333 protein-coding genes and 131 pseudogenes (2 of these 464 cut by a window edge) are annotated in these 461,373 nt (G+C 58.5%); 237 read left to right on the top strand and 227 right to left on the bottom strand.

Annotated features, from left to right (window positions below):
• The 7 genes from sctJ to QFZ91_RS26520 all read left to right on the top strand — a co-directional run.
• On the top strand, positions 1–391 hold the end of the coding sequence (gene sctJ, locus QFZ91_RS26550) for a type III secretion system inner membrane ring lipoprotein SctJ (RefSeq protein WP_429568965.1). Its footprint begins 431 nt before the window's first position; only the last 391 of its 822 coding nucleotides appear in the window; its start codon lies off the left edge, out of view; its stop codon occupies positions 389–391.
• A 99-nt stretch (positions 392–490) separates the two neighbouring features.
• The gene (locus tag QFZ91_RS26545) at positions 491–1,234 is read left to right on the top strand and encodes a type III secretion protein HrpB4 (RefSeq protein WP_429568964.1); all 744 of its coding nucleotides are present in this window, start codon (positions 491–493) and stop codon (positions 1,232–1,234) included.
• Positions 1,219–2,028, top strand: a complete 810-nt coding sequence (gene sctL, locus QFZ91_RS26540; protein ID WP_429569152.1) for a type III secretion system stator protein SctL — start codon at positions 1,219–1,221, stop codon at positions 2,026–2,028. Before QFZ91_RS26545 ends, sctL begins: the two co-directional genes overlap by 16 nt.
• Positions 2,025–3,386, top strand: coding sequence for a type III secretion system ATPase SctN (gene sctN, locus QFZ91_RS26535; protein ID WP_429568963.1), 1,362 nt, complete (start codon positions 2,025–2,027; stop codon positions 3,384–3,386). The genes sctL and sctN overlap by 4 nt, the downstream gene beginning before the upstream one ends.
• A complete protein-coding gene (locus QFZ91_RS26530) occupies positions 3,383–3,889 on the top strand; it encodes a hypothetical protein (protein WP_429568962.1) in 507 nt (168 codons plus the stop codon). The genes sctN and QFZ91_RS26530 overlap by 4 nt, the downstream gene beginning before the upstream one ends.
• Complete coding sequence (gene sctT / locus QFZ91_RS26525) at positions 3,886–4,764, top strand: type III secretion system export apparatus subunit SctT (RefSeq protein ID WP_429568961.1); 879 nt, start codon at positions 3,886–3,888, stop codon at positions 4,762–4,764. The genes QFZ91_RS26530 and sctT overlap by 4 nt, the downstream gene beginning before the upstream one ends.
• A 204-nt stretch (positions 4,765–4,968) precedes the next feature.
• On the top strand, positions 4,969–5,310 hold the full coding sequence (locus QFZ91_RS26520) for a hypothetical protein (RefSeq protein ID WP_429568960.1): 342 nt from the start codon (positions 4,969–4,971) through the stop codon (positions 5,308–5,310).
• A gap of 10 nt (positions 5,311–5,320) precedes the next feature.
• Here QFZ91_RS26520 and QFZ91_RS26515 read toward each other — a convergent pair whose 3' ends face one another.
• The 6 genes and pseudogenes from QFZ91_RS26515 to QFZ91_RS26490 all read right to left on the bottom strand — a co-directional run.
• Positions 5,321–6,043, bottom strand: coding sequence for an IS6 family transposase (locus QFZ91_RS26515; RefSeq protein ID WP_429568959.1), 723 nt, complete (start codon positions 6,041–6,043; stop codon positions 5,321–5,323).
• Between the two features lie 28 nt (positions 6,044–6,071).
• Entirely contained in the window at positions 6,072–6,215 is a 144-nt protein-coding gene (locus QFZ91_RS26510) for a hypothetical protein (RefSeq protein WP_429568958.1), read from the bottom strand.
• Between the two features lie 82 nt (positions 6,216–6,297).
• Positions 6,298–7,119 (bottom strand): type III effector protein, encoded by an 822-nt coding sequence (locus QFZ91_RS26505; RefSeq protein ID WP_429568957.1) that lies wholly within the window; start codon positions 7,117–7,119, stop codon positions 6,298–6,300.
• Between the two features lie 154 nt (positions 7,120–7,273).
• On the bottom strand, positions 7,274–7,483 hold the full coding sequence (locus tag QFZ91_RS26500) for a hypothetical protein (RefSeq protein ID WP_429568956.1): 210 nt from the start codon (positions 7,481–7,483) through the stop codon (positions 7,274–7,276).
• 41 nt (positions 7,484–7,524) lie between these two features.
• Complete coding sequence (locus QFZ91_RS26495; RefSeq protein WP_429569151.1) at positions 7,525–10,395, bottom strand: insulinase family protein; 2,871 nt, start codon at positions 10,393–10,395, stop codon at positions 7,525–7,527.
• Positions 10,396–10,638: 243 nt separating this feature from the next.
• Positions 10,639–10,797: pseudogene (locus QFZ91_RS26490) on the bottom strand (IS6 family transposase); the annotation flags it as partial.
• 431 nt (positions 10,798–11,228) lie between these two features.
• Between QFZ91_RS26490 and QFZ91_RS26485 the strand changes: the two are divergent.
• From QFZ91_RS26485 to QFZ91_RS26475, 3 genes are all read left to right on the top strand, one after another.
• On the top strand, positions 11,229–12,335 hold the full coding sequence (locus QFZ91_RS26485) for an IS5 family transposase (RefSeq protein ID WP_429522659.1): 1,107 nt from the start codon (positions 11,229–11,231) through the stop codon (positions 12,333–12,335).
• Between the two features lie 203 nt (positions 12,336–12,538).
• A complete protein-coding gene (locus QFZ91_RS26480; protein WP_429568955.1) occupies positions 12,539–13,351 on the top strand; it encodes an IS5 family transposase in 813 nt (270 codons plus the stop codon).
• Between the two features lie 165 nt (positions 13,352–13,516).
• Positions 13,517–14,242: an IS6 family transposase gene (locus QFZ91_RS26475; protein WP_429568954.1), complete on the top strand. Its 726-nt coding sequence runs from the start codon at positions 13,517–13,519 to the stop codon at positions 14,240–14,242.
• 10 nt (positions 14,243–14,252) lie between these two features.
• On the opposite strand, the gene QFZ91_RS26470 is transcribed toward QFZ91_RS26475, so the two are convergent.
• The 5 genes and pseudogenes from QFZ91_RS26470 to QFZ91_RS26450 form a co-directional block, all read right to left on the bottom strand.
• A complete protein-coding gene (locus tag QFZ91_RS26470; RefSeq protein ID WP_429568953.1) occupies positions 14,253–14,975 on the bottom strand; it encodes a transposase in 723 nt (240 codons plus the stop codon).
• A 123-nt stretch (positions 14,976–15,098) separates the two neighbouring features.
• On the bottom strand, positions 15,099–15,407 hold the full coding sequence (locus QFZ91_RS26465; protein ID WP_429568952.1) for a hypothetical protein: 309 nt from the start codon (positions 15,405–15,407) through the stop codon (positions 15,099–15,101).
• A gap of 97 nt (positions 15,408–15,504) precedes the next feature.
• Positions 15,505–15,846 (bottom strand): hypothetical protein, encoded by a 342-nt coding sequence (locus tag QFZ91_RS26460; protein ID WP_429568951.1) that lies wholly within the window; start codon positions 15,844–15,846, stop codon positions 15,505–15,507.
• An 83-nt stretch (positions 15,847–15,929) separates the two neighbouring features.
• Positions 15,930–16,605 (bottom strand): annotated as a pseudogene (locus QFZ91_RS26455) (IS6 family transposase).
• Between the two features lie 162 nt (positions 16,606–16,767).
• Positions 16,768–17,190: a hypothetical protein gene (locus tag QFZ91_RS26450; protein ID WP_429568950.1), complete on the bottom strand. Its 423-nt coding sequence runs from the start codon at positions 17,188–17,190 to the stop codon at positions 16,768–16,770.
• Positions 17,191–17,653: 463 nt separating this feature from the next.
• Between QFZ91_RS26450 and QFZ91_RS26445 the strand changes: the two are divergent.
• From QFZ91_RS26445 to QFZ91_RS26435, 3 genes and pseudogenes are all read left to right on the top strand, one after another.
• A pseudogene (locus QFZ91_RS26445) lies at positions 17,654–18,217 on the top strand (IS6 family transposase); the annotation flags it as partial.
• A 621-nt stretch (positions 18,218–18,838) separates the two neighbouring features.
• A complete protein-coding gene (locus QFZ91_RS26440) occupies positions 18,839–19,792 on the top strand; it encodes a hypothetical protein (RefSeq protein ID WP_429568949.1) in 954 nt (317 codons plus the stop codon).
• 285 nt (positions 19,793–20,077) lie between these two features.
• Positions 20,078–20,959, top strand: coding sequence for a hypothetical protein (locus QFZ91_RS26435; protein WP_429568948.1), 882 nt, complete (start codon positions 20,078–20,080; stop codon positions 20,957–20,959).
• Here the strand turns inward: QFZ91_RS26435 and QFZ91_RS26430 are convergent.
• A pseudogene (locus QFZ91_RS26430) lies at positions 20,842–21,116 on the bottom strand (IS66 family transposase); the annotation flags it as partial. The gene QFZ91_RS26435 and the pseudogene QFZ91_RS26430 sit on opposite strands and share 118 nt — an antisense overlap.
• A 227-nt stretch (positions 21,117–21,343) precedes the next feature.
• Positions 21,344–22,066, bottom strand: coding sequence for an IS6 family transposase (locus QFZ91_RS26425; RefSeq protein ID WP_429569150.1), 723 nt, complete (start codon positions 22,064–22,066; stop codon positions 21,344–21,346).
• A 356-nt stretch (positions 22,067–22,422) separates the two neighbouring features.
• Between QFZ91_RS26425 and QFZ91_RS26420 the strand changes: the two genes are divergently transcribed.
• Positions 22,423–22,857, top strand: a complete 435-nt coding sequence (locus QFZ91_RS26420) for a hypothetical protein (RefSeq protein ID WP_429568947.1) — start codon at positions 22,423–22,425, stop codon at positions 22,855–22,857.
• 111 nt (positions 22,858–22,968) lie between these two features.
• Here QFZ91_RS26420 and QFZ91_RS26415 read toward each other — a convergent pair.
• Positions 22,969–23,049 (bottom strand): annotated as a pseudogene (locus QFZ91_RS26415) (IS6 family transposase); the annotation flags it as partial.
• Between the two features lie 345 nt (positions 23,050–23,394).
• On the opposite strand from QFZ91_RS26415, the gene QFZ91_RS26410 reads away from it, so the two are divergent.
• The 5 genes from QFZ91_RS26410 (at position 23,395) to QFZ91_RS26390 (ending at position 27,265) form a co-directional block, all read left to right on the top strand.
• The gene (locus tag QFZ91_RS26410; protein WP_429568946.1) at positions 23,395–23,895 is read left to right on the top strand and encodes a hypothetical protein; all 501 of its coding nucleotides are present in this window, start codon (positions 23,395–23,397) and stop codon (positions 23,893–23,895) included.
• Between the two features lie 324 nt (positions 23,896–24,219).
• Positions 24,220–24,944, top strand: a protein-coding gene (locus QFZ91_RS26405; protein ID WP_429569149.1) for an IS6 family transposase whose coding sequence is annotated in 2 segments (ribosomal slippage) — positions 24,220–24,339 and positions 24,342–24,944 — 723 coding nt in all. Because the reading frame shifts where the segments join, the coding sequence is not laid out codon by codon here.
• 116 nt (positions 24,945–25,060) lie between these two features.
• Positions 25,061–25,927: a transposase gene (locus QFZ91_RS26400; protein WP_429568945.1), complete on the top strand. Its 867-nt coding sequence runs from the start codon at positions 25,061–25,063 to the stop codon at positions 25,925–25,927.
• A gap of 634 nt (positions 25,928–26,561) precedes the next feature.
• Entirely contained in the window at positions 26,562–26,996 is a 435-nt protein-coding gene (locus tag QFZ91_RS26395; RefSeq protein WP_429568944.1) for a hypothetical protein, read from the top strand.
• Positions 26,993–27,265 carry a hypothetical protein gene (locus QFZ91_RS26390; RefSeq protein WP_429568943.1) on the top strand — a complete coding sequence of 91 codons (273 nt, stop codon included), beginning with the start codon at positions 26,993–26,995 and terminating at the stop codon, positions 27,263–27,265. The genes QFZ91_RS26395 and QFZ91_RS26390 overlap by 4 nt, the downstream gene beginning before the upstream one ends.
• Before the next feature lie 37 nt (positions 27,266–27,302).
• On the opposite strand, the gene QFZ91_RS26385 is transcribed toward QFZ91_RS26390, so the two are convergent.
• The 3 genes and pseudogenes from QFZ91_RS26385 to QFZ91_RS26375 form a co-directional block, all read right to left on the bottom strand.
• Entirely contained in the window at positions 27,303–28,022 is a 720-nt protein-coding gene (locus tag QFZ91_RS26385; protein ID WP_429568942.1) for an IS6 family transposase, read from the bottom strand.
• 245 nt (positions 28,023–28,267) lie between these two features.
• Positions 28,268–28,450: pseudogene (locus QFZ91_RS26380) on the bottom strand (transposase); the annotation flags it as partial.
• A gap of 461 nt (positions 28,451–28,911) precedes the next feature.
• On the bottom strand, positions 28,912–29,259 hold the full coding sequence (locus QFZ91_RS26375; RefSeq protein WP_429568941.1) for a DUF746 domain-containing protein: 348 nt from the start codon (positions 29,257–29,259) through the stop codon (positions 28,912–28,914).
• A gap of 72 nt (positions 29,260–29,331) precedes the next feature.
• Between QFZ91_RS26375 and QFZ91_RS26370 the strand changes: the two genes are divergently transcribed.
• Positions 29,332–29,607, top strand: coding sequence for a CPBP family glutamic-type intramembrane protease (locus QFZ91_RS26370; RefSeq protein ID WP_429569148.1), 276 nt, complete (start codon positions 29,332–29,334; stop codon positions 29,605–29,607).
• Positions 29,608–29,805: 198 nt separating this feature from the next.
• Here QFZ91_RS26370 and QFZ91_RS26365 read toward each other — a convergent pair whose 3' ends face one another.
• From QFZ91_RS26365 to QFZ91_RS26355, 3 genes are all read right to left on the bottom strand, one after another.
• Entirely contained in the window at positions 29,806–30,528 is a 723-nt protein-coding gene (locus QFZ91_RS26365) for an IS6 family transposase (RefSeq protein ID WP_429569147.1), read from the bottom strand.
• 115 nt (positions 30,529–30,643) lie between these two features.
• Positions 30,644–30,976 (bottom strand): transposase, encoded by a 333-nt coding sequence (locus QFZ91_RS26360; protein ID WP_429569146.1) that lies wholly within the window; start codon positions 30,974–30,976, stop codon positions 30,644–30,646.
• A 12-nt stretch (positions 30,977–30,988) separates the two neighbouring features.
• Positions 30,989–31,711: an IS6 family transposase gene (locus tag QFZ91_RS26355; RefSeq protein ID WP_429568940.1), complete on the bottom strand. Its 723-nt coding sequence runs from the start codon at positions 31,709–31,711 to the stop codon at positions 30,989–30,991.
• Positions 31,712–31,764: 53 nt separating this feature from the next.
• On the opposite strand from QFZ91_RS26355, the pseudogene QFZ91_RS26350 reads away from it, so the two are divergent.
• Positions 31,765–31,851 (top strand): annotated as a pseudogene (locus tag QFZ91_RS26350) (transposase); the annotation flags it as partial.
• A 57-nt stretch (positions 31,852–31,908) separates the two neighbouring features.
• Here QFZ91_RS26350 and QFZ91_RS26345 read toward each other — a convergent pair.
• The gene (locus tag QFZ91_RS26345; RefSeq protein ID WP_429568939.1) at positions 31,909–34,419 is read right to left on the bottom strand and encodes a hypothetical protein; all 2,511 of its coding nucleotides are present in this window, start codon (positions 34,417–34,419) and stop codon (positions 31,909–31,911) included.
• Here QFZ91_RS26345 and QFZ91_RS26340 point away from each other — a divergent pair.
• Positions 34,391–35,113, top strand: a complete 723-nt coding sequence (locus QFZ91_RS26340; protein WP_429568938.1) for an IS6 family transposase — start codon at positions 34,391–34,393, stop codon at positions 35,111–35,113. The genes QFZ91_RS26345 and QFZ91_RS26340 overlap by 29 nt on opposite strands.
• 10 nt (positions 35,114–35,123) lie before the next feature.
• On the opposite strand, the gene QFZ91_RS26335 is transcribed toward QFZ91_RS26340, so the two are convergent.
• Positions 35,124–35,354: a hypothetical protein gene (locus QFZ91_RS26335; RefSeq protein ID WP_429568937.1), complete on the bottom strand. Its 231-nt coding sequence runs from the start codon at positions 35,352–35,354 to the stop codon at positions 35,124–35,126.
• Positions 35,355–35,624: 270 nt separating this feature from the next.
• On the opposite strand from QFZ91_RS26335, the gene QFZ91_RS26330 reads away from it, so the two are divergent.
• The 3 genes and pseudogenes from QFZ91_RS26330 to QFZ91_RS26320 form a co-directional block, all read left to right on the top strand.
• A complete protein-coding gene (locus tag QFZ91_RS26330) occupies positions 35,625–36,311 on the top strand; it encodes a transposase (RefSeq protein ID WP_429568936.1) in 687 nt (228 codons plus the stop codon).
• A gap of 100 nt (positions 36,312–36,411) precedes the next feature.
• Positions 36,412–37,281 (top strand): hypothetical protein, encoded by an 870-nt coding sequence (locus tag QFZ91_RS26325; RefSeq protein ID WP_429568935.1) that lies wholly within the window; start codon positions 36,412–36,414, stop codon positions 37,279–37,281.
• Positions 37,282–37,435: 154 nt separating this feature from the next.
• Positions 37,436–37,786 (top strand): annotated as a pseudogene (locus QFZ91_RS26320) (IS6 family transposase); the annotation flags it as partial.
• A gap of 29 nt (positions 37,787–37,815) precedes the next feature.
• On the opposite strand, the gene tnpC (QFZ91_RS26315) reads toward QFZ91_RS26320, so the two are convergent.
• The 3 genes from tnpC (QFZ91_RS26315) to tnpA (QFZ91_RS26305) form a co-directional block, all read right to left on the bottom strand.
• Positions 37,816–39,441: an IS66 family transposase gene (gene tnpC, locus QFZ91_RS26315; RefSeq protein WP_429566655.1), complete on the bottom strand. Its 1,626-nt coding sequence runs from the start codon at positions 39,439–39,441 to the stop codon at positions 37,816–37,818.
• A gap of 94 nt (positions 39,442–39,535) precedes the next feature.
• A complete protein-coding gene (gene tnpB, locus QFZ91_RS26310) occupies positions 39,536–39,892 on the bottom strand; it encodes an IS66 family insertion sequence element accessory protein TnpB (protein ID WP_429566398.1) in 357 nt (118 codons plus the stop codon).
• Positions 39,892–40,224: an IS66 family insertion sequence element accessory protein TnpA gene (gene tnpA, locus QFZ91_RS26305; protein ID WP_429566397.1), complete on the bottom strand. Its 333-nt coding sequence runs from the start codon at positions 40,222–40,224 to the stop codon at positions 39,892–39,894. The genes tnpB (QFZ91_RS26310) and tnpA (QFZ91_RS26305) overlap by 1 nt, the downstream gene beginning before the upstream one ends.
• A gap of 86 nt (positions 40,225–40,310) precedes the next feature.
• Between tnpA (QFZ91_RS26305) and QFZ91_RS26300 the strand changes: the two are divergent.
• The 3 genes and pseudogenes from QFZ91_RS26300 to QFZ91_RS26290 all read left to right on the top strand — a co-directional run.
• Positions 40,311–40,682 (top strand): annotated as a pseudogene (locus QFZ91_RS26300) (DDE-type integrase/transposase/recombinase); the annotation flags it as partial.
• Between the two features lie 91 nt (positions 40,683–40,773).
• Complete coding sequence (locus QFZ91_RS26295) at positions 40,774–42,384, top strand: alpha,alpha-trehalose-phosphate synthase (UDP-forming) (RefSeq protein WP_429568934.1); 1,611 nt, start codon at positions 40,774–40,776, stop codon at positions 42,382–42,384.
• A gap of 272 nt (positions 42,385–42,656) precedes the next feature.
• Positions 42,657–43,391: an IS6 family transposase gene (locus tag QFZ91_RS26290; protein ID WP_429568933.1), complete on the top strand. Its 735-nt coding sequence runs from the start codon at positions 42,657–42,659 to the stop codon at positions 43,389–43,391.
• Between the two features lie 192 nt (positions 43,392–43,583).
• Here the strand turns inward: QFZ91_RS26290 and QFZ91_RS26285 are convergent, their stop codons facing one another.
• Entirely contained in the window at positions 43,584–44,282 is a 699-nt protein-coding gene (locus QFZ91_RS26285) for a Bax inhibitor-1/YccA family protein (protein WP_429568932.1), read from the bottom strand.
• A gap of 626 nt (positions 44,283–44,908) precedes the next feature.
• Between QFZ91_RS26285 and QFZ91_RS26280 the strand changes: the two genes are divergently transcribed.
• From QFZ91_RS26280 to QFZ91_RS26265, 4 genes and pseudogenes are all read left to right on the top strand, one after another.
• Complete coding sequence (locus QFZ91_RS26280; protein ID WP_429568931.1) at positions 44,909–45,901, top strand: hypothetical protein; 993 nt, start codon at positions 44,909–44,911, stop codon at positions 45,899–45,901.
• A gap of 131 nt (positions 45,902–46,032) precedes the next feature.
• Positions 46,033–46,872: a hypothetical protein gene (locus tag QFZ91_RS26275; protein ID WP_429568930.1), complete on the top strand. Its 840-nt coding sequence runs from the start codon at positions 46,033–46,035 to the stop codon at positions 46,870–46,872.
• A gap of 77 nt (positions 46,873–46,949) precedes the next feature.
• Positions 46,950–48,056: an IS5 family transposase gene (locus tag QFZ91_RS26270; protein WP_429522659.1), complete on the top strand. Its 1,107-nt coding sequence runs from the start codon at positions 46,950–46,952 to the stop codon at positions 48,054–48,056.
• Positions 48,057–48,522: 466 nt separating this feature from the next.
• Positions 48,523–48,621, top strand: a pseudogene (locus QFZ91_RS26265) (IS6 family transposase); the annotation flags it as partial.
• Positions 48,622–48,675: 54 nt separating this feature from the next.
• Here the strand turns inward: QFZ91_RS26265 and QFZ91_RS26260 are convergent.
• Together QFZ91_RS26260 and QFZ91_RS26255 are read right to left on the bottom strand one after the other, a co-directional pair.
• A pseudogene (locus tag QFZ91_RS26260) lies at positions 48,676–48,834 on the bottom strand (IS6 family transposase); the annotation flags it as partial.
• A gap of 56 nt (positions 48,835–48,890) precedes the next feature.
• Positions 48,891–48,995: pseudogene (locus QFZ91_RS26255) on the bottom strand (IS6 family transposase); the annotation flags it as partial.
• A 113-nt stretch (positions 48,996–49,108) separates the two neighbouring features.
• Between QFZ91_RS26255 and QFZ91_RS26250 the strand changes: the two are divergent.
• Positions 49,109–49,827 (top strand): IS6 family transposase gene (locus QFZ91_RS26250; protein ID WP_429568929.1). Its coding sequence is split into 2 segments (ribosomal slippage): positions 49,109–49,298 and positions 49,298–49,827, totalling 720 coding nucleotides; the frame shifts between segments, so codons are not numbered across the junction.
• Between the two features lie 80 nt (positions 49,828–49,907).
• Here the strand turns inward: QFZ91_RS26250 and QFZ91_RS26245 are convergent.
• Positions 49,908–50,399, bottom strand: a complete 492-nt coding sequence (locus QFZ91_RS26245; RefSeq protein WP_429569145.1) for a lytic transglycosylase domain-containing protein — start codon at positions 50,397–50,399, stop codon at positions 49,908–49,910.
• Between the two features lie 234 nt (positions 50,400–50,633).
• Between QFZ91_RS26245 and QFZ91_RS26240 the strand changes: the two are divergent.
• The 3 genes and pseudogenes from QFZ91_RS26240 to QFZ91_RS26230 all read left to right on the top strand — a co-directional run.
• A pseudogene (locus QFZ91_RS26240) lies at positions 50,634–51,240 on the top strand (IS6 family transposase); the annotation flags it as partial.
• Between the two features lie 25 nt (positions 51,241–51,265).
• Complete coding sequence (locus tag QFZ91_RS26235) at positions 51,266–52,129, top strand: IS630 family transposase (RefSeq protein ID WP_429568928.1); 864 nt, start codon at positions 51,266–51,268, stop codon at positions 52,127–52,129.
• Positions 52,017–52,307: a transposase gene (locus QFZ91_RS26230; protein ID WP_429569144.1), complete on the top strand. Its 291-nt coding sequence runs from the start codon at positions 52,017–52,019 to the stop codon at positions 52,305–52,307. The genes QFZ91_RS26235 and QFZ91_RS26230 overlap by 113 nt, the downstream gene beginning before the upstream one ends.
• Positions 52,308–52,773: 466 nt before the next feature.
• On the opposite strand, the gene QFZ91_RS26225 is transcribed toward QFZ91_RS26230, so the two are convergent.
• On the bottom strand, positions 52,774–53,496 hold the full coding sequence (locus QFZ91_RS26225) for an IS6 family transposase (protein WP_429569143.1): 723 nt from the start codon (positions 53,494–53,496) through the stop codon (positions 52,774–52,776).
• Positions 53,497–53,745: 249 nt separating this feature from the next.
• Here QFZ91_RS26225 and QFZ91_RS26220 point away from each other — a divergent pair, with 249 nt between their 5' ends.
• Entirely contained in the window at positions 53,746–56,490 is a 2,745-nt protein-coding gene (locus tag QFZ91_RS26220; protein WP_429568927.1) for a Ulp1 family isopeptidase, read from the top strand.
• Between the two features lie 46 nt (positions 56,491–56,536).
• Here QFZ91_RS26220 and QFZ91_RS26215 read toward each other — a convergent pair whose 3' ends face one another.
• Positions 56,537–57,106, bottom strand: a complete 570-nt coding sequence (locus tag QFZ91_RS26215) for a transposase (RefSeq protein ID WP_429568926.1) — start codon at positions 57,104–57,106, stop codon at positions 56,537–56,539.
• A 51-nt stretch (positions 57,107–57,157) separates the two neighbouring features.
• On the opposite strand from QFZ91_RS26215, the gene QFZ91_RS26210 reads away from it, so the two are divergent.
• The 4 genes and pseudogenes from QFZ91_RS26210 to QFZ91_RS26195 all read left to right on the top strand — a co-directional run bounded on the left by QFZ91_RS26210 (position 57,158) and on the right by QFZ91_RS26195 (position 60,486).
• Positions 57,158–57,496 (top strand): hypothetical protein, encoded by a 339-nt coding sequence (locus QFZ91_RS26210; protein ID WP_429568925.1) that lies wholly within the window; start codon positions 57,158–57,160, stop codon positions 57,494–57,496.
• A gap of 380 nt (positions 57,497–57,876) precedes the next feature.
• A pseudogene (locus QFZ91_RS26205) lies at positions 57,877–58,068 on the top strand (transposase); the annotation flags it as partial.
• A gap of 123 nt (positions 58,069–58,191) precedes the next feature.
• On the top strand, positions 58,192–59,028 hold the full coding sequence (locus QFZ91_RS26200; protein ID WP_429568924.1) for a transposase: 837 nt from the start codon (positions 58,192–58,194) through the stop codon (positions 59,026–59,028).
• Positions 59,029–59,445: 417 nt separating this feature from the next.
• Complete coding sequence (locus QFZ91_RS26195; RefSeq protein WP_429568923.1) at positions 59,446–60,486, top strand: C39 family peptidase; 1,041 nt, start codon at positions 59,446–59,448, stop codon at positions 60,484–60,486.
• A 446-nt stretch (positions 60,487–60,932) separates the two neighbouring features.
• On the opposite strand, the pseudogene QFZ91_RS26190 reads toward QFZ91_RS26195, so the two are convergent.
• A pseudogene (locus QFZ91_RS26190) lies at positions 60,933–61,127 on the bottom strand (DDE-type integrase/transposase/recombinase); the annotation flags it as partial.
• Between the two features lie 198 nt (positions 61,128–61,325).
• Positions 61,326–62,192, bottom strand: a complete 867-nt coding sequence (locus QFZ91_RS26185) for a transposase (protein WP_429568922.1) — start codon at positions 62,190–62,192, stop codon at positions 61,326–61,328.
• Between the two features lie 64 nt (positions 62,193–62,256).
• Between QFZ91_RS26185 and QFZ91_RS26180 the strand changes: the two genes are divergently transcribed.
• Positions 62,257–62,697 (top strand): hypothetical protein, encoded by a 441-nt coding sequence (locus tag QFZ91_RS26180; protein ID WP_429568921.1) that lies wholly within the window; start codon positions 62,257–62,259, stop codon positions 62,695–62,697.
• On the opposite strand, the gene QFZ91_RS26175 is transcribed toward QFZ91_RS26180, so the two are convergent.
• The 4 genes and pseudogenes from QFZ91_RS26175 to QFZ91_RS26160 all read right to left on the bottom strand — a co-directional run bounded on the left by QFZ91_RS26175 (position 62,684) and on the right by QFZ91_RS26160 (position 67,287).
• Positions 62,684–63,694 carry an IS5 family transposase gene (locus QFZ91_RS26175; protein ID WP_429568920.1) on the bottom strand — a complete coding sequence of 337 codons (1,011 nt, stop codon included), beginning with the start codon at positions 63,692–63,694 and terminating at the stop codon, positions 62,684–62,686. The two genes, QFZ91_RS26180 and QFZ91_RS26175, sit on opposite strands and share 14 nt — an antisense overlap.
• 155 nt (positions 63,695–63,849) lie before the next feature.
• The gene (locus QFZ91_RS26170; RefSeq protein WP_429568919.1) at positions 63,850–65,121 is read right to left on the bottom strand and encodes a cytochrome P450; all 1,272 of its coding nucleotides are present in this window, start codon (positions 65,119–65,121) and stop codon (positions 63,850–63,852) included.
• Positions 65,118–65,952 (bottom strand): annotated as a pseudogene (locus QFZ91_RS26165) (alpha/beta hydrolase). Before QFZ91_RS26165 ends, QFZ91_RS26170 begins: the two are co-directional and overlap by 4 nt.
• A gap of 198 nt (positions 65,953–66,150) precedes the next feature.
• The gene (locus QFZ91_RS26160; RefSeq protein WP_429568918.1) at positions 66,151–67,287 is read right to left on the bottom strand and encodes a cupin-like domain-containing protein; all 1,137 of its coding nucleotides are present in this window, start codon (positions 67,285–67,287) and stop codon (positions 66,151–66,153) included.
• 407 nt (positions 67,288–67,694) lie between these two features.
• Between QFZ91_RS26160 and QFZ91_RS26155 the strand changes: the two genes are divergently transcribed.
• A complete protein-coding gene (locus QFZ91_RS26155) occupies positions 67,695–68,189 on the top strand; it encodes a transposase (protein WP_429568917.1) in 495 nt (164 codons plus the stop codon).
• Positions 68,186–68,429 (top strand): annotated as a pseudogene (locus QFZ91_RS26150) (DUF6429 family protein). The gene QFZ91_RS26155 and the pseudogene QFZ91_RS26150 overlap by 4 nt, the downstream one beginning before the upstream one ends.
• 148 nt (positions 68,430–68,577) lie before the next feature.
• Here the strand turns inward: QFZ91_RS26150 and QFZ91_RS26145 are convergent.
• A pseudogene (locus QFZ91_RS26145) lies at positions 68,578–68,838 on the bottom strand (transposase); the annotation flags it as partial.
• A gap of 56 nt (positions 68,839–68,894) precedes the next feature.
• Positions 68,895–69,613, bottom strand: a protein-coding gene (locus tag QFZ91_RS26140; RefSeq protein WP_429568916.1) for an IS6 family transposase whose coding sequence is annotated in 2 segments (ribosomal slippage) — positions 68,895–68,987 and positions 68,990–69,613 — 717 coding nt in all. Because the reading frame shifts where the segments join, the coding sequence is not laid out codon by codon here.
• Between the two features lie 34 nt (positions 69,614–69,647).
• On the opposite strand from QFZ91_RS26140, the gene QFZ91_RS26135 reads away from it, so the two are divergent.
• Positions 69,648–69,815, top strand: a complete 168-nt coding sequence (locus QFZ91_RS26135; RefSeq protein ID WP_429568915.1) for a hypothetical protein — start codon at positions 69,648–69,650, stop codon at positions 69,813–69,815.
• Positions 69,816–70,004: 189 nt separating this feature from the next.
• Here QFZ91_RS26135 and QFZ91_RS26130 read toward each other — a convergent pair whose 3' ends face one another.
• Positions 70,005–70,490, bottom strand: coding sequence for a hypothetical protein (locus tag QFZ91_RS26130; RefSeq protein ID WP_429568914.1), 486 nt, complete (start codon positions 70,488–70,490; stop codon positions 70,005–70,007).
• Between the two features lie 72 nt (positions 70,491–70,562).
• On the opposite strand from QFZ91_RS26130, the gene QFZ91_RS26125 reads away from it, so the two are divergent.
• Entirely contained in the window at positions 70,563–70,760 is a 198-nt protein-coding gene (locus QFZ91_RS26125) for an IS4 family transposase (protein ID WP_429568913.1), read from the top strand.
• A 225-nt stretch (positions 70,761–70,985) separates the two neighbouring features.
• Here the strand turns inward: QFZ91_RS26125 and QFZ91_RS26120 are convergent.
• Positions 70,986–71,709 (bottom strand): IS6 family transposase gene (locus QFZ91_RS26120; protein ID WP_429569142.1). Its coding sequence is split into 2 segments (ribosomal slippage): positions 70,986–71,549 and positions 71,551–71,709, totalling 723 coding nucleotides; the frame shifts between segments, so codons are not numbered across the junction.
• A 242-nt stretch (positions 71,710–71,951) separates the two neighbouring features.
• Here QFZ91_RS26120 and istA (QFZ91_RS26115) point away from each other — a divergent pair.
• Positions 71,952–72,716 (top strand): annotated as a pseudogene (gene istA, locus QFZ91_RS26115) (IS21 family transposase); the annotation flags it as partial.
• Positions 72,717–72,860: 144 nt separating this feature from the next.
• Here the strand turns inward: istA (QFZ91_RS26115) and QFZ91_RS26110 are convergent.
• From QFZ91_RS26110 to QFZ91_RS26095, 4 genes are all read right to left on the bottom strand, one after another.
• Positions 72,861–73,145, bottom strand: coding sequence for a hypothetical protein (locus QFZ91_RS26110; RefSeq protein ID WP_429568912.1), 285 nt, complete (start codon positions 73,143–73,145; stop codon positions 72,861–72,863).
• Entirely contained in the window at positions 73,145–74,806 is a 1,662-nt protein-coding gene (locus QFZ91_RS26105; RefSeq protein WP_429568911.1) for a recombinase family protein, read from the bottom strand. Before QFZ91_RS26105 ends, QFZ91_RS26110 begins: the two co-directional genes overlap by 1 nt.
• A gap of 125 nt (positions 74,807–74,931) precedes the next feature.
• On the bottom strand, positions 74,932–75,534 hold the full coding sequence (locus QFZ91_RS26100) for a helix-turn-helix domain-containing protein (protein ID WP_429568910.1): 603 nt from the start codon (positions 75,532–75,534) through the stop codon (positions 74,932–74,934).
• Between the two features lie 176 nt (positions 75,535–75,710).
• Positions 75,711–76,061: a DUF5372 family protein gene (locus QFZ91_RS26095; protein WP_429568909.1), complete on the bottom strand. Its 351-nt coding sequence runs from the start codon at positions 76,059–76,061 to the stop codon at positions 75,711–75,713.
• On the opposite strand from QFZ91_RS26095, the pseudogene QFZ91_RS26090 reads away from it, so the two are divergent.
• A pseudogene (locus tag QFZ91_RS26090) lies at positions 76,025–76,321 on the top strand (Mu transposase domain-containing protein); the annotation flags it as partial. The gene QFZ91_RS26095 and the pseudogene QFZ91_RS26090 overlap by 37 nt on opposite strands.
• Positions 76,322–76,493: 172 nt before the next feature.
• Here the strand turns inward: QFZ91_RS26090 and QFZ91_RS26085 are convergent.
• On the bottom strand, positions 76,494–77,051 hold the full coding sequence (locus QFZ91_RS26085; RefSeq protein ID WP_429568908.1) for a hypothetical protein: 558 nt from the start codon (positions 77,049–77,051) through the stop codon (positions 76,494–76,496).
• A gap of 395 nt (positions 77,052–77,446) precedes the next feature.
• Here QFZ91_RS26085 and QFZ91_RS26080 point away from each other — a divergent pair, with 395 nt between their 5' ends.
• From QFZ91_RS26080 to QFZ91_RS26065, 4 genes and pseudogenes are all read left to right on the top strand, one after another.
• Complete coding sequence (locus QFZ91_RS26080) at positions 77,447–77,896, top strand: HrpB1 family type III secretion system apparatus protein (RefSeq protein ID WP_429568907.1); 450 nt, start codon at positions 77,447–77,449, stop codon at positions 77,894–77,896.
• A gap of 199 nt (positions 77,897–78,095) precedes the next feature.
• A pseudogene (locus tag QFZ91_RS26075) lies at positions 78,096–78,242 on the top strand (IS6 family transposase); the annotation flags it as partial.
• Between the two features lie 125 nt (positions 78,243–78,367).
• A pseudogene (locus QFZ91_RS26070) lies at positions 78,368–79,132 on the top strand (IS110 family transposase); the annotation flags it as partial.
• A gap of 58 nt (positions 79,133–79,190) precedes the next feature.
• Positions 79,191–79,913, top strand: coding sequence for an IS6 family transposase (locus tag QFZ91_RS26065; protein WP_429568906.1), 723 nt, complete (start codon positions 79,191–79,193; stop codon positions 79,911–79,913).
• A 374-nt stretch (positions 79,914–80,287) separates the two neighbouring features.
• Here QFZ91_RS26065 and QFZ91_RS26060 read toward each other — a convergent pair whose 3' ends face one another.
• The gene (locus QFZ91_RS26060) at positions 80,288–81,154 is read right to left on the bottom strand and encodes a transposase (protein ID WP_429568901.1); all 867 of its coding nucleotides are present in this window, start codon (positions 81,152–81,154) and stop codon (positions 80,288–80,290) included.
• A gap of 115 nt (positions 81,155–81,269) precedes the next feature.
• A pseudogene (locus QFZ91_RS26055) lies at positions 81,270–81,362 on the bottom strand (IS6 family transposase); the annotation flags it as partial.
• A 337-nt stretch (positions 81,363–81,699) separates the two neighbouring features.
• Here QFZ91_RS26055 and QFZ91_RS26050 point away from each other — a divergent pair.
• Positions 81,700–81,921 carry a hypothetical protein gene (locus tag QFZ91_RS26050; protein ID WP_429569166.1) on the top strand — a complete coding sequence of 74 codons (222 nt, stop codon included), beginning with the start codon at positions 81,700–81,702 and terminating at the stop codon, positions 81,919–81,921.
• Positions 81,922–82,343: 422 nt separating this feature from the next.
• Here QFZ91_RS26050 and QFZ91_RS26045 read toward each other — a convergent pair whose 3' ends face one another.
• Both QFZ91_RS26045 and QFZ91_RS26040 read right to left on the bottom strand, forming a co-directional pair.
• Positions 82,344–83,816, bottom strand: a complete 1,473-nt coding sequence (locus QFZ91_RS26045) for a helix-turn-helix domain-containing protein (RefSeq protein ID WP_429568905.1) — start codon at positions 83,814–83,816, stop codon at positions 82,344–82,346.
• A gap of 110 nt (positions 83,817–83,926) precedes the next feature.
• Positions 83,927–84,151, bottom strand: coding sequence for a hypothetical protein (locus QFZ91_RS26040; protein WP_429329543.1), 225 nt, complete (start codon positions 84,149–84,151; stop codon positions 83,927–83,929).
• 76 nt (positions 84,152–84,227) lie between these two features.
• On the opposite strand from QFZ91_RS26040, the pseudogene QFZ91_RS26035 reads away from it, so the two are divergent.
• Positions 84,228–85,034: pseudogene (locus tag QFZ91_RS26035) on the top strand (IS5 family transposase); the annotation flags it as partial.
• Positions 85,035–85,085: 51 nt separating this feature from the next.
• Here the strand turns inward: QFZ91_RS26035 and QFZ91_RS26030 are convergent.
• From QFZ91_RS26030 to QFZ91_RS26020, 3 genes and pseudogenes are all read right to left on the bottom strand, one after another.
• Positions 85,086–85,772 (bottom strand): annotated as a pseudogene (locus QFZ91_RS26030) (IS5 family transposase); the annotation flags it as partial.
• 97 nt (positions 85,773–85,869) lie between these two features.
• Positions 85,870–86,952: an IS630 family transposase gene (locus QFZ91_RS26025; protein WP_429568904.1), complete on the bottom strand. Its 1,083-nt coding sequence runs from the start codon at positions 86,950–86,952 to the stop codon at positions 85,870–85,872.
• A gap of 795 nt (positions 86,953–87,747) precedes the next feature.
• Complete coding sequence (locus QFZ91_RS26020) at positions 87,748–89,067, bottom strand: hypothetical protein (protein ID WP_429568903.1); 1,320 nt, start codon at positions 89,065–89,067, stop codon at positions 87,748–87,750.
• A gap of 181 nt (positions 89,068–89,248) precedes the next feature.
• Between QFZ91_RS26020 and QFZ91_RS26015 the strand changes: the two genes are divergently transcribed.
• Positions 89,249–89,958 (top strand): IS6 family transposase gene (locus QFZ91_RS26015; RefSeq protein ID WP_429568902.1). Its coding sequence is split into 2 segments (ribosomal slippage): positions 89,249–89,878 and positions 89,881–89,958, totalling 708 coding nucleotides; the frame shifts between segments, so codons are not numbered across the junction.
• A 28-nt stretch (positions 89,959–89,986) separates the two neighbouring features.
• Positions 89,987–90,286: pseudogene (locus QFZ91_RS26010) on the top strand (IS6 family transposase); the annotation flags it as partial.
• A gap of 200 nt (positions 90,287–90,486) precedes the next feature.
• On the opposite strand, the gene QFZ91_RS26005 reads toward QFZ91_RS26010, so the two are convergent.
• Positions 90,487–91,353: a transposase gene (locus QFZ91_RS26005; RefSeq protein ID WP_429568901.1), complete on the bottom strand. Its 867-nt coding sequence runs from the start codon at positions 91,351–91,353 to the stop codon at positions 90,487–90,489.
• A gap of 471 nt (positions 91,354–91,824) precedes the next feature.
• Here QFZ91_RS26005 and sctC point away from each other — a divergent pair, with 471 nt between their 5' ends.
• From sctC to QFZ91_RS25990, 3 genes and pseudogenes are all read left to right on the top strand, one after another.
• A complete protein-coding gene (gene sctC, locus QFZ91_RS26000) occupies positions 91,825–93,660 on the top strand; it encodes a type III secretion system outer membrane ring subunit SctC (RefSeq protein ID WP_429568900.1) in 1,836 nt (611 codons plus the stop codon).
• 223 nt (positions 93,661–93,883) lie between these two features.
• Positions 93,884–94,531 (top strand): annotated as a pseudogene (locus QFZ91_RS25995) (IS6 family transposase); the annotation flags it as partial.
• 398 nt (positions 94,532–94,929) lie between these two features.
• Entirely contained in the window at positions 94,930–95,796 is an 867-nt protein-coding gene (locus tag QFZ91_RS25990; protein ID WP_429568899.1) for a transposase, read from the top strand.
• 197 nt (positions 95,797–95,993) lie between these two features.
• On the opposite strand, the pseudogene QFZ91_RS25985 reads toward QFZ91_RS25990, so the two are convergent.
• Positions 95,994–96,293, bottom strand: a pseudogene (locus QFZ91_RS25985) (DDE-type integrase/transposase/recombinase); the annotation flags it as partial.
• Positions 96,294–96,658: 365 nt separating this feature from the next.
• On the opposite strand from QFZ91_RS25985, the gene QFZ91_RS25980 reads away from it, so the two are divergent.
• Entirely contained in the window at positions 96,659–97,339 is a 681-nt protein-coding gene (locus QFZ91_RS25980; protein ID WP_429568898.1) for a hypothetical protein, read from the top strand.
• Positions 97,340–97,476: 137 nt separating this feature from the next.
• On the opposite strand, the pseudogene QFZ91_RS25975 reads toward QFZ91_RS25980, so the two are convergent.
• Positions 97,477–97,599, bottom strand: a pseudogene (locus tag QFZ91_RS25975) (IS6 family transposase); the annotation flags it as partial.
• A gap of 249 nt (positions 97,600–97,848) precedes the next feature.
• Here QFZ91_RS25975 and QFZ91_RS25970 point away from each other — a divergent pair.
• From QFZ91_RS25970 to QFZ91_RS25950, 5 genes and pseudogenes are all read left to right on the top strand, one after another.
• A protein-coding gene (locus QFZ91_RS25970; RefSeq protein WP_429569141.1) for an IS6 family transposase occupies positions 97,849–98,570 on the top strand; the annotation gives its coding sequence in 2 pieces (ribosomal slippage) (positions 97,849–98,365 and positions 98,365–98,570; 723 coding nt in all).
• Positions 98,571–98,649: 79 nt separating this feature from the next.
• Positions 98,650–98,910 (top strand): annotated as a pseudogene (locus tag QFZ91_RS25965) (DDE-type integrase/transposase/recombinase); the annotation flags it as partial.
• A 457-nt stretch (positions 98,911–99,367) separates the two neighbouring features.
• The gene (locus QFZ91_RS25960; protein WP_429568897.1) at positions 99,368–99,751 is read left to right on the top strand and encodes a hypothetical protein; all 384 of its coding nucleotides are present in this window, start codon (positions 99,368–99,370) and stop codon (positions 99,749–99,751) included.
• A 208-nt stretch (positions 99,752–99,959) separates the two neighbouring features.
• On the top strand, positions 99,960–100,205 hold the full coding sequence (locus tag QFZ91_RS25955) for a hypothetical protein (RefSeq protein WP_429568896.1): 246 nt from the start codon (positions 99,960–99,962) through the stop codon (positions 100,203–100,205).
• 250 nt (positions 100,206–100,455) lie between these two features.
• Positions 100,456–100,869 carry a hypothetical protein gene (locus tag QFZ91_RS25950; RefSeq protein ID WP_429568895.1) on the top strand — a complete coding sequence of 138 codons (414 nt, stop codon included), beginning with the start codon at positions 100,456–100,458 and terminating at the stop codon, positions 100,867–100,869.
• 317 nt (positions 100,870–101,186) lie between these two features.
• Here QFZ91_RS25950 and QFZ91_RS25945 read toward each other — a convergent pair.
• Positions 101,187–101,908 (bottom strand): IS6 family transposase gene (locus QFZ91_RS25945; RefSeq protein WP_429568894.1). Its coding sequence is split into 2 segments (ribosomal slippage): positions 101,187–101,392 and positions 101,392–101,908, totalling 723 coding nucleotides; the frame shifts between segments, so codons are not numbered across the junction.
• Positions 101,909–102,884: 976 nt separating this feature from the next.
• Between QFZ91_RS25945 and QFZ91_RS25940 the strand changes: the two genes are divergently transcribed.
• Entirely contained in the window at positions 102,885–103,886 is a 1,002-nt protein-coding gene (locus tag QFZ91_RS25940) for an IS110 family transposase (RefSeq protein WP_429569140.1), read from the top strand.
• A 191-nt stretch (positions 103,887–104,077) separates the two neighbouring features.
• Here the strand turns inward: QFZ91_RS25940 and QFZ91_RS25935 are convergent, their stop codons facing one another.
• From QFZ91_RS25935 to QFZ91_RS25920, 4 genes and pseudogenes are all read right to left on the bottom strand, one after another.
• On the bottom strand, positions 104,078–105,418 hold the full coding sequence (locus tag QFZ91_RS25935) for an amidase family protein (protein ID WP_429568893.1): 1,341 nt from the start codon (positions 105,416–105,418) through the stop codon (positions 104,078–104,080).
• A 36-nt stretch (positions 105,419–105,454) separates the two neighbouring features.
• Positions 105,455–107,143, bottom strand: coding sequence for an NAD(P)/FAD-dependent oxidoreductase (locus QFZ91_RS25930; protein ID WP_429569139.1), 1,689 nt, complete (start codon positions 107,141–107,143; stop codon positions 105,455–105,457).
• Positions 107,144–107,293: 150 nt separating this feature from the next.
• Positions 107,294–107,440, bottom strand: a pseudogene (locus QFZ91_RS25925) (polysaccharide deacetylase family protein); the annotation flags it as partial.
• A 61-nt stretch (positions 107,441–107,501) separates the two neighbouring features.
• A pseudogene (locus QFZ91_RS25920) lies at positions 107,502–107,582 on the bottom strand (polysaccharide deacetylase family protein); the annotation flags it as partial.
• Between the two features lie 318 nt (positions 107,583–107,900).
• On the opposite strand from QFZ91_RS25920, the pseudogene QFZ91_RS25915 reads away from it, so the two are divergent.
• Positions 107,901–108,229 (top strand): annotated as a pseudogene (locus QFZ91_RS25915) (LysR family transcriptional regulator); the annotation flags it as partial.
• A gap of 438 nt (positions 108,230–108,667) precedes the next feature.
• Here QFZ91_RS25915 and QFZ91_RS25910 read toward each other — a convergent pair.
• Positions 108,668–109,628 (bottom strand): annotated as a pseudogene (locus tag QFZ91_RS25910) (IS110 family transposase).
• Between the two features lies 1 nt (position 109,629).
• On the opposite strand from QFZ91_RS25910, the pseudogene QFZ91_RS25905 reads away from it, so the two are divergent.
• Positions 109,630–109,782, top strand: a pseudogene (locus tag QFZ91_RS25905) (IS110 family transposase); the annotation flags it as partial.
• A 144-nt stretch (positions 109,783–109,926) separates the two neighbouring features.
• Here the strand turns inward: QFZ91_RS25905 and QFZ91_RS25900 are convergent.
• The 8 genes from QFZ91_RS25900 to QFZ91_RS25865 all read right to left on the bottom strand — a co-directional run bounded on the left by QFZ91_RS25900 (position 109,927) and on the right by QFZ91_RS25865 (position 118,960).
• The gene (locus QFZ91_RS25900; protein ID WP_429568892.1) at positions 109,927–110,187 is read right to left on the bottom strand and encodes a hypothetical protein; all 261 of its coding nucleotides are present in this window, start codon (positions 110,185–110,187) and stop codon (positions 109,927–109,929) included.
• A 95-nt stretch (positions 110,188–110,282) separates the two neighbouring features.
• The gene (locus QFZ91_RS25895; RefSeq protein WP_429568891.1) at positions 110,283–111,725 is read right to left on the bottom strand and encodes a glycosyltransferase; all 1,443 of its coding nucleotides are present in this window, start codon (positions 111,723–111,725) and stop codon (positions 110,283–110,285) included.
• A 37-nt stretch (positions 111,726–111,762) separates the two neighbouring features.
• Positions 111,763–112,383, bottom strand: coding sequence for an HAD-IA family hydrolase (locus QFZ91_RS25890; protein WP_429557141.1), 621 nt, complete (start codon positions 112,381–112,383; stop codon positions 111,763–111,765).
• Positions 112,384–112,468: 85 nt separating this feature from the next.
• Positions 112,469–113,716 (bottom strand): aminotransferase class III-fold pyridoxal phosphate-dependent enzyme, encoded by a 1,248-nt coding sequence (locus QFZ91_RS25885; RefSeq protein ID WP_368718951.1) that lies wholly within the window; start codon positions 113,714–113,716, stop codon positions 112,469–112,471.
• 13 nt (positions 113,717–113,729) lie between these two features.
• Positions 113,730–115,217, bottom strand: coding sequence for a GMC oxidoreductase (locus QFZ91_RS25880; protein ID WP_429568890.1), 1,488 nt, complete (start codon positions 115,215–115,217; stop codon positions 113,730–113,732).
• The gene (locus QFZ91_RS25875) at positions 115,214–116,524 is read right to left on the bottom strand and encodes a condensation domain-containing protein (RefSeq protein ID WP_429557138.1); all 1,311 of its coding nucleotides are present in this window, start codon (positions 116,522–116,524) and stop codon (positions 115,214–115,216) included. The genes QFZ91_RS25880 and QFZ91_RS25875 overlap by 4 nt, the downstream gene beginning before the upstream one ends.
• 145 nt (positions 116,525–116,669) lie before the next feature.
• Complete coding sequence (locus QFZ91_RS25870; protein WP_429568889.1) at positions 116,670–117,989, bottom strand: MFS transporter; 1,320 nt, start codon at positions 117,987–117,989, stop codon at positions 116,670–116,672.
• Positions 117,986–118,960 (bottom strand): sulfotransferase family protein, encoded by a 975-nt coding sequence (locus tag QFZ91_RS25865; RefSeq protein ID WP_429568888.1) that lies wholly within the window; start codon positions 118,958–118,960, stop codon positions 117,986–117,988. Before QFZ91_RS25865 ends, QFZ91_RS25870 begins: the two co-directional genes overlap by 4 nt.
• Positions 118,961–119,339: 379 nt before the next feature.
• Between QFZ91_RS25865 and QFZ91_RS25860 the strand changes: the two genes are divergently transcribed.
• Entirely contained in the window at positions 119,340–120,446 is a 1,107-nt protein-coding gene (locus QFZ91_RS25860) for an IS5 family transposase (RefSeq protein ID WP_429522659.1), read from the top strand.
• Between the two features lie 425 nt (positions 120,447–120,871).
• Here the strand turns inward: QFZ91_RS25860 and QFZ91_RS25855 are convergent.
• Positions 120,872–121,114 (bottom strand): annotated as a pseudogene (locus QFZ91_RS25855) (IS5/IS1182 family transposase); the annotation flags it as partial.
• A 255-nt stretch (positions 121,115–121,369) separates the two neighbouring features.
• Here QFZ91_RS25855 and QFZ91_RS25850 point away from each other — a divergent pair.
• From QFZ91_RS25850 to QFZ91_RS25820, 7 genes and pseudogenes are all read left to right on the top strand, one after another.
• On the top strand, positions 121,370–121,618 hold the full coding sequence (locus QFZ91_RS25850) for a hypothetical protein (protein WP_429524380.1): 249 nt from the start codon (positions 121,370–121,372) through the stop codon (positions 121,616–121,618).
• Positions 121,507–122,412: an IS110 family transposase gene (locus QFZ91_RS25845; RefSeq protein WP_429568887.1), complete on the top strand. Its 906-nt coding sequence runs from the start codon at positions 121,507–121,509 to the stop codon at positions 122,410–122,412. Before QFZ91_RS25850 ends, QFZ91_RS25845 begins: the two co-directional genes overlap by 112 nt.
• A 476-nt stretch (positions 122,413–122,888) precedes the next feature.
• A complete protein-coding gene (locus QFZ91_RS25840) occupies positions 122,889–123,605 on the top strand; it encodes an IS6 family transposase (protein ID WP_429569138.1) in 717 nt (238 codons plus the stop codon).
• A gap of 742 nt (positions 123,606–124,347) precedes the next feature.
• Positions 124,348–124,524, top strand: a pseudogene (locus tag QFZ91_RS25835) (IS6 family transposase); the annotation flags it as partial.
• 632 nt (positions 124,525–125,156) lie between these two features.
• Positions 125,157–125,360 (top strand): annotated as a pseudogene (locus QFZ91_RS25830) (hypothetical protein); the annotation flags it as partial.
• Positions 125,361–125,381: 21 nt separating this feature from the next.
• Positions 125,382–126,399, top strand: a pseudogene (locus QFZ91_RS25825) (IS110 family transposase).
• Between the two features lie 449 nt (positions 126,400–126,848).
• Positions 126,849–127,697, top strand: a pseudogene (locus tag QFZ91_RS25820) (reverse transcriptase domain-containing protein); the annotation flags it as partial.
• A gap of 143 nt (positions 127,698–127,840) precedes the next feature.
• On the opposite strand, the gene QFZ91_RS25815 reads toward QFZ91_RS25820, so the two are convergent.
• Positions 127,841–128,227, bottom strand: a complete 387-nt coding sequence (locus QFZ91_RS25815) for a transposase (RefSeq protein ID WP_429569165.1) — start codon at positions 128,225–128,227, stop codon at positions 127,841–127,843.
• Positions 128,228–128,365: 138 nt separating this feature from the next.
• Here QFZ91_RS25815 and QFZ91_RS25810 point away from each other — a divergent pair, with 138 nt between their 5' ends.
• Complete coding sequence (locus tag QFZ91_RS25810; RefSeq protein ID WP_429568886.1) at positions 128,366–128,944, top strand: hypothetical protein; 579 nt, start codon at positions 128,366–128,368, stop codon at positions 128,942–128,944.
• A gap of 192 nt (positions 128,945–129,136) precedes the next feature.
• Positions 129,137–130,060 (top strand): hypothetical protein, encoded by a 924-nt coding sequence (locus QFZ91_RS25805; protein ID WP_429568885.1) that lies wholly within the window; start codon positions 129,137–129,139, stop codon positions 130,058–130,060.
• 476 nt (positions 130,061–130,536) lie between these two features.
• On the opposite strand, the gene QFZ91_RS25800 is transcribed toward QFZ91_RS25805, so the two are convergent.
• Entirely contained in the window at positions 130,537–131,256 is a 720-nt protein-coding gene (locus QFZ91_RS25800; protein ID WP_429568884.1) for an IS6 family transposase, read from the bottom strand.
• A gap of 234 nt (positions 131,257–131,490) precedes the next feature.
• Here QFZ91_RS25800 and QFZ91_RS25795 point away from each other — a divergent pair, with 234 nt between their 5' ends.
• Positions 131,491–132,813 (top strand): IS5 family transposase, encoded by a 1,323-nt coding sequence (locus QFZ91_RS25795; RefSeq protein WP_429522490.1) that lies wholly within the window; start codon positions 131,491–131,493, stop codon positions 132,811–132,813.
• A 36-nt stretch (positions 132,814–132,849) separates the two neighbouring features.
• Here the strand turns inward: QFZ91_RS25795 and QFZ91_RS25790 are convergent.
• From QFZ91_RS25790 to QFZ91_RS25745, 10 genes and pseudogenes are all read right to left on the bottom strand, one after another.
• Positions 132,850–133,479: pseudogene (locus QFZ91_RS25790) on the bottom strand (IS5 family transposase); the annotation flags it as partial.
• Positions 133,480–133,942: 463 nt separating this feature from the next.
• Complete coding sequence (locus QFZ91_RS25785) at positions 133,943–135,115, bottom strand: IS110 family transposase (protein WP_429568883.1); 1,173 nt, start codon at positions 135,113–135,115, stop codon at positions 133,943–133,945.
• 167 nt (positions 135,116–135,282) lie between these two features.
• The gene (locus tag QFZ91_RS25780; protein ID WP_429568882.1) at positions 135,283–136,365 is read right to left on the bottom strand and encodes an amino acid--[acyl-carrier-protein] ligase; all 1,083 of its coding nucleotides are present in this window, start codon (positions 136,363–136,365) and stop codon (positions 135,283–135,285) included.
• A 1-nt stretch (position 136,366) separates the two neighbouring features.
• A complete protein-coding gene (locus QFZ91_RS25775) occupies positions 136,367–137,557 on the bottom strand; it encodes an acyl-CoA dehydrogenase family protein (RefSeq protein ID WP_429568881.1) in 1,191 nt (396 codons plus the stop codon).
• Positions 137,554–137,805 (bottom strand): acyl carrier protein, encoded by a 252-nt coding sequence (locus QFZ91_RS25770; protein ID WP_429568880.1) that lies wholly within the window; start codon positions 137,803–137,805, stop codon positions 137,554–137,556. Before QFZ91_RS25770 ends, QFZ91_RS25775 begins: the two co-directional genes overlap by 4 nt.
• Positions 137,806–137,857: 52 nt before the next feature.
• On the bottom strand, positions 137,858–139,687 hold the full coding sequence (locus QFZ91_RS25765) for an alpha/beta hydrolase family protein (RefSeq protein ID WP_429568879.1): 1,830 nt from the start codon (positions 139,685–139,687) through the stop codon (positions 137,858–137,860).
• A 635-nt stretch (positions 139,688–140,322) separates the two neighbouring features.
• Positions 140,323–140,532, bottom strand: coding sequence for a hypothetical protein (locus QFZ91_RS25760; RefSeq protein ID WP_429523925.1), 210 nt, complete (start codon positions 140,530–140,532; stop codon positions 140,323–140,325).
• 371 nt (positions 140,533–140,903) lie between these two features.
• Positions 140,904–141,716 carry an IS5 family transposase gene (locus QFZ91_RS25755; RefSeq protein WP_429568878.1) on the bottom strand — a complete coding sequence of 271 codons (813 nt, stop codon included), beginning with the start codon at positions 141,714–141,716 and terminating at the stop codon, positions 140,904–140,906.
• A gap of 483 nt (positions 141,717–142,199) precedes the next feature.
• A complete protein-coding gene (locus tag QFZ91_RS25750) occupies positions 142,200–143,333 on the bottom strand; it encodes an IS110 family transposase (protein WP_429568801.1) in 1,134 nt (377 codons plus the stop codon).
• Positions 143,334–143,523: 190 nt separating this feature from the next.
• Positions 143,524–144,041 (bottom strand): annotated as a pseudogene (locus QFZ91_RS25745) (IS6 family transposase); the annotation flags it as partial.
• A 479-nt stretch (positions 144,042–144,520) separates the two neighbouring features.
• Between QFZ91_RS25745 and QFZ91_RS25740 the strand changes: the two are divergent.
• From QFZ91_RS25740 to QFZ91_RS25730, 3 genes are all read left to right on the top strand, one after another.
• A complete protein-coding gene (locus QFZ91_RS25740) occupies positions 144,521–144,880 on the top strand; it encodes an FkbM family methyltransferase (protein WP_429523923.1) in 360 nt (119 codons plus the stop codon).
• 163 nt (positions 144,881–145,043) lie between these two features.
• A complete protein-coding gene (locus tag QFZ91_RS25735) occupies positions 145,044–145,217 on the top strand; it encodes a hypothetical protein (protein WP_176126218.1) in 174 nt (57 codons plus the stop codon).
• A 414-nt stretch (positions 145,218–145,631) separates the two neighbouring features.
• Positions 145,632–145,856: a hypothetical protein gene (locus QFZ91_RS25730; protein WP_429568877.1), complete on the top strand. Its 225-nt coding sequence runs from the start codon at positions 145,632–145,634 to the stop codon at positions 145,854–145,856.
• A 573-nt stretch (positions 145,857–146,429) separates the two neighbouring features.
• Here the strand turns inward: QFZ91_RS25730 and treS are convergent.
• The 6 genes and pseudogenes from treS to QFZ91_RS25700 all read right to left on the bottom strand — a co-directional run bounded on the left by treS (position 146,430) and on the right by QFZ91_RS25700 (position 154,555).
• Positions 146,430–148,493 carry a maltose alpha-D-glucosyltransferase gene (treS, locus tag QFZ91_RS25725; RefSeq protein WP_429568876.1) on the bottom strand — a complete coding sequence of 688 codons (2,064 nt, stop codon included), beginning with the start codon at positions 148,491–148,493 and terminating at the stop codon, positions 146,430–146,432.
• A 34-nt stretch (positions 148,494–148,527) separates the two neighbouring features.
• Positions 148,528–150,054 (bottom strand): aldehyde dehydrogenase family protein, encoded by a 1,527-nt coding sequence (locus tag QFZ91_RS25720; RefSeq protein WP_429568875.1) that lies wholly within the window; start codon positions 150,052–150,054, stop codon positions 148,528–148,530.
• Positions 150,055–150,613: 559 nt separating this feature from the next.
• Positions 150,614–150,894: pseudogene (locus tag QFZ91_RS25715) on the bottom strand (IS481 family transposase); the annotation flags it as partial.
• Between the two features lie 85 nt (positions 150,895–150,979).
• A pseudogene (locus tag QFZ91_RS25710) lies at positions 150,980–151,287 on the bottom strand (IS110 family transposase); the annotation flags it as partial.
• 30 nt (positions 151,288–151,317) lie between these two features.
• Positions 151,318–152,870, bottom strand: a protein-coding gene (locus tag QFZ91_RS25705; RefSeq protein WP_429568748.1) for an IS3 family transposase whose coding sequence is annotated in 2 segments (ribosomal slippage) — positions 151,318–152,408 and positions 152,408–152,870 — 1,554 coding nt in all. Because the reading frame shifts where the segments join, the coding sequence is not laid out codon by codon here.
• 239 nt (positions 152,871–153,109) lie between these two features.
• Positions 153,110–154,555 carry an IS1182-like element ISBusp4 family transposase gene (locus tag QFZ91_RS25700; RefSeq protein WP_429568874.1) on the bottom strand — a complete coding sequence of 482 codons (1,446 nt, stop codon included), beginning with the start codon at positions 154,553–154,555 and terminating at the stop codon, positions 153,110–153,112.
• A 790-nt stretch (positions 154,556–155,345) separates the two neighbouring features.
• Here QFZ91_RS25700 and QFZ91_RS25695 point away from each other — a divergent pair.
• From QFZ91_RS25695 to QFZ91_RS25685, 3 genes are read left to right on the top strand one after another with little or no spacing between them, the layout of a single operon-like run.
• Positions 155,346–157,457 carry a glycosyltransferase gene (locus QFZ91_RS25695; protein WP_429568873.1) on the top strand — a complete coding sequence of 704 codons (2,112 nt, stop codon included), beginning with the start codon at positions 155,346–155,348 and terminating at the stop codon, positions 157,455–157,457.
• Complete coding sequence (locus QFZ91_RS25690) at positions 157,447–158,016, top strand: hypothetical protein (protein ID WP_429568872.1); 570 nt, start codon at positions 157,447–157,449, stop codon at positions 158,014–158,016. Before QFZ91_RS25695 ends, QFZ91_RS25690 begins: the two co-directional genes overlap by 11 nt.
• On the top strand, positions 158,016–159,458 hold the full coding sequence (locus QFZ91_RS25685) for a radical SAM protein (protein ID WP_429568871.1): 1,443 nt from the start codon (positions 158,016–158,018) through the stop codon (positions 159,456–159,458). The genes QFZ91_RS25690 and QFZ91_RS25685 overlap by 1 nt, the downstream gene beginning before the upstream one ends.
• A gap of 14 nt (positions 159,459–159,472) precedes the next feature.
• Here the strand turns inward: QFZ91_RS25685 and QFZ91_RS25680 are convergent.
• Positions 159,473–159,574, bottom strand: a pseudogene (locus QFZ91_RS25680) (IS6 family transposase); the annotation flags it as partial.
• Positions 159,575–160,423: 849 nt separating this feature from the next.
• Between QFZ91_RS25680 and QFZ91_RS25675 the strand changes: the two are divergent.
• Positions 160,424–161,110: a hypothetical protein gene (locus QFZ91_RS25675; RefSeq protein ID WP_429568870.1), complete on the top strand. Its 687-nt coding sequence runs from the start codon at positions 160,424–160,426 to the stop codon at positions 161,108–161,110.
• A 225-nt stretch (positions 161,111–161,335) separates the two neighbouring features.
• Here the strand turns inward: QFZ91_RS25675 and QFZ91_RS25670 are convergent.
• Positions 161,336–161,507, bottom strand: a pseudogene (locus QFZ91_RS25670) (IS6 family transposase); the annotation flags it as partial.
• 156 nt (positions 161,508–161,663) lie between these two features.
• Here QFZ91_RS25670 and QFZ91_RS25665 point away from each other — a divergent pair.
• Together QFZ91_RS25665 and QFZ91_RS25660 are read left to right on the top strand one after the other, a co-directional pair.
• Positions 161,664–162,986, top strand: coding sequence for an IS5 family transposase (locus QFZ91_RS25665; RefSeq protein WP_429522490.1), 1,323 nt, complete (start codon positions 161,664–161,666; stop codon positions 162,984–162,986).
• 84 nt (positions 162,987–163,070) lie between these two features.
• Positions 163,071–164,057, top strand: a pseudogene (locus tag QFZ91_RS25660) (branched-chain amino acid ABC transporter substrate-binding protein); the annotation flags it as partial.
• 90 nt (positions 164,058–164,147) lie between these two features.
• Here the strand turns inward: QFZ91_RS25660 and QFZ91_RS25655 are convergent.
• Positions 164,148–164,442: pseudogene (locus QFZ91_RS25655) on the bottom strand (IS6 family transposase); the annotation flags it as partial.
• 181 nt (positions 164,443–164,623) lie between these two features.
• Between QFZ91_RS25655 and QFZ91_RS25650 the strand changes: the two are divergent.
• The gene (locus QFZ91_RS25650; protein WP_429568869.1) at positions 164,624–166,918 is read left to right on the top strand and encodes a prolyl oligopeptidase family serine peptidase; all 2,295 of its coding nucleotides are present in this window, start codon (positions 164,624–164,626) and stop codon (positions 166,916–166,918) included.
• Positions 166,919–166,996: 78 nt separating this feature from the next.
• Here QFZ91_RS25650 and QFZ91_RS25645 read toward each other — a convergent pair.
• The 3 genes and pseudogenes from QFZ91_RS25645 to QFZ91_RS25635 all read right to left on the bottom strand — a co-directional run.
• Positions 166,997–167,479 (bottom strand): annotated as a pseudogene (locus QFZ91_RS25645) (transposase); the annotation flags it as partial.
• A gap of 68 nt (positions 167,480–167,547) precedes the next feature.
• Positions 167,548–169,065, bottom strand: coding sequence for a group II intron reverse transcriptase/maturase (gene ltrA / locus QFZ91_RS25640; protein ID WP_429568868.1), 1,518 nt, complete (start codon positions 169,063–169,065; stop codon positions 167,548–167,550).
• A gap of 663 nt (positions 169,066–169,728) precedes the next feature.
• Positions 169,729–170,417 (bottom strand): annotated as a pseudogene (locus tag QFZ91_RS25635) (IS3 family transposase); the annotation flags it as partial.
• A 90-nt stretch (positions 170,418–170,507) separates the two neighbouring features.
• On the opposite strand from QFZ91_RS25635, the pseudogene QFZ91_RS25630 reads away from it, so the two are divergent.
• Positions 170,508–171,119, top strand: a pseudogene (locus QFZ91_RS25630) (transposase); the annotation flags it as partial.
• 905 nt (positions 171,120–172,024) lie between these two features.
• Positions 172,025–172,740: pseudogene (locus QFZ91_RS25625) on the top strand (transposase); the annotation flags it as partial.
• A gap of 72 nt (positions 172,741–172,812) precedes the next feature.
• On the opposite strand, the gene tnpC (QFZ91_RS25620) reads toward QFZ91_RS25625, so the two are convergent.
• Genes tnpC (QFZ91_RS25620) through tnpA (QFZ91_RS25610) form a run of 3 tightly spaced genes read right to left on the bottom strand, consistent with a single transcriptional unit; the run spans position 172,813 to position 175,211 of the window.
• Entirely contained in the window at positions 172,813–174,381 is a 1,569-nt protein-coding gene (gene tnpC / locus QFZ91_RS25620; protein ID WP_429568867.1) for an IS66 family transposase, read from the bottom strand.
• Between the two features lie 30 nt (positions 174,382–174,411).
• Positions 174,412–174,756, bottom strand: a complete 345-nt coding sequence (gene tnpB / locus QFZ91_RS25615) for an IS66 family insertion sequence element accessory protein TnpB (protein ID WP_429568866.1) — start codon at positions 174,754–174,756, stop codon at positions 174,412–174,414.
• Entirely contained in the window at positions 174,753–175,211 is a 459-nt protein-coding gene (tnpA, locus tag QFZ91_RS25610) for an IS66-like element accessory protein TnpA (RefSeq protein WP_429568718.1), read from the bottom strand. The genes tnpB (QFZ91_RS25615) and tnpA (QFZ91_RS25610) overlap by 4 nt, the downstream gene beginning before the upstream one ends.
• Before the next feature lie 32 nt (positions 175,212–175,243).
• Here tnpA (QFZ91_RS25610) and QFZ91_RS25605 point away from each other — a divergent pair.
• Both QFZ91_RS25605 and QFZ91_RS25600 read left to right on the top strand, forming a co-directional pair.
• Positions 175,244–175,743: pseudogene (locus QFZ91_RS25605) on the top strand (integrase core domain-containing protein); the annotation flags it as partial.
• 25 nt (positions 175,744–175,768) lie between these two features.
• A pseudogene (locus QFZ91_RS25600) lies at positions 175,769–176,059 on the top strand (IS5/IS1182 family transposase); the annotation flags it as partial.
• A 29-nt stretch (positions 176,060–176,088) separates the two neighbouring features.
• Here QFZ91_RS25600 and QFZ91_RS25595 read toward each other — a convergent pair.
• The 4 genes and pseudogenes from QFZ91_RS25595 to QFZ91_RS25580 all read right to left on the bottom strand — a co-directional run.
• Positions 176,089–176,612: pseudogene (locus tag QFZ91_RS25595) on the bottom strand (helix-turn-helix domain-containing protein); the annotation flags it as partial.
• A gap of 49 nt (positions 176,613–176,661) precedes the next feature.
• Positions 176,662–176,775, bottom strand: a pseudogene (locus QFZ91_RS25590) (IS5/IS1182 family transposase); the annotation flags it as partial.
• 58 nt (positions 176,776–176,833) lie between these two features.
• Positions 176,834–187,273, bottom strand: a complete 10,440-nt coding sequence (locus QFZ91_RS25585) for an amino acid adenylation domain-containing protein (RefSeq protein ID WP_429568865.1) — start codon at positions 187,271–187,273, stop codon at positions 176,834–176,836.
• 820 nt (positions 187,274–188,093) lie between these two features.
• Positions 188,094–188,275, bottom strand: a pseudogene (locus tag QFZ91_RS25580) (IS6 family transposase); the annotation flags it as partial.
• A gap of 310 nt (positions 188,276–188,585) precedes the next feature.
• Between QFZ91_RS25580 and QFZ91_RS25575 the strand changes: the two are divergent.
• A pseudogene (locus tag QFZ91_RS25575) lies at positions 188,586–188,739 on the top strand (IS6 family transposase); the annotation flags it as partial.
• 71 nt (positions 188,740–188,810) lie between these two features.
• On the opposite strand, the pseudogene QFZ91_RS25570 reads toward QFZ91_RS25575, so the two are convergent.
• Positions 188,811–189,257: pseudogene (locus QFZ91_RS25570) on the bottom strand (IS6 family transposase); the annotation flags it as partial.
• 284 nt (positions 189,258–189,541) lie between these two features.
• Here QFZ91_RS25570 and QFZ91_RS25565 point away from each other — a divergent pair.
• Positions 189,542–190,120, top strand: coding sequence for a TIGR00730 family Rossman fold protein (locus QFZ91_RS25565; RefSeq protein ID WP_429568864.1), 579 nt, complete (start codon positions 189,542–189,544; stop codon positions 190,118–190,120).
• Between the two features lie 77 nt (positions 190,121–190,197).
• On the opposite strand, the pseudogene QFZ91_RS25560 reads toward QFZ91_RS25565, so the two are convergent.
• The 5 genes and pseudogenes from QFZ91_RS25560 to QFZ91_RS25540 all read right to left on the bottom strand — a co-directional run.
• Positions 190,198–190,635: pseudogene (locus tag QFZ91_RS25560) on the bottom strand (IS6 family transposase); the annotation flags it as partial.
• Positions 190,521–191,234 (bottom strand): tyrosine-type recombinase/integrase, encoded by a 714-nt coding sequence (locus QFZ91_RS25555; RefSeq protein ID WP_429537976.1) that lies wholly within the window; start codon positions 191,232–191,234, stop codon positions 190,521–190,523. The gene QFZ91_RS25555 and the pseudogene QFZ91_RS25560, both read right to left, overlap by 115 nt.
• Before the next feature lie 51 nt (positions 191,235–191,285).
• Positions 191,286–191,465 carry a hypothetical protein gene (locus QFZ91_RS25550; protein ID WP_255215310.1) on the bottom strand — a complete coding sequence of 60 codons (180 nt, stop codon included), beginning with the start codon at positions 191,463–191,465 and terminating at the stop codon, positions 191,286–191,288.
• A 365-nt stretch (positions 191,466–191,830) separates the two neighbouring features.
• Positions 191,831–194,392, bottom strand: coding sequence for a prolyl oligopeptidase family serine peptidase (locus tag QFZ91_RS25545; RefSeq protein ID WP_429568863.1), 2,562 nt, complete (start codon positions 194,390–194,392; stop codon positions 191,831–191,833).
• A gap of 244 nt (positions 194,393–194,636) precedes the next feature.
• Complete coding sequence (locus QFZ91_RS25540; protein ID WP_429568862.1) at positions 194,637–197,663, bottom strand: Tn3 family transposase; 3,027 nt, start codon at positions 197,661–197,663, stop codon at positions 194,637–194,639.
• 145 nt (positions 197,664–197,808) lie between these two features.
• On the opposite strand from QFZ91_RS25540, the gene QFZ91_RS25535 reads away from it, so the two are divergent.
• The 4 genes and pseudogenes from QFZ91_RS25535 to QFZ91_RS25520 form a co-directional block, all read left to right on the top strand.
• Positions 197,809–199,500 (top strand): phage integrase family protein, encoded by a 1,692-nt coding sequence (locus QFZ91_RS25535; RefSeq protein WP_429568861.1) that lies wholly within the window; start codon positions 197,809–197,811, stop codon positions 199,498–199,500.
• Between the two features lie 56 nt (positions 199,501–199,556).
• A complete protein-coding gene (locus QFZ91_RS25530; protein WP_429568860.1) occupies positions 199,557–199,820 on the top strand; it encodes a hypothetical protein in 264 nt (87 codons plus the stop codon).
• A gap of 68 nt (positions 199,821–199,888) precedes the next feature.
• Entirely contained in the window at positions 199,889–200,461 is a 573-nt protein-coding gene (locus QFZ91_RS25525) for a hypothetical protein (RefSeq protein WP_429568859.1), read from the top strand.
• Between the two features lie 153 nt (positions 200,462–200,614).
• A pseudogene (locus QFZ91_RS25520) lies at positions 200,615–200,857 on the top strand (ATP-binding protein); the annotation flags it as partial.
• 31 nt (positions 200,858–200,888) lie between these two features.
• Here the strand turns inward: QFZ91_RS25520 and QFZ91_RS25515 are convergent.
• Entirely contained in the window at positions 200,889–202,961 is a 2,073-nt protein-coding gene (locus QFZ91_RS25515) for a recombinase family protein (RefSeq protein ID WP_429568858.1), read from the bottom strand.
• Complete coding sequence (locus QFZ91_RS25510) at positions 202,948–203,187, bottom strand: hypothetical protein (RefSeq protein WP_429568857.1); 240 nt, start codon at positions 203,185–203,187, stop codon at positions 202,948–202,950. The genes QFZ91_RS25515 and QFZ91_RS25510 overlap by 14 nt, the downstream gene beginning before the upstream one ends.
• Positions 203,188–203,451: 264 nt before the next feature.
• On the opposite strand from QFZ91_RS25510, the pseudogene QFZ91_RS25505 reads away from it, so the two are divergent.
• The 11 genes and pseudogenes from QFZ91_RS25505 to QFZ91_RS25455 form a co-directional block, all read left to right on the top strand.
• A pseudogene (locus QFZ91_RS25505) lies at positions 203,452–203,895 on the top strand (ATP-binding protein); the annotation flags it as partial.
• Between the two features lie 374 nt (positions 203,896–204,269).
• Positions 204,270–204,472: pseudogene (locus tag QFZ91_RS25500) on the top strand (IS5/IS1182 family transposase); the annotation flags it as partial.
• 213 nt (positions 204,473–204,685) lie between these two features.
• Positions 204,686–205,570, top strand: coding sequence for a GHMP kinase (locus tag QFZ91_RS25495; RefSeq protein ID WP_429568856.1), 885 nt, complete (start codon positions 204,686–204,688; stop codon positions 205,568–205,570).
• Positions 205,571–205,610: 40 nt separating this feature from the next.
• Entirely contained in the window at positions 205,611–207,236 is a 1,626-nt protein-coding gene (locus QFZ91_RS25490; RefSeq protein ID WP_429568855.1) for a pyridoxal-phosphate dependent enzyme, read from the top strand.
• 202 nt (positions 207,237–207,438) lie between these two features.
• A pseudogene (locus tag QFZ91_RS25485) lies at positions 207,439–207,877 on the top strand (transposase); the annotation flags it as partial.
• Entirely contained in the window at positions 207,869–208,039 is a 171-nt protein-coding gene (locus QFZ91_RS25480) for an IS1096 element passenger TnpR family protein (RefSeq protein WP_429569137.1), read from the top strand. The pseudogene QFZ91_RS25485 and the gene QFZ91_RS25480, both read left to right, overlap by 9 nt.
• 199 nt (positions 208,040–208,238) lie before the next feature.
• Positions 208,239–208,946 (top strand): annotated as a pseudogene (locus QFZ91_RS25475) (IS5 family transposase); the annotation flags it as partial.
• A 95-nt stretch (positions 208,947–209,041) separates the two neighbouring features.
• Positions 209,042–210,148, top strand: a complete 1,107-nt coding sequence (locus QFZ91_RS25470; protein ID WP_429522659.1) for an IS5 family transposase — start codon at positions 209,042–209,044, stop codon at positions 210,146–210,148.
• 172 nt (positions 210,149–210,320) lie between these two features.
• A pseudogene (locus tag QFZ91_RS25465) lies at positions 210,321–210,917 on the top strand (transposase); the annotation flags it as partial.
• Positions 210,918–211,082: 165 nt separating this feature from the next.
• Positions 211,083–212,405, top strand: coding sequence for an IS5 family transposase (locus tag QFZ91_RS25460; RefSeq protein WP_429522490.1), 1,323 nt, complete (start codon positions 211,083–211,085; stop codon positions 212,403–212,405).
• 319 nt (positions 212,406–212,724) lie between these two features.
• A pseudogene (locus tag QFZ91_RS25455) lies at positions 212,725–212,975 on the top strand (H-NS histone family protein).
• A 355-nt stretch (positions 212,976–213,330) separates the two neighbouring features.
• On the opposite strand, the gene QFZ91_RS25450 reads toward QFZ91_RS25455, so the two are convergent.
• Complete coding sequence (locus QFZ91_RS25450; protein ID WP_429568854.1) at positions 213,331–214,026, bottom strand: GntR family transcriptional regulator; 696 nt, start codon at positions 214,024–214,026, stop codon at positions 213,331–213,333.
• 460 nt (positions 214,027–214,486) lie between these two features.
• On the opposite strand from QFZ91_RS25450, the gene QFZ91_RS25445 reads away from it, so the two are divergent.
• From QFZ91_RS25445 to QFZ91_RS25425, 5 genes are all read left to right on the top strand, one after another.
• Positions 214,487–214,951: a hypothetical protein gene (locus QFZ91_RS25445; protein WP_429568853.1), complete on the top strand. Its 465-nt coding sequence runs from the start codon at positions 214,487–214,489 to the stop codon at positions 214,949–214,951.
• A gap of 226 nt (positions 214,952–215,177) precedes the next feature.
• Positions 215,178–216,668, top strand: a complete 1,491-nt coding sequence (locus QFZ91_RS25440; RefSeq protein ID WP_429568831.1) for an ISNCY family transposase — start codon at positions 215,178–215,180, stop codon at positions 216,666–216,668.
• Positions 216,669–216,807: 139 nt separating this feature from the next.
• Positions 216,808–217,860 carry an IS630 family transposase gene (locus QFZ91_RS25435; protein ID WP_429568852.1) on the top strand — a complete coding sequence of 351 codons (1,053 nt, stop codon included), beginning with the start codon at positions 216,808–216,810 and terminating at the stop codon, positions 217,858–217,860.
• 69 nt (positions 217,861–217,929) lie between these two features.
• Positions 217,930–218,700, top strand: a complete 771-nt coding sequence (locus QFZ91_RS25430; protein ID WP_429568851.1) for an ABC transporter substrate-binding protein — start codon at positions 217,930–217,932, stop codon at positions 218,698–218,700.
• Positions 218,701–218,865 (top strand): hypothetical protein, encoded by a 165-nt coding sequence (locus QFZ91_RS25425; RefSeq protein ID WP_429568850.1) that lies wholly within the window; start codon positions 218,701–218,703, stop codon positions 218,863–218,865.
• A gap of 283 nt (positions 218,866–219,148) precedes the next feature.
• On the opposite strand, the gene QFZ91_RS25420 is transcribed toward QFZ91_RS25425, so the two are convergent.
• The 5 genes from QFZ91_RS25420 to QFZ91_RS25400 are packed head-to-tail and all read right to left on the bottom strand — an operon-like array spanning position 219,149 to position 224,762.
• Entirely contained in the window at positions 219,149–220,588 is a 1,440-nt protein-coding gene (locus tag QFZ91_RS25420) for an MmgE/PrpD family protein (protein WP_429568849.1), read from the bottom strand.
• Between the two features lie 16 nt (positions 220,589–220,604).
• Positions 220,605–221,816, bottom strand: a complete 1,212-nt coding sequence (locus QFZ91_RS25415; RefSeq protein WP_429568848.1) for a threonine synthase — start codon at positions 221,814–221,816, stop codon at positions 220,605–220,607.
• The gene (locus tag QFZ91_RS25410) at positions 221,810–222,844 is read right to left on the bottom strand and encodes a succinylglutamate desuccinylase/aspartoacylase family protein (protein WP_429568847.1); all 1,035 of its coding nucleotides are present in this window, start codon (positions 222,842–222,844) and stop codon (positions 221,810–221,812) included. The genes QFZ91_RS25415 and QFZ91_RS25410 overlap by 7 nt, the downstream gene beginning before the upstream one ends.
• 26 nt (positions 222,845–222,870) lie before the next feature.
• Complete coding sequence (locus QFZ91_RS25405) at positions 222,871–224,067, bottom strand: M24 family metallopeptidase (protein ID WP_429568846.1); 1,197 nt, start codon at positions 224,065–224,067, stop codon at positions 222,871–222,873.
• Positions 224,064–224,762, bottom strand: coding sequence for a GntR family transcriptional regulator (locus tag QFZ91_RS25400; protein WP_429568845.1), 699 nt, complete (start codon positions 224,760–224,762; stop codon positions 224,064–224,066). Before QFZ91_RS25400 ends, QFZ91_RS25405 begins: the two co-directional genes overlap by 4 nt.
• Positions 224,763–224,888: 126 nt before the next feature.
• Between QFZ91_RS25400 and ehuB the strand changes: the two genes are divergently transcribed.
• The 5 genes from ehuB to QFZ91_RS25375 all read left to right on the top strand — a co-directional run bounded on the left by ehuB (position 224,889) and on the right by QFZ91_RS25375 (position 229,384).
• Positions 224,889–225,779, top strand: coding sequence for an ectoine/hydroxyectoine ABC transporter substrate-binding protein EhuB (ehuB, locus tag QFZ91_RS25395; RefSeq protein ID WP_429568844.1), 891 nt, complete (start codon positions 224,889–224,891; stop codon positions 225,777–225,779).
• A 32-nt stretch (positions 225,780–225,811) separates the two neighbouring features.
• Entirely contained in the window at positions 225,812–226,462 is a 651-nt protein-coding gene (locus QFZ91_RS25390; RefSeq protein ID WP_429568843.1) for an amino acid ABC transporter permease, read from the top strand.
• On the top strand, positions 226,459–227,121 hold the full coding sequence (locus QFZ91_RS25385) for an amino acid ABC transporter permease (RefSeq protein ID WP_429568842.1): 663 nt from the start codon (positions 226,459–226,461) through the stop codon (positions 227,119–227,121). Before QFZ91_RS25390 ends, QFZ91_RS25385 begins: the two co-directional genes overlap by 4 nt.
• A gap of 118 nt (positions 227,122–227,239) precedes the next feature.
• Positions 227,240–227,959: an amino acid ABC transporter ATP-binding protein gene (locus tag QFZ91_RS25380; RefSeq protein WP_429569136.1), complete on the top strand. Its 720-nt coding sequence runs from the start codon at positions 227,240–227,242 to the stop codon at positions 227,957–227,959.
• Positions 227,960–228,238: 279 nt separating this feature from the next.
• Complete coding sequence (locus QFZ91_RS25375) at positions 228,239–229,384, top strand: porin (RefSeq protein WP_429568841.1); 1,146 nt, start codon at positions 228,239–228,241, stop codon at positions 229,382–229,384.
• A 154-nt stretch (positions 229,385–229,538) separates the two neighbouring features.
• Here QFZ91_RS25375 and QFZ91_RS25370 read toward each other — a convergent pair whose 3' ends face one another.
• On the bottom strand, positions 229,539–230,078 hold the full coding sequence (locus QFZ91_RS25370; RefSeq protein ID WP_429568840.1) for an Lrp/AsnC family transcriptional regulator: 540 nt from the start codon (positions 230,076–230,078) through the stop codon (positions 229,539–229,541).
• A 177-nt stretch (positions 230,079–230,255) separates the two neighbouring features.
• Between QFZ91_RS25370 and mdeB the strand changes: the two genes are divergently transcribed.
• The 4 genes and pseudogenes from mdeB to QFZ91_RS25350 all read left to right on the top strand — a co-directional run bounded on the left by mdeB (position 230,256) and on the right by QFZ91_RS25350 (position 235,787).
• Complete coding sequence (gene mdeB, locus QFZ91_RS25365; protein WP_429568839.1) at positions 230,256–232,970, top strand: alpha-ketoglutarate dehydrogenase; 2,715 nt, start codon at positions 230,256–230,258, stop codon at positions 232,968–232,970.
• Positions 232,971–232,992: 22 nt separating this feature from the next.
• Positions 232,993–233,822: pseudogene (locus tag QFZ91_RS25360) on the top strand (thiamine pyrophosphate-binding protein); the annotation flags it as partial.
• 485 nt (positions 233,823–234,307) lie between these two features.
• Positions 234,308–234,499 (top strand): hypothetical protein, encoded by a 192-nt coding sequence (locus QFZ91_RS25355; protein ID WP_429568838.1) that lies wholly within the window; start codon positions 234,308–234,310, stop codon positions 234,497–234,499.
• Positions 234,492–235,787 (top strand): recombinase family protein, encoded by a 1,296-nt coding sequence (locus QFZ91_RS25350; RefSeq protein WP_429568837.1) that lies wholly within the window; start codon positions 234,492–234,494, stop codon positions 235,785–235,787. Before QFZ91_RS25355 ends, QFZ91_RS25350 begins: the two co-directional genes overlap by 8 nt.
• 80 nt (positions 235,788–235,867) lie before the next feature.
• On the opposite strand, the pseudogene QFZ91_RS25345 reads toward QFZ91_RS25350, so the two are convergent.
• Positions 235,868–237,547 (bottom strand): annotated as a pseudogene (locus QFZ91_RS25345) (phage integrase family protein).
• A 565-nt stretch (positions 237,548–238,112) separates the two neighbouring features.
• Here QFZ91_RS25345 and QFZ91_RS25340 point away from each other — a divergent pair.
• The 3 pseudogenes from QFZ91_RS25340 to QFZ91_RS25330 form a co-directional block, all read left to right on the top strand.
• Positions 238,113–238,520: pseudogene (locus tag QFZ91_RS25340) on the top strand (DUF4158 domain-containing protein); the annotation flags it as partial.
• A gap of 67 nt (positions 238,521–238,587) precedes the next feature.
• A pseudogene (locus QFZ91_RS25335) lies at positions 238,588–239,190 on the top strand (transposase); the annotation flags it as partial.
• A 435-nt stretch (positions 239,191–239,625) separates the two neighbouring features.
• Positions 239,626–240,018: pseudogene (locus QFZ91_RS25330) on the top strand (tyrosine-type recombinase/integrase); the annotation flags it as partial.
• 43 nt (positions 240,019–240,061) lie between these two features.
• Here QFZ91_RS25330 and QFZ91_RS25325 read toward each other — a convergent pair.
• The 5 genes and pseudogenes from QFZ91_RS25325 to tnpA (QFZ91_RS25305) form a co-directional block, all read right to left on the bottom strand.
• Positions 240,062–240,184, bottom strand: a complete 123-nt coding sequence (locus QFZ91_RS25325) for a hypothetical protein (RefSeq protein ID WP_429568836.1) — start codon at positions 240,182–240,184, stop codon at positions 240,062–240,064.
• Between the two features lie 659 nt (positions 240,185–240,843).
• Positions 240,844–241,071: pseudogene (locus tag QFZ91_RS25320) on the bottom strand (ATP-binding protein); the annotation flags it as partial.
• Positions 241,056–242,339: pseudogene (tnpC, locus tag QFZ91_RS25315) on the bottom strand (IS66 family transposase); the annotation flags it as partial. The pseudogenes QFZ91_RS25320 and tnpC (QFZ91_RS25315), both read right to left, overlap by 16 nt.
• A 30-nt stretch (positions 242,340–242,369) precedes the next feature.
• Positions 242,370–242,714, bottom strand: coding sequence for an IS66 family insertion sequence element accessory protein TnpB (gene tnpB, locus QFZ91_RS25310; RefSeq protein ID WP_429568717.1), 345 nt, complete (start codon positions 242,712–242,714; stop codon positions 242,370–242,372).
• A complete protein-coding gene (gene tnpA / locus QFZ91_RS25305) occupies positions 242,711–243,169 on the bottom strand; it encodes an IS66-like element accessory protein TnpA (RefSeq protein ID WP_429568718.1) in 459 nt (152 codons plus the stop codon). Before tnpA (QFZ91_RS25305) ends, tnpB (QFZ91_RS25310) begins: the two co-directional genes overlap by 4 nt.
• A gap of 93 nt (positions 243,170–243,262) precedes the next feature.
• Here tnpA (QFZ91_RS25305) and QFZ91_RS25300 point away from each other — a divergent pair, with 93 nt between their 5' ends.
• The 5 genes and pseudogenes from QFZ91_RS25300 to istB (QFZ91_RS25280) all read left to right on the top strand — a co-directional run bounded on the left by QFZ91_RS25300 (position 243,263) and on the right by istB (QFZ91_RS25280) (position 247,404).
• A complete protein-coding gene (locus QFZ91_RS25300) occupies positions 243,263–243,655 on the top strand; it encodes an HAD family hydrolase (protein ID WP_429568835.1) in 393 nt (130 codons plus the stop codon).
• A gap of 49 nt (positions 243,656–243,704) precedes the next feature.
• Positions 243,705–244,589 (top strand): NAD(P)-dependent oxidoreductase, encoded by an 885-nt coding sequence (locus tag QFZ91_RS25295; RefSeq protein WP_429568834.1) that lies wholly within the window; start codon positions 243,705–243,707, stop codon positions 244,587–244,589.
• A 192-nt stretch (positions 244,590–244,781) separates the two neighbouring features.
• Positions 244,782–245,492: pseudogene (locus tag QFZ91_RS25290) on the top strand (IS5 family transposase); the annotation flags it as partial.
• A 109-nt stretch (positions 245,493–245,601) separates the two neighbouring features.
• A pseudogene (istA, locus tag QFZ91_RS25285) lies at positions 245,602–246,624 on the top strand (IS21 family transposase); the annotation flags it as partial.
• A 12-nt stretch (positions 246,625–246,636) separates the two neighbouring features.
• Positions 246,637–247,404: an IS21-like element helper ATPase IstB gene (gene istB, locus QFZ91_RS25280; protein WP_429522646.1), complete on the top strand. Its 768-nt coding sequence runs from the start codon at positions 246,637–246,639 to the stop codon at positions 247,402–247,404.
• Here the strand turns inward: istB (QFZ91_RS25280) and QFZ91_RS25275 are convergent.
• Complete coding sequence (locus tag QFZ91_RS25275) at positions 247,349–248,116, bottom strand: LLM class flavin-dependent oxidoreductase (protein WP_429568833.1); 768 nt, start codon at positions 248,114–248,116, stop codon at positions 247,349–247,351. The two genes, istB (QFZ91_RS25280) and QFZ91_RS25275, sit on opposite strands and share 56 nt — an antisense overlap.
• 380 nt (positions 248,117–248,496) lie before the next feature.
• Positions 248,497–248,724: a hypothetical protein gene (locus tag QFZ91_RS25270; RefSeq protein ID WP_429568832.1), complete on the bottom strand. Its 228-nt coding sequence runs from the start codon at positions 248,722–248,724 to the stop codon at positions 248,497–248,499.
• Between the two features lie 1,213 nt (positions 248,725–249,937).
• Here QFZ91_RS25270 and QFZ91_RS25265 point away from each other — a divergent pair.
• Positions 249,938–250,255, top strand: a pseudogene (locus QFZ91_RS25265) (IS6 family transposase); the annotation flags it as partial.
• 340 nt (positions 250,256–250,595) lie between these two features.
• Here the strand turns inward: QFZ91_RS25265 and QFZ91_RS25260 are convergent.
• Positions 250,596–252,086 (bottom strand): ISNCY family transposase, encoded by a 1,491-nt coding sequence (locus tag QFZ91_RS25260; protein WP_429568831.1) that lies wholly within the window; start codon positions 252,084–252,086, stop codon positions 250,596–250,598.
• A gap of 206 nt (positions 252,087–252,292) precedes the next feature.
• Here QFZ91_RS25260 and QFZ91_RS25255 point away from each other — a divergent pair.
• A pseudogene (locus tag QFZ91_RS25255) lies at positions 252,293–253,000 on the top strand (ISNCY family transposase); the annotation flags it as partial.
• A 91-nt stretch (positions 253,001–253,091) separates the two neighbouring features.
• Here the strand turns inward: QFZ91_RS25255 and QFZ91_RS25250 are convergent.
• On the bottom strand, positions 253,092–254,771 hold the full coding sequence (locus QFZ91_RS25250) for a phage integrase family protein (RefSeq protein ID WP_429568830.1): 1,680 nt from the start codon (positions 254,769–254,771) through the stop codon (positions 253,092–253,094).
• A 98-nt stretch (positions 254,772–254,869) separates the two neighbouring features.
• Positions 254,870–255,523 (bottom strand): TetR/AcrR family transcriptional regulator, encoded by a 654-nt coding sequence (locus QFZ91_RS25245; protein ID WP_429568829.1) that lies wholly within the window; start codon positions 255,521–255,523, stop codon positions 254,870–254,872.
• Positions 255,524–255,588: 65 nt separating this feature from the next.
• On the opposite strand from QFZ91_RS25245, the gene QFZ91_RS25240 reads away from it, so the two are divergent.
• Positions 255,589–256,116: a DinB family protein gene (locus QFZ91_RS25240; RefSeq protein WP_429568828.1), complete on the top strand. Its 528-nt coding sequence runs from the start codon at positions 255,589–255,591 to the stop codon at positions 256,114–256,116.
• A gap of 31 nt (positions 256,117–256,147) precedes the next feature.
• Here QFZ91_RS25240 and tnpC (QFZ91_RS25235) read toward each other — a convergent pair whose 3' ends face one another.
• Both tnpC (QFZ91_RS25235) and QFZ91_RS25230 read right to left on the bottom strand, forming a co-directional pair.
• The gene (gene tnpC / locus QFZ91_RS25235) at positions 256,148–256,528 is read right to left on the bottom strand and encodes a Tn3 family transposase post-transcriptional regulator TnpC (protein ID WP_429524593.1); all 381 of its coding nucleotides are present in this window, start codon (positions 256,526–256,528) and stop codon (positions 256,148–256,150) included.
• Positions 256,525–259,278 (bottom strand): annotated as a pseudogene (locus QFZ91_RS25230) (Tn3 family transposase); the annotation flags it as partial. The pseudogene QFZ91_RS25230 and the gene tnpC (QFZ91_RS25235), both read right to left, overlap by 4 nt.
• A 299-nt stretch (positions 259,279–259,577) precedes the next feature.
• On the opposite strand from QFZ91_RS25230, the gene QFZ91_RS25225 reads away from it, so the two are divergent.
• Both QFZ91_RS25225 and QFZ91_RS25220 read left to right on the top strand, forming a co-directional pair.
• On the top strand, positions 259,578–260,429 hold the full coding sequence (locus tag QFZ91_RS25225; protein ID WP_429568827.1) for a class I SAM-dependent methyltransferase: 852 nt from the start codon (positions 259,578–259,580) through the stop codon (positions 260,427–260,429).
• A gap of 158 nt (positions 260,430–260,587) precedes the next feature.
• Complete coding sequence (locus tag QFZ91_RS25220) at positions 260,588–261,289, top strand: GntR family transcriptional regulator (RefSeq protein WP_429464148.1); 702 nt, start codon at positions 260,588–260,590, stop codon at positions 261,287–261,289.
• Between the two features lie 203 nt (positions 261,290–261,492).
• Here QFZ91_RS25220 and QFZ91_RS25215 read toward each other — a convergent pair whose 3' ends face one another.
• Positions 261,493–263,160: an electron transfer flavoprotein-ubiquinone oxidoreductase gene (locus tag QFZ91_RS25215; protein ID WP_429568826.1), complete on the bottom strand. Its 1,668-nt coding sequence runs from the start codon at positions 263,158–263,160 to the stop codon at positions 261,493–261,495.
• Positions 263,161–263,257: 97 nt separating this feature from the next.
• A complete protein-coding gene (locus QFZ91_RS25210) occupies positions 263,258–263,461 on the bottom strand; it encodes a hypothetical protein (protein ID WP_368718786.1) in 204 nt (67 codons plus the stop codon).
• Between the two features lie 157 nt (positions 263,462–263,618).
• Between QFZ91_RS25210 and QFZ91_RS25205 the strand changes: the two genes are divergently transcribed.
• Positions 263,619–264,806, top strand: coding sequence for an NAD(P)/FAD-dependent oxidoreductase (locus QFZ91_RS25205; RefSeq protein ID WP_429568825.1), 1,188 nt, complete (start codon positions 263,619–263,621; stop codon positions 264,804–264,806).
• Between the two features lie 46 nt (positions 264,807–264,852).
• On the opposite strand, the pseudogene QFZ91_RS25200 reads toward QFZ91_RS25205, so the two are convergent.
• Positions 264,853–265,086, bottom strand: a pseudogene (locus tag QFZ91_RS25200) (electron transfer flavoprotein subunit beta/FixA family protein); the annotation flags it as partial.
• A gap of 14 nt (positions 265,087–265,100) precedes the next feature.
• Here QFZ91_RS25200 and QFZ91_RS25195 point away from each other — a divergent pair.
• A pseudogene (locus QFZ91_RS25195) lies at positions 265,101–265,640 on the top strand (electron transfer flavoprotein subunit alpha/FixB family protein); the annotation flags it as partial.
• A 210-nt stretch (positions 265,641–265,850) separates the two neighbouring features.
• Positions 265,851–266,668: pseudogene (gene rarD / locus QFZ91_RS25190) on the top strand (EamA family transporter RarD).
• Positions 266,669–266,678: 10 nt separating this feature from the next.
• Here the strand turns inward: rarD and QFZ91_RS25185 are convergent.
• From QFZ91_RS25185 to QFZ91_RS25150, 8 genes are read right to left on the bottom strand one after another with little or no spacing between them, the layout of a single operon-like run.
• Positions 266,679–267,527, bottom strand: coding sequence for an N-formylglutamate amidohydrolase (locus QFZ91_RS25185; RefSeq protein ID WP_429524600.1), 849 nt, complete (start codon positions 267,525–267,527; stop codon positions 266,679–266,681).
• Positions 267,508–268,362, bottom strand: coding sequence for an ABC transporter permease (locus QFZ91_RS25180; RefSeq protein ID WP_429568824.1), 855 nt, complete (start codon positions 268,360–268,362; stop codon positions 267,508–267,510). Before QFZ91_RS25180 ends, QFZ91_RS25185 begins: the two co-directional genes overlap by 20 nt.
• 2 nt (positions 268,363–268,364) lie before the next feature.
• Positions 268,365–269,633: an ABC transporter permease gene (locus QFZ91_RS25175; protein WP_429524602.1), complete on the bottom strand. Its 1,269-nt coding sequence runs from the start codon at positions 269,631–269,633 to the stop codon at positions 268,365–268,367.
• A complete protein-coding gene (locus QFZ91_RS25170; protein WP_429524603.1) occupies positions 269,630–270,790 on the bottom strand; it encodes an ABC transporter ATP-binding protein in 1,161 nt (386 codons plus the stop codon). Before QFZ91_RS25170 ends, QFZ91_RS25175 begins: the two co-directional genes overlap by 4 nt.
• Before the next feature lie 11 nt (positions 270,791–270,801).
• Positions 270,802–271,884 carry an ABC transporter substrate-binding protein gene (locus QFZ91_RS25165; protein ID WP_429568823.1) on the bottom strand — a complete coding sequence of 361 codons (1,083 nt, stop codon included), beginning with the start codon at positions 271,882–271,884 and terminating at the stop codon, positions 270,802–270,804.
• Positions 271,885–271,941: 57 nt separating this feature from the next.
• Positions 271,942–273,279 (bottom strand): amidase, encoded by a 1,338-nt coding sequence (locus tag QFZ91_RS25160; RefSeq protein WP_429524606.1) that lies wholly within the window; start codon positions 273,277–273,279, stop codon positions 271,942–271,944.
• The gene (locus QFZ91_RS25155) at positions 273,276–273,485 is read right to left on the bottom strand and encodes a hypothetical protein (protein ID WP_368719005.1); all 210 of its coding nucleotides are present in this window, start codon (positions 273,483–273,485) and stop codon (positions 273,276–273,278) included. The genes QFZ91_RS25160 and QFZ91_RS25155 overlap by 4 nt, the downstream gene beginning before the upstream one ends.
• Before the next feature lie 6 nt (positions 273,486–273,491).
• Positions 273,492–274,634 carry a M24 family metallopeptidase gene (locus tag QFZ91_RS25150; protein WP_368719004.1) on the bottom strand — a complete coding sequence of 381 codons (1,143 nt, stop codon included), beginning with the start codon at positions 274,632–274,634 and terminating at the stop codon, positions 273,492–273,494.
• 323 nt (positions 274,635–274,957) lie between these two features.
• On the opposite strand from QFZ91_RS25150, the gene QFZ91_RS25145 reads away from it, so the two are divergent.
• From QFZ91_RS25145 to hutG (QFZ91_RS25125), 5 genes and pseudogenes are all read left to right on the top strand, one after another.
• Complete coding sequence (locus tag QFZ91_RS25145) at positions 274,958–275,710, top strand: GntR family transcriptional regulator (protein WP_429524607.1); 753 nt, start codon at positions 274,958–274,960, stop codon at positions 275,708–275,710.
• Between the two features lie 65 nt (positions 275,711–275,775).
• The gene (locus QFZ91_RS25140) at positions 275,776–276,528 is read left to right on the top strand and encodes a maleate cis-trans isomerase family protein (protein WP_429524608.1); all 753 of its coding nucleotides are present in this window, start codon (positions 275,776–275,778) and stop codon (positions 276,526–276,528) included.
• 41 nt (positions 276,529–276,569) lie between these two features.
• Positions 276,570–276,839 (top strand): annotated as a pseudogene (locus QFZ91_RS25135) (LysR family transcriptional regulator); the annotation flags it as partial.
• A gap of 24 nt (positions 276,840–276,863) precedes the next feature.
• Entirely contained in the window at positions 276,864–277,637 is a 774-nt protein-coding gene (locus QFZ91_RS25130; protein WP_429525216.1) for a LysR family transcriptional regulator substrate-binding protein, read from the top strand.
• Between the two features lies 1 nt (position 277,638).
• Positions 277,639–278,439, top strand: coding sequence for an N-formylglutamate deformylase (gene hutG, locus QFZ91_RS25125; protein ID WP_429568822.1), 801 nt, complete (start codon positions 277,639–277,641; stop codon positions 278,437–278,439).
• A 261-nt stretch (positions 278,440–278,700) separates the two neighbouring features.
• On the opposite strand, the gene tnpC (QFZ91_RS25120) is transcribed toward hutG (QFZ91_RS25125), so the two are convergent.
• The 4 genes from tnpC (QFZ91_RS25120) to QFZ91_RS25105 form a co-directional block, all read right to left on the bottom strand.
• Positions 278,701–279,066, bottom strand: a complete 366-nt coding sequence (gene tnpC, locus QFZ91_RS25120; protein ID WP_429524610.1) for a Tn3 family transposase post-transcriptional regulator TnpC — start codon at positions 279,064–279,066, stop codon at positions 278,701–278,703.
• On the bottom strand, positions 279,063–282,059 hold the full coding sequence (locus QFZ91_RS25115) for a Tn3 family transposase (protein ID WP_429568821.1): 2,997 nt from the start codon (positions 282,057–282,059) through the stop codon (positions 279,063–279,065). The genes tnpC (QFZ91_RS25120) and QFZ91_RS25115 overlap by 4 nt, the downstream gene beginning before the upstream one ends.
• Positions 282,060–282,182: 123 nt before the next feature.
• Positions 282,183–282,356: a hypothetical protein gene (locus QFZ91_RS25110; protein ID WP_429568820.1), complete on the bottom strand. Its 174-nt coding sequence runs from the start codon at positions 282,354–282,356 to the stop codon at positions 282,183–282,185.
• A 72-nt stretch (positions 282,357–282,428) separates the two neighbouring features.
• Positions 282,429–283,670 (bottom strand): cysteine desulfurase-like protein, encoded by a 1,242-nt coding sequence (locus QFZ91_RS25105; RefSeq protein ID WP_429568819.1) that lies wholly within the window; start codon positions 283,668–283,670, stop codon positions 282,429–282,431.
• 696 nt (positions 283,671–284,366) lie between these two features.
• Here QFZ91_RS25105 and QFZ91_RS25100 point away from each other — a divergent pair.
• Positions 284,367–284,945: a cupin domain-containing protein gene (locus QFZ91_RS25100; protein ID WP_309235206.1), complete on the top strand. Its 579-nt coding sequence runs from the start codon at positions 284,367–284,369 to the stop codon at positions 284,943–284,945.
• A 113-nt stretch (positions 284,946–285,058) separates the two neighbouring features.
• Here QFZ91_RS25100 and QFZ91_RS25095 read toward each other — a convergent pair.
• Positions 285,059–285,538 (bottom strand): annotated as a pseudogene (locus QFZ91_RS25095) (LysE/ArgO family amino acid transporter); the annotation flags it as partial.
• Positions 285,539–285,634: 96 nt separating this feature from the next.
• On the opposite strand from QFZ91_RS25095, the gene QFZ91_RS25090 reads away from it, so the two are divergent.
• Entirely contained in the window at positions 285,635–286,777 is a 1,143-nt protein-coding gene (locus tag QFZ91_RS25090; protein ID WP_429568818.1) for an IS110 family transposase, read from the top strand.
• Between the two features lie 944 nt (positions 286,778–287,721).
• Here QFZ91_RS25090 and QFZ91_RS25085 read toward each other — a convergent pair.
• The 3 genes from QFZ91_RS25085 to QFZ91_RS25075 form a co-directional block, all read right to left on the bottom strand.
• Complete coding sequence (locus QFZ91_RS25085) at positions 287,722–288,843, bottom strand: aminotransferase (protein ID WP_368719127.1); 1,122 nt, start codon at positions 288,841–288,843, stop codon at positions 287,722–287,724.
• A gap of 97 nt (positions 288,844–288,940) precedes the next feature.
• A complete protein-coding gene (locus tag QFZ91_RS25080; protein WP_429568817.1) occupies positions 288,941–290,182 on the bottom strand; it encodes an NAD(P)/FAD-dependent oxidoreductase in 1,242 nt (413 codons plus the stop codon).
• Positions 290,183–290,281: 99 nt separating this feature from the next.
• A complete protein-coding gene (locus QFZ91_RS25075) occupies positions 290,282–291,070 on the bottom strand; it encodes an ABC transporter substrate-binding protein (protein ID WP_429568816.1) in 789 nt (262 codons plus the stop codon).
• A 235-nt stretch (positions 291,071–291,305) separates the two neighbouring features.
• On the opposite strand from QFZ91_RS25075, the gene QFZ91_RS25070 reads away from it, so the two are divergent.
• Complete coding sequence (locus QFZ91_RS25070) at positions 291,306–292,277, top strand: ornithine cyclodeaminase family protein (RefSeq protein ID WP_429568815.1); 972 nt, start codon at positions 291,306–291,308, stop codon at positions 292,275–292,277.
• Positions 292,278–292,370: 93 nt separating this feature from the next.
• A complete protein-coding gene (locus QFZ91_RS25065) occupies positions 292,371–293,516 on the top strand; it encodes a succinylglutamate desuccinylase (RefSeq protein ID WP_429568814.1) in 1,146 nt (381 codons plus the stop codon).
• A gap of 367 nt (positions 293,517–293,883) precedes the next feature.
• On the opposite strand, the gene QFZ91_RS25060 is transcribed toward QFZ91_RS25065, so the two are convergent.
• Positions 293,884–295,436, bottom strand: a protein-coding gene (locus QFZ91_RS25060; protein WP_429568748.1) for an IS3 family transposase whose coding sequence is annotated in 2 segments (ribosomal slippage) — positions 293,884–294,974 and positions 294,974–295,436 — 1,554 coding nt in all. Because the reading frame shifts where the segments join, the coding sequence is not laid out codon by codon here.
• A gap of 519 nt (positions 295,437–295,955) precedes the next feature.
• On the opposite strand from QFZ91_RS25060, the gene QFZ91_RS25055 reads away from it, so the two are divergent.
• Positions 295,956–296,672: a helix-turn-helix transcriptional regulator gene (locus tag QFZ91_RS25055; RefSeq protein ID WP_429569135.1), complete on the top strand. Its 717-nt coding sequence runs from the start codon at positions 295,956–295,958 to the stop codon at positions 296,670–296,672.
• A gap of 497 nt (positions 296,673–297,169) precedes the next feature.
• Here QFZ91_RS25055 and QFZ91_RS25050 read toward each other — a convergent pair whose 3' ends face one another.
• The 16 genes and pseudogenes from QFZ91_RS25050 to QFZ91_RS24975 form a co-directional block, all read right to left on the bottom strand.
• Positions 297,170–297,454, bottom strand: coding sequence for an SDR family oxidoreductase (locus tag QFZ91_RS25050; RefSeq protein ID WP_429569134.1), 285 nt, complete (start codon positions 297,452–297,454; stop codon positions 297,170–297,172).
• A pseudogene (locus QFZ91_RS25045) lies at positions 297,387–297,941 on the bottom strand (SDR family NAD(P)-dependent oxidoreductase); the annotation flags it as partial. The pseudogene QFZ91_RS25045 and the gene QFZ91_RS25050, both read right to left, overlap by 68 nt.
• A 156-nt stretch (positions 297,942–298,097) precedes the next feature.
• On the bottom strand, positions 298,098–298,805 hold the full coding sequence (locus QFZ91_RS25040; protein ID WP_429524555.1) for a GntR family transcriptional regulator: 708 nt from the start codon (positions 298,803–298,805) through the stop codon (positions 298,098–298,100).
• 72 nt (positions 298,806–298,877) lie between these two features.
• Positions 298,878–299,909 (bottom strand): proline racemase family protein, encoded by a 1,032-nt coding sequence (locus QFZ91_RS25035; protein ID WP_429568813.1) that lies wholly within the window; start codon positions 299,907–299,909, stop codon positions 298,878–298,880.
• 12 nt (positions 299,910–299,921) lie between these two features.
• The gene (locus QFZ91_RS25030; protein WP_429568812.1) at positions 299,922–301,400 is read right to left on the bottom strand and encodes an aldehyde dehydrogenase family protein; all 1,479 of its coding nucleotides are present in this window, start codon (positions 301,398–301,400) and stop codon (positions 299,922–299,924) included.
• Between the two features lie 2 nt (positions 301,401–301,402).
• Complete coding sequence (locus QFZ91_RS25025; protein WP_429568811.1) at positions 301,403–302,476, bottom strand: proline racemase family protein; 1,074 nt, start codon at positions 302,474–302,476, stop codon at positions 301,403–301,405.
• Between the two features lie 23 nt (positions 302,477–302,499).
• Positions 302,500–303,789 carry an NAD(P)/FAD-dependent oxidoreductase gene (locus tag QFZ91_RS25020; protein ID WP_429568810.1) on the bottom strand — a complete coding sequence of 430 codons (1,290 nt, stop codon included), beginning with the start codon at positions 303,787–303,789 and terminating at the stop codon, positions 302,500–302,502.
• Positions 303,786–304,802, bottom strand: coding sequence for a 4-hydroxyproline epimerase (locus QFZ91_RS25015; protein WP_368718797.1), 1,017 nt, complete (start codon positions 304,800–304,802; stop codon positions 303,786–303,788). The genes QFZ91_RS25020 and QFZ91_RS25015 overlap by 4 nt, the downstream gene beginning before the upstream one ends.
• Positions 304,803–304,853: 51 nt before the next feature.
• The gene (locus QFZ91_RS25010; protein WP_429568809.1) at positions 304,854–305,732 is read right to left on the bottom strand and encodes a dihydrodipicolinate synthase family protein; all 879 of its coding nucleotides are present in this window, start codon (positions 305,730–305,732) and stop codon (positions 304,854–304,856) included.
• Between the two features lie 37 nt (positions 305,733–305,769).
• The gene (locus QFZ91_RS25005) at positions 305,770–306,432 is read right to left on the bottom strand and encodes an amino acid ABC transporter permease (RefSeq protein ID WP_429524560.1); all 663 of its coding nucleotides are present in this window, start codon (positions 306,430–306,432) and stop codon (positions 305,770–305,772) included.
• 10 nt (positions 306,433–306,442) lie between these two features.
• On the bottom strand, positions 306,443–307,114 hold the full coding sequence (locus QFZ91_RS25000) for an amino acid ABC transporter permease (protein ID WP_429568808.1): 672 nt from the start codon (positions 307,112–307,114) through the stop codon (positions 306,443–306,445).
• 8 nt (positions 307,115–307,122) lie between these two features.
• A complete protein-coding gene (locus tag QFZ91_RS24995) occupies positions 307,123–307,956 on the bottom strand; it encodes an amino acid ABC transporter ATP-binding protein (protein ID WP_429568807.1) in 834 nt (277 codons plus the stop codon).
• Positions 307,957–308,119: 163 nt separating this feature from the next.
• Entirely contained in the window at positions 308,120–308,953 is an 834-nt protein-coding gene (locus QFZ91_RS24990; RefSeq protein ID WP_429568806.1) for a substrate-binding periplasmic protein, read from the bottom strand.
• 633 nt (positions 308,954–309,586) lie between these two features.
• A pseudogene (locus QFZ91_RS24985) lies at positions 309,587–310,493 on the bottom strand (LysR family transcriptional regulator).
• 11 nt (positions 310,494–310,504) lie between these two features.
• Positions 310,505–311,762 (bottom strand): annotated as a pseudogene (locus tag QFZ91_RS24980) (MFS transporter).
• Positions 311,763–311,803: 41 nt separating this feature from the next.
• Complete coding sequence (locus tag QFZ91_RS24975) at positions 311,804–313,153, bottom strand: tetratricopeptide repeat protein (RefSeq protein ID WP_429568805.1); 1,350 nt, start codon at positions 313,151–313,153, stop codon at positions 311,804–311,806.
• Positions 313,154–313,316: 163 nt separating this feature from the next.
• On the opposite strand from QFZ91_RS24975, the gene QFZ91_RS24970 reads away from it, so the two are divergent.
• From QFZ91_RS24970 to QFZ91_RS24955, 4 genes and pseudogenes are all read left to right on the top strand, one after another.
• Positions 313,317–314,147, top strand: a complete 831-nt coding sequence (locus tag QFZ91_RS24970) for a helix-turn-helix domain-containing protein (RefSeq protein WP_429568804.1) — start codon at positions 313,317–313,319, stop codon at positions 314,145–314,147.
• A gap of 189 nt (positions 314,148–314,336) precedes the next feature.
• Positions 314,337–314,909, top strand: a pseudogene (locus tag QFZ91_RS24965) (helix-turn-helix domain-containing protein); the annotation flags it as partial.
• 71 nt (positions 314,910–314,980) lie between these two features.
• The gene (locus QFZ91_RS24960) at positions 314,981–315,964 is read left to right on the top strand and encodes an IS110 family transposase (protein ID WP_429568803.1); all 984 of its coding nucleotides are present in this window, start codon (positions 314,981–314,983) and stop codon (positions 315,962–315,964) included.
• A complete protein-coding gene (locus tag QFZ91_RS24955) occupies positions 315,865–316,938 on the top strand; it encodes an IS110 family transposase (RefSeq protein WP_429568802.1) in 1,074 nt (357 codons plus the stop codon). The genes QFZ91_RS24960 and QFZ91_RS24955 overlap by 100 nt, the downstream gene beginning before the upstream one ends.
• Positions 316,939–317,385: 447 nt before the next feature.
• Here the strand turns inward: QFZ91_RS24955 and QFZ91_RS24950 are convergent.
• The 4 genes and pseudogenes from QFZ91_RS24950 to QFZ91_RS24935 all read right to left on the bottom strand — a co-directional run.
• A pseudogene (locus QFZ91_RS24950) lies at positions 317,386–317,484 on the bottom strand (IS5/IS1182 family transposase); the annotation flags it as partial.
• A 34-nt stretch (positions 317,485–317,518) separates the two neighbouring features.
• Positions 317,519–318,841 carry an IS5 family transposase gene (locus QFZ91_RS24945; RefSeq protein WP_429522490.1) on the bottom strand — a complete coding sequence of 441 codons (1,323 nt, stop codon included), beginning with the start codon at positions 318,839–318,841 and terminating at the stop codon, positions 317,519–317,521.
• Positions 318,842–318,954: 113 nt separating this feature from the next.
• Positions 318,955–319,686 (bottom strand): annotated as a pseudogene (locus QFZ91_RS24940) (IS5 family transposase); the annotation flags it as partial.
• Between the two features lie 483 nt (positions 319,687–320,169).
• A complete protein-coding gene (locus QFZ91_RS24935; RefSeq protein WP_429568801.1) occupies positions 320,170–321,303 on the bottom strand; it encodes an IS110 family transposase in 1,134 nt (377 codons plus the stop codon).
• A gap of 336 nt (positions 321,304–321,639) precedes the next feature.
• Between QFZ91_RS24935 and QFZ91_RS24930 the strand changes: the two genes are divergently transcribed.
• Positions 321,640–322,308, top strand: coding sequence for a DUF1353 domain-containing protein (locus tag QFZ91_RS24930; protein ID WP_429568800.1), 669 nt, complete (start codon positions 321,640–321,642; stop codon positions 322,306–322,308).
• Positions 322,309–322,315: 7 nt separating this feature from the next.
• Positions 322,316–322,693, top strand: coding sequence for a caspase family protein (locus QFZ91_RS24925; RefSeq protein ID WP_429568799.1), 378 nt, complete (start codon positions 322,316–322,318; stop codon positions 322,691–322,693).
• Positions 322,694–322,791: 98 nt separating this feature from the next.
• Here QFZ91_RS24925 and QFZ91_RS24920 read toward each other — a convergent pair.
• A pseudogene (locus QFZ91_RS24920) lies at positions 322,792–324,104 on the bottom strand (IS5 family transposase).
• A gap of 139 nt (positions 324,105–324,243) precedes the next feature.
• Between QFZ91_RS24920 and QFZ91_RS24915 the strand changes: the two are divergent.
• From QFZ91_RS24915 to QFZ91_RS24885, 7 genes and pseudogenes are all read left to right on the top strand, one after another.
• Complete coding sequence (locus tag QFZ91_RS24915; protein WP_429568798.1) at positions 324,244–324,684, top strand: DUF4019 domain-containing protein; 441 nt, start codon at positions 324,244–324,246, stop codon at positions 324,682–324,684.
• Between the two features lie 438 nt (positions 324,685–325,122).
• Positions 325,123–325,650: pseudogene (locus tag QFZ91_RS24910) on the top strand (IS6 family transposase); the annotation flags it as partial.
• A 1-nt stretch (position 325,651) separates the two neighbouring features.
• Positions 325,652–326,021, top strand: a pseudogene (locus tag QFZ91_RS24905) (transposase); the annotation flags it as partial.
• Between the two features lie 776 nt (positions 326,022–326,797).
• Positions 326,798–327,424: a sensor histidine kinase gene (locus QFZ91_RS24900; RefSeq protein WP_429568797.1), complete on the top strand. Its 627-nt coding sequence runs from the start codon at positions 326,798–326,800 to the stop codon at positions 327,422–327,424.
• On the top strand, positions 327,421–328,311 hold the full coding sequence (locus tag QFZ91_RS24895; RefSeq protein ID WP_429524575.1) for a LytR/AlgR family response regulator transcription factor: 891 nt from the start codon (positions 327,421–327,423) through the stop codon (positions 328,309–328,311). The genes QFZ91_RS24900 and QFZ91_RS24895 overlap by 4 nt, the downstream gene beginning before the upstream one ends.
• Before the next feature lie 90 nt (positions 328,312–328,401).
• Positions 328,402–329,431 (top strand): annotated as a pseudogene (locus tag QFZ91_RS24890) (IS630 family transposase).
• Between the two features lie 425 nt (positions 329,432–329,856).
• A complete protein-coding gene (locus QFZ91_RS24885) occupies positions 329,857–330,261 on the top strand; it encodes a VOC family protein (protein WP_176112363.1) in 405 nt (134 codons plus the stop codon).
• 346 nt (positions 330,262–330,607) lie between these two features.
• Here QFZ91_RS24885 and QFZ91_RS24880 read toward each other — a convergent pair whose 3' ends face one another.
• Positions 330,608–331,342: an IS6 family transposase gene (locus QFZ91_RS24880; protein WP_429524576.1), complete on the bottom strand. Its 735-nt coding sequence runs from the start codon at positions 331,340–331,342 to the stop codon at positions 330,608–330,610.
• A 680-nt stretch (positions 331,343–332,022) separates the two neighbouring features.
• Here QFZ91_RS24880 and QFZ91_RS24875 point away from each other — a divergent pair.
• Positions 332,023–333,762: a S53 family peptidase gene (locus QFZ91_RS24875; RefSeq protein ID WP_429568796.1), complete on the top strand. Its 1,740-nt coding sequence runs from the start codon at positions 332,023–332,025 to the stop codon at positions 333,760–333,762.
• A 96-nt stretch (positions 333,763–333,858) separates the two neighbouring features.
• On the opposite strand, the gene QFZ91_RS24870 is transcribed toward QFZ91_RS24875, so the two are convergent.
• Positions 333,859–334,029, bottom strand: coding sequence for a hypothetical protein (locus tag QFZ91_RS24870; RefSeq protein ID WP_429568795.1), 171 nt, complete (start codon positions 334,027–334,029; stop codon positions 333,859–333,861).
• A 272-nt stretch (positions 334,030–334,301) separates the two neighbouring features.
• Positions 334,302–334,751, bottom strand: a pseudogene (locus tag QFZ91_RS24865) (IS6 family transposase); the annotation flags it as partial.
• A gap of 143 nt (positions 334,752–334,894) precedes the next feature.
• Here QFZ91_RS24865 and QFZ91_RS24860 point away from each other — a divergent pair.
• The 4 genes and pseudogenes from QFZ91_RS24860 to QFZ91_RS24845 all read left to right on the top strand — a co-directional run.
• Positions 334,895–336,283, top strand: a complete 1,389-nt coding sequence (locus QFZ91_RS24860; RefSeq protein WP_429568794.1) for a saccharopine dehydrogenase C-terminal domain-containing protein — start codon at positions 334,895–334,897, stop codon at positions 336,281–336,283.
• A 17-nt stretch (positions 336,284–336,300) separates the two neighbouring features.
• Positions 336,301–337,032 (top strand): hypothetical protein, encoded by a 732-nt coding sequence (locus QFZ91_RS24855; RefSeq protein ID WP_429568793.1) that lies wholly within the window; start codon positions 336,301–336,303, stop codon positions 337,030–337,032.
• On the top strand, positions 337,029–337,940 hold the full coding sequence (locus QFZ91_RS24850; RefSeq protein ID WP_429568792.1) for an EamA family transporter: 912 nt from the start codon (positions 337,029–337,031) through the stop codon (positions 337,938–337,940). Before QFZ91_RS24855 ends, QFZ91_RS24850 begins: the two co-directional genes overlap by 4 nt.
• A 149-nt stretch (positions 337,941–338,089) precedes the next feature.
• Positions 338,090–338,782, top strand: a pseudogene (locus tag QFZ91_RS24845) (IS6 family transposase); the annotation flags it as partial.
• 65 nt (positions 338,783–338,847) lie between these two features.
• Here QFZ91_RS24845 and QFZ91_RS24840 read toward each other — a convergent pair.
• A pseudogene (locus QFZ91_RS24840) lies at positions 338,848–339,108 on the bottom strand (transposase); the annotation flags it as partial.
• A gap of 139 nt (positions 339,109–339,247) precedes the next feature.
• Here QFZ91_RS24840 and QFZ91_RS24835 point away from each other — a divergent pair.
• Positions 339,248–339,969, top strand: a protein-coding gene (locus QFZ91_RS24835; RefSeq protein WP_429569133.1) for an IS6 family transposase whose coding sequence is annotated in 2 segments (ribosomal slippage) — positions 339,248–339,461 and positions 339,461–339,969 — 723 coding nt in all. Because the reading frame shifts where the segments join, the coding sequence is not laid out codon by codon here.
• A 101-nt stretch (positions 339,970–340,070) separates the two neighbouring features.
• On the opposite strand, the gene QFZ91_RS24830 is transcribed toward QFZ91_RS24835, so the two are convergent.
• Complete coding sequence (locus QFZ91_RS24830; protein ID WP_429522490.1) at positions 340,071–341,393, bottom strand: IS5 family transposase; 1,323 nt, start codon at positions 341,391–341,393, stop codon at positions 340,071–340,073.
• Between the two features lie 150 nt (positions 341,394–341,543).
• Between QFZ91_RS24830 and QFZ91_RS24825 the strand changes: the two are divergent.
• The 3 genes and pseudogenes from QFZ91_RS24825 to QFZ91_RS24815 form a co-directional block, all read left to right on the top strand.
• Positions 341,544–343,689, top strand: a pseudogene (locus QFZ91_RS24825) (autotransporter domain-containing protein); the annotation flags it as partial.
• A gap of 158 nt (positions 343,690–343,847) precedes the next feature.
• Entirely contained in the window at positions 343,848–344,702 is an 855-nt protein-coding gene (locus QFZ91_RS24820) for a Tn3 family transposase (RefSeq protein WP_429568791.1), read from the top strand.
• A 43-nt stretch (positions 344,703–344,745) separates the two neighbouring features.
• The gene (locus QFZ91_RS24815) at positions 344,746–345,447 is read left to right on the top strand and encodes an IS6 family transposase (protein ID WP_429568790.1); all 702 of its coding nucleotides are present in this window, start codon (positions 344,746–344,748) and stop codon (positions 345,445–345,447) included.
• A gap of 57 nt (positions 345,448–345,504) precedes the next feature.
• On the opposite strand, the pseudogene QFZ91_RS24810 reads toward QFZ91_RS24815, so the two are convergent.
• Positions 345,505–345,669, bottom strand: a pseudogene (locus tag QFZ91_RS24810) (IS6 family transposase); the annotation flags it as partial.
• A 653-nt stretch (positions 345,670–346,322) separates the two neighbouring features.
• On the opposite strand from QFZ91_RS24810, the gene gspD (QFZ91_RS24805) reads away from it, so the two are divergent.
• The 3 genes from gspD (QFZ91_RS24805) to QFZ91_RS24795 all read left to right on the top strand — a co-directional run bounded on the left by gspD (QFZ91_RS24805) (position 346,323) and on the right by QFZ91_RS24795 (position 350,418).
• On the top strand, positions 346,323–348,551 hold the full coding sequence (gspD, locus tag QFZ91_RS24805) for a type II secretion system secretin GspD (RefSeq protein WP_429568789.1): 2,229 nt from the start codon (positions 346,323–346,325) through the stop codon (positions 348,549–348,551).
• A 15-nt stretch (positions 348,552–348,566) separates the two neighbouring features.
• Positions 348,567–348,974 carry a hypothetical protein gene (locus QFZ91_RS24800; protein ID WP_176112392.1) on the top strand — a complete coding sequence of 136 codons (408 nt, stop codon included), beginning with the start codon at positions 348,567–348,569 and terminating at the stop codon, positions 348,972–348,974.
• A 121-nt stretch (positions 348,975–349,095) separates the two neighbouring features.
• Complete coding sequence (locus tag QFZ91_RS24795; RefSeq protein WP_429522490.1) at positions 349,096–350,418, top strand: IS5 family transposase; 1,323 nt, start codon at positions 349,096–349,098, stop codon at positions 350,416–350,418.
• A gap of 36 nt (positions 350,419–350,454) precedes the next feature.
• Here the strand turns inward: QFZ91_RS24795 and QFZ91_RS24790 are convergent, their stop codons facing one another.
• The 7 genes and pseudogenes from QFZ91_RS24790 to QFZ91_RS24760 all read right to left on the bottom strand — a co-directional run bounded on the left by QFZ91_RS24790 (position 350,455) and on the right by QFZ91_RS24760 (position 355,093).
• Positions 350,455–350,910, bottom strand: a complete 456-nt coding sequence (locus QFZ91_RS24790) for a S8 family serine peptidase (RefSeq protein WP_429569132.1) — start codon at positions 350,908–350,910, stop codon at positions 350,455–350,457.
• The gene (locus tag QFZ91_RS24785; RefSeq protein WP_429568788.1) at positions 350,907–351,623 is read right to left on the bottom strand and encodes a S8 family serine peptidase; all 717 of its coding nucleotides are present in this window, start codon (positions 351,621–351,623) and stop codon (positions 350,907–350,909) included. Before QFZ91_RS24785 ends, QFZ91_RS24790 begins: the two co-directional genes overlap by 4 nt.
• Positions 351,624–352,409: 786 nt before the next feature.
• Positions 352,410–352,660: pseudogene (locus QFZ91_RS24780) on the bottom strand (IS5/IS1182 family transposase); the annotation flags it as partial.
• Positions 352,661–352,854: 194 nt separating this feature from the next.
• A complete protein-coding gene (locus tag QFZ91_RS24775; RefSeq protein ID WP_255209103.1) occupies positions 352,855–353,157 on the bottom strand; it encodes a helix-turn-helix transcriptional regulator in 303 nt (100 codons plus the stop codon).
• Positions 353,132–353,521 carry a hypothetical protein gene (locus QFZ91_RS24770; RefSeq protein ID WP_176112654.1) on the bottom strand — a complete coding sequence of 130 codons (390 nt, stop codon included), beginning with the start codon at positions 353,519–353,521 and terminating at the stop codon, positions 353,132–353,134. The genes QFZ91_RS24775 and QFZ91_RS24770 overlap by 26 nt, the downstream gene beginning before the upstream one ends.
• Before the next feature lie 62 nt (positions 353,522–353,583).
• The gene (locus tag QFZ91_RS24765) at positions 353,584–354,906 is read right to left on the bottom strand and encodes an IS5 family transposase (RefSeq protein ID WP_429522490.1); all 1,323 of its coding nucleotides are present in this window, start codon (positions 354,904–354,906) and stop codon (positions 353,584–353,586) included.
• 58 nt (positions 354,907–354,964) lie between these two features.
• Positions 354,965–355,093, bottom strand: a complete 129-nt coding sequence (locus QFZ91_RS24760; protein ID WP_429568787.1) for a hypothetical protein — start codon at positions 355,091–355,093, stop codon at positions 354,965–354,967.
• Positions 355,094–355,200: 107 nt separating this feature from the next.
• Here QFZ91_RS24760 and QFZ91_RS24755 point away from each other — a divergent pair, with 107 nt between their 5' ends.
• Positions 355,201–355,383 (top strand): hypothetical protein, encoded by a 183-nt coding sequence (locus QFZ91_RS24755; RefSeq protein WP_176369601.1) that lies wholly within the window; start codon positions 355,201–355,203, stop codon positions 355,381–355,383.
• On the opposite strand, the gene QFZ91_RS24750 is transcribed toward QFZ91_RS24755, so the two are convergent.
• Both QFZ91_RS24750 and QFZ91_RS24745 read right to left on the bottom strand, forming a co-directional pair.
• Positions 355,380–356,066, bottom strand: coding sequence for a hypothetical protein (locus tag QFZ91_RS24750; RefSeq protein ID WP_429568786.1), 687 nt, complete (start codon positions 356,064–356,066; stop codon positions 355,380–355,382). The genes QFZ91_RS24755 and QFZ91_RS24750 overlap by 4 nt on opposite strands.
• A gap of 14 nt (positions 356,067–356,080) precedes the next feature.
• Positions 356,081–356,308 (bottom strand): hypothetical protein, encoded by a 228-nt coding sequence (locus QFZ91_RS24745; protein ID WP_429568785.1) that lies wholly within the window; start codon positions 356,306–356,308, stop codon positions 356,081–356,083.
• A gap of 1,407 nt (positions 356,309–357,715) precedes the next feature.
• Here QFZ91_RS24745 and QFZ91_RS24740 point away from each other — a divergent pair.
• Positions 357,716–358,345 carry a hypothetical protein gene (locus QFZ91_RS24740; RefSeq protein ID WP_429568784.1) on the top strand — a complete coding sequence of 210 codons (630 nt, stop codon included), beginning with the start codon at positions 357,716–357,718 and terminating at the stop codon, positions 358,343–358,345.
• Between the two features lie 208 nt (positions 358,346–358,553).
• Positions 358,554–359,219 carry a hypothetical protein gene (locus tag QFZ91_RS24735; protein WP_429568783.1) on the top strand — a complete coding sequence of 222 codons (666 nt, stop codon included), beginning with the start codon at positions 358,554–358,556 and terminating at the stop codon, positions 359,217–359,219.
• 252 nt (positions 359,220–359,471) lie between these two features.
• Here QFZ91_RS24735 and QFZ91_RS24730 read toward each other — a convergent pair.
• Positions 359,472–359,576: pseudogene (locus QFZ91_RS24730) on the bottom strand (IS6 family transposase); the annotation flags it as partial.
• Between the two features lie 262 nt (positions 359,577–359,838).
• Between QFZ91_RS24730 and tnpA (QFZ91_RS24725) the strand changes: the two are divergent.
• From tnpA (QFZ91_RS24725) to QFZ91_RS24695, 7 genes and pseudogenes are all read left to right on the top strand, one after another.
• On the top strand, positions 359,839–360,297 hold the full coding sequence (gene tnpA, locus QFZ91_RS24725; RefSeq protein WP_429568718.1) for an IS66-like element accessory protein TnpA: 459 nt from the start codon (positions 359,839–359,841) through the stop codon (positions 360,295–360,297).
• A complete protein-coding gene (tnpB, locus tag QFZ91_RS24720) occupies positions 360,294–360,638 on the top strand; it encodes an IS66 family insertion sequence element accessory protein TnpB (protein WP_429568717.1) in 345 nt (114 codons plus the stop codon). The genes tnpA (QFZ91_RS24725) and tnpB (QFZ91_RS24720) overlap by 4 nt, the downstream gene beginning before the upstream one ends.
• A 30-nt stretch (positions 360,639–360,668) precedes the next feature.
• Complete coding sequence (gene tnpC / locus QFZ91_RS24715) at positions 360,669–362,237, top strand: IS66 family transposase (protein WP_429568745.1); 1,569 nt, start codon at positions 360,669–360,671, stop codon at positions 362,235–362,237.
• Between the two features lie 84 nt (positions 362,238–362,321).
• Positions 362,322–362,921, top strand: a pseudogene (locus QFZ91_RS24710) (LysR family transcriptional regulator substrate-binding protein); the annotation flags it as partial.
• Entirely contained in the window at positions 362,905–363,699 is a 795-nt protein-coding gene (gene hutG, locus QFZ91_RS24705; protein WP_429568782.1) for an N-formylglutamate deformylase, read from the top strand. The pseudogene QFZ91_RS24710 and the gene hutG (QFZ91_RS24705), both read left to right, overlap by 17 nt.
• A gap of 63 nt (positions 363,700–363,762) precedes the next feature.
• Positions 363,763–363,867, top strand: a pseudogene (locus QFZ91_RS24700) (IS6 family transposase); the annotation flags it as partial.
• A 47-nt stretch (positions 363,868–363,914) separates the two neighbouring features.
• Positions 363,915–364,130: pseudogene (locus QFZ91_RS24695) on the top strand (IS110 family transposase); the annotation flags it as partial.
• A gap of 277 nt (positions 364,131–364,407) precedes the next feature.
• On the opposite strand, the pseudogene QFZ91_RS24690 reads toward QFZ91_RS24695, so the two are convergent.
• Positions 364,408–365,204, bottom strand: a pseudogene (locus QFZ91_RS24690) (IS5 family transposase).
• A 40-nt stretch (positions 365,205–365,244) separates the two neighbouring features.
• Between QFZ91_RS24690 and QFZ91_RS24685 the strand changes: the two are divergent.
• A pseudogene (locus QFZ91_RS24685) lies at positions 365,245–365,727 on the top strand (IS5 family transposase); the annotation flags it as partial.
• A 67-nt stretch (positions 365,728–365,794) separates the two neighbouring features.
• Here QFZ91_RS24685 and QFZ91_RS24680 read toward each other — a convergent pair.
• Positions 365,795–366,149, bottom strand: a pseudogene (locus QFZ91_RS24680) (IS110 family transposase); the annotation flags it as partial.
• An 87-nt stretch (positions 366,150–366,236) separates the two neighbouring features.
• Between QFZ91_RS24680 and QFZ91_RS24675 the strand changes: the two are divergent.
• Positions 366,237–367,379, top strand: coding sequence for an IS110 family transposase (locus QFZ91_RS24675; RefSeq protein WP_429568781.1), 1,143 nt, complete (start codon positions 366,237–366,239; stop codon positions 367,377–367,379).
• A 194-nt stretch (positions 367,380–367,573) separates the two neighbouring features.
• Here the strand turns inward: QFZ91_RS24675 and istB (QFZ91_RS24670) are convergent, their stop codons facing one another.
• Both istB (QFZ91_RS24670) and istA (QFZ91_RS24665) read right to left on the bottom strand, forming a co-directional pair.
• Positions 367,574–368,341, bottom strand: coding sequence for an IS21-like element helper ATPase IstB (gene istB / locus QFZ91_RS24670; RefSeq protein WP_429522646.1), 768 nt, complete (start codon positions 368,339–368,341; stop codon positions 367,574–367,576).
• Positions 368,342–368,353: 12 nt separating this feature from the next.
• Positions 368,354–369,877, bottom strand: coding sequence for an IS21 family transposase (gene istA, locus QFZ91_RS24665; protein ID WP_429568757.1), 1,524 nt, complete (start codon positions 369,875–369,877; stop codon positions 368,354–368,356).
• A 552-nt stretch (positions 369,878–370,429) separates the two neighbouring features.
• Between istA (QFZ91_RS24665) and QFZ91_RS24660 the strand changes: the two genes are divergently transcribed.
• Together QFZ91_RS24660 and QFZ91_RS24655 are read left to right on the top strand one after the other, a co-directional pair.
• Positions 370,430–371,242, top strand: coding sequence for an IS5 family transposase (locus tag QFZ91_RS24660; RefSeq protein WP_429568780.1), 813 nt, complete (start codon positions 370,430–370,432; stop codon positions 371,240–371,242).
• Positions 371,243–371,340: 98 nt separating this feature from the next.
• Positions 371,341–372,447, top strand: coding sequence for an IS5 family transposase (locus QFZ91_RS24655; RefSeq protein ID WP_429522659.1), 1,107 nt, complete (start codon positions 371,341–371,343; stop codon positions 372,445–372,447).
• Positions 372,448–372,621: 174 nt separating this feature from the next.
• Here QFZ91_RS24655 and QFZ91_RS24650 read toward each other — a convergent pair.
• Together QFZ91_RS24650 and QFZ91_RS24645 are read right to left on the bottom strand one after the other, a co-directional pair.
• A pseudogene (locus tag QFZ91_RS24650) lies at positions 372,622–372,806 on the bottom strand (IS110 family transposase); the annotation flags it as partial.
• Positions 372,807–373,348: 542 nt separating this feature from the next.
• The gene (locus QFZ91_RS24645) at positions 373,349–373,615 is read right to left on the bottom strand and encodes an ATP-binding domain-containing protein (protein WP_309235183.1); all 267 of its coding nucleotides are present in this window, start codon (positions 373,613–373,615) and stop codon (positions 373,349–373,351) included.
• A 67-nt stretch (positions 373,616–373,682) separates the two neighbouring features.
• Between QFZ91_RS24645 and QFZ91_RS24640 the strand changes: the two are divergent.
• Positions 373,683–373,850 (top strand): annotated as a pseudogene (locus tag QFZ91_RS24640) (LysR family transcriptional regulator); the annotation flags it as partial.
• A 158-nt stretch (positions 373,851–374,008) separates the two neighbouring features.
• Here the strand turns inward: QFZ91_RS24640 and QFZ91_RS24635 are convergent.
• The gene (locus QFZ91_RS24635) at positions 374,009–375,115 is read right to left on the bottom strand and encodes an IS5 family transposase (RefSeq protein ID WP_429568779.1); all 1,107 of its coding nucleotides are present in this window, start codon (positions 375,113–375,115) and stop codon (positions 374,009–374,011) included.
• Between the two features lie 647 nt (positions 375,116–375,762).
• Between QFZ91_RS24635 and QFZ91_RS24630 the strand changes: the two genes are divergently transcribed.
• From QFZ91_RS24630 to QFZ91_RS24580, 11 genes and pseudogenes are all read left to right on the top strand, one after another.
• Positions 375,763–375,948: a hypothetical protein gene (locus QFZ91_RS24630; protein WP_429568778.1), complete on the top strand. Its 186-nt coding sequence runs from the start codon at positions 375,763–375,765 to the stop codon at positions 375,946–375,948.
• On the top strand, positions 375,918–376,694 hold the full coding sequence (locus tag QFZ91_RS24625; protein ID WP_429568777.1) for an EamA family transporter: 777 nt from the start codon (positions 375,918–375,920) through the stop codon (positions 376,692–376,694). Before QFZ91_RS24630 ends, QFZ91_RS24625 begins: the two co-directional genes overlap by 31 nt.
• 158 nt (positions 376,695–376,852) lie before the next feature.
• The gene (locus tag QFZ91_RS24620) at positions 376,853–377,548 is read left to right on the top strand and encodes an iron-containing redox enzyme family protein (protein ID WP_176369594.1); all 696 of its coding nucleotides are present in this window, start codon (positions 376,853–376,855) and stop codon (positions 377,546–377,548) included.
• A 10-nt stretch (positions 377,549–377,558) separates the two neighbouring features.
• Positions 377,559–378,791, top strand: coding sequence for an ATP-grasp domain-containing protein (locus QFZ91_RS24615; RefSeq protein ID WP_309235182.1), 1,233 nt, complete (start codon positions 377,559–377,561; stop codon positions 378,789–378,791).
• 55 nt (positions 378,792–378,846) lie between these two features.
• The gene (locus QFZ91_RS24610; RefSeq protein WP_176369593.1) at positions 378,847–380,124 is read left to right on the top strand and encodes an ATP-grasp domain-containing protein; all 1,278 of its coding nucleotides are present in this window, start codon (positions 378,847–378,849) and stop codon (positions 380,122–380,124) included.
• A gap of 464 nt (positions 380,125–380,588) precedes the next feature.
• On the top strand, positions 380,589–381,695 hold the full coding sequence (locus tag QFZ91_RS24605) for an IS5 family transposase (RefSeq protein ID WP_429522659.1): 1,107 nt from the start codon (positions 380,589–380,591) through the stop codon (positions 381,693–381,695).
• A gap of 1,407 nt (positions 381,696–383,102) precedes the next feature.
• The gene (locus QFZ91_RS24600; protein ID WP_429568776.1) at positions 383,103–388,529 is read left to right on the top strand and encodes an AAA family ATPase; all 5,427 of its coding nucleotides are present in this window, start codon (positions 383,103–383,105) and stop codon (positions 388,527–388,529) included.
• Positions 388,530–388,753: 224 nt separating this feature from the next.
• Positions 388,754–389,280, top strand: a pseudogene (locus tag QFZ91_RS24595) (DDE-type integrase/transposase/recombinase); the annotation flags it as partial.
• Positions 389,281–389,310: 30 nt separating this feature from the next.
• A pseudogene (locus QFZ91_RS24590) lies at positions 389,311–389,469 on the top strand (IS3 family transposase); the annotation flags it as partial.
• Positions 389,470–390,635: 1,166 nt separating this feature from the next.
• Positions 390,636–391,010: a DUF3757 domain-containing protein gene (locus QFZ91_RS24585; protein ID WP_429568775.1), complete on the top strand. Its 375-nt coding sequence runs from the start codon at positions 390,636–390,638 to the stop codon at positions 391,008–391,010.
• A gap of 755 nt (positions 391,011–391,765) precedes the next feature.
• A complete protein-coding gene (locus QFZ91_RS24580) occupies positions 391,766–392,353 on the top strand; it encodes a chorismate mutase (RefSeq protein WP_429524619.1) in 588 nt (195 codons plus the stop codon).
• Positions 392,354–393,173: 820 nt separating this feature from the next.
• On the opposite strand, the gene QFZ91_RS24575 is transcribed toward QFZ91_RS24580, so the two are convergent.
• Entirely contained in the window at positions 393,174–394,496 is a 1,323-nt protein-coding gene (locus QFZ91_RS24575; RefSeq protein ID WP_429522490.1) for an IS5 family transposase, read from the bottom strand.
• Positions 394,497–394,665: 169 nt separating this feature from the next.
• Between QFZ91_RS24575 and QFZ91_RS24570 the strand changes: the two are divergent.
• Positions 394,666–394,794: pseudogene (locus tag QFZ91_RS24570) on the top strand (transposase); the annotation flags it as partial.
• A gap of 103 nt (positions 394,795–394,897) precedes the next feature.
• Here QFZ91_RS24570 and QFZ91_RS24565 read toward each other — a convergent pair.
• Positions 394,898–395,560 (bottom strand): HD-GYP domain-containing protein, encoded by a 663-nt coding sequence (locus QFZ91_RS24565; protein WP_429568774.1) that lies wholly within the window; start codon positions 395,558–395,560, stop codon positions 394,898–394,900.
• 609 nt (positions 395,561–396,169) lie between these two features.
• Between QFZ91_RS24565 and QFZ91_RS24560 the strand changes: the two genes are divergently transcribed.
• On the top strand, positions 396,170–396,349 hold the full coding sequence (locus tag QFZ91_RS24560; protein WP_368718993.1) for a hypothetical protein: 180 nt from the start codon (positions 396,170–396,172) through the stop codon (positions 396,347–396,349).
• 993 nt (positions 396,350–397,342) lie between these two features.
• Here QFZ91_RS24560 and QFZ91_RS24555 read toward each other — a convergent pair.
• The 3 genes from QFZ91_RS24555 to rpoD all read right to left on the bottom strand — a co-directional run bounded on the left by QFZ91_RS24555 (position 397,343) and on the right by rpoD (position 401,819).
• Positions 397,343–397,585: a DUF6429 family protein gene (locus QFZ91_RS24555; RefSeq protein ID WP_429568773.1), complete on the bottom strand. Its 243-nt coding sequence runs from the start codon at positions 397,583–397,585 to the stop codon at positions 397,343–397,345.
• Positions 397,582–398,676, bottom strand: coding sequence for an IS630 family transposase (locus QFZ91_RS24550; RefSeq protein WP_429568772.1), 1,095 nt, complete (start codon positions 398,674–398,676; stop codon positions 397,582–397,584). The genes QFZ91_RS24555 and QFZ91_RS24550 overlap by 4 nt, the downstream gene beginning before the upstream one ends.
• Before the next feature lie 1,142 nt (positions 398,677–399,818).
• Positions 399,819–401,819, bottom strand: a complete 2,001-nt coding sequence (gene rpoD / locus QFZ91_RS24545) for an RNA polymerase sigma factor RpoD (protein ID WP_429568771.1) — start codon at positions 401,817–401,819, stop codon at positions 399,819–399,821.
• 302 nt (positions 401,820–402,121) lie between these two features.
• Here rpoD and QFZ91_RS24540 point away from each other — a divergent pair, with 302 nt between their 5' ends.
• Both QFZ91_RS24540 and QFZ91_RS24535 read left to right on the top strand, forming a co-directional pair.
• Complete coding sequence (locus QFZ91_RS24540; protein WP_176370050.1) at positions 402,122–402,310, top strand: hypothetical protein; 189 nt, start codon at positions 402,122–402,124, stop codon at positions 402,308–402,310.
• Positions 402,311–402,764: 454 nt separating this feature from the next.
• A complete protein-coding gene (locus tag QFZ91_RS24535; RefSeq protein WP_429568770.1) occupies positions 402,765–403,967 on the top strand; it encodes a pectate lyase in 1,203 nt (400 codons plus the stop codon).
• 631 nt (positions 403,968–404,598) lie between these two features.
• Here the strand turns inward: QFZ91_RS24535 and QFZ91_RS24530 are convergent.
• A complete protein-coding gene (locus QFZ91_RS24530) occupies positions 404,599–405,921 on the bottom strand; it encodes an IS5 family transposase (protein ID WP_429522490.1) in 1,323 nt (440 codons plus the stop codon).
• Between the two features lie 466 nt (positions 405,922–406,387).
• Here QFZ91_RS24530 and QFZ91_RS24525 point away from each other — a divergent pair, with 466 nt between their 5' ends.
• Together QFZ91_RS24525 and tnpB (QFZ91_RS24520) are read left to right on the top strand one after the other, a co-directional pair.
• Positions 406,388–406,585, top strand: a complete 198-nt coding sequence (locus QFZ91_RS24525; RefSeq protein ID WP_429568769.1) for a hypothetical protein — start codon at positions 406,388–406,390, stop codon at positions 406,583–406,585.
• Positions 406,582–406,791: an IS66 family insertion sequence element accessory protein TnpB gene (gene tnpB, locus QFZ91_RS24520; protein ID WP_176370180.1), complete on the top strand. Its 210-nt coding sequence runs from the start codon at positions 406,582–406,584 to the stop codon at positions 406,789–406,791. Before QFZ91_RS24525 ends, tnpB (QFZ91_RS24520) begins: the two co-directional genes overlap by 4 nt.
• Positions 406,792–406,822: 31 nt before the next feature.
• On the opposite strand, the gene QFZ91_RS24515 is transcribed toward tnpB (QFZ91_RS24520), so the two are convergent.
• The 6 genes and pseudogenes from QFZ91_RS24515 to QFZ91_RS24490 form a co-directional block, all read right to left on the bottom strand.
• On the bottom strand, positions 406,823–407,035 hold the full coding sequence (locus QFZ91_RS24515; RefSeq protein ID WP_429569131.1) for a hypothetical protein: 213 nt from the start codon (positions 407,033–407,035) through the stop codon (positions 406,823–406,825).
• 107 nt (positions 407,036–407,142) lie between these two features.
• A pseudogene (locus tag QFZ91_RS24510) lies at positions 407,143–407,379 on the bottom strand (plasmid pRiA4b ORF-3 family protein); the annotation flags it as partial.
• Positions 407,380–407,390: 11 nt separating this feature from the next.
• Complete coding sequence (gene tnpC / locus QFZ91_RS24505) at positions 407,391–408,938, bottom strand: IS66 family transposase (RefSeq protein ID WP_429569130.1); 1,548 nt, start codon at positions 408,936–408,938, stop codon at positions 407,391–407,393.
• A 47-nt stretch (positions 408,939–408,985) separates the two neighbouring features.
• Positions 408,986–409,333, bottom strand: coding sequence for an IS66 family insertion sequence element accessory protein TnpB (gene tnpB, locus QFZ91_RS24500; RefSeq protein WP_074295443.1), 348 nt, complete (start codon positions 409,331–409,333; stop codon positions 408,986–408,988).
• Complete coding sequence (gene tnpA / locus QFZ91_RS24495) at positions 409,330–409,761, bottom strand: IS66-like element accessory protein TnpA (RefSeq protein WP_429568768.1); 432 nt, start codon at positions 409,759–409,761, stop codon at positions 409,330–409,332. The genes tnpB (QFZ91_RS24500) and tnpA (QFZ91_RS24495) overlap by 4 nt, the downstream gene beginning before the upstream one ends.
• Positions 409,761–410,682 (bottom strand): annotated as a pseudogene (locus tag QFZ91_RS24490) (IS5 family transposase). The gene tnpA (QFZ91_RS24495) and the pseudogene QFZ91_RS24490 overlap by 1 nt, the downstream one beginning before the upstream one ends.
• A gap of 149 nt (positions 410,683–410,831) precedes the next feature.
• On the opposite strand from QFZ91_RS24490, the pseudogene QFZ91_RS24485 reads away from it, so the two are divergent.
• Positions 410,832–410,965: pseudogene (locus QFZ91_RS24485) on the top strand (IS5/IS1182 family transposase); the annotation flags it as partial.
• A gap of 213 nt (positions 410,966–411,178) precedes the next feature.
• Positions 411,179–411,262: pseudogene (locus tag QFZ91_RS24480) on the top strand (IS6 family transposase); the annotation flags it as partial.
• Positions 411,263–411,765: 503 nt separating this feature from the next.
• On the opposite strand, the gene QFZ91_RS24475 reads toward QFZ91_RS24480, so the two are convergent.
• The 5 genes from QFZ91_RS24475 to QFZ91_RS24455 form a co-directional block, all read right to left on the bottom strand.
• The gene (locus QFZ91_RS24475) at positions 411,766–412,470 is read right to left on the bottom strand and encodes an ABC transporter ATP-binding protein (protein WP_429443082.1); all 705 of its coding nucleotides are present in this window, start codon (positions 412,468–412,470) and stop codon (positions 411,766–411,768) included.
• Positions 412,471–412,487: 17 nt separating this feature from the next.
• Entirely contained in the window at positions 412,488–413,279 is a 792-nt protein-coding gene (locus QFZ91_RS24470) for an ABC transporter ATP-binding protein (protein ID WP_027198609.1), read from the bottom strand.
• 20 nt (positions 413,280–413,299) lie between these two features.
• Positions 413,300–414,469, bottom strand: coding sequence for an ABC transporter permease subunit (locus tag QFZ91_RS24465; protein ID WP_429568767.1), 1,170 nt, complete (start codon positions 414,467–414,469; stop codon positions 413,300–413,302).
• A gap of 26 nt (positions 414,470–414,495) precedes the next feature.
• Positions 414,496–415,446 carry a branched-chain amino acid ABC transporter permease gene (locus tag QFZ91_RS24460; protein ID WP_429537675.1) on the bottom strand — a complete coding sequence of 317 codons (951 nt, stop codon included), beginning with the start codon at positions 415,444–415,446 and terminating at the stop codon, positions 414,496–414,498.
• A 125-nt stretch (positions 415,447–415,571) separates the two neighbouring features.
• Positions 415,572–416,117, bottom strand: a complete 546-nt coding sequence (locus tag QFZ91_RS24455) for a hypothetical protein (RefSeq protein WP_429568766.1) — start codon at positions 416,115–416,117, stop codon at positions 415,572–415,574.
• 1,219 nt (positions 416,118–417,336) lie between these two features.
• Here QFZ91_RS24455 and QFZ91_RS24450 point away from each other — a divergent pair.
• The 8 genes and pseudogenes from QFZ91_RS24450 to QFZ91_RS24415 form a co-directional block, all read left to right on the top strand.
• Positions 417,337–417,851: pseudogene (locus tag QFZ91_RS24450) on the top strand (IS6 family transposase); the annotation flags it as partial.
• Between the two features lie 99 nt (positions 417,852–417,950).
• Positions 417,951–418,256, top strand: a pseudogene (locus QFZ91_RS24445) (transposase); the annotation flags it as partial.
• Between the two features lie 307 nt (positions 418,257–418,563).
• Positions 418,564–418,959, top strand: a pseudogene (locus QFZ91_RS24440) (transposase); the annotation flags it as partial.
• A 117-nt stretch (positions 418,960–419,076) separates the two neighbouring features.
• Entirely contained in the window at positions 419,077–419,838 is a 762-nt protein-coding gene (locus tag QFZ91_RS24435; RefSeq protein ID WP_429569129.1) for a phosphoribosyltransferase domain-containing protein, read from the top strand.
• 74 nt (positions 419,839–419,912) lie between these two features.
• Positions 419,913–420,263, top strand: a complete 351-nt coding sequence (locus QFZ91_RS24430) for a TRSP domain-containing protein (protein ID WP_429568765.1) — start codon at positions 419,913–419,915, stop codon at positions 420,261–420,263.
• Positions 420,253–421,011 (top strand): trehalose phosphatase, encoded by a 759-nt coding sequence (locus QFZ91_RS24425; protein WP_176370011.1) that lies wholly within the window; start codon positions 420,253–420,255, stop codon positions 421,009–421,011. The genes QFZ91_RS24430 and QFZ91_RS24425 overlap by 11 nt, the downstream gene beginning before the upstream one ends.
• Positions 421,004–422,098, top strand: a complete 1,095-nt coding sequence (locus tag QFZ91_RS24420) for a cysteine protease StiP domain-containing protein (RefSeq protein ID WP_176370012.1) — start codon at positions 421,004–421,006, stop codon at positions 422,096–422,098. The genes QFZ91_RS24425 and QFZ91_RS24420 overlap by 8 nt, the downstream gene beginning before the upstream one ends.
• 62 nt (positions 422,099–422,160) lie before the next feature.
• Positions 422,161–422,334 carry an HpcH/HpaI aldolase/citrate lyase family protein gene (locus QFZ91_RS24415; protein ID WP_368719160.1) on the top strand — a complete coding sequence of 58 codons (174 nt, stop codon included), beginning with the start codon at positions 422,161–422,163 and terminating at the stop codon, positions 422,332–422,334.
• 596 nt (positions 422,335–422,930) lie between these two features.
• Here QFZ91_RS24415 and QFZ91_RS24410 read toward each other — a convergent pair.
• The 5 genes and pseudogenes from QFZ91_RS24410 to QFZ91_RS24390 form a co-directional block, all read right to left on the bottom strand.
• Positions 422,931–423,278: pseudogene (locus QFZ91_RS24410) on the bottom strand (IS5/IS1182 family transposase); the annotation flags it as partial.
• Positions 423,279–423,350: 72 nt separating this feature from the next.
• The gene (tnpC, locus tag QFZ91_RS24405; RefSeq protein WP_429568745.1) at positions 423,351–424,919 is read right to left on the bottom strand and encodes an IS66 family transposase; all 1,569 of its coding nucleotides are present in this window, start codon (positions 424,917–424,919) and stop codon (positions 423,351–423,353) included.
• Between the two features lie 30 nt (positions 424,920–424,949).
• Positions 424,950–425,294, bottom strand: coding sequence for an IS66 family insertion sequence element accessory protein TnpB (tnpB, locus tag QFZ91_RS24400; protein WP_429568717.1), 345 nt, complete (start codon positions 425,292–425,294; stop codon positions 424,950–424,952).
• On the bottom strand, positions 425,291–425,749 hold the full coding sequence (gene tnpA, locus QFZ91_RS24395) for an IS66-like element accessory protein TnpA (protein ID WP_429568718.1): 459 nt from the start codon (positions 425,747–425,749) through the stop codon (positions 425,291–425,293). Before tnpA (QFZ91_RS24395) ends, tnpB (QFZ91_RS24400) begins: the two co-directional genes overlap by 4 nt.
• A 29-nt stretch (positions 425,750–425,778) precedes the next feature.
• A pseudogene (locus QFZ91_RS24390) lies at positions 425,779–426,527 on the bottom strand (transposase); the annotation flags it as partial.
• Between the two features lie 1,377 nt (positions 426,528–427,904).
• On the opposite strand from QFZ91_RS24390, the gene QFZ91_RS24385 reads away from it, so the two are divergent.
• From QFZ91_RS24385 to QFZ91_RS24370, 4 genes are all read left to right on the top strand, one after another.
• Positions 427,905–428,123 carry a cold-shock protein gene (locus QFZ91_RS24385; RefSeq protein ID WP_176370115.1) on the top strand — a complete coding sequence of 73 codons (219 nt, stop codon included), beginning with the start codon at positions 427,905–427,907 and terminating at the stop codon, positions 428,121–428,123.
• 1,485 nt (positions 428,124–429,608) lie between these two features.
• Entirely contained in the window at positions 429,609–430,931 is a 1,323-nt protein-coding gene (locus tag QFZ91_RS24380) for an IS5 family transposase (protein ID WP_429522490.1), read from the top strand.
• A 45-nt stretch (positions 430,932–430,976) separates the two neighbouring features.
• Entirely contained in the window at positions 430,977–431,267 is a 291-nt protein-coding gene (locus QFZ91_RS24375) for a DUF3757 domain-containing protein (RefSeq protein WP_429568764.1), read from the top strand.
• A gap of 304 nt (positions 431,268–431,571) precedes the next feature.
• Positions 431,572–432,003, top strand: a complete 432-nt coding sequence (locus QFZ91_RS24370) for a DUF3757 domain-containing protein (RefSeq protein WP_429568763.1) — start codon at positions 431,572–431,574, stop codon at positions 432,001–432,003.
• A gap of 71 nt (positions 432,004–432,074) precedes the next feature.
• On the opposite strand, the pseudogene QFZ91_RS24365 reads toward QFZ91_RS24370, so the two are convergent.
• Positions 432,075–432,224, bottom strand: a pseudogene (locus QFZ91_RS24365) (IS6 family transposase); the annotation flags it as partial.
• Here QFZ91_RS24365 and QFZ91_RS24360 point away from each other — a divergent pair.
• The 5 genes and pseudogenes from QFZ91_RS24360 to QFZ91_RS24340 all read left to right on the top strand — a co-directional run.
• Positions 432,197–432,481, top strand: coding sequence for a hypothetical protein (locus QFZ91_RS24360; RefSeq protein WP_429568762.1), 285 nt, complete (start codon positions 432,197–432,199; stop codon positions 432,479–432,481). The pseudogene QFZ91_RS24365 and the gene QFZ91_RS24360 overlap by 28 nt on opposite strands.
• A 1,110-nt stretch (positions 432,482–433,591) precedes the next feature.
• A pseudogene (locus tag QFZ91_RS24355) lies at positions 433,592–433,945 on the top strand (helix-turn-helix domain-containing protein); the annotation flags it as partial.
• The gene (locus tag QFZ91_RS24350; RefSeq protein WP_429568761.1) at positions 433,858–434,577 is read left to right on the top strand and encodes an IS630 family transposase; all 720 of its coding nucleotides are present in this window, start codon (positions 433,858–433,860) and stop codon (positions 434,575–434,577) included. The pseudogene QFZ91_RS24355 and the gene QFZ91_RS24350, both read left to right, overlap by 88 nt.
• A gap of 71 nt (positions 434,578–434,648) precedes the next feature.
• A complete protein-coding gene (locus QFZ91_RS24345; RefSeq protein WP_429568760.1) occupies positions 434,649–434,879 on the top strand; it encodes a hypothetical protein in 231 nt (76 codons plus the stop codon).
• Positions 434,857–435,576 (top strand): annotated as a pseudogene (locus QFZ91_RS24340) (S53 family peptidase); the annotation flags it as partial. The gene QFZ91_RS24345 and the pseudogene QFZ91_RS24340, both read left to right, overlap by 23 nt.
• 37 nt (positions 435,577–435,613) lie before the next feature.
• Here QFZ91_RS24340 and QFZ91_RS24335 read toward each other — a convergent pair.
• Positions 435,614–436,926: pseudogene (locus QFZ91_RS24335) on the bottom strand (IS5 family transposase).
• 122 nt (positions 436,927–437,048) lie between these two features.
• Between QFZ91_RS24335 and QFZ91_RS24330 the strand changes: the two are divergent.
• The 9 genes and pseudogenes from QFZ91_RS24330 to tnpC (QFZ91_RS24290) all read left to right on the top strand — a co-directional run.
• A pseudogene (locus tag QFZ91_RS24330) lies at positions 437,049–437,354 on the top strand (S53 family peptidase); the annotation flags it as partial.
• A 58-nt stretch (positions 437,355–437,412) separates the two neighbouring features.
• A pseudogene (locus QFZ91_RS24325) lies at positions 437,413–438,115 on the top strand (IS6 family transposase); the annotation flags it as partial.
• Between the two features lie 57 nt (positions 438,116–438,172).
• Positions 438,173–438,337: a hypothetical protein gene (locus QFZ91_RS24320; RefSeq protein WP_429569164.1), complete on the top strand. Its 165-nt coding sequence runs from the start codon at positions 438,173–438,175 to the stop codon at positions 438,335–438,337.
• A 172-nt stretch (positions 438,338–438,509) separates the two neighbouring features.
• Positions 438,510–440,873: a type II secretion system secretin GspD gene (gene gspD / locus QFZ91_RS24315; protein ID WP_429568759.1), complete on the top strand. Its 2,364-nt coding sequence runs from the start codon at positions 438,510–438,512 to the stop codon at positions 440,871–440,873.
• A gap of 5 nt (positions 440,874–440,878) precedes the next feature.
• Positions 440,879–442,393, top strand: coding sequence for a type II secretion system ATPase GspE (gspE, locus tag QFZ91_RS24310; RefSeq protein WP_429569128.1), 1,515 nt, complete (start codon positions 440,879–440,881; stop codon positions 442,391–442,393).
• Positions 442,394–442,464: 71 nt separating this feature from the next.
• The gene (gene gspK, locus QFZ91_RS24305; protein WP_429569127.1) at positions 442,465–443,556 is read left to right on the top strand and encodes a type II secretion system minor pseudopilin GspK; all 1,092 of its coding nucleotides are present in this window, start codon (positions 442,465–442,467) and stop codon (positions 443,554–443,556) included.
• A 28-nt stretch (positions 443,557–443,584) separates the two neighbouring features.
• Positions 443,585–443,749, top strand: a pseudogene (locus QFZ91_RS24300) (type II secretion system protein GspL); the annotation flags it as partial.
• A gap of 288 nt (positions 443,750–444,037) precedes the next feature.
• Positions 444,038–444,430, top strand: coding sequence for an IS66-like element accessory protein TnpA (tnpA, locus tag QFZ91_RS24295; RefSeq protein WP_429568758.1), 393 nt, complete (start codon positions 444,038–444,040; stop codon positions 444,428–444,430).
• Positions 444,427–445,434: pseudogene (tnpC, locus tag QFZ91_RS24290) on the top strand (IS66 family transposase); the annotation flags it as partial. The gene tnpA (QFZ91_RS24295) and the pseudogene tnpC (QFZ91_RS24290), both read left to right, overlap by 4 nt.
• A gap of 94 nt (positions 445,435–445,528) precedes the next feature.
• On the opposite strand, the gene istB (QFZ91_RS24285) reads toward tnpC (QFZ91_RS24290), so the two are convergent.
• On the bottom strand, positions 445,529–446,296 hold the full coding sequence (gene istB / locus QFZ91_RS24285) for an IS21-like element helper ATPase IstB (RefSeq protein ID WP_429522646.1): 768 nt from the start codon (positions 446,294–446,296) through the stop codon (positions 445,529–445,531).
• Between the two features lie 12 nt (positions 446,297–446,308).
• Positions 446,309–447,832: an IS21 family transposase gene (istA, locus tag QFZ91_RS24280; protein WP_429568757.1), complete on the bottom strand. Its 1,524-nt coding sequence runs from the start codon at positions 447,830–447,832 to the stop codon at positions 446,309–446,311.
• Between the two features lie 163 nt (positions 447,833–447,995).
• On the opposite strand from istA (QFZ91_RS24280), the pseudogene tnpC (QFZ91_RS24275) reads away from it, so the two are divergent.
• A pseudogene (gene tnpC / locus QFZ91_RS24275) lies at positions 447,996–448,781 on the top strand (IS66 family transposase); the annotation flags it as partial.
• Here the strand turns inward: tnpC (QFZ91_RS24275) and QFZ91_RS24270 are convergent.
• The 5 genes and pseudogenes from QFZ91_RS24270 to QFZ91_RS24250 form a co-directional block, all read right to left on the bottom strand.
• Positions 448,778–449,017 (bottom strand): hypothetical protein, encoded by a 240-nt coding sequence (locus QFZ91_RS24270; protein ID WP_429568756.1) that lies wholly within the window; start codon positions 449,015–449,017, stop codon positions 448,778–448,780. The pseudogene tnpC (QFZ91_RS24275) and the gene QFZ91_RS24270 overlap by 4 nt on opposite strands.
• Before the next feature lie 100 nt (positions 449,018–449,117).
• Complete coding sequence (locus tag QFZ91_RS24265) at positions 449,118–449,657, bottom strand: hypothetical protein (RefSeq protein WP_429568755.1); 540 nt, start codon at positions 449,655–449,657, stop codon at positions 449,118–449,120.
• Between the two features lie 55 nt (positions 449,658–449,712).
• A pseudogene (locus QFZ91_RS24260) lies at positions 449,713–449,989 on the bottom strand (IS110 family transposase); the annotation flags it as partial.
• 494 nt (positions 449,990–450,483) lie between these two features.
• Positions 450,484–452,292: an ABC transporter ATP-binding protein gene (locus QFZ91_RS24255; RefSeq protein ID WP_429524639.1), complete on the bottom strand. Its 1,809-nt coding sequence runs from the start codon at positions 452,290–452,292 to the stop codon at positions 450,484–450,486.
• 55 nt (positions 452,293–452,347) lie between these two features.
• A complete protein-coding gene (locus QFZ91_RS24250) occupies positions 452,348–453,097 on the bottom strand; it encodes a hypothetical protein (RefSeq protein ID WP_429568754.1) in 750 nt (249 codons plus the stop codon).
• Positions 453,098–453,256: 159 nt separating this feature from the next.
• Between QFZ91_RS24250 and QFZ91_RS24245 the strand changes: the two genes are divergently transcribed.
• Positions 453,257–453,835: a transposase gene (locus QFZ91_RS24245; RefSeq protein ID WP_429569126.1), complete on the top strand. Its 579-nt coding sequence runs from the start codon at positions 453,257–453,259 to the stop codon at positions 453,833–453,835.
• 455 nt (positions 453,836–454,290) lie between these two features.
• On the opposite strand, the gene QFZ91_RS24240 is transcribed toward QFZ91_RS24245, so the two are convergent.
• Positions 454,291–455,742 carry a hypothetical protein gene (locus tag QFZ91_RS24240; protein ID WP_429568753.1) on the bottom strand — a complete coding sequence of 484 codons (1,452 nt, stop codon included), beginning with the start codon at positions 455,740–455,742 and terminating at the stop codon, positions 454,291–454,293.
• A gap of 111 nt (positions 455,743–455,853) precedes the next feature.
• Positions 455,854–461,373 carry the 3' portion of a non-ribosomal peptide synthase/polyketide synthase gene (locus QFZ91_RS24235; protein WP_429568752.1) on the bottom strand. The gene runs 14,775 nt beyond the window's last position, so only the last 5,520 of its 20,295 coding nucleotides appear in the window; its start codon lies beyond the right edge, outside the window — the gene reads right to left on this strand; its stop codon occupies positions 455,854–455,856.

Raw genomic sequence — 461,373 nt, 5'->3', positions numbered from 1 at the left:
TCCGCTCGCGCAAATCATCAAGCCGTCGTCGGCGGCGGTGTTCATCAAATACCGGTCGGACGCGGATGTCGGCGCGCTGGTACCGCAGATCAAGACACTGGTCATGCATAGCGTGGAAGGCCTGGATTACGACAAAGTCAGCGTGACCGCGGTCGCAGCCGACCCGGTCGACGTGGCCCGCATCAAAAGCGCTTCCGGCACGCCGGCATGGGTGATTGCGGCTATCGTGGGCGGCTGTCTCGTGGTTGCGCTCGCGTTGCTGGTGGTGGCGCGGCGCAGCGTGCAGTCAGGCAGCGAGCCTGGGATGGACGCAGAGAAGGGCGCGGGCAGCAGTCTGGCCGGGCGCGTGCGTCGGATTCTGGGGCGCGTGCCTGCGCGGCCGGCGGGGTGAGCGCGGCCGGATGCCGTCTGCAATGACACGGCACGATACCTCGCCAGCGCGTGTGCGCCGCATTTGCAAACCCGACTGCAAACTAGGAGTGACGCGACTATGATCGCGCGGCTCGACCAACCTTTCATACGCGCGGCGGCAGCGCTGCGCACTTATCGCGCCAACGCTGGCGAAGCCGCGCGCTGGATGCATCCGTCCTGGACACTGTTCCTGCTCGCGCTTGACGCGGCGCAGCTCGCCGACTGGAACCGCGCGCTTGCACTGTCGTCGCCTGCTGCCGTGGAGCGTGTGTCGCTTGCTTTGTGCGCAAGCGCGGGCGTGGCCGCGCCGTCTATCGAAACGCTCTCGCAGCCGGCCTTGCGTCCACGGCCGCAAGGCGCGAGCCCCAATCCCTCGCTGATCGACGTGGTTCCTGCCGTCACCGGACTGCAGGTGCTGCGCATGCGCGCGCTGTCGTTCCGGCGCACGGAAGTGCGCCGTCTGATCGACCGGCGCTCGCGTGAACAACTCTCCGCGTGGGCCGGGTGCTCAGTCGATTCGCTATGCCACGACGCGCATCTTGCCGAGGCGCCGGATATTGCACGTCTTGGCATGCGGGCGGGGATCATGCCGCTGGGAGATCTGGACGCAGATGCACTTTCGCTCGAAGGCCTGATCCTGATGCAGCGCGACCTCGAAATGCAGGCGCCCCCCTGTCCGCTGCTGGGCCTGGCGTTGCCGCGCATGCTGCATCCGCCCGCATGGATTGTGGGCATGCCGCGCGAGATCGATTCACCGGGTACCGCGCGGCTATTCGCGCGGCTGCCGGAACTGCTACCGGAGTGGGCATGGCTATTTGGTTGAGAAACACTCGTCAATTGCAGAACGGCGCCGCTGATGATCCGGGCAGCACGCGCGTGGGCGCTGCAGCGGAGATCATGGGCGCAGCGGAATTCGGCGCGCTAGTCGCGCTCGACGAAGGCTTCCGGGCGCTGCGCAGCGAACGCGAGGCAGTGCTGGCTGCGGCGCGAGAGGAAGCAGCAAGGCTTGTCGATGCGGGCCGTGCGGAGGCGGCCGGGTTGGTCGAACAGGCGCGCCGCGAGCGCGAGACGGCAGCGGCGGAAGGTTATCGCGAAGGCGAGCAGCGCGCGCTCGCAGACTGGTTTGAGCGCACCGCGCAAGCAGGCGACGCACATGCGAGGTTGCTCGGACACATGCGCGAGCGCCTGGCAGCCGTGGTGTCGGTTGCTGTCGAAAGGGTGGTGAGGGTCGAGCAGCGCGGCCTGTTGTTTGAACGCGCGCTGTCGGAAGTCGACCGTATTGCAGGCAGCGCGACTTATCTGAACATCGCCGTGCATCCTGACGACCACGATCACGCCCGCATTGCTTTCGACCGGCTGGCCGTGCGTTGGCGGGAAATAGGGCAGGCGTTTCCGCTGTCCGTCGTGGCGGACCGGCGGCTTGCGCCGGGCAGTTGCATCGCAGAATCGGATTTCGGCACGGTCGACGCCAGTCTCGAAACGCAGCTGCGTGCAATGCGCAATGCCGTGTCGCGGGCGCTCAAGCGCGCCGTCCTGGACGTGGAGCAACACAGCTCCGGCGCGCAGGAAGAGGGGGATGCGCCGAGCGACCAGACCAGCGAGGTGCACAGCACATGAACCAGCCTTGGCTTCCTCCCGAAGCGGACTTCAGCCTTTTCACCGACGAAATCGAGCGTGAGCTGCTCGAGGCGTCGGGCATCGTGCGAACAGGCAAGGTGGTCGAGGTGGTCGGCACGCTGATCAAGGTATCGGGGCTTGACGTATCGCTCGGCGAGTTATGCGAGCTGCGCAACCTGGCTGACGGGCAAGTGCAGCACGCGGAAGTTGTCGGCTTCACGCGCGACCTCGCGCTGCTCTCTCCATTCTCGCGGCTTTCCGGTATTTCGCGCTCGACCCAGGTGTTCGGCCTCGGCCAGCCGCTGGAAGTCGGCGTAGGCGACGCGCTGCTCGGCCGCGTGATCGACATCCTGGGCGTGCCGCTCGATGGCGGTCCGCCGATCGAAACCAGCGCCACGCGCCCCGTGTTCGGTACGCCGCCGCCTGCAATGAGCCGCCGCCCGATTACGCAGCCTCTTGCCACCGGCGTGCGCCTGGTGGATGGCCTGATGACGCTGGCGGAGGGCCAGCGCGTAGGCATCTTCGCACCCGCGGGCGTGGGCAAGAGCACCTTGCTTGGCATGTTCGCGCGCGGCGCCGAGTGCGATATCAACGTGATCGCGCTGATTGGCGAACGCGGACGTGAAGTCCGCGAATTCGTCGAGGAGATTCTGGGGACGGACGGCATGACCCGCTCCGTGGTCGTGTGCTCGACCTCGGACCGGTCTTCCATGGAGCGCATGAAGGCTGCGTATGTTGCAACTGCAGTTGCCGAATATTTTCGCGACCGGGGCCAGCGGGTCCTGCTGATGATGGACTCGCTTACCCGATTTGCTCGCGCGGGCCGCGAGATCGGCCTGGCCGCCGGCGAGCCGCCCGCACGGCGCGGTTTTCCCCCTTCGATCTTCGCTGAATTGCCGCGCCTGCTGGAACGCGCGGGGATGGGCGCGGGAGAGCATTCAGGCTCGATCACGGCGCTTTACACCGTACTTGCCGAGGACGAGAGCGGGACCGATCCGGTGGCCGAGGAAGTACGCGGCATTCTCGATGGCCACATGATCCTCTCGCGTGAGATCGCGATGAAGAACCGATATCCCGCCATCGACGTGCTGGGCAGTCTCTCGCGGGTGATGCCGCGCGTGGTGCCCGCACACACGCTGCAAGCGGCCGGTCGCGTGCGCGAAATGCTGGCGAAGTATCGCGAGGTCGAGATGCTGCTGCAGATCGGCGAATACCAGGCGGGCAACAATCCTGTCGCCGATGAGGCGATTGCCAAGCGCGCCGCGCTGGAAGCTTTTCTCACGCAAGGCACCGATGAATTCACACCGCTTGAGCGCACCCGCGCCAGCCTCGCCGAACTCGGCGGACCAGCGATATGAGCGATCGCCGCATCGTGGCGCTCGAACTTTCCGCGCGGCGCCGCCAGCGCCTGGACGACGTGTTGCGTGGCATGCTCCAGCAGCAGCGCGAGGGACAGGCGCAGCAAGTCGCGCTGTGTGCCGCATGCCAGCGTCAGGCCGACAGCAGCGCCGCGGCGCTGCTCGAACGCAACGAACGCCTGGATGCGCTCATGGGCGGAACCCGGGTGTTTTCTATCGAAGCGCTCAATGAAGCGCGGCGTTACCTGGAGCGCGTGGCCGAGCTCCATCATATGAACCTGTCCGCTCTCGAACGGCAGCAGGCAGAACTGGCGCAATGCGACGCCGCAATTGCCCGGACTCGCCAGCAGATCGCGGGCAACCGCATGCGTATCGATCTGGTCAAGGACCGTGCGAGTCGCATACAGCGCGAGATCGACAACACGGCAAGCGATGCCGACGACGACGAGGCGCAGGAGAATGCCGTTGGCCGCATGCTGCGCGCGCGAAGCGTGGCCGCGTGAATTCAATTGCAGCGCTGCCGCCATTCGTCGAACTGATCCACGGCTATCTGATCCTGACAGGGCTGTGTGCGCTGCGCCTGTTTGTCACCTTCTATATCTTTCCGCCAACTGGCGACATCGTGCTGCAAGGGCTCGTCCGGACCGCACTTGTCGTACTGTTCAGCACTTACGTTGCGTATGGCCAGCCGCGCGAATTCATTGGTACGCTGCATGGCGCGCTGCTGGTCGAAGTGGGAATGCGCGAAACGCTGATCGGCCTGGTGATCGGCTTCGCTGCGTCCGTAGTGTTCTGGGTCGCAGAAGGCGCAGGCACTTATATTGATGACCTGACCGGTTACAACAACGTGCAGATCAGCAACCCCACGCGGCCCGAAACATGCAGTCCAACCGCCACGCTGCTCGGCCAGGTTGCGATCACCGCGTTCTGGGCGTTCGGCGGCATGACCTTTCTCCTCGGAACGGTGTACGAGTCGTATAACTGGTGGCCGGTTTCGGCAGCGTCGCCCGACGTCTCGAACATCATTGAAGCGTTCACCATGCGCGAAACCGACACGCTCATGCAACTGGTCGCCAAGCTCGCCGCGCCAATGATGCTGATCCTGCTGCTGATCGATTTCGCCTTCGCCTTCGCAGCCAAATCGGCGGCTAAGCTTGACCTGATGACCTTGAGCCAGCCCGTCAAGGGAGCGATGACCGTGCTGATGCTGGCGCTCTTCGTTGGCCTCTTCGTGGATCAGGTCAAGGACCAGCTCACCCTGCGGGACTTCTCGGTCAGAATGCAGGCGCTTTCGCAGAAGGCAGGCGCCGGCAAACCTGACGCGGCGTCGGGCGCGCGGCCGCCGGCCGTGACAAATCCGGTAACGAAAACTCAATAGTCCTCAAATCGTCATAGGAAGTCGGATTTGAGAGTCTCGATTTTTATACCGACGAGTGCACCAAATAGTGCGTTGTGCGTTATATGGGCATGAAGACGAAAACTGATGCCCGCAAATTGGACGGCGCCACGCAGGCGTGATGGGGGTATTGCAAAGATGCTGGGGGTTGTGTAAAAGCGCAACATGATGAAGCCAGCTTGAATAATGCCATATAAAGCCAGACTAAAAACGGGTGAAGCGCGCAAGCGCAAGAAGCCGGGGTACCGGGTGACGAACGCGCGGACGTATAACCAGAGCCTGAGAAAGCGCGGCATGATCAGCCTGTATGTGCCGGGCGGCGATCTGAAGGCGCAGCTGATCAACGCAAAGATCCGTACGCCGGGCGTGTCGGGGCGTGAGCCGACCTACACCACGGCGTACATCGAGCTGATCTTTACCTTCTACCGGCTGTTCGGCTGGGGGATGCGGCAGATCACCTGCTATATGGAGGACTACTGGGGGTTGTGTCGCGTTAATGACGATGCGACGATCAGGCGCCTGAGATGAAGAGGATTGCTTACATCACGAGAGAATAGAATTGTTCGGCTGCAGTCGAGGCGATGCCATCGTCACACATCTGCCCCTTGCGGATCATGTGTGCGATCTCAATGCCAGACAGGATGATGCGCGCACAGCGGAAATCCTTGAACCCCATCATCGGTTTGATGATGCGTTTGATGGCACGGTGATCCTGCTCGACGACGTTGTTTAGGTATTTGTTTTGCCGGACCTTGATCGGCGTTAAACGCTCGGCATTGAGCGCTTCAAGCGCAGCCAGATTGGCGCCGCTCCTGTCCACGGTGATTGTCTCGGGCTCGCCGTTCTGTTCAATCGCCTTCTCGAAGTAGCGGCGCGCCGCGGCCTTGTCCCGATGGGCGCGCAGCAGGAAATCCACCGTGTTGCCCGCCTTGTCCACGGCACGGTACAAGTATTTCCAATGGCCTTTGACCTTGACATAGGTCTCATCGACGCGCCAGCTCTTGCCGACAGGCCGTTTGCGTTTGCGGAATGCTTTTTCAAACACCGGTAGCAGCTTGATAACCCACCGGTGCACGCTCGAATGGTGCACCTCGATACCCCGCTCGGCCATCATTTCTTCGAGGTTTCGTAGACTCAGTGAGTACGCCACGTACCACCGGACGCACAGCAGGATCACGTCCAGCGGGTAGTGCAGCCGCTTCAGTACCTTGCCAATGCCAGCGGGCAACGTCTTGCATGGCGTCTTCGTCTTTGTCATCATGCTTGTCATGCGTTGTCGTCGGCGGATTTTACTTGACCGCGTTATTGCGACAAAGCCCGAGATCGCGCAGGCTGAGTTTGTAGCGCAGATACCAGCGCACACAAAGAATGATCACCTCACGGTCAAAATGACGGCCGGCGAATAGCCCGTCCAGACTCTTCAGCTTGTTCATCGCCGCTTCTCAAATCGGTCAGGGCGACACTCTAACCGATCCTTGAGCGCTATTTGCACCACAACCTGCAAACTGACGTGGGTCAGCATCGTCTCGGATCCAGACTCGGCAGAATCAGAGTTGCTCGTTTCCTGGCCGTCATGTATTTCGCCACCTGCTCGGTCTCGACGTCGAGGCCTGCCTGGGCAAACATGCTGGCCACCTCGTTGAGACCCGCTTCGGTGCGGTCTTCGTAGCGAGAGTACCGGCCCGACTGATTCGATACCACGAACTTGCCGGTGGCCGGGTTGAAGCGCAATTCGCCGCAGATTCTCGCGGTGCCGCCACCGACAAGCAGGGGATGCCCTCGGTATCGCTCCCTCTGGGTCTCCGGGTCTTTGCCGGCCGGTTCCAATTCGCCGATGAACAGGCGGCCCAGCGCGCTGACGGCCCACATGTACTGCTTCTCGCCTCGCTTAAGGGCGTCGATGTCGATTTTCTCCTTGACACCTTGGCTCATCAGGCTCGGGACGTTGCCTTGGCCGTCCGGCACGATGAGGCGCCTGGAGTGCTGCAGCGGGGCCCCTGTCGGTACCCCCCCTTCGCGCTCCCATTGCTTGATGCCATCGGTGGCAAGGTTGAACGGCGGTTGAAGGCTGCCGAACAGGGCGTCCAGCGCGCCGGCCCGTTCTCGACCGATCAATTTGTGTAAAGCGGGTGCAGCGATTGTTTCGGAAAAACTCGCTCGGCGCCGATGCACGGCCTGCTCTTGGTGTTCCGGCGATCGAGCGGCATTGAGCTCATCCAGCTCCTGCAGCACACCGGCGGAGCTTGTCCTCCGTAATTTGTCGGCCGGAGGCGCGTCGCCGGACACCTCGGAGGCAGAAGCTTCGACATGCGTATTGATGCGGCGCTCGATCTTCATTTGCTTCCTCGATTTGCAAGTCCAACTGGTTGCGGGTTTTGGCCTTACCGTCAACCTGACAAAGCCCGTGGGCGACCAAAGTAATCCTAACCGATCCACATCTTTCATTCCAGCGTTCTTATCGCGACAGAGCCGTTCGTGAGCCGCGGCGTAATCAGCGGGCGGCGCGCTCTATTCCCGCGGCTTCCGAGGCGGCAAGCTGAGTTTCGCCGTCCATCGCCTTTTGTAGAAGCTGACGGCTGTTTTGCGACACATTCAGCGCCATCTGGAATAGCTGCCACATCTGATTATTGTGCATCTGGACATCCTGAGGGATCCCCAACGGGGAACCGCCGCCTTCAACCTCCAACTGCGCCTGAGACATTGCCAAATTCCGCCCCTTCGGAAAACCCGCAATCACTTGAATCAATTCACAAGGTCTGCTACCTCGATCACAGCCATTCCGCAGAGATCCTGGTTTGCATTTCCCACAGCGGCGGCACGGCTAGCCGCTTGCGGGGGTAGCCAGCGAGCGAGCGCCTCCTTGACTTGCATCACAGTGCAAGCGAGCACTTGTTGGCGGAAGGCTCGGCGCATCTCCTGCGTCACACCGCGACGCTCCGAACGATCGGCTGCACTGGCGAGGGCATATGGTGCCCGGGGTTTGTCGAGTTGCTTGATGACTGAGACGATGGCCTCGTCGAGGGTCTGTTGGCTCAAGCTTGCGTCTTGGATCTCACGCACCGAGCCCGTGAAATCCGCGTAGGTGCCCGCCAGCCGGGGATCGCGAAACGAACTCATCGTAAAAAGGCCATCCGCCGCGCTATATCTGGCCCAGCCGCCGTAGGCTCCACCCTCTTCGCGCAACTTGCGGTGCAGCGCAAGATGGGTCAGGAGCTTGGCGGCCACGGCGAGAGGCGCAGCATCGGGATGCTCGAAACTAGGCGCGGCCCATGCAATGTGGCAATGGTTCACCTGGCTTGCCACACGCAAGGCCACGTTGGCGACTTCATGAGCACGCGAGATCGCGTCAGATGCACCGAGCCTGCCCGCCCGAGAGGGGCGCAGGTCCAATGCCTTCGAGGCCTCGAGCGGCGATCCGTTCAGGCCAACCCAAATGACGCGATTAGGCACCTCCAGCAACAGTTGGTGAATGCGCTTCAGGTGATCGGCGATAGCTTGAACGCCCTCCGGCGACTCCAGCATCTTGCCTAGCGCGGCGACGAATGGCAGAGAGGCTAAGCCGTGCACGCGGTGGGCAAATTGCCGACGAATCGAGTAGGGCGCGGCCGCGGCCAGCGAAGCGTACCGGTCGGCCGCCGCTGCCAAGCCATTGACTTTACGGGCGACGCGCGCTTTGGTCAAAAACGAGATGCGGTCGAGTTCATCGAATCGCGGCACCAAGGTCCACGCCGCGATGGCGGAGGGGATTCCGGCTTCGTCCTCAGTCAGCGCGGAGGCATGAACGTTCAGTTGCGGCGTCAGGCTCGTGCGACCGGCCTCCACCACGGTGTCCAGCGTCATTGATAACGAGGACACCTGACGCTGGCGCCAACGGCCCGCTTCTTCAAATCCCAAACTACCAGTCCCGAGCTTCGGCACGATGTCGGCGTACAGGGATAGCCAAGGCCAATCGTCATTCTGGGCCGTGCTCAGATCGAAAAGCGTGGTCGCATAGGTGATGCCGTTGGTGGCGGCACCGACGACGCTAATCGAGCTGTGCTGATGTTGAATCTCTGGGAACGCGATGGGCTCACGCCTGAGTTCGCTCGCCTGGAAGCAAGGCAGTACATCGGTGTTGCTTCGAGCCTTGCGGCGTTCGGCCAGAGCGGCCTCCTCGGCGCCGATCTGGCGACGCTCGTCGTCGCTCAACTCGCGATCCCTCAGCGCTAGCGCCTTGGCTTCCTGCACCTCGCGCACAGTCGCGAAGTCGGCATCTGCAATCACGTGCGTGGCCAGAAGATTCGGGTGATTGATCAGCTCACGGACGGCACGCTTGAAGAAGGCTGGGTCCGCAATCTCTTTCTCGAGTTGCTGAAGCACGGGTTCGATATCGAATGCCGCTGCGACGTCGCCTCCGTTCATCAGCAAGGGTACTGCGTCAAGCAACCGGCGCAGTGCGTCCGGGATGGTGCCGCCCCGAATCTCGCGCTGTGCAAAGCGCATGTCGCGCAGTGCGGTCTTGAGGACATCCACCGGAACACCGACAGTTGCGGCGTCCTCGAGGGCTTGCTCGATACAGCTGTTAGCTCGCTCCACCTGTGTCTCGGTCAATCCTTCCATGCCAATATGCAGCACAAGCTGGCGGAGGCCGCTGTCGACGAAATTCATCTGGCTTGGTCGACCGAAGCCGGCCGACTGCATGGCCTTCATCACCGGCGCGGAGGCGTCGCCAAGCAAGCCGTGGGTCAGTAGCCGAAGTCGTGCAGTGGCTAGCGGGTCGCTGGATTCACCGAAGCGCCAACTAAGCTGCAGGCCATGTTCGTCAGGGCGCCCTTGAGCCGACGGTACTCTGACCTGAGCGCGGCGCGGTGCTATCCAGTCATCAGCCAGCTCTGGCCGGCGCGCTGGGCACCGTGCCGTGCGGCGCGAGAGCACGCGCTCAACGAGCTTGGCCTGAATCTCCTTTGCCTCGATTCGACCAGCGCTCATGAACATCGCCTGCGAAGGGTGGTAGTGGCTGGCGTGGAACTCCAGCAGCATTTCGTGCGAAAGCTCCGGGATGACTAGCGGGTCGCCGCCGGAGTTCTCGGCGTAGGTCGTTCCGGGGAACAGAGCCTTGTTGAGGGCGGAGTACAGGACGCGCAGTGGATTGCCAAACGCGCCCTTCATCTCGTTGAGCACTACGCCTTGACGGACTAGGCGATTGTCCTTGAAGGAATGGCGCCAGCCCTCCTGACGGAAGCTAAGGTAATCCAGCTTGGGGAAAAAGGTCGCGTCAAGATAGACGTCGAGCAGATTGAAGAAGTCGGTGCGATCGGTACTCGCGAACGGATAGACCGTGCGGTCGGGGTACGTCATCGCATTCATGAAAGTCGCCGTTGAGCGCCGCAGCATTGCGAAGAACGGGGCCGCCACCGGGAAACGCTCGGAGCCGCACAGTGCAAGATGCTCGAGGATATGGGCACGCCCGTCGCTAGCTCGCGGAACCGTCGGAAAGCCAACCAGGAAAGCGAATTCGTCCTGGTCGCTGGCCAAGTGCACATGACGTGCTCCGGACGCGGGGTCTACGTATTGCTCGAGCTGCGCGCGCAGATCCAGGATGGGGTGACTGGAGATGTGTTCGAAGGAGGTCATCGTGTTCAGTGTCGGGTTGGTTGGTCGACGAGGTACGGCAAGCGCAGCGGCGCGCGTGGCCTGTCCGATTCGAGGCCCTAAGGACTCTGAGGTCGGACGGAATTGGTGGAGGCCAACGGGCTTTGATTTGCAAAGCCCAGATGAACGATGGCGGTAGGGTACTCTCTCCCTTCCAGCAATTCCACACGTAGCCCTATATATTCCGGTGAACTCGCCGGTCAGCCTCCTTATTGCGACAGTACCCTCGGCCATCATTTCTTCGAGGTTTCGTAGACTCAGTGAGTACGCCACGTACCACCGGACGCACAGCAGGGTCACGTCCAGCGGGTAGTGCAGCCGCTTCAGTACCTTGCCAATGCCAGCGGGCAGCGTCTTGCATGGCGTCTTCGTCTTTGTCATCATGCTTGTCATGCGTTGTCGTCGGCGGATTTTACTTGACCGCGTTATTGCGACAAAACCGTTTGATGCGTTGACCGGGCACGGTGAAGAAGCGCCGACAACAGTAATGATCATAGGCATCCGTCAAAATGCGCCCGAGCCGGACGCGAAGGCGGCGCGCCGCGTGCGAACTCTGTGTTATCGGCACTCATGGACGGCTCCTGAAGCGCGAACGCGAATAGATCAATAGAACTCGGACGCATATGTGCTGCTTCGTCCGCGAAGAAACATTTTCGCTTTTGCGTGCGTTGCGTCCGTGGCGCATGCTACCTTCGCTCGACTGGGCTTCACTGCTTTCAAAATCTAGCAGGCTGTTGAATTTGGGTCCCGTGTAAACGGGGTTTGAGGGACGGGCGTTATGGATATCGTGTTCATGATCTTTGGCAGCGGATGCGATGCGCGGAATGGATGAGATGCAGGAACCCCTGTTCACGACGGTCAAGCTCGAGGACTTCGTCCCGGCAGATCACCCGTTGCGACCGATCCGGTTGCTGGTGAATGACGCGTTGAAACGGCTCAACGGGCTGTTCAGCGTCATCTACGCGGACACCGGCCGTGCCTCGATTGCGCCTGAGAAGCTGATGCGGGCGCTGCTGTTGCAGGTGTTCTACTCGGTGCGCAGCGAGCGCATGCTGATGGAGCAGATGCGCTACAACCTGCTGTTCCGCTGGTTTGTCGGGCTGGCGATTGAGGACGCGGTGTGGGACCACTCGGTGTTCTCGAAGAACCGCGACCGGCTTCTGGAGCATGAAGTCGTGGAAGCGTTCTTCACCGAAGTCATGAGCCTGGCGGACAAGCGGGGCTTGCTGTCGAGAGAGCATTTCTCGGTGGACGGCACGCTGATTCAGGCGTGGGCCAGTCACAAGAGCTTCCGCCGCAAGGACGGCCCGGACGATGGTCCGCCAGCCGGCGGTGGCCGCAACGCCGACACTGACTGGAAAGGCGAGCGACGTAGCAATGCCACGCACGAGTCGACTACTGATCCGGAGGCGCGATTGTTCAAGAAGAGCCACAAGAGCCCGGCCATCCTGTGCTACCACGGGCACATCCTGATGGAGAATCGCTCGGGGCTGGTGGTCGGCGCCGTGGTGAGTCACGCAGATGGTTTCGCCGAGCGGGCCAGCGCATTGCAATTGCTCGATTGCGTGCCAGGCGCTCATGCGAAGACAGTTGGTGCCGACAAGGCGTATGACACCCGCGACTTCGTGAACGATTGCCGCGCTCGCAACGTGACACCGCATGTCGCGCGCAACGATGAGCGTTGGGGCGGCAGCGCAATCGATGGTCGCACTTCGCGGCATACAGGCTACCGGATTAGCCAGATCATCCGCAAACGAATCGAAGAGCATTTCGGCTGGGGTAAAACGGTCGGTCGGATCCGGCAGACGGTCTATCGCGGTATCAAGCGCGTCGACCAGCACTTCAAGCTGACGATGGTTGCGAGCAATCTGACCCGCATGGCCCGAATGCCAGGGGTGGTGCCGCAAGGAGCGGCGCGATGAGCCGTCACGGCGTGAAGACTGCGCGCCAGCGGGGCTGCATGCGTGCGCATGCCCCGCGCGGATCGCGCGGCAAACCGGCAATTCAGCGGGAAATTGCACGCGCAAGTCTCCTGAACGTAGCTTCGGTCGTCATGACGGGGCGCTTTTCAACAGCCTGCTAGAGCGTGTTAGGAACTTCGATTGAGACCTGGTATCCTGGCGGGATGAAAAGAACCGACCGCAAAGGGTATCCGACAGATGTGTCGGATGAGGAATGGAGTTTCGCGGCGCCGTATCTGACGCTGATGGACGTTGACGCGCCCCAGCGCAAATACGAACTGCGCGACATGTTTGATGCATTGCGCTGGATGGCTCGTGCCGGCGCGCCGTGGAGGATGCTGCCCAATGATTTCCCGCCGTGGGAGCTGGTGTATCAGCAGACTCAACGCTGGCTGCAGGCTGGCTGCTTTGAGAGCATGGTGAGCGACCTGCGCTCGGTGATACGCGTGGCACAGGGCCGTCGGGGACAGCCCAGCGCGGTCATCCTCGATGGCCGCACGATACAGTCGACCTGCGAGAGCGGCCCGCGTGCGGGCTATGACGGTTATAAGCGGCAGCGCGGTAGCAAGGTACATATTGCAGTAGACACGTTGGGACAGTTGCTGGCGGTGCACGTGACCCCCGCCAATGAACAGGAGCGCGCACAGGTAGCGGAGCTTGCGCGGCAGGTCCAGCAGGTAACGGGACGAACGGTCAAGGTGGCATTTGCCGATCAGGGATACATGGGCAAGGAGCCAGCGCAGGCTGCATTCGACGAGGGCATTGACCTTCAGGTGATCAAACTCGAAGAAACGAAAAAGGGTTTCGTTCTGCTCCCCTGCCGGTGGGTGGTCGAGCGCAGCTTTGGCTGGCTCAACCGTTTCCGGCGTCTCGCACGTGACTATGAACGGCTTCCCGAAACTCTCGCTGGGCTTCATTTCGTCGTCTTCGCAATGCTCATGCTTGTCCACGCCGTGCCAGTACTTCAAAGTTCCTAACACGCTCTAGGGGTGCGCTGCTTGCACGCTGGACCGTTCAACGCTTCAAGGAGCGCACATGCCGTTTCCCGGTGACTATCATATTGGCCCCGCTGCACAACCCCTGTGGGCTTTGTCGCAATAACGCGGTCAAGTAAAATCCGCCGACGACAACGCATGACAAGCATGATGACAAAGACGAAGACGCCATGCAAGACGCTGCCCGCTGGCATTGGCAAGGTACTGAAGCGGCTGCACTACCCGCTGGACGTGATCCTGCTGTGCGTCCGGTGGTACGTGGCGTACTCACTGAGTCTACGAAACCTCGAAGAAATGATGGCCGAGCGGGGTATCGAGGTGCACCATTCGAGCGTGCACCGGTGGGTTATCAAGCTGCTACCGGTGTTTGAAAAAGCATTCCGCAAACGCAAACGGCCTGTCGGCAAGAGCTGGCGCGTCGATGAGACCTATGTCAAGGTCAAAGGCCATTGGAAATACTTGTACCGTGCCGTGGACAAGGCGGGCAACACGGTGGATTTCCTGCTGCGCGCCCATCGGGACAAGGCCGCGGCGCGCCGCTACTTCGAGAAGGCGATTGAACAGAACGGCGAGCCCGAGACAATCACCGTGGACAGGAGCGGCGCCAATCTGGCTGCGCTTGAAGCGCTCAATGCCGAGCGTTTAACGCCGATCAAGGTCCGGCAAAACAAATACCTAAACAACGTCGTCGAGCAGGATCACCGTGCCATCAAACGCATCATCAAACCGATGATGGGGTTCAAGGATTTCCGCTGTGCGCGCATCATCCTGTCTGGCATTGAGATCATCGCACACATGATCCGCAAGGGGCAGATGTGTGACGATGGCATCGCCTCGACTGCAGCCGAACAATTCTATTCTCTCGTGATGTAAGCAATCCTCTTCATCTCAGGCGTCTGATCGTCGCATCGTCCTTAATGCGACACAACACCTGCAGGTTGATCATCGTATAGGCCAGCGTCTTGAGCGCGTAGTGTACGTCGCTGATGCGCTCGAAGCGCAGCAGCAGGCGGCGGAACGTATCCTCCCAGGCGAACACGCGCTCGATGGTGCTGAAGCGCTCCTCGAAGATGGCCGCATCGAAATGACGCTTGCGGCCGCGTTTGTTCTGTTTGCGGTTGCGCAGATTCTCTGGGATGTTGGGCCTCATGCCGAGGTTGAAGATCGCACGGCGGTTTTCGCGGCAGTCGTAGACGCCATCCAGACTGACGGTTGAGCCCTGCAGGTCCGCACCAATGGCACGCGCCATGGCGGTAAGTTTTGGCAGCGCGTCACGCAGCAGGGGCGATTCGTTGCGGTTGCCCGGCGCACTCACGAACGGCGCGATGATGTTGCATTTGCGATCGTAGAAGGCCACCACCTTGTCGCCCTTGAGGTGCTTGTGCCCGCTGTAGCCCAGGTTGTCGCCGCCTTTCTTCGCTGCCGTCGTCGTGCCGTCGCCGTGGATGGTCGAGAGGTCCAGGCGCTGGTCCTGATGCAGTTGATCAACCGAGCCCGCAAAGACCCGGTCGATGCTGCCGTCGGCCTGCCAGCGCCGCATGATCCGGTAGATGCGGGTGTGGTGGATTTCAGGCAGCCCCAGTGCATTCGTTTCGATGGGCAGCATCTTCCACTGGCAACCCATGTACAGCGCCTCAGGACATAGTTGAACATCTTCTGTAGCGGCAACGTCGGTGGCGGACCGCGCCGGCCCCGGCCCAGATGCGGCAAGATAAATTGCTCGAACTGCTCAACCGTCAATTGCGTGGGAATCGCCTGTCGGCCATGGTTTGCAGCCATTCTCGCATCCGCAAAGCCTTGACTTTAACCGCTCCGGCCTCGCCAACCCCGCAAGCCAGCCCTGATGGGGCTCGCAGACAAATTCGGCCCCTTCGGAAAACCCGCAATCAGTTGAATGCCTGTCGGGCTTCTCCGCAATGGCGGAGCCGTCCATCGCGATAATCGGCACAACCCGCAACATGACAATCCGCGAGCGCAGCAGCATGTAAGCGTTGAAGATGCCGAGTAGCACGTTCGCGGTGGTTGCGCCTTTGCCCATAGCTGCCTCACGATGATGAAAGGGGTGCCGCCACGAGCAAGAGTGTCCGATTGAAGTATGCCCCAGCCTGACAACCCCGCTTCTGCGAAGCCGGGCATCAATCTGAGGTTCTAATCCGTATTTCTTCCAGTGTGTCATCCAGAAGCCGTTGCGCTTCCTCCGCTGACTCCACACCAAACATGACGGCCCCGAACGTGCCGTCAATGTGCATCATCAGCACGTGTGCCTTGGCGGTCTCGCCTTTCTTGAAACGGGTCACGAGTTTCCGGTAACCCTTCAGTGCCGCCCCTGAGGAAAACAGTGCTTCGTCCGGCTGCCAGTTGTCGACATGACCACCCCACCAATGGGTATCAGCCTGGTCAATGAGCGCCACAAGCAGGCGACGATTCAGTTTTGTTTGCTGTGCACTGAAAAATGCGTCTTCCAAAGATTGTGTCATGTGCGTTTTCGGTCCCTGATCGGATGAAGCGGATGGATGTGCGTCCGCAATTTCTCTACTCATGGCGGGCCGGGGTTAGCGGCCTAATGGAGTGCGGCACGGTGACTTGCCGCTTTCATTCGATGTCTGGGTAAAGCAAAGTGCTGCCGGATCGGGCCGAACCGTGAGAGAAACGCCTGAGCGCGACGCGCATCGCGAAAGCCGGGCATCTGGCGTTCGCGTCTGCGGGTCGGCTGGTGGCTATTCTCGGCGCGGTTATTCACGCGCGCAACTGCCTTGACGAAAACGTGCTTCACGTGAGCGAGCTCTGCAATCTCGGACTTCGCTGCCGGATAGCCGCGTAGCTGGGCAGTGACGATCATGGGCGGCACCGGGTTTGATCGCAGCACTGGCTGGAAGAAGCGCTTGGCTGCGACCTTGTCGCGTCGTTTTTGCACCAGAACGTCGAGTTCAGTGCCATGCTCATCGACTGCGCGCCACAGCAGATACGGCTCCTCGCGCAGCGTCACGAACACTCTCATCCAGATGCCATGTGTTGCCCCGCTTGCGCCGCGCCGTCTTTGCACGCTGGGCGAATCCAGCGCCGAACTTGTCGCACCAGCAACGGATTGTTTCGTACGTGACAACGACACCACGCTCGAGCAACAACTCCTCGATATCGCGCAGGCTCAGGCTGAACCGGAAATACCAGCGAACCGCGCAGCTGATGACGATGGCAGGGAAGCGGTGACCGCAATAAAGCGAATTTCTTTTCTTCATTGCTTCATTCTACCCCCGCTCCTGCGTCAATCTGGCAGGGCCCTCATGTATCCGCAAAGCCTTGACTTCAACCGCCCGGCCTCGCCAACCCCGCGAGCCAGTCCCGACGGGGACCGCAGACCAATTCGACCCCTTCGCAAACACCCTCAATCAGTTGGTTGCTTACCTCTTCAGCCCGCCCATTGCAGCCCAGTTGAGCTCCCCACCACTAGCTACGCCATCGATGGTTCCTCGTGCGTGCATTTCGATCTGTCGAAAGACGTCTGGGTTTTGCATCATGAATTTTGCGGCCTTTGAGACATCTGGCGGTACGTTACCGTCGGTGTTTTCTGCGAGCCAATATAAACCGCCAACTTCCATTCTCTTCCAGCCGTTATCCCCATATAAGAACTGAGCTTGCCTGCCGCGTGTTCCGGGGTCACCCTTTTCTTCTCCTGATGCTGCAGCTATGTCATCCAACAATCGCAGTATGTCTGCCGCAATCCGGTTCTGACTGGCATTGACACTCCGGCAGTCCGACTGTGCGTAGGGATCAGTAAACGTCAACTGAGCGTTTACTCGGGGATTAGTCTCGATAGTCGCCATTGTTTTCTCTCTCAACTGGTTGCGGTTTCAGCGGTTATCCGTTGACGGTGCCAATGATGCATGAAGGGCCCTGCATGGAAAGATGCGCACGGCGAAGTGATGGCCCGAGGGGCGAAGTGCTCGAGATGGTATCGGCGCGCGGCTTTGTCCGGATGGGGGTATTGCAAAGACGCTGCGGGTTGTGTAAAAGCGCAACATGATGAAGCCAGCATTGAATAATGCCATATAAAGCCAGACTAAAGACGGGTGAACCGCGCAAGCGCAAGAAGCCGGGGTACCGGGTGACGAACGCGCGGGCGTATAACCAGAGCCTGAGAAAGCGCGGCATGATCAGCCTGTATGTGCCGGGCGGCGATCTGAAGGCGCAGCTGATCAACGCAAAGATCCGTACGCCGGGCGTGTCGGGGCGTGAGCCGACCTACACCACGGCGTACATCGAGCTGATCTTTACCTTCTACCGGCTGGTGTCGCGGTGGATCATTCGACGGTGTACCGCTGGGTCATCAAACTGCTGCCGCTCTTCGAAAGGAGCTTCCGCAAGCACAAGCGTCCGGTTGGGAAAAGCTGGCGAATGGACGAGAGCTATATCAAGAACAAAGGTGAGTGGAAATATCTTTACCGGGCAGTGGACAAGGCGGGCGACACGGTCGACTTCCTGCTCAGGGCCAGGCGGCACAAGGTCGCTACCCGGCGGTTCTTTGAAAAGGCGATCGCCCATAATGGTACGCCAGAGACCGTGACCATCGACAAAAGCGGCTCCAATCTGGCCGCACTGGATGCGGTGAATGCCGATCGCGAGACGCCGATCAAGGTCCGTCAGATCAAGTATCTGAACAACATTGTCGAACAGGACCATCGGGCTATCAAACGCCGGACCCGGCCGATGCTGGGATTCAAGAACTTCCACCGTGCGAGGGTCATTCTCGGCGGCATCGAGGTAATGCACATGATCAGGAAAGGACAGATGAAATGTGCGGGCAAAGACCCGTCGTCTGCTTCCCAGCAGTTTTACTCCATTGTGTTATAAGCAATACTTATCATATCGACATCTCTCGTCCCGACACCCTCACTGCAACAGAACCTTTCAACGGGCCCAGGATGAGAAGTCGTCAATGTAAAACCGAAGTCTGGCAAGTTGAACCCTCGATAAGCGTCTCGTGGCCGAGAGCCCGGAGGAGCAGCGTGAAGAGTGGACAGTATTGCCAGTTACCAACGGGTACTCGTCAGATTTTTTCGCCGGCGTCGTCATAAATTCGTGTTAGCGATCGGGCCGCCGGCAGTGCGGCCATATGCTTTCAAATGGCTACATCTCCATTCCTTCTGCGACTCCATTGCAACCATGCCTCATGACATCGACACCGCATCAATCATCACCGATCATGCGTCCACGACGTCTGTCTCACCCGAGACGCGTGCGTCTACGCCTGTACGGCAGCACTCGTCGCCGCGGCGTGGGCCGGCGGCAAGTGAGACATTGAACGGACTGCCCATCCGGGAAACGTTGGCGTCCGCGGTTCCTGCGAACGGGGTTCCACCTGCATCCGCCTCGGCGTCGACGGCTTCATCCGAACGCAGTGGACGTTCTCGACAAGTCGATAGAAGCGTGCTCGATGCATTTCGGCGCACGCGTGCCGGAATTCGCAACCGCATGGAAAAGATCTTCACCACGACCTCTGAGATACCGCGCAATGAACCCCTGCATCGATACGGATTCGACTATGGAGCGGGACCATATTCACCAGATTACGCGCAGCAGATGCGTTCGCCGAATCTGCCGATGATTGCCGCGATGCCGTTGGCGCTCGGTTCGATTTCGGCTGTCGCCGGTATCGGCATGATCGGCAGCAGTATGCTGGGCATGCCGGGCCTCGGAATGGGCATGCTCGCCTTGCCGATGATGGCCATGATGGGTGCCTTCGCAATTGCATGGCGCTCGCGCGGAACGGCCGGTTTCGGCGGCATGGGAAGCCTCAGCGGCACGTATGGAAACAACGACGGTTACGGCGCCTACGGAGGCTTCAACTCGCCGGCTATGGGTGCCGGGCAGTCCGTGCCGGGTTATGCGCATCCGCTTGCACAGGGTCCTCGCCAATGGCGTCCGGCGGCGGGATTTGGTACCGGTCCGGTTCCACCGTTTCAGAAACGCTGGTCAGGATGGTGCGCGCCGGATAATGTGCCACCGAATCCTATTGCATCGCCGCCGGACATGGCCTCGAGCACGACAAAGCGCCAAGGGAATTCAACTGAATCGTTCGGGGCGAAGGCATCCCGCCCAACCGCTTTCGAGCAGTTGGGCGTTGTGAAGGGCGCGGCTTGGCGGCAAGTTTTGGGGATGGACGGGCGCGTATTAGACAACGAAGTAATGGCTCAGGCCCAAACTCGCAAGGGTATCGAAGAAATGCGAAAACAAATAGAGGAGGCAGAATTCGAAGTACGAAAAGCCCACAAGAAGCTCCTGAGCAGATTCCATCCGGATAAGCACCTCGACAAGGACATGAGCGAAGTCATCGGCCTCATCTCGATGGCCGTCAATCAGAGCGAAAACGAGTTTAGAAACGCAAGGCTCTGGCTTGACGGGCAAAGTGGGAGGGTAAGCGCTTGAGCCGTAATAATCGATTCTGTCGCGCATTACTTACGAGCAGCCGAACTGCAGTTCAAAACCGTCATTCATCGTGGAACAGGCATGCCAATCTCCAGCGTATCTAGCTCAAGTAACATTTCCACCGATCTCACGGCAACGAGTACGGGTGAAGAATCGCCTACTAATCCTAATTCCGCATCCACCTTGTGCGCGAGCGGTCAATTGGCAGGGTTAAAGACAAGAGTCCATAATAATATTGGCGCTAATGCCCATCGCGACTTGAGTTCGAGCCAAGGGACTTCAGCGATGGAAAACGTTCGCTCAGCAGTCCCTGACCAGAAAACACTTTTGGCTAAGTACGGCACGGTCGGACAAAAGAAGGCCCGCACTGCCGACGAAATGGATAGTGCCGACGCAGCTGCGGTGGAGGAAGCCATCGCACGCAGCCTGCAGGAGAAGGCTTTCAGGATACTGGTCAAACCTGAACCGCAAGCCATTCAAAGCAACACGACGCATACTTCGAATCCCACGAATAACGCCGTGGTCAATCAGGCTGACAGGAACGAAGAACCGTCTGAAGTCTCCAACGATAACCGGGAGCAGCAGATGTTGGTATTCGCCGACCTCAACAACGCTTTTAGGGCACACTTGACCAAACATGACCTGCAGGTCATTTCCAACCCGGGAACGGGGAGCAACTGCGCGATCTATGCGTTGGTGCAACACCTCAGGCCGGATTTGAAGGACAGCAATCTCGACAACGAAGTTAACGAGTTGCGCCGCGCGTACGACGTGAAAAATCCGTCCGACAGCAACGACAGAATGCTGCATCTGGATACCGGCGTTGGTGGAGCGGCCAAGACCCTCACGAGGCTTGTCAATGAGCGCTACAACGTAAACATACAGGTCGGGGTAGTCGAAGCGGGCCTAGACGCGCAATACCCCGTGACGAGCAAGGAAACCATTTCCGCTTCTGGCGCGAGTGCCCCGTTCACGCACCATGTCGTTATCTGGGACCAGCAGGGACACTACGAAGCCGTGACAGCCAAGCGTCCAAGGACGGAAGAGACGGCGCAAAATAATCGAACCGATGCGATCAATTTGATGAAGCGCGTCGCAAGCAGATCGAGCGTTCGAGCAGCCTTCGGTACGCTGTCCTCTGCTTTGATGAAGTACCGTCTCAGATGAACCCAGCAGCCACGGTGCACGAGTTGGTGGCGCCGGGCGATGTCGTTGTAGGGTTCGTAGGTGTCAGGTCACATGACCGCGCCCTCTCGGATCCCGGCAAACGCTTGTCGGCCAGCCTGGTACCGTGCCCAAGTGTAGGGGTTGTGTCGCGGTAAGGACGATGCGACGATCCGGCGCCTAAGGTGAAGAGGATTGCTTACATCACCAGAGAATAGAATTGTTCGGCTGCAGTCGAGGCGACTTTCGGCGCTTGCCATGAAGCATTCCGGCTTTCGCGTCGGCCCGGAGTTTCATGGCTCCGGCGGGTTGCGCACCAGCACATTCACCGGTTGTGTCGCGTTAAGGACGATGCGACGATCAGGCGGCTAAGGTGAAGAGGATTGCTTACATCATGAGAGAATAGAATTGTTCGGCTGCAGTCGAGGCGACGCCATCGTCACACATCTGCCCCTTGCGGATCATGTGTGCGATCTCAATGCCAGACAGGATGATGCGCGCACAGCGGAAATCCTTGAACCCCATCATCGGTTTGATGATGCGTTTGATGGCACGGTGATCCTGCTCGACGACGTTGTTTAGGTATTTGTTTTGCCGGACCTTGATCGGCGTTAAACGCTCGGCATTGAGCGCTTCAAGCGCAGCCAGATTGGCGCCGCTCCTGTCCACGGTGATTGTCTCGGGCTCGCCGTTCTGTTCAATCGCCTTCTCGAAGTAGCGGCGCGCCGCGGCCTTGTCCCGATGGGCGCGCAGCAGGAAATCCACCGTGTTGCCCGCCTTGTCCACGGCACGGTACAAGTATTTCCAATGGCCTTTGACCTTGACATAGGTCTCATCGACGCGCCAGCTCTTGCCGACAGGCCGTTTGCGTTTGCGGAATGCTTTTTCAAACACCGGCAGCAGCTTGATAACCCACCGGTGCACGCTCGAATGGTCCACCTCGATACCCCGCTCGGCCATCATTTCTTCGCGGTTTCGTAGACTCAGTGAGTACGCCACGTACCACCGGACGCACAGCAGGATCACGTCCAGCGGGTAGTGCAGCCGCTTCAGTACCTTGCCAATGCCAGCGGGCAGCGTCTTGCATGGCGTCTTCGTCTTTGTCATCATGCTTGTCATGCGCTGTCGTCGGCGGATTTTACTTGACCGCGTTATTGCGACAAAGCCTCAAATGCAACTTCAGTCCGCTCGAAACCCGCAATCAGTTGTATGCGATCTTGCGTTGCTTACCCATTCACCGGGTGGGACGCGTTCATTTCATTCGCTCCTTTGCCGTGGAAGTCACGACTTCTCCACTTTGGCATAAACCCCTCGGGCGTAGCGGGAGTCGTCCATCACATCAGAGCGCTTTATATGCGCCCACCGACCATGGGCGTTCGTGCCATGAGGCGTAGCTTCGGAAATTCTGGCGCAGACAACACGCTTTTGCGATAGTGTTCAAGATTTTTCGAGGAGTCGGCACAAGTATGCAAATCTACGATCGAGGTCGGCAGTCAATGGTTGATGTGACGATTGAATCGTCAGCATCAGGTAACGCTACAAAAATAGAAATGCGGAGTTCAAGTCCAACTCGTAGTCAACATTTTGGCACGATGTGCGTGGCACCTCAGTTGAATTCGTTAAGGCTCTTATCAGTTGATAACCGTAAAAGAACCGCGGTGCGTCAGGTTGGAAGCCGATTTCTAGAAATTGCTGACCGCATGAAAGGTGATCTCGGCTTGTCGAGTGTTTCCCTAAGTTGCCAGGATGAAGGCGCCGCGAAGTTTTTCTACAAGGCAGGTTTCAGGTTTATTGGCAGTGGTGCGGATGCAAAAAACGCCGCACTCAAACACCATCTTGATCATCCGCAAGGCGCGTTGCCAAATGAAATCGTTTTTCTTGGCGACATGGAGAAAAGATGATTCATCGCGCTCGCCTGATGCATCTCATTATACAGAAGTGTCGTACCTGTCGCGCAGGCGTTGTCACGTTAAGGTATACGCGACGCAAGAGCGCACGGGACGTACATTTGCTCAGAAATTGGACGGATCTTGGGTGAGCCCAGTGAAGCGATGCCACCCGGCAAAGCGTGCGGCGAGCTGTTTGCGATAGAGTGGGCTTTGTCCGGATGGGTACGAGTTCCCGTGCTATGGACGCGACTACCCCCATCCGGACAAAGCCCTGATGATCCACAATGACGGCACGTTTGGAACGGTGATGCTTGGCGTAGAGTGCGCATCCGCCGACAAGTCAAGCAAATGCGAAGCTCCTTTAATTTCAGATCACAAAGGTAATCTCGATCCATGCGCATAGGTGAACAATCGTCCGGTGCCGCGTCAGACGGACTGGATAGAGGGAACACAAACACACCGACCGGTACGCCGGCGAACCACACATTACCGGCGTCACCGGCACTTCAAGGATTAACCTCCCGTCCACCGGGTTCAAGATCGTCATACGTGCCCACGGCCGGCACGCCAGAGTTCAAGTTGCGCCCTATTGAGCAGGGCAGTCTTCCATCCACCATCAAGGCAATTGAGAAATGGGCCGGTAAAATGGAAGAGAAGGCATTGACGGACGGGAGATGCTTGATGGCCGATGAAACTGCCATTGCGCAGAAAATGCGCGTCGAGCATCCCGAACGAGTTCGGGTGGTGATCGGGAAACTTCCAAATCCAGGAAACGCGAGCGTCTATCTCGCGATGTCGAAAGTAGGACTTTTGGGAGGTCACATCACGGGACTTACCTTCGGCTACGGGATTTACATAAAAGAAGGGCATAATGGAGACGCAACGACGCTTCTGTCTCATGAACTCAGGCATGTCAAGCAGTATGAAGACGTTCGTCGCGAAAAAATCAACTATCTGGCTGAGTATGTGCATCAACTCAATCAGTATGGCTATCGGCTCAGCGGTTTTGAGCAGGACGCTTACGCACATCAAATTCCACCGGGCAACTGACTACGGCACTGTCACGTTGGCGAGGTAGTCACGTAAGATGTCACGCAACTGATTGCGGGTTTCAAGCGGACTGAAGTTGCATTTGATCAGTAGGACATATGTTTCATGAAATGCAGGAGTTGGCAAGACGGGCGGCGCGAAGCGGTAGTCGGATTTGCGAGGTGATCGACATGGCATCGACGCGCGGGGCCGCGACGCAATGCGCCGGCGACGTGACGGCAGGCGGCCCAGAGGGGCGCGATCACCTGCGGCAGTAGTGCCGCAGGTGGCTTTGTCGCAATAACGCGGTCAAGTAAAATCCGCCGACGACAACGCATGACAAGCATGATGACAAAGACGAAGACGCCATGCAAGACGCTGCCCGCTGGCATTGGCAAGGTACTGAAGCGGCTGCACTACCCGCTGGACGTGATCCTGCTGTGCGTCCGGTGGTACGTGGCGTACACTCACTGAGTCTACGAAACCTCGAAGAAATGATGGCCGAGCGGGGTATCGAGGTGGACCATTCGAGCGTGCACCGGTGGGTTATCAAGCTGCTGCCGGTGTTTGAAAAAGCATTCCGCAAACGCAAACGGCCTGTCGGCAAGAGCTGGCGCGTCGATGAGACCTATGTCAAGGTCAAAGGCCATTGGAAATACTTCTACCGTGCCGTGGACAAGGCGGGCAACACGGTGGATTTCCTGCTGCGCGCCCATCGGGACAAGGCCGCGGCGCGCCGCTACTTCGAGAAGGCGATTGAACAGAACGGCGAGCCCGAGACAATCACCGTGGACAGGAGCGGCGCCAATCTGGCTGCGCTTGAAGCGCTCAATGCCGAGCGTTTAACGCCGATCAAGGTCCGGCAAAACAAATACCTAAACAACGTCGTCGAGCAGGATCACCGTGCCATCAAACGCATCATCAAACCGATGATGGGGTTCAAGGATTTCCGCTGTGCGCGCATCATCCTGTCTGGCATTGAGATCGCACACATGAACCGCAAGGGGCAGATGTGTGACGATGGCGTCGCCTCGACTGCAGCCGAACAATTCTATTCTCTCGTGATGTAAGCAATCCTCTTCATCTCAGGCGCCTGATCGTCGCATCGTCCTTAACGCGACACAACCCTGGCTTGCGGGGTTGGCGAGGCCGGAGCGGTTAAAGTCAAGGCTTTGCGGATGCGAGAATGGCTGCAAACCATGGCCGACAGGCGATTCCCACGCAATTGACGGTTGAGCAGTTCGAGCAATTTATCTTGCCGCATCTGGGCCGGGGCCGGCGCGGTCCGCCACCGACGTTGCCGCTACAGAAGATGTTCAACTATGTCCTGAAGGCGCTGTACATGGGTTGCCAGTGGAAGATGCTGCCCATCGAAACGAATGCACTGGGGCTGCCTGAAATCCACCACACCCGCATCTACCGGATCATGCGGCGCTGGCAGGCCGACGGCAGCATCGACCGGGTCTTTGCGGGCTCGGTTGATCAACTGCATCAGGACCAGCGCCTGGACCTCTCGACCATCCACGGCGACGGCACGACGACGGCAGCGAAGAAAGGCGGCGACAACCTGGGCTACAGCGGGCACAAGCACCTCAAGGGCGACAAGGTGGTGGCCTTCTGCGATCGCAAATGCAACATCATCGCGCCGTTCGTGAGTGCGCCGGGCAACCGCAACGAATCGCCCCTGCTGCGTGACGCGCTGCCAAAACTTACCGCCATGGCGCGTGCCATTGGTGCGGACCTGCAGGGCTCAACCGTCAGTCTGGATGGCGTCTACGACTGCCGCGAAAACCGCCGTGCGATCTTCAACCTCGGCATGAGGCCCAACATCCCAGAGAATCTGCGCAACCGCAAACAGAACAAACGCGGCCGCAAGCGTCATTTCGATGCGGCCATCTTCGAGGAGCGCTTCAGCACCATCGAGCGCGTGTTCGCCTGGGAGGATACGTTCCGCCGCCTGCTGCTGCGCTTCGAGCGCATCAGCGACGTACACTACGCGCTCAAGACGCTGGCCTATACGATGATCAACCTGCGGCACTACTGCCGCAGCTGATCGCGCCCCTCTGGGCCGCCTGCCGTCACGTCGCCGGCGCATTGCGTCGCGGCCCCGCGCGTCGATGCCATGTCGATCACCTCGCAAATCCGACTACCGCTTCGCGCCGCCCGTCTTGCCAACTCCTGCATTTCATGAAACATATGTCCTACTGATCAAATGCAACTTCAGTCCGCTTGAAACCCGCAATCAGTTGTCAGGCTCTGGTTATACGCCCGCGCGTTCGTCACCCGGTACCCCGGCTTCTTGCGCTTGCGCGCTTCACCCGTCTTTAGTCTGGCTTTATATGGCATTATTCAATGCTGGGTTCATGATGTTGCGCTTTTACACAACCCGCAGCATCTTTGCAATACCCCATCCGGACAAAGCCCTTCAGATGAACGCCGCTCGTCATCGCGCTATCCTGAAAGAACGTCTCGCAACATGGCATGGGTGGACCGTCTCAGACCCGGTTGAGACGGTTGACTGATAAGGATAACTATGCATGTGCCGAGACATTGACCTACAGTACCCAACTTGACAACGCCCCACCGACCATGGACGTTCGCGCTATGAGGCGTAGCCTCGGAAATTCTGGCGCAGACAACACGCTTTTGCGATAGTGTTCTAGATTTTTCGAGGAGTCGGCACAAGTATGCAAATCTACGATCGAGGTCGGCAGTCAATGCTTGATGTGACGATTGAATCGTCAGCATCAGGTAACGCTACAAAAATAGAAATGCGGAGTTCAAGTCCAACTCGTAGTCAACATTTTGGCACGATGTGCGTGGCACCTCAGTTGAATTCGTTAAGGCTCTTATCAGTTGATAACCGTAAAAGAACCGCGGTGCGTCAGGTTGGAAGCCGATTTCTAGAAATTGCTGACCGCATGAAAGGTGATCTCGGCTTGTCGAGTGTTTCCCTAAGTTGCCAGGATGAAGGCGCCGCGAAGTTTTTCTACAAGGCAGGTTTCAGGTTTATTGGCAGTGGTGCGGATGCAAAAAACGCCGCACTCAAACACCATCTTGATCATTCGCAAGGCGCATTGCCAGATGAAATCGTTTTTCTTGGCGACATGGAGAAAAGATGATTCATCGCGCTCGCCTGATGGCGTTGCGCGTTGTGCAGATCATCGATGGCGCGGCCGAACTTTTCACCAACAGTTGGTCGCGGGTTTCGATCGTGATTATCTGCGGCCGCGAAGCAGCCGAGAGAGCTTGGCGCGCTGCGTACGCCGCGTTGTCCGGGACAGTGAGCACGAACGGCTATGGCGGGTTCTCAACTGGTTGGGGACTGACTTTTAAGGTCCGCATGGTCAGATCGGTTAAAGTCCGGATTTGCGGGTTCTGGTGCAAATAGGTGGGCGGGTTGAGAAAGTTCATATAGGTAGGAAAGCTTATCGATCAAACAGGACCGCATTCCATACGGCGGGCGCAGCGGCCTGCTTGAGGCCGAGCTTCGCGAGATCGAACTGCCCCTTGCGAATGCGATGCGTCAACTCGATTCCTGAAATCGTGATCGCGGCGCTCCGGAATCGCTTGAACCCAAGCATCCCGTTCGTTCTGGACTTGATGTGGCGATGATCTTGCTCGATCACGTTGTTCAGATATTTTGAGGACCGGACCTTCGTGTCTTCAGGCAGCAGACCATCGGTCTTCATTTCGCGAACCGCGCGGTGCGAGGCGGCATAGCCGTCGAGCGTGATGGTCTCTGGCCGCTGGCCCTGACGCTTGATGGCCTTGCTGAAAAAAGCTTTGGCCGCAGCCACGTCGCGTCGGGCTCTGAGCATGAAGTCCACCGTCTGGCCAGCCCGATCCACTGCCCGGTACAGGTAGACCCACCGGCCGCGAATCTTCAGGTAGGTCTCATCGACACGCCACGAGCGACCCGCAGGCGTAGCAAAGCGGTTCCAGCGTTTGACGAACTCGGGTGTATAACGCCTCACCCAGCGCAGAATCGTCGTGTGAGCCAGCGACAATCCCCGTTCGGCCATCATCTCGACCAGATCGCGAAAGCTGAGCTTGTAGCGCAGGTACCAGCGAACGCACAGAATGATGATCTCCCGATCAAAATGGCGTCCGCCGAACAACTTCTCCGGACTCTTCAGCTTGCTCATCGCGGCTCGTCGGTTCGTTTTGTTCCGACAACTCTAACCCATTCGCCGGCCCTATTTGCACCAGAGCCTTCAAAAAGCGCTACTGCCACGAGTTAAGGAGGATCTGCAGAAGTCGTTTTCGGAGGGGTGATCTTCCACGCAGATCGCTGTCTGAAGGGCGACGACATTCTTTGTGCGGAGATCGCCCCGTACGGTTACCTTTCAGGCGCTGTGCCGGTGAAACATATGGCCGCACCGGCCCGATCTTAAGCGTTTCGCAAAGCTCTACGCGCCATCCACAAATTGCTCAAAGCGAACAACGTGGTGATCTGGGCGGCATTTTTCATCAAACCGCGATAGCGGGTCTTCGCATAGCCGAATTAGCGCTTAATGACGCGAAATGGGTGCTCAACCTCGGCACGTATTCCGGCCTTGAGCCGCTCGATCTGATCGTGGATCGCGTCCATCACGTCAGAACCGTTCCGCCCGTTTTCTGAACAAGCGCGTTGTCTCTCCCCGCTATTTCGTCGCGAGCAATTTAACGCGACAGTGCCAACAGTGGTAACGCATTTTCCGTCCGGCAGCGCCCCACGAATCTCGTCTGGCCGGACGCACAACGCGGACAGCGCGGCAGGGGCGCCTCATCCGGAGACAGCACGGCGCGCACGGCCGCCTCGAGAAATCGGGTGAGATCCTTGTCTTCCTCATGACGGCGTGGCAGCGGGCTGTTCGCACGCAGCGGCTGGTGAAATCAAACCGGGCGCTGTCGGGAGACGGCAGGGATGGCGTGACGACGGGCGTCGTCACGATACGATCTGGAGTCCTTAGGATAGCGTGCTTCGCCGTGGGCAGATCCGGGGCGTCCTTGCCGTTGCGCCTGCGTCGGGCAACGGCGGTAAGCGCGAGATCCTCAACAATGCGGACTTCCACTTCCCCTCCCGGTCCTGTCGCATCGAGGGTCCTGTCGCATCGAGGGTCCAGTACGCGCGACACTCCGGGCACAGCGCCCTGCGCTGGTAGTCAAGATCGTAGCCACCGTTGAGCAGCACTCCTGTGTAGCCGCACTGCGGACAGGTACCGGCCGGAACTTCACGCCCAGGCGCACACGGGTGAGCCAGATGCCCTCCGGATCGTGCTGAGCGATCAGTTCCCTGAACCGCATCAGCCAGTTCGACGCGGCTCCGTATTCAACCCCCAGCCGGCGCGAAACCTCCTCGAGCGGAATGGGTTGCGACAATAGCCGGATGAAGGCCGGCATTTTCTCGCCCGTGCAGAACGTCGTGATGGTCCTCAGCCTGCTGGTGCTACCCCCGCTCGTGGAAGAGCTGACATTCAGACATTCAGGCACTTCCTCCTGTCGGCGCTGCCTTTCAGGGCGAACCGGAGGATCGCCGCGATCGCGGTCGTTGCCACCTCGCTTCTCTTTTCAGTACAGCACCGGCACTACGCCTACCTGAGCACCTATCTGCTTCTGTTCGCCCTTGGCATCGTGTTTGCCCGGGCTCGCATCCGCACCGGCGGAGTCGCATTGCCCATTGCCTTGCACAGTTACGCGATGGCATTTGCGCTGGTCTGCGATCAGGTCGTCGCGCATGTTCGTGGCTAACGGGAATTCTCGCCGCTCGTGCGGACCATCGAGTTCGACGACCATCCTCAGCGGGCAGATTCGAGAGTTCCCAACCGCCTGCCGGCTCAGGGCCAGTGGTAGGAGCGTATTCGAAACCGCCTCGTAGCAGCCCGACGAGCAGGTTGTGTCGCGTTAATGACGATGCGACGATCAGGCGGCTAAGGTGAAGAGGATTGCTTACATCACGAGAGAATAGAATTGTTCGGCTGCAGTCGAGGCGACGCCATCGTCACACATCTGCCCCTTGCGGTTCATGTGTGCGATCTCAATGCCAGACAGGATGATGCGCGCACAGCGGAAATCCTTGAACCCCATCATCGGTTTGATGATGCGTTTGATGGCACGGTGATCCTGCTCGACGACGTTGTTTAGGTATTTGTTTTGCCGGACCTTGATCGGCGTTAAACGCTCGGCATTGAGCGCTTCAAGCGCAGCCAGATTGGCGCCGCTCCTGTCCACGGTGATTGTCTTGGGCTCGCCGTTCTGTTCAATCGCCTTCTCGAAGTAGCGGCGCGCCGCGGCCTTGTCCCGATGCGCGCGCAGCAGGAAATCCACCGTGTTGCCCGCCTTGTCCACGGCACGGTACAAGTATTTCCAATGGCCTTTGACCTTGACATAGGTCTCATCGACGCGCCAGCTCTTGCCGACAGGCCGTTTGCGTTTGCGGAATGCTTTTTCAAACGCCGGTAGCAGCTTGATAACCCACCGGTGCACGCTCGAATGGTCCACCTCGATACCCCGCTCGGCCATCATTTCTTCGAGGTTTCGTAGGCTCAGTGAGTACGCCACGTACCACCGGACGCACAGCAGGATCACGTCCAGCGGGTAGTGCAGCCGCTTCAGTACCTTGCCAATGCCAGCGGGCAGCGTCTTGCATGGCGTCTTCGTCTTTGTCATCATGCTTGTCATGCGTTGTCGTCGGCGGATTTTACTTGACCGCGTTATTGCGACAAAACCGCCGTATTTCTTGTGAAATGCATAGATGCCTTTGTCCTCGATGTATCTGACGATCTGGTCATGCCGGCGGGTTCGCTGCTCGCCGTGTACGACAGCGTGAGCTCGCGGTGGGGATGACGGGCGTCACGCCCGCGCCTGAAAGCGCTTCGGTACGCTCGATGCTGTAGTACGCGCCATCGGCAATCACCCGATCCATCGGCACATCAGCGGGCAGCACGGCGTCCATTCCTTCGCGGTCCGACACTTCTGTAGTGGTGATGCGGATCGCGTGTACGTTCATGTCAGCGTCGATCGACCGATGCATCTTGCGCCACGGCGTGCGCGCGGCCTTCTGGGCGTACTTTTCCTGGTTCTGTTGCAGTAAGGGTGTCGGGACGAGAGATGTCGATATGATAAGTATTGCTTATAACACAAGGGAGTAAAACTGCTGGGAAGCAGACGACGGGTCTTTGCCAGCACATTTCATCTGCCCTTTCCTGATCATGTGCATTACCTCGATGCCGCCGAGAATGACCCTCGCACGGTGGAAGTTCTTGAATCCCAGCATCGGCCGGGTCCGGCGTTTGATAGCCCGATGGTCCTGTTCGACAATGTTGTTCAGGTACTTGATCTGACGGACCTTGATCGGCGTCTCGCGATCGGCATTCACCGCATCCAGTGCGGCCAGATTGGAGCCGCTTTTGTCGATGGTCACGGTCTCCGGCGTACCATTATGGGCGATCGCCTTTTCAAAGAACCGCCGGACAGCGACCTTGTCCCGCCTGGCCCTGAGCAGGAATTCGACCGTGTCGCCCGCCTTGTCCACTGCCCGGTAAAGATATTTCCACTCGCCTTTGATCTTGATATAGCTCTCGTCCATTCGCCAGCTTTTCCCAACCGGACGCCTGTGCTTGCGGAAGCGCCTTTCGAAGAGCGGCAGCAGCTTGATGACCCAGCGGTACACCGTCGAATGATCCACCGCGATACCACGCTCGTCCATCATTTCCGCAAGATTGCGCAAACTCAGCGAATAGGCCACGTACCATCGCACGCACAGAAAAATCACTTCAAGCGGGTAGTGAAGGCGCTTCAGGACCTTGGCCAGGCCCGGCGCAAGTGTGGTTCGCGGTGTCTTCGTCTTCTTCATCGCACAGCTCAAAAATTCGCTACCCAATTTTAACGTGGGCCTTACTGCAACAGAACCCGTTCGAACACTCGTCAGGCGAGAAGCGCCGTCAGGGCAGCATCGCCAAAAGCGGTAACGGCTATGCCAGAAAGCTGCTGGTCATTTCTTCTTTCCTTCCTTTGGGGCGAGTTCTCACACGACTGCCGGAAGGCAAAATTTCAGGGGAAGCTTCCCCCCTTCGTACCCAAATGTATGCGCACCGCTGGGTAGTCATAGAGTTCATCTTTCATCGCCGAGAGCGTGTCGGTCCGAGCTACATCGTGCGCGACAGGCTTGGGCGTGTCCGATGCGGCCAGGAGGTCGAGCGCGGCTCGTAACTCGGCCTTGGCGCGCCGAAGTTCGCCCCAAGGCCACCCCTTCGCGCGACTCAAATGCCAGAGCCCGGCCGGGCCGCTGAACAAGCCGCTTCGGACGGCTCGACCAATCAGCCTGAATTCGTCCCATGTGGAATGAACATGTCGGCGATAGCCCGCGGTGTTGCGCAGGTCGACAGTGCGGTCGCCGGCCTTGAACACCCATTGACGCTCGTCCGCGCGAAATTGCTCCGGACTGACGCGCAATTCCGAAATCAGCTTCTTGTTGTCCGCTTTGCTCATGCGAACCTCGCCCGTGGTCGCAGTGAACACGCCGCCACCCACGATGCCGGTACCCACCGCCCCTGCTTCGGCGCCTGGGTGCAGCGCCGTCTGATGGCCGTGGGCGTCACGGGCATAAAGCGAATCGGTCAACGTGATGGCGTCGATGACCGGCAGGGCCGTTCCTGTCGACACTCCGGCGTGGAATGCCTGCACGTAGCGCTGAACGATTTGCGCGCTTTCGCCGGGCTTGCGAAGGCGTGCGGCACGGTTCGCTTGCTCGAGTTGTTTGAGGTCGTCCAGGCAACGACCGATCGGGCTATCGGCAGGAATCTCGCTCCAGCGCCCGGCATCGAAAGATTCGAAGTCCTCGACCTGCTGCTTGGCGAGATCGATCTCCAACCCGAGGCCTCGCAGGTGGGCGCGGTGCGGCCAAATTGCCCGAGCGGCCATTCCAGTGCTCTCCATGACACCGATTTTCCGCTCTAGTTCGACTCGCCTGTGCATCCATTCGCCGAGCGTGTCCTCATAGACCTCTCGAATGGCTGCCACTTGCACTTCGGATTGCGTGATGAAGGATTGCCGCAGCGCGCGCTCCGAAATGTGCTCGGGCTTCAGATCCTTGAAGTGGATGTGGGCGGCGTTTTCATGCAGGAAATTGGCCCACTTGGTATTGGCGCGGAAGTTGTACCGGTGTTTGTTGCGCCGCTCATCGAGGTAGCCGGCGACCCATTGCAGCGGAATGGTGGACGCCAGAATGGCCGGTCCGACGATCTGCCCGACGACCGGCACCGTTGGCGTCAGAATCGCACCGGTGGCGGCTACGCCGTTGATCGCCATGCCCCACCCCTTGCTGTAGGTCTGCGTCCGGTTCAGGCCGATGCGTTGCCGGTATTGGTGGTCCGCCGTGTCATGCAGATCGAGGAAGGCATCGACGAGGTTACCCAACGCATTTGAATCCCTCCCGGGCGCCGCCGACACGCCCGGGAACTGCTTCGCAGCGTCGTTCAGCTTGCGACGCTTGTCCTTGAGCCGTTGCACGATCACCCCCATGTTGGGGCTCTTTTCGATCTGCGGCGCCACGACCGGCTGTCCGCCCACGCGCTTGAACGCTTCCTTGACATCCGTCACCGAACGCAAGCGGCCGGTCAGCGCAGGGTTGACGATGTTCGGCGGCAACTCGTGTGCCATCACCTTGATGGCTTTTTTGCCTGCCTTCAGTGCGTGCCCGGCCCCGGGAATCTCCGCGACACCCAGGCTGACGGCCGATGCCGCGGCCGTCACGATGCGTCCCGCCACGCTGTGTAGCCCTTCGTACAGGCCGGCTTGATGGATGCCTTGCTCATAGAGATTGACGTCGATGTTCAAGGCTGCAAGCAGGTGGTGCTGCGCGATATCGGTCAGCAAGGTTCGAGAATAGCACTCAGGATGCGCTTCGACGTTTGCGATCAGTTCGTCGGCAGACAAGGCGGCCAGCGCCTCGAACCGCTGCCGGGCAACAGGCATGCGCGGCAAGCGGGGCGTGAACCGTGCCCATTCATTTTTCTCGCAATAGACTTCCGCAGCGCGGCGCAGCTTGACGGCAGCCAGCGCACGCTCGAGGTCGAGCGGTCGCTGTCGGGCGGCGTGATATGTCTCGAGCAGCGTTTGTCGTCTGGTGGGCGCGGCTGACGGCGGTTCCTGTGCTTTCGCCATCCCACTTGGTTCACGAACGCCCACCGGCACTGCCGGTCCGCTTTGCTCGCGGACAGTATGCGCTGGCGCAACCTGTTTCTCGTGCCTACCGCGCAGGAATGGCATGCCCCAGCCCTCGTTCTCGCGGAGTGGGCTAAGCGGTTCCTCGCTGCGGCCGTGGCCAGTGCGGCCGTAGACCGCCGCGCTCACCGAGCGCAACGCCTCGTAGTGGTCCTGGAAGCGGATGATCGCAACCGGTTCCCTGCCCGTGCTCGAGCACTGCACGCGCACGGGGTACCCGTCCGCGTGCGGCTCGACCCAATGCACGTCGAGAGGTTCTGTTGCAGTAAGGCCCACGTTAAAATTGGGTAGCGAATTTTTGAGCTGTGCGATGAAGAAGACGAAGACACCGCGAACCACACTTGCGCCGGGCCTGGCCAAGGTCCTGAAGCGCCTTCACTACCCGCTTGAAGTGATTTTTCTGTGCGTGCGATGGTACGTGGCCTATTCGCTGAGTTTGCGCAATCTTGCGGAAATGATGGACGAGCGTGGTATCGCGGTGGATCATTCGACGGTGTACCGCTGGGTCATCAAGCTGCTGCCGCTCTTCGAAAGGCGCTTCCGCAAGCACAGGCGTCCGGTTGGGAAAAGCTGGCGAATGGACGAGAGCTATATCAAGATCAAAGGCGAGTGGAAATATCTTTACCGGGCAGTGGACAAGGCGGGCGACACGGTCGAATTCCTGCTCAGGGCCAGGCGGGACAAGGTCGCTGCCCGGCGGTTCTTTGAAAAGGCGATCGCCCATAATGGTACGCCAGAGACCGTGACCATCGACAAAAGCGGCTCCAATCTGGCCGCACTGGATGCGGTGAATGCCGATCGCGAGACGCCGATCAAGGTCCGTCAGATCAAGTACCTGAACAACATTGTCGAACAGGACCATCGGGCTATCAAACGCCGGACCCGGCCGATGCTGGGATTCAAGAACTTCCACCGTGCGAGGGTCATTCTCGGCGGCATCGAGGTAATGCACATGATCAGGAAAGGACAGGTGAAATGTGCGGGCAAAGACCCGTCGTCTGCTTCCCAGCAGTTTTACTCCCTTGTGTCATAAGCAATACTTATCATATCGACATTTCTCGTCCCGACATCCTTACTGCAACAGAACCGGTTTGCCACGTCGTGATGAAACGCGAATCGCATCGCAATTCGCTCATGATCGCGCCGCGCGATGCGCCTTCATCAAGCAGCAGGATCAACCGCGCTCGCCTCACCTGGCCAACGGCCATCGTTCGGCTGCGCTGCATCGACAGCAATTCTTCCCGCTCAGCTTCACTCAGATTCATTTTGCCCATGCACCATTAGATCGGTGCAATTTCATTGGTTCAATGGACTAGATGTGCCCTGCGAAGCAATAACCTGATTGGCGAAGTGATTGGCGGCTTTGTCCGGATGGGGTATTGCAAAGATGCTGCGGGTTGTGTAAAAGCGCAACATCATGAAGCCAGCATTGAATAATGCCATATAAAGCCAGACTAAAGACGGGTGAAGCGCGCAAGCGCAAGAAGCCGGGGTACCGGGTGACGAACGCGCGGGCGTATAACCAGAGCCTGAGAAAGCGCGGCATGATCAGCCCGTATGTGCCGGGCGGCGATCTGAAGGCGCAGCTTATCAACGCAAAGAGCCGTACGCCGGGCGTGTCGGGGCGTGAGCCGACCTACACCACGGCGTACATCGAGCTGATCTTTACCTTCTACCGGCTGTTCGGCTGGGGGATGCGGCAGATCACCTGCTATATGGAGGACTACTGGGAGACTCGCGGGCTGGACATCCCGGTGCCCAGCGCCAGTCAGCTGGGCGAACGGTTCGCTTCACTGGAGGTGAGCGTCACGCAGCGTTGCGAACAGCTGGCCCGACGTCTCGCGCGCGGCGACACGATCAGTCTCATCGTCGACAGCACGGGATTGAGCTTTGGGCGGGCGAGCCAGTGGTACGAGGAAAAGTACGCCCGGAAGGCCGCGCGCACGCCGTGGCGCAAGATGCATCGGTCGATCGACGCTGACATGAACGTACACGCGATCCGCACCACCACTACAGAAGTGTCGGACCGCGAAGGAATGGACGCCGTGCTGCCCGCTGATGTGCCGATGGATCGGGTGATTGCCGATGGCGCGTACTACAGCATCGAGCGTACCGAAGCGCTTTCAGGCGCGGGCGTGACGCCCGTCATCCCCACCGCCAGCTCACGCTGTCGTACACGGCGAGGAGCGAACCCACCGGCATGCCATTGCCCACAAGTTGATAATCATTGAAAGGCCTCCTGGCCGCCCCAGAAAGGGGGCGACCAGGGTCTAGAGTTGAGATGCAGCCGACCCTTTCAGGAGGCTGCTATTACGTCGCGAGCAATTTAACGTGACAGTGCCGAACAAAGCCAAGGAAAGGAGCAGCAGCATGGGGCTGTGTATCTCGAAATCGAGCGGAACTTCAATCTCTGGTGGAAACGATGTGAACTCCGCCACGGATTCTCCGCCGCAGCACGAGTATGCGCAGAGCCGCAATGCCCGGCAAGCGAGTAGCCATCTGGCCAAATTGAGCGATCTAAAACGCAGCCGTACAGCGACATCCGCAGCGGGGGCATCATCAATAGTGCAAACCCAAAACCAGTTGGCCCGGTGGAAAGACGCCAGTACATCGGTGCGGCAGAGCTTGAAACTTCGATCTTCCATGGCTTCGCCGCCAGCCTCGCCGACTATTCCGGCTGCGCATCTAGCGCAAGTTGCCGGGCCATCTGCGGTCAGTATAAGAAGGCTCCCCCATTTGGAGCTGTCTTCGGTCGCGAACATCGTGAATGAGAACTGCTTTTCCACATCGCCGAAAAATGTCGCTCTCGTTACGTCCGAATTGATTACGTGTCGCGCACTGGCGATTTTCGGACGCAAGGCAAACTGTCTGGCACACATCTATGAGTGGCCCAGTGGTGATGGAGCACATACCGATGATTCTATGCGAACGATGCTGATAAACTGTGCACAAATGCTTGGCATACGGGGGAGTCAGCTAGCCAATCATAAAGTGGCCGTGATTAGTGGATCAGAGGAATGTGATGAAATTGATAGACCGCTGCGCAACGCATTGTGTGATATGAATATCTCGGCTAATTGGTATGACGGATGCGGAACGCAGCACGGGGTGTACGCCGCAACATATGGCGACGATGTATTTCTTGGTCACGATTCGCTGGTTGAGCAGCGAACGGTAAACACAGTCAGCGGCACGCTATGACGCTCAGGGGCATCCGGTCGGCTGCATTGTTCGGCAGGGCAGGCGCCCAGTTGGTTGCGGGCGCAATTATTTAGGCTTCTTAAATCGGCTCTGGTGCAAATAGGGCCGGCGAATGGGTTAGAGTTGTCGGAACAAAACGAACCGACGAGCCGCGATGAGCAAGCTGAAGAGTCCGGAGAAGTTGTTCGGCGGACGCCATTTTGATCGGGAGATCATCATTCTGTGCGTTCGCTGGTACCTGCGCTACAAGCTCAGCTTTCGCGATCTGGTCGAGATGATGGCCGAACGGGGATTGTCGCTGGCTCACACGACGATTCTGCGCTGGGTGAGGCGTTATACACCCGAGTTCGTCAAACGCTGGAACCGCTTTGCTACGCCTGCGGGTCGCTCGTGGCGTGTCGATGAGACCTACCTGAAGATTCGCGGCCGGTGGGTCTACCTGTACCGGGCAGTGGATCGGGCTGGCCAGACGGTGGACTTCATGCTCAGAGCCCGACGCGACGTGGCGTAAGTGATCCAGCAAACCCAGACTGTTCAGGGCGCCATTTCGCTGGCTAAATCGTGGCGATGGAGATTCCAGGGCAACAACGCTTCGACGGCCTCGACGGACTGGGCCGCCGGCAACTCGCGCAACACCCGTCGCAGCCAGGTATACGGCTCGAGGCCGTTGGCGCGTGCCGTTTCGATGAGCGAGTAGATGACGGCACTCGCGTGAGCGCCCGCGGGCGTGTCACAGAACAACCATCGCCGGCGACCGACACAGAAGGGGCGCAGGGAGTTCTCGCAGCGGTTGTTGTCGATGGGCAGATCGCCGCGCTCGGTGTATCGCACCAGCCGCGACCAGTATTTGTGCAGGTAGGCCAACGCTTCGCCCAGCGCCGTTTTCGGCGGCACGGTCGGCAACGTCGCGTCGAGCCAGGCCCTGAGTTCAGCCAGGATCGGCACGCTGCGCGTCTGACGCGCGACGAGTCGCGCGTCATCCTTCGCCTGCTTGCATTCGCGCTCGATCCCGTACAACCGACCGATCAGCTCGATTGCCTCATCAGCCCGGCCGCGCTTGCCTTTGGTCTGAACGCGCGTCGCCTCGACGAAGCGCCGGCGTGCGTGGGCCAGACATGCCAGGTGCTCGATGCCTGCGGTCTTTGCCAGCGCGTTGTAGCCGTCGTAGCCGTCGGTCATCAGATAGCCCAGATAGCCTTCGAGCAGTCGCACGGGCACCGCGCCGCTGCGGCTCGGGTCGTAGTCGAACACCACCACCGGTCGTTCAGGCGGGCCACCGGTCTGCACCCACATATAACTTTGCGAGGTCGGCGACCTGTCGTGCTCCTTGAGCACCTGCACCACGGTCTCATCCATGTGCAGGACCGAACCGTTGAACAGTTCGTCGCGCATCAGGTTATGCAGCGGCTGCAGCACGCCGGCCGCGCCGATCACCCAGCGCGCCAGTGTCTGACGCGGCACCGCGACGCCGGCGCGCTCGAGCACGTATTCGAAGCGCGCCAGCGACAGGCCATCGGCGAACTTGACTGTGAGCAGCATCGCCAGCAGGTCCGGACTGGCGTTGCTCCTGGGCAGCGGCTGCGCGGGCAACGCAGCGACCACCGGCGCATGCGCGCTGCCCGGGCAGCCGTAGCGCTTGCGGATATGGCGCAGCACACGCACCTGCATCGGCACGATGTCGAGCTGCTCGCTGATGTCCTCACCGATCTCCACCATCGGTGTGCCGCACGGACACACGCGCTGATCTTCCGGCACGTCATGCACGATGTCCACGCGCGGCAACCCGGGCGGCAGTGGTGCGCGCTTGCCACGCGCAGGCTTGTCCGCGCTCTTCTTGCCAGCATCGGCGGCAGCGTCACCTGGCGATGCAATGGGCGCCTGGTCCTGCCCGGATGTGCTCGCGGCCGCCAGCACCTCTGCTTCGTCGAACAGGTGCGCCTGGCCCGAGGACTGTTCAGAACTCGCGCCGAAGTGCCGCTGGCGCAGCAGCACGAACTGCTCGTACAGGTGGTCGATGTGGCGCATCGCGTGTTCGTGGGCCTGCTCGAGCGCCTGCTGAACGCTGTGATCGATCGCCTGCTGATGCGCTGCCTGCTGGGCATGCAGCAACGCCTTCAATGCCTCCACATCGTCAGGCAACTGCGCTGGCAGCGGCGGCAGCGGCGCTACCTTGACTTCAGGTAACGCAAGCTTGTGTCGGATCGAAGGTGTCTTCCTGGCAGCAGGCATGCCACCATGTTAACACCATAATTGATTAGGATACCGATTTAAAATGCAGCGTTTTATGCGGTCCGTTGCTCCACAGATCGAAGCCCTCCAGCAGCCACTGCAACTCCTGCATCGTCACGCTCTGCGTGGCCCCGCTACCCTCGCGTGGCCAGGCGAACTTCTCCTTCTCCGCGCGCTTGTACCACAGGCAGAACCCGTTGCGATGCCAGTACAGCGCCTTGAGCTTGTCCTTCTGGCGGTTGATGAACACGTACAACGCGCTGCCGAACGGGTTCAGCTCCAGTTCCTGCTCGACCAGCGCGCTCAGGCCATCGATCGACTTGCGGAAATCCACCGGATGACGGCACAGGTACACCTGGGTAGGGGTGCAGCCCGGGTGCATCAGCGTTCCCCGTGCATGGCGCGCCCGAGCGCGGCCAGCCACTCAGGGGCGGGTAGCGCCGGTAACTCTATGCGTACGCCCGGACCGAGCACCAGCGTGCAACTGCCGGGCCGCTGCTGCGCGAGAACCGGCTCACTGACTGTCAATGCCACGAACGCGCTGCTTCGCTCAGGTGGGCCGGATGTCTGCGTCGCAGCCGCCTTTATCTTGTGCCGCCAGTAATACAGGCTATGCAGAGCCAGTCCGTGGCGCTTCGCATACTCCGCCGTCGCCACCGACTCCTGCTCCATCGCCGCAACGTGGGGCGCCCAGAATTCCAGACCCGATTGCATGTTTGCTCCGTCTCAGAAAGCACTGGACGAATCCTGCGACTGCGTCGATCGACCGACAAGATTGGGTTTGATGGATCACTTACGACGTGGCTGCGGCCAAAGCTTTTTTCAGCAAGGCCATCAAGCGTCAGGGCCAGCGGCCAGAGACCATCACGCTCGACGGCTATGCCGCCTCGCACCGCGCGGTTCGCGAAATGAAGACCGATGGTCTGCTGCCTGAAGACACGAAGGTCCGGTCCTCAAAATATCTGAACAACGTGATCGAGCAAGATCATCGCCACATCAAGTCCAGAACGAACGGGATGCTTGGGTTCAAGCGATTCCGGAGCGCCGCGATCACGATTTCAGGAATCGAGTTGACGCATCGCATTCGCAAGGGGCAGTTCGATCTCGCGAAGCTCGGCCTCAAGCAGGCCGCTGCGCCCGCCGTATGGAATGCGGTCCTGTTTGATCGATAAGCTTTCCTACCTATATGAACTTTCTCAACCCGCCCACCTATTTGCACCAGAACCTTTTTGAATCATTTAAATCCCCCCAACTGCTTGACTCATGTTCAACAATACCATCCCCTCGATTTATTCTCCCACAAGTACTCAAGACCCCTCCGACACGGTCGCAATCACGGAGAGCGAGGTACTTCGAAAGTCAGATCTCCCCCGGTCCAGACCTGCGCAATTTGACGAACTACCGGGATTGCCGCGACGGTACATCTCGAGTGAAAAGGGCTCTGAGTTGTGTCGACCAAAATCTGAGGTATCAGCACTCTCGAGTTCAGATCGCCGCCTAGTAGTGGTATCGAATCGCCTTATCGACCCGAACAAACCTGCTGCAGGCGGGCTTGCAGTTGCGCTTGGCGAAATGATGCATAACACCGATGGACTATGGTTTGGCTGGAGCGGTAAAACAACCGACGCCTCCCAGGTGTCTAGCGTTCGAACCGAATCCTTCGGCCGAACGACATTGGCACAAATTGATTTGAGCAAGAAGCTTCATCATGGTTACTATGAGGGCTTTTCTAACTCTGTGCTTTGGCCTGTTTTTCACGAAAAATTAAAATTTGCCGACCTGAACCCCGAATACTTCAAAGATTACGAGACCGTCAATAAGTTGCTCGCCTCAAAACTGGGACCCATGCTCAGGGAAGATGACATCCTATGGGTTCACGACTACCATCTCATTCCTTTTGCGCAACAGTTACGAGCGCACGGATGCCAACATAGAATAGGTTTTTTTAATCACATCCCACTCCCGCCTCCCGATGTCATCAAACAAATTCCCGAACATCGGAAATTGATGGAGGGCTTGATGTCATACGATCTCGTAGGGATGCAGCGCCCCGAAGACGTCGAGAACTTCCGCTCGTATGCGGAAAAGGAGGGCCTTGTTCAACGGTTGAACGAACGTGATTCGGGGGCTTTCCGCAGTGAACCCCGTATTCAACCCTTTCCGATCGGCATTGATGTCGAGAGTCTGAGGGCGCTTCAGCCAAGCAGTGGATCAGAAGCAATCCTTGATGACATACGTAATGAGTCAGGTCGACGAGCGCTAATGGTCGGCGTTGATCGACTGGACTACAGTAAGGGAGTACCGAAGCGCCTAAAGGCCTTCCGTGAATTGCCGGAAACTCACCCTGAGTTACGGAAGCGCGTCACACTCGTTCAAATCGCAGCCCCCACACGACAAACTGTTCCTGCGTATGCCAAGTTAAGCGATAAGACTAGGAAACTGGTGGACGAGATCAACGACCGGCATGGCACTATTGATTGGAAGCCGGTGATGTATTTCAACGAGTCGGTGGATCGCAATGCACTGCCTGAAATATATCGAATGAGTCGAGTAGGTGTAGTTACCCCCGTGGCGGATGGCATGAACCTTGTGGCTAAAGAATACATCGCGGCGCAGAAGCCAGAAAACCCTGGCGTCCTTGTGCTATCAACCGGCGCGGGTTCGGCCTCTCAACTCAGTGATTCGCTTCTGGTGCCCCCTAAGGACCGAACTGCCATTGCCAAAGCATACATACGTGCTTTGGACATGCCCTTGCATGAACGTCAAAAGCGGCACGCCGACCTGATGCACAATATGAAAACTGAAGACCTTCGCTGGTGGAGAGAAACTTACCTTAATGCACTTTCCCCTTCGGGGGGCTTCCGCGGAGAGTAAGTCAAACGCTATGGCTGAGGCTGACACGGAATCAGGGCCGTCTTGAATTGTGATTTTTTCCGGCGCCGTGGAGTGGGGACGCGCCTCGTTATAGGCATCTCGTTATACAGAAGTAGCGCAGTAGCAGACGTTTGTCCGAAAGCGGAGCGAGCGATGCCCCTGTGTGACGGGGGTGTTAAGGAAGGTCTGCAAAAGTCCTGGCGTTGAAGTCTGGTTGTCCTATCCTGGAAGGGCACTGTCACGTTGGCGAGGTAGTCACGTAAGATGTCACGATGAAGAAAAGAAAATCGCTTTATCACGGCCACCGGTTCCCGGCGGCAATCATTAGTCTCGCGGTTCGGTGGTATTTCCGGTTCCAACTTAGCCTGCGTGATATTGAAGAACTGCTGTTCGAGCGCGGTGTCGTTGTCAGTTACGAGACGATCCGCCGCTGGTGCGACAAATTCGGCGCGGGCTTCGCACACCGCGTCAAAGCTGCTCGCCGCAAGCCTGGCCGCACATGGCATCTGGACGAAGTCTTCGTTACGTTGCGCGGTGAGCCTTATCTGCTCTGGCGGGCAGTCGACCAGCACGGCGCCGAACTCGACATCCTGCTGCAGAAACATCGCGACAAGGCCGCAGCAAAGCGCTTCTACAATCGCGTGCTGGCCGCCTGTGCCGACGCGCCACGAAGGATTGTCACCGATCAATTGCGCAGCTATCCGGCCGCGAAGGCCGAAATTCCCGAACTGGCAAACATCAAACACGTCTTCGTCAAAGCCAGTGCCCGGGTGAACAACCGTGCCGAAAACAGCCATCAACCTACGCGTGAGCGCGAACGCCGGATGCGTGGTTTCCGCGATCCTGATCGCACACAAGCGTTCTTATCGAGCTTCGGTCCGATTCGCCAGCACTTCGCGCTCAAGCGACATTTACTGCGTGCATCACTCTATCGCAAACAGCTCGCCGCACGCTTTGCCGGGTGGCATCGCTTCACTGGGCTCATCCAGGATCCGTCCAATTTCTGAGCAAATCTGCCTCCTGCGCGCTCTTGCGTCTCGTATACCTTAACGTTACAACGCCCATATAACGCATAACGCACTTTTGGTGCACTCGTCAGTATCTCCGTGCGCCTTTGAAAACCGCTTCGCGAACTTGACAGAGCCGATGAACAAACAAACCTCCAAGCGACTTCGTCAGTCAGACTGACAACAGTAAGATTAGTTGCGGTTGCCGCCGAAAATGCCGAGCAGCGCAAGCAGGTTGACGAACACGTTATAGAGATCAAGGTAGATCGCTAGCGTCGCGGTGATGTAGTTCGTCTCACCGCCGTTCACAACGCGCTGCACGTCGAACATGATGTAGGCGGAAAAGATCACGATTGCCATGACCGAGACCGTCAGCATCAGTGCCGGCAGTTGCAGGAACACGTTCGCGACCGAAGCCAGCAGGATCACGATCACGCCCATGAAGAGCCACTTGCCGAGGCCCGAGAAGTCGCGTTTGCTGACCATGGCAATGGTTGCCATGGCCGCGAAAATCATACCAGTGCCACCAAACGCGAGCATGATCAGCGACGGGCCGTTCGAGAAGCCGAGCACGAACGCGAGGATGCGCGACAGCATCAGGCCCATGAAGAACGTGAAGCCGAGCAGTACGAAGACGCCGATGGCACTGTCCTTGGTGCGCTGAATCGCGAACATGAAGCCGAAGGCGATCGCGAAGAACGCCAGCGTGCTCATGGCGGGGCTGGTGGCGGCGAACAGCGAGAAGCCGGTGGCAAGGCCGACCCAAGCGCCGAGCACGGTTGGGATCATGGACAGCGCGAGCAGCCAGTAGGTATTTCGAAGTACGCGGTTGCGAGCTGTGAGCGCGATCACAGCACTATCTCGACCAAAGCTATAATTACGGTCGTTCACTGCTTCACCTTCGACTGGTTGCGGGTTTCGGGGGGGATTTCAGCGGTTGTCCGTTGACGGTACAGCGGTTGTCCGTTGACGGTACCAATGATGCATGAAGGGCCCTGCATGGCAAGATTCGCACCGCGAATTGAGGGCCCGAGGGGCGAAGTGCTCGAGATGGGCTTTGTCCGGATGGGTACGAGTTCCCGTGCCATGGACGCGACGATGCATTTTTGACGCAAACCGGTTTGCCGAAGGCGTTCCACCGGTTCAGCAGGTTGGCGATGTGGGCGGCGACAATTAACTTGGCCGGCCATGCTGCTTGACGCTGCGTGCATCGCTACGCATTGGCACGCCAAATTTCGCGCGGCGCATGAACGGCGTGATAAGGGGGGCTACAGTGTCAGACATGGCGGCCCGCGTCGGGTTTGCCGCGTCGAATCCGGGAGAGTCCGGTCGTGAGAAGCAAAGCCATTACAGCATTGTTGACGGTGGATGGACCGGCACGCTGCTGAGCTGACCTTAACCACCTTGAATCTTCCGTCTCAACTCCCTGTACACCGGACCCAAGCGTATACCTCGTCAATCCGAGCTAACTTTGGACGTCTGGCATCCTCCTGGCGCACATCATCGTGGAATGAAAAATGTCCAGCAACCGAATCGACAAGAGTACGGCGACATCATCTGACTCCAACGAGCCGTCCGGCCCCGAACCTACACATGGATCGCAGAGAACCGATACGCCGCGATCGGCACCGCTTCTCGATTGCCTTCCGCTGCGGACGCGTCACGACACCGCCTCCAGCTCGTCATCCGCCACACAATATCCTGATGCGGAGCGGCATCGGCGTGCCAGCCGCCTGCCGCGGGCTGCAATTCCAACCGCAAAACCGGCTGATGACCTAACCTACCTTTGCGTTCGACTTGAAACAACGCTTCAACTAGCTCCCCATTACTCCGACGACCCTGAAAAGAAATGTCGCTTTCTGGGGCGCGCGTTTGGTGACGTGAAAAATGCAATGTCGATCGCTCACGGCTCTTCAATCAATGTAGAAGAAAGAAGCCGCTCGATAATCGACGGGATCAAGGTGGCTTCGGATCTCCTGGACGCTGTATGGCAGACATTTTTTAAATTGCGAGGTGACGTCGATTGTTTGCGCCCAACGTTAAAGGACTTTCCTGAGGATGTGGACGAGTTAATAAAAGTTCGCGGCGCGTTGGATAAATTCATGACGACGCTGGACGAGATGAATTCTCATCGCGAAGAACTCGAACTATTCGCGAATTCACTAACTGATGAAAAACGTCTCAAATCAGGTATTACCGCCCACGCGGCTGATAAGATCGCAACAGTTCAACCGCGACTCCGCTCGGGGGCATCGCAACTGCTGGCTCCGGTAGGGAGAGCGGTCGCCTCGTTAAACAACTACTATCTGCGCACGTTTGCCTGGCCAGTCGATGTTCGTCGATCCCTCGGAACCATTGCATCAAGAGCCGCGCCAGTGTTCAACCTCCTTGATCAATACGGAGAGGCTGACACTATTGACAATGTAGAAGAGCAAGCCCAAAAAAAATCGCAGATACTATGTGAATTACTCAGCGCACTTAAGCTTCTGGAGCTAACCGCTAACCGCTAACCGCTAACCACTTCGCCGAAACGATCGCAGAGAACTGGAGCTCAGAGGGCGCTGAGAAATGGAATGCAGCACTGCGATTCGCCGAACGACTTGGCGATTTTGTGTCGCCGGTGCAAGCCATCGTTCTGCCCATGCTGAAACGCTCGCAAAACGAGACAGGGGAGCCATCGCACCGGGCGGGACTGCACGGTGCGACCGATGCACAGGAAGCATCAGGCGTTGAAACCATTCCACTGCGTCGCCGGTCGCGCCGCCGTACTCGTATTCAACTCCACGACGTCGAGCGGGGGCGCGCGGCGGACACGGCCGGACACTCGGAAATCCTCAAGCAGGCCACAGCTCTCCTGGGCAAGAGCCAACGATTGCCGCCAGACGCCATGCGTTACCCTGCCAAGGACTTGCTCGCGCTTGCTCGCCGGGTCGGATTCGACACCAGCACGATCGACACGATAAGGCGAAACGAAAACGACCCGCTCGACGTTGCTGGCATAATTCGCGATTCGGTCGCATCATGGTTCGGTCGCGTCACCGACTTGGAGCGTGCGAATAGAATGCTCGCCGCACTACCTGAGAGTCCCCAGGTCGCGGAGTGTGCCAGTAAGGTTGTGCAGCGAGAGAGCCTTCTGGCTCACATAGAGGCTTGCGTGGATCAGCAAGAGGCGGACTTGATCAAACAGCACCGCTACCCTAAAGCCAGACATCTGAACCGCCTGTTCGATTTAGACGGGATCGCCGTGGTAGGGGTGCCGAAGAGGCTGCCTTCCAATTCTGACCGTGGCAATCAAGGCACGGTGTTTGAGTTGTGCGTTCAACCTCATCCGGTCTCTGACGGCGATAACGCCGCGCCGTTGTTCGTTCATGTACATACGCGACAGCCGGTGACGGCCGAGGGATGCCTTGCACTAGACATCAAGGATTTCAACGCCATTCACGTTAAAAGCGAGAGTCAAAAGAACCTAGCAGGCTGTTGAATTTGGGTCCCGTGTAAACGGGGTTTGAGGGACGGGCGTTATGGATATCGTGTTCATGATCTTTGGCAGCGGATGCGATGCGCGGAATGGATGAGATGCAGGAACCCCTGTTCACGACGGTCAAGCTCGAGGACTTCGTCCCGGCAGATCACCCGTTGCGACCGATCCGGTTGCTGGTGAATGACGCGTTGAAACGGCTCAACGGGCTGTTCAGCGTCATCTACGCGGACACCGGCCGTGCCTCGATTGCGCCTGAGAAGCTGATGCGGGCGCTGCTGTTGCAGGTGTTCTACTCGGTGCGCAGCGAGCGCATGCTGATGGAGCAGATGCGCTACAACCTGCTGTTCCGCTGGTTTGTCGGGCTGGCGATTGAGGACGCGGTGTGGGACCACTCGGTGTTCTCGAAGAACCGCGACCGGCTTCTGGAGCATGAAGTCGTGGAAGCGTTCTTCACCGAAGTCATGAGCCTGGCGGACAAGCGGGGCTTGCTGTCGAGAGAGCATTTCTCGGTGGACGGCACGCTGATTCAGGCGTGGGCCAGTCACAAGAGCTTCCGCCGCAAGGACGGCCCGGACGATGGTCCGCCAGCCGGCGGTGGCCGCAACGCCGACACTGACTGGAAAGGCGAGCGACGTAGCAATGCCACGCACGAGTCGACTACTGATCCGGAGGCGCGATTGTTCAAGAAGAGCCACAAGAGCCCGGCCATCCTGTGCTACCACGGGCACATCCTGATGGAGAATCGCTCGGGGCTGGTGGTCGGCGCCGTGGTGAGTCACGCAGATGGTTTCGCCGAGCGGGCCAGCGCATTGCAATTGCTCGATTGCGTGCCAGGCGCTCATGCGAAGACAGTTGGTGCCGACAAGGCGTATGACACCCGCGACTTCGTGAACGATTGCCGCGCTCGCAACGTGACACCGCATGTCGCGCGCAACGATGAGCGTTGGGGCGGCAGCGCAATCGATGGTCGCACTTCGCGGCATACGGGCTACCGGATTAGCCAGATCATCCGCAAACGAATCGAAGAGCATTTCGGCTGGGGTAAAACGGTCGGTCGGATCCGGCAGACGGTCTATCGCGGTATCAAGCGCGTCGACCAGCACTTCAAGCTGACGATGGTTGCGAGCAATCTGACCCGCATGGCCCGAATGCCAGGGGTGGTGCCGCAAGGAGCGGCGCGATGAGCCGTCACGGCGTGAAGACTGCGCGCCAGCGGGGCTGCATGCGTGCGCATGCCCCGCGCGGATCGCGCGGCAAACCGGCAATTCAGCGGGAAATTGCACGCGCAAGTCTCCTGAACGTAGCTTCGGTCGTCATGACGGGGCGCTTTTCAACAGCCTGCTAGGGAAACGGTGGGAAAGATTCCAACGGTCTCTGGGAAGAATGGAACCGACCGTACATCGGGGCCCGGTCGATGAAAAATTGTGGCGCAGATTGAAAGAGAAGGCAATGTCAAGCTGATGGGCTTTGTCCGGATGGGTACGAGTTCCCGTACTATGGACGCGACTATGCATTTTTGACGCAACCCGGTTTGCCGAAGGCGTTCCACAGGTTCAGCAGGGTGGCGATGATTACGCCTTCGCCTTCCTGCGCCGCAAGCTCCTGCGTCGGCACTGTCACGTTGGCGAGGTAGTCACGTAAGATGTCACGATGAAGAAAAGAAAATCGCTTTATCACGGCCACCGGTTCCCGGCGGCAATCATTAGTCTCGCGGTTCGGTGGTATTTCTGGTTCCAACTTAGCCTGCGTGGTTCTGGTGCAAATAGGTAAGCGGGTTGAGAAAGTTCATATAGGTAGGAAAGCTTATCGATCAAAGAGGACCGCATTCCATACGGCGGGCGCAGCGGCCTCCTTGAGGCCGAGCTTCGCGAGATCGAACTGCCCCTTGCGAATGCGATGCGTCAACTCGATTCCTGAAATCGTGGTCGCGGCGCTCCCGAATCGCTTGAACCCAGGCATCACGGGCTCCGGTGCAAATAGGTAGCGTGGTCGAAATAATCTCTATAGATTTGGATACCTTATCGATTGAACAGGACGGCGTTCCAAACCGCGGGCGCGGTGGTATCGCTGAGCCTGAGCGCGCAGAGGTCGAACTGCGCCTTGCGAATGCGATGCATCAACTGCGCAGGCTGAGTTTGCAGCGCAGATACCAGTGCGCACAAAGAATGATGGTTGTGGTGCAAATAGCGCTCAAGCATCGGTTAGAGTGTCGCCCTGACCGATTTGAGAAGCCGCGATGAACAAGCTGAAGAGTCTGGACGGGCTATTCGCCGGCCGTCATTTTGACCGTGAGGTGATCATTCTTTGTGTGCGCTGGTATCTGCGCTACAAACTCAGCCTGCGCGATCTCGTCGAGATGATGGCTGAGCGAGGGTTGTCGCTGGCTCACACGACGATTCTGCGTTGGGTGCGCCGCTATACGCCCGAGTTCGTCAAGCGCTGGAACCATTTGCCACGTCTGCGGGACGGTCGTGGAGGGTTGACGAGACGTACCTGAAGATCCGGGGCAAATGGGTTTATCTATATCGGGCGGTGGATCGCGACGGCCAGACGGTAGACTTCATGCTCAGGTCCAAGCGCGATGTGGCCGCGGCAAAAGCCTTTTTCGGCAAGGCGGTCAAACATCAAGGCCGGCCACCGGAGACGGTCACCCTCGATGGGTATGCTGCGTCGCACCGGGCCGTGCGTGAGATGAAAATTGACGGCCTGCTTCCCGAGGACACGAAGGTGCGCTCTTCGAAGTATCTCAATAATCTGATCGAACAGGACCATCGTCACATCAAGTCAAGAACGAACGTGATGCTTGGATTCAAACGGTTCAGAAGTGCCGCGATCACGATTTCAGGCATCGAGTTGATGCATCGCATTCGCAAGGCGCAGTTCGACCTCTGCGCGCTCAGGCTCAGCGATACCACCGCGCCCGCGGTTTGGAACGCCGTCCTGTTCAATCGATAAGGTATCCAAATCTATAAGATTATTTCGACCTCGCTACCTATTTGCACCGGAGCCGACAAAGCCGACAGAACCCGGGAGAGTCATTCAGACGGCGGACCGTTACCTGCATCGGCCGGCCGTAGCTTTGCAGTACGCGCACCCGACCGGTCCTCGGGGAGCACCTGCCAGCGCCGCAGGATGCCGTCGATCTGACGCGCGTATTCGTCGCGCAGCGCTGGCGTGGCTGAATGATAGGCGCCGACTGCGGCCCAGGTATTGCCATATTTGATCATCTGACGACGCAACTGCCATGCCGCAATGTACACGTTCTTGCAGGGCGACATCAGCGCGTCCTTACCGATGCCGTAGCGCGCGAGTGCGGGCAGATGAATCGTATTGATCTGCATCAGCCCGTAGTCGACCGAGCCGTTTGCATTGACGTGCATCGCATCGGCGCGATTGTGCGACTCCTGCCACGCAATGGCGCGCAGGATGAGCGGATTGACGTGCTGGTACGCAGCGGCATCATCGAAGCAGTTGGCGCGCGCGAATGGCGTCGCTGCGAGGCCGCAAACGAACATGACGCAGTTCATCACGATACGGGAGATTGTCATGGACGAGTGACGGAAAACAGGGTAGGCAGCGTGATGCGCAACTGGTTGCGGGTTTTGGCGGATTTCAGCGGTTGTCCGCTCAAGCGAAGGGATGATGCATGGAGTACCCAGCATCGCTCGATGTGCCCTGCGAAGCAATAATCTGATTGGCGAAGTGATTGGCGGCTTTGTCGGCACTCTCACGTTGGCGAGGTAGTCACGTAAGATGTCACGATGAAGAAAAGAAAATCGCTTTATCACGGCCACCGGTTCCCGGCGGCAATCATTAGTCTCGCGGTTCGGTGGTATTTCCGGTTCCAACTTAGCCTGCGTGATATTGAAACTGCTGTTCGAGCGCGGTGTCGTTGTCGGTTACGAGACGATCCGCCGCTGGTGCGACAAATTCGGCGCGGGCTTCGCACACCGCGTCAAAGCTGCTCGCCGCAAGCCTGGCCGCACATGGCATCTGGACGAAGTCTTCGTTACGTTGCGCGGTGATCCTTATCTGCTCTGGCGGGCAGTCGACCAGCACGGCGCCGAACTCGACATCCTGCTGCAGAAACATCGCGACAAGGCCGCAGCAAAGCGCTTCTTCAATCGCGTGCTGGCCGCCTGTGCCGACGCGCCACGAAGGATTGTCACCGATCAATTGCGCAGCTATCCGGCCGCGAAGGCCGAAATTCCCGAACTGGCAAACATCAAACACGTCTTCGTCAAAGCCAGTGCCCGGGTGAACAACCGTGCCGAAAACAGCCATCAACCTACGCGTGAGCGCGAACGCCGGATGCGTGGTTTCCGCGATCCTGATCGCACACAAGCGTTCTTACTGACATGTGCACCAAATAGTGCGTGATGCGTTATACGAGATGAAGACGAAAAATGATGCTCGAAAGTTGGACGGAGCCACGCAAGCACACATGAGAAAAATGGTTGTGCAGGCGGTGCGTGGCGGGATGACGCAGACTGCGGCGGTGGCAAACATCTACGGTGTGAGCCTGCGAGCGGTGAGCAAATGGATGAAGCTCTCGCGCGAAGGCGGATGGAGAGCGCTGAGGCCAGGCAAGCGCGGCCGCCAACCAGGAAGTGGCCGGCTCAATCACACCCAGGCCGTGAGAATCCGCAAACTGATCATCGAACGGATGCCGGACCAACTGGCGTTGCCGTTCTACCTGTGGACGCGCGAATCGGTGGCGCAGTTGATCGAGCAGCAGTACGGCATCACGGTGTCGGCGACGACGGCGGGCCGATACCTCAAGGCTTGGGGCATGAGTGCCCAGAAGCCGGTGCGTCGTGCCTATGAGAGGAACGACGCAGCGATTGCGCGATGGCTGGACGAGGACTATCCCACGATTGCGAAAGAGGCGAAGCAGGAAGAGGCAACCATCCTTTGGGGTGACGAAACGGGGCTGCGAAGTGACCACCTCAGCGGAACGAGCTTCGCTCTCAAAGGGCGAACGCCGCTGGTACGCGCAACGGGACAGCGCTTTGGCTGCAACATGATCTCCGCGATATCCAATCGTGGGATGTTGAGCTTCATGGTGTTCGAGGGGACGGACGTTCAAGAATGCAACCTTCATCGAATTCATGAAGCGCCTGCTCAGGCAGGCCACGCGGAAGATCTACCTGATCGTGGACGGACATCCGGTGCAACGATCCGTGGCCGTCAGGCGCTTCGTCGCCGACAACGCCGAGCGCCTGCGCCTGATCCGGCTGCCGGGGTATTGCCCTGAACTGAACCCGGACGAACTGCTCAATCAGGACGTGAAGACCAATGCGCTTGGCAAGAGCCGGCCGACCAGCAAGGCGGAAATGATCGGCAACGTCCGTCGACACCTGCACCGTCGGCAAAAGGAGCCTCACGTGATTCGCAACCTGTTCAAAGAAAAGCATGTTAGTTACGCCGCTTAAAAATACGCACTATTTGTCGCACTGGTCAGTATCGAGCTTCGGTCCGATTCGCCAGCACTTCGCGCTCAAGCGACATCTACTGCGTGCATTACTCTATCAACTGGTTGCGGGTTTTCTGATGTGCGTAAATTTGTCTGCATGCCGCATGGGGACTGACTTTTAAGGTCCGCATGGTCAGATCGGTTAAAGTCCGGATTTGCGGATGTAACGGATGACCGGAAGTCAATACAGGTAAGCGATTCCCACGAATTTGAGTCTTGAGCAGTTTGAGCAATTTGTGTTGCCGTATCTGAGCCGGGGCCGACGTGGGCCGGCTCCAACCCTGGCGTTGCATACAATCTTCAATGACGTCCTGCCACTGCTTTACACCGGGTGCCAGTGGAAAGCGCTGCCGATCAGGATGAACGGCGGTTGTGTCGCGTTAAGGACGATGCGACGATCAGGCGGCTAAGGTGAGGAGGATTGCTTACATCACGAGAGAATAGAATTGTTCGGCTGCAGTCGAGGCGACGCCATCGTCACACATCTGCCCCTTGCGGATCATGTGTGCGATCTCAATGCCAGACAGGATGATGCGCGCACAGCGGAAATCCTTGAGCCCCATCATCGGTTTGATGATGCGTTTGATGGCACGGTGATCCTGCTCGACGACGTTGTTTAGGTATTTGTTTTGCCGGACCTTGATCGGCGTTAAACGCTCGGCATTGAGCGCTTCAAGCGCAGCCAGATTGGCGCCGCTCCTGTCCACGGTGATTGTCTCGGGCTCGCCGTTCTGTTCAATCGCCTTCTCGAAGTAGCGGCGCGCCGCAGCCTTGTCCCGATGGGCGCGCAGCAGGAAATCCACCGTGTTGCCCGCCTTGTCCACGGCACGGTACAAGTATTTCCAATGGCCTTTGACCTTGACATAGGTCTCATCGACGCGCCAGCTCTTGCCGACAGGCCGTTTGCGTTTGCGGAATGCTTTTTCAAACACCGGTAGCAGCTTGATAACCCACCGGTGCACGCTCGAATGGTCCACCCCGATACCCCGCTCGGCCATCATTTCTTCCAGATTTCGCAGGCTCAGCCCATATGCCACATACCAGCGCACGCACATCAGCATGACATCGAGCGGATAGTGCAGTCGCTTCAGAACCTTCGCAATTCCTGGGGCAAGGGCCTTTCGTGGTGTCGGTGCCTTCTTCATCATCATCGGCTCAGTACCGGTTCGTCAGACGCGCATTCTAGCGTCCCCACACTAATGCGACACAACCTTCGTTACTGCCCACAGGCGTTCGTTTCGAACCCCTCTGAGGAGTTCCGGACGCCCGACAATCCAAGAAGCCGGTCAACCGTCGCTGGCACAAGCCGTCGACGAAGCAGGCGCAGACGGCGCCCGTGGCCGTGACGGCCAGTGGGATGTCGGCGGTCTGTAACGCAAAAAGAGGGAGCAGAAACAATGGAATTTCCGGGAAGGGACTCGTGGGAGTTTTTCGATGTCGACAGCTACCGGCGGGCCTGCGACGCCTCCACTGCCCAGCCCGCGCATGCCCCCCAGTCCCCCTCGAGTCCGCCGGCCGCTTCGCCCGATCACGTCCTCAACCAGCTGGCCGACCTGCAACTTGGCCGGGCCGGGCGGCGCAGGGTCAGCAATGCCGGAGGGACACCGGCGCCGCGCAATGCCCTCGCCGGCAGGGTGGGGTCGATGCGGCGGCTCCCAGGCCCTCTCATTGCGCGCGAGCAGTACTTACAGAGCGCGCGCTACGACGTGCCCGCATCCCTGCCAGAGAATTCTGCGCCGTACGCTGCCCGCCACAGCACGTCTGGCACCATGTATGTGGCCCACGACGAGGCTGCCCCGCGCCGCAAGGGCGGCCTCATGTCGGGCCTCAGGAAGGCCTTCGGCCTAGGGGGGCGCCGCAAGGACGCTTCTGACATCGCCTCATCCGGGCGCCACAGCATCGACATCGTCCGCCGTGACTCGACGTTTCCCATGGACGCCCCGGAGCCCATGCGTGGGCGGGTGCATTACGCGCCGCGGGATGAGGACCAGGATCGCATCCGGCGCGAGGCCGGGGCCGCCATGTACGCGGAGGAAACCACGCTTCCACCGCCTGTTCCAAGAAACAAAGACGCGTACGAGCAGGACGTTCCGCTCATCAGCCGGATGTGGGAGGGATTGACCGCCGGGAACGTTCCCCCCAAAACGAGGAGTACCAACGGGAACGCGATAGTCCATCTGAGCGCCTGGCTCAAGCAGGTCGGCAAGGCCCCGATGGAGGGCCGGCTGTTCACTGCCGACCTGAAATCCGATGCCTGGAAGTTCGTCCGGCGGGGAGGAGATTCTCACGCGACGGCGGCACTGGATCACCTTCAAGAAATGGAGTCGAATAGACTTGGCATGGTGAACATTGCCAGGCGTGAGCAGCGACGAGACAGGCAGATACCGCCAGATGATGCGGCGCTCATTGACACGGCGTTTGGAAAGCAAACCACCAGCAAATGGGCCGCACGGGCCTTCAGCGCGTGGCTCCTGCTCAATAAGCATGCCCCGTTGAGCAACCGCAAGATGCTTCTTTCCGACACCATGGATCGCCTCGTCGAGGAATACCAGGCCATTCCCCGTGCCCCGTACGCCACCGGCCATGTGCCCTCGGCCGTGAACCACCTGCGCAACTTTGTCACTCACAGCACGACGGAGATCAAGACCCGGAGTTCCCATTTTGGTATTCCGGAAGTGGACGAGCGGCTCATCGGGCGATACCGGATACAGGGCAACGCCGCGTTGCGGTCCCAGGCGCAGCAGGAGAACAAACCCGTGCGGGTCAACAGGAACGGCCGCACGAAATTCGACGATTATGCGCTCGCTACCCGCGCCTTCAGCGACTGGCTCCAGCAACAAGGACGGCCAAACATTGCCGAACGGCTTCACCTCAAGGATGGCAACCTGATGGCCGACTTGGAGCGCTTTGACGAAAAGAAGGGCTCCAAGTACAGGATGGTCCGCCTGGCGCTGGGGCACATGATCTCCATGTTCCCGCCGGAAGCCCCCGAGGTGACGATTGCCCGGATCGGGCGCGAACGCTTCGTGAATGCGCTGGGGTCGTTCGTACCGGACAGCAGCGTGGCAAACCTGGCAGTCAGGGTCGGTGCCGACGTGGACGACCTGCTCGTGTTTCTCGATGCGAGCTCCGCGACCGGCCTGACCCAGGCCGGTGAGGATCTGCTGAAGACGTTCGATGGCCACCTGCGGCAGGTTGCCGGGGCCAGCATCGGCCAGCGGCAGCAGTGGATGGCGATGGCCGCCCGGGGCATGGGGCAGACGTCCATGTCTCCAATCCTGGCGACCCCGGTCGGGTGGTCCGGGATCAGCTGGCCGGTGGGAGCGGATTCTGCTTACGAGGGCCTGAGTCCGTTCACCGCCCTGCCGGGGTCTGGCCAGGAGGCCTGTGCGGACACGCCGTCGGAGGTCGCCGGCCCCTCCCGCCCGGCACAGGAGAACGCCGACGTGGACGACTACCCGTCCCCTCAGACCGCGCCCCCGGGTGTGGCAGCCCGGCGACTGGCTCACGAACCCTGGCTGCACGACGACGATCTCCACCACTATAACCAAGTGGCGATCCAAAGGATCGCCCAGGAACTGGGGCCGGACGGCTACCAACGGCTCACCGGAACGCTCGACATCGCCGACCCGCTGCAGGTGCAGCAGTTGGACGAAGGGAGCGCGCAGAAGCGGGCAGAAGTCCTGCAACATTTCAACGCCCCCATCCTCTTCCTGCCGCTGAACCACGCCAACCGCCACTGGTCGCTGCTGGTCATCAACCGGCCAGCACAGCAGGCCTTCCACTACGACTCGAAGATTCCTCCCGGTTCAGCCCATATGGCGAACGACACGGCCCAGTTCGAGGTGGCCCGGCGGGTGGCGAACGTGCTGAACGCAGGAACGCCGATGGGCATGCCGATGGCCCTGCAGCCGGACGACAATACCTGTGGCGACCATGTCCTGGCAGGCATCGAAACGCTGGCGCGCAGGATCATGGCCAGCCCGGGGAACGTCCCGATGGATCTCAGCGACATCCAGCCGAGCCGCGAGCACATCGTCGCCTCATTGACCTGGTACGAGCAGTACTTCGCGCAGACCAGTGCCGCCCAGGCCGCGCAACTGCCTGGCCAGTCAGCGGCCAGACCGCGAAAGCGGCGCTGAGCGGCTTTGTGCAGCAGGGCAGGGCCGCAGTTGGTTGCAGACGCAACTAGGAATTTTTGACGCAAACGGCCTTGCCGAAGCTGTTCCACAGATTCACGAGGTTCGCGATGATCACGCCCTCGCGCTGCTGCGATTCGGTTTTGCGCGTCAGTAGCCGCGCGCCGATGCAACGCTTGATTCGCGAGATCTGCGCCTCGACCAGCGCGCGCTGGCCGTACCCGTATTTGTTGCGGAACGCATGGATGCCCTTGTCCTTGATGTACCAAACGAGATGGTCGTGCCAGCGCGTCGCCGGCTGATTGTGAACGACCGCATTGGCCGGTGGGGGAATCACCGGCAGCACGCCGCAGGCTGACCACGCCTCGGTCTGCGCGATACTGTAGTACGCGCCGTCGGCGATCACGCAGTCGACGTTCGCGTCGACGACTGCCAGCATCGCATTCAGGCCCGCCTCGTCGGAGACGTTGTCCTCGGTGATCGCGATCTGGTGGACATTCATCTCTGGGTCGATCGACAGATGCATCTTGCGCCACGGCGTCTGGCTCGCGTCGCGCCCGTACTTTTGCCGATGCCAGTCGCTGGCCCGGCCAAAGTTGATGCCGCTGTAATCGGTCAAGTGGTTGCGGGTTTCAGCGCAGGTGATATTCGTTTCCAGTTGAAGGAACCGATGATGCAGAAAGTGGCGGACACAGCAAGACCGACGGTGCGAAACGAAGATTTGGTATGCGAGGTGATCCGCATGGCAGAAGCAAACGCGATCACGGCGCGAAGCGCCAACGATGTACCGCAAGATCTGGGCGTGAGATCAGCTTTGGCAGTAGTGCCGAAGATTGATCAGGGTGTAGGCGAGAGTCTTGAAGGCGTAGTGCACGTCACTGATGCGTTCGAAGCGCAGCAGCAGGCGGCGGAACTTGTCCTCCCTGGCGAACACGCGCTCGATGGTCCGAAAGCGTTCCTCGAAGATGGCCTCATTGAAATGACGCTTGCGGCCACGTTTTTGTTCTGATTGCGGTTCCGGGGATTTTCCGGGATGTTGGGTGTCATCCCGCGGTTGAAGATCGCCTTGCGGTTTTCGCGACAGTCATACACGCCATCCAGACTGACGGTTGAACCTTGCAGGTCCGCGCCAATGGCGCGCGCCATGGCGGTGAGTCCGGGCAGCGCGTCGCGCAGCAGGGGCGATTCGTTGCGGTTGCCCGGCGCCGCCACGAATGGCGCGATGATGTTGCACCCGCGATCGCAGAAGGCTACGGCCTTGTCGCCCTTCAGGTGCTTGTGCCCGCTGTAGCCCAGGTTGTCGCCACCTTTCTTTGCCGGCCGTCGTCGTGCCGTCGCCATGAATGACCGAGAGGTCGAGAAGCTCGTCTTCATGCAACAGGTAGCGCGCGCGGCAAGAATCGCAACAAGTCGAAGATCCGTGCTCGGGTTGAGCACGTTTTTGCTTTCGTCAAGTGCCTGTGGGGCTTCACGAAGGTGCGCTATTGCGGTCTGGCGAAGAACGCCAATCGCGCCTTCGTCGCGCTCGCGTTGACCAACGTCTATCTCTCGCGCACGCGATTGATGGCACAGGTCCCGCCCGTAATGGGCCAACTGATTGCGGGTTTTCCGAAGGGGCCGAATTTGTCTGCGAGCCCCATCAGGGCTGGCTTGCGGGGTTGGCGAGGCCGGAGCGGTTAAAGTCAAGGCTTTGCGGATGCGAGAATGGCTGCAAACCATGGCCGACAGGCGATTCCCACGCAATTGACGGTTGAGCAGTTCGAGCAATTTATCTTGCCGCATCTGGGCCGGGGCCGGCGCGGTCCGCCACCGACGTTGCCGCTACAGAAGATGTTCAACTATGTCCTGAAGGCGCTGTACATGGGTTGCCAGTGGAAGATGCTGCCCATCGAAACGAATGCACTGGGGCTGCCTGAAATCCACCACACCCGCATCTACCGGATCATGCGGCGCTGGCAGGCCGACGGCAGCATCGACCGGGTCTTTGCGGGCTCGGTTGATCAACTGCATCAGGACCAGCGCCTGGACCTCTCGACCATCCACGGCGACGGCACGACGACGGCAGCGAAGAAAGGCGGCGACAACCTGGGCTACAGCGGGCACAAGCACCCCAAGGGCGACAAGGTGGTGGCCTTCTGCGATCGCAAATGCAACATCATCGCGCCGTTCGTGAGTGCGCCGGGCAACCGCAACGAATCGCCCCTGCTGCGTGACGCGCTGCCAAAACTTACCGCCATGGCGCGTGCCATTGGTGCGGACCTGCAGGGCTCAACCGTCAGTCTGGATGGCGTCTACGACTGCCGCGAAAACCGCCGTGCGATCTTCAACCTCGGCATGAGGCCCAACATCCCAGAGAATCTGCGCAACCGCAAACAGAACAAACGCGGCCGCAAGCGTCATTTCGATGCGGCCATCTTCGAGGAGCGCTTCAGCACCATCGAGCGCGTGTTCGCCGGGAGGATACGTTCCGCCGCCTGCTGCTGCGCTTCGAGCGCATCAGCGACGTACACTACGCGCTCAAGACGCTGGCCTATACGATGATCAACCTGCGGCACTACTGCCGCAGCTGATCGCGCCCCTCTGGGCCGCCTGCCGTCACGTCGCCGGCGCATTGCGTCGCGGCCCCGCGCGTCGATGCCATGTCGATCACCTCGCAAATCCGACTACCGCTTCGCGCCGCCCGTCTTGCCAACTCCTGCATTTCATGAAACATATGTCCTACTGATCAAATGCAACTTCAGTCCGCTTGAAACCCGCAATCAGTTGATGGCATTATTCAATGCTGGCTTCATGATGTTGCGCTTTTACACAACCCGCAGCATCTTTGCAATACCCCATCCGGACAAAGCCTCCTGAAAGAACGTCTCGCAACATGGCATGGCTGGACCGTCTCAGACCCGGTTGAGACGGATAAGGATTACTATGCATGTGCCGAGACATTGACCTACAGTACCCAACTTGACAACGCCCTTCGCAAAACGCCATGCGACTTCGCCAATCTCGCGCGAAGCAGAGCGTTGGCATGAAATTATTGATCATTTTCTTCTTACAAAGGAGCGGGTGATGCTTAGATGTTTTTCTGGATGTTTTGGTATTATTCGTGCGGGCAATGACGGGGTGTCCAATGACAGTGCCACAGAAGATCAAGCTGCGTCGAATCAGCGCACGTCCTCTGGGCATCGACCTGCCGGCGACATACGCCTTATGTCATTGCCCCAGCGCGCTGTGAGCACTCGACGCCCATCGAAGATGCCTGCTTTGATCTCCGGCGATATGATTCCAGCCCAGAATGGCCATACGTGCAAGCCGACGGCACTTGCTGCGCTGGACGCGTACTTCGCTAAGGAACATGGGGTCCGCAGCATCCCCCTCCGAAAGGGTATGGTCAGCAGAAGCGATACAAATGTTGGCAGCGAGCGACCGATAAGCGTGAGACAAATTGCAAAATCAAACGGGTCAAGACAGGGCGAGATCTTACAGGCCGACATGTTTCTGCGCGTTGCCCAGCAGATGGGGTATGAAGCAAGAGCCCTACGACCAACTGACATGAATGATTTTCGAAAGACCGTTATCGATAGCATCGCAAGCAAAAAGCCTCTGGTAACGTGCTTTGCCGTTAACCGTAAAACCGGATTCCCGAGTATGGAGTTTGATGGGGGTAATGAGCATGCGGCTTTAATCGTCGGCTACGACCAAAAAGGCGATACGGTCGATATTGCTCATTGGGAAACTCTCTTTGAGGCCGTTCCAGTGGAAGCGCTTTATGAATCAATGCAGAAAATCCCTGCAACCCGGCAGCAGGAAATCTATCTGCGCACCGGAGCCTCTGTTTCCAGTGCGACACCGAAATATTCTCCAGCGCAGGACGAAAACGCAAGCAGTGACAACAGCCTTCTATATTCAATCATCCCTGAACAAGGTAGTGGCTTCAAAAACACATTGTTTTCAGTACGTCCTGATCCGGCGCATGACAGGTGGAGCAGTACCCGCCTTATATAGACTCCGGTCTCTCGGGCGAGTGTGGGCATATCGCCGCAAAAGTGTCATTTAGGTCGCCAATGCCGCTGGCCGATGCATCTATCGTATGAATCTTTGATTGTATAGAAGGTTGGCTGGTGAAGCGACAATGGGATGAGGCCGAACTCGACGCGCACTGGACGTTGACCGCAGAGGAGCAGGCGTTGCTGCCCGGACTCGCGCTGGGAGGTGCCAGCCGAGGCTGTGCGTCACCTAGCCGAACAACTGGCAATTCCCATCAAGGCGCTCGAGAGCTTCGACTGGCAAGGACGAACGGCAAAGCGTCAGCGTCCCGATCCTGTCGTGGCTGGGTATCCGCCGTATGGCAGCCGCCGACTGGGATGCCTTGGCGTTGTGGCTGCGTGCCGAGTGGTTGTGTCGCGTTAAGGACGATGCGACGATCGGGCGCCTAAGGTGAAGAGGATTGCTTACATCACGAGAGAATAGAATTGTTCGGCTGCAGTCGAGGCGACGCCATCGTCACACATCTGCCCCTTGCGGATCATGTGTGCGATCTCGATGCCAGACAGGATGATGCGCGCACAGCGGAAATCCTTAAACCCCATCATGGGTTTGATGATGCGTTTGATGGCACGGTGATCCTGCTCGACGACGTTGTTTAGGTTAACTGATTGCGGGTTTCAAGCGGACTGAAGTTGCATTTGATCAGTAGGACATATGTTTCATGAAATGCAGGAGTTGGCAAGACGGGCGGCGCGAAGCGGTAGTCGGATTTGCGAGGTGATCGACATGGCATCGACGCGCGGGGCCGCGACGCAATGCGCCGGCGACGTGACGGCAGGCGGCCCAGAGGGGCGCGATCAGCTGCGGCAGTAGTGCCGCAGGTTGATCATCGTATAGGCCAGCGTCTTGAGCGCGTAGTGTACGTCGCTGATGCGCTCGAAGCGCAGCAGCAGGCGGCGGAACGTATCCTCCCAGGCGAACACGCGCTCGATGGTGCTGAAGCGCTCCTCGAAGATGGCCGCATCGAAATGACGCTTGCGGCCGCGTTTGTTCTGTTTGCGGTTGCGCAGATTCTCTGGGATGTTGGGCCTCATGCCGAGGTTGAAGATCGCACGGCGGTTTTCGCGGCAGTCGTAGACGCCATCCAGACTGACGGTTGAGCCCTGCAGGTCCGCACCAATGGCACGCGCCATGGCGGTAAGTTTTGGCAGCGCGTCACGCAGCAGGGGCGATTCGTTGCGGTTGCCCGGCGCACTCACGAACGGCGCGATGATGTTGCATTTGCGATCGCAGAAGGCCACCACCTTGTCGCCCTTGAGGTGCTTGTGCCCGCTGTAGCCCAGGTTGTCGCCGCCTTTCTTCGCTGCCGTCGTCGTGCCGTCGTCGTGGATGGTCGAGAGGTCCAGGCGCTGGTCCTGATGCAGTTGATCAACCGAGCCCGCAAAGACCCGGTCGATGCTGCCGTCGGCCTGCCAGCGCCGCATGATCCGGTAGATGCGGGTGTGGTGGATTTCAGGCAGCCCCAGTGCATTCGTTTCGATGGGCAGCATCTTCCACTGGCAACCCATGTACAGCGCCTTCAGGACATAGTTGAACATCTTCTGTAGCGGCAACGTCGGTGGCGGACCGCGCCGGCCCCGGCCCAGATGCGGCAAGATAAATTGCTCGAACTGCTCAACCGTCAATTGCGTGGGAATCGCCTGTCGGCCATGGTTTGCAGCCATTCTCGCATCCGCAAAGCCTTGACTTTAACCGCTCCGGCCTCGCCAACCCCGCAAGCCAGCCCTGATGGGGCTCGCAGACAAATTCGGCCCCTTCGGAAAACCCGCAATCAGTTGTACCTTCTACCGGCTGTTCGGCTGGGGGATGCGGCAGATCACTGGCTATATGGAGGACTACTGGGAGACTCGCGGGCTGGACATCCCGGTGCCCAGCGCCAGTCAGCTGGGCGAACGGTTCGCTTCACTGGAGGTGAGCGTCACGCAGCGTTGCGAACAGCTGGCCCGGCGTCTCGCGCGCGGCGGGACGATCAGTCTCATCGTCGACAGCACGGGATTGAGCTTTGGGCGGGCGAGCCAGTGGTACGAGGAAAAGTACGCCCAGAAGGCCGCGCGCACGCCGTGGCGCAAGATGCATCGGTCGATCGACGCTGACATGAACGTACACGCGATCGGCTTTGTCCGGATGGGTACGAGTTCCCGTGCCATGGACGCGACTATGCATTTTTGACGCAAACCGGTTTGCCGAAGGCATTCCACCGGTTCAGCAGGTTGGCGATGATTACGCCTTCGCCTTCCTGCGACGCAAGCTCCTGCGTCAGCAGGCGCTCGCCGATGCAGCGCTTGATGCGCGAGATCTGTGCCTCGACCAGCGAGCGCACACCGTAGCTGTATTCACCGTAGCCGTATTTCTTGTGAAATGCATAGATGCCTTTGTCCTCGATGTATCTGACGATCTGGTCATGCCGGCGGGTTCGCTGCTCGCCGTGTACGACAGTGTGAGCTGGCGGTGGGATGACGGGCGTCACGCCCGCGCCTGAAAGCGCTTCGGTACGCTCGATGCTGTAGTACGCGCCATCGGCAATCACCCGATCCATCGGCACATCAGCGGGCAGCACGGCGTCCATTCCTTCGCTGTCCGACACTTCTGTAGTGGTGATGCGGATCGCGTGTACGTTCATGTCAGCGTCGATCGACAGATGCATCTTGCGCCACGGCGTGCGCGCGGCCTTCTGGGCGTACTTTTCCTCGTACCACTGGCTCGCCCGCCCAAAGCTCAATCCCGTGCTGTCGACGATGAGACTGATCGTGTCGCCGCGCGCGAGACGTCGGGCCAGCTGTTCGCAACGCTGCGTGACGCTCACCTCCAGTGAAGCGAACCGTTCGCCCAGCTGACTGGCGCTGGGCACCGGGATGTCCAGCCCGCGAGTCTCCCAGTAGTCCTCCATATAGCAGGTGATCTGCCGCATCCCCCAGCCGAACAGCCGGTAGAAGGTAAAGATCAGCTCGATGTACGCCGTGGTGTAGGTCGGCTCACGCCCCGACACGCCCGGCGTACGGCTCTTTGCGTTGATAAGCTGCGCCTTCAGATCGCCGCCCGGCACATACGGGCTGATCATGCCGCGCTTTCTCAGGCTCTGGTTATACGCCCGCGCGTTCGTCACCCGGTACCCCGGCTTCTTGCGCTTGCGCGCTTCACCCGTCTTTAGTCTGGCTTTATATGGCATTATTCAATGCTGGCTTCATGATGTTGCGCTTTTACACAACCCGCAGCATCTTTGCAATACCCCATCCGGACAAAGCCCAGCTGCGCAGTTATCCGGCGGCGAAGGCTGATTGGCATGAATACGGCCGGTCGTGAGGAGAATCGACCGCTTACACATCATCCGTGCGACGACTCGTGCAGCCATAATGCCACATAGCCATGAACGATCCCGTTTTGCTGGCGGCGGCTTCGTTTTTCGTCGACGACGGCGCGCGGCAAACTGTCGATGACGGCGGCAAGCACGGCTTGCACTTCGAGTGTTGCGATCGCTCGTCCCACGCAAGCGTGCATGCCGGCGCCGAAGCCAAGACTGGCTGCTCCCTTGCGTCGGATGTCCAGACGATCAGGGCTGTCGAATACGAGCGGATCGCGGTTCGCGGAACCCAGCAGCAGAACAATTTGTTCGCCACGGCGAATACGCTTTCCGTGGAAGTCCAAGTCGCGCGAGGCGTAACGCACGGCGCCGTGCGCGGCCGGGTCATGCCTTAGCAGTTCCTTGACGGTCCACTCGATAGCGGTCCGGTCGCGGACACATTCGTCCCACAGCTGCCGCGTCAGTGCAACGCCCGCCACAGTATTGCAGATAGATCGTGCAGTGGTGACGAAACCGGCGACGAACAAGAACGCGAGATTGTCGATCAGTTCATTGCGGCTCAATGCGCCTTCCCGTTCGAGTGCCAGCAGAGGGCTCACTGGATGAACAGTGGCCCCCTTCTGATCGATATTGTCGATAAACCGCCGCACGAGCTCCGCGTAATCGTTAGCCTCCTTGCGCAGCCGGTCGTGCTCAGTCGCATCGATTTCGACATTGCTCATCAGCTTTGCAACCGGCACGCAAGCGTTCAGCCACATGTGTACCTGGTCCGCGGGGATGCCAATGATCTCGGAGATCGTACGCACCGAGAGCAATAACGCGACCTTTGCAATATCGCATCCTTCGGCGCTGGTGAAAGCATGCACGAGTGCTTTTGCATTGCGCTCGATAGCGGGACGCAGGGCCTCGAAGGCCGCACGAGAGAACAAAGGCGCCAGCGCTGCGCGCATCCGTGCGTGATCGTCACCACACTGCCGATGCACCGCGTCGCGCCCGATAACAAAATTATCGCCACATGGCGCATGCGTCAGAAAGTGGCCATTGGTATCACGCAACACGTCCATGCAATCGGCGTGCCGCGTGACCAGCCATACACCGTTCGGGCCCTGTGATACAGCAGAGGTGTCGCGCAGCCATGCGTATTGCGGGTAGGGATCGGCCTCGCTGAGGCCAAGAATGTCCAGCGCCGGGGCTTCTTCGGACGTTTCGTCCGGCAGCGGTCGATCGCCACGCCCCAGCGGTGCGGTCACCGGCTCCTGGAATGTCTGCTGCCGGGCGTGCATCGTATTGGTCATGATCCGATCCCCGCCAGTTCAAGCATGGTGTCGAAGGCGGTTGTCAGCAACTGTCCGGCCTCGGCGCGCGCCACGCCGGCATGGGGAACCATGCCTGCCATCGAAAAGAAACCGTGGATCATTCCTGTGTAGCAGCAGATAGAAACGAGATTCCCGGCGTCGCGCAGCTTGCATGCATAGAGAAATTGTTCGTCGATCAGCGGATCGTATTGTGCGCATACGATGAACGCGGGCACCAGGCCGGCATAGCCGCCATCGGGTTGCCGCGTGGCGTCCAGGGGAGCGAAACGCCAGTCGTCGCGATCGCGTTCATCGAGCAGATACAGTGACTGCATCTGCTCAATGGTTTCGAGCGTCAGGTAGTATCCCGTCGCGTAGGCGGTATGGGATTCCAAGTCTAGGCGGCGCGAAAGCCCCGGGTAGACCAGCAGTTGCATCGCGAGCGGCCCCCGGATTACGGGCGTTGATGGCGGTAACCGCAGCGAGCGTCGCGCCCGCGCTCTCCCCGCCCACGGCAATGCGATTCGGGTCAAGTCCAAGCAGATGCGCATTGCGAGTGAGCCAGAGCAGCGAGTCGAAGGCGTCGTCAATGGCGCATGGAAACCGGAATTCGGGCGCAAGCCGGTACGCTACCGACAGCACCGCGCATTGCGCCTCGACGGCCTGCGCCCGGCATTGCGCGTCGGCGGTCTGACGGCTGCCGAACACGAAGCCGCCCGAATGAAAATACAGCAGCAGGGGCTGCGGTTCCGTCCAGCAAGGCCGCACCGGACAATACAGCCGGGCAGCCAGCGTTGCGCCTCCCCGGACCGGCAGTTCCAGATCTTCCATATGTGCGATAGCGCAGGGCTTGGTATCGCACAGCGGCGCGAAGAATTCAAAGTAAGCGCGCGCGTCCTGCAGAGGCAGCATCGCCATGGAGGCTTTGCGCGCGCGCAGCCGCTGCAGAAGCTCGTTGAAATTCGGATGAAGTGGCATGGCGGAAGTAGGCGAAGTCAGATCAGGAAAAGCACACCGTGATCGACTGAGTCAAGTGGCTGCGGCTGACAGCAAGTGCGCAAATGCATGAAGCGATGAATCAGAGGCGAAGCGGCTAATGGAAAGCGTGGCGTCGCTTGCCCATACGCAATGGAACCAGCCAAGGGGAATCAACAGCAGGTCACCGGGCTCGATCGTGACCTCGACGAACCTTGCATCTGCGAATTTTGGAAAGTGCGTCAGATCCGGTGCACCGGCATCGACCAGGCATGGTCGATAGGTGTTGAAGGCATCCAGTGCATAGAGGTTGGACGCTTCCTGCGGCGCATACAGCCGCAAGTGCTTGCGCCCAAGCACTTGCGCAAGAAATGAATGTCCGGTGTCGCAGTGCAAGTGCGTCACGAGACCGTTACCGGCACTCCGGCCGAACCATAACTGCGCGGGGCCGAACATTTCAGGAGGCAACGGCGCGGGGTCGAAGCGGCCGTTCCACGCTGCGGGCAGCAAGCCACCGCCCGAGTATGTCAAGTCAGCACCGCTCTCTGGGCCGGCGGATGCGAGCGTGGAAAGGAAGTCGCTGACCGTTTGCACGCGTCCGCTCGCGGGATCCAGGCGCAAGGCGATATGGCCTTCGTGTTCGTGCCACTGTGCAAGGCTCCAGCCAACTTCCGGCCATTGGAAGGCAGCTTGTACCCGCAGCGGCAAGCTTGACGTGCCGCACTGCAGGATACGCCGGAGCCAGTGCGGAGCCGTACGCGCATGGACGTTTTCCACTTCGTCAATCGGGCCGACGCCCCCCGACTGCGCGCGTTCCAGCGCCGCGCGATCGGCTGCCAATGGCCGCTTCAGCAATTGCAGCCAGTAAGCTGCCACGCGTGCCTCGCCTTCAATCCGCACGCCGCCTAGTGCCGCAATTTCACGGTTGCGCGGGTCAAAACCAGTTGGATCTGCCAGCATCCTGGCCGCCACGGATGATGACATGATGATCCGCGCGGCAGGCGCAAGCACTGACGGTATTACCTCTGTGCACTCGATCTCGCGCCCGAGTGTAAACCGCCAGTTGCCGCGGTCCATGTCGGACACGCACAGGTCGACATGGAAACGCTCGTGCATCGGCCGGTAATGCTCGGCCAGACGCGCGTTCAGCAGGCGGGGAAGCGTCTCTGCCGACACGGCAGAGACGTGCACTCGCCGATCGTCGTACAACGGAGGGTTAGGGTGCATACGGTTAGGTGATCCATCAACGATGCGATCAGTATGCAATGCCTGGCTTGCCAACGGGCCGACGAGAAGAAGTCGTCGATGCAAAACCGAAGTCCGGCGAGTTGAAGCCGCGATAAGCGTCTCGTGGCCGAAAGCCCGGGGTAGCAGCGTGAAAAGTGGAGAGTATTGCCAGTCAACTGGTTGCTAGTTTCGACGGTGATTTGCACGGAGCAGACGAACAAAACTGAGGCGCAAATCGATGTCGGGCACGGCATGCTGAAGATGCGACGATATGTTTCGGTATGTGAAGGTGAAGGGCTTTGTCCGGATGGGGTATTGCAAAGATGCTGCGGGTTGTGTAAAGCGCAACATCATGAAGCCAGCATTGAATAATGCCATATAAAGCCAGACTAAAGACGGGTGAAGCGCGCAAGCGCAAGAAGCCGGGGTACCGGGTGACGAACGCGCGGGCGTATAACCAGAGCCTGAGAAAGCGCGGCATGATCAGCCCGTATGTGCCGGGCGGGGATCTGAAGGCGCAGCTTATCAACGCAAAGAGCCGTACGCCGGGCGTGTCGGGGCGTGAGCCGACCTACACCACGGCGTACATCGAGCTGATCTTTACCTTTTACCGGCTGTTCGGCTGGGGGATGCGGCAGATCACTGGCTATATGGAGGACTACTGGGAGACTCGCGGGCTGGACATCCCGGTGCCCAGCGCCAGTCAGCTGGGCGAACGGTTCGCTTCACTGGAGGTGAGCGTCACGCAGCGTTGCGAACAGCTGGCCCGGCGTCTCTCGCGCTGGAGCAAGTCGGCTGATGAAATTCTGGCCAGTCTCGAACGGTTTTGTATGCGGGTCCGGACGGCCGCGGGCGAAGCATCATGAACATCAACACCGACGCAATTGATGAAGTCGCCCTGGCACTTCTCTACCTGACCCTGCATGACCGATACCGCGCATGGAAGGGTTTCGACTGGGATGTGCTGAACCGACTCTACGAACGGGGTTTCATCGAAGAACCCGGTCAACAGGACGAAGTCTGTGATCTTTACCGAAGAAGGACTGCGCGAGTCCGAGCGGCTCTTTAATCAGCATTTCGTCATTCCAGAAAGACCGGGAAATTGATTCAACGAACTTCTAACTCACGACACTAGAGATGATTCAGGCTTGGCGGGCCCCGGTCCTACCTGGCTTGTCATCACACTCGACGACTGCGCAACCTTTCGACATTCACCCTGTGTCAAACGTTGATCTTCTACATCGCGTGAGCCATTCAGGCCGGCTTCACGCTGATATAGTCCTTCCGGTATGGCCGGTCATGGGCCAGTACGGCCCAGATCGTTCGCGCCATCTTGTTGGCCAGTGCGACGACCACGACATTCTTTGGCCGCCGCTTCTTCATCTGCCCGATCCACTCACCCGGCTCCTTTGTGTGCTCGAGGACGCTACGCGCACCGTGGATCAGCAACGTGCGCAGATACGTGTCCCCCTTCTTGCTGATCGCGTGCAGATTCACCTTGCCGCCCGAACCCGTCGGTTCTGTTGCAGTAAGGGTGTCGGGACGAGAAATGTCGATATGATAAGTATTGCTTATGACACAAGGGAGTAAAACTGCTGGGAAGCAGACGACGGGTCTTTGCCCGCACATTTCACCTGTCCTTTCCTGATCATGTGCATTACCTCTCGATGCCGCCGAGAATGACCCTCGCACGGTGGAAGTTCTTCAATCCCAGCATCGGCCGGGTCCGGCGTTTGATAGCCCGATGGTCCTGTTCGACAATGTTGTTCAGGTACTTGATCTGACGGACCTTGATCGGCGTCTCGCGATCGGCATTCACCGCATCCAGTGCGGCCAGATTGGAGCCGCTTTTGTCGATGGTCACGGTCTCTGGCGTACCATTATGGGCGATCGCCTTTTCAAAGAACCGCCGGGCAGCGACCTTGTCCCGCCTGGCCCTGAGCAGGAATTCGACCGTGTCGCCCGCCTTGTCCACTGCCCGGTAAAGATATTTCCACTCGCCTTTGATATAGCTCTCGTCCATTCGCCAGCTTTTCCCAACCGGACGCCTGTGCTTGCGGAAGCGCCTTTCGAAGAGCGGCAGCAGCTTGATGACCCAGCGGTACACCGTCGAATGATCCACCGCGATACCACGCTCGTCCATCATTTCCGCAAGATTGCGCAAACTCAGCGAATAGGCCACGTACCATCGCACGCACAGAAAAATCACTTCAAGCGGGTAGTGAAGGCGCTTCAGGACCTTGGCCAGGCCCGGCGCAAGTGTGGTTCGCGGTGTCTTCGTCTTCTTCATCGCACAGCTCAAAAATTCGCTACCCAATTTTAACGTGGGCCTTACTGCAACAGAACCCTTCAGCACCATCGAGCGCGTGTTCGCCTGGGAGGATACGTTCCGCCGCCTGCTGCTGCGCTTCGAGCGCATCAGCGACGTACACTGCGCGCTCAAGACGCTGGCCTATACGATGATCAACCTGCGGCACTACTGCCACAGCTGATCGCGCCCCTCTGGGCCGCCTGCCGTCACGTCGCCGGCGCATTGCGTCGCGGCCCCGCGCGTCGATGCCATGTCGATCACCTCGCAAATCCGACTACCGCTTCGCGCCGCCCGTCTTGCCAACTCCTGCATTTCATGAAACATATGTCATACTGATCAAATGCAACTTCAGTCCGCTTGAAACCCGCAATCAGTTGACTGTCCGATCCCGCCAATCACCAAGGACAACGTAGTGGTGGTCCTCATTCGATTCTTTAACCTGGAAAGCTGGCATGGCGCGATGCATCTGACGAAGTTCGGTCGCCGACAGCCGTCGGTGCTCGCCGCAACATCCCCCTCCCATTTGCTTAAGTGCTCCGATTTCTTCGGCCTCATTCGCGCAGTGCCCGTCATTGATCCTGTCACGCGCGAGCTTCATTCGGGTCCAACTGCGACCTCCGCTCATCCAGATCGCTGCTTCTTGGTTGGCGGGCCCATCAGGAAAAGTTTTGTAGCCGGTTTCTTTAACCACTCTGCTGGCGATCCCCATGGCTTCGAAAATATTATTTGAGACGGGAATTCGCTTGGGGGTAGGGGAACCTATCACAGCATCGAGACGGGAATCCTGGATATCTGAAAGCGACGCATACTCTTGCACGACTGAGGAGCGCGAGGAACTGGATATGTTGAGAGGCACGTTACGACTCCGATATTGAGATGAGCACTATGTGAGCACCATGCTACAAAACTGGTGTTGGCATTGGCTCTGATGGCGAAGTTGCAACAACCCGAGCGACCCCAGACGCTTAACCAGATGATACGAATGATCGCGTCACTCGGTGGACCGCTCGGTCGCAAGGGCGATGGTGAACCCGGCGCGAAGACACTGTGGATTGGCATGCAGCGTGTCATGGATGCGGTGATCACCATCCAGATCATGCGCAACGGGTACGACACTTCTGTATAACGAGATGGATCGAAGCGGCTGAGCAGACTTGGAGGAAGATTCGCGGTGCCCAGAAAATTGATCAGCTTGTGAAGGGATCTGTCGCAATAAGGCGGTCTGCTATGCTGACGGGCCTTAATGCGTGACGTGATCGATGACCGAGAAGCTGAGTCCGGGTGTGGGAAAAGTGGTTGTGTCGCGTTAATGACGATGCGACGATCAGGCGGCTAAGGTGAAGAGGATTGCTTACATCACGAGAGAATAGAATTGTTCGGCTGCAGTCGAGGCGACGCCATCGTCACACATCTGCCCCTTGCGGATCATGTGTGCGATCTCAATGCCAGACAGGATGATGCGCGCACAGCGGAAATCCTTGAGCCCCATCATCGGTTTGATGATGCGTTTGATGGCACGGTGATCCTGCTCGACGACGTTGTTTAGGTATTTGTTTTGCCGGACCTTGATCGGCGTTAAACGCTCGGCATTGAGCGCTTCAAGCGCAGCCAGATTGGCGCCGCTCCTGTCCACGGTGATTGTCTCGGGCTCGCCGTTCTGTTCAATCGCCTTCTCGAAGTAGCGGCGCGCCGCGGCCTTGTCCCGATGGGCGCGCAGCAGGAAATCCACCGTGTTGCCCGCCTTGTCCACGGCACGGTACAAGTATTTCCAATGGCCTTTGACCTTGACATAGGTCTCATCGACGCGCCAGCTCTTGCCGACAGGCCGTTTGCGTTTGCGGAATGCTTTTTCAAACACCGGTAGCAGCTTGATAACCCACCGGTGCACGCTCGAATGGTCCACCTCGATACCCCGGCTCGGCCATCATTTCTTCGAGGTTTCGTAGGCTCAGTGAGTACGCCACGTACCACCGGACGCACAGCAGGATCACGTCCAGCGGGTAGTGCAGCCGCTTCAGTACCTTGCCAATGCCAGCGGGCAGCGTCTTGCATGGCGTCTTCGTCTTTGTCATCATGCTTGTCATGCGTTGTCGTCGGCGGATTTTACTTGACTGCGTATTCCACGCCAAACCGAACGCTGATTCCACGGCAAGCCGAGCACGGATTCCGCAGCAAAGCGAGCGCCGATTCCACGGCAAACCGAGCAGGGATTCCACAACTGCCCGAGCGCGAATTCCACGCGTAACCGAGCAGTAAGCTGGAGGGACGGCGACGCGGGATAACCATGGCACTCTCGACGATTTTGTCGGGCGTGCGAATGTCGAATAAAAGGTTACCCATGCGTCAAATCAAGGAAGTGCTGCGCCTGCGCTTTGTGTGCGAGCGCAGCCAGCGCGAGATCGCGACGACGATTGGCTTGTCGAGCGCAACGGTCTGGGACTACCTGGATCGTGCCCGGCGCGCGCAACTGGACTTCGAGAAGGCGAACGCGTTGGACGAGGCGGCGCTTGAGGCGCTGCTGTTTCCGCCGCCACCGTCGTTAAGCCGTAGACGCCCGATGCCCAACTGGCCGTTGGTGCACCGTGAGCTCGGCAGGAAAGGCGTAACGCTCGACCTGCTCTGGAACGAATACAGGGCCCAGGAACCCGAAGGCTACGGCTACAGCTGGTTCTGCAAGCATTACGAGCGATGGGCGGCAGCCCTGCCGGTCACGCTGCGCCAGACACATACGCCCGGCGAGAAGCTGTTCATCGACTACTCGGGCAACAGACTGGGGATCGTTGATCCGCACACTGGCGAAATCCGCGAGGCGGAGTTGTTCGTCGCGACGCTCGGTGCGTCCAACTACACGTATGCCGAAGCCACCTGGACCCAGCAGCTCGAAGACTGGATCGGCTCGCATGTGCGCGCATTCAACTTCATCGGCGGCTGTGTCGAGATCCTGGTCCCTGACAACCTGAAGTCTGGCGTGCATAAGGCCGACTTCTACGATCCGGTTCTCAACCGGACCTATGGCGAGATGGCCGCCCATTACTCCATGGCGATCATCCCGGCCCGCAAACGGCGGCCCCGCGACAAAGCGTAGGTTTCATATTGCACCTTGTGTGGTTCGCCGAACAGCGATAAACGATGGGGCCGTGGAACTGTAGCGACCACCTTGCACCTTTACGAGTACAACGTTGCCGACGGGCTCGAAGAGGCAGCGGTGGAGATTACCGTAGCGATGTTAACGCAAGAAGCCGCTCTTCCCCCACTGGTAGATCGTGGTCGGGCAGACACCGAGGCGAGCGGAGAGCTCGTTGGCGGTGAGCATGCCGCGTTCGCGAAGGCGCGTAAAGCGACTCTTGAGCTGATAGGCATTGCGAATGACGATGACCTTCTTGTGAGTGAACGACTCTCCTTTCCAGTTCTTGTAGCCAAGTTCATTGAGGTGCTGCGCTACTTGCCGGTCCGAGCAGGTTTCGAGCAATTCGTCGACTTTTGCGACCACCTCGGCCAGAGTCTTCCGCATCAGGGCAAGGGGTTGGGTTTGTCGATCTTCAGCGTTGTCGTTCGACCGCCACGGAACCGCACGTGAATCAAGACCTGCTCGGCCTTTACGAGCGTGACGTCTTCAATGAGCAGGCCGAGGATGCGTTTGCGTTCGACATGCTCGATACGATTATCGCCCCACACCGCCGCGAAGTCTGCAGCTAAGGTCCGAATGCGCGCACGTGCTTCGTCGGTAAGCAATCCCTGATCGGACTTGCGTTGGCGATCGTGTTCCTGCTGCAGAATGTCCAGCTGCCGAAGACGGGCATTCCAGTCGGCCTCCAGCGCGTCAGCGACCATCCGGTTTGCGGGATCGACGTTCATGTAACGTCGGCGCGCGAGTTCAGCGTCGTAGCGCGCACGCTCCAGCTGCTTGATACGCATGTTGTTAGCCTGTTCGATGCGTCCGGCGATCTCATCCTCTACGGCGAGAGCGACCTCGATGGCCGCTGGTGCTACAGTCTCGAGCAGCAGCGAGCTGATTGCCGCGTCCACGGCATGGCCACGTATTGACTGACACGGCTTGCCAGCACGATGTACGACGGCTTCACGGCAGATGTAGTATGGTTCGAGCCTGCCAGCTACCGCCTGATACCGAACGCGCATGCGTTTGCCGTATAGTCCACAGACCATCCGCCCCTGTAGCAGCCCGATACCCTCTCGCGGCATCGAGCCTCGAGCAAGCTGACCAAACCCCGTGACGGCCTGCTGCAGCGTGAGCTGGTTGCGTTCGAACTCATCCCAATTGATATATCCCACGTGAGCATCGCGGATCAGTACCTGCCAATCGCTCTGGGCAACCTTCAGTTGTGTGCTCGTCAAGTCAGCCTTGCGGCCGGTTCGCGTTCGACCGTAGACGAATGCGCCCGCGTATCGTGGGTTGTGCAGGATCTGCAAGACGCGCGATGTATTGAGCTCGCCCCAATGTATCTCACCTTTACCAATACCGCGGCGGATCCGGCGGGGAAACACCCAGCCTTCGCGACGAAACCGGCGAACGACCATGCTGGCCGAACGCGTCTGCCGATAGGTCTCAAACAGCAGTTGCACGCTGGCGTGAATTTGCTGATCGGGGTCCATCACAACTGATCCGTTGGGATGGTAGACGAAGCCGATTGGCAGAGGCACTTCGAGCTCTCCACGTCGTGCTTTGTTACGCATTCCGCCCTGTAGTCTGGCGTTCAGCACATGTAGCTCGGCTTCACTCATGGTGCCCTTGAGGCCCAGGAGCAGGCGATCGTTGAAGTAGGCTGGATCATAGACGCCGTCTTCGTCAAGAATGAGCGTGTGGGTCAGCGCCGCGAGTTCGATCAGACGATGCCAATCCGCGTTGTTGCGCGCAAGTCGGGATACCTCCAGCCCGAGTACGATGCCAGCGTGACCGATGGCAACCTCCGACACCAGTTGCTGGAAGCCGTCGCGCTGCTGCGAGCTGGCGCCCGACAGACCGAGGTCGGTATCAATGACGTTAATGCGCTCGATTGGCCAGCCCAGCGCGACAGCACGGTCGCGAAGCGCGTACTGGCGCTTGGTGCTCTCGGTGTTCTCAAACACTTGACGAAGCGAGGATTGCCGCACGTATAGAAAGGCGTCGCGCCGCAGATGGTCAGCCGTGACTTTCTGATACAGGTCAGTAGACATGGACGAGCTCCGAATGAGTGCGCAGCACAAGATTGGCCAGCAGACGCACGAACTCGCTGTCCGGCTGCAGCGTATGCGCGTCGGGTCCGTGTCCGGGAGAATCGACGCTCCTGGTCGTCGGGGTTTCAACAAGCAGAGGCAGGCCGTGTAGCAGACCGTGATAACGCAGTGCCGAAACACCTACCGGGCGTTGTATGCCGTCCATTACAGACGCGCGTATCGCCTCGTACGCGGCGACTGGCGCCTGCGCTATCGCGGCCGAAGCGGCACCAGGTTCTACGGTTTTTTTTGCGCGCTATTGCGCGTTCGATGCTGCGGGGATGAACTGAGAGACCGAGCTCGGTCTCTAGCTGCTCGGCCAGGGCTCGAGCATAAATCGGTCCGCTGCCTTCCATTCGTTGCTCGACGAACGCCATTACTTCGTGGCTGAGCTTGTGCGCGCCTTTCGGGCCGCGCTGCCTTGGCACCAGGCCAGGCAATCCGTCGCGGAAGAACGCCGCCTCGGCTTGATAGAAGGTCGGCCGAGACATGCCAAACAACGCTGCTGCTTCGGCCTTCGTGGCCCCATCGACGTGGGCGTGGCGCAGCATCTCGTACTTGACTTGGATCAGATCGTTGGCGTCGAAGAAATCGCCCGACTGAAACCAGGGCGCACGCACTCGCTCGGGATGCGGATTCAGCACGCCGAGGCGCTTGAGGCGTTCGAGCTTCGGATCGGGCTTCTTCAAGGTGCTGTCCTTGTCCACTTCTATGTAATATAAAATATGCCGCCAGTGATAGGATGTGAAGGCATCTGATACACGTATGATTAAGGTGACTCACCACAATAACGAGAATTACGGCTGGATTCGTTCCGCCGAATGAAAGGGCGGCGGCGTAGTTTGCTTTACAGAAACGGCATAATTTAGTTGACATCATCCGAGCCCTCCAGCAGCAACTCATCGATCAGCGAACGCAATCGGCGCAGGTCGTCGGTGCGAAACCAGGAGCGGCCGCCTGCGGCTTGCGAGAATACGTCCGGAGCGTCAGCGTCAGTCCATGACGCCAGGATGGACACCAGTCGACCGTCGGCGTTGTAGAACATTACGCGGTCCTCGCCCCAGTTCTGTCGCCGTGTAGCCACGTGGATGCGGGTACCGCGCTGGGGATGAAACGGATGGGTGATCTCGACTGTTACGATCGTGCGATCGTCGTCATGATAGGCAGTTGCTGACTTACGATAAGGCGAAGGTCGAGCAGTCGGTACTCCTGGCACAGCGGTGGATTCTGGCGCGGCTGCCCAACCAGCGGCTGTTCAGCCTCGACGAAGCCAACCGCGCCATCGCCGCGCTGCTCGTCGACCTGAACAACAGGCCGTTCAAGAAATTGCCGGGCTGTCGCCGCAGTGCGTTTGAGGAGCTTGATCGTCCAGCACTTCGTCCGCTGCCAGAAAGGCCTTACCAGTACGCGCAGTGGAAGGTTGCCCGCGTCGGCATTGATTACCATGTCGAGCTTGACGAGCACTTTTACTCCGTCTCCTTGAAATGCCGCGACGCGTACTCGCCGCCCCTCTTTCACCTCGGCACCGGCATGCGCTCGACCTTGCGTTTCCCGGTGCGGCCGCGCAGCGGGGCATCACGCCGCTCGTGCCGTTCGGACCGGATGGCGCGCGACGATCCGTCCCGCGACCCGGCCCGCCCTGCTTCGTTCAGAAATCGGCTTTCTGATTGAGATCGCCGACGCTCATGGTGAACTGCTGTGCCGAGAAGACTGCGTTTCCGCCAGGACCTTCCGTCGGAATGGCCTTGCCATTCAGGAAAAAGGCCTCCGCGCTGGGCGACTCGAAACAGATGCCGCCCGTTTCGAGCCGCTCGATTTCCTTGGTCGCACCGGCGTTGAACGAGAGCTGCCCAGTCTGCTGGTCGTAATGCCCGACCGAATTGCCACTGCCGTTGAACAGGTTGCCGTACTGGTCCATCTTCAGGTGCAGCGCCTCGCCGCCGACCGCCGAATTCAGCTTGATATCGCGCAGCCCGTGACCTTGGCCCTGCCCGAAGTCATTGCCAGGAATGGCCTTGCTAATGCCGCCGCTGCCGTCGGCACCACCGCCCGCCCCCGTTAGGTCGCTCAGAAGGCTTTCGATGTCGTCCTTCAGTTTCTTCAGGAAATCCAGGCCATCCATGCCGCCACCCGAAAAACCTTGCGGCGACATAGTCGACGAACTACCGAAGATTGAACTCAGGCACCCAGACGTGATGTCGTTCATATGTTTGCTCCCGCTGAAAAAAGTGGATCTCGAATCGGACGCGTCGCGCGAGTGCGGCCCAATTCACCGACAGACTAGGGGGGGGCCGCACCAACCGCTGGCGCGACGCGAACCCGCGTCATACGAACCGAACCGGCTGGTCTCGGTGCGGTGCGATACCGGCACGCGACGGCGCCATGACCTGCGCGGTGCGCGGCCACAGCGACATCGCGCCGCGTCGCGCCCCGAACAGTTCGTTGCCGCGCAAGATTCGTCGGCCCATCCAGCATTTCGCGCGCACCGACTGGTGCAACCCTTGCATCGACGAGAATTCCGATGCCGCCATCGGCGCATCGACGCCCCTTTCGTCCGCCGGATCCGCTCGCGACGCTCATTACGCCTTCGGAGCAAACATCATGTCGAACCCACAAGTCGTGTCGAATATCCTGCTAACGATGTTTTCCTGGGGCGTACGGTGCGGTTCGCGAGCCGAGCTCGAGGACATGCTGCCGGCGTTGCGCGTCCTGCATCCGCACGGCCCGACCGGCGACATCTGCGAAGCGCGGATCGAGATCGGCTCGTCCAACTGGCTTGCCGCGTCGCAGGTGCTGCGTCAAATCGACGAACGCGGCGATGGCGGGCCGATTGTCTGGGCCCTTCAGAGCTGGTGCCTGTACACGCTCGGGGATATCGAATGGCAGCGCTGCGCACGCACGGTGCTCGCGAGCGGCCACCCGACTGCCATTGCAATCGTCGACCGCTTCCTCGCGCCGACCGGCAACGATGATCAGGCGGGCTATCGAAGCGCCGACGCACACGCCCGCGTGACGGAAGCGCTGAATTCGAATCGCGTGCTGACCGCCTGATGCGAATCGCCACGGCCCTGATGTTCTCAAGCCCTGTCTCCCGCTTCATCCGGCCCTGCGCATCGCGCACGGGACACTCGCCGCGCTCGCGGCATGCGCGCCGCCCCGCGTGCTGCCGGCCGATGGCGACTTGCCGGTTGTGTCGCATTAGTGTGGGGACGCTAGAATGCGCGTCTGACGAACCGGTACTGAGCCGATGATGAAGAAGAAGGCACCGACACCACGAAAGGCCCTTGCCCCAGGAATTGCGAAGGTTCTGAAGCGACTGCACTATCCGCTCGATGTCATGCTGATGTGCGTGCGCTGGTATGTGGCATATGGGCTGAGCCTGCGAAATCTGGAAGAATGAAATGAACGCGTCCCACCCCGTGACCGAGTGAGCAAAGCAAGGTGGATCCTCACGGGGCCAACGGCATCGATGTGCCCACGTGGAAAATAGGAAGTTTTCCAAGGCGACCGGAGGATCCAGTGATGAATCGTACAGCAGTTGGTGTGGACATCGCGAAAAACGTGTTCCAGTTGCATTACATCGATCAGGACACCGGCGAGATCGTGAACAAGCCGATCAAGCGGGCAAAGTTCCTCGAACACTTCGCGAACCGTGCGCCGTGCCTGATCGGGATGGAAGCGTGTGGTGGTGCGCACCACTGGGCCCGGCAACTAACGAAGATGGGCCACGAGGTGAAGCTGATGCCGGGGGAGTTTGTGAAGGCGTTCAACATCCGCAATAAGAACGATGCGGCGGACGCCCGGGCGATCTGGCTGGCAGTACAGCAGCCAGGCAAGCCGGTAGCGGTAAAAACCGAGATGCAGCAAGCGATGCTTGGGCTGCACCGGATGAGGCAGCAACTGCTCAAGTTCCGAACGATGCAGATCAATAGCCTTCGAGGATTGCTGACGGAATACGGCGAGGTAATGAGCAAGGGCCGAAGCAAACTGGACAAGGAGATACCAGTGGTACTCGAACGGCTCGCTGAACGTCTGCCTGCTGTGATCATTGACACGTTCCGCGAGCAGTGGAGCGGACTGGCGAAGCTGGACGAGCAGGTAGCGCAGATTGAGCGCCGCATGCGCGAGTGGAAGAAGGAAGACAAATCGGTAAAGGCGATCGGCGAAATTCCCGGCGTCGGACTGCTGACGGCAACGGCGGCAGTCGCGATGATGGGCGATCCGAAAGCGTTCAGTTCAGGGCGGGAATTCGCCGCATGGGTTGGGATTGTACCGAGGCAGACGGGTTGGTTCTGTTGCAGTAAGGCCCACGTTAAAATTGGGTAGCGAATTTTTGAGCTGTGCGATGAAGAAGACGAAGACACCGCGAACCACACTTGCGCCGGGCCTGGCCAAGGTCCTGAAGCGCCTTCACTACCCGCTTGAAGTGATTTTGCTGTGCGTGCGATGGTACGTGGCCTATTCGCTGAGTTTGCGCAATCTTGCGGAAATGATGGACGAGCGTGGTATCGCGGTGGATCATTCGACGGTGTACCGCTGGGTCATCAAGCTGCTGCCGCTCTTCGAAAGGCGCTTCCGCAAGCACAGGCGTCCGGTTGGGAAAAGCTGGCGAATGGACGAGAGCTATATCAAGATCAAAGGCGAGTGGAAATATCTTTACCGGGCAGTGGACAAGGCGGGCGACACGGTCGAATTCCTGCTCAGGGCCAGGCGGGACAAGGTCGCTGCCCGGCGGTTCTTTGAAAAGGCGATCGCCCATAATGGTACGCCAGAGACCGTGACCATCGACAAAAGCGGCTCCAATCTGGCCGCACTGGATGCGGTGAATGCCGATCGCGAGACGCCGATCAAGGTCCGTCGGATCAAGTACCTGAACAACATTGTCGAACAGGACCATCGGGCTATCAAACGCCGGACCCGGCCGATGCTGGGATTCAAGAACTTCCACCGTGCGAGGGTCATTCTCGGCGGCATCGAGGTAATGCACATGATCAGGAAAGGACAGGTGAAATGTGCGGGCAAAGACCCGTCGTCTGCTTCCCAGCAGTTTTACTCCCTTGTGTCATAAGCAATACTTATCATATCGACATTTCTCGTCCCGACACCCTTACTGCAACAGAACCCGAAATGGTGCTGGGGCCGAACTATATTCTGGTCTACCGGGTATTGAAGCGGGCCGGCATTATCGAAATCGTGCGGATCGTCGGCGCACGGCAGGACTATCCAAAGGGGAAGCGAAAATGATGCAACTGATTGCGGGTTTCAAGCGGACTGAAGTTGCATTTGATCAGTAGGACATATGTTTCATGAAATGCAGGAGTTGGCAAGACGGGCGGCGCGAAGCGGTAGTCGGATTTGCGAGGTGATCGACATGGCATCGACGCGCGGGGCCGCGACGCAATGCGCCGGCGACGTGACGGCAGGCGGCCCAGAGGGGCGCGATCAGCTGCGGCAGTAGTGCCGCAGGTTGATCATCGTATAGGCCAGCGTCTTGAGCGCGTAGTGTACGTCGCTGATGCGCTCGAAGCGCAGCAGCAGGCGGCGGAACGTATCCTCCCAGGCGAACACGCGCTCGATGGTGCTGAAGCGCTCCTCGAAGATGGCCGCATCGAAATGACGCTTGCGGCCGCGTTTGTTCTGTTTGCGGTTGCGCAGATTCTCTGGGATGTTGGGCCTCATGCCGAGGTTGAAGATCGCACGGCGGTTTTCGCGGCAGTCGTAGACGCCATCCAGACTGACGGTTGAGCCCTGCAGGTCCGCACCAATGGCACGCGCCATGGCGGTAAGTTTTGGCAGCGCGTCACGCAGCAGGGGCGATTCGTTGCGGTTGCCCGGCGCACTCACGAACGGCGCGATGATGTTGCATTTGCGATCGCAGAAGGCCACCACCTTGTCGCCCTTGGGGTGCTTGTGCCCGCTGTAGCCCAGGTTGTCGCCGCCTTTCTTCGCTGCCGTCGTCGTGCCGTCGCCGTGGATGGTCGAGAGGTCCAGGCGCTGGTCCTGATGCAGTTGATCAACCGAGCCCGCAAAGACCCGGTCGATGCTGCCGTCGGCCTGCCAGCGCCGCATGATCCGGTAGATGCGGGTGTGGTGGATTTCAGGCAGCCCCAGTGCATTCGTTTCGATGGGCAGCATCTTCCACTGGCAACCCATGTACAGCGCCTTCAGGACATAGTTGAACATCTTCTGTAGCGGCAACGTCGGTGGCGGACCGCGCCGGCCCCGGCCCAGATGCGGCAAGATAAATTGCTCGAACTGCTCAACCGTCAATTGCGTGGGAATCGCCTGTCGGCCATGGTTTGCAGCCATTCTCGCATCCGCAAAGCCTTGACTTTAACCGCTCCGGCCTCGCCAACCCCGCAAGCCAGCCCTGATGGGGCTCGCAGACAAATTCGGCCCCTTCGGAAAACCCGCAATCAGTTGACAGCAAAATCACTTCAAGCGGGTAGTGAAGGCGCTTCAGGACCTTGGCCAGGCCCGGCGCGAGTGTGGTTCGCGGTGTCTTCGTCTTCTTCATCGCACAGCTCAAAAATTCGCTACCCAATTTTAACGTGGGCCTTACTGCAACAGAACCCGTCGAAGCGACCCTTGCGATGAAGGAGCAGGCCCTTGAGAAGGCAACTCCGCGACGCGGCAAGCCTGGACGCTTCAAGCCGACAGACGAACTTCTCGACTTTCTGAACAATCTTTAGCGTCGAAATTATGTCGGGCGATCGCTTGAGCTCATCTGCTTTACGACCCGGTATCTGTGGGCGATCGCGGCGCTCAATCGCGTAACCCGACATAGTCCGGAAGGGAATATAGTGTCGCATCCAGTGGGGACTGGCGCGACGCAACTTTTCCGCAAGGTCCGGATGATCGTCGTGCAGTACGTCGGCGGCCTTGCGGAAGAACCGGCGCATCACGCGCCACAGGTGCGCGCCGGTAATGCCAGTGCTTTCGTCGTCGCCGTGCTCGCTCGTCCGAGTCTGCGCCAAAAACACATCTCGCCTCACGTTATAAAGCACGCGACGGCGACCCATCTGTTACAGGCTGGCGTCGACATCAGCGTGATCGCACTATGGTTGGTGCCATGAAAGCATCGACACGACGCACATTTACATGGAGTCCAATCTTGCCCACAAGGAAGAAGCGCTAGGTCACCTGCGACCTGCCGGACAGCGAACACCACGATTCCACGCAACTGACAAGGTCATAGCGTTCCTCGAAACGCTCTGATTATGTACATCGCAATGGCTGGGGCTGCCGGCTGTAGAAGGCCCTCCGGCCATTGCTTCGCCTATTTTCAGAGTGTGGGTAATCGTTAATACCCGAAGCTTCAGATATTAACGAATCCCGGCTAGGCCTCCAGTCCGACAGTGGCTATCTTCATGACGAACGCTTATTGCCGTGAAAGTCACACGACTTCTCCCTTTGACATATGCGATACCCCGACGGGCCGGAGTCGTCCATCACGTCAGAGCCCAGCGACACCATCTCCGTTTGCGGCGAAGCCTCGTCAGCGCCGGAGCGTCTCCGAAGGCGCCTCATGGAACTGCTTGCGATAGTTGTTCAGGAGCGTTGACCGATTCTGAACACCCCACTTGTTGGCCGTGGTCAATACAGTCCGCTCGCCATTGAGAGAATCGTCGAGCAGTTCCCCGCGAATCCGTTCCATCCGCAGTCGGCGAATCAGCTCGGTTGGCGAAAGGCCCAGCGAATGCCTGAAAGCGCTTTGCAACGCACGCTCAGTCACGCCGACCTCCGCTGCCACTTCACGCACCGAGAGATCGCGTCTGTCGAGGTTTTCCTGCAAATAGCGATACGCGCGCCGATAACGCGCGGGCAGGCGCGTGGCGACATCGTCCAGTTGTGGCGCCTGCCGTGCCGCGTTGCCCGCGTACGATACCAACGCTTGCGCATCGTCGCGCAGGCACTGCGCGACGCTCAGCGCGTAACGGCCGAAGTTCCGCATTGCTTCGCGGCTGCGCCCGAGCGACTGATGCGTCTTCGCAACTGCGTACAAATACTCAAGCTGCCGACGTCCAGTCGACGTCGCATGGTCGATTCGACGCAACGGTTCGAGCAGCATCTCGGCTGACTGCGGCGCGTCGGACGTGAGCGCGGCCAGTACCGCTTCGAGCCGCGTGGTACGCAGATAGCCGCCGAAACCGCGCTGCTGGGCCCATTTAAGATGCGCGAAAATGGAGTCGAGCGCTGCGCGTTCCCCACCCGCAAGCGCGCGCAACCGACGCAAATAGTCGACACGTTGCCTCAACAGCGGCGTACAGACGTCCAATGCCTCGACCTCATGAAGATCGGCCTGGTTGCTCGCCGACGCCTCCAGGCCGAGACCACCGGCTACGTCCCCAGCGCGTAGCGGGTGGGCGCCGAGGCCCGATTGCCAGTACGCGTGGTCGCTCAGCAATGCGGCGCCGCGTAGTTCGCGCTGCACGGCGAGGTCGAAACGCAAAGTGACAACAATCTCGCGCCAGTGACCAAGCAATGGTTCCCTAATAGCGGCTGCGAGTTTGTCGAGTGCATCGCTCGAATCTCGCGCGCGGCCGAACTCCTGCAACGTGCCCACGATGCCGAGCTGCGCCTCAGCCTGTTGCGCCGCGCTAACGTCCGGTTCCTCGAGGAGTCGTGCGAAGCACGTCAGCGCCGTAGCAGGCCGGTGACGGAACAGCGCCTGCCAGCCAGCGTTGCGGCACGACGCCACGCGGATCGCTTGGCGCGACGAGCGGATTGCCTTCTGCGCGTAGCGATATTGCTCTTCGGCCTCCTCGAAGGCGCCGAGAGTTATCTGCATGTCGGCATGCAGGCGCAGCAGCTCGGGCGAGTCTTCGGCACCTCGCGCTATCTCCGACCAGCGGCTCACCTGCGCGACCGCCTGTTGAATGTCCCCGTCGCGCACCTTGCTGAGAAAACCGTCCGGCAGATCCTGCACGGACGACGACGCGACCAAAGGAAAGTAAAATGTCAAAAACATTGCGCTCCTCCTCGTTGATGCGCATGCAGCTCCGGGCGTCGGCACACACGTCCACTACACACTGATCGTTGCAAGTGCCACCATCGGGGACTTCGAATAACCCGCGGTTTTCAGTGAATTCTTCCGCTTAGGTTGTAGCTGACCGCCATCAACGTCATTGCAAAACTCGCCCGAGCTTGGACGATCGTGCACGAATCGAAGAAATTCTCGAAGTGCTGACTGCCGTGCGTGCTGGCCGTATCGGTCTCGATCCGCCCGCGGGAGCAATTGCTGTCGATGAGCCGGTCGCGGTCGCGGCCGCATTCGCTGGGCGTTGTTGCATAAATCCGGGCCACTGTGCATGTGCTGACGTATACGCGCAGTATCGGCTGCCGTGCCTCTGTTAACTTAACGATTCGGGTTCCCACGTACATCCTCGATCTTTGCCGGGAAGATGCGCAGGATACTGCCAACACGCAAGCCGAGCCCAAGGGCAAGTGCCGCGTCAAGAACTGGGCGCAATGCAACGCGGGGCTCATCGCTCGAGGGGATGTAACGATGTGGATTGCCCCCGATCTTTTCGCTGCAGCACCGGAATTCGAGGTACGCACCCGGTGCCGACCGTCCGTCTATGCGGATGCGCTCGTGCAGAGGTTGCTCGAACTCAAGCAGGTCTTTCATCTGCCGCTGGGCGCACTGCAGGGCTTCGCTCAGAGTCTGCGCAAACTTGCCTTCCCAAGCCTGCCCGTGCCGAACTACACAACGTTGAGCCGTCGCGCGCAGACCCTCAAGGTAGCGCCGCCGGCGCAACGTCCCAAAGAACCCTTGCACCTCGTGCTCGACAGCACCGGACTGAAGGTCTATGGCGAAGGCGAGTGGAAGTTGCGCAAGCATGGCTGGTCCAAGCGTCGCACCTGGCGCAAGGTGCATAGGGCGATGGACGCGAACACCGGACAAATCTGCGCTGCACTGATGACTCATCAAGACGAAGGCGATGGCGAAGTGTTGCCTGATTTGCTCGACCAGATTCCCGCTGACGTGGCAATCGACACCATCGGTGGCGACGGCGCTTGCGACACGAAGGCGTGCCTTGCACGGATTGCGACGCGCGGCGCGGCATGGCGCAATGCCGCCATCGATTCGCTTGCACAAAGCAGCAGCCGTGAATGGAAGCAGGCAACCGGCTACCACCGTCGATCGCTGGCCGAGGCCCTGATGTACGGAAAAAGCGTTTTGTCGTGCAGGGTCTTGCTGGTCTGCATGACGAAGCGCGCCCCGGGCGACCGCGCGCGCATGACTGACCACAGCGACGATCAACAGCCCGGAGCGGTTCGCCATCAGGATGTGGCCGTGGTAGCACAGGGTGGCTGGACTCGTTCTCTTGAGCACACGTACGTCCGTATCCCTGCTCGACTCATGCGTATCGTTCCTGCGCCGCTTGCCTTTCCAGTCCGTGTCGGCATTGTCTCCGCCGCTTGCTGGCGGCCCATTGTCCGAACCGTCCTTTGCACGGAAGCTCCTGTGACTGGCCCATGCCTGAATCAGCGTGCCGTCCACGGAGAAATGCTCCCCGGAAAGCAGGCCACGTTGGTCGGTCAGACTCATGACTTCAGTGAAAAACGCTTCCACGACTTCATGCTCCAGCAGCCGGTCGCGGTTTCTTCGAGAACACCGAGTGGTCCCACACGGCGCTCGATCGCCAGTCCGACGAACCAGCGGAACAGCAGGTTGTAACGCATCTGCTCCATCAGCATGCGCTCGCTGCGCACCGAGTAACACTTGCAACAGCAGCGCACGCAGCAGTTTCTCGGGTGCAATCGACGCCCGGCCGCTGCCCGCATAGATCACGCTGAACAACCCGTTGAGCCGCTTCAATGCGTCATTCACCAGCAGCCGGATCGGTCGCAACGGGTGATCAGCAGGGACGAAGTCGTCCAGTTTGACCGTCGTAAGCAGCGAGTCCTGCATCTCATCAATCCCCCGCATCACACTCATCGCCCCATCTCGTGAACACGATATCCATAACGTCTTCCCTCAAACCCCCGTTTACACGGGACCTAAAATCAACAGCCTGCTAGTGTTCCGTCCCAGAAATAACTTCGCATAGCCGAGCCACTTTCTGAAGGATGGAATCGGCGGTTGCCGTCCAGACGAAGGGACGGTTGTGCTGGTTGTACTGCGCAACATAGCGCTCAATGCTGGCAATAAGCTGGCGTACATTTCTGAAGGAGCCGCGCCGGATAGCCTGCTGCGTGATCAGGCCAAACCAGCGCTCCACCTGATTGAGCCAGCTCGAATACGTCGGCGTGAAGTGCATGTGATAACGCGTGTGCTTCGCCTGCCACGCCTTGACCGTGGGATGCTTATGCGTAGCGTAGTTATCGACAATCAGATGCACGTCAAGATCCTTCGGAACCGCCTGATCAACATGCTTCAGAAAGGCCAGAAACTCCTGATGTCGATGACGCGACTTGCATTGCGCGATGACTTCGCCCGTCACCGCATTGAGCGCAGCAAACAAGGTTGTCGTGCCATGCCGGATATAGTCGTGCGTAACACCTTCGCGGTAGCCCAGACCCATCGGCAACACCGGTTGCGTTCGCTCGAGTGCCTGGCACTGGCTCTTCTCGTCGACACACCACACCAGGGCGTTGGTCGGTGGGCTCAGATACAGGCCGACAATATCGCGCACCTTCTCTACGAAGTACGGATCCGTAGAAAGCTTGAAGCTCTTCGAGCGATGAGGCTGCACGCCGAACAGCGACAGGTATCGGGCCACCGAGCTCTTCGAAATACCCGTTTGCGCGGCAGCAGAACGCACACTCCAGTGCGTTTTCCCGTCTGGCTTCTCATGCAGGACCTTCGCCAGCAACTCGGCCACCGCTTCGTCGTCATGCGCGCGCGGTCGCCCCGGGCGCGCTTCGTCATGCAGACCAGCAAGCCCCTGCGCGACAGAACGCTTTTTCCAGTGCGTGATCGCAGGGGACGTTACTTCACATTGAACCGCGATTTCCCGATTCGTATGACCGTCAGCTGCCATCAGCACAATCTTTGCCCGGCGCACCAGCGAATGAGGCAGCGACCGCGAGCGGCTCATCGACAGCAATTGCTCCCGCTCCAGTACCGAGACCACCACCTCGATTCCCTTGCGCCCCATGATCGCCTCCACTCAACATCACTTGTTCATAGAACACCACAATTCAATGCAAAGTTATTTCTGTGACGGAACACCAGGCGCTCACCGGTCGCGGTGCAATCGTGTCGACCGTCGATGCCAGTGCCGCGAACTCGATGTGCACTCGAGCTTGCTCAGCGGGGCGCCCAGTGCATCGATCTCCTCGCGGTGATGCTAATGGGCGAACGTGTCTGTTTTTGATGGCGCTGCGCTTTCTTGCTTGTACTCCCTGTACTCGTACTTAGGATTTCCAAAATGTTGCAAAGAGCTAAGGTCTTTCGGGTCGCCCGTGAACTATTCTTCAACGTCCTCGGCGATGTCAGCGACTACCCCCGGGACGTATAAACAGTATTTCTCTAAATGTTCTCATTCAATCCAGGGTCGACAACATGATGCCATCGATCGATCCTGTTTCTCTATCAAATTTATTTGAGGCACTGCATACCTTGACTAAAGTTGCGTCGGCGTGCCCCATTATTTGGGATTGCGAAGTGAGCTTCCCCTGAAATTTCGTTTTCCGGGGCTTTGTCCGGATGGGGGTATTGCAAAGATGCTGCGGGCTGTGTAAAAGATCTGTTCGCGCAGCGGCTGGCGGAAAAAATCTCCCTCCGTCACAGGCGTCTTCGGACCCATTCGCACCTCGTCGAAAAATGCAGGATTCTCACGTTAATGTGCCAGGATCCTGCAAATCTCACAACACCAATTCGGCCTCAAAGCTCTGCCACGCAAGGCTCTCCGAATTGATCAGGCTCGACTATTTAATAAGGATAACTACTGTTACCGGTACGCGTACAGTCTACGTTCGTCAACTTCACAAAGCCCATCAGAGACAAACAGATCGTCTCGCGAATGCATCCACAATGGCTGACTTGACGAGCGCGTCAAGCGATGAATATTCTCCGAATCACTCGATACAGTAACTCCTTTGAGATTCTGAAATTCCGCGATGCTCCTGCCCGGATCTCTGAATATTTTCCCATCGTACGTGGCCTGGCGCTCCAAAATAATGTCATCGATCTTTTTCCCCGACGAAAAGCCATCTATTAATTCGTCAAGCGTAAACGACTTCGCCTTCTCCAGAGGATGCAACCCCTGATTGGCGCGAATATGCAGGTGAAGCGTGGTCGTGCTGTCTGGATAGGGAAAATGGAAATATAAATCAACCTCATCATGCTCGTCGACGCCATATTGCGCTTGCAAATGATGGAGCGCCTTATCCCTGAGACTTTTGAGTAAGGGGATGTGATTTTGATTAAGGTCTAGGATGCTGGCCAGATACTCGCCCCAATTTCTTAATTCGCCTATTCTTTGAGGCTCGCTATTCAACGCGAGATTTTCGAAGGCATCGGTGTTTTGCTCCCCCTTGACATAGGTCGTTTGTAGCTTCCTTAATATAGGCTTATCTATAGGCTTGTCAGCGCGATGATCAGACAATTCTTCTAGCAGCTGGAGGGATTCACCTTTAAGACAATTTAAGTGTGGGTGAATGAACCAACCGCACAGCATAACGGCTTCATTCTTCAATTTTTGTGCCCGTGGATTTTTAAGTGCCTGAAAAGTCGGGTCATGACTTGTATTATGCACAATTAAAAACCGTTCATCTTTTAAATATGGGTACAGATGCGGCGTCATTGTTATTTGCTTTAGGTGAGGATTTTCAGTGTTGAGACTAAGCAAGTCGTAGAGGAAGGGTGGCACGCCGTGTACCATGTCGTATTTTCTGCGGAGACTGTCTAGCCCCGTCGGAGTAAAGGAAAAAGAGGTGCCCTGTGAGCGCTGGAAGGGGAAAATATACTTCTGAGGTATAGGGTAAAAATGGCCGTTCCTACCTTGTATATGCAGTGCGTCTTTCTGCTCGACAAAAACCCTCTTTTCTCCCGTGTAAGGCGAGACATCGGACTCGACTCTTATCTTAGCATTAGGCCGAGGCGATAATCCCGAACGGGAGGAGGGGGACAACCCAGAAAGTCGGCGGTCTGCTGGTGTTGATGGCCTGCTCGCAAATTCTGCCGTGTTGTCTGGTCCAGACTCCTTCTCAACTGAGCAATACAATTCGGGATCGAAACTGCCGCCCTGACCAATGCGCTTGAGGTCCATTTCCGTTTCTCCCAGTTAGAAATTACACAATATCTCGAGGCCGCCCTTCTCGAAACGGAGGCGCGAAGTTTGTGGTTCGTGCGCGAACCGGCTCTGATGTGATGGACGGCTCAGGTGCAAATAGGGTTCTGTTGCAGTAAGGCCCACGTTAAAATTGGGTAGCGAATTTTTGAGCTGTGCGATGAAGAAGACGAAGACACCGCGAACCACACTCGCGCCGGGCCTGGCCAAGGTCCTGAAGCGCCTTCACTACCCGCTTGAAGTGATTTTGCTGTGCGTGCGATGGTACGTGGCCTATTCGCTGAGTTTGCGCAATCTTGCGGAAATGATGGACGAGCGTGGTATCGCGGTGGATCATTCGACGGTGTGCCGCTGGGTCATCAAGCTGCTGCCGCTCTTCGAAAGGCGCTTCCGCAAGCACAGGCGTCCGGTTGGGAAAAGCTGGCGAATGGACGAGAGCTATATCAAGATCAAAGGCGAGTGGAAATATCTTTACCGGGCAGTGGACAAGGCGGGCGACACGGTCGAATTCCTGCTCAGGGCCAGGCGGGACAAGGTCGCTGCCCGGCGGTTCTTTGAAAAGGCGATCGCCCATAATGGTACGCCAGAGACCGTGACCATCGACAAAAGCGGCTCCAATCTGGCCGCACTGGATGCGGTGAATGCCGATCGCGAGACGCCGATCAAGGTCCGTCAGATCAAGTACCTGAACAACATTGTCGAACAGGACCATCGGGCTATCAAACGCCGGACCCGGCCGATGCTGGGATTGAAGAACTTCCACCGTGCGAGGGTCATTCTCGGCGGCATCGAGAGGTAATGCACATGATCAGGAAAGGACAGGTGAAATGTGCGGGCAAAGGGTTTTGTCGCAATAACGCGGTCAAGTAAAATCCGCCGACGACAACGCATGACAAGCATGATGACAAAGACGAAGACGCCATGCAAGACGCTGCCCGCTGGCATTGGCAAGGTACTGAAGCGGCTGCACTACCCGCTGGACGTGATCCTGCTGTGCGTCCGGTGGTACGTGGCGTACTCACTGAGCCTACGAAACCTCGAAGAAATGATGGCCGAGCGGGGTATCGAGGTGGACCATTCGAGCGTGCACCGGTGGGTTATCAAGCTGCTGCCGGTGTTTGAAAAAGCATTCCGCAAACGCAAACGGCCTGTCGGCAAGAGCTGGCGCGTCGATGAGACCTATGTCAAGGTCAAAGGCCATTCAACTGATTGCGGGTTTCAAGCGGACTGAAGTTGCATTTGATCAGTAGGACATATGTTTCATGAAATGCAGGAGTTGGCAAGACGGGCGGCGCGAAGCGGTAGTCGGATTTGCGAGGTGATCGACATGGCATCGACGCGCGGGGCCGCGACGCAATGCGCCGGCGACGTGACGGCAGGCGGCCCAGAGGGGCGCGATCAGCTGCGGCAGTAGTGCCGCAGGTTGATCATCGTATAGGCCAGCGTCTTGAGCGCGTAGTGTACGTCGCTGATGCGCTCGAAGCGCAGCAGCAGGCGGCGGAACGTATCCTCCCAGGCGAACACGCGCTCGATGGTGCTGAAGCGCTCCTCGAAGATGGCCGCATCGAAATGACGCTTGCGGCCGCGTTTGTTCTGTTTGCGGTTGCGCAGATTCTCTGGGATGTTGGGCCTCATGCCGAGGTTGAAGATCGCACGGCGGTTTTCGCGGCAGTCGTAGACGCCATCCAGACTGACGGTTGAGCCCTGCAGGTCCGCACCAATGGCACGCGCCATGGCGGTAAGTTTTGGCAGCGCGTCACGCAGCAGGGGCGATTCGTTGCGGTTGCCCGGCGCACTCACGAACGGCGCGATGATGTTGCATTTGCGATCGCAGAAGGCCACCACCTTGTCGCCCTTGGGGTGCTTGTGCCCGCTGTAGCCCAGGTTGTCGCCGCCTTTCTTCGCTGCCGTCGTCGTGCCGTCGCCGTGGATGGTCGAGAGGTCCAGGCGCTGGTCCTGATGCAGTTGATCAACCGAGCCCGCAAAGACCCGGTCGATGCTGCCGTCGGCCTGCCAGCGCCGCATGATCCGGTAGATGCGGGTGTGGTGGATTTCAGGCAGCCCCAGTGCATTCGTTTCGATGGGCAGCATCTTCCACTGGCAACCCATGTACAGCGCCTTCAGGACATAGTTGAACATCTTCTGTAGCGGCAACGTCGGTGGCGGACCGCGCCGGCCCCGGCCCAGATGCGGCAAGATAAATTGCTCGAACTGCTCAACCGTCAATTGCGTGGGAATCGCCTGTCGGCCATGGTTTGCAGCCATTCTCGCATCCGCAAAGCCTTGACTTTAACCGCTCCGGCCTCGCCAACCCCGCAAGCCAGCCCTGATGGGGCTCGCAGACAAATTCGGCCCCTTCGGAAAACCCGCAATCAGTTGGATGACTACTGTTACCGGGTGCGGTTACAGTCTGCGTTCGTCAACTTGACGAAGCCCCCGGGAATGTTGGGCCTCATCCCGCGGTTGAAGATCGCCTTGCAGTTTTCGCGGCAGTCGTAGCCTCCATCCAGACTGATCGTTGAACCCTGCAGGTCCGCGCCTGCGATCCCCGCCAATCGCTTCGCCAATCAGATTATTGCTTCGCAGGGCACATCTAGCGATGCTAGGCACTTCATGCATCATCCGTTCCCTTCAGCGGACAACCGCTGAAAGCACCTGGAAACCCGCAACCACTTGCTAGTCTTTCCTGGCCGCGAGCCTAATCGACGTCCGTCCAATTCCTCTTCCCCATCCGACATGAAACCGACGACCCTCTTCAGGGCGATACTCGTTGCTGCGCTCATCTGCGCGGGCGTGCCCTCATGGACGCACGCCGGAGCCGTGCGCTGGCGCAATCAGACTGTGCATATCCAGGCGCAAGGTAAAAACGTGACCGACGTGCTGCGCGACTTCACGGCAAGCCAGGGCATCACCACCTCGATAGCCAGCAACGTGCAAGGCACGGTCAGCGGCGAATTCAACATGACGCCGCAGAGCTTTCTCGATACGCTCGCATCCACGTTCGGCTTGGTCTGGTTCTACGACGGCAATATCCTTTCAATCAGCAATGCCAACGATGTAACCCGTCAGGTGATCTACCTCGATCACGCTTCGCCCGCAGAGCTGGTCCGCGCGCTGCGTTCGATGCGGCTTGACGATCCGCGCTTTCCAGTGACCTATGACGCGGCGGCCGGCACCGTGCTGGTGAATGGTCCGCCACAATACGTGCATGTTGTGCAGTCGATCGCTCAGCGCGTTGACCAATCGAAAGACCGCGCTTCGGGATCGGTGGTGAGGGTGTTCAAGCTGCATCACGCGTGGGCCGACGACCACAACGTCCAGATCGACGGCCAGAACATTACTGTGGCCGGCGTGGCGAGCGTGCTGTCGAGCATCTACCATCCTCGGCGCGGCTTCGACAATGCGCCAGCTTCGGGGTCGCCAAGTATTCAGCGCGTGCAGCAGATGAGCGACTTGGGCGGCAACGCCGACGGCGGCGGCTTTCGCAGCACTGTCGGCAGTGGCGGGGGCGGCGGCCCGCCGCAAATGCTTATGCCTCCGTTGCCCTCGAACCTGAACGCGGGGGCAACCTACGGTGGTGCAGTCGGCGGCATGACGGGCAATCCGGGCGCGGCAGGCGGAGAGGCATTCTTTGGCGGCAACGGCAACGGCAACGGCAACGGCAACGGCAATAGCAACAACGGCGGCTCCGGCGGAGTCGACGCGTCGCTGCCGGTGATCCAGGCCGATCCGATCACCAACTCCGTGTTGGTGCGGGATGTTCCGCAGCGCATCGATCAGTACGACGCGCTGATCAGTCCGCTCGACGCACGCCCGAAGGTGATCGAGATCGAAGCGCACATCATCGAGATCGACGACGACTTGCTCAAGCAGATCGGGATCGACTGGCGCGCGCACAACAGCCATCTCGACCTCCAGACCGACGCGGGCGCCACCTCTCAGACCGGCTACACAGGCTCGCTGAATCCAAGCTTGGGAAAGACCGCACTGTCGGACGGCGCGGCCGTCATCAATTCAACACCGGTGGCCGGTTCCATCACGGCGGTCCTCGGCGACGCTGGCCGCTATCTGCTCGCACGCGTAAATGCTTCGGAATCCACTAGGCTTGCCAAGATCGATGCCACTCCGAAGGTCGCCACGCTCGATAATGTCGAAGCGGTGATGGACAACAAGACACGCTTCTTCGTGCGGGTATCAGGCTATACGTCGGCGGATCTTTACAGCATCTCGACTGGCGTCTCGCTGCGCGTGCTGCCCATGGTCGCGCAGGAGAACGGCGAGACTCGCATTAAGCTGAACGTGCATATCGAAGACGGCCAGATTGCCGGCGACCAGACTGTCGACACATTGCCGGTCATCACGGAGAGCGTGATAAATACGCAGGCGTTCGTCACGCAGGGCGAGAGCCTGCTGATTGCGGGCTACAGTACGGACGCAAAGTCCAATGGCACGACCAACGTACCGGGCATCTCCAAAATTCCCATTCTCGGCGCGCTATTTCGCAACGACACCAATAGCCACTCGCACATGGAGCGCATCTTTTTGCTGACGCCGCGCACGATCGAGTTCTGATGGGGCGCGTAACGCTCACAACGGCTTTGTCACATTAGAGAGAAGAGAAGGCAATGCTGGCAGGGGCGATCAGTCGCTCAAAAAGCGATAGACGGATTTTGGGTGAGTTCGGTGAAGCGATGCCACGCAGCAAATCGCAAGGCGAGTTGTTGGCGATCGTTGTGGTGCAAATAGCGCTCAAGGATCGGTTAGAGTGTCGCCCTGACCGATTTGAGAAGCCGCGATGAACAAGCTGAAGAGTCTGGACGGGCTATTCGCCGGCCGTCATTTTGACCGTGAGGTGATCATTCTTTGTGTGCGCTGGTATCTGCGCTACAAACTCAGCCTGCGCGATCTCGTCGAGATGATGGCTGAGCGAGGGTTGTCGCTGGCTCACACGACGATTCTGCGTTGGGTGCGCCGCTATACGCCCGAGTTCGTCAAGCGCTGGAACCATTTTGCCACGTCTGCGGGACGGTCGTGGAGGGTTGACGAGACGTACCTGAAGATCCGGGGCAAATGGGTTTATCTATATCGGGCGGCGGATCGGGACGGCCAGACGGTAGACTTCATGCTCAGGGCAAAGCGCGATGTGGCCGCGGCAAAAGCCTTTTTCGGCAAGGCGGTCAAACATCAAGGCCGGCCACCGGAGACGGTCACCCTGGATGGGTATGCTGCGTCGCACCGGGCCGTGCGTGAGATGAAAATTGACGGCCTGCTTCCCGAGGACACGAAGGTGCGCTCTTCGAAGTATCTCAATAAGCTGATCGAACAGGACGATCGTCACATCAACTCAAGAACGAACGTGATGCTTGGATTCAAACGGTTCAGAAGTGCCGCGATCACGATTTCAGGCATCGAGTTGATGCATCGCATTCGCAAGGCGCAGTTCGACCTCTGCGCGCTCAGGCTCAGCGATACCACCGCGCCCGCGGTTTGGAACGCTGTCCTGTTCAATCGATCAGGTATCCAAATCTATAAAGATTATTTAGACCACGCTACCTATTTGCACCGGAGCCCTCGAACTCGTGCTGCGCGGCGGGCCCGTGCTCGAACAGCGGCGGCAGGCGATGCTCGCCGCGCTCGGCAAGGAGGTCGAAAACCGCTCGCACCGCCCCGGCCACAGCGCCGATCTGGACGAACCGGACCTCGATCGCGGACCGAAACTCGGCCTGTCAACTGATTGCGGGTTTTCCGAAGGGGCCGAATTTGTCTGCGAGCCCCATCAGGGCTGGCTTGCGGGGTTGGCGAGGCCGGAGCGGTTAAAGTCAAGGCTTTGCGGATGCGAGAATGGCTGCAAACCATGGCCGACAGGCGATTCCCACGCAATTGACGGTTGAGCAGTTCGAGCAATTTATCTTGCCGCATCTGGGCCGGGGCCGGCGCGGTCCGCCACCGACGTTGCCGCTACAGAAGATGTTCAACTATGTCCTGAAGGCGCTGTACATGGGTTGCCAGTGGAAGATGCTGCCCATCGAAACGAATGCACTGGGGCTGCCTGAAATCCACCACACCCGCATCTACCGGATCATGCGGCGCTGGCAGGCCGACGGCAGCATCGACCGGGTCTTTGCGGGCTCGGTTGATCAACTGCATCAGGACCAGCGCCTGGACCTCTCGACCATCCACGGCGACGGCACGACGACGGCAGCGAAGAAAGGCGGCGACAACCTGGGCTACAGCGGGCACAAGCACCTCAAGGGCGACAAGGTGGTGGCCTTCTGCGATCGCAAATGCAACATCATCGCGCCGTTCGTGAGTGCGCCGGGCAACCGCAAGGAATCGCCCCTGCTGCGTGACGCGCTGCCAAAACTTACCGCCATGGCGCGTGCCATTGGTGCGGACCTGCAGGGCTCAACCGTCAGTCTGGATGGCGTCTACGACTGCCGCGAAAACCGCCGTGCGATCTTCAACCTCGGCATGAGGCCCAACATCCCAGAGAATCTGCGCAACCGCAAACAGAACAAACGCGGCCGCAAGCGTCATTTCGATGCGGCCATCTTCGAGGAGCGCTTCAGCACCATCGAGCGCGTGTTCGCCTGGGAGGATACGTTCCGCCGCCTGCTGCTGCGCTTCGAGCGCATCAGCGACGTACACTACGCGCTCAAGACGCTGGCCTATACGATGATCAACCTGCGGCACTACTGCCGCAGCTGATCGCGCCCCTCTGGGCCGCCTGCCGTCACGTCGCCGGCGCATTGCGTCGCGGCCCCGCGCGTCGATGCCATGTCGATCACCTCGCAAATCCGACTACCGCTTCGCGCCGGCCGTCTTGCCAACTCCTGCATTTCATGAAACATATGTCCTACTGATCAAATGCAACTTCAGTCCGCTTGAAACCCGCAATCAGTTGGCTGGATCGGGCCGAGCCGTGAGAGAAACGCCTGAGCGCGACGCGCATCGCGAAAGCCGAACCTCTAGCGTTCGAGTCTACGGGTCGGCTGGTGGCTGTTCTCGGCGCGGCTATTCACGCGCGCAACCGCCTTGCCGAAAACCTGCTTCACGTGAGCGAGCTCTGGAATCTCGGACTTTGCTGCCGGATAGCTGCGTAGCTGGTCAGTGACGATCCTGCGCGGCACCGGGTTTGATCGCAGCACCCGCTGGAAGAAGCGCTTGGCTGCGGCCTTGTCGCGTCGTTTTTGCACCAGAACGTCAGAATGCATCGTCGCGTCCATGGCACGGGAACTTGCACCCATCCGGACAAAGCCCAATTGCTTCGCCCTTCAGCCCATCACCTCGCAGTGCACATCTTGCCATGTCGGGCACTTCATGCATCATCAGCTCGTTGCGCACTCAACCACTCGATCCACTTCGGAAACCCGCAACCAGTTGTACGCGAAACCCTCGCTGAATCTGGCGAGCCCAATGCCTATGATGGACCTATAGCAGGAGCACCATCGCCATGGGAATCTGTGGTTCCAAAAGCGTGTCGAGAGAAGCATATTGCGAGACACTAGGAACATTTTCGGTTGACGAGTCTGCAAGCACATCCACCCCGGGGGGCGTCAGAGCGCGCGCCGTGTCGCCAACGTTATCCGGGCTTGCCCAAGGAGCGCTTTCCCGACCAACCTCACCTTCGCAGTGGTCTTCGGTTAAGAGAAGCATCCGCCGAGCTAATCCGAGCGATAGACGCTTCACACGCGCAGTTGCTGCGTTAGGTGCGATCTACAGCAGTTCTCCGACGTTCAGACGACTAGCCGAGAAAATTAAGGATGAAGGCGGTGTAACGCTTCAAGCGGACGATGGAGGCATCGCCATCGCCGCAACGGATGTAACCCGCCGCGCCATTCTCGTTTCACCGCAGACCCTCTCGAACTTCGGAACAGCACCGGGCCCCTCTCTTGTGAGTGCGTTGGTCTTTGAGATGAACAACCTTGCTCGGGCCAACGAATTCAATGCCATCCTCGATCGGGCCCAATACGACACATCCAGTGCGGCAATGTACGCTCAGGAACTGGAGCGGATCGAATACAGCAGCAGCGAGACTTGCGGACAGATATTTCGGGAGGCCCGTGACGCCCTTCGCGCTTTTGGCGAAGCTGGCCATCCGGAGCGTTGGTTTCTACACCACGATCCACACAACGCGTCGTTGCTGCCGCTGTATTCGACGTCCGAAGAATACTTGGCGTACCAGCAGCAAAGTGGTCATACTAAGGAGTACGAACAGATGGTTTCAGACTCACTCAACCACCTGCGGTAGGTAGTCGGGGCTCTGGGGCAAATAGGCGGTCTGTACGAGATTGTTGGGCTTTATCAAGTTGAAGAACGTAGACTGTACGCATACCTGTAACGGTAGCTATCCTTATTAAATAGCGTTACCGACTGAGGCAGTTCCAATCAACCGTACCGTGTGGCGAAGCGTTCCTGGAGTGCGGCACGTTGACTTGCCGCTTTCATTCGATGTCTGGGTAAAGCAAAGTGCTGCCGGATCGGGCCGAACCGTGAGCGAAACGGCTTTGTAAGGTTGACGCAGGAGCGGGGTAAAATGAAGCGATGAAGAAAAGAAAGACGCTTTATTGATCCGGCAATAAAATGTTGAAACTTTGAGCGCAGCACATGGTCGGAAGTAGTATGGAAAAAATCGACTCCCGAACCTTGCCGATGGCGGCACTGAATGAACGCCGTCGCCGCGCGGTGAAGATGCGCATCGAAGGTTCTGTTGCAGTAAGGCCCACGTTAAAATTGGGTAGCGAATTTTTGAACTGTGCGATGAAGAAGACGAAGACACCGCAAACCACACTCGCGCCGGGCCTGGCCAAGGTCCTGAAGCGCCTTCACTACCCGCTTGAAGTGATTTTGCTGTGCGTGCGATGGTACGTGGCCTATTCGCTGAGTTTGCGCAATCTTGCGGAAATGATGGACGAGCGTGGTATCGCGGTGGATCATTCGACGGTGTACCGCTGGGTCATCAAGCTGCTGCCGCTCTTCGAAAGGCGCTTCCGCAAGCACAGGCGTCCGGTTGGGAAAAGCTGGCGAATGGACGAGAGCTATATCAAGATCAAAGGCGAGTGGAAATATCTTTACCGGGCAGTGGACAAGGCGGGCGACACGGTCGAATTCCTGCTCAGGGCCAGGCGGGACAAGGTCGCTGCCCGGCGGTTCTTTGAAAAGGCGATCGCCCATAATGGTACGCCAGAGACCGTGACCATCGACAAAAGCGGCTCCAATCTGGCCGCACTGGATGCGGTGAATGCCGATCGCGAGACGCCGATCAAGGTCCGTCAGACAAGTACCTGAACAACATTGTCGAACAGGACCATCGGGCTATCAAACGCCGGACCCGGCCGATGCTGGGATTCAAGAACTTCCACCGTGCGAGGGTCATTCTCGGCGGCATCGAGGTAATGCACATGATCAGGAAAGGACAGGTGAAATGTGCGGGCAAAGACCCGTCGTCTGCTTCCCAGCAGTTTTACTCCCTTGTGTCATAAGCAATACTTACCATATCGACATTTCTCGTCCCGACACCCTTACTGCAACAGAACCTTGTGAAGGCGGTTCCCTTCTTCAAAGACTGCCTTGCAGGCGATCAACGCCCGGCGGGAGGTGCCGATCAGGGTCCGCCAGAAAAAGTATCTGGATAACATTGTCGAGCAGGAGCACCGCGCGATCAAGCGCCGGACCCGCCCGATGCTCGGGTTCAGGAAATTTCGTTGCGCCCGCATTCTCCTAGGTGGCATCGAAATCATGCACATGATCGTCAAGGGGCAATTGAACGACGGCGGCGTTGGTCAAACTCCCGCGCAGCAAATCTATTCACTGGCCGGATAAGGAATCCATACCATATCGGACTTGGCCGACCTCTCGCTCTTACTGCGACGGAGACAGGCTGAGTAGTTCAATCATGGTCCTGCAAGCTTGGCGCTCCGGGAGCTGTTCGAGCAGGCGATCGAAGCTCAGGCGAAGCGGATCGCGACGCTAAGGGCGGCCTGTTCTCACGTCGCCGGCGCATTGCGCTGTGGCCACACGCGCCGATACCATCTCGAGCACTTCGCCCCTCGAGCCATCACTTCGCCGTGCGCATCTTTCCATGCAGGGCCCTTCATGCATCATTGGCACCTTCAACGGATAACCGCTGAAATCCCCCGGTGGGCGCCGACAAATGGAATGGACGCCCCCACCTATCGGGTGGGACACGCGAAAGAAGGCGGACCCTCGCGGGCCGACGGCATCAAAGTGCCCAAAAGGAAAATTATTATACTGATTGCAGGTTTTGACTTGATCGGCCATGATGGAATTTTCTTCATATCGTAGGGAACGCAAATTGATTAAGGCTGACGTGAGCTGGATCATGGCGCACTGCGCCGGATCTGAGAGCTGCGGCGACACCGTTCGATCAGCTGCGACAGTAGTGCCGCAGGTTGATCATCGTGTAGGCGAGTGTCTTGAACGCGTAGTGGAGAGGGCTGAGACGTTCGAAGCGCAACAGCAGGCGGCGAAACTTATCTTGCCAGCTACTGGTTGCAGGTTGTTCTCAGGCGTAAAAACAGACGGAGATGTGAGCTGGGTAAAGGGATTCGAGCGGTTGTCGTCGAAGCGGCTAGAATCCATCGCTTTGATGACGGAGAAATGGTCCAACGCCAAGCCCGACAAGGGACTCTGGTGGAATTGAGCGAAGCGCAATTCAACGAATTTGTCTTGCCTGATTTACCACGGGGTCGTCGTGGCCCGCTGCCGCGACTGCCACTCTTCAGGATCTTCAACTACACTGAAGGCTCTGTACCTTGGATGCCAGTGGCACATGCTGCCGATAGACAGGAATCAGCAGGGTCGACGCGAAAGTCAGCCGTCGCGTCGTCGGCTGGGCGATGTCCAACCATATGTATACCGAACTGATGTTGCAGGCACTGGACATGGCGTTGCGGGCAGTCGAGGCGAACGTCGACTGCGCGATCGCCGACGGCGCGTATTACAGCGCAGACCGAGGCGTGCTCAACCTGTGGCGTGCTGCCGGTGATTCCGCCACCGGCCATGCAGCCGTTCACAATCAACCGGCGACGCGCTGGCACGACCATCTCGCTCGGTACATCAAGGACAAGGGCATCCATGCGTTGCACAACAGATAGGGGTATGGTCAGCGCGCGCTGGTCGGGTCGCAGATCCCGCGAATCAAGCGCTGCATTGGCGCGCAACTGCTGACGCACAAAATCGAATCGCAGCAGCGCGAGGGCGTGATTATCGCGAACCTGCTGAACCTGCGGAATTCGTTCGTCAGGCCCGTTTGCGTCAAAAATGTATAGTTGCATCAGCAACGAACGGGGTGTCTACCCTTAAGAACAAAGCCCTTCACGGGCAGTGCAGCATAAGGAAGGTCAAGTGAATAAGGTGATGCAGTCCTCCCGCGATGCGGTGCCGCCCCAATTAATCCTCGTCGTGGGCGTGGTATTCCGACTGGTCCATCTAGGCATCTATTGCGTTGAAGGTCCCGGCGCGATGATCCAAGAGGCGTTCGATAAGATCTGCCGCGATGACCTTGCAGTCGACATTGAGCGAGAGTGGCTTCAAGAAGGCGACTTGGTGGTCAGTCTGTGCCGCGTTGAAAAGGCTCTTGAAGTGTTAGGGAAAGCCGGCTTCAGGAGCGCGGATGCCGTCGTCACGATGCAACATTACTTTGGCATCAAGCACGCGAAGGCCCGGCATTACGTATCCTCACGAAATCTTGCGTCGCTGTACCGCGAGCAGGTAGCGGGACGGCTCTGTCAGATTGATGGAGAGGAGGCGGTAGAATGAAGTGATGAAGAAGACCAAACCGCACTATCACGGTCACTGCCTCGGCTTTGTCCGGATGGGGGTATTGCAAAGATGCTGGGGGTTGTGTGAAAGCACGACTTCATGAAGCCAGCATTGAATAATGCCATATACTGACCAGTGCGACAAATAGTGCGTATTTTTAAGCGGCGTAACTAACATGCTTTTCTTTGAACAGGTTGCGAATCACGTGAGGCTCCTTTTGCCGACGGTGCAGGTGTCGACGGACGTTGCCGATCATTTCGGTTCTGTTGCAGTAAGGGTGTCGGGACGAGAAATGTCGATATGATAAGTATTGCTTATGACACAAGGGAGTAAAACTGCTGGGAAGCAGACGACGGGTCTTTGCCCGCACATTTCACCTGTCCTTTCCTGATCATGTGCATTACCTCGATGCCGCCGAGAATGACCCTCGCACGGTGGAAGTTCTTGAATCCCAGCATCGGCCGGGTCCGGCGTTTGATAGCCCGATGGTCCTGTTCGACAATGTTGTTCAGGTACTTGTCTGACGGACCTTGATCGGCGTCTCGCGATCGGCATTCACCGCATCCAGTGCGGCCAGATTGGAGCCGCTTTTGTCGATGGTCACGGTCTCTGGCGTACCATTATGGGCGATCGCCTTTTCAAAGAACCGCCGGGCAGCGACCTTGTCCCGCCTGGCCCTGAGCAGGAATTCGACCGTGTCGCCCGCCTTGTCCACTGCCCGGTAAAGATATTTCCACTCGCCTTTGATCTTGATATAGCTCTCGTCCATTCGCCAGCTTTTCCCAACCGGACGCCTGTGCTTGCGGAAGCGCCTTTCGAAGAGCGGCAGCAGCTTGATGACCCAGCGGTACACCGTCGAATGATCCACCGCGATACCACGCTCGTCCATCATTTCCGCAAGATTGCGCAAACTCAGCGAATAGGCCACGTACCATCGCACGCACAGAAAAATCACTTCAAGCGGGTAGTGAAGGCGCTTCAGGACCTTGGCCAGGCCCGGCGCAAGTGTGGTTCGCGGTGTCTTCGTCTTCTTCATCGCACAGCTCAAAAATTCGCTACCCAATTTTAACGTGGGCCTTACTGCAACAGAACCTTCAGGAGAGAGGGTAGCCACGTTTCCTCTCGAAAGCGCGGCCCCCGAAGAACGCAGCATGCGACTTTCATCGCACTGCGCTCGCGCACAGCATTAAGCGTCGCACGGACGCCGGTCTCGAAAGCTGCACGAGCCCTTCGCAAGCATCACATTGTTGATTCGCCTCATCGCCGAGACGAAGGGCGCTGAACCGTAACGATATCGGTCTCTCACAAGCTTCCCTCCAGTGAATCTCTAACATGGACCTGCGACAACTGCACCACGCGGAAGTCTGCACCCTTTCAGGTCGAGGCAAATCTTGAACCCCTATGTGGCCGACTACAGGTCACCATTCGCTTTCTCCGCGTTCTCTTACCCGCTTCTCCGACAGTTTCCCTCGCGAGTCACCTGCTACCGGTCCGATGCCCTGAACTGACAGCGAAGAATCGGGCTTACCACGTTCCCAATCTTGCCGACGCAACTAAGATACCCATGCGCCTGTCCGTTTAGCGTCCGCTTCTCCCCCGGTAGCGCTCGCGACGACGTGCCCCGATTCAGCAGCAAGGCAACCGGCTACCTACCTTTTTGGTTTGAGCCTCCCAGCAGCTTTGGCTCGTCACTTCTTACGAGGGTTGTACAGCGATTCACTTAGGTTACGCCTGCGGAACTTGCCTTGCCCCTACACCGCACGGCTGCTGGCAGTGTCGATTCCTACCGTGTCGCCACGGTGAACCGTCTTCTGAAGGGTACGTTGTCTCCGGAGCTTCGAACCCGATCGTTACCAATCGCGCACGTCCAGATAGGCAACTGCTGGTCGTACAGCAGGTCACAGCTCAGTCGGTGTTTCGACACCGAGTGTGACAAGGCAAGAAAGAGCTTTGCCGTCTACTACGTTCGCCGATTTACGTCCGGCGGACGGCGACACGTGTCGCACGCTGAAATGAAGTATAGCGGCATCGATCTGCACTCGAACAACGCCGTAGTCGCCGTCATTGACGACCAGGACCGGGTGCTGTACTGCAAGCGGCTCACCAATGAGCTCCAACTCATAGTGTCCGCGCTGGGGCCCTATCGGGATGAACTGCAGGGAGTAGTCGTGGAATCAACGTTCAACTGGTACTGGCTTGTCGACGGACTGATGGCCGCCGGTTTTGCCGTACATCTGGCCAATACTGCAGCGATCAGGCAGTACGAGGGCCTGAAGTACTCTGGTGACGAACACGACGCCGTATTCCTTGCCCATATTTTTCGGCTTGGACTACTGCCCGAAGGCTACATTTATCCGTCGCACGAACGCGCGTTGCGCGACCTGGCACGCAAGCGCATGCAGCTTGTCCAGCAACGCACCCTGAACATCCTGAGTATCGAAAGCCTGCTCGCCAGCCAGCTCAATCTACGCATCAATGGAGAACACGTGCAGCGTCTCGACGACGACGCGGTGAGAGCACTCGCGTTGCCGCCGCACGTCGAGCGCGCGTTGATGGCCAACCTTGCCGTGCTCCATACGCTGTGCGCAGAGATTCAGGCGCTTGAGGCCATTCTCCACAAGGAAGTCAAGCTGCGCCCGCAGTTCGACATCCTCAAGAGTGCGCCGGGAATCGGCGACATCCTGGCGGCCACCATCATGCTCGAAACCGGCACCATCGCGCGCTTTGCCAGCGTCGGCCATTTCAGTTCCTATTGCCGCTGCGTGGACAGCAAGCGCATCTCCAACGGCAAGAAAAAGGGCGAAGGCAATGCAGGCAACGGTAACCGTTACCTTGCCTGGGCATTCGTCGAAGCCGCCGCTGGAGCGTTGCGCTGCTGTCCACAGGCCAGACGTTTCTATGATCGCAAAAAGTCAAAGCGCCTGCCCGTCGTGGCCATGAAGGCGCTCGCACACAAGCTCGCGCGTGCCGTTTATTACATGATGCGGGAGGGCAAACCCTTTGACCTCAACTGATGTTTCGGCTGACCTTGGCGGGGGGTGACGAGCCCGCCGGCTTTGTTGGCATCAAACCAGCAAGTTGATTGGGACACCCCCCGGCCATCCCCGATGCAGCGTAACGACTGAGACGCCCAGGCCAAGAGCCCGAGCAAGCCTGGCATGAGCATTTGGCAGTCCAGCGCCAGCGCGGCGGAAAGTCGCGTACGCTATGAAGCAAGAATCTCCTCCGCAGCGGCTGCCATCAAGAGGAGCCGGCGGTCTTGGCCGCGTGCGGCATCAAGGCTCAATCCCACGGGTAATGCGTCGCTCGGCGCTACAGGCAAGGTGATGGAGGGCATTGCGACATTGCTGGCGAGGTCGGTATTGCGTATTACCTCTGCAAACAGTCCCGGGCGCTGTGCGTCGCTAACGTGAGGAATGCTGCGTGGGACAGTGGGATAAGCTAGAAAATCGATCCCTTTGGCGTTGAGCAGCGCATTCATTTCTAGCCGCAGCGCGTTAACGTTCTGTACTGCGGCAGAATAGTCTTTTGCGGAGATCAGATTTCCGTCAAGGTGTTGATGAATGATGCTCCTCACGCACTTGTCACGGATGTTGTCGAACACAGCATTAACCCTGTTTCCCCATCCAAAAGAGAGCAGTGCGCGTGGAAAGTCGGTGAAAAATTCGTAAACTGGAATAGTAAAAGTGCCGAACTTATTCAATTCGGAAACGACTGCGTCATCGAGGTCGACGCACTGGAAGCCTGCGCGAGTTAGACGCCTGATCGCCTGCCAGCAATGCTTGCGAACATCATCATCCACGTCGTTCCACATAGAACTTGGAAGACCGATTCGGCAGCGATTATTTGTTTGTTTTGACGGAACTTGGCTATCGGAGCTCATCAAGTCATATAGAAACAAAGCGTCTTTGGCTGTCCGCGTCAGGAGGCCCGGTGAGTCCTTCGTGCGTGAAACCGGAATGATCCCGGCTGAAGACCACCGGCCACTTGTTGGTCTGAAACCCGCTATGCCGCAAAAGGCCGCGGGTATCCTCACCGAGCCACCAGTGTCGGTTCCGATCGCCATCGGGACAATACCGGCTGCCACAGCTGCTGCGCAGCCGCCGCTGCTTCCCCCGGCCAAATGGCCCGGAGCTACGGGATTGCCCACGGTTCCCCAATGGGGATTGACGGACGTGATTCCAAAGCTCAGTTCATGCATGTTGTTCTTGCCGGCGACGACGGCGCCGAGGGATTTGAGCTTTTTGACCACAAGTGCGTCGCGTGTGGCTATACAATCTTCCATGCCCGGTGTCCCGGCGGTTACAGGGAGTCCCTTGACGCAGATATTGTCTTTTGTAGAAAAAGGAATGCCGTAGAGTGGCGCGCCTCTCAGAGTGTCATTGGCTCTCGCGAAGTGCGCCTCCGCGCTGCGAGCACGTATGAAACAGTTTAGACGTGTCTGATGGGCCTCAGCGTTCAGTGCGCGATCCCGGATCTCCTCCGCTGTAACGGCTCCTGACCTTATGAGGTCGCAAAGCGATTCAAGTGTGTTTTGAAAATACATAAAATTTTGCAGGTGGGGAGGTCTGAGAGCGCGATATTAGTAGCAGTAGGCACTGCGTATTTCGTCAAGGGGGTTGCCTGGTAAAAGATCTCCCCCGGCGCTACGTATAACGGCGCATGCGCTGTTGATCGCTGTCTGCACGGCCCCTTCAATCCACCCACCGGTGAAAGAACAGCCGCATCCTGCCAAGTAGAGCCCTGTATCGCTTGCCGGATCGTTTGCCGTCTGGAATTGAAAAAACAGACGCTGCGAATAGACATCCTCACCCGGGTAGTTGAGCTTGAAGGCGCCGCACGAATGAGGATCGGTTAGCCAGTCATGGTGGAGGACGCAGCGTTCATAGTCCTCATCTGCAGGGACGAGGTGACGCGCAAGTTCCGGATGGAAGGTCGACAGGTCGTCGACGAAGCACTCGCACCGCTCCTTCTTGTCTGAAACACTCAGCAATTTGTGAGCGTCGTCCTCCCAAGTGTAGCTGAGCAAAACCACACCCCTACCACCTAGGTTGTGAGGTTCGTAGTCAAGGCAGTATACGCCTCGTGCGAAGCTGTCAGACTGGATGGTGACGGGAAGCTTCTTGTTTATCCAGAACTTGTCTCGGGTGAGCATGAAGAGCTTTGACGATCCGGTCAGATGAGTTTCTCTGACCGCTCTGGATACGTCGCGGCTGAGAAACGTTTCGTCATCTGTCAAGCAATGAACCATCTGCATCGCCCTGTTATTGCTGGTGACGATCACCCGGTCAAACGTCGCAATTTCATCTTTGTCGGTCACGAGCTTGATCTCTGCACCTTCCTTGTAGATGCGACCGACGCCGTTAAAGCGAATCCGTTCGGCGACAGTACTTCCAGAAACATTCTCGCCTGCAATGCGCTCAGCCAACGTTGAGATTCCGCACGAGATGAGGCGTTGATCGTCCATGTAACCGTTAATGACGAGGCGCAGAATCTCGGTGAATCCGGCCTGAAAGACTGGCAGAAAACCACCCGAGCCAACCCCAAGAGATCCAAACAGTTCGAAGTCGTATGGCCTTTCCCACTGAGTACCTCCAGGTGGGCAAGGACCAGTGAAAATGGTGACGATAGCTGCATAGAACGAACTATCGCGAAATAAATCCAGCCATGTTTGCCACGCGGTGCGTGCCTCCCTAAAACGCTCCGATTTCAACATAGCCGTAATTTCAGCCGGTGCGACGAGAGATATGCCGTTGATCTTGCATCCATCCTGCAACAGAGCTCTCCAGCCTTCGTGTACACGCCTGAACAAATGCGGCGGCGGATCTCCGGCCGGCCAGATATGGCGAACGCCGCGATAATGCAGTTCCGTATCAACGACTCCGGGGTCAGGGAACGCTGCCGTGGTGGGAATATCATACCGATCAAGGTAATGAAAAAGACCGGTCGCACTTGGAGGAAACCGCATCGCGCCCATTTCGGCGATGAGATGTGGGTGCTTCGAATCAAACGCCTGTGACCATAACCTGCCGCCAATACGATCGCGGGCTTCGAACACAGTAACGTCACGTATACCTGCTCGCATCAGTTCGTTGGCAGCCAGAAGGCCGCTGATGCCTGCCCCTACGATAGCAACCCGTGGACTTGCGATACTCGAGGAAAGCGTTCCGATTGCCCCTGCAGATGAGCCCCGCTCCAAAAACTGAGCATAGTCATACATTAAATCGACGGTCGGCGATGGGCCTTTTGAAGGCGCTACGCAGTTTTTCATGGATTCCTCTCCTGTAATGGCAATGCATCGAGGCGAAAGACGATGATGGCGGGAAGTGACGTGTGGATCTACCGACCAGTGGAGTGACATTAGTCCCGCTTTCACGGATTCGGCTATAACTGCGTTCGTCCATTTTCCATACGGCGCACGCATGTATCGCACCGCTGCCGCTGGGCAAGCACGCTGGATAAGCGAGTTCGCTTCTGCTATCTCGTGCCGTATCTGATCCGGCAAACATTTCGACAAGTCCCGATGGGAAAGACTGTGATTCGCGACATCGTGGCCTTCCGAAACCATGGATCAGTTCCGGATACTCAACCGCGTAGGCGCCGATTACACAGAAGGTTGCCGGTACCTGGTGCCGCGCCAGCAGATCTAGTACTTTCGGCGTCCATATCGGGTGTGGTCCGTCGTCAAAGGTAAGCCTTACGACGCTCACCGTTACGGTCACGCGCGTTTAGCACTTCCGAGATAAAATTGCGGCGATTTCACAATCGCTGAGTCTTCTCATACTCTTTGACTCATCTTCGGATGAGTCACCGTTTACCCGGGGATCAGCCCCAGTCGTAACCGCGAAATGCCACGTAGAAAATCAATATCTGGGAATTGATGTCGAGTGCCGTTCAGTAAAACTGACGGGGTCAATCATATTAATGACTTGCGTGTCAAGTTGAATTGCCGTAACTTTGCGGTACCTCAAGAAATTTGTACAATCGATTGTTTCGATATGTGACATCCACAAGGCGGATAAATAAAGATGCGTTTCAAAGGCCTCGATCTGAATCTTCTCGTCGAGTTGGACGCATTGATGGCGAAGCGTAACTTCACGCTTGCGGCACGCGATATCAATTTGAGCCAACCCGCCATGAGCGCCGCGATGTCGCGGTTACGAGATTATTTTCGCGACGACCTCTTTGTGATGATAGGGCGAGAATTCGTGCCCACATCACGAGCGATAGAGCTTCCCGGGCCGGTGTGGGAGATCCAGCTTTCCATCATCTCGCGCGACGTCTTCCAGCCGGCAAAATCGGATCGCCGGTTCAGGTCTGCCTCTCTGATTTCATGACGCTCGTCTATTTCGAGAAGAGGCATTGTCACCCATTGAAAGGCCGTTGGAAAGCGGTACAGCACTACGCACAAGGCGCGGCCTTGCGTTGTTGCGAAACCTTCGCCAACCCCGCGTGAAGCGAAGCGCCGCGACGCATCCGGTATTTCGTTCACCTGGTTGCGGAACTGATCCGCACCAGTCACCCATCGGGTTCAAGGCGAGTGCCGGTCTTCTGGCCTCGCCCCTGGCTCACGCGTGCAGCCCCAGAAAACCGTCGGTACCTGGCCAATGTCCAGGGGTTGAGACAACAATGTGGTTACCCGTTTGGGTACCAGGCTTGCTCGGGCTCATGGCCTGGGCGTCTCAGTCGTTACGCTGCATCGGGGATGGCCGGGGGTGTGTCCCAATCAACTTGCTGGTTTGATGCCAACAAAGCCGGCGGGCTCGTCACCCCCCCGCCAAGGTCAGCCGAAACATCAGTTGAGGTCAAAGGGTTTGCCCTCCCGCATCATGTAATAAACGGCACGCGCGAGCTTGTGTGCGAGCGCCTTCATGGCCACGACGGGCAGGCGCTTTGACTTTTTTGCGATCATAGAAACGTCTGGCCTGTGGACAGCAGCGCAGCGCTCCAGCGGCGGCTTCGACGAATGCCCAGGCAAGGTAACGGTTACCGTTGCCTGCATTGCCTTCGCCCTTTTTCTTGCCGTTGGAGATGCGCTTGCTGTCCACGCAGCGGCAATAGGAACTGAAATGGCCGACGCTGGCAAAGCGTGCGATGGTGCCGGTTTCAAGCATGATGGTGGCCGCCAGGATGTTGCTGATGCCGGGGGTGCTCTTGAGGATATCGAACTGCGGGCGCAGCTTGACTTCCTTGTGGAGAATGATCTCAAGCGCCTCAATCTCTGCGCACAGCGTATGAAGCACGGCAAGGTTGGCCATCAGCGCGCGCTCGACGTGCGGCGGCAACGCGAGTGCTCGCGCCGCTGTGTCGTCGAGACGCTGCACGTGTTCTCCATTGATGCGTAGATTGAGCTGCCTGGCGAGCAGGCTTTCGATACTCAGGATGTTCAGGGTGCGTTGCTGGACAAGCTGCATGCGCTTGCGTGCCAGGTCGCGCAGCGCGCGTTCATGCGACGGATAGATGTAGCCTTCGGGCAGGAGTCCAAGCCGAAAAATATGGGCAAGGAATACGGCGTCGTGTTCGTCACCAGAGTACTTCAGGCCCTCGCACTGCCTGATCGCTGCAGTATTGGCCAGATGTACGGCAAAACCGGCGGCCATCGGTCCGTCGACAAGCCAGTACCAGTTGAACGTTGATTCCACGACTACTCCCTGCAGTTCATCCCGATAGGGCTCCAGCGCGGACACTATGAGTTGGAGCTCATTGGTGAGTCGCTTGCAGTACAGCACCCGGTCATGGTCTGCGCTATGCACCAAAAAAACTGATCCTCAGAGCATCTGGCTTCAGGAGTTGATGGCTCGACGCGGGCATAACTGCGCAGCGGTCGCACTGGCCAACAGGAATGCGCGGATCATCCAGGCACTGCTCAGCAGCGATGCGACTTATATGACGAGAGGCGCGGCAACATAACCACCGAAAAACTGTTTGTAAGGAGACGCTACCCCCACACACAGGTTTGCGAAGCTTCTCAAAGCGATGACGAAATAGGTTGAACCAAGCATCCTGAAGCCTGTCTTTCGTGCCGGCTGCCACTCTTGGCGAGCCGCGATTTTGCTAAGGACGGGGTGCGCGGATCTCATCGAGGCTGCGGGCGTGCTTCGGCAACCGCCCATCTGGCAAGCCGGATACATGCATGCAGACCGTTTCGACATCACGAAAAAGAAGCTTGCAAAAGGCGTCGGTTCCATACAAGCACGAAAAGTACGGATATCCCGAGTTCGTCAAGCGCTCGAACCGTTTCGCCTCGCCTGCGGAACGGTCGTGGCTTTCATGCTCTTGGGCGGAGAAAAAACTGATGAAGGTCTCAATCAGCATGAGGTGTTCGCTGTCTGCGTGATCAGGGAGCCATGCAGGGAGCCATGCATTTTTCTCTATCCCTGTGAGGTTGTCGTAAGCGTGTGGGCATCAACTCACGCCTCAGTTGCATTTGCGCGCTGAGGCCCGGTGTGCTCTTCAAAACTAGATAGGGCTGAACGAATCGATTCATACCACTTTGGAATTTGCGAGATTTGCGTGCCGAAGTGCAGGCAGTTCTCGCGCGCTCTTCTCGCCATCCCCTCGTAATCACTATAGCTGGTCGCAAGCCGACGCATCATCTCTGCGGCTTTGGCCTCGATGTCCGGTTCCTCAAGGACAATTCCATTCAGCCCATTTACGACTTGCCTTTTCAGACCAAAAGCGGACGACACTACGACTGGTCTACCCCGGAACAGAGCCTCCGTCGTCGTCAGCCCGAAACCCTCTTCGCGAGACAATTGAAATATGCCATGAGCATTCTGTTGAAGTCGACCGACAATCTCTGCATTTGCGTCGTTGTCTTTCATCGAGATGCAGGCCAGATACAAATGTTGCTGTACTTCCGTTGGCAACTGGTCACGTAGTGCCAGGCACTTCTCGAAATACGTCCGTCCTTCCGGATCGTCAGCGACATCCAGAGGGTCTGGACCTGCTATCACGAGGCGTATCGTATTTTCCTCGTCGGATGCCGCACGCACAAAACGGATAAAAGCGGTGATGATCCGGTCGATGCCTTTGAGGCTATCCCATCTGGATACGTGCAGAAAATACCGCGAACCGAGGATTTCCTGAAGCGATGGGATAGGTCCCGATTTGCGGCCATTAAACGAAACTGAATTTCCCAGCTTCTGGTCTGCCGGCCCTTCATAGTTGCGATTCTTGGCGGAGAATGGACTGATCGATGGCTGGATGATATCGATGGGTTGAGGTGTATCGAAGACGTATTCGCTGTCGCTCAGGACAATACGCTGGAATGGACGGAGGTATTCCCCGAGAAGTGCCCATATCCTGTCGACCGTCGGGGTGCGTTCTGGGTAGCCGATGTGGCATCGCCAGATGGCTGGGTGCGGATGAGAATCTAGGAATTGCGAAGCAGCACAAAGTGGCTGTGGGTCATGGATGACCAGGAGGTCATTAGGTCCGATGATTACTTCCAGTTCCGCTGCACCCTGCCTCGAAACATCGAGATAGTGCGGCAACAGGTTATCGAGACCGGCTACGGCGGTATTATGAAGAGAATTGTGAACGCCTTTGGTGAACTGGAAAAACTGCTCCTGGTTCGGTTTAAAGATGAGCCAGCGAACATCGAAACCAAGTTCCTGCAGGAGGCATATATGGTGTGGAAGCATTTCGGCGACCCCACCGCCAAACGCGGTGGAATTGACTTGCCAGATGCAACGATCGCCGATCCTGTCGCGCATTGTGCCCGACGAACGCAACAGTTCATTGACAAGTCCCTCATAGTCTGCCTGCTGTGCAACGTAGTGCTCAAGGACAGAGCCGCGTATCAACACCTCATCAAACAGTGGTGTGCGGTATTCCGTTGATATTTTCATCTTGTCGTCCTTTCGGCCCGGAAAGCGGAGGCCGGCGTCAGATTTGAAAGGTCATCTCGCGAAAATCCTCAATCCAGCCCTTGATGTCGGGGTGGCCGCTGGCATTAGGTCCGACGCCTACGCAGTCGCAACCAGCAGTGGTTGCCGCTTCAATTCCGGCTCTGGAGTCCTCAAAAACCAAGCACCGTTCCGGGGCAATCTGCAACGTCCGCAACAGCACTTGATAGGGTTCCGGATTCGGCTTACCCTGCCTCACGTCCTCAGCGGCAATCATGATTCTTGGGCGGGAGATTCCGGCCGCCTTGAGGCGGGCAAGAGCCGAGACCCGTGACGAAGAGGTGACGACAGATCGCCTCGCAGCGGTGAGCGAGCTATAGAACTCGGCGGCGCCTAAGATTGGTCGGAGCAGATCCATCACCTGGACCTCATAGTCTGCGATGCGGGCCGCTTCTCGTTCCGGCGAGAGGCCGGGAGAGATTGACGCAACTAGTTCTATATCTCGGCGCGCGGCAGACATCCGCAACACACACTCCGGAGAGAGCCGTTCCTCCCCTGCCCATCGACGGAGAGCGTTTTCAACTACAGCCGCTGAATCCACAAGGACACCGTCCAGGTCGAAGGCAACGTGATCGTAATCGTTGAGATCGATTTCGTTCATGGCAATATGGGTAGGAATCGAAACAATAGAAAAAGTTGGTGATTGCAATTTTTGTCGCGTCTTTCCTAGACTTTGCCCTCTAGTATCACGCCCAGTAATGCTTGTTCGACAGACATGCCTTTTCGGTCGTGCGGAATGCCTCCATGCAGTATTCGACCATCGAAGCATCGGTGAACGGTGTCGTCATATCTTCGGCCCTGCAATAGTCTGCGAGTGCCAGATCCAGTGCTGGTTCTAACGCCTCGAAAAAGGCCTCATTCATAGAAGCATTGCTCATGTATGTTGCCGGGTATCCGACATAGATGCCATGCTGCAGACACTTTTGTGCGAACGCTTTTCCATGTTTTTCAGACGGCAGAACGATATCGAACATGCTGTCGCTTCCCAGAACGCGACCAGGTATTTTGCTACGCTCGAATGCGGTCTGGAATAACCTCTTGAGTGCGGAACCACTTTCGGCGAGACGGGCCACAATGCCCGCTTCTTCAAATATTTCCTGTGTCAGGTTGCCGGCCACGAAGGCCCGGTTCTCGCGCAGATAGGTATGGCCAAGATATGCGGTGTCGGCCCCCGTCATGGCCTCGTCGGTGCCGACAACTGCGGAAAGGCCGATGCCTTGCGCGATCCCCTTGGCCAAGGTAATGAGGTCGGCTTTTACACCGTGTTTTTGGCAGTAGCCACCCGAAGCATAACGGAGCCCGCACAGGACTTCATCGACGATCAGCAGTGCTCCATGCAGCTTTGCCAGTCTGGAGATTTCATGAAGCAATGCCGCGGGAAAGATCGAAGGTTCAGGTGTGAAGAAAATGCCCGCGACTCGCCCCCTGTTCATGACCAGTTGCTGCTCAAGGAGATCGAGGTCATATCGGAAATCCTGGATGTGTTGGTCCCTAGCGGGTGGACTGTCCGACCAAGGGGGCTGCTGAAAGAGGTCGTGCCATCCATGGAAGCCAGCCGTCAGGAGGACCGGCCGGCCAGTTCGATACCGGGCGATCCGAACTGCCGCTTCCGTTGCACAGGACCCCGTCCTCAGAAAAAACACTCTCGGCGTGTCAGGGAACATCTTCGAGATTTTTCCGACCAGCCTCAGGCGTTGCAGACTCACCGGCGATGGAAGAATGTCCGTTTCCTGCTCCATTGCCCGTGCGAGCCTTGCGTTGAATACTATGTCATTGCTGCCGAGAGGCGAAGCCCCGCTGCAGGATGTCATATCCAGATACATCTTGCCGTTGATATCTTCCGCCACCGCGCCATTGGCGGAGCGGAAAATGATTGACGATCGGGTTTCGCGTTCCCATTCGGCCAGATGTCCGGTCACTTCAGGATTAAGCATCTTGAGTTCCCCTTTACTCGAGTGAAAGGGCCATTCGTCTCGCGTTGGCCATGATCGTGTGTGTCGGATTGCTGTTTCCCGCGAAATTCATCACGGAGCCATCCATGACGTGGATGTTCGTGAACCCATGAACACTGCCAAGGCGGTCCACAACTGAAGTGGTGGGATCGTGTCCGGCGCGCATCGTGCCGTGCAGGTGGGAACTGCCTTTTGAGTATGCAAGCGGCTCGCGCTTGACGCGTAGCGCTCCAATGTGTCGCAGAATGTCATCCGCGCGATCAGCGAGAAAGCCAATTCGTGCACGGTCATTTGCCGAGCTTTTGTATTCGAAACGAATGTAAGGGACCCCGTATCGGTCAATGGCCTTGTCAAGCACCACGCTATTGTGCGACCACGGTTCTTCACCCGCCATATAGTGAAGGCGCATAAGACCGACGTTTTCCTCCGGCGTGGGTAAATTCGCTTCATAGATGAGACCGCCGAATTTGAGTGGTACGTCACAGTGCTCGTAGAACTCGTCGGTATAGACGGTCGCATGGGGGCCCCAGTGAGAAGCCAGAGCACTGGAGCCGTGATCCGGTCGCTCCATGTACCCGACAGAGTAGCCGCTAATCTTGAATGAGAGGCCTCGCCCGACGAGGCCGGATTCGTTGCCTATCCCCTTGGGGGCATGCTCACTCTTTGACCGGAGCATCAGTGCCGCCGTCTGTATCGCGTTTGCGCAGACGATGACCCTTTCGACTGAAATCCGGATCCGCTCAGATGATAGTGGCACGTAGCACTCAAGAGCTTCAGCTTGACCGTCGTTCCGAAGCTCGATCCGGTTGACGAAGCAGCCATACAGAACCGAGATCGATCCAGGCAGGGCAGAGTCATCCAGAATGCTTCGTGCGAGCACAGATGCTTTGGCATCCGTAGGACATACCAGTTCATCGCAAGCTGAACACAGGTTGCACCCCATGCAAGTCCATGGTGGCCGGATTGCCAGAGGGATATGGCGCGGTTTTATACCGAGTTCATGCATTGCAGTGGATAACATTACCCCACGAGGGCTGACTGGATATGTCGGAAATCCATTCGCCCCAGTGATCTCCAACAGGTGCTCGATCTCCGAGTAGTGGGGTTCGAGATCCCGGAGTGCGACGGGCCAATCAATCTCCAGGTCGGTCGTCAGATATTGAGAGGCCGAAAGATCTGCCTGTCGGTATCTGAGCGTGATAGCGTTGTAGAACTGCATTCCGCCGCCCACGCAACACGCCGTCCAAGGGTTGCCGTCGGCGGGTCGGCCGGACGAAGTGAGTGCCTTGCTGTAGGCCGCCTGATGCGGCCCGTACAAGGCGCCGGGGGAAACTAGGCCTCCATATTCCAGGACTGCCACGCGATATCCTTTCTCTGCAAGTGTTCGGGCGACGATCGATCCGGAGGGCCCGGAGCCGACGATAACCGCGTCGAACTTTGTGTAGTCGCAAGAGGTCGCTGCAATGTGTCTGATTTCTGTCACGAGCAACACTCTTCTTTTGAATGCGGGTTGGCGAACCAGCAGGAGGTGTCCGCGACGACGGCCAGGAGCTGCTTCGTACGGGCGACATAGCGCGGTACCGCGATGCCTGCGAGGTCGGTGGCCGGGTGGCGATAGCTGACGAACAGGCCATCGTAGTTGCGCCAGACCCAAAGGCACACCTCATCCGGATCGGTGCAGCGACTACGAAGCGCGATGGCTCGCCAAGTGTTCCAGTTGCGCGCGCCGGGGGTACGGCGAAGATCCATATACGAAATCATGAAGGGATCACGAAGGGGCTGGCCAAGGAGTTCCGCTACCCGAGGAAGGGGTATTCGGGCCAGTTCCTTGACTCCGTCGAGGCCTGCGACTGCCGAACGGACCGTCTCGGCAAAGGAGCTGGTTGCGCTCAGAGAGAAGGCGACCGGGCCCATACCGACGAACCATCCGATGGAGGATCTCCAGGGACCTGTTTGCGTGTGGACCGGGACCATCGTGCGAAATTCACCCGAGCCGGTGATTTCGTGGCCGACCTTCGCAAGGCAGCTAAGCAGTCCGGAGAATGTGGCACCGCCTGCTGCGCGACAGACCTGATCAAAGGTGCGCGCGGAGGACGCGTCGAGAAGCTCGGCGTGTCCTCCCGGCTGCGCGGTGGTGGAGTTGCCACTCTGAGCGCTAACAGGTTCAGGGAAAACTGGCAGGTGGCCGCCAACCTTGGTGACGAACTGTTGCCAGCTGATGACGGATTCGTGGTCGACGGTCAGTGCATCGGCTGCATTCCGTTCAGTCTCCGCAAAATCAAGGTAGCTGGCCGTGGGGGGTAGGGGAGGAGCGGGTTTGCTGTCGGAGGTGGCGAGTGCTGCAGCGTACAGGGTGTGGATCTCATGTGGGATCCCGAGAATGGAGTATCCGTCGATCAGGGTGTGGTCGGCGACGACGCAGACGGTGGTCGCGTCAGCGTTGCAGATGGTGGCGCAGATATATCCGGGCCAGCCGAGTGGGCCAATTTCGCGGTCGAACAGATCTTCGATATACCGCGCCAGCTTTCGGCTGTCGCGGAAGTTCGTCGCCTCACTGGGGTAGATAGTCACGGTGCCGGGCGGCAGCGTCACGCGGAGTAGACGACTGTCGGGTGTGGAGTGAGCGGAAAACATCAGCTGACTGCGGAGCGTTTCGTGGCGATCTGTCCAGTTGCGCAATGCCGCAGCGAAGGCATCTGCATCAAGTCCAGCGGGCAGATCGAAAGCACACCCCAACCAGGACGGCGGCAGGGGGCCTTCACCTGCTGTGTCAAGTGCGTACCTGATCAAGGCCTCCTGAGCATGGGATGGTCGCCGCGAGTCGGCCATCCATGGTGCTTCCGGCATGTGCGGGGCGCTGGCTCGCCAGACGATGAGATGGCCCGGGGACAAACTGAGTGAAGGTATATCAGTGAACATGATGATATGTCTTGCGTTACCTGCGAGGAGGAGCTTCGGCTACGAAAGTCGGCTCGGCATGTCCCTCCTGGAGCTGGGGTGTCCGCACTGCTCGCAGAGGAGACGTCAAAATCCACCCAGAGGACATCGCTATTAGAGCACCGCTGAACAGGAGCGTTGCCCGGGAACCCAGCAACGTTCCACAGGAGCCGCCCAGCAGGGCACCGAAGGGAGCGAGGCCCCATACTATGGTGCGAATGCTTGCGTTCACACGCCCATGCAACTCAGGTGGTGCTAGCATGAAGCGGATGGGCACCTGATGGACGTTGTACATCTGTTGACCGGTCCACAACAGGAACTGCGATAACCCGATTGCCAGCGGCGCCGGACACATGGGTGCGAGCGCCGCGCCGACGGCGCTGGTGCAGAGGGCCGCAACCAGCACTCGGCCGAGTCCCAGTGCCCGCGCAGTCAGACGAGCGAGCAACGCGCCGACGGCGGATCCCACGGCCGCGATGCCCATGACGGTGCCAATCGCGGTGGCCGTCAGTCTCAAGTCCTTGGTCAGGTACGGGAGAAAGACAGCCGAGTAGGCGCTGTAGAAAAAGATAAGCGTGCCCGTCGCAAAGGTAATTGCGCGCAGCCGGGACGTACGCAGCACAAACAGTGCGCCCTTTGTAGCTTCCGACAGGATACGACTGATGATGCTCCCGTCGACCGCGACGCCTCGGCGGTCCGCGCCGAACAACGTGCTCCTCACCGGCCTCATTGATACCCAAGGGAGCAGCATCGTCACAAGGACGAACGACGCGACATCGGCGAGTATCGCGATCGGAGCGGAGAGGGTAGAGATCAGCCAGCCCGCAAGTGGCAGGCCGAGTATCAGTGCCACCGACTGTCCCAGCTCTAGTCTGCTTTGAGCCTGTACCAGTTGCGGGAGCCGCACAACGGTTGGTACGCAAGCAAGAAAGGCCACATCCGCGATCACCGTGGCCGTGCCTGCCACGGTGGCGACCATATACAGATGACGCGTGCTTACGTGGCCGGCCACGGAGGCGGCCAGCGGTACGGAGGCCAAGGTGAGTGCTATCGTCGTGTTCGCCGTCATTAGCAGCATCCGATGCGAGAACCGGTCGGTGAGGACCCCGGCGAGCAGCCCTAGTAGCAGGTAGGGCGCTCGTCCGCAGGCGAGCAATATCCCAGTCTCGAACGGGCTTGCGTTGTGAAGTTCGATCGCAGTCAGCGGAAGAGCAAGAAACGTCACTTGTGAGCCGAGAAGGGAGACCGTCTGGCCAGCGAGAAGCAGATAAAAGCTACAGGGCAGGCGGTGCCGGGGCTGATTGTGCGCCTCTATCATCTCGCGCTTCCTGAACGCGGCATCGACAGGTCGTAGCCCAGGTGTATCAGCTCTTTACCGGCGACCCGCTCGAACTCGGCAATTTCTTCGGGCGTGAGGTCGTGCAAATACCGTCCATTACGCCCGGTGTGCAGCGGCTTGCTTGCGGCCAGTGCGGCGGGATGCCCCCAAGGTCTGTTGAACAGCGAGTGTTCGTGCGCCGCGTGGTTCAGGACCGCCTCGTCCCACGGCAGGTGAAGGTAGTCGAGCATTCGTTTGATGGTTTCGCGGGGGCGCGTGACCAGATCCTCGTACCGCGCCTCCAGATAGCGGCCGCCAGGCGCAGCCTGGCGGGGCCGGGTGACGACATCCAACCAGCCGTGCGCGGCCTGCGCGACAGTCCGGTAGCCCCAGTCGGGGACTGTCTTCAAGTGGGACGCGGCCAGATCGCGGCCGTCGCGAATGATGTGAATGAAATGGGCCCGAGGCCAGATTGCTGCGTAAGTGCCGACGTCCAGTATCCTGCGCTGAAGCTTGATGCCCCATCGTCGGGCTCCCATCTGTTTGCGTCGGAATTCGCCAATGGAGTCGATGAGCCGACAACGGTCTTCCAGAGCCGACAGATTGGTTCCACGTTTGGTCATCAAGTCCACCACCAAGTTCCGCAAATCGTCGCGCTCCAGACCGAAACGTTCGCATTGCAAAACGAAATGTGCGCCGTCGTACCAGTCAGGGTCAACGGTTTCCTTCGTCGCACCGGCGAGCCGTGAGTCGTGGACGTCGATCATGTCGCACACAGCGAGGATGTGCGGACCGAGGTCGACCGGTTCGGTGAAGTCAAGTTCTGGGCCAACGACCAAATCGCGGTGCGAGTCGAGAAGAACGCTGAGTAGAGTGGTGCCGGAACGATTCTCGCCGCCGAGCAGGACAGGATTAGAGGGCAGGGTGACAGGAGGGCAATCGGACGCACACCGAATGGCGAAACCGGACATGACATCTCCTCTGCAGGGGTGGACGTTATTGAATAGATTCGGCACGCGAACACGCTGAGGCTTCACACGAAACACAGAGGCGCATGCCGCTGTAAACAATTAACATTCGGTTTGCTGCGTAGATTCTCGAATCCGATTTCATCGGAAGTACTCCGACGGTAGGAGAATTCATCCCTACCGCCCTGCTCCAGCCAAACTACCGCTGAAGCATTTACATTTACGCCGACCGGCGGCGTAACCACGCCAGCGCAACTACTTTGACAAACCCGGACAAAGTGCCTGATCCTCTAGCAGGCTGTTGAATTTGGGTCCCGTGTAAACGGGGTTTGAGGGACGGGCGTTATGGATATCGTGTTCATGATCTTTGGCAGCGGATGCGATGCGCGGAATGGATGAGATGCAGGAACCCCTGTTCACGACGGTCAAGCTCGAGGACTTCGTCCCGGCAGATCACCCGTTGCGACCGATCCGGTTGCTGGTGAATGACGCGTTGAAACGGCTCAACGGGCTGTTCAGCGTCATCTACGCGGACACCGGCCGTGCCTCGATTGCGCCTGAGAAGCTGATGCGGGCGCTGCTGTTGCAGGTGTTCTACTCGGTGCGCAGCGAGCGCATGCTGATGGAGCAGATGCGCTACAACCTGCTGTTCCGCTGGTTTGTCGGGCTGGCGATTGAGGACGCGGTGTGGGACCACTCGGTGTTCTCGAAGAACCGCGACCGGCTTCTGGAGCATGAAGTCGTGGAAGCGTTCTTCACCGAAGTCATGAGCCTGGCGGACAAGCGGGGCTTGCTGTCGAGAGAGCATTTCTCGGTGGACGGCACGCTGATTCAGGCGTGGGCCAGTCACAAGAGCTTCCGCCGCAAGGACGGCCCGGACGATGGTCCGCCAGCCGGCGGTGGCCGCAACGCCGACACTGACTGGAAAGGCGAGCGACGTAGCAATGCCACGCACGAGTCGACTACTGATCCGGAGGCGCGATTGTTCAAGAAGAGCCACAAGAGCCCGGCCATCCTGTGCTACCACGGGCACATCCTGATGGAGAATCGCTCGGGGCTGGTGGTCGGCGCCGTGGTGAGTCACGCAGATGGTTTCGCCGAGCGGGCCAGCGCATTGCAATTGCTCGATTGCGTGCCAGGCGCTCATGCGAAGACAGTTGGTGCCGACAAGGCGTATGACACCCGCGACTTCGTGAACGATTGCCGCGCTCGCAACGTGACACCGCATGTCGCGCGCAACGATGAGCGTTGGGGCGGCAGCGCAATCGATGGTCGCACTTCGCGGCATACAGGCTACCGGATTAGCCAGATCATCCGCAAACGAATCGAAGAGCATTTCGGCTGGGGTAAAACGGTCGGTCGGATCCGGCAGACGGTCTATCGCGGTATCAAGCGCGTCGACCAGCACTTCAAGCTGACGATGGTTGCGAGCAATCTGACCCGCATGGCCCGAATGCCAGGGGTGGTGCCGCAAGGAGCGGCGCGATGAGCCGTCACGGCGTGAAGACTGCGCGCCAGCGGGGCTGCATGCGTGCGCATGCCCCGCGCGGATCGCGCGGCAAACCGGTAATTCAGCGGGAAATTGCACGCGCAAGTCTCCTGAACGTAGCTTCGGTCGTCATGACGGGGCGCTTTTCAACAGCCTGCTAGGGAAGGTCCTTCCAACTAGTTTTCAGAGCGCTGAACTTTTGTCACTTGCGGCATATCAGTCGTAAGAGTTTGTTGGCGGGGTGGTCGCCCGGCTTTCGAAGCATGACGACCTCCGTTTGCCGAGACCGACGGGCTTTTCACGTTTCGCGTAAAGCCTTGCGCGCCATCCAACGGTTGGCCAGTGCAAACAGTGTCGTGATCTGCGCGGTGCTCTTCATCAACCCTCGATACCGGGCCTTCGTCTATCCAAACTGCTGCTGGTTCCTTCTTCGTCTGGTGCGTGTCCGGGCCCCGTGTATCAGAGCCGTTCTTTGTCGAACTGGGTGCCGAAATCAAGATCGCATCGACCGCCGACCCTGCCTTCAGCATCAAGTCTGGCTCACTCAGGATCTCATTGACCAGCGTGAGCATCTACGCGGGCAAGCCGTGTGTTGCAAGGAGGTGACGGAACCGGAGAATCGCACTCTTGCCAGCCAAACGCGCCATACCCTTATCTAATCCCGAAAACCCACTGTGCGCACACAAGCAAGATCGAGGCAGCAGATTCTATGGATTGCGACCATCATGCCACCGATCGCCCATCACATTGATATAAAATGTTTTTTTGATGTCCGCGTGATTCTCTAATGCCACCCAGTTTTTGAGGTTTTGAACCGGACCGGATTTGGTGGGCTCTGATGTGATGGACGACTCCCGCTACCCAGCGAGGGGTTTATGCCAAAGTGGAGAAGTCGTGACTTCCACGGCAAAGGAACGTTCATCATGAACATAGCGAAGGTTGGATTGGACCTTGCCAAGAACGTGCTGCAGGTTCACGCAGTGGATTCTCAAGGGCACATTGTTGTGCGCAAACAGCTCAGACGCACGGATGTACTCCGGTATTTCGCAACGCTTGAACCGTGCGTGATTGGCATGGAAGCGTGTGGCTCGTCGCACTACTGGGGCCACGAGCTCGCGAAGCTAGGACACACCGTTCGACTGGTCGCACCGCAGTTCGTCGGCCTTACGTAAAGAGCAACAAGACCGATGCTGCTGACGCGGAAGCCATCTGCGAGGCGATACAACGACCAAACATGCGCTTTGTACCGGTTAAGACACAGGCGCAACAGACCATACTGTCGCTGCATCGCGCACGCGCTGGGCTGGTCAAGTCGCGCACAGCGCTGGCCAACCAGATCCGGGGGCTTCTAGGGGAGTTTGGTATCGTGCTGCCACAGGGTATCCGGCTGCTCGGGCAACGGGCCATGGAGGCCCTTTCCAGCCGCGATCGTGAATATTGCGAGCCGTACCGGACGTTAATCCAGATGCTCGTTGAGCACCTGCGGGAGCTCGGCAACAAGGTGGCCGAACTGGAAGGTCGGATCCGCGCAATCCATCGGACCGATGCACCCGGCCAACTTCTCGAAACAATACCCGGAATTGGGGCGCTCACCGCATCGGCCCTGGCGGCGTCGATCGGCGACGCCCGAGCCTTTCGCAACGGCCGCGAACTTGCTGCCTGGCTGGGTCTGGTGCCGCGCCAGCATTCCTCGGGCGGCACGCCGCGTCTGCTGGGCATCAGCAAGCGCGGCGATACGGCATTACGAACACTTCTGATTCGCGGCGCCCGTGCAGTTATCCGCATGGCCGCCGCGAAGACCGAGATGACTGATTCATGGCTAATGAAGCTGTGTCGACGCCGGCACAAAAACATCGCTGCCGTGGCGCTCGCGGCAAAGAATGCACGCATAGCGTGGGCCATGCTGATACAAGGCCAAACCTGTCAGGCCAACCATGTTCCCGTGCGATCCAGCGGGACGGATTGACAGATACAACCTTTAACATCACACCAACGTTCACTTTCCACGGGTTGCCTGAGCAGACTTCAATTCGATGACAGAACGGTCGGACCGTGGGGGGCAAACCCGCTTTGCACCAAGGGCGATCAAGCCCGTGGCTCTGATGGGGTACCTACTCGCGGATATTCATCGTGGGCCTGCAGCGAGCTGCTGCGAACCGAGCCCGGATACATGGCTGCAACCTCGACCTGATGCCAGAGAACCCGGACTGCTTGACAACAGGGAGTCGTCCATACATGGTGCAAATAGCGCGGAGGTGATCTGATCGACATGATGACGGAACGGGGTCTCGGCCACATGAACGAAATCGCGATATGGATCAAACCAAAACAGAAAGTTTCACCTTGGCAATGTCGCGCCGCACGGTCCTGCACAGTTTCGGCGGTTTTGTCGCATTAGCGCGGTCAAGTAAAATCCGTCGACCACAACGTATGACCAGCATGATGGCAAAGACGAAGACGCCGAGCAAGACGTTGCCCGCCGGCATTGGCAAGGTATTGAAGCGGCTGCACTACCCGCCGGATGTGATCCTGCTGTGCGTCCGGTGGTACGTGGCGTACTCATTGAGCCTCCGTAACCTCGAAGAAATGATGGCCGAGCGGGGTACCGAGGTGGACCATTCGAGCGTGCACCGGTGGGTGATCAAACTGTTGCCGGTGTTTGAAAAAGCATTGCGCAAACACAAACGGCCTGTGGGCAGGAGCTGGCGCGTCGATGAGACCTACGTCAAGGTCAAAGGCCAATGGAAATATCTATATCGCGCGGTCGACAAGCAGGGCAGCACGGTTGATTTCCTGCTGCGCGCCCGTCGTGACAAGCCTGCAGCGCGCTGTTACTTTGAAAAGGCCATTGACTGGAACGGCGAGCCCGAGACGATTACCGTGGATAAGAGCGGCGCGAATCTGGCCGCGCTTGAAGGCATCAACGCAGACCGCGAAACACCGATCAGGACCCGGCAGAACAAATACCTGAACAACATTGTCGAGCAGGACCATCGACCGATCAAACGTATAATCAAACCGATGATGGGCTTCAAGGATTTTCGGTGTGCGCGCATCATTCTCTCTGGTATTGAGGTGATGCATATGATTCGCAAGGGGCAGATGAAAGTCGACGATGACCGAACGGTAGCAGCACAATTCTACTTGCTGGTGACATAAGCAATCCTACGCATATGCGAGCATGCTCTGCCTGTCATCCTTATCGCGACAGAACCGTTAAAAACCTTAGAAACTGGGCGATATTAGAAACTCGTTTGGATATCGAAAAAACAATTTATATCCATTCGATTCGCGATTGGTGGTATGTTCGTAACAAATTTCATGCGGCCCGTAGTGTTTGATTTTTGGCTGTGCGCGCACAAGGTCTTTCTTGACCGGTAGTTTGGCTGGGGTGAGGCGGCAGGGATGCATCTGCGGGCGGCAATCGTGATCTGAAGCGGCGCGCTCAGCTTATTCTCGCAGATGGCGTGGACTTGACGTGCATGCGAACGCTTGCCTCTTTGGCGGGTATGGGGGAAATCGCGACATCAGCAACAAGGGGGGTCTATGTTCGTGAGTCGCCGGGAACTCGTCAACACACTAGCCTTTCGATAGTGTTCGCGAACCCGCATTTCAGTGGTCGGCATTGACTTCGATGCTTATCGTGACTGGTGTCGTCGTAACGGCGGCGCGCTTGGCCAGATGCCCCCCCGGTCTTGGCTGGGAGATTGAGATGTCGCATTGTATTCCTTTGGCGCGCCCGGATCATGGGGCGAATAAGCGCTCAACCTTATCAAAAGTGTCTAGTGTTATTGTCGGTAGTGGTACGCTAGCCATTAAGTGTGCTCAGCTAGCCAAAGAAAAGGGGCATGTGATCCGCGGGCTCTGTCAGGTTGACGCAGGAGCGGGGTAGAATAAAGCGATGAAGAAAAGAAAGTCGCTTTATCACGGTCACCGCTTCCCTGCCATCGTCATCAGCTGCGCGGTTCGCTGGTATTTCCTGTTCAGCCTAAGCCTGCGCGATATCGAGGAGTTGTTGCTCGAGCGTGGTGTCGTCGTCACGTACGAAACAATCCGTTGCTGGTGCGACAAGTTCGGAGCTCGCTCACGTGAAGCACGTTTTCGTCAAGGCGGTTGCGCGTGTGAATAACCGCGCCGAGAATAGCCACCAGCCGACCCGCAGACGCGAACGCCAGATGCTCGGCTTTCGCGACGCGCGTCGCACTCAGGCGTTTCTCTCACGGTTCGGCCCGATCCGGCAGCACTTTGCTTTACCCAGACATCGAATGAAAGCGGCAAGTCACCGTGCCGCACTCCAGGAACGCTTCGCCACATGGTATGGTTGGACTGGAACTGCCTAAATCGGTAAGGCTATTTTAATAAGGATAACTACCGGTGCCGTTACCGGTACGCGTACAGTCTACGTTCGTTAACTTGACAAAGCTAGGAACTGGGACTGTTTAATGGTTACCGGGTTCGTCGTACCGCTGCGCCGAAAGCGCGCCCAGCATGATAGGTCCCATAAACCTTGACATGAAGCAGACAGGAAAGCCGTGTGCGGGAAAACCGCATGCACGGTTTGACGTGGCGGGAGTTGGAAACGTGACTATGGCAGCCGAACTGAGGACCACCGCGAAAGCGGTGGAGAGACCACCGGAGCCTACCGTGTGCGCGCCAGTTCTCGAGCCTACCTTCGGGGGCCTCGTTTCCGAGAGGAAACGAGGCTACCCTCTCGAACAGGATCATCGGGCGATCAAGCGCCGAACTCGACCGATGCTTGGGTTCAAAAGGTTTCGTTGTGCCCGCATCCTGTTGGGCGGCATCGAAGTCAATGAAATGAACGCCTCCCGCCCGCGAGCGGTGGGGATGATGAAGGCGGACCATTCAGGCCTGATGACATCAGAGTCCCCGGATGGAAGAGTATGTAGGTTTTGACAGGCAACCGGAGCATCCGACATGAAGCTTACGCCAGTAGGGATCGATATCGCCAAAAGCGTGTTTCAGGTGCACTACGTTGATGAGGAGACCGGCGAGATCGTGAACAAGCCGATCAAACGGGCGAAGTTTCTTGAGCACTTCGCGAACCGTACACCGTGCCTGATTGGGATGGAGGCGTGTGGCGGTTCGCAACACTGGGCACGGCAACTCACGAAGCTGGGACACATGGTGAAACTGATGCCGGCCGAATTCGTCAAGGCGTTCAACATCCGCAACAAGAGCGATGCAGCGGACGCTCGGGCGATCTGGCTGGCCGTGCAGCAACTAGGCAAGGCGGTGGCAGTGAAAACCGAACCGCAGCAGGCGGTGCTGGCGCTGCACCGGATGTGCCAACAACTGGTGAAGTTCCGTACGATGCAGATCAACAGCTTGCGCGGACTGTTGACGGAATATGGCGAAGTGATGGGCAAAGGTCGGGCAGCGCTGGAAGGCGATACCTGCGGTACTGGCCAGAATCTTGGATCATCTGCCGGCAGTGCTGGTCGATACGTTGCGCGAGCAGTGGAACGGTTTGACGAAGCTCGATGAGCAAATCCTCGTGATCGAGCGGCGGCTACGCCAGTGGATGTTAGAGGACAAGGCGGTCAAATCGATCATCGAAATTCCGGGCGTCGGTGTGCTGACTGCAACAGCTGCAGTGGCCACGATGGGAGATGTGAAGTCGTTCAGATCCGGACGCGAGTTTGCGGCCTGGATCGGTCTTGTGCCAAAGCAAACCGGTTCAGGAGGCAAGGTGACGATGCTCGGCATCAGCAGGCGCGGAGACACCTATCTGCGCACGCTCCTCATTCACGGCGCGCGCAGCGTGCTCAATCATGCCAAAGAGCCTGGCCCATGGGTCGAGGAGATCAGCAAGCGGCGGCCGCGAAACGTAGTAACTGTGGCGCTAGCCAACAAGATGGCGCGCACGATCGGGGCAGTCCTGGCCCACGACCGGCCTTACCAGAAGGGATACGTGAACGCGAAGCCAGCCTGAACGGTTAGCGGCACCTCGAGAATAGACGTCTACACAGCATGACACGATCGAAAGGTTGCGTTGGTACTCGCATGTGATGACACGACAGGTGGGACCTGAACTCGCTAAACCTGAATGTGCATAAGAGCTGCAAGCTCGTGAAGTCAATGAGGTGGGAGTCAGCGAATTTCATAGAGGCCCGCAGCGTCGGTATCGGCTGCAGTAAGGCCGCATATACAGCCGCAACCGATTCTGTATGTCAAAGCACACGAGATTCCTCCGCAAACGGGAGGCGTTCATAGTGTGCTACGAATGCAAGCGCAGCGGTTGCGTGAGCAATGCTTTGTTGAAGATGAGGGCGGGCCCCTCGAAGTCGGCTTGCAGGAGTTGGCTTCAAATCACCTCAAGCTGCGCGGGTAAAGAGTCCGCGTGGTGAGCGTTGAGGAAAAGGCAGAGAGAAATTCTGTCAGATGAGTGCTGGTGAGACGAACGCGAGTGAACCACTGATGACGTGTCGAAACCCCATGATGACGCCAAAACCGGGGGGTATGGATGCCCCGGGACAAGGACAGACGGAGCCTGTTGACGGGCTGTCTGGCGTCCGGCATGAAGGTGGCGTGACGCCAGCGCAGGCTTCAATGAGGAACGTAGGAACCTGTCGTCGCGATGCGAAGGGAGAAGCTCAAGCAGGCAGCCCCTGCAAGAGCCTGAGTACCGATGCGCGGCACAGGGGCGGAGTCGTCCGTAGTAGGGAGGAAGGCCCTGTAATGGGGCTGGACCGAAGGGGCGACGTTGCCCGGCAAGACGAGGCAGACAACCGGCAACGGGAGGATCTGTCTCGGCATGCCAAACCGTTTGATATTTCCAAGCGTGAAGTGTGGGAGGCCTACAAGAAGGTCAAGGCCAACCGGGGCGCTGCTGGAGTCGATCGGCAGACGATCGAGGAGTTCGATTCGAGGTTGGCTGACAACCTTTATAAACTCTGGAATCGACTGGCCTCGGGAAGTTATCAACCTCCACCGGTTAGACGTGTGGAGATTCCGAAGGCAGGTGGCGGTTTGCGACCGTTGGGGATACCGACCGTCGCGGACCGGGTGGCTCAGATGGTGGTCAAACAGCGTCTTGAGCCACAACTGGAACCGCGCTTCCATCCCGACTCTTACGGCTACCGGCCGGGCCGGTCGGCACATCAGGCAGTGGCCATGGCGCGCGTGCGTTGCTGGCAATACGACTGGGTGCTTGATCTCGACATCAAGGGGTTCTTCGATTCCATCGATCACGCCTTGCTGATGAAGGCGATACGGCATCACACGAAGTGCAGGGTGACGCTTCTGTACATTGAGCGGTGGCTTCGGGCTCCGGTCAGTCTGGCAGACGGCACTACGCAGCCGCGGGAATTCGAGCACCTGGCAAACCCGTTGCAATCCAAACGGCTTGCCTGCACTGACGGAGATCTCGCGGCTCATGTCGACGATCTCCGACCGGTCAAAGGGCGACGGGCCTGCAGCTCCCGGTCCCTGCGCAGGATCTCGTTTTCCATAGACAGCTCGCCCACGCGTCGCACGGCGTCATTGAGCCGCGCTTGCAGCGGATCGCTGCTCCGTGCCTTCAGGCCTGCCTCCATGCCGGCCAGTGCCAGCTCACGCCATTGCTCGAGTTCGGCGATCGTCACACCGACTTCACGGGATACGGCGTCAACGGGTTCGCCACGTAGCAACCGAACGACGACGCTACGTTTGCGGCCGGTCGACCAGCGCTTGATTTCGGCGGCGCCAGAGGCGCTTCCAGTCGCGCTACGCGCTCCTTCCAGCGCCTCTGGCGCAACCGCTTTCGTATCAGCTGTCTTCAACGTCAACCACTCCAGTTTGGATCACAGTTTTACCCCAAATCTGTGTCCAAAAAAACCGGAGGCGCCGCAGTCACAACAAGTCGCATTTACGCGGCTTGATCAGCGTAGCCTTAACCGAAACCAAGAGAGGAATCTTCCGTGGCATCAAAAAAGATATTAATTCTGCTCATAGCTGCTTGGCTGGACGTTTATAACGGCCCCGTCAGCGCGCAGACGCTTAACACCCAGTTCTTGGGTTGGATCGGCAAAAGCCAGCACGGCTACTCCTTGGACGGATCGGACTGGCACTATTGTTTCGGTGGCTCTGGAGGAAGCTGTGGAACCGTGGCGTTAACGACAGGCCATTCGTCATGCCACACCACCAGCTTTAACATCGATGCGCAGTGGGGAATGCCGATAAAAATCGGCGAAATGGCGATCGATGTCGGGATCAATAAGTCATGGACTGCATGCAATATTCGTAGCGAAACGGTCACTTGTGGCCCTAACCCGGGCTGGAAGGGCCGCGCAGTCATCAACTTCAGCGAACGATGGGGGAAAGTCCACGTGATCGGAGCGGATAACTACCTCACCTTGCAGTCAAGCTGCCCAGCGGGATGGCGTTCCGATTGGATGGGAGGGGAGAGTTGGCGTTGCACATACGTCGGTGGCGCATATGATCGTGAAGGATATTTGCCAGAGTGGCGTGGCAGTAGCTGCAACTATCAGCGCATTTAGTTACTCAGATCGCGATTCGCCTCGTTCATTGGCTTGAGACAGCGGAGTGTCTTTGGTATCGCCACGATACCGCCAAGAGCGAGGCGTGCACTGTGTCAGACGGCTGACGTTCCTTATCTACAAAGAAAGCTTATGTCCTTCAATATAAATTTATCTTCACGGCGTCGAGTCCATCTAGCCATCGTTGGATGCTTGCTGATGGTGGTGGCAGGGTACCTCTTATTTCTCGCCGCGCCCACGGTAAGTTCGGAGCAAGCGAAGCGCGCATACAAGCCCACAGACTTGAGGTCTTCCGAAGCCACCGGGACAAGCAGCAAAGAGGGAATTGCGTGGGCCGATGGCATTAATGCCGGCGGGAGTTTGGCCACCGATGACAAGCCCTCCGGAGCGGCATCCAATGATACACCTGTACAAATTGACGCGAGCCTTCGTGCGATCTTTCAGAAGATCGTGAATCGCGGCAACATGTCTCAGAATGAGCTGGATGAGTTTCGGGCTCGGCTGCAGATTGCTTTGGAAAATGCCCCCGAGGTCGCAAAGCTTGTGACTCAGTTCTATCACGACATGCCTGCCGAACAGGGCATGGAGCGAGACATTCTTCGATCCATCCTAGTTGATTCTGCAATTGGCAGAGACATAGTCTTGCAAGAAGCAAATGCCATTTGGGAGGGCAAAAACGAATCCAAATATGCCGAGATGTATGAGACTTACTTCAACATGCCAAGTCAAACGCCTCAAGAGGTCTTCAGTAAGGCGCTGAGCGATTTGAGGAGCGATGCCACGACCGATGAGAGGACCGCTGTCGCGCGACTGAATCTCATCGGCACTCTTGAGGAATCAGGCATTCCCGATGCCGCGAACTTAAGAAGTGAGGCCGTGCAGACATTGAACCAGATAGCGGACGGCCACGATAGTGAGTTGATACGTGCACTCGCTGTACAAAAACTCTTTCGGCTGAATTCCCCGGGGGAAGCTGCGAATATCGCTATCGGCCAGTTATCCAAAGGTGCCTATCCGGACTTGGTTCGTGAAACGCTGAATTCCGTCAGCAGCGGTGATGTCGAGCTTACGCCGAACTTGCGGACAGCTTTGACCATGGCTGTTAAACGTCCGTAGACGGCGTCTGTCAAACGAAGAAAAGTTGGTACGAAATTGCACAAATGTTGAGACTTCCCCGGTTCGACGACCGACTCCGACGAAGTGAGCCTTGCGTGGCGCCGGTTTCCCGTCGGCGCGAGTCAAGCAAGTTGTCGCCTCGGTCATGCGGCCAATGGCTCTATATCAGTCGAGTGCGTATGTGTTTTAACGATGCAGTCGCGCTCGGGATTCAGTGTTACTGCGCCGACAGGCGTCCAGTTCCGGGTGGCGCCGGACCAGCGCCGCGGATTTCGTTCGCGGGCCTGTAGATACGGCTTTGTCAAGTTAACGAACGTAGACTGTACGCGTACCGGTAACGGTACCGGTAGTTATCCTTATTAAAATAGCCTTACCGATTTAGGCAGTTCCAGTCCAACCATACCATGTGGCGAAGCGTTCCGGCTCCGGTGCAAATAGGTAGCGTGGTCTAAATAATCTTTATAGATTTGGATACCTTATCGATTGAACAGGACAGCGTTCCAAACCGCGGGCGCGGTGGTATCGCTGAGCCTGAGCGCGCAGAGGTCGAACTGCGCCTTGCGAATGCGATGCATCAACTCGATGCCTGAAATCGTGATCGCGGCACTTCTGAACCGTTTGAATCCAAGCATCACGTTCGTTCTTGAGTTGATGTGACGATCGTCCTGTTCGATCAGCTTATTGAGATACTTCGAAGAGCGCACCTTCGTGTCCTCGGGAAGCAGGCCGTCAATTTTCATCTCACGCACGGCCCGGTGCGACGCAGCATACCCATCCAGGGTGACCGTCTCCGGTGGCCGGCCTTGATGTTTGACCGCCTTGCCGAAAAAGGCTTTTGCCGCGGCCACATCGCGCTTGGACCTGAGCATGAAGTCTACCGTCTGGCCGTCCCGATTGACCGCCCGATATAGATAAACCCATTTGCCCCGGATCTTCAGGTACGTCTCGTCAACCCTCCACGACCGTCCCGCAGACGTGGCAAAATGATTCCAGCGCTTGACGAACTCGGGCGTATAGCGGCCCACCCAACGCAGAATCGTCGTGTGAGCCAGCGACAACCCTCGCTCAGCCATCATCTCGACGAGATCGCGCAGGCTGAGTTTGTAGCGCAGATACCAGCGCACACAAAGAATGATCACCTCACGGTCAAAATGACGGCCGGCGAATAGCCCGTCCAGACTCTTCAGCTTGTTCATCGCGGCTCCTCAAATCGGTCAGGGCGACACTCTAGCCGATCCTTGAGCGCTATTTGCACCACAACCCCGCTCGACCACCCAGCGACGCGGCAGGAGGACAAAGCCTTTTTTAGTCGAGCCTGATCAATTCGGAGAGCCTTGCGTGGCAGAGCTTTGAGGCCGAATTGGTGTTGTGAGATTTGCAGGATCCTGGCACATTAACGTGAGAATCCTGCATTTTTCGACGAGGTGCGAATGGGTCCGAAGACGCCTGTGACGGAGGGAGATTTTTTCCGCCAGCCGCTGCGCGAACAGATCAACCTGAAGCATCCGTTGATACGTTTGGCCGACCTGATCAACTGGGAGCGACTGGGCGCATCAATGAGCGAAAGCTTTGTATCGCGCAAGGGACGACCGGCGACATCGCCGAGGCTGATCGCCGGGTTGCTGTATTTGCAGCACGCGTTCGACCTGTCCGACGAAGAGGTCGTCTGGCAATGGGTAGAGAACCCGTACTGGCAGGTGTTCACCGGCGAGACCTACTTGCAGACCGAACCTCCGATCGACCCATCGAGCCTGACGCGTTGGCGCAAGCGAATGGGCGAAGCCGGCGTTGAAGAGTTGCTGGCCGAAACGATCGAAGCAGCAAAACGCGCTGGCGTGATCAAGGCTTCGAGCGTCAAGCGCGTGATTGTTGATACGACCGTCATGGAGAAGGCGATCGCCCACCCAACCGATTCGCGCCTGCTCGAACGGTGTCGCGAACATCTGGTGAAAGCCGCGGCACGGCACGGTCTGAAACTGAGGCAGAACTACAACCGCGAGGCGCCGCATCTGGCGCTGCAGATTGGCCGCTACGCTCACGCGAAACAGTACAAACGCATGAGGAAAGCGCTGCGCACGCTGCGCTCGCGCGTTGGACGGGTGATGCGCGATGTGGAGCGGCAGGTCAACCAGGTGGCCGACCTAGGCTGCGCTGAATTAACGGAACTGATCGCCCGCACGAGACGCATTCTGGCGCAGAAGCCGAAGGACAAGAACAAGCTTTATGCGCTGCATGCACCGGAAGTCGAGTGCCTGGCCAAGGGCAAGGCGCGCAAGCCGTACGAGTTCGGGGTGAAAGTTTCGATCGCGACGACCCACAAGGAAGGACTGGTGGTTGGCATGCGCTCGATGCCAGGCAATCCGTACGACGGGCACACCCTGGCTGAAGCGCTGGAGCAGGCGGCAATCCTGTGCGACGCCACGCCGGAGGTCGCCATCGTCGACCGTGGCTACAAGGGTGTCGCCGTCGATGGTGTGAAGATCTACCACCCGGGCTTGCGGCGGGGCATTACACGCGGACTACGCGCGATGATCAGACGGCGCAGCGCAATCGAGCCAGCAATCGGTCACATGAAGACAGACGGAAAACTCGATCGCAACTGGCTCAAGGGTGCGCTCGGCGACGCGATGCACGCGGTGATGTGCGGCGCAGGACACAATCTACGGATGATCCTCAGGAAGCTGCGGCTTCTTTGCGCCTTCATTCTGACCGCCTTGTTCAACCACCGACTTGCTCGGCTTCAATCCCCGTAACTACGGTGCTCGGCAAAACGAATTGTTCAGGACGGACTTTTTAGCCTCCGGCAGCTTGACAACCTGCAGTTCAATGCCTTCATCACGCGCGGCCTGCGCCGCATCCTCCCCTGTATAGCCTTGGTCAGCGAATGCCACCTTCACTGTCTGACCCGTTACCTGCTGAACCTGGCGGGCAAGCTCGGCAACCTGCGCTCGCTCCTGCTCGTTGGCCGGCGTAATGTGCACAGCCAGCAGCTTGCCCAGCGTATCGACCGCCATGTGTACCTTGCTGCCACGCTTGCGCTTATAGCCATCGTAGCCCGCACGCGGGCCGCTTTCGCACGTGGACTGCAACGTGCGTCCATCCAGGATAACCGCGCTGGGTTGCCCCCGGCGCTCCTGGGCGATACGCAGCACCGAACGCAAATCGCTAACCATCGCCTCGAAACAACCCGCGTTCAGCCACCGTTGTGTTTGCTGATAGACCCGTTCCCACGGCGGGAAGTTGGTCGGCAGCATACGCCACGAGGCACCGGCTCGCGCCATCCAGCGCAGCGCGTTGAACATTTCGCGAAGTTCGTATCGGCGTTGCGGTGCCTCTTCGTTCATCAAGGTCAAGTAAGGAGCGGCGAAGCTCCATTCTTCGTCCGTCACATCAGTCGGGTATGGCTTGCGTGGTGTCATCACACCAGGATACCAGGTCCAACTGAAAGTTCATAACACCCTCTTCTATGGGGAATCAGAAGTCAAGCCCCGCTCAAGTTAAATATTCTGTTATGCGAAGTAAATCTCCTTTCCCGTTGTCTACGGCCAGTTTGCGTGGTCGCCTGCTACGACCAGACGCAAACTGGCCGTAGACAACCTGTGAGTCTCAGGTTGTGACGCTGACGACCGACATCATTTGCAGCCTGGCATGTCGATGTCATTCAGGTCAGGGTGTCTGATGCCCGGCCAGTACCGGGTTCGACCTTCTATCCGTGCCAGCCTGGCAGGCCGGTCACCTCATGCCGCATGCGCGAAGCGCTGGCGCCACCCTGTTACCGACGCGCCCCATCTAAAAACACGGCTACCCGCGATGGGTAACCCGAGGGTGTTCCGGGCGCGTTGACCTTTACATGCTGTCGCTACATCCGATGTCATTAATCATTCAGGCCGTCACTGTGTTGACGTTTCCCGACTTGAGTATTGTGCCCTCGGGGATTTCGCCGTGCTCGAGAAAGCGCCACAGGGCGATCGCCAGTCGGCGTGCGAGCGGCACGATACCGATGCGCCGCAGCCGCTTGCCGGCACCGGCAAAGCGCTCGTTGAACCAGTGGCTGAGCTGACTGCCGGGCTGCAGGCGCAGCCAGCTCCACGCGAGTTCGACCATCAGCCAGCGGCATCGCCGGTTGCCCGCCTTGCTGATGCCGAGTTCAACGTCGCTCGTACCACTGGCGTATGGCGTCGGCGTCAGGCCCAGGCAACGGGCAACGGGCAACGGGCAACGGGCAAGTTCCCGGCGGTTGTGAAACTGTCGCCAGCCAAACAGTTCCCTGACCAGGGTCCATGCGCTGCCGGTACCGATGCCCGCGAGCTGCGCCAGCAACGCCATGCCGGGGTGCGCGCCACTGCGCACCTGCCGCTCCTGTTGCACTTCGAGCGAGCGGATCTGCTGGCGCACGAGCGCGAGGCGCTCACATTCACGGTCGATCTCGGCGCGCAGACCGGGCGCGAGCAGATCGCGCTGCCGGTTCCACCAGTGCGTCCAGATGCGGCCACCAACATACCTGACCCGAAGGTTATGCAATACAAGCAGGGAGCTGATCCGGTTGGTGTGCGCGGTACGTTCCTGTCGCAGGCGTTCGAGTTCGCGGTGCAACCGCCGGTCATCTTCCTGCTTGGTAGTTGGGATACGTGCCATCGCCCATACGCGCCGCTCGCCACTGTGATAGCGGATGAGCATGGACAGCAGCTTGTCGCTGTCGAGCCGGTCCGTCTTGGCACGACGCGCACGGCGGTTCACCTCGATGCTGGCCGAATCCACCACGAGATTGGCAATGCCCTGTCCAGTCAGCCAGCGGTGCAGCCAGAAGCCATCGCGGCCAGCTTCATAACAGCTGTAGACGGGTGCGTTGGCGCCGAGATGGCAACGCGCCCTCGCGTTGGCGATGGCGGTGAGAACTGCGGTGGTATCACCAGCGGCGACCGTACAGCGGCTGGGTGCGCGCTGGCCATCACCCAGTGAGAGCTTCCAGCTCTTCTCGCCCAGTTCAAAAGACATGTACAGACGGCCACCTGCCGTCGTATTCTGCCCACGGAGGGCTGTGTCAGACGCGTCCATTTGCGTGCTCCTTCGGAGAAAACGAGTGTGCAAATCCCGTTTTACTCCAGTCGGGCTTACTGCCGCTGCCCTCCCTCATAGCATCTAGTGTGTCCACTTTGGCGCCATCGGTCTAGACGGTGCTCGAGCAACGCTTACGGGTGAGTGCCTCTGCACCATCAATAAATTTATTGTTTTTCGTCGTTATTGACATCATTTTCGGGTGCGTCAGCAGGCTGTCGCCAGCACTCTAGTTCAGCGGCAATGCGCTCGCGACTATTGCCCCAAAGTAGTTCACGCACGTTGTCGGGCCATGCTTCGACGTCGCACCCGTGATGATGCAGCAGCGCAAGCGCGAGCCGCTCCATTCCGAATGCGATGCAGGCCGAGTGCGCGACGGCGCCATTCGCGCAACGCAGTTTCCATATCCGACCGAAGTGGTCCCTGTGATAGTTGAACGATAGGCAGGCGGTTTTGCGGTGCCGATCCGTTACCGGGATCAGCAGTTCGAATTTCAACTGCTGCGCGCGCTGACTGTCCGCGACGATCTTGCCGCCGCGGCCGAAAAATGGGTCGTTCGCGACGTCGAGTTCAGAGGGCAGGCGTAACATTCCTGTAAGTGCATGGCCGCGTTCGATCCATGTCGCACGAAAAGCCTGAACATCTTCTGGCGAGCCAATCCGCACGTACTCGCGCATTCTGAACATTTGCATGCGCGTCGGATCCAGGGAAGGCTCGTGACGGAAGCAGTACGACAGCACGTCAATTGTGAGCCCATTTTCTGGTAGCGGGCCGCGTCGCGCGATGACCGGGTAGACCGGATAGCACGCAGCGGGTGTGAGCACAGCGCGCGTTGGCTTTTGCTGGGCCAGCCAGGCGTCGCTTCGCTCGTCGCCGGGATCGGATACCACGTCGTCGAGCGCCCGCAGCAGGCGCCGGTGGTCGCGCTCGTCGCCGCAGAACGCGTGAATCGTGCCGGCGAGGTGCGGAAAGTTGTTCAGGTATTCGCTGTCTTCGAAGTCCTTGCGTGGCACCGCTGGCGGGAAGCGCAGAACTTCCGGATGCTGGTCCGCAGCCATGCACGATATCAGCCAGGTCAGGCGTTCGACGATGCCTTCGTAGATATGGTTGTGCCCATACAGGCCGTTTTCGCCGGTGTCGACGAGCAGGCCGGCTGCGATCAACCGGTCGCGCAACGGCCGTTGCGCATCGGATATGGGGGCATCACCGTGTGCATAGTTAGGGAGGGAAGATGTGACACGTACGCTCATTTCATGCCTCTTCTATTAATAGTGACGGGCGCTGCGCAAGTAGCAGACTAGCCGTGTTCTGGTCTATCCGGTCGTTGTTAATCATTAGGGGGGCAGAGTAAAGGTCGCGCAGATGCCGGCCGATGCTATAGCGGCCGCCATTCCGGTACCCGCTGATCCCGCAGATCATCATCGCCTCGTGCGCGACCTTCAGTGCGGCCGACGAGATGCTGGTTTTCAGGCTATTCATATCCGCCATGAAGCGGAGTTGAACGGTCAGCGGCAATTCTGTTGCGCATTTGCCGTACTCGGCCGCATGCACAGTCTGCGCTGCGGCAAATGCCGTACTCAAGCGTGCTTTCATCGTCTGCAACTGCTCGGTCGCACGAACAAGCCGCACTCTGGCAAGCAACATGCCATCCGGCAACGCGCGCGATTGAGCGCGACAGTACGCGTTTGCGCGCCGCAGCGCATCCGCCGCGATGCCGGTCCATACGGCTGCCCACAGCGCATGCGACACCGGCTGCATTGTACGGTTGGCGATGTCGCTGAACGGCGGGATCAGAATCTGCGCATCATCCACGTTCGCGACGAGACGAAATCCCGAGCTACAGGTACCTCGCATACCAAGCGCGTCCCAGTTGCCTTGCGGTTCTAGTGCGAGCTGGGTGCGCAACGCCACAATCAGCACCTGATCGGAGGGCGGCGCGTCATTCGCACGGCGCGCAGTAATGAGAATGGCGTCAGCGTAAGCGCCATACGAGATAGTGGGCGCGTCCTTCTCGATGCGGAACCGCTGGCCGTCACGCTGTACTGCGCACATGCTGGCGCGCAGACTTCCGCTGGTAGTTGCCTCGGAGGTCGCAGATCCGAGCAGCAACTGCTCACGGGCCATCCGCTCGACGAAAGCCAGCTGCCAAGGCTGTCCGCAGCAATGCGAGATCACGCACGCCGCCTGGGTCAAATGCATTGCGTAGATCATCGCAGTGGACGCGCAGCCTTGCGCGATGATTTCGCAGAGCGACGCGACGTCGGTCAGCGTTAGACCGGCGCCGCCGAAACTGGCCGGGACCAATGCGGGCAGGAGATGCTCTTTTCGCAGTGCGTCGATAGCTTCGGCCGGGAAGCGCGCATCGCGATCGACTGCGTACGCATGCTTGGCGGCTACCCGAGCGACCCGCAGTGCCGCCTCGTTCGCAAGCTGCGCGCTCATGACGTCACCTTTTGTTTCTGGAGTCGTAAGATCGCATCGGCCATCGAATTGATACTCGAGAAAAACTGTCGGCCGAGCATCTCATCCGGAATCGCGATTTCAAAGGTTTCCTCGATAGCCAGCATCAGATGGACGGTCGCTATGGATTCGAGTCCGGCGGCGTACAAGTCGGTTTCATCGTCAAGCGTGTCAGGCGATCCGCGCAAGTGAACCGATTCGCAAACAATGCGACGAAGAATTTCTTTCATTTGGATACCTTATTATGCGAAGAAAAGAGGCGGGCGAAACGCATGGAACGGGCTACGGCTCGACAGTCGGCGTGGGCGGCTTCTTCATTTGCGGCGGGTAGGGCGCGTCCGATGAGGTATCTGGCAGGCTGCAGAACCGTTCGAGCAACCACCGCTGCGCATCGCTCATGGCGGCCTCGCGCGCGGCGCGCATAAACAGCGAGTGATCGACTATTGGCAACATCGCGACCCGTACGTGCGGAAATCGCCTCAGGCCACGTAGATTCGCGCCGAACTGCAGCTTTAATTCGTCGATACCGTGATCGAACTCACCGTATAACAACCGCACTTCGGCACCTTTTTCGTGGAGAAGTTCGAGGAGTCGGCGAGCATTGTTCGGAGAGAACGACCAACCGATGATCGCGTCCATCAAATCGGCGACGCGACGCTCCAAACGGCGTGTCGCCCACGTCACGAGTCCACGTACCATGCCAGCGAGCGATGCCTTGTCGGTCCATACGCGCTTCCATTTGTCTGTGCTAAGCGCGGCTCGCCGCAGCGTCCGGTTCGACGCGATAGCGCTGCTGTTTCGCACCTGCTCCTCGTTTTGCCACACGAACTGCTGAAGATTCACGCCGAACGCGCCGACGATTTGCGGGTGTGCCGCGCACGCATGCAGACCAACGAAAGCACCGCTACAGATACCGAATGTAACGACTGCCGTGTAGCCCTGTCCGAGCAGCCAGTTCGCGCCGGCGATCACATCGGCGCATGCCTCTTGCGAATGGAGCGACTCGGCTGTAATAGTGCATTCTTCGGGGGCGCTGTCGCCGAGACCGGCCAGATCCATTCGCAGCGACGCGATGCCTATCGCGGCGAGACGGCGGGCGAATAGCACGAAGCAGCGGCCGTCGCCGATGTTGTGGTTTGCGGCCGTGTTTGGGAACAGCACCGCAGGGGCATTCTCGAGTGCGTCGCGCGGGCGGCAGTACACGCCGAAGCATGCGCCGACAGAAACCGGCTGCTCCATGAAATTGGGTCCGGCCAATGTGGGAGCGACCGGTATGGCGCGGGACGCGGACTGATTCAGTGTGCGCAGAGAAGCGGGCGAAGCATCGATATTGCCATCTCCGTCGACGTCGTCTGCGAGCCATGCCGATACTGTCGCGAATGCACGAGCCGGAAGCTTGCTGAAGCGTGCCTCGACGAGAAAGTGATCAAGTTCATCGAACGGCGCACGCTCGACGGCCGCGCCATATGCTTCATATCGCGCGCTCAATGCGTTCCCGCTGTTGCGGTCGTTCGCCTCAAGCAAGAGCACGCGTCGCGCGGGTGCTGTCGTGTCGTTGCGCAGATCGATCCCCCCGATCCTGTCGATGTCGTCGCCATGAAGCCCGAAGCCAAAGGCGCCGACCGTGTGCATGCTCTCTGGCGCCGTGCACATGCTCATATGGGCGCGCGCGCTGAGCCAGCGGTGATGATGCGCATGCAGTTCACGCAGATATTTTTTTCCGGACAGCACCGGGGCGAGCAGCACGAGTCCATCAATGCCCGACAACCGCTCCGCGGCAAGCGCGGCGAGCATCGCACCGAGCCTGAACCCGCATAGCGAGACGCGTTGTACGCCGGATACAGTGCGCAGGTATGCTAACGCATTGGCGATGCTGCCGATCCATGCGTCGACGCGGTCCGGATCCTCCTCAACATGTAGCGAATTGCCGGTTCCCGGATAATCGAAACGCAGCGTGGGCATTTTCTGCACAGCCAGTCGTTCGGCCAATTGCAACCATGCACGATGCGTGCATAGTTCGTCGTAGCCGAAAGCATTGCACAACACGACACCGTGCTGTCCTGGTGCGGGATGCAGCCACCCAGCACAGTCACCGAAGACGACAGCTTGCATAAGAGGCCAGTTCAAAAAAAACCATGTATGGGATGTTTAATTTCGGAGTGCGGTGTTAACTCGGCTTTCCGAAAGACGGAAACCGAGAAGATGCACGCACCGATCGCAACGAATCGCGGGCATTGATAGAGCCCGATACTGCGCAAGGCCTGCGCGTCGAAACAACGAACTTAGCGTCCAACTTTTCGTGTGCCAAACCTCTCAGCGCTCAAGGCGCTTCGCTTCGGTGTTATCCCCCAAGACGGGATGGAAACATCCACCCCACCGCACGGGATGGAGCTCAGGCGAGACCGCGTTTGAAGGAGCACATTCTCGTAGACGCCAACAAAGTGCTTGTCAATGTCATACGGACTTTGATCGCCATTTAAGAACCACTCACACGTCGACAGCTGCGACTGACGAACGACCACCGGCGTATGACCCATGCTCCGCTAGACGGCGAGGTAGATTAGAGTCGGTAGGTAAGCTAACGAATTTTCGGTCCGCAATAATTCGCGAAAAATAAAAAATAAAATATCGTATCTGAAAATGTTTTCGAATAGTCTCGGAAGAAAAATCGTGCCGCCGGAACCACAGAAAAAAACAGGTGGCGCTACCAATTGTCATTCTCTGTACGCGATTACCAAGCGTTGATCTCAGGAAGTTTCGCAGAAAATTTCAAAGAAATGCATCGGAAATGCTGACGACGATCGATTTGGGCGGATGGGCGGTGTAAACCGTCCTTCAGGTTGGATGATGCGGGTTAGCGCGCCCATTGTCATCAAGCGGATCACGGCTCCGATGGTAAAGGGTACTCCGAAAGCGATATTTGAGCGGACAGCGCCAGTTGCGTTCAGGCGGTTCATGCAAATTTGCGTTCATGGAATGGATAGTGGGTGGCTGTACTGTGCATTGCCGGACGCACTATGCGGCATTTCCGTGTCGACTACAAAATCGATTGTTTGGATAACACTGATCCACGTAACGGATGCAAGCGAGAAATATGCGCAATGATGGTTTTGCCAAATCGGCTTTCCGACATTAGCTTCAGCAATGTCACGTTGCTGACGGGGCCAGGGGGCATCCCGCGATGCAAAGTTCCAGATCGCTTTTATCACGGCCATCGCTTTCCCATGATCGTCATCAGTTGTGCCGTGCGCTGATGCTATCAGTTTCAGTGGAGGCTGCGCGACATCGACGAGCGGTTGTTCGGCCGCGGCGTTGTCGTTAGAGCGTGTTAGGAACTTTGAAGTACTGGCACGGCGTGGACAAGCATGAGCATTGCGAAGACGACGAAATGAAGCCCAGCGAGAGTTTCGGGAAGCCGTTCATAGTCACGTGCGAGACGCCGGAAACGGTTGAGCCAGCCAAAGCTGCGCTCGACCACCCACCGGCGGGGGAGCAGAACGAAACCCTTTTTCGTTTCTTCGAGTTTGATCACCTGAAGGTCAATGCCCTCGTCGAATGCAGCCTGCGCTGGCTCCTTGCCCGTGTATCCCTGATCGGCAAATGCCACCTTGACCGTTCGTCCCGTTACCTGCTGGACCTGCCGCGCAAGCTCCGCTACCTGTGCGCGCTCCTGTTCATTGGCGGGGGTCACGTGCACCGCCAGCAACTGTCCCAACGTGTCTACTGCAATATGTACCTTGCTACCGCGCTGCCGCTTATAACCGTCATAGCCCGCACGCGGGCCGCTCTCGCAGGTCGACTGTATCGTGCGGCCATCGAGGATGACCGCGCTGGGCTGTCCCCGACGGCCCTGTGCCACGCGTATCACCGAGCGCAGGTCGCTCACCATGCTCTCAAAGCAGCCAGCCTGCAGCCAGCGTTGAGTCTGCTGATACACCAGCTCCCACGGCGGGAAATCATTGGGCAGCATCCTCCACGGCGCGCCGGCACGAGCCATCCAGCGCAATGCATCAAACATGTCGCGCAGTTCGTATTTGCGCTGGGGCGCGTCAACGTCCATCAGCGTCAGATACGGCGCCGCGAAACTCCATTCCTCATCCGACACATCTGTCGGATACCCTTTGCGGTCGGTTCTTTTCATCCCGCCAGGATACCAGGTCTCAATCGAAGTTCCTAACACGCTCTTCTATGGGGAGCTGAAAGTCAAGCCCTGTTGAAGAGATAAAAATCTGTTATCCGAAGTAAACCTCTTCCTCGTCGTCCGGTCTCTACGGCCAGCCTGCGCGGTCACCATTGATGACCAGGCGCAGGCTGGCCGTAGAGACCATTCCGTAAAGCACGGGACCGACGCTTCTCACGTACACGTTACCGTAGCCTGGCGTGTCAATGTCATTCAGGTCAGGGTGTGTGTTGACCGGCCAATGCCGGGTCGACCTTCTATCCGTGCCGACCTGGCAGGCCGGTCACCTCATGGCGCATGCGCGAAGCGCTGGCACTACCCTGTTACCGACGCGCCCCATCTAGGGAAACGGCCACCCGCAGCGGGTAGCCCGAGCGTGTTTCGGGCGCGTTGACCTTTACATGCTGTCGCTACATCCGATGTCGTTAATGATTATTCAGCCCCTCACGGTGTTGGCTTGAGTATCGCACCAGCGGGAATCTCGCCGTGTTCGAGACAGCGCCACAGCGCTTTCGCCAGACGGCGTGCGAGCGCGACGATACCAATTCGCCGCAGCCGCTTGCCGGCGCCGGCAAAGCGCTGGTTGAACCAGTGGCTGAGCTGGCTGCCGGGCTGCAGGCGCAGCCAGCTCCAGGCGAGCTCTACCATCAGCCAGCGGCATCGCCGGTTGCCCGCCTTGCTGATACCGAGTTCGACCTCGCTGGTCCCGCTGGCGTATGGGGTGGGCGTGAGGCCCAGACAGCCGGCCACTTGGCGGCGGTTGCGAAACTGCCGCCAGCCGAACAGTTCCCTGACGAGGGTGCACGCGCTGCCCGCACCGATGCCCGCGAGCTGTGCGAGCAGCGCCATGCCGGGATGTGCGCCGCTACGCACCTGCCGGTCCTGCTGCACTTCGAGCTGGCGGATCTGCTGACGGACCAGCGCGAGCCGCTCATATTCGCGGTCAATCTCGGCGCGCAGACCGGGCGCGAGCAGCTCGCGTTGACGGGTCCACCAGTGTGTCCAGATACGACCGCCGACATACCTGATCCGAAGGTTGTGCAGTACCAGCAGGGAATGGATCCGGTTGGTGTGCGCGGTTTGCTCTTTCCGCAGGCGTTCGAGCTCGCGGTGCAGGCGCCGGTCGTCCTCCTGCTCGGGCGTGGGAATCTGTGCTACTGCCCACACCCGCCGCTCGCCCGCGTAATAGCGCATGAGCATCGACAGCAGCTTGTCGCTGTCAAGCCGGTCCGTCTTGGCGCGGCGCGCACGGCGGTTCACCTCGATACTGGCAGAATCCACCACGAGATTGACGATGCCCTGTTCGCTCAGCCAGCGGTGCAGCCAGAAGCCGTCGCGGCCGGCTTCATAACAGCTGTAGACGGGTGCGTCGGCGCCCAGATGGCAACGCGCTCTGGCGTTAGCGATCGCGGTTAGGACTACCGTGGTATCGCCTGCGGCGACCGTGTAACGGCTGGGCGCGCGCCGGCCATCACCAAGTGAGAGCTTCCAGCTCCTCTCGCCCAGTTCAAAAGCCATGTACAGGCGGCCACCTGCCGTCGTATTCTGCCCACCGAGGGCTGTGTCAGGCGCATCCATTTGCGTGCTCCTTCGAAGAAAACGAGTGTGCAACTCCGTTTTACTCCGGTGGGCTTACTGCCGCTGCCCTCCCACATAGCATCTAGTCACGAGACAATTCGACGCTGGGGCGAATCGAGTGCCAAGGCCTTGCGGGGTTCTGTCGCGATAAGGAAGACAGCCGAGCATGTTCCAACAAATATTGGATTGCTTATAGCATCAGCGAATAGAAGGAGCGGCTGCCGTTCGGTCATCGCCGTCGTTTTTCATTTTCCCCTTGCGAATCATATGCATCACCTCGATACCAGAGAGAATTACGCGTGCACACCGAAAATCCTTGAAGCACATCATCGATCTGATGATACGTTCGATCGGTCGATGGTTCTGCTCCACGACGTTGTTCCGGTGTTTGTTCTTCCGGCTTCTGATCGGGATTTCCCGTTCTGCGTTGATGGCTTCAAGTGCGGCCAGCTTCGCGCCGCTCTTATCTACGGTGAACGTCCCGGGGCTCGCCGTTCCGGTCAATGGCCGTCTGAAAGTAACGGCGCGCCGCAGCTTTGTCACGACGAGCGCGCAGAAGAAAATCAACTGTGTTGTTTTGCTTGTCGACGGCGCGATACAGACATTTCCATTGTCCTTTGACCTTGACGGAGGTTCGTCCATCCACCAGCTCCTGCCCACCGGTCGCTTGTGCTGACGAAGCGCCTTCTCAAAGAGCGGCACCCAGCGTCACCAAAGGCGGCGATCCTCGTGCGCTGCTGCACATGTCTCTCGTCACTGCCCCTCGCAGAGAAAAGGGCTTTCTTCGAGCCCTTCTGCCGGCTGCAGGGCATCGTGTCTCAGGAGGACACATGCATGGCGCTTCGTGAGGCACGATGAGCGGATTTTTGGGCATTGCCAAGTCGGTTGCGTGGATCCCTGCCGTTCTTCTAGCGTTGCTGCGCGAGCACCGCTTATAACGCTGCTATCCGCTTATGCACGTTCCCGGAAAACAATCAGAGAGGCCTTGTCGACGACTTGCACACCCCAGAGGCGCGGCCGGGCACCGTTCCAGTTCGCGACTTGATGCCGCGATGGCGTTCTCGATCCTGCCGTTCAAGTATTTTAATGCGGCCGACCGTTTCAGACTGCTCTACGTCTCGCGCCTGCGCCGGCAGATTCCTTCTGGTTGCAGTGCGACGATTTCTCGTGAACTATAGGAGAACACGATGGATCGTATCAGCGGGCATACCTTTTTCAAGCGGTTTTTTCAGCGAGACAGCACTGTTATCGATCTAGGCGCGAACAGCGGTACGTTTTGCCGGCTGATGTCGGAGAAATGCGAATGCATCTGTTACGAGGTCGAGCCGAATCCCGACCGTTTTGCGCGGCTCGGCGGCATGGTGCGCGTGAAGCCCTCGAATCTCGCGATTGCCGATCGTGCAGGGACGATGAGCTTCTTCGTGGCGACGAATCGGGAGGCATCGTCGTTCGTTCGCACCAGCGAGAACAATCACGAGACCAGGTGGCCGCTGTGCGGCTCGACGTGTTCACGCAGCAGTAGGGAATCCCGCAAATCGATTTGGTGAAGGTCGACATCCAAGGCGCCGAGGTGCCGCTGCTTGATTGACTGCCGGACGCGTTTCTCCCTAACATTGGCCAGATCGCGATCGAATTCCAAGATTTTTGCGGCCGGTGGAGAAGAGGGATGTCGTCCGGCTTGAGCAGCGGCTTGACTCGCAGCGATTCCGGTTGATCAATTTCTCGAAGGAATCGCACGGGCACGAAGATCATCTGTTCCTCAACCGGAGGAGGTGTCCGCTCGGCTACGTCGAGTATGCGACCACGAAGTATGTGACGAAGTACCTGTTGGGCGTGGGCCGCATCATCGACCGCTGGAGGCGCGGTGGCAGTAAGCACCAGTGATTTGCACAGCTCTGATTTGATGGACGACTTCCGCAGTTCGGGGCCCGGCATATTCCAAAGTGGAGAATTGTCAAAGCGAGATCCGAATGTCGGGGTGCGGGCCATTTACCAGATGTCGGGGGTGAGGTTGGTTTTGTTAGGCTGGGGTAGGTGTTGAGGGCGGTTTTGGCTCGCTTATTTGTCTCTCTGAGGGAGGTTTTTAGCACCGAGCCTGCCCGCGCTCCGGTGTGTCCCCGTCAACACTGCGTTCACGTCATCCTGCGTGAATTCCCGTGCTTCCTGGTGCCCGGAAGCCGACTCCTTGGCGTGTACCGCACTACCCTGATTGGTGCGTGACGGCGAGCTCGACGCCCGTCGGTCATCGCGTTGCGCCTGCAAGGCTTGGGCGACCTGCAGCGCGTGACCGAGCCGCTTATGCTCGACGACGACGCCCTGGTCGATCTGAGCGAGCCGGTCAGAGGGAACATAGAGCAGGGACGTGCCGTGCGCCCGGATTTCAATGCGTCCGGCCGGAGCGCGCTGGCAGCAACTAGACACGCTCGGCTCGGCACGGGGCCGCGAGGGACGCTGTCCGTCGGACACCCCCCGGCCGTCGACGAAATGGTCAAGGACGCCATCAAGGTGTTCAACAGCACCTGACACAAGACGGTTGAAGGGGCGCTTTTTTGTCATCCGCTGAAGCGGCTGGATGAGTTGCTCGCAGGTTTTTTAACGCATCAAAAGCAAGAGCTTGACGTGGGCGTCGTCGGGGATGACGCGATCTCGCGCGCCGCCGACTAGGCAAGAAAGGTGATCCGGCTGCATGAGCGACCGTGTTATGCTCATTCGGAATGCTTGGCGCATGAAACGCAGCGCGACTGGGAATTTGCTCAGGCAGCCGCGCGACAAGCGGCGACTCAGCTGCGGCCCGCTTCGCAGGCTGGTCCGGCTGGGCAGTTGGAGTGAGCAGCCACAGGCGTTCGTGAAGTAGATCCGGCCACGGCTGGGTAGAAATTATTGGGCGCTCCATTAGTGCGGTGGCACGTTAACTCCCTTCTAGCGGTCCTGTCCGCTCGATAAGATACCCATCCTGAATGAAACTGCTCAACCCCCTTACCTATTTGCATCAGAGCCGTCGAGAGAAACTTCAGGAACGCCACGGACATTTAATTTCTGAAGCGCAGTGTCTGATTCAACTGCGTGGATATCGCCGGGTGTGCCCCTTAATGCACGTCAACTAGAAAGAGAACTCCCAATTCTCAGTGATACACCTCGGTGACCCTCAAGCACTATTCGCAGCTTACCCAGTTCGTCGAGGTGACCGATAACCGAATCGGCGAGCATGTCGATGACGGGTCCTGGCGCGGTGCAGCGTAGGGTAATAGTCTCATCGACGCTGCTTGCACCAAAGTTCAGAGCTGTAATCTGAATCTCTTTCCCAGCGGGAAGTTCGTGAATCATTACTAGGAGGCCTGGCGCGACAACGTCGGGAATCCCTATTTGCCTACTTAAGGCAAGGCCGTACGAGTCTCGCACAGCGAGGAGACGCTTGAGTTGTGAGGCGAAAGAGGTGGGGTCGGTGAGCTGCTCCGGCAACGTACCGTACAAGGCCACTGCGCGCGGCATGCCTTCTTTGGATGCATATGCATGTGTGTTTTCGCCTGTTAGATCATAGGCACCGCGTTGTACCCAGCGCGTGTCTCCGTCAGTCGTTCGCTCCTCGACGGCTTCAATGGGTAAGGGTAGTGCACCCACAAGGTCCCACCCCGATATCGCAAAAATGCCGGGCTGAAAAGCATTGAACATCGCAAGAAGAAGATGAATTTGTCGGATATTGTCCCTGTCCCTAGGCGTTATGGCGTCCAAGTCCCGAATATTGAGTGCCGCAGTGATGACGCTGACTGTCGTGCAAGACACACCGTTTGACACAAAAGGAACATTGTAGCGCGCATGCTCGCCGCACAAGCGCTCGTACATCTTCTCCCGGATATGCTCTCGAAGGGAGTTGCCGTTCCATGTCTGCCCTTGGAACGTGAAGGTTGCGTTAGCGTGTAGCGACCAGAAATGTACGAGCTCCAGCGTCAGTTCATCGTGGTTTTGAAGCGCGTGAATGAGAGACGCCGGGTCGATGCCGTACTGATGGGCCTTGCGTAGCATCAGCCGCAAGAACTCTGTGTCTCCCGTCAGAAGTGCATGCTGATACGCAGGACGTGTGACAAAGTCGTAAGACAGGTCCGCGCCATTTTTGGACATCGCCGCCATGTCGTCGAGGGTGAGATTAAGTTCCTGAAAGCTGAACCCACCGGCCTTACGAATCGCCCCGGCAAGAAGCTGGTTGGCCGCGACCGCGAGTGGATGGCTCTGCGACCACGCATTGCCGTGTGGTCTTCGCTCGATGCCGAGAAAGCCGTTGGCATCCAGGCGAAGTCCGCGTGCGCCGAGGTCATCTATGGAGTGCAGAGCATCACCGATACTGATTTGTTGGGCTGCAAATGTTGGGTCGAGCCAGTTCAGTGACGGTTGACCTTCCTTAAAGTAGTGAAGGTATACCCACCGGCGCATAATGCCGTCTACGCTGAGTACAGGAGCGGTTGCACTCCAGTCTGTTTCCTTGACGCCCGGCGCAAAAAACATTACCCGCTGAAGTTGGCCAACGATGTAGCGCCTACGTTTTAGGGTGTCGACGACGTCAGCCGGCAGATTGATGGAATCTTTGCCTTCAGGTACGTCTGGTAAAAGGTTCCAGTCGCTAGGCATGATCTCGATCATGTGGTAGAGGCCGGGATAGTCCCCGTAATTCATCTCAGCGAGCCGGAAGTCGGGGCCTTTGCCAGTATGCAAAGGAATAATATCGTCAATGACAACAGCGTTGTGCGCTGCCGCCATGCGACTCATCGCTATGAAGTCTTCTTTACTGCCGAATCTGGAATCGATCTCTAGGCCGATGCGATCAAAGTTGCCGTCCACCGAACGGGTAAAGCGCTTACCATTAAGACCACCTGCGACTTTGGTTGGACCCGGGTGCATGGCCCTAATGCCCAACGAGGACAGCGAACGCCACAGTGTCTCGTTTCCCAATGCCTGGAGTACCGATTGTCCCGGCGCGGCTATAACCGCGCCCGGGTACGCGGTGAACCAGACAGACGACTTTGCGCAGACCTCACGCGGGCGTGCCTCGGCATAGGGGTGAAGCCAAAGCTTGGCTTGCCCCGCATAACTGCGTGCCCGTGCCCGAACCTGGTGGAGCATTGATTGACTCACGAGCCACTGGATATGCTCTGAATCCGGTAAATTCATGTCAGAGCTCCTGGAGATATTTCTTGAGGCGATATCAGGGCTTGGGTGCGTTCAACCAGCGCCTCGGATCCTCTGAGGCCAATGAGTCTTCACTTGAGTACGCGTGCACGTCACCGCCCGTGCCGGGTCCCGCCTGATCGTCATAGCCGACGATGGCCTTTACTTCGAGAAACGCCTCCAGACCCCACTCGCCATATTCACGGCCGTTGCCGGATTGCTTATATCCGCCGAACGGCGATCCCGCGTCCCACGCCGGATAGTTCAAATACACGCTGCCCGCGCGCAGCCGGAGCGCCACACGCTGGGCGCGCGCCCGATCTGCGGATTGAACGTATGCAGCAAGTCCGAACGGTGTATCGTTGGCAATCGCGATCGCGTCTTCCTCGTCGCGGTACGGCATGATGGCGAGCACTGGGCCAAAAATCTCTTCTCGTGCGATCGTCATCGACTGGTCGACGTTTGCGAAGACCGTGGGCCGCGCGTAGTAACCGCGCGACAGGTCGTCGGGACGTCCCGGCCCGCCGGCTGCGAGCAGTGCGCCTTCCTCGATGCCCTTTTTAATCAGCCGTTGCACGCGTGTGTATTGCACGTCGCTCACCAGAGGGCCCATCGTGGTGTGGTCGTCGTTCGCGGGACCCACACAGTGAGAGGCCGCCGCATGCTGTGCAATGCGCACGGCCTCGTCGTGCAGCGCTGCGGGCACCAGCATACGTGTCGGCGCGTTGCACGACTGGCCGCTGTTGCCAAAGCACTCGTAGACACCCGAAGTGACGGCAGCTTCCAGGTCCACATCGTCGAGAAGAATGTTTGCGGACTTACCGCCGAGTTCCTGGTGCACACGCTTGACGGTCGGCGCCGCGAGCTTCGCGATTTCCACGCCCGCTCGTGTCGACCCGGTGAACGACACCATGTCGACATCTGGATGACTGCAGAGCGCCGCGCCCACCGTCGGGCCGTCGCCGTTCACGAGATTGAACACACCCGGCGGCACGCCTGCTGCATCGAGAATCTCGGCGAACAGCACGGCGTTCAGCGGCGAGATCTCGCTTGGCTTGAGCACCATCGTGCAGCCGGCGGCAATCGCGGGGGCGACCTTGCAGACAATCTGGTTGATCGGCCAGTTCCACGGCGTGATGAGCGCGGCCACGCCGACGGGCTCATAATTGACAAGGGTCGTGCCCTTCTTGCGCTGCCAGGCGAAGCGTTCGCAGGTACGTAGGAGTTCTTCGAGGTGACGTCTGCCGAGCGCGGCCTGCCATGTTTGCGAAAGCGTTTTCGGCGCGCCGATCTCGCGCGAAATGACATCGGCCATCTCGTCGTAACGCGCCGCATAAGCGTCGAGTATGCGGCGAATCAGTGCGACGCGCTCAGTCAGCGGCGTCACCGAAAACGACGCGAATGCGCGCTTTGCAGCGGTCACAGCGCGCTCTACGTCGTCGGCATTGCCGAGCGCGATCTGCGCGAACGCCTCTTCCGTGCACGGATCGACAACGGCGAGGCGCGCGTCGCCCGACGGCGCGACCCAGACGCCGTCGATGTAAAACTTTTGTGCATTCGACATCCGCTTCCTACTCAGAGAGTGTTTCAAGAAGAACTGCCTGGATTGTTAATCCCGAGCCAAACCCGTTAGCTTCGACGGCAACCTCTCCAGCGCAAGCTGGAGAGCTGGGCGTACTGACGCATGGTTCCCCGCCTGTCGTCGTCTGCGCATAAGCTTTAAAAGACACGTCGACATTTACAAGAAGCAGCTGACGACTGGATGCCACCTAGTTTGCAGGTGAAAATCTCCAATGTTCCGAACAGTCTCTTGAAACGTTCTCCACCGCATGCCAAAATATTCCGAAGGAGGCGTGTAACAATCAAACCAAACAGCGCCCCCGCGTCGCCTAGTGCAATATAGCGAAAACATTTCTTTGTGCCTTTGATCGCCATCAATGCATGACTGTCTTCTAATGAATACATCGTCGGCGCTTGTCCTCCCGCTGCGGGCTCCGGTGCAAATAGGCGGTCGTACGAGATTGTTGTTAGATAGAGGGTAACTCATGACGCAGACAGGACGCCCTTTCAAGCTGCGGGTGCAGCGACCTCTTTGAGGCCGCGCTTCGCGAGATTGAACTGGCCTTGGCGGATTTGGCTTCCAGAGCCTTCAAGTGCTTCCGCATCGTCTCCAGATCGTGACGCAACTAGATACTAAGGACGCCTTGGGGCGAGACGGACAGGGTATGCCATTTGAGGACTTCGTTGGCGATACGAATCTGACCGTAGGCGGGTAATTCGAGGGCCAATTCGACAACGGCAGCATCGACATGCGGATCTACGCGGTTCGTGAGCAGGGGCCGATGGCGAGAATCTGCTGCAGCGGCGCTTCACTGCCCCGATCGTACAGTTCCTTAAATCGGTAGAGGCCGCGCTAGTAAAGCTTTGGCGAGTCCAGATTCCACCTGGCTTGTCATTTCGCTCGATTGCTGCGCAACTTTTCTACGTGCCAGCAAAAAAGACTTCAGTCGCTGACGGGCTTGCCGCAAATCCTCCTTGAGTGCAGTCCACACCCGCGCCAGATCCGAGAAGGCTTCGTCTTCAACACCAGGCAAATACACGGCAGTCAGGTCGCCTGCGCGAGCCGGGTTTTCTGGGAATCAGCGATGGCGCAAAGACCATGCTCTCAAAGCCGCGCTGCGTCAGTTGCCGATGCAGCCAGTAGCAGCCTGGATCCGCCTCGTGCACTCACCCGTGAAGCTTTCGACTGCAGCCGCTTGCACAGCCGATCAATCTTAGTTTGAATTGCGCCGATCTCGGTGTTCGTCAACGTAGTTGTCATGTCACTTCACGCGCACTGCTTTAATTCGACCGGCGGCATCCGCTCCGGATTGAGCCAGACTTCATCCTTCAATTCCCAATTGCGAGTCGAGCGGGACCAACGCTGCGGATTGCGCGCCTTGGCCTGAGCGTACAAGACTTCCCGTTGTGCCAGCACCGCAGTGGCGACGCCGCTATGACGCTGCGCCGGCGTGACGAATTTCAGGCCGCTGTGTTTATGCTCGTGGTTGTACCAACGCACGAACTGCTGCGTCCAGGCGCGCGCCTCGTCAAGGCTCGCGAACGCTTTACGCGGATAGTCGGGCCTGTACTTGCATGTGCGGAACAGCGCCTCGGCGTACGGGTTGTCGTTGCTCACACGCGGTCGGCTGAACGAAGCCACCACGCCCAGGTTTTCCAGCGTGGCTAGCATCGTCGCACCCTTCATCGCACTGCCATTGTCCGAGTGCAGCACCAGCGGACGTCCCGCCAAGCCCTCGGCCAAACTCGTGCGCCGCATCAGCAACGACGCAAGTTCTGCAGATTCCGCTTCCTGGACTTCGTGACCGACGATCTTGCGGCTAAACACATCGAGCACCATGTACCAGTAGTAGAACTTGCCCTTGATCGCCGCCGGTAACCAGGTGATGTCCCACGACCACAGCTGATTCGGTGCTGTCGCACAATGGCTGGTGGGCATACGTGACGAAGGCTGCCGTGCCCGACCTCGGCGGTGCTGCTGCGAGGCACTTCGCAGCACACGGTAAAAGCTCGATTCCGACGCGAGGTACACGCCGCGCTCGGCCAGGCTCGGCACGAGCTGGCTGGGCGGCAAGCTGGCGAACTCAGCGCTATTGGCCACCTCCAGAATCTGTTGCCGTTCGGCCTCGCTCAGCCTGTTGCGCGGCGCCGGCCGCTCGGTCGTGGTCCGACCATCAGCGCGCACCGCCTCGCCATCACGGACCCAGCGCTGGAACGTGCGCAGGCTCAGGCCCAGCTCCTTGCAAGCCTTCTCCAACCGGCTGCCCGACTGCACCGCCTCGCGAATCAACGATATACACATCAGGCGATCCGGGACGTTGATCAATCGTCCTCTTTGTCCCCCCAGACCGCCTGGGCTTTTTTTCTGAGAATCAGCAGCGCCGCCGCTTCCGCCAGAGCCTTCTCCTTGCGCTGCAATTCCTTCTCGAGCTGCTTGATGCGCTGCTTGTCCTCTTTGGACTGGTGACGCTGCTCGCGCGCCTGCTCGGCAGCATTCGCGTTGGCGGCCTGGCAGGCAGCCCGCCACGCAGCGATCTGCTCGGGGTATAGACCTTTGCGACGACAATACTCGGCCAGCTCCGCTGCGTTGAGCGGGGCGGCTTCCAGCACTACGGCAAACTTGTCTTCCGAAGACCATCCTTCGGGGTTCTTCCCGTCGCCCGGCACTGCCAGCCCTTGTCCTTTCGCCTGTCGGCGCCACGTGTACAACGTCTGTTCGGTAATCCCCGTTTCTCGTGCTAGCGCCGACACCGGCGCATTCTCCGGCGGCATCATGCGACGCACGAGGGCTTCTTTTCTTTCTTCTGGGTAGGCTTTCATTCATCCCGATTCTACCGCCCCCGGACCATGTCTAAGAATCAAACAACATGACATCTATTCTGACGCCGGGGGAATACAAGCGCCTAAAGGATAAAGTGAGTCGGGCACGGGAGCTGATGGTCGAGGGTGTGTGGAAACCGTTCTACGGCTATGCAGGGGAAGTTGCCGGACAGGTCGGCCGTAGTTGGTGGCTTTGCGACAGTCTAAGGTTGTAAGTATCAAGAAGGCCCCGCAGGCCCTCAGCTTCCAGCCATTCGCATCGCCCTCATCGTTTTCGCAACGCCGAGTATCTTCATGACTCGCTTCAGGTTGTAAGCCAACACCTGAAGGCTCATCTCGGTGTTCACTCGTGCGAGGGTTCTGGTCTGGAAGTGCGTGGCACCCATCCAATGTTTGAGCGTACCGAACACATGCTCAACGGTGCTGCGCCGGATCGTCATTGCGTCTGGATTCCGGTCGAGCCGTCGCTGCATGGCTTCCAGTATCTGTTCGTGTTCCCAGCGTCGAATGCGTCGGTAGTCGCTTGGAGAACATCGCTCCTTGAGATGGCAACGCGGGCATGCGCTGGGCCAGTACACCTTCAGATTCATGCCATGTTCGACAGTCGTGAACCGATGAATGGCGCGCTCGCCGGCCGGGCAACGATAGACATCGTCTTTAGCGATGTAGATGAAGTCGCGCTTGGTAAAAAGGCCTTTCTTTCGGGATGCAGACGTCAACGGCTTCGGTACATATGCCTTGATACCCGAGAGTTCGCAGGTACGAATATCCGGGCCACTGAAGTAGCCCCGATCGGCTAGCACCCTGAGTCCGGATTTGCCCATCGCGTCTCTTGCTGCGAGCGCGATCTTGCTGAGCTGCCCGTGATCTCCTCCGACATTGGTCACCTCGTGTTCAACGATCAGGTGATGTTTCGTGTCTACGGCGGCCTGTACGTTGTAGCCGACTGTTCCGGCCTTTTTGCCGCTGCTGGTCATCGAACGCGAGTCGGGATCTGTCAGTGACAGCTGTCTGTCCGGTTGCGTCTTCAGTTGCTTCCGGATCTGCTCGAGTTCGCGCATCCGTTGCCGCAGCAAAGCGACCTTCTCATACAGGCGTACGGTCTTCACATCGAAACCGGTTGGACTGACGCGATCCGCGGTCTCAATCGCGTCGAGGTACCGCTGGATACTCTCCTCGATCTGCTGCTGACGCTTGTCGATCTTGCCAGCGGTGTAGTTCCGGTCGCGGCTGTTTACGGCTTTGAACTTGCTGCCGTCGATGGCCACCATGTCGCTGGAAAGAAGCTTCAGGCCGCGGCACAGTTCGACGAAGCGCCGGCACACGTTGCGAATGGCGGCACCATTGTCGCGGCGGAAGTCGGCGATCGTTTTGAAGTCCGGTGCCAGGCGTCCCGTCAGCCACATCATCTCGAGATTTCGCTGGCATTCCCGTTCAAGACGCCTGCTGGAAGGCAAGCGATTCAGATACCCGTAGATGTAGACCTTGAGCATCACTGCAGGATGATAAGACGGCCGACCGGTAAGAGCGGGCGAAGCCCCATCGAAGCCGAGTTCCGCAAGATCGAGTTCGTCGACGAACACGTCTATGATCCTCACCGGATTGTCCTGCCCGATGTAGTCATCGATGCATTCGGGAAGCAGTGCGACCTGCTTGCGGTCATCGCCTTCAACGAATCGCTTCATGAGTCACCCCCGATCTCAATGCGTTGATTTAGTTTAGGCGATGAGTGCGTTTTCACACACCCTCGGTCAAGATCAGACATCAGCAGCCGGGTCTGTTTGCTCACTGGATTCTGGCGCAAAACGGTGGGCAATAGGAGCCGGATGAATCGAGAGATTCACGTCCGGTTCTGCGAGGGCCTGCGGGTGCGATTCCCGTGGGCTACTCACCTAAAGTCATACTGCGTTATCCCGCTGTCCGATTTTGCGCGGCCCCCTCTGCCAGACGATCTCAGACAGAGCGACTCGGCCGGCCGCTAGAGTCATGACGTTTGTCTGCGCAAATTGATTACAAAGCGAACGATTTGTCGGAAAAGTAACGTCCAGACAGCCGGCTGATATTCGCACGTAGAGGCATCCCGTCTACGGCTTTCACATGCAGTCCTCGAGATGGTGCGTAGAAACCTTTCCGCGGCTCATGCTGGCACGCCGCATGCCTCTTCTGGAATTGGATCTGGACAGATTCGTCGCTGCTTTGCAGCCACTGATCCAACCTTTGTTCTGCTCCGATGTGCTCAACGCCATCGGTAATGCGGTTGCAGGAAGGCTTTCCTGCCTTTGTTTACGCAGATCAAAAAAGGGGAGAGGTGCCAACGCTGTTTTCCAACCCAAATATCATCGTTGGAAGGCCCACCACGCCATGAAGCACTGTCGGAAATCGCGCTCGCAGCCACGGCGACCCTGTCTCGAAAGTGGATGGTTTTTTGGTCGCGATCATGATTCGTATTCGCAAATTGTTTTAGGGTGATTCGGAATGTATCGTAAAGATATGCACCCGGCGGCCATATTTATATCATTTGACGCCGTCGCCGTGTCAGGCATCACAGTTGAAGCGTCAAAAATGGCGAAAAATCTTGCGCGCCATCAGATTAAATCTTATCTTGACCTCGGCTACGATATAAAGATAGATAAAGGAAAATTCGGCAAACCTTACGATAAGGAACATGAGATTTACAGCGATATATTCGATTTGGTTCGTATTGAAGATATCGACTCTATTCCCCACTACAATGTCGATTTCTTGACGCATTCGCACAATGTTCTGATGGGTCGAGTTCCGCCGGTTTCTTCCAGAGAGCAGGAAGAACTCCTGCTTGCAATCAACGAATCTTCTCTGCGACTAGCACATCGAATCGTTCAGCTATGGGATAAGCTAAGTATCAGTTATGTGATTGTTGAGAATGGTACGCTTCCGGAAAATATTATATATACCAAAGCGCTTTATACGGCGATCAAAATTTACGGCGAATGTCATTGCCTAGGAAATTTCGTCATCTGGCGCGACCACGATCTAATGTGGAGCAGTGAAAAAAACGTGATGAAATACGGCGCAGCGCCTTATCCTCATGCCATCAAGCCCGTTAGATCCAAGCATATAACATACATTACACTCAATAATCACCTGAAAAAAAAGCTGGAAGAGTGGTGTGATTACGGTGTGGAAGTAATGGTTAAAAAAAATACCTACGATTTCACCGAGCATGGTAGATATGATAGTATCAGAGAAAATTTCTTTATCCGCGATAGCGACATTGTGATCGCCCGCACCACTCGCATTATTCCGCAAAAGCGTTTGGATCGGGATATTTATTTGCTTAATCGGCTAAATCAACTTTTCAGTCAAAATGATATCGATCGAAAAGTTTTTTTGTTTGTGGCGGGCGATCCTGATGAAAGCCGCCCTTACTATCAAGAGCTGAATACACTAGCCAAAAAGTTAAGCGTTGAGTCATTTATAAAGTTTGTCGGCCCACTTTCGCACAAATCCATGCTTTCAGTGGGCGATGCGACTACAATAGAGGATTTATATTACTCCTGCGATCTCGTTTCTTTTCTTACTTCGTGGGATTACGACAGCTATGGAAATCCAGTTGGCGAGGCGATCAGCAACAGACGCTGCTACATTACTACCAGCTACGAATATTATTGGGAGGTTTATGGTCAGTACGGCTTTGAAGCTCCCGTTTTGAAGATATCGGAAGAGAATGATTGCTTGCCTGATGAAGCATTTGTTAAAGACTTGTATCTGCTCATCAATAATAGAAAATTGATGAATGACATTGCTCGGAGGAATTTTTTTATTGGCAAGCGGCTGCTTTCTGATAATTCAGCCAATATCCTGGACTTGACTTGCCATGAAGAAAGAATGCGCGATACAGTTGTTGTATCAGTTGTGGTGCCAGTTTACAACGAAACCGATCGTATCCGAGAGGTGTTGCTCTCCCTATTCAACCAAAAAACGCATGACGGCCTGATTACTCATGATGGCTATGAGCTGATTTTTGTGGATAATAATTCCACGGACGACTCCGTTGACAAAATTAACACTTTCAAATTTCAAAACCCATCCCTGGATATTTTTCTTATTCACGAGTCCATTCAAGGCGTCTCGTCTGCAAGAAAACGCGGCATGGATTACGCGTCTGTGCGTTCAAAAGCCCGTGACAGCCGCCTAGGGGCTCAGAAAAAACACTACATTGTTTCCGCCGATGCTGACTGCATCGTAGACCCTTACTGGCTGCATGCGCTGATTGAAAAGATGGTAGAGGAGAACGGGGATATTGGCACCTGCAACTACTACTACAACGAAGAAGCATTCCGCAATCGTCCCAACCTTTTCCGGGAAATCCAAAAAACCCTGCGCTGCCGGGAGGTGTCGTTTTCGCTCTTCGGCGGTTTTCCCGACGGCAAGGGTTTTGCCGTTGAGCGGACTCTGTACGACAAAGTGGGAGGGTATCGAAATTTTCTATCAGCTGAGCAACGGCCGTTTTGTAGAACACCTCTCGGACGACTGGGACTTTGGAATCCGGGTAATCGCCGAGGGCGGCAAGCCAGTTTACGCCCGGGATTCCCGTGTGGAAATTAACAGTCGTCGCGTCGATACAATGCTAGACGAAGTAATCAGCGGTACTGCCTATGGGCAGGACGGCATCATCATCATGAAAGATGTACGTCCGGGGGAGGAAAAGCAATGGTCAACGCTGTACGATACTACTCCCGCACAGTCGCAGCAGGTCTGGTGCTACTCCATTAAAGACTACGTTCCCAAAAACATTGTGTTGCCGGCGCTGCTCAATCCACAGATTTTGCTGGATGATATCACCGTGCGTCATTTTTTTACCGGGCCAGTGGCTGACTGTCTGTATCAGCGTATCCATGAAATTATGCGCGATTCAAGAATCATCGACTTCAAACCGATCCACGCCTACAAAACCCCAGCCTATCGTCTCTATTTCGAGTTCCGTGATGAAATTTTCAGTGCCATGCGCCGCGCCATTGGTGACGATATCGGTTTCCCGCCGCCGTTGCCGGAGTGTTTTGATGTGGTCAAACCCGAGGATTTCGAGCGCTTTGTCTACTATTTTTGTGAAGACCGTGAGTCCGGCGAAGCGCACAACTACTTCGCTAACGGCGGGGTATTCTGATGAATAACGAAATTCTGAACTCGCTAAATGCTATCGATACGAATTATCCTGTGCCGCGAGTGCATGATTTTCTCTCCCGTCCAGAGAACACCGCATTTCTGGAGTATGTCTTTAAAGATCCGTTCGGTTGCCACGTTTTCCCTGGCGATATCTGTAGTTATCCACTCGGCGCTTTCTTTGATGACATGGAGCGTGATATCAAACAGGCAAAACAGATTCATCTTTGGGCATATATTCCAACTTGCCGCTACCGCTGCCATTTCTGTCAGTACCCGACGATCACTCTGAATCCACAGGCCATTTCGTCACAGGCAGTGTTCCGGGATTTGGTGGCTTACAACATCAAAGAGGCCACTATGTGGCTTCAGAACGTTCCGTGTCTCGCACATGCAGAAGTCGGCGAATTCAACATCTTCGGTGGCACGCCATCGCTGCTTCCTGAGCCTGAGCTGCGGCGCCTGATGGATTTTTATCAAGGCCATTTGAACTTTTCTGTTGCTACCATGCGCTTTGAAGGCGAGCCGGGTACGCTGACCAAGCAATACCTCCAACTGTTAAAAGAGTTGGGCTTTACCAAAATCAGTTTTGGTGCCCAAGCCCTCGACGACCGTATTATCTCGGCGTGCGGGCGTATGCATTCCGCCGAACAGTGCTTGGATGCAATTTTTAACGCGCGCGAAATCGGCTTCGACTGGATCAGCGTCGACCTTATCTACGGCATGCTCGGCCAGAGCGTTGACGATGTGAAATACGACATCGAGAAAATTCTCGAACTGGATCTCTCCCACGTGGTCTGCACCAAGCTACACATGGAAACGCTTCTGAAAAAACGTACTGGTGTTTCCGGGGAGCGAGAAAGTCTGTGGCAAAAAAAAGGGGAGCTTATTAACCTTCGTAAGATGAACTTCCCGGGGCTGGGTAAGCAATATCAGATGCGCGAGTTAATCGAGAAGCACCTTTCGTCCGGATATCTCGAACATCCGACTACATACTTTCACCGGAACCATCAGCATCCGGAGAAGTGGAAAGGGCTAGTGACCGACCTCGATAAGCAGTACCCGGAAGTGGCGATCGGTCTCGGGGGCAGCTCGAAATGTGCCCGGGCCGAGGCCATCAACATCACCAGCTACAGAAAATACAAGGAAGCTCTGGATGAAAACTATCTGCCCATTGAGGAAAGCCGGGGAGTCTCACCATATCAGCGCGAAGTGAACGCTTTTAAAATGGCCCTCTCCACACTGGTTCCGGTGAGTGACAACGTGTTCAGACAGCGTTTTGAAGGCAAAAGCTTCTTCGACAACCCTATTATTCGCCCCACGCTCAGAACGCTGGTTGATAAAGCGCTGGTAACAATCGATAGGGATGTTGTAACCCTTACCCCCAACGGAGTTACGCTGGTCGAAGCCGTGATTAACACCCAATTCGTAACCTCGGAAGTCTAAGGAGAGGCTGTAGCGTACGCCGTCGAGAACCTGTTCACGCAGAGAAGGATTACGTCAAGCGGGTAATGCAGGCGCTTGAGCACCTTTGCCACTGCGGGATTCGGGTTCTGCTTCATCGGTCAGATCGTTCGTCTTCGGGGCTTCAGCATAGCAGGTCCCTTATTGCGGCAAAGCCATGCTGGCTCGTCTCTAGCGGGAAAATGTGAACTGCAACATATTCTTGGTGGAATCGAGACCATGCATATGATGTGCAAAGCTCAGGTGAACGATGGAGATAGGGCACTCTCTCTCCCGTCCAGCAACTCTACTTGCTCTTTGCATAAATATTCCTATTTTGTTCGTCTACACATGGCGCGAGAAGATGGTGACCAAGGCGTCAAGCCGAGGTTGTGTTAGCGACTCCTCGCAGAGATGAAGCGATTTTGTTGCGGTAACGACAAATATTGTCCGGTTTGTCTGTTTTGTCTGTTGGCGCTATCGGTGAATGGCTTCAAGGGCCGTTGAAGGTCTCTGGTTTTCTACTGGCACTGGCTTATTGGTATGGATTTCGCGTACAAGCAAAGGACTTAAAGTACTTTTTCAGAAATATGTTACTTGCGTGAAAATCAAACGGTAAAGTCGCCTTCACGCGGAGTGCTCAATGAAACCTATCGGCACGGCCCGGCGGAATTTATCGAAACCACCGCCATGTCCAGTTCGACGCCAAGCAATCACCGGGCTAATCACGATCCCGCAATCGCTAGTGATGTGTGTCGGAGTCGTAGTCGTGATCGCAGTAAAAATGACCTCGGGCTAGGGCAATATTAATGTTCACCGGGGACGTCGCCAACCCGTACGCCATGCGCCTGTCCTTGATAACCATGACGAAAATCTGGCGATTTCTGTGTCACCGTCTCGTTTTTGCGAAAAAGCACGAGGCTCAACCACTCAGGAGATTACCGTGTCATCTATCAACTGGAAAAATGGTGCAACTCATCACCCTTGATCCTGGCGATACCGCGACGTGCCAGACCCTCACCGGCGGTCAACTCTACGGGCTCATCTTTTACAACGCAGCGGCAAATGACGCTGGCGCGAACATCTCCGTCGTATGGAGCCAGTCGCAACCTCCCGTAACCGTAAGCGTGCCAGGCACGACGGCAAATCAGGGCCTTGCTTCAGTGCTGTTCGTAAATGGCTCTGACACCACTACCGTGTCGGCTGCGATGCTCGAGGGTCAATTGGGCGCACGGGTCGAGGCCTATATCGCCAGCGTCTCAATGCCCGAGGACACGACCGGCATCACTAACAAGCCTCTGCCGGCAGATGGCAAGAACCATTTTTTCGAGAAGTTCAGCCGTTACTACACGGTTCCGGCCTCGCATTGGTATCAGGCGCAGATTCATAGCAATATCAACCAGTTCATTTCGATTCAGTTCGCCGAGGAGTCTGCCGTGGTGAACGTCGTGAATTCGGAGGCAGATCCGGCTCCGCGAATCTTGGCGGTGGGCCGCGCCAAGAACCAGTACAATACGAACGTCAGTCAATATCAGACAATCTCGTGGTCTCTCCAGGGCAACGGGCAGCAGCTGGTCTTCGTCAATGCTGATAGCGTGCAGGACTCGCAAGGCACAAGTATCTCTCTCCAATCGCTGAGTGCTCAATACGCCTGATCCTAAGCATGCGGACTGCGTGAACGCTGGAATACGCAGTCCGAAGTCATGGGGTTGTGCTATCACTGAGCGCAACGGATTTCCACTTATTTGAAATCCCAAGGTACTGTCGCAACATGGAAGCTGACCCGCGAGAGCGCGAAATATAGAAGATTACTTATGCAACGAGCGAGTAGAGTTGCTGGATGGGGCCATATGCATTGGTCTCGATTCCCCAGAATGATGCGCGCGGCGAAAATTCTCGAGTCCCGCCATTGGACGGATTCGACGCTTGATGGCCCGGCGATCTTGTTCGGCAATGTTATTCAGGTACTTCTTCCACGGACTCTGATCGACACATCCGCTTGGCGTTGATCGCTTGTAAGGCAGCCAGATTTGATCCGTTCTTATCGATCGTCGACCGGCCGGCCCTCAGCGGGTGCGGGTAGATAGTCGAGCCTGATCAATTCGGAGAGCCTTGCGTGGCAGAGCTTTGAGGCCGAATTGGTGTTGTGAGATTTGCAGGATCCTGGCACATTAACGTGAGAATCCTGCATTTTTCGACGAGGTGCGAATGGGTCCGAAGACGCCTGTGACGGAGGGAGATTTTTTCCGCCAGCCGCTGCGCGAACAGATCAACCTGAAGCATCCGTTGATACGTTTGGCCGACCTGATCAACTGGGAGCGACTGGGCGCATCAATGAGCGAAAGCTTTGTATCGCGCAAGGGACGACCGGCGACATCGCCGAGGCTGATCGCCGGGTTGCTGTATTTGCAGCACGCGTTCGACCTGTCCGACGAAGAGGTCGTCTGGCAATGGGTAGAGAACCCGTACTGGCAGGTGTTCACCGGCGAGACCTACTTGCAGACCGAACCTCCGATCGACCCATCGAGCCTGACGCGTTGGCGCAAGCGAATGGGCGAAGCCGGCGTTGAAGAGTTGCTGGCCGAAACGATCGAAGCAGCAAAACGCGCTGGCGTGATCAAGGCTTCGAGCGTCAAGCGCGTGATTGTTGATACGACCGTCATGGAGAAGGCGATCGCCCACCCAACCGATTCGCGCCTGCTCGAACGGTGTCGCGAACATCTGGTGAAAGCCGCGGCACGGCACGGTCTGAAACTGAGGCAGAACTACAACCGCGAGGCGCCGCATCTGGCGCTGCAGATTGGCCGCTACGCTCACGCGAAACAGTACAAACGCATGAGGAAAGCGCTGCGCACGCTGCGCTCGCGCGTTGGACGGGTGATGCGCGATGTGGAGCGGCAGGTCAACCAGGTGGCCGACCTAGGCTGCGCTGAATTAACGGAACTGATCGCCCGCACGAGACGCATTCTGGCGCAGAAGCCGAAGGACAAGAACAAGCTTTATGCGCTGCATGCACCGGAAGTCGAGTGCCTGGCCAAGGGCAAGGCGCGCAAGCCGTACGAGTTCGGGGTGAAAGTTTCGATCGCGACGACCCACAAGGAAGGACTGGTGGTTGGCATGCGCTCGATGCCAGGCAATCCGTACGACGGGCACACCCTGGCTGAAGCGCTGGAGCAGGCGGCAATCCTGTGCGACGCCACGCCGGAGGTCGCCATCGTCGACCGTGGCTACAAGGGTGTCGCCGTCGATGGTGTGAAGATCTACCACCCGGGCTTGCGGCGGGGCATTACACGCGGACTACGCGCGATGATCAGACGGCGCAGCGCAATCGAGCCAGCAATCGGTCACATGAAGACAGACGGAAAACTCGATCGCAACTGGCTCAAGGGTGCGCTCGGCGACGCGATGCACGCGGTGATGTGCGGCGCAGGACACAATCTACGGATGATCCTCAGGAAGCTGCGGCTTCTTTGCGCCTTCATTCTGACCGCCTTGTTCAACCACCGACTTGCTCGGCTTCAATCCCCGTAAGAGGGCATCGTGACGAAGCCGATGGATTTAACCGGTGGTGCAACACAACGAGCGCTGCATGAGCGGTGGGAGTGTTGCAACTGAAAGGGCGGCAATGCTGTTCCGCTTACCGGAGGACTGGCGCATCTCGGCAAGGACATCGAGAATAGCACGCGCCTCGCAATTGAAGAAATAAACAAAGCCGGCTTAGAGATCAATGGGCAGAAAGTAACGCTCGTGATCGATCCGCAAGACGACGCGGCGGACCCGCGTCAGGGTACGCAGCTCGCGCAGAAGCTGGTCGACGACGGTGTCGTAGCAGTTGTCGGTCACCAAAACTCAGGAGTATCGATCCCGGCCTCGAAGATCTACAACGATGCCGGTGTCGCCATGATCTCGCCGTCGGCAACCAACCCGGTATTAACCTTGCAGGGCTATAAGGTGACGTATCGCCTCGTTGGGACAGATGCCCAGCAAGGTCCTGCTCTCGCTCGTTATGCCGCATCGCATCTGAAGGTGAAGACCGTTGCAGTCGTCGACGACGCGACTGCGTGCGGACATGGGTTGGCAGATCAGTTTGAGAAGACGGCAAAGAGTTTGGGCATTACAGTCGTGGCGCGCGATGTTAGGACCGACAAAGCTACGGACTTCCGGGCGATTTTGACAAAGATCAAGGGAGAAAGACCCGATATCATTATGTACGGCGGGATGGATGCGACAGCCGGCCCGCTCGCCAAGCAATCGCGACAACTCGCCCTGCAGTCGAAACTTTTATTCGGCGACGGCGCTTGCACGACCGATCTCAACAAGCTGGCTGGTGACGCTACGGACTCTGTCGCGTGTTTGGAGGCCAAGATCGCCCTCTAGAAGATGCCGGACGGTGCGGTGTTCACGCAGAAATATCAAGTCAGGTTTGGTCAACCTGGTCAGATCTACGCACCATACTCATCCGACGCTGTGTACATTCTGGTAGATGCGATGAAGCGTGCAAACTCGACTAAGCGAGCCGCAATCCTGGCCACCATACAGCACACAAAATACTTGGGCGTCTCCGGCCTCGTTCAGTTGGACGAACACGGAGATCTTTCGAACGCAGCAGCACCGGGCGGTTCGAAGCCTGCTCCTGCAAGCCGGCTTCGGGAGGCCTACTCCCATCTTCAGTACAGCATCGCAAGCTTTCGCTTGTGTTCGTGACACACTCTCGTCCATGCGCCAGCTGTTGCCTACCGGGCGCTGGCGCCGACGAAAGGCCTTCTCGAGCACCGGCAGCAGCTTGATCACCCAGCGATGCACCGTGGAATGATCCACCTCGATGCCGCGCTCGGCCATCATCTCTTCCAGATCCCGCAAGCTCAACGAGTACGCCACGTACCAGCACGCACAGCAGAATCACGTCCACCGGATGGTGCAGGCGCTTGAGGACATTGGCAATGCCGCCTGGCAGGCTCGTGCGCGGCGTCTTCGCTGGCTTATTCATCCGCTGACTTGCGGTTTCCAAAACCGGCCATTCTACTTCCCGTTATCGCGACAGAACCTCACCGGTCGCCTCGCTTGCGCTCAGCGGACACTGATCATACCCACTGCATTCACTGGCGGCATAAAAATTGCCTCAAGGTAAGCCGACGACGTAACCTATACATAGTCAAGGCCAAACATCCATGCAAAAAATTGTCACCATCTTTCTGCTTCTAATTTCCTACTGCACGTTGCTATCGGCTGCTGACAACCAGGGGAACGGAACCATACACCCCCCCTTTGCTCTTACCCCCTCAGACTTTCGGCGGGCTCTCGCAGTTGATTATCAATACTCGAATAAAATTGTCAATTTCGTCGATACCCCCCCTTTCTGGCTTTCGCCCGAGACCCTTGCCTACCGACGGACGACACATGGTGAGCGCCAGTTCATTAAATTCAATATCAAAACTGGGAAGAAGCAACCGGCTTTCGATCATAGCCGCCTTGCCGAAGCATTAAATAAGGCGGCTTCCTCGAATTTCCGAGGCAATTGGCTGCCCTTTGACCGCTTCGAAATCGGACAAGACGGCAACCAGTTGCTGTTCTCCATTGATTCCGTTCAGTGGAGTTGTGATCTTTCAAGCTACATCTGCACTAGGATCTCTCAGGGCGAAATCTTGTCATTTCATAACGACTTCACGCCAACGGCTGAAAGCGATAGTCGAATCACAAGCGATTCACCGGACGGCAAGTGGAAAGCATATATCAAAAACTACAACGTCTTTCTAATGAGTAAGGACGGGTCAGTAAATGTGCCGTTAAGTTGGGACGGGACAGAAGCGAACAATTACGTCTTCTCATCCCTAAAGTGGTCCCCTGACTCCAATCACCTCGCAGGTTACCGTGTCGCCCTCGGCCAACCGCGTCAAATCATGCTTGTCAATTCCTCAGCAACAAACCATCAATCCAGGTATGAGCCAATAGCGTATACCAAAGCGGGGGATATTCTTCCGCGACCGCAACCGGTACTATTCGACATAGTCAACAAGCGCATGATCAATATCGACAATGCTTTGTTCCCGAATCCTTTTGACCTTTCCCAAATTAATTGGTGGAAGGATGGGAGAGGCTTTACATTTGAGTACAACCAACGCGGCCATCAGCTCTACCGAGTAATCGAGGTGGAGGCAGCCACCGGCCGTACGCGCTCTTTGATCGATGAGGTCAGCTCCACGTTCGTCGATTATACAGATTTAAGAAATAACCAAATAAATGCCGGAAAACACTTTCGTTACAATGTTAATGATGGAGAGGAAATTATCTGGGCATCCGAGCGCGATGGATTTGAACATCTGTACCTCTTTAATGGCCGTACCGGTGTTTTAGAAAACCAAATCACCAAAGGTGACTGGATTGTCCGCGCGGTGGACCACATCGATCCAGTCAGAAGGGAAATTTGGTTTGAAGCAAGCGGAATGAATTTCGGCGAGGACCCTTATTTCGTTCATGCCTACCGAATTGGCTTCGACGGAAAGGGGCTGACATCGCTTACGCCAGAACCGGCCAATCATCACATCGAGTTTTCTCCTGACGGTAGATTCTACGTCGATCTCTGGTCGCGTATCGACCTTCCCCCACGCATGGCACTTTTCCGGTCTAGAGACAACGCTAAACTGATGCAGATCGAGAGCACCGACATCTCCCAACTCGAATCTAATGGATGGAGAGCACCAGTCAATTTTGTTGCCAAAGGGCGCGATGGTAAGACCGATATTTGGGGAATCATTCATCTACCAGATAGATTCGATCCACATCTGAAGTATCCTGTGGTGGAGGATATATATGCCGGCCCGCAAGGCTCTCACGTCCCAAAGTCATTCACAACCACAACAGAGCCCCTTACCCAGTTGGGTTTTATCGTTGTGCAAATCGACGGAATGGGCACTAACAACCGTTCACGCCTTTTCCATGACGTCGCGTGGAAGAATCTGAAAGATGCAGGCCTTCCCGATCGCATTCTGTGGCATAAGGCGGCTGCCTCTCTATATCCCTGGTACGACATCTCGAATTTGGGAATCTTCGGTACATCAGCTGGCGGCCAGAACGCCATTGATGCACTGCTATTCCATTCGGACTTCTATAAGGTTGCGGTAGCCAACAGTGGTTGCTATGACAACCGTATGGACAAGATATGGTGGAACGAACAGTGGATGGGCTGGCCCGTCGGCATTGAATACTCACAGTCCTCCGCCATCGACAATGCCGACAATCTGCACGGCAAACTTATGCTTGTTGTGGGCGAAATGGACCACAATGTCGATCCGGCCTCCACCTTTGCGCTCGCCGACAGTCTCATTAAGGCGGGAAAGGAATTCGAAATGGTCTATGTGCCTGGTGCTGATCATGGAGCCCCCGGTATCTTCACCGAGCGTAAACTCCTGGATTTCTTCGTTCGCAATGTTTTCGGGCAAGATCCGCCTAATTGGAATGCCACATAGAGGTTGGAATGCCACATAGAGGTGGCCTCATTCGTTCGGACAGGATCCGCGAGTTTTTAAGTGGAATCGCTGAGGCAATCAAGCTGCCGATTTTATCGCTGGCAGCGTGGCGAAGTATGCTTCATCCGGTGTCTGATCGGCCAGCCTGGAATGAGGCCGATTCTGGTTACACCAGCTCAGATAGTTGCCGATTGAGCGGCGGGCGTGGCTGACCGAGTCCGAGGCTTTCAGATAGACCTCTTCGTATTTGACGCTTCGCCACACGCGCTCGACGAACACGTTGTCTCGCCAGGCACCTTTGCCGTCCATGGACAAGCTGATGCCCCGGCTAAGCACGGCCTCGGTGAACCCTGTCGCGGTGAACTGGCTGCCCTGGTCTGTATTGACGATCTCCGGTTGCCCGTACTTCGCGAACGCTTCTTCCAACGCCTCGACAGCGTGTATCGCCTCCATCGTGATCGCTACGCGGCGGGCCAGTACCTTCCGGCTGGCCCAGTCCACCACGGCGGTCAGATACACGAAGCCGCGCGCCATCGGGAGTGGAGTAAGAGACCGGGCGTAGTCGAGCTATCTCCCGGCCTCTCCTCCCCGAACCGGACTTGCACCTTTCAGCGCATCCGGCTCTCCGCTCAAGTGTTGCTCATAGCAAAGGCGACATCGGTATAGCGCGACTCGATAGTACTGCGTGTCTCATCGCGCAGGATGTACGGATTTTCCGACGGTGAACGCCACCTGAATTGGCCCTTCCGGCTGGTGACGAGACGCCGAAGCGCCACCGCCCCATACCAACCTCGACTATTCTGGCCTTGTAGCACCCATGTCGTAGCTTGTCCCGGTTCCGGTGCCCGGATGTAGTCGCGCATCAGCGACCGGAACCCACGCCGATACCTGCGCGCGAGCCAGTATCCGAATTTCCAGAAGACCGTCCGATCAAGCTTTCTGAACATGGTGGCCGTGAAGTCCGTGTATTGATAGAAGGCGGCCCAGCCGGCAATCTGCCGATTCAGGCTTTCCATCAGGTCCATCCTGTTCATGCCGTAGTTGCCCGACAGTTGCTTGACTAACCGCTCGGCGAAACCCCGGTACTTCTCCCACGGGATCGTCGTCACCGGCCGCATGCGGCCACGTGGTCCCCGTTTGCGAATGATGCGATGACCGAGGAAGACGAAGCCGTCGTTCACATGCGTGATATGGGTCTTCTCCATATTCAGCGTGAGCTTCAGTTCGCCTTCAAGGAACCTGCGACACGCTTCACGTACTGCCTCGGCATGTTCGCGCGTGCCCTTGACCACAATCACAAAGTCATCCGCGTACCGACAGTAGGCCACTGCTGGTTTCCACTGCCGGTTTTCTCGCACAGTAATGGGACGCTGTTTGAGAATAGCGAAGTGCCACGCCCACCGATCCTTCCGCACCTTCTTGCTCAGGTAGTTCCTCTCCATCCACGCATCGAATTCGTGCAACATGATGTTGGATAACAGGGGTGAGATGACACCGCCCTGAGGAACCCCTTCGCTTGCGGCGCGGAACAGATCGCGATCAACGCAGCCTGCCTTGATGAATTTCCAGAGCAGGGCAAGGAAGCGCTGGTCGGCGATCCGCTTGCGGATTCCTTTCAGAAGCAAACGATGGTGAACGGTGTCGAAGTAGCTGGCGAGGTCGCCCTCAATAACCCAGCGTCCGGCGACACTTGGCTCACCACTGTCCTGCAACTGAAGCTTCACCGTGCGAATTGCGTGATGTACGCTACGGGCAGGTCTGAAGCCATATGAAGCCGGATGGAAATCACTCTCCCATATCGGCTCCATCGCCATCAGCATGGCCCTTTGCACGATTCGATCCCGTAGACAAGGGATGCCGAGTGGTCTGAGCTTGCCGTTCGCCTTCGGTATGTACACGCGCCGCGCAGGCAGCGGACTATACGAGCCCGCCAACAGTTCGTCGCGTATCGTCGCCAGTTCATGCTGGAGATTCGCTTCCATCATGCGCTTGTCAACGCCGTCCACTCCCGGTGTGCGGGCTCCGCCGGATGCCAGCGTGATGCGAGCCGCTTCGCTCAGCCAATCCCTGTCAGCAGTCAGTCTCAGGAGTCGATCGAACTTGCGCTCCTTGTTCTCCGTCGACCATGCCGCCAGTTTGCTTTGCATTTCACTGATTATCAAAGGTCTTCACCTCACTGTGGTCAGTTAATCAACCAAGCAAACCACTTCAACTGCCTCCCTTCGCCATGTGACCGGCTTTCCCGGCCTCGGACTACTACGGAGGCTCCGCCAGCTCGCACATCATCGGGGGCACACTCCCTTAACATCTGTGCAAGCCTTCCCCAGTTCACATGCTGGACTCAACGCATGGGGGAGGTTGCCTGTCGCAGTCTTTATCCTTGCTTGCCGCAAGTCGTCGCGAACACCACGGTCTAGCTGCGCGCTCCCCGTGGTTCCATACTGACCCGCTACATATCCAGTCAGCATTCGTGTCACCGGGCCATACGTGTGACCGGCGACAGTTCGCGTCCTGCCCGTAAAGCGGTGTGGGCAGGGGTGACACTTCAACCCTCAGATGCGGTTTAACAGGTTCGTGTTCCTCAACCGTCCCATGCTCAGCCTGGAGGCTCATCTTGGCGTAACCGCTTCGCCGCAAGCCCCGTTTCCCACGGACTACGTCACCTTGCCAGTGTCGGCAAGTCACCGCCGCTTCGGCTCACTTCCTCTCGCAGCAGAGGAAGGGCATGCCCGGTACTACAATGTCTACTCCTCCGGGTACTGCATTCCAAACATGCTCAAGCAGTTTCACCCCCATACGGGCGGGCTACGCTGGCTGAGCGTACTATAGCTCGTATCGAGCGCCCAGACCTGATTGGCCCGGTCGATTTTCCGTTTGCGAAGCAGGTACGGCCAGATCCTGTGGGCTGGATGCTTGCGGCTCGTGTTTGGCTTCCGATACAACGCTTCGACGCCCATGCGCTTCATCAAGGTGCTGACGTGTCTGCGCCCGACCTTGATGCCTTCGCGACGCAGCAGCCGTGCCAGCATTCGCGCCCCCGCAAATGGATGCTCGAGGTGAAGCTCGTCAATCCGACGCATCAACTTCAGATCCGCTTCGCTGACCCTGCGCGATTGGTAATAGACGCTGGACCGGCTGATGCCTACCAGCCGCGCCTGCTGTGTCACCGGCAGGGCGTGATCGCGATCGATCATCGCTTTACGCCCAGCAGTCCCGCCTTGCTGAGCGCGCTTTCTAAAAAATCGTTCTCCAGCGTCAACTGCCCGATCTTCGCGTGCAGTACCTTCACGTCGACTGGCGGTGCCGCTGGCGCCGAGTTGCCCGCGTCGAACACATCGGCAACCCGCTCCTGCAGTTGCTTCTTCCAGTCCGTAATCTGGTTCGGATGGACATCAAACTGCTGGGCCAGCTCTGCCAGCGTCTTGTCGCCCTTGAGCGCTGCCAGGGCCAACTTTGCCTTGACCGCTGGCGAGTGGGTCCGTCGATTTCGTTTCGTCATCTTCTGGTTCCTTGTTGCCGGCCATTATGGCCGACTCACGCCCCAGCTTTTCCACGCAACGAACTGTCCGAATTCCCGGAGCCACCTCTCGTAATCGTCGACACGACGGTCATGCAAAAGGCGATCGCCCATCCAACCGATTCGCGCCTGCTCGAGCGGTGTCGCGAACATCTGGTGAAGGCCGCGGCGCGACACGGGTTGAAGCTGCGGCAGAACTACAACCGCGAGGCGCCGCACGTGGCACTTCAGATTGGCCGCTACGCCCATGCGAAGCAGTTCAAGCGCATGAAGAAGGCGCTGCGCACGTTGCGCTCGCGCGTTGGGCGGGTGATGCGTGATGTGGAGCGTCAGCTCGATTCAGTTTCCGACACCGGGCGCAGCGCGCTAACGGAGTTGATCGGCCGCACCAGGCGGTTCCTGTCACAGAAGCAAAAGGACCGGAACAAGCTTTACGCCTTGCATGCGCCGGAAGTCGAATGTCTGGCCAAAGGCAAGGCCCGCACGCCGTACGAATTCGGCGTCAAGGTGTCGATCACGACGACCCACAAGGAAGGGCTAGTGATCGGGGCGCGCTCGATGCCGGGCAATCCGTACGACGGCCATACGTTGGCCGAGGCGCTGGAGCAGGCGGCGATCCTGAGTGACGTGAAGCCGGAAGTGGCCGTTGTCGATCGCGGCTACAAGGGTGTCATCGTTGATGGTGGAGCAGCCCCCTGAATCTCCGGACACAGTCTCCCACTTACAATAGCGGGTAGGCATAAGACTGTGGTGCGACACGAAGCATGAGGCCTCCGGCGGAGGCGCAGTGCATGCTCGTTTCATCATTGTTCACTCGCGGTAGCACTTGCGATAGAGAACCCGCTGTACGACCAGCGGTAGCCTAGGAAGGCATTGGGGGCCGGCGACGGCTCACGGTGAAGCCCTTCTGAAATGCGTAGTCCGAATGCGTGTGCGGTCGTGAGACAGCACATGGAGGCTCCGAGCAGCAATGGGGCCAAGACTCGTGGCTGACCGGCACGGATAACGAATGTGAACCGTTGATAAACGTCGTCATATGCAAGGTGCCAAAGCTGCTGATAGGCATTAACCAAATGGTACGTGGACGGTTGCTCCGTTCACAGTTCGGAGCACGTCGTCAGCAAGGTCCACCGGCGAAAAGACGGATCCTAACCCGGTCGTGTGATGGAACGGGAACGTGGTAAGCCCGTACAGTTGCCCACGAGGCAGACAAACCGCAAGGCGAGTTGTTGACTGTGCGGGTATGAGAAGACGGAAAAAGCGAATGCCGGGCTGTAACGGTTCGGATAGGGGCTGCAACATTACCTCACGCGAAAGCGAGCAGACTTCCGTTCGGTGTTCCAGCGCGAAGCTGTCGAAAGACTCCACAGAGGGAAGCATGAGAGAGCACCGTTCGCGGTGTCTGCACCCTCCGCTACAGCGGGAGAACCTCGGCAAGGCAACGCGCAGACGTCAGATTCTGGGCGGCGGTCACACATCCGTGTGGCTTTGGGAATGCTTGAGCCGTATGCAGGGAAACTTGCACGGGAGACTGCAGCGGCGACGCTGCAGCCTTACCCGATTACATGACTAACAACAAGCACGAAGTGATGGAAGTGTTGACGGGGCCGGAGCGCCGGCGGCGCTGGTCGGTGGACGAGAAGCTGGCGATGGTGCGGGAGAGCTTCGAGCCTGGCAAAACTGTTTCGATGGTGGCCCGCCAGCACGGCGTGAATCCGAACCAGCTGTTTCATTGGCGCAAGCTCTATCAAGACGGTAGCCTCTCGGCGGTCAGCGCTGGCGAAGAAGTCGTGCCGGCTTCGGAGTTGGCCGACGCGCTCAAGCAAATCAGGGAATTGCAACGGCTACTGGGCAAGAAGACCGTCGAAGTCGAAATCCTTCGCGAAGCCGTGGAGTATGGCCGGGCAAAAAAATGGATTGCGCGCTCGCCATCGTTGCCGGGGGACGACCAGTGAAGCAGGTTTGCGACGTTCTCGGTGTGGCGCGCTCAAACGTGGCGGCAAAGCTTGCTCGACCCGCTGATTGGCGGGACGGGCGGACGGCTCGACAAACCGACGACGCTGAACTGGTGGAGGAAATCCGGCGCGTAATCGCTGACTTGCCGAGCTGGGGTTACCGCCGCGTGTGGGGCACAATGCGCAGCGAGCGGGAGCGCCAGTGCGCGGCTTCTGTCAATGCCAAGCGGGTCTATCGCGTGATGCGCGAACATGGCTTGCTGCTTGAGCGCAGGCCCAAGCCGCCGCGCCCACAGCGTCGGCATGATGGCAAGGTCGCCGTGCCCAGAAGCAACCAACGCTGGTGCTCCGTAAGCGGCTCAGCTGGGCCGTTCGTCCATTCGCGGTGCGCGTAAAGCATGATGGTGAACTGGAGCTGCCGGTCAGGTAGAGGGCTTTGGCGAACTGGCTGGCGTGTGCAGCTTGTCGGCCACACGCCAAGGCAGGAGCTCGTCGATGCGATTGATTTTGTGACCGGCGATATGGGTTAGCACATAGTCGAGGTAGGCACGCGGATCGATGTCATTCAGTGTGCAAGTGCCAATCAATGCGTACATCGCGGCTGCGCGTTCGCCGCCGCTGTCTGAGCCGGCGAATAAAAAATTTTTCCGACCCAGGCTTACACAACGCAGCGCGTTCTCCGCGATGTTGTTGTCGATCTCGAGCGTACCGTCTTCGCAATACAACGTCAGTGCGCTCCACTGGTTCAGCGTATAGTTGATCGCCTTGGCCGTATCGGACTTCGACGACAGCGTTTCGAGCTTTGCCCTGAGCCACGCTTCGTAGATCTGAAGCAGAGGTCTGGCATTCTCCTGCCGTATTCGCAGCCGTTCGGCGGCGGGCTTGCCGCGAATGGAGGCCTCAATGTCATAGAGCCCGCCAATATATTCGAGTGCCTTTTGTGTTGTGTCAGATGGCGTGCGCACATGGATGTCGTAGAACTTTCTCCTCGCGTGGGCATGGCATGCCGCCTCGCGTATCAAGCCATCGCGGAACAATTCGTCGAAGCCCGCGTAAGCGTCCGCTTGCAGAATCCCTTTGAAGCTGGCGAGATGGGTTTGAGGATGGATGCCTTGCCGGTTCGGCGAGTACGCGAACCAGACTGAAGCAGGTTGCGCCGAGCCGGAGCGATGATCGTCGCGCACGTAGACCCATAGCCGGCCGGTGCGGGTCTTCCTGTTGCCCGGTGAGAGCACCGGGATCGGCGTGTCATCCGCGTGCAGCTTGGTGGCGGACACGGTATAGCGGCGCAGCGCCTCTGTTAGCGGTGCGCACAGTGCCTCGCACTGGCCGACCCATCGGCCCATGCTGGCCCGGTCAAGCGTCACGCCGTCGCGCGCCGCGATCGCCGATTGCCGGTACAACGGCTGGTGGTCTGCATACTTCGAGACGAGGATGTCTGCCAGCAAGCTCGGATGGGCGATGCTGCGCTCGATCGGCAGGCCGGGCATCGGTGGCTGGGTGATAGTACTGCAGGAGGGGCAAACCAGTTTGCGCCGGATCGTGCGAATGACCTTGAACGCAGCTGCGACCCGGGCGAGTTGTTCGGACACGTCCTCGCCGAGCACCTGCATTGGTTGACCGCAGTCCGGGCAACTCGATTCGGGCCCGAGTACATGATCCTCGCGCGGCAGATGCGCGGGAAGCGCTTGCCTGGAAGCCGCTTCGTCCGTCGTCGCATTTGAGGTGGACGCATTTGCACTTCGGGCCTGCGCACGCTGCACATCCACAACGCCGCGCCCAGCCGCCAGATCCTCAAGTTGAGTCTCGAGCGTCTCGATTTGCCGCTGCAGCTGCTCGGACTTGCGACCGAACTGCATGCGCCTGAGCTTGTCGATCTGGGCCTTGAGCTGCTCAATCTCGACATCGCGTTCAGCAAGCAGGCTACGGGCCTCAACCAGCAAGGCCTTCGGGAGCTCGACATCGTCAGGAAGATCGGCGCCGTTCGACATGCGCCGTAGTTTACGAGTCCGCCGCGCGGTTTACAACATCGATAGTGCGGCAGTGCGACGGGGCTGTCGCCAGTCGATGCCCTCAAGCAGCATCGACAGTTGCGCGGCGCTCAGATGGACCTTGCCACCGTCGGCCTTGGGCCATATAAACCGGCCTCGTTCAAGCCGCTTCGCGAGAAGCCAGATTCCGTCCTCCGTGGCCCAGAGAATTTTTATCAGATCGCCGCGACGGCCCCGGAAGATGTAGACGTTGCCGCCCAGAGGATTCTCCTCAAGCGCTGTTTGCACCTTCGCTGCCAACCCCTGGAACCCGCATCGCATATCGGTGACGCCAGCAGCGATCCAGATGCGCGTGCCTGCCGGTAGGGAGATCATGAGCGCAGACTGCCCAGCACGATCCGCAACATATCGGCATCAACCAGGCCGTCCACTTTAACCACCGCACGACCGATCCGGATCTCGATCGTGCCGACCGGTGAGACAGGCTTCGCGCCCAGCGCTTGCGCTTCTACCGGAGCTGATGCAATGACCTCTGTTGGCGTGTCGCTGAGCAATACGACCGGAATGAGCCCGGCAGATCGAGCTTGCTGATCGTCCAGATATCGCCGCCGCCAGGTGAACAGCATGTTCGCGTTGATGCCATTCTCCCGGGCCAGCTTTGAGACTGATACGCCAGGCTCGCAAGCTGCCGCTGCCAGTCGCTCACGAAGCTCCCGGGGGTAATTCGGGCGCCCCGTTCGTGTACCTGGCTTCTTCTCTGCAGACTGTGTCAAAGTGGTGCCCATCAGATCGGAAATGATGGACATCACTTTGATGTCGACCTCAGCCACCGTCTATAACGGCCGGCACGAGCCGCTTACGGTGCTCCGATGGTTTCGAGTTTCGTTGCGACAACGGCGAGCCGCTGCGCGTGACCTTTGCGCTCGACTGCTGTGACCGCGAGGCCATGAGCTGGGCGGCAACGACCGGTGGCCATAGTGGCGACGTTGTACGTGACGTCATGCTGGCGGCCATTGAGCATCGCTTCGGCAACGTTTCGAAAGCGCCAGAGCAAATTGAATGGCTCAGCGATAACGGCTCGGGTTACATCGCCGAGAAGACCCGGACCTTCGCCTCGGGCATTGGACTCAAACCGCTCACGACGCCTGTGTGCAGTCCGCAGAGCAACGGCATGGCCGAGAGCTTCGTGAAGACGATGAAGCGCGACTACGTGGCCTTCATGCCCAAGCCAGATGCAGCGCCGCTGCTCGCAATCTGGCCGTCGCGTTCGAGCATTACAACGAGAAACACCCGCATAGCGCGCTGAAATATCGCTCGCCACGCGAGTTCCGACGTAGGACCGATTCATCAACCTCAGTGTGAGGCGGTGTCCGGAAGTACGGGGGCAAATCCAGATGGCGTGAAGATCTACCATCCGGGATTACGGCGCGGAATCACACGTGGACTACGCGAGATGATCCGAAGGCGAAGTGCGATCGAGCCAGCCATCGGCCACATGAAGGCAGACGGGAAGCTCGACCGGAACTGGCTTAAAGGCGCGCTCGGCGACGCAATACGCGCAGTGCTGTGCGGCGCCGGCCATAACCTGCGGATGATCCTCAGGAAGCTGAGGCTTTTTTACGCCGCTGTTCTGACCGCCTTGCTCAACCGCTCAATCGCTGTCGACTGCCAGCCGTGAGGGCAAGCGTCGTCCAAAGCGAATTATTCAGACCCGACGAAGTAGACGAACGCTTCCTGCAGGCACTCGCACAACGTCGCGGCGTCCTCGCCCGCGGTGAAGCGCACGAGGCTTGCACGGCTGTATCCGAGCGTCGCGATGAGCGCCAGTAGCGGCGCGCGGCCACGACAGATGACCGTGAAGTTAGCATGCATCTGCTTGCCCGGCGGCGTCTCGAATCGCACTACCGGCTCGGGCTCTGCACGCTTGTACGGTGGCAGGAACGTCTTGAGCTGGCTGATACCGCCTTCATAGCCGGCTTCCTGCAACTCCCGCAGCAGGACCGTTGCCGGAATCCAGTGCGGTCGTGCAGCGGCCACGCGCGCGGGGAATAGTGCTTGAACGGGGCGAGCTTGGTCGGGTGTGGCTCACGTTGCCTGTAACGGCCCTCCTGCTCGTCGCGCAGATAGCGGCGCACCGTGTTGCGCGACAGGCCCGTTTGCCGCGCAATCTCGCGTACCGCCGTTCCCCGTCTTGCCAATACCTTGATTTCCACTGCTTGCTGAGTCAGCATCGGCGGCAAAAAGCCGCCATCCTCTCCCAAGCGGGTCAGTTTACATCGGCGCTAACAGATCGTCGACCGTACGTCGGCGACCGCCTTTGGGCGATGGTTCGAACACGGGAATCAACGGTTCCAGCGCCGCCCACAATTCATTGCTGATTTTTCGTCTTGCCATGTCGCCAGGATATTGCGTCCATGGCTTCATGTCCAGGTTGTGTTAGCGACTCTTAACGTTACAGTGCCTCCGACAGGGGTTTAGAGATATGGGTATTGGGCGCTTTTAATATGCGACTCAATGCACTACCAAGAAGCATGCGATTCAATTTATCTGTCATTAGGGTGATGTGATTGCCTGGTACTGGATTTGTAAAGAGATGCGACGATGGGATAATTTTATCCCAGCCATGTGTTTGAGTAGAGGTGTGATCGCCTTGACCGCGCTTCTCGAGTGCATAAAATTGGTGGATTGTTGAATGCAACGGCGGTGGAGTATAAATCTTTACCATGTCGACGTAATTGTGGATGCGCTTGTAGTGATCGACGGCGACCTTGGTGGGGATCGTTTTTGGTAGAATTTCTAGTTTCTGCGCAAGCTCAATTAGCTCTTCAATGTTTAATTTTCCAATTTTTTCCTGCATTTTATTTATGCGTTCTTTTAGTATGGTATTTCCGCAATCGGAAATCGACATAACGAATCGTTGCTCGATAGTCAAATGGTCATTTCTGAAAGTGCTCGGGGCGGGTGTGTCAATAAGCCCAACAAAATCGATCTCCATTCCCATGTCCGAAAGTTGTTTTGCGATAGCATAAGAGAGAATGCCGCCCGTACAGTAGCCGCAAATTCGATAGGGTCCGTTTGATTGGGTGCCAATTATGATATTTGCCATTTTCTCAGAAAGACCTTCAATCAAACTGGATGAGGCGTCAAAACTTGGTGGCCATGGAAGTGCATATGTCGGGCAATCAATTTTTATGCTCTGGGAAAGGGCGAATGCGTAAGAATGATCTCCGAAGCCATCCGGTACGAAGAATATCGGAGGCTCTAATCCGGATGATCGAATCGTGATTGCACTGATATTTGAGGTAAATGACGGATAAGTGTCGATGTGTAAAGCTAGTTTCGCCAGGGTAGAGTGTTGAAATATGTCATTCAAGGTACATATCATGCCGCGCTTCGCTGCATGGTTACTCATTTGAACAGCGAGCAGGGAGTGTCCGCCAAGAGCAAAGAACGAATCGTGTCGACTGACTGTGTGGACGCCGAGCAGTTCACGCCAGATGTCGGCCAGTGCGATCTCGAGTGCGCCGACGGGGGCTTCGTACGCGGCATGGGCGAGTGAGTCGGCATCCGGAGCGGGCAGTGCCCGGCGATCGAGTTTGCCGTTGGGAGTGAGAGGCAACGCGTGCAGCCGCACGAAAGCGCTAGGGACCATGTAATCGGGCAGGCGGCTGGCGAGCCAGTCGCGCAGTTCACCTGGCGATGTTTCGTTGCCTGTGACATAGGCCACCAGACGTTTGTCGGTGTCGCCGAGTGCGACTACGACGGCTTCGCGTATGGCGGGGTGCTCTGCGAGACAGGTTTCGATTTCGCCGGGCTCGATGCGGAAGCCGCGAATTTTAACCTGGTGGTCGTTGCGACCGAGGAACACAAGATTGCCGTCGGGCAGGTAGCGGGCCAGATCACCGGTGCGATACATGCGGGCATCGGAGTGATGGGAGAAGGGATCGGGGAGGAAGCGTTCGGCGGTCAGTTCGGGGCGGTTCAGATAGCCACGAGCCACGCCTGCGCCGCCGATATACAGTTCACCCACTGCGCCTAGCGGCACCGGTTGACCGTGGCTGTCTAGCAGGTAGAGCCGAGTGTTCGAGATCGGCCGGCCGATAGACGGATCCAACCCCGGTACCATCCGATGTGTAGCAGACCAGATAGTCGTCTCGGTTGGTCCGTACATGTTCCAGAGGACTTGCACATGATCGAACATGCGTGCAGCGAGTGATGCAGGCAGTGCGTCCCCGCCGCAAAGCAACGTGAAAGATGCGTTGGGCCAGCGGTGATTCAACAGCGCGCTCCAGTGTGCCGGCGTGGCTTGAATGAACGTGACGGCCTCCTGTTCGATTAGTGCGACAAGGCGCTCGGGATCAATTGCGACATCCCGTGAAGCAAGCATCAGCTGCGCGCCGGACAGCAATGGCAAATACAGCTCTAGCGCTGCGATATCGAACGATACCGAGGTGAGATTGAGCACAGTGTCATCGGCAGCGATGCCGGGTTCCGACGCCATCGCGCTGTATAGGTTGACCAGTGATACGTGTTCGACCATCACCCCCTTTGGGGCACCAGTGGAGCCGGAAGTGTAGATCACGTAAGCGAGATGGCGTGAGGTAAGGCCCGGTATCTGAGGATTGGTCTCGGGTTGTCCAGGAGCGTCGTTGGGGTCGATCAGGGTGTAACTGGCCAACGCCTGGCCCAGTACCTCCTTGCCGGCCTGATCGGCCAGGACGATGGCGGGCTGGGCATCGGAGAGAATGTGAGCGAGTCGCTCTCCCGGATAGGCGGGATCGAGCGGCACATAGGCGCCGCCGGCCTTGAGAATGGCCAGCAGACCGACGATCATGGCGGCAGAGCGCTCCACGCAGATGGCCACCCGGGAATCGGGCGCGACGCCCAGCGCGACGAGTTGATGGGCAAGCCGGTTGGCGCGCGCATTGAGTTGTGCATAGCTGAGCTGCTCGCCTTCGTGAACGATGGCCACGGCTTCGGGCGTTCGCTTGGTTTGCTCTTCGAACAACTGGTGGATGCACGCCTGATCGGGATAGGGCGCCTCGGTTGCGTTCCAGGTCTGCAGCAGCAGCTCCCGCTCCGCTTTGGGCACCACCTCCAATTGACGCACCGGCTGACCAGGAGTCTGCTCCAGCGCATCGGCCAGACTGCGGAGCGCCTGCTCCATATACCCACATACCGGCTGCGAATCAATGGGCGATTGCACCTGCGCCGTCACCCCCAGCGCCTGTCCGTAATCCTCCACCGATAGCACGAATGGATAGTTGGTCCTCTCGTGGGAGCTAAGCATTTCGATACCCGACAAGGTGTCGTTCGCCTCGGTCTCGCCGAACGGTATCGAGTTATGCCGGTAATTCAGCAGCGCACTGAACAGCGGCGTGCCTGCCGGTACGCCACTGCATCGCTGAGCCAGTGCGAGCGATGCATGTTCGTGCTCCAGCAGTTCCGCCAGCCTTGCATGCGTATGACGCACGCGCTCGGCCACACTGACCTCATCCATATCCAACCGAAGCGGCAGCGTGTTGATGAACAGCCCCATCGCCCGGTCTGCTCCTTCGCCTGCTTGCATCCGCCCGAACAAGACCGTGCCGAATACGACCTGTTCCTGGCCACTGGTACGCGCAAGCACTTGCGCCCACGCGACATGACACAAGCTGGCGAGACTCACGCCCAGGCGTTGGGCCTGTGCACGCAGCCTCAGGTTCAAATTGGAGGATAGCATTCGCCGGGTCTCGCCTACCTGAGAGCCATCACGGTGTACCTCGACCAGCCCGAACGGCAGCGTTGGCTCAGTGACGTCCGCGAGCATTGCCCGGAAGAAGCGTTCGTGTTCATCTGTCGCGGTTCCCAGTCGGGCTTGTGCGATAAGATTACGGAACGGTTCGGGCGATGGCAGCGTTGCACCTCGATCTTCCATGAATGCCCGCACCTCTGCCTGCATCACCTCTAGCGTCGAATGGTCGCTAATCAGATGATGTAGCAGGGTGAGTAGGATCCAGCGTCCTTGTTCATCTTGCGCGACTACAAGGCGCAGCAGCGGCGCCTGGCTTAGATCGATCCGGTACTGGTGGGGATCGAAACGCTCAGCCAGTTGGACGGTAACGGGACCGTCTGCCGGCGAGAGTTTCAGTTCAGTTACTGGCAGCGAAGCTTGCCGCCAGACCACCTGGGCGGGATTCGACAGGCCTTCCCAGACGAATGCGGTACGCAGAATGTCGTGTCGATTGACAACGTGCTGGACCGCGGCCAAATAGCGGTCCAGCGTATCACGTTCCGTGAAAGCCATTTGAACGAGCAGCAGATAGGGGTCACCGTCAGTGGCCAGCAGGTGGTGAAACAGGATGCCGTCCTGTAAGGGGGAAAGGGCATAGATGTCCTGTATCTTAGAGGTCCCTCCCGGTACATTCGCCACGATACGATCGATTTCGTCCTGAGTGAGATCGATTAGAGGCAGCAGGTCGGGCGTGATGGTCTGGCAATCCAGCGCAATCTGATTAGGCGGCACCGGCACTTCGCGATGCTGGCCCAGGACGCGAGCCAGTGCGCACAGCACCGGGGTCTGGAACAGGTCGCGTACAGCCAGACTCAGGTCCAGACGGCGCAGCCGTTCGATCATTTGAACAGCGAGCAGGGAGTGTCCGCCAAGAGCAAAGAACGAATCGTGTCGACTGACTGTGTGGACGCCGAGCAGTTCACGCCAGATGTCGGCCAGTGCGATCTCGAGTGCGCCGACGGGGGCTTCGTACGCGGCATGGGCGAGTGAGTCGGCATCCGGAGCGGGCAGTGCCCGGCGATCGAGTTTGCCGTTGGGAGTGAGAGGCAACGCGTGCAGCCGCACGAAAGCGCTAGGGACCATGTAATCGGGCAGGCGGCTGGCGAGCCAGTCGCGCAGTTCACCTGGCGATGTTTCGTTGCCTGTGACATAGGCCACCAGACGTTTGTCGGTGTCGCCGAGTGCGACTACGACGGCTTCGCGTATGGCGGGGTGCTCTGCGAGACAGGTTTCGATTTCGCCGGGCTCGATGCGGAAGCCGCGAATTTTAACCTGGTGGTCGTTGCGACCGAGGAACACAAGATTGCCGTCGGGCAGGTAGCGGGCCAGATCACCGGTGCGATACATGCGGGCATCGGAGTGATGGGAGAAGGGATCGGGGAGGAAGCGTTCGGCGGTCAGTTCGGGGCGGTTCAGATAGCCACGAGCCACGCCTGCGCCGCCGATATACAGTTCACCCACTGCGCCTAGCGGCACCGGTTGACCGTGGCTGTCTAGCAGGTAGAGCCGAGTGTTCGAGATCGGCCGGCCAATCGGCAGACGATTGCCGGAATTCGTTGCTGACACTTCATACGTGGTAGAAAAGGTCGTGCTCTCGGTGGGACCATAGCAGTGGATGAGTTTTTCCGGTCCCCCATGCTTTATCAATGCCCGAAAAATCTCAGGTTTTTCCTGTTCTCCCCCACAGAGCAGGAATCGCAGTCGAGCAAAGGTTGGTCCAATTTCGGGAACAAATTGGTTGAATAAAGCGGTTGTGATGAACAGCGCGGTGACTTTGCCACTGCTAATGATTTCAGCCAGGCCTCGAGCATCAAGGACATGATTGCGATCGACAATAATCACTGCGCCACCGTTGAGCAGTGGTCCCCATACTTCAAAAGTACTGGCATCGAAGGCGGGATTTGCCATAAAGGCGACCCTATCATCTAGTCCAATCTTGGCATAGCTGTTGTTCATGACCAGTCGGGCGACCGCTCTATGAGTCACGAGCACCCCCTTGGGGGTACCGGTCGAGCCCGATGTATACATTACATAGGCAGTTTCGAGGGCTGCTGCTCTTAGAGCGGGACTTGGCTGAGCGGCACCCGAATCGGTTGGCGGCAATACTGCGACTGGGAGGGGTACCTCGGGAACATCCGTGATCAGCAGGCGAGCTGAACAATCGTCAAGGATCCAGGCGTGTCGTTCAGCGGGGCCTTGCGGATCGAGTGGTACGTAGGCGGCGCCAGCTTTCAGGATGGCCAGTTGAGCCACGATCAGATCGATCGAACGCTCCAGTAGGGTGGCAACAAAATCGCCTGCTGCCACACCGGACACGATCAGACGGTGTGCCAGACGATTAGCTTTCTCATTCAACTCCGCATACTTCAACTGCTGGTTTTCCTGGACCAATGCGATTGCTTCGGGCGTTCGCTTGGTTTGCTCTTCGAACAACTGGTGGATGCACGCCTGATCGGGATAGGGCGCCTCGGTTGCGTTCCAGGTCTGCAGCAGCAGCTCCCGCTCCGCTTTGGGCACCACCTCCAATTGACGCACCGGCTGACCAGGAGTCTGCTCCAGCGCATCGGCCAGACTGCGGAGCGCCTGCTCCATATACCCACATACCGGCTGCGAATCAATGGGCGATTGCACCTGCGCCGTCACCCCCAGCGCCTGTCCGTAATCCTCCACCGATAGCACGAATGGATAGTTGGTCCTCTCGTGGGAGCTAAGCATTTCGATACCCGACAAGGTGTCGTTCGCCTCGGTCTCGCCGAACGGTATCGAGTTATGCCGGTAATTCAGCAGCGCACTGAACAGCGGCGTGCCTGCCGGTACGCCACTGCATCGCTGAGCCAGTGCGAGCGATGCATGTTCGTGCTCCAGCAGTTCCGCCAGCCTTGCATGCGTATGACGCACGCGCTCGGCCACACTGACCTCATCCATATCCAACCGAAGCGGCAGCGTGTTGATGAACAGCCCCATCGCCCGGTCTGCTCCTTCGCCTGCTTGCATCCGCCCGAACAAGACCGTGCCGAATACGACCTGTTCCTGGCCACTGGTACGCGCAAGCACTTGCGCCCACGCGACATGACACAAGCTGGCGAGACTCACGCCCAGGCGTTGGGCCTGTGCACGCAGCCTCAGGTTCAAATTGGAGGATAGCATTCGCCGGGTCTCGCCTACCTGAGAGCCATCACGGTGTACCTCGACCAGCCCGAACGGCAGCGTTGGCTCAGTGACGTCCGCGAGCATTGCCCGGAAGAAGCGTTCGTGTTCATCTGTCGCGGTTCCCAGTCGGGCTTGTGCGATAAGATTACGGAACGGTTCGGGCGATGGCAGCGTTGCACCTCGATCTTCCATGAATGCCCGCACCTCTGCCTGCATCACCTCTAGCGTCGAATGGTCGCTAATCAGATGATGTAGCAGGGTGAGTAGGATCCAGCGTCCTTGTTCATCTTGCGCGACTACAAGGCGCAGCAGCGGCGCCTGGCTTAGATCGATCCGGTACTGGTGGGGATCGAAACGCTCAGCCAGTTGGGCGGTAACGGGACCGTCTGCCGGCGAGAGTTTCAGTTCAGTTACTGGCAGCGAAGCTTGCCGCCAGACCACCTGGGCGGGATTCGACAGGCCTTCCCAGACGAATGCGGTACGCAGAATGTCGTGTCGATTGACAACGTGCTGGACCGCGGCCAAATAGCGGTCCAGCGTATCACGTTCCGTGAAAGCCATTTGAACGAGCAGCAGATAGGGGTCACCGTCAGTGGCCAGCAGGTGGTGAAACAGGATGCCGTCCTGTAAGGGGGAAAGGGCATAGATGTCCTGTATCTTAGAGGTCCCTCCCGGTACATTCGCCACGATACGATCGATTTCGTCCTGAGTGAGATCGATTAGAGGCAGCAGGTCGGGCGTGATGGTCTGGCAATCCAGCGCAATCTGATTAGGCGGCACCGGCACTTCGCGATGCTGGCCCAGGACGCGAGCCAGTGCGCACAGCACCGGGGTCTGGAACAGGTCGCGTACAGCCAGACTCAGGTCCAGACGGCGCAGCCGTTCGATCATTTGAACAGCGAGCAGGGAGTGTCCGCCAAGAGCAAAGAACGAATCGTGTCGACTGACTGTGTGGACGCCGAGCAGTTCACGCCAGATGTCGGCCAGTGCGATCTCGAGTGCGCCGACGGGGGCTTCGTACGCGGCATGGGCGAGTGAGTCGGCATCCGGAGCGGGCAGTGCCCGGCGATCGAGTTTGCCGTTGGGAGTGAGAGGCAACGCGTGCAGCCGCACGAAAGCGCTAGGGACCATGTAATCGGGCAGGCGGCTGGCGAGCCAGTCGCGCAGTTCACCTGGCGATGTTTCGTTGCCTGTGACATAGGCCACCAGACGTTTGTCGGTGTCGCCGAGTGCGACTACGACGGCTTCGCGTATGGCGGGGTGCTCTGCGAGACAGGTTTCGATTTCGCCGGGCTCGATGCGGAAGCCGCGAATTTTAACCTGGTGGTCGTTGCGACCGAGGAACACAAGATTGCCGTCGGGCAGGTAGCGGGCCAGATCACCGGTGCGATACATGCGGGCATCGGAGTGATGGGAGAAGGGATCGGGGAGGAAGCGTTCGGCGGTCAGTTCGGGGCGGTTCAGATAGCCACGAGCCACGCCTGCGCCGCCGATATACAGTTCACCCACTGCGCCTAGCGGCACCGGTTGACCGTGGCTGTCTAGCAGGTAGAGCCGAGTGTTCGAGATCGGCCGGCCAATCGGGATTGGTTCGCTATGTTCGGCAGATTTTTTTATTTCGTATACAACGCAGCCGACCGTCGTCTCGGTCGGTCCATAGTGGTTGAAAATCCGTGTTTCTGGAGCATAGGTTTGCCATATTTCAATTTGCGCATGCCGTAAGGTTTCTCCCCCCACGACCAGAGTACAAATGCGCCCTGCCATCGCTTCGACGGGTAGTATCCCTCGAAGTGCCTCTAAATGGGAGGGCGTAAGTTTGACCGGTGATAAATTGTTACCGTCAACAATGGCTTGACGCCAGTCGAGCTTGGAATTGCCCTCAGAAGAGAGATATAACCGGCGCCCACAAATTAGCGCAGGATACAAGGCCGTGAGGCCCAAGTCAAAGCTGATAGAAGAGGAAAGCACAGTGCCGTGACCGTCAGCAACACCAAATCGTTCAGCCGCATATGATGCGTAATTAACGATCGAGCAATGTTCAATGCACACCCCCTTTGGGGCACCAGTGGAGCCGGAAGTGTAGATCACATAAGCGAGATGGCGTGAGGTAAGGCCCGGTATCTGAGGATTGGTCTCGGGTTGTCCAGGAGCGTCGTTGGGGTCGATCAGGGTGTAACTGGCCAACGCCTGGCCCAGTACCTCCTTGCCGGCCTGATCGGCCAGGACGATGGCGGGCTGGGCATCGGAGAGAATGTGAGCGAGTCGCTCTCCCGGATAGGCGGGATCGAGCGGCACATAGGCGCCGCCGGCCTTGAGAATGGCCAGCAGACCGACGATCATGGCGGCAGAGCGCTCCACGCAGATGGCCACCCGGGAATCGGGCGCGACGCCCAGCGCGACGAGTTGATGGGCAAGCCGGTTGGCGCGCGCATTGAGTTGTGCATAGCTGAGTTGCTCGCCTTCGTGAACGATGGCCACGGCTTCGGGCGTTCGCTTGGTTTGCTCTTCGAACAACTGGTGGATGCACCGATCCAGTTGATATTCCGTCTCAGTTCGATTCCAAGTTTTCAACAACAAATTCCGCTCATCAGATTCAAGTAGATCGATACGACCAATCGATTGAGTGGGATCGTCGACAACTGCACCTAACACCTTCAAGAAGCGTCTCTGATGAGCAATCAATTCAGCTTCCGAATAAATATCGGGGTTCGCATCGAAATCGATTCTCACCTCTCCGCTGCTGGACGGCGAATAAATCGAGACCATCAGGTCGTTGACCGTAGCATTGCCAAGATTATGGGTCGTCGACGAGCAAGAGCCGAACGACAAGCCATAATCGAAGGGCATTAGGTTTACGGTAGGGCCAAAAAGTGGCTGTGTGTGAAGCCGGTCGAGATCTCGCCCCAGCACTTCGCTACGATAACGTTGATGCCGAAGGCCGCGTTGAATTTGCTCAGCAGCCTGCACCATTAATTCCATCGCACTGTTCGTATGGTGAACGGATAGTCGAATGGGCAGGACATTTGCCGTCATACTGGGAGTTAAGCGATCCTCGCCCAAGCGGGCTGCGACAGTAAAACCCAGCGGTATTTCCTCGGCGCCAGTAAATCGGTAGAGATAGACGGCAACAGCTACCGTTATTTGATTTGCCAGACGACTATGGTCACTAAAAAGTTCCCGTAACGATTGAGATGAAATATAAGCAGTCTGGCGAAGGCGATGCCGTAAAGCGGGAGCATACCGATTCGCTAACGTAACGGTGGCTGGCCAGTCCGAGCAACGTCTCATCCAGTATTTCTTGTCGCGCTCAAAGGCAAATGAGCCACGATATCGTGCATCGCTTCCTAACAAGTGTGATATAGGAGAAAAATAGGATTTGTCTGCTTTCCTCCCTCTAATGCGCATACTGTAGAAATGAGCAACGCGACGCGCAACGAGTACGCCACTATGACCATCCATCACACTATGGTGGTAACGTTGATACCAAATAAAGCAATCAGCAGCAACCTTAAGTAAGGCATAGTAAAATAGGGGCCCCTTTTTCATATCGAATGGAGTTTCGAAATTAACCTCCATCCATCTGGCAGCCTCTCTCGTGGGAGCTGCTTTTGAACTGAAATCGACAGTTGGCAACGACCAATCGAGGGATGGGACAACGAACGCTCGGATCGACCCGTTCACCTCAATAAGTTGGCAACGTAAAGTTTCCGTTTCCTGGACCACTGCGCGTAAAGATTCCTCGAACACCGCGGGATCAATGCATCCGTGTATTTCGGTGTATTGTCCAATGTTGTAGACAGGGTTGCATGGGTTAATTTGTTCGGCAAGCCAGATCTCCGTCTGTGCTGAGGATGCCGCGAACAGTTGAGGACCGATGTCCTGACACGTGATGAGATTGCGCTCGCCGTCGTCAATCCACTCATTATCAGGATTTGTGAGCTGATCATTAATATTAATCCGGTAATTCATGTTCTCCTCGCGATTCCAGGGGAGTCTGAAACTGCGGGACATGGCGCCCATTGTCGGAAGCGACGAATCCCCGTTTGCGAAGTACGATACGATGCCGAGAACCACATTCGGGGCATTCACCCCGGTTGAATGCGCGGTAGATCGTCTACAAGACCGACTGCACGTCTTAGATAGATCAGTTGGCGCGGGATCGCTATAGCGTGGTGCGTTCGGTCAGGCGCCACCATAGTCCAAAAAAGGTCGGGCTTATCGGCTGGCCAGCGTCTATTTGCAAATCCACCAACTTCCAATATGGATATCGAGATAAGGACAGCCCCAGAGGACCCCAGCGCTCGCACTGCACGACCACGGCCTCGCGCCTGCGCCGTGATCTTGTAGGCCCACGAGCGATGCATTCCAAACGACGCGGTAACAGCGTGCGTGGTCGACCTGTGCCCTTGGGGTCGGGTTCAAGAGCCTGTGCACAAACAGTATCACTTACAAAGGTGATAGCGATTAGCAAGCCACCAAACAAAATTTTTTAGATTTCGAACATATTGAACTCCTTCAAGTCGACGGTAAGGTACCTTCGTACGGTACCAATTAAAGGAGTGACTTTAACCTTAATAACCGATACCAATTCCCAGTCGAATGAGCTTGGATCAACCATGCTGAGCAATGTTCGCGCCATGTGTAAAACTAGCAACAAACTGAAAAATAGCCGACAAGCAGCCTTGATGGCTGTCCTGTTTGTCCAATTCCAGACCACGTATGTCGAAGTTGTCAGATTTTGTCGCGATAAGGGCAACGGTCATAGTAAAGCGCGATATCATAGGATTGCTTATTTCACCAGCGAGTAAAATTTCTCAGCGGCAGATGGTTGAGTGCCGCGAATGCATTTCATCTGCCCTTGACGATCATATGCATGACTTCGATGCCACCCAGAATGATGCGGGCACAGCGAAAATCTTTGAATCCCAGCGTTGGACGGGTGCGACGCTTGATGGCACGGTGGTCCTGTGAGGAGCTTGACCGCAGTCTGCGCCACACGGTCACTCACCGTGGGCACGCCCAACTCGCGAATACCGCCCGTTGCCTTTGGAATCTCAACTTGCTTGACCGGTGGCGGGAAGTACGACCCCGACGACATCCGGTTCCACTGAGCAGTCGGCGATCTCGCTAGTCAATTACAAGGAGGGCAAGAAAAACCTCCTCGAAATCGTGAAATTGTAGTAAGAGGTAGAGTGGAGGGTGCGATCAAACGGCGTTGTCACGTTGTCACGTTGTCGCGGGGCGCTGTCACGTTGCTGAGATGGTCGGGTAAAATCTCGTGATGAAGAATGCGAAATCGCTTTACCACGGTCATCGCTTCCCGGCCGCGGTCATCAGTCGCGCGGTGCGCTGCCTTCAGATTTCAGCTCAGCCTGCGTGATATCGAAGCGCTGCTGTTCGAGCGCGGGGTTATCGTCAGCTACGAAACGGTCCGACGCTGATGCGATAAGTGGTCCTGTCGCAGTATGAGCGAAAGGTCGGGCAAGACTGATATGGTATGGATTCCTTATCCAGCCAGCGAATAGAACTGCAGTGCGGGAGTTTGACCAACGCTGCAATCGTTCAATTGCTCCTTGACGATCATGTGCATGACTTCGATGCCACCTAGGAGAATGCGGGCGCAACGAAATTTCTGGAACCTGAGCATCGGGCGGGTCCGGCGCTTGATCGCGCGGTGGTCCTGTTCGACGATGTTATTCAGATACTTCGACTGACGGATCCTGATCGGCGTCTCGCGCCCGGCGTGGATAGCCTCAAGCGCAGCGAGATTCGCCCCACTCTTGTCGATCGTCACCACCTCGGGTTCGCCGTTCCACTCGATCGACTTTTCTAAGTAGCGCTTCGCGACAGCCTTGTCACGGTGGGCGCGCAGCAGGAAATCGAGCGTGTCTCCCGCTTTGTCCACGGCCCGGTAGAAGTACTTCCACTGTCCCTTGACCTTGATGTACGTCTCATATTGGCATTTTTAATGGCGCCCCTGCATTTGCTGACATCCAATCTTCAGTCAATGACAATCACGGAATCGTAACGTTATGGTGTTGGAATGGCGGAGGCGGGCATTTCGTCCTAGTCAATGGTTACGATGTTCAATGAATGGGGCTCAGTGGATCGAAATATTTATTCCTTGGCCTGGCAAGGGCGAAGAATAGATGACTTATGATGAGTATGTCGGAGGTGCGGGCCCTTGCAACGGCGTGAAGGCGCCGCGCCTCGCAACGAATCGAAGGACGGTCGAGCATGAAGTCAGTGTGTGTCTTTTGCGGCTCCGCGATTGGGGCCAAACCGTTGTATGAACAGGCTGCGCGCGCGGTCGGGCGCGCCCTCGTCGAGGCCGATCTCGCGCTCGTATTCGGCGGCGGCAAAGTGGGGCTGATGGGCGTGATCGCCGATACCGTGATGGCCGAAGGCGGCCGCGCGATCGGCGTGATTCCCGAGCTGCTCGTCAGCAAGGAAGTGGGTCATAACGGCCTGACCGAGCTGCACGTGGTGCCCGACATGCATCATCGCAAGAAGATGATGGCCGAACTATCCGATGCGTTCGTCGCGATGCCGGGCGGCGCGGGCACGCTCGAGGAGCTGTTCGAGGTCTTCACGTGGGCGCAGCTCGGCTATCACGGCAAGACGGTCGCGCTGCTGAACACCGGCGGCTTCTACGAGCCGCTGATCGGCCTGCTCCAGCACACGGTCGACGAAGGCTTCCTGCGCAAGACCTATCTCGACATGCTGCAGATCGAGGCCGATCCGCTCGCGTTGATCGGCAAGCTGCAACGTTACGCGCCGCCCGCTCACGACAAATGGGCACACTACCGGCCATAGTCTTGCGATAAAGTAAATTAGGGGTTCTGTCGGAGTAAGAGCGAAAGGTCGGGCAAGACCGATATGGTATGGATTCCTTATCCAGCCAGCGAATAGAACTGCTGTGCGGGAGTTTGACCAACGCTGCAATCGTTCAATTGCTCCTTGACGATCATGTGCATGACTTCGATGCCACCTAGGAGAACGCGGGCGCAACGAAATTTCTGGAATCTGAGCATCGGGCGGGTCCGGCGCTTGATCGCGCGGTGATCCTGCTCGACGATGTTATTCAGATACTTCGACTGACGGATCCTGATCGGCGTCTAGCGCCCGGCGTGGATAGCCTCAAGCGCAGCGAGATTCGCCCCACTTTTGTTGATCGTCACCACCTCGGGTTCGCCGTTCCACTCGATCTACTTTTCTAAGTAGCGCTTCGCGGCAGCCTTGTCACGGTGGGCGCGCAGCAGGAAATCGAGCGTGTCTCCCGCTTTGTCCACGGCCCGGTAGAAGTACTTCCACTGTCCCTTGACCTTGATAGTAAGCGTTCGATCTGTACCGTCGCCACGTTCCGCGTAGAAGATACAATATTGGCCGCAACGGGCACGAGTGACCGACAGTGTCCACAAACTGCGGAGAATGGACACAGTGTTGCAAGTTGCCTGCGAATACGATCGAACGTCCCCTCCACTGTTCGAATAGGCAACTTCTTACCACTTGTACCGACGAAGAATGAATTGCACGGCACCGCAGCGATAACCCGCAATCGTCGATCAGCGTAACGTTCGAGGACGCGCGTTACAGTAGGATGCAGTGGAATGAGGCGTGACTTGTGGAACTTCGTCTCGCGCACGATCAGCGTTCCGTCGTCAAGGTTGACGTCGCTCCTGGACAGATTAATGGCTTCCGAGATACGCAGACCGGTTGCCGCGATCAAACCGAACAACGCTTCATAGGTGAGCGGTCTAATCGACCCGGCGGGCAATAACGCCGCCGACGCTGCGACTAGTTCATTGAGTTCCCGCTCCGTGTAGATATGTGGTGCCAGACGACGATGAGCTTGCCCGCAAAGGTCGCGTCGCGGAACGATGGCCTCGGGAGAGAACTGCTTCAGATACTTTGCGAACGGCCGGATCACCTCAATTCGGGGCGCCCAGGTAATGGCCCTTTCGCTCTTTGTTGAATGTGCTCAGGCAAGAGCAAGTTCTTCGGTAATCGGGCCAGGCTGGGGCATGGCATCTGCGAAGCGCGCGAAGTCCATCAGGATCGAGCCAGAGATCTTAAGGTCGAAACCGAGGGAACGTCTCTGTGCCAGATACGTCTTCGCCTGCGAGATCATCGTATCAGCTGGTTTTGCGGAATTCTTCATGACGTTCTCCCCAGCCAGGGAAGCGCCACGGCATCAAGGCTTCGACGATCGATCTTTGTATAGATCGCTGTCGTATCGATGCTTCGATGGCGAAGTATGTCCGCAACTTCCTTCAAGGGGTTCCAAGCCGGAACCCCAGAAATTTCCGTCGCTCCAATTCGAGCCCGGCTATGAGCGCGTCCAGGTCGATTTTGTTGCACCATCCAGATGGACCCCGAAGGTTGGATATCGGTCTTGAAGGGTTTATGAGCAAACGAAGCTGGCGGGATGAGCGTGGAATACCTAGCCAAGCCAAACCTGGCAAGGATTTACGGTAACTCAAGCTTTCTCCCCCGGAATACTCCGCGCTCTTGGCGCGGGGCCGTTTATTGCGCGTGTGATGTTGCGACGACCGTCGCACCGGATGAACGCTGCGGCGCATTTTTCACGTAGCGGTCGAACCAGCGCTCCATTTCGTACACGAGTTGCTCATTCGATTCGAGCGCCGAGTACCAGTGAGGCTCGTGCGGCAGCATCACCAGCCGTGTCGTACCGCCGTTGCCGCGCAGTGCCTCGTATAGCAGCGTCGCCTGGAGCGGCGTGGTACCGGGATTCGCATCATCCATGCCGTGCACGATCAGCAGCGGAGTTTTCAACCGGTCGGCATAGAAAAACGGCGACACCTTGAGATAAACGTCCTGCGCCTGCCACACCGAGCGCCGCTCGCTCTGGAAGCCGAACGGCGTGAGCGCCTTGTTGTAGGCGCCGCTCGTTGCCACACCGGCACGAAACATGTCGGAGTGCGCCAGCAGATTGGCCGTCATCAGCGCGCCGTGGCTATGACCCGTCACGCCGATGCGGTCCGGGTCGACGACCCCGAGCCGTACCGCCTTATCGACTGCGGCCATGGCGTCGGCGACGAGCTGCTCGTTGTAGGTGTCGTAGGCATGCTTTGGGTCGCCGATGACTGGAAAGGAGACGTTATCGATAATCGCGTAGCCGGCGAGCAGCATCAGCTGGTAATTCTTCAGGTGCGTGAACGTCTGCTCGGAGCTGCCCACCTGGCCGGCCGTCGCTGCATCGGCGTAGTCGCGCGGATAGGCGGACAGGATCGCGGGAACACGCGTGCCTTCCTGATAACCCGGTGGCATGTACAGCGTGAAGGACAGGTCGAGCCCGTCGGCGCGCTTGTACTTGACGAGGCGCTTCTTGATTTGACGCACCACTGGCGTCGGATCGACGAAATGGGTGAGGGCGGTGGAGCTCGAGGCATAGCGCGCTTCGCCCGGTGGCGCGTCGACCGGGACGCCGAGCGTACGCTCGAACAGGTTTGGCGGATCCATCGCCGACTGGTGCCAGGTCAGGAACGACCCAGTTCCATGACCGGTGAACCCAAGGAAGAACTCAAGGGCAGTCTTGTCGCTGCGGAACAGGCGCTCGGTCTTGAGCGTCGCGAGGTCGAGCCGGTCGAGGAACGGACGGTTACCGGTAGGCGACGCGCCTTGTCCGTTGAGAAAGATCGCGTCGTCATGGACGCGGATCACGGGAAAACCGTTCGGCTGAATCCGCATGACCGGTGTACCGGGATTCGCATATTGCTCGTTGCTCGATAGATCCCACAGCACGCGCTGCGTGACGTGCGGAGCATCAACGTCGACGATGAAGGTGCGCCACCAGTGACGGTTGTTGTCGTACTCGGAGAGCAGCGCGATGTCCGGCTGCGAGGTCCATCCGAAGCCTGCGTAGCGTTGGCGCAAACGTGTCAGTTCGTGCGGCGCTCCGTCGAACGGCGCCCTCAGCATCATGACCTTGTCGCGCTCGGGCACATCGACGTTCCAGTCGCCGCCGTCGAGCGACTCGGCCCACACCAGCGTAGCCGGTTCGGTCGGCCGCCACGAGAACTCGCGCGGCCCGAGCGGCACGCCGGAGACCGGTACGCGGTCGGCGAGCGAACGCGACACGATCAGGTGTGTGGCGATCTGCGTGCGGTTCGCAATGTCCCACACCGTGTAATCGTGCGGGAAGCGCCCGAAAGTCGTCACGTACGAATACGGCCGCCGGATCGTGGACACCAGCACGTGCCGCCCATCCGGCGCCGGCCTGATGCCGTCGAGCAACGCAGGAGCACCGAGCGGCGTGACGGCGAGTGTGCGTGCGTCGACCCTCGCGAGTTGCGAGGTGCCGTAATAGTCGAACAGCGCTTCGTCGTGGACGCTCCCCAGCGTGTCGCGTGCTTCGTACGTGCTACTCTGGCCGCGCCGGCCGTCGGATTCCTGGATGCCCGGGCCGACCGATTCGTCGATGGCGACAGGCGGCGGGCCCTGGTGCGCGGGAATCATTTTCACGAGCAGCGAGGTCTGGTCGGGCATCCACATCAGATCGCCGCCGAACATCGGATTCAACTGCACACCTGGAATACGGCGCACTGCGCCTGTTTCGCCGTCGCCGATCCACAGATCGACCGAATATGCGGTCACGTTTTCGAATGCGAAGCGCTTACCGTCGGCGTTCCAGCTTGGACCCGTTGCGCAGACGCCGGGCGGTAGTGCTATGTGCCGCATGGCGCCAGTCGCGAACAGCATCAGTTCGAAACCGGTAGCACACGGCGGGATGCCATAGCCACCTGGCGTGTCGTGCCGGCTGCGGTTGGCGGGCTCAACACGCACGCCAGCAAGCCGCAGGAACGGCGTTGCAACTCGTGCGATAGACGGATATTCCTGCGAGCTGACGAGCAGTGCCCGATCGGCGCTTGGGCTGATGACCGGTATCGGTGGCGGCGCCGCGAGCATCACATCGAGAATTGCTTTCGATGGCTGATTGTAAGTTGAGGTGTTGGACTGGGCCGTGGCTGCCTTCGACGTTGGTGTTGTCGTGTCGGGCTGCTGGGCGAATGCAGTTTGAGCCGCAATCGATACAACGAATGTGGCAACGGCGAGATGGGATGTCATGGAGCGAGAGGCCATCGTACACGTGGCGCGTTTTGCAGAAATCGAGTTTTGGGCGATGTAACAACGCCCAGCATTACATACTTACATACCGGCGGCTTTGTTCGACATCAAGATTACATAGTTGCGCCAGCAACGAACTGCGCGCCTACCCTGCCGAACAATGCTAGCCTACTTCAGGTTTTCACGCGGAAGCCCCGCTCGGTTACCTACCAACGGTTCCAGGCCGGAACCGCCGAGACTTCCATCACTCCAGTTCGAACCCGGCTATGAGCGCGTCCAGGTCAATTTTGTTGCCGCTTTGAAAAGTGTAGTGTCCGTTCAGCAGGATATGCCGCCAGGCCGCCGGCGATATCTGCGGGAGCCGCGCCAGCGCCCTGGTGTTGCCGCTGGCCTCCCATTTCGTCAGTAGACGGGACAGAATCGCCGAGTTGTAAAAGATGATCACGTTGGCAATCAACCGGGCGCACTGGTTGCTAATCTCGATTTCGGTGTCGGTGCGACCGGTCAGTTCTTTCTTGCCACCGACCTGGGCGATGGTCGAACGGAGCTGATGGTAGGACTCGAGGCGGTTTTGCGAGCGATGCACGTTTCGCTCGAGCTGCGGGTCGCGCAGGTAGCGCAACGTGTAGATGCTGCGGATGAGCTTGTCGAACTCGAAGATCGCGCGACGTGTTGGATTTTCCGGCGAGTACGTGCATAGTTTGCGGATCAGCGAGCCCTGCGTGATCTCCTTGAGGCCCAGCGTGGCGACGATCTGATCGATATTGGTCTTCTCGCTGGTGATGAGCTGCCGGTCGATCTGGCCGACTGGCTGAATCAGACACTTCCCGTACAACGCCGGGTCGCCGATGCAATACAGTTCCAGCAACTGGTCATCGAGGTTTGTGAAGCGCGGTTCGAAGCGTAACCCGAACCAGTACAGGATGGCGAAATTGGCCTTGTTGATGCTATGCATGTCGCCGGTGATCGCAGTTGGCACGATATCCGACGTGTTGCGGTACCAGATGTCAAATACATGATGCGCCTCGTATTCGTGCGCGCCGATCAGGTAGCCGTTCAGCGGGACGTGATTGCACAGCAGCGTGTAGGCGACGACGCCTTTGCCGCGTCCGAAATATTTGCGCGAGTAACGCGCCTTTACGGTCGGTCGCTCGACGCCGAATTTCTGCCCGTCGACAGCACCATACAGCACATCGAGATCGAACGAGTAGTGAGGGAAGATCGATAGCGCGGCGATGGCATTGCTGATGCAGTCATTGGCCGCATGCAGCGTCGCCTGACGCAGATACTGCTGGTAGGTGCTATCCAGAACGTGGTACGGAATGTCGCTGGTGCGTGCCATGACCTGATTGCCATGGTTCATGGCCTGAGCGATGATAACCGCCATCAGGCTGTCTGGGGCCGCAACCTTCTTCACGTAGCGCGGCTGCAATGGCTTCATCGCCGACAGGAACTGGCACTGACCATTGACGAAGCGGAACACGTCGGCGACATCGCAGAACGGAAGCTGCTCGTAGAAGGCCTGTTCATGCACCTTCTGCTTCTCGGTTTTCGGTTTGCGCCAGATCAGCTTCTGCGTATCCTTGTCGTATTCCAGGTGCGTCAGCCTGCCCTGTTTCAGCTCGCGGTTGAAGGCCAGCCATTGTGTATGCAACTCGGCCGCGAGCGCTTCGAGTTGGGCATCGATTGGCTGCTGCAGGAACGGGATATCCATCTGTGCCAGCGCGTCGGCCTTCTCGTTCATCGAAACAAGCTCGTCGGAGAAGTGGCGATGTTGCAGGCTGTCGTCGAGATAGATCTCACCTGACTGGAAGCGCTTCCGGATCTGGCGGTATAACCAGAATTCGTAGCGATCGGCGTGCAAGCCGGTCGGCTGACCATCGACGCCGAAGATCAACAGGTACGGTCGCAAGCGCTTCGGCAGTGTGGCCGCGGGACATTCGGCGAGCGGTCGTTGTGACAGGCGCTGCTGTTTGGCGAACACCCCCTTGACCCAGGCCAGTGCCGCAAGCCACGGGTTGTCCGGGGCGGTGCCGACGAGGTCGAACTCGACGTACAGGGGACGCAGATGACGTCGAATACGTTTGGCCAGGTCGTCCACTGCCAGCCAGTGCAGTGCCAGTTGACTCAGCGGCTTGACAGCCATGCGTTGCGCCGTGTTTTGTAGCACATCCTTTGCCATGATTTTGTAGGCACGCTGACGCACCTCGCCGAACGGCGTGGGATCGGCTACGCTGTTATCCACATAGAGCGACAACAGGCGGCCGATCTGCGGCGTTTCTCGATGGCGTTTCACCTGCTCGGCGATGAGGGACTGTTTCGCGCCGGCGCCGCTCTCTTCCTCGAGCTGCTTCATGTGGAAGGCCATCGCATCGACCAGATTGTCGGTGAGCTGCCGGAAGCGCACCCAGGCGTAACACAGCAGGTAGAGCTGCGTCTGGTCCGCCTTCAGGTTGCGCAGGTCGTGGACGGTATAGAAGTTCGCCAGGCTGGCGTAATACAGCACATTCTGCTGCGAGATGCCCAGCCGGGGCAGCAACGTCTTGGCGATTTCGTGAAACGGCTGCAGCGTGGCGCGCTTCTCGCGTTCGCGGACCATCTGACGCCAGCCGAAATCCTTGGCGTCCTGTTTCAGTGCCGCCAGTTGCGACAGGGTATCATCGCGCACTAGGAGCTGGTCCAGCACGGCTTTGGTCGATTCGTCCAATACACCAGCGAGCAGCTCGCCCAGCCGCCGACGCTCGACGGACAGGGCTTCGCTGACCAGCTCTTGCAAGGTCGTGTAGCCGGGCCGGATCATCTTGTGCTCGTTGAGCCACACGATGAGCTCGGCGGCGACGAATCCCGGCGTCACGTCGCGACGTACAATCTGCGCGGCTTGCTGCACGAGTTGTGGCAGGAGAGCCGCCGCCCACGGCCGATAGCCGTATAGTTCAGCGATCTGTTCGCGCTGGGCGTAGTACTCGTGCCGGGTAATCGGCTTGGGTTCGAACGATTCGTCGTGAAAATAGCGGCTCAGCACGAAATCGTACTCGTCTTCGACCTCGTCCCAATCGAAACCGAAGAAGGCGTGCTTGGCCTTGAAGTAGCCGATCTGCAAGATGCAATAGACTTGCGCGGGTATCGAGGGGCGGCTGCTGGCGAGCGCCAGTTCGGATTCGGTCAACGCCAGGTATTCCAGCCGCTGTGCATCGTCGAAATCAGGCAGGCCATACACGGCCTCCTGTTCGGCATCGGAAAAGACGCTGAGCAGCTTGTTCTTGTTGATCATCGACTATCCTCTCCACACGACGCTAGAGTCTTCGATTTTGTGGGATCACGATCCATGAGATACGACAGAAATATTGAGCTTCTGCATTCTACAGAGATAAACCTTATTATCTCTGTATGATCATTTTTGTACTAAACTCAATACCATGAAAACGCGCCTCATGATCCCGTCCGCCGCCGACGTCCCGGCCGATTTTCCTGACGCCGACGCCCTGGCAGCGCTGCGTGCCTGGTACGAGGGCGCATCCTCGCGCGAGGCTGCCCACCGGTACCTGCGAGATCGGCTCAGCCACGGCCAGTCAGCCCGCAGCGTCATCGGCCAGATCCGCCGGCAACTGGCACTATATGCCCGCAGCCGGCAGCGGACAGATCTGGCCGCGCTGTTCGAATGCCCGGCCCACAAGCGCAGGCATCATGGCCGAACCACCGCGCAGGCTGTCGAGCTACTGCGCACTATGCCCGCTCCAGCCCCGCAGATCGGGGACGACATTGCGCACTGGCTGCCGGATCGCGCTGCCCGCACCTTGCACGCGGCCGGCATCCGGACCCTGGCCGATCTCACGGTACGGATTCCGCGTCGCCGGCAGTGGTGGACCGTCATTCCGGGTCTCGGCCCGGCCAGTGCGAGAAGGATCGAAGCCTTCTTCGCCGCGCACCCGGCGCTCATCGAGCGGGCCCGCGCCCTGATCAACGCGGATCGGCAGTCAGTCGTGACGCCCTGGGAGCAACTACGGCTACCGCACGAGGTCGACGGCTCCGCTGGCGCCTTCCGCGCGCCGGTGTCGAGCTGCATCCTGGGCGTCGACAAGGATTACGACGCCATCCAGGCATGGCTTGCGTTGCATGAATCCCCGGCCACGCAACGCGCCTACCGCAAGGAAGCCGAACGCCTGATCCTGTGGGCCATCGTCGCTCGCGGCAAGGCGTTGTCTTCCCTGACCACGAAGGATGCAACCGATTACAGGACGTTTCTGCGTCGACCCACACCGCGCGAACGCTGGGTCGGACCACCGCGGCCGCGCACGTCACCCGACTGGCGCCCGTTCGTCGATAACCTTTCGGCCCGTTCGATTGCCCACGCGCTTGCCGTGCTCAACGCCATGTTCCGCTGGCTGGTGGAGCAGCGCTATGTTGTGGCCAACCCCTTTGCCGGCATCAAGGTGCGCGGGAGCAAGCGCGCCATGGCCCTGGAAACCGCGCACGCCTTCACCGAAGGAGAATGGCTGCTCACGCGCACCATCGCCAACGGACTCGAGTGGTCGTACGGCTGGCAGGCTGCCGCCGCGCAGCGACTGCGCTTCATGCTGGATTTCGGTTACTCGACGGGACTTCGGATCAGCGAACTGGTCAGTGCTACCCTGCGCAACATCGAAGTCGACGCCGTCGGCGATCACTGGCTGCACGTGATCGGCAAAGGCGGCAAGCCAGCCAGGGTGACGTTGACGCCGTTGGCGCGCGCAGCGCTGGACCGCTATTTGATGGAACGGAGACTACCTGTCAGCCGGACTCACTGGAACCCCGCAACGCCCCTGATCGGTAGACTGGACGATGGCGATGCCGGCATCAAGCCCCTGCGGCTGTGGGAAGTCATGCGCAGGTTTTTCCGGCTTGCCGCGCAGATTATTGAAATCGACCATCCGACGCTGGCTGAGAAACTCCGTCAGGCGACGCCGCACTGGATGCGGCATACCCACGCAACTCACGCGATCGCGAAGGGCGTCGAACTGAGCGCCGTGCGAGACAACCTCCGTCACGCTTCGATTTCGACCACGTCCATCTACTTGCACACCGACGATGTCAAGCGGGCACGGCAGTTCGGGGAGGCATTCACGATCTGAATGTTTTATGCCGCTACCGAATAAGTGACGGCAATTTCATCGCACAGGACTTCAGAATGAACATGCTGAAACGTCGCCTCGCCGCGACCGACGACAAGCTGCAGGAGATCAAGACAGCCCGCAAGGCAGCCGCCAAGGCACAGCGCCAGCAGGTCAAGCAAACGCGCGCGGATCGCGAGCGAAAGATCGTGCTAGCCGGCGAGGCGTTGCTGCGCCGTGTCGAGCGCGGCGAGTGGGATGTTGCGGATTTCCGCGCGATGATGGACGAGTTCCTGTTCCGTCCGGCAGATCGCGCGCTGTTCGATCTCGACGACGAGTAGCCATTGATGTTCGACGCCGATGAGCAGCTGGAGCGGCGAATTTCTATCCTCACGACGAAGGAATCCTGATGCTGCCCATGCTACGCATGAACCGGAGTTTTGTTGAGGCCCTGCTGGCCGAGCGGGCGCCTTGCTTTGCCATGGGGCTCGTGGCCGAGGGCCAAACGCGCTATGCATGCCTGACACTGCGTCCCGTCGACGATATTCCACAAGACCTCACTCGCGGAGGCTTCAACTTCGGGCATTCGGTACGCGGTACCGACGACTTCGAGGTCGTGCATTTCGGCTTTGAGTTTTACGGCTATCGAATCTTCAACGCCCTGATCAATCCAGGCAATGCGATCGCCAGGACGATCCTGTCGCACATGATCGAGACAAAGGCGTTTTTCTTCTTTGCCGTCAATCCGTCGGGTGGTGTGACGGCATTCAAGGCTGATATCGGCGAGTGCAGCCTGGACGGTATCGTGTCCAATATCGAGCGCATCATGCGCTCGACCAGGACCGATGCCCAGTACGATGCGGCGCTGACGGCCTTCAGCGACAATCCGGATCCGGTCGGGCCAATGCTACATTGGGTCTGCCGAGACTGTCAGGATGGCCTCGATCTGTTCAACAATCTCATCGAATTGCGGCCCGCGTGATGGGCCGTCCGATGTCCCTGCACGGCGATGAAATCCAGCGCCAGACAGATGCGGCAGGCTTTTGGCGCGCGTCACGCCCCAAGGCAACAAGCCGATTGACGCTCTCAATGTCGTGATGACGGAATTTTCTGGGATTCCGGCGTAGAACCCCTGCCCGGTGCGGCCAGCCTGAGCTTCGAGGAGCGCCTGTCACTGTTGGTCAGCCGGGAAGCCAGCTGGCGTGATGATCGCCGTCGTACCCGACTGCTCAAGCAGGCGCGCCTCAAGTATCCGCAAGCCGCCATTGAAGATCTCGACACGCGCGCTGGCCGTGGCGTCGATCCGCGCTCACTCACGAGTCTCGCGCTCGGTGACTGGGTCGAAGCCGGCTACAGCCTGCTTATAAGCGGCCCAACCGAGTACGCGACATAATGCACACCTCACCACGTCACTGAAGTTCAAGGGGAATTTGCTGCGGGTCTTCTGGTAGCGGGCGCCGCGACGCACCGAACGAACCCCTCTGTACCTCAGAGCGCTGCAGATCGGCAGCCTTGATGACCCAGGGAGCGCCCTTGCAGGCCTGTGAGGCGTCGAGCGTACCGGAGCTTATCAATCGCAATACTGTCATCTTGCTCACGCTCAATAAGTTGGCGGCTTGCTCCAGTGTCAGTTCGCCCCGTTCATCGCGCTCGCCGATCTTGTAGACAGGTATGTGATGATCCCCGCGGAAAGAGCGCACACGCATCTCTGTCCAGCTCTGATTCTTACCTGTCCGATGTCCCAGCCGATTCAATAGCGAGGCAATGCCGGCGTCGTTGAGCTGACGTGCCAGTTCGGTAATGAGGACCTTGACTTCGACATTTGTTGTCCACCGATGCCGCCCAGAACGGTTCTTCACCACACTCAGCTCGGTGTGATCGCCTCCCTGCCAATGAATAATCAGTTCGATTCTGGCATCGGTTACCTTTGCCACAATTTCCTTGATTACGGTGCGCAAAATGCGCTTGCGGACTTCATTGCCAGCCTCCGGGTGATTCCAGGCGCGGGGCAGGTCGGCGCCAAGCGCCAATAATGTGCTTCGTTGTTGCAGAGTCAAGCCACGGTCATCGTGAGCCGCCAGCGCATCTATTTCGGCCTGCCGCTGGGAGATCTGAGCCAGACGCTCGTTCCAGCGCCGTTCGAGTTCGGCGGCTACAAGCCTGTTATCGGGATCTACGGCGTCGAACTGCCGTTGCGCTCTTGCAGCTTCGAAACGCGCCTGTTCAAGTGCCAATTCGAGCTGCCGTCGCCGGGATTGATCATCCTTTGCACGCTGTTCGATAGCGCGCAATGAAGCTTCCACGCCGATAGGCTTGAGGGTCTCGAGGACCTCGGCAGCTATGGCCTGATCGACGCGCAGCGCACCGAAAGAAATACATCTTTGCGGCGTGCCGTGATTGATAAAAGCACCCCTGCAGTGATAACGCGCCGTATTGCCCCGACGCCCGGTATAGCCAACATGCAACTTGCGGCCGCAGTGGGCGCAGCGTAAGAGTCCGGCCAACAAGGCCTCACCTCGGCGCAGTGCGCCTTTGGCCATGCCGCCGCGCATGTTGGTGTTGTCGGCAATCACGCGCTGGTTGTGCTCGAAGGTATCCCAGTCAATATAGCCTTCATGATGTCCGCGGATCAAGACCTCCCAGTGCTCGAGCTGACGGCGGTGCCCGCGAACCACAATCTTGCGACCAGCCTCGATGCGCACACGAGTCTCACTGCGCCCGAAGACATACGCACCGGCGTAAACAGGATTATTAAGAATATGCAGCACGGTGCTATAGGTCGGCAGCTTCCACTGCACGCGGCGGCGCCCCTCGTCATATTTGGCACACGGCAGTTCAAAGCGCTCCTCGCGCAGCCACAGCAGTACCTGGCGTGCGCTGCCAGTCTGCGCGAATCGCGAGAATACGGCCGATATTGCCTCCCGAATGCGCAGATCCGGGTCAAGCTCAATCCGGTTGTCTTCACTGCGTATGAAACCGATGGCCACGGTCGTATGCAGTTCACCACGAGCCGCCTTGAGCTTGATCGCTTCGATCGAACGCTGTCGCAGAAGTGACAATTCCATCTCTGACATCGTACCCTTCATGCCCAGGAGCATCCGATCATTGATACCGCGAGGGTCATAAACACCGTCTTCATCAACGATGACACATCCAACCAACGCGCAGAATTCCAGCAGCGTGTGCCAGTCTCGCCCGTTACGTGCCAGGCGGGAGGCTTCAATGCAGAGTACGGCGCCAGCCTGTCCACTGCAAATCGCAGCCAGTAAGCGTTCGAAGCCCGGACGGGCCACTCCACCGGCGGAAACTCCAAGGTCGTCGTCAATCACGACTACCTCCGACCAGCCAAGTAACCGTGCGCGATCTGCAAGACCATACTGACGTCGGCGACTCTCCGTGTTGTTACGGAGCTGGTCAGTCGTTGATTGCCGCACATAGACGTAAGCGCCGCGCGACAGGTGTTCAGGGCTAATCTTGCTCATCGCTGTTCTCCGGGCTTCGTGTTGCATCGGCGTTGTCGACCACTTCCCATAACAGTTGGCTTGGCAGCGCGACGAGTTGATCGTGAACCTGCTCCAGGCGTGCCCGGGGCAGCGGCGGTTGAACGCTGTCGAACAGATCCGTTTGGGCGGGTTGCCGCGTGCGCAGCGGAAGAGACTTCATCGGCGCCTCCGATTGGCTGGATACCTGCCGAAAAAGATAGAACAACGTCGAGCTCCTGACGCAGCGCCAGCAGCGCCGCCATCGGTAGGCGAGCCGGTAAGTGGGTAGGCACGTCGCCCGCCGACGGCAGTGTCATCCACCGCGGAAGATAAGCGCGGGTGCCGTCGGGTTGATGAACGATGAGAAAGTCTTCCGCGCCTAGCGTCGAGCGCCCCAGCACCTCGACCTCACAGCCGGCACGCGGATGGAACGGATAGTAGATGCGAACCAGCTCAGGGAGCTGTTCGCGGGCAGTATGTCTTTGCTTCGACTGGCGCTGCGAAATCGTGGCTCGCTTGCGCCTTCGCCCAATACGCTTGCCGGCGCGGGCATTCAGCCTTGTATCTGCGCGTGCCGCGACTTGGCGAGGAGCTTCGCGTTCTGCACGGCAACGGCGGCTTCACAAAATGGTTGCTGCAGGTTGCCCGCGTCGACGTGCTTCTATTGGACGATTGGGGAATGGCGCCCCTCGATACGATGGTTCGAAACGATCTGCTCGAGATGATCGATGACCGCTCGGCGGGAAAGGCGACCATCGTCACCAGCCAGTTACCGATTGAGCACTGGCATGGATGGATCGGCGACGAGACCATCGCCGACGCAATGCTCGACCGCCTCATGCAGCGTCATCATCGGATCACGCTTACCGGTGAATCCCTCAGAAAGGCATCCCCAAAACCCAACGTCCTGGAGCCCGAACTCGACCAGAACTAACAAGGAAATCTACAATCGACACCGCGCAACGCCCAACCCCGCCGAATCGGTCACGTTCCCGAAATCGGTGGTCACCTTCGCCGAAATACGCAGCGTCATCGCTGCATCCCGGAACGACAGCCGGGCTGTCCGGTTTGTCATCTAGATGACGTCGGCCGTAGGAATTCGTTCAACTGATTGCGTGGTTGTGCAATCATTTTGATCGTCGGCGCTCTCTTTTTGCGGGCATGCATCTTGTATGCAAATCGACCTAGCAGGCTCTTGAAATAACCTCCCTCCGTCGTCATCGGGGCGGAGGCGATAAATGTTGAAACAGGGGAACGGACAACACCGAGACCGAAACGCTCCGTGGAGCAGATGGCTACGCCAAAGCGATGTTCACAATCGCAACGCTGGATGACTTCGAGGCTACGAGCCACCCCTTGCGGCCGATTCGTATCTGGCGGAACGATGCGCTCAAGCGCATGGGCCGGCTGTTCGCACGCTTGTACGCGAAAGATGCGAGGTGCGGTTGCCGAGCAGCGCCCCGGACAAACTGATTCGTGCGCCGCTGTTGCAGGTGTGGTATTCGGTTCAGCGAACGCACGCAGAGGCAGGCAAGACGGTCGGTATCAATTCGACACGGACCAAACCGCCGCGGAAGTTCTCTGGAAAGGGATTGCTCGCGCGAGTGAGGTGTATCTCAGCAGACCACTAGGAGTTGCAGGCCCATTCTTTACCGCGTATGAAATGCACTCTCTCAGTATTCGTATTGGACTTTCTTGAACCAGAGCCAAAGGAGATACAAAGCATGTACGGGAAACAAGGGAGTGGCGAGGCCACCGGACATCACGGGGAGCTTCTCCAGGGAATTTTTGAAGACGATACTGGTTTGCTACGGCATGGTTTAGTCTCCATGCCTTACCGGACTCTGAAGTCAAGGGCGGAGTTCCTGCCGAACGAGAAAAAGCGAGAAGTAGACGCTTTTCCAAGCCGTTGCGAAAAAGCCAAACGCGCCGCAGAAATCACGCTTGAGCGGTTCTCGGCTGCGAGGGTGGGGGGGGTACTTAGGGTTACGAGCAATATCCCTGTTGCGCGTGGCATGGGGTCATCCACAGCTGACGTTGTGGCCAGCATCTTGGCAGTTCTTGAATCTCTTGATATTAACCTGCCGCCTAGCGATGTTATGCAAATTGCAGTAAGCGCTGAGGCGGCATGTGATTCAACACTATTCTCGCAACAGGCAGTACTTTTTGCGCAACGAGATGGCATTGTGCTTGAAGCGTTCAGGAGGCTGCTTCCTCCGATTGACTTTATTAGTGTAACTGCGGACACCGAACAGACTGTCAACACTCTTGATATGGAATTGCCTCAGTACAACTTAGAAGAGGTCGAGAAATTTCGGCCGATTCGAGCTCTATTGCGTAAAGGGATTGATACATCCGATATCAAATTGCTTGGCCGCGTCGCGACAGCAAGTACCTGGATTAATCAACGTTTTTTACGAAAGCCACGCCTACACGATATTGACGAAATTGGCAAAAGATATGGTGCAGTCGGGCTGCAAATAGCACACAGCGGAACGGTTATTGGCATGATGTTCGATCCGTCGAGTGAAAAAACTGCGGAGAACATGTATTTGGCTAATCGTGAATTAGTGTGTTCAGGATTTGAAGCTATTGTTATCGAACAGTGATAAAAACTTTGGGAATAAGAGAATTATGAATCGAAATTTCATGCGAAACCTCGAGGATTTCGAAAATCCACGGATCGTCAGGCTGGATGCTAATCTTTATGGGGCAAGCTTCTTTCTGATGAAGCTGCTTCCGGCGCGGTTCATACTCGAACAAGCTGTGTCGGAGGGGCTGCTCAAACCGGGTGCCACCATCTGCGAGTCTTCTTCTGGTACATTTGGTCTAGCGTTAGCCATGTTATCCGTTCAATATGACTATAAGCTCATATTGGTAAGCGATTGGGCAATCGACCATCATCTTAAAAGCCGCCTTGTAGAGCTTGGCGCACACGTAGAAATTGTGAACGATCCGGCACCACAAGGGGGACTACAACAGGCTAGGCTAAATAGGTTGGCCAAATATCTGAAGGAAATCCCGGGCAGTTTTTGGCCGTCTCAATATTCTAATATTGGCAATCCACTCGCCTACGGTAAGTTCGCGGAGCTGCTGATCCGAAAACTTGGGAAGGTCGACTGCCTAGTGGGGCCGGTTGGTTCCGGTGGGTCGATGTCAGGCACTACTGGATTTTTAAGAGTGCTATTCCCTGAGTTACACGCTATTGGCGTGGATATGCCATATTCTGTTTTGTTCGGTCAGCCCTGCGGGGATTTGGGGGATCTTAGTGGTCTCGGGGGGGAAATTGTGCCTTCCAACGTGGATCATCGTCAGTTTGACGAGGTTCACTGGATGACGCCTGCAGAAGTGTTTCATGCAACTCATCAACTACATCGAGAACATGGGCTATTTATGGGGCCGACCAGTGGCGCAGCCTATAGAGTGGCAGATTGGTGGTCTAGGAAGAACCCCGGCAAAAACGTTGTGGCGATTTTTCCAGATGAGGGACACCGCTATGTCAAGACTATTTATAACTATGAAGACGACTGGCTTTCGTCTTTGTCCATTACGTCCGCTTATGTGCGGGAGGCACCGGTAACCGTGAAGGCACCCACGGAGATGTTGACAGGTTGGTCGTGTTATGCGTGGGGGAGACGAACACTTGATGAGGTTCTTTCTCGTGTCATTGAAGAAGAGAGGCTGGACCTTGTCTCTCGACAGCAAAAATTGGAAGTCTCGCACTCAGTCGCCAGTACCTCAGAAAAATCCTTTTGCACCGCACCGACCTCCCACATCGTGGCAGGCGATGCCAGGCTGTTAGCGTTGTCGTGTTTCGACAGTGCTACCGTCGCGCATCTCGGATTGGATGCCGATCAATGTCAATTTGTCGACCCGTTGTATGTGGTGTTTTCCGAACTGCGCCAAAGCCAAAATTCGGAATTCGAGCATTCTTTTTCAGTCGTAGTGCATGATGAGGTTGTAGGTTTTTTTGTCCTTCGAGAAAAGGCCGCGGTGCCAGAGTGGGCGAAGCCGGACGCTATGACGATGCACAGCCTCCGGGTGGGCCGATCATACCAGGGCAAAGGATACGGTAAAGCTGCAACAGAACTAGCTATTGGGTGGATCGTGTCCAATCGCCCACATGTCGGGCGTTTAATGCTTGCCGTCAATGTGCGGAATGCGGTAGCTAAAAGCATGTACCTGGGCTCTGGCTTCAGAGATACGGGATTAACCTACTGCGGCCCGATTGGTATTCAGAATATTCTTGAATTTGACATTACACCAGAAAAGTGATGGCCTTCAATCGGCTTCTGACTGCGCGTTTCTTGTTTCGGCCGAGACAGTGTCTAGATACTATGGAGGGGCCGCGGAAGTTAGGAGCTAAAGTCGGAAGTGGTGTACGGGGGATCTGAGGCGGGGAATTGAAGGCGGTGGAGGTTTCAGCTGAGAATCTGATTGTCGAAGTCGGAAACCAGCAAACAACAAACCATCCACCATGAGCAAGGATACGGAAAAAGCAGTCGTCGGTCTATCGGGCGCCGGCCTCGGGCTGGACGAATTGGTCCGCCAAGGAGCGCGGCAGGTGATTCAGCAAGCGATTGAAGCGGAGTTGGCTGAGTTGATGGAGCGCTTCGCGAACGTCAAGACATTGCACGGGCAACGCGCCGTAGTACGCAACGGCTACTTGCCAGAACGCGAGGTGTTGACGGCCGCCGGCCCGATTGCGGTGAAGGTGCCAAAGGTACGCGATCGATCAGGATCGGGCGTGAAGTTCAATTCAACGATTGTGCCGCCGTACGTAAGGAAGTCGCCCCGTGTAAGCGCAGCGCTTGCCGTGGCTGTATCTGAAGGGCATCTCGACTAGCGACATGGGCGAAGCCCTGAGCGTGTTGCTTGGCGATGACGCCAAGGGCTTGTCGGCCAACGTGGTGAGTGACGTCGGCGGAGTGCCAGGATATGCCGACTTCCTCGAAGCGATCGCCGATCCGACGCACGAAGAGCACGACCACTTCCTTGAGTGGTGCGGCGGCAGCTTCGATCCCGCCGCCTTCGATCTTGTGCTCGCGAATCAGCAACTCTCGGAAGTCAAGTTCTGATCGTCAAGACGGCCTCGGATTGACGCTTACAAAAGATCAGCGCTCTGAAAGCGTGTTATGCAGACCTTCCTTAGATAGTCGAGCCTGATCAATTCGGAGAGCCTTGCGTGGCAGAGCTTTGAGGCCGAATTGGTGTTGTGAGATTTGCAGGATCCTGGCACATTAACGTGAGAATCCTGCATTTTTCGACGAGGTGCGAATGGGTCCGAAGACGCCTGTGACGGAGGGAGATTTTTTCCGCCAGCCGCTGCGCGAACAGATCAACCTGAAGCATCCGTTGATACGTTTGGCCGACCTGATCAACTGGGAGCGACTGGGCGCATCAATGAGCGAAAGCTTTGTATCGCGCAAGGGACGACCGGCGACATCGCCGAGGCTGATCGCCGGGTTGCTGTATTTGCAGCACGCGTTCGACCTGTCCGACGAAGAGGTCGTCTGGCAATGGGTAGAGAACCCGTACTGGCAGGTGTTCACCGGCGAGACCTACTTGCAGACCGAACCTCCGATCGACCCATCGAGCCTGACGCGTTGGCGCAAGCGAATGGGCGAAGCCGGCGTTGAAGAGTTGCTGGCCGAAACGATCGAAGCAGCAAAACGCGCTGGCGTGATCAAGGCTTCGAGCGTCAAGCGCGTGATTGTTGATACGACCGTCATGGAGAAGGCGATCGCCCACCCAACCGATTCGCGCCTGCTCGAACGGTGTCGCGAACATCTGGTGAAAGCCGCGGCACGGCACGGTCTGAAACTGAGGCAGAACTACAACCGCGAGGCGCCGCATCTGGCGCTGCAGATTGGCCGCTACGCTCACGCGAAACAGTACAAACGCATGAGGAAAGCGCTGCGCACGCTGCGCTCGCGCGTTGGACGGGTGATGCGCGATGTGGAGCGGCAGGTCAACCAGGTGGCCGACCTAGCAGGCTGTTGAATTTGGGTCCCGTGTAAACGGGGTTTGAGGGACGGGCGTTATGGATATCGTGTTCATGATCTTTGGCAGCGGATGCGATGCGCGGAATGGATGAGATGCAGGAACCCCTGTTCACGACGGTCAAGCTCGAGGACTTCGTCCCGGCAGATCACCCGTTGCGACCGATCCGGTTGCTGGTGAATGACGCGTTGAAACGGCTCAACGGGCTGTTCAGCGTCATCTACGCGGACACCGGCCGTGCCTCGATTGCGCCTGAGAAGCTGATGCGGGCGCTGCTGTTGCAGGTGTTCTACTCGGTGCGCAGCGAGCGCATGCTGATGGAGCAGATGCGCTACAACCTGCTGTTCCGCTGGTTTGTCGGGCTGGCGATTGAGGACGCGGTGTGGGACCACTCGGTGTTCTCGAAGAACCGCGACCGGCTTCTGGAGCATGAAGTCGTGGAAGCGTTCTTCACCGAAGTCATGAGCCTGGCGGACAAGCGGGGCTTGCTGTCGAGAGAGCATTTCTCGGTGGACGGCACGCTGATTCAGGCGTGGGCCAGTCACAAGAGCTTCCGCCGCAAGGACGGCCCGGACGATGGTCCGCCAGCCGGCGGTGGCCGCAACGCCGACACTGACTGGAAAGGCGAGCGACGTAGCAATGCCACGCACGAGTCGACTACTGATCCGGAGGCGCGATTGTTCAAGAAGAGCCACAAGAGCCCGGCCATCCTGTGCTACCACGGGCACATCCTGATGGAGAATCGCTCGGGGCTGGTGGTCGGCGCCGTGGTGAGTCACGCAGATGGTTTCGCCGAGCGGGCCAGCGCATTGCAATTGCTCGATTGCGTGCCAGGCGCTCATGCGAAGACAGTTGGTGCCGACAAGGCGTATGACACCCGCGACTTCGTGAACGATTGCCGCGCTCGCAACGTGACACCGCATGTCGCGCGCAACGATGAGCGTTGGGGCGGCAGCGCAATCGATGGTCGCACTTCGCGGCATACAGGCTACCGGATTAGCCAGATCATCCGCAAACGAATCGAAGAGCATTTCGGCTGGGGTAAAACGGTCGGTCGGATCCGGCAGACGGTCTATCGCGGTATCAAGCGCGTCGACCAGCACTTCAAGCTGACGATGGTTGCGAGCAATCTGACCCGCATGGCCCGAATGCCAGGGGTGGTGCCGCAAGGAGCGGCGCGATGAGCCGTCACGGCGTGAAGACTGCGCGCCAGCGGGGCTGCATGCGTGCGCATGCCCCGCGCGGATCGCGCGGCAAACCGGTAATTCAGCGGGAAATTGCACGCGCAAGTCTCCTGAACGTAGCTTCGGTCGTCATGACGGGGCGCTTTTCAACAGCCTGCTAGGCTGCGCTGAATTAACGGAACTGATCGCCCGCACGAGACGCATTCTGGCGCAGAAGCCGAAGGACAAGAACAAGCTTTATGCGCTGCATGCACCGGAAGTCGAGTGCCTGGCCAAGGGCAAGGCGCGCAAGCCGTACGAGTTCGGGGTGAAAGTTTCGATCGCGACGACCCACAAGGAAGGACTGGTGGTTGGCATGCGCTCGATGCCAGGCAATCCGTACGACGGGCACACCCTGGCTGAAGCGCTGGAGCAGGCGGCAATCCTGTGCGACGCCACGCCGGAGGTCGCCATCGTCGACCGTGGCTACAAGGGTGTCGCCGTCGATGGTGTGAAGATCTACCACCCGGGCTTGCGGCGGGGCATTACACGCGGACTACGCGCGATGATCAGACGGCGCAGCGCAATCGAGCCAGCAATCGGTCACATGAAGACAGACGGAAAACTCGATCGCAACTGGCTCAAGGGTGCGCTCGGCGACGCGATGCACGCGGTGATGTGCGGCGCAGGACACAATCTACGGATGATCCTCAGGAAGCTGCGGCTTCTTTGCGCCTTCATTCTGACCGCCTTGTTCAACCACCGACTTGCTCGGCTTCAATCCCCGTAACTACGGTGCTCGGCAAAACGAATTGTTCAGGACGGACTAGATAGTCGAGCCTGATCAATTCGGAGAGCCTTGCGTGGCAGAGCTTTGAGGCCGAATTGGTGTTGTGAGATTTGCAGGATCCTGGCACATTAACGTGAGAATCCTGCATTTTTCGACGAGGTGCGAATGGGTCCGAAGACGCCTGTGACGGAGGGAGATTTTTTCCGCCAGCCGCTGCGCGAACAGATCAACCTGAAGCATCCGTTGATACGTTTGGCCGACCTGATCAACTGGGAGCGACTGGGCGCATCAATGAGCGAAAGCTTTGTATCGCGCAAGGGACGACCGGCGACATCGCCGAGGCTGATCGCCGGGTTGCTGTATTTGCAGCACGCGTTCGACCTGTCCGACGAAGAGGTCGTCTGGCAATGGGTAGAGAACCCGTACTGGCAGGTGTTCACCGGCGAGACCTACTTGCAGACCGAACCTCCGATCGACCCATCGAGCCTGACGCGTTGGCGCAAGCGAATGGGCGAAGCCGGCGTTGAAGAGTTGCTGGCCGAAACGATCGAAGCAGCAAAACGCGCTGGCGTGATCAAGGCTTCGAGCGTCAAGCGCGTGATTGTTGATACGACCGTCATGGAGAAGGCGATCGCCCACCCAACCGATTCGCGCCTGCTCGAACGGTGTCGCGAACATCTGGTGAAAGCCGCGGCACGGCACGGTCTGAAACTGAGGCAGAACTACAACCGCGAGGCGCCGCATCTGGCGCTGCAGATTGGCCGCTACGCTCACGCGAAACAGTACAAACGCATGAGGAAAGCGCTGCGCACGCTGCGCTCGCGCGTTGGACGGGTGATGCGCGATGTGGAGCGGCAGGTCAACCAGGTGGCCGACCTAGGCTGCGCTGAATTAACGGAACTGATCGCCCGCACGAGACGCATTCTGGCGCAGAAGCCGAAGGACAAGAACAAGCTTTATGCGCTGCATGCACCGGAAGTCGAGTGCCTGGCCAAGGGCAAGGCGCGCAAGCCGTACGAGTTCGGGGTGAAAGTTTCGATCGCGACGACCCACAAGGAAGGACTGGTGGTTGGCATGCGCTCGATGCCAGGCAATCCGTACGACGGGCACACCCTGGCTGAAGCGCTGGAGCAGGCGGCAATCCTGTGCGACGCCACGCCGGAGGTCGCCATCGTCGACCGTGGCTACAAGGGTGTCGCCGTCGATGGTGTGAAGATCTACCACCCGGGCTTGCGGCGGGGCATTACACGCGGACTACGCGCGATGATCAGACGGCGCAGCGCAATCGAGCCAGCAATCGGTCACATGAAGACAGACGGAAAACTCGATCGCAACTGGCTCAAGGGTGCGCTCGGCGACGCGATGCACGCGGTGATGTGCGGCGCAGGACACAATCTACGGATGATCCTCAGGAAGCTGCGGCTTCTTTGCGCCTTCATTCTGACCGCCTTGTTCAACCACCGACTTGCTCGGCTTCAATCCCCGTAACTACGGTGCTCGGCAAAACGAATTGTTCGGGACGGACTAGATAACGACTTTAGTTGACGCCGGAGCCTTTACTATTAGTAACAACTTTAGTTGAAATGCAAACCGGCCGTTGCGCCTTACGCGGTGGGCCTCTGAGATAGATTTTGCATCGCACCGCAGTGTTAACAACTTTAGTTGTGCAAGCGATGAGCGTGATCCACAGTCTGTCGCTGCACAGTTCGCTGCAGCATCTGTCGCGCTCCTTCGGGGCCACCTATCAATCGCGCAAAACCAAAGCAGGCTAAGATCGCCCTGACCATATTCGACGGTTGGGGGGATCATGGCTACGTTCAAAGAACTGAAAGCGCAAATGGCCGCGTTGGAGGAGCCAGGGCCAAGTTTGCCGCCTACGGGTTTACCGAGCGTGATATCTTCGGACGTCGGCGGGGCACACGTGCGACGTCCGGCGGGGGCGTCGTGCCTCTCAAATATCGTGATCCAAAGACGGGCGCGACCTGGTCGGGCAGGGGGCGTGCGCCCAACTGGATCAAGGACGTGAAGAACCGCGACAGGTACCTGATTCGCGACTGACGTCGGGCGAAATTTCTACTGCTTTTCTCGTAGCACGTCGACAGGGTTCGCGCTGCAGCCTACGGTGCTGTCTGCCTGAAGAATGTGCGCACGCAATGCCGGCGAGGTACGCTCGATTACGCCGTTATCGAAGGTCGTTCAGGTAGGTTTAAGATATATGGGGTGGCGGTCCATCAGCTCACTTACGCACCTGCCTCGCGAACGAATCCGCCGCCATCAGCAAATCCGGGAGGCGAAGATTTCCGCGGTCGCTGGACTGTCCCGGAGCATGCGCGATCGACCGAAAGTGGCCTTCCGGACTGAACCCAGTATGTTCAGGCCCTGACCGGCGGACCCCGCCATCGCAAGTCATGATTCAAGGGAAGTCTACCGTACATGCGAGTCGATCGAACGGTGCCTGGACCACGCCGTAGACGGTAATACCCGGATCACTCGTTTCCATCCTGTACAGGCGGCGAAGCATGGGATATCCATTCGGGACGTCAAATATTCCTTCGACTGCCCCAGCGGCAGGTGCAGCATCGATAACTATGTGCGTCTTTTGGATGTCAATCGAGTGCGTCTTTAGCACGTCGACTACGAACCGCGCGCCAAATTCCTCGACAATCTCATTATCGATCTCAGGCGAAAGATAGGTTATGTCATACATGAACGGCGCGTCATCTGTCCAGATCGTTTTCCGAATGCAAAGCATGACGTGATCGGGAGGGGCGAGCGTGTTCATTGTCGGATCAGATATCTTCTCTCGCGTAACCGAAACCGCCTGGATGCTCGTGTCCTGCAACGAAGGCTGCATCACGTCAAGCTGACGCAGCAATCTCTGTTGTCGCTTGACATACGTTCCCTTTCCGGGGACCGCGGTCAGTTCTCCGGCCGCTTGAAGATCACGCAAGGCGCGCTTTACGGTGATTGAACTGACGCCGAATTCCTCGCTCAACATGACAGTCGAAGGAATGGGGAGGCCCAACGAGTATGCACCCGCCGCAATGCGTCGGCGAAGCTCCTCCCGCACTGACTCATGCAGTGATTGCGACGGTTGTATTTTGATCAAGTTTTTCCCTTTCGTGGCGCGGCTGCAGAAACTATCCACTATATCTCGCAGAGTTATGGATGCCTAGTATTCCAGGCATCCGTTTTGTATCCCGACGGGGTTGCCATCATCACCCATCTGACTTGAGCACTACCATTGGATGGCTCTCTGGAAAAGCAAGCTTGGACGCTGATGATATACCTGTTATATTAGGCATATCATTGCGGTGTATCTACCGTGCCCTTGAGGAAGAAATGGAACGACGACCGCTACTTGGGATCATTCAACTCGACTGTAACGATACGACATCGTATTCGTCCGACGAAATTCTGGCAATGGGAGTACGCATGCCGTTCTGGATCGGGGACCCGTCGTTCTGGGGGTCTGTTTCGGAACGTAATAGCAGCAGGGGCAGATCCTGCGTCAAACAAGCTTCCTACCCCTGAAGCCGTGGATGGCAAGCGGGACAGCTGGACGGGAAGTGCAACTGATCATTGGGAATTGCGGCTATATGTGGGCGTCGCGGCAAAGCCTCTACGGAAACACTGCTACGGCGTCGATCACCAGTGCACTTGAATTCCTCGACCTCGCATTGAAGATGACGAACCGTCCCATTGGCATCATCACTTGGGACGCGAAGGCCTTGGTGCCACTTCTGCGCGATTGCTCCGGAGCAGAGCGATTTCGCTTCCTGACGGTTGGCGACTTGCTGGAATGGGAGAAGGCGTCGGCCTATCGTGAGCTGGTCGGCTGGTCCAAAGAACAGATGGCGCAAGAACTTGCTGCTCGATTGCGAGAAGCGTTTGGCGTGAATGGAGTCTTCAACGATGTCGGCGTGCTGGTTATCGAGTGCACATTGGTGCCGGACTTTCGGCCTAGAATCCGAGAGATAACGACTCTTCCGATTCTAGATCTTCTCACTTTTGCCCGAACCGCACTGCGGTAGTGCTTCGCATTGAAAGGATGCCCAGATAGCAGGGAGGAAAAGATATCGAAGGTATCGCGAAATACTGCTTTCGCAGTTCGTGTTGATAGACATAATTTGGCGCATCGCTAGCAGAGAATGTAACGGCTAAGTTGTAATGTCCGCTTTTAGCCAAGTTCAAATGTCCGCTTTTTGAGTCGATCGTAAGCTGATCAACCGCTGGGATTCCAGTGTTTGGGAGCTTTGGATGTCGGCAACAGAACGGATAACGATGACGATGCGTGAGCTGGACAGACTCAAGGTCATTCAGGATGTGGTGGACGGCAGGCTCAAACCGTTGCGTGCGGCGCAGAGACTTGGTTTGACGACGCGGCAGATTCGTCGGCTGGTTGGCCGATTGCGTGAACACGGGCCCCAAGGTCTCGTGTCGCGGCGACGCGCGAAGCCCAGCAACAACCGGCTGGATCGCGTAACTGCAGAGCGGGCGCTGTCGATTGTCCGTGAGCGCTATGCCGATTTCGGGCCCACACTGGCGTGCGAGAAGCTGTGGGAATGCCACGGCATCCGCCTGGCGAAGGAAACGGTCCGGCAATTGATGATGGATGCCCAGCTGTGGGTGCCGCGCCGTCAACGTCCGCCGAAGATCTATCAGCCACGTGCTCGTCGCGCCTGTCTGGGCGAACTGATCCAGATCGATGGTTGCGATCATCGCTGGTTCGAGGACCGCGCACCGGCCTGCACGTTGCTGGTGTACGTGGACGATGCGACGAGCCGGCTGATGGAACTGCACTTCACCCAGACGGAATCGACCTTCAGCTACTTTGAGGCCACTCGCGCGTACATCGAGCGCTATGGCAAGCCTGGTGCGTTCTACAGCGACAAGGCCAGCGTATTCCGCAGCACCAGTGCCGAGCGGACCGAGCGCAGCGTGACGCCGTTCGGGCGCGCGATGTACGAGTTGAACATCGACACGTTCTGCGCGAATTCGAGCCAGGCCAAGGGGCGTGTGGAGCGCGCCCATCTGACGCTGCAGGACCGCCTGGTAAAGGAACTGCGGTTGCGCGGCATCAGTACGCTGGACGAAGCCAACGCATGGGTGCCCTCCTTCATGGCGGCCTACAACGCGCGCTTTGCCAGGTCGCCGAAGAGCGATTTCGACGCACACCGGCCACTGCGAGCCGAAGAGAGCCTTGATCTGGTCCTCACCTGGCGCGAGCCGCGAAAGGTCAAGAAGTCGCTGACGGTGCAGTACGACCGGGTGATGTACCTGCTGGACGATACGCCGGAGAACCGCAAGCTGATTGATCGATATATCGAGGTCTGGGAGTATCCGGACGGGCGCATCGAGCTGCGGGCGGATGGCCGGGTAGTGCCGTACCGCGAGTACGACCGGCTGACCGAGGTTGACCAGGGCGCCGTCGTCGAACACAAACGGTTGAGTCACATACTTCAGGTCTCACAGGTCATTCAGGCTCAACGCGATCACAGCCGGATCGGCAAGGCGCCCTCGCGCACGCACCGCGGTGACTCGACCAGGACCAACCGGAATACGCCACAGCCAGGCAAGAAGAAGCAGCGCGAGGTTACGCAGACCGACGTCGAGCACGTGGTGATGGAACTCGCGCAACTCAGAACGTCGCCAACGCAACCCGGCAAACCTGGCCGGAGGTCTGCAAGGGACAGTGGAACAGGCGTAAGCGCCCTGCCAATTCAAACGCCATCCATCGACACTGCGTGAGCTGAAACCCTAAGAAACAGATTTCCAACCCCTAAAAGCGGACATTTGAACTTGGCCAGTAAGCGGACATTTCAGAATGGCTTTGACAGAGAAAGCGATGGACCAACGATTTACTGACGAGTGCACCAAATAGTGCGTTATGCGTTATATGGGCATAAAGACGAAAACTGATGCCCGCAAATTGGACGGCGCCACGCAGGCGCACCTGAGAAAAATGGTGGTGCAGGCCGTGCGTGACGGCATGACGCAGATTGCGGCGGCGAAAACCTACGGGGTGAGCCTGCGAGCAGTGAGCAAATGGATGAAGCTGGCGCGCGACGGCGGCCTGCGGGCGCTGCGACCTGGCAAGCGAGGCCGCCTGCCGGGAAGTGGTCGGTTGTTGAATCACCGACAGGCTGTGAGAATCCGCAGGTTGATCATCGAGCGGCTGCCGGATCAACTGGCGCTGCCGTTTTACCTGTGGACGCGCGAGTCGGTGGCGCGACTGATCGAGCGGGAGTATGGCATCACGGTGTCGGCGTGGACGGCCGGCCGATACCTGAAGGCATGGGGCATGAGTGCCCAGAGGCCTGTGCGGCGAGCGTACGAGCGCAACGATGCGGTGATCGAACGCTGGCTGAACGAAGACTATCCGCAGATCGCGAAAGAGGCGAAGCGTGAGAAAGCAACGATCTACTGGGGTGACGAAATGGGCTTGCGTAGTGATCACATCAGCGGCACGAGCTTCGCGCTTAAGGGCCAAACGCCGGTGGTGCGCGCGACAGGACAACGCTTCGGCTGCAACATGGTCTCGGCCATTACGAACCGCGGGGAGTTGAGCTTCATGGTCTTTGAGGGAACCTTCAGGAACGCGACGTTCATCGAATTCATGAAACGCATGCTCAGGCAGGTCACGCGCAAGATCTACCTGATCGTCGATGGACACCCAGTGCACCGATCCGTTGCCGTCAGGCAGTTCGTCGCCGATAACGCCGAACGTCTGCGCCTGATCCGGCTGCCGGGGTATTGTCCCGAGCTGAACCCGGACGAACTCCTGAATCAGGATGTGAAAACCAATGCCCAAGGCAAGAGCCGACCGACCAGCAAGGCGGAAATGATCGGCACCGTTCGCCGGCATCTGCATCGTCGACAGAAGGAGCCGCACGTGATCCGCAACCTGTTCAAGGAAAAGCATGTCCGCTACGCCGCCTGATCAAGTGCGCACTATTTGGTGCACTCGTCAGTAACGCTTATATCGAAGAAGAATGTATTGGAGATAGTAGTGAAGAAGTTATTTTTTGCATTCGCACTTTCATCGATAGCGATCGGAGTACACGCCAAGGATTGGTCTGCGATCCGGTTTGGCGTGGATCCGACCTATCCGCCGTTCGAATCCGGGGACACCAGTGGAAAGCTGACCGGTTTTGAAATCGACATTGGAAATGAAATCTGCGCCCGCTTACAGGCGAAATGCGTTTGGGTAGAAAACGATTTCGATGGAATGATCCCGGGGCTCAAGGCCCGCAAATTTGACGCAATCTTGTCCGGGATGTCGATTACCCCTCAGCGGGCGAACCAGATCGCGTTTACCGACAAGCTGTGGAGTTCCTCTTTGCGTCTTGTCGCGAGGAAAGGTTCAAACGTTCTGCCGACAGCTGCCTCTCTGAAAGGCAAGACCGTAGGAGTCCAGCAGGGGACGGTCGGAGAAACATACGCCAAGCAGCATTGGGCGCCGAACGGCGTCACGGTTGTACCGTATCAGAATCAGGATCAAGTCTACGCGGACTTGACCGTTGGCCGGCTCGACGCCTTGCTGATCGGCGACGTGCAGGCACAAATTGGCTTCTTGCAGACGCCGCGGGGTGCGGGCTTCGCATTTATGGGCGACAAAATTGTCGATCCGGCGAGCGACAAGGGTGCTGCCATCGGAATGCGCAAAGAGGACACGGAACTAAGGGAGAAAGTTAATAAGGCGATTTCGGACATGCGAAAGGACGGGACATATGACCGGATCGACAAGAAGTATTTTACGTTCGACGTATACGGAAGCTGATTGAATTCGGCCGCAGCGATATCCGGAACCTACCGCGTCTTCTTTAGTGTTGATCGCACGGGTATCGCGACCGCCGCGCTGAAGGTGTTGTTGCCGGAAATTCAGGCGAAACTTGAACGCTACTGGAAGCCCAGCAGCGTGTGCACGCCTCCGCAATATTCCTAAAGTCGCATCACACGCCCTGTTACTGCAGCAGCTTGAATTGACTCCCCTAGAATTCGGTGCGCAGTTTCCGGCTTTCGGATAGACGAGGCGGGCACATTAACTAAGACTTTGCGGCAGTGATGTGCCGCCTCGAGACGTTTTCACAGTGAGCTGCCGCTTCGCTTGCGGTTCCCGTGTGAAGAGAGTGGGGCATCAGTCTGAAGCCAGCCACGGCTGAGGTTGAGGAACGGTAAAACGAGGGCCGAAAAGTGGTCTGACGGCAACTCCATCGTTGATACAATTATCAGGATCTCGACGCACGTAGCAGGTTGACGAGCTCACGCATCGAGTTGCAAGCTTCCATGCTCATGATGCGCTCGAAGATGTCTTCTCCGCTGCGCTCCATTGGAGTTCCGCAAACATTCTGCAAAAATTTTCGCTTCACATCCAAGTCGTTGAAAGGTCTGCGCCAATGGCCCAGTGGCCAGTCGACCGACGTCTCGAACGAGCGACCGTCCGATGACAGCAGCGTAACAGAGGACTTGTGCTGATCGATGCTCCAGAACGCGTCTTCTGCAACCGGATCCACCTCAACGAAAACTTTTTGCATCAACTCAGCGACCCTGCTGTCCCCCATCACAGAAGGGGAGAACCATCCCCGTCCGACTTCGACGGACAGGAGTGCCATTGCCGACACATATTGTATCGATAACTGTGCATCAATGTCAGACAACGGCGCTCGATCGGAAAACCATTCGGGGATTCTGGAAAACGTCCGGATCGAAACCTTGTCTATAGAGTCGTAGTGGACACGTCTGGTTGCCATGAGGTTGGAAATGGCCTCAATGGTTGTATGGAGAAAAGCGCAGCAGGGAAATCCCTTGAATGATGATTCTCTCGTACGCCAGGTGTGGCCAAGATCAGCTGACAGGAGCATCGCATTGAAACTGTCAGATCCGATTACTTGCGCGAAACCTCTATCCCGGTCGCTCAGCATGGCGAAGGGGCCGATGATATCCTGGCGCGCGCAGATCGCCGCATCGATTCCTCCAAGTGCCATCTGGCCATAGTTCGCCTTGAGCGCGTGGGCTGGACGTCCATACTGAACGTACCATAGCGGCAGACAGGTATTGGCGGCGGCATGGCCGAGTGCTGAGCGGAACTGGTCTTCCGATCCTCCCGAGACGACCATAGCTGCCGCTCCGGCGGCTACACCATGCCACGCGTGGTATACCGCGAAACGCTGATATGCTTCTGGGCTGGCTTGAGTTGCGTCATGAAGCCTGAGACCTGCTTCGTACCCAGCAACGACGCCCGCAAGGAACTGCCTGGGCGTGGCATTGAGGTGCTCACTCATTGCCAGCGCGGCCGGTATGACGGTGGCGCTGGGGTGGCCGACAGCGACATCCTCGTAGTCGAGAACGTCCGACAGCCAAGCGTTTACCTTACCGGACAACGACGGTGCCAGGCGCAACGACGTGCCTACAACGCTGCAGCCATCCGTTTGTTCTCGTGTTCCGTAGGCAGCCAGGATCTTTTGACCGAGAACTGTATCGGTTCCAGCAATGATGCAGCCGACCGTGTCGAGCGTTAGCAATTTCGCCTTGTGCACGACATCGTCCGGGATGTCCTCGTAGCGCAGGTCCGTCAGAAAGCGCGCCAGTATGCCCGCGTGCGAGTGAGCCGGATCTTCAGGGAACAAGATGTGGCCTCGCGGTTGTGCCATCCACGATTGATCGATCACGTTATTGCTCCTTTTCTCACTTGTCATTTTCTATCGACGCTTCGTCGAATTCACCATCCTGCAGTCCTTTCGCTATCAGTTGAGCACCAAACTCTGGATGCTCCTTGTAACCATGTGACGTTGCAATCATGACGACGCGTGATTGAGGTCCGATCTTTCCCTGAGCCAATAACTTTCGCAGTCCAGACAGGGCGGCAGCACTCGAAAGCTCAACGTACAGCCCTTCCTTGCCCAGGAGAAGCTGGTCATCGCGGGCTTCATCATCGGTCACCGACACGCCAGAGGCGTCCGTCAGCTCGAGGGCGACCAAAGACTGGACGGTGACGGTGTTCCCGCCGATCGACGCCATCGCTGTGTCGCCGGAGTAACTGCTACATACCATGCCGTGTCCTTCCCTGGCATGACCGATACGCGGGAACGGTTCGACAGCATGCACCCTCGGTCTTGTACTGATCAGGCCGCTGTCCCGCAAATCCTGATAGGCCTTCGCGATGCCCCACAGGAGGTCACCGCGGGCGGTGGGTACGATTATGTCGGTAGGCGGAAGTTCCAGAAATTGTAGGTATAGCTCGAATGCAATTGCCCTGTATCCATCCACGCCAAACGGGTTGCTCCCGACAGGCGGCATAAGGTAGTTGGTGGCCGGATACCAGTCGCCGCGCTTCGCATGTCGTGCAATGAGCACCCAGCGATCGTCCGAACTTTCCATTGCAATGATCCGGGCGCCATGCATCTCGATTGCTCTACGCCAGTTCGGGCTCATGTCTGGCGTCGTCACGACGATACAATCGATGCCCGCACGCGCTGCATAGGCCGCCATTGAAACGCCGGCATTTCCGCTCGAGGCAACCGCGATCGTCGTGGCACCAATGTCAAGTGCACGTTGAGCGACCATCGCGCCCATTCGGTCCTTGTGGGAACCAGTGGGATTCGCGAACTCATTCTTGGTATATAGCGATTCAATTGCCAGCGAGGCAGCGAGCCGTGGCAGACTCGACAATGACGTGTTCCCTTCACCAAGGCAAGAGGCGCATTCATACGCCAGCCACTCTGCCATATTGTCCCAATGAAGCACTGCTGGAAAATCGGCGTAATGAGGCGCGACGCTCGCCGGCGTGCCACGCTGCAGGCAAGAAGGACAGCCTTCGAAATAGTCGTCGAGCGGGTGAAGCTTTCCACACCGGACGCATTTCATAGCGTATACGTTTGGGTTAAGTTTGCTCAGCACGAGGTTCTCCCACGTGGCAGCGAGGTGGCATCCTGAAGAAGGCCAAACAGACAGTCACCACGGGTCGCCAGTGTCAGGTGACGCTTGCAGACCACCAGTCCGGAAGAGGCAAACAAAACCTCCCGAGGTTGGCGATGTGGGTCATCTACAGAGTGGAGCAGTCCGGCAAGTTGTCCGGCCTTAACCTCGTCGCCAAGCTCAACCCGCGGTTCGAAGAGGCCGCTGCTGTCCGCGTAGACGTAGAGGTCCATGCTCTCGCAACTCATCATCCTGACAGGCTCGGGATCTGGCGCTTCACATGACGCCAGAATACCAATGTGCTTGAGAAGCCTCAGTGCACCATGTTCGGCAAGATCGGAACCGGCGCGGCGCAGGGCTGCGCCTCCTCCAAGCTCGGCAGTGATGACGGGTATGCCCAAATCCCCCGCAGCTGCGGGCAGCGTGGTATTCCCGCCCCCGCCCGTCCCGTCGGTGACCTCTGCCAGAGGCACTCCGAAGACGCGGAGTAATTCGAGGAGTCTTTCATTTTCCGCGGATGTCTTCGCGCCGCGAACAAGGGCGCATGGAAGATAGTCTAGAGAGCGACCGCCCGAGTGCAGGTCGACCACAAGATCGGCCATCGGGAGAATGACATGGGTAATGTAGTGGGCGATCATCTCCGTCGCGCTACCATGTGCACGCCCGGGGTAAAGCCGGTTGAGGTTGCCTTCATCGATTGGCGAGACTCTGCGACCAGCCTGTACCGCTGGGAAATTCAGCGATGGTAAAATGATAACCCGACCTGACACGTCGCTCTCACGCAGCCCCCTCGCCAGTCGCATCAATCCAATCTGGCCTTCGTATTCATCGCCATGGGTGCCGGCGATGAGCACGGCGGTCGGGCCGACCCCATTTCTGACGCATATGGCGGGAACCGGGATCCATCCATAAGCCGAGGTGTCGGTTGAGATGGGAAGTCGGAGAAAATCGACTTGTTTGCCGTCTTTCGCATAATCGATCGTAGACCAGATTCGTGTCGAGTCTGACATTTTTAAACTATCCTAAAAGCAATGGTTTAGCGAATCACCGGAAGGGCTTCGGGTGACAGCGTGCTCAGAAACTCAATGCCAGATTCGGTGACGAACACGACTTCCTCGAACTGGAACACCGCGCCGTCACGTTCGAGTTTCGGCTCGATATGAAGCACCATTCCTGGTTCGATGATCTTCGTGTCTGCTGCAGAGAGAGAAGGGGGTTCGGTGACATCCATCCCGCCACCATGTCCGATCCGCGACACCGCGCTGTACACCGTGCCGAGATTGGCATCGCGCCACATCTGGTCGAATAGTTTGTAGACGTCGGAACAGGTCATTCCGGGCCCGATCTGTCCTGCGAGATCAAGTGTCAGGGATCGCACGGCCCCATATGTACGGATTTCCCAGTCGGCGGGCTCACCGGCGCGCGCGATCCGGTTGCAATCGGCAGGATAGCCGCCATACGTCGCCCGGAAGTCGGTCCAGACGTAGTGTCCCTCCTCGAGCCTCCTTTCCTTTGCCGTTCGTGCGTAAGCGAAATCGCCCCTCGAGAACAGCATTGCTATCGGTTCTGCGCTTTCCGCACCGTTGAGGTAGGTCTGCGCTTGGATGAGGTAATAGAGCTCATATTCCGTCATGCCAATATACGCATTTTTGATCGTCTGACGGAACGCGGTGTCGACGATTTCGTAGGCCACCCGATTCATTTCCGCCTCGAATCTGGACTTGATCAGTCGAACGTTCCAGATTGCATCTGCCGCACTTTTGACACGGCCTTGCGCATCAAGAGAACTGAGCTCTTCAATCAACCCTAGGCACCCCCGACCGAACATGTCCTGCCCATAGTCCACTGCGATATGACGAGAGCTGGTATGGGTCTTCCCTTTGATCCAGTCCGCGACAGCGGTGACGGACTCGTCCAGGTAACCGCTGTAGTACACCGGCTCAAAGATGCGGGGCCTGAGTTCGACCGTGCGGGCCTCACCGAGACTGCCAAAGAGCGCGAAGTCCGCGAGGGAGATCGCGGCAAAAATGGGGCGTGCCTTGTGATCCCACGAAAGTTCCTGGTAGTCGGTAAAGTAGTCGACGTTCTTCTTGTCCGTAAGAACGATCACGTCTATCTTCGCCTTTACCATCTCGCGCCGGATGTTCGCGAGCCGTTGATGCATTTCGGCTTCCGGGACCGCCGGTGCGGGCGATCGGAAGACTTGCGGGACTTCGAGTTGCAGTGCTTTCATTGTTTAATCTCCATACCTTGAGACGGAAAATTAACATAGCAGGCGAGACGGTCGAACGGCGCCTGGACGACGCCATAGATCGTGACTCCTGTGTCACTCGTCGTCATCTTGTAAACACGACGAAGCATCGGATAACCGATCGGGACCGAGAAGATTTCGCCGACTGTTGCTGAAGCCGGGGCAGCTTCAGCAACAATTCGCGTATTGACAATCTGAATCCCGCGACTTCTCAGGGCATCCACAATAAAGTTTTTGCCAAACTCCTCCAGGATGTCGTCCTCGACATGCGATGAAAGATAGCTGGCGTCATATAGGAAAGGGATGTCCCCGTCGAAGATCACTTTTCTTACGCAAAGCATCACCTGATCGGGCGGTTCGATAGCCGCCATCGATGGATCGCAGATCTTTTCCCTCGTTACTGAAATCAGCCTTATGTCTGCGCTGTGCAGCGAGGACATGCGCAGATCAAGCTGCCGCAAGATTCGTTGCGGCGCTTTCACGTAAGTGCCTTTACCCGGGATCGCAGCGAGCGCGCCCGCGGCCTGTAAGTCCCGAATCGCACGCTTGATGGTGATGGGGCTAACACCGAACTCCGCGCTCAGCGCTGCCGCCGATGGGATCGGCAATTTGCGGGCGTATGTTCCGTTCCTGATACGTCTGAGGATTTCCTCGCGCACACTCTCGTACAAGGACAAAGAAGTCTCCAGTCTTGGTCTGTTCGTTCCACCCGGGTAAATACGGGCATCACTTGGAATTTGGCGTATTGACGTGCCTAGTATGCCAAGTATACTTTGCGCACTAACAAAAGGAAAGGAGACGTTATGAGGATCTCGGTATTGAGCAAGCGGGTGGCGCTTCTTTTGGCAGCAGCCGTGACAGTGGTCAGCACCGGTGTTACGGTTGCAAGAGCGGAATCCACCGATGATAAGGTTCTTCACGATGGAAAAATCACGATTGGCATCCACAACCAGGTTCCCTGGGGATACCGCAACGCCGATGGCACCGTTGCTGGAGTCGGCCCCGACATGATCCGGGCGGTGCTTGGGCCGCTTGGCGTGAAGAAAGTTGACTTCGTAATCGTGGACTTTGATGCGCTTATTCCCAGCCTGCTCTCGCGGCGTATTGACGCCGTCGCGTCAGGATTGGCAATCACCCCCCCACGTTGCAAGCAGGTGATTTTTAGCAATCCTGATTTGGCAATCGGTGATGCCATTCTCGTGAAGAAAGGTAACCCGCTCAATATTCACAGCTACGCCGATGTCGCGAAAAATCCGGCGATCCGCATGGCGGGCGGGCGCGGAAGCTCGGCTGTCGAACATGCCATCTCCGCAGGCATTCCAAAAGACCGGATACTTTTGCTGAAGGACGTCGAGTCTTCCGTCGGCGCATTGTTGGCAGAGCGGATTGACGCGGATACGGAGTCCAGCTCCACTGTAATCAATGTACTCAAGGATCCTAACGTCGGCGCCAAGCTTGAACGGGCTGTCCCCTTTACTGGCCTCGTTGTCAATGGGCAGCAGGTAGCGAATTACGCGGCAATCGCGTTCCGGCCAGAAGATGCAAAGCTGCGGGATACCTATAACGAAAGTCTCGCCAAAATAAAGGCTGACGGGACGGTCAAAAAGATATTTGCTAAATACGGTTTCAGCGATACCGAGATCGCTCCGAGCGATATGTCTGCAAAAAAGATCTGTGGCGACGATTTTCGATAAACCAGTGACCCGGATTTTTTCAAGGAGGGAAAATGAATTTTCCCAATGTCATGCTGGGGATCTATAAAGGGTTTGGGGTCACTGCGACCGTTACCATCCTTGGTCTCCTATATGCGATTCCGTTTGCCATTTTTGGAGGAATCCTTCAGAATTTTTCGAGCGGCTTTACTCGCAAGGCCATCACCTTTGGCATCGAATTCTGGAGGAGTTCGCCGGTTATTGTGCTCCTCTATGCTTTCTACTACACGCTACCGGCATTTGGTCTCTACTTGTCCGGCGTGACGGTAGGCGCACTCGTCCTCGGGTTGAACTCGGGCGCGTACAGTAGCCAATCTGTCCGCGCCGCATTGCAGTCGCTTCCGCGTGGGCAATGCGAAGCGGGTCTCGCTTTGGGCTTGAACCGGGCGGAAACACTGTTTCTCATCGAGTTGCCGCAGGCGATAAGGGCGATGATCCCGGCCTTTATCAATGATTTGATTCAGTTGATCAAGGGAACTGCATTGGTATCACTTATTACGTTGGCGGATATGACGTTTCGCGCAAAGGAAATCGCGCAGTTGAGCTACGATCCTTTGTTGATCTACTCGAGCCTTCTGCTTGCTTATCTTCTGCTCTGTTATCCAGTGACCATCTTCGGGCGCTACCTTGAGAAGTCGCACGGAAGTCGGCGGGGGAGAACATGAACTTCGATCTTGCTTTCGCATTGCGAATCATACCGCAAGTACTCGACGGCATCGGCAATACTCTCCTTGTAGCCATCCTTAGTTTCATTGGTGCGCTTACACTTGGTTTTGTCTGGGAAATGTTGCGCCGCTCAAGCAGTGTAGTCCGCCCGGTCGTCCAGTTTATCGTCGATGCAATCCGGTCTACGCCTGCACTCGTTCAGATTTACTTTCTCTTTTTTGTTCTGCCCTACTATGGTGTGACGCTACCCGCATTGTTCGTCGGGGTTTTTGGTCTGAGTTTTTATTATTCGGGATATATGGCTGAAGTGTTTAAGGCCGGCATAGACGCTGTTCCCGTTGGACAGTCAGAAGGGGCAAAAAGTCTCGGACTCAACTGGTTGGATACGATCGCTTTCGTAATTGCGCCGCAGATGTTGCGAAATGTCGCGGCTCCATTGGGAGCCTATTCAATCGCGATCCTGAAGTCGACGCCCTACCTGTCAGTGATCGCAGTGCCCGAGATGCTCGGCAGCGCAATGGACGTCGCTTCAGATACCTATCGTTACGCCGAACCAATGCTGGTTGCGGGGATTCTCTTTCTCGCGCTGGCGCTCGTCGCCGTCGCCCTGGTTGCGCGCGTAGAGCGACTTCTCGGGGTTACCGTCGCGCAGCGGTAAGCAGGTCAGAAAAGTAAATCGTATATAAGTTGTTGTGGAGGACGACATGGCATCCCAATTGACGCGCCCACTCGCTATCGCGAGTGTCGGCGCACAAGCATCTCCAATTGCTGTCCAAATGGAGAAAGTTTCAAAATGGTATGGAAACTTTCAGGTTTTACGTGAAGTCAGTCTGGGTGTGCAATTTGGCGAAAAAATCGTTGTTTGTGGTCCCTCCGGGTCCGGCAAATCAACCTTGATCCGATGCATCAACCAGTTGGAGACCCACCAGGAGGGTCGAATCATTGTCAACGGCGTGGAGATGCACGCGCGCATGAAAGGACTGGCCGCGTTGCGTCGCGACGTCGGCATGGTGTTTCAGCAGTTCAATCTGTTCCCGCACATGAACGTACTGGACAACTGCACATTGGCCTTGCGGAGAACTCGAAAGGTATACCGGGAAGAAGCAGAATCTGTTGCTATGGAAAACCTGCAGCGTGTACGGATTCCGGATCAGGCAAAGAAATTTCCGGCGCAATTGTCGGGCGGGCAGCAGCAGCGCGTCGCGATCGCGCGCGCACTCTGCATGAAGCCAAAAATCATGCTATTCGACGAACCCACGTCCGCGCTTGACCCGGAAATGATCAAGGAGGTATTGGACGTCATGACAGGACTTGCCACCGACGGCATGACGATGATCTGTGTGACACATGAAATGGCCTTTGCGCGCGAGGTCGCGGACCGGGTAGTGTTTATGGACGCAGGGGAAATCATCGAGTGTGCGGGACCTGAAATATTTTTCAGGAGTCCGACTCATCTGCGCGCAAAGCAGTTCCTTAGCCAGTTGTTGCATAAATAGCACGACACACTCTCTAGGCGAGATAGCGCCCGAATTTCATGTCAGCAACGACGAAGTGATGAATAGTCGAAATCAGGCAATGGCGCTTGTCAGGCAATCTGGATGCGTGAATCGATAGGACCGGTCGAGGAGTGATTTCAAGCCGCGTTAACGAAACCTCAGGTAAGGGAGCGAAGACGTCGAGGCAGTAGCGCGTAAATAACTTGCATCGTGAAGGTGCTTGGGAGCTAGTTCGCAGTACAAATAAAACAACGCTTTCTTAGCTTTTGGAGACATTAGATGAAGATGAAACTGCTTGCTGCCTCGATTCTCGCCGCGATTGGAGCTTCCGCATATGCGCGGGGCTCGGTTACGTTGTACGGTCTGTTCGATGAGGGATTCGATTTCACAAACAATGCGTCGGGAAGCAAGGCCTACGAACTTCAGAGCGGCTATGTTCAGGGTAGCCGTTGGGGTCTGAAAGGTAGCGAAGATCTCAGTGGTCAAGTGAGCGCAGTGTTTCAGATTGAGAACGGCTTCAACGTCAACAATGGAAAGCTTGGCCAGGGCGGCCTGATGTTTGGGCGTCAAGCGTATGTCGGCCTATCGAGTTCGACTTATGGCAAGCTTACGTTCGGTCGCCAGTATGACTCTATTGTCGACTACTTCTCGCTGACGACAGCAAATGGAAACTGGGCAGGTTACCTGTTCTCGCACCCGTACGATAACGATAACACAGACGGTACCTTCCGGGTCAATAATACGGCGAAATATACCAGTCCGAATTTCGGCGGCTTCCAATTCGGTGGCACTTACAGTTTCTCAAATGACACCAATTTTGCCAACAATCGCCAGTATAGTTTTGGGGCACAGTATGCGACCGGAAGCGTCCTGATCGCGGCATCCTATCTGCAGGCAAATAATCCATCCTCAACCGCGACCGGAGCGATCAACAACGGCGGCGATGAAAATTTTGTGGGTGACCGGCTGCGCGTCTTTGGCGCAGGTATTAACTACTATATCGGAAGCGCCACTTTCGGCTTTGCCTACTCAAATGTGGATGTAAAGAATCCGGTGAATTCCGGGTATGTGGGTGCAATCACGCCTGTTAGCGGCCCTGCATCTGACCTCCGCTTCCAGAACTTCGAAATCAATGGCAAGTACCAGTTTACCCCAGCATTCTATGTTGGCGCGATGTACACCTATACACATTCGAAGATGATCACTGCGGCGGCCAGTTACCATCCGAACTATCAAACAGTCGGGCTCATGGGCGACTACAACATCTCAAAACGAACCGACGTTTATCTCCAGGGGGCTTACCAGCATGTAGGAGGCGATAAAACGGGTTCAGTGCTGGACTTCGCGTATGTACCCGGTGCTTTTGGTGTTTCCTCGGGCAATAGCCAGCTCGTTCTGCGACTCGGTCTGCGTCATAAATTCTGATCAATTCGGATGATGCGAAATCGATCAATCCGACGGTCTTGAAGACCTACGTCAGGTGGCAAACTCGCCTTCAGTGTAAGGGCGAGAAAACGGCTGGCCGTCGGAAAACGGGTGTTATCGAGCCAGCGCGTGACGAGGTCGGGACTGTGCCAGTTCAAGTCCACTCTTGAGGCGCTTCCTCTCCACTTGGCAACGTGAGTCCGGAGGTCGGCAATGGCAGAGCCGTCTTGTAGCGCACCTGTTTAAGCGCAAAGCTGGAGCGGATGTTTGAGACGCCGGGTATCTTCGTCAACCATTGCACAATAAAGTGCTCAAGGCTCTGCATGTCGGGCACTACAACCCGTAGCAGATAGTCGGCATCGCCTGTCATCAGATAGCACTCCATCACTTCGGGTCGATCCGCGACCTCCCTTTCAAAAACGCGTAGCGCGTCTTCCACCTGTTGCTCCAGGCTGACCTGAATGAACACATTGATACGCAACCCGAGTGCTCCAGCGTCGAGAAGGGTGACGTGCTGCCGGAACAGGCCGAGCTTTTCAAGTGCTCGTACGCGATTGAAGCAGGGCGTGGGTGACAGGTTAACTGCGCGCGCGAGCTCAGCGTTCGTGATGCGTGCGTTGTCCTGCAACTGGCGCAGGATTGCGATATCCGTGCGGTCCAGGCGGCGGTTCGGGAGCTTTGTTTCGGACGTCATAGTATGGGAATCTCATGCAAGGGCTCGAATCCAGAATTTATACCCTATCTGAACTGAAAACGACCAGCAAAAGAGACGCACATTTTGCGAAGAGATAGCTAAGCTCTTCTGACACGATCGAACTGCCCGATTCAACCCGCACGAGTATCAAATCTCAATGTATAGTCCGGAGTTGCCATGACCGATTTATCGAGCGGTGTTCAGCCCGCTCTTACCCTCAATCAACCCCGCATCGACGACGATCCGCAGGAGACTGCCGAGTGGATCGCTGCACTCGATGGCGTGGTGCGGCATGTCGGGCTCGAGCGCGCCCAGTATCTTTTCGACCGCCTGGCCGCGCACGCGTTGTCGGGTGGCATTGCAACAGCGCGTGCGAATGTCACGCCTTATACGAATACCATCCCGCTCGGCCAGCAGCCGCCGTTTCCAGGTGACGTCGATACCGAAGAGCGACTCGCCGCTGCAGTGCGCTGGAATGCGCTTGCGATGGTGGTGCGAGCGAATCGGGCTTACGGCGAACTTGGCGGGCATATTGCGAGCTACGCATCGGCGGCGGATCTCTTCGAAGTCGGCTTCAACCATTTCTTTCGCGGTGCGAACGATGTGCATGGCGGTGACCTCGTCTATTTCCAGCCCCATTCGTCGCCGGGCGTGTATGCGCGCGCATACCTGGAAGGTTTCCTGAGTGAGCAGCATCTGGAGCACTACCGTCGCGAGATCGCGGGTCCGGGCCTGTGTTCGTATCCGCATCCGTGGCTGATGCCTGACTTCTGGCAGTTTCCAACGGGATCGATGGGCATCGGCCCAATTTACTCGATCTACCAGGCGCGTTTCATGCGGTACCTGCAGAACCGTGGTTTGCTCAAGACAGAGGGCAGAAAGGTATGGGGCTTTTTCGGCGATGGCGAGATGGACGAGCCCGAATCGATCGGTGCGTTGTCGCTCGCCGCACGCGAGGGGCTCGACAACCTCGTTTTCGTGATCAACTGTAATCTGCAGCGGCTCGATGGTCCGGTGCGAAGTAACGGTCGAATCATCGACGAACTTGAGGCGCAATTCACTGGCGCTGGCTGGAACGTCATCAAGGTGGTTTGGGGTTCTGACTGGGACGCCCTTTTTGCGCGCGATCGCACCGGGGCGTTGTTGCGTGCGTTTGCGCATACCGTCGATGGACAGTTTCAGACCTTCTCGGCCAATGACGGCGCCTACAACCGCGAGCGCTTCTTTGGACAGAACGAGGAACTGGCTGCGCTTGCCGCGCATCTGAGCAACGATGACATCGACCGTCTGCGCCGGGGCGGACATGACGTACGGAAGCTGTATGCGGCGTACGACAAGGCACCAAAGCATGGTGGTCAACCCACTGTCATTCTCGCGAAGACAATGAAGGGCTTCGGCATGGGCTCGATCGGCCAGGGCAGGATGACCACGCATCAGCAGAAGAAGCTCGACGTCGAACAACTGAAGGCGTTTCGCGATCGATTCCGCTTGCCCCTTTCCGACGAGGACGTCGAGCAGCTGCGATTCTATAGACCCGCGGACAACAGTCCGGAAATGCGGTACCTGCATGCCCGGCGCGAAGCGCTCGGCGGCTATCTGCCCCGCAGAAGGACAGCCGCGTCGCAGACGCTGCCTGTCCCTGGATTGTCGGCCTGGGGGCAATTCGCGCTGGAAGCCAGCGGCAAGGAAATGTCTACCACAATGGCGTTCGTGCGGATGCTCGGCAGCCTTCTGAAAGACGCGTCGCTCGGCCCTCGCGTTGTTCCTGTGGTCGCCGATGAGGCACGCACGTTCGGTATGGCGAATCTGTTCCGGCAGGTCGGGATCTATTCGCCGCTCGGGCAACTGTACGAGCCCGAAGACATGGGCTCGATGCTGTACTACCGGGAGGATACGGGCGGACAGATACTGGAAGAGGGCATTTCGGAGGCGGGCGCTGTTTCCTCCTGGGTAGCCGCGGCGACGTCATACAGCGTGCATGATCTGCCCATGCTGCCGTTATACATCTACTACTCGATGTTCGGTTTCCAGCGCATTGGTGATCTGATCTGGGCTGCGGCCGACCAGCGTGCGCGTGGCTTCCTGATCGGTGCGACGGCGGGCAAGACGACGCTCGGTGGCGAAGGTTTGCAGCATCAGGACGGTACGAGCCATCTGGCCGCCTCGACGGTACCTAACTGTCGCGCCTATGATCCGGCATTCGCGTACGAGGTGGCCTTGATCATAGATGAAGGCATGCGCGAAATGATCGAACGTCAGCACGATGTGTTCTATTACCTGACGGTCACGAACGAGAACTATGCACAGCCTTCGCTTCCGGATGCACCGATCGAAAGCGTTCGTGAAGGGGTGCTTAAGGGCATGTATCCGCTTGACGCGACATCCGTCGATCGCGCAGAGGTCCAGCTGCTCGGTTCGGGGGCGATTCTGGGCGAAGTGCAGGCCGCCGCGCACCTGCTGAAGGAAGACTGGAACATCGAAGCTTCTGTGTGGAGCGTCACAAGCTTTACCGAACTGCACCGGGACGGTGTCGCAGCCGAGCGCACCGATCGTTTGTTCGACGAGGATCGCGCTCCCGGTCCGTACGTGACGTCTGCGTTGTCTCCCACTCGAGGGCCTGTAGTCGCAGCAACAGACTATGTACGTGCTGTGCCGGAACTCATTCGTGCGTATGTACCGCGGCGCTATGTGACGCTCGGCACCGATGGCTTTGGACGCAGTGACACCCGTGCAGCCTTGCGAGCTTTCTTCGAAGTCGACCGGCATTCGATCGCAATTGCTGCGCTGAAAGCGCTTGCGGACGACGGTGCAGTAGCGGTCGAGATCGTCAGACGGGCTGTTGATTGCTATGGCAAGCATGACGGGAACCGCGCGGCACCGTGGCAACGGTGATCCGCTCAATGTGGAACTGAAAATGAAGATTGCGGGTTCAGAGATGCAACAGGTTGCAAAAGCCGGCGCTTCGAGCGCTTCGCGCAGGGACGACCATGCATCGGGAGCACAGATCGTCTTGTCCGTCTTGCGTAGCGAGGGCGTGGACACGGTTTGGGGATATCCAGGCGGTGCCGTCCTGCCGCTTTACGACGCGCTCCAGGAAGCCATCGATATCACCCATTTGCTGGTTCGCCATGAACAGGCTGCCGTGCACGCGGCGGATGGTTTCGCGCGCGCAACGGGAAAGGTCGGGGTAGCGTTGGTGACATCGGGCCCGGGCGTGACGAACGCGGTGACGGACATTGCGACCGCCTATTTCGACTCCATCCCGGTGGTGGTGATCTCCGGCAACGTGCCGACACAGTCCATCGGAACCGATGCCTTCCAGGAGTGTGACGCTGTCGGAATTACCAGGTCGATCGTCAAGCATAACTTTCTGGTTCTGGATGTCTCGCAACTGGCGAAGACGCTGAAAAGCGCGTTTCATATCGCCCGCACCGGACGCCCCGGACCTGTACTGGTGGATATTCCCAAAGACGTGCTTCAGGCGAAGACGCCATTGAGCATACCTGAACGCGTCACGCTGCGATCCTACCGTCCGCGCACGGATCCTCATGCTGGACAGGTGCGTCGGGCGGCCAAGCGCTTGCGCGCTCAGAAAGGCCATGCATTCTTGTTGGCGGCGGAGCGGTCGCATCAGCTGCAGGCGAGGAGGTTGTGGAGCTCGCGCGGCGACTCGATGCACCGGTGACGAACACGTTGATGGCGCTTGGCGCCTTTCCCGGTTCAGACAGACGAAGAGGTGGCCTCGCCTGTTCGGACAGGGACCCGAGATTTTTAAGTGGAACCGCCGGGGCGTTCATGCTGCCGATTTGATCGCAGGCAGCGTCGCGAAGTATGCCTCATCCGGCGTGCGGTCTTCCAGACTCGAATGAGGTCGTCTCTGGTTGTACAAGCCGTCAACACAACGCCCATATCACCGAGTCAAGGAAAGTCCTCTATCGTTGGCACCCGTGGTACGGGCACACGGTATGGATTTTCACCACGATAGAAAGGAAGAACGGCGAGTCAGTACTCCGCTGTGCGCGAGAGCCGTTCGACACGGCGGGGTTACTGGAGGTGCCGCATTGGATGTTCGATCCCATTGCCTGCTGCCGCATTACTTCTGCAACGTCTCCCGCCGTCAGCTGTGAAGCATTGAGAGAACTGAAGCACCTGCTGGCGCAGGCTCCTGCTGCCGGGCAGCGCGGTATGTTACAAGCCGAGCACCATCCTTTGCTCCGTACAGGAGGCTGATGCGACCCCAGACCAGCCCGCAACCGCGCGGTCAACTCGACCTGTTTCATCCTTTTCCGAAGACGCCACAATGGACGCACCTGCCGCAGGAGGTCCGGCAGGAGACGGTGCGTTTGCTGGCGCAACTGCTGCGACAACACCGTCGCGGCCGGTTCGCCATCGTACACGAGCCGGAGGTGCGCGATGAGTGACAAGATTCGGCCACAGCATCTGACGCGCAAGGCCATGCTGTACGTGCGCCAGTCGTCGGCCTATCAGGTCAGCCACAATCTGGAGAGCCAGAAGTTGCAGTATGCGATGCAGGATCGTCTGCACCAGTTGGGCTGGAACGAGATCGAAGTGATCGACGAGGATCTGGGGCGCTCTGCGGCCGGAACACAAACGCGCACGGGCTTCGACCGAATGGTGGCAGAGGTCTGTCTTGGGCACGTCGGCGCAGTTGCCGCTCGCGAGGTTTCGCGATTTGCGCGCAACAGTCGCGAGTGGCAGCAGCTGGTTGAGGTGTGCCGCATCGTCGACACCGTGCTCGTTGATCAGGAGACCGTGTACGCGCCACGGCAGAGCAACGATCGTTTGCTGCTCGGCTTGAAGGGTAGCCTGAACGAATATGAGCTGGATCTGCTGCGTCACCGTTCGCTCGAAGCTCGGCGGGAGAAGGCCAAACGTGGCGAACTCGTCGTCGCGGCGCCGGTGGGCTACTGCAAGACTGAAGACCAGCGCCTGGAGAAGGATCCGGATTTGCGCGTGCAGGACGCCATTCGCTCGGTGTTCCGCCAGTTCGGTGCGATTGGATCGGTGCGTCAGACGTTGTTATGGTTCCTGGAGCACGGCCTGCAGTTGCCGGCATGCACTCCGCGCGGCGAAATCCAATGGAAACGGCCGCGCTACGGGACGGTGTACCGGATTCTGACCAACCCGATCTACGGTGGCGCGTATGCGTACGGCAAGACCGAATGCAAGATCAATTACGAAGGCGGGGAACAGCGCAAACATGATCGCCGGAAACCTCGGGATGAGTGGCTTGCGCTCATTCCCAATGCTCACGACGGGTACGTTCCGTGGGACGAATTCGAGCGGATCCAGCGCGCGATCAATGGCAACCTGCGTCTGGCCGGACACGCCGGCGCCCCAAAGAACGGCGAGGCCCTTCTGGCGGGACTGTTGCGCTGTCGGCGCTGCGCAAGCAAGCTGACGTTACACTATACGGGTAACAGGCACGACGCCTTGCGCTATAGCTGTCAACGCGGCTGGCTGGACAAGGGACAACCGCGGTGCATTGCGTTCGGTGGCACGCGCGCGGACGCGGCCATCGCCGAGGCGGTCCTGCAGGTCGTTCAACCAGCGGCAATTGAGGCGGCAATGGTGGCGCGCGAAGAAGAGACCCTGAAGCAGGATGAAGTGCTGGCCGCGCTGCAGCGGGATCTGCAAGCGGCACGCTATACCGCCCAACGCGCGCAGAAACAATACGACGCTGGCTAAAAGTGCCCAACGCCCATAAATGGAAAAATTTCTGCCAAAAACCGCGCCAGGCGGGGCGCTGGACGCGTGCGCGCATGTTGCTAAGCGGCCGGCCGTCGTGTGAAGATCCGCTCGATCTGATGCGCGCGCTGTACTTCATCGTCATCGAGATAGATAGAAGTCGTCGAAATTGATGCGTGGCGCAGGTTATCGCGCACGGTCGTAAGCGATGCACCGTTGGCCAATGCGTTTGTCGCATGCGTGTGCCGCATCCAGTGCGGCGTGGCGCGTCGCAGCTTGTCTGCGAGCGGCGGATGGTCGGCCTCGATGGTATCGGCCGCTCTATCGAAGAACCGGCGCAGCATCTGCCTCAGGCGCGGCGTAGTGATGCCGCCGGGCTCATCGAGGTGGCCAAGTAGTGGTGTATCGGGCGCCCATCGGTCGGGCGTGACAGGCAAACCACGTTGCGCCAGATACTGGTCCAGCGCAAAACTCGCGAGCGATGGGAGCACCACCTTTCCTGGTTTTGCTCCCTTGCCGGTGAGGTGAAGCCAGCGCTCACCGCGAGCGCCGGTTTCAATGCCGTTGAGTGTAACGCCGACAAGTTCAGCTGCCCGCAGGCCTGTCGCATAGCCGAAGTCAAGCACGAAACGCAGGCGCTGCGCGGCCGGTACCGCCCAGCCATACGACCACTCGAGCCCATCGGCGATCGTGCGGACCAGTTCCCATTAGCTGGCCGTGAAGGCCCGGGAACTGTCCAGTTTGCCTTTGCGGCGCGCACCTCGCACCTTGAGACCGGCAAATGGATTGGCGAGCACGTAACGCTGGTCGATCAGCCAGCGGAACATTGCACGCAGAATCGAGAGTGCGTAGGCGATGGAATCAGGTGAGAGCGTGCCCGTGAACGGCCGCCACTCGAGCGAGGACCGCGGTCGCGCGGGTGCGACCCAGCGGGCGCGTGGCGCGGGATGACGCAGGAAGGTGCGATAGGTAGTCGCATCTTCGCTGGTCAGCGACGACAACGCCTTGCCGCGCTCGGCAATGGCCCACAGCAGCAGCCGTTCTGCCTCGCGGCGATAGGCGCGCTGGGTGTCGTTGGCTTCGTGCCGTTCGAGCCATGCGTTGATGGCCTGCCAGTCGTTATCGGCCTCAAGCGCACACATGGATTTCGGCGCACGAAAAACGCCGTGCGAGCCATCGACTTCGCGCGGTACGCGGATGTTTTCCCAGGACGCGACAGGCTCGGGGGCCGCGACCACGACCAGTGCACGCGCCCGCTCAGTGAGTGCCGGATAAGCGGCAAAGAATGCTTCGATACGGCGCGCGCTGCGCTCACCAAGTCCGGGAACCGCAAGCCACCAGCGCCGCCGGCGGGGAATGCGCACGGTCAGATCCGCTAGCGTACGGATGCCATGCTGATGCAGGACAGCTGCGACCCGCACCGGCAGCCAGATGTCGACCGGGTCGGTGACCTGGGGTTGCGGGGCCTGCAGCGATGGCAGCATATCCAGCGCCAGGGTGGCCGCCTTGCGATAATACTCACGCTCATTCGCGGGGCACTGGAAAAGCCTTGCAAGATCCTCGCGGTGACGGTTGAGGGCGAATTCGACGATCTGTCGGCGAACGCGGCCGATCACGCCGCGCGCTGACTTTCCATCTCTGAGCGCATCAGGGTGATAGCGCTCGACCGCTTCGCGCGAGCCCATGCCTGCGTACCATGCGCGCAGCATGGATACAGACGGCGTATCGGGAAACGACAGGGGCGGATCGATGTTCGGCATCCTGCGATTACAGATTCGGCAGCGTGAAGGTGAGACGGCCATGTGTGACGGATTTTTCAAAACCTGAGTTTTGTCCTAAAATAGCGGTCTATCGCTAATAAGCCTTAGCGATAGGGATGCGTAGCGCTGTCCTCGCAATTGCCCGCGGCAGCCTCCTTACTTTGTTGAACAGGAGCCAGCAGGGAACTTGCGCTTTCCCGAACACTATTGCAAAGTGCCCGTTATTGCAGAGCACTAGGGGAAACCGATTTGAACGTCGAGGGCTGCGCAAGTCACGCCCTCGCGGACGTGGCTCATCACGAGAAATCAAAATAGTATTCCCGACACACTTATCAAACAACGCATCGGATGCACCAGAAATGGGGTCCCCGTGATTTGCATGCCGTTTACCGGCTTAGCGCCATCCAGGCGCGACAAGGGTTTCCGGTCTGTCGCCATATAAAAGGTTCGGTAAATCAAGGACTTGCTGTTTGCTCTATGGGAAGGGCGCAATGCCGTTGATCCCAATTGTCATAGTGTTGGCGTAGCCTCAGCGGTCCCTCTTCCGGCTGCGGAGCGGACGGCAATGGAATACTGGCGGCAGGCCTATCTCGGGATGCGTTCGATCCCGTACACGCTCAACGAGTTTGAACTCGCCACGTTCTTCACGTTTTCGGCGAAGGAGTGCGTGCTGATCAACGCGCGTCGCCGACACCTCTACCGCCTGGCGCTGGCCATTCATATCGGCTTCGTGCGCATGACCGGTCGTACTCTCGACGCGTGCCGATACGTGCCGCGCAATCTGTGGCAGCACCTTGGGCAGCTCGGCATCGAGCCGCCCGATCTCGAAACGATGACGTCCCTGTACGACGGCCACACCGACACGCTCATCGAACATCAGGTCTGTGCATACCAGGCGCTCGGCTTCGGGGCCATGACCGAGCATCAACGCCGCTATGTGATGCGTTGGCTCAAATCGGCTTTGTTTAAGAGGGCCGCTTGCGCGGCGGCCGTGGGTCGGGTAGAAAGAGTCCGGTGATCTATCCGACGAGCGAGCTTTCATGCCTTACAAGGCAAGACTGAAGACGGGCGAACCGCGCAAACGAGCGAAGCCGGGCTATGCGGTAACAAACGCGCACGAGTACAACGAAAGCCTGAAGCGGCGCGGGCAACTCAGCCTGTATTGTCCCGACGGAGACCTGAAGGCGCTGTTCATCAACGACACGCCCTACCAGAAGGGCGTGTCGGGTCAGTCCCGGACGTACAGCGATGCGTACCTCGAACTGATCTTCATCTTCTACCGGCCGTTCGGCTGGGGCATGCGGCAGATCACCGGCCACATGCACGAATTCTGGGCGCTGCGCGGACTCGACATCGGGGTACCGAGTTTCGGGCTTCTGAGCGAGCGGTTCCGTACGCTCGAGGTTCAGGTCAAACAACGCTGCGCTCGCGTGGCCGAACGCCTGCGCAACGGCGAAGCCATCAGCCTGATCGTCGACAGCAGCGGCATGAACTTTGGCCGGGCCAGCGAATGGCATCGGCAAAAGTACGGGCGCGACGCGAGCCAGACGCCGTGGCGCAAGATGCATCTGTCGATCGACCCGGAGATGAATGTCCACCAGATCGCGATTACCGAGGACAACGTCTCCGACGAGGCGGGCCTGAATGCGATGCTGGCAGTCGACGCGAACGTCGACTGCCAGCATCGCCGACGGCGCGTACTACAGTATTGCGCAGACCGAGGCGTGGTCAGCCTGCGGCGTGCTGCCGGTGATTCCCCCACCGGCCAATGCGGTCGTTCACAATCAGCCGGCGACGCGCTGGCACGACCATCTCGTTCGGTACATCAAGGACAAGGGCATCCATGCGTTCCGCAACAAATACGGGTACGGCCAGCGCGCGCTGGTCGAGGCGCAGATCTCGCGAACCAAGCGTTGCATCGGTGCGCGGCTACTGACGCGCAAAACCGAATCTCAGCAGCGCGAGGGCGTGATTATCGCGAACCTCGTGAATTTGTGGAACAGCTTCGGCAAGGCCGTTTGCGTCAAAAATGCCTAGTTGCGTCTGCAACCAACTGCCGCCATGCCCTGCTGAACAAAGCCCTCGATCAGTACCTTGCACAGCGACGCCTGCCTGTCACGCCACAACGCTGGAACCCGAAGACATCACTGGTCGCGAGTCTGGGCGAAGACGGCGACGCGGGTATCGCGGGTTCGCGTCTGGGGCGCGTCATGCGCCGCTTCTTCGCACAGGCAGCCGACGTGATCGAGGCCGATCATCCGGTAGCTGCCGAAAAATTGCGCCGCGCGAGTCCGCACTGGATGCGCCACAGTCACGCGAGCCACGCGCTCGCTAGCGGGGCCAAACTGACCAGCGTGCGCGACAACCTGCGCCATGCATCGATCGCGACGACATCGATGTACCTGCACGGCGACGAAATCCAGCGTGCGAGGGATATGGATCAGGCCTTTGCCGCCCGAAATAGCCGCTAACCTGTTGAATTCGAAGAATTTCGAAAAAATCGGCGGTTCCAGCTTATAACCCCGTGCCGCGAATTCCGCCCGAAAGGCCTGTCAAATGCAATGTTGCTAACAACTGATTGCGGGTTTTCCGAAGGAGCCGGATTTGCCTGCGTGCGGCTGCAATCTGCTTCTTCATGATCACCTCCATGTTTGGGCGAGAAACCCCGACGTTCTGCACGACATATTGGCGGAATTGTCTGGTTGGTCTGTTGATGCTACGTAAGCGTTGCCTCACCTTGCAATGACCCTCACTGCAGCAGAGCAGTTTCTCATGCTTCTCCGGCGGTATTGGCGGAGGTCGCATTTCCGGGATTACAGAGCGCGGCAGGCGTTAACGCCCCCTTCGACTCGTTTTGTTCGAGCTTCTAAGACAGCAAATGGCGGGCTTGTCGGGTTTGAATGTACGCCTAGGCTGACCTGGGGGCGCGGATCTGGCCGAAAAAGGGCGAATTGGTATGAGACTTGCGAACAACGGGACGCTGCCGCCCGCACCGCTGAGGCTTCCGCAGTAACGCGTTCGTGCCATGCACGATCTTTTGAGATAGATAGTTGTAAGGCATAACCTCAACAGCTTGACAACCGGAATGGAGCGAAGGTACAGCGAGCAGCAAACGGCCAGCGAGGCAATCGAGCCTATTTGAGAAGGTTTGTTGCGCATCGCATCACCTGCTGCAGTTTGAAGGCAACGCTGAACAAGCGTACTAAGAGTCGCTAACACAAGTCATCAAGTGCGACGCGTGTCGCCGTCCGCCGGACGTAAATCGGCAATGTATTGGATGGCACCCGGGACCTGTGTTACGCAGCTGCTTTCGCTGTTGCCCGCGTTCCCGTTTGGCCTGCTTTTCGTTTGTCCTTCAGTCGATAGCTCTCACCACTGATTTGCACGATATGGGCGTGATGCAGGAGCCGGTCGAGCATGGCTGCCGTGAGCGTCTGGTCGTCAGCAAACGCAGTGGCCCATTGCGTGAACGGCAGGTTGCTCGTCAACACGATGGAGCCGCGTTCGTACCGTCTTCGCAATACAACGTCAGTGCGCTCCACTGGTTCAGCGTATAGTTGATCGCCTTGGCCGTATCGGACTTCGACGACAGCGTTTCGAGCTTTGCCCTGAGCCACGCTTCGTAGATCTGAAGCAGAGGTCTGGCATTCTCCTGCCGTATTCGCAGCCGTTCGGCGGCGGGCTTGCCGCGAATGGAGGCCTCAATGTCATAGAGCCCGCCAATATATTCGAGTGCCTTTTGTGTTGTGTCAGATGGCGTGCGCACATGGATGTCGTAGAACTTTCTCCTCGCGTGGGCATGGCATGCCGCCTCGCGTATCAAGCCATCGCGGAACAATTCGTCGAAGCCCGCGTAAGCGTCCGCTTGCAGAATCCCTTTGAAGCTGGCGAGATGGGTTTGAGGATGGATGCCTTGCCGGTTCGGCGAGTACGCGAACCAGACTGAAGCAGGTTGCGCCGAGCCGGAGCGATGATCGTCGCGCACGTAGACCCATAGCCGGCCGGTGCGGGTCTTCCTGTTGCCCGGTGAGAGCACCGGGATCGGCGTGTCATCCGCGTGCAGCTTGGTGGCGGACACGGTATAGCGGCGCAGCGCCTCTGTTAGCGGTGCGCACAGTGCCTCGCACTGGCCGACCCATCGGCCCATGCTGGCCCGGTCAAGCGTCACGCCGTCGCGCGCCGCGATCGCCGATTGCCGGTACAACGGCTGGTGGTCTGCATACTTCGAGACGAGGATGTCTGCCAGCAAGCTCGGATGGGCGATGCTGCGCTCGATCGGCAGGCCGGGCATCGGTGGCTGGGTGATAGTACTGCAGGAGGGGCAAACCAGTTTGCGCCGGATCGTGCGAATGACCTTGAACGCAGCTGCGACCCGGGCGAGTTGTTCGGACACGTCCTCGCCGAGCACCTGCATTGGTTGACCGCAGTCCGGGCAACTCGATTCGGGCCCGAGTACATGATCCTCGCGCGGCAGATGCGCGGGAAGCGCTTGCCTCGAAGATGCTTCGTCCGTCCTCGCAATCGAGGCGGACGCATTTGCACCGCGAGCCTGCGCACGCTGCACATCCGCAACGCCGCGCCCGGCGGCCAGATCCTCGAGTTGAGTCTCGAGCGTCTCGATTTGCCGCTGCAGCTGCTCGGACTTGCGACCGAACTGCATGCGCCTGAGCTTGTCGATCTGGGCCTTGAGCTGCTCAATCTCGACATCGCGTTCGGCAAGCAGACTACGAGCCTCGACCAGCAAGGCCTTCAGGAGTTCGACATCGTCAGGAAGATCGGCGCCGCTCGACATGCGCCGTAGTTTACGAGTCTGCCGCGCGGTTTACAACATCGATAATGCGGCGGTGCGACGGGGCTGTCGCCAGTCGATGCCCTCAAGCAGCATCGACAGCTGTGCAGAGCTCAGATGCACCTTGCCACCGTCGGCCTGGGGCCATATAAAACGGCCTCGTTCAAGCCGCTTCGCGAGAAGCCAGATTCCGTCCTCCGTGGCCCAGAGAATTTTTATCAGATCGCCGCGACGGCCCCGGAAGATGTAGACGTTGCCGCCCAGAGGATTCTCCTCAAGCGCTGTTTGCACCTTCGCTGCCAACCCCTGGAACCCGCATCGCATATCGGTGACGCCAGCAGCGATCCAGATGCGCGTGCCTGCCGGTAGGGAGATCATGAGCGCAGACTGCCCAGCACGATCCGCAACATATCGGCATCAACCAGGCCGTCCACTTTAACCACCGCACGACCGATCCGGATCTCGATCGTGCCGACCGGTGAGACAGGCTTCGCGCCCAGCGCTTGCGCTTCTACCGGAGCTGATGCAATGACCTCTGTTGGCGTGTCGCTGAGCAATACGACCGGAATGAGCCCGGCAGATCGAGCTTGCTGATCGTCCAGATATCGCCGCCGCCAGGTGAACAGCATGTTCGCGTTGATGCCATTCTCCCGGGCCAGCTTTGAGACTGATACGCCAGGCTCGCAAGCTGCCGCTGCCAGTCGCTCACGAAGCTCCCGGGGGTAATTCGGGCGCCCCGTTCGTGTACCTGGCTTCTTCTCTGCAGACTGTGTCAAAGTGGTGCCCATCAGATCGGAAATGATGGACATCACTTTGATGTCGACCTCAGCCACCGTCTATAACGGCCGGCACGAGCCGCTTACCTTTTTCACGACTACTATGAATCCCGTGTTGGATCGGTTTTACTAAGAGATGGAGTAGGCGAGATGCTCAAGTTGGCGAAGACACATTCCATGAGAGTAATTGTATTAAGCAATCACATTTGTGATCCCATCAAGATCGCGTTGCGACGACTGGGCATCGAAAATTATATCACTGACGTCCTGGCCTACGACAGTCGTGCCACTCAATACAAGGACGTGACTAAAGGTGAAAAATTGGCCATCTACATTAAAAAAAAGGGCATTGATCCAAGTTTGACATTTATTGTGGGTGATACGCCAGAAGAATGCAATATTTCACGGATTCTGCGCCTCAAAAGCGTTGCCATTACCGGTGGTGCGGTTTCCGATGCGCGGCTGCGTGATGCCCAACCGGATTACCTAATTCGTTCCCACTTCGAGTTGGAGGGTATCCTCGCAAAAAATGGAATATTATAAGTTGGGCGTCTGACAGGAAGTGTGAAGCATAATGAATGAGTCGAGATTAATGCGAAATACCGAACCCAATGTGGATGGTAAAGATATTGCCCTGATCGGAGTCGGTCGGATTGGCACGGGGATCGGGATAAACCTGATACGTCATGGTGCGCGACTACATGTCATGGCAAACAAAAATAGAAACGGTGTGGATTGTTTGCTCAAGCTGGGCGCTAGCGAGTGTATGTCTGTTGCAGAAATGGCGAAGATAGGTATTGTCGTCCTCTCTTTGCCTTCGAGTACTGAGGTCGAGTCGATTTGCCAACCACCCAATGGGCTATTTGCATATTTATTGCCAGGCAGCGTCATTATTGACTGTTCAACCTCCAGACCATCATCAACTCATGCTCTTGCAAAAGACGCCGCAGAACGCGGCATCCATTTCGTTGATTCGCCTGTAACGCGAAGTCCTGAACAGGCCCTTCAAGGAAAGCTCAATGCGCTTGTCGGCGCAGATCTACATATCTATCCAACAGTATCTGGTGTCGTGGCCTCGTTTTGCGAGGGAATAATTCACGCGGGCGGCGTGGGGACCGGTCATAAACTCAAGCTTATCTATAACGGGATGACGATGGGCATTGCTGCTGTCGTCGCTGAGACCTGTCAGCTGGCGAACAAATCAGATATTGATCTGAGACTCCTCCGTGATATTGTTAGTCAGGGGTCAACTAACAGCGGCATTTTTCAGAAATTTGTGACCTTTCTTCTAAATGAAGATAGAGACGTCCTTTCAATTTCAATTGCCAATGCTTCCAAGGATATTGGGTACACGTTGGAATTGGCGAAGCAAGAAGAAATTGTGTTGCCAACACTTAACATGGCCTCACAGCAACTGCAAACCGCAGTATCGCTTGGTGACGGTCTTTTAACATTACCTCATATAGCGCGCTCCTGAAATTCACAGCACTATTTTCTTGCCCCCCACTAATGCGACACAACCTTGCTGGCTGCGATAGGCCTCGGTAGTCGAGCCTGATCAATTCGGAGAGCCTTGCGTGGCAGAGCTTTGAGGCCGAATTGGTGTTGTGAGATTTGCAGGATCCTGGCACATTAACGTGAGAATCCTGCATTTTTCGACGAGGTGCGAATGGGTCCGAAGACGCCTGTGACGGAGGGAGATTTTTTCCGCCAGCCGCTGCGCGAACAGATCAACCTGAAGCATCCGTTGATACGTTTGGCCGACCTGATCAACTGGGAGCGACTGGGCGCATCAATGAGCGAAAGCTTTGTATCGCGCAAGGGACGACCGGCGACATCGCCGAGGCTGATCGCCGGGTTGCTGTATTTGCAGCACGCGTTCGACCTGTCCGACGAAGAGGTCGTCTGGCAATGGGTAGAGAACCCGTACTGGCAGGTGTTCACCGGCGAGACCTACTTGCAGACCGAACCTCCGATCGACCCATCGAGCCTGACGCGTTGGCGCAAGCGAATGGGCGAAGCCGGCGTTGAAGAGTTGCTGGCCGAAACGATCGAAGCAGCAAAACGCGCTGGCGTGATCAAGGCTTCGAGCGTCAAGCGCGTGATTGTTGATACGACCGTCATGGAGAAGGCGATCGCCCACCCAACCGATTCGCGCCTGCTCGAACGGTGTCGCGAACATCTGGTGAAAGCCGCGGCACGGCACGGTCTGAAACTGAGGCAGAACTACAACCGCGAGGCGCCGCATCTGGCGCTGCAGATTGGCCGCTACGCTCACGCGAAACAGTACAAACGCATGAGGAAAGCGCTGCGCACGCTGCGCTCGCGCGTTGGACGGGTGATGCGCGATGTGGAGCGGCAGGTCAACCAGGTGGCCGACCTAGGCTGCGTATTTCGGACGAACGTGACCGGCCGTTTCGGGATGGTGACCGGCGATTTCGGCAACGTGACCGGGCATTTCGGGAACGTGACCGTGCGGACCGGAAGGCATGGGCGCATCGAGTTACACGTTCGCATGCGCGACGCCAGCCGAAACGATGGAGGACTGGCTGAGCGGCATCGCACGTGCGCTGACCTTCTATGGTGGCGTGCCGCAGCTGATCGTGCCGGATAACCCGCGCGCGATGATTGCCGATCCCGACCGCTATGAACCTCGCGCCGGCGACACCGTGCTGGACTTTGCGCGTCACTACGGCACGTCATTCCTTCCTGCACGCGTATATCGTCCGCAGGACAAACCGAAGGTAGAGGTTGCGGTCCAGGTCGTCGAACGCTGGATCATGGCGCGCCTGCGTCATCACCGGTTTGAGTCGGTCCACTCGGTCAATGAGGCGATCCGCCCGCTGCTCAAGAACCTGAATGAGAGGCCGTTCCAGAAGCTGCCGGGATGTCGCGCCAGCTCATTCGCCCAGCTGGACGCGCCGGCACTGCAGCCGCTGCCGGCACAGCCCTATGAGCTCGCGCGCTTCAAGACAGTGACGGTTCACATCGACTATCACGTCGAGATCAACAAACACCGCTACAGCGTGCCGCACGCGTTGGTCGGTCTCAAGCTCGATGCGCGCATCACGGCGGGCGCTGTCGAACTGCTGCATCGAGGTCGCCGTGTCGCCAGCCACGCACGCAACGACCGCGCAGGCGGCTACACCACCGTCGTCGAGCACATGCCGGCGGCGCACCGCGCTCATCTGGAATGGACGCCGCAGCGGCTGATTCATTGGGGACAGCAGATCGGCGCGGCAACCGGCGCGCTTGTTACCCGGCTGCTGCAGGAGCAACGTCATCCGGAACACGGCTATCGGGCGTGCCTCGGATTGCTCTCGCTCTCACGTCGCTATGGCCGCGAACGTCTCGAAGCCGCCTGTGCGCTAGCACTGGAGCTGGGCGTGCACCGTTACCGCCACGTGCGCGACATCCTGATCAACAACCGCGACCGCGCTGCAGTGGCAACGCCTGCCGACTGGATCAGCCCGAGCCACGCGCATGTACGCGGTCCCGGCTACTACCAATAAAGAAGACCCACCATGATGATGCAACAGACACTGACGCAACTGCGCACCCTGAAGCTGGACGGTTTCGCTGACGGCCTGGAAGAACAACTGACGCAGCCCGGTGCGGCCAGCCTGAGCTTCGAGGAGCGCCTGTCACTGCTGGTCGACCGGGAAGCCAGCTGGCGTGATGATCGCCGTCGTACCCGACTGCTCAAGCAGGCGCGCCTCAAGTATCCGCAAGCCGCCATTGAAGATCTCGACACGCGCGCTGGCCGTGGCGTCGATCCGCGCTCACTCACGAGTCTCGCGCTCGGTGACTGGGTCGAAGCCGGCTACAGCCTGCTCATCAGCGGCCCAACCGGCGCCGGGAAATCGTGGCTCGCTTGCGCCCTGGCCCAATACGCTTGCCGGCGTGGGCATTCAGCCTTGTATCTGCGCGTGCCACGACTTGGCGAAGAGCTTCGCGTTCTGCACGGCAACGGCGGCTTCACAAAATGGCTGCTGCAGGTTGCCCGCGTTGACGTACTTCTGCTGGACGATTGGGGAATGGCGCCTCTCGATACGATGGTTCGAAACGATCTGCTCGAGATGATCGATGACCGCTCGGCGGGAAAGGCGACCATCATCACCAGCCAGTTACCGATTGAGCACTGGCATGGATGGATCGGCGACGAGACCATCGCCGACGCAATGCTCGACCGCCTCATGCAGCGTCATCACCGGATCACGCTCACCGGTGAATCCCTCAGAAAAGCATCCCCAAAACCCAACGTCCTGGAGCCCAAACTCGACCAGAACTAACAAGGAAATCTACAATCAACACCGCGCAACGCCTCACCCCGCCGGATCGGTCACGTTCCCGAAATCGGCGGTCACGTTCGCCGAAATACGCACGAACAAACGAAGCAGGTCCTACGGATGCTATGTTTGCGCCGTTTGCAGCGGCCCAGCGGGCGGACTCGGGTCGATTGGTGGCTATCCATGTCGGCGGGTGCGGCTGTTGATGGGGCCTCAGTGTCAAAGGGACATTGTCTAGCTGAAAATGGTGACCCCGATAGGAAAGGGCACCCCCCCTCATCGCCTCCATCAGAATCTCGCTGGCTTCGAGATAGCGTGCTGGCACCGTGTCCGCATCGATCCCGAAGTAACTTAGCTCGAGCGGAAGGCATCCGCGCCCCATGCCCATCTCGACCCTACCACCGCTCAAGTGGTCAAGCATGCAGATCTCTTCAAACGCACGTAGCGGATGATTAAGGCTCAGGAGCATCACCAGGGGGCCGAGACGAAGTCCCCGGGTGCGCTGTGCGACGCTCGACAAAAAGAGATTCGGCGATGGGCTCCTTCCATGCGGCGAACAATGGTGCTCCGCGAGATGGTAAGCGTAAAAACCTAGTCGGTCATACGCTTCCGCCAGCGTAAGGCGGTCCGCGTATTGTCGTCGAATGGTGCTTCCGTCCTCGTCCAAATGATCGAAAATGCCAAAGGCTAGCTTAGAAGATAAGGCGTATCTCATCAAATTTTCTCCAACTTACACCCAGGTACCGGTCTTAATGAGGTCAATTACGACTTGCTGGCGCGATTGCCCTTTTGGTCGTCGCGCTCCAGTCCATAGACATCACCCTCAAGCTCCCTCGCTTCAGCCTGCACTCCGCTGACGAGGTCGAGATTCTCGGCGGTCAGGGCGAGACCGGGGATCGCGACGTTCGAGGCGAGAGCCGCTGAAGAGGTGAAGATTCAATACTGCGGCACCGCTGGCCAGGGTAAAGCAGGCATGTGTTGCGCTCGCAACGATCGTCGCAATCCAGACACCCGTCTGTATGCCCTGGATGTACAGGGCCTGGCCACTCAGCGTGTCGGCCAGGGCGTGCTGCCAGTGGCACTCTCCGCCTGAACCTACATGGCCGCCCGCGCCGCACGCACATCTGCCTCAATTCGACCCAGCTCGCCCTGGACCCTCTCCGAGTCGCGCATAGGAACCGGCGCTCGAAGTTGTTGCCGGCCGCTGTGGGCGAGGTCGGCAACATCCGATAACGCGCCCTCGGCGATGCCCAGGCAGACGATCCCCAGAAGCACCGACTGAAGGTGCCGCCAATCTTGGTATAGCGCGGACCCGGTTCGCATGATTCTCCAGCTGGAAAGTCGAAAAAATTGGCCTCCGGCGCGAATACGTTTTGAAGGGCTACGTGGTGACTGCCGGTACCTCTGAGGCCGAAGGCGTGCCAGGTGTCTTCGATCTGCCAGGCTGATGCCGGCCGGGCGACGCACCGGACCAACGGTGGGCCGGCATCCCCGCCGGCCCAGAGAGAGGTTTTCCGCCTTCCGACATGACACAGATGCCCATCATCCAGTCGGCATGGTGGCAACAACTGGCCAACGGCCGCTGACGCGCCACCCGCGTGGCATTCTCTCGGCGGTGCTTCCGGGGGTGGAAACACTAGCTATGATGACGTCCGACTTGTCCCGGGGACATTAGCTCGTAAGTCTGTCGCGGCAGTCGAGGGCTCATGATGGCCGATGCACTGCCGATCATCGCGGTCCAGCCGACTGAGCCGTCGAGCCGAGCCAACGCGCTGATCACTTCCATCTCCAAGATAAATCCAGCCCCAGTCCGCCACGGCTGCGCGGTGCGAACATACGGACTACTCCGATCGATCGCAACCTCTCGACAAGGTCGGACTGCATGCGGCGTTCCGCCTCGATCTCGGTTGCACGAGCAAGAAGGGCGGCCGCAAGATCGCGAATGGCGTCAAGGATCCGCCCGGCTGCAACAGCCGAGATCCCCGGCGGTCGTCGCCAGCGGGAGCGCGAGTTGCCGTTTGATGTCCCGTGCTCGCCGGACGATTTGTCACGTTGGAAGCATCACGTTGATTCATCAGTTTCCGCATGTGTTTGACTACTTTAATGAGTTCGCATGCCGTCTCCCTATGACAGATGCAGTACGGCGGTGGTTGTTGCGCGCCTTACGGCGCTATGGGCCAGCATTTCGTTGCTTTCGTGTCGCTCGTCCCAATTGGCAGTTCCCTGGACGACTGCGGTCGATGCGATGCTGGTTCTGTATTAGACAGCCCACGGCCACGCTTGACGCTCGTCGCAGAGGTGGATGCACGTAGGCGGGAGAGCGCGGGATTGGGAGCCGTACCATGGAATTTCCTCGTGGAGGCGTAGCATGATGGGATGCTGCAAGTTTCGAGCCGATCCCCAAGTCCTTGCAGGACAACGATCACTCTGCAACGCGTTGGCTTATTCCCGACATTGTCGAACACCTGACAAGGTGGATGTGTCGCATTAGTGCGGGGACGCTAGAATGCGCGTCTGACGAACCGGTACTGACCCGATGATGAAGAAGGCACCGACGCCACGAACGGCCCTTGCCCCAGGACTTGCGAAGGTTCTGAAGCGACTGCACTATCCGCTCGATGTCATGCTGATGTGCGTGCGCTGGTATGTGGCATATGGGCTGAGCCTGCGAAATCTGGAAGAGATGATGACTGAACGCGGCATCGATGTCGACCATTCAACCGTGCACCGGTGGGCGATCAAGTTGCTGCCCGCTCTGGAAAAGGCATTTCGACGTCACAAGTGCGCAGTCGGCAGGAGATGGCGCGTGGATGAGACGCATATCAAGGTCAAGGGACAGTGGAAGTACTTGTACGAGCACCCGACCCGCGTGGAGGGTGGTAATTCGTGAAGCATCTGAGTGAGCGCGCGCTAAAGTTGACATTGAATTGTCGAGCCAGCTTGGTTGACGATCACTGAATCGTCCAGCATCCGGGCGTCGATTGCGGTACAAGGAAGCCCCGCGCTTTGGACAGCTCGCCATCGTGACTGGGGATCGTCGGCGTCCCGTGGTGGGTGGTTGACAAATACGTCATTTGACATAATGCCAATTATCAACATCAATTCTTGTCAAAGCCATTCTGAAATGTCCGCTTACTGGCCAAGTTCAAATGTCCGCTTTTAGGGGTTGGAAATCTGTTTCTTAGGGTTTCAGCTCACGCAGTGTCGATGGATGGCGTTTGAATTGGCAGGGCGCTTACGCCTGTTCCACTGTCCCTTGCAGACCTCCGGCCAGGTTTGCCGGGTTGCGTTGGCGACGTTCTGAGTTGCGCGAGTTCCATCACCACGTGCTCGACGTCGGTCTGCGTAACCTCGCGCTGCTTCTTCTTGCCTGGCTGTGGCGTATTCCGGTTGGTCCTGGTCGAGTCACCGCGGTGCGTGCGCGAGGGCGCCTTGCCGATCCGGCTGTGATCGCGTTGAGCCTGAATGACCTGTGAGACCTGAAGTATGTGACTCAACCGTTTGTGTTCGACGACGGCGCCCTGGTCAACCTCGGTCAGCCGGTCGTACTCGCGGTACGGCACTACCCGGCCATCCGCCCGCAGCTCGATGCGCCCGTCCGGATACTCCCAGACCTCGATATATCGATCAATCAGCTTGCGGTTCTCCGGCGTATCGTCCAGCAGGTACATCACCCGGTCGTACTGCACCGTCAGCGACTTCTTGACCTTTCGCGGCTCGCGCCAGGTGAGGACCAGATCAAGGCTCTCTTCGGCTCGCAGTGGCCGGTGTGCGTCGAAATCGCTCTTCGGCGACCTGGCAAAGCGCGCGTTGTAGGCCGCCATGAAGGAGGGCACCCATGCGTTGGCTTCGTCCAGCGTACTGATGCCGCGCAACCGCAGTTCCTTTACCAGGCGGTCCTGCAGCGTCAGATGGGCGCGCTCCACACGCCCCTTGGCCTGGCTCGAATTCGCGCAGAACGTGTCGATGTTCAACTCGTACATCGCGCGCCCGAACGGCGTCACGCTGCGCTCGGTCCGCTCGGCACTGGTGCTGCGGAATACGCTGGCCTTGTCGCTGTAGAACGCACCAGGCTTGCCATAGCGCTCGATGTACGCGCGAGTGGCCTCAAAGTAGCTGAAGGTCGATTCCGTCTGGGTGAAGTGCAGTTCCATCAGCCGGCTCGTCGCATCGTCCACGTACACCAGCAACGTGCAGGCCGGTGCGCGGTCCTCGAACCAGCGATGATCGCAACCATCGATCTGGATCAGTTCGCCCAGACAGGCGCGACGAGCACGTGGCTGATAGATCTTCGGCGGACGTTGACGGCGCGGCACCCACAGCTGGGCATCCATCATCAATTGCCGGACCGTTTCCTTCGCCAGGCGGATGCCGTGGCATTCCCACAGCTTCTCGCACGCCAGTGTGGGCCCGAAATCGGCATAGCGCTCACGGACAATCGACAGCGCCCGCTCTGCAGTTACGCGATCCAGCCGGTTGTTGCTGGGCTTCGCGCGTCGCCGCGACACGAGACCTTGGGGCCCGTGTTCACGCAATCGGCCAACCAGCCGACGAATCTGCCGCGTCGTCAAACCAAGTCTCTGCGCCGCACGCAACGGTTTGAGCCTGCCGTCCACCACATCCTGAATGACCTTGAGTCTGTCCAGCTCACGCATCGTCATCGTTATCCGTTCTGTTGCCGACATCCAAAGCTCCCAAACACTGGAATCCCAGCGGTTGATCAGCTTACGATCGACTCAAAAAGCGGACATTTGAACTTGGCTAAAAGCGGACATTACAACTTAGCCGTTACAATTCTGTAGGTCCCAAATAGAAATGTCGGGTTTCCGCTAAATAGAAATGTCGTGTTCTGGGTAATTTGACTGCCGGACATCCGCTCAGGGAGCCGGCGATGAACGCGACCGGGACGATCACGATGACGATGCGTGAGATCGATCGGCTGAAGGTTATTCAGGCCGTGACCGAGGCCCGGCTCAAGCCGGGCCAGGCCGCCGAACGCCTGGGGTTGAGCGTGCGCCAGATCGAACGGCTGGTGCTGCGTTACGACGCGGCCGGCGTGGCCGGGCTGGTGTCAGGCAAGCGTGGGCGTGCAGGCAACCACCAGCTGCCTGCTGGCAAGGCGCAGCGGGCGCTGGCGCTGATCCGCGAACGCTATGCGGATTTCGGGCCGACCTTGGCGCGCGAGAAGCTGCGGGAATGTCATGGCATCGAACTGGCGGTCGAAACGGTGCGCACGCTGATGATTGCCGCGGGACTGTGGGTGCCGCGCAAGGATCGCCCGCCGAAGGTGTACCAGCCGCGTAACCGCCGCGCGTGCCTCGGTGAACTGATCCAGATCGACGGCAGCGATCACCGCTGGTTCGAGGACCGGGCGCCCGCCTGCACGCTGCTGGTCTTCATCGACGACGCGACCGGACGGCTGATGACGCTGCACTTCACGGCGACGGAGTCGACCTTCAGCTATTTCGAGGCACTGTCGAAGTATCTGGGCGCGCACGGCAAGCCGGTGGCGTTCTACAGCGACAAGGCCGGCGTCTTCTACGTGAAGCAACGCTCGCAGACGGCGGGCAAAGGCGTCACCCAGTTTGGCCGGGCGCTGTAGGGCGGCGAACAAGGTAAGCGTAAATTCCTATCATAAGCGGTGAAGTTATGAAAACCGGTGCGCTTATGTGGATCTCCGTATAAACGGCCTACTGCTTGTAATCCCGTGCGGCAAACGCCTGATCGAACTGCCGGGCGCGCTGCACTTCGTCGCTGTGCAAATAGGTCGACGTCGTGGAGATCGACGAATGGCGCAGATTGTCGCGCACCATGATCAGCTCGGCGCCTCGCGCCAGCGCATGTGACGCGTGCGTGTGACGCATCCAATGTGGGCTAGCGCGGCGCAATTTCTCGGCCGTCCCGGGCCGCTCGTCCTGGATGGCATCGGCCACCAGCACGAAGAATCGCCTCAGCACGCGCCAGAGCCGCGTGCTCTCAATGCCTGCGCCGTCCTCCTCGAGGCTTGAAACAAGCGGCGTCGCCGGGTTCCAGCGCGCGGGCGTGACCGGCAGCCCCCGCTGCAGGAGACTCTGGTCAAGTGCGGTTCGCGCAAGCGGCGGCAACGCGACCTTACCGCGCTTGCCACCCTTGCCGAGCACGTGTAGCCAGTGATCGCCGTGTTCGTCCCGGCGAATGTCGGCGAGCGTCGCGCCGACCAGCTCGCTGGCGCGCAGGCCCGTCGCATAGCCAAAGTCCAGCAGAAACCGCACGCGTTGGGCGGCCGGCGCACCCCAGCCATAGGACCATTCGAGGCCGTCGGCAACGGTGCGGATCAGCAGCCACTCGCCCTCGGAGAAACCGCGCGACACGTCCAATCCCGCGCGCGGCGCGTGGCTCTTGACCTTCACGCCGGCAAACGGATTCGCCAGCACGTAGCGCTGCTCGATCAGCCAGCGAAATAGCGCCGACAGGACATTCAGTGCGTACGCCACCGATCGGGGCGACAGCGCGCCGATGAACGGTCGCCATTCAACGCTGTGCCGCGGCCGCGACGGCCCGACCCAACGCTCGTGCGGCGTGGGACGGCGCAGGAATGCCCGGTACGCGATCGCGTCGTCAGTGGTGAGCGACGACAGCGCGCGGCCTCGCTCGATGATCGCCCACAGGACCAGGCGCTCCGCTTCCTTGCGGTAGGCGCGCTGCGTGGTGGCCGATTCATGCATCGACAGCCAGGACTGGATCGCCTCGTAGTCGTTGGATGCATTCAGCAGGCAGGCGGCCCGCGGTGCACGGAACTGCCCGTGCGAACCGTCGACTTCGTGCGGCACGCTCAACTGCTCCCACGGCACGATGTGCCCGGATGGTGCCGCAACGATCAACGCCCGCGCCCGTTCGGTCAGCGCCGGATGGGCGGCAAAAAACGCCTCCACTCGGCGTGCGCCGGCGACACCGAGCCCGGCGATGCCTGTCCACCAGCGGCGCCGGCGCGGAATCCGCACGGTCAACTCGGCAAGCGTGCGGATGCCATGCGCCCGCAGGGCGGCCACCGCGCGCGGTGGCAACCACCGGTCAATCTCGTCGGCAATGTGTGGCATCGGTACTGTCAGGCTGCGCAACGCTTCGATCGCGCGCGCAACGGTGTCGGCCGACGCGCCACCCCTTTCGCCGAATACCTCCGCGAGATCGTCGCGATGGCGGCTTGCCGCATATGCGATCAGGCCGCGTCGGATACGGCCGAGGACGCCGCGCGCGGATGCTCCTGGCGCCTTGCGGTCGCAGAGATAGCGGGCGACGGCTGCTCGGGCGTCGAGCCCGGCGTACCAAGCGCGCAGCGCCGCCAGTTCGGCGTCGTCGGGAAAGGCAAGGAGTTCGGTCTCACGCGTTTTCACGATCGCCGGTTTAGAACAAAATCAGTGATGGACTGATAATAAAGTTTATCCGCCCATTACCAACGAAATCCACATACCTTGGACCAGAGCCCTGTGCACTACCTACGCGCTTTTCCCGTCGTGACTGGCTTCTCCCCGTCCTCGATGTATAGGCTAATCAGCCGGATAAGCTCGCTTTGGATTGCAGGGCTGTCCAACGTACCGCGCCGCGCGGCATTGTGAATCACGCCGTCAATAGCATCCGACATGACCATCGCTGCAATGTGGTCGGTCTCGCGCGAGCAGCGATTTCGGAAGATGGCCACGGCTTCTGCATAGTAAGCGAGATATTCAATCTCAAACTGACTGTTTGGATTCCGATACTCGTCTGAGCTCGGCGCCTCATCCAACAGGACCCGATGCAGCCCAGGGTAAGCGCTGTGGGCAGCGACCATCGCATGAACGAGATGCGCAACGAACTTTGCAGACGATTGTTGATTGATGTTGGACTTTCGGATGACGGCAAGACAGTCGTCGAGATGCCGTTGACGAATCGCATCAACCAGCGAGAGCTTGTCTGGAAAATACTGATACAGCGAGCCGATGCTAATGCCGGGCAGGTCCGCTACCTTGTTGGTCGTGAATCCCGCCCATCCTTCATCGCTCAAAATGCGAGCACCGGACTGAAGGATCGTCTCAACCGTGGCACGGGAACGTGCTTGGCGTGGTTGCTTGCGCATCTTCGGCTGCTGCTTTGCAATGCGAGTAGACAACGGAGGTCTCCTGCATAAAATGTAAACAGCTTACTCGCATTCTCTTGCACGAAAGGATCGATCTCGTGAACACGTTGCTCAATAAACTCTACAGCTATCAGGCTTGGGCCAACAAAGACCTATTTGAAAAGCTGGGAGCTCTAGACAGGGAGAAGCATCAGGCCGAACTGCATGCGATCTTGCGGTTGATTAACCACTCTTGTGTGGTCGCACGAATCTTCGTTGCACACCTTAGTGGCACGCAACATGAATACACGGCCGACAATACGACCGAAATCCCTTCGTTGGATGAACTTCGCGCTCTCGTCGCATCCACCGATCAATGGTATCTGGACTACCTCCGGAACGCATCATCGACCTCCCTATCCGAGACCATCCCGTTTGTTTTCACCGACGGCGACAAGGGCTACATGAGCAGAGACGAAATGCTGACCCATGTTGTGGTCCATAGCGGCTATCATCGGGGCGAGGTTGGCCGAATTTTGTGGCAGATTTCCATTACTCCGCCCTGGGACACTTTTGCCGTCTATCTTCATCAAACCGAGCCCGCGCGGCGGCTGCAGGGAATTGCGCCCCAAGTAAATTCAGCCTGATGCCGCAAGATTGTATTGCCGTTGCGGTTTATCAGCTTAGGGCCGCTCCGTCTTCGCCAAAATCCTCGTCGGGCTGCAGCGCCTCGAGGGGTTCAAGGAGCGTCCGCACACGCATGAGTTCGCCAACAAACTCGTCGATTAAATCCAGCGCATCCAGCACCCGCTCGGCCAGAGTGCCGTCGCCGCGCGCCGGCGCGATCGACGCGCCGTTCAGCACCGAGTGCGCCATGCAATGGATTTCGAGCAGGTCATCGCGTAACCCTTCTGGATCGTGCAACTGAGTTCGAACGCGATCGACGATGTCGACGGCGGCCAGCAGGCGTGTCGTGTCATAGCTCGATTCGAGCCGCGCGAGCGCCGCCGTGTCGACGTCGCCGAAAAACGTGGTCGTAGTAGCTGGGCGTGCAGTCATGGGCGAGGGGAATAATGACGAGGCGCGTGGCCGTAGAGTGGATCTCGGATCCAGGGCTCAGGTCGACGGTCGAGATGCAGCTTGTAGTGACCGAAGCGCCGGATATTGTGGGTCGGGTATGGGCTCAAAAACGCGATGTCCTCGGCGCGTACTTTCTCGCCGTTCGCGACCATCTCGCGCAACGCCTGCATCATGTCCACGGTGTTCTGCAGGATCACGGCCGACGCGATCAGGTCGTTGTAGCGTAGTCGTTTCTGCTGCTCCTCCGGCTCGTTCTCGGCGATCACGTCGCCGCCGAAGTCCAGCCACTTCGCAAATCCATTGTACGACTCGATCTTGTTGGTGTTCGCGGTCACTTCCTGTCGCAGCTCAAGGCTGCCGATCCACTGAAGCAGGTACACGGTGCGCACCACGTTGCCGAGCTCGCGTGCGGCGAGGTACAGCCGGTTCTTGCGGCTCTCCGAACCGAGACGGCGCAGCAGTAGCGGCGACGAAATCGTGCCGGCCTGGATCGACAGTGCGACCTGCATTAGTTCCTGCCAGTGCTGTTCGATCAGGGTCCAATCGATGGTCGCCGTGAACAGCTTGTCGATGTGCTGGTACTTCGCCTTGTTGTCGGGGCGATAAAGGACGAGATCCTTCCAGTTGCGAATCCGCGGCATCAGGTTGATGCCGAGCAGGTACGTGAAGGCAAACACGGCCGCCGACTGGCCTTGTGTGTCGGCATGAACCGTATCGGCCTTGACTGACAGACCCGCCTTCAGCAATCCCTCGATCACGTAGATCGCTTCCCACACGCCCGGTGGGATGAAATGCCGGAACATCGCGATATAGTTGTTCCCGACGTGCCGGTAGGCGACGGCGCCCATTTTCCGGTACCGGAAGTGATAGCCGGCCAGCAGATTGTTGTCGTAGAAATCGTACTGTGTGCCATCGGCCGCCACCGTTTTACCGTCGCCCCAATGCTTCGGCAGGTCAAGCCGCAGGTACAGCTCGATCAGCTCGCGCTGCGCAGTCGCGAGTTTGTCCAGGCTAATATGCCGGCGGTTGACGAATGACAGCATGTGCGCGGTCACGTCCGAGTCGAGGTGGCGAGCCGCCTGGGTCGGCCCCAGATTGCAACCCATCGCGAAAATCGTCAGCAGGTAGCGCTCGGCGGCCTTGGGGATCTTGGGATCGCTCCCGGAGAGCGGCCCGAAGTGTCGCGTGAAGTGCGTCCAGTGCTCGATGTTCGCGAGGATGTCCAGCATATTCCGTGTCGGCAAGCGGGCGCTCAGCCGCTCCTGCAGCGCGATCGCGCTCGCCGGAATCTCCTTCGCGACCGTCTTGCGCAGGATCGGTTCGCCGTTGCGATCGATCACGACGTGCTCGCTCTTGCAGGGCAATTCCTCGTCTAGCTTGCGGGCGGCGTCCGCCAACCATTTCCGGAGGTAGCGGACAAATTCGCTGCCCGTCGTCGGCATGCCGAGCTTCTCGCAGTAATCCGGCAGTTGCCGCTCGCATTGGCCCCAAGGCAGCAGGTTGTCGCGGTAGTCGGCGTACGCATCGGAGCCGGACACGCAAAGATCGCCAACACGCAGTTCCTCGGCCATGTACGACAGCACACAAAGTTCGAGGTAGCGGCGATTGGTCGGCGAACCTTCGCCGTGGGAGCGCCGCACGAGCTTGCGCCATCGCGGTGCCGCGAAACTCACGTCAACGTCGGCATCGATCCACTCCCTATGCAGCGATTCGTTCTCCAGCACCGCGTCGAGCGCGTTCAACAATGTGCGCACCGGGCTGGTCGAATCCCACTTCAGTGCCCGAGTGACGCGCATCATGACGGATCGGTGCGCCTTGAAGTGCTTCCAGAGCAGCGGCAGGTAATTGCGGCCGCTGAACGCGCGGATCGCCGCGCAGCTTTCGCGCAATGGTTCGAGATCACCTTTTGGCGCGAGCAGTTTCCGGACTGCCTTGGCGATGGCCGTCTCGTCGGATTCCTCGGCGAGGATGTCGGCGACGCCATCGAGCAAGCCCACCAGGTCCTCGACCTGATCGCGCTGTTTGCGCTGAATCACCTCCAGCTCGTCGCTCGCGCGCTTGTGGATCGCGCCCATGCGCCGCACGAACATGTCGGCGAGATCGTCGCGAACGCGCACCCGCATGCGGTTGAGCAGCGCGACGATCAGCGTGTAGCGCTTCTCGGGCAGCATGTCGTTCTTGAGCGCCGACGCATCGAGCGCCATCGCCTGCTGCGCGAGAGAACGCAGCTTCGACGCGGGAGTGCCGGCGACGGCGAGCGAGAAATCGCCGAGTTCGTCGAGCCAGACGAGCTGGTCGATCAACAGATCCAGGTGCTGCCTGGACGGACGTTTCGCATGGCGCTTGATCCGATTGTAGGCCGTTTGCCGGTTCGACAAATCACGCGCGAGCAACCGGTCGAGCGCGAGCTTCTGTTGGTCGGTCAGGCGTCGCGCGACGCGCTTGAACAGCCGCGACTGCGCGCGGGCGTGAATCTGTTCGGTCAACCGATCCAGCGTCGAAAACGCAGGCAGTTCGATATTGCGCGCAATCAGTTCGTCAATCGTCGCGTTGATAATGTCGACCGGCTGGTCCATCGTCAGCGATGCCGTGTGCGCCGCCCGTGTCGCGATTGTGTTCGCGTCGGTGCCATAGTACGGCTTCACGTCCAGGTAGGCGCGCACCGCCGCGTAATGGCGGAACAGCGTGGGCGACGATGCGGTGTCGTAGCCGAATCGAGCGGAGTCACCGACGCCGCAGACAGAGTTGGCGCAATCACCCGGCGACGCTCGCATTGGGCGCTTTTCCGACACTGACATGGCGAGTTGGCATACACCTGACAATACCGACACGATCTGGCAATCGCCTGCCTGCCCGTACCATCTCGGCACGTCTCTTGCGTGTTCGCTGGCGTCATGCGTGAGTTGTGGAATATCGCTCCAGACTGCGGTAATAGCGTTGCCGCGCGATGACACCCGCTTGCCGATTGAACCCGTTCGTTTGGCTGCAAGCCGAAAACAGTTTTGGATAACCTAATAAGGACTACCAAATGCAAAGTAAACAGCACGTGATGGGGGACAGGGATCATCGCGCCTGGGTGGGTCCACCTGATTATTTCGACCGCTTGGGTGCCGTGCAATTCGTTACATTGCTTCTGCTGGGATTGAGAGAGGAACACTTTTTATTAGATATCGGATGCGGTTCACTGCGTGGAGGCAGGTTCCCTTTGATGTACCTCAATCCCGATCGCTATTTCGGCATTGAACCGGAAGAATGGTGTCTTCGGCAAGGCATCGAGGCGGAGGTTGGCTCCGCACTTGTCACTTTGAAGCGACCACGATTTTTATTCAGTTCTGGTTTGAATACAACCAGTTTCAATTGCCAGTTTGACTACATAATTGCCGCCGGCATATTCATGCACGCGAGTCAAACGCAAATTACAATGTGCTTAAAATCAGTGTCGCGGAGTTTGCGACCTAATGGTAAATTTGTGGCGGCTTTTCTGGCGGGAGGTTCAGACAGCAGCTGCGCACACTGGACGTATCCGGAGGTTCAGTATTACAAGGCTTCAACTCTTCGTTTGCTCGCGGAGGAATGTGGATTAGAGCTCGTCCTCCTCGATGCGCCGCACCCACTAGGGCATCAATGGGTTGTTCTAACACATATGAAGGACCAGCAACACGTTAATCATCACCTTGGACTTGATGCGTTCTCGTGGGAAGAATATCTTTCGTTTCAGTTATCGAAACGAGGAATAGCTCCCAAGAGTCATGAAGGCTATTTGCGTCATGACCTGAGCAGGGTCATTCGCAGCGACGACGAATCTGTTGTTCCGCAAGCGAGATTGTCGTCATCTGAGCGACCAATCGACGACGCTGCGGCTCACATAATCGAGACCTAGGGCGAGCGCCGGGGGCGCGCATAACGTTCTTGCTTCCCCTCGCTGTTGAGAATTCGGTAGTTGGCTGCCGCCCCCTCCCAATTCACGGAAACGGATGCAGACGCTTTTAAAGTGCGGCAGGCGACGGTCTTAATGCCTGGCGCCGAGGGAGGTCTTTGATGTCACACGTTGCAAAAACAAGGCTGTCAAGAGCTGGCACCGTGGACAAAGCGCCGGCAACCCGCTATCCGATATCGAAGATCCACCAGACGTTACGTGATCGGATCTGCACGCTGTATTATCCCCCCGGCACCGTACTGCGCGAGACGGCGCTTGCGGATGAATTCCACGTCAGTCGCACACCGATTCGGCAGAATCTTCAGAGACTCGCATATGAAGGCCTCGTGGAAACAAGAAATGGCATCGGTACGATAGTCACGGGCGGTGATCTCCGGGAATATCGTGACACTTACGCATTCCGGCTAAGGTTGAGCGAGATCCTTGGCGACTTTTTTTCTCCAGCAGACGCTCCGCACGCGCTCGAGCGGATGCAACAGTTGGCGGTTAAAGCGACGACGCTGCAACACAAGCCACCGAATCCAGGAGCATTCTGGCAGGTCCTCGATGAGTTGCATTCCGTAATCAACGGTCTCATAACGAACGGACAAGTGCGCCAAACGCATAACCGCTGTTACGTGCAAGTCTCACGGCTCAGGCTGAATATTGTGGAACTTTTATGGGACGACGAACTTAGGAGTCTTAATAGGGAGCTGGACGAATGCTGCTTGGCGCTGCGCGCTGGGGACATGCGCGCTCTTGGACTTGTGCAACGCAACCACATCTCGTTCGGTCTCGCACGCATCGCTCGGTTGATCTCATAGTGTGCCGGACAGGTCGTGTAGTTTGGTCGGTGCCGCCGTGCTGTAATTCGAAAATGTATCAACACAGAAATGAAGACCCGCCCACACAGCCTGACAGGATCACGATGTTCGCGTTCCTCAGGAGGTTGTAACTGCTCTTGCCTGATATCGGTACCCGGGTAGAACTTCAGGTGCTTGCAGCCTATCGGAAGCCCTGGTCCTGGCTACATATTCGGATAATTCGGCCCGCCGCCGCCTTCCGGCGTGACCCACACGATGTTCTGCGTCGGATCCTTGATGTCGCAAGTCTTGCAATGCACGCAGTTCTGCGCGTTGATCACGAGGCGCTCGCTGCCATCGTCGTTCTTCACGAATTCGTACACGGCGGCGGGGCAGTAGCGCGATTCCGGACCTGCGTACGTCTGCCAGTTCACCTTCACCGGCACGCTCGGATCTTTCAGCGTCAGATGCGCGGGCTGATTCTCTTCGTGATTCGTGTTCGAGATGAACACCGACGACAAACGGTCGAACGTGAGCTTGCCATCCGGCTTCGGATACACGATCGGCTTGCACTGCGACGCCGGTTTCAGCATTTCATGGTCCCAATGCTGATGATGCAGCGTCCACGGCACGTTGCCGCCCAGCAGCTTCTGCTCGATGCCGACCATCAGCGTGCCGAGGTAGAGGCCCTTGCTCATCCACTGCTTGAAATTACGCGCGCGATGCAGTTCGGTGTGCAGCCACGACGTCTTGAAGCTTTCCGGGTACGCGGTGAGTTCGTCGCTCTGACGACCCGCCTGCACCGCGTCGAACGCGGCTTCGGCGGCCAGCATGCCGGTCTTGATCGCCGCGTGCGAGCCCTTGATTCGTGATGCGTTCAGGAAGCCCGCATCGTCGCCGACCAGTGCGCCGCCCGGGAACACCAGCTTCGGCAGCGACATCAGCCCGCCCGCCGTGATCGCCCGCGCGCCATATGACACGCGCTTGCCGCCTTCGAGGATCGCGCGGATCGCCGGATGCGTCTTGTAGCGCTGGAATTCTTCGAACGGCGACAGATACGGATTCGAATAGCCGAGCCCGACCACGAAGCCGACCACCACCTGGTTGTTATCCATGTGATAGAGGAACGAGCCGCCATACGTGTCGTTTTCCAGCGGCCAGCCGGCGGTGTGCATCACCAGACCGGGCTTGTGTTTCGACGGATCGATTTCCCACAGTTCCTTGATGCCGATACCGTAGACCTGCGGATCGACGCCGTCGCGCAGACGGAACTTGTCGTTCAGCTGACGGCCCAGGTGCCCGCGCGCGCCTTCGCAGAAGAGCGTGTATTTCGCGTGCAGTTCCATGCCGAGCTGGAAGTTTTCGGTCGGCTCGCCGTCCTTGCCGATGCCGAGATTTCCGGTCGCAACGCCCTTGACCGAGCCGTCGTCGTTATACAGAATCTCTGCAGCCGGAAAGCCCGGAAAGATTTCGACGCCCAGCGCCTCGGCCTGCTGACCGAGCCAGCGCGTCACGTTCGCGAGCGAAATGACGTAGTTGCCGTGATTCTTGAAGTTATCCGGCAGCGCCCAGGTCGGCACGCTTTTCGCGCCCGTTTCGGTGAGGAACAGGAAGCGGTCTTCGGTTACGTCGACCCTAAGCGGCGCGCCTTTTTCTTTCCAGTCGGGAATCAGTTCGGTGATGGCGCGGGGGTCCATGACCGCGCCCGACAGGATGTGAGCCCCGATCTCCGAGCCTTTTTCGAGTACGCACACGCCGAACTCGACGCCTTTGTTGGCCGCGAGCTGCTTCAGGCGGATCGCTGCGGACAGGCCAGCCGGGCCGCCGCCGACGATCACGACGTCGTATTCCATTGATTCGCGCGGCTGCGCACGCGCAAGCAGAGTATTCATAGTAAGAAAATTTTCGGGGATTACGACCTACGACACTCAGCGGTATCGTTGTTCAGGGAAGAAAAGCGATGGCTGACCGCCACTGCGCGCCTGGCGTTTACACGGTGAAGCCGGTATAAAAATACGCAACCGCCGCAATCAGCGTGAGGATTCCCACGACCTCGCCGAGCGCTGTCGCAGGGGCCTTCGACATAAACAGCCGCAGCGCGCATCGTGTTGAGAAGCCGGCCAAAAAAGCGACGCCGATCGAAATAGCGGCCACGAAAGCGCCATCTGTGAAGGCGAGCCATTGGATCTGCATGTGTCTTAAACCGATCATTTCGGTAATGGTGACACGACGCGGGCCAGCCCTATCGGCTTTCGCGACTCTTATGGACGGCTATCAGATTTGCTTATTGAGACCGTGGATCCGCATCGCGAGCGCAGACTCCAGTCATCACTTCATCCAAGGACTTTCCGTGAACACTTACGACGTTGTCGTGATCGGCGCGGGCGTAATCGGCAGCTCGGTCGCGTTTCACCTGCAGATGCTCGGCGCAAAAAACGTATTGGTGCTCGATCGGGCAACAATCGGCGCAGGGACTACCTCTCAGTCGTCGGGCATTCTGCGCACGCACTACTCGGTGAAGGAAAACGTTGAACTCGCGCGCAAGTCGTGGTCGGTGTTCAACAATTTCGCCAACTATGTCGGCGACGACGAAGCCTCCAGCGGCCTTGTGAAGTGCGGCTACATGATCGTGTCCGCGGACAACGACAAACTCGAGCCGCTTCGGGCCGCTCTTGACCAGCAACAACAACAGGGCATACCGCTCGAATTACTGGACGCGCGCCAGGCGAAGGAGCGCATGCCGATTGCCACCTTCGACGACGCCGCGCTGATTGGTTACGAGCCGGAAGCCGGCTTCGCGGATGCGTACCTCACCGCCACCAGCTTCGCTCGTGCTGCGCGTCGCGGCGGCGTGACGATCCGTGAGAACGTCACCGTCAACCGGCTGCTGATCGAGAACAGCAAGGTGATCGGCGTATCAACGAACGTGGGCGACTTCGCGGCGGGCACCGTAATCAGCACGCAGAACATCTGGACACCGGAGCTCGCGGGCTGGACCGGTAAGACGCTGCCGATCGCTCCGGAGCGGCACGCAGTGCTCGCGCTCGAATGCGCGGAAGCGCCTTACACGTTCCAGATGCCGGTGTTCAAGGACCTCGCGTCGCAAGGCATGCTGTATTACCGTAGCTACGGCGGCAATCAGATGCTCGTGAGCGAGGGCGTGGTCGGCGAAAAGCTCACTACAGCGGACACCGAACAGGGCGACATTCCGATGGACTATGTTATCGATGTCGGAGCGCAGGTCGCGAAGCGTTTCCCGGCGTACGAGACGGCAGGCATTGCGTCATCTTGGACCGGCGTGTACGACGTGACACCAGACTGGAACCCGGTGCTCGGTACACTGCCCGGCATCAGCGGGCTGGTGGTCGGCTACGGCTTCTCGGGCCACGGATTCAAACTGTCGCCGACGGTCGGCAAAATCCTGGCGCAAGCAGCCCTTGGCCAGCCCACCGACGTTTCGCTCAAGCCATACTCAATCGAACGTTTCGCCACCGGCGAGCTTTTGACGGGAAAATATGGCCTCGGTGCAGTTTCTTGATGCGATGAGGTCCGCTCACCTCGCGATTCGTCCGCTGGCGTCCAGCGGGGGTGACGGTCTCCACCGGTTTCTTCTTCGCCTTCATGATGTTGGGTAGCGTGACGTAGCGAGGCTCGTTAAGACGCAGATCCGTCGTGACGATGGCGGGAAGATCCAGTTCAATCACTTCAAGGCCGCCGTCCACTTCGCGCGTAACGGTGGCTACATCACCCTTGATGTCAATTGCGCTCGCGAAAGTAGCCTGTGGCCAGTCGAGCAGCGCCGCGAGCAATTGACCGGTCGCTGCGCACCGCCCTTGCGATCGCTACCGTGCAATGTGACGACACGATCAAGGTCGCGACGATCCGTACCACGGCGTTTGATGCCTCGCCCGCGACCGGCGGTAAGGCGTCGGTCGAGACGCGCTCCGCCGTGGAAGGCAGCAGCCGCGCGCGCTTCGTGCGCCGTGAAGTGGCAAATAGCGATCGCCCCGAGCTGACCTCAGCGCGCATCGTTGTGTCGGGCGGACGCGGCATGGGAAGCGCGGAGAATTTCGCGCTGCTAGATCCACTCGCACAGAAACTTGGCGCAGCGGTCGGCGCGTCACGCGCGGCGGTCGATTCTGGCTTCGCGCCGAACGACTGGCAGGTCGGCCAGACCGGCAAAATTGTCGCGCCGCAACTCTATGTAGCGGTCGGCATCTCCGGGGCGATCCAACATCTGGCCGGAATGAAGGACTCCAAGGTGATCGTCGCCGTGAACAAGGACGCCGAGGCGCCTATCTTTGGCGTAGCGGATTACGGAATTGTAGGGGACCTGTTCACCGTACTTCCGCAATTGACTGCCGCACTGTAACGTCTCCTAGTGGCGTTTTAACCGTTGGGGCTGCCTGAGAGTCACAGCAGCCCGCCTCCGCTTGTCCGACGGGAAAAGAGAAAATGTGTAGCCGCCGTGAACTGGACCGGGTTCCCTGTTCCTTGATTGAATGAATAACGAAGCGGCTCGTCAATTACCAGCGAACTCTCCAAGCTACGGAACCGGTCGTACTAAGCTTTCTTTCCGAATATTCCTCTCTGTCCCCTGTCCGGGATGGAGATTTTTTCCTGGCGATTGATCTGGACAGCCCCTGCTGCTGTGATCCTCCTCCTTTTATCCGGAAGGTTGCACGCCCTCAGGGACCTCGCACAGCGAGGCCTGAAGCATCCGATGCTTGGCGTGGCGATGCTCATCAACACCACGTTGCTTGGAGTTCAACTGTGGGTGTTCATGTGGGCACCCCTACATGGACGCATGCTCGAAATTTCGCTGGGTTACTTTCTATTACCCTTGGCCATGGTGCTCGTTGGGCGATTTTATTATCATGAACGCCTCGATTGCATGCAATGGACTGCTGTCGGATGTGCAGCGATTGGGGTTGCCCACGAACTCTGGTCCACTGGCGCATTTTCATGGCCAACCGCGCTTATCGTGCTTAGTTACCCTCCATATTTTGTCCTAAGGCGAAAGATCGACGCGGACGCATTAACCTCGTTCGCAGCCGAAGTGCTGATACTGCTTCCTGTCGCGATCTGGCAGGTGCTCGATCATCGTGGCCTTACAGCAGTGTCCGGCAACATTAAGCTGCTGGTCGTGTTATTGCCGGGCCTCGGAGCGTTGTCAACGGGGCAGCCCTCGCAAGTTATCTGATGGCGGGATGCATTCTGCCGATGAGCCTTTTTGGGCTCTTAGGATATGTCGAGCCTGTGTTGCTGCTCTTTGTCTCCCTGGGGTTGTTGGGGGAATCTTTTACTCAGCAGAAGCTCGCTACTTATGCGCCCATCTGGCTCGCGGTCGGCCTGATAGGCATACACGGCGCACTGCATATGCGTTCGCCCAAACGATAAACTGGAAACGCTATCTAGAGACACCTGGCATCCGTGACGCTGCCGCGGCAGCGCAAATCGAATGAAGCATGTTGAAAAGCAGATGTCCGGCACAATAGCCGTCACTATTGCTCCACTTCCTAGGTGAGCGCTCGGTAAGTTCGCATTGGTTCCTCAGCCGGGCACCTATCTCGGCTTCGATCACGTGAACTCCATTCGCCGGAGCGCCATATCGATGCGCCGTCGCAGCCCGAGAGTACCAGGGATTCACCACCCATGAATGTCCGCTCACGTTCAGCGGCGCTATAAACGCTTCTAGGAAAGGACGACCAGTAGATTGTCCCAAGTCCGTTGCGATAATGCAGCTACTCTCGAATGCATCGAAATTCCAGCCTTTCAGACGCTGCTCAGCGTGAATGACGAGGACTACAACTTCGTCATGCAACATCGAAAGGCGAGAGATTTCAGAGCTCGCCGCGTCGTGAAAGGGTTGCCAGATATTAGTAACGAGACCTGGCACCTCGTGGTAATCGAGAGGGTCCCGCAGTTGCAGTCCCGATGGGGTGCTTCGGGCACAAAGATGCTCTCGTTGGAACGAATCGGTCAGCGGACCTTCGGCGTCAACGTTCAGGTCGATCAGCTTAGGGTGATAAATCCCTTCGATCGTGGACACATCCATATCATGCGCGATGCTAAGCACCAAGTGTGCGGCTGGATCCGCCCATCCGGAGCGAAGCGAGTCCCACCCCTCGCCGCTCCTATGAAGTGGAACCTTCGTTCCGATATGTGGCAGGACGATCAAAAGCGGGGTCGATCCATGCCGGATGCTACAAGCCTCGTGCCCCGCTTCCCGGAACTCGTTATGACGCGGCGCGGACATTTGCTGCTCTTTTTCTTAACGAGCTCATCACCCACATCAGAACCAGCGACAACGCGATCCATAAAGTGGCCGCGGCTAAGATTGCGGGACTGATCTGTTCCCGGAGCCCGGACCACATCTGACGCGGCAAAGTGAAGTACTGCGGGTTAGGGAGAAGGAAGAGCGCGAACACCACCTCGTCAAATGAGGTTATGAACGCGAGCACAGCGCCCGCAGTCACCCCTGGCATGATCAACGGAAGCGTGACCCGGCGAAACACCATCCATGGAGGGGCTCCCATGATCGCCCCGGCGCGTTCGAAGGAGCGATCTAACCCGCTCGCAGACGCAAGAACCGTAACAACTACGAAAGGGATCCCAAGTGCGGTGTGGGCTGCAATCAAGCCCCACAGGTTATCCACCAATCCTACCTTCGCGAATACAAAGTACGTTCCGGCACCAGTCACAATGGTTGGCACGACCATCGGCGCGAGAATGAAGCTCATCATCAGTGACCTACCGGGCAACATGCGCTGTCTAAGACCGAGAGCTGCGGCCGTGCCAATGGACGCTGCAAGAATCGTTGTGCTGACACCGACAATGAGACTGTTCTTGACCGACAAGAGCCATCGAGGATTGTCAAAAAACGATTCATACCATCGCAGTGACCACGCATCAGAGTGTAAATGCAGCATGGCACGGGAGAACGTGAAATATGGCTCCGAGTTGAACGAAAGAGGAATGATGACAAGCACCGGTGCAATGAGGAAAACGAAGATCGCTGCACAAATCACGATAAACAGAATGCTCCATCCCTTTTCAAGGGGAGAACGAAATGGCTGGCTATGGACGTTCATGCTCACCCCATCTTGAGATTTTCAGCGCCAACCAACCGGTTGTACACAAAATAAAGCGACAACACGACCACGAGAAGAACAATGCTCAGCGCGGCCGCCAGTCCCCAGTTCAACGACGCCTGAATGTTGAACGCAATCATGTTAGAAATCATCTGGCCAGATTGGCCGCCGACAAGCGCCGGTGTAATGTAGTAGCCCAGCGCAAGAATGAGCACCAGAAGGCCACCGGCGCCAACACCCGGCAACGTGATCGGGAAGTAAACTTTCCAGAACGAGCTGAAGCGCCCTGCGCCGAGCGACTGGGCCGCTCGCATATAACTGGGCGGAACAGCAACCATGACGCTGTAAAGTGGCAAAATGAAAAACGGCAGCAGGATGTGTGTCATGGAGATCAATGTACCGGTCAGGTTATAGATCAGCATGACCCGGTTATGGTCGTTGACGACGCCCGCCAATACGAGCAGATCGTTGATCACGCCTTGGGACTGCAGGAGAACCATCCAGGCAGTTACACGAACAAGCATGGACGTCCAGAACGGCACCAGAACGAGGACCATCAGTTTGTTCGCGGTCGATTTCGAACTCGTCGCCATCAGGTATGCGATCGGATAACCCAATACTGCGCACAACATGGTCACCACGATGGCAACCCAGAATGTCTTGAGATACAACGACCTGTAGACCCGGCTGTCTTGTGGCTGCGAGACGACACTTCCGTGCTCATCCCGGCGGAAATCGAGAGCAGCGAGGTAGTTGTCGAAGGTGAACGGACGTGTCGCGCGCGCGAGCATCGGCAAAAGGCCTGGGTCACTCCAGGCCGGGTCAACAGAAGCGAACCACTGCTGATCAGGCGTTTGTTCCGTTGCAGCTGCGCGCCTTGCGGTACGCTCGACAACCGATCGGAGTCCCGATCGTTCAGCGTTGAGCCTGCTCGCCACCATGCCGAGCTTGCCATTCTCCCGTGCGGAGACGAGGTCACGAGCGAGCCCCGTCCAGACCTGGCCGTTTGATCCCTTCCCGCCGCTGTCTAGCGCTTGCGCAGTAGCCGGAAGAAGATCGCTTAGTGTCGAATCGTAGATGCTGACCTCGAACATTTTCGCAATCGGTACGAGGAACGTAAGCAGCAGAAACAAGATCACTGGCAAAACCAGGAGCAGCGATTTATGGGTCTCCTGGCGCCTCGCCTTCTGGACGCGTCTCTTCAGCGTTGCGCCCCAACGGTCCGCGTTGGTGCTTTCGGTCTGACCTTCGGCGAGTGTCACTGGGCTCATCGCAGCTCCCCTGCGGCTGCCAGCGCGCGGCTATCGACCGAGCGCCATCCAATGGGAAGGCTCTGTCCCGATCGCAACGATCCGAGGCTAGACGTGTTTGCGACCTTCACCGAGATTTCGTTGCCGCTCGGGATCTTGCACGTAAGTCGGACGTGATCCCCGAAATAGGTAGACTCGATGATTTCAGAGTTCACCTGGTTTTCGAGGATGGCTCCCTGAGACGCAATTGCTACGCGCTCGGGCCGCAACACGAGGGAGACACGCGCTCCGCACGTCAACGGCTTTGACGTCAGAGCCTCGAATTGACATTCGCCATGGGTAACCTTTGCGCGGTAATCCCCATCGGCCGACGCATAGCATTCGTGCACAATGCCGTCCAACAGATTGTTATCGCCCACGAATCGCGACACGAACGCGGTGTTTGGCGACTCGTAGATCTCTGTTGGCGGCCCGATTTGCTCAATGATGCCGTTGTTGAAGATGGCAACCCGGTCAGACATCGCGAGCGCTTCGTCCTGGTCATGCGTGACATAGACGACGGTCACGCCCAGCATCTTGTGAAGGTGCTTGATCTCGGTTTGCATATGCTCGCGAAGCTGTTTGTCCAGCGCACCGAGCGGCTCGTCCATCAGAACGAGAGAAGGATCAAAAACTAGCGCTCGAGCCAGCGCGATGCGTTGTTGCTGTCCGCCGGAAAGCTGCGCCGGCCGGCGCGACGCAAAGTCCTGCATCTTCACCATTTCCAGAGCTTTTGCCACCTTCTTGGCGATCTCGGCTTTCGGGACCTTCCTAGCAGAAAGCGGAAAGGCCACGTTGTCGGCAACCGACATGTGCGGAAACAAGGCGTAGTTTTGGAAGACCATGCCGATGCCCCGCTTGTGGGGCGGAGTCGTGGTCAAATTAACGCCGTCGATGCTAATCGTCCCAGCAGTCGGAGCCTCAAACCCCGCGAGCATCATCAAGGTTGTCGTCTTCCCCGAGCCTGATGGTCCCAGCAACGTCAAAAACTCACCTCGTCTGACTGCAAGAGAAAGTGATTTAACTACTTGCGTCGTCCCATCGTAGCTCTTTTCGACCTGAGAAAAAACAACGTGATCGCCGTCGACTGCCCTTGACGTTGCACGGGCCCGGTGCGGGGAATCGTTTAGCGTTTGCATTACCTTGCTCCTTACTGAGCCATCCAGGCGGCCCAACGACGATTGATTTCATCTTGCTCATCATTCCAGAACCCGATATCGCTTGTAAGGCCAACCTTCAGGTTCGCTGGCGACGTCGGGAGGTTATCGCGTAACGAAGCATCGACAAACGGGAGCGCCGAGCGTCGTGCGGGCGCATAGCTGATGTACTTCGTTTGGATGGCAAGCTGCTGCGCAGAAGTCGCGTAACGGATGAAGTCGAGCGCGGCTGCCTTGTTCTTGCTGGCCTTCGAAATTGCAAAGACGTCGCCGTTGATGATTTGTCCCTGCCAGATGATTCCGAACGGTTTTTTATCCTTGGTGATTGCATCGGTGAATCGACCGTTCCCGCCCTCGGTCATCACGACTTCTCCATCTGCGAGAAGCTGGACCGACTGCGCCTGTGCGCCCCAGAAGACCGCGTTCGCTTTGATGGTGTCGAGCTTTCTGAATGCACGTTCAAGGCCGCCGGGCATCCGCAGCGTCGCGTAGACCTTGTCGCGGGGGACACCATCCGCCATCAATGCCCACTCCAGGTTCCCGTTGGGCTTGTTGCTCAGGCCACGTTTCCCTGGAAACTTTTTTAGATCGAAGAAGTCGGCGATGCTTGTGGGCTGTGCGCCAGCAAACTTTCGCTTGTCGTACGCGATCACATTCGACCACAGGATAGTACCGACACCGCAGTCGAGTAGTGAGCCTTCCACAAAGTCTGAGGACGCCGGTTTGCTGTCCGGCGCGGGAGTTAGCGAGGTAGCCTTAATAGGGTCGATCAACCCTTCATCACAGGCTCGGGCAGCATCCTGAAACTCGAGGTCGATGACGTCCCATGCTCCGGAGCCGGCCTGTACTTGCGAGCGCAATTCCGCGAGGCCACCGTTATAGTCGGCGGGAAGAATTTTAGTGCCTGTCTTTGCAGAATACGGCTCGAAGAACGCCTTGGACTGGCTTGCCGTGTATGCGCCGCCGAACGATGCTACAACCAGTTGTTGCGCATATGCCGAGGTCGTGGGTAAGACCGCACTCAGCAGCAGGAAGAGACACGCCCGGGCTTGCTTTGAAGTATTTCGGAGTTGCATAATTTCCTCTTGACGATAGGTTAGAGTTCGAATACAGCCGGGCCTTCGGGGCACCCTCTACAGCAAGTCCTTTTCCAATCGCTGGGCTAGCTGAAGAATCCACTTGTCTTCACCTGCCGCACCTACGATTTGAACGCTTACCGGTAGCCCTCTGTCATCCCGCCCTGCAGGCAGGGCGATCGCTGGCGCTCCGACGACGTTGAAAAACGAGGTGTATAGCGTTAATGCGTTCCCAACCGGATAAAGACTCTCGCCGATTGGAACTCTGGTGCTTCCGATTTCTGGGGCAACAATCGGGCAAGTCGGCGTGACAATCACATCGACGATGTCAAATAGACGAGAGAAAGATCTCCGATAGGCCGTCAGAAATCTTTGGCACTGAACGTAACTTTCGGCGGACAGTTGCTGCCCCAGCACAAAACCACTCCTGATATCTGCGCCGTACTTCTCTCCAGATGATTCGATCAACGGCGAGTGGTAAGCCAACGCCTCGGCGAGCTGTATTGTGAGCGACACCGTTCTCGACTCCGCAGCGTCCGGCAACTCGATTTCATGAAACGTGGCTCCTAGCCCCCGAAGCGCAGCCAGAGTCTTTTCGTAGCCGGATCTGACCGATTGTTCGAGCGTCAGCGCCGCACCAGGCAGGACGCCGACACGGAGCGATGCTGCTGAGTCGGCTTCTTCGAACACATCGATCCCTGTCAGGCACTCGCAAACGATTGATACATCGTCTGCGCTAGTTGCAATGACCCCGACGTGATCCAGCGTCCAGCAGAAGGGAATGACACCGCTGGAGTCGATGAACCCAAACGACGGCTTGAATCCTGCGACACCGCACAACGCTGCCGGGACGCGCACCGAGCCGCCTGTATCCGTGCCCAATGCAAACGGCACAATCCCGGCAGCGACTGCGGCTGCAGACCCGCCGCTGGAGCCACCCGCAAGCCGTCCCCTATCCCACGGATTAACCGTCGTTCCAGTGAAATGATTTTCGCCGGTGGCCCCGTAGGCAAATTCGTGCATATTGGCTTTGCCAACCAAGGCAGCGCCCGCGTCCGCCAGCTTCCGAATCACCGCGGAATCTTCGGCAGGAAAGTGTTCCGACAACACTCTGCTTCCAGCCGTTGTTCGGATTCCTGCGGTCTTAAACGCATCCTTTGCAACGTACGGAACACCATCAAGCAGCCCGATTGATTTTCCACCGCGGCGGCGATCATCCGCCGCCGCGGCCTTAACCAGTCCGTGTTCGCCGGTCAACGTAATCAGGCTTTTCATCCATGAGTTAGTGGCTTCGGCCAGCGCGAGGCTATGCTCAACAATCCCTGACGACGACACGTCGCCGCGCGCAAGCGCCTGAGACATGCCTCTCAGGCTTTGGCTCTTTACGCTCATCATGGTCGGTTGCCCTCAGCCCAAGGCGGCGCCACGTCGCCCAGGTCTATCGTGCGGATCGCGGCGAGCCGCCCGACCAGACTGGATAGGTCGGAAACGACTCCAAACCGCGGGTCGACGAGTTCAGAAAGGTCGCCTTCAGTCCAGCGACCGCCGAAAAATTCTCGGTTCACCGCGACCAGGGTTCTCAGCGAAATCGTGTCGGTCATGGCCTCTTACACCACCGCCAAGCTGCGCGGATAGTCAGTCAGGTATTCGAACCCGTCCGCTGTAACGACGATTGAATCGCCGACTCGGCCACCAAACTCGCCTTCGATCGTGATGCCACCATCGACTGCGAACGTCATGCCAGCTTCGAGGGTGCGCTGCTCTCCGCGCTTGAGCTCTGGGGTCTCGAGGAACGAATAGCCGATCGAACGACCAGTGCGGTATCCGGGTGCGAAGCCAGCGTCCTTGTAAACCTGTTCGGCCGCCGCATTAACATCATCGCAGCGCACGCCTGGCCTAATCTGCGCGAGGGCAGCTTGCTGTGCTGCTACCGCAGCTTCATATATGCGAGCCTGTTCGTCAGTGACTGACCCGACAAAAAATTCGCGGTCAAATCCAAGCTTGTAGTTCTTGAAGTTGGCGATGCCGCAGAAGCACAGATATACAGGGTCCCCGCGCCGTAGCTTGCGAACGGAGGATCGACGGTGCACGAGACATACGTCTCGACCCGATTGGAGAATCTGCAGGTTATAGATCGTCGGAGACACGAATCGATCGACGTGTTCGTCCAGAAAGGACGCCGCCTTGCGCGTACCGCCGGCAATGACTGCGAGCGCGATTTCATACTCGGGTACGCCTTCGCGAATCACTTCTTTCGCAGCCTGTACCATCGCAACGGCAACCTGGCCGGCCTGCTTCATCGTTGTGATCTCGCTCTCGCTTTTGATCATACGTAGATCGAAAATGATCTGTCCGATATCAGTCAGGCGATCCGCGTCAACCGGCAACGCAGCCCTCACGAGCGGTGGCATCTTTGCGCGTTCAATACCGAGGCGTTCCACTTTCGACGCTTCCAATACTTCTCGCAGCGGCTTGCGCCACTCATCATCGATACCGTCTGCCCACGGGCGGATGTCCTTGATCCACGTCATAAGCGAGCACATTTCCGATTCCATCAGAGGCGTGATCAGAACCGGGTCCGTGTCCTGTGGAATAACCAGCAGGGTCGGCCGACCGAAATCCATACCCAGGTAGTTCCAGAAGCCGGCGAAGTATGCGACCGCATCCGGGTCACTGATCAGCGCCACATCGACATTTGCTGCGCGCAGTGCGACGCGCAGCTTGCTTACCCGACTCTCGTATTCGCCCACAATAACTCCTCTTGGTTAGCTGTATGCAGCATGTACACAGGTCCACTTTAGGAACGACAATTTTTGTTGTCAAGTGCGGAATTAGCCTGACCTGTCGCAGAAGGAGCGTGGCGTCACTTTGCCCTGCCGAGTCTTAGTTTCGGCGATTTTCCTATATCTATTTACTAAAACTCGTTTAAAATTGCCTCATTTCATTTTTCATTGGGACATATTATCCACGCCAGCTACCTCGGGTAAACAGGGGCTCGCCGCAGAGCTGTGTACAGGTTGCACATAGCCGTACGGTGGCGTTACAATCGAGTGCACCTCTTCATGGAACTTGAGTGGGCGATCTCACCGGGCTGGCGACATCGTTCTACGGGGGAATATCAATGGCACGTGTGGTCAAGCTGAAGGAGCAATCGTCTCGGTCGACAGCAAAAGCTCCGTCGATCCGTGGCCAGACGCCGGACATTTATCGGTCCGTGCGTGATCGCATCTGCAGCCTTCACTACCCCCCAGGCACGTTGCTGGGTGAGAGCGCTCTGGCTGAGGAGTTCGACGTGAGTCGTACCCCGATCCGCCAAGTGCTGCAGAGGCTCGAATATGAAGGCCTGGTTGAAACCAAGAACGGCGTCGGGACGATTGTCAGCGGCGTCGAGTTTCGCGAGTATCGGGACACATACAACTTTCGCTTGAGATTGAGCGAGATGTTGGGCGACTTCTGCTCGCCAGGCGACGCCCCTCAAGCGCTTGAACGGATCGAACGTCTGATTCCTCGAGCCGCGGAGCTGTCGAGCGGACCGAAGAATTACGACGAGTTCTGGTCGATCCTTCACGAGCTCCACTTCGCCATCAATGAACTTATAAGAAACCGTGAACTGCGCCAGACACATGACCGGTGTTATTTTCAGGCGTCTCGCGTCTGGTACAACTTTGTCACTGACCTATGGGATGAAGAGGTCGAATACCTGAATCGAGAGCTCGAAGAGTGCTGTCGCGCTCTTCGAGCTGCCGATATGCGCGCGTTGGGGCTTGTTCAGCGCAACTACATCTCGTTTGGCCTCGCGCGCATCGCTCGATTCATAACCGGTTAGTCGAATTGATTCAAGCTGTACCGGGTATGTAGGTACATGAAATTAAATGAATAGGACATCTTATTATGAGCGAAATGGCAGAGTTTCGGCCCCACTTTGACGCGGGCCGACATGATCGCGCCAAGGCGGGTTTTGTCTTGCTTGCCACAGAGCAGACAATCGAAGATGACATGTTCACCCTTCTCCCAAAGGGTGTTGGGATCCACTTCACGAGAGTCCCTAATCCCGATAGCATCACACGAGAATCGCTCGATAACATCGCATCGAGTCTCGCGGAATCAGCCGCACGGATCCTTCCAGACGGCAGCCTCGATGTGATCTGCTATGGCTGCACATCTGGAAGTCTGGTCGTTGGCGAGAAGAAGGTATTCGAAGAGTTGTCGCGTGGCGCACCCAACGCAAAAACTACGAGCATGGTAACGGCTGTCATTCGTGGCCTGCGCGCTGTAGGCGCCAAACGGATCGTCATCGGGACCCCGTACCTTGATGAAATCAACGAGATGGAAAAGGTCTATCTCGAAAACGAGGGCTTCGAGGTTCTTGCAATCCATGGCTTGCAACTGGAAAAAGACAGCGACATGGTGCGAGTGACGCCTGAAAGCATCGTGCAGATGGCGCTTTTCATTGATCAGCCGGAAGCAGATGCGATCTTCATCAGCTGTGGCGCGCTTCGTTCAATTGAGGTGATCGAAGAGATCGAGAAACTAACCGGCAAACCCGTCATTACGAGCAATCAGGCGGTTGCATGGGATGTCATGCGACTCGCAGGTATGGAGGATCGGCTGAACGGGTTTGGCCGTCTTCTTTCCGAGCACTGATCAAGCATAGGAGGTAGTCTTCCCAGCCCCATCGGTAGAAGATGCACCTCCTGCGCCCGTTCTTTGCATGCCAGATGTACCTCCATCGCATCATTTTTAGAGGCATGGGAACTCACATGGCTCGACCTCGTCCGCCGATCGACCTGCGCGCTCTTGAAGCGTTTGTCGCCGTCTGCGAAACAGGAACGATGACAGCGGCTGCCAAACGGCTGGCGGTCAGTCAGAGTGCGATAAGTCAATCGATAGCGTCTCTTGAACGCGAGCAGAATACAGAGCTCTTTGATCGGGAGAGCCGACCCCCACGGCCAAATCGTGCAGGACGAGTCCTACTACAGATGGCCGGCCCGCTTCTTCAGCAGGCGCAAGATATCAGCAGCAGGCTGAAAGATGCGGCGCAGGGCGAGATGCTTCCTGTCCGACTTGGATGTGTTGATTCCTTTGCCGCGACGGTCGGACCGGAGTTGATTCGAGCCATGTCTAATTCTGCTCGTCAGATCGAGCTCTGGTCAGGACTCACCCCGACGCTCGCCGGGCAGATTCATCGTGGTGAGGTTGATGTTGTCGTCTGCACGCAGACGCCGATCACCGACACAAGGCTCTCTGAGATGCCGCTGATGTCGGAAGCTTTTCTGGCCGTGGCCTCACGTCGGTGGTTTGAAAACAGGAAAGGCGATAGCACAGCGTGGACGCATTTATCTGAAGACTTGCCGCTGATACGCTACACAGCGCGCTCTGTGATCGGACAACAGGTCGAGCGGCTTGCCCGACATCTCAACATCGATAGCCCCCGACGCTACGAGTTCGACGCAACAGATCCATTGCTTAGCCTCGTAAGGGCAAATTTGGGATTCGCCATCTCAACTCCACTTTGCTTATGGCAGGCACGTCACTATCTCAACGACTTGGTGGTGCTCCCGCTACCACCGGGAAGCCTCAGCCGGAGGGAATTTTTCATCTTACATCGCCGCGGAGAATGGCATGACCTTGTAGACAACGTCGCCGCGCTTACAGGTCGTGTAATCGACGGTCTGATTCGGCCAGCACTCACGCGATTTTTCCCCCAGATGCCCGCTACCGCTCTTCAAAGATCGACGAACCAGAGCCCTTAAATTGACTGATATATTTTCACTGGTGCGCGGCGGCGCCCCGCTCATCATCTCCATCCCTCATCTCGGCATAACCATCCCCGAGGATCTGCGCGACGACTTTTCAGATGTTGCGCTGACTTTGGCTGATACGGACTGGCATCTCGACCAGCTATACGATTTCGGACACAACCTTGGCGCGACCATCGTTACGGCGAAGGTCTCGCGTTACGTGATTGACCTCAATAGACCGCCGTCTGATGAAAGTCTATATCCCGGCCAAGTAACGACAGGCCTCTATCCGGCTCATACTTTCCGAGGGGAATCGTTGTACCGCGACGGCCGTGCTCCTGATACGCATGAAAAAGCGCGCAGGCTTCGGACTTACTGGCGACCCTACCATGAGTGCCTCGCTGAAGAGATCAGAAGGCTATGTGACCGGCACCAACAGGTGCTGTTATGGGAGGCGCACTCCATCGCAAGTTGTCTGCCTCGACTGTTCGATGGAACGCTTCACGAACTCAATCTGGGCAATCAAGACGGCCGAACCTGCGACAGTTCAGTATTCCGTGCGGCTGTCCACGCGGCGAGTGAAAGCGGATACACCTGGGTCGCCAACGGTCGGTTCAAGGGGGGGTACATCACGCGCCACTATGGAGCGCCGAGCAATGGCATCCACGCAATCCAGCTTGAAATGAGCCAAAGAACATACATGGAAGAAAGCGCACCTTTCAGGCTTATTTCTCCTCGGGCAAAGCAGGTCAAGGCAACACTGCAGACCATGGTCATGGAAGCACTCGAATCGGTAGCTCGCATGCGGACCTAGGTTGCTTGGCTGGTCAAGATCGTGGAATCCACTGGATACCTCGATATTGAGCTTAAGACGACTGCTACAGATTTGTTCGACACATGTGTTCGCTAACAGTTTTGCTGCGGTGATTCGAATGTCCCATTGCCGGCTGAACCCAGCCGGAAGTTCGGCTAGTTGAGAACGGTGTTGAACGTCGCCTTCTGGCCAGGCCGTCTGCGGCCGCATAACACCGGCCGGGACCAGCCCCCGTGGTCTCGATCAGTGGACGGGCGCCGTTCAACCCTCGCCAAACCCGTCGTCCGGGCGCAGCGCTTCAAGCGGCTCGAGGCTCGTCCTCACCCGCGTGAACTCCACGACAAATTCGTCAATCCGATTGAGCGCGTCCAGCACCCGATCGGGCAGTGTGCCTTCGCGGTGCGACGGCACCAATGGTGCGCCATTCAACACGGAATGCGCCATGCTGTGGATCTCCAGGATGTCGTCTCGTAACCCCTCGGGATCATGGAGTTGGGTGCGGATGCGATCGACGATATCAACTGCAGCCAGCAGGCGGGTTGTGTCGTAGCTCGATTCGAGCCGCTCCAGCGCAGCGGTGTCGACGTCGCCAAAATAAGTCGTAGTTGTCGCCGGGCGTGCAGTCATGAGCGGGACGCGTAGGTACGGGCAGTTTGACCGAACAGCGGGTCCCGGATCCAGGCTTCCGGCCGACGATCTAGATGTAGCTTATAGTGGCCGAAGCGCCGGATGTTGTGGGTCGGATACGGGCTCAAAAACTCAATGTCTTCGGCGCGCACTTTCTCGCGGTTTGCCGCCATCTCGCGTAGCGCCTGCATCATGTCCACCGTGTTCTGCAAGATCACGGCCGACGCGACGAGGTCGTTGTAGCGTAGTCGCTTCTGCTGCTCCTCTGGCTCGTTCTCGGCGATCACGTCCCCGCCGAAAGACAACCACTTCGAGAAGCCATTGTACGACTCGATCTTGTTCGTGTTCGCGGTGACCTCCTGACGCAATTCGATGCTGCCGATCCACTCAAGCAGGAATACCGTGCGAACGACGTTGCCGAGCTCGCGCGCGGCCAGATACAGCCGGTTCTTGCGGCTTTCGGAGCCGAGCCGGCGCAGCAGCAGCGGCGACGAGATGGTACCGGCCTGAATCGACAATGCGACCTGCATCAGCTCCTGCCAGTGCTGCTCGATCAGCACCCAGTCGATGGTCGCCGTGAACAGCTTGTCGATGTGCATGTACTTGGCCTTGCTGTCCGGCCGGTACAGCACGAGATCCTTCCAGTTGCGAATCCGTGGCATCAGGTTGATGCCGAGCAGGTACGTGAACGCAAAAACGGCGGCGGACTGCCCCTGCGTGTCGGCATGAACGGTATCTGCCTTGACCGACAGGCCGGCCTTCAGCAAGCCCTCGATCACATAGATCGCCTCCCACACGCCCGGCGGAATGAAGTGCTGGAAAACCGCGATATAGTTGTCGGCGACGTGCCGGTATGCGACTGCGCCCATTTTCCGGTAGCGAAAGTGATAGCCAGCCAGCAGGTTGTTGTCGTAGAAGTCGTACTGCGTGCCATCGGCCGCCACCGTCTTGCCATCGCCCCAGTGTTTCGGCAGATCGAGCCGAAGGTACAGTTCAATCAGCTCGCGTTGTGCGGTTTCGAGCTTGTCCAGGCTCATATGCCGGCGATTGACGAACGACAGCATGTGCGCGGTGACATCGGAATCAAGATGGCGGGCCGCCTGGGTCGGACCGAGATTGCAGCCCATCGCAAAAATGGTCAGCAGGTAGCGCTCGGCAGCCTTGCGAATCTGCGGATCACTCCCGGACAACGGCCCGAAGTGCCGCGTGAAATGGGTCCAGTGCTCGATGTTCGCGAGGATGTCCAGCATGTTCCGCGTCGGCAGTCGGGCGCTGAGCCGCTCCTGCAAAGCGATGGCGCTCGCCGGGATCTCCTTGGCGACGGTTTTGCGCAGTATCGGCTCGCCATGACGGTCGATCACGACGTGCTCGCGCTTGCGCGGTAATTCGGCGTCGAGCTTGTGGGAAGCGTCTGTCAGCCATTGACGCAGATGGCGCACGAAGTCACTGCCAGTTGTGGGCATGCCGAGCTTGTCGCAATAGTCCGGCAACTGCTGCTCGCATTGCCGCCACGGCAACAGGTGATCGCGATAGTCGGCGTACGCGTCGGAGCCCGTCACGCACAGATCGCCGACCCGCAGTTCCTCGGCCATGTACGAGAACACGCAGAGCTCGAGATACCGGCGATTGGTCGGCGATCCGTCGCCGTGCGAGCGCCGCACGAGCTTGCGCCACCGCGGCGCGGCGAAGCTCACGTCGACGTCCGCATCGATCCACTCACGATGCAGCGATTCGTTCTCCAGCACCGCATCGAGTGCGTTCAGCAGCGAGCGGACCGGGCTTGTCGAATCCCATTCGAGCGTACGAGCGACACGCATCATGACCGAACGGTGCGCCTTGAAGTGCTTCCAGAGCAACGGTAGATAGTTGCGGCCGCTGAACGCGCGGATCGCCGCACAGCTCTCGCGCAACGGCTCCAGGTCGCCTTTCGGCGCGAGCAGCTTCCTGACCGCTCGGGCGATAGCCGTCTCATCGGATTCGTCGGCAAGGATGTCGACAACGCCGTCGAGCAAGCCTACGAGGTCTTCGACCTGATCACGCTGTTTGCGCTGAATGGCGTCCAGCTCGTCGCTTGCGCGCTTGTGGATGGCACCCATGCGCCGGACAAACATGTCGGCGAGATCGTCGCGGGCGCGTACACGCATGCGGTTGAGCAGCGCGACGATCAATGTGTAGCGCTTCTCGGGCAAAGTGTCGTTCCTGAGCGCGGACGCGTCGAGCGCCATCGCCTGATTGGCGAGCGAGCGCAGCTTCGAGGCCGGAATCCCGGCGATGGCCAGTGAAAAATCGCCGAGCTCATCGAGCCAGGCAATCTGGTCGATCAGCAGCTCCAGATGCTGGCGCGACGGGCGTTTCGCATGACGCTTGATCCTGTGGTAGGCAGTCTGTCGATTCGACAGATCCCGCGCGAGCAGCCGGTCAAGCGCGAGCTTCTGTTCATCGGTCAAGCGTCGCGTGACGCGCTTGAACAGTCGGGACTGCGCCCGGGCGTGGATCTGTTCAGTCAGCCGGTCGAGCGTCGAGAACGCCGGCAGCTCGATATCGCGCGCGATCAGCTCGTCGATCGTCGCGTTGATGATGTCCACCGGCTGGTCCATCGTCAGCGACGCCGTATGCGCTGCCCGTGTCGCGATCGCGTTCGCGTCGGTGCCGTAATACGGTTTCACGTCGAGCCAGGTGCGAACCGCCGCGTAATGCCGGAACAGCGTTGGGGAGGTCTCAGTGTCGTAGCCGAATTGCACGGTGTCGCCGATATCGGCGGCTGCCCGAACGTGTTCAACGACGCCGGCCGGAATGGTAGCGAGCGGAGGGAAATAGTGCAGTTGCTGAAAGACCTTCAGCAGCACCAGCAGGCCCAGTCGAGGTCGCTCGCCGCGCGTTGACCGGCGTGCCCATTCGAGCTCGTCGGGCAGTGGCGTGTAGCAGGTTTGCAGTTCCCGGGGTGCCAGGACCTCGGGGAAGCGCGGGTACGCGGTGCGTTCGAGGGTAGCCATTGCGGATCGTCCGGATCGCAGAGGGCCGCTCAGATTAGCGCAAGAAAAATCAGACGTTACTGCACAAATCGTAATAACCGGCGCAGTCTTTATAACTACAAGGCTTATGATAGGAATTTACGCTTACCTTGTTGATATCCCCAGAACGGCTCCTGTTGCCGGATTGACGGTGTCGAACGTTTCGCCGGAAACGGCGTTGACGAACTGGCCGTCGACAAATGCCTGCGTCGCGAACTCGATGCGACCGGCGAGTGCTTTCCAGTCCTCGGCCGTCGGAGAGGTTTGGGGGCTCTGCATTTTGGCAGGTGTCCGTTAGAGATCAGCGTGGAAGTTTCGCCAACCATCGCGCGTGCGATGGCCGACACACGATTACGCAAGGATCTTGCGCATGTGATCGAGGAACACCTCGACCTCGTCCATGGTGTTGTATTGCGCAAAGCTCACGCGCACGACGCCACCCTTGTTGGTCAGGCCGAGCCGTTCGATCGGCTCAAGGCCGTAACTGTGTCCAGGCCAAACGTTGACGTTCACCTCGGCAAGGCTCTGCGCAATCTTCGCGGGATCCGCGCCCTCTACGCTGAATGAAATCGTCGGAACGCGGCCGTCAAGTCTGTCTTTCGCAGTAATGCCGTGAATGGTCAATCCCCTGAACGCGCTCAATCCCTCAATCACGCGCGCCACCAGTTCATCTTCGTAATGCTTGGTGAACGCCATACCCGCGACGATCCTTTCACGACGCGACGACGAGGCAGTCGCGCCGCCAAACGTCTCCCCGAGCCATTCGAAGTGTTCGATCGCAGCGAGTGCACCCGCAATGGTTTCGCGTGACTTCGTGCCCGTTTCGAACTTGTCGGGTGCGGCATTGCTGGCCGGACGCACCTTGTAAAACTCCAGTCGCTCGAGCAGTTCCAGGCGACCCCACAGGATTCCGATGTGCGGCCCGTAGAACTTGTAAGCCGAACACACGAGGAAATCGCAACCGAGGTCCTGAACGTCTATCACGCCGTGTGGCGCATACTGAACAGCATCAACGTAGGCAAGCGCGCCCACCTCCTTCGCTCGACGGATTGGCGCCGCGATATCGTTGATCGTGCCGGTGATGTTGCTGGCGTAGTTGATTGCCAGCACTTTCGTACGAGGCGTGATGACCTCGTCGAGATTCGAAAGGTTGTACTCGCACGTCTTCGGATCAAAGTCGATCCACCGAATGATCAACCCTTGATCTTTCGCCGCAAGCAACCACGGCGAAACATTCGCATCGTGATCCATTCGCGTCAGAACGATCTCATCTCCAGCCTGGAGCGTGCGCGTTATCGCTCGCGAGAATGCGAACGTCAGCGTTGTCATGTTCTGCCCGAAAACCACCTCACGTGCGTCGTTCGCGTTGAAGAAGTCCTTGAAGGCCTCGCGCGCGCTCGCTACTTTTCGAACCGCATTCACCGATGTCGGGAAGCACCCTCCGAGATTTGCGTTGTCTTCGATCATGGCATCCGCCATTTTGTCGATCACCCGATGCGTCACCTGCGTTCCGGCTGCGCCGTCGAAGAAGATCGTTCCACGGGTGTCACGAGTGAAGACGGGAAACTGTTGGCGAAGCTGACTGTGGTTCATATTGCTGATCTCACGGGAAAAATCGGCTCGACACGCGCTGCGCTGCCGGCTCACCTGAAGAAGTGAGCAAATGGGAAATTGAAATTCTCATAAGGAAAGATACTTTCCTTATGAGCAAAATGACATGAGTGTTTACCCGCCATACGAGGCGCCGGTGCGCTGTAAATGGGCAAGCGTCGCGATCGCCCAAGACCCAGCAATCGCGCGCGCATGCCGATTTGTCACCGGAGATGTGCCGACAACCATCCGGCAACCAGCCACGCTTTCGCGGTCCGGTAGGCAAAGAAAAGCCCCATAGCGCAGAAAACGACGGCTTCCGCCCTGCCTACGACCGAAAGCAACCGTCGTCGCCAATATTGCAATTCATCAGGGGTTTGTTGCATAGCAGGCCTCCAAAAGACATCCGTCCAATTTGTTCTGCTTTCCCTTCTTTGGGAGATAATATGCAAAGGCAACATTGATTCCCATAAGGAAATATACTTGCCTGCGATTGCCGCATGACCCGCAGCTAGCCTAGACAATCCGTGCCTGTTGGGACAGAATCTTTCATGAGGGGAATATGCCTCTCACAGTGGAACACTTTGAGTGCCCGATTGACAGGCGTGACCCGAATCCTCGTGAACCGCGAACGCGCAGTCGGAACGATTGGTCGCAGGAGACGAGCCCCGATATACGAGCAGACCTCAGGAGAACACCGTGAGTGACGAGATGCCGGTCAAGGTAGGCGTCCGGTTGAAACACACCCGCATGCTCATGGGCATGAGCTTGAAGGAAGTTGCCAGCAAGGCCGGCGTGACCGAAGGGTATTTGTCGAAGGTCGAAAACGACGTGTCGCAGCCATCGTTCGCGACCTTGCACCGAATCGTTCAAGTGTTAGGTATTAACATAAGCGCCCTGTTCGCTTCGGCAGAGAAAGGGGAGTCAAACGTTTATGTCGTTCGGAAGGACGAGCGAGGTATCCTACCCACTGGCCACCGACGCACCGGCAACCGGGTGACGCTCGAAATGCTCGTTCCGTCGGGGCCGGAGTTTCTGCTTCAGGCCAGCATCCATGTCATCGCTCCTAAAGGCGGAAGCGACGAAAAGATCTCTCACAAAGGCCAGGAATTTGGCTTCGTTCTTGAAGGGAGACTGAAGTTGCTTGTCGAGGATTCCGCCCATGTGCTCGAGACCGGGGATTCGTTCTATTTCGATTCCGAGCTCGGCCATCGTTACGTCAACGACACAGACGTGACAACGCGAGTGTTGTGGGTCAACACACCGCCGACCTTCTAGAGGCTGAGTTCTTTCGACGGGCCTTGCGTTGAACCAATGAAGGGCGTGAGCGACTCGGCCCACCTGGCGATCGGCAATCCTCCTCTCGAAGCACGGGGGCCGGACAATGACGCCTATGCCCCCATTAGCACGAGATGCGCGGCGAGTGACAACATCAGCAAGGCCACGGTGCCATCGAGTACTTGCATCGAAGCACGATGCTCAAAGAATGACCGGCATGTTCTCGTGCCATACGTCAGCACGAGGAACCAGATAAGCGACGCAGTTACTGCACCCGCCACGACCGCCCTGCACGCGACGCCTGTCCGACCAGCCATCACCGCAGGAATGACAAGCACCGTATCAATCCAGGAAACCGGGTTGATCAACGACACGCTGGCGACGACGAGCAATGTCCGCCTCAAAGACGCGGTTGTCCCTGATGTTGCGATATCCGGCTGGCCAGCTCGTAGCACAGACCGAAGTGCCAATAAGCCATGGCAAACCAGCGCAAGAATTCCAGCGTCGAACAGCCACGAAACAACGTTGGGTCTGCGGGTGAGGACAAGAGCGAAACCGTGCATCCCAAAGGCTATCAAGAGCGCATCGCTTCCTGCACAGACTAGATGCTATGTGGGAGGGCAGAGACAGAAAGCCCGACTGGAGTAAAACGGGACTTGCACACTCGTTTTCTCCGAAGGAGCACGCAAATGGATACGCCTGACACCGCCCTCCGTGGGCAGAATACGACGGCAGGTGGCTGCCTGTACATGGCGTTTGAACTGGGCGAGAAGAACTGGAAGCTCTCACTGGGTGATGGCCAGCGCGCGCCCAGCCGCTGTACGGTTGCCGCCGGCGATGCCACGGCGGTTCTCACCGCCATCGCCAACGCCAGGGCGCGTGGCCATCTCGGCGCCGACGCACCCGTCTACAGCTGTTACGAAGCAGGCCGCGACGGTTTCTGGCTGCACCGCTGGCTGGCTGAACAGGGCATCGTCAATCTCGTGGTCGATTCGGCCAGCATCGAGGTGAACCGCCGTGCGCGTCGCGCCAAGACAGACCGGCTTGACAGCGACAAGCTGCTGTCGATGCTCATGCACTATTACGCGGGCGAGCGGCGTGTGTGGGCGGTGGCACGCATTCCCACGCCCGAGCAGGAAGACGACCGCCGCCTGCACCGCGAGCTCGAACGCCTGCGCAAAGAGCAGACCGCGCACACTAACCGGATCCGTTCCCTGCTGGTACTGCACAACCTTCGGGTCAAGTCCGTCGGCGGTCGCATCTGGACACACTGGTGGACCCGTCAGCGCGAGTTGCTGGCGCCCGGTCTGCGCGCCGAAATTGACCGCGAATGTGAGCGGCTCGCGCTGGTGCGCCGGCAGATCCGCCTGCTCGAAGTGGAGCAGAACCGGCAGGTGCGTAGCAGCGCACATCCCGGCATGGCGCTGCTCGCACAGCTTGCCGGCATCGGTGCAGGCAGCGCGTGGACACTCGTCAGGGAACTGTTCGGCTGGCGGCAGTTTCGCAACCGCCGCGAAGTGGCCGGCTACCTAGGCCTCACGCCCACGCCGTACGCCAGTGGCACCAGCGACGTTGAACTCGGTATCAGCAAGGCGGGCAACCGGCGATGTCGCTGGCTGATGGTCGAGCTCGCCTGGAGCTGGCTGCGCCTGCAGCCCGGCAGCCAGCTCAGCCACTGGTTCAACGAGCGCTTTGCCGGCGGCGGCAAGCGGATGCGGCGCATCGGTATCGTCGCGCTCGCACGCCGTCTGGCAATCGCCCTGTGGCGCTATCTCGAGTACGGCGAGATCCCCGTCGGGGCGATACGCAAACCGCGCGATGCCAATACGTGAGGGTCTCAATGACTGAATGAAATCGGATGCAGCAACAGCATGTAAAGGTCAACGCGCCCGAAACACGCTCGGGCTACCCATCGCGGGTGGCCGTTTCCCTAGATGGGGCGCGTCGGTAACAGGGTGGCTCCAGCGCTTCGCGCATGCGGCATGAGGTGACCGGCCTGCCAGGCCGGCACGGATAGAAGGTCGACCCGGCACTGACCGGTCAACAGACGCCCTGACCTGAATGACATTGACATGCCGGGCTGCAACAAGGTTCACGCGATGAGCGTCAATACCGCCCTTTACGCAACGGTCTCTACGGCCAGTCTGCGTCTGCTCATGGTAGGTGACCGCGCAGGCTGGCCATAGAGACCGGATAAGGAGATTTACTTCGGATAGCTGAATGTTTAGAACCGGGCTTGACTTTCAGTTCCCCATAGTAAGGCTATGAGATAAAGATGGCGCGTCCTAAGTGACGCCCTGATGACGAGCGCGTCCTTGCGACCAACCGAGGTAAAGAGCCCAGCGCCAAGCAGCAGACCTTCGAGATATGACGGGGAGTCGAGCATGAGAAACTCGACAACCTCTTAAGCTGGACCGGTAGTAAGTGGACCATAGAAAAATATCGAGTGCGATCGGTACTGTCAACCCCAAATACACCCACCGCGCTCTCCAGCACTTGTACACGCAGCCTTCTCTGTCCACGTGTTCTAGTCAGCTCATTGGGGAACTCCGATCTGATCGAGTGCGGATGCAGTTTTCGTATTTCCTCAGTGTGCTCGACACGCGGTACAAGAAGGAGAGCGGCCGCAAAGAAGGCGACTCCCGCTATCGTAGCAACCCCCGCCCTTCGAAAGACGGTCAAGGAACGTCGATCACCGGCGCCTGAGGCTGCTCAAGGTCAGCCTCAGGCGCCGTAGGTTGGCTATAGCGAGATGGGACCTGTCACCATTAAGAGATCAACCTCTTTGCGCCAGGAATTGTGAGATCTTGGCGAGCCCCGCTTCCAGCACTGTCCGGTTGTTGGCGTATCCAAGGCGCACATACCCTTCCATGTCAAGCGCACTGCCCGGCGTCAACATCACGCCAGTCTGTTCGATCAACTCGATGCAGAACTCGCGCGAAGACATGGGCAGGTCATACTTCAGTAGCGCCGTGGTTCCGGACTTCGGCTTGACGTATGAGATGGCAGGTTCTTTTTCAATCCACGCATCCACGATCGCAAGGTTCGTCCGCACTATGTCGTGGTTGCGAGCGAGAATCGCCGCGCGATTCTCCAACGCAATGGACGCAAAGTGATCATCGATCATACCGACGCTGATCGTGTTGTAGTCGCGATGAATCGCGACGGCACGAATCAGATCTTTCGGTCCGGCGACCCAACCGAGCCGAAGACCCGCCAGCGAATAGGTTTTGGACATGCTACCGGTGCTGATGCCGCGTTCGTACACGTCAGCGATTGAAGCGGTATAGCCGCTACCCTCCTGATCAGTGCCGCGATAGACCTCGTCGCACAACACGTAAGCGTCACATGATCGCGCAATCTCGCCGATCTCGGCGAGAAATTGCTCGCCCATCAGGGAGCCAGTTGGATTGTTGGGGTTGTTGATCGCGATCAGCCTGGTTCTGTCATTAACCAGACTGCGCAATTCATCGAGATCTGGAAGGAATCCGTTTTGCTCACGCAACTTCAGAATTCGTACGTCGGCGCCGTAGCTTTCCGGAATCGAGTAGTGCTGCTGGTAGGTAGGCAGAACCGAAATGACCGTGTCGCCCGGCTCGACGAGCGTCTCGTACACCAGCGCATTACCGCCAATCGCGCCGTGCGTCACGATCAGATTATCGGGCGACTGATTCGTGTACATCGCCGAGATCGTTTCACGCAATCGGGCCGAACCTTCGATGGCACCGTAAGTGAGCTTGAGCCCGCGAAGTTCGTCAAGAATGCTGTCCTGCTTGCCCGTGAGGGTCAGCAACTGGTCGACGGTCAGCGATTCCACGCAGGTTTCAGCCAGGTTGTACGTGCATTTCGTTTCATATAGGTCCATCCAGCGCTCAACGCCGAAGTCCTTGATCTTCATTTCGCTCTCCTGTTCTTCAAATATGTGCGAGTGTTTGAGGCAACTGAAGCGCTGCCCTCGTGTGTTCACATGAGCCGCTTCATTCAAGCGACGGAAACTAGCCGAACCTTTCGGGGCGGAACGGATGTGGATCGACGAAGGGTTGCGCGCCCGTCATCATTTCCGCTAGCAAACGTCCCGTCACGGGCCCCAGTGTCAACCCATGGTGGTTATGCCCAAACGCGAACCAGAGTCCGTGATGACGAGGCGCGCGCCCGATCACCGGCCGCATGTCAGGCGTGCAAGGACGCAGGCCGAGCCACGGGGCCTCGTCCATACGCATACCGAGACCAAATATCGGTCGGGCAGTACGCTCCGCGCGCTCCAACTGGATGCCTGTCGGTCTCGCATCGCGTCTGGCAATCTCGACGCCCGTAGTCAGCCGCAGGCGGCCCTCCATCGGCGCGACCACATAGCCTTGTTCCGAGTCGACCAGCGGCATCGACAGAAGCGGTCTCGTCGGTTGATAGTGCATGTGATAGCCGCGCTTCCCTCGCAACGGGACGCGGTATCCCAGCGGCTGGAAGATCTGATCCGACCACGGCCCCAGCGCCACGACCACTTCGCTCGCGCTGATCGTGCCCGACGATGTCTCGACACTCCACCCGCCCGATTCGGCCTTTAGTGTGGTCGCATCACCGATCAACAGCGTCCCGCCAGCCTCTTCAAACAGACGCGCGTAGCCCTTCGTGAGCTTGCCAGGATTCACTATGCTCATCGGGTCCTGCCAGTGCAACGCGCCGCAAAATTTGTCCGCAACGCCAGGCTCGTGCGTCCCGAGCGCGATCGAATCCAGTACCGTGACCCGCAATCCATAAGTACGCGCCGCAACTTCGGCCGCGGCTCTTTGCCTTGAAAATTCCGCCGGGCTGCGGAAAGCCTCGATCCAGCCACTGTCACGAGCGAGGCTCCCAAGGCGGCCACGCTCGATCAGCAACTCGTGTTCAGCAACACTTTGGCGTATTAAGGGCAGCATGTCTCGCGCCGCGACCATCAGCCGCTCGGGAGACGACTCCCGCCAGAAGCGCGCCAGCCAGGTGAAGAAATGAGGCAGCGCGCGATAGTTCCAGTACAGGTCCGTCGAACGATTGCGTGCGTAGCGCAGCAGCGTGGCCAGGTCGCGCGGGAACGCGTAGGGAACAACTGACGAACTCTCGATCAGTCCCGCGTTGCCGAAACTGGTTTCTTCACCCGGCCCGCGCCGATCGACCAGCGCCACGCGCCGCCCACGATCCTGCAGATGCAGCGCAGAAGATACGCCAACGATCCCGGCCCCCAGCACGATGACATCAAAATCCATAGACTCGCTCTGCTCTTCCCTGTCCCGACGGGGCGCGTGAATACGACCTCGCGCCCGCGAGGCCGGTGCGGAGCCATCCCGCACCGGTTTGACGCGCCCTTATCTCGCTATGATGTCGCGTTTGAAATATTTCTGCGAAAGCGCGCTCAAGGTGCCATCTTTCTTCAGCGCGTCGAGCGCAGCGTCTACCTTGGTGAGAAGCGCCCTGTCGCCCTTGCGCAGACCGAAACCGGTGCCTTCACCAAGCGTAGCCGGATCACTGAGCGGCTGCCCTACAACGGCGTAGTCATGACCTGCCGGCTTGCTCAGGAAGCCGTCCTGTGCCGTCTGTGCTTCCTGAACGGCAGCGTCGACGCGCCCGCCAACCAGATCCGCGTACACCTGATCCTGGTCAGCGTAGGAGACGATCGATACGCCCGCAGTCGCCCAGTGGCGCTTCAGAAAATCCTCCTGTGAAGATGCCTGCAGCACACCCACGCGTTTGCCCTGCAAACTCTTGACGTCTGGCAGCAGTCCGGAACCTCGCTTCGCCACCATAACGATTGGCACGATGTAGATGGGCCGTGTGAAGTCGATGCTCTGTTTCCGCTTATCAGTGATATTCATCGCCGAATTGATCACGTCGAATTTGCGGGCCTGCAGCGCGGGAATCAGCCCGTCGAACGCATTCTCGACCCACTGGCATTTCACGCCCATCCTGGCGCAGACGGCATTGCCGACGTCGATGTCGAAGCCCTGCAGCTGGCCCGCAGGCGACTTGCTCTCAAACGGCGGATAGGCTGCCTCGATGCCGAATCGCAAAGTATCCTGGGTTTCCGCGCTGACGCTGCCGACCGAACCGAGCAACGAAGCCGCGACGAAAAGCGAGAGTGAAATCTTCTGAAGCATGATGGTTCCCTATGTGGTTGGGATCGCCGATGCGGCGCGAATGACCGCCGAGTGCCTGCCTGGAGAGATTGCACGCGGCTGCCGGAAGAAACGCCGTCTGCCCTCTCTGGAACGACAGTCTATTCTGGACTAAAACAAAAGCAAGACTTTTCAACAATAACATTCCAGATTGGACATTTTGACTTAGAATTGCCTCCAACGCCGATGGTCGGCAACGTCCCGGAGAGCAGTTCGAATGAGCACCACGCCCGCAGTATTCCCCCTCATCGTCAGTCAGGAAACCGTTCGCCAGGCCTTACCCCATCTGGATGTGCGCAATGCGTTGACCCGGATGTTCCGCTCGCTCGCGAAAGAAACGGCCGTGCAGCCGCCGCAGACGCTGACGCTCTTTCCCGGCGGAGAGGGAGACTTCATCACGTATCTCGGCGTCATGGCGGGTGCCAAAGTATTCGGGGCGAAGCTCTCGCCATACATCATCACGCCGTCGAAACCCGTTATCACCGCCTGGACCGCGCTGATGTCGATGGAAACTGGGCAGCCTCTGATGTGGTGTGATTCGGGCCTGCTCACAACAGAGCGCACGGCCGGCGCCACCGCGCTCGCGGTGGATGAGCTAGCCAGGACCGATGCCAGCACGCTCGCGATCGTCGGCGCAGGTGCAGTCGGGCAGGCTCATCTGCGCCACCTGGCGACGGTGCGGCCATGGGAGTCGATTCACGTGTTTTCGCCCGAGTTGCGAGAAAACACCGGCAAACGCGCGGAGATCGCTGCTCTGGATGGACGTGTTACCGTTTGCGCCACGATAGAGGATTGCGTAGGCAATGCCGATGTGGTTGCCCTATGCACATCATCCGGCACTCCCGTGCTGAACGAAGGCATGCTCAGCCAGCCCACCCTCATTACGTCCATCAGCACCAACGCCGCAAATGCTCACGAAATGCCGCCTGCTTGGATTCCACAAATGGATGTCTATTGCGACTACCGGCGGACTACCCCATCCAGCGCTGGCGAAATGAAGTTGGCCGCCGAGCGGCATGGCTGGTCGTCCGAAAGCGTCTCAGGCGATCTGGCAGAACTTGTAGCCGGTGCGGCGAAAAAGCCGTCCTATCAAAAACACGCGTTTTTCCGCTCGATTGGGCTCGGCCTCGAAGACGTGGCCATTGCATTCGAGCTATTCAGATATCTGGGTGGAAAACACGCCGCGTGATGCGCCGCCAGCTCGGTCGCCGGCTTCAATATCAAGGTATCGGCAGATCCCGATTTATCTCAGACACGTCCTCAGACGGGCACAGGAGCATTGATGAGCTACCGGCGTTTGGACATTCCGCTACCTTCGCCCGCCCCGGGTGTCAGTCTTAATCTCGTGGCTCACCAGTTTGGCAACCGGTCCAACGGACGCAGTGCCTATTTGCATGCTGGGCTTCATGCCGACGAACATCCCGGCTTGCTCGTGCTTCAGCATCTGCTTGAGCAGCTTCAGCAGCTCTATGCGGCCGGTGCGATTGATGGCTTCGTGACGATTGTGCCTTACGCGAATCCGATCGGTATGTCGCAACGGCTCTTCGGGCCAATTGCTGGCCGCTTCGACTTTGATAACGGCGAGAACTTCAATCGCAACTTCCGGCTTCTCGATGAGCGGGTAGCTGCACACATCGCCAACGCCCGGGATGGCAAGATGACGCCGGGCGAGTGGAAAGCGCTATTTGCTGACAGCCTGGCTCAGATTGTTGCGACCAGCCCGGCGCAAGTCATGAAGCGGGAACTCGCCAGACTGGCGATCGAGCATGACATCGTGCTCGACCTGCATTGCGATACGGATTGCGTCCCGCATGTTTATGCCTCTGAACTTCAGCGTCAGCGGGCCACAGAACTTGCGGAAATCATGGGCGCACCGGTCGCTCTGATTGAACCGCGTGACGCTGGCGGCGGAGCTTTCGATCAGGTGCATTCCAGCGGCTGGGGAACGGTACAGGCGGCAGGTCTCCTATCCGAAAACGAGAGCGGCTTTAGCGCGACCATCGAGTTGTGCGGACAGGCAGACGTGAGCGACGAACTGGCTTCGAGAGATGCGTCAAATCTGCTGCGCTTTCTGTCTCGCGAGGGCGTACTGACGGCCGAAGTCCCCACAGCGGCCGACTTTGCCGCTGGCCCGGTTGCGGTCTTTCCGCTCGATGGTGCGTCTCACGTCCAGTGCCCCGTCGCCGGTGTCATCGTCTACTACAAAGCACCGGGTGACCCGGTCAGTGCCGGCGAGGTCATTGCCGAAGTGGTTCGCCTCGACGGTGGAACGTTCAACGAGCGTGTGCGAATCCTCAGCGATGTCGACGGGTTGATGATCGTGAGACAACTGCACAAGCTGGTGCGCCCCGGACAACGAGCGGCGCTTCTCGCGGGTGAGCGTCCGGTGCGGGACAGAAATCGCGGCAGCCTCCTGCTCGACTTTTGATTCTGGCTGTATTCAATGGCTCCGCTGGAACGACAGCGAAGTGAGAGGAGACGGGTCAGTGGATACGCGGGTTGTAGCACTGCTCCGTCATTCATTTGCATTGTGACAAGACAGCGATTATGCATATTTACAGCTCCTGGGATCATGACGATCGCGCGAGAGCACTGAGTCGCTGTATGGGAGCGCGCGTTCTGATCCTCGTAGATAACGCTGGCGGAGGAACGTTCGATCAGGCGTTCCGGGACGCGTGGAGGTTTTTGAAGCAGTTTGGCGTGTGTTCTGATTCCTCGATTGGCCGCGGCCAGCGCGACGTCAGCGACGAACTTGCCGCCGCCGCGGTGTTCGTCAACGTAGTTGTCATGTCACTTCACGCGCACTGCTTTAATTCGACCGGCGGCATCCGCTCCGGATTGAGCCAGACTTCATCCTTCAATTCCCAATTGCGAGTCGAGCGGGACCAACGCTGCGGATTGCGCGCCTTGGCCTGAGCGTACAAGACTTCCCGTTGTGCCAGCACCGCAGTGGCGACGCCGCTATGACGCTGCGCCGGCGTGACGAATTTCAGGCCGCTGTGTTTATGCTCGTGGTTGTACCAACGCACGAACTGCTGCGTCCAGGCGCGCGCCTCGTCAAGGCTCGCGAACGCTTTACGCGGATAGTCGGGCCTGTACTTGCATGTGCGGAACAGCGCCTCGGCGTACGGGTTGTCGTTGCTCACACGCGGTCGGCTGAACGAAGCCACCACGCCCAGGTTTTCCAGCGTGGCTAGCATCGTCGCACCCTTCATCGCACTGCCATTGTCCGAGTGCAGCACCAGCGGACGTCCCGCCAAGCCCTCGGCCAAACTCGTGCGCCGCATCAGCAACGACGCAAGTTCTGCAGATTCCGCTTCCTGGACTTCGTGACCGACGATCTTGCGGCTAAACACATCGAGCACCATGTACCAGTAGTAGAACTTGCCCTTGATCGCCGCCGGTAACCAGGTGATGTCCCACGACCACAGCTGATTCGGTGCTGTCGCACAATGGCTGGTGGGCATACGTGACGAAGGCTGCCGTGCCCGACCTCGGCGGTGCTGCTGCGAGGCACTTCGCAGCACACGGTAAAAGCTCGATTCCGACGCGAGGTACACGCCGCGCTCGGCCAGGCTCGGCACGAGCTGGCTGGGCGGCAAGCTGGCGAACTCAGCGCTATTGGCCACCTCCAGAATCTGTTGCCGTTCGGCCTCGCTCAGCCTGTTGCGCGGCGCCGGCCGCTCGGTCGTGGTCCGACCATCAGCGCGCACCGCCTCGCCATCACGGACCCAGCGCTGGAACGTGCGCAGGCTCAGGCCCAGCTCCTTGCAAGCCTTCTCCAACCGGCTGCCCGACTGCACCGCCTCGCGAATCAACGATATACACATCAGGCGATCCGGGACGTTGATCAATCGTCCTCTTTGTCCCCCCAGACCGCCTGGGCTTTTTTTCTGAGAATCAGCAGCGCCGCCGCTTCCGCCAGAGCCTTCTCCTTGCGCTGCAATTCCTTCTCGAGCTGCTTGATGCGCTGCTTGTCCTCTTTGGACTGGTGACGCTGCTCGCGCGCCTGCTCGGCAGCATTCGCGTTGGCGGCCTGGCAGGCAGCCCGCCACGCAGCGATCTGCTCGGGGTATAGACCTTTGCGACGACAATACTCGGCCAGCTCCGCTGCGTTGAGCGGGGCGGCTTCCAGCACTACGGCAAACTTGTCTTCCGAAGACCATCCTTCGGGGTTCTTCCCGTCGCCCGGCACTGCCAGCCCTTGTCCTTTCGCCTGTCGGCGCCACGTGTACAACGTCTGTTCGGTAATCCCCGTTTCTCGTGCTAGCGCCGACACCGGCGCATTCTCCGGCGGCATCATGCGACGCACGAGGGCTTCTTTTCTTTCTTCTGGGTAGGCTTTCATTCATCCCGATTCTACCGCCCCCGGACCATGTCTAAGAATCAAACAACATGACATCTATTCTGACGCCGGGGGGCCGGCCTTGTCCATTTATTACAGGCAGAAGGTATCGTCAGAAGCGATGCCGTCGAGGCCGTCGGCTTCGACCCACAGGTGTTTGCGCTCAATGCTGTTGCGCACATCGCGACGCCGGTCGCGGAAGTGATTTCATGGAAAGCGGAATGTGGTGACCAGGTTGAGCACGGCGAGACTATCGCGGAGATAGTCGCTTGCGACGGTAACGTTCCAGCGCAACGTACGCGCATCAGCGCAAGCACAGCCGGAGTTCTGATCGCACGGGCGCACGGGCGCACGTTGCTGTCGCTGCGCCCGGTCAGCGCATAGCGATGATTGGTGGGAACGCAGCGCGTCCAGAACGCATCGACGGCAAACTGCTTCATGACTGATCTGGACCAATGCGCGTATCGCCTCGCCTCAGCCGGGCGGCCAGCCTCGCTAAAGCCGGGCGTCGCTCATGGCAAAATGCAACACATCTCGCAGATTTGCAGCACCGCCGCGGAAACACGTGCACACTGCCCGAAACTCGAAACCCCTATGCGAAAACCCAAGACAACCGCTACCCGCCACCTTCTGCTGGACCGATACAGTCGCGTCGCCGACGGTATCGCGTTGCTGTTTTTCCCGTACGTCGAGATAGTGATTCACGACCTGCAAAGTCAGACGGTTTCTTACATTGCCAATAACCTGTCCAAGCGGGAGATCGGCGACGAATCCGCATTGGAGGAGATTGATCATTCAGCAGCGTCGGGCACCGTCGGGGCGTATGAAAAGATCAACTGGGATGGTAGACGCATGCGCTGCGTCAGCACCGTCCTCTTTGACGACACCGGTACGGCCGTTGGCGTGATGTGCGTGAACTACAACATCGCGGTCTTCGAGGACATGAAGCATGTCATCGATCGCGTGATCTCAGGCGCCGGCGTAGTCAAGCAGCCTGATGAACTGTTCAGGGACGACTGGCAGGAGCGCATCAATACCTTCCTTCACACGTGGCTGCAGGAACGCCAGTTGGCATTAAATTCGCTAACCCGCGACCACCGCCGCGAACTGGTCGAAGCGCTTTGGGCACAGGGAGCCTTCAAGGGCAAGAGCGCTGCGAACTATGTAGCCAACGTACTGGGGATGGGGCGAGCCACTGTTTACCAGCATATCAGGGATCTACGAGGTGAGGCAGCTTGATACGCGCGGATCCGCAAGCAGTACGACGCGAGTTCGGCGCATTGCGAGCAGCCCTTACCGTACACCGACCCAAAAGTGAGATATTTCCTTGACGTCGGCGCCGCCCGCTATTTTCAACGCGCCCCACTGCATGTGGTACTTCACGCCGAAGAGCAACCCGGGGAGTTTCTCGCTGGAACGGGAAACTCACTTATTGCCGTAGAGGGGTAACTTTCGCGCTGCTGCGAAAGGTTGTGGGCGGACGAGCCCAGGCTACGGCACCCTTGCCCCGGACGTAGGGAAAGACGGCCAGCATCGCGAGCCGAGCTCACCGCACTCAGATGCGCACAAGGCCGACGCAAACCTCGTGGATCATCACTCTAACGGAAGAACGTATATAGGATTCCTCTATAATTGTGATACTTCAATTATGCCAAACTGTTACGTTGCTGGGCCACGCGCGCCTCGCGGCTCATACGGCCAACGGCCGGGCAACTCGGAACGGGGTGAGAAGCAATCTATCGAATGTAACTACCACCGTTCACGTCGAGGGTCGCCCCGTTAAGGGAAGCTTGTGACGGTCTCAATACAAAGCAGACAAGTTCGGCAATTTCCGACGGAGTGGCAATCTCGCCAATTGGAATATCGGCAACGACCGACGACTTGCCATGCTTTGCGATGTAATCCTCTGCTATCTCGGTGGAAACCCATCCGGGCGAGATCCACGGCTGTAACGCCGTCGGCACCGAATGAACGCGCGATAGACTTCGAGAGGTTCGCAAGCGCTGCCTTCGTCGCGCCATAAGGCATCGCGTCGGCCGCATATCCCCGTTGACCCGCGCGGGTCGACATATTGACGATGCGCCCGCCGCCGTTCTGTCGGAAGTGCCTGATCGCTTCGCGACAAAGATTTGCCGCTGCGAACACGTTGACCTGAAACTCCTTCTGCCAGACCGCACGCCACTCATCCGGCTCCGAATCCACGGAAATCTCAGTGCGTATTCCGGCGTTATTGACGAGGCCGTGTATGCGATCTGCAGCCTGGACCGATGCGCGCCACAGTTCGAATGCTCCGTCCGAAGTAGCCAGGTCGCCCTGCACGATGAAGCCATTGCCGCCAATGCGCTCGAGGAGCGCCTCCGCCTTTTTGCGGTCACGTTCGTAGTGAATAACCGGGCGCGCGCCCTCCAAGGCTAGCCCCTCGACGATCGCCGCGCCAATGCCGCCCGAAGCGCTGTGACAAGAACATTTTGCCCATGAAGTGTTTGATTCAAGTGCCGCTCCTTCCAAGGACGGTTGACTCGCATGTCGCGCACAGCATCGGAATCTTTATGTGTACCGCTGCGGGTAGCGGCGCATCCCCGCTACCTGCTCTGAAGCGTACTCGGACATACCAATCGCGGATTGTCGAAAAACAACCTCAAGGACCTGCGCTTCTACCGCCGGTTACAACAACGCCATCGATTCCGTCATGTTCTGACGCATGTAGTCGAGGAAGCGTTTCTGGAACAACATCGTGTGCTCGTGCGCAAGCCTTTCCGCCGCCTCAGCGTCCTTGCGCGCAATCGCGTCGATCAATTCCGCGTGATCACGCCCGAGTTTCGTCACCGTCGGTGACGTGACCGTGTAGTCGAAATGCAGATGCAGCAGCCGTTGCCCCTCGCCGAGCAGACGCTCGTAATAACCGACGAAGTACGGATTGTTCGCGGCATGCGCGATGGCCATGTGCAATGCCTTGTTTGTTTCCGACATCGCCTGGAAGTCGCCGCTATCGACCGCCTGCATGTAGACGTCGTCGGCCTTCTGGATGCGTGCAAGGTCTGCGTCCGTGCGGTGCTGGGCGGCAAGCCGGGTTACCGCGCGCTGGATCAGGTCCAGCGCGGAGATGTACTTCGGGAATTCTTCGATTTCGAACGGCGTGACGAGTGTCGTCCGGTTGGGCAGGATGGTCACGAGACCCTCGCTGATCAGCCTGGCGAGCGCATCGCGCACGGGTGAACGCGACAGGCCGAACTGCGCGGCCAGCGACACTTCGTCCAGCGGCGCACCGGGCTTGAGCTGCAGCGTCAGGATCTGCTTTCGCAACTCTTCGTAGATGTACCGTCCGCCGTGCCGGCGACCCTGTGTCTCTGTCTCGCTCGTACCTTTGCTCATCGTTTCACCGCAGTCGTCGTGGGCCCGGAAAGACGGGCGCGCGGTCAAGTTTACCATCGCGCGCATCTCCCCTCAGACCTTCGGAAAACCCGAGCCCCACGTGTCGCTGAGCATGAAACCCGCTGCCAGCGGATCGTCGGGATCGACTCCAATCTGCTGGATGCCATATATCCACGCGCGGCCGCGTACTCGCGGGAGCACCGCCGGCCTGCCTCCCACCTCGGTTTTCCCCAGCAGTTCGATGTCGAACTCACCGCCGATCGTCGAGCGCGACTTCAGCCGGCTGCCGATGTCCACCAGGCCGCGCGCCGCGAGCGTCGCGAGGTGGGCCGAACTGCCCGTCCCGCACGGCGACCGGTCGACGCGTCCGGGCGGCAGCGTCGTGCAGGTCTGGTACAGCGTGTCGCTGAGCCGGTTGCGGAACATCACGTACGCGACCTCGTTGATCTGCGGATACAGCGGATGCTGGATCCGGATCTGCCGGTTGATCACGCCCTTGAACTCAACGCCAAGCTCGGCGAGCGCGCGTGCGTTTTCGGGCGCGATGCTGAGCCCTATTTGCGCCACGTCGATCAGCGCGTAATAGACCCCGCCAAAGGCGATGTCCGCCCTGATGGCTCCGAATTGCGGTGTCTCGAAAGCGAAGTCCAGTTGTTCGACGAACGCGGGCACCATATCAAGCGACACGCTCACGCAACGTCCATCCGCGCACGTTGCGCGAGCGGTCACCAGACCCGCCGGCGTATCGAGCACCACAGTCGTTTCCGGCTCCTGCATCTCGACCATGCCGAGTTCGAGCAGCGCCGTGACGACGCAGATCGCGTTGCTGCCGGACATCGGATGCGCCTTGTCCGCCTGCAGCACGATGAAGCCGGCGTGTGCCTCGGGTCGCGTCGGCGGCAGCAGCAGATTGACCGACATCTGCAAACAACCGCGAGGCTCGAGCACGACGAGTCTGCGCAGGCTGTCGTCGACCTCGTTGATGTAGTTCATCTTGTCGAGCATGGTCGCACCGGGAATGCCGACGACGCCTCCCGTAATGACCTTGCCGATCTCGCCCTCGCAATGCACGTCGACGAGCTGCAGCGTTTTCTTCCAGCGCATGATCGCCTCGACTTACTTGATGTACCAGCCCCACGGCTTGTCGCTACCGTACCGCGTGATCTGCTTGGTCTCGAGATAATTGTTCAAGCCCCACACGCCCAGTTCTCGTCCGATGCCGCTCTGCTTGTAGCCGCCCCAGGGCGCTTCCGTGAACGTGGGCTGCGAGCAGTTGATCCACACGATGCCCGCGCGCAGCGCTCGCGCAACGCGTTCGCAGCGCGCGTCGTCGCGTGACATCACGGCTGCGGCAAGACCGAAGCGCGAGTCGTTCGCGGTGCGCACTGCTTCGTCTTCGGTATCGAACGGCCGCACGCAGACCACAGGTCCGAAAATCTCTTCGCGCCAGATCCAGCTGTCTTCGGGCACGTCCGCGAACACGACGGGCTCCATGAAGTAGCCCGTGTCGAGATGCGCGGGCCGTCCGCCGCCCGTCACCAGCCGCGCGCCTTCCTGCTTGCCGCGCTCGACCGCTTCGCGCACCTTGTCGTACTGCCCCTTGCTGACGATCGGCCCAAGCAGCACGCCGTCATCGAGCCCGTTGCCAATGGTGATTTTGCGCGTTTCCTCTTCGAGCCGCTCAATGAGCCGCGCGTAAATGCCACGCTTTACCAGCACGCGCGACGTCGCCGAACACACCTCGCCCTGGTTCCAGAAAATGCCGAACATGATCCATTCGACGGCCGCGTCGAGATCGCTGTCGTCGAAGACGATGAACGGCGACTTGCCGCCGAGTTCGAGGCTGACGTTCTTGATGTCCCGCGCGGCCGCCTGCATGATCCGGCTGCCCGTCGGCACGCTGCCCGTGAACGCGAGCTTGTCGATACCGGGATGTTCGCTGAGCGGCGCGCCCGCGTCCTTGCCGAAGCCCGTGACGATGTTGAGCACACCGGGCGGCAGGTCCGCCGCCGCAATCCCGGCGAGTTCGAGCGCCGTCAGCGGCGTCAGCTCGGAAGGCTTCAGGACCATCGTGCATCCCGCCGCCAGCGCCGGCGCGACCTTCCACGCCGCCATCAGCATCGGGAAATTCCACGGAATGATCGCGCCCGCCACGCCGATCGGCTCCTTGCGTACCACTGACGTGAAACGGTCGTCGGACAGCGCGACGGGTTGCTCGGCATTGTCGTCGAGTGTTTCGGCGAGGCCGGCGTAGAACTCGAAGCAGCCTGCCGCGTCGCCGAGATCCCACAGCGCTTCGGGCAGCGGCTTGCCGTTGTCGCGCACTTCGATTTCGGCCAGTTCGTGCAGACGGTCGCGAATGCCCTTGCCGATCCGTCGCAACACAGCGGCCCGCTCGGCGCCGCGCATGCGCGGCCACGGACCTGCGTCGAACGCCTTGCGCGCCGCCTGCACGGCGAGGTCGACATCCTCTGCCGTCGCAGCGGCCACTTTGGCGAGTACCTGCTCGCTGCTGGGGTCGATCGTGTCGAAGCTGCCGTTGTGGACGGGCGCGACCCAGCGGCCGTCGATGAAAAGTCGATCGTAGGATTTCATGTTCAGTTTGAAGTTGATTGACGCGATTTGATGAGCTTGTCGTCGACTGCTTCCAGCCATGTGTCGTCCACGGTGAAGCCCGTCTGGAAGCAGTCCGTCGGATCGACTCCGATCTGCGAAATGGCAGTGATCCACGCCTGACCGGACACGACGGGCACCACGGCCGCGTAATCGCCGACCTTCGTTGTCGCCGCGACGCGGCTTTCGAATCGCGATCCCGTGATCGATTCATGGACGAAGGTTTCGCCGACGTCGATCAGACCGCGCGCGTACAAGACCGCAAGGCGTGCCGACGTTCCCGTGCCGCACGGTGAACGGTCGCAACGCCCCGGCGACACGACGACGGTGTTGCGTGCAAACAGCTTGCCGTTTTCCCGCCGCAACGGGCCCATGAACTGCGTATTCGTGACGCCCTTGATCAGAGGATTGAGCGGATGCGAGAAAGGCAACTGCTCGACCGCGGCCGCCTTGATTTTCTGGCCGAGCTCGCAAAGGTCTCGCGCTTCGTCGGGTGCGATATCGAAGCCGAGCGCCTGCGCGTCGACCAGGGCATACGTCATGCCGCCGTATGCAACATCTATCGCGATGCTGCCGACGCCGGGTACCTCGACATAGGCATCCCGATGCGCGACAAAAGCAGGCTGGTTCGTGAACTCGACGCGCGTCACTTTGCCATTCAAGCACTCGCATTTCACATGAATGAGTCCAGCGGGCGCCTCCAGCACCAGCTCCGTGACGGGCTCGCGCATCGGCAGAATGCCCGTTTCGAGCAGCACAGTGGCGACGCACATCGTGTTCGAGCCGGACATCGCCACGTACTCTGTCGATTCACCGATCACATAACCCATCTGCGCACGAGGATCCGTGGCGGGCAATATGAGATTGACGTTGTGATTCACCGAGCCGCGAGGCTCGAAGAGACATATCCTGCGCAGCTCGTCTGCGTGCTCTTCGAGATACAGCATCTTCTCGAACATCGTGCTGCCCGGCACGTCGATCAGCCCTCCCGTTACGACGTTGCCGACTTCACCTTCGGCATGGCATCCGACCATCGTGAACGTCCTGTTCCAACGCATCGTGTTCTCCGTGATGGTGATCTCTAGAAGCGGTAAGCACTGAACGGTGCGAGGTCCTGTTTCGTCGGCCGTCCCGCGACGAGATCGGCAATCAGTCGTCCCGTCGTTGCGCCGAGCGTGAGACCGAGTTGCCCGTGACCGAATGCCATGAACACGTTCGACAGTCTGCGCGAACGGTCGATGATCGGCTTCGTGTCCGGCAGGAACGGGCGATAGCCGACGCCGTATTCGAGATGCGACGTGCGCATCTGCGGCAACACGCGTTTCGCCTTGTCGAGAATGATGTCCGCGCGCCTGAAATCCGGTTTGGCGCCGTGGCCCGCGAACTCGATCGTGCCGCCGATCTGCAGACCGCGCGTCATCGGCGTGAAGCAGAAGCCGCCGTCCGCATAGATCGTCGAGTGGCGGATTTCCACGCCCGGGTCGGAGACGACGGCCTGATATCCGGCGATACCCGTCAGCGGCACGTCGATCCCCAGTGAACGGAAGAAGCGCCGCGCGCCCGTGCCTGCGGCGACGATCACATGCCGGGCGGCAATGCGCTCGCCGTTGGCCAGTGTGACGCCCGTCGCCTGGCCATTCGATTCGTCGATGCGATCCGCTTCCGTGCGAATCCGGCGGCCGCCCTGCGCGATGAAACTCGCCGTGAGCGCCGCGATGAAGCCCATCGTGTCGCTCACTGCACGCCAGTCCGGAAACATCAGCCCGTGTGAGAACCTGCCTGCGAACGCCGGTTCCAGATCGCCGATTTCCTTCGCGTTCAGCCGTTGTGACTTGAAGCCGAGCGACTCGCGCAGATCCAGATGCGGCTGCTCGTGTGCGAGCGCGCCGGGATCGTCGAATACTTCGAGGATCGGCCGCTCGCCCATCAGCGTCTTGTCGTCGCAAGCGTCGAGCAGCGGCGCGAAGTCTGCGTAGACGTCGTGCGTCAGCGTCGCCATCGACTGGGCAATCTCGACGATCTTCGCGTGCCGCGCGCACATCAGAAAGCGCACGAACCACGGGACGATGCCCGGCAACGCGCTGGGACGAAGCGATAGCGGTCCTTTGCGGTCGAACAGCCAGCCGGGCACTTTCATCAGCACGCCGGGCTTCGACAGCGGAATGACTTCGCTCACGGCCATCTGGCCGCAACTCCACTTCGCCGTGCTGTTGCCGGGCGCTTCCGGGTCGATCAGCGTGACGGCGTATCCGGCGCGCTGCAGATAGAGCGCGCAGCACACGCCCACGATGCCACCGCCGATCACGAAAGCGGGTTCCCGGCTCGCAGGCAGCGTGTCACGCGAAACAGTGTCGCGAGGAACGGCGTTCAATTCGCGTACTCCTGCAGGCTGAAACCATGAGCATAGGGCTGGGTATCGTCGACATAATGTTCTGCCCGCCCGGTGATCCACGCACGTCCTTCGACGCTCGGGAACACCGCGTCCAGACCGTTTCCGAGTCTCGTCGTGGTTTCCACGCGGCCCGTAAAGCAACTGCCGATCAGGCTCTGATGCCGGAAAGCTTCACCTTGCGCGAGCAATCCGCGTGCGTAGCGCTGTGCAACGCGGGCGGAGGTGCCCGTGCCGCATGGCGAGCGGTCGATCAGACTGTCGCCGGCGATCACGACCGCGCGCGCATCGGCGTCATCCGAGACGGGCGCGCCCGTCCACATCGCGTGTCTGACGCCGCGTATGGCCGGGTCGTCCGGATGGACCACGTCGAGCGTTTCGTTCACCGCCCGTTGCATCTGGCGACCCCACATAAGCAGCTGCTCCGGTGAGAAGTGTTCGCAGCCGGGAAAGTTGGGCTGGACTTCGACGATCGGATAGAAGTTTCCGCCATATGCGATATCGAGCGTCAGTCGTCCAAAATGCGGGTGCACGATCTCGACATCGCGATGCAGCAGAAAGCTCGGCACATTCGTGAAGCGCACCGACGCTACCCGCTCGCCGTCCATCTCGTAGCGCGCGTGAAGCTTGCCCGCAGGCACGTCCACGACGACGGTGCCGGGCGACTTCGGCCGCACGAGTCCCGCTTCGAGCGCGAACGAGATCGAGCCGATCGACGCATGGCCGCACATCGGCAGACATCCTGAAGTTTCGATAAACAGCAGGCTCATATCCGCGTCGGCGGAAACGGGCGGATACAGCAGCGTGCCGGACATATGTGCATGTCCGCGCGGTTCGAGCATCAGTGCTCGACGAATCCAGTCGTGGCTTTCGACGAACGCCCTGCGGCGCGCTGCCATCGTCGCCCCTTCGAGGGCCGGCATGCCTTCGATCAACATGCGCACGGGCATACCTTCCGTATGCCCTTCGATGCTCACGAAACGGTGTCTGCTCATTCGATTGTCCCGAAAGAGAAAAGCCGGCGGCCTGATCCGCCGGCGCGGTCGTCAGGACTGCACCGCTTCGAAAACAGCGCGGAAGTCGGCCTTTTCTTCGTCGGTTAGCGGCTTCAACGGCATGCGTGCGGCGCCGACCTTGAAGCCGGCCAGCTCGCAGCCATACTTCACTTTCTGCACGAACTTGCCTGCTTCCATCGTCGCCATGACCGGGAACAGCGAGCGCATGACGTTCTGCGCGCCGCGAATATCGTCGGCAGCGAACCTGTTATAGAAATCCACGACCTGCTTCACGAAGCAGTTTGCGGGACCGCAAATCCAGCTCGTTGCGCCCCACAGGAAAAAGTCGAGCGCCTGGTCGTCGGAACCGCACGACAGCTGGTAGCTGCCCTTGTATTTCTCACCGATCTCGATGGCGCGCAGCAGATTGCCGCTACTTTCCTTGATGCCCACCAGGCGCGGATGGTCCCTGAACGCATCGAGCACGCCGAAGCCCACTTCGACGTTGGTCCGAACGGGATAGTTGTAGAGGATCAAGTTCACGTCGGGCACCGCTTCGAGAATCGCCTCGTAGTGGCCGACCAGTTCTTCCTGCGACGGCAGCGCGTAGTACGGCGGCGCGATGAGCACGTTCGTGTAGCCCGCATCGCGCACCAGACGTGTCTGCTCGATCACTTCGCGTGTGCTCGAACCATTCGCGCCGCCGATCAGCGTGCCGCGCCCGCCGACCACTTCGCGCACGGTCTTTAGGATCGCGCGGCGTTCCTCGTGCGTCAGTGCATAGTATTCGCCCGTCGAACCCAACGGCACGAAGCCCGTCACGCCCGCCTTGAGCTGGAATTCGAGGATGTTGGCAAGGGTGTCGTGATCGACGGCGCCCGAGGCGTTGAACGGCGTCACGAGTGCGGGCAGGATTCCCTTCATCTGCATGATTGTTTCTCCACTTAACGATGGACTGGTTGGGTTATCAGGCAAAACGCGAAAGCAGGCGTGTCTCGACCACGCCGACGAGACGCGTCAGCGGGAATGCGACAAGGAAGTAAATGATCGCGACGGTGGTGAGAAACTCGACCGGCCGCGCGGTGCTGGTCGAAATGCTCTGGCCGACGAACATCAGGTCGGCGACACCGACGGACGAAATCAACGCGCTCTCCTTGAACAGGCTCACGATGTTCGACAGCAGCGGCGGAATCGCGCGCAGCAGCGCCTGTGGAAAGATCACGTAGAGAATCTTTGCGCGCGCCGACAGACTCAACGCGATGCAGGCGTCATGCTGCTCGGCCGAAATCGACTTCAGCGCGCCACGGAATGTTTCGCTGGTGATAGCCGCCATGTACAGCGTCAGCGAAATCACTACTGACAGATACGGCGGAATCTCCACGCGAAAAACCAGGGGGAAGCAGAAATACACCCAGAAAAGCTGGATCAGCAAAGGCGTGCCGCGAAAGAACTCCACGTACAGCGACGTCGCGGCTTTCATCCATCGCGAAGGCGACATTCTCAACAGGCTCAGAACGAACCCCGCGAGGCTTCCGATCACCGCGCAACTGCTCGTGAATGCAACCGTGAGAGCGAGACCTTTGAGCAATACCAGCCAGTACGGCAGCACGGCGGAAAATTCGAGGTGCATGGTCTTCTCCTCAACGGCGGACGGCGAGGTCCTGACGACGCTCGATCACATGCACCAGCCTTGCTATCGGCAGCGAGAGCGCGAAGTAAATGAGTGCGACCAGCGTGTAGGTTTCGAGCGGACGATATGCTTCCGTCGCGAGACTCTTGCCGACATACATCAGATCCGCGACGGCCACGATGGCCACCAGCGCGCTCTGTTGCAGGCTGCCGATGCCATTGGTCATCAGCACGGGCATCGTACTGCGCAGCGCCTGCGGCAGCACCACATAAAAGGTGCGCTGCCAGGACTTTAGTCCGAGCGCGATGCAGGCATCGAGATGCTCTTTCGGGACTGCCTGCACACCGGCCCGATAGGCCTCGGCGTTGAAAGCCGTCAGGTTCAGGCCGAGCGCCATCACGCCCATCATGATCGGGTCGATGAAAACGTCGACCATCATCGGAATGCAGTAGAAGAACCAGACGATCTGCAGCAGCGCCGGCGTGCATCGAAAGAACTCGATAAAGAGTTGAGCGGGCCAGCGAACAGCGGTCCACCGGCTCATCGCGAGCAGACACAGGAAGAAGCCCAGCACGAGCCCCATCACGTTGGAGGCGATGGCCAGTTCAAGCGTGACCTTGAGACCGGCGAGCAAGGCGCCCGCGCTTCCCGCCAGAAAACCGAAATCGAAGTGGTAGTTCATCGCGGGCCTCAGTCGAGATGCAGCACTTTCCCGAGAAATTCGCGGGTGCGTGCTTCCTTTGGACACTTGAACATGTCGGCGGGCGCGCCCTGCTCCACGATTTTTCCGCTCGCGCAAAACACCACACGCGTAGCGATATCGCGGGCGAAATGCATGTCGTGCGTCACGATGATCATCGCCATCTTCTGTTCGGCGAGTTGCAGCATCACGTTCTGCACTTCGATGACCATTTCCGGGTCGAGTGCTGACGTCACTTCGTCGAATAGCATCAGCTTCGGATCGAGCATCAGCGCACGCGCGATCGCTACGCGCTGCTTCTGACCGCCCGAAAGCTGGCTCGGATACGCATGCAGCTTGCTCTCCAGACCCAGCCGTGCGAGATACATGCGGGCGCGCTCGGCGGCCTGCGCTTTGGACAGGCCGCCGACCTTCATCGGCGCGAGGACGAGATTGCCCAGCACGGACAGATGCGGAAACAGCGTGTAGTGCTGGAACACCATCCCGATCTGCTTCTGCAGCCGGGCGTCGATGCGCTTCGAGCGGCCCGAGTCCGCACCGTAGATGTACGGCTTGCCCTGGAAGCCGATCCGTCCACCCTGAATGCCTTCCAGTCCCATCATCACGCGCAGCAGCGAACTCTTGCCGCTTCCGCTCGGGCCGATGATCACGAGGCGGTCGTCGGCGCGCATGTCGAGATTCATGTGGTCCATGACCACCAGGTTCTCGCCGTAGGACTTGTACACATCCTCGAATTGCACGAAATCGCCCATCGTGGACGGCGTGAAGTCCACCACAGCCGGTGGCGTGTGAGATTGGGCAACCATGGTTTGCGATGACAGCATGAAGTCTCTCCAGCGGGACGCGCCTTACGCGCGCGAAGGTGAGTCGAACCCCGCGACCGTGGATGTGCCGATGTCGTTGCGTCTGGTACCGGCCACATAAACGCAAATCGCGATGCCAGCCGCGAGCGAGCGAACGCGCTCACTCGCGACATGGCAGCAAGCGTCACTTGTTCGAAGCGAGCATGGATTGAACGGAGGTCTTGATGAGGCGATTGACCGCGCCGGAGCTGACCTGCTCGCTCACGTACTTGTTAAGTACCGCGATGTCGGCAGCTGGCGTGTCTTTCCTGATACCGAAAGCGACTTCCTGCTGCGCGAGCGGCGGATTCGGTTGAATGGCGACGGCCCAGTCGGGATGCGCCTCCGTCAGCAGCATGTTCGTGATGTTGGCGTCGGCGAGAAGGTCGGCACGTTTGGACATCAGTGCGAGGCGGGTTTCGTCGTTACCCGGCAAGCGCATGATTTGCATCTGTTTGAAGACGGCCGTGATCGCCTTGTCCTGCGCGGAACCCGACATCACCGCGACCGTCACACCCGGCTTGTCGATTTCGGCGATGGAATGGGCGCCCTTCGCGATCTTCGGGTTGTTCCTGTTGTAGACGAACGAAACGTTGTAGTCCGTTGCGGGCGCGGAAAACGAGATCGCTTTCTCCCGCTCCGGCGTGTCGTTGAGCGCCATCGAAAGATCCCATTTGTTCGATTGCAGACCCGCGACGATGTTGTCCCACGTGGTATCGACGAACTCGACTTTCACTTTGAGCACGTTTTGCCCGAAGTTGCGACATAGCTCCGAGAAGAAGCCGCTGTATTCGCCGGTCTTCGGGTCGCGCATGACGTACGGCGGCGCAACCGCGGTGCCGCAACGTAGGACGCCAGCCTTCTTCACACTTTCCCAGCCGGCGGTTCCGTCGGCGTGCGACGGCGCGCTTGCAACGACGCAACCCACCGCTACGAACGATAGGAACGTTTGACGGACAAAACAGGACAGCCGAACCATGGTGACCTCTCCTTTAAGGGTATTTCCGAGGACGGAACACGTGTGCCACACACCATTGCGTGCCTCCATGTGTGCAACGATGTGTGCACCCTAGAAAATCATAAATGGAGCTGTCAACCAGGAAATTGCCCTAGTCGATATTTCATGCCGCATAGCGGTTTCGTCAGACAAAAAGGAGCTCCTCCAGACCGCGCGGCCGACCTCAAGCTCATCGATTCCTTCCCATCGAGTCAGGAAACTCGCTCGGCAGGCTCAAGATGAACCTGGTAATGAGACGATCACCGCGTCTGCAGGAGAGGCGAGTAGGGATTCACTTGCCCGGCCGGAGGCGCACTGCGCTGTTTGGGGGAAGGGGGAGAACAGCGGTCGGACACCGAGTGGGATGCGGCAGCGGAACCCGCTGCCGCATCCCACTCCTTCATGTACTTGCGAGTGCCTCCGCGCTGACCGCCGTGAAGAAGTCAACCAGATTGCCGTCCGGATCCCGAACAGCAGCGAGCGATCTCCCCATGGCTGAGTGGTAGGGGCCTGTACAACGTCTTCGAGTTACCCACACCGCAACAAGCAGCTTGAGTAAAGAAGTATGTGCATCGGATCGAACCGCGAGGTTCCAAAGACTCAACGTACTTCGCTTTAAGCGTGACGACTACTCGTCGCGCCGAGCTCTCGCGCAAGGTCGAGAAACCCCGCGATGTAAGCGATTTCCTCTTCTCCGTTCCGCACACCTACGTTGATGCATTTGCTGATACCCGGCTCGCCCAGACGAATGGCCCGTACAGGCAACCCTTCGCCCTCTTCTGCTACGAGCCAGTCCGGCAACACCGCGACGCCGCGTCCAGCCGCGACGAGTTGCAGCATCAGTTCCGTCTGCTCCGCCGTCCGGTGATACTTCGGCTTGCAATGCGCGGGCACGAGAAACCGCGTGAAGATATGCAGACGCTCCTTGCTGACGGGAACGGTGATGAGTTCCTCGTTCATCAGATCCTGCGGCAGCGCAAACTCGCGCGCGGCGAGCGGATGCTCGTCCTGCACGATGAGCATCAGTTCATAGTCGATAACAGGTGCGAACACGATGTCAGGCACGTCGATGGGGTCGGGCGTGATCAGCATGTCGATCTCGTAGCCGAGCAGCGCAGCGACGCCATCGAAGCGAAAGGCCGTGCGAACGTCGAAATCGACGTCAGGCCACGCGGTTAGGTATTGAGGCGTCAGGCGCGTCAACCATTTCTGGCACGGATGACATTCCATACCCACGCGCAACGCTCCGCGGCGACCTTCGGCGAAATTGGTCAGCGTGCGTTCGGCGTGTTCCATCTGGGGGATCACGCGTTCCGCGAGACCCAGCAGATATTCGCCAGCGTGCGTGAAACGCAATCCGCGGCCGTTCTTCGTCCACAACTTGACGCCGTGTCGCTCCTCGAACTTCCGGACCATGTGGGACAGCAGCGGACTGCGTGACATTCAGGCGTTCGGCGGCGGCCGTCACACTGCCGAGACGGTCGACTTCCATGACGATCGACAGATACTGGAGGTCTAGCATGTCTTGCTCCTTCAGCTGCGGTGCGTCCCGAAGGTTCTCACCGATGCGCGGGTGGGCCGCGACATCGCAGCGAATGCGGCCAATCCGAGCATGGGGCCTGGCACCAGCAGCCAGGTCGCGTCCAGGCCGACGCGTTCGAAGAGCGACGTCGTGATCGCAATCGAAACCACCGTCACGGCGAAACCGATCGAGTTCTGGATGGCGAGTGCGCTTCCGACGAGATCAGGCGGACAAGCCCTCGCAGCCAGCGCGGAGAACTGTGGCGAATCGGCGACGACGGTTGCCCCCCATATCGCCATGAGCGCTGCCAGCCATTCAGGAGACAGGAAGCGCCAACCGAGCGCAAAGGTCAGAGAGCAAAAGCCCGATATCGCGAGTGCGCCTGTCGCCACCTTCGCGCTCCCGATGTGTCGCGACAGCACACCGCCCACCAGCGAACCGACCGCACCCATACCGATGATCGCGAACGACATCGCTGGCACGCCGATACCGGGAAAACGCGTTACGAGAGATGAATGGGAGACGAGCAGCGGCACGGCAGTCCAGAAGGTGCAACTCCCACATGTGACCGAAATAACCGAACGTTGCCGCCCGGAATGACGGGATGCGGAACGCGTCGATCACGGAGGATTGAGATGCTCCCGCTGCAACGCCGCCGTCGAATGCGCGCACCCTGATCTCCGAGTGCGGCCCTTCTCCCAATACCCCGATAACGATCGCACCGCCCACGGCCAGCACCGATGACGCGGAGATGATGAGCTGCCACGGAAAGCCTGTGCCCATGACTCGCATTGCGTGTGGCAGCGCCGTGCCCAGCACGAGCATCGCGACGAGCTGCGCCAGGGCCTGACCCGTGCGGTCCAGCGCCCAGCCGACGATCAGCTTCATCCCCATCGGATAAATCCCCGCAAGACAGACGCCCACGCCGAACCGGTACACGCCGCCGCTCACGAGTCCCGTCGAGAACCACGCGAAACAGAGATTGAGAATCGCACCAGCAAGCGCGCTGCACACGAAGATGCTGCTCGCGCGGAAGCGATCCGCCGCGCCGCTCAACGCGATGATGAGCGTGCCGAGAATGAATCCAAGCTGGACTGCATTCGTCAGCCAGCCGATATCGGCTGCGCTTGCGTGCCATAGCTTCATCAGGTCGGCGGCGGTGCCGTTCGCGCTGAACCACAACGCCGTGCCGAACAGTTGCGCGAGCGAGATTGCCGCGACGGGGCCAATGCTATCGACCAGCAGTCTGCGCGGTCCCGTCGCTTTCATCGTGATGCCCGACTCCGTTTCGCTTTCCCGAGCCGCCACCATCAGAGGTTCGACGAATCGCTCGCTGTTTGCGCAGCCAGCAGTTCGTTCAGCCATCGGGTGTCGCGAGGCGACGGGCGGCGGTGCAGCCGCCTGTCGAGCAGCGCGTGGGCTTTCTTCAATTCGCCGCTTCGCATCAGGGCGACAAGCAATGTGTCTTCGACGATCTCGCGCTGAGCGCCGCTTCCGCCGATGCGCACGACATCCCGCGAGACGGGTTCGAGAATGCGCGCGGCGAGCGCGTACTGCCCGTCTGCGAACGCGAGCGAAGCGCGGCAAATGTCCGGGACTACGGAACCGGCAGGCAGCCGGCCTTCATCGAGCAGCCTGGTGAGCGCGTTGACCCGCTGCTCGACCGCTAGCGTGTCTCCCGTCGCGGCGCCGACAAGCGCCATGTGGAAATCCGCGAAAGGGAAGCCCGCGTCCCTGAAGTAGCCCGATGCGTAGCGCGCCGCGTCATTCCACATTCCTTCAGGAACAGCATGGCCGTATGCCTGCATGCGCCACAGAAACGACGACGTGTCGCTGACGATGTTGATGGGCGTGCCCTTCGACGCCGACGGCGCAACATGATCGCTGTAGATCGCGATCGCGCCGTCAGTGTCTCCGCGTTCCAGCGCGATGAGCGACCCGTGCCACGCAATGTGACCGTGAAGCACGCCAGCCTTCGGATACGCCGGCAGCCAGCCGGCAATCAAATGCTGGGCCTCGTCGTTTGCGCCCGACTCGTAAAGAACGTGAGCGACGGCATGTGCCGCATTCACGTTATGACGACGCAATTCGAGTGCGCGCTGCGTGAGCGTACGACCAAGTCCGACATCGCCATTCTCGCCATGCGCCCAGCCGCGATAAGTGAGGAACCACCAGTCGTCGGAATCGAAATGGCGTGCGTGTCGCTCGCACAGATCGACTCGCGCCTGATCGTGGTCGGCCATGCCAGAGAACGCGTAAAGCCCAAACGCGCCGAGCGGCATCGAGAGAATCACAACGTCGCGCGGCCATCTGTCGGTATGCGCCAATGCACCGGCAAGCGCTTTCGGCGCCTGCCCTTCTATCGCGAGCGCTAGCACCTCGACATGACTGCGCTCACGCTCGGTGCCGCGATGCGCAACGAGAGCCTGCGCTGTCGCGATCTTCTCGCGCGCTTGCGACGGTTGTGCGCTGATCGCGTGCAGCCGGGCGCGCGCCGCGTGCGCCAGCGCAAAGTCCGGGTCCGCTGCGATCGCCGCGTCCAATGCTTCGCTGGCACCGGGCCATAGCGACAGCAGCAGGTCGATACCCGTTCGATATCGCTCCGCTGCAAGGTCGGAGTCGGTCGAAAGTGGCAGATCGTATCGGTCGTGGCGAGCCATAAGGCGCAATACTCCAAGTTTCCTGGGCCGTGGTGCGCAGCGCATTCTTCATCGCGCGCGGGAACCCAATGCGGGGGAACCTTCATTAAAACAATTTTTGGGATGACAGTCTTTCGACGAGTGGTCAAAATATGTCGAATAACTGCCAACCGGATGACATGTGATGTGGGAAACGATTGAAGCGCCCGCTGACGCGGCGCCGCCGAACCCGTTGACGGTGCGCGCGCAATTCATTCCCGCCCAGCGTTTTTTCCCGGAGCACTCGCACCAGTGGCATCAGATGGTGTATGCGATCTCGGGCGCGCTGACCGTGATATCGGAAGGCGGGTCGATCGTCATTTCGCCCGAGCAGGCAGTGTGGCTGCCGACGGGTCTTCGTCACAGGGTGGGCTCGCTGCTAGGTTCGGAATTTCGCAGCCTCAGGATTGCCGACGAAACTGGCAGCACTCTGGCGGGCGCGAGTCCCATGGTGTTCGCCGTATCGCCGCTGCTGAGGGCGCTCATAGTCGAAGCCACCGCGATAGCTGGACAGCCAGACGATGACGGTTATGTCGGGCGAATCACGCAACTGATTCTCGACCAGTTGCGTCGGGCGCGACCACTTCCGACGGCCCTACCCTGGCCACGCGATGACACGCTCGCGCAGCTATGCGAGACGCTGCACGCGGATCCGGCGGATGCGCGCGGATCCGATGAGTGGGCGCAACGCCTGGGCATGTCCGCGCGCACGCTGGCGCGGCGCTTCGTTGCGGAAACGGGGATGAGTCTGCGTTCATGGCGCCGCAGGCTGCGGCTCTTTCGGGCGATCGAACTGCTGGGCGGAGGCATGGATGTCACCCGAACCGCGCTGGAACTCGGCTACAGCTCGACGTTCGCTTTCATCTACGCATTCCGGCTTGAATTGGGCAGCAGCCCGCAGGCCTTCATGCGCGGCCGCAGTGAGCGGACCGCATCGGATCCTGTCGCACCGTCGCAGCAGGATTCAAATGTGTAAGCCGTTGGCGCTTGCCAACGAAATGAGGGCGAATCACCATGGATCTTCCGTGCAATTCGCCCCGCCTTTCAATTGCTTTCCCGCTTGTCACGCAAGCTGATCTTTCGGCTCGCGCAGTTCTGCCTCGCTAAATAGAAATGTCGTGTTCTGGGTAGTTTGGCTGCCGGACATCCGCTCAGGGAGCTGGCGATGAACGCGACTGGGACGATCACGATGACGATGCATGAGATCGATCGGCTGAAGGTCATTCAGGCCGTGAGGGAGTCCCGGCTCAAGCCGGGTCAGGCCGCCGAGCGGCTGGGACTGAGCGTGCGCCAGGTCGAGCGGCTGGTGTTGCGTTACGACGCGGCCGGCGTGGCCGGGCTGGTGTCAGGCAAGCGTGGGCGTGCAGGCAACCACCAGCTGCCTGCTGGCAAGGCGCAGCGAGCGCTGGCGCTGGTCCGCGAACGCTATGCGGATTTCGGGCCGACGCCGGCGCGCGAGAAGCTGAGGGAATGTCATGGCATCGAACTGGCGGTGGAAACGGTGCGCACCCTGATGATTGCCGCGGGACTGTGGGTGCCGCGCAGGGATCGTCCGCCGAAGGTGTACCAGCCGCGTAATCGCCGTGCCTGTCTGGGCGAACTGATGCAGATCGACGGCAGCGATCACCGCTGGTTCGAGGACCGGGCGCCCGCCTGCACGCTGCTCGTATTCATTGACGACGCGACCGGACGGCTGATGACGCTGCACTTCACGGCGACGGAGTCGACCTTCAGCTATGAGGGACAGCCCGCGTAAGCCCCCAGGAGTAAAACGGTTTGTCTGGACCGTTTCCCGGAAGGAGCACGCAAATGGACGCACCCGAGAGAACCCTGCAAGCACAGGAAACCGAGATCACCTGCAGGCTGTTTGTCGCCTTTGAATTGGGCGAAAAGAACTGGAAGCTGTCACTCGGTGATGGCGTACGTGCTCGCAGCCGTTGCGCGGTAGCGGCCGGCGACACCGCTTCCGTCCTGTCCGCTATCGCGAAAGCCAGAGCTCGCTGTCATCTGCACCCTGACACCTTGGTGCTGAGCTGCTATGAGGCGGGCCGCGACGGCTTCTGGTTGCACCGTTGGCTAAGCGCACAAGGGATTGTCAATCTCGTCGTCGATTCGGCAAGTATCGAGGTAAACCGACGCTCCCGACGTGCGAAGACCGACCGCCTTGACGCCGACAAGCTGCTTTCCATGCTGATGCGCTACTACGCTGGCGAACGTCGGGTCTGGGCAGTCGCGCGAGTCCCAAGCGCACAGCAGGAAGATGAACGACGCGTGCATCGTGAACTCGAGCGCCTACGACACGAGCGCACCGCTCACATCAACCGGATCCGATCGCTTCTGGTACTGCATAACCTGCGCGTAGAGCGCGTAGGCGGTCGTAACTGGGCCCGCTGGTGGGCCGAGCACGCTCAGCAGTTGCTCCCCGCTCTGCGTGCCGAAATCGAGCGTGAATTTGAGCGACTCTCACTTGTCATCCACCAAATCAAGACGCTTGAGGGATTTCAGGAGCAGCAAGTCCGCGGCGGCGCACAACCTTCAATTGCGGCGTTAGATGCTATGTGGGAGGGCAGCGGCAGTAAGCCCACCGGAGTAAAACGGAGTTGCACACTCGTTTTCTTCGAAGGAGCACGCAAATGGATGCGCCTGACACAGCCCTCGGTGGGCAGAATACGACGGCAGGTGGCCGCCTGTACATGGCTTTTGAACTGGGCGAGAGGAGCTGGAAGCTCTCACTTGGTGATGGCCGGCGCGCGCCCAGCCGTTACACGGTCGCCGCAGGCGATACCACGGTAGTCCTAACCGCGATCGCTAACGCCAGAGCGCGTTGCCATCTGGGCGCCGACGCACCCGTCTACAGCTGTTATGAAGCCGGCCGCGACGGCTTCTGGCTGCACCGCTGGCTGAGCGAACAGGGCATCGTCAATCTCGTGGTGGATTCTGCCAGTATCGAGGTGAACCGCCGTGCGCGCCGCGCCAAGACGGACCGGCTTGACAGCGACAAGCTGCTGTCGATGCTCATGCGCTATTACGCGGGCGAGCGGCGGGTGTGGGCAGTAGCACAGATTCCCACGCCCGAGCAGGAGGACGACCGGCGCCTGCACCGCGAGCTCGAACGCCTGCGGAAAGAGCAAACCGCGCACACCAACCGGATCCATTCCCTGCTGGTACTGCACAACCTTCGGATCAGGTATGTCGGCGGTCGTATCTGGACACACTGGTGGACCCGTCAACGCGAGCTGCTCGCGCCCGGTCTGCGCGCCGAGATTGACCGCGAATATGAGCGGCTCGCGCTGGTCCGTCAGCAGATCCGCCAGCTCGAAGTGCAGCAGGACCGGCAGGTGCGTAGCGGCGCACATCCCGGCATGGCGCTGCTCGCACAGCTCGCGGGCATCGGTGCGGGCAGCGCGTGCACCCTCGTCAGGGAACTGTTCGGCTGGCGGCAGTTTCGCAACCGCCGCCAAGTGGCCGGCTGTCTGGGCCTCACGCCCACCCCATACGCCAGCGGGACCAGCGAGGTCGAACTCGGTATCAGCAAGGCGGGCAACCGGCGATGCCGCTGGCTGATGGTAGAGCTCGCCTGGAGCTGGCTGCGCCTGCAGCCCGGCAGCCAGCTCAGCCACTGGTTCAACCAGCGCTTTGCCGGCGCCGGCAAGCGGCTGCGGCGAATTGGTATCGTCGCGCTCGCACGCCGTCTGGCGAAAGCGCTGTGGCGCTGTCTCGAACACGGCGAGATTCCCGCTGGTGCGATACTCAAGCCAACACCGTGAGGGGCTGAATAATCATTAACGACATCGGATGTAGCGACAGCATGTAAAGGTCAACGCGCCCGAAACACGCTCGGGCTACCCGCTGCGGGTGGCCGTTTCCCTAGATGGGGCGCGTCGGTAACAGGGTAGTGCCAGCGCTTCGCGCATGCGCCATGAGGTGACCGGCCTGCCAGGTCGGCACGGATAGAAGGTCGACCCGGCATTGGCCGGTCAACACACACCCTGACCTGAATGACATTGACACGCCAGGCTACGGTAACGTGTACGTGAGAAGCGTCGGTCCCGTGCTTTACGGAATGGTCTCTACGGCCAGCCTGCGCCTGGTCATCAATGGTGACCGCGCAGGCTGGCCGTAGAGACCGGACGACGAGGAAGAGGTTTACTTCGGATAACAGATTTTTATCTCTTCAACAGGGCTTGACTTTCAGCTCCCCATAGAAGAGCGTGTTAGGAACTTTGAAGTACTGGCACGGCGTGGACAAGCATGAGCATTGCGAAGACGACGAAATGAAGCCCAGCGAGAGTTTCGGGAAGCCGTTCATAGTCCGTCCTGAACAATTCGTTTTGCCGAGCACCGTAGTTACGGGGATTGAAGCCGAGCAAGTCGGTGGTTGAACAAGGCGGTCAGAATGAAGGCGCAAAGAAGCCGCAGCTTCCTGAGGATCATCCGTAGATTGTGTCCTGCGCCGCACATCACCGCGTGCATCGCGTCGCCGAGCGCACCCTTGAGCCAGTTGCGATCGAGTTTTCCGTCTGTCTTCATGTGACCGATTGCTGGCTCGATTGCGCTGCGCCGTCTGATCATCGCGCGTAGTCCGCGTGTAATGCCCCGCCGCAAGCCCGGGTGGTAGATCTTCACACCATCGACGGCGACACCCTTGTAGCCACGGTCGACGATGGCGACCTCCGGCGTGGCGTCGCACAGGATTGCCGCCTGCTCCAGCGCTTCAGCCAGGGTGTGCCCGTCGTACGGATTGCCTGGCATCGAGCGCATGCCAACCACCAGTCCTTCCTTGTGGGTCGTCGCGATCGAAACTTTCACCCCGAACTCGTACGGCTTGCGCGCCTTGCCCTTGGCCAGGCACTCGACTTCCGGTGCATGCAGCGCATAAAGCTTGTTCTTGTCCTTCGGCTTCTGCGCCAGAATGCGTCTCGTGCGGGCGATCAGTTCCGTTAATTCAGCGCAGCCTAGGTCGGCCACCTGGTTGACCTGCCGCTCCACATCGCGCATCACCCGTCCAACGCGCGAGCGCAGCGTGCGCAGCGCTTTCCTCATGCGTTTGTACTGTTTCGCGTGAGCGTAGCGGCCAATCTGCAGCGCCAGATGCGGCGCCTCGCGGTTGTAGTTCTGCCTCAGTTTCAGACCGTGCCGTGCCGCGGCTTTCACCAGATGTTCGCGACACCGTTCGAGCAGGCGCGAATCGGTTGGGTGGGCGATCGCCTTCTCCATGACGGTCGTATCAACAATCACGCGCTTGACGCTCGAAGCCTTGATCACGCCAGCGCGTTTTGCTGCTTCGATCGTTTCGGCCAGCAACTCTTCAACGCCGGCTTCGCCCATTCGCTTGCGCCAACGCGTCAGGCTCGATGGGTCGATCGGAGGTTCGGTCTGCAAGTAGGTCTCGCCGGTGAACACCTGCCAGTACGGGTTCTCTACCCATTGCCAGACGACCTCTTCGTCGGACAGGTCGAACGCGTGCTGCAAATACAGCAACCCGGCGATCAGCCTCGGCGATGTCGCCGGTCGTCCCTTGCGCGATACAAAGCTTTCGCTCATTGATGCGCCCAGTCGCTCCCAGTTGATCAGGTCGGCCAAACGTATCAACGGATGCTTCAGGTTGATCTGTTCGCGCAGTGGCTGGCGGAAAAAATCTCCCTCCGTCACAGGCGTCTTCGGACCCATTCGCACCTCGTCGAAAAATGCAGGATTCTCACGTTAATGTGCCAGGATCCTGCAAATCTCACAACACCAATTCGGCCTCAAAGCTCTGCCACGCAAGGCTCTCCGAATTGATCAGGCTCGACTTCATAGTCACGTGCGAGACGCCGGAAACGGTTGAGCCAGCCAAAGCTGCGCTCGACCACCCACCGGCAGGGGAGCAGAACGAAACCCTTTTTCGTTTCTTCGAGTTTGATCACCTGAAGGTCAATGCCCTCGTCGAATGCAGCCTGCGCTGGCTCCTTGCCCATGTATCCCTGATCGGCAAATGCCACCTTGACCGTTCGTCCCGTTACCTGCTGGACCTGCCGCGCAAGCTCCGCTACCTGTGCGCGCTCCTGTTCATTGGCGGGGGTCACGTGCACCGCCAGCAACTGTCCCAACGTGTCTACTGCAATATGTACCTTGCTACCGCGCTGCCGCTTATAACCGTCATAGCCCGCACGCGGGCCGCTCTCGCAGGTCGACTGTATCGTGCGGCCATCGAGGATGACCGCGCTGGGCTGTCCCCGACGGCCCTGTGCCACGCGTATCACCGAGCGCAGGTCGCTCACCATGCTCTCAAAGCAGCCAGCCTGCAGCCAGCGTTGAGTCTGCTGATACACCAGCTCCCACGGCGGGAAATCATTGGGCAGCATCCTCCACGGCGCGCCGGCACGAGCCATCCAGCGCAATGCATCAAACATGTCGCGCAGTTCGTATTTGCGCTGGGGCGCGTCAACGTCCATCAGCGTCAGATACGGCGCCGCGAAACTCCATTCCTCATCCGACACATCTGTCGGATACCCTTTGCGGTCGGTTCTTTTCATCCCGCCAGGATACCAGGTCTCAATCGAAGTTCCTAACACGCTCTTCTATGGGGAGCTGAAAGTCAAGCCCTGTTGAAGAGATAAAAATCTGTTATCCGAAGTAAACCTCTTCCTCGTCGTCCGGTCTCTACGGCCAGCCTGCGCGGTCACCATTGATGACCAGGCGCAGGCTGGCCGTAGAGACCATTCCGTAAAGCACGGGACCGACGCTTCTCACGTACACGTTACCGTAGCCTGGCGTGTCAATGTCATTCAGGTCAGGGTGTGTGTTGACCGGCCAATGCCGGGTCGACCTTCTATCCGTGCCGACCTGGCAGGCCGGTCACCTCATGGCGCATGCGCGAAGCGCTGGCACTACCCTGTTACCGACGCGCCCCATCTAGGGAAACGGCCACCCGCAGCGGGTAGCCCGAGCGTGTTTCGGGCGCGTTGACCTTTACATGCTGTCGCTACATCCGATGTCGTTAATGATTATTCAGCCCCTCACGGTGTTGGCTTGAGTATCGCACCAGCGGGAATCTCGCCGTGTTCGAGACAGCGCCACAGCGCTTTCGCCAGACGGCGTGCGAGCGCGACGATACCAATTCGCCGCAGCCGCTTGCCGGCGCCGGCAAAGCGCTGGTTGAACCAGTGGCTGAGCTGGCTGCCGGGCTGCAGGCGCAGCCAGCTCCAGGCGAGCTCTACCATCAGCCAGCGGCATCGCCGGTTGCCCGCCTTGCTGATACCGAGTTCGACCTCGCTGGTCCCGCTGGCGTATGGGGTGGGCGTGAGGCCCAGACAGCCGGCCACTTGGCGGCGGTTGCGAAACTGCCGCCAGCCGAACAGTTCCCTGACGAGGGTGCACGCGCTGCCCGCACCGATGCCCGCGAGCTGTGCGAGCAGCGCCATGCCGGGATGTGCGCCGCTACGCACCTGCCGGTCCTGCTGCACTTCGAGCTGGCGGATCTGCTGACGGACCAGCGCGAGCCGCTCATATTCGCGGTCAATCTCGGCGCGCAGACCGGGCGCGAGCAGCTCGCGTTGACGGGTCCACCAGTGTGTCCAGATACGACCGCCGACATACCTGATCCGAAGGTTGTGCAGTACCAGCAGGGAATGGATCCGGTTGGTGTGCGCGGTTTGCTCTTTCCGCAGGCGTTCGAGCTCGCGGTGCAGGCGCCGGTCGTCCTCCTGCTCGGGCGTGGGAATCTGTGCTACTGCCCACACCCGCCGCTCGCCCGCGTAATAGCGCATGAGCATCGACAGCAGCTTGTCGCTGTCAAGCCGGTCCGTCTTGGCGCGGCGCGCACGGCGGTTCACCTCGATACTGGCAGAATCCACCACGAGATTGACGATGCCCTGTTCGCTCAGCCAGCGGTGCAGCCAGAAGCCGTCGCGGCCGGCTTCATAACAGCTGTAGACGGGTGCGTCGGCGCCCAGATGGCAACGCGCTCTGGCGTTAGCGATCGCGGTTAGGACTACCGTGGTATCGCCTGCGGCGACCGTGTAACGGCTGGGCGCGCGCCGGCCATCACCAAGTGAGAGCTTCCAGCTCCTCTCGCCCAGTTCAAAAGCCATGTACAGGCGGCCACCTGCCGTCGTATTCTGCCCACCGAGGGCTGTGTCAGGCGCATCCATTTGCGTGCTCCTTCGAAGAAAACGAGTGTGCAACTCCGTTTTACTCCGGTGGGCTTACTGCCGCTGCCCTCCCACATAGCATCTAAGAATCAAACAACATGACATCTATTCTGACGCCGGGGGGGAGCGCTAGTGCGGTGACGCACATATGACGAAGGTATCTACTCCAGAGATCACTCGGTTCCTATAATTTGGTCAGCCGAACTCTAGCGCACACAGAGACCGGCCAAGCATTTGAAGGTGGACTCTTTAATTTGCAAATTGAGAACATCGATACGTGCAGGTCACTTACTTGCGACCTCACAAATCAAGGCTCGCTAACTAGTGGAGAGGTCGATGATGCATCGCAGATCGCGCCGACTATTCTGCCGAGCTGGACTGGGCGGGATTCTGGTTTCAACTTCAATTTTCAAGTTTGTGTGCGCCAAAGCCGTCCGTGCGCAGACCGCAGTTGAAAATCCGTCAGCCGGGGCGCTCCCCGAGAGAACCCCCGACGATTGGATGCTGGAGTGGCAAAAAAATAGTCTCAAAAATAAAGAGATTAAAAATCCTCTTGATGTACGTAGATTTAAAGACCCAATCTACGTGCTTCTTGGCCCCCTTGAATGGAACCCGAACACACAGTCCCCCTTAGCACCCGTAAAAGTTCCGAGGGGCTTTGTAACTGACTTTGCATCGGTTCCTCGTGTTTTTTGGTCACTGTTCCGACCAGATGGAGACTATGCCTATGCCGCGGTAGTACATGATTATTTATATTGGCAACAAGATAGGCCTAAATCTGATGCGGACTTGATATTTCGTTCTGTCATGGATGATTTGAAGATAACAGACAGACAATCAGCTATTCTATACCATGCCGTCGACCTATTTGGAGGTGCGGCCTGGAGAGAAAATGCAAGGCTCAAAGCTTCAGGCGAAAAAAGAATATTGTCTGAACTACCGTCCAGCTCCGATGTGACATGGGAAGAGTGGAAGTCTCGCCCAAATGTATTTTCCAATTCGTGAGACTGTGATGGAAAAGCAAATATATAAAATGTTTATTGCGATTTTTGCTGCAGCAACCGCCGCGGCCCTTTGTCTATCAGTTGCGAATGGAGAACCAGAAACGGAAAGCAGGAAATTCCTTGCGCTGGTAATTGGGAATTCGGGATACCAAGGCGGCATTCTGAATGGCCCTGATAACGATGCCAGAGATATGGCAAGTGCGCTGCATGATATTGGCTTCCAGACCAGTAATGACGGAAATATTACGAATTTAAATCAGGCGTCCATGAATTCCGTCATTCAAAACTTCCTTGAGCGAGTGGATGAGAATACTGTTGCGATTGTCTACTATTCAGGTCATGTAATAGAAGATCCATTTTCCAAAAAACTACCTTGTTCCGGTTGATGCCGATCTTAATGCATACGGAGATTTAGACAACAGCTTCTATCTTTGGACTGGATACTTAGTCCGTCCTGAACAATTCGTTTTGCCGAGCACCGTAGTTACGGGGATTGAAGCCGAGCAAGTCGGTGGTTGAACAAGGCGGTCAGAATGAAGGCGCAAAGAAGCCGCAGCTTCCTGAGGATCATCCGTAGATTGTGTCCTGCGCCGCACATCACCGCGTGCATCGCGTCGCCGAGCGCACCCTTGAGCCAGTTGCGATCGAGTTTTCCGTCTGTCTTCATGTGACCGATTGCTGGCTCGATTGCGCTGCGCCGTCTGATCATCGCGCGTAGTCCGCGTGTAATGCCCCGCCGCAAGCCCGGGTGGTAGATCTTCACACCATCGACGGCGACACCCTTGTAGCCACGGTCGACGATGGCGACCTCCGGCGTGGCGTCGCACAGGATTGCCGCCTGCTCCAGCGCTTCAGCCAGGGTGTGCCCGTCGTACGGATTGCCTGGCATCGAGCGCATGCCAACCACCAGTCCTTCCTTGTGGGTCGTCGCGATCGAAACTTTCACCCCGAACTCGTACGGCTTGCGCGCCTTGCCCTTGGCCAGGCACTCGACTTCCGGTGCATGCAGCGCATAAAGCTTGTTCTTGTCCTTCGGCTTCTGCGCCAGAATGCGTCTCGTGCGGGCGATCAGTTCCGTTAATTCAGCGCAGCCTAGGTCGGCCACCTGGTTGACCTGCCGCTCCACATCGCGCATCACCCGTCCAACGCGCGAGCGCAGCGTGCGCAGCGCTTTCCTCATGCGTTTGTACTGTTTCGCGTGAGCGTAGCGGCCAATCTGCAGCGCCAGATGCGGCGCCTCGCGGTTGTAGTTCTGCCTCAGTTTCAGACCGTGCCGTGCCGCGGCTTTCACCAGATGTTCGCGACACCGTTCGAGCAGGCGCGAATCGGTTGGGTGGGCGATCGCCTTCTCCATGACGGTCGTATCAACAATCACGCGCTTGACGCTCGAAGCCTTGATCACGCCAGCGCGTTTTGCTGCTTCGATCGTTTCGGCCAGCAACTCTTCAACGCCGGCTTCGCCCATTCGCTTGCGCCAACGCGTCAGGCTCGATGGGTCGATCGGAGGTTCGGTCTGCAAGTAGGTCTCGCCGGTGAACACCTGCCAGTACGGGTTCTCTACCCATTGCCAGACGACCTCTTCGTCGGACAGGTCGAACGCGTGCTGCAAATACAGCAACCCGGCGATCAGCCTCGGCGATGTCGCCGGTCGTCCCTTGCGCGATACAAAGCTTTCGCTCATTGATGCTCCCAGTTGATCAGGTCGGCCAAACGTATCAACGGATGCTTCAGGTTGATCTGTTCGCGCAGCGGCTGGCGGAAAAAATCTCCCTCCGTCACAGGCGTCTTCGGACCCATTCGCACCTCGTCGAAAAATGCAGGATTCTCACGTTAATGTGCCAGGATCCTGCAAATCTCACAACACCAATTCGGCCTCAAAGCTCTGCCACGCAAGGCTCTCCGAATTGATCAGGCTCGACTAAATAGAGGGGGTCATATGAAAAAGCATATCGCCATCATTGTTTGCCTAGCCGTGATCGCAATGTTTTCTAGCTCGATGGTTTTTGCTGACGAAATGTCAGACGCCAGAGCCGCTGCGCTGAAAATACTTGGCAAGCTCGAACAAAAACAAAATAAAGAGGTATGGAATGCAAACGTATCTGATTGGTTTAAGGAAAAAATGACCGAGGAGGCATTTCTCGCGAATATGACGTTGATTCAGGCGCAATTGGGTGGCATCGGCAGCAACAGGAAATTGATTCAAGAGAATCAGGCGGATGGCGACCCGCGTAGTGGATATCAGGGCACCGTCTATTCATTTATGTTTTCCACTACATTTCCCGTCGCCAAGGTATATAAAATGATTATACTGATTCGTGAGGGAGGTAATTATAAAATTTCTGGGATCAACTATTTGCCAAACCCAAACCCAAACTAAAAGAGTGGTTTAGTTGAAATTCCATCGAACAATTGCAACGCTCATGGTCCCCATCGACTGACTATGATGTGCCTTTACGTCAAGTAAGGATGAGTTCTTTCATTCTGTAGACGCCGCGGCCCATGACAAAAGATCAATTTGAAGCCGCTCTCAACGTGTGAGACATAGACCTCGGTGTAGCCGTACCGGTATCGGGGGAATGCCGGCGCGGACGACGACCGGAGCACTCTGTTAGCAGCCTTTGAGACCCGACCGTGCAGCTGGCGGCACCGGGGTCGTCTGCTGCCATCTGGCGAATGCGCCACACCGGGTCGACCTGAGGCAAGACCGGCGCCGCTGCGAGCACGTCGTATGGTGTGCGAGATGCGATTAGACGGTTCTGTTGCAATAAGGCAGTCGGCTATGATGTTCGTAACAAGACGAACGACTGAAAGCTGGATGAAGACGCTGAATCCGACCGTGGCCCGCGTGCTCAAACGCCTGCATTACCCGCTTGATGTGATCCTGACTTGCGTGCGCTGGTATGTGGCCTATCCGCTCAGTCTGCGAAACCTGGAAGAAATGATGGCGGAGCGAGGCATCTCAGTGGATCATTCAACCGTGCATCGTTGGGCCCTCAAGCTGCTGCCGGTGCTGGAAAAGACGTTTCGTAGCCGCAAACGCCCCGTCGGCAAGAGTTGGCGCGTCGATGAGACCTACATTAAGGTCAATGGCCAATGGAAATACCTGTATCGCGCCGTCGACAAGGCTGGCAACACCATCGACTTCCTGCTGCGGGCCCATCGAGATAAGACTGCGGCGCGGCGATATTTCGAAAAATCGATCGCCCTCAATGGCGAACCCGAGACGGTGACTATCGACAAAAGCGGCGCGAATCTGGCCGCACTTGACGCCATCAACGCCGAGCGCGAAACCCCGATCAGGATCCGGCAGAACAAATACCTGAACAACCTCGTGGAACAGGACCTTCACGACTGTTGAGCATGACATGAATCTGCGGGTGTACTGGCCCAGCGCCTGCCCGCGTTGCCATCTCAAGGACCGATGTTCTCCCAGCGACTATCGCTGCATTCGACGCTGGGAGCATGAACAGTTACTGGAAGCCATGCAGCGGCGTCTCGACCGGAAGCCAGATGCGATGACGATCCGGCGCAGCACCGTTGAGCACGTATTCGGTACGCTCAAGCACTGGATGGGGGCCACGCACTTCCTGACCCGAACGCTCGGGCGCGTGAGCACGGATGAGCCTTCAGGTATTGGCTTACAACCTTAAGCGCGTCATGAATATACTTGGGGTTGCGAGGACGATGAAGGCGATGCGGGTGGCTGGAAGCTGAGGCCCCGCGGGGCCTTCTTGCCGCTGGCGACGTTAGTACTATCGCCAGACCTACCAAACCACGATTGGCCTGATCGGCAATTCGCCTCGGCCGTCCAAAAAGCAGTTTCCACACAGGCTCGGCCGCATCGAGCCGGCGCTACTCGAGAATTGCGCGCCGCAAAGGGCTGCCCGGCATACATAGTGTCCACACAAAGGCAAACCAACACGGTACCCCGAACACGGCAATCAATCTCGCAAAACCAGCAGCCGGGTGCGACGATCGTCCTCAAGAACTTGTATCTGGGACGCCGTAGCCCTGACATTTACGTCGTCGAACTACTGAATGCCGTGAGCCCCCATCTGATTATTCGAACAGCGCAGAGCGCAGATGCCGACATTCTTCAGTCACTGTACCGTCAGTTGGGTGGTTTAAAACTGAAAATGATTTTAGATGAGCCGTGGTGTCCCAGCACTGTATTGCCGTTCTACAGCGCGCGATTGTTGACGATCCGCACGCCACCCCCGACTGACTTATGGACGGGCGCTGCCCAATCCACCTCGAACATCTAATGTGGAAGACGGCCCTATCCACACTGCTTCGCCACTCCCGCCCTCAATCTATCGCAAGCGCACCCGAACACCCAGCAAGCGTTGCCCGGCCGATCTTCGTCTCGCGCTTCAAAAAGTGCCGCTCGCGACGCAATCCGTACAGTTCGTCGCATGCTCCTGGAAGACGGTCGATGTGCTGCACAAACTGCAGGCATCCAGTCCGCGCATCCTGCCGGGAGAGCTAGCATGCCTGCCATTATCGCCGCGCATATCGCCACTGCCATCTTTTCTGTCATACTCGGAACCGCGGTTCTCCTGGCGACCCTGGATAGCCTGATCGTGTCCGATCCGCCGCGCGCACGCGAACTGCTCGGGAGCCTCAACCACTTTTTGCGGGCAACGCTTGAAGCGTCGCGGGCCGAAAGCGAGACGCTCGCGGATCAGTTTGCGGTGCTGGATTCGATACTTGCCGTGCACGCAATGCGCCTCGGCCCGAGACTCGCCTATTCGCTCGATCTCCCTGCCGATTGCGCGAACCTCGCGGTGCCGCCGATGCTGCTTCAGCCGCTCGTCGAAAACGCACTGAAGCATGGTGTTCAGGTTACGGTGACAGGTGGGCGGATCGACGTGAGAGCGAAGCGCGGCGAACAGCATGTCGAGCTCATTGTCGCCGACACTGGGCCAGGCTTCGGTGCGACGCCGGCGACGCAGGGCACGGGCATCGGACTGGCGAACGTGCGGGACCGCCTCGCAGCACTCTATGGCGAGCGCGCTTCACTGACGCTCGTCGAGAACGTGCCGCAAGGTACCATCGCTAAAATCCTGCTTCCGGTGGACAATGCCCGTCATCCGCAAGGGGGTGTGAGGCCATGAAGATCCGCCAGACCGGCCCTGCGGCACAGAACGATAGCGGCAAGACCATTTCGCCGGAGGTGTCTCGCGCGCCGACCGCGCTGATCGCCGAGGACGAACCGCTCATCGCAGCCGCGCTTCAGCGGGAGCTGACGGCGGCCTGGCCGGAGTTGCACCTTCTCGCGACGGTCGGTAACGGCCAGGACGCCATCGAGCGCATCGTCGCCTTGCAGCCGGACGTCGCGTTCCTCGACATTTCAATGCCGGGCTCGACCGGTCTCGACGTTGCCCGCGCGTGCACGAAGCTGGCGGCTCCGCCGCAGATCGTGTTCGTGACCGCCTACAACCAATACGCGTTGGACGCGTTCGATGCCGCCGCGGTCGACTATCTTTTGAAGCCGGTCGATTCCACGCGGCTCGCGCGCACGATCGACAGGTTGCGCGTTCGGCTTTCGCGCGCGCCAACAGATGCGATGCCCGGCGCCCAGATGCAAGCTCATTTGCAACGACTGCTCTGCCAGCTGGAGCAGATCACGCGCAGCACCGCGCCGGAGAATCGCGCGCAGGCCAGCGACCAGAGGCCGCCGCTTCGCTATCTGCGCGCATCCAGCGGCAGCGACATCAGGATAGTGCCGGTGGAAGATGTGCTGTACTTCGAGGCGGCCGACAAGTATGTCGTCGTCGCGACGCGAACGGGCGAACTGCTGATCCGGATGAGCCTGAAGGAGTTAGTTGCGCAACTGGACCCGGCTCGCTTCTGGCAGGTGCACCGAAGCACCGTGGTGAACGTCGATAAGGTAGAGAGTGCATCGGTCAGCGCGCCAGGGAAAACGTCAATCAAGCTGCGCGGCCACGATGGCGCGATCGCCGTCAGCAAACAATACGCACACATGTTCCGGCAGATGTAAACCGGCAAAACGGAGCGATGGCTTCGTCGCGACTAGTACAACATCCCCTAAATAGCTTGATTAAATAATTGTCTTGGCTATCATTTCGGGATGAGCCAAGGTCGTCATGCAACGCCAGTGAAGTTGGCGAAGAAAGAACGAGAAGAACTCCTGTCGCTGATCGAGCGGAAGACCGCGACTCAGCGAGATGTGATGCGGGCACGCATCGCGCTGTGGGCGCACGAAGGACACTCGAATACGGTGATTGCTCGAGAGCTGCGCGTATCGACGCAGACGGTCTGCACGTGGCGCAAGCGCATCGCACAGAACGGTGCGCAGGGCCTGCGCGAGGGTGAGCGTAGCGGCCGTCCGCCACGCATCACGCAAGAAACGCGACTGCAGTTGATTGCGTTGGCATGTGAAGCACACGAACCCGAGGGACGGGCTACGCCGACACTGGACGAGATAGTGGCGCGCGCGATCGAGCGTGGCATTGTCGAACAGATCAGCCGCAGCCATGTGCAGCGCATTCTGCAGGCTGGCGACGTTCGACCGCACCGGGTCCAGCAATGGCTACACAGTCCCGACTCGGCCTTTCGCGAGAAGGTCAATGTGATTTGCAAGCTGTACCGCAAGGCGCCCAAAAACGCGGTGGTGCTCAGCATCGACGAGAAGACGGGCATTCAAGCCATCGAGCGCAAGCACCCGGGGCGCGCGCCGGCACCGGGACGGCTGCGTCGTCGGGAGTTTGAATATATCCGGCACGGCACTCAGGCGCTGATTGCCGCGCTTGATGTGCATACCGGTCAGGTGCTGGCACTGCCGCGAGCGGCGCACCCAGGACGACCTGGTCGCCTTCATGGAGCGCGTGGCGGCTGCGCACCCGGGCAAACAGGTGCACGTGATTTGGGACAACCTCAATACGCATCGCGCCCAGGCCGTCTGGCAAGCGTTCAACGAGCGGCATGATCAGCGGTTTCACTTCCACTTCACCCCGCTGCACGCGAGCATAATCAGGCAGCGCGGCCCTTCAAATGGACTTTCCGGGGCTAAACATTACGCGACCGAACTCCAGCGTCAACTGCGCAGCTTGCTCGGCCTTGAGCAGATCGCACACCAGCCTATGGGCGGCACCTGCTGATCAAACGTCTCGATGATGAGGAACCGACTGTTGTGGCGCGCCTTACCGAGCTCGCCCGCAATCGTTATAGTGCCGCCTTTCGGAGCCACACCGGCCGATGGGAACCTCTGCCGGGCACAGGCTCACTCGACGAGATGGTCGAGGTCGTCGTCACGCTCCTACAGCCTTATTTGCAGCCCGATAATTATTAAAGCTATTTACGGGATGTTGTACTAGTGCGAAAGGTCGCTTCTCAATTGCGGCCCGCGTCCTTCTATGACCGTTCTGTTGCGTTGAGCCGTCATCTGGATGGCGCGAACAGCGCCACGTGAGTGGCTTTTTATGGGCCGGCTGGCGCCAGATGCCGTGTGCCGAAGGCGACCCCTTTGCGGACATGGGGCACACAAAGGAGAATTCTCGGTGATATCTGTTACGAGGCGCACGCTATGACTAACTTCCAGCCTGACGGCTGGCATACCGTCACACCCCGAATCATCGTACGGGATCCCGAAAACCTAGTAGCGTTCCTTAAGCAGGTCTTTCAGGCACGGGGTGAATTTCGAGCCGGATTACCTGCCGAGATCAGAATTGGTGACTCCGTGCTGATGGTCAGCGGTGGGGATGGCCTGCGTGACCCAGCCACGGCATTTCTCTACGTCTATGTCGAGGACGCTGATTCAACCTACAGGCGCGCGATCGCGGCGAATGCGGTCGCAATTGAGGAACCAACCGACATGCCGTACGGCGACCGGCGAGCCATGGTGATAGATGAATGGGGTAATACCTGGCAAATTGCCACACATAAACATGATCTGTCCGTCGCCGAGATCCGCTCAAGGTTGGGGCAATGACAGCTAGCGGACACTGCTCCCATGTCCCGTCTCAGGACGCCGAGCGTATGCGTGTGACGACCGGACGGTCAGCTTGTGGCCGGCACCTGACTCATGGGATTCGGGCGCCGAGCCCACACCCACCCCGCCAGCAGTCGGTTGCACACGACCCCTGAATTGCCCTCCAATTCTCTTGAAAGCGGACGCCCACGCTTCGCGCCCCACATCGTGTTGCGGATCAGCGCAGATCGCCGTCGCAGCCAGATCACGATGTGTTCGGTCAATGCTGCAGCGCCAAGTTGCGGGCGCGACGGCGTTGTCACGTTAAGGTATACGAGACGCAAGAGCGCACAGGAGGTAGATTTGCTCAGAAATTGGACGGATCTTGGGTGAGCCCAGTGAAGCGATGCCACCCGGCAAAGCGTGCGGCGAGCTGTTTGCGATAGAGTGAGGCACGCAGTAAATGTCGCTTGAGCGCGAAGTGCTGGCGAATCGGACCGAAGCTCGATAAGAACGCTTGTGTGCGACCAGGATCGCGGAAACCACGCATCCGGCGTTCGCGCTCACGCGTAGGCTGATGGCTGTTTTCGGCACGGTTGTTCACCCGGGCCGCAGCCTTGACGAAGACGTGTTTGATGTTTGCCAGTTCGGGAATGTCGGCCTTTGCGGCCGGATAGCTGCGCAATTGATCGGTGACAATCCTTCGTGGCGCGTCGGCACAGGCGGCCAGCACGCGGTTGAAGAAGCGCTTTGCTGCGGTCTTATCGCGACGTTTCTGCAGCAGGATGTCGAGTTCGGCGCCGTGCTGGTCGACTGCCCGCCAGAGCAGATAAGGCTCACCGCGCAACGTAACGAAGACTTCGTCAAGATGCCATGTGCGGCCAGGTTTGCGGCGAGCAGCTTTGACGCGATGTGCGAAGCCCGCGCCGAATTTGTCGCACCAGCGGCGGATCGTCTCGTAACTGACAACGACACCGCGCTCGAACAGCAGTTCTTCAATATCACGCAGGCCAAGATGGAACCGGAAATACCACCGAACCGCGAGACGAATGATTGTCGCCGGGAACCGGTGGCCGTGATAAAGCGATTTTCTTTTCTTCATCGTGACATCTTACGTGACTACCTCGCCAACGTGACAGCGCCCCCCCGTTTCGCTCAAATCCGACAATCGCAACAATTCTGTTTCCTTTCCAACAATTCTTAAGCCCTACATCGAAGCGCGTCCTCACACGCCGTCTCCCGGATTCCGCGCTTTGCTCGCGCTAGACTCGACTTGATCGTCACCCGCTTCGTTGAGACGTTCTGTTAGCGAGTCTAAGAACCATGTGGATCAAACTGTGATGCGCTGCTATCTGCTGCAATGGCCGCCGTCGCGGTTCGCGGCCAGAGCGCCTTTGCGAACTGCTGGGCAAGTTTGGCATAAGGCTTGCGAGCTGGCAGCGAGCATCAAAGCGGACAGATTAATTCCAACCCGCTCACCGCAGACCTGGCGGGCGCGGTTACAGCGGAGAATGCGGTCGCTGACGTATCGTGAGAAGCAGGTTGTTCAAATGTACTTCTTGCAAAGCCACGCCGGAGTCATTTCATCAATGCAATGTCAACCCGCCACTTTCTTGGTCAGGGATGTTTGTCCAAAGCACTAGTGACGATAAAAAGGGGTGCACCACTGTGTCGATAAATGCTGAAAGCAGTTCGATGTTCAGAAATTCCACCTCGCCGATCACGCGACAAACGCCTCCCTCGATTTCCAAATTGTTCGCGACATTAACCAAAGGACTCCAGATGAAAATTAACTACCGGCTTGCCCTTCCCCTTCCGTCGCCGCGCCGCCTTGCGTGCGCGGTACCGCTCGTGTTCTCCGCCGCTGCGGCGCATGCGACGACGGACTGGGTCGACACCCACACGAAGGCCTTTCTGACCGGCCCGCAACTGATGGCGCGCAACGCGGTGCCATCGCTCGAACTCGCCGACGGCGAGATCACGGACATCGTCGTCAGCCTGAATCTGCGCAACGCGGCGCAACTCGAGCAGCTCGGGCACGACGTGAACCAGCCCGGCAATGCGCATTACCGCCAGTACCTCACGCCCGAACAGTTTCTCGTCAGCTACGCGCCGACCGAAGCACAGGTGAAGTCGGTCGTCGACTATCTGCGCAAGAGCGGCTTCGTGAACGTCGAGGTCGCGCCGAACCGGATGCTGGTGTCCGCGCGCGGCACGGCCGGCACGGTGAGGACTGCGTTCAACACGTCACTCGTGCACTACCAGGACGCCAGCCGCTCGGGCTTCATGAACGCGTCGAAAGCACAGGTGCCGCGTGCGCTCGGCGACGCCGTCGGCTCGGTGCTCGGGCTGCAGAACATCGCGCGCGCACAGCCGATGCTGCGCGTTGGCAACGTCGAGAAGCCGCAGGTGCTCTCGGCCGGCACGGCCACCGGGCACTATCCGAAGGAATTCCCGGGCCTCTACAACGCGACCGGCGTGCCGACCGCAGCCAGCGTGACCCTCGGCATCATCACGATAGGCGGCGTATCGCAGACGCTGAAGGACCTGGAGCAGTTCACGTCGAGCAACGGTTACGGCACGGTCACTACCCAGACCGTGAAGACCAATGGCACCGGGACGACCGGCAGCTACAGCGACAACCTGTTCGGCCAGATCGAATGGGATCTCGACAGCCAGTCGATCGTCGGCTCGGCGGGCGGCCAGGTCGGCAAGCTCATCTTCTACATGGCGGACCTGCACGCCGCCGGCAATACCGGGCTCACTCAGGCGTTCAACCGCGCGGTGTGGGACAACACCGCGAAGGTGATCAACGTGTCGCTCGGCTGGTGCGAGACCGACGCGGACAAGGACGGCACGATCGACGCCGAAGAGCAGATCTTCACGGTGGCCGCCGCGCAGGGCCAGACGTTCTCGGTGTCCTCGGGCGACGAAGGCGTATACGAGTGCAATAACCGCGGCTTTCCGGACGGCACGAACTACACGGTCCCGTGGCCGGCCGCATCGCCGCACGTGCTCGCGATTGGCGGTACGACGCTGTACACCACGTCGACGGGTGCATTCTCGAACGAGACCGTGTGGAACGAAGGCCTCGACCCCGCAGGTAGGCTGTGGGCGACGGGCGGCGGTGTCAGCACGATCCTGCCGGCGCCGGTGTGGCAGTCAGGCAGCAATCGACGGCTACCGGACGTGTCGTTCGACGCCGCACTAAGCACGGGCGCGTACATCTACAACGACGGCCAGTTGCAGCAGGTGGGCGGCACGAGCCTCTCCGCACCGATCTTCACCGGTTTCTGGGCGCGCCTGCTGGCGGCGAACGGCACGAGCCTCGGCTTCCCGGCCGGCGACTTGTACCGCGCGATTCCGTCGAACCCGTCGCTCGTGCGCTATGACGTCGTATCGGGGAACAACGGCTATCAGGGGCTCGGCTACAACGCCGGTACCGGCTGGGATTACCCAACCGGTTTTGGGAGCCTGAGCATCGCAAATCTCAACGAGCTAATCCCATCGGGTCGCTTCTGAGCGAGGCGTGACGGCCGTGCGGTTCTGGGACCCGCGGCGACTTGCGTACGTACGGCGGGGCGTGGTTGCATAAATCGAGTGTGAGGACGAAGTGACTCACGCTGTTCTCGTCCCAGGCGCGACGCGTGGCAGTTCAAGCTGGACAAGCTCTACGGTTTGCACCGGCATGAGCGCCGGGCCGTCACCGAGCGGATTGTCGCGAGCCTTGCCCGGCGAATAGGTATGCATCGAAAACGCCGACGCGAGGTTACGGGTCGACTTCGGCATTGATAGCGGCTTTGTCTTGCAACTCGGCACCTGGCTCATATAGGTGTACGGTGCCGATGCCGTTGCCTTCACGAACTTGAAGCCGCAATCGTTCAGCGCCCGGCTCGGCTCGTCACATACGCACCGTTGCTGATAGCTGCTTTCGCCGTGTCACCATACACGACGAGCGCACCGTGATAGTCGCCGGACGCGAGATCGCGCCCGGTGATCAGCGAGAGCGCATCCGTCAGTTCTCTGATCTGATGCGTGGCCTTGTCTTCGACGGACTCGAGGTTGTTGATCTTTGCCTGAATCGCGCCCATCGCCCCGGCGGGGCGGGGAATGTCGGCCTTCGCGGCCGGATAGCTGCGCAATTGATTGGTGACAATCCTTCGTGGCGCGTCGGCACAGGCGGCCAGCACGCGGTTGAAGAAGCGCTTTGCTGCGGCCTTATCGCGACGTTTCTGCAGCAGGATGTCGAGTTCGGCGCCGTGCTGGTCGACTGCCCGCCAAAGCAGATAAGGCTCACCGCGCAACGTAACGAAGACTTCGTCAAGATGCCATGTGCGGCCAGGTTTGCGGCGAGCAGCTTTGACGCGATGTGCGAAGTCCGCGCCGAATTTGTCGCACCAGCGGCGGATCGTCTCGTAACTGACAACGACACCGCGCTCGACCAGCAGTTCTTCAATATCACGCAGGCCAAGATGGAACCGGAAATACCACCGAACCGCGAGACGAATGATTGTCGCCGGGAAGACGCGTCGTGAACGCGGAGATGCGCGCCCACAGCACGGCGTGACGGGGTCGAATCCGCTCCAGCCCGCATTTGACGGCATCGTATATGCGTGTTGATTGCACGCGATGCGTAGCTGAGTGTGGAGAACGAATGCTTATGAAGATTGTGTTGATTGGCTACGGGACCATTGCATCTGCACTTATGCCGAACTTGCTCAGCGAGTTCGGGGGCGAAATTGAAAGCCTTAAGGTAATAGATCCATATGGTGCCAAGAGGCTCAGCGCAGATTTCGATTGCCCTGTAACTTGGGTGGCGGCAAGCGTCACTAAGGAAAATCTTGAAGATTTGCTGAGCGACTTGAATTCCGACTCCTTTGTAATCAACCTGTCCGTCGATGTGTCAAGTGTCGACCTAGTTTCATTTTGCCAGCAGAAAGAAACAAAATATATTGATACATGCATTGAACCATGGGCCGGCCATTATGTAAATGCAGATACAGAGCCTGCAGAACGTACCAACTACGCCCTCAGGGAAGCGATGCTTACATTGAAGGCTAAATGTCAAGATGGCCCTACGGCTATCGTAGCGCACGGCGCAAATCCGGGTTTGGTGTCTCATTTCGTAAAGCGGGCACTTCTGAATATTCGGGATGATATTTACGGACTAAGCCAGCCAATCCCGCAAACTCGTCAGCAGTGGGCGAAGCTGTCTGCTGATCTGGGGGTGAAAATAATCCATATTGCGGAGCATGATACCCAGATTGCAAAACTGCCTAAGCGGCCTGGCGAGTTTGTAAATACCTGGTCAATTGATGGGTTTATTGGTGAAGGCTGCCAGCCTGCTGAGTTAGGCTGGGGGACTCATGAACTTTGCTTACCGCCAGAGGGGCAGCGGCATACTACAGGCTGCAATAGCGCGATCTATTTGAACCGCCCAGGCGCCTCAGTCAGATTGAAAACCTGGACCCCTGCTTTTGGCCCATGCTTAGGCTTTTTGATCAGTCATAATGAAGCTGTTTCTCTGTCGGATTATCTAACGTACTTCGAAGGTGAGCGGACCGCTTATCGGCCTACGGTAAATTACGCTTACCATCCTTGCAATGACGCTATACTTTCTATTCACGAGCTTAGTGGTTGTTCTTGGAATTCACAGACACAAAAGAGAATTTTGCAAGGACGGGATATCGCCTCGGGAGGGGATTATCTTGGCGTGCTTCTGATGGGGCATGAGAAAAATGCATATTGGTTTGGATCTTACCTAGACAACTCGGTTGCTCAAAAGCTCAACCCTGAAAGTTCTGCTACCTCTTTGCAAGTCGTGGCCGGGGTTATAGCAGGCATGAAATGGGCAATTGCCAATCCACGTTGCGGAATCATTGAAGCGGAAGAGATGGACTTTATCTTCGTGCTAGATAATGCAAATCCCTACTTAGGCGAAATGCTGAGGGAGTACACCGACTGGAGTCCGGCGGAAGCGGATAAAGGGCTATTTTCTAATGCCTCGTCCGATAAGTGGCAGTTTGAAAACTTCATGGAATAATTGCAGGGAGCGCAATCGTGAGCTATTTAAAATCCTCAATCGGTTTGAAAAGTTATGACTGGTCTTCAGTTGATTTACTTAAATCTTTGACTCCCGAAAGCATCAGCGGATCTAGGGATATCATAAAATCACGGCAAGAATACTTTTGGCATGACATGGGCTCTGAGTTTGATTCTAAGCACTTCTTGATATACCTCATGAATCGAAGTGATTTACAGCTGAGCGATGATTTTTTAGAGTTCGTATGCCTCTGGCATTTGGATGAACAAAACCACTATAGAGGTCTTCGAAAGATCAATAGTGTGTTGTATGGTTTCCGAGAAGACGATATCGATAAGGAAATCAAATCCAGACGGCCGGAATTTGAAGCCGTTTCATCCTTCATGGTTGATGAATTCACTATATTGGCGTCAATTGCATTCGATGAAATTACTAGCACTCGGGCTTATAAGCAGGACTTCAAGCTTTTTGATAATCTCGGGCCTGATTGTCTGTCTGTATGGATTCGCAATGCTACTAAAGATGAAGCGGCGCACTACGGCAACGCTATGAAGCTTTTGAAGAAAAACCACTCATCTCGGTTTGACGAGCTTCCAGCAATCCTTGACAAAATAGTCGGTTTCGAAACTTCTGATGGTTTCAGATATAACAATACATTTATTTTTGATCATGATACCGATGACTTCTCGAATGAGTTATTGAACGATAGCAAAAATACGATTCTTGAGGCTTTCGGGAGAGTGAAATGACATGGTTATATTTTGCCCTTCTGGCACCGCTGTTTTGGAGTCTCTCAAATATTGCTGACAAGTTCGCAATCGATAATATTGCTTCCAATTGGATTTCTTTCATTTTCTTGCTGAGCATCGGGAATATTTTTTTTGCGGCGGCCATTTATGCCTATTTCCGGCCTGCGAATCTAGACTTATATATGGTGGCGATAAATATATGCTCTGGTCTCGCAATATTTTTGCAATACTTTGCATATAGCTACTCCTTGGAGAATATGGATGTATCGGTTGTGATTCCGATTCACCAATCTGAACCAATATTTGTATTGGCGGCATCAGTGTTGATTTTCCATACCATTCCGACATCTTGGCAAATGACTGGCTTCGCCTTGATCGTCGTTGGTATTCTAATACCATGCATGTCCAGGCAGACGATTAGAGGATTGGGGTATCCCAGGCACGTAGTCCTGTTGCTAATTTCTGCTTTTTTTGGAGCTGTCTCAACTGTAATTTCAGATGATATATTGCAAGTCAAGAGCTTGGACTCGGTGCTGATTTTCAACTTTGCTGGCTATGCCCTTGGTGGGATGTTGCTTTTATTGGTTCCGAAATGGAGAAAGCTCATCTTTGATGATCTAAAAGTTTTGAATTGTAAGCAATTCGGAATTTTCGGGACGACGAACATCTTTGATGTTGGGGGCTATGTATTCTTCATGGCCGCTCTGGCTGCGGGAGGCGGTGCAGCTTTGGTTTCGGTAGTCGTCAGTATCCACCCGCTCTTCGTGTTGGCTTTGGGGTTCCTGGCAAAGAAGCTGTTTCCAAAATATTTCGCCGAGGATATTGCTCCGGGAGGCGTAGTTAGAAAATTTTTCTCAATCATCGTGATCGTGGCAGGAGTAGCAGTGATATCACTCCGGGACATGTGAGAAAGACTCGAAAAAACATCATCTGTTAAGGCACTGTCACGTTGGCGAGGTAGTCACGTAAGATGTCACGATGAAGAAAAGAAAATGGTTCTGTTGCAATAAGGCAGTCGGCTATGATGTTCGTAACAAGACGAACGACTGAAAGCTGGATGAAGACGCTGAATCCGACCGTGGCCCGCGTGCTCAAACGCCTGCATTACCCGCTTGATGTGATCCTGACTTGCGTGCGCTGGTATGTGGCCTATCCGCTCAGTCTGCGAAACCTGGAAGAAATGATGGCGGAGCGAGGCATCTCAGTGGATCATTCAACCGTGCATCGTTGGGCCCTCAAGCTGCTGCCGGTGCTGGAAAAGACGTTTCGTAGCCGCAAACGCCCCGTCGGCAAGAGTTGGCGCGTCGATGAGACCTACATTAAGGTCAATGGCCAATGGAAATACCTGTATCGCGCCGTCGACAAGGCTGGCAACACCATCGACTTCCTGCTGCGGGCCCATCGAGATAAGACTGCGGCGCGGCGATATTTCGAAAAATCGATCGCCCTCAATGGCGAACCCGAGACGGTGACTATCGACAAAAGCGGCGCGAATCTGGCCGCACTTGACGCCATCAACGCCGAGCGCGAAACCCCGATCAGGATCCGGCAGAACAAATACCTGAACAACCTCGTGGAACAGGACCATCGGGCGATCAAACGGATCATCAGACCAATGATGGGCTTCAAGAATTTTCGGTGTGCGCGCATCATTCTCTCTGGTATTGAGGTGATGCATATGATTCGCAAGGGGCAGATGAAAAACGACGGCGATGACCGAACGGCAGCCGCTCAGTTCTACTCGCTGGCGACATCAGCAATCCTATCTATATGGGAACAGGCTCGGTCTGCCATCCTTATCGCGACAGAACCCGTTTTTAATATATCTCGATCCATCTTCAGGCGCGCTACCTCCGCACGCAGCCGCGCCAGTTCCATCTGTTCGGGGCTCACGGGCTTCGTGCCTGCTCCCGCGAGCTTGCCTTCCCGGTCAGCCTTCGCCCAGTTGTACAGTGTCTGTTCAACCACGCCCAGTGTCGCCGCCACTGCTGCCATGCTCTGCCCGGCTTTCACCAGCCGCACAGCTTCCAGCTTGAACTCGAGCGTGTACTGTGCCCGCTTTGCCTTGCTTTTCATCGTTCTTCTCCTTGCTAGAGTCTACCTGTTCAGCAAGCGATTCGTTTTTCGGGGGCAAGCTCAGGAGATCATGAGCGCAGACGGTTTTGTCGCAATAACGCGGTCAAGTAAAATCCGCCGACGACAACGCATGACAAGCATGATGACAAAGACGAAGACGCCATGCAAGACGCTGCCCGCTGGCATTGGCAAGGTACTGAAGCGGCTGCACTACCCGCTGGACGTGATCCTGCTGTGCGTCCGGTGGTACGTGGCGTACTCACTGAGTCTACGAAACCTCGAAGAAATGATGGCCGAGCGGGGTATCGAGGTGGACCATTCGAGCGTGCACCGGTGGGTTATCAAGCTGCTGCGGTGTTTGAAAAAGCATTCCGCAAACGCAAACGGCCTGTCGGCAAGAGCTGGCGCGTCGATGAGACCTATGTCAAGGTCAAAGGCCATTGGAAATACTTGTACCGTGCCGTGGACAAGGCGGGCAACACGGTGGATTTCCTGCTGCGCGCCCATCGGGACAAGGCCGCGGCGCGCCGCTACTTCGAGAAGGCGATTGAACAGAACGGCGAGCCCGAGACAATCACCGTGGACAGGAGCGGCGCCAATCTGGCTGCGCTTGAAGCGCTCAATGCCGAGCGCTTAACGCCGATCAAGGTCCGGCAAAACAAATACCTAAACAACGTCGTCGAGCAGGATCACCGTGCCATCAAACGCATCATCAAACCGATGATGGGGTTCAAGGATTTCCGCTGTGCGCGCATCATCCTGTCTGGCATAGAGATCGCACACATGATCCGCAAGGGGCAGATGTGTGACGATGGCGTCGCCTCGACTGCAGCCGAACAATTCTATTCTCTCGTGATGTAAGCAATCCTCTTCATCTCAGGCGCCTGATCGTCGCATCGTCCTTAACGCGACACAACCCTAATTGGTCCGTCCTGAACAATTCGTTTTGCCGAGCACCGTAGTTACGGGGATTGAAGCCGAGCAAGTCGGTGGTTGAACAAGGCGGTCAGAATGAAGGCGCAAAGAAGCCGCAGCTTCCTGAGGATCATCCGTAGATTGTGTCCTGCGCCGCACATCACCGCGTGCATCGCGTCGCCGAGCGCACCCTTGAGCCAGTTGCGATCGAGTTTTCCGTCTGTCTTCATGTGACCGATTGCTGGCTCGATTGCGCTGCGCCGTCTGATCATCGCGCGTAGTCCGCGTGTAATGCCCCGCCGCAAGCCCGGGTGGTAGATCTTCACACCATCGACGGCGACACCCTTGTAGCCACGGTCGACGATGGCGACCTCCGGCGTGGCGTCGCACAGGATTGCCGCCTGCTCCAGCGCTTCAGCCAGGGTGTGCCCGTCGTACGGATTGCCTGGCATCGAGCGCATGCCAACCACCAGTCCTTCCTTGTGGGTCGTCGCGATCGAAACTTTCACCCCGAACTCGTACGGCTTGCGCGCCTTGCCCTTGGCCAGGCACTCGACTTCCGGTGCATGCAGCGCATAAAGCTTGTTCTTGTCCTTCGGCTTCTGCGCCAGAATGCGTCTCGTGCGGGCGATCAGTTCCGTTAATTCAGCGCAGCCTAGGTCGGCCACCTGGTTGACCTGCCGCTCCACATCGCGCATCACCCGTCCAACGCGCGAGCGCAGCGTGCGCAGCGCTTTCCTCATGCGTTTGTACTGTTTCGCGTGAGCGTAGCGGCCAATCTGCAGCGCCAGATGCGGCGCCTCGCGGTTGTAGTTCTGCCTCAGTTTCAGACCGTGCCGTGCCGCGGCTTTCACCAGATGTTCGCGACACCGTTCGAGCAGGCGCGAATCGGTTGGGTGGGCGATCGCCTTCTCCATGACGGTCGTATCAACAATCACGCGCTTGACGCTCGAAGCCTTGATCACGCCAGCGCGTTTTGCTGCTTCGATCGTTTCGGCCAGCAACTCTTCAACGCCGGCTTCGCCCATTCGCTTGCGCCAACGCGTCAGGCTCGATGGGTCGATCGGAGGTTCGGTCTGCAAGTAGGTCTCGCCGGTGAACACCTGCCAGTACGGGTTCTCTACCCATTGCCAGACGACCTCTTCGTCGGACAGGTCGAACGCGTGCTGCAAATACAGCAACCCGGCGATCAGCCTCGGCGATGTCGCCGGTCGTCCCTTGCGCGATACAAAGCTTTCGCTCATTGATGCGCCCAGTCGCTCCCAGTTGATCAGGTCGGCCAAACGTATCAACGGATGCTTCAGGTTGATCTGTTCGCGCAGCGGCTGGCGGAAAAAATCTCCCTCCGTCACAGGCGTCTTCGGACCCATTCGCACCTCGTCGAAAAATGCAGGATTCTCACGTTAATGTGCCAGGATCCTGCAAATCTCACAACACCAATTCGGCCTCAAAGCTCTGCCACGCAAGGCTCTCCGAATTGATCAGGCTCGACTAGTTACGGCAATCTTACTGCATTGATCCCGGGTAATACGCACGTGCCCAATGCGGTGGCAGGCTGGGGGCTCCCAGATCTACAGAAGGCAATGAACGGCCCCAGCCAGTTGCTGGGTCGGTTCCATGTTAATTTGCCTTCTGGCATGTCGGATGTATGGTCGAACGACATTTCGGACATTGCACTCGCCGCGCGTCAGAAAGAAGACGCGGCAGAGCATCAATCGTGGCTCGATACGCTGAAAACGAAGGGCTGGACGCAGGGACTGCCCTCGAATGCGAGCGACAGCGACAAGACAGCGTACGAGATCGGCACCGCGCGCGAGTCTGCTTACCAGACACGTGCCTATGAAGGTAGCCTGACAAAGTCAGGCAGTGGTCTGCTGACCCTGTCGGGGAACAATACCTATCGCGGGTTAACAACAGTTGACGGCGGGGAATTGCGGATCGACGGCTCGATCGCCTCCGGCGCGATGGTCAATGCAGCTGGACGGCTCACAGTGAACGGCCGGACGGCTGATGTTGCGGTGAACGGTGGCGGCGCAACGATCGCCGGCACAAGCGCACAGTTGTCGATCGACCAAGGCGGAACCGTAGCCGTAACGAATACAGGGAGGACGGGTGACGTGTTGCTGGCACGCGGCTTTGCGTCGCTCGACGGAGCAAGCGGCAACGTCGCGGTCGGTAACGGAGGGGGCGTTAGCGGCAACGGCGCACTGCAATCTCTGAACGTGAATGAAGGAGGAACGGTCGCCCCTGGACATTCGATCGGCCTGTTGAAAGTAACGAATGACGCGAATTTCGCAACAGGATCAACCTATGCGGTCCAACTTTCGCCGAGCGGAGCAAGCGACCGGATCGACGCAGGTGGTAAAGCGCGTATCGCGAATGGCACGCTCAGCCTTGCGCTTGAACATTCACCCCCACCCCTTAGTCTCGAACAGTCACGCTCGATTCTGGGTAAGCGTTTCGACATTTTGAACGCCGCAGGAGGCGTCGAAGGTCAGTTTGCGACGCCTGGTGGCTACCTGTTCGTGTTGCCGTCGCTCGCATATGGTCCGACGAGCGTCAGTCTCACCGTGAATCGAAGCGCGACGCCGTTCGCGAGCGTCGCGGGTACGGATAACGAACGCAGTGTCGCTCGCGCGATGGAGACACTTTACCCGGGCAGCGCAGTGTACAACAGTGTGCTGTTCGCAACCTCCGCACAGGTGCCACAGGCAACATTTGGACAACTGACGGGTGAAAGTTATCCTGCCGCCTACGCGACGCTCATCAATGAAAGCCGTCAGGTACGCGACGCGGTGTTCGGGCGGCTCGGGGCTACGCGTGATACCGCCTCGACACAGTCAGGCGCTTGGGCGCGCCTGTTGGGCTCGTGGGGGGGCGCACGGGGTGATGGCGTTAATGGATACACCAGTTCGACAGGTGGCTTCCTCGCGGGTGCAGATGCAATGGTGCACGATGGTGTTCGCGTGGGTGGCCTCGCCGGCTACAGCCATAGCGGCGTCAATCTGCGTGACCAGCCGTCGTCTGCATCATTCGACAGCTTTCATCTCGGTGCATATGCGGCCTGGCAGCCCAGCGCGCTCGGGCTGCGCGCGGGCGTAGAGCACGCGTGGCACCGCGGTGGCATGGATCGCTATGTGCAGTATGGCGCGACGTCTGAGCACGAAAGCGGCACGCTGAACGCAGAAACGACCCAGGTGTTCGCCGAGACCGCTTATCGTCTAAACCTTAGCGGAGCAGCCGACGTGGAGCCGTTCGGGCAGCTCGCCTATGTTCATTTGAACAATCATGGAATGGCCGAGACAGGCGGTGCGGCCACGCTGCGCGCTCAGGAAGGCAACAACGATGTGTCGTTTACAACGCTCGGCATGCGCGGCACAACGCAGTTCACTGCTGACATCGATGATGCAGCTTACGCTGCAAGGGAGCCTCGGCTGGCAGCACGCGCTGACGAGCGGCCGTCCGGTTGCGACGCTTGCATTCGCTTCTGGCAGCGACGGCTTCTCGGTCGCGAGCGTGCCGGTTGCGAAAGATGCGGCAGTGCTAAGCGTGGATGCCCGGATCGATATCGGCAAGAATGGACGCCTCAGCATCGGATATTCGGGTTCGCTGGCTAGCCGGCAATCCGATCATACGGTGCAAGGCAATTTAAACTGGAAGTTCTGAAAAAGCGAACCTCATTGTCACCGAAATGGTTGCAACTAATGTGAGCCCGTATCGATGGAACGCAAGCCAGAGACCGATGATTGCAAGCTCGGTCGCAAGCAATGTGAGCCCACGGCTCGCCGTCAGTCGCAACCAATTCGAGCCGAAAAAGCCGATGATTGCGAGCCAGACTGGTTTCGATTGCAAGCCGCTACAACTACTCGTCCGATCTTGGCGCGCTTTTCGGTGCCATCGACGGACAGAAGTTCGCTGCCGCCACTCCGACCGCAAAGGCGAGGCACTCGCGCAAATATTTCGGTCGCGAACGGGGAGTCGTCGCCTTTACCTCCCTCACCAATCACGTTGCCACACTCACCAACCTCATCGGTGCGCACGAGCACGAAAGCCATTACGTCTTCGACCTCTGTTATCACAACAAGACCGATATCGCGCCGACGATTATCACCGGAGACATGCACAGCATCAACAAGATGAATTTCGCGGCCATGTACTGGTTCGAGATGGACTTTGCGCCGCGCTTCACCAACCTGCAAGCACAGCTAAAACATCTGTTTTGCGGCGACGACATCGAGCAGTACGACAATTTCCTGATCAAACCCGCTGGACAGATCGACTTGCTCGCCATCTGCGACGATCCGTGTGTCTTCGAACAGATCATCGCGTCACTCAGCGTGAAGGAAATGAGCCAGCAGGCACTGGTTCGCAAGCTTTGCGCATTGTCTCCACGTCACCGCACGCGCCGTGCCGTCTTCGAGTTCGATAAACTCGTGCGCAGCATCTACACGCTGCGCTACATGCGCGACCCGCAACTGCAGCGCAACGTCCATCGTTCGCAGAACCGGATCGAAGCGTATCACGCGCTGCGCGGCTTCATCGCCGAGGTCAGTGGCAGAAAGCACCTGATCGGCAAGACCGATCACGACATTGCGATCAATAACGAGTGCGGCCGGCTGCTGGCCAATGTCGTGACCGCCTTCAACTCGGTACTGCTTCGTCGGGATCTGTCGCAATAAGGCAGTCTGGTATGCTGACGGGCCTTAATGGGTGACTTGATCGATGACCGAGAAGCTGAGTCCGGGTGTGGGAAAAGTACTCAAACGCTTGCATTACCCGCTGGACGTGATGTTGCTGTGCGTTCGGTGGTACGTGGCCTATCCGCTGAGCCTGCGTCATCTCGAACAGATGATGGCCGAGCGCGGGATTGCGGTCGATCATTCGACCGTTCATCGTTGGGCACTCAAACTGTTGCCGGTCCTGGGGAAGGCGTTTCGACGGCGCAAACGGACGGTCGGCAAGAGCTGGAGGATGGACGAGACCTACATTCGAATCAGGGGTGAGTGGCGGTATCTCTATCGGGCTGTCGACAACGCAGGCAACACCGTTGATTTTCTGCTGCGAGCCCGACGGGACAAGGCTGCAGCCCGGGCCTATTTCGAAAAGGCAATCGACCAGAATGGCGAACCCGAGACCGTGACGATCGACAGGAGCGGATCGAATCTGGCTGCCTTGCAAGCGATCAACGCCCCGCGGGATGTGCCGATCAAGGTCCGCCAGAAAAAGTATCTGAATAACATCTTCGAACAGGATCATCGGGCGATCAAGCGCCGGACCCGACCGATGCTTGGATTCAAGAAATTTCGTTGTGCCCGCATCCTGTTGGGCGGCATCGAAGTTATGCACATGATCGTCAAGGGGCAGATGGACGATGGTGGTGTCGATCAGAATCCCGCACAGCAATTCTATTCACTGGCTGGATAAGTAGTCCGTATCGTATCGGGTCTTTACTAAACTCTCATTCTTACCGCGACAGAACCTATAGCGGCGCACCCAACGCAGAATCGTCGTGTGAGCCAGCGACAACCCTTGCTCAGCCATCATCTCGACGAGATCGCGCAGGCTGAGTTTGTAGCGCAGATACCAGCGCACACAAAGAATGATCACCTCACGGTCAAAATGACGGCCAGCGAATAGCCCGTCCAGACTCTTCAGCGCTTGTTCATCGCGGCTTCTCAAATCGGTCAGGGCGACACTCTAACCGATCCTTGAGCGCTATTTGCACCACAACCAACCGAGGAGTGTTCACTGCAAATGAACCATCCCCGAATCCTCTTTCCGTCGACCAATTTGATCCGCAGGTTCACTCTCTCGATGGCGTGAAAGCTCTCTTCACGGGTCACACGGCCAACGGATTGGAGCGCATCCTGATCGATCTGTTTTGAGAGCAGGCGCCTTATCGCCTTCATGAAATCTCCTATGTGCATAATCGCACTCGGCTTTCTATCAAAGAAACTTTCAAAACGTATCAAAACAATTTGATTCCACAAAGTTGCGTTTTTTGCCTAAGATCGCGTCATATTTAAGGCGCGCACGCTCTTTCGCTGGTCTGTCGTGGCCACAGGTCAGATCCATCTTCGATGTTTGACCTAGGACACGGCGATGCCAACCTTTATGCGATCCGGAGCGGGATGGCACTGTAAGGGCGACGACGTTTGCGTTCTATTAACAAATGACATTCCCTCACTCAGACAGTAATCGAGGTGCTCGTGTCATCTCCCCTAGGCATAATCCATCACCCTTGCCGAACGGCGGCAGCCAGTCTGGGCAACTCAATCGGTGGGAACACATCACATTCCATGAGAAGAGATCGTAAGGTTTTGGGAGTTGTCGCGATGGCACTTCTAGCGGTTGGGTTGATCACCACGCACATCGTGTATGCGCAGGTAACGCTAAATTTCGTCAATGCAGACATCGATCAGGTGGCGAAGGCTATCGGAGCTGCGACCGGCAAAACTATCGTTGTTGACCCCCGTGTGAACGGACAACTGAATCTTGTGTCGGAAAATCCGGTGCCCGAGGACTTGGCTCTCAAGACGCTACAGTCATCGTTGCGTATGCAAGGGTTCTCTCTGGTTCAAGACCATGGTCTTCTGAAGGTGGTGCCCGAAGCCGATGCAAAGCTGCAGGGTGTCCCGACATATGTGGGCAACGTTGCACCTGCACGCGGCGATCAAGTTGTCACGCAGATATTTCATCTAAGAAACGCGTCGGCCAACAACGTTTTGCCTGTTGTGCGCTCGTTGATTTCACCAAACAACACGGTATCCGCCTATCCGTCGAATAACACAATCGTTGTCACCGATTACGCGGATAATGTACAGCGAATTGGACAAATCATCGCAGGCATTGACACACCGGTTCAGCACTCAGCAGTCGTCTTAATGAAAAACGCGAATGCGCTTGATGCGGCACCGCAACTCGCAAAGATGCTTGATCCTGGAGCAATTGGGAACACCGATGCCACGATGAAGGTTTTGGTTACCGCGGACGCACGCACCAATTCGATATTGGTGCGTGCGTCGAACGACGCAAGGCTATTAGAAGCGAAAAAACTGGCACAGCAACTGGATGCGCCGACTGCGCAACTTGGTAATATGCACGTTGTGCCGCTGCGTAACGCTAATGCGGTGAAGCTTGCAGAGACTCTGCGGGGAATGCTCGGCAAAGGCGGTGATACCGGTTCGAGCTCAAGCGAGGGCACAAATACAGGCAATCAGAATGCCGGTTCATCCTCGTCCTTCGGCAGCAATTCAACTGGCACATCAGGGATGCCGCCGTTACCCTCTGGCTCATCTTCATCGCCTCCCTTTGGTAGTTCACAGTCTGGTTCAAGTGGGACAAACAGTGCGGTTGGTCTACTTGGAAACGATAAAGATAAAAGCGATGATAATCAGCAAGGCGGGATGATCCAAGCGGATGCTGCGTCTAATTCATTAATTATCACGGCATCCGAGCCGGTATACCGTAATCTGCGTGCAGTTATCGACGAACTGGACTCCCGTCGCGCGCAGGTCTATATCGAAGCGCTTATTGTCGAACTGAATTCGGATACCAGCGCAAATCTTGGAATCCAGTGGCAGATCGGAAACAACACTGTCGTAGGCGGTACGAATCTATCGACCGGAAGCGGAAACAGCATCGTAAATTTGAGCGGTGCACTTGCGAATGGCGCAACTGGTCTCGCGACTGCAGGGCTATCGCAAGGGCTCAATATAGGTCTAGTACGCAATTTCCTCGGTGTGCAAGGTCTTGGCGCTCTGCTGCAAGCTTTTGCAAATTCCTCCGATGCAAACGTTCTTTCGACACCAAACCTCATCTCGCTTGACAATGAGGAAGCAAAAATTGTCGTCGGTACAAACGTGCCGGTTATAAGGGAATCCTATGCCAGTCTCACAAGTACCAGCGGCAGCAACCCGTCGACCCTTAACACTGTTGATCGGGTCGATGTCGGCTTGACGCTGGATATTAAACCGCAGATCACCGAGGGTGGCATCCTAAAATTACAGCTCGCTACGGAGATTTCCTCGATCGTAGGCGGCACGACCGACGTATCGACCAATCCAAACGGCCCACAATTCACTAAGCGCTCGATTCAATCTACTGTACTTGCAGACGATGGTGAGATTATTGTGTTAGGCGGCTTGATGCAGGACAATTATGCTGTTAGCAACAGCAAGGTACCGCTGCTTGGCGATATCCCGTGGCTCGGCCCGTTGTTCCGCTCCGAAAATAAAACCCGATCCAAAACCAATCTACTTGTATTCCTGCGCCCTGTCATTATCAGAGACCGGGCTACTGCTCTTGCGGTGACACAAAATCGCTACGATCACATTCAAGGTGTGCAGGGTGCATATAGATCGGATAACAATCTCATCAAGGATAAGGACGATCCGGTAGTTCCGCCGAGGCCGACAGGTCCAACTGAAGGGGGGGCAACGCTAAACCTTTTCGATCTTGACAGGATGCGCCGTCAGCAGGCAGCGCCTCAACAAACTCCAGCCCCGACCGGCGTGGAACAACCGTAAAACGAGAGGTCAAAATTGAGTGATATAGATCCTGACGCTGATTCATCGTGCTTTGTTGTAACATTTGAGTTGGATTCAAAGGGAGACAGCCGCGCAACATTGGCGTTTCCTGAGTCCGTTGTACGGATGAATGCGAATAATTTAAGTAAATTAATCGAGACATTAGGGCGCGTACGTCTGAATATGGTGCCGCAGATCGATACTGCGCCCCCCGACCTTAATCAGAAACTGGAGTCCGTTGCCTTTCCGCCGTGGCAGATTAGCCTAGAAACGATGACTGACGGTATCTTGCTCCATTTGCGGCACCCTGGGTTTGGCTGGCAGGGGTTCGTCATTAACGGAGACGACCTAATCGCCATGCGGGACACTATTTCAGACGCGATCGCCGAAATACAGGATCAGCCTGCCCGCCCCGCCAATTAGTCGAGCCTGATCAATTCGGAGAGCCTTGCGTGGCAGAGCTTTGAGGCCGAATTGGTGTTGTGAGATTTGCAGGATCCTGGCACATTAACGTGAGAATCCTGCATTTTTCGACGAGGTGCGAATGGGTCCGAAGACGCCTGTGACGGAGGGAGATTTTTTCCGCCAGCCGCTGCGCGAACAGATCAACCTGAAGCATCCGTTGATACGTTTGGCCGACCTGATCAACTGGGAGCGACTGGGCGCATCAATGAGCGAAAGCTTTGTATCGCGCAAGGGACGACCGGCGACATCGCCGAGGCTGATCGCCGGGTTGCTGTATTTGCAGCACGCGTTCGACCTGTCCGACGAAGAGGTCGTCTGGCAATGGGTAGAGAACCCGTACTGGCAGGTGTTCACCGGCGAGACCTACTTGCAGACCGAACCTCCGATCGACCCATCGAGCCTGACGCGTTGGCGCAAGCGAATGGGCGAAGCCGGCGTTGAAGAGTTGCTGGCCGAAACGATCGAAGCAGCAAAACGCGCTGGCGTGATCAAGGCTTCGAGCGTCAAGCGCGTGATTGTTGATACGACCGTCATGGAGAAGGCGATCGCCCACCCAACCGATTCGCGCCTGCTCGAACGGTGTCGCGAACATCTGGTGAAAGCCGCGGCACGGCACGGTCTGAAACTGAGGCAGAACTACAACCGCGAGGCGCCGCATCTGGCGCTGCAGATTGGCCGCTACGCTCACGCGAAACAGTACAAACGCATGAGGAAAGCGCTGCGCACGCTGCGCTCGCGCGTTGGACGGGTGATGCGCGATGTGGAGCGGCAGGTCAACCAGGTGGCCGACCTAGGCTGCGCTGAATTAACGGAACTGATCGCCCGCACGAGACGCATTCTGGCGCAGAAGCCGAAGGACAAGAACAAGCTTTATGCGCTGCATGCACCGGAAGTCGAGTGCCTGGCCAAGGGCAAGGCGCGCAAGCCGTACGAGTTCGGGGTGAAAGTTTCGATCGCGACGACCCACAAGGAAGGACTGGTGGTTGGCATGCGCTCGATGCCAGGCAATCCGTACGACGGGCACACCCTGGCTGAAGCGCTGGAGCAGGCGGCAATCCTGTGCGACGCCACGCCGGAGGTCGCCATCGTCGACCGTGGCTACAAGGGTGTCGCCGTCGATGGTGTGAAGATCTACCACCCGGGCTTGCGGCGGGGCATTACACGCGGACTACGCGCGATGATCAGACGGCGCAGCGCAATCGAGCCAGCAATCGGTCACATGAAGACAGACGGAAAACTCGATCGCAACTGGCTCAAGGGTGCGCTCGGCGACGCGATGCACGCGGTGATGTGCGGCGCAGGACACAATCTACGGATGATCCTCAGGAAGCTGCGGCTTCTTTGCGCCTTCATTCTGACCGCCTTGTTCAACCACCGACTTGCTCGGCTTCAATCCCCGTAACTACGGTGCTCGGCAAAACGAATTGTTCAGGACGGACTAACTACCACTGTTGTCGTAGGGAAGCTGATCGAGCGGTTTCGAAGGGTCGACCTTGTTGGGATCCGAAACCATCTCTTGCGAAGTCGTGAGCAATACCGTCAACGCCTGCTCGCTAGTCAGATAGGGATAACGCTCCATGACCGGCGCAAGCGCACCGGAGGCGTATGGAGCAGACGCGGATGTGCCGTTGAAGCGGGGGTCATAGCCGCCTCCAGCTTTGGGGGCCATCGCCACGGTCGGCGCCATGAGACACCACCATTTTGCAACACCGCACTGGTTATAAACCTGCCCATTGTTGCGGGAATAACCGGACACGACTAACCAGTCCGTTTCAATTTCCGGACGATAGTATGGCAACGCGGCCAGCACATCCGGATTTCTCTGAGGGTCGTTCGACGCGGAAATAACTTCAATATAGTGATATTTCGTGGCGGCCTCTGCGGCTGCATCTATCCAAGTTTTCGAACCTTCGCGCGCGCGTTTAGCGAATCCCTGTACGCGGTTTTTAACTGGTCAACATTGTCTGTCAGATTCTCTGCCGGAATGGGAGAACTCTGACCCCAACTCTGATTGACGATACGAACACCACTTTTTCCCAAGGAATCATAGGCAGCAGTAAAGTAACCGTAGTCTAGGCGGTTGGAGCCATGTTCACGATTGTCGTCGGTCCCATTGGTGTTCGCGACATAAACATCTGCATTGAACGCGACACCCTGCATTCCTTTGCCGTCTCGTGCGGCACCAATGGCTCCGCTTACCTCGGTTCCATGCGAGTCATTCACATCATCGACATGCGATCCGGGAACATTGAATACGTCACCCTTCTTGACCGGGATCGTCGAATCGTCGGCATAAAACTGGAACCCGTCTTCATAGTATGTACCGATAGTAGACACAGGATGGATCCGAGGTCCTGACAGTTCGGGATGTGTCGTATCGACGCCTGAATCCAGCACCCCGACTTTTATGCCTCTTCCGGTAAACCCCATCGCATACGCGTATTGCGCCTTCATCGCGCCAGCCGACCAGCTCGCCTTGAATTCTTTATCGTTGCCCCAAGATTTGGCGGCTTGCTCCAGGCTGTCCGTTTTGCTACCGTCGGCATTCGTATAGAGTCGTTCCTGACCGAATGCTGGCTTTAGAAACAGAGATCCCAAGAAATACATGAAGCAATGCGATCGACCTTGCCTTATACATCGCTTTAGCCTGTGTGTCGGTATGATCGACGCTTAGAGCCGCCATCGTACCGGCGGAAGGAAGTCGTTCGGGCTGCAAGCAACGATTGCGCGATACGTATCGACAGGGATCAAGCGTGCGGCTGACCATATGCACAAGGTCGATCTGTAACGCGAGCGTGAAACGGCGGAGGTGTCGGCGATGATGAGCATGGCTCAACGAGCGGTTATTGGCAAAAATTGTGCAGTGTCCGGTAGGAGACTCGAGCTGATGGGACGCATGCGAGATGGTTCGCATTCCGAACCAAGGCACTCGCCAGTGTTTCATGCCGCCCACCCCGCTAATAAACGACCCCACGCCGAGAACGCGGGGTATTCCCAGTGGTGCTTCCACGGAGTCTTCGGACCCCATTGAGCTTCGAGCTCGTACATCGTTGGGCTTGTCCCAGCCGGCTCGACCGGAGCCACCTTACTCCCTCAGCGCCACGCAGTCACCCATACCACTCGTCGGTCTGCGTCGCTCAGCCGCTAGTTTTCAGAGCGCTGATCTTTTGCCACTTGCGGCATATCAGTCGTAAGAGTTTGTTGGCAGGGTGGTCGCCCGGCTTTCGAAGCATGACGACCTCCGTTTGCCGAGACCGATGGGCTTTTCACGTTTCGCGTAAAGCCTTGCGCGCCGTTCAACGGTTGGCCAGTGCAAACAGTGTCGTGATCTGCGCGGTGCTCTTCATCAACCCTCGATACGGGGCCTTCGTCTATCCAAACTGCTGCTGGTTCCTCCTTCATCTGGTGCGTCTCCGGGCCCCGTGTATCAGAGCCGTTCTTTGTCGAACTGGGTGCCGAAATCAAGATCGCATCGACCGCCGACCCTGCCTTCAGCATCAAGCCTTGCTCGCTCAGGATCTCATTGACCAGCGTGCGTATCACGCGGCCAAGCCGTGTGTTGCGAGGAGGTGACGGAACCGGAGAATCGCACTCTCGCCAATCAAACGCGTCATACCCTTGTCTAATCCCGAAAACCCCCTGTGCGCACACAAGCAAAGATCGAGACTGCAGGCCCTATGGGATTGCTGCCATCATGGCACCGATCGCCCATCACATAGATATAAAATGTTTTTTTGATGTCCGCGTGATTCTCTAATACCGCCCAGGCAGTATGACTTTCAACTGGTTGCGCGTTTTCGTTTTTGAAAACACGCAACCAGTTGCTGGTAAGAAGCGCTCATGAGGAAGGGGCCGGTTGCGAGTTGTAGCCGAGATCGGCAAGCCGCTTGAGCAGGCGTTGGATGGTTTTGCCAGTGTCGAGCCGGCTGAAGTAGTCGGTACCGAGGCGAGGTCTGCATAGACGACGCCGTTGGAAAGCATGAAAGGCCACCCGATTCGCGGATATCTTGCGCGGCGGCGGGAACTCATTCTCGCGCACCAGCTTTTGAATCGTCGCTTCCGATAGCGATACGAATGTCGCCGCCGCATGCAGGTCGAGATAGACCGGCTTCGCGCTAATGGTTGTCGTCTTCGTTGTCATGTTTCAGACCCTTCCCTTTTGATATCGGGGCCGCCGGGCTCCGAGAAACAGACCACTGCCGCCCCTCAGATTGACGGGCTATACGGCGCCTCGCCATTGATGACGCGCTTCGCCTGCTCTTTAACTCGCAGACAGACTCAAAGCAGAGGAAGGCGCCGTCTGCGGTCAGCATGCGATCCCATACGCCCTCGCTGTCCTGATAGATGATGACGTACTCATCAACGCGAAAGCCATCGGCGACCAGATCGGCGATGACGCGCTCGGCGTCATTGGTTACGGAGCGCGCGCCATCGTTGTGATCGATGATGCAGATAAAGGGCGGTTCGACGCTATACGAGTATTGCGCGCGCGAATGTAGGTACATCAGGTTTCCTCCGGGTCAATCGATAGTCCGTCCTGAACAATTCGTTTTGCCGAGCACCGTAGTTACGGGGATTGAAGCCGAGCAAGTCGGTGGTTGAACAAGGCGGTCAGAATGAAGGCGCAAAGAAGCCGCAGCTTCCTGAGGATCATCCGTAGATTGTGTCCTGCGCCGCACATCACCGCGTGCATCGCGTCGCCGAGCGCACCCTTGAGCCAGTTGCGATCGAGTTTTCCGTCTGTCTTCATGTGACCGATTGCTGGCTCGATTGCGCTGCGCCGTCTGATCATCGCGCGTAGTCCGCGTGTAATGCCCCGCCGCAAGCCCGGGTGGTAGATCTTCACACCATCGACGGCGACACCCTTGTAGCCACGGTCGACGATGGCGACCTCCGGCGTGGCGTCGCACAGGATTGCCGCCTGCTCCAGCGCTTCAGCCAGGGTGTGCCCGTCGTACGGATTGCCTGGCATCGAGCGCATGCCAACCACCAGTCCTTCCTTGTGGGTCGTCGCGATCGAAACTTTCACCCCGAACTCGTACGGCTTGCGCGCCTTGCCCTTGGCCAGGCACTCGACTTCCGGTGCATGCAGCGCATAAAGCTTGTTCTTGTCCTTCGGCTTCTGCGCCAGAATGCGTCTCGTGCGGGCGATCAGTTCCGTTAATTCAGCGCAGCCTAGGTCGGCCACCTGGTTGACCTGCCGCTCCACATCGCGCATCACCCGTCCAACGCGCGAGCGCAGCGTGCGCAGCGCTTTCCTCATGCGTTTGTACTGTTTCGCGTGAGCGTAGCGGCCAATCTGCAGCGCCAGATGCGGCGCCTCGCGGTTGTAGTTCTGCCTCAGTTTCAGACCGTGCCGTGCCGCGGCTTTCACCAGATGTTCGCGACACCGTTCGAGCAGGCGCGAATCGGTTGGGTGGGCGATCGCCTTCTCCATGACGGTCGTATCAACAATCACGCGCTTGACGCTCGAAGCCTTGATCACGCCAGCGCGTTTTGCTGCTTCGATCGTTTCGGCCAGCAACTCTTCAACGCCGGCTTCGCCCATTCGCTTGCGCCAACGCGTCAGGCTCGATGGGTCGATCGGAGGTTCGGTCTGCAAGTAGGTCTCGCCGGTGAACACCTGCCAGTACGGGTTCTCTACCCATTGCCAGACGACCTCTTCGTCGGACAGGTCGAACGCGTGCTGCAAATACAGCAACCCGGCGATCAGCCTCGGCGATGTCGCCGGTCGTCCCTTGCGCGATACAAAGCTTTCGCTCATTGATGCGCCCAGTCGCTCCCAGTTGATCAGGTCGGCCAAACGTATCAACGGATGCTTCAGGTTGATCTGTTCGCGCAGCGGCTGGCGGAAAAAATCTCCCTCCGTCACAGGCGTCTTCGGACCCATTCGCACCTCGTCGAAAAATGCAGGATTCTCACGTTAATGTGCCAGGATCCTGCAAATCTCACAACACCAATTCGGCCTCAAAGCTCTGCCACGCAAGGCTCTCCGAATTGATCAGGCTCGACTCGATAGCGCGAGACGCAACTGCCAGCGCTCGCGCGCCTTCATCGCCGCTGCGGGCGGCGAACATTCCTCGTCCTGCATGTACGTCGATATCGCGCTCGCCAGATACTCGTGCCCGGCCAGCCGTTGCCGAAGCGAAACGAAAAGTGAAGGATCCTGTGCAACGTGCTGCGGATGTCACGCAAGCCAAAAGAAGCTCACGAGAACTGGTATCTGGTCGACGCTAATATTTTCAAGACGTCGCTGCAGTACTGGCGAGGGCATGTCAACCGGCTCGGAGACTATCTGCCGGATCTGCAATGCCCCGTTCCACTGCTCGATCCGACCATCGATTTCGCAGTCAAATCAGCAGCTTAGGCCGAGATGTGGCGGATTTTTAGCGAATCCCGGCCGGACCTCAAATGCCCGCTGCGCAGCCACGACATGAAATCGGCGTAAATTTGCTTCGACGCGGACGCGGCCTCGTCCGCCGCAGGAAGGCCGTGCGATTGCCGGACCGACCGGAACGCGTTGAACCAGCCGTAAAGGCTGTCGGCGAACAGCGCGGACAGGTGTGTGGCCAGCCCAGCGCTCACGTCGTCTCGAACCGGCGCGGCCCAAAGCGAGCTATCCAGATCGCGGGCGATACGATCCCATATGGCACGGCCCAGCGGACGAAAGAGATCAGCAAACGGGACATTGCCGTCGTCGCGGCCCTCCGATGCCGCGTCGCCCGTACAAACGAGCGCAATCCACGCGGGCAAGCGATCCGCCCAGTCAGGCAGCGCGGCGCGACCGGCCTGCCTCGCAGGGCCGAGGCGCAGCACCGCCTGGTGCTCGCACAGCCCGAGCCGTTCGAGATAGGTGTCGAAATGGTACGCGTGATCCTTCGCGGCCAACCGGCGCCAGGACGCGAAAGCGGCAGCCTCCTTGTCGCCCCCGACGCCACCGGCGTCGGGGGGGCAGGTCAGGCGCTCGCCTAGCCACGCGCTGCGAGCGACCCAATCGCGCAACGTCGATTCCGCGAGTGGAGGAAGAAGCGTGACGACTTGCGCGTCCATCGCGAACCTCTCCGTCAGCCCCGACACCCGCCGCAGGTGTTCTGGCAACTTTCGGTGCTGGTCTGCGTCGTGCGGCCGAATCGCATTTTCGAAGGCGTGCCGGAGGCAGCGGCGCCGATTGCTTGCAGGTCGCAGTTCTCCAGATCCTCGTCCAACGCCAGCGACGGGTCATTCACGGCCGGTGCGGTGTCCGTCGCTTCGACGAGCATCGCTTCCAGCATTTCCGGATCGATCGCGTGCACTTCCGTCTCGGCGCCGTTCGGCCGTGCACCTCGCAATGATGAATTGCTGCTTGACGTATGGTCATTCATATCAACTCCTTCAAACAATATCCAACAGGTTTATGACGTTCACGCCCATATCGGCGATACGGACACTTATTTCCCTGCGGTTTCGATTTCTTGAACAATGAAATCGACCAATATCGTTAAGTTATTCCTGTTTCCAGAAAACCTCTCATGAAAGGACAAGCCGATCCGTACTGCACGAAAATTTGTATTCAATGCCTTGTCGTTCGAAGCAAGATCGCCATGTCCATCGACATAGTCGGCCAGTCTGTTCAAAGCGCCCAGAGGAATTCCCGTTCTGGTTACGGTCGAGATAACGCACTGAGTGGGTCGGAAAAACCTGCCCGCGCTGCTTCGCACGCTTCGCCGCTGAACAGCAAGCGATAGTCATCAATGGAGTTGATCGCCACCGTCGTTGAGATAGTTTCACCGGGTCTTGAGTCGGGCAACATCATCCCCCGGCAATTTATGCTCGATCTCGAGAGTTCATTTCGGATCCAATTGTGGGCATATAAATAAAATTGTCCATCGCAGAACACGTCGAAAGCGTCCCGAGCAAACCAACTAGGCAATCGGCCTAGCGAATGTTGTTAAAGGAACACGCATATGGAGTCATGGTGTCATGCCTTGCACCTATCCCGTCTCAATGGATCACCACTTGTACGAACGGGTTACTGCGGAAGCGCGGCGGCACGGGTATCCGTAAGACGGGCATGTCCTTTTTTTACTGAGCAGGTCACAAGTTTATCAAAAGCGGGTTTCATGCCAACTCACTCGTTTCCGCCCACATTCGCGACCGTCGGTCAGCCAACGCAATTTTTACGTGGAGGCCTACATTTCAAACCCGACAAACCCGCCGTTTATTGTCTTAGTTGCGACGAGGCCAATTTCGGCGCTGTCACGTTAAATTGTTCGCGGCGCAATAGCGGAGAGGACTCAGATCTGTTCAGAAAACGGAACCCGGCACCTCAATGAAAAGATGCCAAGCGGCGAAGCGTGCGGCGAGCTGATTGCGATAGAGTGAGGTGAGCAGTTCTTCGACGCCGGCTTCGCCCGATCGCTTGCGCCGCCGCGTGAGTACTTCGGTCCCGCTTGTGAACATATAATGTCGAGAACCTAACACCTAGGACAATCACCCTCAAAGACTAATGTGTTGTGTCGGCCATTTCTCCTGTTCTCGGGTCAGCTGGCACGTAAGCTGCTCTGGCTAGGCGAACGTACAAACGTTCGACCAACCGGAAACGCAGTACCTTACTCATTTACTTCGTAGAACTTTCACACCTTGATTGAGCAAATCGTTCAGATTTGCCGCCAACGGCAGGATAAGTTATCCATCAACTCTTGAAATAAGTGAATGCACTCATGTCTTCATACACCATATCCGTGCTCAATGACAGCGGCGCTCCCGCGAATGTCGCTATCTACCAGACGTATCCTAATTTAAAAGCAGGATTGCCACTAGTGTGGCTTCTGCAATCGGTCAACAATGGCAATACCAATAGCTACAATTGGACAGTCGACTGGGCGCTCAACTGGGGCACCTCCGAGCAACCGCTTGTACCGGGCGTCCAGTGGAGTTCTGGCGGCCCGATCCAAAGGATGGATCCAACCACTGCTGGCGGCAACAACGAGATGGGCGTGACTTATGCTAATGAGCAGTTTAAGACTCATCCTGTGGCATTCAACGACCCGCAGGTGCCCAACGGTAGCATGCTGGTCACGACAGACGCGTCGTTTACAGTTTCACAGTCACAAGCAATGAGCCTTGCCGTGTACATGAATTCTCTGCCAACGTTTGCAATGCAAGGCAAACCAAATGGCAAATTTTTGTTTGACACCCACCCGATTTACTGGATCTGCACAACTGAGGCCAAGCAAGGCGTTGCTGTCTCTGGCAGCTTTGTCAGCAGTCCGAAACAATTCGAATTTGCGGGAGGCGTGACTTCGTTGAAATTCAAGCTGACTGATACGTTACAATTCGTCCCGGTATAGCCGGAGCCTGGCAGCCTGCTTTTCGGTGGCTCGGTAAAACCAGTCTGTTTTCAAACAGACTGGTTTTTATTAAGCTCGGCGACAATAAATTGCCAATACGCGCCATCACCGTCAATGCCAAATCAATAAGCGCATATAATATTCATCTATATCAATTCCCTTGACGCATTCATTTTCTCCCGAGAAGAAGAAGGATCGACATTTTATCATGACCTATTCCGTGACCGTCACCAATAGCAGTGGCGCACCGCAGAACGTTGCGATATTTCTGGCGGACACTTTCGGCAAATGTTGCTTTTCACTGGTCTGGCTACGAAGCAGGATCAATGACAAAGGCAACCACCAATTCAAATGGGACGATACTGCTTACGGACTTGGTTGGGGAAATGCCACAAAATCAATTGATGTAGGTGCGCAATTCCAGTACGGGCAAATGACGTCAGCCTTCCCATTCACCGCAAAGGGCGAAAACTCGCTTCCAATTGGATATCAAAACGGCAGCTTCTATTCTGGACGGCCATATTTTGATAACCACCTTATGGGTAAACTTCGAATTAATACAGATAGAAGTTTCACGGTAAGCGATGCGTTGACCATGGGTGTTGCGCTATACATTGACTCTAATCCCGCGCTAGTTGCGCAAGGCGCCCCGAATACACAGTACATTTTCAATATTGTTCGGTTTTCCTACTATTTAATAGTCACCGACTGCGCACTGGGAACCGTCCTGCCACAGTCAGATGGGCAAGGCAGAATGAGCGCGCCGACGTTGGAATTAGACAGCATGACCCCCGCGACGAGGGTCGATTTCGGCCCCGGGGCGACAAGCCTGAAATATGATCTGAACGGGACTCTCGATTTTCAAAAAACATAATGTGCTCATAGCCCATCTTGGCGGCGACGCAAGCCGGTCGCGTAAAACGTATTACAGTAAATGTCTCACCTTTGCGCCAGTAATTCTGTCAACCTGCGATGCAGTTGCCTGCGTGGGCGCAGCGAGCCTTGTTGGACAACGCTTTGCCCAGATGGCGCGGATCATCTGGGCAGTCCTTGCACACAGGCGGGTTTTGTCGCGGTAAGGCCGACCGGACGACAGAGTCCGGTATGGTGAGGAACGCTTATGCGGCAGTGAATAGAACTGCTGTGCGGGAGTTTGATCGGTCCCGCCGTCATCCATCTGCCCCTTGACGATCATGTGCATTGTTTCAATACCACCCAACAGGATGCGGGCGCCGGCCGCCCCGGCCCAATCTCGCTGGCCGCGCTCTGCTCAAGCTGGCCGGGCCCCTGTTGAAGCAGGCACAAGATGTCAGCAGCAAGCTTAGGGACACGTCGCGAGGCGAAACCCTGCCGGTTCGACTTGGATGCGTTGACTCGTTCGCTGCCACCGTCGGTCCGGAGCTGATTCGCGCCATGTCCGGATCAACCCGTCAAATTGAAATGTGGTCTGGGCTTACACCAGCGTAAGCGGCTCGTGCCGGCCGTTATAGACGGTGGCTGAGGTCGACATCAAAGTGATGTCCATCATTTCCGATCTGATGGGCACCACTTTGACACAGTCTGCAGAGAAGAAGCCAGGTACACGAACGGGGCGCCCGAATTACCCCCGGGAGCTTCGTGAGCGACTGGCAGCGGCAGCTTGCGAGCCTGGCGTATCAGTCTCAAAGCTGGCCCGGGAGAATGGCATCAACGCGAACATGCTGTTCACCTGGCGGCGGCGATATCTGGACGATCAGCAAGCTCGATCTGCCGGGCTCATTCCGGTCGTATTGCTCAGCGACACGCCAACAGAGGTCATTGCATCAGCTCCGGTAGAAGCGCAAGCGCTGGGCGCGAAGCCTGTCTCACCGGTCGGCACGATCGAGATCCGGATCGGTCGTGCGGTGGTTAAAGTGGACGGCCTGGTTGATGCCGATATGTTGCGGATCGTGCTGGGCAGTCTGCGCTCATGATCTCCCTACCGGCAGGCACGCGCATCTGGATCGCTGCTGGCGTCACCGATATGCGATGCGGGTTCCAGGGGTTGGCAGCGAAGGTGCAAACAGCGCTTGAGGAGAATCCTCTGGGCGGCAACGTCTACATCTTCCGGGGCCGTCGCGGCGATCTGATAAAAATTCTCTGGGCCACGGAGGACGGAATCTGGCTTCTCGCGAAGCGGCTTGAACGAGGCCGTTTTATATGGCCCCAGGCCGACGGTGGCAAGGTGCATCTGAGCTCTGCACAGCTGTCGATGCTGCTTGAGGGCATCGACTGGCGACAGCCCCGTCGCACCGCCGCATTATCGATGTTGTAAACCGCGCGGCAGACTCGTAAACTACGGCGCATGTCGAGCGGCGCCGATCTTCCTGACGATGTCGAACTCCTGAAGGCCTTGCTGGTCGAGGCTCGTAGTCTGCTTGCCGAACGCGATGTCGAGATTGAGCAGCTCAAGGCCCAGATCGACAAGCTCAGGCGCATGCAGTTCGGTCGCAAGTCCGAGCAGCTGCAGCGGCAAATCGAGACGCTCGAGACTCAACTCGAGGATCTGGCCGCCGGGCGCGGCGTTGCGGATGTGCAGCGTGCGCAGGCTCGCGGTGCAAATGCGTCCGCCTCGATTGCGAGGACGGACGAAGCATCTTCGAGGCAAGCGCTTCCCGCGCATCTGCCGCGCGAGGATCATGTACTCGGGCCCGAATCGAGTTGCCCGGACTGCGGTCAACCAATGCAGGTGCTCGGCGAGGACGTGTCCGAACAACTCGCCCGGGTCGCAGCTGCGTTCAAGGTCATTCGCACGATCCGGCGCAAACTGGTTTGCCCCTCCTGCAGTACTATCACCCAGCCACCGATGCCCGGCCTGCCGATCGAGCGCAGCATCGCCCATCCGAGCTTGCTGGCAGACATCCTCGTCTCGAAGTATGCAGACCACCAGCCGTTGTACCGGCAATCGGCGATCGCGGCGCGCGACGGCGTGACGCTTGACCGGGCCAGCATGGGCCGATGGGTCGGCCAGTGCGAGGCACTGTGCGCACCGCTAACAGAGGCGCTGCGCCGCTATACCGTGTCCGCCACCAAGCTGCACGCGGATGACACGCCGATCCCGGTGCTCTCACCGGGCAACAGGAAGACCCGCACCGGCCGGCTATGGGTCTACGTGCGCGACGATCATCGCTCCGGCTCGGCGCAACCTGCTTCAGTCTGGTTCGCGTACTCGCCGAACCGGCAAGGCATCCATCCTCAAACCCATCTCGCCAGCTTCAAAGGGATTCTGCAAGCGGACGCTTACGCGGGCTTCGACGAATTGTTCCGCGATGGCTTGATACGCGAGGCGGCATGCCATGCCCACGCGAGGAGAAAGTTCTACGACATCCATGTGCGCACGCCATCTGACACAACACAAAAGGCACTCGAATATATTGGCGGGCTCTATGACATTGAGGCCTCCATTCGCGGCAAGCCCGCCGCCGAACGGCTGCGAATACGGCAGGAGAATGCCAGACCTCTGCTTCAGATCTACGAAGCGTGGCTCAGGGCAAAGCTCGAAACGCTGTCGTCGAAGTCCGATACGGCCAAGGCGATCAACTATACGCTGAACCAGTGGAGCGCACTGACGTTGTATTGCGAAGACGGTACGCTCGAGATCGACAACAACATCGCGGAGAACGCGCTGCGTTGTGTAAGCCTGGGTCGGAAAAATTTTTTATTCGCCGGCTCAGACAGCGGCGGCGAACGCGCAGCCGCGATGTACGCATTGATTGGCACTTGCACACTGAATGACATCGATCCGCGTGCCTACCTCGACTATGTGCTAACCCATATCGCCGGTCACAAAATCAATCGCATCGACGAGCTCCTGCCTTGGCGTGTGGCCGACAAGCTGCACACGCCAGCCAGTTCGCCAAAGCCCTCTACCTGACCGGCAGCTCCAGTTCACCATCATGCTTTACGCGCACCGCGAATGGACGAACGGCCCAGCTGAGCCGCTTACACACCAGCCCTTTCAGCGCAAATTCATCAGCGCGAGGTGGACGTCGTGGTTTGCACTCAGACCACAATTACCGACACACGACTGGTCGAAGTTCCGCTTTTATCAGAGGCTTTTCTCGCAGTCGCTTCTCGCCGCTGGTTCGAGAGGCATAAGGGAGCAAATCCCGAATGGGGAAGCCTGGCTGCCGAACTGCCGCTGATTCGATACACGGCGCGTTCAGTAATTGGGCAGCAGATTGAGCGGTTAGCTCGACATCTGAACATCGGCAGCGCTCGTCATTACGAATTCGATGCGACGGACCCGCTGCTGAGCCTTGTCAGCGCAAACCTCGGTTTTGCCATTTCCACACCGCTCTGCCTTTGGCAAGCGCGCCACTATCTTGACACTTTAGTCGTATTTCCTCTTTCCAGGAGCCATCTGAGTCGGCGGGATTTTTTCATTTTGCACAGGCGTGCCGAGTGGGACGAACTCGTGGACCAGATCTCGGCCCTTACCGGAAACGTCCTCGACGAGCTGATCCGTCCTGCGCTCAAAAAACTGTTACCGCAGATGCCTGCGACCGCGCTACAACAGTCAAACATAACGAGGACTCATCGTGACAAAAGTATATGATTTGACGCGAGGGAACGCCCTGCTACTTATTTCGATTCCCCATCTCGGGACAAACATCCCAGACGACCTACGAGAGAAATACACCGACGCCGCGCTAAGGCTTGCCGACACTGGCTGGCATCTCGACAAACTCTACGAGTTCGCGCATAAGCTCGGGGCGACGGTCACGAGTGCGCACTTGTCCCGCTATGTCATCGATTTGAACAGACCATCTTCCGACGAGAGTCTTTATCCCGGGCAACAGACCACCGGCTTATGTCCGGAGCAGACGTTCCGTGGCGAGACTGTCTATCGCGATAGGCAGACTCCGACGGCAGATGAAAAGAATTTGCGAGTAAAGTCATACTGGCAACCGTACCATGATCGCCTTGTAGAAGAACTGCGTCGACTTCGCGAGGAACATCCGCATGTACTTCTGTGGGAAGCGCATTCGATTGCGAGCGTTCTACCGCGGCTGTTCCAGGGCAAACTCCCAGATCTGAACATCGGAACGCAGGACTGCCGCACTGCGGCCGATTCGGTACTTCAAGCTGCAATCAATGCAGCAGCGGAAAGCGGGTATTCCTGGATTAGCAACGGCCGATTCAAGGGCGGGTTTATCACCCGTCATTACGGAGTGCCGTCATCCGGTATCCATGCCATCCAGCTTGAGATGTGTCAGAGTACTTACATGGACGAAAATCTTCCGTTTCACCTAATCCCGGATCGTGCGCGGCTGGTTATACCAACATTGGAAACAATGGTCGGTAGGTCAATGGATGCAGTCAGTGCATTGTGAGATCGTCCCGTTGCGATATTCAAAAAGTGTCCGGCCCCTGCAATGTCAAATCGATGCGGGCAAGCAGCGAAGGCCCAAGTACCGGAACTCGCCGTCGTAAAGGACCTGTTCGCAAAGACGTCGGCTCAGGTGAACAATCGCGCTAAAAATAGTCACCCGCTCACGCGCCACGATGCAGGTTTTCCGCGAGCCACGTCGCAGGCAGGCAGCGTGCCATGGAATCCCGGCCAGGCCTCTATTTACGCACGCTGCTGCTTCATGGCGCCCGTTCAGTGATCTCGGCCTCGAAGCATCTGCCGGAGCGTCTGCGTACCCTCCTGACGCGACGACCAACCAACGTCGTTGCCGTTGCGCTCGCCAACAAGCTGGCGCGAACGATCTGGGCGCTGCTGGCGTACGGCCGAACGTATCAGGTGGCACCGGCGCAGTAATCACGCATCGAAGCCCTTTAACCCATCCACTGTTGCATAGGTGAATTGAACGATGGCAAGACAGGTTGGACCACGCAAAGGCAAGCCTGAGACATTTCTCGGATCTCGAGTTCACCATTTAGATTAGGACCTTTGCGGCGAAATCCATCGGGGCCGGCGGGGAAAATCCCGCGATAGAGTCCGGATATAAGTCCGCAACCACCCTCCTCGCCACGCACAATCGGCTTGCAAATGGGAGGCGACCATATAAGAAATGTCGTGTTTCCGCTAAGAGCCGCTAACACAAGTCATCAACGAAGCGCGAGCAGATAACGGCAGTAGCCAAGGAAAGCAAAGCACTATGAATGTCGAGACGCCGTTCGAAACGAATGCGCAGTTCGCCGAAACCGGCAAACCATGCATGCGTGCGCTCGACCACTCAGCGATGCCGCCCGAGCCGCTCCTTGCTTTCCACGCCGCGACGGGCAATACGGGCCGTGATTCCGCGCTGCTTCAGGTAACGCCGACAGCGGGCAAAGTCATAGCCCTTGTCCGCATGCAACTTGCCCGGGGGTTTGCGGGGCTGGCCATTCAGACCCGAGACTGCCGGAATGGCATCGAGCGTGGGCTCGAATGCCATCGAGTCGTGTCGGTTGGCGCCCGTGACCGTGATGGCCAGTGGAATGCTGCGCGCGTCTACAACGATGTGCCGTTTCGACCCGAGCTTTCCCCGGTCTGTCGGGTTGGGGCCGGTTTCCTGCCCCCCCGGGGGCTGGCAGCATCGAGGCTCGCCCGTTCCCAATCAATCTGGTCGTGTTCACGCAACCGGCGAAGCATTGCCAGATGCAGTTGCTCCCACACGCCTGCGGCCTGCCAGTCTCGTAGCCGTCGCCAGCATGTCATGCCGCTGCCGAAACCCAGTTCCTGCGGCAGGTCTTCCCATGGGATGCCCGTTTGCAGGACATACAGGATGCCGTTCAGTGCTGCGCGGTCGTCAACTGTGCGCCGACGGCCGCCTTTGGGTGACGGCGTAAATGCCGGAATCAACAGTTCCAGCGCCGCCCACAGTTCGTTGCTGATTTTTCTTCTGGACATGCGCCCAGGATACGAAACCTATGGCTTGATGTCCAGGTTGTTGCCAGCCCCCGGGGGGGGCCAGGAAACCGGCCCCAACCCGACAGACCGGGGAAAGCTCGGGTCGAAACGGCACATCGTTGTAGACGCGCGCAGCATTCCACTGGCCATCACGGTCACGGGCGCCAACCGACACGACTCGATGGCATTCGAGCCCACGCTCGATGCCATTCCGGCAGTCTCGGGTCTGAATGGCCAGCCCCGCAAACCCCCGGGCAAGTTGCATGCGGACAAGGGCTATGACTTTGCCCGCTGTCGGCGTTACCTGAAGCAGCGCGGAATCACGGCCCGTATTGCCCGTCGCGGCGTGGAAAGCAAGGAGCGGCTCGGGCGGCATCGCTGAGTGGTCGAGCGCACGCATGCATGGTTTGCCGGTTTCGGCGAACTGCGCATTCGTTTCGAACGGCGTCTCGACATTCATAGTGCTTTGCTTTCCTTGGCTGCTGCCGTTATCTGCTCGCGCTTCGTTGATGACTTGTGTTAGCGGCTCTAAGTCTGGGCTCGTTCGAGAGGCACCGCTCCAGCGACGCAATATCTTCGCTGATCGCCTATACACGGGCCCACTGTTCACGCAAGCTGTCGACGAGAATGGCTGGCAGACGCTCGGAGATTCTGGCGAATGCAGGCACGATCTCCTTCGTGAACGGCTGGTAGCCTTCGGGAAGAATTTCGCCAAATTCATACAGCATGCCGCGCAAAGCATTCGTTTGCATGATCCGGAACTTCATCAGCTGTGCCCGCATCCGGTGCAATGCCAGAATCGATTGCTGTGTTTCGCTTTTGACGGCGACAAACCGCGCCTTCGGCTGTTGGGCCGCAGTCCAGATACCGCGCGTCGGCCGCATCGGATTTGTTGCGCAGGACGAACGGTCTCACCGAATGCGCTGCAATGAGCCTCACTTCATGACTAGATGCTATGTGGGAGGGCAGCGGCAGTAAGCCCACCGGAGTAAAACGGAGTTGCACACTCGTTTTCTTCGAAGGAGCACGCAAATGGATGCGCCTGACACAGCCCTCGGTGGGCAGAATACGACGGCAGGTGGCCGCCTGTACATGGCTTTTGAACTGGGCGAGAGGAGCTGGAAGCTCTCACTTGGTGATGGCCGGCGCGCGCCCAGCCGTTACACGGTCGCCGCAGGCGATACCACGGTAGTCCTAACCGCGATCGCTAACGCCAGAGCGCGTTGCCATCTGGGCGCCGACGCACCCGTCTACAGCTGTTATGAAGCCGGCCGCGACGGCTTCTGGCTGCACCGCTGGCTGAGCGAACAGGGCACCGTCAATCTCGTGGTCGATTCGGCCAGCATCGAGGTGAACCGCCGTGCGCGTCGCGCCAAGACAGACCGGCTTGACAGCGACAAGCTGCTGTCGATGCTCATGCACTATTACGCGGGCGAGCGGCGTGTGTGGGCGGTGGCACGCATTCCCACGCCCGAGCAGGAAGACGACCGCCGCCTGCACCGCGAGCTCGAACGCCTGCGCAAAGAGCAGACCGCGCACACTAACCGGATCCGTTCCCTGCTGGTACTGCACAACCTTCGGGTCAAGTCCGTCGGCGGTCGCATCTGGACACACTGGTGGACCCGTCAGCGCGAGTTGCTGGCGCCCGGTCTGCGCGCCGAAATTGACCGCGAATGTGAGCGGCTCGCGCTGGTGCGCCGGCAGATCCGCCTGCTCGAAGTGGAGCAGAACCGGCAGGTGCGTAGCAGCGCACATCCCGGCATGGCGCTGCTCGCACAGCTTGCCGGCATCGGTGCAGGCAGCGCGTGGACACTCGTCAGGGAACTGTTCGGCTGGCGGCAGTTTCGCAACCGCCGCGAAGTGGCCGGCTACCTAGGCCTCACGCCCACGCCGTACGCCAGTGGCACCAGCGACGTTGAACTCGGTATCAGCAAGGCGGGCAACCGGCGATGTCGCTGGCTGATGGTCGAGCTCGCCTGGAGCTGGCTGCGCCTGCAGCCCGGCAGCCAGCTCAGCCACTGGTTCAACGAGCGCTTTGCCGGCGGCGGCAAGCGGATGCGGCGCATCGGTATCGTCGCGCTCGCACGCCGTCTGGCAATCGCCCTGTGGCGCTATCTCGAGTACGGCGAGATCCCCGTCGGGGCGATACGCAAACCGCGCGATGCCAATACGTGAGGGTCTCAATGACTGAATGAAATCGGATGCAGCAACAGCATGTAAAGGTCAACGCGCCCGAAACACGCTCGGGCTACCCATCGCGGGTGGCCGTTTCCCTAGTGCGTATTTCGGCGAACGTGACCGCCGATTTCGGGAACGTGACCGATCCGGCGGGGTGAGGCGTTGCGCGGTGTTGATTGTAGATTTCCTTGTTAGTTCTGGTCGAGTTTGGGCTCCAGGACGTTGGGTTTTGGGGATGCTTTTCTGAGGGATTCACCGGTGAGCGTGATCCGGTGATGACGCTGCATGAGGCGGTCGAGCATTGCGTCGGCGATGGTCTCGTCGCCGATCCATCCATGCCAGTGCTCAATCGGTAACTGGCTGGTGATGATGGTCGCCTTTCCCGCCGAGCGGTCATCGATCATCTCGAGCAGATCGTTTCGAACCATCGTATCGAGAGGCGCCATTCCCCAATCGTCCAGCAGAAGTACGTCAACGCGGGCAACCTGCAGCAGCCATTTTGTGAAGCCGCCGTTGCCGTGCAGAACGCGAAGCTCTTCGCCAAGTCGTGGCACGCGCAGATACAAGGCTGAATGCCCACGCCGGCAAGCGTATTGGGCCAGGGCGCAAGCGAGCCACGATTTCCCGGCGCCGGTTGGGCCGCTGATGAGCAGGCTGTAGCCGGCTTCGACCCAGTCACCGAGCGCGAGACTCGTGAGTGAGCGCGGATCGACGCCACGGCCAGCGCGCGTGTCGAGATCTTCAATGGCGGCTTGCGGATACTTGAGGCGCGCCTGCTTGAGCAGTCGGGTACGACGGCGATCATCACGCCAGCTGGCTTCCCGGTCGACCAGCAGTGACAGGCGCTCCTCGAAGCTCAGGCTGGCCGCACCGGGCTGCGTCAGTTGTTCTTCCAGGCCGTCAGCGAAACCGTCCAGCTTCAGGGTGCGCAGTTGCGTCAGTGTCTGTTGCATCATCATGGTGGGTCTTCTTTATTGGTAGTAGCCGGGACCGCGTACATGCGCGTGGCTCGGGCTGATCCAGTCGGCAGGCGTTGCCACTGCAGCGCGGTCGCGGTTGTTGATCAGGATGTCGCGCACGTGGCGGTAACGGTGCACGCCCAGCTCCAGTGCTAGCGCACAGGCGGCTTCGAGACGTTCGCGGCCATAGCGACGTGAGAGCGAGAGCAATCCGAGGCACGCCCGATAGCCGTGTTCCGGATGACGTTGCTCCTGCAGCAGCCGGGTAACAAGCGCGCCGGTTGCCGCGCCGATCTGCTGTCCCCAATGAATCAGCCGCTGCGGCGTCCATTCCAGATGAGCGCGGTGCGCCGCCGGCATGTGCTCGACGACGGTGGTGTAGCCGCCTGCGCGGTCGTTGCGTGCGTGGCTGGCGACACGGCGACCTCGATGCAGCAGTTCGACAGCGCCCGCCGTGATGCGCGCATCGAGCTTGAGACCGACCAACGCGTGCGGCACGCTGTAGCGGTGTTTGTTGATCTCGACGTGATAGTCGATGTGAACCGTCACTGTCTTGAAGCGCGCGAGCTCATAGGGCTGTGCCGGCAGCGGCTGCAGTGCCGGCGCGTCCAGCTGGGCGAATGAGCTGGCGCGACATCCCGGCAGCTTCTGGAACGGCCTCTCATTCAGGTTCTTGAGCAGCGGGCGGATCGCCTCATTGACCGAGTGGACCGACTCAAACCGGTGATGACGCAGGCGCGCCATGATCCAGCGTTCGACGACCTGGACCGCAACCTCTACCTTCGGTTTGTCCTGCGGACGATATACGCGTGCAGGAAGGAATGACGTGCCGTAGTGACGCGCAAAGTCCAGCACGGTGTCGCCGGCGCGAGGTTCATAGCGGTCGGGATCGGCAATCATCGCGCGCGGGTTATCCGGCACGATCAGCTGCGGCACGCCACCATAGAAGGTCAGCGCACGTGCGATGCCGCTCAGCCAGTCCTCCATCGTTTCGGCTGGCGTCGCGCATGCGAACGTGTAACTCGATGCGCCCATGGCCGCCACGAAGATGTGCGCGCGGCGTCCAGTCGTCAGCGGCAACGTGGGGCCGGCGAAGTCGACAAACAGTTTCTCGCCGGCGCGGTGAATCTGACGCATCGAGCGCTTCAGGCGTTTCGTGAACGCCTTGTAGTGCTCGCAGAACTGCGTATAGCGGTAGGTCTGCCGGTCCGCAAACTCGGCCTGGTACTCCTCCCACAGCAACGTCAGCGTCATGCCCTTGCGACGCAGCTCCTGGTGGATGCGTCCGTAGTCGGGCTGGGCGTAGCCTGCTGGCCCCGTGGGCTTGCCGAGGAGCCGCCGCTCGAGGTCGCCTTCATCCATATCGCTGGCGCTTGCCCAGTCCAGCCCGGCGGCACCGGCCAGTCCTATGTACTTCGTGACCACGCCCTTGGATATGCCCAGTGACGCGGCGATCCGATCGTGCGAGAAACCGCCGTCGAATTTAAGTCGTAAAACGTCCTTGATCATGCGCATGTTCATCCGGTGCGCGGCCATGCTCTCTCCGGCAAAAGCCGGCGAGCATAGCCCGCGTAGTTGATGTCATGCGCAACGCCAATCCTGCCTTCCGGTCCGCACGGTCACGTTCCCGAAATGCCCGGTCACGTTGCCGAAATCGCCGGTCACCATCCCGAAACGGCCGGTCACGTTCGTCCGAAATACGCACCTAGATGGGGCGCGTCGGTAACAGGGTAGTGCCAGCGCTTCGCGCATGCGCCATGAGGTGACCGGCCTGCCAGGTCGGCACGGATAGAAGGTCGACCCGGCATTGGCCGGTCAACACACACCCTGACCTGAATGACATTGACACGCCAGGCTACGGTAACGTGTACGTGAGAAGCGTCGGTCCCGTGCTTTACGGAATGGTCTCTACGGCCAGCCTGCGCCTGGTCATCAATGGTGACCGCGCAGGCTGGCCGTAGAGACCGGACGACGAGGAAGAGGTTTACTTCGGATAACAGATTTTTATCTCTTCAACAGGGCTTGACTTTCAGCTCCCCATAGAAGAGCGTGTTAGGAACTTCGATTGAGACCTGGTATCCTGGCGGGATGAAAAGAACCGACCGCAAAGGGTATCCGACAGATGTGTCGGATGAGGAATGGAGTTTCGCGGCGCCGTATCTGACGCTGATGGACGTTGACGCGCCCCAGCGCAAATACGAACTGCGCGACATGTTTGATGCATTGCGCTGGATGGCTCGTGCCGGCGCGCCGTGGAGGATGCTGCCCAATGATTTCCCGCCGTGGGAGCTGGTGTATCAGCAGACTCAACGCTGGCTGCAGGCTGGCTGCTTTGAGAGCATGGTGAGCGACCTGCGCTCGGTGATACGCGTGGCACAGGGCCGTCGGGGACAGCCCAGCGCGGTCATCCTCGATGGCCGCACGATACAGTCGACCTGCGAGAGCGGCCCGCGTGCGGGCTATGACGGTTATAAGCGGAAGCGCGGTAGCAAGGTACATATTGCAGTAGACATGTTGGGACAGTTGCTGGCGGTACACGCGCCCCCCGCCAATGAACAGGAGCGCGCACAGGTAGCGGAGCTTGCGCGGCAGGTCCAGCAGGTAACGGGACGAACGGTCAAGGTGGCATTTGCCGATCAGGGATACACGGGCAAGGAGCCAGCGCAGGCTGCATTCGACGAGGGCATTGACCTTCAGGTGATCAAACTCGAAGAAACGAAAAAGGGTTTCGTTCTGCTCCCCCGCCGGTGGGTGGTCGAGCACAGCTTTGGCTGGCTCAACCGTTTCCGGCGTCTCGCACGTGACTATGAACGGCTTCCCGAAACTCTCGCTGGGCTTCATTTCGTCGTCTTCGCAATGCTCATGCTTGTCCACGCCGTGCCAGTACTTCAAAGTTCCTAACACGCTCTAACAGGCTGTTGAATTTGGGTCCCGTGTAAACGGGGTTTGAGGGACGGGCGTTATGGATATCGTGTTCATGATCTTTGGCAGCGGATGCGATGCGCGGAATGGATGAGATGCAGGAACCCCTGTTCACGACGGTCAAGCTCGAGGACTTCGTCCCGGCAGATCACCCGTTGCGACCGATCCGGTTGCTGGTGAATGACGCGTTGAAACGGCTCAACGGGCTGTTCAGCGTCATCTACGCGGACACCGGCCGTGCCTCGATTGCGCCTGAGAAGCTGATGCGGGCGCTGCTGTTGCAGGTGTTCTACTCGGTGCGCAGCGAGCGCATGCTGATGGAGCAGATGCGCTACAACCTGCTGTTCCGCTGGTTTGTCGGGCTGGCGATTGAGGACGCGGTGTGGGACCACTCGGTGTTCTCGAAGAACCGCGACCGGCTTCTGGAGCATGAAGTCGTGGAAGCGTTCTTCACCGAAGTCATGAGCCTGGCGGACAAGCGGGGCTTGCTGTCGAGAGAGCATTTCTCGGTGGACGGCACGCTGATTCAGGCGTGGGCCAGTCACAAGAGCTTCCGCCGCAAGGACGGCCCGGACGATGGTCCGCCAGCCGGCGGTGGCCGCAACGCCGACACTGACTGGAAAGGCGAGCGACGTAGCAATGCCACGCACGAGTCGACTACTGATCCGGAGGCGCGATTGTTCAAGAAGAGCCACAAGAGCCCGGCCATCCTGTGCTACCACGGGCACATCCTGATGGAGAATCGCTCGGGGCTGGTGGTCGGCGCCGTGGTGAGTCACGCAGATGGTTTCGCCGAGCGGGCCAGCGCATTGCAATTGCTCGATTGCGTGCCAGGCGCTCATGCGAAGACAGTTGGTGCCGACAAGGCGTATGACACCCGCGACTTCGTGAACGATTGCCGCGCTCGCAACGTGACACCGCATGTCGCGCGCAACGATGAGCGTTGGGGCGGCAGCGCAATCGATGGTCGCACTTCGCGGCATACAGGCTACCGGATTAGCCAGATCATCCGCAAACGAATCGAAGAGCATTTCGGCTGGGGTAAAACGGTCGGTCGGATCCGGCAGACGGTCTATCGCGGTATCAAGCGCGTCGACCAGCACTTCAAGCTGACGATGGTTGCGAGCAATCTGACCCGCATGGCCCGAATGCCAGGGGTGGTGCCGCAAGGAGCGGCGCGATGAGCCGTCACGGCGTGAAGACTGCGCGCCAGCGGGGCTGCATGCGTGCGCATGCCCCGCGCGGATCGCGCGGCAAACCGGTAATTCAGCGGGAAATTGCACGCGCAAGTCTCCTGAACGTAGCTTCGGTCGTCATGACGGGGCGCTTTTCAACAGCCTGCTAAGCTTCTGCAGTTAGCGGGCCCAGTGATGAGCACCACCGCAGGCTTCAATCGCGACACGTGAGCGCGCCCTCTTTGCAAAGAATCCGCTACCTCACCTCGCTTGATTTTCACGCGCTCGACCTTCCCCGTGGCAACGTCGACCGCATGCAACTGGAAGACGTGCTTGGCGATATCCATGCCAATAACGGGCATCTTCATTTGGAAACCTCCTGCGTGAGCTGTGGGGTTCGACGCATCACTGTACAGCTGACTGCAGATGCTCTCTCCCACTCAGCTTCCGCTTGCCCGTTGCGGGGGGAGGCGTCCATACCATCTAACACAACCTGGACATCAAGCCATGGACGCAATATCTTGGCGAGATGGCAAGACGAAAAAACAGTAATGAATTGTGGCAATTTCGAGTCGGGCTCGGGCACAAGTCGCAGCTGGGCATTTGGCCCATCGCATTCCATATTCGCCTCAAGCAGCGGATGGCCTTTTGCTGATAGTCCCGGCGAATACTCTTATCGGCGATCCTCTTCTCTATTTCGACAAACCGCAACCGATCCTGCTGGCACTGGTCGATGTTAAGCAAAGGCCTTACGGTCGCTTCCATGTGGCTATTGAACGACTCACGCGCTCGCTTTAGCCGGTCTGCCGGCGAATCCAAGTTTGACCGTTTGCTCACTGCGACCTCCGTTACGTTTTCCTTTGGGTGGCTTCTACTTCTGATCGAGCTCGACACGCTGGTTAGGATCGGGCTACCGGCGCGATGCAAACAGGCGCAGGAGTTCTTCGCGTAGATCCGATACATCCAGCACATGCTGCGCGCGCGTGAAGGCGACGTATAGGAGGCGCAGTTCGTCGTCCTCTACCACGAGACGACCATCGACGTACTTGAACAAGAAATCATTGACCACCTTGACCCGCTTCCATTCGAGGCCCTTGGCCCTGTGCACGGTTGAGATAACGTAGTCGTTCTGTGACTGTTCCTGAAAACGATAAAAACGGAAACGGCAACATGAAATGCCCTTGCTTTGCAGACCGATTTGAACATTCCTAGCCAGTCGACGTCACGCTCACAAATGAGGTGTCTTGTTTGTCGTTGAAAGAAAATCTTTCTGTGCATGGCCGGCTCCCCCGGACACGCTGCGAGCCTTGGAGTCGAGCGCGCGCCACCCGGGCTTCTCGGCTGCTGCAATGGAACTGAATGTTACGCCCACCGACGTTGGTCAATTCGTTCGCAGTCTCGAAGAATGCCTAGCAGGCTGTTGAAAAGCGCCCCGTCATGACGACCGAAGCTACGTTCAGGAGACTTGCGCGTGCAATTTCCCGCTGAATTACCGGTTTGCCGCGCGATCCGCGCGGGGCATGCGCACGCATGCAGCCCCGCTGGCGCGCAGTCTTCACGCCGTGACGGCTCATCGCGCCGCTCCTTGCGGCACCACCCCTGGCATTCGGGCCATGCGGGTCAGATTGCTCGCAACCATCGTCAGCTTGAAGTGCTGGTCGACGCGCTTGATACCGCGATAGACCGTCTGCCGGATCCGACCGACCGTTTTACCCCAGCCGAAATGCTCTTCGATTCGTTTGCGGATGATCTGGCTAATCCGGTAGCCCGTATGCCGCGAAGTGCGACCATCGATTGCGCTGCCGCCCCAACGCTCATCGTTGCGCGCGACATGCGGTGTCACGTTGCGAGCGCGGCAATCGTTCACGAAGTCGCGGGTGTCATACGCCTTGTCGGCACCAACTGTCTTCGCATGAGCGCCTGGCACGCAATCGAGCAATTGCAATGCGCTGGCCCGCTCGGCGAAACCATCTGCGTGACTCACCACGGCGCCGACCACCAGCCCCGAGCGATTCTCCATCAGGATGTGCCCGTGGTAGCACAGGATGGCCGGGCTCTTGTGGCTCTTCTTGAACAATCGCGCCTCCGGATCAGTAGTCGACTCGTGCGTGGCATTGCTACGTCGCTCGCCTTTCCAGTCAGTGTCGGCGTTGCGGCCACCGCCGGCTGGCGGACCATCGTCCGGGCCGTCCTTGCGGCGGAAGCTCTTGTGACTGGCCCACGCCTGAATCAGCGTGCCGTCCACCGAGAAATGCTCTCTCGACAGCAAGCCCCGCTTGTCCGCCAGGCTCATGACTTCGGTGAAGAACGCTTCCACGACTTCATGCTCCAGAAGCCGGTCGCGGTTCTTCGAGAACACCGAGTGGTCCCACACCGCGTCCTCAATCGCCAGCCCGACAAACCAGCGGAACAGCAGGTTGTAGCGCATCTGCTCCATCAGCATGCGCTCGCTGCGCACCGAGTAGAACACCTGCAACAGCAGCGCCCGCATCAGCTTCTCAGGCGCAATCGAGGCACGGCCGGTGTCCGCGTAGATGACGCTGAACAGCCCGTTGAGCCGTTTCAACGCGTCATTCACCAGCAACCGGATCGGTCGCAACGGGTGATCTGCCGGGACGAAGTCCTCGAGCTTGACCGCCGTGAACAGGGGTTCCTGCATCTCATCCATTCCGCGCATCGCATCCGCTGCCAAAGATCATGAACACGATATCCATAACGCCCGTCCCTCAAACCCCGTTTACACGGGACCCAAATTCAACAGCCTGCTAGACGTACTGCTGTTCCACCGCGCTACCGGCGGGCGACCACATCTTGTACTCACGGCCGTCGCCCTTCGGGCGCTCCCTGACATCCGCGAGGGGTTCGATCGGTTGAATCTGGGATTTGCGCGACTGAAGAAGGGGCTGGCTCGGCTGTGGGCGTGTTGACGGTGACCGTTAGCCGGCGTTCGTCGCGACATGGCTTCTGCCGGGCATTGATCGCTTCCAGAGCGCATGGGCAGAAACCGCTGCGTGTCGACACCAGCCATCAAGTTGATGGAATTCAGAGCAAAGCGAGACCGCCCAGCATCCCGCCATACTCAAAGCACGCTGTGGCACATCGCATGACTGAAATGTCCGGCGCGCAATCGAGACAATCATCCGATAAGAATCAGTACTCTCTTTTCCACGCGGAGTGAGCCTCCCGCCGGTAATTTTACCTGCAAAAACAGACTTTTCTCCATCGCGAATCATCAATATGATTGATGCACTCAAAAAAATTAACGGCTTATACAAAGCGGATATGCGCTGTTAGGATTCTCCCGTCATCCCTGCGGAGCCGAGTATGAGCGAAGATTTAGATGTCGTCCAAACAAATCGTATCGACACCGGGGTTGAGCCAGTTAAAGGCGATGCGTTTGATGCTAACGCCCCTGGTTCCAAGCCGTCTTCGCGACCTGTTGCCAGCGTGCTCGCGGCTGCCATGGCTATCGCGTCGATGTGCAGCGTGCTGCTTTGTCGCGACCCGTGACAATCCAATACGGTACGCTCAGCACGACATGGCTGCGTCTTTGTTTCGCGGGCTTGGTGCTCGCGATCGTGGTGCGACCGCCGCTCCATACCTACTCCCGACAGCGCTGGATCGCCGCTTTCGTCCTCGGTAGCGCCATGGCCGGCATGACACTGTGCTACTTCGAAGCCGTGCAGCGCGTGCCCCTTGGTCTCGCAGTCGCCATCAGCTTCATTGGTCCCCTCATCGTCGCGACGGCCGGTATTCGCAGATTCCGGATGCTAGTGTGGCCCATGGTGGCGATGGTCGGCGTCGTCCTGATTGCGCGGCAGGACAGCATGTGGACCACCTCGTTAACCGCGCTCGTCTTTCCGTTTGGGGCTGCGCTCGGATGGGCAACGTACATCGTGATGATGAAGCGAGTCGGCACGCTGTTCGATGGCCTGCAGGGGCTCTCAATGTCGCTGATCGTCGCGGCCCTGGTCACCACGCCGTTTGGTCTTGCGCAAAGCAGTGGCCATCTGCCCACCGCGCAATTGATTGACGCCGCATATCTCGCGGTACTCGTGCCGCTCCTGCCCTACGTCCTCGAGATGTTCGCGCTGCGGCGCATGACGGCGTCCGCGTTCGGCATTCTGATGAGCATCGAACCCGCCATTGCTGCCGCAATCGGTTTTGTCGTCCTCGGTCAGCCTATGACAGGCTTGCAAAGCATCGGCACGTTGCTCGTGATCAGCGCCAGCATAGCCTGCTGCCGCCAAGAATAGGCCGGCGTTGCCGGCAGGTGGCTCGTCATCTCGCACTGCATTTTCCTCCGCGTCTTCGAATGTTGTCGAGACACTAACTGCGGATGATTCGCTTCGTCGTTGTGTGTGTCGCGCTTGCGATGCTGTTTCCCTTCATGTGGTTTTACTGGAGACTGAAAATGGCCCACCAAGATCGTGCCCGTTTCGAACTGGTTGCAGACTGTGAAATGCAGGCGCTCTTTTCCGCCTCGCCCGACACCGCCGCGTTTCACCGTGGCGAATGGATCGACCGCGAATACTATCGGCGGCATCTCGTTGAGACAGTGCTGCGCATCCGCCTGAACAATGAAGTCGATGCATTCGCGCTCTACAAGATCGGCTTCAAGGACAATCAACTCGCGCAGATCCTCGCGCAATACCTCGCCGAGGAATACGGCCACGAAGGACTCTTTCTGCGCGACATCGAAAAATTCGGCCTCACCGCCGAACAGATTGACACAATTGAGCCGCTCCACTCGACCAGGAAGCTGATCAATTATCTGTATCTCAGCATCGAACGCGATGGCCCATTGCCGACGATGGCGTGGAACTGGTTCGTCGAATGGTATTCGGACCGCTACAATAAGACGATCACCGAAGCCGCGGGTCGAGCCTTCGGGCACCACACCGTTAAGGGTTCGCTTGGCCATATCCAATACGACGAATCGCACGACCACGACGATCTGATGTGGGGCGCAGTCCAGCGCGCGATCGACGGATGGGGTGGCATCGACAAGGCCGAAATGCATCTTCGCAACTTCATCGGCTTGGTCGGCGATTACTTCGACGAACTAAAGGCAGAAACCGGGCGCCAGTCGGACGTGGTCGTTGCATGAGGAGCGCATCGTGGCTATTGTAGTAGTGGAGCCTGTCTCATCGGGCACCGCGCTGATCGCTGCAGCGCAGCGGCTCGGGCACCCAGTACACGTGTTCTGCGCAGATACCCGCATCGTGCCGCCAACGCACCTCCGGACCGTGGCGTCGCTGACGAGTGTCGACACTGGCTCGGCTGATGACGTCGCTGCAGCAGTGCGGACTGTTGGGGGCATCGACGCGCTCGTTCCCGGCTTTGAGTACGCGGTCGACGTCGTCGCGCAGACGGCCGCGCAATTGGGGTTACCTCATCTAGCGCCCGAAGCGGCCGCGCTCACACGTGACAAATACCGTAGCCGTCAGCGACTCAGCATGGCCGGGCTCGCTGTACCGCGTTTCGCGCCGATCGCAAAGCGTGGCGACGTCGCCTGCGCGGCGGCGCACGTCGGATTTCCGGCCGTCGTGAAGCCGGTCGATGGTTGCGGCAGCCTACTGGTGCGCCGCGTCGATTCGCTCGCGCAGTTGCAGGCGACGGTCGACAGCGTTGCGCATCGATCTGTTCCGGACATGGGCCGCGAAGTTGGTCAAGTGATGATGCTTGAACAGTATCTCGACGGACCTGAGTACAGCGTAGAAGGCTACGTCGGTCCGCTCGGTCCGCGCATGCTCGCCATTACCGAAAAGATCCTCGGGCCCGAGCCCTACTTCGTCGAGATGGGACATGTGGTCGACGCTACGCTCGACGACCGCGACCGAGCTCGGCTGAGCGCGTATGTCGAAACGGTGGCGAGAGAGATCGGCCTGACGCTGGGCGTGTTTCATGCGGAAGTGCGCATGACGCGCGACGGTCCCACGCTGATCGAAATCGCCGCGCGGCTCGGCGGCGACCGGATCTACCGGCTCGTTGAGCTAGCTAAGTCAATCTCGCTACCGGAAGTCATGCTCCGCAGCTATCTCGGGGAATGGGACCCGGCCCCGGGATACTGCCACGGGCGGAGCACCCGGGTAAGCGGCGTCCGGTTTCTCGCACCCGAGGCAGCCGGGCAGTTCGTCGGTGTCAGCGGGCTTGACGATGTGCGTACGCAGCCTGGCTTCCAAGAAGCGGAAATCTATCCGCGCACCGGCGACTGGGTATCGCCGCCGACCGACTTCCGTGGCCGGGTCGGCCACGTGCTATTTACAGCGCCCGATCGCCCCACGCTCGAACGCCGACTGAACGACGCGCAATGCGCGCTCGAAATGGGGTTGACATTCAAGGTCCATTGAAGGATGAGTCGCGATGACGGATACCCCCTTCCCCCGCCGTACCCGAAGTGTCGTAATGAATCGCTGGTCCGACGATTTTGCCGCCTATCACCGATACATCGATCACGACGCGCACGACGTTGCCTATCTGTGCACACCGGAAGGCGCGAAAGCTCTCGAAGCGACGCGCATCTCGCACATCGAGATCCTCCCGGACTTCAACGATATACACAGGCTGCGCGTGGCGTTTGACGCATGCCGTACTAGGCTGAACGGTGTCGACCGACTGATCGCGCTGTCCGAATTCGACCTGCTCGCCGCGGCACAGCTGCGGGAAACCTTCGACGTCCCGGGCGACCGGCCCGCCACCGCAGCACGCTTTCGCGACAAGACGGTGATGAAGCGCGTCGTCAGTGCGGCCGGTCTGCGCGTGCCGCAGTTCGTCGAATTGAACGATCGGGAGGACGCGCTCACCACTGTCGCCGGACTGCGGCATCCGCTTATCGTCAAGCCGCGAACCGGCGCGGCAAGCATCGGTGTCCATCGGGTCGATTCGGTGGAACAGTTCGGTGCGCTCCTGCCCCGACTTACGGGCACTTCGTACGAATGCGAGGAGTTCATCGAAGGGCCGATCTATCACGTTGACGGTATCGTCTCGAGCGGCAAGCCGTTGCTGATCCGGGCGTCGCGCTACCTTAACTCATGCCTTGACTTCGCCAATGGCAAACCGCTCGGGTCGATAATGTTGCAGCCTGGACCGTCGAACGACGAACTACTCGCGTTCGCGCAAACGAGTCTCCGCGCTCTATCGCTGTTGGATGGCGCCTTTCATCTCGAAGTGATTCGCGGCTCCGACGGCCTCTATTTCCTTGAGATCGGCGCGCGCGTAGGCGGCGGTGAAATTCCGTTCCTGTTCCGCGATCTCTACGGCATTGACATCTTCAGCCTGTGGGTCCGTCAGCAGCTCAACTACGGGACGTCGCTCGCATCCGAGGCAGGCGTGGGTGCAGCGGCCCGCTCCACCGAGCTAGGAGGGTTTCTGCTGCTCCCCGAGGCGACCGGCAGTCGCCTCTTGCGAGCCGTCGTCCCGGACGGGATCGCACCACTGTATGCGGCCATTACGCCGAAGGCAAATCATGTCTTCGACGGCAAGGGCGGCTACGACGAGATCCTCGGCCGGTTTCGCTACCGCGGTCGATCGGAAGATGAGATTGATGCAGCGATCGCCGCGACCTTGGAGCGCTTCCAGTACGAGCTCGGCGATATCGATGCCCCGAGCCGCCCCGCTTGGCCGCGCGGGCATTGGCATGATGGCTATCCGTTGCCCGAAAATGCGCCATCACGCTGGCGATGAGGCGCGCGTTGGAAGGAGAGAATGAACGCGACGAAATCGCTTTACCACGGCCAGCGGTTCCCTGCTGTTATGATCAGCTGCGCTGTTGACGGACACTTCTCGTTCGGAGCGAGGAGGCGTACTCAGGTACGGAACCGACGATTCGTTGCTGGCATGTCAAGTCCGGCTATCGATTGGCTCGGTGCGCTAGGGCGGTTCGGTAGAAACCTCGCGGCACTAGGCATTTAGAAGTGGTGTTTGTGACGCCACGCGACGAGACGTATGTGGTGGGGAAACTGCTCGATGAGCAGGACACGCAAACCCGGCGTGCTGGAGCAAAGCGTCCGAGCAATCGCGCAGCTATCCAGCGGCAACTGGGAATTCCTGGACTCCCTAGCAGGCTGTTGAATTTGGGTCCCGTGTAAACGGGGTTTGAGGGACGGGCGTTATGGATATCGTGTTCATGATCTTTGGCAGCGGATGCGATGCGCGGAATGGATGAGATGCAGGAACCCCTGTTCACGACGGTCAAGCTCGAGGACTTCGTCCCGGCAGATCACCCGTTGCGACCGATCCGGTTGCTGGTGAATGACGCGTTGAAACGGCTCAACGGGCTGTTCAGCGTCATCTACGCGGACACCGGCCGTGCCTCGATTGCGCCTGAGAAGCTGATGCGGGCGCTGCTGTTGCAGGTGTTCTACTCGGTGCGCAGCGAGCGCATGCTGATGGAGCAGATGCGCTACAACCTGCTGTTCCGCTGGTTTGTCGGGCTGGCGATTGAGGACGCGGTGTGGGACCACTCGGTGTTCTCGAAGAACCGCGACCGGCTTCTGGAGCATGAAGTCGTGGAAGCGTTCTTCACCGAAGTCATGAGCCTGGCGGACAAGCGGGGCTTGCTGTCGAGAGAGCATTTCTCGGTGGACGGCACGCTGATTCAGGCGTGGGCCAGTCACAAGAGCTTCCGCCGCAAGGACGGCCCGGACGATGGTCCGCCAGCCGGCGGTGGCCGCAACGCCGACACTGACTGGAAAGGCGAGCGACGTAGCAATGCCACGCACGAGTCGACTACTGATCCGGAGGCGCGATTGTTCAAGAAGAGCCACAAGAGCCCGGCCATCCTGTGCTACCACGGGCACATCCTGATGGAGAATCGCTCGGGGCTGGTGGTCGGCGCCGTGGTGAGTCACGCAGATGGTTTCGCCGAGCGGGCCAGCGCATTGCAATTGCTCGATTGCGTGCCAGGCGCTCATGCGAAGACAGTTGGTGCCGACAAGGCGTATGACACCCGCGACTTCGTGAACGATTGCCGCGCTCGCAACGTGACACCGCATGTCGCGCGCAACGATGAGCGTTGGGGCGGCAGCGCAATCGATGGTCGCACTTCGCGGCATACAGGCTACCGGATTAGCCAGATCATCCGCAAACGAATCGAAGAGCATTTCGGCTGGGGTAAAACGGTCGGTCGGATCCGGCAGACGGTCTATCGCGGTATCAAGCGCGTCGACCAGCACTTCAAGCTGACGATGGTTGCGAGCAATCTGACCCGCATGGCCCGAATGCCAGGGGTGGTGCCGCAAGGAGCGGCGCGATGAGCCGTCACGGCGTGAAGACTGCGCGCCAGCGGGGCTGCATGCGTGCGCATGCCCCGCGCGGATCGCGCGGCAAACCGGCAATTCAGCGGGAAATTGCACGCGCAAGTCTCCTGAACGTAGCTTCGGTCGTCATGACGGGGCGCTTTTCAACAGCCTGCTAGGGCTAAGCACATTTTTATCAAAGCGGCTGCACGCGTGATCTGCCGACCCGTAACCGCGAACGTCAGATGTTCCCTTTCGAGATACGCGTCGCACACAATCGCTAAGCCCCTTTCGTCAGCGCTTGGCGCTGCAGACACAGAGGAACGCGGCCTGTTATTTCGCCATAGTCAAACAGCGCATCGGTACATGGTACGGCTGTACGTTCCGGGAGCAATCAAAACGATTATATAATAAGTATTACTACTGTTCACATAGGGAGTGCAGATGGGCGTCAACCTGACAGCGCCAGGTTTGCCGCAGTGCTCGATAAGAACGCGCGTCGCCTTAAATTGGCGGAACGTCGATTCCGCCTGAGTGAATTGCAGGTGCATGAAGGGACTGGTTGCGTCATCGACATACACCAACAGCGTGCACGCTGGAGCGCGGTCCTGGAGCTAGCGGTGATCACCGCCATCAATATGGATGAACTCGTCCAAGCGCTCCTATCGTGTGCGTGACTGGTAGACCGTCGGCGGATGCAGTCGACGCAGGATCAACAGGCCTTCGCTCGTCATTCGATATGACCCCTTTAGCGCCATGCGGACGCTGGGATTCCCGTGGCTTCTCCAACGCTAGGGGCCGGCCCAAAATCGGCGTGTCAACCGGGGATAATCGTGAGCACGATCGGAACAAAGCATCTCGACAGCGTCTCGCTGCGCGAGATTTTTGTCCGAAAGCCAGTCCACGGCCCAAATTCCGAGCCGCACAACAAGCCGGCGATTCTGCCGCGCCGTCAGTTCCAGCCGTTGCGCAGAACGTTAGCGGTTTCAGCTTGCTATCCACCACGACGTTCAAAATGGTATGGAATTGTCCAGCGGGCGCATCGCGACCGTTCGCTCTGTTGCTGCAGCCATTAAAGCTCCCTGGAACTGGACCTCCCACGGGCTACACGCTTGCGATGAACGCGGGTTTTCCATTGGCAAAACCCAGACGTTCCGGTGTAGTCAGGAACTCACTGAGCCTTCTCGGCGGTTTCATCATATGTTAGAACCCTTGCCCGGACAGCCAGTGGTTCAGATACTTTTGCCAGGATTTCCATAAACCACGCACGGTGGGATGCAAGTGGCCATTGCTGCGTCGCGGCGCTATTGTGCGAGAGTTACCCTATGGTTCTTACCGCGCAGCCAGAGGACACTTTAGACAGACGAATTGGGCTGCGTCCCTTGATACGATCAGGGACTGAACTTGACTAGTGAATGACGGCAGATGAACGATCCACATGGCTCTGACACAGGCTTCAGTGTCCACATACTTTGGGAGGATGCAGAGCGCACTTTCTGTCGCGTCCGGTCCCCGAGCGGCAACGATAGCGTCCTGACTCTCCGGACCACCGAGGAACATCCCTCGATCGCCCTTCTCGAGCGCCTTGCTCACGAATTCGCGCTGAAAGAACAACTGAATGGTACGTGGGCGGTGCACCCGATAAAGCTGGTACGCGAAGATGAACGGATGGCACTGGTTTTCGAGGATCCGGGCGGCGAACCACTTGAGCGACTGGTGGGCGCGCCTCTCGGGGTGGAACGTGTTTTGTGCCTCGCCGTCGGCATTGCCGGGGCGCTTGAGAAGCTCCACCGGAGTGGGTTCGTTCACAAGGATTTCAAGCCTGCCCATGTGCTAGTTGACTGCACGGACAGCCAGCCGCGGCTCACAGGATTTGGGATCGCTTCACGACTGCCGCGCGAGCGGCAATTTCCACAGCCACCCGAAACGATCGCCGGCACCCTACCCTTCATGGCGCCCGAACAGACTGGGCGGACGAACCGCTCGATCGACTCTCGCAGCGACCTCTACGCGTTCGGAGTTACGCTTTATCAAATGCTCACTGGGTCCCTACCGTTCACTGCTGCGGATCCGATGGAATGGGTACATTGCCATGTTGCGCGTAAGCCGGTGCCTCCGATAGCACGGGTAGACACGGTCCCCCTTCCCGTCTCAGAGCTTGTCATGAAGCTGCTCGCCAAGACGCCGGAGGAACGGTATCAGACGGCGGCTGGCGTCGAGCGGGATCTGAGGCATTGCCTGACCGAATGGCAGCGTCAACGCCACATCGATTCCTTTGTGCTGGGCGAATACGACATGACCGACCGCCTCCTGATCCCTGAGAAACTCTACGGGAGGCAGAGGGAGGTGGATGCATTGACCACTGCGTTCGATCGCGTAGTCAGGACTGGCATCCCTGAACTCGTGCTCGTCTCCGGGTATTCGGGTATCGGCAAATCCGCAATCGTCCATGAACTGCATAAGGCACTCGTACCATCGCGCGGGCTCTTCGCGTCGGGCAAGTTCGACCAATACAAGCGCGACATACCCTATGCGACGCTCGTTCAAGCTTTTCAGGGCCTGATCAGACCGCTACTCGGCGAGCCTGACGCGGAACTCGCAACCTGGCGCGAGACGTTGATCGGGGCACTCGGTCCTAACGCGCGACTCGTGACCGATCTGATCCCTGCGCTCAGGCTGATCATCGGCGATCCCCCGCCCGTCCCAGAGCTCGAGCCAAATCAGGCGCGCCGCCGTTTTGAAGTCGTCTTCCAGCGCTTTATCGGCGTCTTTGCGCGACGTGAACATCCGTTGGCACTATTTCTTGACGATCTGCAATGGCTCGACGCCGCGACGCTCGACTTGCTCGACGGGCTCCTTGCGCGCTCGGATCTGCAGCATCTGATGGTAATCGGCGCCTATCGCAGCAATGAGGTAACTCCCGGACATCCGCTGCTGCACAAGCTTCAGACGTTAAGGGCTGTCGGCGCAAGGCTCGACGAAATTGTTCTCGCGCCTCTTGCTTGTGAACACGTGGAGCAACTGATTGTCGAAGCGCTTCACTGTGAGCCGGGACGTGCGGCACCGCTTGCGCACCTCGTGCATGAGAAGACGGCGGGCAATCCGTTTTTCGTCATCCAGTTTTTGCGCGAGCTTGCCGATAGCGATCTGCTGAGCTTTGCCCATGACACGGCCTGTTGGAGCTGGGACCTGCCCCGCATCCACCGCAAAGAGTACACCGACAATGTAGTCGACCTAATGGTGGCAAAGCTAGTGCGCCTACCGGCGTCAACGCAACGCGCCATGCAACAGCTTGCCTGTCTCGGCAACACCGCCTCCTATATGAGGCTGCCTAAAGTTCTGGGCGTTTCGGAGCAGGAAATCCGGGCGCTGCTGAAGCCGGCACTCGAGCAGGAGTTGGTCGAGCAACTAGAAGACGCCTACGGGTTCGTACACGACCGGGTGCAGGAAGCTGCCTATTCGCTAATTCCCAAAGATTTGCGTGCTCACACGCATCTGCGAATTGGACGGCTACTCGCGGCGCAAACTCCCGCTAGCAAACGGGAAGAGGCGATCTTTGATATCGTCAGTCAGCTCAACCGAGGCGCGGCGCTGGTGAGGTCCAGGCAGGAACGCCAACAACTGGCTGCCTTTAACCTGATCGCCGGCAAGAGAGCCAAGGCGTCGACAGCCTATGCGTCGGCGCTCACCTATCTCACTGCCGGCGCTGCACTCCTTCAGGACGATTGCTGGGGACGCAGGCACGAACTGGTCTTTGCGCTCCAGTTGAGCCTGGCAGAATGCGAGTTCCTCACTGGGCGGCTAACCGATGCCGAAGAGCGGCTGGCGATGCTGTCAAACCGCGCGACGAACACCGTGGATCAGGCGAGCGTCGCGTGTCTGCGAATGGATGTTTACCTGACTCTCGATCGAAGCGATCGCGCGGTCGAGGTTTGCCTCGATCACCTCCGTCAAGTCGGCATCGACTGGCCCGCACACCCACATGAAAGCAACATACGTAGAGAGTACGAAAACATCCGGCCGCGGCTTGCGGGCCGGACTATCGAGGCACTCATCGATATGCCGTTGATGACGGACCCAGCGTCCCTCGCAATCACTGACGTGCTTAGCAAGCTCCTGAGACCAGCCTGGTTTTTTGACGCGAATCTGGCTTCTCTCGCTATATGCAAAGTGATCAGCCTGAGTCTGGAGTGTGGGAACTGCGACGCCTCGTGTTTCGCGTATGTCATGTTTCCGCGGATCGCTGGGCCACGCTTTGGCGATTACCACGCTGGAGTCCAGTTCGGTCAGCTCGGCTTCGATCTGGTCGAGCGACGCGGACTCAAACGCTTCGAGGCGGTCACCTATCTCTGCTACGCGCTGTACGTTGTGCGCTGGACGAAACACGTGCGCTTCAGCAGCGAAGTGCTGCGCCGTGCGTTCGAAGCAGCGGGTCGGACCGGGGACCTTCCGTCTGGCGCCTATACCTGCTGCCATATCGTTTCGGACCGACTTTTCGGCGGTGACCCTCTAAACGATGTCGAAACCGAAATTGAACAGGGCCTCGCGTTTTCCAGGAAGACACGTTTCGGTCTGGTCGTCGATAACCTCACCACACAACTCGTATTGATCCGAATGCTCCGCGGCGCCACACTGAAATTCGGCCACTTCGACTATGACGAGTTCAACGAGCTTCGTACAGAGCAGCACCTGTCCGGCAACCCCGCGCTCGCGACGGCCGCGTGCTGGTACTGGATCCGGAAACTGCAGGGACGATTCCTTTCAGGCGACTATGTGGCCGCCATGAACGCGGCATCGATCGCGCAAGAGCTACTTTGGAGCTCGTCGACGCACCTGGAGGAATGCGAGTACCATTTTTACGCCGCTCTCACAAAGGCCGCGCATTTCGACCGGGTGCCAGCCGAGGAGCGACAGGAGCACCTCCACAGCATCGCCGCGCATTGTCGGCAATTGGAGATCTGGGCGAACAACTGTCCCGCGAATTTCGGCAATCGGGTTTCACTGGTAAGCGCCGAGATGGCGCGCCTGGAAGGCCGTGATGTCGACGCGATGCGGCTCTACGAAGAGGCCATTCGCCTTGCGCGCGCAAACGAGCTCGTACACAACGAAGCGCTTGCCAATGAACTCGCATCCGCGTTCTACGCGGCGCGCGGGTTCGAGAAGATCGCCCGTGCCTATTTGCAGGACGCACGACGGGGGTATCGACGCTGGGGCGCAGAAGGCAAGGTGCGTCAACTCGACGAACTGTACCCAGGTCTAAGGGACAACGAGCGAGCGCCTGATTCAGGCAGCACTATCGGGACGCCTCTTGAACACCTTGACCTTGCTACCGTCATCAGGGTGTCGCAGGCTGTTTCCGGAGAGGTTTTCCTCGACAGATTGATTGAGACGATCATGCGTACCGCTATCGAACAGGCGGGAGCGACGCGTGGATTACTGATCCTTTCGCATACAGGAGACCAGCGGCTCGCAGCGGAAGCCTGGACGGACAGCGACAAGGCATGCGTCCAATTGCGTGATGCGCCCGTGAGCGCGACCATGATTCCCGGGCCTGTTCTCTACGATGTATTGCGCACAGGCGAAAGTGTCATTCTCGATGATGCTGCGGCCGATCCCAGGTTCGCGACAGATCCTCATATCCGGCAGTATCTGACTCGTTCCGTCTTATGCCTGCCATTAATGAATCAAGCGAAGCTGATCGGCGCCCTGTACCTCGAAAACAATCTGATCACCCGCGCCTTCCCATGGACCCGGATTGCACTGCTGCGGCTGCTCGCGTCGCAGGCGGCGACTGCACTCGAGAACACCCGCCTGTACCGCGACCTGCAGGAACGGGAGGCCAGGATTCGCCGCCTCGTCGACGCCAATATCATTGGCATCATCGTCTGGAATGCCGCCGGCGACATTCTCGAAGCCAACGACGCTTTCCTGCGCATGGTGGGATATGAGCGAGAGGACCTTGCGTCAGGATGCCTCCGCTGGAGGGATCTCACGCCAACTGAATGGCAGGAAAGCAGCGAACGGGCTTTGGCCAAAATCAGAAACCACGGCGACGTTCAACCCGAGGAAAAAGAATACGTGCGAAAGGATGGCAGTCGCATACCGGTCATGGTCGGCCGCGCTGCTTTCGATTGCAGCGGGAAGGAAGGCGTTGCTTTCGTAGTTGACCTCACGGAGCGCAAGGAAGCAGAGCTCCGCTTGCGCGAGTCCTACGAGATGCTGCGTGAACTTGCCTCACATCGCGAGACGGCTCGGGAGGATGAACGCAAGCATATTGCGCGGGAAATGCACGACGAACTCGGACAGCACCTCACCGCGCTTCGCCTTAGGGCGTCGATATTGCGCATGAGGCTTGGCGCGGATCGCCCGGATCTGGTAGAGCATACGCAGGCGCTCGTTTCACTTGTGGATGTAACGATGCAGGTGGTAAGGGGCGTTATCGCGTCGCTGCGCCCCGCAGCGCTCGATTCCGGAATTGCAGCGGCGCTCGAGTGGCTCGTGGCCGATTTCAACCGCAACGGCCGGACGGTCTGTCATCTCAACTTGCAGGACGAGAATATCGCCGTAAGCGAGGATCGCGCTATCGTGCTGTTTCGCATCGTTCAAGAGGCACTGACCAATGTCGCCCGACACGCTGCGGCCAGAAGAGTAATCATCGCATTAGAGCGAACCCCCGATGCTTGCCTTCTCGAAGTGCTCGACGACGGTTGCGGATTCGATCCTCTGGCAACGAGAAAGAGGTCATTCGGACTGGCAGGGATGGAAGAGCGTGTTCTGATGCTGGGCGGTGCGATCGACGTTATCAGCTCGCCGGGAGCCGGCACCATGATCAAGGTGAGACTTCCTGACTAGTGGGCGATCGAGAATAGCCGTTAAAGTCACACACCTAACGCCTGCGCCCGCTCGGCGTGCTGAACCCAAGGTCCGGAATCCGTGCGCGCCGCAGATCCGGAACTCGCCGTTCCGAGGTCGGTCGGAAAATGTGGAAGCCAACGTTTCGTCATACCGAGAAGCGGGGGCATGCATGAATCGAATTTCAAAAGTGGTCTATAGGAATGAGCTTCACGACGAAACGAGCGCCGAATTTGCTAAATCAGGATTTCTCGGCGACGGCACTCAATCAAGCCTAGTGCGGTGACATCACCTATATGGTGACCGAAGGGGCTGACTGTATTTACCGGCCTGAAGGAACTGTACAGTGGTGAAATTGTCGGCTAGGCGGTAAGGGAACGGAGGACGAAAAAATCTGGTCATGTCGGCGCTGTTTCGCGCTGTCGTGACCCGCCGGCCTGATTCACCATAGCGATCGAGGATGGCACTAGCGCCCGCTCGCCTATCAAGCACTCATCGGCCACCTTGACATACACGCGTTGCTGAGCCGCCGTGGCAACCGCTACAACAACGCCCCGATCGAATCCGTCGGGGCAACGCCGAAGAATGAACTGGTCTAGCATCAATGTTTTGCCACGTGAGAGCAGGCACGTTTGGCGATCACCGAATACATCGAAATCCTCTACAACCGGCAACGGCCGCAGGCGCCGCTGACTACCAATCGCCTGTCGCGTTCACGCGGCGCTTTTATCTGAATCAGATCACTGCTTAACCTGTTGGCCTTCGCCAATTCCGGCCGATCCAGTATCGCACGCATCGCGAAGCCATGGCCGACTTGTTCAAATGCCTTGATATGTTCTATAACCGCAAGTCGTCGTGATTCATGCCGTGGCTTGTCACCAACTCAGTTCATGCAGGACTGGCCTGCGCGGCTCAGGGGACAAAGGATAAGGCTGCATAACTCGGGGCCTCTGGAAGGCGAAAACCCGGGCGCATGAAATGGGTCAACGGCTCCCTAATTTCGATAGAAGCACTTCACAATTGCGGCGGGCGGGCGGAACACTTCCGCCGCGGGTTCCTTGCTCGCAATCAGTGATCTGGCCAAGACAAACAGGGGAATGGGAAGCCAGTTCCACCGGCGCACCTTCCCTTCGGACATCGGCCAATGCTACGTTTCACACTACGCCGCTGATGATTGCGCGAGTTCCTTTTGTCATCGCCTAGGTTCTCGCCGACACTGTGCCAAGCTCAAAGACCGGCCACGTTACTCCGTTGCCTGACTCCCCGGACCATCTATCGGGCCGGTCCCACAGTAGTAGGGATAACTCTCGGTAGGGTCTTTCGGGTTTGTGTATATGCATACATCGTTCGCCGCGACCGCAGAGGCCTGCGCCGCCACACCCATTAAAACCGCGGACAGAAGGCCACCAGAAAGCACTCTCGTCATGATTTCCATACACATTCCTTTGTTAACATGCCGTAAATTACGCGACTCGTGCACTGGGCGCCGCAATCACGTACCTTACGAAATTGTCTGAGCAACTGCCAGAAGAAAAGCATCAAATATATTGATGCCAACGCACGATCGTCGTTAGGGGACCGTGCTGCTAGGTCGAGAGGCGGTCTCCGGCACGATGCGGGCAAAGAGCCCACGATTTTCCGGTTACTTTTTGATGCCATCTTCATTTCCTCGCATTCCTGCCAACAGACTGTTGCCGTTCATCGAGGGGCAAGTGCCGCGGGCCAGCACGGTCCTGGTTCATGCACCTGTCGCGATACCGTCGCCCTGGTAAGTGTGCATACTGGCCGCAGACTATTGCGGGTGGCCTGTTTCGCGCTGAATGCCATTGAGTGTGCGCGTCGGATTGTCTTCGTCATTTCCTCGTGTCCTCTGCATGCGTTATCGCCGCCCTCCTTGCACCTACGAGAAACATGGATTCGACATGCTATCAACGATATTTAATCAGGCATAAGTTACGTTTACTTTTCATCATCCGCGTCATTAATGTATACATATGTTTTTGGTTCCGCTGATCATCGTGGAATATAGGTCATCAAAAGGCGAAATTGGCTGCCCGCCTATAGTTTGCATAATGGAATGCGTTGAGTGCTCAGCCAGACGATCAGATGCTTAAACTTACTGTTTTGCAAAGTGGAGAAACGAAACCGATGATGAGAAATTTACTTGTTGTTGCCCTTGCGCTCGGCGCATCGTATTGCGCTGCTGCTGAAACGTACGAAAGCTGCCCGATGCCTGCCAACATCAAGATTGCGCGGGGTGTGTACACGGCAACAACCAACGATAACGAGGGTGAATGGATTGGCACTTCGAGAGGACCAGGCGACGGTAATATCAAGGAATTTACCTCGTCCATGTTTTTTCCGCCGCAGCTTGATAATGACGGTTCTGTGCAATCGCCGCTAGTCCGGTGCTCCTACGAACTTGCTCAAGGCGGCCATTTGGATTTACGGTTCGACCTAAGCCGCCGCTACCTGGTCTAAGGGTCGATGTAGGTTTATGGCGCCGGAAATCCGGCCCTTACGATCTCGACTACTATGAATGCACTGAGCGAGCCGCTTGGCGTTGTAGGTTCGAGGTCGTTCGGCGGTCCTGACCTGAGCAAGCGTAAGCATACGATTTCTCTCCCCTCGCTTTTGCGTTCAGCAAGATTCGCGATTTCGTCCGCAACGCCAAGTTGCGGGCGCCATGAGGCCCGGTCGAAAAAAATGGAAGCCAACGTTTCGTAATACCGAGAAGCGGAGGCATGGATGAATCGAATTTCAAAAGCGGTCTATACGAAGGAGCTCCGAGACAAGCGGTCAAGCTGACCTTGATTGAAGGTGTTGGGATATCGGAGGCTTCCTGACGATTGTCGGCTCCAATGAAAACGGAGGCAAACCGGGGGCGCGCGGCGAAGCCTGTAAGCTCAAGGACGTCGGACGACCAACTCCCGGAGCTTGCCGGCTTAAGTTCGAGAATGGGGGCGGAATCTGAGGTTTTGCTTGCAGGTCAAGTTGACAACTGTCTGGACCGTGAGAGTTTGGTGATTACGTTAAATTCCCCGGCGCTCTGGAAAATGAAAAATTCTTGTCGATTGGGCGTCGGAAATTATCGTTGACCAATGTCTTGGCTCAGACCATGTCCTAACTATCCGGATTTGAGGTCCAATGTAGTGCGAACTGCAGAGCGACTGTAGCGATGGACGACGTATCGGAGCGCTTCGCCGCAGGCGAGAATGAACCAATAGGGAGTAGTAATGAAACTGAAGAAGAACATGAGGCGTGTTTGCACTCGGCATGCCGTGACACTTGCACTAGCTGTATGGCTCGTGACAGGCTGCTCTGCCGGGGCACAGCAGGATGCGTTCGTGCCGCTCGTGCGCAGCATGGCAGATCGCCTCAACACCGCGGACCAGGTCGCTCTGAACAAGTGGGACACGGGCCAACCCGTCTATGACCCTCAGCGAGAAGCGCAAGTCATTGCAAATGCGGTGGCGATGGCGTCTGAGTACGGACTAACCACGGAGGATGTGACAAACATTTTCTCGGACCAAATTGAAGCCAACAAAGAAATTCAGTACGAGCTGCTCAGCAACTGGATGCGTCAGGGCAATGCTCCCGCAACGCCTCGCCAGAGCTTGCCGGGCGTTATTCGACCAATTCTGGATAAGCTGCAGGCCAATATCATGCTGAATTTGAAGGGCGTGGCGCCTCTTCGCAGCAATACAGATTGCCAGACACAGGTTGCAACAGCAGTGGGGCGCGTCGCCCAACAAACGTCGCTTGATGCCCTACATCTCGCGGCCCTCGACCGTGCGGTCGCGCGGATATGTGTCAAGTTTTGACTTTCCGGGGGGAGGGCTAAAGACATGCAAGGAAGCTCCCTGAAGGCAGACATATTGGAACTCCGTTGCGCAAATGGCGGCGTCGCGCATTTGAGATGGAGAGGATCCCCTGCGCTGGGGCACCAGCATGGTTTCGTCGAAGCGCGCCCTGACGACGTGCGCAACGTTCTTTGGGGACTATCCGTGAGTAGAGAGTGGCGACGAAACAATTGCCGACGCGATGCTTTTACCGTCTCATGTGGCGTCATCACTGGATCACGCACAGGTGGACCACTTAGAAAACATCCCCAAAACCCCAACGTCCTGGAGCCCGAACTCGATCTCAACTGGGGAAAACCTACAATCGACATCGCGCAATGCCAGACCCGCCGAGTCGGTCACGATTCCAAAATTGGCGATCAAGTTCGCTGAAGTACGCATCATCATTTAATATTCCGTGTTCGGCTCATCAACCTTCTACGCTGAGATAGGAAGATGGACGACCAAACAGCGCGAAATGTACTCAGAAAGGCTGATGGCGGGATCGACTGGAATGACGTCCGGAACGCGCCGGACTGGCGGCAAGGAAAGATCGTGCTGGACGGTAGATTTAGTGCAGACGAGCTTCGTGCGATCATCGAGCTTCGGCGAAACACTCGCTAGCAATAGTCGAGATCCCTGATCTCGCGCTTCTATCCCGGCCGTGATCCCCGTTACTGTCTTCCCGCCTCGATATTTGTGGCTTTGGCCTACTAGGCCCCGCATGATTCGCCCCCAGTCACCTGTGCCCAACGAGCAGAGCTAGTCCGTCCTGAACAATTCGTTTTGCCGAGCACCGTAGTTACGGGGATTGAAGCCGAGCAAGTCGGTGGTTGAACAAGGCGGTCAGAATGAAGGCGCAAAGAAGCCGCAGCTTCCTGAGGATCATCCGTAGATTGTGTCCTGCGCCGCACATCACCGCGTGCATCGCGTCGCCGAGCGCACCCTTGAGCCAGTTGCGATCGAGTTTTCCGTCTGTCTTCATGTGACCGATTGCTGGCTCGATTGCGCTGCGCCGTCTGATCATCGCGCGTAGTCCGCGTGTAATGCCCCGCCGCAAGCCCGGGTGGTAGATCTTCACACCATCGACGGCGACACCCTTGTAGCCACGGTCGACGATGGCGACCTCCGGCGTGGCGTCGCACAGGATTGCCGCCTGCTCCAGCGCTTCAGCCAGGGTGTGCCCGTCGTACGGATTGCCTGGCATCGAGCGCATGCCAACCACCAGTCCTTCCTTGTGGGTCGTCGCGATCGAAACTTTCACCCCGAACTCGTACGGCTTGCGCGCCTTGCCCTTGGCCAGGCACTCGACTTCCGGTGCATGCAGCGCATAAAGCTTGTTCTTGTCCTTCGGCTTCTGCGCCAGAATGCGTCTCGTGCGGGCGATCAGTTCCGTTAATTCAGCGCAGCCTAGGTCGGCCACCTGGTTGACCTGCCGCTCCACATCGCGCATCACCCGTCCAACGCGCGAGCGCAGCGTGCGCAGCGCTTTCCTCATGCGTTTGTACTGTTTCGCGTGAGCGTAGCGGCCAATCTGCAGCGCCAGATGCGGCGCCTCGCGGTTGTAGTTCTGCCTCAGTTTCAGACCGTGCCGTGCCGCGGCTTTCACCAGATGTTCGCGACACCGTTCGAGCAGGCGCGAATCGGTTGGGTGGGCGATCGCCTTCTCCATGACGGTCGTATCAACAATCACGCGCTTGACGCTCGAAGCCTTGATCACGCCAGCGCGTTTTGCTGCTTCGATCGTTTCGGCCAGCAACTCTTCAACGCCGGCTTCGCCCATTCGCTTGCGCCAACGCGTCAGGCTCGATGGGTCGATCGGAGGTTCGGTCTGCAAGTAGGTCTCGCCGGTGAACACCTGCCAGTACGGGTTCTCTACCCATTGCCAGACGACCTCTTCGTCGGACAGGTCGAACGCGTGCTGCAAATACAGCAACCCGGCGATCAGCCTCGGCGATGTCGCCGGTCGTCCCTTGCGCGATACAAAGCTTTCGCTCATTGATGCGCCCAGTCGCTCCCAGTTGATCAGGTCGGCCAAACGTATCAACGGATGCTTCAGGTTGATCTGTTCGCGCAGCGGCTGGCGGAAAAAATCTCCCTCCGTCACAGGCGTCTTCGGACCCATTCGCACCTCGTCGAAAAATGCAGGATTCTCACGTTAATGTGCCAGGATCCTGCAAATCTCACAACACCAATTCGGCCTCAAAGCTCTGCCACGCAAGGCTCTCCGAATTGATCAGGCTCGACGAGCTAACCGAAACCTAGTAGAGTCCGTTTCGGAGAAGAAGACGAACATGAAGAAGCGCTTTACGGAAGGACAACTCATCGGTTTTCTGAAGGAAGCCGATGCCCGTATGCCAGTCAAGGAGCTAAGCGGGAAGCAGGGGTTCAGTCATGCATCGTTCTACACTTGGCGTGCGAGAGGAGAGGAACTCATTTGGTGAAGAATCAGTTGCCCTTGGCGAGTTCGAGTGAATCGGGAAGGGTGCGCTTCGATTGCGTGGCCCCCTCCTCTTCTAGATCCATCTATTTCTGACGAACGGCAGAAACGACCGAAAGGAAGAGGTGCACCATACGAGGGTCGAACTGCGAGCCTGCACCATCAACAATCGCCCGTATCGCCTGACTTCTGGGGATGGCGCGCTTGTAGACTCGCGCATGCCGGATGGCGTCGTAGGCATCAGCGACTGAGACGAGACGCGCTGCCATCGGAATCGATTCGCCTCGAAGGCCGCTAGGATAGCCAGTTCCGTCCCATCTTTCGTGATGACACAGGGCTACCTCCCTGAGGAGACTAGGCAAATCGGATTGCGGAAAGCCGGACGCTACCTGGTCAATCAGCTTCGCACCTAGTGCGGCGTGAGCCTTTGCGGCTGAGTATTCCGCTTTGTCAAGCGCACTCGGTTTGCCTAGGATTTGTGCCGATACAGCGGCTTTGCCTATGTCGTGAAAAAGCGCAGCAACTGACAGGCGCTTCGCGCTAATTTCGCAGGCGGTGTCCGTGTTCCAGCCAATCCTGCCCATCATGCTCGTCATCCTGCACGCGAGTGCCGCGACGCGCTTGCTGTGATTGACTGTCTGCCGGATGACCATAGAATTGAGTTTGTAATCTAGGGATCCGTTTACTTCGATAAAGCGCTGCAACGCGGCCACGCGCAACCGCCGGGTGAGAGACGATCCGGGTTCCATCGGTCCATCTCGCTTAAGCGGTCGATGCTCAAACGTATTCGCGCGGCATCTTGGTCGCTCCCATTCCTCATTGGTTAGCTCATGAAAATGCATTCACATCTCCAAACGGTTTGATCGAACCACTAGGCTTACGACGATCGTTTCGTGCGCGATATGTTCCTTTCCCCAATACATGCAACTTCCCTCCAATTCGACAAACCTCTCCCTTTCAGAGGAGCCCCTGAGAACTCGTCGCCAACTTGTTGCCAGTTCCATCGCGAGCCGAGGCCATGAACTGATTCGACACGGCGGATGATAAAGATAGTCCCGCAAACACAAATCGACAAGAGGGCAAAGTGTGCGATGCGTCAAGGTATTCTGGGATTGACAATGGCGAGGCTTTTTTCGATTTCCGGAGATCACGTCTCACACGACACCTCTTGAGGGCCGAATCTCAGGGATTCCGATGTTGCACCGGAGATGACCATGTTGTTGCACTTATGACGGTCGCATGTCCGGAACGCGACAAAGTGATGGGTCCCAGTCGGTCGGAACCTGCACTGACCGTCTCTTTCTTGTGGCCCACAAATTGCTGGGAATGGCGGCACACTTCACCACAAGGAGTCTTCCATGCTCAGGAAAAGGATCGATCCACGAACGCTTGAGGCCATGCTTGTCGAAGCGACGGAAAACGCATTATCTGACTATGACTCATCGCTCGCGTTGGATGACGATTTAGAGGCAGTCGCCCAGTTCGGCGCCGCTTTCGCCGTTCGTGCACATGGTGCGGACACCGAATCGGATACGTAACCTGTGGAGGATGCTGAGGCTGACGGCGATATTTACAATTGGCGTGATGACTTTTTTGTCGCGACTCAGGGATTCGACGCTGCACGATTGGGTCGCTCGCAGTGGGTACCTAAGCGAGCGGCTCGAATCCATCTCAGTAGCCGAAAAGCCGTGGAGACGATCAAGCCGCCGCATTCGCTTGCTGGCAGCGATTGGGAGCAAATGGAGCACCAGACGTTGGAAGAAGATTCAGCAAAAGGTGGATTGGCGGCGGTCCAAGGTGGTCGACTCCGAAAGACGTCAAAGTGACCGTCCAAATACGCGGGAACTGTTGGTGAAGTGGCTTCCCAGGACGTAGATGCTCATGCTGGGAAGCCGGACACGACCAAGTCATCGAATCCGCCCTTATCGTCAAGTCGGTTGCTTTTCGTGGTTTCACGCGGGGCGACTATGAGGCATACAGATTGCTTTTCTTTCGCCAAGCATGGTTAAGGAAGGTCTGCAAAGCTTTCCATCACGTTCGCGTGAGCGGAGGTGCGCTGATTCCCAAGCCAAAACCAAATCGTACCGCGATTCAACGACGCAGGGGAGAGTAGCTGCGAATTGCTCCCAAAGAAAGGTACACCGAATGTTTTGGAGTACGTTTATCGCGAAGCAAAAACAGTATGACTCACGATAGGGCTGGCTTGCGGTGTGGAATCATATGCTGGCTACCAATGCTGCCTGAGCCGCACGGTTGGACAGTCCCCTCCGCGGTGAGAACAGGACTCGATCATAGCTGATGAGTGGGCGGATCGAGTGAAGTAGAATTGTTTGACAGGGGGAGACAACGCGGACCAACATCTCGCTGCAAAAAGCGGCACGTACCCGCCGTCTATCAAGGGGGGCCGTGGTCTAGCAAAACGGACCGTATGCGTTGCGTAGTCCGTTCGCGCGGTAATCGCGAGGCATGCAAGCGGCCTTCAGGAAAGATTCCCTCCAGGGGCTAGTGTCGTGAGTTAGAAGTTCGTTGAATCAATTTCCCGGTCTTTCTGGAATGACGAAATGCTGATTAAAGAGCCGCTCGGACTCACGCAGTCCTTCTTCGGTAAAGATCACAGACTTCGTCCTGTTGACCGGGTCTTCGATGAAACCCCGTTCGTAGAGTCGGTTCAGCACATCCCAGTCGAAACCCTTCCATGCGCGGTATCGGCCATGCAGGGTCAGGTAGAGAAGTGCCAGGGCGACTTCATCAATTGCGTCGGTGTTGATGTTCATGATGCTTCGCCCGCGGCCGTCCGGACCCGCATACAAAACCGTTCGAGACTGGCCAGAATTTCATCAGCCGACTTGCTCCAGGAAAACGGTTGTGGATTGGCGTTGTAGATGTCCAGGTATTGACGGATCGCGTCTTCGAGTTGACGTGTCGAGCGATGCGTACCGCGTCGAAGGTATTTTTCAGTGAGCGAGGCGAACCAACGCTCGACCTGATTAAGCCACGACGCCGAGGTGGGCGTGAAGTGAACATGGAAGCGAGGATGTCGAGCGAACCAGGCTTTGATCGAGGGCGTTTTGTGCGTGCCATAGTTGTCCATCACCAGATGCACATCCAGGTGCGATGGCACACTGGCTTCGATGGTGCGCAGAAAGCGCACGAATTCGCTGCTGCGATGGCGCCGATATACCTCGCCGATCACCTCGCCAGTAGCGATGTCCAGCGCCGCGAACAGCGTAGTCGCGCCGTGGCGCATGTAATCGTGCGTGCGTCGTTGCGGGATGCCGGGTGCCAACGGCAGCATGGGTTGCGTGCGATCGAGCGCCTGAATCTGGCTCTTCTCGTCCACGCACAACACCATGGCCTTAAGCGGCGGATCCAGGTAAAGCCCGACGATATCTCGCACCTTGTCGACGAACATCGGATCACTGGAGAGTTTGAACGTTTCCTGCCGATGCGGCTGCAGACCAAAAGCACGCCAGATCCGTGTGACCGCCGTTTGCGACAATTTCATCTCGCGAGCCATCGTGCGCGTGCTCCAGTGAGTCGCGTCGACAGGTACGGACTCAAGCGTCTTTGCGATGACCGCATCGACGCGAGCGTCACCAATCGTCCTCGGCGCGCCGGGCCGAGGCGCATCAAGCAGTCCGTCCAGACGATGCATTACGAATCGCGCCCGCCACTTCGAGACCGTTTGCTGAGTGACCCTCTGTTTCGCCGCAACGCTCTTGTTGTCCAGGCCATCGGCACAGGCCAACACGATGCGCGCCCGCAATGCGAGGGCTTGTGCGGTCTTGCGTCGCATTGTCAGCGCTTGCAGTTCTTCGCGCTCCGATTCGCTCAGCACCAGTTCCCCTTTGGGCCGCCCGCTCATCCTTGCCCCCTCGCATCAAGTGCCACATAGAACACTTTAGTACGTGATCGGCATCATTCAATGAATTTTTAACTCAAGACACTAGGTTGAAATAGATATTCTCCGCGATGGGTACGACAGGTCTGCATTACGAGACTAACGCAGGCTTCTTCGCACGTAGGAACCATAGATAGGCGTCCGCGTTGCTTTGCCACGCCGTAGCGTGCGGCCGAGCCTAACAGACGCAAGTCACTCTTCTGCAAACTATAGGAGATTCACCGACCAAGTGTTTCACCATCGTCACCTTCATATGGTGAGACGTTCGACATGGCCTAGGGAAGGGATCGATCAACAGCAACTGGATGCCACCCTCGCGCGATGAAACTCGGATTGGTCTGCGCCTTGATTTCGAGGCTCTTCCGGTATTCCGGTGGACCGAGTGTGCCGAGCGAGACCTTGACCCGCTTTGGGAACGATTGCCCAAAGTGGTACATGCATGCGGGCCGACCTGATCAGGCGGCCTGCGCTTGATGAGCCGATCTATATTAATCACCGGTGTTATTCCGGCCTTGCGGCGTATCCCTTCACAAGTGTCTTGCGCTGCTTACCCAGATCCCAGCATCGACCTGAAAATATTCCTGGAACAGTATCGATTGATTGCCGTGTGTTCCCACACAGCATGCCGACGGCCGGTCGCTAGCGTAGTGCGGGAGCAATCGTCAGTTCATGCAGGAACGTCTCGGCAACGGCCGCCCAGACCGCATCCTGACGAAGCAAGCCGCCATGGCGGCGGACAAGCGCAATTAGCATTGGTCTGAACGGTATCGCGCTGCCACGAAAGACGCCAAAGATTCTCGACAACACCGATCCGAAGCTTCTCCGGTTCCAGCATTAACTATCTCAATGTGCAGGTCTACGTATTGGTGCGAAACCATCGCACCGGGCTTCAAGTCGTTGGCATAGACAATGCACATGAGTTCGTCCAAGCCGTGAGCCGTCGTCTCCGAGCGTTCAAGGATGCGTCCACGATCGTAGACAAGCGGGCCCATCACATTTCGATGATAACGGATGCGTTCCTTGTTGGCGAACACACAGATCGGGATGGGATGCTGCAGCTCGATGTTGCTCTGACCACAAGTCCAGGCGATGCGTGGACGTGGGACTTAATTGTCGACAAATCGCCGTAACTTGTCGGCGCGATTTGGCTGCATCAGTTTTCGCATCGCCTTGCTTTCGATGTACCTGATCCGTTCGCGCGTCAGGTCGAATTGTTCGCCAAGTTCCTCGAGCGTGTAGCCGCACGCTACATCAATCCCGAACCGCATTCGCAGTACTTTCGCTTCACGCGGCGACAATGAATCCAGCGCTTCGTCGATTGCGGCTCGCAGGTTCGAGCGCGCGGCCGCATCCGCAGGGGATCCAGCCATTGGATCTTCGATCATATCGCCAAGCGTGGCGTCGGCATCTTCGCCCCCTGGCGTCTCGAGCGATAGGGGTTGCCTCATGACCTTCAGTATGTCACGAATCTTGTCTTCTGATAATTCCATGCGCTGAGCCAACGCAGCAGGATTAGCCTTGTGCCCAGTCTCCTGCAAAATTTCCCGCGAAATCCGGTTTAACTTGTTGATTGACTCGATCATATGCAAGGGGACTCGGATTGTGCGCGCCTGATCCGCAAGACAACGCGTGACTGCCTGCCTGACCCACCATGTTGCGTAAGTTGAAAACTTCCAGCCGCGTCGATATTGAAATTTGTCGACGGCTTTCATCAGGCCGATGTTTCCTTCCTGGATCAGATCCAGAAGGGGCACGCCTCGGTTCGCGTACTTTTTCGCGATAGAGACCACGAGACGCAGATTCGCCTCGATCATCTTGCGCTTCGCCTGACGCATCTTCGACTCGGCTGCCATCATCTGCCGGTTGATCTTCTTCAAGTGTTGCAAGGGCAGGCCGGCCTTAGCCTCAATATCGATAAGCTTCTGCTGTTCAGTCTGGATCTCCGGTCGACTGCGTGAAAGTGCCGCACCGTACTCGCGGGACGTCGCCGAGTTTTCAGTCCACGCGAGATCAGTTTCGTATCCCAAAAACGACTCGACGAATCGCGCGCGCGGCATGCCGCACCGGTCAACGGCAATCTGCAGAATACGTCGCTCGACCGCACGTACCTGTGCGACTTGCTGTTGCACATCAGCGCATAGCGCATCGATAGTCCGTGCCGTGAAGCGAACAGCCGCAAGCTCCCGCTGGATCGCTTCAAAAAGGCGCTCGCGGGCGACCTGTCCGTTTTCTTGCGCGGCGTCGGCTTCTGAAATCTGTTCGTACAGGTCACGAACTCGCGCAAAGATAGCGAGGCCGTCTCTCGTGAGCTGTTTCATTCGCGGTTCGCTCCCCTTCACCATGTCCCGGTCTTCGACGACCCTGCCCTCACCGCCGTCGCTCCTCGCGTCGTCGCCCTTAGCGCTGTCCTGTTCAATGTCCGGGGTTTTAGCCGGCTCTGGCAACGACCGAAGGACCGCTTCGGAGTCTTCATTAAGGTCGTCGACCAGTTGATCGATGCGCAGTTCACCAGATTGAATCTGCTTCACCATTCGAAGGATCGTGAAGACAGTCAGCGGGCAGCGTGCGATCGCCAAGCCCATTTCGTGGAGCCCCTCTTCGATGCGTTTCGCAATCTCAGTCTCGCCCGCGCGAGTCAATAATTCGGTCGCACCTATTTCACGCATATACATCCGAACGGGATCCGTTGTGCACCCGAATTCAGGATCGACGGTTGAAAGCGCGCCTTCGGCCTCCAGGTCTGCCTTGTCGTCCAACGTGGCTGCCGGCGCCGCCTCGTCCAGGAACGGCTTCTCCGTGTCAGGAGCCTGCTCGTAGACTGCAATGCCCATGTCGTTGAACGTGCTGGCAATGATTTCAATGGCCGCGGTATGCACAAAATTGTCGGGGAGATGATCGTTGATTTCCGCATGAGTCAGGTAGCCGCGCTGGTTGCCGAGTCGGATGAGAGCGCGCATCCAGCGCTCCTGTTGCTCTTCGTCCTGCGATACCCCGTCGATCGACTGCAGGGGTGTTACGGGTTCGACCTTCGACGCGCGCGGGACCGACGTGTTCAGGGCGGACGAAACTGTGCCTGGACGTGAATAGGTCCAATCGACCTTTGACATAGATTCTCCTGGACGGTTGCGCGGCAATCGCGACCAGCGACTGTCCGCACTCGGCCGACGAGCCGCGCACGTCTCGCGGTTACAGACGGACACGGACTGTGGAATCGCAACGGGCAATGAATGCGCGGCCCCTAGATACGGGCGGACGCGAAGGAACCGCAAGATTTGCCAAAAAGCATCAATGCGTTAGCAACGTAACACAAACTACCGCATTTCACCAGTTGGCGAATCTAGCCCGTCCGCAACGTTAACGTGCTACGCCGCGAACCACACTAAGAATTCGACATCTGGATGGATAGAATATGACGAAGCTTATCGAGGTCTTTGCGTGGAACTGGAACATCTACGAATACGGCGCGGAGTCGGAAGCGCGTCAGGGCCGTTCCGGCCAAACGTCGTTGGGTTCGGTCGAGCTCCGACTTGGAGACGCGCCTCTTTCCGTCGTTCAGTCGTCGGTTCTACGCCGAAAATGGCGGTTCATTGGCGAGTAGGCCTCGCATCGAGGTCCGTGCGAGGGGACCGCTAGCTTTCGCTGTTGACGGATATCACGTTTACCGTGCAACGGCCCTAGCGTGTCGGCCGCCTTCAGTACCTCCTCCCGCTTGGGCTCTGGATTGACCCTCATTAGCAAAGCCGATATTCTCGCTCTTTTTGACAGAAATCCGGCATCCGCCGGGTTTCGGTGAATGGCTGGGCGTTATGGCGCCTTGGGCGCGCGCATTGGCGCAATCTCGAACGCTCCTGTGGGAATGGATTTCACATCCGCCCGCGGGCGGCGGTCCTTACCGGGCGCGGCACGAACTCGCAGCCACGCCACAAGATGCACATCGGCGCCGGCGTACTCCAAAGCTGAATGAGAGAAGCTGACAGTGCGGAAGCACCTTGGTGCCGAAATCTGCCTATGCCGGCTCTTGACCATGTGCGGGCCTGAAAGGAGGAAATGAAATGAAGCGGCGGCTGATCCTGACAATATTGATCGCATATCTGCTGTGCGCTTGTGTTGGAGGGCACGGGTCGTCTTCTGCGCCAGCCCCCTCAGCAGTGACAGGCTTGCGGTCCAATTTCAACGAGACCGCAATTACCGCGCGTCTGCCGACGGACACCGGCGGTTTCGCAACGGCGACCGGATCAGACGATCCAGCCGTCACGGTCGACAGCCTCGCTGATCTGCTGGCTGCGTTCAGCGCGCGACAGCACCACATCCTAATCAAGGGCGAAATCTACGGCGGACCGCGACTGACGACCATCACCTTCGCCAGCACGGACTGGAACAACACCACGATCGAAGGCGCCAGCGGTGGCAATGCGGTGCTGAAAAACGTCCAGCTTAAATTCGACGGCGAAATGCTGCCGGCAGACCAGAACATCCAGAATGTCGTGATCAGAAACATCACTTTTCATGGCGTCATCGGAGATCTACAGGCCCTACCCGCCCAAGTCTACGGCACATCCAACAACGCCGGCATCAACTATGAAGGCGTGTCCCTGCGACGGGTCACCAATGCATGGGTCGATCATTGTTCCTTCTACGACACGAGCGACAATCTGATGAGTGTGACGCTGTCATCGGATAATGTGACGGTCTCGTATAGCCGGTTTTATTTCACCAATGAATGGCTGGCGATGCGCCCCGATCCCCTGTGGGACTGGACGGGCAAGAACCAGGATCTGGCCAATGAACGCCTGGCGATGGTAGTGGGCGCATCTCGGCAGGATTCGTATGCATATGGTGGGCACAGGCTACATGTCACCTTGCACCATAACCAGTTCGGCCCCAACCTAAAGGGGCGTCCGCTGCTGCGGGGCTGGGTCCACGCCTACGACAATTATTTCGATAACGACGCCACACCGACCGGCCTCACGGCCGTCGGGTCAGACGAGACCCAGTACAACGCCCTGCAGATCGGAAGCGGCAGCGTCGTCTATGTTGAAAGCAACTATTTTCTTAGAACTAACCAGAGCATTCAGGTCGTTCTGGATTTGCCGGACGATGTCTACTCTTTTCATGAAAACGCAAACCAGTACGTTCAGTCCACCGGCAGATCGGCAAAGGGCGAGGCTTTTTCAATCGCGCCCGTCGGTTACGCCTATCGAGTTGGGACGGCCTCGTCCGTTCTCAACGCCGCGTCGGCCTGCGGTCCTCGCTAGTGCCAGCGATCAATCAGGACGACTTCCCGCTGGCTGTTGGATTCGTTTCGCTGGCATTGACGTCAGTGCCTAGGGGCGGCCCTTTCACGATCCAACGACGCATCGCAGGCGCTGCAATACCGCAGATCGGGAATCGCCCGCCGCGCAGCACGCATCGGTGATCGCATTAGTATGCGCTACCGGGAGCGAGTTTCACATGCTGCGCGACGGCGCCTTCTATCAAGCGAAATCCGCCCCTCACACTTGACGAGTGACATAGGGCGCCCCGCCCTTGTTGTGTCCGTAATCCGTAAGGATTCGATATCGGGTACTCCCAGTTCTTTGGAATGACCTAGTGATTATAGAAACTTACCCGATGGGTCGTATGTTGCGGATCGTCGGCTGCACAACGTCGCTGTCGGAATGGAGGTGTACGGCACGTCGAAAGTACGAGACGCATACTTAGGAAAGTCTGCATAACCGGCATTTTGCGCGCTGACCTTCTATTTTTTTCGCAATGGCGGTGATGAGAATTTGTTGAGTCGTTAAGGCGTCTGCGATTTGCGCCGCTCCGTGCAGCGCTACTGAGGCGCAAAACACGGCGTAGGTTATCAAGTCCGTCCTGAACAATTCGTTTTGCCGAGCACCGTAGTTACGGGGATTGAAGCCGAGCAAGTCGGTGGTTGAACAAGGCGGTCAGAATGAAGGCGCAAAGAAGCCGCAGCTTCCTGAGGATCATCCGTAGATTGTGTCCTGCGCCGCACATCACCGCGTGCATCGCGTCGCCGAGCGCACCCTTGAGCCAGTTGCGATCGAGTTTTCCGTCTGTCTTCATGTGACCGATTGCTGGCTCGATTGCGCTGCGCCGTCTGATCATCGCGCGTAGTCCGCGTGTAATGCCCCGCCGCAAGCCCGGGTGGTAGATCTTCACACCATCGACGGCGACACCCTTGTAGCCACGGTCGACGATGGCGACCTCCGGCGTGGCGTCGCACAGGATTGCCGCCTGCTCCAGCGCTTCAGCCAGGGTGTGCCCGTCGTACGGATTGCCTGGCATCGAGCGCATGCCAACCACCAGTCCTTCCTTGTGGGTCGTCGCGATCGAAACTTTCACCCCGAACTCGTACGGCTTGCGCGCCTTGCCCTTGGCCAGGCACTCGACTTCCGGTGCATGCAGCGCATAAAGCTTGTTCTTGTCCTTCGGCTTCTGCGCCAGAATGCGTCTCGTGCGGGCGATTAGTTCCGTTAATTCAGCGCAGCCTAGGTCGGCCACCTGGTTGACCTGCCGCTCCACATCGCGCATCACCCGTCCAACGCGCGAGCGCAGCGTGCGCAGCGCTTTCCTCATGCGTTTGTACTGTTTCGCGTGAGCGTAGCGGCCAATCTGCAGCGCCAGATGCGGCGCCTCGCGGTTGTAGTTCTGCCTCAGTTTCAGACCGTGCCGTGCCGCGGCTTTCACCAGATGTTCGCGACACCGTTCGAGCAGGCGCGAATCGGTTGGGTGGGCGATCGCCTTCTCCATGACGGTCGTATCAACAATCACGCGCTTGACGCTCGAAGCCTTGATCACGCCAGCGCGTTTTGCTGCTTCGATCGTTTCGGCCAGCAACTCTTCAACGCCGGCTTCGCCCATTCGCTTGCGCCAACGCGTCAGGCTCGATGGGTCGATCGGAGGTTCGGTCTGCAAGTAGGTCTCGCCGGTGAACACCTGCCAGTACGGGTTCTCTACCCATTGCCAGACGACCTCTTCGTCGGACAGGTCGAACGCGTGCTGCAAATACAGCAACCCGGCGATCAGCCTCGGCGATGTCGCCGGTCGTCCCTTGCGCGATACAAAGCTTTCGCTCATTGATGCGCCCAGTCGCTCCCAGTTGATCAGGTCGGCCAAACGTATCAACGGATGCTTCAGGTTGATCTGTTCGCGCAGCGGCTGGCGGAAAAAATCTCCCTCCGTCACAGGCGTCTTCGGACCCATTCGCACCTCGTCGAAAAATGCAGGATTCTCACGTTAATGTGCCAGGATCCTGCAAATCTCACAACACCAATTCGGCCTCAAAGCTCTGCCACGCAAGGCTCTCCGAATTGATCAGGCTCGACTATCAAGCCTTGCGCAAAGCTCTACGCGCCATCCATAGATTGCTCAGTAAGCGTCATTTCGTGGCCGCATGGACAGAGCTGAAGCCGGTGTCCAAAGTGATGTCCGTTACTTCAAGTGATGGAGACTACTTTGGAATGCGCGATCATCGAACCGCAAGGGCCGACCGAACTACACACCAGAGTACCGACGGCAAGTTGCCGTCCCGGCGTGCGAGCGGGGCATTTCGGTGGCCAAGCTCGCGCAGGCGCACGGACTGAATCCGAATATGGTGTTCAAGTGACGCCGGCAACTGCGGGCGGGCCTGTTTGATGGGGTGGCGCACAGCACAGCGGTATTGCTGCCCGTGGCGCTACCTGATGCACCGACCGGCGAGACCGCAGAACCGGCGTCGCTCGCTCTACAGCCTGTCGAGCCACATCGCGAGAGCGTACCGGCAGCGTCGGGCATCGAAATCGAACTGAACGGTGCCCGTGTACGCGTCACGGGCATGGTTGACCCCGTGCAGCTGCGCCTCGTGCTGCGCTGCCTGATGCCAGCATGATTGCGCCGCCAGGCGGTACCCGCGTATGGCTGGCAGCGGGCGTTACCGATATGCGCCGTGGCATGGATGGACTTGCCGCGCTGGTGCAGTCAGCACTCGGACGTGCCCCCTTCTCGGGGCACATCTTCCTGTTTCGTGGGCGTCGCGGTGACCTCATCAAAATTTTATGGTGGAGCGGCGACGGCATGAACCTGTACGCGAACTAACTGGCTTCATACTACAACTCCTTTTCTTGGATCAGAGGGTTTTGGGTGCTGCGCTCGCTCGCGCCGCTGTCGCACGGTCAGTGAGTCGATCCGTAAGCGTCAATCTGAGGCCGTCTTGACGATCAGAACTTGAGACCTCTGAGAGCCGCTGATTCGTGAGCACGAGATCGAAGGCGGCGGGATCGAAGCTGCCGCCACACCACTCGAGGAAGTGGTCGTGCTCCTCGTGCGTCGGATCGGTGATCGCTTCGAGAATCGGATCAAGGTCGAGAAGGCGCTGATGCCTGGCCCGCCCAGCGCCTTCGCCAGCGTGACCCGTGCTTCATTGAGCATCGGTGGATCGCTCTGGAATCCGAAGTCATCAGGTTCACCATAGTTGGTTTCGCCGAAGACGAACTCGTGCAGGTGCCCGCCCTCCCAGCCCATGGCTAGTTGCAGCACGACATGCAGCTTGCCCAGCCGGATCGAGCCGGGAACGATGATTCGTCGCCAGATCGCCGGCTTGATGTACTTCAGCTCAACGCGCAGTACGTAGTCGGGCACTGGCGCCTTGACCAGGCGCACGGCAGGTTTGCGGGGTTGGACCATCGGATTGATTGTCAGGCGGCTTGCTGCTCGATGTATGCAGCCGGCTTCAGGCGCCACGGCAGCAACTCATCGATGCGGTTGATGGGATGATCGGCGATGCGCTCAAACACCGTGCGCAGGTAGGCAAACGGCTCGATGCCGTTCAGGCGTGCCGTACCGATCAGGCTATAGATCACCGCCGCGCTTTGGCCACCGCCGTCGGAGCCAGCGAACAGATAGTTGCGCCTGCCGAGAACCAGCGGCCTGATCGCGCGCTCCGCCGTATTGTTGTCCACCTCGACGCGCCCGTCTTCGCAATAGCGTGTGAGTGCATGCCAGTGCCCCAGCGAGTATCTGATCGCCTTCGCCAGCCCCGACTTCGCCGATACCTGTGACAGCGTGTGTTCGAACCAGGCCTTCAGTTCAGCGAGCAATGGGGCCGAGCGCAGCTGGCGCGCAGACAGGCGCACGTCCGGCGTCTGGCCGCGAACCTCGCGTTCAACAGCATACAGCGCCCCAATGCGGCGCAGTGCTTCCTCGGCAATTGGTGAGCTGTCCAGCTTGTACAGGTCGTAGAACTTGCGCCGCGCATGCGCCCAGCACCCGGCCTCGATGATCGTGCCGTCACGATACAGCGCGTCGTACCCGCTGAAGGCATCTGCCTGCAGGATTCCCGTGTAGCCCGCCAGATGTTCCCGAGGTCGCTCACCTTTGCGGTCGGGTGAGTACCTGTACCAGACGGCTGGTGGCGCGCGGCTTCCTGCCGGGCGGTCATCGCGCACATAGGTCCACAGGCGCGCCGTGCGTGTCTTGCCACGCCCCGGCTCCAGCACCGGCACGGGCGTGTCGTCGGTATGGATCTTGTCTGCGGCGCGCACGTAACCACCGAGTGCGTCGGACAGGGGTTGCAGCAGGGCAGCCGCTTCACGCACCCACGAAGCCAGTGTTGCCCGGTCCAGTTCGATGCCCGCACGGCGATAGATGCTGGCCTTACGATATAGCGGCATATGGTCAGCGTACTTCGCGACGACGACCTGTGCGAGCAGCCCCGCACCCGCCATCGAGCGTGCTATCGGCCGCGAAGGTGCCGGCTCCTGTACTACTGCGGCACAGCGCGGGCAGCTCAGCTTCGGACGTACGTGACGCAGTACCTTGAAGTAGCCGGGCACATAGTCGAGCACCTCCGAGACGTCTTCGCCCAGCGCACGCATCTGTTTGCCGCATTCCGGGCATCCGCAGTTTGACGGCGCATGCACAACTGTTTCGCGAGGAAGATGGGCAGGGAAGTGCCGTGCCTTGCGGCGCAGTGGGACAAGGTTCGTAGTGGCCGACGTATCCGCAGTCGCGTCGGCATCAGGCGCCTTCGCCGGTGCGGCCATATCTGGTTCATGAACAGGCAGCTCACCGAGCGCGAGCTGCAGCTGGTCCATCAGTTCTGTCATGCGCTCAGATGAGCGGCCATACTGCCATCGCTTCAGTCGCGAGATCTCGGCCAGCAACTGCGCGATGGTCTCGTCGCGCGAGGCAACGATGTGCTTCAGAGCGGCGATATCATCGCGCAGTTGCTGGCTGGCATGCATGACAGTGTAAATGAAGGCCACGCGCTTGTGGGCTCCCCCACCCGGCGTTACGCCGCGTGCGTCGGCTGCCACGTCCGCTCGGGATGCCGCCAGTCAATCCCTTCGAGCAGCATCGACAGTTGGGCGGCTGACAGATGGACTGTTCCCGAGTCCGCCTGCGGCCACACGAAGCGTCCACGCTCGAGTCGTTTCGCGTACAGGTTCATGCCGTCGCCGCTCCACCATAAAATCTTGATGAGGTCACCACGACGCCCGCGAAACAGGAAAATGTGCCCCGAGAACGGATCACGACCGAGTGCTGACTGCACCAGCGCGGCAAGTCCATCCATGCCACGGCGCATATCGGTAACGCCCGCTGCCAGCCATACGCGGGTACCGCCTGGCGGCGCAATCATGCTAGCATCAGGCAGCGCAGCACGAGGCGCAACTGCACGGGGTCGACCATGCCCGTGACGCGTACACGGGCACCGTTCAGTTCGATCTCGATGCCCGACGCCGCCGGTACGCTCTTGCGATGTGGCTCGACAGGCTGTAGAGCGAGCGACGCCGGTTCTGCGGTCTCGCCGGTCGGTGCATCAGGTAACGCTACGGGCAGCAACACCGCTGTGCTGGGCGCCACCCCTTCAAACAGGCCCGCCCGCAGTTGCCGGCGCCACTTGAACACCGTATTCGGATTCAGTCCGTGCGCCTGCGCGAGCTTGGCCACCGAAATACCCGGCTCGCACGCCGCGACGGCAACTTGCCGTCGGTACTCTGGTGTGTAATTCGGTCGGCCCTTGCGGTTCGATGATCGCGCATTCCGTGTGTCCAAAGTAGTTCCCATCACTTGAAGTAACGGACATCACTTTGGACACCGGCTTCAGCTCTGTCCATGCGACCACGGAATGACGCTTACATTGCTCAGAGCAAACAACGTCGTGATCTGGCCTGTGTTCTTCATCAAACCGCGATATAGGGTCTTCAGCCGCTCGATCTGATCGTATATCGCGTCCAAACGATCACTCAGATTCAGCTTTTTGCGCTTGCCTAGTCTCATCACGATGTGCCAGCGCACCGCGCCACTCTCGCGACGCTTTTCGATCCCCTGATATCCCGAGTCAGCGTACACGTCCGTTTCTTGACCGTGCAACAGCGCATGAGCCTCCGTAATGTCGTGGACATTGCCCGCCGTGCCTACAACGGTATGGACCAGACCGGACTCAACGTCCACGCCGATGTGCGCTTTCATTCCGAAACACCAGTTATCGCTTTTCTGCGTCTGACGCATCTCGGGATCGCGCGTTCCGGAGTTGTTTTTCGTCGAACTGGGCGCCGGAATCGCGGCATCGACGACCGTCCCGGTCTTGAGCATCAGGCCTTTCTTCACCAATATTTCATTGACCAGCGCGAGCATCTGCGCAGCCAGTCCATGGCGCTTCGAGAAGGTGACGAAACCGCAGAATCGTGCTCTCGTCCGGCAAACGCATCGTGCCACCGTCAGATCCTGCGAAGTCACGATACAGCGGCACGTCATATAACGCTTCTTCCATCGCTGGATCGGGCAGACCAAACCACTGTTGCATAAAATGAATGTGCAGCATCGTCGCGATCTGGAACGGCGGCCGTCCAGTCTTACCAGTCGGATAGTACGGTTCGAGCAGCGCAATGAGCTTCAACCAAGGCGCACCGCGTCGTCCTCATCGAGAAATTCTCGCTTACGCGTGCGCGTCGTTGTCAAATCCAGGTCAAGTCCACGTTGCGTCATCTGGGCTCTCCTTAACTCACTCCTTTCATCCCAGGATAGTTCACCGGAATCCCAATGCCAGGACTTTTGCCGACCTTCCTTAACCTTGGCCACCTGAACAACTGGAACCAAGGATGGGCGCGCCGATTGTTGATGACGAACTGTGGAGTACGCATGCCCGGCCGCATCATTTCCGTTGTCTGCTATTCGCTTCGAACGTCGCGCTTCTATTCACGAAGCGTTCCTCAAACTCGGGTGTTGCTCGATCTGCTGGAACACTCTTCAGCGCGTTCAGCAGTCTTTATGCAACCTTCTCTTAGCAATAAGCACGGAACTCGTGAATACGTGGCCACGCAGAAAGTCGATGCTGGATCGGTTCAGTCGAGTTAAGCGCGCGAATAGCATCGTTCGATTCGAATTCTACATCATGCATGATGTAGAAGACGCACAACCCGCCGAGGAGACTTCCGCCTACCAAGAGACAGCAAGAAGTACCTGTGCTACGCGGTCAACAGGGGGTAAAACAGTCGATCTCCTGCTGCGTGTGCCCGTCGCGACAAGACCGCCGCGCGATGTTACTTCGAGAAGGCGAGCGGACAGAAGGATGAACCCGGAAGAATCCTAGAGCACGAGAGCGGCACCATCCGGTTGCGCTCGAAACGCTCGATGCCGGCCTGCGCACGACAGAACAAGCGGCCGAACAAAATCATCGAATAGTCGTGGTATCTGACCAGCTCCGGCAAGTACGCAGAGTGCTCTATGCCATACAATTCCGTAACTGCTCCAACGACATTCCGGAAACGCTTGTATTGCGTAAACGTCGCTCTAAGGGCGCATTGGCACTCAGCACTAGACGTCCGCTGATTTGTAATATCCAGATTGAACGCGTCTGGATCGAACCTACCCCGCAACACCGCTGCGGAAAGTGATCCCGCGTAGGCACTGTCGACCTTAAAGCGATGGTGCGAGTTATAGCCATAGTCGTAGATGCCTGTAAATGATCTAACGTACCAAGCGCGCTTTTTGATCAGCGTGACCTCAGCATTGGCAGATCGTTTGGTAAGCCGGGACCCGACTTACCGTAGCCAGTATCACACAACAGCATTATTCTCCGAGGTAAGCGGCCCGAACCTTCGGATCGTCGAGCATCTGCTTCGCATCGCCCGACATCGTGATCAGACCGGAGTCCATCACGTAGCCGCGATTGGCCGCCTGCAGCGCGAGACGCGCGTTCTGCTCGACGAGCAGCACCGTCATACCTTCAGCGGAAATCGAGCGCACCACTTCGAAGATCTTCTCGACCATGATCGGCGACAGACCCATCGACGGTTCGTCGAGCAGCAGCAGTTTCGGACGCGAGATGATCGCGCGCGCCATCGCGAGCATCTGCTGCTCGCCGCCCGACAGCGTGCCCGCGTATTGCGAGGCGCGCTCCTTCAGACGCGGGAAGAAGCCGAACATGCGCTCGACGTCCGACTTGATACCCTCGGCATCGTTGCGCAGATACGCGCCCATCTGCATGTTCTCGACGATCGACATACGCGCGAAGATGCCGCGACCTTCCGGCACCATTGCGAGACCGCGCTTGAGCAGCTCGTGCGCGGGCAGGCCTTTGATCGACTGGCCCATGTACTCGATGTCGCCGGCTGCGTACGCCTTCAGGCCGGTGATCGCCTTCATCGTCGTGGTCTTGCCCGCGCCGTTCGCGCCGATCAGCGTGACGAGTTCGCCCTGCCCGACTTCGAGGTCGACACCCTTTACCGCCTGGATGCCGCCGTAGTTGACCTGCAGGCCCTTGATTTTCAACATTGCTTGCGTCGTGGACATCAGTGGACCCCCGCACCCAGATAAGCTTCGATCACCTTCGCATCCTTCTGCACGTCCTGCGGCAGACCCTGTGCGATCACCTTGCCGTAGTCGAGCACCGTCATCTGGTTGCACAGGCCCATCACGAGCTTCACGTCGTGTTCGATCAGCAGAATCGTCTTGCCGTCCGCGCGGATCTTGTCGAGCAGTTTGGTCAGCTCGACTTTCTCGGTGGCGTTCATGCCGGCCGCCGGTTCGTCGAGCGCGAGCAGCTTCGGATCGGTCGCCAGCGCACGCGCGATCTCCAGACGTCGCTGGTGGCCATACGACAGGTTGCGCGACGTGTAGTCCGCGTATTGCGTGATGCCGACGTAGTCGAGCAGTTCGAGCGCGCGCTCCTTGATTTCGCGCTCTTCCTGGCGTTCGGCCGGGGTCTGGAACACCGCGCCGAGCAGACCGTGCTTGGTGCGCACATGACGGCCGACCATCACGTTTTCGAGCGCGGTCATGCCACCGAACAGGCGAATGTTCTGGAACGTGCGCGCAATGCCCGCCTTCGCGACCTGATAGACCGCGGTCGGCGTGTAGTTCTCGCCGTCGAGCTTGAACTCGCCCGAATCCGGCGTGTACAGACCCGTGATCACGTTGAAGAAGGTCGTCTTGCCGGCGCCGTTCGGGCCGATCAGACCGTAGATTTCACCCGCGCGGATCTGCAGGCCGACCTCGGAAAGCGCCTGCAAACCGCCGAAGCGCTTGTTGACGCCCTTCACCGACAGACGGATTGCCGCGTTGTTGCTTACGTTATCGCTCATGTCTTTTTCTCCACCGGACCTTATGCGCGCACCGGCTTCTTGCCGCTACGCTTCGCCAGCTTCGCAATCTTGTCTTCGTGCTTCGGCGCGGGCCACAGGCCTTCCGAGCGATACAGCATGATCACGACCATCGCCAGACCGTACAGCAGCTGACGGATCACTTCGGTATCGACGACTTCATGTCCGAAGATCATGTTCTGCAGCGGACCCATCGTGGAGCGCAGGAACTCGGGGAACACAGCGAGCAGCACCGCGCCGAGAATCACGCCGGGGATGTGGCCCATGCCGCCGAGCACCACACAGGCGAGCACCACGACCGATTCCCAGAACGTGAATGATTCCGGCGACACGAAGCCCTGGAACGCACCGAACATTGCGCCCGACAAGCCGCCGAACGACGCGCCCATCGCGAACGCGAGCAGCTTCACGTTGCGGGTGTTGATGCCCATCGCCTTGGCGGCAATTTCATCTTCGCGGATCGCGGCCCACGCGCGACCGATACGCGAATGCTGCAGACGCGTACACGTCCAGATCACGAACAGCGCGCACAGCACGAACAGGTAGTAGTACAGGTACACCGCCGGGAACTGCATGCCGAACAGCGAGTGCGACTGCGCGAAGCTGAAGCCGCCGATCTGCACCGGAGCGATCCCGGTGATCCCCTTCGGACCATTGGTGATGTTCACCGGACGGTCAAGGTTGTTCATGAAGATCCGCACGATTTCCCCGAAGCCGAGGGTCACGATCGCCAGGTAGTCGCCGCGCAGACGCAGCGTCGGCGCGCCGAGCAGAATCCCGAACATCGCGGCCAGCGCCATCGCGATCGGCACGATGATCCAGATCGGCACGTTCAAACCGTGCGGCGCGAGCGCCGCGATCCACTCGAATTGCGTCGACAGGTGCGGCGAGCTCAGCAGCGCGGCCGTGTAGGCACCGATCGCGTAGAACGCGATGTAGCCCAAGTCCAGCAGGCCGGCAAAGCCCACCACCACGTTCAGGCCCAGCGCGAGCATCACGTACAGCATCGCGAAGTCGAGCACGCGGACCCAGTAGTTGCCGCCCGCCGCGCCGATGATCATCGGCGCCGCGATCACGAAGATCGTCGTCAGGATGACGATGGTCAGCGTCTTCGTGCGGTTCTTTTCGGGGATGAGCGTTGTGGACGGCTCGATCGGTTGAATTGAGGTCATGATTGTTGACTCCTTGTGGCCCGGGATCAGGCGCGATCCGCGACACGTTCGCCGAGCAGACCCGACGGACGGAACACGAGCACGACGATCAGCACGATGAACGCGAACACGTCCTGGTAGTTACTACCGAACACGCCGCCCGTGAGGTTGCCGATATAGCCGGCGCCCAACTGCTCGATCAGGCCGAGCAGCACGCCGCCGACCATCGCGCCACCGAGATTGCCGATACCGCCGAGCACCGCCGCGGTAAAGGCCTTCAGGCCAGGGATGAAGCCCATGTAGAAGTGCGCGTTGCCGTATTCGGACGCGATCATCACGCCGGCGAGCGCCGCGAGCGCCGAGCCGATCATGAAGGTCGCAGAAATCACGAAGTTCGGGCTCACACCCATCAGGCTCGCGACGTTCGGATTCTCGGCGATCGCGCGCATCGCGCGGCCGAGCCTGGTCTTATGCACGAGCAGCAGCAGGCCGCCCATCACGATGAACGCCACCACGATGATCACGATTTCGGTCATCGAGATCACGGCGCCGGGCGTCGTGTCGGTGGCCTTGATCACGTTGATCGGGTCGGTGGGCAACAGCTGCGGGAACGGCAGCGGATTGCGCGACCAGATCATCATCGCGAGCGTCTGCAGCAGAATCGACACACCGATCGCGGTGATCAGCGGCGCGAGACGCGGTGCGCGGCGCAACGGCCGGTAGGCCACGCGCTCGATCGTGTAGCCGACCACCGCGCAGACTGCGGCCGCGATGAGCAACGCGATGACCAGCGTCAGCACGTTGCCGAGGCCGGGGAAGTGGTTCTGCAGCACACCTATGGCGGAGAGCGCAACCATCGCGCCCACCATCAACACGTCGCCGTGAGCGAAGTTGATGATGCCCAGAATGCCGTAAACCATCGTGTAGCCCAGTGCGATGATGGCGTAGACACTGCCAAGAATCAGACCATTCATGATTTGTTGGACCAGAATGTCCATGTCTCTCTTACTCCAGTTGACCGCCTACGGGTTGATACGGGGTAACGGACAGCGCGAAGCTGTCCGTTACCTGTCGAAAAATAATCCAGTACGATGGCGGCTATCGTCGCAAATCGCAGAGACCGTCACATGTGCGTCGATCCAGTCGCCGGTCTGATCAAATGCGACTTCTCGATCATTGTCGAGAATTGCATCTGCTTGTGCATTGTCACGAAATCACGCCAGAAATACTGCGACCGATCGCCGTCGTGTCTCCCGGATAGACGAGTTTTCTGAACGGAGGACGCGCCCGGTTCCCGACCCACTGCGTCATCCTCCGATAGCACTTCGAACGTAACCGAGCGACCAGTTGCAGCTCCTGATACTTTATTCACATTTTCAACCGCGATTCGAACACCGCTTTCGTCGTTCCTTCCAAAGGTCAACTGCCCGCCTGTCAGCGGCTCAGCAACCCTCTCCGTTGCGACTTTAGGCTGTCCAGCCACGCGGACGGCGGTGCCGCGACCGAAGCGGACGACTGATTGATGCCATTCATGGATGTCCCTCTCTTTGCATCGCTCAACTGATAACGGGCTGCCATCCGTTTTGCCCCTTATGCACGCAAGCTTCAGCCGAATCCACATATTCCAAAAGTCCGCGCGCTCCTTTTTCGCCCAGAGTCGACGCGACATTTAACAGCCTTCAACGTTTTCTCGACCAAGCGTTACTGACGGACCAATACATTTTCTCGGAGCCGCACGGATCACGTCAGCAGTCGCATCGCATCGCATCGCATCGCATCGCATCGCATCGCATCGCATCGCACTAAGGCTAGCGTCAAAAGCGATCACACAGAACCAGAAATTTCTCTTGCGTGATCCCGGAATAGCACTATTCAACTGGGACTCTTGAATTGCCAGCATCGCATACTTACCCTCTTCGACTCATGTGCATGATCTCTACGTGTCCGACAGAATGACGCATCAGATCCAAAAATTCCTGAAGCGAACATCAGCTTGATGATGCGTTTGATGGCGCAGCGATCTCACGTGACGCAATGTTGTTCAGGCACCTCTCCTGGACATTTTTTGAGCGGTGTCGCCTACCCGTCGTTGCGCGCGTCAAGCGGCAATCAGATCCCACCCTTTTTTCAACGGCCGCCTTTTTGTGGATCGCCAATGCTGATCAATCGCCATCCCGAAATAACGATGTGCATTAGCCATTGCAGGAGGGGCGCAGCAACGCATCGACCGTCTACGCCTCGTCACGCCAACCGCCGGCTTGTCTAAAAAACGGCGCTTTCAAATGGCGCCAACAGCCTGATGGCCTAATGATCAGCTTCGGGGCCCGGAGCGGCAAGCACCCTTTCGACGCTACGTTGCCTCCTTTTCCACCCCTTGCGGCAGTGCTTTTCCTGTCAATCTACCCGACGCGCCCAACTGTCAGCCTCCTTCAGAAGGATCAAGGTACCCCGGCACAATACTGCGGTGGACCGAGGCTGGGCCCTATTCTATTTTGCGCGATTAGGAATATGAAATAAATTCGGCTTATATCCAAGCAGCTCACTTTTTCCTAGTCACATAAATTCTACTTATGCTGGCTTAAGCAAGTTACGCTTGCATCAGGGATGAACTGCCGTTAGGATTGCCCGATCACACCTTCCACGATCCGAGTGGACGCCGTTTCGGAGGGCGTCTTTAGGGCTACGAAGCTCGTCCAGTGATGAAGTTCGATCCGATCGATGAGCCACCAGAATGAAGTGATCAAGCAGTTAAAGTGGTTGGTAGTTGGTGTCGTCGCGGAGCATGGTGAACGTGCATTGGCATCGGCATCCGACTAAAGAAATGACCAAGGCTTTCTCCCAATAACGGACCTGCCATGTTGAAGCCCCGAAGACGGACGGTCTGACCGATGAAGCAGAACCTGAATCGCGCGGTGGCGCAGGTGCTCAAGAGCCTACATTATCCGCTTGACGTAATCCTTCTCTGCGTGCGCCGGTACGCTGCTTATCCGCTGAGTCTGCGTCATATCGAGCAGGCCATGGGCGATCGAGGAATTTCGGTTCGCCATTCGACCGTGCATCGCTGGACACTCAAACTGTTGCCGGTTCTAGAGAAGCCGTTTCGGCGCTGCAAGCGGGCCGGCGGCAGGAGTTGGGGTATGGACGAAACGTACATTCGCGTGAGGGGCGAGTGGAAATATTTGTATCGCGCCGCGGACAAGGCGGGCAACACGATCGATTTCCTTCTGCGAGCCCGTCGTGACAAGGCTGCGGCCGGAGATACTTCTAAAAGGCGATGACCCTGAACGGTGAACCGGGGACTGTGACGATTGATAAAAGCGGATCAAATCTGGCGGCGCTACAAGCGCTCACCGCCGAACGCGAGATGCCGATCAAGGTCTGCCAGAACAAATACCTGAACAATTCAACCATCTGCTACTGAGCAATTCTACTCGCTGGCGAAATAAGCAATCCTATGATATCGCGCTTTGCTATGACTGTTTCCTTGTCGCGACCAAATCCAGTTGGGGCCGACAAGGCTTACGACATGTGCGACTCTGTTCGTGATTGCCGAACGCAATGTTGCTCATCAAGACGAAAGCGAGATTGATGGGCGCGCTTCGCGGCACGCCGGTTATGGCATCAGCCAGGTGAAACGCAAACGCATCGAAGAGTACTCCGGTTGGGGCAAGACCATTGGCAGGATTCGGCAGACCATCTATCGAGGCATCAAGCGGGTAACCAGCACTTCAGACTGACGATGCTGGCCAGCAACCTGACCGGAATGGCCCGAATACTGATGGCCGTGCCGCGAGGAGCAGCGCAATGAGTCGCCGGGACGCGGCCACCGCGCGAAAACGCGCCGGCTGGCTCACTCGCCTGTGGTGTGCCCCGGACGATCCATGCGCAACTCAGCGACGAATTGCATACGAAATCCCTTTAAACATTGCCGCGGTTGTCAAAACGAGGCGATTTTCGACAGCCTGTTAGGTCCTCGACCTCGCATCAAACTTGGGAAATGCTGATCAATCGGCTACGCGGTCATCGGTGACGAGGACGAAGACGTTGTAGAAAGAGGCTCACGGAACGGTCCCACGATCATGAAGCGGTAGCTCTGTTTTGCAGAAGTAGGAAGTCTGGACAAGAAGCAAGTGATCAGGCGTCAGCGTTTCCTTGCAGAGATGGAGAAAGTGGTACCGTGGCAGCGCTTGCTGTTGGCGACCGGGATCTACTTTCTTGAACGTGGTACGGCCTGACGGATGAAGGCCTTGAAGACGCGCTGAACGACAGTTTCGCGATGCGTGCGTTCCCGGGCATCGACTTGGCGCGCGAGAACCTACCGAATGCCGGCACGCTGTGAAGTTTCGGCGTCTGTTGGCCGCAGCGTGAGTTGGCGCGAAAGCTGTTCGATGAGATCGGCATCGCGCTATGCGAGCGCGGGGATGAAAGAAGGCACGCTGGTGGATGCCACGATCTTCGCGACACCGCCGTCGACGAAGAATACCGAAAAGAGCCGTGCCCCGGAAATACACCCGCGCGGATGCTTAGAATCAGCCGTCGACGACCGTCCTGTTTTTAATAGCCGCGAGTCGCACCGCCAAGTCACCGGCAATCGGCTCATTGATCAGCGTTTCCCAAGGAAGCAATTCATGGACAGCAATGTAGTACCGACGTTCCTACGCGCTCAACTTAAGCGGGGACTGCTCGAGGTCAAAGTCGACGCCGCCGCCTTGCCCGCGGCTACCCTGTTCGGTTTCGCAGAGCGCCGGAATCCAAAGCGGGCATTCCTCTTCGTGTCAAAAGTTCTGGGACGACTCGTGCCGACGCGGCCATCGATCATGGCTACCAGTTTCGAGAGCCTCGTCAGCGAGATCCCAGCGGACCTGCCCGGCCCAGTGCTGGTAATAGGCGTGGCCGAAGCCGCAGTTGGCCTCGGTGCCGGCGTGCACCGTGCTTACAGTGCCACGCGTTCCGACAGCGTGTACCTCACCAGTACCCGTCATCCTTTGGGTACCGACCTCTTTTCTCGATTCGAGGAAGAGCACAGTCATGCCAGCACCCATTTGATCCACCTGCCAGTCGATCCCGAGGTTCGTGATTTGATGCTCCAGGCCCGATCTTTAATCTTGGTGGACGATGAGGCTTCGACCGGCAAGACCTTTCTCAACCTGTACCGCGCACTAATCGAAGCCGGCCTGAACAAGATCGAGCGAGTGGTCACGTGCGTCCTGACAGACTGGTCTGGGGGTGCTGTGCGTAAGGCCATCGGAGAGTCGACCACCGCCGTATCCTTGCTGAGCGGCTCGTATCAGTTCCACGAAGATCAGTCCGCGCCCCTGCCGGATATGCTAGGTGTCGGCGCCGTTTCTATAGGCGGATGGCCTCTCTCACCCCCCTGCCGGATATGCTAGGTGTCGGCGCCGTTTCTATAGGCGGATGGCCTCTCTCACCCCGCAATGACTGGGGGCGCTTGGGCGTTCGCCACGTGGACGACACGCTCGCACCGAACATTCAGATCCAGCCCGGCGAGAAAGTCGTCGTAGTGGGTACCGGTGAGTTCGTCTGGCGTCCCTTCTTGCTGGCGGAGCGCGCGGAGCGAGCCGGGGCAGACGTCTACTTCAGCGCCACCACCAGGTCCCCTATAGCCATAGGCCACGCCATCGAGCACGCGCTGTCGTTTCCTGACAACTATGGCCTCGGTATTCCGAACTTCCTCTACAACGTGAAGCCCGGTCAATTCGACCGAGTTCTTATCTGCACCGAAACCCCGGCGCAAGCGCTCCCTGCAGAACTGGTTGATGTCCTGAATGCGGAGATAATTTTCGATGAGCAGTAATCGTCCGCTGATATTCGTCGACCTCGACGACACCCTGTTCCAGACCGCAAGTAAGATGGCGGACGCCACCCCACGAATCATCGCCACCCTGGACGTGCATGGGCAGCCCAACGGGTACATGAACCCGGTCCAGAACTTCTTCCTGAACTGGCTGCTGGCCTCGGCCGACGTCGTTCCGGTTACCGCACGTAGCGTGGAGGCCTACAACCGCGTCAAGCTTCCTTTCACCGAAGGTGCAATCTGCTCCCATGGTGGCGTGATGCTCCGCCCTGACGGATCGCTTGACCAGTCCTGGCACGCACAGATGGCCGAGTCGCTCCGGACCTTTCAAGACCGGCTGTCGACACTGAGGGAGGCCACCCTGCAAATCGGCAAAGAACTAGGCTACTCCCTGCGCAGTTGGGTAGTTGAAGAGAAAGGTCTGCGCCACTACGTGCTGACCAAACACAACGAGTCCGACGACTCGGTGCTCACCGAGTTGCTGACCGAAGTTCAATCTCGAAGCATGTTGGAATGCATGCACACCCACGTTAACGGAAACAACCTCGCCCTCCTGCCTGCGGGTTTGGAAAAACGCTTCGCCGTTCAAGAATGGTTGCACCGCGATCGTGAGGTCCATGGCGAGCGGCCGGTGTTGGGCTTCGGTGACAGCATCTCCGACCTGGGGTTCATGGACCTCTGTCACATGTGGTCAACGCCGGCGCGCAGTCAACTGGCAACAGTAGTGAAGGGGCTCATCAATGAGTAATCCTCTCGCCACCCTGAGCACCGTCGGCAGCGGCAGCTACGCCCCTGAAGATGTGCATTTCCTTTTGCAACGCGTGCAGATGAGCTTCACTACCGTTGAGGAAAAGGAGCTTCTGATTCAGACAAACCGGAAGCACTACTCTGAGATGATAAGCTTCGAGCAGGCTCCTACCGACGTGCACAAGGGTCTCTACACCCATGCCCTGGCGCGGAACGGCGCTCGTATGGCTTCCAATGTTCAGTCCTTGGCCTTGGCATTGAGTGCCGCTTACACCGGGCCGAGCATCGCCCTGGTTTCATTTGTTCGCGCAGGCGTGCCCCTCGGTGTCCTGCTGCGCCGGGCACTCGTCGAAATGGGCCGCGATACTCACCACTACGGTGTCAGCATCATTCGCGATCGCGGGATCGACATGGTGGCTCTGGAAGCCATCATCCAGTTGCATGGGGCCGAAAAGATCGCCTTCGTGGATGGTTGGACCGGCAAAGGCGCAATCTCCGATGAGCTCAAACGGACCCTGGACGACGACAAGCGCTTCCCAGAAGAGCCTCGCCTCGTTGTTCTAGCAGACCCCTGCGGCCGTGCTTGGCTGGCTGGCTCTGCAGAGGACTGGATAATTCCGTCCGGCATCCTCGGTGCAACCGTGTCGGGCCTCGTATCCCGCACCATCTGGCCGACTCAAGGTGGGCTTCATGGTTGCGTGACATACGACCACCTGCCTAAGCATGACGTAACCCGAGAGTTCATCGATAAGATCGAGGCCGAACGTGGGGCGCTGGGCGAAGTTTATCCCGCAACTCCATGGACCAACGAACAGCGATTGGAGCTCCAAGCGTCCGCTGATGACGTGGTGTCCTCACTGGCAACGCGTTTTGGCATCTTCAACTTGAATCGCGTGAAGCCGGGTATCGCTGAGGCAACCAGAGCGGTGCTGCGTCGCGTGCCTGATCACGTTCTGGTACGTGATAGCAACGACAGCGACGTACAGTTGTTAATGCATCTCACTGACCGCGCGGGCGTGACCGTAGAGGAAGCTGGCGCGGACCTGGGTCCGTATCGTGCCGCGACAATCACACGGAGTCCCATCTGAGGGGCGACATTTCTGCGTTCGCCCTCGGGGCGACTCTGTACATGCCGGCTACCCGCGGTGACATGCTGGACGTGGTTTTCGGCACCAAGATCTCAGAATTGCGCTCACTTGTGGTGTGCCTGGAAGACGCGGTGGCGGCGATCGACGTCGAAAGCGCGCTCGCGAACCTGCGGGCGCTCCTCATGGATGTTGAGGCTTGGGGCGGCCGTGCGATGCTGCGATGGCAGCAGTGCTGAGTGACTGGCCGCTGATGAAGCACGTCGACAGGTTCGTCGTCCCCAAGTTGACCCTGAAATCCCTCCAATCTTTGGGAATACGCGGTGAGCACTCTGGATCTGTGCCTCATGCCCACACCGGAGACAGTCGACGCGTTCGACCCTGGCGCAATGGTGGAGCTTGGCCAAGCTCTGAAGGCGAACCCAAATCAGCGCATCATCACGCTGCGGATTAGCGGAAAACCTCAAGGGTTGTCTTGGTCTGCGACACAATCCGGCCACCACTGGGGCTGGAGACGCTGGTCGCGTCAAGGCTCGCTCGTTTCTAACACCGTCTAAGCTCCCTCGAACACCGGCGAAGTCCGGAATTGCCGAGTGAACCACTCCAGATTTCTGTCCGCACCCCACGGAAGAGATTCTATCCGACGCTGACACTATTCGTGTCCGTCAGTCTGCAAACGCGGGGCTCGTCTAGCTAGCAGGCTGTTGAAAACACCTCGCCAGCGTTGAGCACTCTGTTTCATTGAGTCGCTGCGCCGGTTTGGTTGATGTCGATTTAATGCTCGAAGCCTTTTATTCAGGTGGACGCAATGCCATTTCCTCGCCGCCTGTCTAGCCTATGCCGCTTTCGCCGCGAGCGTGCGCATGTGAGTCAGGTTGTAGGCCGCCTGAATCAACAGGAAAAGCTGGTCAACTCGTTGCAGCCCCCAACATCGCCTGCCGAATCGTGCAGCCGTCTTGCTCCAGCCACGACCTACTCAATGCATTTGCGCTTGCGCCGACTGACGGCATAGCCGGCCCAGCGCGTTGTGCGCCCGTCGATGGCCGAGCTGCCCGCGCGTTCATTGTATTGTGCAGCATGTGGCGTCACACCATGTGCGCGGCACATTGCCACGAAGCCGGCCGCGTCGGAGCTCTTGTCAGCACCTGACCGTAATCGATGCATCGGCAAACCTCGCGGCGTCGTAAGCGGCTCAGCTGGGCCGTTCGTCCATTCGCGGTGCGCGTAAAGCATGATGGTGAACTGGAGCTGCCGGTCAGGTAGAGGGCTTTGGCGAACTGGCTGGCGTGTGCAGCTTGTCGGCCACACGCCAAGGCAGGAGCTCGTCGATGCGATTGATTTTGTGACCGGCGATATGGGTTAGCACATAGTCGAGGTAGGCACGCGGATCGATGTCATTCAGTGTGCAAGTGCCAATCAATGCGTACATCGCGGCTGCGCGTTCGCCGCCGCTGTCTGAGCCGGCGAATAAAAAATTTTTCCGACCCAGGCTTACACAACGCAGCGCGTTCTCCGCGATGTTGTTGTCGATCTCGAGCGTACCGTCTTCGCAATACAACGTCAGTGCGCTCCACTGGTTCAGCGTATAGTTGATCGCCTTGGCCGTATCGGACTTCGACGACAGCGTTTCGAGCTTTGCCCTGAGCCACGCTTCGTAGATCTGAAGCAGAGGTCTGGCATTCTCCTGCCGTATTCGCAGCCGTTCGGCGGCGGGCTTGCCGCGAATGGAGGCCTCAATGTCATAGAGCCCGCCAATATATTCGAGTGCCTTTTGTGTTGTGTCAGATGGCGTGCGCACATGGATGTCGTAGAACTTTCTCCTCGCGTGGGCATGGCATGCCGCCTCGCGTATCAAGCCATCGCGGAACAATTCGTCGAAGCCCGCGTAAGCGTCCGCTTGCAGAATCCCTTTGAAGCTGGCGAGATGGGTTTGAGGATGGATGCCTTGCCGGTTCGGCGAGTACGCGAACCAGACTGAAGCAGGTTGCGCCGAGCCGGAGCGATGATCGTCGCGCACGTAGACCCATAGCCGGCCGGTGCGGGTCTTCCTGTTGCCCGGTGAGAGCACCGGGATCGGCGTGTCATCCGCGTGCAGCTTGGTGGCGGACACGGTATAGCGGCGCAGCGCCTCTGTTAGCGGTGCGCACAGTGCCTCGCACTGGCCGACCCATCGGCCCATGCTGGCCCGGTCAAGCGTCACGCCGTCGCGCGCCGCGATCGCCGATTGCCGGTACAACGGCTGGTGGTCTGCATACTTCGAGACGAGGATGTCTGCCAGCAAGCTCGGATGGGCGATGCTGCGCTCGATCGGCAGGCCGGGCATCGGTGGCTGGGTGATAGTACTGCAGGAGGGGCAAACCAGTTTGCGCCGGATCGTGCGAATGACCTTGAACGCAGCTGCGACCCGGGCGAGTTGTTCGGACACGTCCTCGCCGAGCACCTGCATTGGTTGACCGCAGTCCGGGCAACTCGATTCGGGCCCGAGTACATGATCCTCGCGCGGCAGATGCGCGGGAAGCGCTTGCCTCGAAGATGCTTCGTCCGTCCTCGCAATCGAGGCGGACGCATTTGCACCGCGAGCCTGCGCACGCTGCACATCCGCAACGCCGCGCCCGGCGGCCAGATCCTCGAGTTGAGTCTCGAGCGTCTCGATTTGCCGCTGCAGCTGCTCGGACTTGCGACCGAACTGCATGCGCCTGAGCTTGTCGATCTGGGCCTTGAGCTGCTCAATCTCGACATCGCGTTCGGCAAGCAGACTACGAGCCTCGACCAGCAAGGCCTTCAGGAGTTCGACATCGTCAGGAAGATCGGCGCCGCTCGACATGCGCCGTAGTTTACGAGTCTGCCGCGCGGTTTACAACATCGATAATGCGGCGGTGCGACGGGGCTGTCGCCAGTCGATGCCCTCAAGCAGCATCGACAGCTGTGCAGAGCTCAGATGCACCTTGCCACCGTCGGCCTGGGGCCATATAAAACGGCCTCGTTCAAGCCGCTTCGCGAGAAGCCAGATTCCGTCCTCCGTGGCCCAGAGAATTTTTATCAGATCGCCGCGACGGCCCCGGAAGATGTAGACGTTGCCGCCCAGAGGATTCTCCTCAAGCGCTGTTTGCACCTTCGCTGCCAACCCCTGGAACCCGCATCGCATATCGGTGACGCCAGCAGCGATCCAGATGCGCGTGCCTGCCGGTAGGGAGATCATGAGCGCAGACTGCCCAGCACGATCCGCAACATATCGGCATCAACCAGGCCGTCCACTTTAACCACCGCACGACCGATCCGGATCTCGATCGTGCCGACCGGTGAGACAGGCTTCGCGCCCAGCGCTTGCGCTTCTACCGGAGCTGATGCAATGACCTCTGTTGGCGTGTCGCTGAGCAATACGACCGGAATGAGCCCGGCAGATCGAGCTTGCTGATCGTCCAGATATCGCCGCCGCCAGGTGAACAGCATGTTCGCGTTGATGCCATTCTCCCGGGCCAGCTTTGAGACTGATACGCCAGGCTCGCAAGCTGCCGCTGCCAGTCGCTCACGAAGCTCCCGGGGGTAATTCGGGCGCCCCGTTCGTGTACCTGGCTTCTTCTCTGCAGACTGTGTCAAAGTGGTGCCCATCAGATCGGAAATGATGGACATCACTTTGATGTCGACCTCAGCCACCGTCTATAACGGCCGGCACGAGCCGCTTACGCGGCGTCCGCAAGCGTCTCGGCTGCTGTGCCCAGCTCGGCTGTGCCATTAGCCTGCGTCACCTGTGCGTGAACACGAGTCCGTGCCGGCTATCAGTCAGTACGTGACCCATGTAGCAAAGCATCGCGCCCATGGCCCGACTCTTGCGAAACAACCGGGCCTGACTGTCCGGGCTGAATTCATGCGTGTCGTTGCTACGCTTCTCGCCATGCCAGTGCTCGTGAGAGCCGGCACCGCCGCCAGGCGGCGAGTCGTCATCCGACTTCGTCCGGGGCAGAAAGCCCCAGGCCTGAATGAGCGTGCCTTCGACGCTGAAACGCTCGCCCGACAGATGGCCACGCACGCGCGTTGTCTCGACCGTCTCGAAACGGACTAACCATGACATCATGGGCCATCAGTCGGGCTCGGCTCTTGCTGAAAGTGGAGTGGTCACAAACCGCTTCGTCCATCGCCTGTCCGACGAACCAGTGAAACAGCCTGTTGTAGGAGATTTGCTCCGTCAGCATGCGTTCGCCGCGAATCGAATACAGCACTTGCAACAGCAGCGCGCGAATCAGCTGCTGCGGCCCGATGCGCAGGCGTCCGCCCTTCACGTCGCTCTCGTACATGCTCGAAAAGACCGAATCCATGCGAGTGAGCGCATCGTTCAACCACAGCCGAATCGGTCGCAACGGGTGATTGCCGGAACGAAGTCATCCAGCCTGGACACTGTGAACATCGACTCGGTATAGCCGTCGGCTCCGCGCATCGCTTCAGCCTCAGTGTGTTGTCCGATTCTTCGTTTTCTAGGTTTACCCCTGCCGAGCGGATGACGTGCGCGGAGATATTTCAATCGCCTCCTAAGTCATCACCGGTCTGGTGTTCAGATCACAAAGGCGACATACCGAGTTCCAGTTTCGGGCTAGTAAGATGTACCTCTTGCTACTGATCGACTGTTTGGATCGGCTCGTTGTCATTTGGTCGAACGGCACCCGGACGCCGCGATCAAAGCGGTGACCGGGAGCGACGTGTTGTCTGTGATTCACTCAGATCCGTTGTTTGCACTATCGCCGGCCCTAGATGACACACGGATGCGCGATGCAATGCTCATCCTTAAAGGTTGTTCGCCAGATACGCTGTTTGCGAAGACTCCTTCGACTGTTGAAAACGGATCTGATCGGGTCGCGAGACTGGCACGCCACCCCATTGCCTCAACCTATGGTTATTGCGAGCAATCGGAGTCGCTGTTACTTGAACCGGTGTCACACATGCTCACGAGGTTCTTACTAATGCTGTGCAACGTCGCGCTTATCAGCAACGTACTTGATGAATATCAAGTCGCCGTTTTAGTGTGCAGTTATCCTTCAATAAGTCGGACTTAAAGGTGTGTCGACTTGCTGCCGCTGCCGAAGTAGTGCAACTTAGGAAGCGCCGCTAGCGCGTGTTATGCCCTTCTCGCGGCTGAGTGTGTCGTGACGGGTGCTGCACCCACACCTCCTCTCGTTGCAGATGTCCTTAGCAAACGCTACGCTGTTAAGCGCGAGGATGCTTCAAGCAATGGTTACGGATTGCGCACCGTATTTTCGGGATCCCGCTGAGTCGCCAAGGCCGGCCCCGTGCGGTGATTCTGGTAAGCGAACGTTGGAGTCCACTTGGGAAAAGGGAGTCCGTGCGCAACGCTCATCAGCGCAGGCGGAGCATCGAAGTTACACCGCATCGACCGGCCGAGATGCTTGCACGGTGCACATTACATAGGCCAATGAGCAGGAGCATGCGTAGTCGAACGAACTCGCGCGTCAGACCCGGAAGGGGTAATGGGCCAGGGGGCGAAACGTGCATTCTAATTCATTTGCCTGTGGCATGCAGGTCAAGGCGCTGCGGCTATTCGAAACGTGTGCGAGCAAGGCATGGTTTGCCGTCATCCGTGGCAGCTAACGCCCTCTAATATGACATGCGCAATATACGCCATCAAGACATGCTCGATGCTGATCACGGAAGACCGCTTTTCTCTCCGCGGCCACGCAAAATGGTATCAGCGCATATGTAGCGCTTGTTCCTTGCGAATGCCTTTTGCTCGACAAGCAGCAGCCAATTCAGTTGACAGTGCAATGGGCCGGTCCATCGGTGTCTTTGGAAACTACAGAAAATGGCAACCGGTACGGTGAAATGGTTTGACTATGTGAAGGGTTTCGGCTTCATTGCGCCAGACGACGGTGGCGATGACCTATTTGCGCATTTCTCCGAAATCCAAGTGCACGGTTTCCGCACACTGTACGCAAATCAGCGAGTGAGCTTCGATGTGAAGCAAAGACCTGCAGGCAAGCAGGCAGTAAAGATCCGCCCGATTGACAACCGACGTCGCTAGCGGCTCTTGAGACGGCGCCGTGAACATCACACTTGTGGCGTACGGTCGACGACCAAGGCCTCATCCGGTATAGCGTTTTTCGCTTCGAGTGACGATTGAAGCAGTGGGTGCATTTGCTTTCCCGACGGACTGAGCGAATATCGAACGTCGAAGGCCGACACCTCAGCTGACCCATCAAAGGCCTGTTTTCCACAAATCTCCGTGCGTGTTCATGACCGCGCTGAACCCGGCACCAACCTACCCCGGAGGAGAAGGCGAACTACAGATGCACGGGTCTCGATATTCGGATCGTACGCGGGACTTTCCATCATGCTTCGCCAGATCCAGCAGCACCTTTGCTCGACTTAGACCTTAGGGCAAATTCCGAACACGACGAATACCAGGGCCACCCGCTCGCAGAAGGCTTCTTCAAGAGACTGAAGAGCGAAACGAGTACGCTCACATTATCCATTTGCGACGAGCTGATACTGGCAGAATTGGATAGACAAGCTTCAGGCGCTTGCGATGAGGGAAGACATCGACGAACTTGACGCGCATTGGAATCATCTGCGCCAGAGCCATAGCACGCCGATTGTCACCCCGCCATAACGGGTTACTGTTCGAGGGTCAGTGTTGCCCCTGTCGCGCAGAGCGTCGAGCCGATGGCCACGCGCATTAACCCACGCGCGAGTGCGAAGCACCCGTCACTCCACCAAAGTAGTTCCGGGTCAGGTAAGGATGCCACAGCAGACACACGCGCGTCCTCCTCGATCCAGTCGCTCCTACGAGGCTCGGGTAGTACGGGGCACTGATGCGTGATTAGATCCGGGCACCGGAACTGGACTAGGCTAAAATGGGCGCTACAAGGCCAGAACAGTCTGGCATTGACATGATTGACGCGCTGCGACGTCTGCTTACTAGTCAAATGGATCAATTCAGGTGCCGTTCGCTCGCGACCTCCAACGATTATAGACAGGGGCTTTGACATGGCCATCAAAAATATTGCCTCCAGCATAAATAATCTTTATTTGATGTGGTCGCCGCTATTGCGGTATCAACCCGAGTGCTAAATTTTATTCGCGAAGAATTTTAGATCATCGAAAGTGGCAATTGACTATCCATTATACGCAATCTATTTCGCATCAAGATCTATTATCAAATTCATTATTTCATGCATAAGTGATTTTATGGATGTCCCCCTACAACATAGAGGATTCGAGACAATGAAGAAGAGTCTTTTCGTTCTTACGCTTGCGCTCGGCGCATCTTATCACGTGTCTGCTGAAACATTTGAAGGCTGCCCGATGCGCGGCCGGCGAGATCAAGATGGCAGGGAGTGTGTACGCCGCAACAGCCAGCGATAACGAGGGTATATGGCTAGGTAGTCGAGCCTGATCAATTCGGAGAGCCTTGCGTGGCAGAGCTTTGAGGCCGAATTGGTGTTGTGAGATTTGCAGGATCCTGGCACATTAACGTGAGAATCCTGCATTTTTCGACGAGGTGCGAATGGGTCCGAAGACGCCTGTGACGGAGGGAGATTTTTTCCGCCAGCCGCTGCGCGAACAGATCAACCTGAAGCATCCGTTGATACGTTTGGCCGACCTGATCAACTGGGAGCGACTGGGCGCATCAATGAGCGAAAGCTTTGTATCGCGCAAGGGACGACCGGCGACATCGCCGAGGCTGATCGCCGGGTTGCTGTATTTGCAGCACGCGTTCGACCTGTCCGACGAAGAGGTCGTCTGGCAATGGGTAGAGAACCCGTACTGGCAGGTGTTCACCGGCGAGACCTACTTGCAGACCGAACCTCCGATCGACCCATCGAGCCTGACGCGTTGGCGCAAGCGAATGGGCGAAGCCGGCGTTGAAGAGTTGCTGGCCGAAACGATCGAAGCAGCAAAACGCGCTGGCGTGATCAAGGCTTCGAGCGTCAAGCGCGTGATTGTTGATACGACCGTCATGGAGAAGGCGATCGCCCACCCAACCGATTCGCGCCTGCTCGAACGGTGTCGCGAACATCTGGTGAAAGCCGCGGCACGGCACGGTCTGAAACTGAGGCAGAACTACAACCGCGAGGCGCCGCATCTGGCGCTGCAGATTGGCCGCTACGCTCACGCGAAACAGTACAAACGCATGAGGAAAGCGCTGCGCACGCTGCGCTCGCGCGTTGGACGGGTGATGCGCGATGTGGAGCGGCAGGTCAACCAGGTGGCCGACCTAGGCTGCGCTGAATTAACGGAACTGATCGCCCGCACGAGACGCATTCTGGCGCAGAAGCCGAAGGACAAGAACAAGCTTTATGCGCTGCATGCACCGGAAGTCGAGTGCCTGGCCAAGGGCAAGGCGCGCAAGCCGTACGAGTTCGGGGTGAAAGTTTCGATCGCGACGACCCACAAGGAAGGACTGGTGGTTGGCATGCGCTCGATGCCAGGCAATCCGTACGACGGGCACACCCTGGCTGAAGCGCTGGAGCAGGCGGCAATCCTGTGCGACGCCACGCCGGAGGTCGCCATCGTCGACCGTGGCTACAAGGGTGTCGCCGTCGATGGTGTGAAGATCTACCACCCGGGCTTGCGGCGGGGCATTACACGCGGACTACGCGCGATGATCAGACGGCGCAGCGCAATCGAGCCAGCAATCGGTCACATGAAGACAGACGGAAAACTCGATCGCAACTGGCTCAAGGGTGCGCTCGGCGACGCGATGCACGCGGTGATGTGCGGCGCAGGACACAATCTACGGATGATCCTCAGGAAGCTGCGGCTTCTTTGCGCCTTCATTCTGACCGCCTTGTTCAACCACCGACTTGCTCGGCTTCAATCCCCGTAACTACGGTGCTCGGCAAAACGAATTGTTCAGGACGGACTAGGTATTGTGAAGGGGCCGGACGAAGGTAGTATCAAGGAATTTTCCTCGGCCACGTTTTATCCAGCGCAGCTTGATAATGCTGGCACCGGTCAATCAGCGTTAGTCAAGTGCTCCTACGAACTTTCCAGGGGGGGCTATGTGAATCTACAGTACATACCTAGGTCTCCGCTACCGGCTTTGGATTTGCGCGATCTGAATCAATGGCGCAGAAAAAATGGCCCGTACAACCCTGACTACTACGAGTGCACTGATCCGGCCGCTTGGCGTTGTAGGTTCGTTGTCGTTCGACCGTCTTGAGCAATCGGTGAAAGCTTGAGCAGCTTCCAGTGGAAGACGTGTTGGTGCAATCGCAGAAGCCGCGACGTCTAGGCTATCTCGCAGCACTGTCAACTTGTCGGCAGTAGCGTGGACTGCGTCGAAGAGTCAATCGCTAACAAGACAGTCAACGGATTTTGAGCCATGTCGGCGAATTCCCACCACGCAGCGAATCGGGATGCGAGTTGTTTGCGATCCAGATTTATCCAGCTCATTCAGCAACGTGACAATATCGTTAGAAATATTTAGATTAGCAGACCGTTATGTAATATGAAGGATATAACCGATGAAGAAAGGTATTTTTATTTTTACGCTCGCGCTTGGCGCATCGTGTCATGTGTTGGCTGGCACGGCCGAAAGCTGCCCGAGTGTCACCGCAATCGAAAAAAATGGGGACACGTACATGGCAATGACTAGCGATGGTGAGGGTACATGGTTGGGCATTGGGCTGGACGATGACGGTGGCATCACTAAATTTAGCTCTGCAAAAGTCCATCCAGCGATGGATAGTGGATCGCGAGCGGCAGTGAGCTGCTCATACGAGCTTGGTGACGGCGACTACGCAGATTTAGAATTCTTGCCGAGGCGTCCACAACCGGATTTATCGGTGGACGTAAGCACGTGGCGTCAGAAACATGATCCTTACGGTCCTAGCTACTATGAATGCACTGCGCAGTCCGCGTTGGATTGTCGTTTCGATCTTGTCCGACGGCCGTGAACAATCTGTGGAATCTTAAGGAAGGCTTCGAGTGAGGCCTGTTGGCAGATTGCAGAGACTTCGACGCGTGAATCGCGGAAACCCGGCACCTGGCGCCCGCGCCGGCGGGGGGGGGGCAGATGACTGTTTTCAGTGCGGTTGTTCACTCCTGCCGACGCTTTGACGAATACATGCTTTACGCCAGCGAGTTCCGATGCTTCCGCTTTCGCCGTCGAATAACTTCACACCGAGTTCATACGGCGTAGGCGCCTTGCCTGTTCGCCAAATATTCGACCTCCGGTGCGGGCAGCGCTTAGAAGCCAAGGTTCCCACCGCGCATCCGCGTACGCAAGAATGCTTTGGTCTTGAACGCTTGCAGAAATATCTCGAGGAGCATGAAGTTCATATGGGCGTGCACCGAATAAAACGGTTGCGCGCCGTTCTGCTGACCAAACGAATGTCTCGATACATTACAACCTCACGTATTTGTCATGGCTGAACCATGTCGAGGACCGATTGACTGCATCCAGCGCGACTCATCACGCGCGGGGTATCACCAGCACCCGGGACCTCGATGAAGAACTCATGTGCTACATCCGTCAATGCAACAAGCAGGTTGCCCCGTTGAATTGAATGTACCCCCCCGACGAAACAGGCTACGTACCCTCCGCGCAACGGCGAGGAAGATCCCAGCATGTACTTCTGTACGATTGTTTCGCCTCTCAACTCTCGAGCAGTGGGGGGCTCGGTCCGGGCCATACTGGTAGTCAGCCATGCGTACCTCGCTATGAGGGGATCGGCATATCCATGCGCAAGCATCAGCAAATCCTGCAATCCCGCCATAAATCGCGATATCACTTTTATTGATTCCAATTTTCTTGCGTCGTGGCAGAAACTCCGGAGACAATCTGATGCGCTTCGCCCTTTAAAGTGATCCGCCCACATTAGAAGCGTACGGTAGGTATCCGGCTAATTTGCTCGCGAGCGGTCGGACTAACGCCATCGTAACCAACTCTTATACGGTGACATATCGTACCAAGGCTCTGCGATCTGTTCCGGGGGGCGCGCATATTTTGGGGCAAATTCACTTTGAGAAATCATGGCAAGGCTCGTAAGCATTAACGCAATATCCCGAATGCCGTCCAAAGTTGGAATTTCATACTCCATGCAACGTGACAGACGTCGCCGCAGCTCTCGAAGAGATGGCGGTCGAGTTAAGCGTTGACGGCAACATCGTCCCCCGACCGGCTTCTGTCCGCGCCGCAGTCAAGCCCTTTGACCTGCTGCAAGGTGCATTGCCTGACGAGGGGCTACGTGTCCAAGAATAGGTCTCCTTGGCTCGATGCCCAATATCACTATATACACGTGCCATCAACGCTGGAAGATGAAAGTATGGAACCGACACGGATCATGTCGAGGCGGTACAAATTCTTCTCTGGGAGTCTGGCGGGCGTGCCGCTGCATCCCAACTTCGTTGGAATCTCGGAGCTTCTAGTGCAGACAATTCATTTCGGCAATCGCCAGTTCCTATTGAGATTTACTAAATTCACGACAACCGATTCTCTGCTGGTGCGTTATACGGTCATCACGTTGAAGGGAGACGGGGTTGATGGCCAAAATGGACGACGCTACGCGCAAGCGGGTGCGTGCCGGTCGCTTGATGTTGGCGGGCAAGACGCCCGCCGAAGCGGCAAAGATGGTCGGAGTGGCGCGGCAGACTGCATACACATGGAAGGCCCGACTCGACGAAGGTGGCATCGATGCGCTCCGCGTGATGGCCACGGGGCGGCCGGCGCAACTGGATGCGGCCCAACTCGAAGGTCTGCGCGCAGCGCTGCTGCAGAGCCCGTTGACACACGGATTCGGTACCGAACTGTGGACGCTCAAGCGCGTACGGGTGCTCATCGAGCGACTGTACGGCGTTACCTTCAGCGAGGTACATGTGTGGCGGTTGCTGGGCGCCTTGGGGTTCAGCTCGCAAAAGCCGGAGCGCCGGGCGATCGAGCGCAACGAGGACGCGGTACTGACCGGGAAGCGCAAGACCTGGCCCGCGCTCAAAAAAAGAGTACCGCCGAAGGAAGACTGATCGTCTTCATTGACGAATCCGGCCTCTCGGAGCGCCCCACACGAGTGCGCACCTGGGCGCCCAAGGGCTGCACGCCGATCATTCAGTACCACTTCAACTGGAAGCACGTTTCGGCCATCGCCGGTCTTACCCGTACCAACTTCGTGTTCCGACTGCACGACGGCGCGATCAGAAGCGCGCAAATCATCGAATTCCTCAAAGCGCTGCGCGCGCAACTCAGGCGCAAGCTGATGATCGTGTGGGACGGCGCAGCGCAGCACAAGAGCCGCGTCGTGCGCGAGTACCTTGACAGCACGGATGGCGCAATCCAGATGGCGCTGCTGCCCGGCTACGCCCCGGACCTGAATCCAGTCGAATACCTTTGGGCCTGGCTCAAGCGGCACGCATTGGCGAACTTCTGCCCTGATAACCTGGCCGAACTGAAGCACACCGCTCGAAACAAGCTCAAGAGCGGCCAGAAGCGCAAATCGATCATCGTTGCCTGCTGGAAGCAAGCCGAGCTTTGGTGATGTCATGAATTACGTAACTCTCAATAAGAGCCTTTGAACTGGCGGCCCTGTCGCTTGGCGTAGCGGTCACGATGATCCCGCTGCCCGCCCGAGCGACGACCAATTGGGTCTCGACCCGGACCCAAGCGTTCCTCCTGTCGAATACGCCGGCATCGGCGGGCCCCAATGCGGCGCGCCGCTACTCCCTGAACAGTCTCAGCAATCCGGCGCTGACCGATACGAATGTGACGCCACTCGAATTGAGTCAACCGCTGCACATCACCGTGGCACTGAAATGGGTCGGGCATCCCGGTCCGCGATGACGACGATCGCGAGTGGGCTCTCGACAGCCAGGTCATCATTGGCACATCCGGCGGCGTCAAGGAGCTAATCTTCTATCCGGCCCTGAGCGGTGACGGCAACGACCATGCCACCGACGCAACGCTGAGCGCTGCTTTCAACAAAGCGGTGACCGACAATAAGGCGACCGTCATCAATGTGTCGATCGCGAACGAAGAATATCCGAGCTATATGGACGGCGCGCTCGCTGCCTACGACGCCGTGTTCAAGCAGGCCGTCGCGCAAGGGCAGATCTTCTCAGTCTCTTCAGGCGATGCGGGCGCCTACGCTGAATCGCGTTCGCCGCAAGGCGCGCAGGGGTACATCGGCACGTCCGACGACGGCACCTCGGTCACGACGATGATCGATCTGTCCAAATACAGCGTGGAATATCCCGCGAGCTCGCCGTATGTCGTCGCAGTGGGCGGCACGATGCTCTCCACGACCGACACCATGAGGTGGGCCGGCGAAACCGCATGGAATGACGGCGCCGACTACGCGGACCGCGGTCGAAACGCCGAGCGGGTCGACAACGCGATGCGCATCTGGGCGACGGGAGGGGGCGTGAGCGCGTACGAAGCCGCGCCCAGCTGGCAGACTGCAGCGTTTGGCAGTTCGGTGACGCGGCGTGTCCTGCCCGACGTGGCGTTCGATGCTGCGCAATCGACAGGTGCGTACATCGTCCGTCCTGAACAATTCGTTTTGCCGAGCACCGTAGTTACGGGGATTGAAGCCGAGCAAGTCGGTGGTTGAACAAGGCGGTCAGAATGAAGGCGCAAAGAAGCCGCAGCTTCCTGAGGATCATCCGTAGATTGTGTCCTGCGCCGCACATCACCGCGTGCATCGCGTCGCCGAGCGCACCCTTGAGCCAGTTGCGATCGAGTTTTCCGTCTGTCTTCATGTGACCGATTGCTGGCTCGATTGCGCTGCGCCGTCTGATCATCGCGCGTAGTCCGCGTGTAATGCCCCGCCGCAAGCCCGGGTGGTAGATCTTCACACCATCGACGGCGACACCCTTGTAGCCACGGTCGACGATGGCGACCTCCGGCGTGGCGTCGCACAGGATTGCCGCCTGCTCCAGCGCTTCAGCCAGGGTGTGCCCGTCGTACGGATTGCCTGGCATCGAGCGCATGCCAACCACCAGTCCTTCCTTGTGGGTCGTCGCGATCGAAACTTTCACCCCGAACTCGTACGGCTTGCGCGCCTTGCCCTTGGCCAGGCACTCGACTTCCGGTGCATGCAGCGCATAAAGCTTGTTCTTGTCCTTCGGCTTCTGCGCCAGAATGCGTCTCGTGCGGGCGATCAGTTCCGTTAATTCAGCGCAGCCTAGGTCGGCCACCTGGTTGACCTGCCGCTCCACATCGCGCATCACCCGTCCAACGCGCGAGCGCAGCGTGCGCAGCGCTTTCCTCATGCGTTTGTACTGTTTCGCGTGAGCGTAGCGGCCAATCTGCAGCGCCAGATGCGGCGCCTCGCGGTTGTAGTTCTGCCTCAGTTTCAGACCGTGCCGTGCCGCGGCTTTCACCAGATGTTCGCGACACCGTTCGAGCAGGCGCGAATCGGTTGGGTGGGCGATCGCCTTCTCCATGACGGTCGTATCAACAATCACGCGCTTGACGCTCGAAGCCTTGATCACGCCAGCGCGTTTTGCTGCTTCGATCGTTTCGGCCAGCAACTCTTCAACGCCGGCTTCGCCCATTCGCTTGCGCCAACGCGTCAGGCTCGATGGGTCGATCGGAGGTTCGGTCTGCAAGTAGGTCTCGCCGGTGAACACCTGCCAGTACGGGTTCTCTACCCATTGCCAGACGACCTCTTCGTCGGACAGGTCGAACGCGTGCTGCAAATACAGCAACCCGGCGATCAGCCTCGGCGATGTCGCCGGTCGTCCCTTGCGCGATACAAAGCTTTCGCTCATTGATGCTCCCAGTTGATCAGGTCGGCCAAACGTATCAACGGATGCTTCAGGTTGATCTGTTCGCGCAGCGGCTGGCGGAAAAAATCTCCCTCCGTCACAGGCGTCTTCGGACCCATTCGCACCTCGTCGAAAAATGCAGGATTCTCACGTTAATGTGCCAGGATCCTGCAAATCTCACAACACCAATTCGGCCTCAAAGCTCTGCCACGCAAGGCTCTCCGAATTGATCAGGCTCGACTACATCATCGTCAACGGGCAGGAAACGAAGTTGCCAATCGGCGGCACGAGCCTCGCCTCACCGATCTTCGTGGGCGGCTGGGCGCGGCTCGAATCGGCCAAGAACAACAGCCTCAGCCTGCCAACGCCGGCGTTCTATGAAAATCTCCCGGGCAATACGGCGCTGTGCCACGACGTGACATCGGGCAACAACGGCTACGATGGCTACGGCTTCACTGCAAAGCCAGGCTGGGGCATGGTTACGGGCTTCGGCAGCTTGGACTTCGCGAAGGTCAGCGCGGCAATGCCAAGTTGGCGCGCGCAGTAAGGTTCCGTCGCGTTTGCGAGGTCGAATAAAGTCTTTCGAATCCAAATGTGTGACACGCGTGACGGCAAACACGAAGACACCTCGCACGAGGCAGTCCGCAGGATATTGGCAAGGCGATAAAGCGGCTGCGGTACGCGTTGGACGTGATTCTGACGTGCGTGCGCTGGTGCGTGGCATACCAGCTGAAAATGACTGGCGAACGGAGTATTCAGGTCGATCCCTCAAACGTGCCCCGCTGGGCTAACAAGCTCGTACGGTTGTTCCAAAAAAGAATTTCGCGAATGCAAACGCCCCATGGATGAGAGCTGGCGCATGGACGAAACCTAAGTGAAGGTCACGGGCACAATGGAAGTGGCGGTTCCGCGCCGTCGGCAAGGCGGCTAACACGGTCGATTTCCTGTGGCGTGCCCATCGCGACAGGTCGCCGCTCGACGTTACATCGAGAAGACGATTGGACGGAACGGTGAGCCCGAAACGGCTCCTGTGAACAGAAGCCGCAGCCGATTTGGCTGCGCTTCAAGTGCTCAACGCGGGGCGCCCCACACCGATCAGGGTCCGAGAGAACAGGTAGCTGAACAATATCATCGAGCAGGACCATAGCGCCATAAGGCGCATCATCACACCGATGATGCGATTCGAGGATTTTCGGTGTGCGCGCGCTTCTTCCGCTCCGGTATCCAAATCATGCACATGATCCGAAGAGGGCAAATCAAAGACGGCGATACAGATCGAGTGTTGCCACGCGGTTCTATTCACTGGCAATTGGGCCCTTAGTTTGCGGTGGGCGTCGTGGCTGGAATTTTCTCTTCTACGAGCACATGGGCGCAACGGACTTCATTTGGGTCGAAGAACAAGGCCGCGTCCAAATTTCAACAGGTTTTGCATTTGCGCATCAGGTATGTCGCGCGCCGCGCTACCGCGATAGCAAGACCGGCGCACGCGACCCGACCGACGGCAGCCAATTGCAAGTTATGACGCTGTAGCCGTCATTGGCAAAGACCAATTTTAGGTGACCCGGTAAGGCCCGAAAGGTGGACTGCGCTGTGCTGTTTTCTGGCCGTCCTCCCAGCAAAGTGGTGTAAGGGCAAACCTGCCGTTTCGTCGCTCTCACATTGAATTTTCACACAATCATCAAAATTTCGGAAAACAAATGGTATGGCTTTATCTCGCATCGCAACTGCATTGCTGCTGGCTGGACTGATCACCGCGCAAACTGCACACGCGCAGGTGACACTCAACTTCGTCAACGCCGACATCGACCAGGTCGCCAAGGCGATCGGCGCGGCGACCGGCAAGACGATCATCGTCGATCCGCGGGTGAAGGGACAACTGAACCTCGTGTCCGAAAATTCTGTGCCTCAGGATCAGGCGCTCAAAACCCTGCAGTCCGCGCTGCGCATGCAGGGGTTCGCGCTCGTGCAAGATCATGGCGTGCTGAAAGTGGTGCCCGAGGCCGACGCCAAGCTACAGGGCGTGCCGACCTATGTCGGTAACGCGCCGACGGCGCGCGGCGACCAGGTCGTCACGCAGGTCTTCACGCTGAGGAATGAGTCGGCCAACAATCTACTGCCGGTTCTGCGTCCGTTGATCTCGCCGAACAACACGGTCGCGGCCTACCCCTCCAACAATACGATCGTCGTCACCGACTACGCCGACAACGTGCGGCGCATCGCCCAGATCATCGCGGGTGTCGATAGCGCGGCCGGCCAGGCGGTTGCAGTCGTGCCGCTGAAGAACCCGAATGCGATCGACATCGCGCAGCAGATGAACAAGATGCTCGATCCGGGCTCGATCGGCAGCACGGACGCGACGCTCAAGGTGTCGATCTCGTCCGATCCGCGCACCAACTCGCTGCTGATGCGCGCGTCGAACACCGCACGCCTCGCGGCGGCCAAGGAGCTCGCCAAGCAGCTCGACATGCCGACCGCGATGCCGGGCAACATCCACGTCGTGCCGCTACGCAATGCCGACGCGACGAAGCTCGCGCGCACGCTGCGCAGCATGCTCGGCAAGGGCGGCGGCGAGGGCTCGTCGGGCGGCGCGAACGAGGCGAACTCGTTCAACCAGAACACGAGCGGCGGCGGCGGCGGTGGCGGCGGCGGTCTGTCGAGCAGCAACTATTCGACGGGCTCGTCGGGCACGCCGCCGTTGCCGTCGGGCGGCCTCGGCGGCGGCTCGATGAACTCGCCGATGGGCGGCGGCGCTTCGGGCTCGAACAGTAATACCGGCGGATTTCTCGGCGGCGACAAGGAAAAGAGCGAGGATCAGGGCGGCGGCATGATTACCGCCGATTCCGCGACCAACTCTCTGATCATCACCGCGCCCGAAGCGACGTACCGCAACTTGCGCGCGGTGATCGACCAGCTCGATGCGCGTCGCGCGCAGGTCTATATAGAGGCGCTGATCGTCGAGCTGAACTCGAATACAAGCGGTAACCTCGGCATTCAGTGGCAGATCGCGAACGGTAACCTGTTTGCCGGTACTAACCTCGCGGCTGGCACGGGCAACAGCATCATCGACCTGACGCCAGCCGCGGCCGCTGGCACCACCGGCGGCCTGCCCGCGGCGCTCAGATCGAGCTCCGCGCCGCTCCAGCAGGGCCTGAACGTCGGCTGGATTCACAACATTTTCGGCGTGCAGGGTCTCGACGCGCTGCTGCAGGCGCTGTCACAGACCGACGACGCCAACGTGCTATCCACGCCGAACCTGATCACGCTCGACAACGAAGAAGCGAAGATCATCGTCGGTACCAACGTGCCGATCCAGACCGGTTCCTACTCGAATCTGACGAGCGGCACGACGGCGGCGTTCAACACGTTCGACCGCGCCGACGTCGGCCTCATTCTGCACGTGAAGCCGCAGATCACCGACGGCGGCATCCTGAAGCTGCAGCTCTATACAGAAGACTCGGCGATCGTAACCGGCACGAACAACGCGTCGACGAACCCGGCGAGCCCGGAATTCACGAAGCGTTCGATCCAGTCGACCGTGCTGTGCGATAACGGCGAGATCATCGTGCTCGGCGGCCTGATGCAGGACGACTATCGGGTGCGCAACAGCAAGGTGTCGCTGCTCGGCGACATTCCGTGGCTGGGCCAGCTGTTCCGCTCCGAGCAGAAGACGCGCGCCAAGACTAACCTGATGGTGTTCCTGCGCCCGGTGATCCTGAGCGACCGCGACACCACGCAGGCCGTCACGGCGAACCGCTACGACTACATCCAGGGTGTGCAGGGCGCGTACCGTCAGGACAACAACATCATGAGGGATCGCGACGATCCGGTCGTGCCGCCGATGCCGCTCGGCCCGAGCCAGGGCGAGGTGCCGGCCCTAAATCTGTTCGACCTCAACCAGATGCGCCGCCAGCAGATGATGCCGCAACAGGTACCGCCGCAGGCCGTACCGCAAGCTGGCGCGCAGACCACGACCCAACCCGTGACGCAGACGATGCCGCAACCGGCCGTCGTCGAGCCGGCAAGCGGCCCGGTGCCGAGCACGGTGTCGCCGGGAGCGCGTCCGTGACGCAGATGCCCGCGCAAACCGCGCCCTCGCAACGTCCGCTGAACGGCGATGCCGCGGCCGGCGAGCGCGCGGCGCCCTCGCCGCTTGCCGCCCGGCTCGTGCCATACGGTTTTGCGCGCAGCGGCCAGATCCTGGTCGCGCATCAGCATGCCGATAGCCTCGAAGTCTGGATCAGCGAACGCACGAGCGAAGCCGCGCTTGCCGAAATCGCGCGCAACTACGGCGTAGTGTCGGTCGTGCGCGTGCCCGCCGACGATCTCGCGCAGGCGATCAACCAGGCCTATGCGCGCCAGGACGGCAGCGCCGCGCAGGTGGTCGGCGAAGTGGAAGGCGAAGTCGATCTGTCGCGGCTGATGCAGGACATCCCCGAGGTCGAGGATCTGCTCGAATCGGAAGACGACGCGCCGATCATCCGCATGATCAACGCGCTGCTCACACAGGCGGCGCGCGAGCAGGCATCGGATATCCATATCGAGCCGTTCGAGAATGCGTCGGTAGTGCGTTTTCGCGTCGACGGCACGCTGCGCGACGTGGTGCGGCCCAAGAAAGCGCTGCACGGCGCGCTGATCTCGCGGATCAAGATCATGGCGCAGCTCGACATCGCGGAAAAACGTTTGCCGCAGGACGGCCGCATTACGCTGCGCGTTGGCGGTCGTCCGGTCGACGTGCGGGTATCGACGCTGCCGACGGGCCACGGCGAGCGCGCGGTGCTGCGTCTGCTCGAGAAAGACGCGGCGCGGCTCAATCTCGAAGCGCTCGGCATGGCATCCGACACGCTCGGCCAGTTCGACAAGCTGATCGGCAAGCCGCACGGCATCGTGCTCGTGACGGGCCCGACCGGCTCAGGCAAGACGACGACGCTGTATGCGTCGATGTCGCGACTGGAGACGGCAACCACCAACATCATGACGGTGGAAGACCCGATCGAATACGACCTGTCCGGCATCGGCCAGACCCAGGTCAACGAGCGGATCGGCATGAGCTTCGCGCGCGCATTGCGCTCGATTCTGCGTCAGGACCCGGACGTCATCATGATCGGCGAAATTCGCGACCTCGAAACCGCGCAGATCGCGGTGCAGGCATCGCTGACCGGCCACCTGGTGCTCGCCACGCTGCACACGAACGACGCGGCATCGGCCGTCACGCGTCTGACCGACATGGGCGTCGAGCCGTATCTGCTCGCCTCGTCGCTGCTCGGCGTGCTCGCGCAGCGGCTGGTGCGGCGACTGTGCCCGGTGTGCCGAGAAGAGCGCACCGAGGAAGACGGCAGCAAGCGCTGGCATCCGGTCGGCTGCGACCGTTGTGGCCAATCCGGTTACGCGGGACGCCGCGGCGTCTACGAGCTGCTGCTGATCGACGAAACGATCCGCTCGCTGATCCACCGCAACGCGGCCGATGCCGAAATTCTCGAAGCGGGCCGCGCCCAAGGCATGCGCACGCTGCGCGAGGATGCGGAGCGCTGGCTCGCATCGGGACTGACGTCGCTCGAGGAAGTGATTCGCGTGACGGGCGGAGCATAAGCGCATGCCGGCATTCCGTAGAGAATGACGTGAGATTCTCCTTTTCTCATGCGCGCCGTGCGGCTTCTGCGTTGCCTGCGGAAAGCGGCTCACGCCAGAAAGCGCAGCTACGGCAGCGCGGCGCCGCCCTCATCAGCGCCTTGCTCGTGGTGACGCTGTCGGCAATTCTCGTCTCCAGCATTTTGTGGCGCCAGCAGGTGCAGATCCGGCGCATCGAGAATCAGCGGCTGCTGTCGCAGGCGCAATGGGTCGCGCGCGGCGCGCTCGACTGGACCCGGCTGATCCTGCGCTCCGAAGGCGACACGTCGGCGGGCATCACGTATCTGGACGGCTTGTGGGGCGTGCCGGCCGCGAAAACGCGGCTGTCGGATTTTCTCGGCCAGATCGGCGAGGTGCGCGCTGAGCAAGGCGCGGCCACGTACCTGTCGGGCTCGATCGAGGACGCGCAGTCCAGATTCAATCTGCGCAATCTGGTCGCGAGTCCGGCGCCTGGCGTGACGCAGATCAGCGCCGAGCAGATGGCCGCGTATCAGCGCCTGCTGGTGTCGCTCGGCCTGAGCGGGCAGCTGGCCAAAGTGACCGAGCTGCACGTGCGCGCGGGGCTGTCACAATCGGCGACGCGCTTTCAGACCGGCACGTCGATCAGCAGCTCGCCGCAGGTCGGCGGCGGCGGGATGACGGGCGGCAACTTCACGAACCAGCCCGGCATCGAGGACGGCGAGGACAACGTGGCGGTCGCGCCGCTCTTGATGACGGGCGTCGATTCGCTGCTCGACATTCCGGGCTACACACCGGAGATCGTCGCAAAGCTGCGGCCGTTCGTCACCGTGCTGCCGACCGTCACCGCGATCAACATGAACACCGCGTCGGCCGAAGTGATCGCGGCGGTGGTGCCGGGCATGACCGTGTCGCAGGCGCAGGCGTTGGTCGCGCGGCGTCAGACCGTGTTTTTCCGCAACGCCGGCGACGTGCAGCTCGCGCTGACCGCCGCCGGCGTGCAATCGGCGTCGATCGATCCGAATCAGTTCGACGTCAATTCGAGCTACTTTTTAGTCCACGGCAGTGTGCAGCACGAGCGCGCCGAAGTGGATCGCACGACACTCGTCTATCGCGATCCGCTGACTCACACTACGCGTATCGTGCGGGTACAAGACCAACTATGAATAACGCAATCCACAGAGAGAGTGGCCTTTGAGCACGCTGATCGTCCTATTGCCGCCGCGTGATCCGGCGGTGCCCTCGCAGGAGTGGCAACTGCCCGAGCTGCCGTTCGTGCTGCTCGACAAGGCCGGGCGCACGCAGCGCGCCGGCCGCACGGCGCTCGCGCTGCTGCCGCGCGCGAACACGATGGTGCTGACCCGGTGGTCGTCCGCAAACTGACCGCGGTGAAGGTCGGACGCCACCAAAGTCAACGACTCTACAACCAACTTTGGCAAATCCGCCCCGTTTGGGCTGAAAATTGTCGTCACCGTCGAGCGCGATGGGCACGGCAGGAGAATCAGGTCGCGAACAGCCGGCGAACGACGCCCAATGCTTCGACGCATGAATTGAATAGAATCAACTCGATCGTAAGCGCCCGGTCATCCCATCTTGAGTCACCGTGAAAGTCTTGGGAGCATCGTGTTCACTTAAATAGGTGGACACGTGAACACTATTGAAGAAGCAGCGGCGCCTGGCCGTCGACGACGCCGGCGCTACAGCGTCGAGTTCAAGGCTCAGGTAGTAGCAGCTTGCCAAAGGCCCGGGGTATCGCTCGCGGCCATCGCATTGCACCACAAGCTGAACGCGAATCTGCTTCGACGTTGGGTCGAGCAGGCCGAAACGAACGATTGTGTGCTGGTGGCGCGTAGCGACATGGCAGCGCCACTGGTAGCGACGCCAGCACCGGAATTTGTACCGTTGCCTCTTGAGACGCGAAATACGTGCACAGCTGAGATTCGCGTCGAGGTGCGTCGCGCGGACCTGTCGATAGCGGTTAGCTGGCCAACCTCAGAGGCAGCGCAGTGCGCCGCCTGGCTGCGCGAGTGGCTCGCATGATCCGCATTGATCAGGTGTGGCTGGCAGTTGACCCGCTGGATATGCGGGCCGGCTTCGATACGGCACTGGGTCGGGTGATCACCGTGTTCGGCGCTGCGCATCCGCACCATGCTTACCTGTTTGCCAACCGGCGAGCCAACCGCCTGAAGCTGCTGGTTCACGATGGGATTGGCATCTGGCTGGCAGCGCGACGGCTGAATCAGGGGCAGTTCGCATGGCCGCGCGCGGGTAGCGAACCAAAGCAGCATGCGCTCGCCACGCAACTGATTGCACGCGTCGAAGACCGGGACCGGGAGATTGAAGAGAAGACCCGGGAGGTCGATGAGAAGGAGCGGGAATTACGCTATCGGCAGACCCGCATCGACCAGTTGACCCACGAGATATCGATTCTCAGACGCCATCAGTTCGGCAGGCGCAGCGAGCAGCTCAGCAGCGATCAGATGAACCTGCTGGACGAGGCAATTGACGCGGATCTCGCCGCCATTGAAGTTGAGCTCGAGCAACTTCAGCCACAAGCCACAACCGAGCCGCTACTCCTGCAACCGAAGCGTGCAGCGCTGCCGGCGCAATTGCCGCGCACAGAGATCCGGCATGAGCCGGAGAGCACCGTATGCCAGTGTGGCTGCGAGCGCGTGCGCATCGGCGAGGATATCAGCGAGAAGCTGGACTACACGCCAGGTGTGTTCACCGTGGAGCGGCATATCCGTGGCAAGTGGGTGTGCAGAAACTGCGAAACACTGATTCAGGCTGCGGTGCCTGCGCATGTGATCGACAAGGGCATCCCGACCGCAGAACTGCTGGCGTCAGTGCTGGTTGCCAAGTACGCTGACCACCTTCCCCTGTATCGTCAGGAGCAGATCTTTGCGCGAGCGGGCGTCGCGATACCGCGCTCGACATTGGGCGCATGGGTCGGTACGTGCGGCGTGCAGCTACAACCGCTGGTCGACGCGCTGCATCAGGAAATCCTGCAGCAGGGTGTGCTGCATGCGGATGAGACGCCGGTACATGCGTATTTCGGCGAACGTGACCGCCGATTTCGGGAACGTGACCGATCCGGCGGGGTGAGGCGTTGCGCGGTGTTGATTGTAGATTTCCTTGTTAGTTCTGGTCGAGTTTGGGCTCCAGGACGTTGGGTTTTGGGGATGCTTTTCTGAGGGATTCACCGGTGAGCGTGATCCGGTGATGACGCTGCATGAGGCGGTCGAGCATTGCGTCGGCGATGGTCTCGTCGCCGATCCATCCATGCCAGTGCTCAATCGGTAACTGGCTGGTGATGATGGTCGCCTTTCCCGCCGAGCGGTCATCGATCATCTCGAGCAGATCGTTTCGAACCATCGTATCGAGAGGCGCCATTCCCCAATCGTCCAGCAGAAGTACGTCAACGCGGGCAACCTGCAGCAGCCATTTTGTGAAGCCGCCGTTGCCGTGCAGAACGCGAAGCTCTTCGCCAAGTCGTGGCACGCGCAGATACAAGGCTGAATGCCCACGCCGGCAAGCGTATTGGGCCAGGGCGCAAGCGAGCCACGATTTCCCGGCGCCGGTTGGGCCGCTGATGAGCAGGCTGTAGCCGGCTTCGACCCAGTCACCGAGCGCGAGACTCGTGAGTGAGCGCGGATCGACGCCACGGCCAGCGCGCGTGTCGAGATCTTCAATGGCGGCTTGCGGATACTTGAGGCGCGCCTGCTTGAGCAGTCGGGTACGACGGCGATCATCACGCCAGCTGGCTTCCCGGTCGACCAGCAGTGACAGGCGCTCCTCGAAGCTCAGGCTGGCCGCACCGGGCTGCGTCAGTTGTTCTTCCAGGCCGTCAGCGAAACCGTCCAGCTTCAGGGTGCGCAGTTGCGTCAGTGTCTGTTGCATCATCATGGTGGGTCTTCTTTATTGGTAGTAGCCGGGACCGCGTACATGCGCGTGGCTCGGGCTGATCCAGTCGGCAGGCGTTGCCACTGCAGCGCGGTCGCGGTTGTTGATCAGGATGTCGCGCACGTGGCGGTAACGGTGCACGCCCAGCTCCAGTGCTAGCGCACAGGCGGCTTCGAGACGTTCGCGGCCATAGCGACGTGAGAGCGAGAGCAATCCGAGGCACGCCCGATAGCCGTGTTCCGGATGACGTTGCTCCTGCAGCAGCCGGGTAACAAGCGCGCCGGTTGCCGCGCCGATCTGCTGTCCCCAATGAATCAGCCGCTGCGGCGTCCATTCCAGATGAGCGCGGTGCGCCGCCGGCATGTGCTCGACGACGGTGGTGTAGCCGCCTGCGCGGTCGTTGCGTGCGTGGCTGGCGACACGGCGACCTCGATGCAGCAGTTCGACAGCGCCCGCCGTGATGCGCGCATCGAGCTTGAGACCGACCAACGCGTGCGGCACGCTGTAGCGGTGTTTGTTGATCTCGACGTGATAGTCGATGTGAACCGTCACTGTCTTGAAGCGCGCGAGCTCATAGGGCTGTGCCGGCAGCGGCTGCAGTGCCGGCGCGTCCAGCTGGGCGAATGAGCTGGCGCGACATCCCGGCAGCTTCTGGAACGGCCTCTCATTCAGGTTCTTGAGCAGCGGGCGGATCGCCTCATTGACCGAGTGGACCGACTCAAACCGGTGATGACGCAGGCGCGCCATGATCCAGCGTTCGACGACCTGGACCGCAACCTCTACCTTCGGTTTGTCCTGCGGACGATATACGCGTGCAGGAAGGAATGACGTGCCGTAGTGACGCGCAAAGTCCAGCACGGTGTCGCCGGCGCGAGGTTCATAGCGGTCGGGATCGGCAATCATCGCGCGCGGGTTATCCGGCACGATCAGCTGCGGCACGCCACCATAGAAGGTCAGCGCACGTGCGATGCCGCTCAGCCAGTCCTCCATCGTTTCGGCTGGCGTCGCGCATGCGAACGTGTAACTCGATGCGCCCATGGCCGCCACGAAGATGTGCGCGCGGCGTCCAGTCGTCAGCGGCAACGTGGGGCCGGCGAAGTCGACAAACAGTTTCTCGCCGGCGCGGTGAATCTGACGCATCGAGCGCTTCAGGCGTTTCGTGAACGCCTTGTAGTGCTCGCAGAACTGCGTATAGCGGTAGGTCTGCCGGTCCGCAAACTCGGCCTGGTACTCCTCCCACAGCAACGTCAGCGTCATGCCCTTGCGACGCAGCTCCTGGTGGATGCGTCCGTAGTCGGGCTGGGCGTAGCCTGCTGGCCCCGTGGGCTTGCCGAGGAGCCGCCGCTCGAGGTCGCCTTCATCCATATCGCTGGCGCTTGCCCAGTCCAGCCCGGCGGCACCGGCCAGTCCTATGTACTTCGTGACCACGCCCTTGGATATGCCCAGTGACGCGGCGATCCGATCGTGCGAGAAACCGCCGTCGAATTTAAGTCGTAAAACGTCCTTGATCATGCGCATGTTCATCCGGTGCGCGGCCATGCTCTCTCCGGCAAAAGCCGGCGAGCATAGCCCGCGTAGTTGATGTCATGCGCAACGCCAATCCTGCCTTCCGGTCCGCACGGTCACGTTCCCGAAATGCCCGGTCACGTTGCCGAAATCGCCGGTCACCATCCCGAAACGGCCGGTCACGTTCGTCCGAAATACGCAGGTACAGATGCTCAGTCCCGGCAAAGGCAAGACTCACCGCGCGTATCTGTGGGCGTATACGCCCACACACTACAGTGAGTTACGCGCCGTGGTCTACGACTTCGCCGACAGCCGTGCAGGCGAGCATGCCCGCGCGTTCCTCGCTGGCTGGCAGGGCAAACTGGTATGCGACGACTACAGTGGTTACAAGGCTGGATTCCAGCAGGGCATCACTGAAATTGGATGTGCGGCGCACGCGAGACGCAAGTTCTTCGATCTGCACGCCAATCACAGCAGTCAGATCGCCGCGCAGGCGCTGCCGTTCTTCGCTGCGCTTTATGACATCGAGCGCGACGCTGCAATGCTGCAAGCCGACGAACGCCAAAAGCTCCGACAGAGTCGGGCCAAACCGGTCTGCGACGCACTACACGAATGGATGATGGCGCAGCGCAAGCTGGTGTCGGAAGGTTCTGCAATTGCCAAAGCGCTGGATTACAGTCTTAAACGATGGGATGCGCTGACCCGCTATCTCGATGACGGTCACGTGCCTATCGACAACAACTGGGTCGAAAAGCAGATACGCCCTTGGGCTATCGGCAGGTCGAACTGGTTGTTCGCCGGTTCGCTTCGAGCCGGCAAACGAGCCGCAGCCATCATGAGTCTGCTACGTTCAGCGCAACTGAATGGGCACGAACCGCATGCCTACCTGAAGGACGTTCTCACGCGATTGCCGACTCAAAAGGCCAGCGACATCGCAGCATTGCTGCCTCATCGATGGCAGCCGGCGGATCCTACCCGCTAGTTCAATTCGTCAAGACGGGTTTGCCGGCCGCTTACACTCGATCGCCGCCCCACCATCAGCATTGCCGCTGTGCCCCCGACCGCCCGTCCGCTCGGGTCCAGATGCGCGCGCAACCCGAACGCATAGGTGTGTGCGAAGAGAATCGTGAAGCCCAGCAACGCTCCCGACGCGGAATAGACCGAGAAGTCCACCGTATCCGTGATATCAATTGCGAATACCGCCATCAATAGGGGCATGACGGATATGACGGTGGTCGCGCTAAAGCTTCCATTCGAGCGGCGCCGCGATCGGCGACGGAAACAGCGTGACGATACCGTACAGCATCAGAGCGCACGTTCAGCCTTGGCCGTGATGGAGGCCGCGCGCCATACAGATACGCTGATAGAAGCTGAAGGTATCTCCATTTGTCATGGCCTCACCGCGATCGCTGCCCGGACGCGAAAAGAAAGGTATTGCGCCACCAGCGTCCCGACCCAGAGGCAATGCGATCAGGACCAGCATGTCCGCATAGTGCGCCATCATCAAACTCAGCATGCCGCGCACGCTCTCGATCCTAGGGTGTCCGTCCTTTTCGGGGTAGTCGTCCTTAATGGAGGTCGACCGCAGCACGCGATCAAGCGGCGTCTCATAGCGCTTTGTCACCTTGGCGCCGTGACGTGTCTTTGATTTCAGTTTGAATGACGGCTGGAAGAAGTTGATATACAGCCACGACACTTGATAAAGTGAGGCAAGCGTTTTCTGTGGCTTCGAGACCTTGTAGCCTGCCGTCCCCCACCAGATGACGTACAGACGGCGCCATTCTTTTGCGCGACCCGCGCCTGATCGTTTTTCTTGCAGGCACGCCAGCGCACCGTCTCGATACCCGTTGCCTTGCAAAAATCAAAGACGGCCGGGTTCATGAACGCGCGATCGTTATCGCAGTCCAGACCAAGGCCATCCAGATCGCGCGAGCGTCAGCGGGATCGTTCTTGTTGCCGATATTGCAATGGCTGGACGAGCTTCGCCGGCATTAGCTTGACCTGATCACCCATCTCAATCAATCCTTGCGCCCAGTGCTGGGAGCCGCGACAGGCCTCCGTCCCGATCAGACATGGTTCGCCATTCGCAAAATGCTCAAGGAATGTATCCCGTTTCAGCTGTCGGTTCGCGATCTCACCCGTGCCGGCGTCCACCCAATGAAGCTGGAAGATGTTCTTCGCGATATCCACCCGACCGTCGTATAGTTCGTTTGGTTCCCCTCCGGTTTGCCTGTGAGGATCTCAATGATCTTCCTTTAGGGCACTTTGACGCCGCCGGCCCGCGAGGGTCCGCCTTCTTTAGCGCATCTGCCTGCAATTACGGATTGCGCGACCTTGTCCTGTAGAGCGTCAAGCATGAAGTGCGGCCGAACGACAAATAGAGAACGCCCCCACTTACCAAGCGGCAACTCTCCTGACTTCTCTGAAAAGACCTTCCATATTACCGCCTGACTTCGGGACCATACCCACGTATTGCATGGCATGGCCCCGTTTCAAGTTGCTTTTCCTTCACTGCCTCTTTGTATCGTATCCGCATTCCCTCGGTCCGGTTGGTCGGGTTATCCACAATTTCTGTGGGCATTCGTGCGAATCCAACTGGATGATTGGTATCGAAGTGCGCCGGGAAACGCTTCCGATTTGTCGCCGTTTGATCTGCTCGTCAGCAACGGCAGCACACAACCTCGTCAAATCTCGCGAGCTAACCCGAATCCCTGCCGATCAAACAACCGACGGTAAGTACTATCATCGAGCTGAACGAGCCGATCGTGGCTTCCTTCCTCGACGAGGCGGCCGTGATCAAACACCAGCAGCCGATCGAGCGCGCGAACCGTGGACAGGCGGTGTGCAGCCACGAGTGTCGTACGCCCAACCATCAACCGCTCCATCGCCTGCTGAATCAGCACTTCACTTTCGCCGTCAAGGTTCGAGGTCGCTTCATCGAGAATAAGGATTGGCGCGTCTGCCAAGAAAGCACGAGCGATAGCCACTCGCTGACGTTCACCGCCCGAAAGCTTCACGCCGCGATCGCCCACCAGCGTGGCATATCCGTTCGGTAACGCGGCAATGAACTCGTGCGCGTTCGCTAGCGCGGAAGCTTGCTCGATCTCGGCCTGCGTCGCGTCCGGCTTACCATATGCGATGTTCTCCGCGAGCGAGCGGTGAAACAACAACGGCTCTTGTTGCACGATAGCGATCTGCCGTCGCAGCGAAGTCTGCTCAACTTGGGAAATGTCTTGCCCGTCAATCCTTATGCAACCATCGCTGAGATCGTAGAGCCGCTGGATTAGTTTTATGAACGTAGTCTTTCCCGACCCTGAACGGCCCACCAGGCCAACGCGCTCACCGGGGGCAATGGTTACTGAGAAATCCTCGTACAAAGGCTCCCGGACTTTGTCGTATTGGAAAGTCACGCGCTCGAAGCAAATCTCCCCTCGTCGAATCTCGATAGGACGCGCACCTGGCCGGTCCTCGACGCCAGATCTCTCTTGCTCAAGCAGAACTAGTTGTTGCATATCATTCACAGAGCGTTGCAGGTTGCGTACGTGCATACCAACTTCGCGTAGATAACCTTGCAAGACATAGAACATTGTTAGCGCAAACGCGATGTCGCCGACGCTTGCTTCATCGCGCACGCGGAACCATAGTGCGGCACTGAGCATCGCGGTTTGCATCAGCACGAGCATGCCGCTCTGCACTCCACCATTGGTCGTGCTGCGCGCCCACATGCGAGCCGCATGCGTACCCCACTTGCTGACTATGCGGGCAAACCTAGCTTCTTCTCGGCTCTCGGCGCCAAACGCTTTCACGAGCGAGTTACAGGCTATCGCGTCGGCAAGCCGACCTCCCATGCGGGTGTCCCACAGATTGCTGATGTGCGCGGCGGGCGCTACATAGCCGAGCGATAGCGACACTGCGACCGTAATGTACAGCAGCGAGCCTGCGCCAACCAGGACACCCATCAGCGGCCAGCGGACACCAAGCAGTATCGTCGCGCCACCCAGCATCAGCAGAGAAGGCAGCAACGCGAGAAGGAGCGTGTCGTTCATCAGTTCTAGCGCCCACATACCGCGCGTGATCCTATGTACTGTCGAACCGGCGAAATTATTTGTATGCCAATCGGTCGAGAGACGTTGCACTCGGCAAAAAGCGCTCGACGCGACATCGCTTATCATGTTCAACGTCAGCACCATGATGTTGTGAAGCGTGAAATGTCTCGCCAAGGTCGTGCCAACTCCCAATGCAATCAGCAGACCAAAGGTATTTGCTGCATGGTGCCACGCAGTGGACTTCAAGCCCATATCACCGGCACTAGCTGTCAGCGCATCCACCAGTCGCCCAGAAAAGAATGGCGTCACCACCTCGGCAAGGGTGGCCAGTAATGCGAGCGTCGCGATCACGGAAATTCTCACAGGCTGTTTGCGCCAGTATCGTACAGTAAAGACTAGTACGTACTTAAACGCCCGCATGTCAAACCAAGGTTTCTTTTTCGTCATCTTTGATATATCGACGTATCTCACTTCGTGAAATGAAAGAATTACGCCTCATCAATCATAGTTCGTATTGAAACCACACATTTGGCTCGACATAAACGATGCAATTTTGCTCCATTGAAACGAGCACCGGCACCAATGCCCCATCGACCTCAGCAGGTCCAGAATGTTCGAATATTTTCCCTGTCCATCGTGACCATTCCGAAATCGTTCCAACGATGGTCATAGAATAAGGGGCAATTTTCATGAGCCTTCCTCCAGCACCGAGGTGGGTTCGCAACCAAGAATCCGTCGGCAAACCATCGGGGCGTTGGAGTCGGGTATACTCGAACATTGGCATACTGGGCACATGGTGTTTCTGGCTTGGCCGAACGGGGACCGAAAGTTTTGAGAATCCCGCCATTTTGGCACATTGCTTCAACGCATTCAGCAGTGCCAGCGCATTACCAAAACCTCTCGCCTTTGGCAGTAGGGTAATTTCGAGTGCGCTTATCGTCGTTGGTTCACGGCCTAGCAGACTGTCTTCGTGAGCCCAGCGGACAACCTCATCCCAACCGCCGTCCGGCAATTCCATGCGGCCCTCGATGTTTGAAGCAAATGGAACGCCGAAAGCGCGCCCAACGACCTCCTCATCGACAAGTCCAGCATACGCGAAGTCTAAGTATCTTGAGAAGACTCCCGCGCCAAAATAAAGCTTTGCGGTGCGATCATGGCGCATAAAGTCCGGCCACATGCTATCTAACTCGCTCGAAAAAACAAGAGGAATAAGTTCCGGCCTCTCTCGCAAAGAAAATATTTTCAAATTCATCTCCGAACTCCGATGGGAATCGTTAAATCGCATCGCTCATATTCTTTCTTACAGCCCCCCGAATGGATAGGGTCATCAATGATCTAGAGCACGTTAGGCACTTTGTTCCGGGCTTTGTATCCTGACGGGACAAAAGAGCATAGGCCATAGCCAACCGATATATCGGGTGAAGATTGGTACTTCGCCACTGCGTATCTGACGTTGATGAACAAAGACACGCCGCGTCGCTGCAACGAATTGCGCGAGATGTTCGATGCACTGCGCTGGATCATGCGCGCGGCTATCCCGTGGCGTTTGTTGCCCAATGACTTTCCGCCGTGCGGCAGTAATGTCCATATGGCGGTCGATATCTTCGAGCAGTTGCTTGCTTCGCATGCAATGCCGGCCAACGAACAGGAGCATGCTCCGGTCGGAGAATTGGCGCGCCAGATTCAGCACGCCAAAGGCCAGACGGTCAAGGTTGCGTTCGCCGATCAGGGATATACCTGCGAAGAGCCTGCAGAGGCCGCACTCGACGAAGAGATCGAGTCTCAGATAATCAAGCGGACTGAGGCGAAAAATGGCTTCGTGCCGTTGCCGTGCCGCTGGGCGGTCGATCACGGCTTCGGCTGGCTCAACCACTTCCACCGACTGGCAGGAGACCAAGGGCAATTCCCCGAAACCCTGGTCGGCCTTTCTGTCGTACTCCCCGTGTTTATGCCTATCCACTTCGTACTCCTTAACAAAAGTGCTTTCTAACACCACAAGCGCTTCCCCGTTGAGGACAAGCTCAATCCCAGTTCCCTGTTGATATATGCAATGCACGCGCGGCGTGAGATAGTGAAGAACCTGCGGCTCGACAACCGGTCATGTTGGATCAAATGCCCCCATTGATGAAAGACGCGTCCAGAGGCCTCATTCTCTAACCGGGAATGGATATCCACGCCGTACTATTGAGTTGCGCTCCCCGCCGGTCGACCCGCTTCACATCACCGCTAGCACTGCAAAGTGATCGTCTCTATTTGCTCATGATGTCAGCACCATTTTCCCGTTGCAGGTTGGCCGACAGCCTTGAATCGGAGTAAGTGTGCCACTGGTTCGAGCTTGAAAAGCATTACCATATTCGAGCAAGGCCAATGCAAATCTCGCGTTCTCTTGACTATCGCGATCGCCGCCCGCCAGTAGGCCCGGCGCTCGACCAAGACTGTTTTAAGTCAGGATGCAAGCACTCTGTTTTTAGCCAGAAGAGATACTTTTTCCAACACAGAAATGGCACGTTCTACTAGATATTCAGCGCTGTTATCTCTCTCGCAAACGGCCTCCACAATTAACCGCGCGCTAAGACTCATTCGCAGCGCAGAAACAGGAACCCCATCGATCTCGCCACATAAAACGGGTTGGCCCAATTCGCAACGCGCGGACAATATTTTCCGTCTTACTCCGCGCGCCCTCCCACCAAGGTCTGCTTTCATTCGATTGAAGATTTTGGTGGTCTCCTCCGCGCGCAGCGGCCTTCTTCGGTTATCAAACTCGAACAAGACGAAAGGAAAAATCGTTGGTATCTGATCCCACGTCGCATGGTTTTCCGTTGGACGGCGCTGCAAGGCGGGTTGTTCCAGGAGACTAAGCTGTTGCGAGTTACTCATCCATGATGTAATAGCGTTATAGAAGTTCTCCACGACCTTTCTGATACCTTCCGTGGGGATGCTGTGAAAAGCCCGCAGTTCAGCGAGGGCAGCCTCCCACCGCAAAAGCAATCCAAAGTTGCTTGCATTGTGAAGCGACATGATGCCATTCCAATGTAGCGGCCACTCTGCGCGCGCACTATTGACGCGAAGTGCCGGATCGACCGGCCGCTTCATCAATCTGCATGCTGCGTCTGCCGGAACCAGCAACATTGCGGAAAATGGAGGGCCGTTAAAAAACTTTGATCCAGTAATGATGACAATACTATCCGCACGGAGGTAACTTACTAACGTGCTCGATGCCAGCCTGAATTGAGAGGCATCGATGACAGTCTCGATGATGTTTGGCCAGCGCCGCTTGAGTTCGAGGACGCGATCTGGGCTGGGGCCCAACACGCCGGTCTTGGAGACGTCGGTTAATACGATCAAAATGCGCTCATACTGCTTTACAGCACTCGATACCGTTGCTTCAAGTTCGTCATCAACCGCAGTAATGGATCGGAGACTGCCGTTCTGTGAGCGAATTGCTATCGACTCGACGTCATTGACATCGCCGAAATCTCCCACATTCTCATCGTCCATCGCGGGCGGATAGCGATGATATAAGGCGCCCGCCAAAGCGCGCGCGACACCGCTCCCCGTCTCTTCCGGTTGAACCATGATCGCCAACGTTGTGCGAGAGCTGGTCCCGGCCACCAGTCTTGCGACAAGCATGTGAGCATCTGTGCCGGAAGCGGATACAATAGCCTCCAACCCAGATAGTTCTCCTAAGCCACACAGGTCGATAAATTCACTACGCAGCCTCGACATCTCCTCCAAATAAACATCCGCCGGATTTCTCTTCCGTAAGCTACTCAAGAGATGAGAGCGTAATTGTTGCGCAGCAGAGTAGCCAGATAGGGAGATAGTAGATGCCGTGGCGGAGCCAAATGCTAACAGTCCTGTATCTGGTATCGGTCGCCCCCCGTATTTGTTGATCATTGTGGCGGTGTCGAGTTCGATCCGCGGGTCCCCTCCTTGCGTTAGGGCTTCGAAAGTCGACGGGAGGTAACTGTCGAGATGGTGCGAGCGCGTTGTCATAGCGTCAGGGCCCTATTGTTCGCGGAGTGGTGTGCCGCTTAAGCATACGGAAAGCGCGCGTGCAAGAATCCGGCGGTTTTCCGGCACGGCCATCATTGTCACGTGATCGCCGGGAATCGGTATGGCGTGAATGGCCTCGGGATTTAGAACTCGGTCCCAGCCATGCATGGGTGCGATCTTCTTAGCCTCCGTTGCATCCGGAGTACACCCAGCCCGGAAATTCTGGGGAAGCTCAGATGCATAGAACTGGTGGATTTCGACTTGCAGGGATGGAACCTGATAATTCAGTAACGCGTGCTGGAAATGGATATACGTTTCGGCGGTTTCGTAGAAATCCCCTTCTACAACTATCGCCCCGATTTCCTGTGCCTTTTGGAGTAGTTGCGAGACAGAACTGTTCCTAGCGCAGCGCTGTAGCAGTTCGAATCGTTCATCGTCCAAAGACTCCAGAGGTTCAAATACCATTTCCAGTATTATTTCGGCATCCGATTTTTTCGGAGAATTTGCTGGCAGCGGGGCATCGATAAGACCCAGAAAGGACACCGTTTCATCAAAGCGCAGCAACTGCTGAGCAATCGCATAAGCTAGGATCGCACCGGACGAATATCCGGCAATCCGGTAGGGAGCTCGTGGCTGAATCTTCTTCATCGTCAATAGTGTATATGTTGCGATCTCCTCAAGAGTCAGTGAACGATCTTTGAAGGAGGGCCATGGCAGAGCGTAGATTGGACTATCCACTTCCATTTCTTTTGCCAAAGTGAAGACATACGAATAATCTCCATAGCCTGTCGGAACAAAGAACACGGGAGGCTGAGTTCCCGCCAAACGAACCGGCAACACTCCAGGGACATGACGCTCCATGGCCATCTCGGCCCTGGAGGCAAGGTCCTGCAGGACGGGGGCTTCGAAGAGATCGAGAGCGCTTAATTTCATTCCGCCATCCAGTGCTCGGCTGAGCAGCCGCACGGCCAGCAGTGAATGACCGCCCAGCTCGAAGAAGTGGTCATGCCGACCGACCCGCTCCAGACCCAGCAGCTCCGCCCACAGCTGCGCCAGCACCGTCTCGAGCTCCCCGCGCGGCGCCTCGTAACCCCGCCGCGCATACGCATCGTCAGCCGGCGCCGGCAGCGCCCGCCGGTCCAGCTTGCCGTTGACCGTCAGCGGCAGCGCCGCCAGCGGCACGAACGCCGCCGGCACCATGTAGTCCGGTAACTGCCCCACCAGATGCGCGCGCAGCGTCGCCGCAAGCTGCGCTTCCTGCGCCTCCTCTGCGGCCACCACATAGGCCACCAGCTGCGGCTCGCCGGCCCGCTCCTCGCGTGCCACCACCACCGCCTCGCGTACCCACGCATGCCCGCACAGGTGCGCGGCCACCTCGCCCGGCTCGATCCGAAAGCCCCGGATCTTGACCTGCTCGTCGGTGCGCCCCAGAAACTCCAGATTGCCATCCGGCAGGTACCGCGCCAGGTCCCCCGTGCGGTACATCCGTGCGCCCGGCTGCCCACTGAACGGATCGGCCATGAACCGCTGCGCGCTCAGCTCCGCACGGTTCAGGTAGCCGCGCGCCACCCCCGCCCCGCCAATGTAGAGCTCCCCCACCGCCCCGAACGGCACCGGCTCTCCATGACCGTCCAGCAGATAGATCCGAAGATCGGGAATGCGCCTTCCGATCAGACCACCCGGTCCGGACGAGTCAGACTGGCCAAGAGACCGATAGGTCACATGCACGGTCATTTCCGTGATGCCGTACATGTTGATCAGTTGTGGCGCGTGACCGGAATATCTCCCAGACCATGACCTGAGCATCGACGGGTCGAGCCTCTCACCACCAAAGATCACGTATCGAAGTCGGTTCGGAACACGGCTGTGAGACTCCACATCCATCAGGGCTCTAAAAGCTGAGGGGGTCTGGTTCAGAACTGTGACGCCATATCTGCGGATTAGCTCATCGAATGCTGAAGGCGCGCGAGCAACATGCCCGGGCACGAGCACCACACAGCCGCCATGGCGTAGCGCCCCCCACAACTCCCATACTGAGAAATCGAACGAGAAGGAATGGAACAGACACCATACGTCGCGTTCATTGAAGCCAAACCAGTGCTGCGTCGCCTCGAACAAACGAACAATCTGGGCATGCTCAACCATCACGCCCTTGGGCGTGCCGGTGGAGCCCGACGTGTAGATCACATAGGCCAGATGACGTGGACCCAGGCCCAGCGCGCGCGCATCCGGATCCGATGACGGCTGCCCGGCCCACGCCGGTGACTGCGCCTCCAGCTCCACCAGCCCCACGCCAGCGAGCGCCTCCCCGCCCAGCGCCGCACACCCCGCCGCATCGGCCAGCACCAGCCGCGGCGCCGCCTCCCCCAGAATCTGCCGCAGCCGCGCGCCCGGATACGCCGCATCCAGCGGCACATACGCACCCCCCGCCTTCAGGATCGCCAAGAGCCCCACCACCATCGCCGCGCTGCGCTCCACGCAGATCCCCACCGGCTCGTCCGGCCTCACCCCCAGTCCGACCAGATGGTGCGCCAGCCGGTTGGCCCGCGCGTTGAGCTCGCCATAGCTCAGTCTCTCGTTCTCATGCACCAGCGCCACCGCCTCCGGTGCCCGCCGCACCTGCGCCTCGAACAGCTCGTGGATGCACCGCTCCGACGGATACGCCACCTCCGTGCGGTTCAGCTCCTCCAGCAGATACCGGCGCTCCGCCGCCGGCAGGATGTCGATGCGCTCCACCGGCTGCCCCGCGTCCGCAACCATCGCCCGCAGCAGCGCCAGCAGATAATCCCGCTGCCGCCTGACCGTCGACTCATCGAACAGCGCCGTGGCATAGCCCAGCGTGCCCACGATCCTCCCGTCACACTCGCCGACGTTCAGCTCCAGCTCGAACCGGACCTGCCCGGGCGCATTGTCCACCACCTCCTCCACGCCCAGCCCGGGAAGATCGAGCCGCCCCAGCGCGTTGTCCTGCCAGGCCAGCATTACCTGGAACAGCGGCGTGTGATCAAGCGCCCGTGGCGGCTGCACGATCTCCACCACCTGCTCGAACGGCAGGTCCTGATGCTCCTGCGCCCCCAGGGCCGTGCGCCGTGTCCGCTCCAGAAGCGTCGCCACGTCCGGCCCGCCCGACAGATCCATCCGGAGCGCCAGCGTGTTCACAAAAAAGCCGATCAGCTCCTCGATCTCGCGCCGGCCGCGGTTGGCACTCGGCACCCCGATCACAATGTCGTCCTGCCCCGACAGACGCGAGAGCACCGCCGCCCAGCCCGCCAGCACCGTCATGAACAGCGTCGTGCCATGCTCACGGCCCAGCCGCCTGAGTTCCCGCGTGAGCTCCGCATCGATCTCCACCGGCACCGTGGCGCCGGCAAACGACTGGCGCGCCGGGCGCGGCCGGTCCGTCGGCAACGCGAGCATGGACGGCGCGCCTGACAGGGCCTCGCGCCAGTACTGCGCCTGACGCTGCAGCCGCTCCCCGGAGAGCCATTGCCGCTGCCAGGCCGCATAATCGGGATACTGGATCGCCGGCACCGGCAGGGGATCGGCCTGTCCGGCCACGAACGCCCGGTACAGGCTGCCCAGTTCCCGTACCAGCACCCCCACCGACCAGCCGTCCGAGACGATGTGATGCTGCGTCAGCAGGAAGACATGCTCCTCCTCCGACAGCCGGATCAGGCGCCCCCGGACCAGCGGCCCGCGCGCCAGATCAAAGGGTGTGCACGCCTCTTCGGCGCACAGCGCCACAAGCGCCGCCGCTGCATCCGGCCGCTCCCGCAGGTCGTGCTCCAGCACGGGCAGGCCCGTGCCGGGCGGCAGGATCTCAACCCGGGGCCCCTCCTCCGCATCAACGAAGACGCTGCGCAGCGCCTCGTGGCGCGCATACAGCTGATCGAGGCTGCGTCGCCACGCCGCGCGATCCAGCCTGCCCTGCAGCCGCCAGCCCAGCGGAACGTGGTAGCGGGCGCTGTCTTTGTCCAGCTGTGCCAGAAACCACAGCCGCTGCTGCGCAAACGACAGCTCAAGCGGCGCCTGGCGCGATACGGCCACAATCGCCGGCAGGTGTTGGGGACCGGAGCGGCTCAACACCTCGACGATATTTGCGGCAAGATCGCCCAGCACCGGCCGCGCGAACAGCATCGCCAGCGACAGTTCCACACCCGCAATCTGCGACAGCCGGCTGAGCAGCCGCACGGCCAGCAGCGAATGGCCGCCCAGCTCGAAGAAGTGGTCATACCGACCGACCCGCTCCAGACCCAGCAGCTCCGCCCACAGCTGCGCCAGCACCGTCTCGAGCTCCCCGCGCGGCGCCTCGTAGCCCCGCCGCGCATACGCATCGTCAGCCGGCGCCGGCAGCGCCCGGCGGTCCAGCTTGCCGTTCACCGTCAGCGGCAGCGCCGCCAGCGGCACGAACGCCGCCGGCACCATGTAGTCCGGCAGCTGCCCCACCAGATGCGCGCGCAGCGTCCCCGCAAGCTGCGCTTCCTGCGCCTCCGCTGCGGCCACCACATAGGCCACCAGCTGCGGCTCGCCGGCCCGCTCCTCGCGCGCCACCACCACCGCCTCGCGTACCCACGCATGCCCGCACAGGTGCGCGGCCACCTCGCCCGGCTCGATCCGAAAGCCCCGGATCTTGACCTGCTCGTCGGTGCGCCCCAGAAACTCCAGATTGCCATCCGGCAGGTACCGCGCCAGGTCCCCCGTGCGGTACATCCGTGCGCCCGGCTGCCCACTGAACGGATCGGCCATGAACCGCTGCGCGCTCAGCTCCGCACGGTTCAGGTAGCCGCGCGCCACCCCCGCCCCGCCAATGTAGAGCTCCCCCACCGCCCCGAACGGCACCGGCTCTCCATGACCGTCCAGCACGTACACCCGCGTGTTCGCAATCGGACGGCCGATCGGAACGTGGTGCTGGCCATCGAAACCAGCAGGTACCGGATAGCAGAGAGTGAAGGTGGTGTTCTCTGTTGGCCCGTAGCCATTTGATATCCGCAGCGTCGGATGCCGGCTCTTGCATGCCTTAATGGAAGCGGCTGAAACCTCTTCGCCTCCGACCAGCAGTTGCTGCAGCGAACCGGTATTTCGCCCCTCCCCTACATACAGATCAAATAACCGTGCGGTCATCCAGGCAATGGTGACACCCTCGTCCCGGATGATCCGGCTCAACGTTGATGTCGAGATATAACGTCCGGGATAGAGCATCACCCTGGCGCCATTCGCCAAGGCGCCCCAAACCTCGAACGTCGTCGCGTCGAACGTCGGCGAGGAGGCGTTGAGAAAGACGTCCTGCGGCGAGATTGCGACGAAATCGTTCCCTGCCACCAGCCTGACCACCCCCTGATGTTCAACCATCACGCCCTTGGGCGTGCCGGTGGAGCCCGACGTGTAGATCACATAGGCCAGATGACGTGGACCCAGGCCCAGCGCGCGCGCATCCGGATCCGATGACGGCTGCCCGGCCCACGCCGGTGACTGCGCCTCCAGCTCCACCAGCCCCACGCCAGCGAGCGCCTCCCCGCCCAGCGCCGCACGCCC

It is taken from the genome of Paraburkholderia sp. JPY419 (assembly GCF_050435705.1).
Taxonomy (GTDB): domain Bacteria; phylum Pseudomonadota; class Gammaproteobacteria; order Burkholderiales; family Burkholderiaceae; genus Paraburkholderia; species Paraburkholderia youngii.
This window is presented reverse-complemented; position numbering and strand designations above follow the sequence as displayed.

Bases quoted from the DNA above. Each gene is read 5' to 3' on its own strand.
- QFZ91_RS25270 (WP_429568832.1), bottom strand. From the start codon at position 248,724: ATGCGAACCGGGTCCGCGCTATACCAAGATTGGCGGCACCTTCAGTCG.
- QFZ91_RS24830 (WP_429522490.1), bottom strand. From the start codon at position 341,393: ATGGGTCCGAAGACGCCTGTGACGGAGGGAGATTTTTTCCGCCAGCCG.
- QFZ91_RS26060 (WP_429568901.1), bottom strand. From the start codon at position 81,154: ATGGCTGCAAACCATGGCCGACAGGCGATTCCCACGCAATTGACGGTT.
- QFZ91_RS26275 (WP_429568930.1), top strand. From the start codon at position 46,033: ATGCTGAAACGCTCGCAAAACGAGACAGGGGAGCCATCGCACCGGGCG.
- QFZ91_RS25930 (WP_429569139.1), bottom strand. From the start codon at position 107,143: ATGAAAAACTGCGTAGCGCCTTCAAAAGGCCCATCGCCGACCGTCGAT.
- QFZ91_RS24250 (WP_429568754.1), bottom strand. From the start codon at position 453,097: ATGAATTTGAAAATATTTTCTTTGCGAGAGAGGCCGGAACTTATTCCT.
- QFZ91_RS25350 (WP_429568837.1), top strand. From the start codon at position 234,492: ATGAGTGACAAGATTCGGCCACAGCATCTGACGCGCAAGGCCATGCTG.
- gspD (WP_429568789.1), top strand. From the start codon at position 346,323: ATGAGAAGAGATCGTAAGGTTTTGGGAGTTGTCGCGATGGCACTTCTA.
- QFZ91_RS26245 (WP_429569145.1), bottom strand. From the start codon at position 50,399: ATGAACTGCGTCATGTTCGTTTGCGGCCTCGCAGCGACGCCATTCGCG.
- QFZ91_RS24860 (WP_429568794.1), top strand. From the start codon at position 334,895: ATGCTTATGAAGATTGTGTTGATTGGCTACGGGACCATTGCATCTGCA.
- QFZ91_RS25755 (WP_429568878.1), bottom strand. From the start codon at position 141,716: ATGAAAAGAACCGACCGCAAAGGGTATCCGACAGATGTGTCGGATGAG.
- tnpC (WP_429568745.1), bottom strand. From the start codon at position 424,919: ATGTCGAGCGGCGCCGATCTTCCTGACGATGTCGAACTCCTGAAGGCC.
- QFZ91_RS24660 (WP_429568780.1), top strand. From the start codon at position 370,430: ATGAAAAGAACCGACCGCAAAGGGTATCCGACAGATGTGTCGGATGAG.
- QFZ91_RS25065 (WP_429568814.1), top strand. From the start codon at position 292,371: ATGAGCTACCGGCGTTTGGACATTCCGCTACCTTCGCCCGCCCCGGGT.
- QFZ91_RS25525 (WP_429568859.1), top strand. From the start codon at position 199,889: ATGCTGCCCATGCTACGCATGAACCGGAGTTTTGTTGAGGCCCTGCTG.
- QFZ91_RS26365 (WP_429569147.1), bottom strand. From the start codon at position 30,528: ATGATGACAAAGACGAAGACGCCATGCAAGACGCTGCCCGCTGGCATT.
- QFZ91_RS26390 (WP_429568943.1), top strand. From the start codon at position 26,993: ATGATTCATCGCGCTCGCCTGATGGCGTTGCGCGTTGTGCAGATCATC.
- QFZ91_RS25105 (WP_429568819.1), bottom strand. From the start codon at position 283,670: ATGAACCACAGTCAGCTTCGCCAACAGTTTCCCGTCTTCACTCGTGAC.
- tnpC (WP_429568745.1), top strand. From the start codon at position 360,669: ATGTCGAGCGGCGCCGATCTTCCTGACGATGTCGAACTCCTGAAGGCC.
- tnpC (WP_429524593.1), bottom strand. From the start codon at position 256,528: ATGACTGCACGCCCAGCTACTACGACCACGTTTTTCGGCGACGTCGAC.
- QFZ91_RS25405 (WP_429568846.1), bottom strand. From the start codon at position 224,067: ATGAAAGCACTGCAACTCGAAGTCCCGCAAGTCTTCCGATCGCCCGCA.
- QFZ91_RS25175 (WP_429524602.1), bottom strand. From the start codon at position 269,633: ATGAGCCCAGTGACACTCGCCGAAGGTCAGACCGAAAGCACCAACGCG.
- QFZ91_RS26050 (WP_429569166.1), top strand. From the start codon at position 81,700: ATGATCGTCGTGCAGTACGTCGGCGGCCTTGCGGAAGAACCGGCGCAT.
- QFZ91_RS24255 (WP_429524639.1), bottom strand. From the start codon at position 452,292: ATGACGAAAAAGAAACCTTGGTTTGACATGCGGGCGTTTAAGTACGTA.
- QFZ91_RS25955 (WP_429568896.1), top strand. From the start codon at position 99,960: ATGTATACCGAACTGATGTTGCAGGCACTGGACATGGCGTTGCGGGCA.
- QFZ91_RS24990 (WP_429568806.1), bottom strand. From the start codon at position 308,953: ATGGTTCGGCTGTCCTGTTTTGTCCGTCAAACGTTCCTATCGTTCGTA.
- QFZ91_RS25515 (WP_429568858.1), bottom strand. From the start codon at position 202,961: ATGAGCAAGATTAGCCCTGAACACCTGTCGCGCGGCGCTTACGTCTAT.
- QFZ91_RS25085 (WP_368719127.1), bottom strand. From the start codon at position 288,843: ATGAAGATCAAGGACTTCGGCGTTGAGCGCTGGATGGACCTATATGAA.
- QFZ91_RS24885 (WP_176112363.1), top strand. From the start codon at position 329,857: ATGACTAACTTCCAGCCTGACGGCTGGCATACCGTCACACCCCGAATC.
- QFZ91_RS24815 (WP_429568790.1), top strand. From the start codon at position 344,746: ATGACCGAGAAGCTGAGTCCGGGTGTGGGAAAAGTACTCAAACGCTTG.
- QFZ91_RS25080 (WP_429568817.1), bottom strand. From the start codon at position 290,182: ATGGATTTTGATGTCATCGTGCTGGGGGCCGGGATCGTTGGCGTATCT.
- QFZ91_RS26185 (WP_429568922.1), bottom strand. From the start codon at position 62,192: ATGGCTGCAAACCATGGCCGACAGGCGATTCCCACGCAATTGACGGTT.
- QFZ91_RS24960 (WP_429568803.1), top strand. From the start codon at position 314,981: ATGGACGCACCCGAGAGAACCCTGCAAGCACAGGAAACCGAGATCACC.
- QFZ91_RS24455 (WP_429568766.1), bottom strand. From the start codon at position 416,117: ATGTCGCGTCGACTCTGGGCGAAAAAGGAGCGCGCGGACTTTTGGAAT.
- QFZ91_RS25865 (WP_429568888.1), bottom strand. From the start codon at position 118,960: ATGTCCGGTTTCGCCATTCGGTGTGCGTCCGATTGCCCTCCTGTCACC.
- QFZ91_RS25535 (WP_429568861.1), top strand. From the start codon at position 197,809: ATGAAAACGCGCCTCATGATCCCGTCCGCCGCCGACGTCCCGGCCGAT.
- QFZ91_RS25050 (WP_429569134.1), bottom strand. From the start codon at position 297,454: ATGGCGCGACGAAGGCAGCGCTTGCGAACCTCTCGAAGTCTATCGCGC.
- istB (WP_429522646.1), bottom strand. From the start codon at position 368,341: ATGATGATGCAACAGACACTGACGCAACTGCGCACCCTGAAGCTGGAC.
- sctL (WP_429569152.1), top strand. From the start codon at position 1,219: ATGGCTATTTGGTTGAGAAACACTCGTCAATTGCAGAACGGCGCCGCT.
- QFZ91_RS25540 (WP_429568862.1), bottom strand. From the start codon at position 197,663: ATGATCAACAAGAACAAGCTGCTCAGCGTCTTTTCCGATGCCGAACAG.
- QFZ91_RS24930 (WP_429568800.1), top strand. From the start codon at position 321,640: ATGATGCATCGCAGATCGCGCCGACTATTCTGCCGAGCTGGACTGGGC.
- QFZ91_RS25530 (WP_429568860.1), top strand. From the start codon at position 199,557: ATGAACATGCTGAAACGTCGCCTCGCCGCGACCGACGACAAGCTGCAG.
- QFZ91_RS26515 (WP_429568959.1), bottom strand. From the start codon at position 6,043: ATGATGACAAAGACGAAGACGCCATGCAAGACGTTGCCCGCTGGCATT.
- QFZ91_RS25685 (WP_429568871.1), top strand. From the start codon at position 158,016: ATGAATAACGAAATTCTGAACTCGCTAAATGCTATCGATACGAATTAT.
- QFZ91_RS26475 (WP_429568954.1), top strand. From the start codon at position 13,517: ATGATGACAAAGACGAAGACGCCATGCAAGACGCTGCCCGCTGGCATT.
- QFZ91_RS26395 (WP_429568944.1), top strand. From the start codon at position 26,562: ATGCAAATCTACGATCGAGGTCGGCAGTCAATGCTTGATGTGACGATT.
- QFZ91_RS25185 (WP_429524600.1), bottom strand. From the start codon at position 267,527: ATGTCCGCGCCGCGTCATAACGAGTTCCGGGAAGCGGGGCACGAGGCT.
- QFZ91_RS25010 (WP_429568809.1), bottom strand. From the start codon at position 305,732: ATGCAGATGAAGGGAATCCTGCCCGCACTCGTGACGCCGTTCAACGCC.
- QFZ91_RS25260 (WP_429568831.1), bottom strand. From the start codon at position 252,086: ATGTCGGCAACAGAACGGATAACGATGACGATGCGTGAGCTGGACAGA.
- QFZ91_RS26520 (WP_429568960.1), top strand. From the start codon at position 4,969: ATGCCATATAAAGCCAGACTAAAAACGGGTGAAGCGCGCAAGCGCAAG.
- QFZ91_RS26125 (WP_429568913.1), top strand. From the start codon at position 70,563: ATGGCGAAGTTGCAACAACCCGAGCGACCCCAGACGCTTAACCAGATG.
- sctN (WP_429568963.1), top strand. From the start codon at position 2,025: ATGAACCAGCCTTGGCTTCCTCCCGAAGCGGACTTCAGCCTTTTCACC.
- QFZ91_RS26280 (WP_429568931.1), top strand. From the start codon at position 44,909: ATGTCCAGCAACCGAATCGACAAGAGTACGGCGACATCATCTGACTCC.
- QFZ91_RS25795 (WP_429522490.1), top strand. From the start codon at position 131,491: ATGGGTCCGAAGACGCCTGTGACGGAGGGAGATTTTTTCCGCCAGCCG.
- QFZ91_RS24460 (WP_429537675.1), bottom strand. From the start codon at position 415,446: ATGGACATTCTGGTCCAACAAATCATGAATGGTCTGATTCTTGGCAGT.
- QFZ91_RS24850 (WP_429568792.1), top strand. From the start codon at position 337,029: ATGACATGGTTATATTTTGCCCTTCTGGCACCGCTGTTTTGGAGTCTC.
- QFZ91_RS25155 (WP_368719005.1), bottom strand. From the start codon at position 273,485: ATGACCGACACGATTTCGCTGAGAACCCTGGTCGCGGTGAACCGAGAA.
- QFZ91_RS24975 (WP_429568805.1), bottom strand. From the start codon at position 313,153: ATGGCTCGCCACGACCGATACGATCTGCCACTTTCGACCGACTCCGAC.
- QFZ91_RS25765 (WP_429568879.1), bottom strand. From the start codon at position 139,687: ATGCAAGCTGTCGTCTTCGGTGACTGTGCTGGGTGGCTGCATCCCGCA.
- tnpB (WP_074295443.1), bottom strand. From the start codon at position 409,333: ATGATTGCGCCGCCAGGCGGTACCCGCGTATGGCTGGCAGCGGGCGTT.
- QFZ91_RS26500 (WP_429568956.1), bottom strand. From the start codon at position 7,483: ATGTCTCAGGCGCAGTTGGAGGTTGAAGGCGGCGGTTCCCCGTTGGGG.
- QFZ91_RS26485 (WP_429522659.1), top strand. From the start codon at position 11,229: ATGCGCGGAATGGATGAGATGCAGGAACCCCTGTTCACGACGGTCAAG.
- QFZ91_RS25210 (WP_368718786.1), bottom strand. From the start codon at position 263,461: ATGCAGATCCAATGGCTCGCCTTCACAGATGGCGCTTTCGTGGCCGCT.
- QFZ91_RS25435 (WP_429568852.1), top strand. From the start codon at position 216,808: ATGCGTTATATGGGCATAAAGACGAAAACTGATGCCCGCAAATTGGAC.
- QFZ91_RS25035 (WP_429568813.1), bottom strand. From the start codon at position 299,909: ATGCGCTGGAAGAAAACGCTGCAGCTCGTCGACGTGCATTGCGAGGGC.
- tnpB (WP_429568717.1), bottom strand. From the start codon at position 242,714: ATGATCTCCCTACCGGCAGGCACGCGCATCTGGATCGCTGCTGGCGTC.
- QFZ91_RS26450 (WP_429568950.1), bottom strand. From the start codon at position 17,190: ATGGCGACTATCGAGACTAATCCCCGAGTAAACGCTCAGTTGACGTTT.
- QFZ91_RS25495 (WP_429568856.1), top strand. From the start codon at position 204,686: ATGTACGGGAAACAAGGGAGTGGCGAGGCCACCGGACATCACGGGGAG.
- QFZ91_RS24970 (WP_429568804.1), top strand. From the start codon at position 313,317: ATGTGGGAAACGATTGAAGCGCCCGCTGACGCGGCGCCGCCGAACCCG.
- QFZ91_RS25695 (WP_429568873.1), top strand. From the start codon at position 155,346: ATGTATCGTAAAGATATGCACCCGGCGGCCATATTTATATCATTTGAC.
- QFZ91_RS25110 (WP_429568820.1), bottom strand. From the start codon at position 282,356: ATGCAGAGCCCCCAAACCTCTCCGACGGCCGAGGACTGGAAAGCACTC.
- QFZ91_RS26425 (WP_429569150.1), bottom strand. From the start codon at position 22,066: ATGATGACAAAGACGAAGACGCCATGCAAGACGCTGCCCGCTGGCATT.
- QFZ91_RS24675 (WP_429568781.1), top strand. From the start codon at position 366,237: ATGGATGCGCCTGACACAGCCCTCGGTGGGCAGAATACGACGGCAGGT.
- QFZ91_RS24610 (WP_176369593.1), top strand. From the start codon at position 378,847: ATGAATCGCTGGTCCGACGATTTTGCCGCCTATCACCGATACATCGAT.
- QFZ91_RS26065 (WP_429568906.1), top strand. From the start codon at position 79,191: ATGAAGAAGACGAAGACACCGCGAACCACACTTGCGCCGGGCCTGGCC.
- QFZ91_RS26235 (WP_429568928.1), top strand. From the start codon at position 51,266: ATGAAGACGAAAAATGATGCTCGAAAGTTGGACGGAGCCACGCAAGCA.
- QFZ91_RS25355 (WP_429568838.1), top strand. From the start codon at position 234,308: ATGCGACCCCAGACCAGCCCGCAACCGCGCGGTCAACTCGACCTGTTT.
- istB (WP_429522646.1), bottom strand. From the start codon at position 446,296: ATGATGATGCAACAGACACTGACGCAACTGCGCACCCTGAAGCTGGAC.
- QFZ91_RS24900 (WP_429568797.1), top strand. From the start codon at position 326,798: ATGCCTGCCATTATCGCCGCGCATATCGCCACTGCCATCTTTTCTGTC.
- QFZ91_RS25785 (WP_429568883.1), bottom strand. From the start codon at position 135,115: ATGGACGCGTCTGACACAGCCCTCCGTGGGCAGAATACGACGGCAGGT.
- QFZ91_RS24575 (WP_429522490.1), bottom strand. From the start codon at position 394,496: ATGGGTCCGAAGACGCCTGTGACGGAGGGAGATTTTTTCCGCCAGCCG.
- QFZ91_RS26460 (WP_429568951.1), bottom strand. From the start codon at position 15,846: ATGACACAATCTTTGGAAGACGCATTTTTCAGTGCACAGCAAACAAAA.
- QFZ91_RS24475 (WP_429443082.1), bottom strand. From the start codon at position 412,470: ATGTTGAAAATCAAGGGCCTGCAGGTCAACTACGGCGGCATCCAGGCG.
- QFZ91_RS24425 (WP_176370011.1), top strand. From the start codon at position 420,253: ATGAGCAGTAATCGTCCGCTGATATTCGTCGACCTCGACGACACCCTG.
- QFZ91_RS24420 (WP_176370012.1), top strand. From the start codon at position 421,004: ATGAGTAATCCTCTCGCCACCCTGAGCACCGTCGGCAGCGGCAGCTAC.
- QFZ91_RS25325 (WP_429568836.1), bottom strand. From the start codon at position 240,184: ATGAAGAAGCAGATTGCAGCCGCACGCAGGCAAATCCGGCTCCTTCGG.
- QFZ91_RS24635 (WP_429568779.1), bottom strand. From the start codon at position 375,115: ATGCGCGGAATGGATGAGATGCAGGAACCCCTGTTCACGGCGGTCAAG.
- QFZ91_RS24470 (WP_027198609.1), bottom strand. From the start codon at position 413,279: ATGAGCGATAACGTAAGCAACAACGCGGCAATCCGTCTGTCGGTGAAG.
- QFZ91_RS25165 (WP_429568823.1), bottom strand. From the start codon at position 271,884: ATGCAACTCCGAAATACTTCAAAGCAAGCCCGGGCGTGTCTCTTCCTG.
- QFZ91_RS24755 (WP_176369601.1), top strand. From the start codon at position 355,201: ATGTCACGCAAGCCAAAAGAAGCTCACGAGAACTGGTATCTGGTCGAC.
- QFZ91_RS26005 (WP_429568901.1), bottom strand. From the start codon at position 91,353: ATGGCTGCAAACCATGGCCGACAGGCGATTCCCACGCAATTGACGGTT.
- QFZ91_RS25170 (WP_429524603.1), bottom strand. From the start codon at position 270,790: ATGCAAACGCTAAACGATTCCCCGCACCGGGCCCGTGCAACGTCAAGG.
- QFZ91_RS24540 (WP_176370050.1), top strand. From the start codon at position 402,122: ATGACGAAGCTTATCGAGGTCTTTGCGTGGAACTGGAACATCTACGAA.
- QFZ91_RS24560 (WP_368718993.1), top strand. From the start codon at position 396,170: ATGCTCAGGAAAAGGATCGATCCACGAACGCTTGAGGCCATGCTTGTC.
- QFZ91_RS24740 (WP_429568784.1), top strand. From the start codon at position 357,716: ATGTCTTCATACACCATATCCGTGCTCAATGACAGCGGCGCTCCCGCG.
- QFZ91_RS25000 (WP_429568808.1), bottom strand. From the start codon at position 307,114: ATGAACTACCACTTCGATTTCGGTTTTCTGGCGGGAAGCGCGGGCGCC.
- QFZ91_RS25385 (WP_429568842.1), top strand. From the start codon at position 226,459: ATGAACTTCGATCTTGCTTTCGCATTGCGAATCATACCGCAAGTACTC.
- QFZ91_RS24550 (WP_429568772.1), bottom strand. From the start codon at position 398,676: ATGAGCGGGCGGCCCAAAGGGGAACTGGTGCTGAGCGAATCGGAGCGC.
- QFZ91_RS25895 (WP_429568891.1), bottom strand. From the start codon at position 111,725: ATGAAAATATCAACGGAATACCGCACACCACTGTTTGATGAGGTGTTG.
- QFZ91_RS25800 (WP_429568884.1), bottom strand. From the start codon at position 131,256: ATGAACAAGCTGAAGAGTCTGGACGGGCTATTCGCCGGCCGTCATTTT.
- QFZ91_RS25025 (WP_429568811.1), bottom strand. From the start codon at position 302,476: ATGCGTTGGAACAGGACGTTCACGATGGTCGGATGCCATGCCGAAGGT.
- QFZ91_RS24870 (WP_429568795.1), bottom strand. From the start codon at position 334,029: ATGCCGAAGTCGACCCGTAACCTCGCGTCGGCGTTTTCGATGCATACC.
- QFZ91_RS26335 (WP_429568937.1), bottom strand. From the start codon at position 35,354: ATGGGCAAAATGAATCTGAGTGAAGCTGAGCGGGAAGAATTGCTGTCG.
- gspD (WP_429568759.1), top strand. From the start codon at position 438,510: ATGGCTTTATCTCGCATCGCAACTGCATTGCTGCTGGCTGGACTGATC.
- QFZ91_RS25775 (WP_429568881.1), bottom strand. From the start codon at position 137,557: ATGAGCGCGCAGCTTGCGAACGAGGCGGCACTGCGGGTCGCTCGGGTA.
- QFZ91_RS24530 (WP_429522490.1), bottom strand. From the start codon at position 405,921: ATGGGTCCGAAGACGCCTGTGACGGAGGGAGATTTTTTCCGCCAGCCG.
- QFZ91_RS25490 (WP_429568855.1), top strand. From the start codon at position 205,611: ATGCGAAACCTCGAGGATTTCGAAAATCCACGGATCGTCAGGCTGGAT.
- QFZ91_RS26200 (WP_429568924.1), top strand. From the start codon at position 58,192: ATGGCTGCAAACCATGGCCGACAGGCGATTCCCACGCAATTGACGGTT.
- QFZ91_RS25750 (WP_429568801.1), bottom strand. From the start codon at position 143,333: ATGGATGCGCCTGACACAGCCCTCGGTGGGCAGAATACGACGGCAGGT.
- QFZ91_RS25390 (WP_429568843.1), top strand. From the start codon at position 225,812: ATGAATTTTCCCAATGTCATGCTGGGGATCTATAAAGGGTTTGGGGTC.
- QFZ91_RS25460 (WP_429522490.1), top strand. From the start codon at position 211,083: ATGGGTCCGAAGACGCCTGTGACGGAGGGAGATTTTTTCCGCCAGCCG.
- QFZ91_RS26225 (WP_429569143.1), bottom strand. From the start codon at position 53,496: ATGATGAAGAAGGCACCGACACCACGAAAGGCCCTTGCCCCAGGAATT.
- QFZ91_RS24945 (WP_429522490.1), bottom strand. From the start codon at position 318,841: ATGGGTCCGAAGACGCCTGTGACGGAGGGAGATTTTTTCCGCCAGCCA.
- QFZ91_RS24750 (WP_429568786.1), bottom strand. From the start codon at position 356,066: ATGGACGCGCAAGTCGTCACGCTTCTTCCTCCACTCGCGGAATCGACG.
- QFZ91_RS26480 (WP_429568955.1), top strand. From the start codon at position 12,539: ATGAAAAGAACCGACCGCAAAGGGTATCCGACAGATGTGTCGGATGAG.
- QFZ91_RS24655 (WP_429522659.1), top strand. From the start codon at position 371,341: ATGCGCGGAATGGATGAGATGCAGGAACCCCTGTTCACGACGGTCAAG.
- QFZ91_RS25720 (WP_429568875.1), bottom strand. From the start codon at position 150,054: ATGTCGAATGCACAAAAGTTTTACATCGACGGCGTCTGGGTCGCGCCG.
- istA (WP_429568757.1), bottom strand. From the start codon at position 447,832: ATGGCCGCGCACCGGATGAACATGCGCATGATCAAGGACGTTTTACGA.
- QFZ91_RS25730 (WP_429568877.1), top strand. From the start codon at position 145,632: ATGCTCGACGACGACGCCCTGGTCGATCTGAGCGAGCCGGTCAGAGGG.
- QFZ91_RS24765 (WP_429522490.1), bottom strand. From the start codon at position 354,906: ATGGGTCCGAAGACGCCTGTGACGGAGGGAGATTTTTTCCGCCAGCCG.
- QFZ91_RS25275 (WP_429568833.1), bottom strand. From the start codon at position 248,116: ATGAGATACGCCTTATCTTCTAAGCTAGCCTTTGGCATTTTCGATCAT.
- QFZ91_RS26330 (WP_429568936.1), top strand. From the start codon at position 35,625: ATGATCAGCCCGTATGTGCCGGGCGGCGATCTGAAGGCGCAGCTTATC.
- QFZ91_RS24555 (WP_429568773.1), bottom strand. From the start codon at position 397,585: ATGAACATCAACACCGACGCAATTGATGAAGTCGCCCTGGCACTTCTC.
- QFZ91_RS25370 (WP_429568840.1), bottom strand. From the start codon at position 230,078: ATGACGTCCGAAACAAAGCTCCCGAACCGCCGCCTGGACCGCACGGAT.
- rpoD (WP_429568771.1), bottom strand. From the start codon at position 401,819: ATGTCAAAGGTCGATTGGACCTATTCACGTCCAGGCACAGTTTCGTCC.
- QFZ91_RS24435 (WP_429569129.1), top strand. From the start codon at position 419,077: ATGGACAGCAATGTAGTACCGACGTTCCTACGCGCTCAACTTAAGCGG.
- QFZ91_RS25885 (WP_368718951.1), bottom strand. From the start codon at position 113,716: ATGCTTAATCCTGAAGTGACCGGACATCTGGCCGAATGGGAACGCGAA.
- QFZ91_RS24925 (WP_429568799.1), top strand. From the start codon at position 322,316: ATGGAAAAGCAAATATATAAAATGTTTATTGCGATTTTTGCTGCAGCA.
- QFZ91_RS24880 (WP_429524576.1), bottom strand. From the start codon at position 331,342: ATGAAGAAAAGAAAATCGCTTTATCACGGCCACCGGTTCCCGGCGACA.
- QFZ91_RS24370 (WP_429568763.1), top strand. From the start codon at position 431,572: ATGAAGAAAGGTATTTTTATTTTTACGCTCGCGCTTGGCGCATCGTGT.
- QFZ91_RS24735 (WP_429568783.1), top strand. From the start codon at position 358,554: ATGACCTATTCCGTGACCGTCACCAATAGCAGTGGCGCACCGCAGAAC.
- tnpC (WP_429568867.1), bottom strand. From the start codon at position 174,381: ATGTCGAACGGCGCCGATCTTCCTGACGATGTCGAGCTCCCGAAGGCC.
- istB (WP_429522646.1), top strand. From the start codon at position 246,637: ATGATGATGCAACAGACACTGACGCAACTGCGCACCCTGAAGCTGGAC.
- QFZ91_RS24630 (WP_429568778.1), top strand. From the start codon at position 375,763: ATGAGCGAAGATTTAGATGTCGTCCAAACAAATCGTATCGACACCGGG.
- QFZ91_RS24600 (WP_429568776.1), top strand. From the start codon at position 383,103: ATGAACGATCCACATGGCTCTGACACAGGCTTCAGTGTCCACATACTT.
- QFZ91_RS24585 (WP_429568775.1), top strand. From the start codon at position 390,636: ATGCTTAAACTTACTGTTTTGCAAAGTGGAGAAACGAAACCGATGATG.
- tnpB (WP_429568717.1), bottom strand. From the start codon at position 425,294: ATGATCTCCCTACCGGCAGGCACGCGCATCTGGATCGCTGCTGGCGTC.
- QFZ91_RS25700 (WP_429568874.1), bottom strand. From the start codon at position 154,555: ATGAAGCGATTCGTTGAAGGCGATGACCGCAAGCAGGTCGCACTGCTT.
- QFZ91_RS24565 (WP_429568774.1), bottom strand. From the start codon at position 395,560: ATGGAACCCGGATCGTCTCTCACCCGGCGGTTGCGCGTGGCCGCGTTG.
- QFZ91_RS24775 (WP_255209103.1), bottom strand. From the start codon at position 353,157: ATGACAACGAAGACGACAACCATTAGCGCGAAGCCGGTCTATCTCGAC.
- QFZ91_RS24415 (WP_368719160.1), top strand. From the start codon at position 422,161: ATGCTGGACGTGGTTTTCGGCACCAAGATCTCAGAATTGCGCTCACTT.
- QFZ91_RS24270 (WP_429568756.1), bottom strand. From the start codon at position 449,017: ATGCCCCTATTGATGGCGGTATTCGCAATTGATATCACGGATACGGTG.
- tnpB (WP_429566398.1), bottom strand. From the start codon at position 39,892: ATGCACCCGGGCTGCACCCCTACCCAGGTGTACCTGTGCCGTCATCCG.
- QFZ91_RS24935 (WP_429568801.1), bottom strand. From the start codon at position 321,303: ATGGATGCGCCTGACACAGCCCTCGGTGGGCAGAATACGACGGCAGGT.
- QFZ91_RS26210 (WP_429568925.1), top strand. From the start codon at position 57,158: ATGATGCAGAAAGTGGCGGACACAGCAAGACCGACGGTGCGAAACGAA.
- QFZ91_RS25990 (WP_429568899.1), top strand. From the start codon at position 94,930: ATGGCTGCAAACCATGGCCGACAGGCGATTCCCACGCAATTGACGGTT.
- QFZ91_RS26355 (WP_429568940.1), bottom strand. From the start codon at position 31,711: ATGAAGAAGACGAAGACACCGCGAACCACACTTGCGCCGGGCCTGGCC.
- QFZ91_RS25180 (WP_429568824.1), bottom strand. From the start codon at position 268,362: ATGAACGTCCATAGCCAGCCATTTCGTTCTCCCCTTGAAAAGGGATGG.
- sctC (WP_429568900.1), top strand. From the start codon at position 91,825: ATGAAACCGACGACCCTCTTCAGGGCGATACTCGTTGCTGCGCTCATC.
- QFZ91_RS26295 (WP_429568934.1), top strand. From the start codon at position 40,774: ATGTTCAACAATACCATCCCCTCGATTTATTCTCCCACAAGTACTCAA.
- QFZ91_RS26385 (WP_429568942.1), bottom strand. From the start codon at position 28,022: ATGAGCAAGCTGAAGAGTCCGGAGAAGTTGTTCGGCGGACGCCATTTT.
- QFZ91_RS26175 (WP_429568920.1), bottom strand. From the start codon at position 63,694: ATGCCATATAAAGCCAGACTAAAGACGGGTGAAGCGCGCAAGCGCAAG.
- QFZ91_RS25215 (WP_429568826.1), bottom strand. From the start codon at position 263,160: ATGAATACTCTGCTTGCGCGTGCGCAGCCGCGCGAATCAATGGAATAC.
- QFZ91_RS24360 (WP_429568762.1), top strand. From the start codon at position 432,197: ATGCTTCCGCTTTCGCCGTCGAATAACTTCACACCGAGTTCATACGGC.
- QFZ91_RS26440 (WP_429568949.1), top strand. From the start codon at position 18,839: ATGGAAAAGATCTTCACCACGACCTCTGAGATACCGCGCAATGAACCC.
- QFZ91_RS26510 (WP_429568958.1), bottom strand. From the start codon at position 6,215: ATGAACAAGCTGAAGAGTCTGGACGGGCTATTCGCCGGCCGTCATTTT.
- QFZ91_RS26025 (WP_429568904.1), bottom strand. From the start codon at position 86,952: ATGGGGCGCAAGGGAATCGAGGTGGTGGTCTCGGTACTGGAGCGGGAG.
- QFZ91_RS26545 (WP_429568964.1), top strand. From the start codon at position 491: ATGATCGCGCGGCTCGACCAACCTTTCATACGCGCGGCGGCAGCGCTG.
- QFZ91_RS25130 (WP_429525216.1), top strand. From the start codon at position 276,864: ATGGCCGGCCCGCTTCTTCAGCAGGCGCAAGATATCAGCAGCAGGCTG.
- gspE (WP_429569128.1), top strand. From the start codon at position 440,879: ATGCCCGCGCAAACCGCGCCCTCGCAACGTCCGCTGAACGGCGATGCC.
- QFZ91_RS25935 (WP_429568893.1), bottom strand. From the start codon at position 105,418: ATGTATTTTCAAAACACACTTGAATCGCTTTGCGACCTCATAAGGTCA.
- tnpB (WP_429568866.1), bottom strand. From the start codon at position 174,756: ATGATCTCCCTACCGGCAGGCACGCGCATCTGGATCGCTGCTGGCGTC.
- QFZ91_RS25440 (WP_429568831.1), top strand. From the start codon at position 215,178: ATGTCGGCAACAGAACGGATAACGATGACGATGCGTGAGCTGGACAGA.
- QFZ91_RS24345 (WP_429568760.1), top strand. From the start codon at position 434,649: ATGATCCCGCTGCCCGCCCGAGCGACGACCAATTGGGTCTCGACCCGG.
- QFZ91_RS26420 (WP_429568947.1), top strand. From the start codon at position 22,423: ATGCAAATCTACGATCGAGGTCGGCAGTCAATGGTTGATGTGACGATT.
- QFZ91_RS26375 (WP_429568941.1), bottom strand. From the start codon at position 29,259: ATGCCGGCCTTCATCCGGCTATTGTCGCAACCCATTCCGCTCGAGGAG.
- QFZ91_RS26155 (WP_429568917.1), top strand. From the start codon at position 67,695: ATGCCATATAAAGCCAGACTAAAGACGGGTGAAGCGCGCAAGCGCAAG.
- QFZ91_RS25940 (WP_429569140.1), top strand. From the start codon at position 102,885: ATGAAGTATAGCGGCATCGATCTGCACTCGAACAACGCCGTAGTCGCC.
- QFZ91_RS25665 (WP_429522490.1), top strand. From the start codon at position 161,664: ATGGGTCCGAAGACGCCTGTGACGGAGGGAGATTTTTTCCGCCAGCCG.
- QFZ91_RS24875 (WP_429568796.1), top strand. From the start codon at position 332,023: ATGAAAATTAACTACCGGCTTGCCCTTCCCCTTCCGTCGCCGCGCCGC.
- QFZ91_RS25870 (WP_429568889.1), bottom strand. From the start codon at position 117,989: ATGATAGAGGCGCACAATCAGCCCCGGCACCGCCTGCCCTGTAGCTTT.
- QFZ91_RS25075 (WP_429568816.1), bottom strand. From the start codon at position 291,070: ATGCTTCAGAAGATTTCACTCTCGCTTTTCGTCGCGGCTTCGTTGCTC.
- QFZ91_RS25030 (WP_429568812.1), bottom strand. From the start codon at position 301,400: ATGAAATCCTACGATCGACTTTTCATCGACGGCCGCTGGGTCGCGCCC.
- QFZ91_RS26020 (WP_429568903.1), bottom strand. From the start codon at position 89,067: ATGGACCTCAAGCGCATTGGTCAGGGCGGCAGTTTCGATCCCGAATTG.
- QFZ91_RS25115 (WP_429568821.1), bottom strand. From the start codon at position 282,059: ATGGCTACCCTCGAACGCACCGCGTACCCGCGCTTCCCCGAGGTCCTG.
- ltrA (WP_429568868.1), bottom strand. From the start codon at position 169,065: ATGCAAAGCAAACTGGCGGCATGGTCGACGGAGAACAAGGAGCGCAAG.
- tnpC (WP_429524610.1), bottom strand. From the start codon at position 279,066: ATGACTGCACGCCCGGCGACAACTACGACTTATTTTGGCGACGTCGAC.
- QFZ91_RS25220 (WP_429464148.1), top strand. From the start codon at position 260,588: ATGTCACACGTTGCAAAAACAAGGCTGTCAAGAGCTGGCACCGTGGAC.
- QFZ91_RS24995 (WP_429568807.1), bottom strand. From the start codon at position 307,956: ATGCTGTCATCGCAAACCATGGTTGCCCAATCTCACACGCCACCGGCT.
- QFZ91_RS24915 (WP_429568798.1), top strand. From the start codon at position 324,244: ATGAAAAAGCATATCGCCATCATTGTTTGCCTAGCCGTGATCGCAATG.
- QFZ91_RS24240 (WP_429568753.1), bottom strand. From the start codon at position 455,742: ATGATCAACAAATACGGGGGGCGACCGATACCAGATACAGGACTGTTA.
- tnpB (WP_176370180.1), top strand. From the start codon at position 406,582: ATGATTGCGCCGCCAGGCGGTACCCGCGTATGGCTGGCAGCGGGCGTT.
- treS (WP_429568876.1), bottom strand. From the start codon at position 148,493: ATGAATTTACCGGATTCAGAGCATATCCAGTGGCTCGTGAGTCAATCA.
- QFZ91_RS25375 (WP_429568841.1), top strand. From the start codon at position 228,239: ATGAAGATGAAACTGCTTGCTGCCTCGATTCTCGCCGCGATTGGAGCT.
- QFZ91_RS24380 (WP_429522490.1), top strand. From the start codon at position 429,609: ATGGGTCCGAAGACGCCTGTGACGGAGGGAGATTTTTTCCGCCAGCCG.
- QFZ91_RS26400 (WP_429568945.1), top strand. From the start codon at position 25,061: ATGGCTGCAAACCATGGCCGACAGGCGATTCCCACGCAATTGACGGTT.
- QFZ91_RS25160 (WP_429524606.1), bottom strand. From the start codon at position 273,279: ATGATGAGCGTAAAGAGCCAAAGCCTGAGAGGCATGTCTCAGGCGCTT.
- QFZ91_RS26110 (WP_429568912.1), bottom strand. From the start codon at position 73,145: ATGCGGAAGACTCTGGCCGAGGTGGTCGCAAAAGTCGACGAATTGCTC.
- QFZ91_RS25070 (WP_429568815.1), top strand. From the start codon at position 291,306: ATGAGCACCACGCCCGCAGTATTCCCCCTCATCGTCAGTCAGGAAACC.
- QFZ91_RS24760 (WP_429568787.1), bottom strand. From the start codon at position 355,093: ATGTTCGCCGCCCGCAGCGGCGATGAAGGCGCGCGAGCGCTGGCAGTT.
- QFZ91_RS24785 (WP_429568788.1), bottom strand. From the start codon at position 351,623: ATGTATTTCTTGGGATCTCTGTTTCTAAAGCCAGCATTCGGTCAGGAA.
- QFZ91_RS25585 (WP_429568865.1), bottom strand. From the start codon at position 187,273: ATGAATTACCGGATTAATATTAATGATCAGCTCACAAATCCTGATAAT.
- QFZ91_RS25900 (WP_429568892.1), bottom strand. From the start codon at position 110,187: ATGCTGATTGAGACCTTCATCAGTTTTTTCTCCGCCCAAGAGCATGAA.
- QFZ91_RS25650 (WP_429568869.1), top strand. From the start codon at position 164,624: ATGCAAAAAATTGTCACCATCTTTCTGCTTCTAATTTCCTACTGCACG.
- QFZ91_RS26105 (WP_429568911.1), bottom strand. From the start codon at position 74,806: ATGTCTACTGACCTGTATCAGAAAGTCACGGCTGACCATCTGCGGCGC.
- QFZ91_RS25470 (WP_429522659.1), top strand. From the start codon at position 209,042: ATGCGCGGAATGGATGAGATGCAGGAACCCCTGTTCACGACGGTCAAG.
- QFZ91_RS24535 (WP_429568770.1), top strand. From the start codon at position 402,765: ATGAAGCGGCGGCTGATCCTGACAATATTGATCGCATATCTGCTGTGC.
- QFZ91_RS25015 (WP_368718797.1), bottom strand. From the start codon at position 304,802: ATGAGCAGACACCGTTTCGTGAGCATCGAAGGGCATACGGAAGGTATG.
- tnpC (WP_429569130.1), bottom strand. From the start codon at position 408,938: ATGCATGCCAGCCAGCAACTGCGCGATGATATCGCCGCTCTGAAGCAC.
- QFZ91_RS24795 (WP_429522490.1), top strand. From the start codon at position 349,096: ATGGGTCCGAAGACGCCTGTGACGGAGGGAGATTTTTTCCGCCAGCCG.
- QFZ91_RS25850 (WP_429524380.1), top strand. From the start codon at position 121,370: ATGAACATAGCGAAGGTTGGATTGGACCTTGCCAAGAACGTGCTGCAG.
- QFZ91_RS25740 (WP_429523923.1), top strand. From the start codon at position 144,521: ATGGATCGTATCAGCGGGCATACCTTTTTCAAGCGGTTTTTTCAGCGA.
- QFZ91_RS25055 (WP_429569135.1), top strand. From the start codon at position 295,956: ATGCAACACATCTCGCAGATTTGCAGCACCGCCGCGGAAACACGTGCA.
- QFZ91_RS26290 (WP_429568933.1), top strand. From the start codon at position 42,657: ATGAAGAAAAGAAAATCGCTTTATCACGGCCACCGGTTCCCGGCGGCA.
- QFZ91_RS25040 (WP_429524555.1), bottom strand. From the start codon at position 298,805: ATGAGCAAAGGTACGAGCGAGACAGAGACACAGGGTCGCCGGCACGGC.
- QFZ91_RS26045 (WP_429568905.1), bottom strand. From the start codon at position 83,816: ATGTTTTTGACATTTTACTTTCCTTTGGTCGCGTCGTCGTCCGTGCAG.
- QFZ91_RS24580 (WP_429524619.1), top strand. From the start codon at position 391,766: ATGAAACTGAAGAAGAACATGAGGCGTGTTTGCACTCGGCATGCCGTG.
- QFZ91_RS26495 (WP_429569151.1), bottom strand. From the start codon at position 10,395: ATGACCTCCTTCGAACACATCTCCAGTCACCCCATCCTGGATCTGCGC.
- mdeB (WP_429568839.1), top strand. From the start codon at position 230,256: ATGACCGATTTATCGAGCGGTGTTCAGCCCGCTCTTACCCTCAATCAA.
- QFZ91_RS25770 (WP_429568880.1), bottom strand. From the start codon at position 137,805: ATGAAAGAAATTCTTCGTCGCATTGTTTGCGAATCGGTTCACTTGCGC.
- QFZ91_RS24465 (WP_429568767.1), bottom strand. From the start codon at position 414,469: ATGACCTCAATTCAACCGATCGAGCCGTCCACAACGCTCATCCCCGAA.
- tnpA (WP_429566397.1), bottom strand. From the start codon at position 40,224: ATGCAATCGGGTCTGGAATTCTGGGCGCCCCACGTTGCGGCGATGGAG.
- tnpA (WP_429568768.1), bottom strand. From the start codon at position 409,761: ATGGGAACTACTTTGGACACACGGAATGCGCGATCATCGAACCGCAAG.
- QFZ91_RS25090 (WP_429568818.1), top strand. From the start codon at position 285,635: ATGGATACGCCTGACACCGCCCTCCGTGGGCAGAATACGACGGCAGGT.
- QFZ91_RS25410 (WP_429568847.1), bottom strand. From the start codon at position 222,844: ATGTCAGACTCGACACGAATCTGGTCTACGATCGATTATGCGAAAGAC.
- QFZ91_RS25890 (WP_429557141.1), bottom strand. From the start codon at position 112,383: ATGAACGAAATCGATCTCAACGATTACGATCACGTTGCCTTCGACCTG.
- ehuB (WP_429568844.1), top strand. From the start codon at position 224,889: ATGAGGATCTCGGTATTGAGCAAGCGGGTGGCGCTTCTTTTGGCAGCA.
- QFZ91_RS26085 (WP_429568908.1), bottom strand. From the start codon at position 77,051: ATGAACGACATCACGTCTGGGTGCCTGAGTTCAATCTTCGGTAGTTCG.
- QFZ91_RS25005 (WP_429524560.1), bottom strand. From the start codon at position 306,432: ATGCACCTCGAATTTTCCGCCGTGCTGCCGTACTGGCTGGTATTGCTC.
- QFZ91_RS26435 (WP_429568948.1), top strand. From the start codon at position 20,078: ATGGAAAACGTTCGCTCAGCAGTCCCTGACCAGAAAACACTTTTGGCT.
- QFZ91_RS25860 (WP_429522659.1), top strand. From the start codon at position 119,340: ATGCGCGGAATGGATGAGATGCAGGAACCCCTGTTCACGACGGTCAAG.
- QFZ91_RS24385 (WP_176370115.1), top strand. From the start codon at position 427,905: ATGGCAACCGGTACGGTGAAATGGTTTGACTATGTGAAGGGTTTCGGC.
- QFZ91_RS26465 (WP_429568952.1), bottom strand. From the start codon at position 15,407: ATGGGCAAAGGCGCAACCACCGCGAACGTGCTACTCGGCATCTTCAAC.
- QFZ91_RS25380 (WP_429569136.1), top strand. From the start codon at position 227,240: ATGGAGAAAGTTTCAAAATGGTATGGAAACTTTCAGGTTTTACGTGAA.
- QFZ91_RS25545 (WP_429568863.1), bottom strand. From the start codon at position 194,392: ATGACATCCCATCTCGCCGTTGCCACATTCGTTGTATCGATTGCGGCT.
- QFZ91_RS26080 (WP_429568907.1), top strand. From the start codon at position 77,447: ATGTCGAACCCACAAGTCGTGTCGAATATCCTGCTAACGATGTTTTCC.
- QFZ91_RS25960 (WP_429568897.1), top strand. From the start codon at position 99,368: ATGATGGAATTTTCTTCATATCGTAGGGAACGCAAATTGATTAAGGCT.
- QFZ91_RS24770 (WP_176112654.1), bottom strand. From the start codon at position 353,521: ATGTACCTACATTCGCGCGCGCAATACTCGTATAGCGTCGAACCGCCC.
- tnpB (WP_429568717.1), top strand. From the start codon at position 360,294: ATGATCTCCCTACCGGCAGGCACGCGCATCTGGATCGCTGCTGGCGTC.
- QFZ91_RS24620 (WP_176369594.1), top strand. From the start codon at position 376,853: ATGGCCCACCAAGATCGTGCCCGTTTCGAACTGGTTGCAGACTGTGAA.
- QFZ91_RS26340 (WP_429568938.1), top strand. From the start codon at position 34,391: ATGAAGAAGACGAAGACACCGCGAACCACACTTGCGCCGGGCCTGGCC.
- istA (WP_429568757.1), bottom strand. From the start codon at position 369,877: ATGGCCGCGCACCGGATGAACATGCGCATGATCAAGGACGTTTTACGA.
- QFZ91_RS26220 (WP_429568927.1), top strand. From the start codon at position 53,746: ATGGAATTTCCGGGAAGGGACTCGTGGGAGTTTTTCGATGTCGACAGC.
- QFZ91_RS24605 (WP_429522659.1), top strand. From the start codon at position 380,589: ATGCGCGGAATGGATGAGATGCAGGAACCCCTGTTCACGACGGTCAAG.
- QFZ91_RS25225 (WP_429568827.1), top strand. From the start codon at position 259,578: ATGCAAAGTAAACAGCACGTGATGGGGGACAGGGATCATCGCGCCTGG.
- QFZ91_RS25300 (WP_429568835.1), top strand. From the start codon at position 243,263: ATGCTCAAGTTGGCGAAGACACATTCCATGAGAGTAATTGTATTAAGC.
- QFZ91_RS25760 (WP_429523925.1), bottom strand. From the start codon at position 140,532: ATGAACCGCCTGAACGCAACTGGCGCTGTCCGCTCAAATATCGCTTTC.
- QFZ91_RS26470 (WP_429568953.1), bottom strand. From the start codon at position 14,975: ATGCTGCCCATCGAAACGAATGCACTGGGGCTGCCTGAAATCCACCAC.
- QFZ91_RS25565 (WP_429568864.1), top strand. From the start codon at position 189,542: ATGAAGTCAGTGTGTGTCTTTTGCGGCTCCGCGATTGGGGCCAAACCG.
- QFZ91_RS24895 (WP_429524575.1), top strand. From the start codon at position 327,421: ATGAAGATCCGCCAGACCGGCCCTGCGGCACAGAACGATAGCGGCAAG.
- QFZ91_RS25780 (WP_429568882.1), bottom strand. From the start codon at position 136,365: ATGAGCGTACGTGTCACATCTTCCCTCCCTAACTATGCACACGGTGAT.
- QFZ91_RS25140 (WP_429524608.1), top strand. From the start codon at position 275,776: ATGAGCGAAATGGCAGAGTTTCGGCCCCACTTTGACGCGGGCCGACAT.
- QFZ91_RS25840 (WP_429569138.1), top strand. From the start codon at position 122,889: ATGGCAAAGACGAAGACGCCGAGCAAGACGTTGCCCGCCGGCATTGGC.
- QFZ91_RS24955 (WP_429568802.1), top strand. From the start codon at position 315,865: ATGGCTTTTGAACTGGGCGAGAGGAGCTGGAAGCTCTCACTTGGTGAT.
- QFZ91_RS26170 (WP_429568919.1), bottom strand. From the start codon at position 65,121: ATGACCAATACGATGCACGCCCGGCAGCAGACATTCCAGGAGCCGGTG.
- QFZ91_RS26530 (WP_429568962.1), top strand. From the start codon at position 3,383: ATGAGCGATCGCCGCATCGTGGCGCTCGAACTTTCCGCGCGGCGCCGC.
- QFZ91_RS26505 (WP_429568957.1), bottom strand. From the start codon at position 7,119: ATGAAGATCGAGCGCCGCATCAATACGCATGTCGAAGCTTCTGCCTCC.
- QFZ91_RS24320 (WP_429569164.1), top strand. From the start codon at position 438,173: ATGGGCGCAACGGACTTCATTTGGGTCGAAGAACAAGGCCGCGTCCAA.
- QFZ91_RS26180 (WP_429568921.1), top strand. From the start codon at position 62,257: ATGGGGCTCGCAGACAAATTCGGCCCCTTCGGAAAACCCGCAATCAGT.
- QFZ91_RS26270 (WP_429522659.1), top strand. From the start codon at position 46,950: ATGCGCGGAATGGATGAGATGCAGGAACCCCTGTTCACGACGGTCAAG.
- QFZ91_RS25295 (WP_429568834.1), top strand. From the start codon at position 243,705: ATGCGAAATACCGAACCCAATGTGGATGGTAAAGATATTGCCCTGATC.
- QFZ91_RS25550 (WP_255215310.1), bottom strand. From the start codon at position 191,465: ATGAAGAATTCCGCAAAACCAGCTGATACGATGATCTCGCAGGCGAAG.